This is a genomic window from Streptomyces sp. NBC_00154, from assembly GCF_026342835.1.
Taxonomy (GTDB): Bacteria; Actinomycetota; Actinomycetes; order Streptomycetales; family Streptomycetaceae; genus Streptomyces.
The window spans coordinates 115,344-576,716 of sequence record NZ_JAPEMI010000001.1; the positions used below are offsets into that span (position 1 = coordinate 115,344).

A 461,373-nucleotide genomic window follows, 5' to 3' on the forward strand; every position below is an offset into this window, starting at 1 on the left:
CGTACGTCCCGTACCGCCGGACCTTCTGGTCCTGCCGGTTGGCCTCGATGAGCCCGAGGAACGGCTCGGGCGTGAGGGAGCAGCGCCGCACGGTGGGGCGCAGCGCACGCAGCAGCGGGTGGTGCGGGCCGTCGCCCGCGGTGTCGAAGACGCGGTGCAGGTCCGCCTCGAACGCATCGAGCATCGCGAGCCGGTCATCGCTCTGCGCAGGTTCCAGCCCGAGGTGGCGGGCGTCGGCGCCGCCGGGGGCGAGATCGCCGTCACCGATGTCGTCGACCAGGCGGGCGTAGCCGTACACCGCCATCAGATCGTTACGCCAGGCGCGTGGCAGGAAGAAAGGGGCCACGGGAAAGTTCTCGTCCGCGGCCTTGTCGAGCGTGGCGGGCACAGCGGCGTCATGGCGCGCCTGCCGGGTACGGGTCACCACTGACCGTCCGGCGCGGGGACGGCATATACACCTCGGAGCTGGAGATTTTCCGTCATTGCCGTCACATCTCCCGTTCTACACTGCTGACCCAAAATATCCCATTCCGGACACGCCGCCCGCTCTCCCGAGTGCGGAGGACCGCCTACGGGCGGTGCACCCAGGCGGTATCGGCCCACTTGCCACGAATCAGCACCGGTACAGCTTACGTTGTACAACGCCCAGGCATACGCCAGGGTGTAGCGCGCATTACAACAACGCTGCGTTCTCCGCCAACCTTCCCCGTGTGCAAGGAAATTGACGTCATCCGGCGGGAGGAGATCTTCCCCGGGCGTGCGCCGACGCGGCGCGCGCCCCCACGGCGTCCACGGTCCGGACACGGCAGCGGCCTCTGCCGGAGTACTCCGGCAGAGGCCGCTGCGGTGTCGGAGAGCGGTGGGGGTGTTACTTCCCGGTCTCCCGCTCGTACGCCTTGAGGACCTCGTCGGTGGGGCCGTCCATCAGCAACTCGCCCTTTTCCAGCCACAGCACCCGGTCGCAGGTGTCCCTGATGGACTTGTTGCTGTGGCTGACCAGGAAGACCGTGCCCGCTTCCTTGCGCAGCTCGCGGATGCGCTTCTCGGAGCGGATCTGGAACTTGCGGTCGCCGGTGGCCAGCGCCTCGTCGATCATGAGCACGTCGTGCTTCTTGGCGGCGGCGATGGAGAAGCGCAGCCGGGCGGCCATACCGGAGGAGTACGTCCGCATCGGCAGGGTGATGAAGTCGCCCTTCTCGTTGATGCCCGAGAAGTCGACGATCCCCTGGTAGCGGTCGCGGATCTCCTCGCGCGTCATACCCATCGCGAGCCCGCCCAGCACCACGTTCCGCTCGCCGGTCAGATCGCTCATCAGCGCCGCGTTCACACCGAGCAGCGACGGCTGGCCGTCCGTGTACACCTTGCCGTGCTCGGTCGGCAACAGACCGGCGATGGCCCGCAGCAGGGTCGACTTGCCGGAGCCGTTGGAGCCGATGAGACCGATGGCCTCGCCCCGGTAGGCGGTGAAGGAGACGCCGCGTACGGCGTGCACCTTCCGGACTCCGCGCGCCTCACCCTTGCCGCGGCGCAGTATCCGGCTCAGCGCCGCGGTGGCACTGCCCTTGCCCCCGCCGCCTGCGTTGACCCGGTACACGATGTGCACATCGTCGGCGATGACGGTGGGGACGCGCCCCGAAGTGTTGTCCTCAGCCACGGCCGTACCGTTCCTCTGCCTTCCAGAAGTACACAAAGCCCGCGACGCCGATGAAGGCCGCCCAGGCGAGCCCGACGATCCACACGTGCGGCGGCAGGTTCTCGGAGCCGTACCCATCGATCAGCGCGAAGCGGATCAGGTCCATGTAGATGGCCGCCGGGTTGTACTGCAGCACCCTGGCGATCCACTCCGGCTTGTCCCGGAGCATCACCGGGATGGAGAACATGACACCGGACGCGTACATCCAGGTGCGCATGACGAACGGCATCAGCTGGGCCAGGTCCGGGGTCTTGCTGCCGAGCCTGGCCATGATCAGGGCGAGACCGGTGTTGAAGACGAACTGCATGACCAGCGCGGGAACGATCAGCAGCCAGGACAGCGACGGATAACTGCCGAAGCCGACCACCACGACCGCCATCACGATCATCGAGTACAACAGCTGCTGGAGCTGTTGCAGCGAGAACGAGATGGGCAGCGAGGCGCGCGGGAAATGCAGTGCGCGCACCAGTCCGAGGTTTCCGGAGATCGCCCGTACGCCCGCCATCACCGAGCTCTGGGTAAAGGTGAAGACAAAGACGCCCGTCACCAGGAAGGGGATGAAAACCTCCTGGGGCATTCCCTTCCTCGTGCCCAGAATCAGCCCGAAGATCAAGAAGTAGACCAGGGCGTTGAGCAGCGGCGTGGCCACCTGCCACAGCTGGCCGAGCTTGGCCTGGCTGTACTGGGCGGTCAGCTTCGCCCGGGAGAACGCCATGATGAAGTGGCGGCGCCCCCAGAGCTGCTGCACGTACTCGAACAGCCCGGGCCGGGCTCCGCTCACCGTCAGGCCGTACTTTCCGGCCCTCTCGGCGGCGCTCAGGCCGTCGTCGGCGGATGGCGGGGTGCTCAACGCGACCGCACCATCATGGGTTGTGTCACTCACCAGATGAAACTCTCGTATTCAAGATGCGCAGCCAGTCGCGGGCGCGGTTCAGGCGGACAGGTCCCGTAAAGAAAAAATACGCCTCATGCTCTCAGAGGAGAGCTTCTCAGATCACGGGAGGTCGGCCGAGTCTGGTCAGCCGCCATACCGTACGCCACTTCATCGGACGGCGCGGTCCGCAGGACTTCGCCCAGCCTTCCCGGAAGCCGCCGAACCACGCTTTGAGGGCGGGACCCGAGGGCTTGCGGAGCAGGGTCAGCAGCAGCCAGACGCCGAGGTAGACCGGCACCAGTGGTGCGGGCAGATTGCGGCGTGCCAGCCAGACCCGGTTACGGGCCACCATGCGATGGTAAACCGCGTGCCGCGACGGAGCAGTGGTCGGATGGTTGAGGACCATGTCGGCGCGATAGTCGATCATCCAGCCGGCGTCCAGCGCCCGCCAGGCGAGATCGGTCTCCTCGTGCGCATAGAAGAAGTCGCCCGGCAGCCCGCCGACCTCGGCGAGGACCCGGGTCCGGACGGCATTGGCACCGCCGAGGAAGGTCGTCACCCGCGACGAGCGCATCGGGTCGGCGGCGCGCAGCCGTGGGACGTGCCGGCGCTGAGTGACACCGGTGTCCGGGTCGGCGATCCGGAAGCTGATGATCCCCAGCTTCGGGTCCTGCTCGAACGCCTGCCGGCACAGCTCGGCGGTGTCGGTCAGCGGCAGCAGTCCGTCGTCGTCGAGGAAGAGCAGGGCGTCGACGTCGGCGCCGGACGGGCCGAAGGCCTCGATTCCGACGTTGCGGCCGCCGGGGATGCCCAGGTTCTCGGGGAGCTCGACCGTCCGGACGCCCGCGGGAACGTCCGGGACGGGGGCGCCGTTGCCGACGACCACCGTCTCGATCCGGTCGCCGTCCTGCTTGGCGACCGAATCGAGGAGGGCGCGCAGCTCGTCAGGACGGTTTCCCATCGTGATGATGACCGCGCCGAGCTTCATGGGGGTACTCACTTCAGCCTGCTCGATGCCAGGACCGACACGAGGTGGAGCAGGGTCTGCAGCAGGGCGATGCCTGCCAGGACCGCTATCGCGAGGCGGCTGAAGAAGAGATCGTCCCTGACCGAGTCCAGGACGGCCGCGACCAGAATCACCAGTGACGCCTCGACGCACAGGATCAGCCGGTGGAACTTGAGCGCACCGGCGGCCCGGCGGGCGAGCGCCATGCCGGACGAGCGCGGCTCGGACGCGGCCTCCTTGACCGGCGGCAGCCCGCCCTGGTGACGTGCGACCCCGACGAGGTCGGTCTCCGCCTTGATCAGGATGGCGCCCAGGGCCGCGAGCGTACCCAGGAAGGCCCAGAGCCAGTCGATCCGTCCGCCGCCCCACAGGTCGGCGGCGCGCAGGCCGAAGCCGACCAGCACGGCCGCGTCGCAGAGATAGGCGCCGACACGGTCCAGGTAGACGCCGCCCAGGGAGAACTGCTGCTTCCAGCGCGCCAGCTCACCGTCGACGCAGTCGAGCAGCAGGTAGAGCTGGACCATGAGAACCCCGAGCAGCGCGCCGGGGATACCCGGGACGAGCAGGGCCGGAGCGGCGAGCACGCCGGCGACGGTCATCAGGTAGGTCAGCTGGTTGGGTGTCACCCTGGTGTTCACCAGATACCGGTCCACACGCAGTGAGAGTTCACGCATGTAGAGCCGGCCCGCCCAGTGTTCGCCGCTGCGCCGGTCCTTGACGCCCGGAGGGTGAACGACCGGACGGAGTTCAGCTACGGATGGTCTTGGCATAGTCGGCGTACGCGTCCCTGATCTGGTCGGTGGACAGGTTGAGGTGTTCCAGGATCGTGAAGCGTCCCGGGCGCGTCTGCGGGGCGTAGTCGACGGCCTGGACGAACTCGTCGGCGGTGAAGCCGATCTCGTCGGGCAGGACCGGCAGCCCGTGGCGGCGCAGGGCGGCCGCCATGAGCAGCGACTCGTCCCGCGCGCCCCGCAGGTGCATGGCGAAGCAGGCGCCGAGGCCGACCTGTTCGCCGTGGCTGGCGGCGCGCTTGGGATACAGCAGATCGAAGGCGTGGTTGATCTCGTGGCAGGCGCCGGAGGCCGGCCGGGAGTCCCCTGCGACCGACATGGAGATGCCGGTCAGCACCAGGCCCTCGGCCAGCACCTTCAGGAAGGAGTCGTCGCCGACCCCGCCGGGGTGGCGCAGCACGGCCTCGCCGGCCTGCCGGGCCATGGCCGCGGCGAGTCCGTCGATCTCCTCGCCGTTGACCTTGTGGGCGAGTTCCCAGTCGGCCACGCACGAGATGTTGGAGACCGCGTCGCCGATGCCGGAGCGCACATAGCGGGTGGGCGCCTCACGGATGATGTCGAGGTCGATGACGACGGCGATCGGGGTGGGGACGCCGTACGAGCCCCGGCCGTTGTCGTTGTCCAGGGTCGCGACCGGCGAGCAGAGACCGTCGTGCGAGAGGTTCGTCGCGACCGCGACCATCGGCATGCCGACGCGCGCCGCGGCGTACTTCGCCACGTCGATGATCTTGCCGCCGCCGAGGCCGACCACCGCGTCGTACCGGTCGCCCTTGATGTCGTCGGCGAGCTTGACCGCCGAGTCGATCGTGCCGTCGGCGACCTGGAACCAGTGGGCGCCGGGCAGCGCCGGGGCGAGCCGTTCACGCAGGGCCAGGCCGGAACCGCCGCTGATCGCGACGGCGAGCTTGCCGGAGGCGGAGATCCGCTGGTCGGCGAGGAGGGCCGCCAGATCGTCCAGCGCTCCGCGCCGGATGTCGACGACGACCGGTGACGGAATGAGCCGGCTCAGTACTGGCATGCGATCTCACGGCCCTTCGCGAGGTCGTCATGGTTGTCGATCTCGACCCACGTCACGTCGCCGATGGCGGCCACGTCGACGGTGAAGCCGCGGTTGACGAGCTCCTGGTAGCCGTCCTCGTAGTACAGGTCGGGGTCGCGCTCGAACGTCGCCTTCAGGGCGTCGGCCAGCTCTGCGGCGGCCTCGGGCTCGATCAGGGTGACGCCGATGTACTCGCCGGTCGCGGTGGCCGGGTCCATCAGCTTGGTGATGCGCCGCACGCCCTTGTCGCCGTCGGTGATGACCTTCATCTCCTCGTCGGCGAGGTTCTTCACCGTGTCGAGGGCGAGGATGATCTTCTGGCCGTTGCCGCGGGCGGCGAGGAGCGTCTTCTCGACGGAGACCGGGTGCACGGTGTCGCCGTTGGCGAGGATCACGCCTCGTGCGAGCACGTCACGGGCGCACCACAGGGAGTAGGCGTTGTTCCACTCCTCGGCCTTGTCGTTGTCGACGAGGGTGAGCGTCAGACCGTACTTCGCCTCGAGCGCAGCCTTGCGCTCGTAGACGGCCTCCTTGCGGTAGCCGACGACGATCGCGACCTCGGTGAGGCCGATCTCCGCGAAGTTGGCCAGCGTGAGGTCGAGCACGGTCTTCTCGCCGTCGACCGGCACGAGGGCCTTCGGAAGCGTGTCGGTGTAGGGGCGCAGACGCCGTCCGGCACCGGCTGCGAGTACGAGGCCGATCATGCGGGTTCTCCTTCGTCGTGAACGGCAGGTGCTCCGGAGGAGACCCAGAAACGGATGGACTCGACAAGCACCACCAGTGCCACGGCCACTGCGAGAGCGGTGAGTGCCACGGTGAAGCCTGAATGCTGAGTGAATACGGCGGCGAGTACGGCCACCACCAAGGTCCGGCCCTCGTGCCCACCGATCGTCCGCACCAGCCACCGGGGCGGCGCGCCGGTGCCCCCGCGAATGCGGTACACCGTGTCGTAGTGATGGTAGGCAACGGCCGAAATCAGCCCGAAAGCCGCAGGAAGGGCTTGATCGACATCGCTGCGGGCGGCCAGAGCAAGGATCGTGCAGTACTCCGCCGCCCTGAATATCGGGGGTACGAGCCAGTCGAGTGCGCCCTTGAGCGGGCGGGCCACGGCGACACCTGAGCAGACCGCGTAGAAGACCGCGGCGACGATCATCTGCCGGCTGCCGAACGGCTGCGTCAAGGCGGCGGCGACCAGGGCCAGCGCGCCGACGAGGGCTGCCGCCGGTGCGGCCCAGCCGCTCCCAATACGGGGTCCCCGCGCCGCCACGAACTGGGCCAGCGGCCCGGAGTCCGCGAGGTCGGCGAGCGCCCCGGCGGCCCGGTCGGTGCGCTGCGCCTTGCGGGTCAGCGAACGCAGCAGGCGGCCGGCGGTGGTGTAGCAGGCCGCGACGGCGCACCCGACCAGCAGGGCGTAGAAGACGATCCGCGGGGTGGTCAGCGCGGTCAGCACGGCGATCATCGCCCACCGCTCACCGATCGGCAGCACTATCATCCGGCGCAGCCAGACCGTCCAGCCGACGCTGTCGAGCTTGTCGGAGAGCGCTGCCGTCGGGCTCGAATTGGCGACCGCGTCGTGGTTGGCCTCGTTGAACGAGAAGTCGACGACATGGCGGCAGGTCTGCAGCACCATCGCGCCGAGCGCGATCGCCCACACGTCGTCGCCGTTGCGGGCGGCGCCGAGGGCGAGTCCCGCGTAGTACGCGTACTCCTTGGCGCGGTCGAACGTGGCGTCCAGCCAGGCGCCCATCGTCGAGTACTGCAGCGAGTAACGGGCGAGCTGCCCGTCGGTGCAGTCCAGGACGAACGAGAAGAGCAGCAGCAGCCCTGCGGCGATGTAACCGCCGCGGCTGCCGGTGGCCGCGCAGCCCGCCGCGATCAGCGCGGTGAGCAGGGAGGCGGTGGTGACCTGGTTCGGGGTGAGGCCGCGGCGCGCGCACCAGCGCGCGATGTAGCGCGAGTACGGGCTGATGAAGAACGTGGTGAAGAAGCCGTCGCGGGCCTTCACGGCGCTGCGCAGCCGTACCGCCTCGTCGTCGACCGCGGCCACGGCGGACTGCGCGGTGGCGCGGGCGGCCTGGTCGGCGGGGACGGCGGCGACGAGCGAGCCGAGCTCGGGCCGCTGTACGGCGGTGCCCTCGGCCTCCAGTGCGACGGCGATGCGGCCGGGCACGGTGCGGTCGGTGACGGGCACGGTGTCCGTGCCGCCGGCCCGTCCCACAGGGATGCCCGCGCCGACTGCCGCAGCGGTGCTGCGCAGGGCCTGGACGAGCGCGGCACGCACCTCAGGCTGCGCGGTGAGTGCACCGGGCACGGTGACGGCGGGGAAGCGGGGGTCGGTCAGTCCGAGCCGGAGGGCGTGGACATGCCCGACGAAGCGGGGATCGACCAGGGCGACACGGGCGTCGGCGGGAGCCGCGGCGAGCAGCTCCGCGGCTTCGGTGACATCAGCGGCGGCCTGTACGTCGAAGCCCAGTGACCTCAGATCGTCCTCGAGCGACGACCCGGGTACCGGCGCACCGGTGAGGATGGCGGTCGACAGACGAACTCACTCCTTGGTGCTGACAGGGTCGGCGCGCGACAGTGCGGCCCGGATGCGGGCCGGCGGCACGTCGGCAGAGGCTATCTGATGAACGGAAGTGGGAGTTCACCGCCCGTTTATGTTCCGTTCGGGGTGGGCCGCCATCATGCGGCGCCGCGCGCGATCATCATCGTCGATCCCTGCCTCGCCCGACAAACCGCGGCGGCCTCGGCCGATGACCGCGGCGGCATGGACCTAGGGTGACAGACATGACATGGCTGATCACAGGCGGAGCGGGATATATCGGGGCACATGTGGTGCGTGCCATGACGGGCGCCGGGGAGCGGGTGGTCGTCCTGGACGACCTCTCCACCGGCATTCCCGAGCGGCTCCCGGCCGATGTACCGCTGGTCCGCGGCTCGGCCGCCGACCGCACACTGCTCGACCGGGTGCTCGCCGAGCACGCCGTGACCGGTGTGGTGCATCTCGCAGCGAAGAAGCAGGTCGGAGAGTCCGTCGAGAAGCCGCTGCTCTACTACCGGGAGAACGTCTCGGGGCTCGCGGTTCTGCTCGAGGCCGTCGTCGCGGCCGGTGTGCAGCGTTTCGTCTTCTCCTCCTCAGCCGCGGTGTACGGCGTACCGGACGCGGAGCTGATCGCCGAGGAGACCCCCTGCACCCCGATCAATCCGTACGGTGAGACGAAGCTCGCCGGGGAATGGCTGGTCCGGGCGGCCGGGAAGGCGCACTCCCTGTCCACCGGCTGTCTGCGCTACTTCAATGTGGCGGGAGCGGCCGAACCGGAACTGTCGGACACCGGTGTCTTCAATGTCATTCCGATGTTCTTCGACCGGCTGACCCGCGGCGAGGCCCCGCGGATCTTCGGCGACGACTATCCGACGCCGGACGGTACCTGCATTCGCGACTACATCCATGTCGCCGACCTCGCCGACGCCCATCTCGCGGTGGCCCGCAGACTGAGCGAGCGGGGCGGTCCCGCGGACCTGACCGTGAACGTCGGCCGCGGCGAGGGCGTCTCGGTGCGCGAGCTCGCCGATCTGGTGGGCGAGATCACCGGCCACCACATCAAGCCGGAGACCGAGCCGCGCCGGCCCGGCGACGCGGCCAGGGCCGTCGCCTCCGCCACGCGGATGTCCGAGGAGCTGGGCTGGACGGCCCGGCGCGGGGTGCGGGAGATGGTCGAGTCGGCCTGGGAGGGCTGGTGCCTGCGCCACCCCCAGGCGCTCGGCACATGACCCGCGCATGACCGCCCAACTGCTCTGACCTGCGACCGTTTCCGCAGGTCAGAGCAGTTGACAACGGTGTTCAGTACCGTGTTGCCGGATACCCCCCACCCGTAGTTCACTGGCCTTCTCGGGCCGGTACGGGCCCGGGTCCGCGAAACGACCGGAGGCGTCCCCATGGGGGCTGGGCACGATCACGGGCACACACACGGCGGGCCGCCGCCGACCGGTACCGCGGCCGCCGCGTACAAGGGGCGACTGCGGGTCGCTCTCTGCATCACGCTCACCGTGATGGTCCTGGAGATCGTCGGCGGTCTGCTCTCGGACTCGCTGGCGCTGATCGCCGACGCCGCCCATATGGCGACCGACGCACTGGGGCTCGGCATGGCGCTGCTGGCGATCCACTTCGCCAACAAGCCGGCCGGACTCAACCTCACCTTCGGCTACGCCCGGGCGGAGATCCTCGCCGCCCTGGCCAACTGTCTGCTGCTGCTCGGGGTCGGCGGCTATCTGCTGTTCGAGGCGGTCGAGCGCTTCATCACACCGACCGAGACCCGGGGCGGCCTGACGATCGTCTTCGCGCTGGTCGGCCTCGTCGCCAACATGATCTCCCTGTCGCTGCTGATGCGCGGACAGAAGGAGAGCCTCAATGTGCGCGGCGCCTATCTGGAAGTGCTGGCGGACGCGCTCGGATCGGTCACCGTGCTCGTCTCGGCGAGCATCATCCTGGCCACCGGCTGGCAGGCCGCCGACCCGATCGCCTCGCTGCTGATCGGCCTGATGATCGTCCCCCGCACGGTGAAGCTGCTCCGGGAGACACTCAATGTGCTGCTGGAGTCGGCCCCGAAGGGTGTCGACATGGGAGAGGTACGGGCCCACATCACCGCCCTGCCCGGAGTGCTGGACGTCCACGACCTGCACGCCTGGACCATCACCTCGGGCATGCCGGTGCTCTCCGCCCATGTGGTGGTGCACCAGGAACTGCTCGACTCGGTGGGGCACGAGAAGCTGCTGCACGAACTGCAGGGCTGCCTCGGCGTCCACTTCGATGTCGAGCACTGCACATTCCAGCTCGAACCCATCGGTCATGCGGAGCACGAGGCCAAGCTCTGTCACTGAACGGCCCCTGGGGGGACGGGTGTAGGGTCCCCCCAGAGGCATTCGAGCCTCGCCCGTGTCTGAGAGAGGAGCTGAGGTTGATGACCGTCGCGACGGCGCCTGACCGGCGCAGCATCCGGTCCTTCTTCAGCTCCCGGGTTCCCGGCTAGCACCCCGACTCACGCCGAGTCGCGACGTTGGCCGGAGCCCTCTCACTCAAGGGTTTCCCACGTTGACCGACAACGATCACGCCGTTCGTGACGATCACGCCGTTCGTTACGAGGCGTTCTTCTCCCTGCACCACAACCTGCCCCGGCAGAGCCCCGGCTCCGACGCCACCACCCGGCAGATGCTCGCCCTCACCGGCCCGCTGCCGCACCGTCCGCGCGTCCTCGATCTGGGCTGCGGCCCCGGCAGGGCCGCACTGCTGCTCGCCGCCGAGGCAGGTGCCGAAGTGACAGCCGTCGACACCCACCAGCCGTTCCTCGACGAGCTGCGGGTGGCTGCCGAGGCGCGCGGGCTCGGCAACCGGATCCGTACCGTCCGGGCCGATATGGGCAAGCTCTCCGGCCCCGGCACACCGGACCTCCCGGACGGGTCGTTCGATCTCGTCTGGGCCGAGGGGTCCGCGTACATCATCGGCTTCGACACCGCGCTGCGGGACTGGAAGCGGCTGCTCGCCCGGGGGGGCTCACTGGTCCTCAGTCACTGCGTCTGGACGACGGACGAGCCGTCGGACGAGGCGCGCGCCTTCTGGGACCAGGACGGCCCGATGCTCCCGGTGGCCGCGCAGACCGCGGCGGCCGTCGCGGCCGGCTATCACGTCCTCGGGGTGCGGGTGCAACCCGACAGCGACTGGGACGAGTACTACGTGCCGCTCGCCCGGCATGTCGAAGCCGCCGATCCTTCGGCGCCCGGCATGGCGTGGGCGGTCGCGTCCACCCGTGCGGAACTGGCCATGCGCCGCGACCACGGCAGGGAGTACGGCTACGCCGCGTACGCCCTGCGTCCCGCCGACCCCCGATGGACCACCCGGCCGGAGACGGCGGCGGAGATCGAGGCCGTGCACGCGGTCAACGCCGCCGCGTTCCCGACACCGGACGAGGCCCGTCTCGTCGACGCGCTGCGGGCCGATCCGGAGGCCTGGCTGCCCGGCCTGTCGTACGTCGCGCAGGACGGGGCGGACGGTGACATCGCCGCGTACGCGCTGCTGACCCGGTGCCGGGTCGGTGACGTGCCGGCGCTGGCACTGGCACCCGTGGCGACCGTCCCTGACCGGCAGCGCGAGGGGGCCGGTCAGGCGGTGGTGCGGGCCGTGCTGGATGAGGCCCGGCTGCGGGGCGAACGGCTCGTGCTGGTGCTCGGGCATCCCGAGTACTACCCGAGGTTCGGCTTCGTACCGGCTTCCCGGTACGGGATCCGTCCGGGCTTCGACGTACCGGACGAGGCGATGATGGCTCTGGTGCTCGACGATTCCACGCCGGTGCCGCAGGGCATGATCCAGTATCCGGCGGCATTCGGGGTCTGAAGCGTGGTCCGGTCCCACCGCATCCGTACAGTGCGGTGGGGCCGGACATGCCAGGACCCGAAGTACCGACAAGCCGCTTTTGTACGGCAGACTTGAGCAGACTCGAGGGGACCGGCGCACGGTGCCGGGGACCATAGCGAAGGATGGGTATGCCGACCACACCAGCCACCGCGGCGAACAGCTCGTCGAACGGCGCAGCAGAAGCGATCATGCTCGAACTGGTCGACGAGAACGGCACCACCATCGGCACTGCGGAGAAGCTCGCCGCCCACCAGGCACCCGGTCAACTGCACCGCGCGTTCTCCGTGTTCCTCTTCGACGAGCAGGGCCGGCTGCTGCTGCAGCGTCGTGCGCTCGGCAAGTACCACTCCCCCGGTGTCTGGTCGAACACCTGCTGCGGTCACCCGTATCCGGGCGAGGCGCCCTTCGCCGCTGCCGCCCGGCGTACGTACGAGGAGCTCGGGATCTCACCGTCGTTGCTTGCCGAGGCCGGCACCGTCCGCTACAACCACCCCGACCCGGCATCCGGGCTGGTGGAGCAGGAGTTCAACCACCTTTTCGTGGGGCTGGTACAGGCACAGCTGCGGCCGGACCCGGAGGAAATCGGCGAGACGGCGTTCGTGACCGCCGACGAGCTGGCGAAGCGGCATGACGAGGCGCCGTTCTCGGCCTGGTTCATGACGGTGCTCGATGCGGCTCGCCCGGCGATCCGGGAGCTGACCGGCCCGTCCGCGGGCTGGTAGCAGCAGACCGGCGGGACAGGGTCGGCGGCACGGGCCGCGGCGGATCGGGGCGGGTACGGGCGGTCAGAGCTTCGCGCTCAGCGGCAGCGCCGCCCAGATGATCTTGCCGCCGGCGGCGGTGTGTTCGACGTCGCAGGTGCCGCCCGCTTCGAGCGTGATCTCCCGGACCAGCAGCAGCCCGCGCCCACCGGTCTGCGCGTAGTCCGTCTCCAGGGCGGTCGGCCGGTACGGATGGTTGTCCTCCACGGACACCCTGACCCATTCGGCGCCGACGGCCACCTCCACGGCGAGCTCCGGGGAGAGCAGCGCGGCGTGCTTCACCGCGTTGGTGACCAGCTCGGAAACGATGAGCAGCAGGCCCTGGGCGATGTCCTCGTCCATCGGCACGCCCTGGCGGTTCAACAGATCGCGTACGGCGTGCCTGGCCTGCGGTACGGAGACGTCGACGGCAGGCGCGGTGAAGCGCCAGACCCCTTCGTACGACACGGGCCGGGCCGGGACACTCCCGCGGCTCTCCATAGTTCCGGCACCCGCTCTCGACTCATTGGTCACTGCACGTCGAGTACAGAGTGCGGGGAGTGGTTGGTCCGGACCGTACTACTGAACAAAAGTCGATCCTTATCGACAGAATTTGATCGATCAAGTAGGACGACGTCACTTCTCAGACTGTTTCTGATCTTCTTCTACGGCTTGTCCGGCAGCTCCTCGGTCACCGTCCGATCCGAGACCAACGAGACGATGCGGCGGCCGCCCACCCCGATCGCGATCAGGCCGAGACCGTCGAAGAGCAGCGGGAGCGAGAAGAACAGGCCGAGCACATAGAGGCTGCTGTGCGGCCAGTCGAAGAGCACGAGCAGCCCGAGCAGCAGACCGAAGGCGCCCTGCAGCAGCGTCCAGCCGAACTGCGGCCCGCGCACCACGACGCTCCCCACCAACCGGAACACCCCACCGGTCAGGAAGAGCAGCGCGGCGAACATGGTGAGCGCCTCGGCCGTGCCGTGCGGATGACGGATGACGACGACTCCGGCGGCGATGTTCAGCGCGGCGACCACGACACCCAGCCAGAAGTAGTTGGTGCCGCGCGACTGGATCGCATGGAGCAGGCCGACCAGGCCGCCGATCAGCAGCAGCCAGCCGAAGAGGATCATGGAAGTGAGGGTCGCGACTCCGGTGTAGACGAGGCCGACAGGCCCGCCACGACGAGAAGGGCACCGAGCAGGGCGAGCAGGCCGAAACTGCGGCTCAGCTTCCTGCTCCGGACTGCGGGATCGGCCATCCGACAGCTCCTCACGGTGCGTGCCTGCTTCGCGACCCCTTCTTGATCATAGGTTCGAACAGTACGGATAGCATCCGGCGCATGGACCGTGAGGAACCGCAGCTGAAGCACACCGTCGCGGACGGCGTCGCCACCGTCGTGATCAGCAACCCGGCCAAGCGCAACGCGATGACGGCCGCGATGTGGCAGGCGCTGCCCGCACTGCTGGAGCGGCTGGCCGCCGACCCCGCCGTGCGCGCCCTGGTCCTGACCGGCGCCGGTGACACCTTCTGTGCGGGTGCGGACATCTCCTCGCTCCGGGACCGGGCGGGCGATCCGGACTACGATCCGCAGGCGCTCGCCGTGACGGCCGAGGAGGCTCTGGCGGCCTTTCCCCGGCCGACACTCGCCGCCGTGCGCGGCTTCTGCGTGGGCGGCGGCAGCCAGCTGGCGGCCGCCTGCGATCTGCGGTTCGCCGAGGAGGGCGCGTCCTTCGGCGTCACCCCGGCCAAGTTGGGGATCGTCTATGCCGCGTCGTCGACCCGGCGGCTGGTCGCGCTGATCGGCCCCGCCGCGGCAAAGCATCTGCTGTTCTCCGGCGAGCTGATCGGGACGGAGCGCGCGCTGCGGACCGGTCTGGTGGACGAGGTGGTGCCGGCCGGTGAGCTGGACAAGCGGGTGGAGTCGTACGTACGGATCCTGGCCTCGCGCTCGCAGCTGACGCAGGCGGCGGCGAAGGAGTTCGCCGCGGGACGTGAGGACCGGGACGCGTACTGGGCGGAGCAGGCGCGCCGCAGCGGCGACACCGCGGAGGGTGTCGCCGCCTTTCTGGAGCGGCGGGCACCGCGCTTCACCTGGACGACCTGAGCGTCGGACCGGGACAGCTCTCAGCGAAGGATGAAGCGGCTCTTGGCGCGGAATTCCTCGACGAGCGCGGCCGGCGCCTTCTCCGGTGACCCCGCGTCGTACGGCGGCTGGGGGTCGTACTCCGTCAGCAGCTGTACGGCCTGGGCGTGCTCGTCGCCGGCGATCCGGCCGAGCAGGGTGAGCCCCATGTCGATGCCGGACGATACGCCGGCGGCCGTGACGTACTTGCCGTCGATGACGACGCGCTCGCCGGTCGGCTCGGCGCCGAACGTCTTCAGGACGTCCAGGGCGAGCCAGTGCGAGGTGGCCCGCCGCCCCTCCAGCAGACCGGCCGCGGCGAGCAGCAGCGAGCCGGTGCAGACAGAGGTCGTCCAGGTGCTGCCGGCATCGGCGGCGCGCAGCCAGCCGAGCAGCGTCTCGTTCTCCATCTGGGCGCTCTGGCCGGGGCCGCCGGGGACGATCACCAGATCCGGGGCGGGTACGTCGACGAGGGTCCGTTCCGCAACGAGCGCGAGGCTGCCGCTGTCGTTGCGCACCGGGCCGGTCCGCTCGGCGACGAAGACGGTCTCGGCGCCGGGGGTGCGGGAGAGGATTTCGTAGGGGCCGACGGCGTCGAGTGCCGTGAAGCGGTCGAAGAGAACGATGGCGATCTGCATGGCAAGCCTTTCAGCTGGTGCTGGTCATGGGCTGGGGGCGGAACCGCCGCCGGTACTCGGCGGGCGCGGTGCCGAGGGTCCTGATGAAGGCGCGGCGCATCCCCTCCGGGGTGCCGTACCCGCAGGCGTGCGCGATCTGGGCGACCCCGTCGGTGGTGTCCTCCAGGAGCCGCCGGGCGTGTTCGAGCCGGACACGGTCGACATACCGGCCCGGTGTCTGCCCCGTCTCGGCCTGGAAGGCGCGGGCGAAATGGCGGGGCGAGAGGCGGGCGCGGGCGGCGAGCGCCTCGACGGAGAGGTCGTCACCGGGGTGCCCGGTGATCCAGTGCTGGACCTCGCGCAGTGGTTCACGGCAGGCGATCTGCGAGGTGAGCTGCGCACTGAACTGGGCCTGGTTGCCCGGCCGCCGCAGAAAGACGACGAGGTGCCGGGCGACGGTGAGCGCGATCTGCCTGCCGAAGTCCTCCTCGACGAGAGCGAGGGAGAGATCGATGCCCGCGGTGACACCGGCGGACGTGGCCAGCTTCCCGTCACGTACGAAGATCGGGTCCGGGTCGACCTCGACGGCCGGATAGGTGCGGGCGAGGTGCTCGGCGACCACCCAGTGCGTGGTCACCCGGCGCCCGTCCAGCAGTCCCGCCTCCGCGAGCAGCAGGGCTCCGGTGCAGACCGAGACGAGCCGCTCGGCGTGCGGGGCGTGTACCCGCAGCCAGTCGACGAGTGCCGGGTCCGGAGTACGGGTGCCCTGGCCGCCGGGGACGAGGAGGGTGTGGGGCGGTTCCGCGTCGGCGAGGCTGCTGTCCGGTACGAGAGTGAGTCCGACGCTCGTGCGGACCGGTGCGCCGTCCAGAGAGGCGGTACGCAGGTCGTACGTGACGCCCGGGAAGCGGGCAGCCCCCGCGAAGACCTCCATGGGCCCGGTCACATCGAGGCTCTGGACGCCGTCGAAGAGGACGACGAGTACGGATCGCTGCGTCATGTCGTCCATCCTTGTAGGCCGCGAAGATGGCCGCAATGACGAACAACCCACCTTTCCTGCCATCCGGGATCCGTGCGGACCGGACCTCGCCCCCGGGGTTCCATCACGTACCGACCAGTCGGTAACGTGCGGGCATGAGTACTCTGCCGCCGCTCGCCGGACGCCGCTGCCACAACGCCGTCAACCCGCTGCACTCGACGGTCTACTTCTCCCCCGACCTCGGCAAGGAGCTCGGAGAGCTCGGCATCGACGACTCGAATGCCGCCTACTTCGCCGCACGCGGGGCGGCGCTGGGAGCTGTCGGACCGGGCACCGTCACCGCGACCTTCTACAACTTCAACCACGAGCTCGTCGCCCGACACCTGCCCGCGGTGTGGTCCGTCGCCTCGCCGGAGGCGGTCCTGGACGCCCGGCTGCGCGCCGTCGACTCGACGCTGCGCCGGCTGCTCGGCCCGGAGATCATCGACTCCCCCGAACTGGCGGAGGCGGCGGAGCTGGCGCTGCGCGCCGCCGAGGCATGCACCCGACACGCCCGGCCGTTGTACGCCGCCCACGCCGATCTGCCCGTGCCCGAGCAGCCGCACCTGGCGTACTGGCATGCCGCGACACTGCTGCGCGAACACCGCGGCGACGGCCATCTCGCCGCGCTCGTCGCCGCCGGTCTCGACCCGGTCGAGGCCCTGGCCAGCCACACCGCAACCGGCAAGGGCATGTCGCCTCGCTGGGTTCTCGCCACCCGCGGCTGGCGCCGCACCGACTGGGAGGACGCGACCGAGCGGCTGCGCGGCCGTGGACTGCTCGACGGCGAGGGCGAGTTGACCGAGGCCGGCGTGGCGCTGCGCGCGGAGCTGGAGGACGTCACCGACCGGATGGACGCGGCACCGTACGAGCATCTCGGCGCGGAGGGCGTGGCGCGGCTGACCGAGCTGGCGCGCGGGTTCCTGTTCACGGCGGCCTCGGAGGGTGCGTTCCCGGCCGATCTGATCGGCAAGGGCTGAGCCGCCGACCGGTCGACAAACGGGGTGGTCGGGCGACACGGCGCCCGACCACGCGGCACAATGCTGGCGAAGGAGCCACGGCACGGCGTGCCCTGGCCCCCGGTAAGCACAGCCAGTACGAGAAGGCGAGTCGGTAGAAACCGTGACGACGTCCATCGAAGGCAGGATCGCCGAGGAGCTCGGCGTACGCGAGCGGCAGGTGAAGGCGGCCGTCGAGCTGCTCGACGGCGGGTCGACCGTGCCGTTCATCGCGCGCTACCGCAAGGAAGCGACCGAGATGCTCGACGACGCGCAGCTGCGCACGCTCGAGGAGCGGTTGCGGTATCTGCGGGAGCTGGAGGACCGGCGTACCGCGATCCTCGACTCCGTTCGCGAGCAGGGCAAGCTGGACGAGGCCCTGGAGGCGCAGATCCGGGCGGCCGACACCAAGGCCCGCCTTGAGGACATTTATCTGCCGTTCAAGCCGAAGCGGCGGACGAAGGCGCAGATCGCCCGGGAGGCGGGGCTCGAGCCGCTCGCCGACGGGCTGCTGGCCGACCCGTCGGTCGAGCCGCTCGCCGCGGCGGCTGCCTTCGTGGACGCCGACAAGGGCGTCGCGGACGGGGCGGCGGCGCTGGAGGGCGCCCGCGCCATCCTGGCCGAGCGCTTCTCGGAGGACGCGGATCTGATCGGCGAGCTGCGCGAGCGCATGTGGTCCCGCGGGCGGCTGGCGGCGAAGGTGCGGGACGGCAAGGAGGAGGCCGGCGCGAAGTTCGCCGACTACTTCGACTTCGCCGAGCCGTTCACCGCGCTGCCCTCGCACCGGGTGCTCGCGATGCTCCGGGGCGAGAAGGAGGACGTTCTCGACCTGGTCCTGGAGCCGGAGGAGCCGTCGGCCGAGCCGGGCCCGTCGACGTACGAGAACATGGTCGCCCGCCGCTTCGGCGTGGCCGACCGCAGCCGCCCCGGCGACAAGTGGCTGGGCGACACCGTGCGCTGGGCGTGGCGGACCCGGATCCTCGTCCACCTCGGGATCGATCTGCGGCTGCGACTGCGTACGGCGGCGGAGGACGAGGCGGTACGGGTCTTCGCGTCGAACCTGCGCGATCTGCTGCTCGCCGCGCCGGCCGGGACGCGGGCCACGCTGGGGCTCGACCCCGGCTTCCGTACCGGGGTGAAGGTCGCGGTCGTCGATGCGACGGGCAAGGTCGTGGCGACGGACGTGATCTACCCGCACGTCCCGGCGAACAAGTGGGACGAGTCGCTGGCCAAGCTGGAGCGGCTGGCGAGGGAGCACTCCGTCGACCTGATCGCGATCGGCAACGGCACCGCGTCCCGCGAGACGGACAAGCTCGCCGGTGAGCTGTGCGACAAACACCCGGAGCTGAAGCTCACCAAGGTGATGGTGTCCGAGGCGGGCGCCTCGGTCTACTCGGCCTCGGCCTTCGCCTCGCAGGAACTCCCCGACATGGACGTGTCGTTGCGCGGCGCGGTGTCCATCGCTCGGCGCCTGCAGGATCCGCTGGCCGAACTGGTGAAGATCGACCCGAAGTCGATCGGTGTCGGCCAGTACCAGCACGATCTGTCCGAGGTGAAGCTGTCGCGTTCGCTGGACGCGGTTGTCGAGGACTGTGTGAACGGCGTCGGTGTCGACGTCAACACCGCGTCGGCGCCGCTGCTCTCGCGGGTCTCGGGCATCGGCTCCGGCCTCGCGGAGAACATCGTCACGCACCGGGACGCGAACGGCCCCTTCCGGTCCCGGAAGGCGCTGAAGGATGTGGCGCGGCTCGGCCCGAAGGCGTACGAGCAGTGCGCGGGCTTCCTCCGGATCCGGGGCGACGACCCGCTGGACGCGTCGAGCGTGCACCCGGAGGCGTACCCGGTGGTGCGGGCGATGGTGAAGAGGACGGGCAGTGACGTCGCTTCGCTGATCGGCAACACGGGAGTGTTGCGGTCGCTGCGGGCCGACGACTTCGTGGACGAGAAATTCGGTCTGCCGACGGTCACGGACATCCTCAAGGAGCTGGAGAAGCCGGGGCGCGACCCGCGGCCGGCGTTCAAGACCGCCACCTTCAAGGAGGGCGTCGAGAAGATCGGCGATCTGGTGTCCGGGATGGTGCTGGAAGGGGTCGTCACGAACGTTGCCGCGTTCGGGGCGTTCGTGGACATCGGCGTCCACCAGGACGGTCTGGTGCACGTATCGGCGATGTCGAAGACCTTTGTGAAGGACCCTCGGGATGTGGTGAAGCCGGGCGACATCGTGAAGGTCAAGGTGATGGACGTCGACATCCCGCGGAAGCGGATCTCGCTGACGCTGCGGTTGGACGACGAGGCGTCGGCGGGGGCGGCGCCTCAGGGCGGCGGGGCGAAGCGGGAGCGGGCTGAGCGGGGCGGTCAGGGTGGCCGGCCGCCGCGGCAGCGGCAGGGCCAGAGCCAGGGCGGTCAGGACCGCGAGCGGCGTGGTGGCGGTGCCTCTGCCCGTCCGGCGCCGGCGCCGGTGAACAGTGCGATGGCGGATGCGCTGCGGCGGGCGGGACTGGCGGATCCGAAGCAGGGCGGGAAGAAGCGCTGACGGCGGCGCGGGTGGGGGGCGCTCCGCCGAGCGAGCTACCCCCACCCCACCCCGTCCCTTCCCGAAACCGGGTCTCGAACGCCGGACGGGCTGAAGGTGCCCGTCCGGGCGGGAAAGCCCAGCCCGTCCGGCGACATCATCCGGGCGTCGCCGGCGATTGAGACCCGGGGCCGGGGCGGAGCCCCGGAAGGCCGTCAGGCCTCGGTCACCCTGCCCGCCGCCACCTCGACGCGCCTCGTCGTCCGCACCGCCTCCAGCATCCGCCGGTCATGCGTGACCAGCAGCAACGTCCCGGTGTACGAGTCGAGCGCCGATTCCAGCTGCTCGATCGCGGGCAGGTCGAGGTGGTTCGTGGGCTCGTCCAGGACCAGGAGGTTCACGCCCCGGCCCTGGAGGAGGGCCAGTGCCGCGCGGGTTCGTTCGCCCGGGGAGAGCGTCGTCGCGGGGCGCATCACATGGTCCGCGCGCAGCCCGAACTTGGCGAGCAGCGTGCGGACTTCGGCGGGTTCGGTGTCCGGGACGGCCGCGCAGAACGCCTCCAGCAGCGACTCCGAGCCGTGGAACAGCTTCCGTGCCTGGTCCACCTCGCCGACCACCACGCCCGAGCCGAGCGTCGCATGACCCGAGTCCAGCTGGAGGCGGCCGAGCAGCGCGGCGAGGAGGGTGGACTTACCGGCTCCGTTGGCGCCGGTGATCGCCACCCGGTCCGCCCAGTCGATCTGCAGCGACGCCGGACCGAACGCGAAATCGCCGCGTACGACCTGTGCGTCACGCAGCGTCGCGACGACCGAACCGGAACGCGGGGCCGTCGCGATCTCCATCCGCAGCTCCCATTCCTTGCGCGGTTCGTCGACGACATCGAGCCGTTCGATCATGCGCTGGGTCTGCCGGGCCTTCGCGGCCTGCTTCTCGCTCGCCTCGCTGCGGAACTTGCGGCCGATCTTGTCGGAGTCGGTGGCCTTGCGGCGGGCGTTCTTGACGCCCTTGTCCATCCAGCCGCGCTGCATCTGTGCCCGCCCCTCGAGGGCGGTGCGCTTGTCGGCGTACTCCTCGAACTCCTCGCGGGCGTGCCGGCGGGCGCGGTCGCGCTCCTCCAGGTAGGCCGCGTAACCGCCGCCGTACAGGTTGATCTGCTGCTGGGCGAGGTCGAGTTCGAGGACCTTGGTGACCGTGCGCATCAGGAACTCGCGGTCGTGGCTGATCACAACGGTGCCTGCGCGCAGCCCGGAGACGTACCGCTCCAGGCGCTCCAGGCCGTCCAGGTCGAGGTCGTTGGTGGGCTCGTCGAGCAGGAAGATGTCGTACCGCGACAGGAGCAGCGAGGCGAGTCCGGCGCGGGCGGCCTGGCCGCCGGAGAGTGCGGTCATCGGCAGGTCGAGGCCGACGGTCAGACCGAGGTCGGCGGCGATCTCCTCGGCACGCTCGTCCAGGTCGGCGCCGCCGAGGGCCAGCCAGCGTTCGAGGGTGTCGGAGTACGCGTCGTCGGCGCCCGGCGCCTCGTCGACCAGGGCCTGCGTCGCGGCGTCCATCGCCGCCTGGGCGTCGGCGACACCGGTCCGGCGGGCGAGGAACTCCCGCACGGTCTCGTCCGGGCGCCGCTCCGGCTCCTGCGGGAGGTGGCCGACGGTGGCGGTGGGCGGGGAGAGCCGCAGCTCGCCCTCCTCCGGCCGGTCGAGCCCGGCGAGCAGCCGGAGCAGCGACGATTTTCCGGCTCCGTTGACTCCGACGAGACCGATCACGTCGCCGGGCGCGACGACGAGGTCGAGCCCGGCGAAGAGTGTGCGGTCGCCGTGTCCGGCGGCGAGGTCCTTGGCGACGAGAGTGGCAGTCATCAGGGTCCCGATCCTAATCGGCGCCCGGCCTCGCCCTCGACGGGTGTCAGAGCAGGCCGGCCAGTCGGTAGAGGGCGAGGGATCCCGCCACGGCGACGTTCAGGCTGGCGCCGGTGCCGATCATCGGGATCTCGACGCAGGTGTCGAGGAGATCCAGGGCTTCGGGAGGGATGCCCTGCTGTTCGTGGCCGAGGACCATCACGGTCGGGCCGCGGGCCGCGGGCAGGTCGGCGAGGCGGATCGCCTCGTCGGCCAGTTCGACACCGACGATCCGCAGACCGCGCTCGCGCTGTTTCCGCAGCCAGCCGAGGGGATCGCCGGTCCAGTGGGTGCAGAGGGGTTTGCGAAGGGTGTTGCCGCGGGCCAGGGCCTCGGGCACCCACGGGTGGCGGGGCACGGTGAGGCAGGCGCCGACGGCGTCACAGGTGCGGGCCAGGGTGCCGAGATTCGCGCCGTGCAGCGGCCAGAGCGGAGCGGCGTAGAGGTGGTCCCAGCAGGAGTGTACGCGCGGGCGCCGGGTGCGGCGGAGTTCCGTGCGGGTACGGGTACGGATCGCGGGCCCGCTCCGGTCGCCGCTCATCGCGGCTCGGAGGCGGACCTCCCGGACGAGTGGTGGTGCGTACGAGGCATCGTGTGCGGCGATTGGCGGCTCGCCGGGGCCATCGACTTCCAGCTCAGTGGTGCACCATCGGTGCGACCAGCACGCTCCCCATGGTGCGCGCCACGATGAAGGATTGCCCCTTCACCGCCCGTGCGTCCAGCGGAATTCGGTGCTCGCCCGGTTCCAGTACGCCGTCGAAGACCTCCTGGGTGTGGGTGCGGTACAGCCGGTCCAGGCGGTACGCGACGAGGCTGACCCGGCAGGACGAGGTGACGTGGACTCCGGCCGTGCCGTCCGCCGCCGCCAGCCGGACCAGACGGCGCTGGGCGGGTGCGCTGCGGTCCAGGGCATGTTCGATCTGGGCGACCAGCACGGGGATGACCGGGGCGAGGCCGTCGACGTAGGCGACGTCCGCACCGGCCCGGGTGAATGACTGCCGCACTGCGGCGCGTTCGTCTTCGGTGATCGCACGGCCGAAGGCCACGGCACGGTAGCCACGGAGCTCGTCGGGCGACACCTGGGCGACGTCGGCGGTGATGTCGGCACCGATCCCGATGGCGCGGAGTGCGGAGGCGAGCTTGGCGAGTACGGCGACGCGGGCGCCGATCAGCAGGACGCGGCGCCCGGCGGGCACGTCCGGCCCCGGCTCGGAGCCCTCCGCCGACACGGGCGGAAGCAGTCGTTCCAGTTCCTGCCGGTACTGGAAGCCGTCGAAGCGGAACGGCCCTATGCCGTGGTAGCCGCTCTGCTCCAGGTCGACGGTCTCGTACGTCTGCCAGGCGAAGTCGCGCCAGACGATGTCGACGCCGTCGCGTTCGATGACAGCGGTGACCGCCCCGCATTCGAGGCTCTCGCACTCGGGGCAGCCGTAGATCACGTAGCGCCCGTCGGCGAGCGGGGCTTCCACTTCGAGGAGCAGGCGCCGCACATGCGCGGTGAAGATCGCGGGCGGTACGTCGGAGGCGAGCGGGGACACGGCGTCGAGGTCGGTGAGCTGGAACAGCAGCGGGCGGCCGTCGACGATGAAGTCCATGAAGTCCCGGTGCACCTGATAGTCGCCATGGGCGAGGACTCCACCGGCTCGCATCGCCGGCGCAAGGCCGAAGGTCGCGTACTCGGCAGACATGACCCGAGTATTCCCGGCTCGGACCCGTTGTGAGCACGGCATCGGGCATTCCGTTAGCGTCCGCCCATGAACAGCGCATGGGCCGACGGGACGGGCGGGGCAGAAGTGTCGGACGTGATCGTGGTGGGTGGCGGGGTCAGCGGACTGACCACGGCGCTGGTGCTGGTCGAGCGCGGTCATCGGGTGCGGGTCTGGTCCCGGGAGCCGGCGATGGCAACGGCATCGGCCGTGGCGGGCGCCTTGTGGTGGCCGTACCGGATCGAGCCGGCGGAGCTGGTCGGTGACTGGTCACTGACGTCGCTGCGGAGGTACGAGGAGCTGGCCGGGCGCTCGGAGGAGACCGGTGTACGGCTGGTCACCGGCCTGCACCGGGGTGAGCGGCTCGCCGGGCTCGGGCCGTGGGCGGGGCAGTTGAAGGACCTGGTGGAGGTGGCGGACGGGCTGCGGGCCCGGCTGCCGCTGATCGACATGCCGGTGTACCTGTGCTGGTTGGAGCGGCGGCTCGCGGCGGCAGGGGTTGCGGTCGAGCAGCGCGCGGTCACCGCGTTCGACGAAGCGGCGGCGGAGGCCACGACGGTGGTCGACTGCACCGGGCTCGGGGCCCGGGAACTGGTCCCGGATGCCGGGGTGCGACCGGTGCGCGGCCAATTGGTACTGGTGGAGAACCCGGGGATCGAGGAGTGGTTCACCGAGGCGGACCCGGCGTCGGAGGCGACCACGTACTACTTCCCGCAGCCCGGGCGGCTGATCCTCGGCGGCACGGCCGAGGTGGACAACTGGAGCACGGTGCCCGATCCCGGTACGGCCGGGGAGATCGTGGCCCGGTGTGCCCGGATCCGGCCGGAGATCGCTCGGGCGCGGATCATCGGGCACGTGGCGGGGCTGCGTCCGGCCCGCGACGCGGGTGTCCGGATCGAGGCCGAACCGCTGCCGGGCGGCGGGCGGTTGGTCCACAACTACGGGCACGGTGGCGCGGGGGTGACGGTTGCCTGGGGCTGCGCGGAGACAGCGGCCCAGTTGGTGGGCTGAGCCGCCGCGTGCGGGGCTCGGGCCCCGTGGGGTCCTCAATCGCCGGGCGGGTTCGAAGGGTCGGACTTGTCGTGGTGTTCGGTGGTGATCCGGCTGCCGCCGGGACCGATCCGGATCTCGAAGTCACCGGCGTACTTCGCATGGCCCTCGATCACTGCCGATTCGACGGCCTCGATTCCGAACTCACGGCGCACGATCATCGGGTCCTCGCGCAGGTCCCGCATCAGCGCCACGCACATGCCGATCATGACGAGCGTGAACGGTGCGGCGACGAGGATCGTCAGGTTCTGGAGCCCCGCGAGCGCGTCGCCCTTCCCGTTGCCGATCAGCAGCATCACGGCCGCCACCGCGCCGGTGACGACGCCCGTGCCGGTCCTGGGTCAGGTCGCCGGGCAGATCCGCCGTTACCGGTAGATCCCCCCGGCCACCCGTCCCCTGCTCGTCCTGCGACACGAGTGGCACCTTTCACGGAAGCTGAAATTCGCTCTCCGTAGCCAGTCCCACACGCATCGTGCCGTTCACTGGATCAACAAGCGGCATCGGCTTGCCCGCTTGTGAGGTGATATGTGGCCCGTTCATCCAGGAGTAGCGGGACCAGGTTCCGGGCCGACTGGCGCAGCGGTACGTACGCTCCGTCACCGTCGCGCCGGAACGTCACACCGTGCAGGGCGAGTTCGTCCTTGACGTCGGCGAGCTGGGCGGCGGTCAGCCGGTAGCCGCAGGGCGGGTCCTGCAGGATCTCGGCGGGCTCGGCCGCCTCGTTGTCGGCGCCGCCGAGGTAGACGGAACCGCGGTCCTTGAACCCTGCCGTACGGGACGCGGCCGTGGCGGCCTCGATGCGCCCGCGTCGCTCGTCGGTGAAGCTGAACAGCCCGTCCAGTGCGGCCAGCTGCGAATCGACGCGGCGTCGGCTGTTGAGTGCCGGGTCGGCCTTCTCGGCGTCGGTGAGGGCGTCGACCCGGGACTCGATGAGCAGGCCCACCGCATGCTTGATGCCCGCGGTGTTGCGCAGAATGCGCTCCTGTCCGTCGCCCGCGGTCTGCTTGATCGGGTCGCCGGTGACCGGGTCGGTCCATATGCCGTAGAGACCACTGCTGTAGCCGGCCTCCTTGGCGGTGGGCCGGACATACTCTTCGGCCAGGGTCTGCGATTCGCCGTGCACCCGGTCGTCGGTGTTGAGGTTGCGGGGCCAGAGGACGAACAGGTCCTTGTCGTAGTACGGCGGGGTGGCACCGTACTCGTGCAAGTCGTAGATCACATCGGGCTTCCGGTCACGGATCACCGCGGCCATGGCACGGGCCTCGGCGGTCTGCAGGGCGATGTGGTCGCGGTTGATGTCGACACCGTCGGAGTTGCCGCGCGTGTTCGCCGCCCGCCCGTCGGGGTTCGCGGTGGGGACGACGAGGACATCGGTCCGGGAGAGGAAGGCGCGGGTCGCGGGGTCCTTGGCGTACGCGAGATCCCGGACGGTGGTCAGACAGGCCTCGCGGCCGGACGGTTCGTTGCCGTGCTGGCTGCAGATCAGCAGCATCGTGTCGGACGTGGGGCGGTGGTTGCCGATACGGACGAGCTGGAGCGGGCGGCCCTGTTTCGTCGTGCCGATCCGGTCGATGGAGACGCGGTCGCTGCCCCGGTCGACGGCGGCGAGGAACGACTGTTCCTCGGGCTGACCGGTCCAGTGGGCCCCGTTGCTGATCTCGAAGCCGGTACGGGGCGGGGTGTGCGCGGCCTCGGCCGGCACCGTGACCAGGGGCACGGCCAGAACCGCGGCCGCGGCCGTCAGGGACAGGTACCGGGGTACCGACCGACGGATGCCGAGGCGAGGAGGACGGGGACGGGCGCGGAACTGACGGACGATCGGGATACGGGGTGTCATGAGCGGCTGCCTCCCGGGATGCGGTGTGCGGGACGCGGCGGTGCCACGCCCTCGGGACGGGATACGCGGGGGGTGGCTGTCGCGGGCGCGGGGCCCGCGGTGGCGCGCACGAACGCGGCGCCGCCGCCGACGAACGGCAGCTTCGCGGACGTTCGGGCCAGGTCGATGGTGAGCGTGGGGGTGGAGTCCGGTGGGTCGATCAGGTCCTTGTCGGTGCCCGCGACGATCAGGGCGAGGCGGTGTCCGGCCGGCACGACGTGGTCGCTCGCGGCAAGGTCGACGGTGATCGTGTAGCGCTTGCCCGGGGTGAGGGGACGCCCCTTGCCCGCGGACGCGTATGTCCCGAGGTCGGCCCAGCCGCGGCTGAAGACCGTCCGGTCGACGGCGGTGGTCCTGGCCTCGGTCGCCTTGAAGCAGGAGCTGTCCCCGGCGGTGCTCGCGCCCCAGCAGGTGCGATCGGTGAGGGTGGTGATGCCTTCGCCGGACGCGGCGTAGTCCCGGATGGTGTCGGGGCCGACGTCGACGAGGACCGCGGAGAGATGCGCGGTGGCGGTCGTCGGGGTCGCCGTGACGGTCACCTGCGAGGAGCCGGCGAGCCGCAGGTCGTGGGCGAGTGGTGCGGTGAGAAACCCGGCCTTGGCGCCCGTGGGCCTCTCCAGGTCGGCGGCCCAGTCCGTCTCGCTCTGCTTCGGGTCGTCGGTGAACGTCTCCGTGGCGCCGGGGCGGGCGGGCCTGCGGGTGAGGGTGCCGATACCGGGCGTGGTGCCGGTGCCGGGGCGCACGGTGGTGGCCGCGGTGGTGCGCGGCGGCCAGACCTTGTCGGTGGACCACTGGCCGGGGTGGCGTTCGATGTCGGCCATCGGTTCGCGGTCGATGCCGTTGTCGTAGCCGAGGAGGTAGTGGTCGAACCAGCGGTGCAGGGTGTCGGCCCACTCGGCGCGCCGGTAGTCGAACGGGTCGACGTGCCCGGTCTGGGAGAGCCAGATCTTGCGCTCGACGCCCCGGTCGGCGAGGGCGTCCCACCACTGGCCGAGGTGCTTGGTGCGGACGTTGAGGTCCTGCATCCCGTGGACGGCGAAGACACTGGCCTTCACCTTGTGGGCGTCCTTCACGTAGTCGCGCTCGTTCCAGAGCTTCGTCCGGTCGCCGGTGCGGGGCGCCTCGTCGACGAGCCTCTGCTGGACAGCGGCGCAGCGCGCCCGGGCCTCGGGGCTCTCGACATAGTCGGAGAGCCAATCGGGGCCGCTGTCGTAGAGGGGGGCGCCCTGCGCGAAGTAGTAGTCGTACCAGGAGGAGATGGAGCCGATCGGAACGATGGTCCGCAGACCGTCGACTCCGGTCGCCGCCACCCCGTTGGCGATGGTGCCGTCGTAACTCTTGCCGATCATTCCGGTGCGGCCGTTGGACCAGCCGGCTCCGGTGCGTTCGGTTCCGGTGCGGGTGGTGTAGCCGCGGGCCCGGCCGTTCAGCCAGTCGATGACCGCCTTGGCGGACTGGATGTCAGAGCGGCCTCCGACATCGACGCATCCGTCGGAGCGATTGGTGCCGGCCAGATCGACGGCGACGAAGGCATAGCCGCGCGGGACGAAGTAGTTGTCGTAGTACAGCGGGAACTGGACCGGATTTCCCTGGCTGTCGTACGTCTTGAGCTGACTCTCGTTGCCGCGCCCGCAGCAGGAGTAGTACGGGCTGGCGTCCATGATCACGGGTATCTTCCGGCCCTGCGCTGCGGGTTCGCGCGGCCGCACGATGTCGACGGCGACCCGGTCGCTCTTTCCGTTTCCGTCGCCGTCCAGTCCGGTGTCCACCCAGACGGACTCCCGGACGGCGTTCCCGTACGAGTAGACGGGTCTGCTCTCCCGCGGGCTCGCGCCCTGCGCGCCTGCCGGTGAGAGCAGGGCGGTCATCAGGGCGGCCGAGGCCGCCACCATCAGCGATCTGTACGTCAAGCGGGTGCCCCGCGCACGTATCGGCATCTGCGGAAGGTACCCCGGTCAACTCCTGTGCAACAGGGGGCGATTCCGCGCCGACGTGACGTGGAAGCAGTCGAGGTGCCATGACGGCCGAATGGCGACCGTGTGACAGCAGAGGTCATGGACACGTCCGGGACTGCCCCGAAGGGCCGGTCCGCGCGCCGCCTTCCCCGGTGGGGCACGGCGCGCGACCTCGGGTCGGTGGCACCGGCCGGGCGGGACCTCGCGGACAGCACCCCCTAGGCTGGTGGGGTTCGTGCTGTTCCGCCAGCCTCGGCCGATTCCGGCCGGTTCCCGCGCGTACGAGGAGCGTCCCTTGCCCGGTCCGACCGCCGATTCCTCCCGTGATGCCCGTCCCACGCTGGAGGCCGTGGCGGCCCGCGCCGGGGTCTCGCGGGCTACGGCCTCCCGGGTCGTGAACGGCGGGGCGGGGGTTCGGCAGCCGCTGGTGGACCAGGTCCGCAAGGCGGTCGAGGAGCTCGGGTACATACCGAACCATGCCGCACGGACCCTGGTCACCCGGCGCAACGGCGCGGTGGCCGTGATCATCGACGAGCCGGAGTTCCGGATCTTCTCCGACCCGTTCTTCTCCCGGCAGATCCGTGGCATCAGCCGTGAACTGAACGTGCACGACGCCCAGCTGGTCCTCCTCCTGGTGGAGGGCAGCGGGGACTTCGACCGGGTCACCCGCTATCTGGCCGGTGGCCATGTGGACGGCGTGCTGGCGTTCTCACTGCACACCGACGACGAACTTCCCGCCGTCATCCGCCGGTTCCGGGTGCCCACGGTCTACGGCGGCCGCCCCGGAACACCGGGGGACGCATCGGAACACGCCGTCCCTTACGTCGACTGCGACAACCGCGGCGGCGCCCGCGAGGCCGTACGCCATCTGGTCTCCCTCGGCCGGCGGCGGATCGGGCACATCGCGGGGCCCCGCGACCAGACGTCGGCGCTCGACCGGATCGACGGCTACCGCGATGTGCTGCCCGACGCCGATCCGTCACTGGTCGTGGAGGGCGACTTCACCGTCGAGGGCGGCGCCCGGGCGATGGCCGAGCTGCTGGAGCGCCACCCCGGCCTCGACGCCGTGTTCGCATCCAACGACCTGATGGCGTCCGGCGCCCTTCGGGTGCTGGGCGAGCACGGCCGCCGGGTACCGGAGGATGTGGCGCTGGTCGGCTTCGACGACATGGAGCAGGTCGCCGAAGCGACCGATCCTCCCTTGACGACCGTCCGTCAGGATGTCGAAGGCATGGGACGGTTGATGGTGCGACTGCTGATGCAGCGGCTGAACGGCGAAGGGGAGCAGCCCGATTCGGTGATCACACCGACCGAGCTGGTCCGGCGGGCCTCGGCCTGACCCGTCCGGGCGGAGGACGTCATCGGCACCGGCGCCCCCGCCCGCATGCGAGCCCGTGCGGCCGCGACCGGCCGGCAGACGCACGCGGTCGCCGAAGGCGCATCGGCCGACTGAACACCGTGGGCCCGGCTGAGCTCAGCGGGTGCCCCGCATCCGGTGGGCGGCTCGGGCTCGGCGCGCGTACGGCAGATAGCGCAGCCGCTCAGGCAGCACGGGCACCACGGCCCGGACGATACGGCAGAACCGCCTGAGCTTCCGCTCCTGCGCGTCCGTCCATTCCAGACCGATCGCATCGCGCGCGTCCGGCGGCATGAGACCGATGGTGATGAACCTGCGGAACCGGGCCAGCGGCGGGAACAGGACCGGCCACAGGGCCTTGAGCAGCAGCCTGACCGGCAGCGGACCCCGGTCCGGCGGCGGTACCGGCCGGTCGGTGGCGACCAGCTCCTCGACGACGACGGTCTCCTCTATCTCGTCGGCGAGCACCTTGCGGTAGTACGGCCAGAACTCCTCGATCGACTGCGGCATGTCCCGGTCGTTGATGCCGAGGATCCGGCCGACCTGGAGCCATTCCCGGTACAGGGCCCGCTCCTGCGCCTCGGTGAGCGGACGGACGAGATACCGCGTGCCGTGCCGGTAGACGGGAAAGCCCGTGGCGTGCACCCACGCATAGTTCGCGGGTGACAGCGCATGGTAGCGGCGCCCGCGGGTGTCGGTGCCCTGAATGGTGCGGTGCAGCTTCCGGAGCCTGCGCCCCTCCTCGGCGGCTTCCTCGCCCCCGTACACCCAGAGTTGGAGCGAGCGCAGGGACCGCTCGCCGCGGCCCCACGGGTCCGTGCGGAACACCGAGTGATCGTCGACGCCCGCGCCGACCGCCGGATGGGCGACCTGGAGCGTGAGGGCGGCGGGCAGCATCAGCAGGGCGCGGACGTCTCCGGCAAGGCTCCAGAGCACTCCGCCGGGCGGCGGCGGTTCGGGCTCCCGCTTCCGGTCCCTGCCCCGGGGTGCTTCGCTGCTCATGCGGGGGCTCCCAGCAGTCGACGGACGTGCGGGCCGGTGCCCGGCTGATGTGTATTCCAGTATGCGATCGCGGGCGGGCCGGCGAGCAGCAGGGGCGACGGGACCAGTGAGGCCGGTCCGACCGGCGGCCACTGTGTGCACAGGGGCACGGTGCCTCCTGTCACCGCCAGCCGGCCGCTTCCAGCACCGCGGCCGCGGCTTCGTCGACGCGGTGGTGGGTGGCGTCGAGTGTGAAGTCCTCCACCCGGGACCGGTCGAGGATCCCGTCCAGCTCCCCCGATCTGTCCAGGTGCCACCGCAGCGCGTCGGGCTCGTCCGCGTGGCGCCGGGACAGCCGCTGCCGGACCACCGGCAGTTCGACCCGGAGCCGACACACGGACAGGCCGACACCCACCGCCTTCTCGCACTGTTTCCGGTCCTCCGCGTCCTCCACGACGCCCGCGAGAACGAGCCGGGTGACGCCCGCATCGAGGTAGTTGCCGACCATGCACCTGAGATTGCGCAGCAGCACGGCGAAGTTGAAGCGGTCGTCGGCGGGCGCGGGCCAGGTCCGGCAGAGCCAGTCCATGTCGATGACGGCGTTGGGCATGCCGGCGCCGGTGAGCAGCTCTCCTGCGGCCCCGGCCACCGACGTCTTGCCGGCCCCGACGGTGCCGGTGATCAGAAGGGCGCGGGCTTCCGGAGCGCTGTCGGTTCGCATGACCGGGAGCCTACGGTGGGCAGTGGTTCACCAGTGACGCGGGCTCAGCGCCCGGCGGCCTACTCGTAGTCGTACACCGTCACGGCTATGCCCCGGCTCAGCAGCCGACGCTCGATATGCGCGATCAGCTCGACGCCCTTGCCCTGTGGTGCGGTGGCGTCCCCCCGTACATACGTGATCTCCGGCATGACACCACCGTACGGACCACCACTGACAACCGGCCGGGTTCAGCTCTCCCCGTACAGCGCCTCGATGGACCCTGCGTACCTGTCGTGGATCACCCGGCGACGCAGTTTCAGCGACGGGGTCAGTTCGCCCGTCTCCGGACCCCATTCCTCCGACAGCAGCCGGTACCGCTTGATCTGCTCCGTCCGGTTGAGCCTGGCGTTGGCCGCCTCGACGGCGCGGGCGATCTCCTCCCGTACGGCCAGGTGGTCGGCCAGTGCGGCCGGACCGCTGTCGATGCCCCGGGCCGCCGCCCAGGCCGGGGCCATCTCGGCGTCCAGGACCAGCAGGGCGACCAGGTAGGAGCGGCCGTCGCCGTGGACGAGGGCCTGGCCGATCAGCGGGTGTTCCTTGAGGGTGTTCTCGACGAGCGCCGGGGAGACGTTCTTACCGGTCGAGGTGACGATCATTTCCTTCTTGCGATCGGTGAGCCACAGGTAGCCGTCCTCGTCGATCCGGCCGATGTCACCGGTCGCGAACCAGCCGTCCGGGTCGAGCGCGCGCTCCACCGTGCCGTCGGCGCGCAGATAGCCGGTGAAGACCGTCTCGCCGCGCACCAGGATCTCGCCGTCGTCCGCGGTCCTCAGTTCCAGGCCCTCCAGCGGCCGGCCCACCGAGCCGAGCCGGAAGCCGGTCGGACTGTTGCAGGTGAAGACGCCGACCGTCTCGGTCAGCCCCCACGCATCCATGATCACGATGCCGAAGCCGGCCCAGAAGCGGACCACGTCGAGCGGCATCGGCGCGGACGCGCTCGCCGCCCACACCAGTCTGTCGAAGCCGGCCTGTGCGAGGAGCGGTTCCAGCACCGTCGTCCTGGCCTGCCGGTAGGCGGCTTCCAGCTCGGCCGGCGGCTGTCCGCCGCGCTCGCGGTGGGCGACGTGCTCACGGGCCGTCCCGGCCGCTGCGTCGATCGCCGCGCGCTGTTCCTCCGGCAGGGCTGCGAGGGCGGCCCGCACAGATGCGGCGAGCTTCTCCCAGACTCGCGGGACACCGAAGAACTGGGCAGGGTGCAGAGCCCGCGCCGCAGCCGCGACCGCCGCCGGGTCGGGGCAGAGGTGGACGTGCGAGGCGCGGAAGACCGGCAGGTAGATGCCGAGCATCCGCTCGGCGATATGGGCGAACGGGAGGTAGCAGATGTGCGCAGCATGGTCGGGGAGTTCGACCACCCGGTCCAGGGCGAGCGCGTTGACGACGACGCTGCGGTGGGTGATCGGGACGGCCTTGGGATCGCCGGTGGTTCCGGAGGTGTAGAGGACCGTGAGAGGGTCGTCGGCCCGCGACTCCTGCCAGGCCTTCTCGAAGGCGTCCGGCCGGTACAGCCGGACTCCGGTGGCGTGCAGCGATCCGTACGAACGGTGGGGTCCGGCCTCTGCGGCCTCGACGACGACCAGCTTCTCCAGCGGTACGCTGACGTCGGCGAGCAGCGGCTCCCAGCGTTCCCGTTCCCTCGCCCCCTCGACGATCGCGAACCGGGCGCGGCTGTGCCGGGCGATGTGCGCGATCTGTTCGGGGGCCGCGGTGCCGTACACCGTGACGGGGACGGCTCCCAGGTGGGTGAGGGCGAGGTCGGTCAGCCAGTGTTCGGGCCGGTTGCCGATCATCATGAGAACCTGCTCGCCGCGTTCCACTCCGAGCGCGGTGTACCCGGCGGCGAGTACGGCGGTCTTGCGCCGTACCTCGTGCCAGGTGAGGGTCGTCCATCCGGACTCCGCCCCGTCGGCGCGCCACGAGAGGGCCGGCAGATCACCGTGATCCTCTGCGTTGCGCCGCAGCAGCGCGGGGAGCGTGAGTTGCCCGGGTTCGGCGGGAAGTCGCAGGATCGTGGTCACGGCCGCCTCCTGGCGCCATCGGCCGGACCGTGCGGGTCCGTACCGGCGGTTGGGACTGCGCTTCGATGGTGCCGGAGACTTTCACAACAGTGGTGAGACAGCAATACTGTTGAACCGGATTGATGCACACGGATGCGGGCAGTGCCGCGGTACGGACGTAACCGGGGACAGCACTGCCGGCGGTCAGCAGCAAGGAGCAGACATGGCGACCGGGACCGAGGAGCCGACGCTCACTGTCGACGAGCTGGCGGCGCGCGCCGGAGTGACCGTACGCACCGTGCGTTTCTACAGCACGCGGGGACTGCTGCCGCCCCCGGTGATCGGGCCGCGCCGGGTCGGGCACTACGGGCACGCCCACCTGTCCCGTCTGGCGCTGATCGAGGAGCTGCAGCACCAGGGCATGACGCTCGCCGCGATCGAACGCTATCTGGAGCAGCTGCCACCCGATCTGAGCGCCCACGATCTGGCGATCCACCGGGCGCTGGTGGCCTCCTGGGCACCGGACTCGGCGGAGGAGGCGACCCGGGCGGAGCTGGAGCGGCGCGCGGGGCGGGCGCTGACCGAGGACGACGTGGACCGGCTGGCCGCGATGGGTGTGCTGGAGCGCGCGGAGGCGGCGGACGGCAGCTTCCGGGTCGATCCGGGGATGCTGCGGCTGGGGGTCGAGCTGCTCGACGTACCGATCGCCAATGAGACGATCCTCGCGGCACGCACGGTGCTGCTGGAGCACACCCGTTCCGCCGCGCACGAGCTGACGCGGCTGTTCCGGGACGAGGTGTGGAACCCGTACCGGGAGCGGGAGTCGGACCCGGAGCATGTGGCGGCGATGAAGTCGCTGTCGGCCCATATGCAGCCGATGGTGCTGCAGGCGCTGGTGACTGCGTTCCAGCGGTCGCTCAAGGAAGAGCTGCGGGCCGCGTTCACGGCGGAGTGAGTCCCCGCCGCGGGCGGCCGCAGCACCTTCCCGGCGTGTGGTCCGTTATCGGACGGCGCCGTCCCACAGCTGGGTGGTGTGGGCGTCGATGAGTGCGCCGATCCGGTCGAGGAAGGCGTCGGCGGGCTGCGGGTCGAGGCGGCGTCCGTCGCGCAGCCGTACGGCGACGTGGTCGTCGGCGGCTTCCCTCGCTCCGATCACGACTTGGTAGGGCACCAGGCGGTCCTCCCGGATGCGGGCGCCCAGGGTGCCGCGTTCCGGCCCGGCGACCTCGGCCCGCAGCCCGCGGTCGGTGCAGCGCTCGGCCAGCGCCACGGCGTTGGGCAGTTCCGCCTCGGAGATCGGAAGGATCGCCAGCTGGGTCGGGGCGAGCCAGGCGGGGAAGGCGCCGCCGTGCTGTTCGATGAGATGGGCGACGGCCCGCTCCACGCTGCCGATGATGCTGCGGTGGACCATGACCGGCCGGTGCTTCGCGCCGTCCGCGCCGATGTAGTGCAGGTCGAACTGCTCGGGCTGGTGGAAGTCGACCTGGACGGTGGACAGGGTGGACTCCCTGCCCGCACCGTCGGTGACCTGGACGTCGATCTTCGGGCCGTAGAACGCGGCCTCGCCCTCCGCCGAGTCGTAGGGCAGGCCGGAGCGGTCGAGTACCTCGGTGAGCAGGGCGGTGGACCGCTGCCACTTCTCGGGCGCGGCCACGTACTTGCCGCCGGGTCCGGGGAGGGAGAGCCGGTATCGGGCCGGGCGGATGCCCAGTGCCTCGTACGCGCTGCGGATCATCTCCAGGGCGGCCCGCGCCTCGTCGGCGACCTGGTCCAGGGTGCAGAAGATGTGCGCGTCGTTCAGCTGGATGGCCCGGACGCGGGTCAGTCCGCCGAGCACGCCGGAGAGTTCGGAGCGGTACATGCCGCCCAGTTCGGCCATGCGCAGCGGCAGCTCGCGGTAGCTGTGGGAGCGGGAGCGGTAGATCACCGCGTGGTGGGGGCAGAGACTCGGCCGCAGGACGACCTGCTCCGATCCCAGCTCCATCGGCGGGAACATGTCGTCGCTGTAGTGCGACCAGTGCCCGGAGATCTCGTACAGCTCCCGCTTGCCCAGCACCGGCGAGTACACGTGCCGGTAGCCGGCCCGCCGCTCGGCGGTGCGGATGTACTCCTCCAGGGTGTGCCGCACGGTCGCGCCGTCGGGCAGCCAGTACGGAAGTCCCGCGCCGATCAGCGGGTCGGTGTCGAACAAGGCCAGTTCGCGGCCGAGCTTGCGGTGGTCGTGCATGGCGGTCTCCTCGCGGTCATCGGGCGAGTGACCTCCCTCAGGCTCTCGGCTTCGCTCGAGCAGTGAGGAATCCCCGTGCCGAAGCCCCGGGGCACTCGCCCCGGGGCTTCGGACTGAGACATCTGTCAGCGCGCCGGGACACTCTCCGGCGTCGTCGTCATGGCAGCGCGCTTCATGGCGCTGACGCTAGCAGGGTGCCCCGCTGTCCACCCGGTATTTTCCGGCCGGAGGGTGCGGATACCGCAGCCTCCGGCCGGTACGTGGCCTGCCGGGGCCGCCGGTCAGTCGTGGAAGGTCTCGCCCTTCTCGGCCTTCTCCACCAGCAGCGCGGGCGGCAGGAACCGGTCACCGTACTTCTCGGCGAGTTCCCGGGCGCGTGCCACGAAGCCGGGCAGGCCGCCCTCGTACCCGTTGATGTACTGGAGCACGCCTCCGGTCCACGGCGGGAAGCCGATGCCCATGATGGATCCGATGTTGGCGTCGGCGACCGAGATGAGGACGTTCTCCTCCAGGCAGCGCACGCTGTCCAGTGCCTCGGAGAAGAGCATCCGCTCCTTCATGTCCTCGAACGGGACGTCGGCGTCCGGCTTGGCGAAGTGCTCGCGCAGCCCCGGCCACAGCCCGGCCCGCTTCCCGTCCTCGCCGTACTCGTAGAAGCCCGCGCCGCCGCTGCGTCCGGTACGTCCGAACTCGTCGACCATCCGGTCGATGACCGCGTCCGCAGGGTGCCCGGCCCAGGTGCCGCCCGCCTCCTCGACCGCGCGCTTGGTCTCGTTGCGGATCTTGCGCGGCAGGGTCAGCGTCAGCTCGTCCATCAGCGAGAGGACCTTGGCCGGGTAGCCGGACTGTGCCGCGGCCTGCTCGACCGACGCGGGCTCGACGCCCTCGCCCACCATGGCGACGCCCTCGTTGATGAACTGGCCGATGACACGCGAGGTGAAGAAGCCGCGCGAGTCGTTGACGACGATCGGCGTCTTCTGGATGCGGCGGACCAGGTCGAAGGCGCGCGCCAGGGCCTCGTCACCGGTCTGCTCGCCCTTGATGATCTCCACCAGCGGCATCTTGTCGACGGGCGAGAAGAAGTGCAGGCCGATGAAGTCGGCGGGGCGCGTGACCCCCTTGGCGAGGACCGTGATCGGCAGGGTCGAGGTGTTGGAGCAGAGCAGTGCGTCGGGCTCGATGATGTCCTGGATCTCCTGGAACACCTTGTGCTTGAGCGCGGTGTCCTCGAAGACCGCCTCGATGACGGCGTCGCAGCCCGCCAGATCGGCCGGGTCGCCGGTCGGGGTGATGAGGGCCAGCAGCTCGTCGCGCTTCGCCTCGGTCGTACGGCCCCGGGAGAGCGCCTTGTCGAGCAGCCTCTCGCTGTATGCCTTGCCCTTGGCGGCCGCCTCGGTCGAGACGTCCTTGAGGACGACCTCGATGCCGGCGCGGGCGCAGGAGTACGCGATGCCGGCGCCCATCATCCCGGCGCCGAGGACGGCGACCTTCCTGACCTGGCGCTCCTCGATGCCCTTGGGGCGGTTGGCGCCGGAGTTGACGGCCTGGAGGTCGAAGAAGAACGCCTGGATCATGTTCTTCGAGATCTGGCCGGTGACGAGCTCGGTGAAGTACCGGGCCTCGATGGTCAGCGCGGTCTCGAAGTCGACCTGGGACCCTTCGACGGCGGCGGCCAGAATGTTGCGCGGCGCAGGCATGGGGGCACCCGCGAGCTGCTTCTTCAGGTTGGCCGGGAAGGCGGGCAGGTTGGCGGCGAACTTCGGGTGGGACGGGGTGCCGCCGGGGATCTTGTAACCCTTGACGTCCCAGGGCTGCTGGGACTCGGGGTGGGCGTCGATGAAGGCGCGGGCCTTGTCGAGCATCTCTTCGGGCGTGGCCGCGACCTCGTGGACGAGGCCGTTCTCCAGGGCGCGCTTCGGGGTGTACTGGGTGCCCTGGAGGAGGACCTTCAGCAGCGCGTCGGCGACGCCCATGAGGCGCACGGTGCGGGTGACACCGCCGCCTGCGGGCAGCAGGCCGAGGGTGACCTCGGGCAGGCCGATGCGGGAGCCGGGTGTGTCGAGCGCGATGCGGTGGTGGGAGGCGAGGGCGATCTCGTAACCGCCGCCGAGGGCCGCTCCGTTGATGGCGGCGACGACGGGGATGCCGAGGGTCTCGATGCGGCGCAGCGAGTGCTTGATGGCGGTGCCGACGTCGAAGGCGTCCTGGGCGTTCTCCGGACCGACCTTGATCATGTCCTTGAGGTCACCGCCCGCGAAGAAGGTCTTCTTGGCGGAGGTGAAGATGATGCCGCGGATGGCGTCCTTCTCGGCTTCCGCGCGGTCGGCGATGGCCGCGATGGAGTCCTTGAAGGCCTGGTTCATCGTGTTGGCGGACTGGTTGGGGTCGTCGAGTACGAGGGTGACGACGCCGGTCTCGTCCTGTTCCCAGCGGATGGTCGTGCTTTCGGTCATTGCTGTGTTCTCCGTAGGCAAGGGTTGGCCGGGGACGGTCAGAGACGCTCGATGACGGTGGCGATGCCCATGCCGCCGCCCACGCAGAGGGTGGCGAGGCCGTACCGCTTGTCCTGGCGCTCCAGTTCGTCGATGAGCGTGCCGAGGATCATCGCGCCGGTGGCGCCGAGCGGGTGTCCGAGCGCGATGGCGCCGCCGTTGACGTTGATCTTGTCGAGGGAGAGCCCCATGTCCCGGGCGAAGCGGAGGACGACACCGGCGAACGCCTCGTTGATCTCGACAAGGTCGATGTCGTCGATGGTGAGTCCGGCCTTGGCGAGGGCCTTGCGGGTGGCGGGGGCGGGGCCGGTCAGCATGATGGTCGGCTCGGAGCCGGAGACCGCGGCGGAGACGATCCGCGCGCGCGGCGTGAGGCCGTACCGCTCGCCGGTCTCCTTGTTGCCGATGGCGACGAGTGCGGCGCCGTCCACGATGCCGGAGGAGTTGCCCGCGTGGTGGACGTGGTCGATCTTCTCGACCCAGTGGTACTTCTGCAGTGCCACGGCGTCGAAGCCGCCCAGCTCGCCGATGGTGGCGAACGAGGGCTTGAGGGCGGCCAGCGAGTCGGCGGTGGTGCCGGGGCGCATGTGCTCGTCGTGGTCCAGGACGACGAGGCCGTTGCGGTCCTTGACCGGGACGACGGAGCGCGCGAAGCGGCCGTCCTTCCACGCCTCGGCGGCCCGCTCCTGGGAGAGCGCGGCGAACTCGTCGACGTCGCGGCGCGAGAAGCCCTCGATGGTGGCGATGAGGTCGGCGCCGACGCCCTGCGGGGCGAAGCCGGTCTCGTAGTTGGTCATCGGGTCCATCGCCCAGGCGCCGCCGTCGGAGCCCATCGGCACCCGGGACATCGACTCGACACCGCCTGCGAGGATCAGGTCCTCCCAGCCCGAACGGACCTTCGCTGCGGCCAGGTTGACGGCTTCCAGGCCGGAGGCACAGAACCGGTTCTCCTGGACGCCGGCCACCGAGTCCGGGAGTCCGGCGGCGATGGCGGCGATCCGGGCGATGTCGGAGCCCTGGTCGCCGAGCGGGCTGACCACGCCGAGGACGATGTCGTCGATGGCGGCCGGGTCGAGGCCGGGGAAGCGGTTGCGGATTTCGTGGATGAGGCCGACGACGAGGTCGATCGGCTTGGTGCCGTGCAGGGCGCCATTGGCCTTGCCGCGGCCGCGCGGGGTGCGGATCGCGTCGTAGACAAATGCTTCGGTACTCAAGACAGCAGCCTTTCGGGGGTGGTCGATCGTCGGGGTCAGGCGAGCAGCGAGCGGCCGATGATCTCCTTCATGATCTCGGTCGTTCCGCCGTAGATGGTCTGGATGCGGCCGTCGGTGAACGCCTTGGCGACCCGGTATTCCGTCATGTAGCCGTAGCCGCCGTGGAGCTGGAGGCAGCGGTCGGCGACGCGCTTCTGCAGTTCGGTGGCCCACCACTTGGCCATCGAGGCGTGTACGGCGTCGAGTTCGCCGTTCGAGTGGTCGACGATGCACCGGTCGATGAAGGTCCGGGTGACGGCGCACTCGGTGGCCATCTCGGCGATCTCGAACCGGATGTGCTGGAGCTTGGAGAGCGGCCGCCCGAAGGCTTCGCGCTCCTTGACGTACTGGGTGGTGATCTCCAGGAGGTACTCGGCGGCGGCGATACCGGCGACCGCTATGCCCATCCGCTCCTGTGCCAGGTTGGTCATCAGGTGGATGAACGCGCCGTCGCGCTCACCGAGCAGGTTCTCCTTGGGGACGCGGACGTCGTTGAAGAACAGCTCGGCCGTGTCCTGGGACTTCTGGCCGATCTTGTCGAGGTTGCGGCCCCGCTCGAAGCCCTCCGTGCCGCGTTCGACGACGATCAGCGAGAGTCCCTTCGCGCCGCCCTCCGGGGTGGTCTTCGCCACGACGACCACCAGGTCGGCGAGGATGCCGTTGGAGATGAACGTCTTGGAGCCGTTGAGCAGCCAGTGGTCGCCCCTGTCCTCGGCGGTGGTGCGGATGCCCTGGAGGTCGGAGCCCGCGCCGGGTTCGGTCATCGCGATGGCGGTGATGATCTCGCCGCTGCAGAAGCCCGGCAGCCAGCGCCGCTTCTGTTCCTCGGTGGCGAGCCCGGTGAGATAGGGGCCGATGATGTCGTTGTGCAGGCCGAGCGCGAGTCCGGGGGCGCCGGCCCGGGTGAACTCCTCCGCGAGGACGGCGCTGTACCGGAAGTCGGTGGTGCCGCCGCCCCCGTACTCCTCGGGTACGGCGAAGCCGAGCAGCCCTTGCCGGCCGGCCGCGAGCCAGGCCTCGCGCGAGACGATGCCGTCCTTCTCCCACTGCTCGTAGTGCGGGAGGACTTCCTTGGTCAGGAAGGTCCGGACGGTCTCACGGAACGCGTCGTGCTCCTCGGTGAAGATCTGCCGCTGCACTGCGGGCCCCCTAGAGCCAGTTCTTGACGGTGGAGATCAGCCGGGCCGGATCGGGACCGACCGGGATGACGTTGAGCATGGTGACGCCGGACTCGCGGAACGCCTCGACGCGGTCGCGTACGTACCCCTCGGGCCCGCACAGCGACATGAGCTCGCAGAACTCGTCCGGGACGGCGGCCTCGGCCTCCTTCTTCTTCCCGGACAGGTAGAGCTCCTGGATGAGCGCGGCTTCCTTCTCGTATCCGTACGCGACGGCGAGGTCGTTGTAGAAGTTCTTGCCCTTGGCGCCCATTCCGCCGACGTACAGTGCGATCTGCGGGCGGGCGAGGTCCCTGAGCGCGGCCGCGTCGTCGCCGATGGCCAGGAGTCCGCCGGCGACGGTCTGCAGCGCGCCGCGCGCCGGGTCGCGCTCGGCAGCGCCCTCCGCGAGGGCCGTGCCCCACACCTGCTGGGCCTTCTCGGGGAGGTAGAGGGTGGGCAGCCAGCCGTCGGCGATCTCGGCGGTCAGCCGGACATTGGCGGGGCCGAGCGAGGCGATGTAGAGCGGGATCTCCTCGCGCACCGGACGGGTGAGGATCTTCAGGGGCTTGCCGAGCCGGCCGCCCTTCTCCTTGGGCAGCGGCATGTCGGTGATGCCGTGGTGGTCGATGACCTCGCGGCGCCAGATCCGGCGGCACAGTTCGACGGTCTCGCGGGTCCGGCCGAGCGGCTTGTCGTACGCCTTGCCGTGCCAGCCCTCGACGACCTGCGGCCCGGACGCGCCGAGCCCGAGCAGCGCCCGGCCGCCGGAGATCGCGTCGAGTCCGGCGCCGGTCTGGGCGATCAGCGCGGGGGTGCGGGAGTAGACGTTGAGGATCGCCGCGCCGATCTTCATGCGTTCGGTGCGGGCGGCCAGATAGCCCATGAGGGTGGGCGAGTCGAAGCCGTAGGCCTCCGCGACCCAGACGGCGTCGAGTCCGGCGGACTCCAGGGCTGCGACCTGGTCGCAGGCCTCGCGCGGGTCGCCCGCGTAGTTCAGCGGCAGGGAGAGTTCCATCAGTCGGTGGTGTCCTTCCGGGGCCGGTGCATGCTCGGTACGTCCCAGTCGCGGGCGACGTCATCGGTGTCCGCGCCGGGCTGCGCGGGTCCGCTGCGTACGGAGACGGGTGTGGCGGAGAAGCGGGGTGCGGGGGCGGGCTGGGTGAGGCCGCCGTGTTCGACGAAGGTGGAGCGGGCGTCGAGGTGCGGGTGGTGCGGGGCCTCGCGGAGCGAGAGGACGGGGGCCACACAGGCGTCCGTGGCTTCGAAGACCTCGGTCCACTCCGCACGGGTCCGGGTCCTGAACCGGTCGGCGACGACCGTGCGCAGTTCCTCCCAGCGGGTGACGTCCTTGCGGTCCGGGGCCCGGTCCTCGATGCCGAGAAGCTTGACGAACTCGTCGTAGAACTGCTGCTCCAGCGGGCCGACCGCCATGTACTGACCGTCGGCGGTCTCGTACGAACCGTAGAACGGACAGCCGCCGTCCAGGAGGTTGGAGCCTCGCCGGTCCTGCCAGCCGCCGGCCGCCAGCATCCCGTGGATCATCGTGGCGAGATGGGCGGCGCCGTCGACGATCGCCGCGTCCACGACCTGGCCCGTGCCGCCGGGGGTGCGTGCGTGCTGGAGGGCGGCAAGGACGCCGACGACGAGATAGAGCGAGCCGCCCGCGTAGTCGCCGACCAGATTGGCGGGGACGGTGGGCGGCTCGCCGGGCTTGCCGATCATGGAGAGCGTGCCGGTGAGGGCGATGTACGCGATGTCGTGTCCCGCCCGCTCGGCGAGTGGCCCGTCCTGGCCCCAGCCGGTCATCCGCCCGTAGACGAGGCCGGGATTGCGGGCGAGACAGGCGTCGGGGCCGACGCCGAGACGTTCGGCGACGCCCGGCCGGTAGCCCTCGATCAGGATGTCGGCACGTTCGACCAGGTCCAGGACGCGGTCCGGGCCGTCCTCGGCCTTGAGGTCGACGAGCACGGAGCGTTTGTTGCGGTTGGTGAGGTCGTACGCGGGATCGATGCCGAGTCCCGATCCGGCGGGCCGGTCGACCCTGACGACATCGGCGCCGAGGTCGGCCAGGAGCATCGCGGCGAACGGGCCGGGGCCGATGCCCGCCAGTTCCACCACGCGTACGCCCGCCAGTGGGCCGTGCTCTGTCGTTGCCATCAAGCCCCCAGCGGTGTGACACAACTGATGTAACAGCGATGATGCTAAGAACGTGCTGCGCTCCGCACAACCCCTTGAGCCGAGCAAGCGCTTAGTTCTTTCCCCTGGATCCTCCCTCACGATCGCCGCCCGGCTGTACACCGCCACGACCCCCTCCGCTAACCTCTGCCTGCTACATCGGCGCCGGCCCCTGCGGAGGCACTCGTGAACAGGCAGAACGGGGCACAACGCCCCTATGACATAGTCCTTTTCGGCGCCACCGGCTTCGTGGGTGCCCTCACTGCCGAATATCTCGCCGCCCACGCACCCGACAGCTGCCGCTGGGCGCTGGCCGGCCGCAGCCCGGCCAAGCTGGCCGAGCTGCGCGACCGCCTGACCGCGATCGATCCTCGCTGTGCGGACCTTCCGCTGCTGCACGCCGACGCCGACGACCCCGACGCGCTGCGCGAACTCGCCGAATCGGCGCATGTGGTGGCCTCGACCGTGGGTCCGTACGTCTGGTACGGCGAGAAGCTGGTCGCCGCCTGCGCGGAGGCCGGGACGGATTACACGGACCTGACCGGCGAAGCGGAGTTCGTCGACCGGATGTACCTGGAGCATGACGCGCGGGCCCGCGAGACCGGGGCCCGGCTCGTGCACGCCTGCGGCTTCGACTCCGTACCGCACGACCTCGGGGTGTACTTCACCGTCCAGCAGCTGCCGCAGGACGTGCCGCTGACGATCGACGGTTTCGTCCGCAGCAATGCCGTCTTCTCCGGCGGTACGTTCGCATCCGCGCTCACCGCGATGGGCCGCGGCCCGCAGATGCTGCGCACCGCCCAGGAGCGCCGGCTGCACGAACCACGCCTGGTCGGCCGCCGCGCCCGCGCATCGCTCGGCACCCCGCACTTCAGTGCGGAGACCGGCACCTGGGCGCTGCCCCTGCCGACACTGGACCCACAGGTCGTCGAACGCTCGGCGCGGCGGCTGGCGCGGTACGGCCCCGACTTCCGCTACCGCCACTTCGCCTCGGTGAAGCGCCTGCCGGTGGCGCTCGGCGGCACGGCCGCGATCGGCGCGCTCCTCGGCATGGCTCAGCTGCCGGCCGCACGGAACTGGCTGATGGACCGGTACGAGCCGGGGGCGGGCCCGGACGCGGAGCGCCGCAGGCGGAGCTGGTTCACGGTGCGCTTCGTCGGGGAGGGCGGCGGCCGCCGGGTCTTCACGGAGGTGTCCGGCGGCGACCCCGGCTACGACGAGACGGCGAAAATGCTCGCACAGGCGGCACTCTGCCTCGCCCTGGACGAGCTTCCGCCGACATCGGGGCAGGTCACCACGGCCGTCGCGATGGGTGACGCGCTGCTGGAGCGGCTGCGCGGGGCCGGGCTGCGCTTCCGGGTCGCGGCGGTCCGCTGAGCGGATCGGCCACTCGCCCCGTCGCGGGAGGACACGGCAGGCCGGCGGAGCTGCCGGTCAGAGCATCCAGGACGCGAGCGTGCAGATCATCGAGACGGTCCACACGAGGCCCGCGAGGACCCCGAGGGTCATTCCCACGGCGAGGCGCCGTTGGGCGACATGGACGGTTCCGGTACGTGCGGACGTTCGATGATCGTTCATGCGTACAAGGGTGCCGGTCATGATCGGCAGGCGATATCCGTACACATACTCAGGTGGGGGCGGCCGCCCGTACTCAGGCGGTCGCTTCCCTGAGCACCTGCCTGCACAGCGCGTCGGCCCTGCGGGTGGTCTCCGGCTGGCGGAAGTCCCTGGCCAGCAGGAGGGTGTGCGCGCAGGCGTTGTCCAGGCCGGTCCGGTGTCCGACCGAGACGTACACCGGTTTGGTGCCGTCCTGGGTGCGCAGCGCCCGGCCCACCTCCTCGTCCCCGTCGAGGAGCGGCGAGGAGTCACCGCGCCGGGGGCCCGGCTGTTCGTACGTGAAGGTGAACGGGTTCTTGGCGACGCCGATGACGGGGAGTCCGGTGAGAACGCCCAGGTGGCTGGCGAGCCCGAAGCGGCGCGGGTGCGCCCTGCCGTAGCCGTCGCAGACGACGAGACCGGGGTCGACCGGCAGGGCCTCCAGCGCGGCCAGCACGGTCGGGATCTCCCGGAAGGCGAGCAGTCCCGGGACGTACGGAAAGGTGACCCGTCCGACGGCGGTGGTCTCCGCGACGACGTCCAGAGTCGCCGCGTCGAGCACGACCGCCGCCGCGACCACGACATCGCGCTCGTCGTCGTAGGCGACGTCGACACCGGTCGCCCGCCCCGTGCCGGGCGGCGGCCCCGGCTCGTCGAGCACCACGCGCGCGCGGAGGGTGTCCTGGATGGCGCGGGCTTCGGCCGCGTCGGCGGGAGTGCGGAAGGTCGTCATGGTACCGACCAGCTTAGAAGTCCCGTCCGGGCGGGCTCCGATGCGGCCTCGATAGGGTGCCATTCATGTTCGTACTCGAGTTGACCTACACCGCCCCCGTCGAGCGTGTCGACGCGCTGATGGAGGCGCATGTCGCCTGGCTGGACACGCAGTACGCGGCCGGGGTCTTCATCGCGTCCGGCCGTAAGAACCCGCGCGACGGCGGTGTGATCCTCGCCGTGGGGGACGACCGCGCGCAGATCGAGAAGAACGCGGCGGCCGACCCCTTCGCGGCCGAGGGCGTGTGCGCGTATCGGATCACGGAGTTCATCGCGACGAAGACGTCGGACGAACTCGCCCCGTACCGGCAACAGTTGCCCTGACGTCGACCCCTAGGCCGACCGGGCGATCCGCCCCTTCTCGCCCGCCGCCCAGCAGCCGCCGTCCGGTGTGCAGTCCACGGTGTCGTACGAACCCGTGTCGACCGTGCGCCAGGTGCGCCCGCCGTCCGTCGTCAGGTCCGTCCCGGTCGGGCCGACGGCCAGTGCCGTGGAGCGGGTGTGCGGAACCCAGGCGACACCGGAACGGTAGGCGGGCGGCGCGGTGGTGGACTGCTGCCAGCTGCGGCCTCCGTCGCCCGTGACGGCGGCGGCGTTCGGCGAGGCCTGGTCGGCCCGGTAGTCACCGCCGACCGCGATGCCGTGCGTACGGTCACGGAACGCCAGGCCGAAGACGCCTCGGGCCGGGTCTCCGGCCGGGATCGTCGATTCGGTCGCGGTCCAGGTCAGCCCGCGGTCGGCGGAGTGCAGCACCCGGGCGGTGGCCGCGCCGCCCGTCGCCAGCCAGACGTCCTTCGACCCCGAGCTGACCAGGCACTGGCCGCCGGCGGCGAACCCCGCCTCGCCTGCCTGGGCGTCCGGCATCCCCGCCGTGGGCAGCACCTTCCAGCTGCGGCCGCCGTCCGCGGTGGACAGGATGCGGAACTTTCCGTCCACCGGATCGCTCATGGCGAGGCCGTGCCGGCTGTCGAAGAAGGTGAGGCAGTCGTAGAAGGCACGGGCATCGGTGTTGCGGAAGGACTCGGTCCAGGTGGTCCCGCCGTCGTCCGTACGGAACACCCTGGAGGCGTCGCCCTCCCCGATGGCCAGTACCACCGCGCGCCGTGCGTCGAAGGCCTCGATGTCGCGGAACTCCAGGGCCGCCTCCGCCGCGCCGGGCGGCGCCACGTCACGCCAGTGGCGGCCTCCGTCGGTGGTGCGCAGGACCGTGCCCTTCGAGCCCGCGGCCCAGGCGGTGCGGCTGCTGACGGCGGCGAGGCCTCGGAAGCGGGCATCGGTTCCCGTCTCCGTGAGCGTCCAGGCGGGCCGGTGGCCGGGCCCGTGCCGCTCCCCCGGTGCTGCCTGCGCGGCCGGAGTGGCCAGTGCGGCGGTCAGCGCCGCCCCGCACAGTCCCCATGACATCAGTCGTCTCGTCTTCCCCTTGAGCCTCATGGCGCAGGAAGCTAACCCACCGTCAGCACGCCGTCCAGGGTGCGCCCCCTCGAAGCGGACATCCGATCGCGGCGGCGTCGCACGGTGACGCAGCTCACGCCGTCCACAGGGCACGGTTCGGAGACTTCTGTCGTCTCTGTCGGTGCCGGTTACCGTTCATCCGGCCCGAGGGGGAGCAGGTCGTGTCCATCGTTATCGAGCAGTCCGTGCAGGCCCGCATGGTCGCGTCCGCGCCGCGCATGGAGACCCTTCCCGCCACGCTGCAGTACGACCGCAGAGACCCGTTCGCCGTACGCATGGCATTCCCTGCCCCAGCGACGCTGGAAGGCGCCGAGGTGGCCTGGGAGTTCTCCCGCGAACTGCTGGCAGCGGGCATGGACGCGCCGGCCGGTGACGGGGACGTACGGATCAGGCCGTTCGGTTACGACCGTACGGTTCTGGAATTCCATGCCGCCGAGGGCATCGCGATGGTGCATGTCCGCACGGGGGAGCTGCGCCGCTTCCTCCGGCGGGCGCAGGCGCTGGTCCCGCAGGGCGATGAGCACCGGTACCTGGATCTCGACCGCACTCTGGCGGACCTGCTCGGCGGAGCCTGCTGACCAGGACTCCCCCGGCGGCCCCGCCGGCGCGGCCGGGATCGACGTAAATCGTTTGCTGCGCCGCGAAGCCCGGTCGTACCGTTCGTGACGTCCTTGTTGTCGTCGGATCGGAGAAGGACGTTGCTCGTCTGAGGCCGTGAGACACCGCGTTGCGCGCCGTGTCCGGACAGTTCATACCCGTTCATGTCTGTCATGTCTGCGCGCCCGAGTGCGACCTCAGCTCTTCGAGCCGTCCTCCGCAACCGGGGCTCCTCCTTGGCCGTGTGCCATGCCCGTGGAACGCCCTTGACCGGTGTCTCACCCGTTGCCTCCTGACCCTTCCTCGCAACCGGGAGATCCGTATGTCTGCCCCCATGACTCACATCGCCTGTTCGTCGCTCTCCTTCGCCTGGCCGGACGGCAGTGACGTCTTCGACGACTTCCACCTGGCCGTGGGCCCCGGAAGGACCGGCTTGATCGGTCTCAACGGCTGTGGAAAATCAACACTGTTGCGGCTCATCGCCGGTGAGCTCACCCCCGCCGACGGCTGTATCCGGACACTGGGCGAGATCGGCCACCTGCCGCAGAACCTGGTCCTCGACACGGCACTGCGGGTCGATGCCGCCCTCGGCATCGCGGACACCCGGGCCGCACTGCACGCCATCGAGGCGGGTGACGTCCGCGAGGAGTTGTTCGCGGCCGTGGGTGACGACTGGGACGTGGAGGAGCGCGCCCGCGCCACCCTCGATCAGCTCGGCCTCGGTCACATCGGACTCGACCGCACCATCGGCGAGCTGTCGGGCGGCGAGTGCGTGCTGCTGCGCCTCGCCGCACTCCTGCTGGCCCGTCCCGGGGTGCTGCTGCTCGACGAGCCGACGAACAATCTGGATCTGTACGCCCGCCGGCGGCTGTACGAAGCGATCGATGCCTGGACGGGTGTGCTGGTCGTCGTCAGTCACGACCGTGAACTCCTGGAGCGTGTCGACCAGATCGCGGATCTACGGGACGGTCAGGTCACGTGGTACGGCGGGAACCTCACGGCGTACGAGCAAGCACTCGCCGTCGAGCAGGAGGCGGCCGAGCGCATGGTGCGGGTCGCCGAGGCCGACGTACAACGCCAGAAGCGCGAACTGGCTGACGCCCAGTTCAAATTGGCCCGGCGAAAGCGCTACGGGCAGAAGATGTGGGACACCAAGCGCGAGCCGAAGGCGGTCATGGGGAACCGTAAGCGGGCCGCCCAGGTATCGGCCGGCAAGCACCGCGTCCTGCACACCGGGAAGCTGGCCGAGGCGAAGGAACGCCTCGGCGAGGCTGTCGAGGCCGTGCGCGACGACGACGAGATCCGGGTCGAACTGCCTCACACAAAGGTCCATCCGGGCCAGGGGGTGCTCGTACTGCGCGACCTCGAACTCGCTTACGGGGCGCGGGTGCGCGGCGAGTTCGAGGTGCGCGGCCCCGAGCGGATCGCCCTGGTGGGCCGCAACGGCGCGGGCAAGACGACTCTGCTGCGCACGCTGGCCGGTGAGCTGACACCGGCGGCCGGTGAGGCAACGGCGCATCTGCCGCTGCGTTTTCTTCCGCAGCGCCTGGATGTGCTCGACGACGGGCTGAGCGTCGTGGAGAACGTGGCGCGGTTCGCACCGGATGCGACGGAGAACCGGATCAGGGCGAAGCTGGCGCACTTTCTGTTGAAGGGGCCGCGGGCGGACCGGCCTGCGGGAACGCTGTCGGGCGGGGAACGTTTCCGTGCGGCGCTGGCTGCGCTGCTGCTCGCCGAGCCGGCGCCGCAGCTGCTGTTGCTGGACGAACCGACGAACAACCTGGACATGGCGAGCGTGCGCCGGCTGACGACGGCTCTGGAGTCGTACGAGGGGGCGCTGATCGTGGCGAGCCACGATGTGCCGTTCCTGGAGTCACTCGGGATCACGCGCTGGCTGCTGCTCGACGGCGGACTGCGTGACACGACGGCCGAGGCGGTACGCGCGGAAATGTGAGGAGCGCGGGCGGATCGGCGGACGGATGAGGACCGGACGGGGGGCGGTGGCAGCGCTCGCCACCGCGGCGCGATCCCGGCCGCCGCACCCCCGCATCAGTGAGTTCGCGACACTCGGAAACTGCGTGATGTACCTCTCCGCACACCGAGCGTGACCTGCATACATAACGGTACGTAAGCGAACTTCGGGTGAGTGGGCTTGGCGGGGGCCTTACTCCCGCCTTAACCTACGGTCTCGTAACCTACGAGGCCGTAAGTAATTCTCCCGTCCCCAGGAGCCCCCGTGACGATCACCTCTCCCCACCTCGGCAGTTCGCAGGCGTGGACAGACGCCCAGCTGCTGTATGCCCTGGAAGAGGTGGTGGAGAAGGAACTCAACCGCCATCTCAAGGTCGCCAAGGACTGGATGCCCCACGAGTACGTGCCGTTCTCGGACGGCAGGAACTTCCCCGGCATCTTCGAGGACGGCGAGGCCTGGCAGGCCGACCAGTCCAAGGTCACCGACATCGGCAAGATCGCACTGGTCGTCAACCTGCTGACCGAGGACAACCTCCCCAGCTACCACCACGAGATCGCCTCCCTCTTCGGCCGTGACGGCGCCTGGGGCACCTGGGTGCACCGCTGGACCGCCGAGGAGGGCCGGCACGGCATCGTGATGCGCGACTACCTGCTCACCTCGCGCGCGGTCGACCCGGACAAGCTGGAGCAGTTCCGGATGGCGCACATGGCGGAGGGCTTCGAGTCCGACAACCGCCACTCGATGCTGCACTCGGTGGCGTACGTCGCTTTCCAGGAGCTCGCGACTCGCGTCTCGCACCGCAACACCGGTCACCAGTCGGGCGACCCCGTCTGCGACCGCATGCTGTCGCGCATCGCCACCGACGAGAACCTGCACATGGTCTTCTACCGCAACCTGCTCGGTGCGGCCTTCGAGCTCGCCCCGGACCTGACGATGCAGGCCGTGCGCGACGTCGTGGTCAACTTCCGGATGCCCGGCCACGGGATGCCCGGCTTCGAGCGGGCCGCCGCGCAGATGGCGATCGGCGAGATCTACAACATGCGGATCCACCACGACGACGTGATCCAGCCCGTGCTGCGCTACCTGAAGGTCCTGGACATCGACGGGCTCGGTCCGGACGGGCTGAAGGCGCAGGAGGAGCTGGGGCTGTACATGGGCGGCCTGGACAGCGAGGCGGCCAAGTTCGACGAGAAGCTGGCCGCGCGCAAGGCGCGGATGGCAGCCCGCGCGGGCGCCTGACCCACGGACCCCACAGCTCATCGACGGCCCACGAGCCCGCTCACTCGTGGGCCGTTCTGCGTGGGCGGCGTCGCGCACGTCGGGGACCGGGTGCCGGCGCAACAGCCTCAGCTGGGTGCGGCGCGAGGCGGCGGCGTCACCATGCCGCTTCCCGGTAGTCCTTGAGGAAGACGCCGGAGACGGGCGATCCCGCCTCGCCGCACACGACCGGGTGATAGACGCGGGCGGCGCCGTCCACGATGTCGAGCGGAGTACGGAAGCCTCCCGCGGCGATCCGTTCCTTCTTCGGCACCGGATTCTCGTCGGTGATCCAGCCGGTGTCGACGGCGCACATATGGACGCCCTGGGCGGCGAGTTCGGCGCCGCTGGTGCGGGTCAGCATGTTGAGGGCGGCCTTCGCCATGTTGGTGTGCGGGTGCCCGCCGGTCTTGTTCCGTACCGCGAACCGGCCTTCCACCGCCGTCACATTGACGATGTAGCGGCGCGGCCGCGGGGAGGCCAGCAGAAGGGGGAGCAGCCGGTCGCAGAGGAGCGCGGGGGCCAGAGCGTTGACGAGCTGGGTCTCCAGGATTTCGACGGGGTCCAGTTCACCGATCCGCGCTGACCAGGAGTTCACGGGCGCGGTGTCGGGGAGCAGGCCCGCCTCGTCGACGGCGGGCAGCGGACCCGCGTCGTCGGTGCGGGGCAACAGTCCGGTCTCCACGGCGTCGGGCAGCACAAGCGCCAGTGCGCTCGACGCGGAGGGGCGTTCGAGGGCGGTCATCGGTGCATAACCGGGGGCACGGAGCACACCGGCGGGCAGTGTTCCGTACTCCCCCGCCGCCAGCGACGCATACGACCGGGGTGGACGGCGCACGGTCTGGGCGGCGTTGTTGATCAGGATGTCGAGCGGCTCGCCCGTTTCCCGCAACTGCTCGCACAGGCCCAGGACCTGGCGCGGGTCGCGGAGGTCGACGGCGGCGACGGTGAGCCGGTCGAGCCATTTCGGGCTGTCTTCGACGGCCCGGAAGCGGCGCAGGGTGTCGTGCGGGAAGCGGGTGGTGACGACGAGTTCGGCGCCGTCCCTCAGCATCATCAGCGCCAGTTGGAAGCCGATCTTGACCCGGCCTCCGGTGAGGAGGGCGCGGCGTCCCGACAGATCCGTGGAGAGCGCGCGACGGGACCGGTTCTCCGTCGCGCATTCCGGGCAGAGCAGATGATAGAAGGCGTCGACCTGCCGGTACCGGGTCTTGCAGATGTAGCAACGACGGGCCCGCGCCAGCGTTCCCGCCGGACGAACGGGTACCGCGCCGGAGTCCAGCGGGGCATCCTCGCGCCGGTCGGCCGCACCGGTCGCCGTCGCCGAGGTGACGGCTGCGTCGGCCACGATCTGCTGCTCGCCGCGTATTTTGCGGCGCCCCAGCCGGCCGTCGCGGGTGAACGAGGCGGCGACCTGTTCGGCGCGGAGCCGGGCGGGGGCGTCGGCGGGCAGTGCCCGGAGCCGGCCGACGAGCCGGACGAAGGCCGCCAGGTCCTCGTCCGTGAAGCCACTGTCCATCGATCCGCCCCTCGCGGTCCCCGGCCGGAATCGAACCGGCGTCCTTCCGCATGCCGTGCGGACGCGACTGCCTCTGCGCTACGGGGCCCCGAGAGGACGACCTGCCAGAACGGCCGGATTCGAACCGACGTATCCGCCCCGGCGAGGCGGCGCGCCTGCCTCTGCGCTACGTCCGGGCATTGGGGAGATCCTAACCAGCTGTCACCCTTGCGTCCTCACGAATTATTTCGGCCGCCCGTTCGGCGATGGCCACCGTGGGCGCATGGGTGTGTCCACGGGTGATGCGTGGCATCACCGAGGCGTCGACCACCCGCAGCCCCGCCACGCCGCGCACCCGCAGCCGGGGGTCGGTCACCGAGGCCGCGTCCTCGCCCATCCTGCAGGTGCCGACCGGATGGTATAGCGTCTCGGCTCCGGTACGGATCGCCTCGGCGAGACGCGTGTCGTCGACCGGGCCGGGGTACGGGCCCATCGGACCCGAGGTGTGCGCGGCCAGAGGCGCGGCGGCGAACAGGGACTCGGCGCGGCGGACTCCGGCGACCATGCGCTGCAGGTCCGACTCGGCGGTCAGATAGCCGGGGTCGATACGGACGCCCGGGGCGCCGTCGGCGTTCTCGCCGGTGTCCGGGTCCAGGGTGATACGGCCGGCGCTCTCGGGCTGGAGCAGAACCACGCCGATGGTGATGCCGTGTTCGGTCGGGGCGGTCAGACCGTGGTTGATGAACGGAGCCGGGGCAAATATCAGCTCCAGGTCGGGCGCGGCAAGTTCCGGGGTGGAGCGGATGAACGCCACCGCTTCGGCGAGGTTCGAGGTGAGCGGCCCACGACGCGCCAGCAGGAAGCGGCCGACATTGGCGAGACTGTCGGCTCCGGTCATGGTCACCGGCTGCGGACAGTGCACGGTCACGGCGAAGGACAGATGGTCCTGGAGGTGACGGCCCACGTCCGGGGATGCGGCCCGCACCTCGATGCCGGACTCACGCAGCTGGTCCGGGTCGCCGATGCCGGAGCGAAGCAGCAGCTGCGGTGATCCGATCGCTCCGGCACTGAGGATGACCTCGCGGCGTGCGGTGAGCGTGGCCGCGCCGTGGCCGCCTTCGGTGACGACGCCGGTGACGCGGGTGGAGTCGTCGGCGTCGAAGGCCAGGCTGCGGATGCGGGTTCCGGTGAGGACGTCGAGGTTGGCGCGGCGGCCGGCCGGCTTGAGGTAGCCGTCGGCCGCGCTCCAGCGGCGGCCCCGGTGGACACTGACCGGGGTGAGGGCACTGCCACTGTGGTCGGGGGCGTTCAGCTCGGGCAGGAACGGCAGACCTTCCAGCGAGCAGGCGTCGAGGAAGGCGGCCGTCAGTGGGCTGGGGGCGCGTGGCGGCGAGATGAAGAGGGGACCCTCGGTGCCGTACACCGTGCCGTCGCCGGTCGGACCGGTCCACCGCTCCGCTCGGCGGAAATACTGTACGAGCGCATCGTGGGACCAGTCCGCACCGGCTGACCCGGCCCAGGCGTCGTAGTCGTCGCGGTGCCCGCGGACCCACATCATGGCGTTGATCGACGAGCATCCGCCGAGGGTGTGGCCCCGGGGCCAGTACAGTTCCCGGCCGCCGAGGGCCGCTTGCTTCACCGTACTGAAGTCCCAGTCGTACGCGGTCTTGAAGAGCTTCGGGAAGGCGGCCGGAATCCGGATCTCCGGCTTTCGGTCACGCCCGCCCGACTCGACGAGCGCGACCCGGACGGTGGGGTCCTCGGAGAGTCGCGCGGCCAGCACACAGCCGGCCGACCCCGCCCCGACGACGATGTAGTCGTACTCGCTCAACTCGGCTCCTCCTGGACTGTGGACTCAGGAACACGCAGGGCCGAATTGTGGCACGTACAGGGGAAGTTCAGGCCTGCTTGCGCTCAACTCTGCGCAGCCGTTCCCGCTCCTTCTCCGAGAGGCCGCCCCAGACGCCGAACCGCTCGTCGTTGTCGAGGGCGTACTCCAGGCAGGCCTCCCGGCCCTCGCAGGCGTTGCACAACTGCTTGGCCTCACGTGTGGAGCTGCCGGGGGCAGGGAAGAAGAATTCGGGTCCCGCTTGCGCGCACAGCGCTGTCTCCTGCCAGGCGAGTGCCGGGTCGGTCACGGTGTTGATCAGCATGGCGGACACAGTGCCCGGTCGTGATAAACGACTGATCAACGACGCATCAATGCGGAGCTCGCACGGCCTCCGGTCAGCTCCCCGGCGTCCCGGCGCTCTTGATCACCGCGAAGTGTGCCCCGTACGGATCGGCGACATTGGCGAGCGTGCCCACGCCTTGCACGTCCATGGGTTCCAGCGTCAGCTTGCCGCCCAGCCGCTCGACGTCCGCGACCGCGGCGTCGCAGTCGTCGACTTCGAAGTACGGCAGCCAGTGCGGTCCCAGAACGGCCTGGGTCGGAACGGTGTTGAGGGGTACGATCCCGCCGAAGTCGGCCTCGTCGCCGCCACCCTCGGTGCGGATCGCAGTGTAGGACCCACCGCCGCCGGGGAACGGCATCCGGGCGGTGTCCCACCCGAAGACAGCGCGGTAGAACGCGGCGGCCGCGGGCACGTCCGGGGTGTACAGCTCGGCCCAGCAGAGCGTGCGCGCAACGCCCACCGCGCCCAGGCCCGGGACCTTTCTCGGCTGCCAGGTCCCGAAGTACGCCCCGCCTCGGTCGGTGAAGCCGCCCATCCGGCCGAAATCGAGGATGTCCATCGGCGGGAAGGGCACCGTGCCGCGGGCCTGCTCGACCGACTTCGCCGTGGCATCGACGTCAGGCGTCCGGAAGTAGACCGACCAGGACGACTTCGCCTGCTCCGGCGGGACGGTCATCGCGCCCGCGACCGACTTCCCGTCCAGCATGAACATCCCGTATCCACCGGTCTCGGGACCGCCGGGCACGAATTCCCAGCCGAAGAGGCCTCGGTAGAAGGTGGTGGCCCCATCGAGGTCGGGCGTGCCGAGATCGAGCCAATTGGGGGATCCGGTGACAAAATCGGTGGTCAGCATCGCGCGGCTCCTTCAGCGAGTCCCGTACCTGTACTGCAGCGGTATCTCCTGACCTTCCGAGTCTTGCACCGGGCACCGACAACCGCGGTCCGCGCAACGCCGGAATCCATTGCGCCGGAGCACGGCCCTCATGGATGATCGGCGCATGACGACCAGAAAGGCCCATGCCTCGTAGGCGCCCCCTGCTCCGCCCCTCGGCCCACGCGCCACCGGTCCGTGCTCTCTTCCGCAGCCGACCGGTTCACATTCCGCGTTCTTGCACTCCTGCCGAGGAGCACCATGGAGTCCCTTCGCCTGACCCCGTATGCCCGTCTGCCGCACAGCTATCAGGGTCTGCACATGATGAGCAGCACCGTCGACGCGTACGGGCGCACGCACTGGCTGCTGGCCGAACACACCCCTCAGCGGGGGGCGTCCGATCCGTACGACGCCACGGTGGTCACCGCGGACGACGGCCGTTCGTACGAGACACACCTCAGCGCTGTGCAGCTGAACTGCCCCGCCGTCGACGCACTGCCGGACGGCGGCTTCGTACTGGCGGACAGCCGCAGCACCATCGACCAGCAGCATGTGCAGGTCTTCGACGCGCTGGGCCGGTCGTCCTGGACGTTCCGGATGGGTGACGCCATCGCGCATCTGATCGCCGACGAGGCAGGCGATCTGTGGGTGGGCTATTTCGATGAGGGGGTGTACGGCAAGGATTCCCTCAGCCACCCGGGACTGCGCCGCTGGAGCAGCACCGGCGAACCACTCTGGTCGTTCAGCCCCGGCCCCGGGCTCATCGACATGTCGGACTGCGGGGCGCTGAACGTCGACGGCGGGACTGCCTGGGCCTGCCCGTTCATGCACTACCCGCTGATCGAGGTCCGCGGCGACGGGACCGTACATGTGCGCCCCACATCGGTGAGCGGTGTACGTGGTCTCGCGGTGGACGGCGAGCGGGTCGTCTTCCTGACCGGCAACAGCACGCTGGAACACGGCCGGATCACCGAGACGGCTGTCGAGCCGACGCGGCCGACGACGTCGCTGGTCCGGCCGGACGGCAAGGTGCCGGGCCCGAGCGCGGTGGTCTGCCGAGGCTCCCGTATCCATCTGCGGGAGCGCGGGGGCACGGACTGGTCGGTGGTCGACCTCGGCGCGTAGTTCCGCCGCCGTCCGCCCCCGCTCCGAGATCAGAGGCGAGTCTGCCGGTGCGACAGGCCCATGCGATGGCGCTCGCGGTCCACCTCGGTGATCTTCACGACGAGCTCGTCCCCGACCGTCACGACGTCCTCTGGCCTCTCCACCGTTCCTTCGGCCAACTCGGAGTTGTGGACCAGCCCTTCGAACCCGTCCTCTTCGCCGCCGATGCGGACGAACGCACCGAAGGGAACCAGTTTCGTGACGCGCCCCGAGACGATCTCACCGACGCGCGACACGAACGACGGCAGCGGGTCCTCCAGCAGCGCCTTCCGGGAGAGGGAGATCCGCTCCCGGGCGAGATCCACATCCAGGACCTCTACGGTGACCTCCTGACCGACTTCGACGACATCGGTGTACTGCGCGAATGACTGCCAAGACAGTTCGGCGGCATTGATCATGCCCTCCGTCCCGCCGATGTCGACGAACACGCCGTAGGGGGCGATCGAGGTGACGGTGCCGGTACGGATCTCGCCGCGGGTCACTTTGCGGAGGGCGGACCAGCGGATGTCGCTCGGCGTCGGATCCGTTCTCCACCGGGCCCGGAGCACACCGTCCTGGTCCGGCAGCACGGCGGTGAACAGCGGCTCTTGCTCGCGCTCGTCGACGAGAAGGGACATGGCCCCCACTGCTCGGGCGCCGGCCAGCTTCGTTCTCAGGGCGGCCGCGGGCGCCTCATGGGCGATGAAGCTGCTGATTCGTCCGGCCGCGTCCGCCATGACGAACTCGACGCTGTACTCGTCGGGAAGCGCGCCGAGCACGGCATCGACGTCAGGAGACAGGAAGTCCGGCCACACAGTCAGCCACGCGCGAGGAGCGAGTCCGGCCCGGACGTCTTCGATACCGGCGCGGGTGACGCGGTGCCAGCGGGTGGCATTCCCCACATAGCCTTCTTCAAGGAGCAGCGTCCCGCCCCTGGGTACGGTCAGGTACAGGAGCTGCCAGAAGTCGTCGTCCGCCGGCCGCTGTTCCACGGACTGGTGCTCGAAGTCCGGGACGTAGGGGGACGCTTCTATGCGCTCCGGGAACAGTCCCCCTGCGCGGGTACGAGCCACAGCCCCGTCGCAGGGCTCGCTGCTGGACACGTAGACATACTGGTCGTACCCGACGTGTACGGCAAATATGCCCTCCGCCTCCAGTCGGCACCAGGCTCCGTTGTCGCGGAGCATGGCCCGGACGAGTTCCAGTCCCACCGCGACGGGTACCTCCGCTCCGTCGTGGTAACCGGTGAGGCCGGGCGGGAGGAGCCCGGCCAGGCCGTGTCCGGCGATCGGTGCCTCCAGGCCGAAGTTGATGTACCCGGTGATCTCCGGTTCCCTGATCGTCAGGTGGTGGATTCCGGTGTCCTCGGCAAACGCGGCCACCGACTCCAGATAGGCGGACTCGACCGGCCCATGGTCACTGACCGAGTCCTCGGCACCGGTGTACCTGCCGTATGTGTCGCGGTCGGAGGGGTCGTACTTGGTGATCCGGTAGCAGAATGGGTAGGGGCTCACGGCGGGAGCGTACGACGCACCTCCTGCCGACCGCACCGCAGTTCGCCGTCTCACATCGCACTGCCGCCGCGTCGGAGGCAGTGCATCCGCCCCGGCACCACAGAGACTCCGGCAGCCTCGGTGCTGGACGGCGCAGGTCATGAGCGGGTCGCTCCGGCGGTGCGGGCGACGTCCGAGCTGATCACGCAGGCGCGCACCGAGTGGTTCCTGACGCAGGCGCGGACCTGTGCGCGGGGCGTGGAGGTCCTGCCGCTCGTCCCGGTCGAACGCCGCCCGCCCGCACCCTGACCGTCCACCGTTACCGGCCCGCCCGGCCGTCCCTGTCATCGGCCCGTGGCACGATATGTCTCACTCGGGCAGGTGTCGGGCAAGACGGCAGCGGGGCTGCGCGGACAGAGGAACTTACATGACAGAGGCCGGGGAGACGGATACCGGGGCTCCGACGGGGAAGGCCGCCCGGGAGTTGCTCGCGCGCGCCGAGCAGCTGCTGGGCGCCGCGCGTGCGGTGCTGTCCGATCACACCCGCGCCGTCGAGGCCATACACGCCGAACTCACCCCGATCCTCGACTCCCTGATCCGCCGCGAGCTGGCCGCCATCCCGATCTCCCGGCTCAAGGACGTCACCGAGGGCCGGTTGCGCATCGGCGCGGTCGAGCAGGCCGGTTACGCCACCGTCGGCCAGGTCCACGAGGCCAATCGGTACGAGCTCCGTCAGATTCCCGGCGTCGGTGCGCAGACCGCCGACCAGGTGCTGGCCGCCGCCGGGCAGATCGCCCACGCGGTCCGGGACACGGTCGCCGTCCGGATCGACGTGGAGGCGCCGGACGAGTCCACCACCGCCCTGATCACGGCCCTGCACCGGCTGGTCGAGGCCGGACCGGACGTCCGGCGGGCGGTGGATGCGGCCCGACGGCTCGTCGGCCGGCTGGAGCCGCTGCTGACGGAGGCCGGGCCGGCCCGTGGGCGGCTGCGCATGCTGTTCTCCGGCCGGCAGGCCCGCGCGACGGCGCTCGCCGCCGTCGCGTCCGTACGGACCGTCGTCACGGACGCGGCGGAGCGAGGACTTCCGCTGCTGTTCGGGCAGGTGTCGGTCGATCTGCTGCGGGCCCCGGAGTCGGACGTCGCGGCCTGGGTCGACTTCGAGCTGCGGTCCGCCGAGTACTACAGCCTGCTCGCCGAGGTGTCGGGCAACGGCCCCGACCGGCACGCCGCCGAGGGGTTCCTCCCCTCCGGGATCGCGGACCGGGTGCGCGGGGTGCGGCTCGACGACGCGCACCTGCGGGTCTCGCTGCGCGGATACCAGTCGTTCGGCGCCCGTTTCGCGCTCGCGCAGAAGCGGGTGATTCTCGGCGACGAGATGGGGCTCGGCAAGACCGTGCAGGCCATTGCCGCGCTCGCGCACCTCTCGGCGCGGGGCGAGACGCACTTCCTGGTGGTGTGCCCGGCGAGCGTACTGATCAACTGGGCGCGCGAGGTCCGGGCCCGCTCCACGCTGCGGGTCCTGCCGGTGCACGGCCCCGAGCGGCAGGAGGCGTTCGCCGAGTGGCACGAGCGCGGCGGGGTCGCCCTCACCACGTTCGACGCTCTGCACACCCTGCCGGCCGCCCGGGACGGAGGGAGGCGGCCCGGCATGCTGGTCGTCGACGAGGCCCACTACGTCAAGAACCCGGCCACCCGCCGCTCGCGCGCGGTGTCCGGCTGGGCAGGACACACCGACCGGGTGCTCTTCCTGACCGGTACGCCGATGGAGAACCGCGTCGAGGAGTTCCGCAGCCTGGTCCGCCATCTCCAGCCCGAACTGGCCCCGTCCATCAGCACCACCCATGGTGTCGCGGGTTCGCACGCCTTCCGCAGAGCCGTCGCCCCCGCCTATCTGCGCCGCAACCAGGAGGACGTGCTGACCGAACTCCCGGCACTGGTGCAGGTCGACGAGTGGGAGGAGTTCAGCGAGGCCGATCTTGCCGTCTACCGCGAGGCGGTCGCCGCCGGGCAGTTCATGCGGATGCGCCGTGCGGCGTACGCCCGCCCCGAGACCTCGGCGAAGCTGAACCGGCTGCGCGAGCTGGTCACGGAGGCCGCCGGCAACGGGCTCAAGGTCGTCGTGTTCTCGTACTTCCGCGAGGTGCTCGCCACGGTCCGGGAAGCCCTGGGCGAAGGCATGTTCGGACCGGTCTCCGGCAACGTTCCGGCCGCCCGGCGACAGGGGCTGATCGACGAGTTCAGTGCCATGGACGGCCATGCGGTCCTCCTGAGCCAGATCCAGGCAGGGGGCGTCGGACTGAACATGCAGGCCGCGTCGGTGGTCATCCTCTGCGAGCCGCAGATCAAGCCGACGATGGAGCACCAGGCTGTGGCCCGCGCCCACCGGATGGGGCAGATACGCACGGTCCAGGTGCACCGGCTGCTCGCGACGGACAGTGTCGACCAGCGGATGCTGGACATCCTGGCCCGCAAGGAGCGGCTGTTCGACGCGTACGCACGGCGCAGCGATGTCGCCGAGACGACACCGGACGCCGTGGACGTGTCGGAGAGAAGCCTGGCCCGGCGCATCGTCGAGGAGGAACAGCTGCGCCTCGCGACGGGCACGACCGGAGGCTGATCCTCAGGACTTCTCAGCCTTCGGCGGGTCGGTCTTCATGTCGTGCATGTCATGCATGTCATGCATGTCGTGCGGGTCGTAGCCCGGGACCGTGCCGTCCGCCTTGGCGACCAGCAGCAGTCCGGCCATGCCCATGTCGGAGTGGCTCTGCACATGGCAGTGGTACATCCAGGCACCCGCGCCCACATGTTCGCCCGCGATGACCTGGAAGCCGAAGGAGTCCGCCGGGCCGACGATCTTCGTGTCGATGACCCGGCTGGGGTCGTCGGAGCCGGTGAGCAGCCCCGTGCGGTTGTCCGCCCAGCGATGACCGTGGATGTGGAAGGTGTGGTAGTACTCGCCGTGCGTGATCATGACCACTTCGAGCCGGTCACCCACGGTGGCCTCGAAGTTGGGGCTCTCGGTCGCCGGCTTGTTGTTGATCGTCATGTCGTTGAAGACGATGGTGATCGTCTTGTCCGGCAGGATGTCGCCCTTGCGCCGGACGATCACCGGACCGTACAGCCCCTTGCGGATGCCGCCCGAGCCGTGGTCCGTCCCGACGACATGGTCGTGATAGTGCCAGTAGCCCGCACTGCCCGGCTGCCAGGTGCCGTCCTTCCTGCGGCCCGGCGCATGGGTACGCCAGGTGTACGTGCGCGTGCCGCCCGGTTCGACGATGCTCTTGTTCATCCGGGTGCCGTCGCTCGCGATGTCGTAGTCGACGCCGTGCGCGTGGAGGCTGGCGGCCACATCCATGGTGTTCTCGAACTCGATGTGCAGGGTGTCGCCCTCGTTGATCTCGATGAGCGGCCCCGGGACCGTGGCCTTGCCCTTTTCGAACCCGTAGCCCATCCGACCGTCCGCCAGCTTCTCCGCGTACAGCTTGAGATGGCGGACCACGCCGCCCGCCGGAGCGGTTTTCGGCGGGGGCTCCGCCGAGCTGGCCTCGATCGTTCCGAGAGACAACGATGTCACTCCGGTCGCCGCGGCGACCCCGCCGCTCACCAAGAACCGGCGATTGAAGCTCCTTCGATCCATGTCGAACTCCCCACTTTCATAAGGGTATTTGCGGAGGTTTCCATAGACCGGCGGGGCGCATGTGATCCCCTGAGACGGGCCATACGGCAGCCGGGGGATCTTCGTTTATCCATATTAAAGACAAATTTCGTGCCATTGCCGCCATAGCTATCGGTGAGTCGCGAAAAGAGGTCTAGCCTCATCGGCTGTTGCAGTGACTCCTTGCTGTTGCAGTGACCAAGAGGGGTTGTGAGCTGCCGTCGGTTTACTGAGCTGAAGTGAGTCGTAGTGAGCGGAAGTGAGTCCTGGCGGCGGATTCGCGGGGTGGGAACGGGGGTTCTGGGGCCGAATGGGTGACCTTGGTGGCTGTTGCTCGTTGGGCTGGGTGGCAGGGGTGCGGCCCTGAGGGGGTGATGTGGTGGGTGGTGTGCGGGAGCCGGCGGCCTCGTTCGTGGTGCCCGGGCCTGCCGGGGTGGCGGTCCGGGACCGCCTCAAACACCTCACCGCCCAGGACGAGAGGGTGCTGCGTGCGATCGGTGCGCATCAGGGTGCGCTGGCTTCCCGTGATCTCAAGGCCCGCTGTGCAGACGGTCTGGATCACAGCGCGGACACCTGGGCAGCGCGTAAGCGGGAGCTGACCGGGGTGTCGTCGTCGCGGATCGCGGGTGCGATCACTAAGGCCACGCACGATCAGTGGGCGCTCGCGCGCCGTTGCCAGGCCGCGCACATCCGGAAGCTGGAGGCCGGGATCAAGACGTTGCGGCACCGGCTGTCCCTCCCGCTCGGAGAGAAGGGCACCAGGCGCGCTGCGGGTGGCTACCGGTCGAAGAACGAGTGGTTCCGCAAGTCCCGCCGGCTCGCGATGCTGGAGGCGCGGCACACGGCGGCTGTCGCCGACTGGCAGGCCGGACGGGTGCGGGTGGTACGCGGCGGCAAGCGTCTCCTGAACACCCGCCACCACCTCGCCCAGGCCCGTCTCACCGAGGACGAGTGGCAGCAACGGTGGGAGGCGGAGCGCTGGTTTCTCGCTGCCGACGGTGAGTCGGGGAAGCGGTTCGGGAACGAGACGATCCGCGTCACCCCGGACGGCGAAGTGTCCGTCAAGCTGTCTGCCCCGCTCGCGCACCTGGCCAACGCCCAGCACGGCCGGTACACCCTCACCGGTCGTATCGCGTTCGCGCACCGGGGTGCGGAGTGGGGCGACCGCATCGAAGCCAACCGGGCCGTCGCCTACCGCATCCACCTCGACACGGGCCGTGGCCGCTGGTACCTCACCGCATCCTGGCAACGCCCCCTCGTGAAAACAGTCCCGTTGGAGACCGCCCGCGCCCGGGGCATGATCGGCGTCGACACCAACGCCGACCACTTCGCCGCCTACCGGCTCGACCGGCACGGCAACCCGGTCGGCGAGCCGCACCGCTTCCCCTACGACCTGTCCGGCACCACCGCTCACCGTGACGCACAGATCCGCCACGCCCTGACCCGGTTGATCAACTGGGCGGTGCGGGTCGGTGTCGCCGCGATCGGCATCGAAGACCTCGACTTCGCCACCGAGAAGACCCGCGAGAAGCACGGCCGCCGCAAGCGGTTCCGGCAGCTCGTCTCCGGCATGCCCACCGGCAGGCTCAAGGCCCGGCTGGTCACCATGGCCGCCGAGCACGGTCTGAGCGTTGTCGCGGTCGACCCGGCCTACACCAGCGTGTGGGGTGCCCAGCACTGGCAGAAGCCGCTGGTCACCCCCCGCCGAGAGATGTCCCGTCACGATGCCGCCGGTATCGCGATCGGGAGACGCGCCCTCGGGCACCCGGTCCGGTGGACACGCAGTCGACGGCGACAACGTTGTCTCCGCTGTCTCCGCCAGGCGGCGCCAACGTCAAGGTGCTGGTCTCCCACGCCTCGGCGACCGACGAGTCCCCGACCGTCGACGCCGGCATCGCGGCGATCGAGAAGATCGGGCTCACCGGACTGGAGGCCGGGCCGCTCACCGAAGACCCGGCCGTCTTCACCAACGGTAAGCAGCTCGGCAAGTACAACGCCGTCGTCTTCCTGACCGGCGGCGGCGATGTCCTCGACCCGGAGCAGGGGGCGTACATGGAGGCCGGCGGCGGCTTCCTCGGCATCCATGACGCGGCGCGCACCGAACCGTACTCGGACTGGTTCACCGGCCTGGTCGGCGCCCGTCCGGCAGCCGACAGCCCAACCGCCGTACAGCGAATTACGGTTGAGATCGGGGACCGGCAGCACCCGGCGACGAAGAACCTGCCGCTGGAGTGGAAGCGCCCGGACAGATGGCTGAACAGGACGAAGAACCCGTCCGGCGATGTGCACACCGTGGCCCGCGTCTGGGAGATCACGTACAAGCCGGGGGCCAGCGCCAACGGCTGGGACCACCCGGTGTCCTGGTGCCGTGACTATGACGGCGGCCGGTCCTTCTACACGGCGATGGGCGGTACGGTCGACAGCTTCGCGGAGACGGACTTCCGAGAGCATCTGCGGGGAGCACTCGCCTGGACGACCCTGATCAAGGAGCTGTAACCGCTCAGAGAGATGTCAGGGGGCCGCGGCCGCATGCTGAGGCATGTGGTCGCGGTCTTCCGGGTACCGGTGGCGCCACACCAGGAACACGGCGCAGGAGACCAGCGACCATCCGGCGAGCACCAGGTACGGGAAGACCCGCTGATGACCGTGGTAGTAGACGGCGGCGTGCTGGGCGTTGACCGAGGCGCCCGGGGGGAGCCAGCGGCCGATGAAGCCGAGGACCGACGGCAGCAGCGGCCAGGACACCGCACCGCCTGAGGACGGGTTGCCCAGCAGCACCATCAGTCCCCAGGTGGGGATCATCGCCCAGCGACCCATCAGGGCGTTGAACATGGTGAAGACCATGCCGGTGGTGAACATGGTGAGGGAGAGGATCATCCACGACTGGAGGAACGGCAGCTTGACGGAGCTGAGCAGCCAGTCCACCACGGCGGCGATCGCGAACCCGCCGAGCAGGGCGTAGACGACGGTGAACCCGATCCGGTCCAGCGGGGCCAGCGCCTTGGCGTGCACAGTCAGCTGGATGGCACCGACGAATCCGATGATCACCGCGGCGAGCGAGATGTAGAAGAGGGCGAGGCCGCGCGGGTCGCCCCGCTGCAGGGGTTTCACGTCCTTGACCTTCACCGGCACATGGACCGCTTCCCCCACCTTCAGCGTGGACTCGGCGAGCAGTTGGGCGACCGGGGCTCCGGACGCGCTCGCGACGTCCAGACCGACCCCGCCGTTCTCGGACCGCAGGATGCCGAAGACCTTCTGCCCCTCCAGTGCGGTGCGGGCTTCGGCTTCGGTGGCGTACTCACGGAGCACCAGCGAGGTGTCGAGCGCGCGCTCCAGCCGGTCGAGGAAGACCTTGTCACGCACGCTGCCGAGGTCGCCGACCACGGCGGCCGGGATGTTGCGCGGGGTCGGGTTGGCCATCGCGTACGTGTAGGAGCCTGCGAAGAGACCGGCGGCGGCCGCGATGATGAACAGGAGTACGACGGCGGGCAGATACGGGGACGCCTTGAACGCCGCCCACCGGTCACCGCGGGCCGGGGGCCGGGCATGTTCCCCGTGCGGTGTGACGGGCTCCAGGTCGGGCGCGCTCATGCATCCCCGTCCTCGTCGTGCCGGGCGCGGCTCGGCTGGACCCGTTTGGGTTCGCCGGGCATCTTCGGGTACTCCGGCGGGTACGGCATGTCGCCGAGCCCGCGTTCCTGCTCGTCACGGTCCGCCAGTTCCAGCAGACCGTCGAGCCGGAAGGCGTGGTCGTCCATGTCCGCGTGCACATCGCCCACCTCCGCGTACCGCTTCGGCATCGTCCTGATGTCGAAGTCGCGCGGCTCGGCGTCGTCGATCTCGTCCCAGCGCAGAGGTGCGGAGACCGGGGCGTGCGGGTGGGGCCGTACGGAGTAGGCGGAGGCGATCGTCCGGTCGCGGGCGGTCTGGTTGAAGTCGACGAAGATGCGTTCGCCGCGCTCCTCCTTCCACCAGGCGGTGGTCACCCGGTCCGGCATCCGGCGTTCCAGTTCGCGTCCGGCCGCGATGGCGGCGCGGCGGACCTCGGTGAACGTCCAGCGGGGTTCGACCGGTACGAAGACATGGATGCCGCGGCCGCCGGAGGTCTTGGGCCAGCCGCGCAGCCCGTGGTCGTCGAGGACGGCCCGCAGCTCATGGGCGGCGGTGACCGCGTCGGCGTAGTCCGTGCCGGGCTGCGGGTCGAGGTCGATGCGCAGCTCGTCGGGGTGATCGGTGTCGGCGCTCCGTACCGGCCAGGGGTGGAAGGTGAGCGTGCCGAGGTTGGCCGCCCACAGGACGGCGGCGAGTTCGGTGGGGCAGATCTCGTCGGCCGGCCGGCCGCTGGGGAAGGTGATCCGGGCGGTGGGGATCCAGTCGGGGAGGTTCTTCGGGGCGCGTTTCTGGTAGAAGAAGTCACCGTCGACGCCGTCCACGAAGCGCTGGAGGGTGGTCGGTCTGTCTCGCAGGGCGCGGGTGATCCCTGCACCCACGGCGAGGAAGTACTCGGCGACGTCCCTCTTCGTGTAGCCCTTCTCCGGGAAGTACACCTTGTCCGGGCTGGAAAGCCGCACCGCCCGCCCGTCCGCATCCAGCTCCACCGCTGTTCCCGCTGCGCCCATGGGGCCACGCTAGGCCGGGCTCACATATGCCGCATATCGGGAGCCTGATCGGGCTGTCCGGGTAAGAATCGCTCCATGGATCTGCCGGTGATGCCGCCCGTGAAGCCGATGCTCGCCAAGTCCGTGTCCAAAATCCCGCCCGGGATGCAGTACGAGGCCAAATGGGACGGCTTCCGGGCGATCGTGCACTGCGACGGCGACGAGGTGGTGATCGGCAGCCGCACCGGCAAGCCGCTCACCCGCTACTTTCCTGAACTGGTCACGGCGGTTCGGGAGAATCTGCCGCCGCGCTGTGTCATCGACGGGGAGATCGTCGTCGTGTATGACGGCCGGCTGGACTTCGACCGGCTGAGCGAGCGCATCCATCCGGCCGCTTCACGGGTGCGGCTGCTGGCCGAACAGACCCCGGCCAGCCTGGTCGCCTTCGACATCCTCGCGGTGGGCGACGACTCTCTGCTGAGTACCCCGCAGGTGGACCGGCGCGCGGTGCTGGAGGCGGCGCTGTCCGGTGCCTCGGCCCCTGTCCATCTGGCCCCCGCGACCACGGACCCGGCCGTCGCCCAGGAGTGGTTCGAGCGGTACGAGGGGGCCGGGCTCGACGGCGTCGTCGCCAAGCCGCTCGATCTGCCGTACCGCTCCGACGTCCGCGTCATGTACAAGATCAAGCACGAGCGGACCGCCGACTGTGTGGTGGCGGGCTACCGCTTCCACAAGAGCGGCCCGATCGTCGGCTCCCTGCTGCTCGGCCTGTACGACTCCGGGGGCGTTCTGCAGCACGTCGGGGTGTGCGCCGCCTTCCCGATGAAGCGCCGCGAGGAGCTGGTGGCGGAGCTGGAACCGCTGCGGACCGACTCCGCCGACCATCCGTGGGCGGCCTGGGCGGACGCCACCGCGCACGAGAGCGCCCGGCTGCCCGGTGCGCAGAGCCGGTGGTCCGCGAAGAAGGACCAGTCGTGGGTGGCACTGCGTCCGGAGTGGGTGTGCGAGGTGGCCTACGACCACATGGAGGGCGACCGGTTCCGGCACACGGCCCAGTTCCGCCGGTGGCGGCCGGACCGCACCCCCGGCGGCTGCACGTATGCGCAGCTGGAAGAGGTGGTGGGGTACGACCTGGCCGAGGTGCTGTCAGCCCACTGACGTCGAGCCCGACGGTGTGGTGCAGGGGTCGGGACAACCCTCAGGGCTCACCGTCGCCGGTCCGGCGGCCGGGGTCATCAGGGTCGTCGGACGTCTGCCACTGATCGGTCACCGGGTGGTCCGGCATGGCCGCCACCATGTCCGTGAGCCGCGCACAGAGCCGCTTGATCTCCCCGTGGGTGCGGTTCCGCTCGGTGATGACCGCCGCGAGCAGCAGCGCGGTCAGCGCCGTGGCGCCGTTGAAGGCCTGCAGCGTCACCATGTTGGTGAAGAGATCCTTGTGGGCGAATGGGCCGACCCCACTGCCGGCGGCCAGAATCGCCAACGTGGAGACTCCGAGCTCGCACGACGCGGCACCGGCAAGTTCGAAGCGGAACGCGGCCCAGATCAGGAACGGGAAGACGAGGAAGAGCAGGGAGGCGCTGGTGCCTGCCGTCGCCAGGAGCGCGGCTGCAAGGGTGCCGAGCGTCAGGGCAGCTGCCTCGGCCCACCGCCGCAATGCCACACCCCGTGGCCACCGCGCCTTGCGAAGGACGAGCAGAAACGGTGCGACGACCAGCACGCCCATCGCATCGCCTGTCCACCACACCGACCAGGTGCGCCAGAAATCGCCTGCGGGCAGCGCACCCGAGATCACCAGCACACTGCTGCCCACGGTCGCGCTGATGAGCATCCCGCCCAGGGCACCCAGGAAGACCAGCGCCAGCGCGTCGCGCAGCCGGTCCAGGTCGTTGTGGAAGCCCGCACGTCTCAGCAGCAGGTAGGAACAGACCGGTGCGAGCGTGTTTCCCACCACGATGGCCAGGACGGTGAGAGGTGTCGGCCCGATGGCCGCATTGGCGAGAAAGGCGCCGAGCGCGACACCCGGCCAGATCCGCAGTCCGAAGACGAGCAGACCGGCCACGGCGATACCCGTGGGCGGCCAGAGCGGCGTGACCTGCCCGCGCACCAATTGTTCGAGAAGGCCCAGCCGGGCAGCCCCGTAGTAGACGGCGGCGACAGCGAGGACCAGCAGAGTCGCGGCGCCTCTGCGCCGGAGCTCCTGATTGGTCACCACGCCAGTCATCAGACACCACCCGGAAGGGCCCTGCCGGCCAGGACGCGCCGGAAGACATCTCCATCGTCGCAACGCGGAACATGCGGGACGACCGCACGCGGCTACTCCGCGGAAGGAATGCCGGCATAGCGGACGACGAGGACTGCGGCATCGTCGCGGTGCCCCGTCAGATCGGCCACCTTGATCACGTCACCGGCCAACCGGTCGGGATCTCCGTCGTAACCACTGCTCACCAGCTGGACCACTTCGTCGAGCCCTTTCTCGAGCGGGCAGGACGGCCCTTCCACGACCCCGTCGGTGACCAGGACCAACGATCCCTGCTCCGTCAGCCGTCGTCGCGTCACCGGATAGGTCTCGCCGGGGAGAATCCCGAGGGGCGGGCCCCCGCTGTCGAGAACGATGCCGGACCAGCCGGTGGCGGTGGCCCAGACCATCGGGATGTGGCCTGCGCGGGAGATGGCGAGCGCGCCGCTGACCGGGTCGAAGGTGAGGAAGCAACACGTCGCGAAGGGGCCGCAGCTCATCGAGATGAGCAGGTCGTTGGTGCGACTCAATATCTCGCCCGGATCGGTCGTGGCGCCGGCGAGGGCCCGCAGGCTGGTGCGGGCCTGCCCCATGAAGGCGATGGCCTCCACGTCGTGCCCCTGCACGTCACCGATCGTGACCCCGACCAAACCGTTCGTCATCGGAAAGGCGTCGTACCAGTCGCCCCCGACATCGAGACCGTCGCGCGAGGGGGTGTAACGGGCCGCGATGGCTATATGGGGCATGGCAGGCAGTTGAGGCGGAAGCAGATGACGCTGCAGCGCCTCGGCCAGTTCCACGCGGGCCCGCTGGATCCTGATCCGCTCCAGTGCCTGATCGACGAGATGCCCGAGGGTGAGCAGAGCTTCCTGGGCGCTGTCGACGTGGGTGGTGCGGTGGTGGCGCATGGCCCCTCCGGGGGCGTTCTTGCATGATCCGTAATCCACCTTAGTTCTCTTCGTAACGGAGGGCCGGACCACATGTCCCCGAGACCGGTTCGCCCCGTCTGCTCGGACGACACCCGCGGCACCGCGGCCCGGACGGGGGAACTGCTCGACGTACAACCGCAGACGGTCCGCTACCGGATGCGTAGTCTGGAGACCGTCTTCGGCGAACAACTCGTCGACCTCGAGTCACGGTTCTCGACCGAGGCCGTGCTGCGTGCGATGCAGTTGCGCGCACGTAGCAGCGACGCGCCGCACTGAGCCACGCGGTGCGGATTGCGACCCGAGCACGTACCTCACGAGGAGTCAACTTACTTACGAGTAAGGGGAAATAGCCGGTCACTCCCGAACGGTTGCCAGACGGAGACGTTCTCAACGAGAAAACCGGAACTGCGTCCCGTTACATAAGGAGAGGTCGACCGCTCATCCGGCGGCCGCCCCGCACCACCTCCTGGTCAACCATCCGAGAGGGAAACCCCCCATGACCGCCTCGCACCTCCTAGTCCCCGTACCGATCCCGGACCGGGTCGCCGCACTGATCGGGTCCTGCATCCCGCCGCACATCGTGCAGGCGGAGTTCGACGCCGAGTGCGCCGCCCGCGAGGTCCGCAGGTTCCGCGGCCCCCGGCTCGGCATCGAGGACCAGGCCGACCGCGAGCAGGCCCTGTCCGAGCTGGCCCGGGCCAACAAGGTGCTCGCCGCCCACCACCCCGGGCTGCCGGTGCGTCCCGGCAGCTCCTGGTGACTGCCACGCCACCGACATCGGCAGCACGTGATCCACGGGACCACGGAGAACATCTGCACCCGCATCGGCCGGCCTGACCGGCCGCCGGTCGGACCGCGGTGACCAGGGTGAAGCGGACCGGGAGAGAATGTCGGGCAGCAATGCCACCGATCCGCTGTTCGCACACACCCCCTGGGAAACGCCATGCCCGCCGGTCCGCGCCCGTCCGCCCTCTTCGTCACCGATCTTGCCTACGAGGCGCGCGGCCGGCGCTACTGCGACGAGGACATCTTTCTGACCTCGCGGCTCCGCGACGAGTTCGACGTAGCACTCTGCCATCCGCGGGATGCGGCCGCACTCCTGGACGGCTTCGACGTCGTCGTCGTACGCAACAGCGGTCCGGTGCTGCACTACCAGGAGGCGTACGACGCGTTCTGCGCCCGCGCACGCGAGCGGAACGTGCCGGTGTACAACCCGCTCACCGGACTCGGTGACATGGCCGGCAAGCAGTATTTGGTCGACCTGAGCGCCGCGAAGTATCCGGTGATCGCGACCGTGGACCGGGCAGCCGATCTGGGGCTGCTGCCCGAGGCCGCGGAGTATGTGATCAAGCCGAAGCTGGGTGCGGACTCGGTCGGGCTGCGGTTCGTCGCACCGGAGCTGCTCACCGCCGAGGTGGCCGCCGAACCGGTCGGCACCGTGCTCGTCCAGCCGAAGATCGACTTCAGCTACGAGGTGTCCTTCTACTTCATCGACCGGGACTTCCAGTACGCGTTGTACGCACCGCACACCGACAGGCGCTGGGTGCTGGAGCCGTACGGGCCGACGGAGGCGGATCTGGAGTTCGCCCGGCGGTTCGTGGACTGGAACGCTCTCGCCCACGGCATCCAGCGGATCGACGCCTGCCGGACGGCCGACGGCGAGCTGCTGCTCGTCGAGCTGGAGGACCTCAATCCGTACCTCTCGCTCGACCGGGTGACGGAGCCGGTGCGGGAGGCGTTCGTCGCCCGGATGAAGACGTCGGTACACGAGCTGATCCGCTGACTCGTCCGGCCGTCCCCCACATGCGGCAGGCAGGGGCCGATGTGAGGGTGCAAGCGTGACCACTGCCAGCGAGACCGCCCCCGCCGCGCAGAGTGCCGCCGCGCCGCCCGTGCTCGACCCGCGTCGCCGGAACATCGTCTTCATCACGATCGTGCTGGGGATTCTGCTGGCCGCCCTGGACCAGACGATCGTGGGCACGGCGCTGCCCACGATCGTCTCGGATCTGGGCGGCGCCGCCCATATGTCCTGGGTGGTCACCGCGTATCTGCTCGCCGAGACGGTGGCGACGGTCCTGGTCGGAAAGTTCGGTGACCTCTTCGGCCGGAAGATCGTCTTCCAGGTCTCGGCGATCATCTTCATCACCGGCTCGTTCCTGTGCGGTCTCGCGACCAATATGTCGATGCTGATCATCTGGCGAGGGCTGCAGGGCGTCGGCGCGGGCGGGCTGATGGTCACCTCGATGGCGCTGATCGCCGACGTGATCCCACTGCGTGAACGCGGCAAGTACCAGGGTGCGATCGGTGCGGTCTTCGGGGTGGCCACGGTGGTGGGGCCGCTGCTCGGTGGGCTGTTCACCGACCATCTCTCGTGGCGCTGGGCGTTCTACGTCAATGTGCCGATCGCGATCGTGGTGGTGATAGCCGCCGCCCGGACGATCCCGGCGGTCAAGGCGGCCGGGCGGCCGGTCATCGACTATCTGGGCATCACCTTGGTGATGATCGGTGCGAGCGCCCTGATCCTGGCGACGAGCTGGGGCGGCAATCAGTTCGCCTGGGGGTCGCCCGTCATCATCGGTCTCTTCGCGGGCGGTGTCGTCGCGCTGGCGCTCTTCTGCCTCGTGGAGTTCCGGGCGAAGGAACCGATGCTGCCGATGCGGCTGTTCCGGAACCCGGTCTTCACCGTCTGCTCGGTCCTCAGCTTCATCGTGGGCTTCGCGATGCTCGGCGCGATGATCTTCCTGCCCACGTATCTGCAGTTCGTGGACGGGAACTCGGCGACCCTGTCGGGCGTGCGGACTCTGCCGCTCGTCATCGGTCTGCTCGCGGCCTCCATCTTCAGCGGCAATGTGGTCAGCAAGACCGGCAGGTACCGGATCTTCCCCATCATCGGTTCGCTGATCATGGCGGCCGGGCTGTACCTGTTGTCCCGGATGGGTCCGGGAAGCGGGGTCTGGCTGGAGTCGCTGTACATGCTGGTGCTCGGTGTCGGCATCGGGCTGGCCATGCAGGTGCTGACGATCGCCGTGCAGAACACGGTCGACTACGCGGACCTCGGCACGGCGACGTCCGGTGTGACGTTCTTCCGTACGCTCGGCAGCTCCTTCGGCACCGCGGTCTTCGGCACGATCTACGCCAACGCGCTGGGGCCGAACCTGACTCAGGGGGTCGCGGCTGCGGCGCGGGCGGGCGGCGACCCCGCAGTCGTGGCAAAGGCGGCGCAGAGCCCGAAGGGGCTGCACAACCTGCCGCCCGGGCAGTCCGCACCGCTGGTCCAGGCATATGCGGACACGCTCCACACCGTGTTCCTCTGGACGGTGCCGGTCGCACTGCTCGGGTTCGTCGTGGCCCTCTTCCTGAAAGAGGTGAAACTTCGGGACACCGCACGGGTCGCCTCGACCGACATGGGCGAAGGATTCGCCTCCCCGAACGACGGGGACTCGGCGAAGCTGCTGGAGTACTCGGTGGCGAAGATCCTGCGGGGCATGGGCCCGGACACGGCCCGGCGGATCGTCGCAGCCTCGGACACCCGGCTCGACATGGCCGGCGCCTGGGCAGTGATGCAGGTGGAGCTGTTCACCCGGATGGTCGGCCATGCGGGCCTCGGTCTGATCGCGACGAGGCACCGGATTCCACCCGAGGTGCTGGTGCCGGTCTTCGACCGGATGATCGAGGAGGGGTATCTCAGCGGGGACGGTCATCTCTTCACGCACACCGAGGCGGGCCGCCGGGAGGCGGCGACGATCTCCCGTGCCTGGGGCGCCTGGCTCAATGAACAAGTGGACCACGACGGTGCCCGCCCCGACGACGAGCAGCTGCGGGCCGCGGTCCATGCCATCGCCAAACGGCTGCTGGCTGAGGACCTGACGCAGGAGCTGTCCCCGGCGGACGCGGCCGGTGCGTCACGGGTGCCCGCCCGGGCCTGACACCGGCGCCGCCCGCTCGCCCCACCGCCCGCAGGGTCCCGGTGAGCACTTTCGGCGTGATGCCGCTCAGCGGACCGCGGAGTGATCAGTCGGCGAAGACCGCCGTCGAGTAGACCCAGGCGCCATCGTGCCGGACGAATCGACTCTGTTCGTGGAGCGAGTCCGGCCGGCCGTTGTCCGTGTAGTGGGCGCGGAAGGTGACCGTCCCCGTGGTGTGGAAAGCGCTGCCGTCAGTCGTCGCCAGGATCTCCAGGCGCACCCAGCGCATTGCGGGATCGAAGTCGATGACCGGCGGCCGGGTGTCCGGGTGCCAGGTGCGGAGCAGGTACGCCGCGTCCTGGACGACGAACGCGGCGTACCGCGAACGCATCAACGCCTCACAGGTCGGCGCGGCGGCCCCGGCGTGCAGTCGACCGCAGCAGTCGGCGTACGTGGCGGAAAGGCCGCAGGGGCACGGCGAGGCCGGAGTGATCGCGGTGGCCGGGGCGATCCGGGTACGCGCGGCGGAAGTCTGCCGGGGGCGTGAGCTGCGTCGGGACATGGCCCCATTGTGACCTGCGACGGGACCGGGCAGGTGCGCCAGGGCGGACGCTGCCGTACCGGACCGGTGCGTCATGTCCCTGCGAATCGGCGGCGGTAGTCGGTGGGGGTGAGCCCGGTACGGCGGCGCAGCTGGGCCCGCAGGTTCGTCGCCGTACCGAGTCCGCTGACGCGGGCGACCACGTCGATCCGTTCCTCGCCGCGCTCCATCAGCCGGCAGGCGAAGGTGATCCGCCGCTCGGTCAGCCAGGCGAGCGGGGTGGTGGCGAGCTGGGAACGGAAGCGGCGGTGCAGGGTGGCAGGGCTGACAGCGGCGTGCGCGGCAAGGCCGGACACCGTGAGCTCCGTGCCGAGGCGCTCCTCGGCCCAGGCGAGCAGCGGGCCCAGCGAGGTGTCGGGCACGTCGGGCAGCGGATGCTCCACGAACTGCCGCTGGCCACCGTCGCGGTGGACCGCGAAGACCAGCCGGCGGCTGACGGCGGCGGCGATCTCCGCGCCGTGGTCGCCGCGGACGATGTGGAGGCCCGTGTCGAGGGCGGCGGCGCTGCCCGCCGCGGTGATGATCTGCCCGTCGTCGACGAACAGCACATCGGGGTCGAGGCGGACCTGCGGGAAGCGGGCGGCGAAGGCATCGGCCCAGCGCCAGTGGGTGGTGGCGCGGCGGCCGTCCAGCACACCGGCCGCGGCCAGCGTGAACGTACCCGTGCAGAAGCTGACCAGACGGGCGCCACGGCCGGCGGCGCGACGGATCGCGTCGAGGACGGCCGGGTCGGGGTCGGTGTCCGGGTCGGGGCGGTTCGGCACGATGACCGTGTCGGCCCGGTCGACGGCGTCGAGTCCGGCGACTCCGGTGAGCTGGAAGAAGCCGTGGTGCATGCGCACGGTCGGGGTCTCGGCGCAGAGCTCGAATTCGTACCAGGGCACCGGCAGCTCGGGGCGGCGCAGCCCGAAGAGTTCGGTGGCCACGCCCAGCTCGAACGGGTTGGAGCCGGTGGAGACGATCATCACGACCCGGTGCGAGGATTCTTGCGCCATGTGCGATTCGTAGCACTCACCCGAAGCGGAGTCCACCGCCGAAGATGGGACACATGAGCGATCACACGGCGACGGCCGGCCCGGACCCGATCCTGCTGAGCGATGCCCTCAAGACATTCGAGGCGCTGTGGAGCCCCCGCATCGTGACCCGCGTCAACGACTACGACGTGCGGGTCGCCAAGGTCCGGGGCGAGCATGTCTGGCACGTCCATGAGGAGACCGACGAGTTCTTCCTCGTCCTCGACGGCGCCCTGGACATCGCACTGCGCGAGGCCGGCGGGGAGCGGACGGTCACCCTCGACCGGGGCGCGGTGTTCGTCGTCCCGCGCACCACGTGGCACCGGCCGTACTCGGCGGCCGGTGCGTCACTCCTGCTGTTCGAGCCGTCCGGAACGTCATCGGTGGGCGACCGGCACGACGAGGTGCCCGACCATGTCGAGGCGACATCCGGACACGTGCTGGAGACCTGAACACGGCGGGGACAGCAGGGTTGCGGGCTGCTGTCGGTCCACTGAGCCGAAGTGAGCTGTGCGGCTCGGAGTCAGGGCTTGCGGGCCACACCCGCGTATCCCGGGATCGGCTCGTCGCCCGGCACGTCGATGACCTCACCGAGCTCCGGGTGCCAGTCCGCGGAGAGGGTGACGCCCGGCTCGACGAGCTCCAGCCCGTCGAAGAACGCACTGAGTTCGGCATGCGAGCGCGGACGCAGCGTCATCCCGCGGGCCTTGTACATGGCGGAGGCCTGGGCCGCACCCTCGGGGTTGAAGTCCCCGGTGGTGTGCGAGAGCACCAGATAGCTGCCCGAGGGGAGCTGCGCCACGAGCCGGTCGACGAGCTCGGCCGCACCGTCCTCGTCGTCGAGGAAGTGCAGCAGCGCCAGCAGGGACAACGCGATGGGGCGGCTGAAGTCGAGGACCTTGCCCGCCTTCTCGAGGATGGCCTCCGGCCGGCGGGCGTCGACCTGGATGTACTCGGTGGCGCCCTCGGGGGTGGAGCGCAGCAGGGCCGCCGCGTGCGCAAGGACGATCGGGTCGTTGTCGCAGTAGACGATGCGCGCATCCGGGGCGGTCTGCTGTGCGATCTGGTGAAGGTTGGGCTCGGTCGGGATGCCGGTGCCTATGTCGAGGAACTGACGTACGCCCCGCTCGGCGAGCCAGCGGGTGGCGCGGTGCATGAACGCGCGGTTGACCCGGGCCATGTCACGGCCCCGTGAGTCGAGGGCCAGGAGCTGCTGGGCCATCTGTTCGTCGACCGGGTAGTTGTCCTTGCCGCCGAGGAACCAGTCGTACATCCGGGCGGGATGCGGCTTGCTGGTGTCGATCTCGATGGGCTGCGGGTCGTGCCCGGTCATAGCGCGCTCCTTGGGTCCGTGGATCGGCGAACAAAGAATGACGTGTGGCGCGGAACAGGCGCCGGCTCTTCAGGGTTCGGTACGTCCGCGTCAGGTTCCGGTCAGGAGGAAGTCCGCCTGACCCGCCTTGGCGCCCTGGATGAATGCGGCGATCTCACGGGGGGTGTAGATAAGGGCGGGGCCCTCGGGATCCGCGGACTGGCGTACAGCGACTCTGCCGTCGGCCAGCCTCATGGCCTCGACGCAGTTGCCCCCGTTGCCGCCGCTCCACGGCTTGTACCAGCCTTCGGAGCCGAGTTCGGCGGCCGGCATGCCGTTGTATATGGGGTCGATCATCACAGCTCCTTGCGGAAGTCCCGGAGGATTTCCTTCGTGCGTTGTGCAGTTGCGGCCTGAGCCGCCATGCGGTCCATGACTTCGAGGTAGGAGGCCACCTCGGGGCGCGCGTCGAAGTAGACGGCGCCGGTCAGGTACTCGCTGTACACCATGTCGGGCAGTTCGGGGACGGCGAAACGGAAGAGGACGAACGGGCCATAGGTGCCGGGGTGGTGACCGGTCGCGAACTCCGCGATCTGCAGCGTCACATTGGGCATTTCGGTCGCCTGGAGCAGCCGGTCGGTCTGCTCGCGCATGGCATCGGCGCTGCCGACGGGACGGCGCAGGACCGTCTCGTCCATCACCACCCACAGCTTCGGGGCGTCCGGGCGTGTCAGCAGTGCCTGACGCACCATCCGCAGCGCCACATGGCGCTCGATGTCCTCGGGCCGGGTCTGGCCGACGGCACCGGTACGCATCACCGAACGTGCGTAGTCCTCGGTCTGCAGGAGTCCGGGGACGAAGTGCGGTTCGTACATGCGCAGGAGGCTTGCGGCGCCCTCCAGGCTGACGTACATGCTGAACCAGTCGGGCAGGACGTCGTGGAACCGCTGCCACCAGCCGGGCTTGTTGGCCTCCTCGGCGAGCTCGACGAAGGAGTCGGCCTCGCCGTCGGCGATCCCGTAGGCCTTCAGGAGCAGTTGCACATAGGGGATCTTGAGAGCGACCTCTGCGGTCTCCATCCTGCGAATCGTCGCAGGAGCGACCCGCAGCACCTTGGCAGCCTGGTCACGGCTCAGGCCGACACGCTCCCGCAGGTCCTGCAGGCGCTTGCCGAGAACGACCTGACCCACGGTCGGGGCGGACCGCGGTTCGCTCACTTCAGACCTCCCGATGCGCTGTTTGCGAGCAGTGTGCCATGCGTATGCCTTCAAAGACACAGTCACTCTGGAATTTTCAGAGTGCCCCTTGCCAAGTGTTCGCGACAGGGGGAGAGTTGGTGAGTGAACCAGTTCACTTAGTCATGCCCGCTCCCTCCCCCCGGGATGCGGAGCGTGGTGCAGCCCCCCACTGTGAGGAATCGGTCGTGGCACCTGGCAGTGCGCTCATCCCCCGGCACGTCGACCTCAGCCCCGGGACGGAAGCGCTCCGGTACTGCTTCGCGTTGCCCGCCCACCCGGAATCGGTGGCCGGTGCGCGGCGGCTGACGCGGGCCCGGCTGGACGAGTGGCGGCTGGACGCGGATGCACACGAAGCGGCGGTCCTGATCGTCTCGGAACTGGTCACCAATGCGGTGGTGCACACCGCGAGCGCTCGCGTCGTGTGCGAGCTGCACCGCCTCGAGAGACGGCTGCGCATAGCCGTACAGGATCAAGGACACCAGCCCGGTGGCCCGAAGCTGCGTCGCACCGCCGACGACGAACACGGACGCGGCCTGCTGCTCGTCGACGCGATGAGCAGCGCCTGGGGGTCCCGCGACGCGGGGGACGGCTCGGGCCGCATCGTCTGGGCAGAACTGCCGCACGGCACGGAGCAGTCATGTTGAGGAACGCAATGTCCCAGTTGCTCGGAACGCGCCGCTCCCGTGAGCCCCAGTCGCCCCGCGCCGGCGACGGCGGGGTACAGCTGCCGGTGCCCCCCGCGCTGTCGGCGAGTCTGGGCTGCGACGCGGTGGGGGTCCCGGCCGCATACGGCTTCCGGCTGCTGTCCCATCTGCCACGCACCGGCTGTGTCTTCGCGGACGCCGACCGCTGGTGGTGGATCGTCCCGGCGGGTTCGGACCTCGAACTGGACTGGCCGGCGCAGGTCGCGTACGCCAGGGGTGCGTACGTCCCCGCGACGCGGCCGCGGCTGATCCACGCACCCGACAGCCGTACGCCCTACACCCCGCCCATTCCGCTGTTCCTGATGGTGTGCCAGGTCACCGGCGTGACACCGTCCTGGGCAGTGACCGATAGCCCCCGCGCGGTGTCCGCCGGCTGACCCCAAACCCCTTCACTACGCCCCTGACCTGGTATTTTTCCCGCTCGGTGCACCGTCACGCTGCGTTGTCAGTGGCGGGTTCTAGTGTGGCAGCACTGATCGAGAAGCCCGCCGCGAAGCGGGCTGTCCAGGTGTGAAGGGGGCGGGCCGGTGCGGCGCTGGGAGTACGTCGAGGGCAGTGCATCGAAGTTCTGGGAGACCGGGGCCGACGGCGCCGTGGTGACGGTGCGGTACGGGCGGTGCGGAAGTGACGGGCGCACGCAGAGCAAGGAGTACGCGTCGGCGGACGCCGCGCGGGAGCAGGTCCGCAGGACGATCGCGGAGAAGGAGCGCAAGGGCTACCGGGAGGTGGGCAGGACCACGGTGGTCGCCGAGACGTCCGAACAAGCCCTCACGCAGGCCGCCGATGCTGCCGACGCGACTGTGGGTGTGCTGCCCGACGAGGACACCTTCGAGCTGCCGGCCGCCTGGCGGCGCCAGTTGCACCCGCGGCGCGGCGGTGTGCGGCGATCTGCGGGCAAGGCCTCACAGGAAGCGCTGGACACGGTGGAGCGCAGGCTCTCCGAGGAGCGTGGGTGGATCGCCGAGCTTCTGGCGGCTCCGAGCAGCGACGACCGGCTCGTCGAGTCCGCCCGGGCGCATCTGGCCGGCAGTCCCGATCCCGTCGGGGCGGCGGTCCTGGCCGCGGTGGTCGGCCTCCACCCATTGACGCAGGCGGCATGGGCGGACAGTTGGACCGAGGCGTACGGGCTGCCGTTCGCCGCCCGGGCCGCCGTGGAGCTCTTCACCGTCGAGGCGCACTGGATCCAGAAGGGAACGCGGCGGTACGACCCGTGGCTCGAGGCCCTCACGGGCTCCCGCAACGGGTACTGGACGGGGGCGCGCCGGCCGGCCGCCGACCGGATCCGCGCCCTGCTCGCGAACGCCGACGAGGAGACCTACCGGTCGACGGTCGCCGCGCTCGCCGGGTGCCGCGACGATACGGTGCGCCGAATCGTCGTGTCGTACCTGGTGCCGAGCGAGACGGAGTGGGTGGCCGAGCTCTGTGCGAACCCGCAGGTGATCGCGGAGAGCGACCAGACCTTGCGCTCCATGGTGTTCTGCTCGCTCAACTCGCCCGAGCAGGTCGGCGAGATCGCGGAGCGGCCCGGCGTCGGCTGGTCGGTCGCACTGATCGGGACGGTCGCGGAGGGCATCGGAACGGCGGTCGCCCCGCTGCTGGCCGGCCGCATGAGCGACCGTTACAGCACCGACTATCTGAAGTTGATCGCGAACGCCCTGGTGGAACTCCCGTCGGACGAGGCCTTCGGTCTTCTCCTCACCCACGCGGACGCGAAGCATGTCCGGGCCGCGCTGTTCAAGGCGGCGCACCGCTACCCGGTACGCGCGCTGAGACTGCTCGCCGCAGCCGTGCGCGACGGTTCGGGACCGGGCCCCGCCGAGTCGACCCGGCTGCTGCTCGCCGGACACATCGGCGCCCATCGCGAGCTGGTGGCGACGGTGCTCCCCACGCTCGACGCCGATCTGGCCGCGCTGGTCGATCCGCTGGTCAACCCCGTCGGCCGGGTCGCCGACGCCTCCTCCCAAACGCTGCCGGAACTGCTGGTCTCCCCTCCGTGGTCCCGTCCACGTAAACCCACCCGCACGACGGTCGTCGACGGGCTGACGGCCGAGGCCGAGCCGGGCATCGCCTGGCTGCCGGGCGAGAAGGAGAAGTGGGCTTCCTGCCGCACCTGGCACAACCGCGAGCGTGAGCACACGCACGGCGAGGCGAAGTACTGGGAGGAGCAGGCCGCTTCGTACGCGGCGACGGAGACGCTGACCAGCCTCCAGCCGGCCTGGATGTTCCTGCACGGCCCCGAGGAGACGGTCCGGCCGTGGCTCGGCAAATGGGCCCCGGACGATCTGTGGGACGCCGAGGAGACACTCAAGCCGGTCGCCGCCCGCTTCGGGCTCGACGCACTGCCGGTGCTGCTCCGTGCGGCACCCCACCAGCCGGGTTCGCTCGCCTCGCTGTTCCTGCCGTACGTGGATGTTGCGGTGGCGCGGCACATGGCGGACTGGTCGATGCGGCTCAAGTCGGTTGCAACGACGGCCCGTTCCTGGTTCGTCCGGCACGGCGCCACGGCGGCCGCCTACCTGGTGCCGGACGCGGTCGGCAAGGCCGGGGCCGGTCGTCGTGCCGCCGAGCAGGCGCTGCTGCAGATCGCCGCGGTCCACGGCGACACGGTGGTGCGGGAGGCCGCCGCCGGATACGGCGCCGGTGCGGCAGGCGTGATCGACGAGCTGCTGTCGGCCGACCCGCTGGAGCGGGCGCTGCCCGCCAGGATGCCCGTCGTGCCCGCGTGGGCGGAGCCGGCCCTGCTGCCGCAGATCCGGGTCAGGACCGGCGGCGCGCTGCCGGAGGAGTCCGTCCGACATGCCCTGATGCTCCTGGCGCTGTCCCGGCCCGGGGAGACCTATCCGGGGGTGGCCGTCCTCAGGGAGACGGCGGAGCCGGAGTCGCTCGCCGTGTTCGCCTGGGCGCTGTTCGAGCAGTGGCGGCTGTCCGGGATGCCCGCCAAGGAGTCCTGGGCGCTGCACGCTCTCGGGCTGCTCGGTGACGACGGAACGGTACGGAGTCTCACACCGGTCATCAGGGCCTGGCCCGGCGAGGGCGCACATCACAGGGCGGTCGAGGGTCTCGATGTGCTGGCGGCCATCGGCACCGATGTGGCGCTGCTGCATCTGCACGGCATCTCGCAGCGCGTGAAGTTCAAGGCGCTGAAGGTACGGGCCCAGGAGAAGATCGCCGAGGTGGCGTCGGGGCTGGGGCTGACCGGCGAGCAGCTCTCCGACCGGCTGGTGCCCGACTTCGGACTGGACGCCGGGGGTTCGACGGTCGTCGACTACGGCACCCGCCGTTTCACCGTCGGCTTCGACGAACAGCTGCGGCCGTATGTGCTGGACGGTGACGGCAAGCGCCGCAAGGATCTGCCGATGCCGGGTGCGCGGGACGACGCGGAGCTGGCCCCCGCGGAGCGCAAGCGGTTCATGGCGCTGAAGAAGGATGTGCGGACGGTCGCCTCCGACCAGGTGCGGCGGCTGGAGGCCGCGATGGTGGCGCAGCGTTCCTGGACGACGGCGGAGTTCCGTGAGCTGTTCCTCCACCACCCGTTGCTCTGGCACCTGGTCCGCCGGCTGGTGTGGCTGAGCGAGACCGACGGGGTGACCACCGCGTTCCGGGTGGCGGAGGACCGTACGTTCGCGAATGTCGAGGACGACCCCTTCGAGCCGGCCGACGGCGCGGCGGTGCGGATCGCGCACCCGATGGCGCTGGGTGAGGAGCTCGACGACTGGTCCGAGGTGTTCGCGGACTACGAGATCCTGCAGCCGTTCCCGCAGTTGGGGCGCGCCGTGTTCCGTCTGGCGGACGAAGACGCACCCGGCTACCGGCTGACCCGGTTCGAGGGGCTCAAGGTGCCGACGGGCAAGGTGCTCGGGCTGGAGCGGCGCGGCTGGGAGCGGGGTGTGCCGCAGGACGCCGGGGTCGAGCGGTGGATCTCCAAGCAGCTCGCCGACAACGTCTGTCTGGTGATCGCGCTGGACAGCGGCATCGCGGTCGGGGTCGTCGACATGTTCCCGGACCAGACCCTCGAAACGGTGTGGCTGGACGATCAGCCCAACGACCATTATCTGTTGCGCACCTATCCACTGCGGTTCGCCGATCTCGACCCGGTGACCGTCTCCGAACTGCTGGCCGATCTGACGGAGCTGACCGAGGGCGTCGCGTCATGACCGTACGGAAGACGGATGCGGAGCCGGTGCCGGAAGGCCAGGCCGGCGGGCCGTCGGTCGGTGTGGAGGCCGGGCCGTCCGTGCAACGGCCCCCGGCCGAGGTCCGGTACGCCCACGAGCTGTCCGCTCTGCGCTCCGACGACCGCGATCCGCGGCCGCCGGGCTGGGAGTTGAGTCTGCGGGCGGCGCGCACGTTCGTCATCGGTGACACGGACGCGGGCATCAGCCGGAAGTTCGTCGGTAATCCGTCGCTCGTCGACCGGGCGCTGGTGACCCTGGCGACGAGCCGCGGGCTGATGCTGGTGGGCGAGCCGGGCACCGCCAAGTCGCTGCTGTCCGAGCTGATCGCGGCGGCGGTCAGCGGGGACTCCACGCTGACGGTGCAGGGTGGCGCAGCCACCACGGAGGACCAGATCAAGTACGGTTGGAACTACGCGCTGCTGGTCGCCGAGGGACCGTCGACACGGTCGCTCGTCCCGGCGCCGATGCTGCGCGGGATGGCGGAGGGCCGGCTCGTACGGTTCGAGGAGATCACGCGCTGCCCGCTGGAGGTGCAGGACTCGCTGCTCTCGCTGCTGTCCGAGCGGGTGGTGGCGATCCCCGAGCTGACCGGTCCTGACGGCATGGTCTTCGCCCGGCAGGGCTTCAATGTGATCGCGACAGCCAACACCCGGGACCGGGGCGTCAATGAGATGAGCGCGGCGCTCAAGCGGCGGTTCAACTTCGAGACGGTGTTCCCGATCCCGGACCTGGACACGGAGCTGGCGCTCGTCGAGGCCGAGGTGAGCACCCTGTTGCGGCGCTCGGGCGTGGAGCCGCCACCGGACCGGAACGTCCTGGAGGTCCTGGTCGGTACGTTCCGCGAGCTGCGCGCGGGCGGCGGGTCGGGCGGTCCGGACGGCTCGGGTGCGGGCCCGGACCGGCCCTCGGCCGTGATGAGTACGGCGGAGGCGGTCTCGGTCGCGCATGCCGTCGGCGTACGCGGCTGGTTCCTGCGCGGCGAGCCGGGCAGCGCGGCCGATGTGGTGGCGTGTCTGGCCGGTACGGCTGCCAAGGACAGCCCGGAGGACCTGGCCCGGCTGCGCCGCTATCTGGAGCAGCAGGTGCCGCGCCGCCGCGGCCCGCAGTGGCAGGCCCTGTACGACGCACGTCATCTGCTGGCCGACTGATGCCCGCCGTGTTCCTGGGGGTGCGCCACCACTCCCCCGCCTGCGCCCGGCTCGTCGAGCGGACCATCGAGGAACTGCGCCCCGCCCATGTGCTGGTGGAGGGCCCGGCCGAGATGAACGCCCGGCTGGACGAGCTGCTGCTCGGGCACGAGCTGCCGGTCGCGGTGTTCAGCCACTACCGCGACGGGCATCGGGCCGCTACGTCCTGGGCGCCGCTGTGCGACTACTCGCCGGAGTGGGTCGCGCTGCGGGCGGGTCGGGCGGCCGGGGCCGAGGTCCGCTTCATCGATCTGCCGGCCTGGCATCCGGCGTTCGCCGAGCGCGCCAACCGGTACGCCGACGCGGAGGTCCGGTACGCAGAGGCCACCGAGCGGCTCTGCCGGCACTTCGCGGTGGACTCCTCGGACGCGCTGTGGGACCGGTTGTTCGAGGTGGAGCCGGACGACGGTCTCGCCGCACGTCTCGACGCGTACTTCGCGCTGGTGCGCGGGGACGCGGAGGCCGATGCGGGTGACCGGGCACGCGAGGCCTACATGGCGGCGTGGGTGCGGAGGGCGGTGGCTGCGGCCGGGGAGCGGCCGGTGCTGGTGGTGACCGGTGGCTTCCACCAGCCGGCGCTGCGCGCGCTCGCCGGGGTCCGTGGCACCTACGGGATCGTTGACCCCTCTGGCGAGGCTGTCGGTGCTGTCGAGGCTTCCGGTGCTGTCGGCGAACTTCCTTTCGACGGCGGTGGGGACGGTTGGGCACTCGGGGCTGACGGGTGGCCGCAGGTGCCCGCTCCTCCGGCGGAGGCACGGGCGGGGAGTTTCCTCGTGCCGTACTCGTTCCGCCAGTTGGACGCGTTCGCCGGGTACCAGTCGGGCATGCCGTCGCCCGGCTACTACCAGCAGGTGTGGGAAGCGGGCCCCGAGGCCGCGGCGGACGGGCTGCTGCGGATGGTCGTCGAGCGGCTGCGGGCCCGGAAGTTCCCGGTGTCCACCGCCGATCTGATCGCGGCACGCAGTCTGGCCCAGGGGCTCACCGCGCTGCGCGGCCATCCGCGTCCCGCCAGGATCGATGTACTGGACGGTCTCGCGGGTGCCCTGATCACGGACGACCTGGACCGCCCGCTGCCGTGGACGAGCCGGGGCACGTTGTCGACGGGCAGCCATCCCGCGGTCGTCGAGATGGTGGCGGCCTGCAGCGGCGACCGCACCGGGCGGCTGCATCCCGCCACCCCGGCGCCGCCACTCGTACACGATGTGGCGGCGCAACTCGCCCGGCTGGGACTCGACGGAGGTCACGGCTCCTCGTACCGCCTCGACCTCACCGACGCCACCGATCTGGAGCGCAGCCGGGTGCTGCACCGGCTGCGGGTGCTGGGGATCCCCGGTCACGGGCGGACCGCCGGTCCCGAGCACGGCATCGACCCGGTGTTCACCGAACGCTGGGAGCCGCGGCCGTCGCCGGGGCGCGAGGCCGCGCTGGTCGAGGCGGGGGCGTACGGGGCGGGACTGACGGAGGCGGCAGCGGCCGCGCTCACCGAGCGGACACATGACGCGGAGGCCGGGGCCGACGCGCTGGCCGGGGTGCTGTTCGACGCCGTGCTGTGCGGGGTGGGCGCCCTCTCGGAGCAACTGCTCGCCGAACTGGCTGCGCGCGTCGGTGAGCTGAAGACGCCGGGGCCGCTCGGCGACGTGCTCGCCACGGCTCTGGGCCTGTGGCGGCACGACCGCGTGTACGGGGTGGCGCGCGGCCCCTTGCTCGGCGCCGTGATCGACGGGGCGACGGGACGGCTGCTGTGGCTCCTGGAGGGCGCGCGCGGTGCGTCGGGGGTGGACTTCCCCCGGTTGCGGGCCGTGGTCGCCGTGCGGGATGCGGTGCTGCACGCGCCGGAGTTGCTTGCGGCGTCGCGGGCGACAGTCGCCGGGATCGCCCAGCGGATCACCCGTGACCCGGACGCCCCGATCGATCTTCGGGGAGCCGCATTCGGCCTGCACCGGGCGCTGGGAGCGGTGCCGGGGACATCGACGGATCCGGCCGAGGCGGTGCGTACGGTGGCGGCGGCCGGCCCGGATGCGCTCGGCGACTGGCTGGCCGGGCTGTTCGCGCTCGCCCGTGACGAGGTGACGGGTGCGGTGGAGAGCGGTGGTGAAGACGGCGGCGCCACGGAGTCGCTGGTCGATGTGCTGGACAGCCTGGTCTGTGCGCTGCCCGACGACGACTTCCTGTCGGGTCTGCCCGCGCTGCGCCAGGCCTTCGCGTTCTTCCCACCACGTGAACGCGAGCGGATCGCCGGAAAGTTGCTGGAGCGGCGCGGGGTGCGCGGCTCGGCACGCGGTCTGCTGCGGACCACCGCGGACCCGCTGCTGATCGCCCGCGCCGGCTCCCTGGAGGAGAACGTGTCCCGCGTGCTGTCCCGTTACGGCCTGGGAGCCGCATCATGACCACGACACCCGAACCGACCACGCCCGACGCCGGGCTGGAGCGCTGGCGGCTGATCCTCGGCGCCGCCGCCGAACGGCACACCGGACCGCTGGGGCAGGGCCACGCCGCGCAGGATGCGGCGCTCGACTGGCTCTACGGCCGTGACCCCGACCTCGCCAGGCGCGGGGTGCGCCGCTCGGGGACGAGCACCCGTCGCACCGGTGGGGACGGGCCTTCGCCGGTGACCGCGATCGACTGGCTCGACGACATCCACCGGCTCTTCCCGAAGGAGACCATCGAGCGACTGGAGCGGGACGCCGTCGAGCGGTACGGCATCCAGGAGATCGTCACCGACCCGGCGGTTCTGGAGCGGGTCGAGCCGAGCCCCACACTGCTGCGGGCCGTGCTGCGCACCAAGCACCTGATGAACCCGCAAGTGCTGCGGCTTGCCAGGCGCATCGTCGCGTCGGTCGTCAAGGAGCTCCTGGCCAAGCTGCAGCCGGAGGTCCGCCGGGCGTTCCACGGCACCCGCTCCCGCAAGCCGAGCCGGGTGCCGCTGGCGAGGGACTTCGACTTCCGGCAGACCGTACGGGCCAACCTCGCCCACTACCAGCCCGGGGAGCGGCGCCTCCTGATCGAGCGGGCGCACTTCCACTCCCGTACCCAACGCCACCTCACTCAGTGGCAGTTGATCCTGCTGGTCGACCAGTCGGGTTCGATGACCGGTTCGGTGATCCACTCCGCGGTGACCGCCGCCTGCCTGTGGGGGCTGCCGGGCCTCAAGACGCACCTCGTCGCCTTCGACAGCAATGTGGTGGACCTGACCTCGGAGGTGTCGGACCCGGTGGAGCTGCTGATGCGGGTCCAGCTCGGCGGCGGCACGGACATCGCGCGGGCCGTGCAGTACGGCGCGGATCTGGTGGAGAACCCTCGCCGCACGATCGTCGCGATGATCACCGACTTCTACGAGGGCGGCGACTCCTACCGGCTGCTGCGCACAGTGCGCGGGCTGGTGCAGCAGGGCAGCACGGTGCTCGGCCTGGCCGCTCTGGACGAGGACGCGAACCCCGACTACGACCGCGAGCTGGCCGGTCGGCTCGCCGAGGCCGGCGCACACATCGGGGCGATGACACCGGGCCGGCTCGCCGAATTCGTCGCCGAGAGGCTGGGCCGATGACCGAAACGACCACCGGGCCCGTGCCCCGCGCCGATCTGCTGGCTCTCACCCCCGACACGCTCACCGCGCTCGCCAACCGCGGCCTGGTCAAACGGGCCACGAAGGAGCTGGACGCGGGCGCCGTGCCCAGCCTCACGACCGAGCCCGACACCACGGTCCGTGCTCGCTTCGACGACGGCATCAGCGCGGTCCTTCCGCCCGGTGTCGGTCTGGACAACGGCAGTTGCAGCTGCTCCGCCCCCGGCGTGTGCCGCCACCTCGTCGCACTCGTCCTCGCCTATCAGCGTGATGCCGGGGCCGGCACGGACGGCGCCCCGGTCCCCGTTCCCGTCACCCACTGGTCCCCCGGCTCCACCGACGACAGTGCGCTGGCCGATGCTCTCGGCGCCCGCACACTCGCCGCGGCCCGTCGCACGTTCGAGCGTGGTTACGGCGCCCTGGTGCACCGCCCCACGGCCGAGCGTCCGGAGCCCTGGGTCGAGCTGCCCACCTGTACGGTGCGGTTCCCGGTGCCCGGCGAGATCGCGTACGCGCTGACGGACGCGGCCGCCGCGGTGCGGGACGAGATGGTGGCGCTGGCGGTCTGGGCGTTCCGGGTCGCCGACGAAGCGGGGACCGAGGACCGGTCCACCACCGTCCAGGTCGGCGGGCGCCCCACTGCCCGGCCCACGGCCCGCCCCGAACTGGACGCGGCGACGGCGCTCGCCGACGAGCTGCTGAGGGAGGGGGTGGCCCATGCCGGACCGGTGCTCCGAGGTGCCCTGGCCCATGCCGGTGACGCGCTGGCCGCCGGGTCGCTGCACTGGCCGGCCGGCGCGGTCGCCGAACTGACCGGCCAGCTCGCGGCCTACGCCGACCGCACCGCCCACTACCGCCCCGAGCTGGTCGCCGCCCTGCTCACCGAGGTCCACGCCCGGCAGCGGGCCGCCGCGGTACCCGGTGCGCTCGGCACCCGGGAGGCCGGGGACACCCCGCTGCGCCGGGTCCGGCTCACCGCGCTGGGCTGCCGGGTCCGCGGCACGGCCGAAGCCCTGGTCGCCGAGGTGTACTTCGCGCACCCCGGCGCGGGCTCGGTCCTGGTCCTGCGCAGGGAGTGGACGGCCGACGACCAGGAGCTCACCGGACACCGGCTGGCCACCCGCCGTGTCCTGTCCACTTCGCTCTCCGCGCTGGCCACCGGCAGTCTGGTCAGCGAGAGCGTCCGGCGCACCGCGAGCCGCGCCCTGACGATCGCCCGGGGCCGGCTCGGAACCACGAGCATCACCCCGGTCGGCGCCGCGTGGACGGATCTCCCCGATCCCCTCCTCGTACGCGACCTGTCGGCTCTGACGGCAAGTTGGCGGGGGCGGCCGCCGCGGCTGATCCGCCCGAGGGTCGAGGCGGAATCGGTGCGGGTCGTCGCCCTGTCCGAGGTCGGGAGTATCGGGTACGACCCCGCCGAGCAGTGTCTCGAAGCGCATGTCCGGGACGCTGCGGGAACGTCCGCCGTGCTGACGTCCGCCTATCGCCCGGAGTGCCCGGGGGCGCTGGACGCCCTGGCCGACGCGTTGGGGAGTGGCGCCACGCATATCAGCGGTTCGGTGCACCGCTCCGGCGGCGGCATCGTCATCGACCCGATCGCGGTGCTCACCCCGGCCGGGGTGACCGTGCCCGATCTGGCCGCCGGTGACGGCTCCACGGCCCTGGCGGCGGCCGGAAGCCGCTCACCGGATCCGCTGACCGCGGCGCTCGACGAGGCGATATCCGCGCTCGCCGCCGCGGCCCACAACGGGCTGTCCCGTCCGACCGCCCCGACCCGGTCCCGTATCGACGAAGCGGCGACCGCCCTGTCACGGACCGGGCTGGCCCGCGCGGCGGCATTGCTGCGGGCGTTCCTGAACGCGCTGGACGGGCAGGCGGAGAGCGGACGGACCGCCGCCTGGCTGGAGGCCCAGCTCCACCTCCTGGTCAGCAGCGAGCTGCGGGCCGCCGAAAGCTGATGGCGCTCCGGGGTGAGCAGCCGTGTCCTGTCAGGCCCGGTTCAGATAGGCGAGTCCGGGATGAGCCTTCGTATACCCGTCGACGAGTCGGCGGGCGACCGAGACCGAGTCGACGAGGGGGTGCAGTGCGAAGGCCTGTACGGCGGTGGCGCGTGAGCCGGTTGCCGCCGCGTCGAGGACCGCGCGCTCGACGGCTTTGACCGCCGTGACCAGGCCGACGGCGTGATACGGGAGGGGGTCGACGGCTACGGGGTGGGCGCCGTTGGCGTCGACGAGGCAGGGCACCTCGATGACGGCGTCCGCGTCGAGCACGGACAGCGTGGTGCGGTTGCGGACGTTGAGGATGAGGGAGGTCCGCTCATTGCGGGCGACGGCCCGCATGAGGGCGAGGGCGACCTGTTCGTACCCGCCGGACTCCAGATCGCTCTCGTCCCGCTCTCCGGCCCCGGCGACCTCCCTGTTCTCCGACATGTAGGTGGCCTCGCGTTCGGCGCGGGTGCGGTCCCAGGTCGGCAGGGCGGGGGTGGCCGGGTCCTTCATCCGGGCGTAGAAGCCCTCCTGCTGGTCGCGGAGGAAGGCGCCGCGGGTCTGCTCGGCGTCCTGGTAGGCGCGGACGGCTTCCCGGTTGAAGTAGTAGTAGTGCAGGTACTCGTTGGGGATCGCACCGAGTGAACGCAGCCAGTCGGTGCCGAAGAGCTTGCCCTCCTCGAACGAGCCCAGCAACTCCGGGTCGGCGAGCAGGCGCGGCAGTTCGTCGCGGCCGTCGATGTGCAGCCCGCGGACCCAGCCCAGGTGGTTGAGGCCGACGTAGTCGATCCAGGCGCGGTCGGGGTCCGCGCCCAGGGTCCGGGCGATACGGCGGCCGAGGCCCACCGGCGAGTCGCAGATGCCCATGACCCGGTCGCCGAGGTGGCGGGACATGGCTTCGGTGACCAGACCTGCCGGGTTGGTGAAGTTGATGACCCAGGCGTGCGGGGCGAGCCGTGCGATGCGGCGGGCGAGAGCGTCCGCGACGGGGACGGTGCGCAGCCCGTACGCGATGCCGCCCGCGCCGACCGTCTCCTGACCGAGCACGCCTTCGTCGAGGGCGACCCGTTCGTCGGCGGCACGGCCTTCGAGGCCGCCGACACGGATGGCGGAGAAGACGAAGTCGGCGCCCCGCAGTGCCTCGTCGAGCTCGGTGGTGGCGAGAACGGCGGGTGCGTCCGGCACCCCCTCGGCCTGATCGGCGAGGACACGGGCGACGGCGGTGAGCCGGTCGGCATCGGTGTCGTAGAGGGTGACGGCGGTGACGCGGCCTTCGGCGTGGTCGGCGAGCAGCGCCCCGTACACCAGGGGGACCCGGAATCCGCCGCCGCCCAGAATTGTCAGCTTCACGCTTCCGCATGGTACGGGCCCGAAGCTCCGTACCGTGCCCGCCGCCATCACCGCGGCAAGCGCGCGGGCCGGTGGTCCCGGACTCCGAGGTCCGGGACCACCGGCCCGTAACTGCGTTCGTGCCGACCGTGCCGGTCGGTGCGCGGGCAGCCAGGTCAGTAGCCGCTCCACCAGCGCGTTACCGCGTGCCACAGCCTCGACGGTGCGGCCGGCCTGCGCCGGCGCGGGATCCGGCCGGCTGCCGACTGCCCCGCGGCCGTGTTTTCGGGCGCCGTCTCGGTCCGCACCCCGCCCCCCTGCACCTCAGCGGCCCCGCCGGAGGCAGCCTGCGCTTCGGCACCGGCCGGAACGGGCGAGGGCGCCGGAGTGTGCACCGACGCGGGCGGCGTGTGCCGGACCGACGACTGCACTTCCCAGTTCTCGCGCGCCGGGTTGCGCCGGACCGTCGGCGGCGGTTCGTTGTCGTCCTGCGGCGGGCGGGCGGCGAAGTCCGCGGGCAGTTCCACGAGATGCCGGGACATGATGTTCCCGATCCACTGCAGCTGGCTCTCGTCGACGGCCAGTTCGAGGTCCGGCAGGCGCATCAGCAGGGCATCGACACCGACGTCCGCGATCGCTCGCCCGATGTCCTGGCCGGGGCATTCGTGCGGGCCGCCACTGAACGCGAGGTGGGCGCGGTTGCCCTCCATGTTGGCGGTGAGATCGGGCCGTACCACCGGGTCCGTGTTGGCGGGTGCGATGCCGACGATCAGCGCGTCGCCCTCCCTGATCCGCTGGCCACCGAGCTCCGTGTCGCCGACCGCCCAGCGGCCGAACACCGCGGTGAACGGCGGCTCGTCCCACAGCGTCTGCTCGACCGCCTCCGGCACCGTCATGTGGCCGCCGCTGAGCCTGGCCCGGAACCGCGGGTCGGTGAGCACCATGCGCAGCACGTTGGCGATCAGGTTGGCGGTCGCCTCGTAGGCGGCGATGAGGATCAGCCGCAGATGCTCGGTGACCTCGGTGTCGGTCATTCCCGCGGGATGCTCGACGAGCCAGGTGGCGAAGTCGGCGGCGGGTTCGGTCCGGCGTCGTTGGACCAGCCGGCTCAGCGCGGCAACGACATAGGCGTTGCTCGCGACAGCGGTCGCCGTGCCCCGGGTCATGTCGCGGGCGGCCTGCACCATGCGGTCGTTGTACTCCTCGGGCATGCCGAGGATCGCGCACATCACCATCATCGGCAGCTGCTCGGCGAACTGGCTGACCAGGTCGACACGGCCTTCCTGGCAGAAGTCGTTGACGAGGCGGTTACTGAAGCGGTTGATGTGACGGCGCACGCCGCGGTGGTCGATGCGCGCCATGCTGTCGGTGACCGCGCCGCGCAGCCGTTCATGGGTGTCGCCGTCGGCGAACACGCACACCGGCTGCCAGGTGAAGATCGGGGCCAGCGGGTGGTCCGGGGCGACACTGCCGTCCTGCAGGGCCCGCCAGCGCCGGGAGTCGCGGGAGAACTGCGAGGGGGTGCGGGTCAGGTGCAGGTTCTCGCTGTGCCCGAGCACCAGCCAGGCGGGTACGTCCCCGTGCAGCAGGATCGGTGCCACCGTGCCGTGTTCGGCGCGCAGCTTGTCGTACAGCCCTGCGGGGTCCCGCTCTGCCTCGGGGCCGTAGAACCGGCGCAGCCCGCCGGGTCCGATACCGAGGCCGTGGGCCGGGCACTCGGGCGGTGGAACAGGCCCCGTGGCCGCGCCGGGCTCGTAGTGGAAAGGGGTTGTCACGATCGCTCCAGGGATGAGGCTGCCGAGATCGGATGTGTACGGGCGAGGGATCGAGCGGGTGCCAGGGTGTCCAGCGGAGTGCGCGTGGGGGCGGGCACAGCGCAGTGGGGTCAGCCGAGCGGGACGGCCAGGCTGTGCAGATAGCGCATCAGGGTCATCAGCACATCGCGGCTGGACGCGCGCAGTCTCGCGTCGCAGTCGATCATCGGAACCTCGTCCGGCAGGTCCAGGGCGCTGCGCAATGCCTCGACCGGGTGCTTCGGGGCGTCCGGGAAGGTGTTGACGGCGACGACGAACGGCACGCCACGCTCCTCCAGACGCCCGATCACGTCGAAGCTGACTTCGAGGCGCCGGGTGTCGATGAGCACGACGGCGCCGAGCGCGCCCTCGAAGAGTCCGTTCCACAGGAACCAGAAGCGTTCCTGGCCCGGGGTGCCGAAGAGGTAGAGGATCAGCTCGTCGCTGATGCTGATCCGGCCGAAGTCCATGGCGACGGTGGTGGCGGTCTTGCTCTCCACCCCGACGTTGTCGTCCACGCCGACGCCGGCCTGGGTCATGGTCTCTTCGGTGGTCAGCGGCCGGATCTCGCTGACGGAACCGACCATGGTCGTCTTGCCGACCCCGAACCCACCAACTATCACCACCTTCACAGCCGCTGTGGCCGTGGTGGGCAGGATGTCCTCGGTCCTGGGGCCGGTGATCGTGTCAGAGTTTCTGAAGTCCATGCATCACCGCTTCGAGAAGGGACCTGTCCGGGAGTGTGGCGCGGACGATGGGCGCGCGCGATTCGATCAGTTCGGTCGTGAGGAGATCGGTGAGGAGCAAAGTCACCACGCTGAACGGCAGGCTGAGGTAGGCCGAGACCTCGGCGACGGATAACGGCGCCTGGCAGAGCCGCAGGATCACGGCCTGTTCGGGCTGGACCGTCGGCGCCGGTTCCACCTTCGCGACGATCATCGTGACCAGGTCGAGCACCGCCCGCTCGCTGCCGTCGGGATCGCCGGTGATCACGTACAGCCGTTCCGGATCGCTCAGTGCCGGATCGGCCTTTCGGCGTTCTCGTCGGGGAGAACTCATCCGGCCTGCCCGTCATGACGCGGCGGGCTCGTGAGGTGGGCGCCGATCCTCACGACCATGTCGCGCATCCGTGCTCCGACGAGTCCCGCGTCCACCGTCTCTCCGGCGAGGACCGCGAGGTAGGCACCGGTCCCGGCAGCCATCAAGTAGAAGAAACCGCCGGTGACTTCGATGACGACGAGCCGCATCATCCCGTCGCTGTACGGGATTTCGGAGGCGACGGCGGCGGCCAGGCTCTGCAGTCCGGCGCAGGCGGCCGCCAGCCGGTCGGCGACATCGGGGTCGCCGCCGTGCCGGGCGATGCGCAGGCCGTCCGCGGAGAGCACCACGATCTGATGGATGTCAGGAACGTCGTCGGCCAGTTCCTTGAGCATCCAGTCCATATTGCCCCGCTGCTGGATCACTTCAGATCTCCCTTGTCCCACGCATCGTCAAAGTCTTCGCCGGTCTTCGGCTCCTGCGGCACGCCGTTGACGGCGTTGGTGAATGCCTCCAGCCAGAGTCCGGGCGGCGGCTCCTTGGCGCTGTCGCTACCGTTGCGCTGCCCTGCTGCGGGGGCCGCCGACTGCGCGGGGAGATTGTGCGAGCCGAGCGGTGCGCGGCCGCGGCTGCGGCGCTGCGGGAGGCCGCCGGAGGTCCACTCGGTCACCACAGGGGCGTCGTCCCCCATGGCGGACGCGGACGCGGGGGCGGCCGGCCGGGAGTCGGAGGCGACCGGTCCGGTGGCCGGGCGGGATTCCACGGGGAGAGGCTGGCGGCGCTTGCTGCGCGGCGGCACGACGTGCTTCATGTTCGAGAGGTCGATGTCGCTGGTGGGCCTCGACGTGGCGCCGATGCCGTGGGCGATACCGGGTGCGGGGCCGGTGGTGATCATGGCGCGAGGCACGATGAGGACGGCGCGGACCCCGCCGTACGCGGACTGCCGCAGCGAGACCTGGAGGTCGTACATCCGGGAGAGCCGGCCGACAACGGCCATGCCGAGCCGCGGGGACTCGCCGAGGTCGTTCATATTGGATCCGGCCTGCGCCCTGGCGAGCATGTTCTCCGCCCGTTCGCGGGCCTCCTCGCTGAGGCTGACGCCGCCGTCCTCGATCTCGATGGCGATGCCGGACTGCACCTCGACCGCGGTGACGTGCACCCGGGTCTGCGGCGGCGAGTAGCGGGTGGCGTTGTCGAGGAGCTCGGCGCAGGCGTGGATGAGCGGCTCGACCGCGGTGCCGATGATGGCGACCTTGGCGATCGAGTGCAGATCGACACGCGGGTACTCGAGGATCCGGGACATGGCGCCACGCAGCACACTGAACAGCGGTACGGGCTTGGGCCATTGGCGGCTGGGGCGGGCGCCGCCGAGCACCGCGATGGAGTCGGCGAGGCGGCCGATCAGCGCGGTGCCGTGGTCGATGCGCAGCAGGTCGTCGAAGACGTCGGGGTTGCGACCGTGGTGCTCCTCCATCTCCCGCAGCTCGGAGGCCTGGCGGTGGACGATCGCCTGGACGCGCCGGGCGACGTTGACGAAGGCGCGCTGTCCGGAGTCACGCATCGCCTCTTCGTTGTCGATGATGTCCAGCACCGTGCGGACGAGGGCGCGTTGGGCATCGGGAAGATCGCGATACGTCTCGTCGGAGTCGACGACGTCGCGCAGTACCTCGTCGGGCGAGTTGCCCACCCTGAGCCGGTGGATCGCGGCCGGCAGCAGCTCCTTGCTGATCCGAACGGCCTCTTCGTCATGGGTGGCGAGGCGATGTTCAAGGACGGCGAGGCGGCGTTCGTACTCGGCGCGCTGCCTGCGCATCGCGCGCCGGCGACGGGCGAGCACGACGCCGAGTGAGGCGACCACGACGGTGGCAGCGGCTCCGCACCAGACAACTGCTGTCCGCGCGGGCTCGGAGACCAGCACCGCGGCGGCAGCAGTCGCGCCGGCCATCAGGAGCACGGGGAGCAACGCGGCGCGAGCGACGGGAATTTCTCTGTCGATCGGCGGTGATTCAACTCGAACCATCTAAGACCTCTGACGGTTGATTCGGGAGGTATGCGCACATCCAGGGCACGCAGGAACAAGTGCTCGAATTCATATCAACTCGACTTCACTGCGCGTGAGCTTAGCCAGATAGAAACAGTGCTTCGGCATATTCGCCCAACCCCCTGCGTGAGCGCTCCGGCGGTAATACACTCACGAGTTTTTGCACGCACCGGCTTCAGCCGTGTGCGAGGAGTGACGGAGCGCCCGAACGCGAGCGATGTGACGACTCACGTACCGCTGCGCGGGACATTGTCAGGACTTACTTTCGGAGAGGGGTACGGCGGGAGTGGAGTTGGCAGACCGCATCGATCGCCGAATGGGCCATTCCGTCCCACTCCGAGGTGCGCAGGCACACGCGATCGCGTACGGCGTGCTCTACCTGGCCTCCGACGAGTCCCGCCTCGTGACCGTCACCGAACTCGTCGTGGACGGGGGCTGCACGGCGGTCTGAGCCGCCACCCCCGATTGCATGCTGACCCTGGCCGCGCATCCGTGGGTCGGCCGACGGCCGGAGCGGGCCGTCTGACGGCCGTCGCCCGCCCGGGCGCAGCGGGGTCCGGTGCGTGGGTCAGCGCCGGGCCCCGCCGATGCGTCCCTCCAGCTGGACCAGCAATTCGCTGAGCTGCGCACTGAGTTCGCCGCGGGTCCGCTCGTCGAGACCGGAGAGCACGGCGCGTTCGTACGCCAGCTGCCGGGGCAGCAGCTGGTCGACCAGGGCGCGCCCCTCCTCGGTCAGACGGACGTGTGTGACGCGCCGGTCGCGCTCGTCGCTGCGACGGTCGACCAGGCCGCGCTCCTGGAGGATCCGGAGTCGCTTGGTGACGGCCGCACCGGAGGAGAACGTCTCCCTGGCCAGCTCGCCGGGGGTGAGTTCGCGGTCGGTACGCCGTACGGCGCCCAGCAGGTCGAATTCGGCGCGGGAGAGTCCGGCGGCGCGCAGCGGGGCGTCCTCCGCCTGCTGGAGCAGGGCGGCGCAGCGGTTGATGCGGCCGATGAGTTCCATCGGTCCGGTGTCCAGCTCCGGGTTGACGGCGTGCCACTGCCGTACCACCGAGGCGACGATGTCGTCGGTCACACCGCTCCGTTCTCCGGGGCCGGGGCGATCAGCCCCTGCCGTGTTGCTGTCGCCGCGAGCGTACGGTGTCCGGCCTGCTCGGCCGCGAGAATGTGCTCCTCGGGCAGGGCGCGCTGCCACCATTCGCCGGCTGCCGCGTCGCCGGCCTCGCGCAGTTCGACGAGCGATCCGGTGAGCCTGCGGCGGGCCGCATCGAGGGCGACGGGCGCGGGCGCCGGGGCGGCGATCGTCTGTACGGCGTGGGCCCGGGCCCGGTCGGTGGCGGCGAGCGCCCGTTCCAGGCGTCCGGTGGCCCGTCGGTTGGTGACGGCCATGGCGGCGAGGATTCCGACGGCGGCGCCGATGACGGTGTCCAGGACGCGGTCGCCGATGAGCTCTCCGGCCGGGTGCGTGCCGCCGAACTCCAGCACGAGGAGGGCCATCGGGGTCACGGCTATGGAGCCGAGCCAGTAGTTACGGGTGATCAGGGCCTCTGCGGCGAAGTTGAAGAAGAGGCAGCAGCCGATGAGTGCGAGTGAGCTCGTCCGGGAGACGGGGAGGACCGCGGCGAAGACGAGCACACCGAGGAGGTTGCCGAGGGTGCGCTGCAGGGCGCGGTTCCAGGAGAGCGTGACATTGGCCTGGTAGAGGGAGGCGGCGGTGACGATCGCCCAGTAGGGGCGGCCGACGCCGACGGCCATCGAGACATATCCGGCGAGGGCGCAGCCGATGAGGGCGCGGGCGGCGATGGGCAGCAGCGGGGAGCCGGGGGCGAGTGCGCGCAGCACCGCCCGGCGGGCGTCGCGTCGGCCTGCGGTCCGGCGCGCGGTCCGCTCGGCGTCGATCCCGAAGAGCTCCTCGGCGGTGCCGGAGGCGGGCGGCGGGGTGGGAACGGGGCCGCGGGCCCGGGTCTGCCGGGCCCAGGCGCGGAGCCGGTCGGGGCCGGCGACACGGGCTTCGAGGTCGTGGTCGGCGGCGCGGGTGCCGACGGCCGTAGGGGCGAGCTCGCTGTCGGGGTCCGCCGTACGGGCGTGGCCACCGCCGTCGGCGTCGCCGACCCGACGCGCGTGGGCACCGGGGTGCGCACCCAGGGCTCCCCGGGCGAGCGCGGCTTCGGCGTGGACGACGAGCCGCTCCAGCTCACGGCGTACGGGGGTGGGTCGCCCGGCGGCGAGCAGTGTCTGCCAGGCCGTGTGGACGGCGGCGGCCGCGGCGTGCCGGGTTCGGTGACCGGGGTCGTCCGCGTACGCGGCGGCAGCGGCCAGGGCTCGGGCGGTCGCGCGCCGCTCCGGACCCTCCCGGCGCAGCAGCGCGGGCCCGACGGTGACCAGCCAGGAGACCGCGCCCGCGGCCGCTGTCAGCGCCAGGTGTCCGGGCACCTGGCCGAGGTGCTGCGGGGCGAAGAGTGCGGCCGAGGTGACGAAGGTGAAGATCACCGGTCCGGGCGGCCCGATGCGGGTGGCGTCGCAGAGCACCTTCTGCCCGGCCGCGAGAAGCGCGCCGACGGCTATCAGCACGGCGGTCGAGTCGGTGAGTGAGGCCGTGACCAGCGATATCGCCATGCCGACGAGCATGCCGACGACGACTCCGGCGACGGTACGGGCGCGGCGGGCGTACGGAAGGCTGTGGCCGTACAGCGCACAGAGCGAGCCGGCCATCGTGTACATCACGAGGTCGAGCCGGCCGAAGGCGAAGAGCGCCAGATTCGGCACGGCGGAGGCGACGACCACGCTCAGCGCCGGCTTGAACCACATGTCCGAGGGGCGGGCCAGGCGCAACGGACCGACCAGGGGGAGTCTGCGGACGGAGGGCTGTCGGGTACGAATGGATGAATCACTCACCCAAACACTTTAGCAGATATTACACTCGTAAAACAATTGCTCGACTCGCCGGGCGCGGAGCGCCGGGCCACACTGATCGCGACGCCCATGGACCGGCGCACCCACCGGTTCGACATCCGACTGCACGGCGCCGGCGAAACGGTCCTCATGGAGTTCAGCTGATGTACGAGAGCGATGCCGGCCTGCTCGCCCCCGGGCGGGCCGGCTCCCCCGCCGAGGCCACCACCGGCGACACTGCCTTCCTTCAGGCGATGCTCGATGCCGAGGCCGCGCTGACCCGCGCCCAGTCCGCCTGCGGACTCGCCCCCGCCGAGGCGGGGCGGGCGGTGACGGAGACGGCGGACGCCGACCGCTTCGACGTACGCGACCTGGCGCTGCGGGCCCGCTCCGGCGGCAACCCCGTCATCCCCCTGGTCGCGGACCTCACGGCGGCGGTTCCCGAGGACGCCCGGCCGTATGTGCACCGGGGCGCGACCAGCCAGGACATCCTCGACACCGCCGCGATGCTGGTCGCCTCACGGACGCTGGCAACGGTGCTGGACGACCTGGAGCGGACGGCGGGCGAGGTGGCACGGCACGCGACCACCCACCGCGACACACAGATGGCGGGGCGCACGCTCACCCAGCACGCCGTGCCGACGACGTTCGGCCTGAAGGCTGCGGGGTGGCGTGCGCTGATCCTCGACGCCCGGGACCGGCTGACCGCGGTACGGGCGTCGCTGCCCGCCCAACTGGGTGGCGCGGCAGGCACGTTGGCGGCCTTCTCCGCCTTCTCCGCCCCCTCCGTCGCACAGGAGGACACCGAGGGGCAGGAGGACGCCGACGGGCAGGGAGAGGCCGACCTGCTTGCTCTGGTCGCCGCCTACGCGCGCGAACTCGGACTGGTGGAACCGGTGTTGCCCTGGCACACCCTGCGTACCCCGATCGCCGATCTCGCCGGTGCACTCGCCTTCACCGCGGGCGCTCTCGGCAAGATGGCCGCCGATGTGCTCACGCTCTCCCGCACCGAGATCGGCGAGGTCGAGGAGGAAGAGTGGGGCGGTTCGTCGGCCTTGCCGCACAAGGCGAATCCGGTGCACGCCACGCTGATCGCGGCGGCCGCCCGCCGCGCCCCGGGCCTGGCGGCCACCCTGTACGGCTCGCTGACCGCCGAGGACGAGCGGCCCGCCGGGGCGTGGCACGCCGAGTGGGAGCCGCTGCGCGATCTGCTGCGGCTCGTCGGCGGCGCCGCGCGCGACGGCGCCGCACTCGCGGCCGGACTGCGGGTCGTCCCGTACGCCATGCGGGAGAACCTTCAGCTCACCGACGGTCTGATCGTCTCGGAGCGACTGGCTGCCGTGTTCGCCGGCCGGATCGGCCGGGCGCGGGCCAGGGAGGTGCTTTCAGGCGCGGCGGACCGGGCCCGCTCGGAGACCGCCGACCTCTCCGATGTGCTCTTCGACGTCCTCCGCGAGGAACCCGAGCTCGCCGGCCTCGATCTGGCGGAACTGACCGACCCCGCCCGGTACACCGGGTCCGCGGGCCTCCTCACCGACCGGGCACTGGAACGCCGATGACTCCTCCGCCCGACCGTCTGCCACCGTGGCATTCGGCACGGGCAGGACGCTGCCACCCCTAGGGTCTTTCGGGACGAGCACCCCGACCGGCGGGCACACTCGCCCCGTCGTCCCGGATCCGGGCATGGATGTGCATGTCGTGCCAGCCGTCGGCGTGCAGATGACCCCGCCGCCGGGTGCCCTCCAGCGCGAAGCCCGACTTGGTCGCGACGCGGCAGGACGCCTCGTTCATGACCGAGTGGGCGAGCTCCAGACGCTCGAAGCCGACCTCGTCGAAGGCCCAGCCCGCCACGGCGGCCACGGACCTGGGGGCGACGCCCTGCCCGCGGGCGGCGGGCAGGGTCCAGTAGGCGCATTCGGCCTGCCCGATGCCCAGCATCAGCGAGCGGAGCGAGATCCGTCCGAGCAGTTCCTCGGCTCCGCCAGGCGCACCGTCCTTCGGGCGGACGACCGCCCAGTGGACACCGGTCTCGGCGTACCAGGCGTCCTGCCACTGTTCGATCCAGTCGCGGGCCTCGTCCTGGGAATCGGCCCGCCGCAGGTGCCAGCGTTGGATCGCCGGGTCCGAGAAGGCGGCGAGGACGGCGGGTGCGTCGGTGCACTCCCACGGACGCAGGAGCAGGTCGCCGGCGACCTGCAGGGCGGGCTGCGCACCGTCCGCGAGACGGCCGGAAGGGATGTGGGGCGGCACCAGATAGGGTATGCCAGTCATCGTCGCACCGGGGGGCGCCCGTACCGGGCAGCGGCCGTTCGGCCTTCCCGGGGAAAAGCGTCCGCCCGCGCCCCCGTACATGTATGTACGGATGCGCGGGCGGTGCGTGCCGTGCGGAAGGGGGCCGGTCAGCCGAGGCCGCGGGCGTCCTGCTTGAGGGCGGTGTCCACGGTCAGTGCCGTCGCCACGACGAGGCTCAGCAGCGGCTCGGGCAGCTGGTAGTGGATCTGCAGCACGTAGTTGTCCGCCGTCGTGAACAGCGTCTTCGCGAGGCCTTCCCAGGTCTTGGTGATCCGGGCGATCTCCGCGTCGTTGTGGTCGACGATCGCGAAGTTCCAGGCGCGCCAGTTCTCCGCCTTGATGGCACCGATCTTCTGACCGTCGACCATGATGGCGAAGTTGATCTTGCCGATGGCGTTCTGCTGGACGATCTCGCCGACGGGGCTGCCGTCCGGGCGCTGCACGACGACCCGGGACTTGATGAACTTCGCCGGGCGGGTCAGGAGCAGCTGCGGCTGACCGTACGCGTCACGGATCTCGAGCTTGTGGGTGAGGTACTGGTCGATGCTGGAGACGAACCGCAGCACCTTGCGCAGCGCGCTCTGGCCGACCTGGATGACCGAGCCGATCGTGTTGCCGTGCTGGTCGAAGACGCTGTACTCGTTCGTCACCTCGATCAGCTTGGCCTTCTGGTTCACGACCAGGACCTGCTGGTTGAAGAGCGAGGCGCCGCCGGGGACGCCACCCTGCTGAGGCTGCGCCACCTGCTGAGGGGCGAACTGCTGCGGCGCGGCCTGCGGCTGAGCGGCGGCCTGCTGATACTGGGGGGCGGCCTGCTGCTGGGGCACCTGCCCCTGGACCGGCGCCTGGGGCTGCCCGCCGGCCGGGTTGGTGTGCTCGGTCCACTGGGAGCCGTCCCAGTAGCGCAGCAGCTGGGGCGCGCCATGAGGGTCCGGATACCAGCCCGCAGATACGTTCGAGTGCGTTGTCACCGGGGCACACTATCCCGCCGGTCCGACAGCGGAACCCTCAACTGCCGCATCCACAGGCTCCCGTACTTCTTGAACTTTCACACACCGCTACGATGTCGATGATGACCAGATTCGGAGAACGGCCCTGCACGCGGCGCGGTGACGTCCGTGCGTCTGCCGTTCTCGGCTGGCTGTTCGCCGTGCTCGCCGTGGTCTCGTGCTGTTCGCTCGCCGAGACCGACGCGGCCGCGCACCACGCCATGACCGCGACGGTGACCGCGACCCCCACTCCGGTCACGGCTCCCGGCGCGACTCCCCCGCCGACCGCGCGCACCGTCGTCGTGGCCGAGCCTCCGGGCGGCCGGGGCGCCGGCAGTTCCTGCCACGGCGCCTCGGAGCATGCGACACCCGTCGTCCTGTCCCCCCAGTCCTCCCCCGTCGCACTCCCCACCTCCACGGCCGCCGCACCGGAGGGCCGACTCACCGGCGCCGCCGGTATCCGCGGCCCCTCCAACGATGCCGCGGGCGCCGTCGACCGCCTCCGTCTCCAGGTTCAACGGACCTAGAAGCAGGCCCAGTTCCTCCGCCTGCCCACTCTCCGTACATCGTGTTGAACCCGAGGACTCCCCATGCCTTCCGCCAAGAAGCAGCACAGCCCTGCCGCCGCGCGCCGCGCCAAGCTGGAGGAGGCCCGCCGCAAGGAGCGGGCCCGCGAGCGCCGTAGCCGCATCATCACCATCGCCGCGTCCATCGCCGTCGTCGCCGGACTCGTCGCGGGCGGCGGCTATCTGATGTCCGCCGCCGACGAGCAGGACCAGGCCGAGGAGCAGGCCAAGTCCTCGCCCGTCCGAGGCGAGCAAGGCTGGGACAAGCTCACCCAGAACCATGTCCAGAAGAAGGTCGACTACCCGATGAACCCGCCGGTCGGCGGCGACCACAACCCGGTGTGGATGAACTGCGACGCCGACGTCTACACCGCGCCGATCCCGAACGAGAACGCCGTCCACTCGCTGGAGCACGGCGCCGTCTGGGTCACGTACAACGAGAAGGCGAAGCCCGCCGACATCGAGAAGTTCACCGAACGCGTCGCCAGGACGCCGTACTCCCTCATGAGCCCGGTCAAGGACCAGGACGCCCCGCTGATCCTCAGCGCCTGGGGCAAGCAGGTCACGGTGAAGAGCGCGACCGACGCGCGCGTCGCGCAGTTCTTCACCAAATACGTCCAGGGGCCGCAGACTCCGGAGCCGGGCGCCGCGTGCACCGGCGGGATCGCCCAGTGACGTCCTCGGTCCGCACTCCCTGGCGGATGGGTGCGGCGGGAGCCGCGGTGCTGCTGCTGGCTCTGGGGCTGGTCGCACTGATGCTCGTACGTCCGACCTCGTCGTCCACCCCGCAGGAGGCGAACCGGGCGGCTGCGCCCGCGGACGCCTCGGTCGATGTGGAGTTCGCCCGTGACATGTCGATCCACCATCAGCAGGCGGTCGAGATGTCGTTCATCGTCCGTGACCGGACGACCGACGAGGACGTGCGGCGGCTCGCGTACGACATCATCAACACCCAGGCCAATCAGCGCGGGATGATGCTCGGCTGGCTGGACGTGTGGGGCCGTGCCAAGAGCTCGAGCCGCCCGCCCATGGAGTGGATGGGCCACGCGGTCGAGCCCAGGGGCGACGGATCGCTGATGCCGGGCATGGCGACCGACACCGAACTGGACGCACTGCGGGCGGCGAAGGGGAAGGACGCCGAGGTGATGTATCTCAGACTGATGACCGTGCACCACCGGGCCGGTGCGGAGATGGCACAGGCGGCGGCCGCCGGGGCGGGCACCGACGAGATCAGGAACCTGGCGGCCGGCATGGTCCGTGGCCAGCAGTCGGAGATCGCGCTGATGGCGGACATGATCGAGGAGCGCGGCGCCACGGCGTGAGCCGGACGGTCCGGGCTCGGTGGTCCCGCACGCAGGGGACCGCCGAGCCGGGTCCGGAGCGGGCTCCGGACCGTACTGACGTACGGCATCGCATAGGCTCATCAGCGATATGAAGAGCAACCTCACGACGCTGGGGCCCAAGGCCGACAAGGACACCGTGCGACGGAGCAACCTCAGCCTGGTACTGCGAGCCGTCCGTGACGAGGGCGACCGCGAGGCGACCAGGGCCGGGGTGGCCGCGCGCGTGGGGCTGACCCGTGCCGCCGTGTCCTCGCTGGTCGAGCAGCTGCTCGACAGCGGGTTCCTGACCGAGTCGGGCAAGACGTTCAGCGGGCAGGCCGGACGCCCCGGCACCGCACTCAAGGTGGCGCGCACCGGTCCCGCCGGGCTCGGCGTGGAGGTCAACATCGACTATGTGTCGGTGTGCGTCGTCGATCTGGCCGGCACCGGCCGGGTCCGGCTGACCGAGCACCTCGACAACCGGGGCGCCCCGCCCGCCGAGGTGCTGGCGCGGGCCGCCGGGATCGCGGCGCGCACCCTGGACTCGGCGGCCGAGCAGGAGCTGTTCCCGGTCGGGGTGGCGCTCGCACTGCCCGGTCTGGTGTCCGGCGGCGCGGTGCGACAGGCACCCAATCTGGGCTGGAACCAGGTTCCCGCCGAGGAACTCTTCGCGACCTCGCTCGCCGCGCTGCGTCCCGGCCGCACGGAACTGCCGGTGAGTTCGGAGAACGAGGCCAATCTGGCGGCGCTGGCCGAGCTCTGGTTCGGCGGGCTCGACGAGATCCGCAGCTTTCTGTATCTGACGGGTGAGATCGGCGTCGGCGGCGCCCTGGTCATCGACGGTGAACTGCTGCGCGGTGCGCACGGGTTCGCCGGGGAGATCGGGCATGTGGTGGTCGACGCGGACGGGCCGGAGTGCCGGTGCGGTTCGCGTGGCTGCCTGGAGCAGTACGCGGGACAGTCGGCACTCCTGCGGGCGGCCGGGATCGAGGAGACCGGCCGCGGCAGCGGGGTGGCCGAGCTGGAGCGGCGCACCCGGGCCGGGGACGAGCGGGCGGTGGCCGCAGTGGCCGACGCCGGCCGGATGCTGGGCCGGGTGCTGTCCGGGGCGGTGAATCTGCTCGACCCGGACGCGGTGGTACTCGGCGGGATCTACCGGGGCCTGATGCCGTGGCTGTCGGCGCCCGCCGACGAGGAGCTCACGGACAGGGTCGTGTCCGGGCTGTGGTCCCGCAGCGGCGGGCGGCTGCGCGCCTCGTCGGTCGCGGGCGACGCTGCGCGGGGTGCGGCGGCGCTGGTGATGCAGGACGTGCTGGCCGACCCCGTGGCGTACGCGGCGCGGGTGGCGGGCTGACCCCGAGGGATGTGCGGGCGGCGGGCCGAACCAGGGTGTGCGGCCGCCGGACCTGTCCGGCGGCCGCGCCCTGGCGTCAGCGGACCCCGAGCAGGTGGTCCAGCGCCAGCTGGTCCAACGCCTCGAACGCCATGCTGCGCTCCGCTGCCGCGGTCACATCGAAGTCCTCGTACGCCGACCGGTCGGCCAGCAGCCCCGCCACGCCGTCCTCGGCGGTGGGCAGGGCCAGCTCGTCGAGCCGGGACGCGCGCAGCGCATCCTGCACGGCCGGGTCGGCACGGAAGGCGGCGGCGCGCTCCTTGAGGATCAGGTAGTTGCGCATGCAGCCGGCGGCCGACGCCCAGACACCGTCGTAGCCCTCGGTCCGCGGCGGCTTGAAGTCGAAGTGGCGCGGGCCCTCGTATCCGGCGGTCTCGAGGAGGTCGACGAGCCAGAAGGCCTGGCGCAGGTCACCGGCGCCGAAGCGGAGGTCCTGGTCGTACTTGATGCCGGACTGGCCGTTGAGGTCGATGTGGTAGAGCTTGCCGGCCCACAGGGCCTGGGCGATGCCGTGCGGGAAGTTCAGTCCGGCCATCTGCTCGTGGCCGACCTCGGGGTTGACGCCGTACATCTCCGGGCGCTCGAGCCGCTCGATGAACGCCAGGGCGTGGCCGACGGTGGGCAGCAGGATGTCGCCGCGCGGCTCGTTCGGCTTCGGCTCGATCGCGAACCGCAGGTCGTAGCCCTGCTCGACGACGTACTCGCCGAGCAGGTCGAAGGCCTCCTTCATCCGGTCCAGGGCCACCCGCACGTCCTTGGCGCCACCGGACTCGGCGCCCTCGCGGCCGCCCCACGCCACATACGTGGTGGCGCCGAGCTCGACGGCGAGGTCGATGTTGCGGATGACCTTGCGCAGCGCGTAGCGCCGCACGTCGCGGTCGTTGGCAGTGAACGCGCCGTCCTTGAACACCGGGTGCGTGAACAGGTTCGTCGTCGCCATGGGCACGACGAGACCGGTCGCGTCCAGCGCCTGCCGGAACCGCTTCACGAGGCCTTCGCGCTCGGTGTCCGTGGAGCCGAACGGGATCAGGTCGTCGTCGTGGAAGGTCACACCGTACGCACCAAGCTCCGCGAGCCTCTGGACGGACTCGACCGGGTCGAGCGCCGCGCGGGTCGCGTCGCCGAACGGGTCGCGTCCCTGCCAGCCCACCGTCCACAGACCGAACGTGAATCGGTCTCCCGGGGTGGGCGTGAAGCGTTCCGTCATCGTCTGACCACCTTCGGTGCAGTCGGGTCCGCAACCGATCGAGGTCGTCGAACCCCTATTTGTTCAGTGTCATGATTAATCTTGCACGGCACCCCTCCACACCGTAACCCCTCGTCACCCAACGTCTCCATGAATCCGGGGATGCCCCTGGTCCGAACGCACGCGATCGCGTAATTTGTTTTCAGCACGATCAAATCGTTCGCACCTGTGCCCACCAGCACACCAGTGCATCCACACACCCGCACACCCGCACACCCGCACACCCGCACCGCGAGAATGAGGTAACCCATGCCGCCGCGTACCGTCGTCATCGGCGTGGACAGCTCCACCCAGTCCACCAAGGCGGCCTTCGTCGACGCCGCCACCGGTCAGCTGCTCGCCGTCGGACGTGCCCCGCATGTCGTCACGGGTGAGGCGGGGGCCCGCGAGACCGACCCCGAGGTGTGGTGGCAGGCGCTGCGCGCCGCCGTCGCCGCCGGGCTGAAGGAGTCCGGCGTACCCGCCGCGGACGTCACCGGCATCGCGGTGGCCGGTCAGCAGCACGGCCTGGTCGTCCTCGACCGTGAGGGCCGGCCGCTGCGCCCCGCCCTGCTGTGGAACGACACCCGCTCCGCCCCGCAGGCCGCCGCCCTCACCGCCGCACTGGGCGGTGCGGCTGCCTGGACCGCCCGCACCGGATCGGTGCCGGTTGCCTCCATGACCGCGTCGAAGTGGCAGTGGCTGCGCGAGAACGAGCCGGAGACCGCCGCCGCGACCGCGGCGATCCGCCTCCCGCACGACTTCCTCACCGAACGGCTGACGGGCGTGGCCGTCACCGACCCCGGCGACGCGTCGGGCACCTGCTGGTACTCCACCGCCACCGGTGCGTACGACCCCGAGCTTCTCGAACTGCTGGGCCTGGACCCCGCCTTGCTGCCCGAGGTGGCCACGACCGGAGCGGCCCGGGCCGGTTCGCTGACCGCCGAAGCGGCACAGACGCTGGGGCTGCCGGCCGGGATCGCCGTGGCGGCGGGCACCGGGGACAACATGAGCGCCGCGGTCGGCCTCGGTCTCGGTGGCGCCGGGCTGCTGGACCACCCCGTACTCAGCCTCGGTACCTCGGGTACGGTCTTCGCCGCCTCCGGGACCCGGCCCGCATCGGCGGCGCTCTCCGGTTTCGCCGCGGCGGACGGTACCTACCTCCCGCTGGCCTGCACGCTCAACTGCACGCTCGCCGTGGACAAGGTCGCCACCCTGCTCGGCCTGGACCGCAACGACACGGCGCCCGGCGGCGAGGCGGTGCTCCTCCCCTACCTCGACGGCGAGCGCACCCCCGACCTGCCCACGGCCTCCGGCCTGCTCACCGGCCTCCGGCACGACACCACCCCGCAGCAACTCCTCGGCGCCGCCTACGAAGGCGCGGTCGTCACCGTGCTGCGCGCCCTCGACGAACTGCTGCGGGCCTGCGGGCTCGACCCGGCCGACCCCGAGGTGGCCGCCCGGCCGCTGCGCCTGATCGGCGGCGGCGCACAGGGGCACGCCTGGGTGGAGACGGTACGACGGCTCTCCGGACGGCCCGTCATCGTGCCCGGCAGCGGCGAACTGGTGGCTCTGGGCGCGGCCGCACTCGCCCAGGCGGCGGCCACGGGACAGGACCCGGTCGCGATCGCCACCTCCTGGGACACCGGTGACGACACCCAACTGCCGGCCGTCGAAAGGGACACGGAGACCTGGGAGCGGGTCGGCTCGGTGCTGGAGCGGGCCGCGGAGCCACTGCTGGGCGGGGTCAAGTAGCCCGGTGACCTCCCGCGTTCACCGGGTTGCGCAGCCCCCGGCCGCGCATTTGCCGTCAATCGCCGGACGGGCCTGATTGCCGGTTTGGGGATGCCATGTGATCTTCACTAGTATCCGGCGATGATCATAAGAAGAAGGCTGACGGTCGGGGTGGGCATTCTGCTTGCCACCCTGACCGCCGGGCTCGGCACGGCCCTCCCCGCCGCCGCCGACGAAGCCCCCACCAAAGCCTCCCCCAAGGTCGAGCTGGTACTCGACGTCAGCGGCTCCATGCGGACCCGTGACATCGACGGCCAGTCCCGGATGACCGCGGCGAAGCAGGCGTTCAACGAGGTCCTGGACGCGGTGCCCGAGCAGGTGCAGCTCGGCATCCGGACCCTCGGCGCCGACTACCCGGGCGACGACCGGAAGGTCGGCTGCAAGGACACCAAGCAGCTCTACCCGGTCGGCCCGCTCGACCGCACCGAGGCGAAGACCGCAGTCGCGACCCTGGCCCCCACCGGCTGGACCCCGATCGGCCCGGCCCTGCTGGGCGCAGCCGACGATCTCGAGGGCGGCGACTCCACCCGCCGCATCGTGCTGATCAGCGACGGCGAGGACACCTGCGGCCCGCTCGACCCGTGCGAGGTGGCACGCGACATCGCGGCCCGCGGCATCCACCTCGTCATCGACACACTGGGCCTGGTACCGAACGCGAAGATCCGCCAGCAGCTCACCTGCATCGCCGAGGCGACCGGCGGGACGTACACGGCCGTCCAGCACACCGATGAACTCTCAGATCGCGTGACCCAGTTGGTGGACCGGGCGGCCGAGCCCGTCGTCACCCCGGTGGCGACCGAGGGCGCGGACAGCTGCTCCGCCGCCCCGCAGCTCAAGGCGGGTCTCTACACGGACCGCCAGAAGTTCGGCGAACACCGCTGGTACCGGGTGGATGTGCTGCCCGGTCAGGAACTGCGCGCCTCGGTGAGTGTGTCGGCGGACCGAGCCGTCAACAACGACTACGGCGTGCTGCTGCGCGCCGTCACCGTGCACGGCCGCGAGATCGTCAGAGGATCGGAGTCCGGCACCGGCCGCACCGACGCGATCTCGTCCGGCCTGCGCTACCCCAAGCCCGAGCAGGACGACACGGACAGCACGGACGGCGAGGACAAGCCCGCCGCGGAGACCGTCTGCCTCCAGCTCAGCAACTCCTTCTCGGCCCCCGCCTCCGTGAAGACCTCGCCGGGCATGCCGGTCGAGCTGACTGTCGACGTGGTGGACGCGCCGGACGACGCGGCCGACGCCGCCGCGTTCGGTCTCGGCCGCGGCTGGTGGCTGCTGGGCGTACTCGTCCTGACCGGACTGATCGCGGGTCTGCTCCTCGGCTGGATCTCGCGCTGGCGCATCGCCGTATGGAGGACCAACTGATGGTGCGTACAAGACGAGTACTCGCGGGTGCGCTGCTGGCCGGGTTCGCCCTGCTGACGTCGGCGGGGGCGGCCGCGGCCGACGACCCGTCCGCGAGCCCGAGCCCGAGCGCGTCCGACGGAAGTACGGGTCCCACCGAGGCGGGTACCACATTCCGTACCGCCACGGCGATCCAGCAGAACCAGCGCGCCACCGCCGGGGCGTCCACGGGTGACTACCTGTACTGGGTGTTCCCCGCCGACGCGGGCCAGCGAGCCACCGTCAAGGCGACGGTCACCCTGCCCGAGAGCGCCACCCGGCACGGCGTGTCGACCTGGCAGGTCGATGTCTACGACGGGCTGCGGCGCCGGCAGGCCTGCATGTACGGCCACCAGACCAGGAAGGCGGCCGCGGACGCGTCGACGGTCGAACTCTCCTGCGTCCTGCGGACCGTCCGTGCCTGGTCCGAGCCGTGGGCCGACGACCCGCTGCCGGGCAGCTACTACGTACGCCTCACCGTCGTCGATCTGCCGTCGGCCGATCTCGGGCAGCCGGTACGGACCGAGGTCGAGGTGACGACAGCCGACAAGGGCGGAGCCCACGACGTCGACGGCGCACTGAGCGAGCCTCTGGTGCCCGGGGCGTCCTCCGCGCAGCAGACGTCCGACGACACGTCCTCGAACGACGAGTCCACGACCCGGGTGTCGCTCGGCAGCGAGCCGGACGACGGCTGGGCCTCCGGCTGGTGGACGGACCGCTGGATCTGGACCGTCGGCGGTGGCGTCCTCGGTGCGCTCGCGGCCGTGTTCGGCTACTCCCTGACCCGCGGCAGCGGCCGCCCGTCCCGGGTCCCGCCGGGCGTCTGACCGCCCCTCGGCCGCACTCCGGCCCCCTCCACGGCGCCTTCACCCCTCACTCCCGGGGCGGGGGCGCCGTGGCGCGACAGGCCGACATGGCGGAGTCCGCCGAGGAGATGGGCGCGGAACACGGGGTCGCGGTACGCCTCGCGAGTGTGCCCGAGCGCGGTGTAGAAGACCCGGGCTCCGGCATGTCCATGGGCCCAGACAAGGGGATGGTCGGCTCCCATACCGCCGCCTTCGTACGAGGACTCGTCGGCGCGGGCGAGCACCCGCACACTGCCCCGCGGGTTCGCCCGGAAGTCGTACCACTCGTCGGTGAACTCCCAGGTGGCACCCAGATGCGCGGTCGCCGGGTGACCGTGGTCCTCGACGATCACCGTTCCCGGCTGGAGGGCGGGATGACGGTCGAACCTGGCTCCGAGGAGTTCGCCGTAGAACGGCCAGTCGTACTCCGTGCAGGCCGCGGAATGCACCCCCATGAACCCGCCGCCCGCGGCGCAGTACACCCGGAGTCCGGTGCGCCCGGCAGAGGTGAGGACGTCCCCGCTGGTGGAGAGGAACACCACGGCGGCGTAGCCGGCGAGCCCGCTCTCGAAGACGTCCGGCGCCGCTGTCGCGTCGACGGCGAAGCCGTGCCCGGCACCGAGTTCACGGAACGCGGTGACTGCGTCGGGGATCGAGTCGTGCCGGTAGGCGGTGGTGCGGGTGAAGACGAGGATCTTCGGAAGACTGCGCGACGCCATCACATCCTCCGGAGGCAGGCTCGGGCGGGACGCCCCTCATCATGCGCGCCGGACGACCACGATCTCACCGGCTCACGGACGGGGCCGGGGACGGTCGGACGGTCGGATCCAGCTGGTGGAAAGGGGCTTGTGCTGTTCGATCCGCCGGGATTCGCTTGTCCCATGCAGCGAACGGTCTCTTCGTACCACCATGCGCATGACCACGCATCCCACCGACCGGGCACGCTCGATCACCGTTACCGGGGCGAGCACCCGGTGCGCACGCTCGGCTATCTTCTGCGCCCCGACCGTCGACGCATCGCGATCGCCGCAGCCGCCTTCGTCGTCAAGCACAGCCGTTGCTTTGATCATCAAGCGATCTCAGCAATCCCGAGGTTTCCACCGGAATGGTCCGTAACGGGTCATCAGAGCGCGAGTTGCGCGCCGGTGTCCTGTTGACGGTCTCCCGTTTCCTTCCCGGCCCGGGGGCTGGGGATCGCGCCACCTGCCCGCCCCGTCCCGGCCTTGCGGCGCGGGCGGGTGACGCGGGTCTTCCGGTCGGCTCCACGGGGCTTCGACTCCGCCTCGACGGCGTTGTCCAGGTCTCCGGCCACTCCGGTACCTGTGGTGCGGGCCGCGAGGGCGACCAGGTTGTGTCCGGCGTTGGCGTCCCGGTTAAGGACGAGGCCGCAGTTGTCGCACTCGAAGACGCGCATGCTGAGGGGCAGTTTGGTTTTCACCGCACCGCAGCGGGAGCAGGTCTTCGAGGAGGGGTACCAGCGGTCGGCGACGATGAGTCGCGTGCCACGCCGGCGGGTCTTGTAGGTGAGCTGGCGTCGGATCTCGCCGAACGCGGCGTCCGCGACGCGGCGGGACAGGCGCCGGTTGCGGCCCATTCCGGCGACGCACAGGTCTTCGATGACGATCGTGCCGTACTCGCAGGCGAGGCGGGTCGTCATCTGGTGGAGGGTGTCCTCGCGGAGGTTCGCGACCCGGTGATGGATCTTATTCCGCGCCTGACTGGCCTTCTCCCAGCGGCGGGAGGCCTGCTGCCCGGTGCGCCGGTCGGGGCCATGCCGACGCGAGACGACACGGCTGGCGCGACGCAGCTGTTTCTGCGCGCGGTCGAGGTGGCGTGGGTTGGGTTCTGCGCCAAGGACACCGTCGCTGTCCGCGAGGACGGCCAGGGTCTTGATGCCGAGGTCAATACCGACCGCCGTGTCCGGACGGGCAACCTTGACCAGCTCGTGCTTCTCCTCGACCTGCAACGACACGAACCAGCGCCCCCGGTTAAGCCTTGATCCACCGAGGTGGTTTGAGAGTGGTCTTTTGATCGGCTTCGGGTCGGGTGGCCGGGTGAGGGCAGCTTGTGTCCGCTGGTCTGCCCAGCATTTCCACGGTTCGGTTCCGGTCGGGCCCTTGCGGGCGGGGCGGGCAGGGGCTGTTCGTATCAGCCGGCCGGTCCGTGGGCGGTGGAGAACAGGTGTGTCCAGGCGTGCTGCCAGGGCCAGTTGTGCGGTAGGTGCAGGGTGATGCGGCGGCCGGAGCGGGCGATCCGGGCCGGAACGTGGACCAGGTGGGTGCGGATCGTGGCGGTGGTGGCCCTGGCGTGGAAGGCGGAGGCCTGTGCGCCGGTGGCCCGCAGCAGGTTGTAGGTCATCGCCCACAGGGTGAGCCATGCGGCGTTGGCGTGGAAGTGTGCGGAGGGCAGGTGGGCCAGGGCAGAGGCTTTGCTGTCGGCGATGACCTGCTCGATGACCGCGTGGTGACGGTGTTCGCGTTCGGCCTGGAGGGTCTGTGCGGGCTGGTCGGTGAAGAACGGGTGGTAGCGCCAGACGGGAAACAACTCGCCCTGCTCACCCACAACGGCGGGTTTGGCCAGGTCGCGGACCCGGCGCACGATCAGCCGCGCGGTGACCCGCTCTGCTTTTGTGCGGCTGGCGAACGCGGTGTAGGCGGGGATCTCGGCGACTTCGGCGTCCGAGATGAGTTCACCGGTTGCGGGATCGGGCACCGCGGTCGGGTACGTGATCTGCTGCCAGGCCTGGTCGGGGAGGGTGTGGATGGCCCGTTTGATGGAGGGGTTCATCCCGCAGGTGATCGAGAAGTGGGCTCCGGCCCGGCGGCAGGCGGCGATCACCCCGGCGTTGTAGAACTGCGAGTCCGCTCGCAGGATCCGGGTGCCGGTGCAGCCCGCCTCGACGGCGGTGGCCAGCGCCTCACTGACGAATTTCGGGGCCCCACGGGAATCGGCTGCCTTGCCGCGGCGCATCCGTACTGTTGCGATCACCGGCCGGGAGGTGGGGGTGCAGATCGTGGCAAGCAGGGGGTGCAGGGTGCGGATGCCCTTGAACCGGCCGTACTCGGCGCCCTGCTTGGCCCGGCCGTAGACCCGCTTGTGGGTGGAGTCGACATCAATGAACACCATCTGATCGGCGCCGGGAAGCAGCGGGGTGTGCGCGGCCAGTTGACCGAGGAACCTGCGGTGGACAGCGTGGAGTTGGAGTGCGTGACCGTGGGTGAACGCGCGAAGGAACGTGCCCAGCGTGGACGGCGCACGAACCCCTCGGAACAGGGCGGGCATCGCGCCGTGCCGCAGCACGTGGAGGTCGTCGATGCTGTCCGCGCCCGCCGCCATGCCGGCCACGATGCTGCTGACCTTGGCGCCCGCCGACGCACCCGCGCCGTTCGTCGTCCCGCTCAGCTCCACCTTCTGCGTCACCAGGCCCGACAGCCCACACCGTTCGGCCAGCCGCATCACCGGAACCAGCCCGGCAAGCGCGACCAGATTCGGGTCATCGAACGCAGCGGAGACCGCCGCTGGAGTATGGGAAACTTGCATCTCGGAAGTGCCTTGCCGATCGTGCGTGCTGGAAGCCTCAAGAACTCCCATCATCGCAGGTCACAAGGCACTTCCTTGTTTCCCGAAGAGTCATCCACAGCCATCAGATCGGTGGATCAAGGCTAAGACGTGCGGTCGCGGACAGGATCCGCATGTTCCCGGCGTCGGCGAGGGCCCGCAGGTGGGAGGCGTCCTCGTGGAGGCGGACCGTGCCGATCCTGGGCAGGGTGATATGCCTGCCGTCAGGCTCGATACGGATCGTTCCGGTAGTGAACCGGCAGGTCAGGCGCGCTGTTCGCTTCGACTTGAAGCGCGGGATGCCCATCCTTGGACCCTTGCGCTTACCGCTCTTCGACTTCGCATAGTTTTCGAACGCAGCCGACGCGCCTGCCAGACCGGTGTTGTATGCCTCCTTGGAGTTCTCCTCCCACCAGCCGGCGAAGCGCGGGTTGGTGCGCTTGTCCTCGTTGAACGCCTTCCGCAGCGAGGGCAGCGACCACGACCGCCACTGAGTCAGCTCGTCCTCGCAGATGCCGTACGACTGCTCGGCCTTACGCTGCCACCACACGGCAGTGACGTACGCGACCGCCCAGTTGTACGCGGACCGCGCGGCACCTGCGTGCGAGTGCAGGTGGCGGTTGGCCGTGGCGTTCGGATCCAGCGCGAGCTTGTGCGCGAGGACGTTGAAGCCGGGCTGCGGCTTGAACTTCTTCATCCGGCCACATCCGGGCCGGTGGCGACGGCGATGGCCCGGTCGGCGCGATTCTTCGCGGAGCGGCGGCCGTACAGGCGTGCGCACATCGAGGTCAGGACCTCGGTGATGTCCCGTACGAGGTCGTCGGCCGTCTCCGCCGGGTCAAGGACGACCAGGCGTCGCCCCGAGGCCGAGAGGGCTCCTTCGAGGTGCTCGACGCCGAACCGGGCGAGGCGGTCGCGGTGCTCGACCACGATCGTGCCGACACCCGGGTCGGCGAGCAGCCGGTACAGCTTGCGGCGACGCCCGTTCAAGCCGGAGCCGACCTCCGTCACCACGTCAGCGACCATGAGGCCCTGAGCCGTTGCGCCCTGCACGGTCCGGGCGACCTGACGCTCCAGGTCCGCTTTCCGGTCACCGGACGAGACACGGCAGTACACCACGACCCGTCCCGCAGCCTGCGCGGCGGGCTCGGTCACGAGCCACGTACCCGACGGCGTCTGGACAACCGGGACCGGCATACGGCCCTCCTTCGCCCAGGTCCACGCGGTCTGGTAATGCACGCCGTTGCGCGCCGCCCACTCGGAAAGCTTCACGACATCAGGTTATTCACTGAGGATGACGGATATCCACTGAAAAAAGTGGGAACTGTTGTTCACCCCGTGTGGCTGCTACCGCTGATCACGGCGAACATCATCGACGTAGTCGTCCAGCACCGCCCCGAACGGGAGCTGTGGCTCAACGCGGGCGCACTGCTGTGCGTGCTCGTCCTCAACTACCCGATGCATCTGCTCTACGTACGCTGCCTCGGCGGCAGCGTACGTCGGATGGGCACCGCACTGCGCGACGCGCTCTGCCGCCGCATGCAGCAGCTGTCCAACGGCTACCACTCGCGGACGAGCGCGGGCGTTCTCCAGGCCAAGGTGGTCAGGGATGTGGAGAGCGTCGAGCAGATGGTGCAGCAGTCCGCCGACATGGGGCTGGCCGCCGTCATCACGCTGATCGGCGGGCTCACCGTCATCGCCGTCCGTGTTCCGTCGTTCCTGCCGGTGTTCCTGGTGGTCGTCCCGGCGGCCGCCCTGCTGGTGATGCGGCGGCGGGCCCGGCTGCGGAGCCACAACGAGTCGTTCCGCCAGGAGGTGGAACAGCTCTCCGCCCGGGTCAGCGAGATGACCCGCCTGATCCCCATCACTCGCGCCCACGGCCTGGAACGCACGGCGCTCGGCCGCGTCGACGGTTCACTGCGCCAGGTCTTCACGGCCGGCCTGCGCCTCGATCTGCTCAACGGCCGCTTCGGAGCACTCGCCTGGATCCTGCTGAACTCGTTCGGCGTGGCCTGTCTGGCAGGATCGGCCCTGGTCGCGTACCACGGGTGGCTTCCCATCACGGCGGGCGACGTGGTGATGCTGAGCGCCTTCTTCACCACGCTCACCGGATCGATGAGCACGCTGCTCAGCCTCGCGCCGATCATCAGCAAGGGCCTGGAGTCGGTGCGTTCGGCCGGCGAGGTCCTTCAGGCTCCGGACCTGGAGAGCAATGCGGGCAAGGACCGGGTCGACGAGGTGCAGGGCCGTATCGACTTCGAGCGGGTCGGCTTCGGTTACGACGGAGTGGACAGCCCCGCTGTCGAGGACTTCACCCTGTCGGCGCGCCCCGGCGAGACGGTCGCCCTGGTCGGCGCCTCGGGGGCAGGCAAGTCGACGGTGCTGAACCTCCTCATCGGCTTCATCCGCCCGACGTCGGGCCGCATCCTGCTGGACGGCACCGACATGGCCACCCTGGATCTGCGCAGCTACCGCCGGTTCCTGTCCGTCGTACCGCAGGAGTCCATCCTGTCCGAGGGCAGCATCAGGGAGAACGTCACCTATGGCATGGGCGAAACCGACGAACAGACGGTCCGTCAGGCCCTGCGTGACGCGAACGCGCTCGACTTCGTCGAAGACCTGCCCGACGGCCTCTCGACGGTCGTCGGAGAGCGCGGGGCGCGGCTGTCGGGCGGCCAGAAGCAGCGGCTCGCCATCGCCCGTGCGCTGATCCGCAACCCACGGGTACTGATCCTGGACGAGGCGACCTCGTCCCTGTACACCCGCTCGGAGGCCCTGGTCCAGGAGGCGCTCGCCCGGCTGATCCACGGCCGCACGGTCTTCGTCGTCGCCCACCGGCTCTCCACCATCCGGGCGGCGGACCGCATCGTCGCCATGGACCGGGGCCGGATAGCCGAGGTGGGGACCCATGAGGAGCTGGTGGGGCGGGGCGGGGTGTACGCGGGGTTGCGAGCTGCTGTCGGTTTGCTGCATTGAAGTGAGTGATGGTGAGTGGGAGTGAGTCCTGTGGGTGGGTTTGTGGGGGTGGGAACGGGGGTTCTGGGGCCGAATGGGTGACCTTGGTGGCTGTTGCTCGTTGGGCTGGGTGGCATGGGTGCGGCCTTGAGTGAGGGGGTGATGTGGTGGGTGGTGTGCGGGAGTTGGCCGTGTCCTTCGTGGCGCCCGGGCCTTGCGGGGTGGCGATCCGGGACCGTCTCAAGCACCTGACCGCCCAGGACGAGAGGGTGCTGCGTGCGGTCGGTGCGCATCAGGGTGCGCTGGCGTCCGGTGATCTCAAGGTCCGCTGTGCGGATGGTCTCGAGCATGGTGCGCAGACCTGGGCGGCGCGTAAGCGGGATCTGACGGCACTGTCGTCGTCGCGGATCGCGGGTGCGATCACCAAGGCCACGCATGATCAGTGGGCGCTCGCGCGCCGTTGCCAGGCGGCATATATCCAGAGCCTGGCGGCTGGGATCAAGATGTTGCGGCACCGGCTGTCCCTCCCGATCGGTCAGAAGGGCACCAGGCGCGCGGCGGGTGGCTACCGGTCGAAGAACGAGTGGTTCCGCAAGTCCCGCCGCCTCGCGATGCTGGAGGCGCGGCACACGGCAGCTGTTGTCGACTGGCAGGCCGGACGGGTGCGGGTGGTACGAGGCGGTAAACGTCTCCTGAACACCCGCCACCACCTCACCGAGGCCCGTCTCACCGAAGACGAGTGGCGACAACGGTGGGAGACGGAACGCTGGTTCATCGCTGCCGACGGTGAGTCGGGGAAACGGTTCGGGAACGAGACGATCCGCGTCACCCCGGACGGCAAAGTGTCCATCAAGCTGCCCGTTCCGCTCGCGCACCTGGCCAACACCCGGCACGGCCGGTACACCCTCACCTCCACCGTGGCGTTCGCGCACCGGGGTGCGGAGTGGGCCGACCGTATCGAAGCCAACCGGGCCGTGGCCTACCGCATCCACCTCGACGTGGAGCGCGGCCGCTGGTACCTGACCGCATCCCGGCAACGCCCCCTCGTCCAGACCATCCCGTTGGAGACCGCCCGTGCCCGGGGCATGATCGGCGTCGACACCAATGCCGATCACTTCGCTGCCTACCGGCTCGACCGGCACGGCAACCCCATCGGCGAGCCGCACCGCTTCGGCTACGACCTGTCCGGGACCGCCGGCCACCGCGACGCACAGATCCGCCACGCCCTGACCCGGTTGATCAACTGGGCGGTGCGGGTCGGTGTCGCGGCGATCGGCATCGAAGACCTCGACTTCACGCCTGAGAAAACCCGCGAGAAGCACGGCCGCCGCAAGCGGTTCAGGCAGCTCATCTCCGGCATGCCGACCCGGAAGCTCAAGGCCCGGCTGGTGTCCATGGCCTCCGAACAGGGCCTGAGCGTTGTCGCGGTCGACCCCGCCTACACCAGCCTGTGGGGAGCCCAGCACTGGCAGAAACCACTGACCACCCCACACCGAAAGATGTCCCGTCACGATGCCGCCGGTATCGCGATCGGGAGACGCGCCCTCGGACACCCGATCCGGCGTCGGACGGCACCGCCCCCACACGACCGGAGTGATCGTGCGGGGCATCGGACCGCCCAGGCCGGACCAGGCACCCGAGGGCGTGAGGGAACCCGCCCACCCACCACGGACCGGCCCCCCGGAGAGCCGTCGCCGAGCGGGAAGCGAAAGCGGGAACCCAGCGCATCCAACACCGTTCGGGATGCGCCCAGCACGCACCAGTGGGTCCAGGACTCACTCATGTGCACTGGCTAGGAACGGTTGCAGCCGGCGAAGTCCGCGTAGGGCGTCCCGGCGCAAGGACGAACACGGCACGCCCGACCACACTCCCGTAACGCGGCACGGTTACCCTCGACAACTCACGTACTCCATAAGGCCGATGGGATTTCTGGTCCATCGGCCACCGCGGAGTCCAGCCATGTCGCCGCGTACCGGATCCGGGTACGCCACCAGCGAGCGGAGACCTTTCATGTCCACGGAGACCGGCCCCGCCGTCGATGCCGAGCCGAGCGGCCACGTGCCCGTACCGGGCCCCAAAGGGCTGCCGTTTCTCGGGAATCTGCCGCAGTTCGGGAAGAACCCGCTGGCGTTCTTCGAGCGGCTGCGCGGGTACGGGGACATGGTCAGTTGGCGCTTCGGCCCCAACTCCTGCGTGTTCATAGCCGATCCGGAGTGCATAGGCGAACTGCTCACCGAGACGGAACGCACCTTCGACCAGCCGGCGTTGGGCATCGCGTTCCGCACCGTGATGGGCAACGGCGTGGTGGTGGCGCGCGGTCCGGACTGGCGGCGGAAGCGGTCGCTGGTCCAGCCGTCGGTGCGGCCGAAGCAGGTGCGGTCGTACGCGGCGACGATGGCGGGCAGCACGGTGGAGCTGGCGGACACCTGGTCCGGCGGTGAACGCATCGACATCAAGCGGGAGATGGCCGCGCTGACGCAGAAGATCGCCGTCCGCACCATCTTCGGGGTGGACACCCCGGCGGACGCCGAGGCGATGGGCCGGGCGATGGATGTCGCCCAGCAGGAGATCGGCAAGGAGTTCAGCGGCATCGGCGCGCTGCTCCCCGACTGGGTGCCGACGCCGGGCAGGGCCAGGATCAAGAAGGCCGCCGCGGTCATCGACGCCGAGGTGGGCCGGGTCGTCGCCCGGCACCGCGACGGGGACGGTGAGCGCCCTGACCTGCTGAGCCGGCTGCTGACCGCGGTGGACGAGAACGGTGCGCAGCTCACGGACAAGGAGATCCGCGACGAGACCGTCACCCTCTACATCGGCGGGCACGAGACCACCAGCTCCACCCTGGTCTGGGCGTGGTACCTGCTGTCCCGCAATCCGCAGGCGCGCGCCGCGCTCACCGAGGAGCTGGACCGGGTGCTCGGCGACCGGGAGCCGGAGTTCGACGACTACGCGCGACTGACGTACACCCAGGCCGTGGTCAAGGAGACGCTGCGGCTGTACCCGACGATCTGGCTGGTGACCGGGGTCGCCAAGGAGGGGGCGCGGATCGGCGGCGTGGACATGCCGAAGGGCACCAGGGTGTGGACGAGCCAATGGGCGACGCACCGCGACGAGCGGTGGTTCCCGGAGCCGGAGGAGTTCCGCCCGGAGCGCTGGGACGCCGAGAACGGCGACGACATCGCGGAGTACGCCTGGTTCCCGTTCGGCGGCGGTCCCCGGGTCTGCCTCGGTACGCGGTTCGCGATGGTCGAGGCGGTGCTGATCCTGGCGGTGCTGGCGCGCCGGTTCGAACTGGAGGTGGACGCGGGCGACGTCAACCCCGTGCCCACGCTGACACTCCAGCCGGACCGGGATGTCATGGCGACGGTACGTGCCCGGTAGTCCGCCGGGAGCGTGTCCGGATGGCGGAACGGTCGCGGGCGCGATGTGCAGCCGCCGTCCGCCGTACGGCATCCTCGTGCTGAACGAGTAGTCCGGCCCCGGACCCGGTGGGTGATCACGCCGGTGCGGGGCCGCACCTGACGGCGGAGGATGCGGAACCCGATGACTGACAACTCCGAGATGGTGGCCTTCGTGCGGGCGCGCCTGGCCGAGGAGGAACAGGTTGCGCGAGCGGCCGGCGGCCAGAGTTGGCGGTGCCCGGCCGAGACGCCGGGGGAGGTCCACGACCGGACCGGCGCCATCGCGTTCAGCCTGCGGACACATGGTTACGACGATCACATCGCCCTGCAGGACCCCGCGCGCTCACTCCGCCGCATCGAGACGAGCAGAGTCCTGCTGGACGAGTACGAGGAGGTCGCCGCCCTGGACGCCGACCGCCCCCACCACGACTTCGCCTCCGGCCGCGCGGTCGGACTGGGCTTCGTCGTACGGCAGATGGCCGCGGAGGACGCCGGGCACCCCGACTACCAGGCGAGGTGGCTGCCCCGGTTCACCCAGTGACGAACCGTCCGCGCGACGCGGCGCCACCGCCCGTCGGGTCAACCGGCCGTCGGCGTCGAAGGGGCGACGCGGACGGGCGTCTCGGCGAGCGGAACGCCCGCCCTCCGGGCGGCAACGCGCCGCGCCCGCAGTTGGGCACGGATACGTGGCCGGAACTACGGCTCCTTGCCGCAACCACAGGATTGCCGTCCTTCGTAGCGCAGCCCTTCGCCGAGCACTTCGCTCACCACGGACCGGCCGCGGACGTCCGGCCGGCACCTCCCGCTGCTGCCCACCCGTCCCGAACCGTCAGATCACACCCTCGAACTGCTGCCGTAGCCGCTCCGGGTGCGGGCCGAACTCGCCGATCGGCAGGTAGGGCGCAATGAACTCCCACTCCGCGTCCGTCAGTTGCGCTCGCGTCATGCAAGATGCTCTACCGGATCCGCCCCCAGCGCGGGACGAATCCACCAGATTGATCACAACCGGATACGCACCCTGGCGAGACCGGCACCGAGTACGTCGTGCGCCTGCGCTACGGCGGATACGCCACCACTTGGGGCTTCGCCCTCCCTCTCGCCGACACCGACGGTGTTCGCTTCGCTGAGGGTGTGGCTCTGCCGCCGTCCCGTGTGATCCGCCGGGCCACGGGGCGGCGACTGCGTCCCGGGCAGCCGTGCCCTGGGGCACACCTCAACCCCCCTCATCCCACCACCGCGTACACCACGAACCGCCCGTGCGAGCCGGTGCACCGCATCGCTTCGCCGCAGACCCGCCGTGTGGCCACCACGGATGTGCGGCCGGCACCTACCGCGGTGAAGTCGGCCGTGCTCGTGTCGCAGCCGGCCGTGCGGGTCGGCCCCGAGCAACTGGCGGTCGGCCTGGCGACCCCGGTGGCGTCCTGCCGCAGGACCCGGGGCGCGTCCGACTGGTGGAATGTCCAGTACGGGCTGTCCAGCGCAATGTGGAGTCGTTCCCCCACCGTGAGGTGAACGGGCTTTCCGTTGTCGGAGAACGACAACGACACCGTGCCCGGGCTGCCGGCCGCAGTGGTCGGCGGCGGTGTGCCGGGGCTCCTCGGCGTGGCTGGCGTCGGCGGTCCGGAACCGGGGGCCGAGGCGGTCGGTCCGGACGTCGGCGGAGTGGTTGCCGGACTGCCGGACACGCCGCCGGACGTGCATCCGGCCAGCGCCAGCGTGGCAGCGGTGACGGCGCAGGCGCCGAGCCGGGGCAGACGGCTTGGTCGAGCCATCGATTCTCCTCGTCAGGTCACGGGCTGTGGCGACCGGTCGTGCGTTCCCGGCTTGGACGGCTGCCGTAGCGACCAGGTTCCCGCAGCCACGCGGTTAATGTCTGACCAGCACCTGCACGGCCACGCACGGCTTCGCGACCCTCACCCCGACCATCGCCGGGGCTCCGGTCACCGTTCCGACCGCGCCCAACAGTGTGAGCGGCCTGCCCGGCGGCGCCCGTGTGGTGATCAATGAGCAGTCGGCCGTGCTCGATGCAGGCTTCGGTACCACGGTGAACGCGGCGCATCTCGTCGTACCGTCCTTGCTCAGGGCACCACGGCGGACGTGGTGATCGGCTTCGCCACCAGCAATGGTTCCGCCCCGACAGTGACTCCCTGCCGGGGCGGAACGTGTCGTGCTGTGCCCAGGGAGTCCTGGCGGGGTCAGGAGGCGTTCAGGGCGGTGTCGTCGACCACGAAGCTGGTCTGGAGGCTGGAGTCCTCGGTGCCGGTGAACTTCAGCGTCACCGTCTGACCCGCGTAGCTGGACAGGTTGAACGACTTGAGTGCATAGCCACTCGCCGCGTTCAGGTTGGAGTAGGTGGCCAAGGTGGTGGTGCCGACCTGGACAGTCAGCTTGTCGTAGGCGGACGTTGTGGTGGTCTCGGCGGTGTCGATGTGCAGGTAGAAGGAGAAGGTGGCGCTGCATCCGGCCGGTATGGTCACCGACTGGGACACGGTGTCGGTATGGGCGCTACCGTAGCCGTTCAGCCATGCCTTCCAGCTGCCGGAGTGGGCGGGCTCACCGGTGGAGTTGTCGATCACACCGCTGCTGGCCGTCCAAGGCGAAGCGGCGCCCGTCTCGAAGCCCGGATTGCCGAGCTTCTGACCCGGGTTGGCGCAGCTGCCGCCGGTGTTGTTGACGGTCCAGCTGAACGAGGTGCTGCCGGAGGCTGCCGTGCTGTCCTTGGCAGTGACCGTGACGGAGGAGGTGCCGGCCGTGGTCGGGGTGCCACTGATCCGACCGCTGGAGGAGATGCTGAGTCCGGCCGGCAGCCCGGCCGCAGTGTAGGTGAGGGTCTGGCTCGAGTCGGAGTCGGAACCCGTGATCTGCAGGGACACGGCAGTGCCCACGGTGCTGCTCTGATTCCCGGGGTTGTTGACGGTGACCGTGTTGCCTGTGCTGCCGCCGACGATGGCGTGGGTGATGGCGCACGCATTGGTGTCGTTGGACCAGCTGGCCTGCTCGGCGAAGGTGCCGGTGCCCATCGTGACGTTCGCCGCTCCGCCCGCGCTACCCGGCGAGATCCAGGCGCACTCGTCGGAGTTCTCCTGGCCGTCGTACGAGCTGCCGGTGTGGTTCGTCCAGCCACCTGCCGGGTTCTGGTCCGACATCATCTCTTGCCACTCGTGGCCGAGAGTCATGGTCCAGCCGTCGAGGGTGCCGGGGGAGTTGACGAACCCGACGCCGCAGCCCGCGCCCGAGTCGATGTTGTACGGCTGGTTGCTGAAAGCGATGTCGCCCACGGTCGATGTGACCGCGCCGCCCGTCAGCGTGGTGTCACCGTTCCAGTCGTGCCACGCGCAGTACTGGCCCTGGTAGCTGTCGGGGTTGGTACCGTGGGGCGACAGGATCACGTAGTACGCGTCGCGGTTCGATGCAGCCGTGGTGTTGCCGAAGTGGCTGGCTGCCTTCACAGCCTCGACGCCGAGTTGGTGCCCTGTGGCGGCACTTGGCGACGCCGCCGAATTGTCGTACCACGCGCCGGCCAGCACGCCGCCGCTCTGGTAGGGGATGAAGTTGGCGTTCGAGGGACAACTGGTTGCGCCGGTAGGCACGTTCGGACCGTCGCACCACTGGGTCAGGTCGGCCGACCACCGCTCGTTACCGGTGCCGATGTCCTTGAACATCTCCTGGGCAACCGGCGCGGCGCCCGCCGAGTCGCCGGAGAAGGTCATGTCTCCGTTGCTGTTGGTGCTCTGCGTGCCCCACTGGGTGCCGTAGAACACCACATAAACCTTCGAGTGGCCGCTCTGGACGCCGATGCCGTCGACGCCACCACCGTAGGACAGCGTCTGCGGCCCGGTCGCGACGCTCGCGGAAGCCTGGGAGGCCGCCCAGGCCTTCATCTTTGCGTTCTGCTTGAGGGTCGGTACGGCGCCGTGCCGATACGAGTGGTGGTACGCGGGGCTGTAGGGGTTGGCGACGGAGCCGCCCGGCGCCTGTGGCGCGGCCGGTGCGGCCACCGCCTGTGGCGCGGCGGCCAGCATGCCGCCAGCTACCAGGGCTGCGGCCGACACCAGGGCGGCGACCCCGCGGCGGGTGAATCGTCGGAGCGTGTTCGGTCTCGCGTAGTCCGGGTTCTGCGATCGCAAGAGACTGCCTTTCATGGGGAGTTGGTGCCCTACGGCGGGAAGTCTCGCTATGTCAAGGTCATGACAAAGCAGCCATGCTTGGACACGACACGGATCAACTGCTGCCGGGGGCTTCAGGTAGCGCACGTTCTTCGGGGTGAGCTGCCACCCCGGTCAGTGGTGGCTGTCCGCGATGCTACTGAGCGCCCACCCCAACGGAGTATCAGTCAATGGCAAAGCCTTTGCCTCGGTAAGGAATGCAGCAGAGACCCAACCGCCATGAATCAGGACAGAGTTGATTTTGTCCGTCCCCCGACGAGGGGATCGGAGCAGATCGGCTATAGCGTGTGACGCCATGGACCTGGACGACGGATCGGTCAGCGACCTCATAGCACTGGGCCTGGCACGCTACGAGGCGCGGGTCTACCTTGCGCTGGTCAGACGCGAGTCGTACACCGCCGCCGAGGTGGCGCGTGAGGCGGATGTGCCCCGCCAGCGCGTCTACGACGTATTGGACGCCCTGGTGCGGCGTCGCCTCGCCACCCTCCGCCCAGGCCGGGTGGCCACGTTCTCCGCGGTCGCACCCGAGCTTGCCACCGCCCGGCTCATGGCGCTGCAACGCGAATCCCTCGAACGGCTCGAGCAAGTGTCTTCGGCACTGGTAACTGCCCTGCTGCCCGTCTGGTCCGACGGGCGCACCAAGACCGACCCGCTCGACTACATCGAGGTGCTGCGCGATCCCAAGGCCATCGCCGAACGATTCGCCGACATCCAGGAACAGGCCGGACGCGAACTGTTGAGTTTCTGCCAACGGCCCTTTCTCGCCCCGGTCGCCAACACCGAGGGGATCGCGACGGTGCGCCGACTGCGCAGGGCAGGCGGCCGGGCCCGGGCCATCTACACCCATGACGCGCTCAACGACGCCGAAGTGCTGGAGCACGTGCGGTGTTTCAGCGAGGCCGGGGAGGAGGCGCGGCTCACCGCCGAGTTGCCGCTCAAGCTGATCATTGCCGACGCCTCGCTCGTGCTCTGCGACATGCAGGATCCGGTTGCCGGCACCGGCGCCACCACCGCGCTCTACATCGAACACCCGGCGCTGGCCAACTGCTTGCAACTGGCCTTCCAGAGCGTCTGGGACCGTGCCGAGCCGGCGAACACTGCGCACGGACTCTAGTGGTTCGAGTCTGCATTCGCTGCTCGCGGCTCGGTGTCGGCTCGGCATGACGGCCGGATGGCGAGTGATCAATCTGGTGGATTCGCCCCGCGCTGTGGGGGGGATCCGGTGGAGCGTCGGCCCGGAGGAACAGGACTCTCAGGCCCGGGCCTACTCAAAGGCTCGGCTCGCGCCCTGAAGATCAGCTCCCGCCGACCTTCGCTTCCCATTGGGCCTACACGTCTCGCAGCAACGGCGGCCGGCCCGTCAGCCACGACGCCGAGCTCTACAAGGAACTGATCACCGTCGAGCGCCTGATCAACAGGCTGAAGGCATGGCGAGGCATCGCCACTCGCTACGCCAAGACGCCCGACAGCTACCTCGCAGGCCTTCACCTTCGAGCGTCGATGATCTGGATCAAGGAGCTCACACGGGCCACTCCTTGATCACGACCGAATACGCACCCTAGCCGGCGTGCCCTCACCCCGCCCCCGTGGCGCCGGGTGAGGGCACGTCCGTGCGGGCGTCGACGCGCCCCCTCAGACCGCCGGCACCTCCACCGTCCCCGCTCCCTGCCCTGTCGCCCCGGTTTCCTCCACGATCACGCGGTACGGACGGTCCGTCCCCTCGGCGGTGACCCGCGTCGAGCCCGAGGCGCTGTCCCGTACGACCCGGAAGGCCGCCGCAGCGGCGCCCGTCAGGTCCACCAAGGTGACAACCGTGTCGGTCGTCGCGGGCGCCGGGCCGAAAGCCCGCAGCGTCAGGCCGTCCAGCCAGTCGCCGTCCGGGCGCTGGTCGTCCGCGCCCCACGGGAGTACCGCGCCGGGGCGGACCAGGAGCGGAAGGCTGTCGAAGCCGTGCGTCTCGTGCCGCCAGGCCGGTCCGGTGACCGTTTCGCCGGTCAGGAGGTGGGTCCAGGTGCCTTCGGGGACGTAGTACTCGACCTGGCCGTCCTCCGTGAAGACGGGGGCCACCAGCAGGTCCGGGCCGAGCATGTACTGGCGGTCCAGCATCCGGGTGGTCGGGTCGTCCGGGAACTCCAGCAGCATCGGCCGCATCATCGGGATGCCCGTGCGGTGGGCCTCGGCCGCCACCCCGTACAGGTACGGCATGAGGCGGTGCTTGAGGAGGGTGAACTTCCGGGCCACGTCCACGGCCCCGTCGCCGAACGCCCACGGCACACGGTACGACACGTTGCCGTGCAGCCGGCTGTGCGAGGAGAGCAGGCCGAAGGCGAGCCACCGCTTGAAGACCGCGGGGTCGGGGGTGCCCTCGAAGCCGCCGATGTCATGGCTCCAGAAGCCGAAGCCGGACAGCGACAGCGACAGACCACCGCGCAGCGACTCCGCCATCGCGGTGAACGAGGCGAAGCAGTCGCCGCCCCAGTGGACCGGGAACTGCTGGCCGCCGGCCGTCGCCGAGCGGGCGAAGAGCACCGCTTCGCCGTGCCCGCGCTCCTTCTCCAGGAGTTCGAAGACGGTCCGGTTGTAGATCTGCGCGTAGTAGTTGTGCATCCGCTCCGGGTCGGAGCCGTCGTGCCAGACGACATCCGTCGGCACCCGCTCGCCGAAGTCCGTCTTGAAGCAGTCGACGCCCTGGTCGAGAAGGACCCGCAGCTTGGCGTTGTACCACTCGCGGGCGGCCGGATTGGTGAAGTCGACGAGTGCCATGCCGGGCTGCCACAGGTCCCACTGCCAGATGTCGCCGCCGGGACGGCGCACCAGATAGCCGTGCTCGGCGCCCTCCGCGAAGAGCGGTGACTTCTGAGCGATGTACGGGTTGATCCACATGCTGATGCGCAGTCCGCGTTCCTTGAGCCTGGCCAGCATGCCGACCGGGTCGGGGAAGACGTCCGGGTCCCACTGGAAGTCCGACCACTGGTATTCGCGCATCCAGAAGCAGTCGAAGTGGAAGACCGACAGCGGGATGTCCCGCTCCGCCATGCCGTCGACGAACGAGGCGACGGTCTCCTCGTCGTACGACGTGCAGAACGAGGTGGTCAGCCAGAGGCCGAACGACCAGGCCGGGGGCAGCGCGGGCCGGCCGGTGAGGGCGGTGTAGCGGGCCAGGATGTCCTTCGGCGTCGGTCCGGCGACGATGTAGTACTCCAGCGACTGGTCCTCGACGCTGAACTGCACCTGGCCGACCGACTCCGAGCCGATCTCGAAGGAGACCTTGCCGGGGTGGTTGACGAAGACGCCGTAGCCGCGCGAGGAGAGGTAGAACGGGATGTTCTTGTAGGCCAGGTCGCTGCTGGTGCCGCCGTCCGCCTGCCAGATGTCGACGGTCTGGCCGTTCTTGACGTACGGGGTGAAGCGCTCGCCGAGTCCGTAGATGTTCTCGCCGACGTCCAGGGCGAGTTGGGCGATCATGTGATGGGCGCCGTCGGGGGTGGTGGCGAAGGCGGTGCCCTTGCTGTCCACTCCCGTCAGGCGGCAGCCCCGGGCGTCGAGGAACGTCATGCCCCACGGCCCGTCGCCGTCCATGCGCAACGTCAGCGGGCCGCTGGTCAGTTCGGTGAGCGCGCCGTCCCGGCGGGTGCGGGCGGCGGCGGTCACGGTGTCGAGTCCGGGAAACTCGAAGTCCGGTCCGTGGTTGACCTTGCCGGCGTGATGGGTGGTGCGTACGCCGATGATCCCTTCGGCCGGGGAGAAGCAATCGACCGTGATGAGGGGGGTGTTGAGGGTGTCGCCGCGCTGTTGGACCTGCTTGACCGCGGCGTAGGCGGTGAACTGGTCGGCGTCGACCCGCAGGTCGCGGATCTCGGTCGCGTAGCAGGCGCGAACGCCCTCTCGCATGAGCCAGAAGCCGTCGGTGAACTTCATGAGGACTCCTTGCCGGGGGCAACTGGACGGAGGTGAGTGTCAGGACGTGGATACGGCGGGGTCACTCGGTTGCTCCCGGGAAAGCGATTCGGGCCAGACGCACCGTGCCCCGCAGCGTGACCTGTACGTCCCGCACGCCGGAGGCGGTCAGCGGCGTCTCGTGGCCGCGGTAGTCGTAGGGTCCGTCGGTGGCGGGGATGTCGACGGTTGTCGTGCGGCCGTCGACCGTGATCTCCGCGGAGCCCTCCCCCGCCGCGGACACCTCGACGGTGCGGGTACCGGCCGCGAAGTCGCAGTGCCGGAAGAGGAGTTCGTTCACGGGGGCGATGGCGGTGACGGCGTCGCCGTCCGTCTTCGTGCGGTCGACGATCTCGGTGCCGAGCTGCTCGTCGTAGTCGGCCGCTTCGAGTCCGTGGTGCAGGACGGGGCGGGGGCCGGACGGCTCGCCGTCGACCGTGACGACGGTGGTGAGCCTGATGTCCGCGGAGGAGGATCCGGCCTGGACTTCGTACGCCCCGGGTTCGACGGTCCAGCGGCTGTGCGCCACGTCCCAGTGGCCGAGTTCGGTCACCGGGACGGCGAACTCGATGCGCTGCCCGGCGCCCGGCGCGAGGTGCAGACGCCGGTGGCCGACGAGCTGACGCAGGGGCCGGACGACGGACGGTTCCTGCGCTCGTACGTACAGCTGGGCGACCTCGTCGGCGGCGACGACACCCGTGTTGGTGACGTTGACCGACACGCTCAGCCGGTCGCCGTCGCGCTCGGCCGTCAGCCCGGAGTAGGAGAACGCGGTGTACGACAGTCCGTGGCCGAACGGGTAGAGCGGCGTGCCCTCGTAGTACAGGTAGGTCTGCCGTGAGCCGATGATGTCGTAGTCGAGCAGGCCGGGCAGCTCCGCGTCGGAGGTGTACCAGGTCTGCGGGAGCCGGCCTGCCGGGGAGACGTCGCCGGACAGGATCCGGGCGAGCGCGGTCCCGGCTGCCTGGCCGCCGTGCGCGGTCCAGAGCAGGGCGGGGAGTGCGGCCGCGGCGTCGGTGAGTGCGTACGGGTAGGCGGAGGTGACCGCCAGCACGGTACGCGGGTTCGCGGCGTGCGCGGCACGCCAGAGGCGTTCCTGGTGGGCAGGCAGGTCGAGGGTGGTGCGGTCCTCGGTCTCGCGACCGTTGATGTGCGGGTCGTTGCCGACGACGACGATCACGGTGTCGGCGGCCGCGGCCGCGCGGGCGACGGTGTCCTCGCCGCGCTCGACGACCTCGATCTCGAAGACGGCGGCGGCCGGTCCGACGCCCGTCCCGGCGTGTCCGGAAATTTTTTCGTCCACCTCGGCAACCTTTACGCCGCCGGCGGCAACCGAGACGTACCCACCCGTTCCGATGTGCACAAGGCGGTGCCCCCCGGCGTGACCTTCCACCTTCTCCCAGCGGAATGTCTCCTGGACGATCCAGCCGCCGGGTTCGTCCGCGGACGCGCGTACGTAACCGTCCTCGGCGACCGACAGATAGCGGCCGTCGGGGTCCCTCAGGGTGAGCACGCCGTTGCCCCAGTCGACGAGCGCCAGCTCGGACGGGGTGTCGCCGCATGTCAGCGGCGGGAGGTCGGTGCGGCCGGCGAGGAGCGCCGGGTCGAGGGCGCCTTCCGCGCCATGGCCGGTGCCGGTGCCGGCGTCGGCGTCAGCAGGGATCTGCAGCCAGCCCGCCGCACACTTCAGGCGGACCAGGTCTGCGCCCTCCGCGAATGTCACCCGGTCCGCGCCGAACCGGGTCCGCACTCCGTCGAGCGGGGTGGACCGGTGGATCAGCGTGCCGCTGTACCAGTCGAGCTTGCAGGCGTCGGCGAGCAGGCCGACGACCGCGATCGTCCCGGGCGCCCCGGGGTCGAGCGGCAGCAGACCGTCGTTCTTCAGCAGGACCACGGCCTGTTCGGCGGCCTCCTGGGCGAGCGCCCGGTGTTCGGCCGTGTCGAAGGCGGTGGTGTCCGCGTACGGGTCGAGACCGGGGTCGAACTCCCCCAGGGAGTAGCGCAGTTCGAGCAGACGGCGGACGGCGGTGTCGATGTCGGCCTCGTCGAGGAGGCCTTGCTCCAGTGCGCGGCGGATGCGGCCGGTCATGGCGGTGGAGTCCTGACCGTGGTCGGTGAAGCTGTCGACTCCGGCCTTCAGCGCGGCGGCCGTGGCTTCTTCATGGGTGTCGAAGTAGTGCTCGGAGTCGACCAGGTTGGACGGCGCCCCGGCATCGGAGCAGACCACGAGCGACTGCTCGGTCCAGCGTCGCAGCTGCTGGGAGAGGAGCGGCGAGACGTGGTTGGGCCGCCCGTTGACCAGGTTGTAGGCGGGCATGACGCCTGCCACCGCGCCCGCCCGCACGGCGTCGCGGAACGCCCGGAGGTCGTACTCGTGCAGCACCCTCGGGCGGACCGACGAGGAGGAGGTGTCCCGGTCGGTCTCGTTGTTGTGGGCGAGCCAGTGCTTGAGCACCGGGGCGGTGCGCCAGTAGTGCGGGTGGTCGCCGCGCAGTCCCCGGGTGTACGCGACGGCAATGGCAGAGGTCAGGGCGGCGTCCTCCGCGTACCCCTCCTCGCCGCGCCCCCACAGCGGATGGCGCAGCAGATTCACGGTCGGGGCCCAGACGTTGAGCCCGACCCGGTCGTCCTTGGCCCGCTTGGCCCGGACCTCGTTGCCGACTGCCTCGCCGACCCGGCGCACCAGGTCGTCGTTCCAGGTGGCGCCCAGGCCGACGGCCTGCGGGAAGACGGTCGCGGGGCCCATCCAGGCCACGCCGTGCAGTCCCTCCTGGCCGGTGCGGAAGGCGCCCATCCCGAGCCGGTCGACCGCGGGTGCGAACTGGTGCAGCATCGCGATCCGCTCGTCGAGGGTGAGCCGCTGAAGCAGATCGTCGATGCGCCGGGCGAAGGGCAGTTGCGGGTCGCGGAAGGGCTGCGGTTGTTCCGTCACGTGCGGGTCCCCTTGGAGAGGTGGGAGGTTTTGCGATGTCCGGGCCTGCTGAGGAACTCCCAGGCCTCGGAAGATCTTTCGAAGCGCTTCGATGCTCTGCGTCAACCCCCGCGGGTGTCAAGGGTGCGGCCTCGCCATTCACGGTCAAGCGGGCTCGATCACGCCGGGAAACGGTTCGGAAACACGTCGGAGGAATCTGGAAACGGACTCTTGTGCCTCCGGGACCCTTCACTTAATCTCGCTGCAACATCGAAGCGCTTCGACAGAGTTTCGATGGGGCGCCGGTCGCCCGCAATCTCCTCGATCTCCCTGGACGGTGACACGTTCTGTCACCGTGTCACCTCTTGTTGAACCGCTTCACCTAGGCCGGTTCAGCCGGTTCCACCGGTCCGTCCGGTTCCACCGGCCCCATCCGGCTCAACCAGTAACGCCCCACCTCAGACACAGGAGCCGAACGGCGGTCGCCCGCCGTGTGTCGTCCTGGTGCGCCTCGAAGGGTTGACGCAATGACGCCGAATTCCTCCCCCGCCTCCACCGCCCCGAGCCGACGGAGCTTCCTCGCTTCGAGCGCTGTGGCCGCGGTCGCCGTGGCCGGCGGGGTACCGCTGCTCGCCGCCTGCGGCGGCGGCTCCGGTTCCGGGAGCAAAGAAGGTACGACGACGGGCAAGGCTCTCAAGAAGATCCTGCCGAGCTACGCCCCGTCGAACCTCATCCAGCCCGACGTGGCGGGCGTCAACGGTTCGAGCCCCGGCTTCACCAAGCTGCCCGACCCGCTGGTCGCCTCGGTGAAGTCCGTGCCGGGCAAGGGTTCCGCGTTCCGGGTCATGACCCCGCTGTGGGGTACCGTCCCGAAGAAGAACAACCCGTACTACACGGCGGTGAACAAGGCGGTCGGCGCGACGCTGAACTTCGACCCGCAGGACGGCAACACGTACCAGGAAAAGATCGGCGCGGTCCTCGCCGGCTCCGACATCCCGGACGCCGTGACCATCCCCGGCTGGAACATGCAGGGTCAGATCCGCAACGCGATCACCGCCAAGTTCGCCGACCTGAGCCCGTATCTGGCCGGTGACGCGATCAAGAAGTACCCGAACCTGGCGAACATCCCGACCGGCGCCTGGCAGTACTCCGTCTTCGGCGGCAAGCTCCGCGGTCTGCCCATGCCGACGCCGGTCCTCGGCAACGCGATCTTCTACCGCAAGGACCTGATCGGCTCCGGCGCCGTCCCGGGCAGCGCCGCCGACCTGCTGGCCTTCGGCAAGGAGTACACGGACGCGAAGAAGAAGGTCTGGGCCTTCGACGACCTGTGGACCTGCATCCAGAAGATCTTCGGGCTGCTGCCCGACGCCCCGCACTACTGGAAGCTGGAGAACGGCAAGCTCGTCCACAAGATCGAGACGCAGGAGTACCGGGAGGCGCTCGCCTTCGCCCGCAAGCTTCACGACGGCGGTTACGTCCACCCCGACGCCGAGGCCAACAAGGACGCCGACTCCAAGATCCGCTTCACCAGCGGTCACGTCCTGATGTACAACGACGGCACCGGCGGCTGGAAGGGCATGGTCACCGAGCAGGCCACCGCCAACCCGAAGTTCGACATGCAGGCGCTGGACTTCTTCAACCAGGACGGCGGAACGCCGGTCCTGTGGCAGGACGACCCGGCCGGCATCTTCACCTTCCTCAGCAAGAAGCTGCCCAAGGCGAAGATCGAGGAGTTCCTCGCCATCGCCGACTTCGCCGCGGCGCCGTACGGCACCAAGGAGTTCATGCTCACCAACTACGGCGTGCAGGACACCCACTACACGATCAAGGACGGGGTGCCGACCTTCACGCCGCAGGGCATCCAGGAGGCGCAGCCCGCCACCTTCCTGTTCCTCGCCTCGCCTCCGCACACCATCGCCTTCCCGGACGAGCCGCAGCTGGTGAAGGACTACGCGGGCTGGATGGCCCGGCAGGCCCCGAACGTCAAGAAGCCGCTCTTCTTCGGCATGCAGATCGTCGAACCGCAGCGGTACGCCTCCCTCTACACACCCTTCGACGACCTGCAGAAGGACATCCGGCGCGGCCGCAAGAAGGTCAGTGACGTCGACGCCGCGGTGACGACGTGGAAGAACAGCGGCGGCGACAAGTTGCGCGACTGGTACCAGGACATTCTCGAGAAGAACGGCTCCGGCAACTGACGCGTACGACGGACACGGACCCGTACGTACGACAGCGAGACGGCCGCCGGGCACACGGATCCCGGCGGCCAGGGCGGAGAGCACGACATGGGGAGCACACGGTGAAGCCACGGGCCACGGTTGCGACCGAAACGGACCGAGCGACCGACCGGGCGACGGGCCCGATCGGCGACGGCGGGAGCGCGGACAGCAGGAGCGCGGACAGCAGCAGCACCGCAGGCGGCAGGGACAGCAGCAGGAAGCCCCGCGATGCGGCCAGGACTCGACCGGCAGCGGGCGGCATCACCTGGCGCCTGCGCCTGCGCCGGGACCGCACGCTGATCCTGATGACGCTGCCCGCCATCGCCCTGCTGCTGATCTTCAACTACATCCCGCTGCTGGGAAACATCGTGGCCTTCCAGGACTACGACGTGTACGACCTGGGCATCACCGGCAGCCCCTTCGTCGGCTTCGACAACTTCACCCGGATATTCGAGGACTACCGCTTCTGGGAAGTCCTCATCAACACGCTGGTCATCTTCCTGACCCAGTTGCTCCTCTTCTTCCCCATCCCGATCGCCATCGCGCTGCTGCTCAACACGATCATGAGTGCGCGGGTACGGGCCTGGGTGCAGGCCGTCGTCTATCTGCCGCACTTCTTCTCCTGGGTGCTCGTCGTCACCGTCTTCCAGCAGATGTTCGGCGGGGCCGGCCTGGTCGCGCAGTGGCTGCGCGAACACGGCCATGAGGGCTTCGACCTGATGACCAATGCGAGCTTCTTCAAGTTCCTGGTCACCGCACAGGCCGTGTGGAAGGACGCCGGCTGGGGCGTGATCGTCTTCCTCGCCGCGCTCGCCGCCGTCAACACCGATCTGTACGAGGCGGCGGCCGTCGACGGTGCGGGGCGCTGGCGCCGCATGTGGCACGTCACACTGCCCGCGCTGCGTCCGGTCATCGCCCTGCTGCTCGTCCTTCGGGTCGGCAGTGCGCTCAACCTCGACTTCGAGCAGATCCTGCTCCAGCGCGACCAGGTCGGTCCGGGCGCTTCCGAAATCCTCGACACCTACATCTGGTGGACGGGCATCAAGACCGGCGACTTCGGCTACGCGGCCGCCGCCGGAATCTTCAAGGGACTGTTCAGCGTCGCCATGGTGCTGGGTGCGAACAAGGTCGCTCACATGCTGGGCGAGCAGGGGGTGTACTCCAAGAAATGACGACTCTCCTGGAAACTGACAAGGCCAACAGCCGGACGGAGCAACCCTCCACGGCACCCGAGGAGTCACCGCTCCAGCGCGCGCTGCGGATCGAGCCCCGTCCCGTGTGGGAGGAGGAGCCCACCAAGGCAGGTCTCGCCTTCAAGGGCTTCGGCCTCGTCACGATCTGCGCGATCGTCCTCGTACCTCTGTGGGTGGTGGTCGTCACCAGCCTCTCCGACACGAAGACGATCAACAACGCGGGAGGTCTGGTCGTCTGGCCGAGGACCGTCACCTTCGTCGCGTACAAGGAACTCCTCGGCGGCGGCGCCGTCACCCGGGCCGCCCTGGTGAGCGTCGGCCTGACCCTCGTCGGTACGGCGTTCAGCATGGTCATCTCGGTGCTCTGCGCGTACGGGCTGAGCCGCCGGGACTCCTTCGCGCACAGCAAACTGCTGATGACGCTGATGGCGACGATGTTCTTCGGCGCCGGACTCATCCCCACTTATCTGCTGGTCACCGGCATCGGACTGGGCAACAGCTACTGGTCGATGATCCTGCCCAGCGCGATCAGCGTCTTCAACATCCTGGTGCTGCGCGGCTTCTTCATGGACACCGCGCCCGAACTGATCGACGCGGCACGCATCGACGGCGCGGGCGAGTGGCGGATCCTGCTGCAGATCGTCATGCCACTGTCCCGAGCAGTGATCGCCGTGATCTCGCTGTTCTACGCGGTCGGCTACTGGAGCCAGTGGTTCAACGCGATGCTCTACATCCAGGACAGCGACAAGTACCCGCTCCAGATGATCCTGCGCCAGCTCGTCCTCCAGCACCAGGTGCCGCCGGGCGCCATGGGCGCGGCGGTCAGCAGCGGGGCTATCAACAGCCTCGCCGTGCAGATGGCGGTCATGGTGCTGGCGCTGATCCCGGTCGGGGTGCTGTCGCCGTTCGTCCAGAAGCACTTCCAGAAGGGCATGCTCACCGGCGCCGTGAAGGGCTGACAGGCACCACACGCTCCGGTCCCCACCGCTTCCTTCGCTCTCTCCCGCTCCTTTCCTCCACCGGAAGGTGTTCGCCATGCGCGCTTCGTCCGCGCCCACGCCCAGTCGTCGCACCGTGCTGGCGGGAGCAGCTGTCACGGCTGCGGCCGTCGCTCTGCCGGTCGCGGCTCCCGCCGCCGCCCACGCCGCGAGCCGGCGGACGCCCCAAGGGGTGCAGGGGGCCCAGGCCCACCGCTGGCGCACGGCGGCGATCGGCGGCACGGGCTTCGTCACCGGTCTGCTGTTCCACCCGTCGGTCAAGGGACTGGCCTACGCCCGTACCGACATCGGCGGGGCCTACCGCTGGGACGACACGCAGTCCCGCTGGACCGCTCTCACGGACCAACTGGGCTGGGACGACTGGAACCTGTTGGGCGTCGAGGCGCTGGCCGTCGACCGGGCCCACCCCGACCGGCTGTATCTCGCGCTCGGCACGTACGCCCAGTCGTGGGCCGGACCGGGTGCGGTGCTGCGGTCCGAGGACCGGGGAGCGACCTGGGCCCGCACGGATCTGACGGTGCGGCTCGGGGCGAACGAGGACGGCCGGGGCGCCGGCGAACGGCTGCTCGTCGACCCGTGCGACAGTGAGCAGCTCTGGCTCGGTACCCGCCACGACGGGCTGCTGCGCTCCACGGACCGGGGTGCCACCTGGGCGTCGGCCGACTTCCCTGCCACACCGTCGGCGAACGGCCAGGGCATCATGTTCCTCGTCGCCGCGGGCCGGTCGGTGTACGCGGGCTGGGGCGACGGCGGTACGCCTCTCTACCGTACGAACGCCTCCGGCGGCTGGGAGGCGGTGCCTGGTCAGCCGTCGGGCGGTGTCGCGGCGTCGAAGGTACCGATCCGGGCGGCGTACGACACCAACACCCATGCGCTGTACGTCACGTACGCGGACGCACCGGGCCCCAACGGGCAGTCCGACGGCTCGGTGCACCGCCTCGACACGGTCACGGGCAGCTGGACGGATGTCACCCCGGTGGCGCCGGACTCCGGTGGCGGGGACGGCTTCGGGTACGGCGGGGTCGCCGTCGACGCCGGACGGGCCGGCACGGTGGTCGTCACCACCAACAACCGGTGGTCGCAGATCGACACCCTGTTCCGGTCCACCGACGGCGGGACCACCTGGACGTCGCTGAAGGACACGGCGGTCCTCGATGTGTCGGAGACGCCGTATCTGCGCTGGGGCGGGGACGCGGCCAAGTTCGGCTGGTGGATCCAGGCCCTGGCCGTCGATCCGTACGACTCGCAGCACATCGTGTTCGGCACGGGCGCCACGATCTTCGGGACCCGCGATCTCGTCCACTGGGCGCCGCAGATCCGCGGCCTGGAGGAATCCGCGGTCAAGTTCCTGATCGCCCCGCCTACGGACGGTGCCCGACTGCTCAGCGGACTGGGCGACATCGGCGTCATGTACCACGAGTCGCTGACCGCGTCCCCGTCGCGCGGCATGGCATCGAACCCGGTCTTCGGCACCGCCACCGGTCTGGCGCTGGCCGCGCTCGAACCGTCCTACGTCGTACGCACGGGCTGGCCCTCCGGCTCGGGTGCGGCCGGGGCGTACTCCGAGGACGGCGGAAGCAGCTGGCAGCCGTTCGCCGCGCAGCCGGAGATCGCGGCCACGGCCCCGGGACCGGTCGCCGTCGGGGCGGACGGGGCGACTCTGCTCTGGTCGTTCATCCACTGGGACGGCACGAAGTATCCGGCGCACCGCTCCACGGACAACGGCGCGACCTGGACCGAGGTGGCCACCTTCCCCAAGGGCGGCACACCGCTGGCCGATCCGCTCGACCCGACGCGGTTCTATGTGTACGACACGGACACCGGGGCGGTGTTCCGCTCCATCGACTCCGGCGCGACCTTCACTCAAGGCGCTACTCAACTTCCCTCCGGTGACGTCCAGTTCAAGCTTGCTGCCGCCCCCGGCCGCAGCGGTGACCTGTGGCTGTCGGCCAAGGACAACGGGCTGTTCCGGTCCACGGACGGCGGACTGACCTTCAGCGCCGTGGCGGGCTGCCAGGCCTCGCACGCACTGGGCTTCGGCGCGGCCGCGCCGGCCGGCCCCAGGAAGTCCGGCCGCCGGGTCCGCGACTCCTACCCGGCGATTTTCCAGACCGGACGGGTCTCCGCCACCTTCGACGGGGTGGCGGTGCTGCGCTCGGACGATGCCGGCGCCACCTGGGTCCGGATCAACGACGACAGCCACCAGTGGGGCTGGACCGGCGAAGTGATCACCGGTGACCCCCGCATCCACGGCCGTGTCTACCTGGGCACCAACGGCCGCGGCATCCAGTACGCAGACCCGGAATGAGGAGCGAGAAGTCCATGCCGTCCCTGCGCGACGCAGCCCGTGGCCGCATCCTCTTCGGCGGCGACTACAACCCCGAGCAATGGCCCGAGGAGGTATGGGAGGACGACGCACGGCTGATGAAGGATGCCGGGGTCAACTCCGTCACCCTCGGGGTGTTTTCCTGGGCGAAGATCGAACCACGCCCGGGTGCACGGGAGTTCGGCTGGCTGGACCGTCTGATGGATCTGATGCACACCCATGGCATCGGGGTCGTGCTCGCCACACCGACCGCGTCCCCGCCGCCGTGGATGGGGGCGGAGCACCCCGAGACGCTGCCGCGCGGCGAGGACGGCTCGGTCGTCTGGTACGGCTCGCGGCAGCAGTTCTGCGCGAGTTCGCCGGTCTACCGGCGTTACGCGGCGTCCCTCACCGAGGACCTGGCGGCGCGGTACTCCGATCATCCGGCGCTGACCGTGTGGCACATCAACAACGAGTACTGCACGCACTGCTGGTGCGACGGGACCGCCGCCCACTTCCGCCGGTGGCTGGGCGGCCGCTACGGCACCGTCGAGGCGCTCAACGAGGCCTGGGGAACGGCCTTCTGGAGCCAACGCTACGACACATGGGGGCAGATTCTGCCCCCGCGCAAGGCGCAGTACATGAAGAACCCGACACAGGTGCTGGACTTCAAGCGGTTCACGTCCGACGCCCTGATGGAGTGCTACCTGGCCGAGCGCGACATCGTCGCCCGGCACACCCCTCACATCCCGGTGACCACCAACTTCATGCCGTTGTGGTCGGGGCAGGACGCCTGGGCCTGGTCGGCCCAGGAGGACATCGTCTCCGTAGACATCTATCCGGACCCGAAGGACCCGCAGGGCGCCCAGTACAACGCGATGCTCTCCGACATGACACGCTCCCAGGCGGCAGGGCCGTGGGTGCTGATGGAGCAGGCCGCGGGACCGGTGAACTGGCGGGGCGTGAACCATCCCAAGCCGGCCGGCCTCAACCGGCTCTGGTCGCTCCAGTCGGTGGCGCGCGGCGCCGATGCCGTCTGCTATTTCCAGTGGCGGCAGTCCCGTCAGGGCGCGGAGAAGTTCCACTCCGGGATGCTCACGCACGCGGGCGAGAACGGCCGCACGTTCCGGGAGGTCAAGCAGCTCGGCGCCGAACTGACCACGATCGGGGCGGCGGTGAGCGGTGCGGACGTCCCGGCCGAGGTGGCGATCCTGCACGACTGGGACTCCTGGTGGGCGGGTGCCCAGGAGGGTAGGCCCTCCAAGCTCCTCGACTACACGGAGATCGTGCAGAGCTGGCACCGAGCCCTGTGGGAGTCCGGAATCTGCACCGAGTTCGCCCGTCCGGAGGCCGACCTGAGCCGGTTCCGGATGGTGGCCGTACCACAGCTGTATCTGCTGACGGATGCCGCGATCGACAACCTGGTCGCCTACGTACGGGGCGGCGGGACACTGGTCTGCGGCTTCTTCAGCGGGATAGCCGACGCGGACGACCGGATCAGGCCGGGCGGCATGGATGCGCGGCTGCGTGAGCTGTGCGGCATCCGTACGCTCCACGAGTGGTGGCCGCTCGACGCCGACACCACGGTGGAGTGCGACGGCTTCCGGGCCTCGGTCTGGTCGGAGGAGCTGGAAGCGGCTCCGGGTGCTGAGGTGGTCTCCGCGTACCGGGGCGGCGAGCTCGACGGGCTGCCCGCCGTGGTGCGCAACGACCGCGCGTACTACGTCTCGACGCTGCCCGAACCGGAAGCGCTGCGCGCCCTGCTCGGCCGGGTAGCGGCCGAGGCGGGGGCGGGGCCGGTGCTGGCCGGGCTGCCCGAGGGTGTGGAGGCGGTCCGCCGCGGCGACCTGCTGTTCCTGCTGCACCACGGACGGGGCAGCGTCACCGTACCGGTTCCCGGTGCGCAGGTGGATCTGCTGTCCGGCGCCGCGGTCAACGGCATTGTGGAGCTGGGCCGTTACGGCGTGGCCGTGCTGCGCGGCGCAACCCCGTGACCGCCGCAGGAACGGAGGCCGACGGCCCGGGCCGCGACGGCACCTGGGAGCCGCGCCCCGCGGCCCGCTGGGAGGACGCCTTCCTCGGCGGCAACGGCCGGCACGGAGCCATGGTGTACGGAGATCCGGCCGACGACCGGGTCATCGTCAACCATCACACCCTCGTCCGCCCCAACGGCAGCGAGCACGCCCGCCCGCCCCGGCTCGCAGACCGGCTGGAGCACCTCCAGGACTCACTGCTCGCCGGGGACACGACGGCGGCCGAGCAGTTCGGGGCGGAGCACCCGCTGCTGTGGGTCCAGCCCTTCCACCCAGCCTTCCAGACCCGGGTCCGCCGCCTGCCGCCGCCCGTCGACCGTCGCCCGGGGGCGGCCGGCTACCGCCGCACCGTCGACTTCGCCACCGGTGAGATCTGCGCGTCGCACGAGGACTGGCGGAGCCGGGTCTTCGTCTCACGTGCCGACGACGTCATCGTCCAGTGCATCACCGGGTTCGGGCTCGCCGCGGAGCTCACCCTGGACCACGCACTGCCGGGTGCACCGCCGCGTCTCGCCATCGGCCGCAGCACCGCACTGACGGCCGACGGCGCCCGGCTGGCCCTGCGGGCCGGCTACCCGGACAGCGATCTCGCCTACACGGGCGCCACCGTGGCCCGGGTGGACCGCGGATCCGTGACCGTGTCGGGCGAGGGCATCCGTATCGACGGAGCACGGACTCTGCTGCTGCTGACCCGGGTGCGGCGTCATACGGGCGACCTGGACCTCGCCGAGGAGTGGGGAGCCCTGCCGTACGCCGACTACGAGACGCTGCTCGCCCGGCATCGGCCCCTGCACCGCACCGCCTACGAACGCGCCACCCTCGCCCTGCATGCCGAGGCGAGCGAACGCGCCATGCCAGGTAGCGAATTGATACGCCACCCCGACAGCCCCGCACTCCTGGAGCGGCTGTTCGCAGCGGGCCGCTACCACCTGCTCTCCGCCGCCGGGGCGCTCCCGCCACGGCTGACCGGTCTCTGGACGGGCGACTGGGACACCGCCTGGTCCGGTGCGTTCACCACCAACGCCAATCTCAATCTCCAGATCGCGTCGGCCGCAGCGGCGGCGCTGCCGGAGGTGTCCGAAGCCCATGCCGGTCTGGTCCGCGGCCAGCTGGCCGACTGGCGGGACAACGCCCGCGCGATCTTCGGCACCCGGGGGATCGTCGCCCCGTCACACACGGACGGCGAATCCGGCCACACCCGCCACTTCCAGCGCGCCTATCCGCTGCACCTGTGGACCGCGGGTGCGGACTGGCTGCTGCAGCCCCTTCTGGAACATGCGGAGACCTCCGGCGTCACGGACCCCTGGCTGACCGATGCACTCACCGAAGTGGCGGAGTTCTACGAGGACTTCCTCACCCGGCACGCCCCGGACGGCACCCTCGCCATCGTCCCTTCGTACTCACCGGAGAACCGCCCCGCCAACGCGAGCTGGGGAACGATCAACGCCACCATGGACATCGCGGCGGCCCGTCACGCCCTGACCACCGCCGCCGGACACTCCCCCGGCCACCCGGCCGCAGGCCGCTGGCGCGCCCTCGCCGACCGGCTCCCCCGGTACCGTGTCAACGAGGACGGGGCACTCGCCGAATGGGCCTGGCCGGGCCTGCAGGAGACGTACGACCACCGGCACCTCAGCCATCTCTACCCGGTGTGGCCGCTGGGCGTGATCAACCCGTACGACACCCCGGAGCTGGCGGACGCCGCGCACCGCGCACTGGAGCTGCGCGGTGCGGAGAACGACTCCGCCCACGGCCATCTGCACCACGCGCTGATCGCTGCACGGCTGCGGGACGGTACGCGGGCCCTGAACGCACTCGACGCCGTGCTGGGCGGCGACTTCTTCCACGCCTCGCTGATGACCTCGCACTATCCCTCCCGCGATGTCTACAACGCGGACGCCGCCCATGCACTGCCCGCGACGGTCATCGAGATGCTCGTCCAGTCCACCCCGGACCGGCTGGTGCTGCTGCCCACGCTCCCCGCCACGTATCCGTCCGGCGAACTGCGCGGGGTGCGCACCAGGTTCGGCGCCCGCGTGGATCTGTCCTGGTACGACGACGGTCACGCCACGGTCGTCCTGCACCCCACCCGTGACGCCCGTGTCGATGTACGCGCGGGCGTCGGACTCACGCTCACCGATACCGCGACGCGGCACTGCGCCGAGACCCCTGCCGAGCCCCCCACCGAGACCTCCGCCGGAACTCCCGTTGCTCCGCTGGACCTGACGGCCGGCGTGGACCGCGTCCTCACTCTGAGGCCGCGGTAGCGCATCCCCCCACCCAACTCCCCGCACCATGGAAGGGACAACCATGGCACGACGCATCCTCAGCAGGTTCGTACTGGCACCGGCCGCCGCGGTCGCCGCCCTGATCGGCTTCGCCGCCGCACCTGCCCAGGCCGCGATCTGGTCCTCCTCGGACCAGTGGGGCAACTACACCACCAGCGACGGATACACCCTCTACAACAACATCTGGGGTTCCGGCGCGGGCTCCCAGACCATCTGGGTCAACTCCTCCAGCAACTGGGGCGTGTGGGCCGACCACCCGAACACCGGCGGCATCAAGTCGTACCCCAACGCCAAGAAGGTCGTCGGCAAGTCCATCACCTCGATGGCGTCGCTCAAAAGCAGCTACAACGTCACCGTCCCCTCGTCCGGCGCCTACAACACGTCGTACGACATCTGGGACACCGACTACGACTACGAGGTGATGCTCTGGGTCAACTACAACGGTGCGGTGGGCGCACTCGGCACCTCACAGGGAACGGTGACGCTCGGCGGCCACACCTGGAACGTCTACAAGGGTGACAACGGCGCCAACCAGGTGTTCTCGTTCCTGCGGACCTCGGACTCCACCTCGGGCACGGTGGACGTCCTGCCGATCCTGAAGTGGATCAAGGACACCAAGGGCTGGTGGGGCAACGAGACCATCGGTGACGTCCAGTTCGGCTACGAGATCACCTCGTCGTCCGGCGGCCTGGACTTCAGGACGAACAGCTTCAGCGTCTCGTCGAGCTGACCCGCACAGGAACGAGCCGGCCTCTCGCGGGGCCGGCTCGTTCGCTGCGTGATGTCAACGCACGGGCGCGGGACCACTGCTCGCCCGAACCGTCAACTCCGGCGCCAGCAGCTCGACTTCGTCCGTGCCGCGACCGGCGAGCTTCGCGACGACCTGCTCGACGGCGCGCCGCCCCATCTCCTGTGCCGGTATGGCGACCGAGGTGAGCCGCACGGAAGCCTCGGAGGCAAGCTGCTGGGGGCAGATGGCGACGACCGACACGTCCTCGGGCACCGCGCGCCCCTGCTGACGCAGCAGATTGAGCAGCGGCTCGACCGCCGACTCGTTCTGCACGATGAACCCGGTGGTGCCCGGCCGCTCGTCGAAGATCCGGGCCAGCGTCCGCTCCATCGCCGCGTACCCGCCCTCGCAGGGCCTGTGCAGCACCCGCACCCCGGCCTGCTGCGCCTTCGCCCGCACGCCGTCCATCGTCCGCTCGGCAAACCCGGTGTGCCGCTCGTACACCGCGGCCGCCTCGCCGATCACCGCGATCTCGCGGTGGCCGAACCCGGCGAGGTGCTCCACGCAGAGCGCCCCGGTCGCCTCGAAGTCGAGGTCCACGCAGGTCAGCCCCTCGGTCTCGGCAGGCAGACCGATCAGCACGGCGATCCGGTCGTTCTCCAGGAGCAGCGGCAGGCGTTCGTCGTGCAGCTCCACATCCATCAGGATCATGGCATCGGCGAGCGAACTGCCCGCGATCCGCCGAACGGCCGCCGGGCCTTCCTCCCCGGTCAGCAGCAGGACGTCATAGCCATGCGCACGAGCGGTGGTGGCGACGGCGATGGCGATCTCCATCATCACGGGCACATACATGTCGGTGCGCAGCGGCACCATGAGTGCGATGATGTTGGACCGACTACTGGCGAGCGCCCGGGCTCCGGCGTTGGGGTGGTACCCGAGTTGCTGAATACTTCGCTCCACCCGCTCCCGGGTGGACACGGAGATGGAGCGCTTCCCGCTGAGGACGTAGCTCACCGTGCTCGCGGAGACTCCGGCATGCTGGGCGACCTCGGCAAGGGTGACCATTCGGCTCTCCATCACAGGACGACGGCGGATTCCGGCACACACTCTGACACGTACCGACAGTTTTGGCGAAGCGCTTCGATTCCGACTAACCCGTCTGCGACATGCACGGACAGTTCGAGCCTAGACTGACTCGCACAGCGAGTCCAGAGGTTGTGTCGAAGCGCTTCGACACTGCCTGACGCAGATCGGCCCAGGAGGCCGGGTCCGCCCGGCGATGACGACGGACGCCATCATCTGCGCGTACCGAAGTTCGTACGAAGTCTGGTTGACCGGTCCGACGGACAGCGTCATACCGTTCGGGGCGGTTGTGACGAGGAACGGCCACAGGAAGTTGTTCCACGTGCCGATTCTCTCGCGGCGGGCGCGGACGCAAGGATGACAGGTGAGAAGTGTGTCTGACCAAGCAATGCCGGTGAGTTAGCGCGTCGGTGCAGGTCAGGTGGGGTGGTTGGTGACTTTGAGTGTGTAGCGGACGTTACTGGGAGTGCGGGTCTGGTCCCGTTTTCTGACCTCGAAGGTGTTCTTGGACGGCTTCTTGATGCGCTGGCACTGCCGGTTGCGCCGGGGCGGGAGGAGGGCGGCCAAGAGCTCTGTGGTGGCTTCGCGGCGGGCGGCGGCCAGTGTGGTGACGTCGGCTGCGGCCTGGGCGGCGACGGTCAGCCGGGCGAGCTGCACCGTGACGGTGAAGGAGATCCGGTCAGGATCGGTCCCGCCGTGTTCTGCCGCGCGCGTCTGCAGTGCGCATAGTGCCTGGTAGACGGTGAGAAGGGCGTAGATCTCCTGGTAGATCAGCTCGGGCGCCTTGGAGCGCAGGATGAATCCGGCGCCGCGCAGGCGGTTCTTCAGTTCCGCGAATCCGTTTTCGATCTCCCACCGCTGGTGATATGCCCTCGCCAGCTGGTGGGCCGGGGCGAGGCGGTGGTCCAGCAGGCTGGTGACCAGCCGGAACGTCTCGGTGCGGGGTGGGCCGGCCTGTGGGTGGATGGTCACGGTGTACTCGATGATCCGTACCAGGTGTCCCCGGGGCGGCTCGGTCAGGGTGCGTCCGGCCGCGCGGGCCTGACCGTGGCGGATGTTCTCCGCGGGCGTGCGCATGATGGACAGGTAGGACCCGTCGGACAGCACCCGCAGCGGCACGAAGACCAGGTTCTTCTTGATCCGCCAGGCCAGGTGGGCGCCGGTGGCGCGGGCCAGGCCCCACAGCTGGTATCCGGCGAAGTTGCGGTCGGCCAGCAGCAGCATGTCCCCTCGCAGGGAGGCCAGCAGCCGGCGGGCGAGCTTGTGCTCGCTGAACCTGGCCACGGCGTCGAAGGCCGCGTCGACCAGGGCGTGGGTGCCGCATTCGGTCAGGGCCATCAGGCGGACCTGTGGGTGTCCGCTCTGGTTGACACCACCCTTGCCGGTGAAACCGAACTCAGCAGCGTTTGCCGGGGTGTCGGGGACATCCAGCGCGGTGCCGTCCCAGGCGACCAGCCGCAGCCCGAAGGCGAACGCGCCCGGAGTGACGGTCGTGGCCAGCGTGCCGCACCGCCGCTCGAACAGCGCCTGCAGCGGCTTGTCGCCCAGCCGCTGCCGGGCCCGTGTCAGGGCCGAGCTGGTGGGCAAGCGCTGCACACACAGGCCTGGCAGATGCCGCAGCTTCTCCGTCAACGTGCGCAGGACCGACCGGTATCCCGGCGGCCCGGCACTGTCGGAGCTGCTGAACAGGCACAACGCCAGGATGAAGTAGACCACCGCCCGGGCGGGCAACAGCCGGCGGCGACGCTCGCCGCAGCCGGTCAACTCCACGACCTCGTCAACCAGTTCAGGGCTGATCTCCTCGGTCAACACGCCGAGACGGACGTGCTCGCCAAAGCGCCGGTCCGTGGGGGTCACCAGCCTGTTCAACGGGGCCTGGCTGCCCTCGGTGATGGCAGACGACATGCGGACGATGGCACACTGAGTACCCAACGGAGTTCCCTCGCGGACAGTCGGATCTTGGTCGATCTTCTGTCCTACCGGGAACTCCGTTGCCGTGTCCCGGCCTCCGCCGACACGTCACCAGAAGTGACGGATCACGCAACGTCACCAGGGGATATTCCCAACCAAACCCCGCACTATCAAGTGCCTGACCTGCACCGACGCGCTAACTCACCGGCATTGGTCTGACCAAGTGACTTCGACAGTGGCCCATTTCACGACGGTGCCGTCGGGGCCCGACGCACCCACCGTGCTCTATCTGGGGCTGCGCCGCTCACCCCTGGAGTGGCAGGCGGAGCTGGACGCCGCCACCGCGCTGGGGCTGCGCGTCCATGTGTCCTCCGACTCCGACGTCAGCCACACCGGACTCCCTGCGGAGCAGCGGGGCTCCCTCGACCGCACCACCCCGCTCGCGGACCAGGCCGCCCGGGCGGCGCCCGACGAGGCCCCGGCGGCCGTCGCCTGCTGGGGTGACAGGCACGTCGGCCTCACCGCGCGGCTCGCCGAGGACTTCGGGGTCCGGGGCATCGGCACGACGGCCGCGGCCGTCAGCACGGACAAGGTGGCACAGCGCCGCGCGATGGAGCCGTACGGGCTGAACCCGGCCTGGCGGTCGGGTAGGACTCCCGACGCCCTCCGGGCCGCCGTCGAGGCCCTCGGCGCGTCGGGGAAGCCCCTGGTCTTCAAGCCCGCCCACTGCTCGGGCGGCCGGGGCATCGCCCTGATCACCGCGGACTCCGACCTGAACGACGTCTTCGAGCTGACCGCCGAGAACTACACCGGCACCACCGACTTCCTGGTGGAGGAGTACGCGGACGGCTCCGAGCACTCCGTCTCCGGGCTCGTCGCCGACGGCACCGTTCGGATCCTCGGCGTCACCGACAAGTACCTGGAAGGTCCGCTGTCCGCCTCCTGGGCCACGACCGTGCCGTCCGCTCGTACGGACGCGCAGGTGGCGCAGTTGAAGCGGGCCGCCGAGCGGGCCGTTCTCGCCGTCGGCCTGCGGACCGGCGGCTTCCACGTCGACCTGCGGTTCACCCCCGAAGGACCGGTCGTACTGGAGATCGGCGGACGGCTCGGCGGCGATCTGATCAACTCGCATCTGATCCCGCTGGGCCGCCAGGGTGCCGTACGGCCCTACGAGGCGCTGCTCACCCTGCTGACCACCGGTGAACTCTCCGGCGAACTCGCCGAACCCACACAAGGCGCGGCCATGGTGCTGCTCCCCAAGGCCGGGCGACCGGTTACGGAGCTCGTCGGAACCGCGCTCGCCCATCCCCGTGTGACGCTCGCCGCCGACTGGCCCGGTACGGACACGGTGGTGGCGGTCGTCGTCACCGACGACCCGGCGGAGCTGCCGGCGGCCGTAGCGGACGTACGGAAGCTGCTCCCCTGACGGGCCTCAGTCGCCGCCGGTGGGCGACCTCGCGTGCCAAAAGGAGCGGGCCGACGGCACCATGTCGAAGCCGCGGCCCCCGTCCTCACTCATCCGTTCAGCAGCACCGGGAAGGCCTCCATATCGTTCTGCGTCATCACCGGCAGCTTGCGGATCTCCTCGTCCGGCACGGCAAGCCGCAGCCCGGGAAAACGTCCGAACAGCGCAGGCAGGGCGATCCCGGCCTCCACTCGTGAGAGTGCCGCTCCCGGGCAGATGTGCGGGCCGTGGCCGAAGGTCATGTGGCGGATCGGGGTCGGCCGGGTGATGTCGAAGGCGTCGGCATCCGGTCCGTGCTGCTCGACGTCACGGCCGATGACCCGGTAGGAGATGACGACCCCCTCCCCCTTGGCGATCACACTGTCGCCGACCTGAGTGTCCTCCGTGGCGAACCGCATCAGCAGATGCGTGGTGGGGGTGTCCCAGCGCAGCGTCTCCTCGATCACCGTCTCCCACGGGATCTCGCCGTCGAGGACCTTGCGCAGCTGGTCGGGGTGGGCGAGCAGGGCCCGTACCGCATTGAGGATCAGTCCGATGGTGGTCTCGTGCCCCGCCGCCACCATGGCCTTGAGATTGCCGACCACCTCTTCCTCGGTGAGCGGGTCCCCGCCCTCCTCGGCAAGGATGAGCGCGCTGGTGAGATCGTCCGTCGGTCGAGCGGTCTTCTCGCGGACGAGTCCGGCGTAGAAGACGTCCAGCTCGGCGAGCAGGGCCATCCGTTCCTCGTGCGGGGTGAGCATGGAGAAGAAGGCTTTGTACTTCTTCGTCAGCATCGCGTGCTGGGACTCTTCGACGCCCATCAGCATGCCGACCACCCGCATCGGCAGCGGCTGCGCGAACACGGACTTGAGGTCGACCACGCCGTTCTTGCCCTGTTCGGCCAGAGCGTCCAGCAGCTCCTCGGTGAACTTCTCGATGTCCGGTCGTATCGCTTCGAGGCGGCGCGGCGTGATCGCCTGGGAGGTCTTGGTGCGCAGTCTCCGATGCTCCTCGCCGTCCACGGTGAACATGGAGCGCCCGGCATCGATCATGCCGATCAGCGGCCAGGCGTGGGTCACCGCTCCGCTCTGCCAGAGCCCCCACGCATCGATGTCCTTCACCAGGCGGGGGTCGACGAGCAGTTGGCGGGCCTCGGCATGCCGGGTGACGGTCCAGGCCGGCACACCGAGCAGCTCGATCCTGGCCAGCGGTCCGGCGTCGCGCAGCCGCGCCGTCTCACCGTCCAGGTCCTGGACCATGGGGTCGATGACCACGGTCCCGCCGGCCTGGGCGGCCTCGTGGGCAGCGGCGTGAGGGCAGTTCACGAGAAGTCTCCTGTCGTACGTACGGGGCTGAACCGGACGGGCAGCGATTCCATCCCGCGCAGAAAGGCGGACTGCCGCCGGACGAGTGTCTGCGCGGGAACCGCCAGGGCGAGATCGGGCAGCCGGTCGAGGAGCACCTCGATTCCGGTACGGGCGATGGTCTCGGCGATCTCCTGGGCGGGGAACGGGCAGCGGTACTCGCCGTAACTGAACGCCAGATGGGCACTGTTGCCACCCTGGCCGGACGGGTGACCGGTGGAGAGATGCTGCCGTACATGCGGATCGGAGTTGGCCGCGCCCAGACCGAGCAGCAGCATGTCCCCGGCCCGGATCGACCGGCCGGCGAGCCGGGTGTCCCGGGCCGCCCAGCGGCCGGCGAGGATCTGGGTCGGGCTCTCCTCCCAGAGGACCTCGTTCATCGCTTCGGCGACACTGTGCCGGCCGCCGGAGAGGGAGTCGGCGAACTGGTCGTCGGTGAGCATCAGCCGCAGGGAGTTACTGATCCAGTCGGCGGTGGTCAGATGCCCGGCGGCCGTGATGGCCATCAGGTCGAGGACGAACTCCTCCTCGGTGAAAGGCTCGTGGTACGCAAGCATCCGCGAGGTCACGTCGTCCCCGGGCGCCGCCCGCTTGGCCGCGACGAGCCGCTGCATGTGCTCGCCGAACCGCGCATAAGCGCTCTGCGCCTCGGGCCCGCCGTCGGCCAGATCCTTCAGCACCCGGGCGATGTCCGCGCCCTCCGCGTCGGGGAAGCCGACGAGCCGGGCAAGGACCAGCACGGGCAGCGGCTCGGCGAAATCCGCGACCAGATCGGCTGAGCCACGCGTGCAGATGCCGTCGATGATCCGGTCCGCCAACTCCTCGCAGTGGCGCCGGATTTCGAACGGGTCCGCGCCCTCCAGGGCGGCGCCCACCATTTCGGCGTGGCGGCGGTGCTCGGCGCCCGCGGTGAAGTAGATCGACGGCATCGGGCGCCCGACCATCGGGAGCAGCGGCCAGTCCTCGGGGATGTGCTCCCACTGGTTCCAGAGCCCGACGTCCCGGGGGAACAACTCCCCGTCGCTGGTGACCTGGTGGAGTTCTCGATAGCCGATGATCAGCCAGGCGGGGAACCCGCCGGGCAGTTCTACGGGCACGACGGGACCGTGATCGCGTCGCATGGTGCGGTAGAGGGTCTGGGGCTCGGTATGGAACTCGGGGCCACTGAGGGGCACTGCGCCCGCGGGGTGCCGAACGGGGCAGCCGGCGCCCCGCGGTTCCGCGGGCGTGGGTTCGGCGGTTGAGGGGCGCGTCATCGAGCTGACTCCTTCGGTGGCGGCGACTCGCGTTGCGTACCCACGATCAACGCGGCACCACTATAGGGATGCGAAGTGAAATTTCCGATGCCAATCGCGATCATTCTCTCCACATCTCTGATCACGACCCCCTCCGAGTCGCACCGGAACCCGCAACCACCCGTTGACATGCACCTGCGTAATGGTGAATCCTCGCGCGAGAAGTTGCGCGATCTGACGCATGTTCAAGCATTTACAAACATTCAGTGCTTGGTTCGAAGGGATGTATCCCGTGCGAAGACTTCACCACCGGGCCCGCCGGCCGGCCTTGGCCGCGGCAGGAATTGCCGCCGCCCTGGCTGCCGCTCTGCTCGGCGCCCCCGCCGAACCCGCCCACGCGGCGACTCCCGCGAGCGCCGTGCTCGATGACGCCCACAAGAGCGTGACGTGGCAGAGCCCCGTCTACCCGAAGGGGACGGTCGGCGGCCCCAGCGACTGTCCGCCGGCTGCCGAGGACCCGGACAACAAGGTCTGCGACCGCTTCGACCTCACCGTGTCGACTCCCGACGGCTATTGGGACGACAACCCGGAGGGTGGTGTGCCGATCTCCATCGAGTGGCAGAAGCCCGCCGAGGACTTCGACATGTACATCTACGATTCCGCCGGCAAGCAGGTCGCCTCCAGCGCGGGCACGGCTGACCCCGAGGCCACGGTGATCCCCAGGGCCGACGGGACGTACCACGTGATCGTCGTGCCGTACGACGTCACCGACAACTCGTTCACGGGCAAGGCGTATCTGCCGGAGACCACCGACTCGGGGAACCTGACCTCCTTCAGCGGAGGCCACGGCAGCTACTCCATCGAAGCCGGAGAGCTCAAGGCGAAGGCCGACTTCCTGACGGGTGGACAGCTCCGCCTCCAGGCGTCCCCCTCGGGTGAGTTCGCCGACCCGGCCGGCACGGCGATCATCCGCAAGCAGCCCGCGGTGCAGAAGCACACCAGCACCTTCGACAAGGGCGACTACTACGGCATCCGCTCCCCCGACGCCGTCCTGCGCGTCTACAAGAAGCCGCTGCGCTTCGGCCTCTACAAGGCCGACAACCGCACCCGTATCTGGCAGGAGGACAAGCCCCTGCGCTGGTCCACCGGCGGTATGCGGCAGAGCCTTGAGCGCGGCACGGACGAGCAGTTCTTCGGCGGCGGCGAACAGAACGGCAGCTTCTCGCACCGCGACAAGACGGTCTACGTGGCCAACAACACCAACTGGAACGAGGGGGGTTACAACAACTCCCAGCCCTTCTACCTCTCCAGTGCGGGTTACGGCGTCTACCGCAACACCTTCGCGCCCGGTGTCTACCACTTCGGCTCCCCGGTCCAGACCGGCCAGCAGGAGCGGCGCCTCGACGCGTACTACTTCATCGGTGACGCGAAGAAGGTGATCGGCAAGTACACCGCCCTGGTCGGCAAGCCGTTCATGCCGCCGGTGTACGGCCTGGAACCGGGTGACGCCGACTGCTATCTGCACAACGCCAACCAGGGCGAGCGCCACACCCTGGACGCCCTGAAGGTCGCCGACGGCTACACGCAGAACCAGATACCGCTGGGCTGGATGCTCGTCAACGACGGCTACGGCTGCGGCTACGAGAACCTGCCGGAGACCGCCAAGGGCCTCCAGGACCACAACGCCCAGCTGGGGCTCTGGACCCAGAACGGCCTCGACAAGCTAGCCGACCAGGTGAAGGCGGGCCAGCGGGTCGCGAAGCTCGACGTCGCCTGGGTCGGCCAGGGGTATGGCATGGCACTGGACGCCTGCGACGACGCCAAGGCCGGCATCGAGAACAACAGCGACGCCCGCGGCTTCGTCTGGCTGCCCGTCTCCTGGGCCGGCGCGCAGCGCTGCGGCGTCCTGTGGAGCGGCGACCAGTCCCTGTCCTGGGACTTCGTACGCTGGCAGATCCCGACCTACGCCGGCGCCACCATGTCCGGTATCGCCTACAACACGGGTGACGTCGGCAGCATCTACCGCCACGACGCCAAGATGTACGCCCGCGACCTGCAGGCCAAGTCGTTCCTCCCGGCCCTGATGACGATGGACGGCTGGGCGATGGACCTGACGACCAAGAAGAAGATCAACCAGCAGCCGTGGGTGGACGGCGAGCCGTACACCTCCATCAACCGCAAGTACCTCCAGCTGCGGGAGCGGCTGCTGCCGTACCTCTACACCCTGTCCGCCGAGGCCGCGAAGACCGGCGTGGGCTCGGTGCGCCCGCTGTGGCTGGAGTACCCGGACGACCCCGAGACCCTGGGCGCGAACGCCAAGTACGAGTACCTGGCGGGCTCCGACTTCCTGGTCGCCCCGGTCTACGAGGACTCCGACACCCGTAACGGCATCTACCTGCCCAAGGGCACCTGGACCGACTACTGGACGGGCAGGACCTACCAGGGCCCGACCACGGTCGACGGCTACCACGCCCCCCTCGACACCTTGCCCCTGTTCGTCAAGGGCGGCTCCATCGTGCCGATGTGGCCCAAGGGCACGACGTCCTGGCAGACCCGGGACCGGAGCGAGCTGGACTACGACCTGTACCCGCAGGGCACGAGCACGTACACCCTGTACGAGGACGACGGCGTGACCCGGAAGTTCACCGAGGGCGCCTCGGCGACGCAACAAGTACGCGTGCAGGCACCCAACCACGGAAAGGCGAGCACCACCATCAAGGTCGGTGCGAGCGTGGGAAGTTACGAAGGGAAGCAGGCCGCCAGGTCGTACCGCTTCACCGTGCACGGCAAGGACGCACCGTCACAGGTGGTCATGAACGGCAGCCGCCTCCAGCGACTGAACTCCGCAACGGCGCTCGCCTCGGCCGAGTCCGGCTGGTACACGGACCCCGCGACCGGGATCACGGAGATCAGGACGCCGTCCGTCTCCACGGGCCGCGGCTTCACGGTCGAGCTGCGGAAGTAGCGAGGAGCAATCACAAGACAGTGTCAGGGGCCGTCTCCGGACGGCCCCTGACGCATGTCCGGAGCCAGGGACTCCTGACGTGTCCTGGAGCCGGGGTCGACGTACGGGACAGCTCGATGTCCGGCGCGAGGCAACCCGCGATCAATGCCGCTCGCCGTTGTCCGACGCGGCTGCAGTCCCGCCGGCCGCGGCTCGCCCCCGTCCGTGACGAGGCGGTGAGCCGCGGCTCGAGCGTCGGACGGATCTGTCAGGCCTCGGGCTGCACGGCGTCCGGGTGCAGGATCCGGGCGAGGAAGGCCTTGGTCCGGGGGTGCTCCGGCCGGGCCAGTACGTCCTCCGGGGCGCCCTCCTCCACCACTCGTCCGTCGTCCATGAAGACCACGCGGTCGGCGACGTCGCGGGCGAAGCCCATTTCGTGGGTGACGACAAGCATCGTCATGCCTTCGTCGGCCAGGGTCCGCATGACCCCCAGTACGTCGCCCACCAGTTCGGGGTCGAGCGCGCTGGTCGGCTCGTCGAAGAGCATGAGCCCGGGCCCCATCGACAGGGCCCGCGCGATGGCCACACGCTGCTGCTGGCCGCCGGAGAGCTGGGACGGGAAGCTGTCCTCGCGGTCGGCCAGGCCGACTTTGGCGAGGTTCTCCCGGGCGATGCGGCCGGCTTGCTCCCTGTCGCGTCCGAGAACCCGGCGCTGAGCGATCGTCAGGTTGTCCAGGACGTTCAGATGAGGAAAGAGGTTGAACTGCTGGAAGACCATGCCGATCCGTCGGCGCATCGCGTCCAGATCGATGTCCGGATCGGTCATGTCGACACCGCCGACGGTGACCGTGCCGCTGGTCGGTTCCTCCAGCAGATTCACACAGCGCAGCAGGGTCGACTTCCCCGACCCCGAGGGTCCGACGACGCATACGACCTCGCCGGGCGCGACCGTGAAGTCGATACCGCGCAGCACTTCGACGTCGCCGAACGACTTGTGCAGCCCCTGGATCTCGATCGCCGCAGTCATGTCCGCCATCCCGTGATCACCTCGCCTGTGCATGACGGGCCTCGAGGCGCCGTACGAGATAGCCGAGCGGAACAGTGACCAGGAGGTAGCACAGGCCCGCGACGAAAATGGGGGTGGTGTTGGCCGTCGTACTGGCCAAGTCGCGCCCGAACTTCGTGAGTTCACGCTGCTGAAGCGTGACGCCCAGGAAGAGCACCAGCGAGGAGTCCTTGAAGAGCAGGACCATTTCGTTGGTGAGCGGCGGCACGATGATCCGGAAGGCCTGAGGGATCACGATCGACCGCATCGCAGTGGCGTGCGACATACCCAGCGTGCGCGCCGCCTCCAGCTGGCCGCGCGGTACGGCCTGGATGCCCGCCCGGATGGTCTCCGCCATGTACGCGGCGGAGACCAGACCGAGGGCGCAGGCGACCTGCCCGTACGTCTCCCCCGGGAAGACGATCCCCGGGAAGGCGAGCGGGACACCCACCCCGACGAAGATGAAGATCAGCAGGGCGGGCAGGCCGCGGAAGAACTCGATGTACACCATCGCCAGCCAGCGGTACGGCGCAACGGACGACAGCCGCATCAGGGCCACCACGAGGCCCAGTACGAGTCCGACGCCGAAGCCCGTCAGCGTGTACACCACGGTGTTCAGCAGGGCGACCGTGATGAGCTCGGGGAAGAGCCGCTGGGCGACCGACAGGTCCAGAAACTGCGCCTGGAGCTGCTGCCAGTCGGCCAGCGCGCCCACGACCACCACGGCGACCACGAAGACGGCGTACTGCACCCCGCGGGAGATACGGCGCCGGCGTCGCGGCGACATCCGGGGCCGCGCAGCCGCCTCCTCCCGGTCCTTACCGGTGATCAGGGTGGTCACTGGGCGTCGGCACCCTTCGGCATGGGGCCGATCCACCGCTCGTACAGCTTCTTGTACGTGCCGTCGGACTTCGCGTCCTTGATGGCCTGGTTGATCGCCGCGAGAAGCTTGGGGTTGCCACCCTTGCGGACCGCGAAGCCGTACTGCTCACCGGTGTCGAGATTGCCCACGATCTCGAACTTGTCCGAGTTGGCGGGGTCCTTGAGCCAGTTCTGCACGACCGGGTAGTCCTGCACGATGACATCGACCTGGCCGGTGCGCAGTCCGTTGAGCTCGGCATCGGAGCTCTCGAAGGACTGCGGGTCGGCGCCGTGCGAATGGGCGAAGTCCTCGCCGGTCGTGGAGGACTGGGACCCGAGCTTGAGCTTCTGCTTGGTGATGTCCTCGACGGACGCCGCCTTGACGCCCTTGCGGGCCAACAGGGCCTGGGTGGCGTTGAAATACGGGACGGAGAAGTCCAGATTCTGCTTGCGCTCGTCGGTGATCGTCATGCCGGCGGCGGCCACGTCACAGACACTGGCATTGAGGTCGGCACCGGTCTTGATCGTCTCGAACGACTTGTCCACGACTTCTTGCTTCACGCCCAGGTCCTCGGCGACCAGGTCGATCATCGAGACGTCGAAACCGACCACCTTTCCGTCCTTCTCGGACTGGAAGGGCGCGTACGGCAGGTGCGTACAGGTGGTTATCTGGCCGGACTTGATCAGCTTCGCACCTTTGACGGTCGCGCCATCACCGCTGCTACTACAGGCACTGAGCGGGAGCGCAAGCGCGACGGCCGCGCAGATCACGGCGATCCGGCGAGAGGGCAGGCGGGACGAGCTCATAAGAGTTCCCCTTGTGCACGTAGGACGGACTCGCGGACAGACTCGCGGATCGACGCCGAACCGCGATCAAGGTCCGCACAGAATGTCGGAGCACTGACCGAAAGTCCACCCTGCCTGGGTGGTACGGGACTTCGTCCCGCTTCACTTCACGCTGCTCACCCTCGGGGCCGGGTGGGTCCTCAGCTCCCTGGGTTTCCGAGGGGGGATCAAGGGAGCAGGGCGGCTGCCCGTGTCGGCGAGCAAGGACACATTGCCGAACGCCAAGTCCGGCCGGAACGCCAGACGCCACCTTCCCTCAGCTGTCCCGTCAGTCCCCCGTCGGCGCCGTGGGCCGCTTCCGGTCATGGGCCTCCAGCGCTGCGCGGGCCCCGTGGACCACCTCGCCATGACGACCCTGGGCCTGCGCCAAGGCCAGGTCGATCGCCAGCCGCACCTTGGGGGCCTCCCCGTAGCCATAAGCAACGCCGGAGGTCTTCTGCCGGTTGCTCACCATGATCAGCGTCTGGGCGGCCGCGCCCTCATGATGTTCATGGTGGAGCCACTTGCCGTAGGCCCACTCCCGTCGGCCGGCCACACCTGCGAAGAGAACACGCTTGTCGGTGACGGCGATCTCGCCCGCCCCCGTGTTCTCCGTGTGGCTCACGCCCTGTCGCGTACGGACCTCCACCAGCGACGCGGACGCGATCAGGAGCACGCGCTCGTCCCGTTTGCGGGCACCCCAGCGGAAGTCCGCCACGCTGTACTCCGTGCCCCGTAGTTGACGTACGAAATCATGGTCGGCCGCGAGGCCGTCCCGGGTTCGCTGCCAGCCGGCCAGTTCGCGCTCGTATGCCTCCTGAGCACGCCGGAGCGCTTCCCGGCGACGGCGCGCATCGGCCTCCTGCCGTGCCACGCGGACACGAGCCGCACGCTGCTCGGCGGCCATCCGTGCGTTCTCCCGCCGACGGGCCCACCACGCGATGACCGCTCTGCGCCGCCGCCACAACAGAAACCCGCCGATAACCAGGACGAGCACTACGCCGGCCGTCCACAGCAGGGCGTTGCGGATGCGTGCAGCGGTCCAGTCGTCCGAGACGTGAACAGTGAGGTCCGTGCGGTTGATGTTGCCGTGGGCGTCGATGAGTCGGGCGACCAGCCTGTGGTTGCCGGGCGCTGAGTGCCAGCGGAACGTCCGGCGCTCCGCACCCAGGGTGACGGTCCGCTTCTCGCCCGCGCCGGACAGCGCCAGGCGGGCGCCCCGCTCTCCGGTCACGGTGAGGACTACGTCGCCGTACTTGGCACGTTCGGCGTCATACACAAGCCTCAGTGCTGGTGGAATGGTGTCCACTGTGAAGGCGCCGGAGCTCCCGGTGCCCGAGCGTCCGAAGGCGTCATTCAGGTTCACCAGCACACGGTGGGAACCGTCGTCGACCGAAATGGACACAGCGCCGTGCCCGTCGCTGTCGAGCCGCACGGGCTCGGACTCGCCTCCGGTGGAAACGATGCCTGCTGCACCGGGCGGCCCAGTGACCTCGACCTGCGTCGTTCCTCCGCCGACCGGAGGCTGGACACGCACCTGGGGCCGGAGCGTGTCCAGCGACACGGTGGCGGCGACCTCGGTACGCGTCCGGTTGCCCACCTCGTCCCGCACCACGGCAGTGAGCCGGTACGAACCGTTGGGGAGCCAGAGCGAGTCCCGCACCATGCCGTCGTCACCGACCGTACCGCTGAGCTGTTCCTTGCGGCCCTCGACACTCACTTCGTACCGTGCACCCGCTTCGGCCTCGAAGGAGACCTGGACCGCGCCCGTCACCGCGTCGGCCGCAGTCACGACCGGTTTGCCCGCCTCGGGCCGGCTCGCGTCGACCGTTACGGAGAACTCCTCGCTCGCCTCACTCGCATTGTCGGCCGAATCGACGGCCACGACGGAGTAGGTGTGGTCACCGTCCTTCGCGGCGAAGGTGACCGTCTGCGCGGAGCCGGTGGCCGTGGCTCTGCTCACGACCGAGTCCTCGGCGTCCCGCACCTCGATCCGCGATCCCTTCTCGGCGGTCACGATGACAGTGACGCGGCCACCGGCCACGGCCTTCGCGCTCTTGGTCCTCGGCCGGTCCGGTGCCTCGATGTCATCGGCTTCTTCGTCCCCGGCTCCGGAACCGGAGCGCGGCAGAGAGCTGTAGCCGCAATAGTTGAAGTGCCCGAGGTCCCCACAGACGTAGGACCCGGTGTCGGACGGACAGGAGTGCCAGCGGTGGCACCCGTCCCGGTGCGCGGCCGCGGGCGGCGCACCGACCCAGAGGGCGGCCGACGCGATGAGTAGCGCAAGTACGGCGTTAAGGGCACGACGAAGGCAGGTACGTATCTGCACGTGGCTGGTCCCCCCAGCTCAGCGACGGCTCAGTGCACGCCGGATGCGGGATGGTGTCAGACGATGTGAAGAAATTGCAAGTTACCTGTGGAGAAGGTCGGCTGACTGATCTGGTTATGCCAGCGGCGGCGTTCGATGTGCCACCCACGCCGCAAAAGCGAGGCGAAGCCACAGGACCATCAGGCCTAACTCGTCCTGGATACCTATGAGTTGCTTACCTCATCGGTGAGACCTGGATCGACGAACGAAACGACCTCGTCGACACCTGCTACCGCTGTGACCCGAACGACGCGCAGCGCGAATTGGCCCGGACAAGGGCCTCCGGCCCTCCCTGAACCGCAGCGCCTGCCGCGCCGTGTGGCGGATGCTCGGCCGTAATGGGGGGAGAGGACAACGCAGCCTGACGGCCTGGGCCAGACATACGCGTGGGACCTGCCGCGGCGGTGCGTGGCAGGTCCCACGGGGTTGCGCAGGACTCAGGCAGACCGGTCGGTGGCCAGTCCGACGAACCCGGCCCACGCGTGGGGGGAGACGGTCAGGACCGGTCCGGCGGTGACCTTTGAGTCCCGGATGTGTACGGCTCCGGTGGCGTTGGCCACCTCTACGCACTCCCCGCCCTCACCACTGCTATAGCTGCTCTTGAACCACGCCGACTCCGGCACAGTCGGCACAGACTTCGGGTTGGTCATCTCTCTCCCAGCAGTTTCTCGACGAAGGTCAGCGATTCACGCGGAGTCAGCGCCTGGGCTCGAAGGATTCCGTACTGCTCCTCGATCTCCCTGACCGCCGAGCGGTCGGTGTGAAGGCTGCTGTCCCGCTGAACCTCAACGTAGGCCATCCTCCGCCCCTCGCGGCTCTCGATCAAGGTGAACGGACCGGCCAGACCGCAGTGCTCCGTGCGTTCGTTGGGCATGATCTGGATCTCCACATTGCGTCGATGCCCGTGCAGTAGGACCTGCTCAATCTGCCCTTGGAATACCGGCCAACCACCGATGGGACGTCGAAGCACCGACTCCTCAATCACGAAACTCAAGGTCGGCATCGGCCTGCGGGAGAAGATCTCCTGCCGAGCCAGTCGGGCCGCCACTCGCTGCTCGACCGTGTCCTCGTCGAGTAGCGGGCGCCGCATGCCGAACACAGCGCGTGCGTACTCCTCGGTTTGCAACAGGCCGGGGACCGCCTGGGCTGCGTACACGTGGAGCGCGACCGCTTCAGACTCCAACCGTGCCATGTCCCTGAAGAACGCCGGGTACTGCGCCCGCCCCACCTCCTCCTTCAACGCCTTGAGAACGCCCCCGGCATCCAGCACCTCGTCCGCCCGGTCGATGAACCTCGGCGGCGGGATACGCCTCCCCTGCTCGAAGGACGCGACCGACTGTCCCGCGTAGCCGACGCGCTTCCCGAACTCGGGCCGCTCCAGCCCTGCTCGAATCCGCAGCAGCTTCAACTGCCTCCCGAACGCGTCACCACACCCGATCCCGGCTCGTCCTCCGGCCGGTTCCCGGCGCCATCCTGTACGGCCTGCTCGCCCGGCTCGCCCTGTTCCATCGGTTCCGAAGAGTCCATCGGCCCCACCACCTCACCGGCCCAACGCCGCGCCCCGAACTTCGTCACGCGGCGCGCCTCGTACACACCGCACGCCGTCGCGTACAACCAACACCCGACGGTACGTCACTTCTGGTCACGCTACGCCACCGAGCGTCACCGTGGATGCATGACGAGCAAGCAGCCACTCCCCGTACGTCTCACCCGCACCGCCCAACCCCTGCTCCCCTGGCGCCACTTCACGATGCGCTTCAGTTCACCCCACGCGGCGCCCGTCTCGCCCGACGCCTGGCCGGGGAACGCCTCGACGCCTGGGGAATCCCTTACGGAAGCGACGCCCACGACGTGCTGACGCTGATCGTGGCGGAGCTCAGCGCGAACGCCGTACGCCACGGGCGCGTACCCGGCCGCGACTTCCGCCTCCGGCTCTCGGCCGAGGGCACGCCTCTGCGCGTGGAGGTCACCGACTCACGCGGCGAGAGCGTCCCGGCCCTGGCCGAACCGTCCAACGACCTGGACGGACCCCGCGGCCTCCTCCTGGTGGCCGCACTCACCGACCGCTGGGGCTGGTATCCGTGCATCGACGGGCCCGGCAAAACAGTGTGGGCCCTTCTGGACGTGGACCTGCCGTAGTCGCTCATCCACTCACGCCACCGCCCCACCCCGCCCCATCGGCCCGGAACCCCGCCCTTAGCGCCGACCGACATCACCAGGCGATCGACACGAACCGGCCGAAGGTTCCGCACGAGATGCCCGCAGGAGGACCCAGTTGCGGCGTCCTGCGAACGGCTGATCCGCTGCGCCACATGGGACACGGTCTCAGTAGCCTTGGAGTCCTTCGCCCAGCTCCGTGTCTCGCGGGCCGGTCACAGCTTGAACACCACTCCGCGCCATGTCCATCCCGCGTCGAGAACCGCGGCCCGCAGGGGACCCTTCATCTCTCCGGGCCGAAGCGGAACACCTCCGTCTTGCGCAGGCGGCCGTCGGCCCCCGCTCGACCTCCCACTTCCGGGAAACTGCGGTCACCTGTCCACGGGAGTACTCGCGCGACGCCCGCAGGCTGGGAGTGTCCCCGACCCACATGACCTCCCACTGCTCGTCGAAGGTACGGACCTCGTGCTTCTCCGGGGCCAGACGCATCCGGGTCTTGTGGTCCGGTCCAGCCGGGTACGGACGAAGAACGTGCGCAGGGCAGGCTCCAGGATCCGCCACTCCGCCACTCCGCCACTCCGCCACTCCGCCACTCCGCCACCAAGAAGTCCTACATGCGCGAGTGGTGCGAGAAGCACTCCAGTAACGCCTCGGAGGTGACCGAAGCGTTTCTGCCGGAGCTCTCCGAGGCGGTCGAGACGTACGTCGGCCTGGTCATCGAGCCGCTGATCAGTTCGCTCTCGGAGAGGACCCGGCAACCACCGAGGCTGAGGCCGATGCCTTCCTTCAGAAGGCGACGGCGCTGATGGCCAAGTACTGCATCGAGTAGGCCGCTCCAGGGCGACGAGCCGAGCTCCGAGCACCCCATCGACCGGGTGGTCGAGGTCACTGCTCCCTGGATGCGCGAGTGCAAGAGGCTCCTTGCCTGGATCGCAGGCCAGATGCGCTGCCAGTCCGTCCATCCCGGCGGGCAGGCCAACCGGCACCGGGTGCACCTGCTCGGCTTCGCCTCGAACCTTCACACCGTGGATGTTCTGTAGGCGAGCCTGCGTCTCCAGATGCTGCGCGGTGCCGACCGGGCGGATGCGGAACAGCCGTCGAGGGAGGACGCGCGCGTCTACAAGCGGTCCTGGATGCTCGGCCTCATCCGCGCGGTGACCTCCCGGACCGGCGACGCCGAACGCGCGGCCCGCGAGGACACCGAGCGCGATCGGCAGGAAACCGCGGCGGACGCCACCGTGGGCCGCGGCGTTGCCCTCGTCCTCGCCGACCGGACGGCCGCTGCCGAGGCCGAAGTTGCGCCCCGCTACCCGAAGCTGGGTAAGACACGGGCCACGCGCTACAAGGGCAGCGGCTACCGGCAGGGACACGCGGACGGAAAGCAGGCGAACGTCGGTGGCCTCTCCCTGGACGGTCTGGACAATGAGATGGACCTCGTAGGGGCGAAACTCACCGTCTGATCCCGGCTTTCGGGCCGGCCGCCGGTGCAGCATCAGCGTGCCCAGGTCTGCTCGACCGCTCCCGGCGCTCGGGTACCGGCCAGAACCCTTGGCGCCGGGATGGCGCTTAATGACCTCGACGTCGACAGAGGACCGTACGGGGTGGACGGCCCGGCCGCTTCACCGGCCCGCGGTGAGGGTGTCCAGGAGGGCGGCGGTGAACTCCTTGGGTTTGTCAATGTGTACGGCGTGGCCGGCGTCCGGGATGGCGGTTTCGCGGACAGGGCCGCCGGTGGCGGCGTAGCGATCAAGTGCGTGGCGGGTCTGGGCGACCATGGGCTGGGCGGGGCAGTGCTCGGCGCCGGGCCAGCCGGGGACGGCGCCGAGTGCACCGAGGTGGGCGAGGTCGAAGAGGGAGGTGTCGGAGACGATGAGGTCGTCGGTGCCGCGGATCCAGCCGATGGGCGGTTTGGGATCGATCCGGTGCAGGTCGTCGATGCGGAAGTGGGTGGGGGCCATGGCGTTGAGGACACCTCGGGGGCCGGGGGCGGTGCCGGGCCATTGGTCGCTGGGACGGGTGTCGCCGGGGTAGTGGTCGTCGCCGGTGCGGGTGGAGAGCATGGCGTCGACGAAAGCATCCTCAAGGGCGGGGCGGAGCGGCGGTTTGACGTAGCTGGAGGCAAGGACGGCGCGGGGTGAGAGCGGTGAGTCCTCGCTGCGGTCGCCGTCTTTGAGGCGCTGGACGAATTCGGGGTTGACGGTGCCTGCGCCGGAGCCGGCGCCGTCGGGGTGGTTGAGCCGGCCGTCGGGGCCGTGGGTGCCGCCGAAGCCGTACGGGGAAACGGGGTTGACGAGGGTGAGGCTGCGGACGGCCGCGGGTTGATCGCGGAGGTGTTGGAGAGCGATGCCGCCGCCCATGCTCCAGCCGACGAGGTGGACGCGGTCGAGCGCGAGAGTGTCACAAAGAGCAGTGAGGTCGTCGCTGAAGTCCCGGACGCCGCGGGTGGCGTCGACGGGGAGGGCGTCGGTGTCGCCGAAGCCGCGGAGGTCGACGGCAAGGGGACGGTAGGGGTGGGGCAGGTCGAGCATGGTCTGTTGCCAGAAGGTGGAGGCGGAGACGTTGCCGTGGACGAAGAGGACGGGTTCTCCGGTCCGGTCGGGGAGTTCGAGGAGGTTGAGGGTGAGCCGGGGGGTGGTGATCCGTCGAGCGCGGATGCCGGGGAGAAGTGCGGGCGAGGTCATGGTCCGTCCTTGGGAGTGGCGGGGGTCAGCCGAGCCAGGCGGCGATCTGGGCGCTGGCGGAGGAGTGCCAGCCGAGTTGGAGGTGGTTGGCGGTGGTGATAAGGGCGGTGCCGGCAACGTTGGCGATGCCGGTGCGGTCGAGGGCACTGTTCACGAAGACCACGCCGTCGCTGGGGCCGCGGTTCTCGTTGTAGATGCCGAGGACGTTGGGGGATCCACCGGCGAGAAGGTAGGTGGCGATGCTGCCGGGGATGCCTGCGTTGTGGAGTGGGGTGATCAGGGAGCCGGCGTCGATTGCGGTCTGGATGCCGCTGCCGGAGGTGTAGAAGCCCTGGCCACCGTGGTAGGTGGTGTACCAGTCCTGTTGGGTTGTGTCGATGCCGTAGGTGGCGTCCCAGCGGGCGAGCATCTGACGCTGTCCAGGGTAGACGTCGTAGCCGTCGGTGGGGGCGAAGGCGAATTCGGGGTGGGCGGTGTAGGTGCCGTAGCAGGTCATGTAGAGGTGGGGCGAGGGTGCGTTGACGCTGCCGCCACACTGGGGCCAGATGCTGAAGTCGTGGGCCCAGCCGTGGGCGTAGGGGTAGTCGTAGCCGCCGTTGGGGCCGCCGAGGGTGATGAAGCGGCGTACGTCTCCGGCGTAGGGGCGTCCCCAGGTGGGGCGCAGTGAGGAGACGTAGGCTCGTGTCGACATCTCCCCCTTGCTCCAGCCGACGAGGTCTACCTGACTGACGCCGAGCCGGTCCTTGATGGCGGTGATGGCGTCGCCGACCTGCTGGGCCTGCATCAGATTGTCGCCCTGCTTATGGGCGAAGTTGACGGCGAAGACGCGGTAGCCGCGGGCGGCGAGGTACTGCATGAGTCCGGTGCTGGGGCAGGAGGCCGTACCGCAGCCGTAGCCACCGGCTTCGCCGGGGTTCGCCCAGGCGCGGTCGGCGTTGTCGTTGGCGCCGTGGACGAGGAGGACTGGGGTCTGGCGACTACCGCTGTTCCAGCCGGGGGCGGAGTAGAGGAGGAAGCGGCCTGAGTAGGGCTGCTTGACGCCGCCGAAGAAGGTGCGTCGCTGACCGTCCTGGTCGCCACGGCCGTCCTGGGGGTACTGCTCGGCATGGAAGCCGCTGGTGGTGTCGAGGTAGCGGTCGACGCGGTCCCAGCCATTGGCGACGCTGGTGTAGGTGGCTTCGAGGCTGAGGTAGCTGGGTGGGGCGGCGTGGGCCGGTGTAGTGGGTGCTCCGAGGCTCAGCAGTGTGAGAAGCAGGCCGAGCAAAGTGCTCGTTGCTCTGCGCATCGCGGCTCTCCCGTCCGGGGGCGGACTCGGCGGTTCGAGTCCGTCACGGTAGGACGGTGCGGGGGACCTTCCCATGGGGCGGGCAGCCATAGGTGCGGGGCAAAGGAGTGTGTCGTGCCGCCATGTGCTGGGTCCCGAAACCCGGGTTTCGAGGCCCGAGTTACGGCACCGCCCTCGTCATTCTTTCGTGGGTAGGTCCCAGGGTCTTCGGCCGAGTCCTGAGCTTCGGAAACCGGGCGCCGGGACATGAGCGGCGAGACCCGGGCACCGGGATCCGAGTGCCTTCTTTGACCGGCGGGGTCATAGGGGGTGGGAAACCCCCTGACCTCCCCGACCCGTAACGGCGAGCAAGTACGACTGGACTACCACTCCGCCGCGGACACAGCCGACACCCGCACCGTCCCCGGCCCCCTCCTCCACCCCGGGTGCGGAGCGCCCCTCCCCCGCCTACCTGGCGCTGGCCCAACTCGGCCGCACAGAACCGCGCCTGGCCCTCTCCACAGCCGACTGCACGGCGCTGGAGGAGCTGACCTCGGACTGGCTGGCGCGGGGCGTGGCGTGACCCCGGACTACCTCATCCGGTCCCTCGTCGCCGGGCTGCCGGACGAGGTCAACTCACCGCTGGGCTTCGTCCGCCGCAGGCTCCGCGACAAGATGCCCCCTAGTCTGCCCGCCACTGCTGCCCCCACCGCCCAGGCTGCTCATACCCCCCGCGTGATGATGGAGTGCACCCAGTGCGGTGGCCCCGGCCGCCCGGAAGCACTCCCCGACGGCCTCTGCCGCGCCTGCCGCCGACCCGCTTCGGGGCCGGACACGCCCCCGGCCCCGATAACCGGCCACGTCACCACACCCGTCGCCGAACGTGATGTACGCGGTCTCGTCGCCGGACTTCGCGGCATGCTCAAGTCCCCCTGACCCGGCCTGATGTGGGCAAGCACAGCCCCCTGCCTGCGCCCTCAGCAGTGCACTTCGGCCCACACGCACTTGGTGCAGGCATCGAGGACCGCGCATCCCCAGCGGCTCGCGTACGCCTCGACGAGCAGCAGACCGCGCCCGGTCTCGTCCTCCGGACCGCAAGACTTCGGAGCTGTAGCCGGGGGGAGGCGCTCGGGGGGGTGTCGGTGACCTCGATACGGACGGTCTCGGGCAACAACCGCAGCGCCAGCCGGAAGTCTCGGCCCGGCAGGCGTTCATGGGCGATCGCGTCGGACGCGAGCTCTGCCGTGACGAGTGCGACGGCCTGCGCGGCAGCCGAGTCGTGTGGGACTCCGCGCCACTCGGTCAGTTGCTGTACGGCAAGATTACGAGCGAGTCGCGCACCGCGGCGGGTGCTGCTGAGCCGCAGCGTGAAACCCAGTTGCCGCGTTCTGCGAACGGCTGATCCGCTGCACCGGATGGGACACGGCCTCAGTAGCCTTGGAGTCCTCCGCCCAGCTCCGTGTCTCATAGGCCGGTCAGAGCTTGAACTCCAACACCACTCCACGCCCTGTCCATCCCGCGTCGAGGACCGCGGCCCGCAGGGGTTCCTTCATCTCTCCAGGGCCGAAGTGGAACGCATGGAAGCCGAGAACGGCCGCGGCCTGTGACCATTGCGTCCTTGGCGTCGGTCTTGCCCATCCCCCGGTAGCCGGCCGATGCCCGGTTGACCGTGAGGCCAGGTATGTAGACGACCTGCTGGCCGTGGTTGAGCAGGATGTTGGTCCACAAGGCGGCCATGCCGTCGGCGACGTCGACCGCCCAAACCACGTCTTCGCTCACGGTCAGCACGTCGGTGAGCAGGGCCTGTCAACGCTCTCGCAGAATTGACCCCGCACCAGTCCCGCAGAATTGACCCCCTGGGGTCGGTTCGGGCCTGTCCGCGGGCTCGTGCGCGAGGTGAAGCTCGTCTGCCCGATACTGTCCGGCGTGGACTTCACCTCTGGCGGGACGGACGGGCCGCGTCTTGACGCAGCCGCCGTGGCTCAGCTTGATCTTGGCAGCAACGTCTGGGGATCTCTGACCGGGACAGTCAGCGCCCAAAGTACGGCTGAGCTGTTCTTCCGCGCCGGCTGGCGGGTCCGTCGATCGAGCTGGACCGAGTTCCAGGTCGAGAACGAGTGCGCGGAACTTGAGCTGGCTCCGCTAGAACCCGTCGTGTTTAGCGGGTTCGTGGATCCCAATCGCATCACTGACCTGCTGGGGGGACTGAGCGGGATGGGCTTGTCCTTCAGCGTCGAATTCGAAGACCCCGAAGGGCGAGAGCACATCTTTCGGTCGGCCGACCAGCGCGACTGACAGGCTCAGTCGTGGTGAGCCCGGTTGTCCTTCGCCAGGAGCTCGCGTCGCTGGCGAGTCCGGTAGGAGTCGCCGGTCAGGGTGAGGACCTCGGCGTGGTGGACCAGGCGGTCGATCATCGCGGCCGCGACGACGTCGTCGGAGAAGGTTTCTCCCCAGCGCCCGAAGGGCCACGGTTCCTCCGCTCAATCGATGTGTCCCGTTCTCCCAGACGACCTCGCGAGCGTGGCCCTACTCAGCGATGCACCCACAGGGGCCCGCAGCTCCTAATCAGCGGCCGAGTCGTCGTGAGGCGCCAGGCGGCCAGGTGACGTGAACCATCGACGGCAACCCAATCAGAGCCATACCCGGTGCCTCTGGATCCCAGGACCATACGATCGGCCCGTCCGACCCACCAACAACGTAGGACTCGATCAAGTTCATTAGCGACGTGCGTCGTGGTCACGGAGCCACTGGACCTGGTCCAGGACCCACTGACGACGAGCATCGTCTTCGCTTACCCAGTAACCGCCGCGGTCACCGTGGTGGTGGACCCAGTAGCGATGTCCATCTCGGTGGTGTACCCAATAACCACGACCATCGCCGTGGTGCTCGCCCCAACCCTGACCCCAGCGACCGGACCAGCCCTCGTGGTGGGCGTCTGCGGACCACTGAGAAACGACGGCGGGCCGGTCGGCAGTCGCGGGAGTCGCCGCCGAGGCGGAACCGCCGGTGGCGAGGAGTCCTGCCGCCGCGATTGCTGCAGAGGCCACTGCAACGGCAGCCCGACGCGCCAACGTGTATCCCATGATCTTTCCTCCTTGCTTGCCCCGTGACCTGCAAGATCAGAGCCGCGGGCTGCCTTTGATCAGGCACTTGCGACACTACGCCGAGATAGTTGAACAGAAAACTATTTTGCCTGTGAGGAGGGCCACGGTCCGAAAAAGTAGTTGCGTCGGAATATTTCAACGGCTCGCACGAGTGCGCTGGCGGGAGCTCGGCTCCCCACGGAGGCGGTGAGCGCGTGGGCGAGAGCGAGCCCTGAGGACGCGGGCGTCGCGGTCGTTCCCGCAGGGGCTGATGTCGAGCAGTGCGCCGCGGCCTGAGCAGCTCTCCACGGGAGGTCCGGTGGCTCCTACATCAAGACCCCGGACGCGTGTGGTACTCGAGAGCTGTGGGAAAGTTCCGGCACTCCCAAGTACCACTGAGTCTGCGCTCTGCCGGAGCCGGTGCACTGTCCCCAAGGATTCCGGTCGCATCGGCGCGAACATGCGCCTACCACGGCCGCTACTGCGGACGTCTTCTGCGGGTCCTTCTACATATCCGGCGTGGTCGCTGCCCGATGCCGCCCCGCCTCGAAGGCGTACCACGAGCGCAAACGAGCTGAAGGAAGGTCACAGGCAGGCCGTCATCGCCCTCGCCGCCGCCGCTTGATCACCGTGCCGTCGAGCCCCATCGTGCGAGGCCGATCCACTTGCAGCGAGTCACCGGCCGGGCTTGACGACTCCATCGGGAATCGCTGCAGGCCCCGCCAACACGTGACCGGAACCGAACCGTGAAATGGCTTGGACGGACGAGCGAATACCGGCCCCCGGTCCGCCCACCGACCCGCAGCTGGATCGAATCCGACCAGAAGGTCACTTCCCGACCGACGTCTGCGCATCGGGGCGTAGTGACCTGAATGCGGACCTTAGTTCGTTGGTAAAGATATCCGGCACTTCCCACGCGGCGAAGTGACCACCGTTGTGGACCTTGTTGAAGTAGATGAGCTTGTGGTAGCTGCGCTTCGTCCAACTCAGCGGCGCCTGGTAAATCTCGCCAGGAAATACCGTGACGGCGGCCGGGATGGAAACCGAAACGGCATTGAAATTGTTGGCGTTGTTCTCCCAGTAGAGGCGAGAGGAAGAAACCGCGGTGTTTGTGACCCAGTAAAGCGTGATGTCGTCGAGCATCTCGTCTTTGGTGAGCACTCGCTCGGGATGGCCGTTGCTGTACGTCCATGCGGCGAACTTGTCGTACATCCAGGCGGCCAGCCCAACTGGCGAGTCCGACAACCCGTATCCCACGGTCTGGGGACGGGTAACCATCATGGCGGAGTAGCCGGAGCCCGTCTTGTAAAAGGCCGCGAGCTTATTGTAGGCCCGCTTCTCCTCGACGGACAGGCCGGCCGGGGCCGGGTCACCACAGCTGAGTTTCTTCGCGATGTCCGCAGGCACAGTGGCCGGAAAATTGACGTGGATGCCGAGCAAGCCCACAGGTTGCTGTATCGCCATCTTGTCCGAGATTACCGCCCCCCAGTCGCCGCCCTGGGAAACGTAGTGCTCGTATCCCAGGCGCTCCATCAGTACGGCCCAGGCGCGCGCAATGCGGTCGGGACCCCACCCGGTAGTCGTCGGTCTTTGCGAAAAACCGTAGCCCGGCATCGACGGTATGACGAGGTGAAAGGCATCGTCCGCACGTCCACCATGGGCGGTAGGATTCGTGAGCGGGTCGATCACCTTGAGGAATTCCAGAATGGATCCCGGCCAGCCGTGAGTCAAGATCATCGGCAAAGCGTTCGAATGACGGGAGCGGATGTGGATGAAATGAATATCAAGCCCGTCGATCTTGGTCAGGAACTGCGGCAAGGAATTCAGCTTTGCCTCGATCCTCCGCCAGTTGTAGGCCGCACTCCAGTAGCGTGTGAGTTCTTTGATGGTCGCCAACTGGACGCCCTGTGACTGATCCCGGACAGTCTCTCGGTCGGGCCACCGCGTCGAAATGATCCGCCGACGAAGATCAGCGAGAACTCGCTCCGGAACATCGACACGGAATGGCCGGATACTCTCGCTTCCGTTCACGCCGACCGACCTCTCGGACAGCAGGTCGAAAGCCCCCGTGGTTGCCGCGGTCGTCGCAGCGGCCGAGGCGAGAAGCAACCGTCGTCGCGAGAGCCATTGGGACGCCTCGGGCATGAATATCTCCTTGGGTCATTTCCACATTTTCGGGCGACCAGATTTATCGTCGCCGACAGTCGAAACCCGACACGGAATCCCCTGCGACCCGGCGAACTATTCAACCCGGATTCGAGTCGGAAACAGGCGGCATCGAGACGTCGATATCCACATTCGGGACATTGCGACCGAATGTCACGTTATTCACCTTCATATGAACTCGCAACTCGGAGCCGGACAGCGCGGCCTGGCAGTCGCGGGCGAACTGTGGACCGTCTCGCCGTTCGTCTCCATCACCCGCCACGGCACGCAGATCGCATCGGTCGGCACTCACGCGACCGGCACCGCACGGGCGACGAACGCCGCATCACCCGCGGCCGATTCGCCCGCTACTGAACGGGCGGCGCGGCCACGGCACACGCGGAGGAACACCAGGGGGCGTTGCAGGTCTTGGTGGAGAGCCACGCCACCTCGCCCCGTTCCGACAACTCGACGGCTGGGTGGGGAATTCGGCGCCACGCATCTTCCCGGAGGGTACGAGAGCGGGGCGCCGCCACGCGGAGCCCGCCACCCCTCACGTGGCGCTGCGCTCACTCGCCTCGCGCAGATCGCGCTCCACGGCGCGGTGGTACGCGGAGTCCAGCTCCCCCGCCGCGCTGGCAGGCCGCCCCACCCGCAGCAGTTCCCGCCACCGTTCCTGGCTCCAGTCGGCCGGGGCCGTGGTGCGCACGAAGTCCTCGACCAGGGCGCGGAAGCGTGCGGGGTCGCTGTGGAAGGGGAAGTGGCCGGCACCATGGAAGATCTCCAGGCGGCTGCCGGGCATCGCCGCGTGCGCGCGGTAGGCGTGCCGGACCGGCACCACGCTGTCCCGCGATCCCCACAGCAGCAGCGTGGGCATGCCCTCCGCCAGGTAGCAGCGGTCGAGCATGGTCACCACCTGGCCCTGCCAATCGACCACCGACCGCAGGGTGCTGATGAACGCGCTGCGCGACGTGGCGTCGGGAAGGGCGTCCACCACGTTGAGCAGCTCTGCGGCATCCTGGCCCAGGTCGGTGTCGAGAAGCTTGGTCAGTCGGGTGAAGAGGTCGACCTGGCTGCGCATGCCGGGCAGTCTCAGCGCGGACAGCATGAGGTCTGCGCCCGGCAGCGACACCGCCCGCAGGACAGGGTTGACCTCGCGCCCCACACCGCCCGTGCTCACCAGGATCAGGCGGTCGGTCCGCTCGGGGAACTGGTACGCGAACTGCATGGCCACGCCACCGCCAAGCGAGTGACCGACCAGGGTGGCACGCTCGATGTCCAGCACCCCCAGCAGGTCGCGGATGCCGTTCGCGTATGCCGCCACCGAGTAGTCGGCCCGTGGCTTGTCGGAGGCCCCGTGGCCCAGGAGGTCGGGGGCGATGACGGTGTAGCTGCGCGCCAGGTCGGGGATCAGATCCGCCCAGGTCGCGGAGGAGTCACCGATGCCGTGGATGAGCAGGATCACGGGACCCTCTCCGGCGATCCGGTACGCGCGGCGGTAGCCGTGCACCACGTGGTGGCGCAGCGGTACGTCCTGCCCCGACACCGAGCGCAGGCGGCCCGCTCGGGACGGGCTCGGTTCAGGTTCTGGGGCGCCGACCACAGGCTCGTCTCCCGTCTGCTTGTCCCCGTTTCCTCGCTTCCTCCTCGAGCGTAGGGCTTCCGGCGCACAGGGGATTTCCGGGACGTTTCAGGCAGTGCGCGTCCGTTCGGCGAATTCGACCGGGCGGAAACTGGAAGGGCTCCCGTCGAATCGGCATGGAACCACGTGCCCGCGAATTCCGTAACACGGACGTAGCAGTCGGGTGGCTCTGCGCGCCCTATGATCACCCCCAGCACACCCGCCGCCGGCTCCCCTTCACCTGCCGCGGTTTTGTGCTTCTCCCTCTCCCTGACCGGGCACGGCCGTGCGCCGTCATGCCCGCGACCCCTGGAAGGCGGCCTGAATGGCTTCTCCCGTACGCGTCTGGCTCAACCGCACGTACGCGGAGAACGTGTTCTTCATGGATCAGCTGCGGGAGAATCCCCAGCGCCGTCCCGTGGAGATCCATGCCACGCACGGCGACCCCGACTCCCCCGTCCTCGCGGCCGCCGACACCGCGGCGCTCGAACCGGAGGGCCTGTCCCCCGCCGCGTACCTCGAATACGCGCTGGCGCAGTGCGTCCGGCACGCCATCGACGTGTTCGTCCCGGTCCTCCACCAGGCGACCGTGGCCGCGCACCGCGAGGAGTTCGCCGCGCTCGGGACCGCCCTGCTCACGCCGCCCGCCGAGGCCGTCACCACGTTCCAGGACAAGGCGCGTGCGTACGAGAAGGTGCAGGAGATCGGTGTCGCGGTGCCGCCGTGGTGGCGGGTGCGCACGGAGGAACAACTCCTCACCGCTGTCGACGCGTTGGAGGAAGCAGGCGACAAGGCATGCTTCAAACCGGCGGCGGGAGCGGGCGGTGTCGGCTTCCGCATCATCACGCGGACCCCGTTCTCGCTGCTCCACCTCGGCGGCTTCCCGAGCCCGTACGTCCCCCTGCAGCTGGTCGTCGAAGCCCTGCGCCGCACCGAACGCCGCGTCGACTGGCTCGTCATGCCCCGCCTGGACGAGCCGGAGGTCTCCGTCGACTGCCTCACCGGCGCCGACGGGCGGGTCAGGATGGCCGTGGGGCGCACGAAGAACGGACGCCGGCGCGGCTTCACGCTCGACCCTTCATGGACCGGACCGGCCCGCCGCATCGCGGAGACGTTCGGACTACATCACCTGACTAACATTCAGTTCCGGTTGTACGAAGGCGAACCGGTCCTGCTCGACGTCAACACCCGCCCCGCGGGCGGCCTCCACCAGCTCTCCCAGTGCGGCCTGAACGCCCCCTGGGCCGCCGTGCGGCTCGCACTCGGCGAGGAACCGGGCGACCTCGAGCCGCGGTTCCTCGGTCCTGACTACGCGGTCGTGGCGGGACCGCGCCCGCTCCAGCCGACAGCACTGCCGCAGCAGCGGACCGACTCCCCGGTGCTGCATCCCACAGCCCCGACCATGCCCACTCCCTCGCCGGCGACCTCGCCCACCCCCGCGCCCTCCGAGGCCGAGCATGCCGACGCGGCGTTGCCGATCAGCTGAGGGACTCTTGACCTCCTGTCCGCGTGTGCCGTTGAGTCTCGGTCTTTCGTGACGGTGCGGGAGCGGGCCGACGGTCTCGGCCCGCTCCCGCGTGGTCAGTCGTCGGCCCGCGTGCCCGTCACCTTCAGGTGACGGACGCGGCCCGCGTTGTCGAAGGATCCGAAGCCCACCCGGCCCGAGGCGAAGACCGGATCGGTGGCCGTGATCAGCGGGTTGCGGCTGCCGTCCAGGTAGACGGCGGTCTCACCGGTGTCGGCGCAGTGGGTGAGCCGCACCTTGTGCCATCCGTCGTCCTTGATCGCCGGAGGCGCGCCGTAGGTTCCGTTCCACTGGTCGTCGATGCGCAGCCGGTCGGCGTCGTTGACGGTGAACAGACCGTTGTGCGGGTAGATGGTGTTGTCGCTCGACAGGTGTGCGTACTGGAACCGGGTGTCCGACTGATAGTCCCAGATGAGGATGACGTCACGGTTGGTGATCTCGACGGGGGTGTCGATCCGCACCTCCGCCTCGACGGTGACGGAGGAGTAGCGCGGGCCCGCGGTCAGGACGGCGTATTCGAAGGGGCGGCGCGGTCCCGGGCGGGCGACGCCCGGCTCGGTCATGATCGTCTCCCGTGTGGTGTACGCCCACTTGGCCGGGGTGACCGGCGCCCAGTTGTCGGGCCCGGTGGTGTGGGTGGTGGGGGTGTTACCCACCTCGCAGTCGGCGAAGGTGCGGGTCCCGGTCACCTTCCAGACCTTGCCGTTGGCCTTCGAGACGATGTACAGGCCGCCGCTGCGGTCGGAGCCGAAGCGCAGGTCGACACGCTGGTCACCGGCGAGGTCGCGCATGGTGACCGTCTTCCCGGTGGACTTGTCGAAGAGCATCAGCTGTTCGAGCGGCGCGAGTTCACCTCCGCGGTGCATGTCGCGGGTGTCCGCGGCCAGGATCCGGCCGTCCACGAGGTCGCCGAAGATGTACTTTCCGCGCAGCGCCGGCGCGTCCTTGCCGCGGTAGACGGAGCCTCCGGCGATGGCGCGGCCCACATCGGACCGGCAGTTCCAGTCGGGTCCCGGGTCGTGGTCGTAGGCGGCGACCGGATAGGTGTAGCGGTACTGGGCGTCGTCGGCAGGGAGGGGAAGGATGCGGGCGCACGGGTCGGTGGCCTTCTTGTCGAACACGAAGGGGCCCTCGCGCTCGCTCCAGCCGAAGTTGTCACCGGCCTTGACCTCGTACACCGACTCGATGGCGTGCTCGCCGATGTGGCCGAGATACATGCGGTGGCTGCCGCCCGCGTCCCAGCTGAAGCGGTGCGGGTCCCGCATGCCTATGGCGTAGATCTCCCCGAGCGCACCGGGCTCGCCGACGAACGGGTTGGACGCGGGGATGCCGTACCGGCCGTTGGCGCTGTCACGGCCCGCGGGGTCGATCCGCAGAAGTTTGCCGTGCGGGAGCGTCAGGTTCTGCGGCTCGCTGTTGCCGACGCCCTGCCCTCCGTCGCCCACCGCGAGGTAGAGGAGCCCGTAGTCCTCGTCGTGAGGCTTTGCCGTCGGGTTGAAGTCGATCTGCTGAATGCCGTGGACCTGGCCGGTGAAGCCGATACGCAGCACCTCGCGATGGGTGCCGTGGAAGACGGCCGCGGAGGGGTCGTCGGCGGTCCACTCGGTGATGATGCCGTGATAGGTGAGGGTGCCGGCCTGCCGGTAGTCGGGAGTCTCGGTGGCCTGCGAGGCGAGCTCGGTGTGGATGGTGTAGAAGCGCCCGTTCGATCCGAACTCCGGGTGGAACGCGGCATACCCGAAGCCCTGGCCGAGACCGCGGCCCGAGAAGAAGTGCGGGAATGCCGCCTTGACGTCCAGGTAGGGGTGCGGGGTGCCCCCGGAGGTTCGCGTCGCGGTGCCGGGGTCGGTGAGGTACAGAGTGCCGTTGAGGTCGGGGGTCGCCATCCGGCCGGAGCCGTCGGGGAGTTCATTGATGGTGTTGATCCGGGCGTGGCGCATCAGGCGCGGGTCCGTCGGCGCCGGCACGGGTTCCGACTTGGGGAACTGTGCGAACTCCTGCAGGACGAGACCCGTCCTGGACTGGACGGGCTTCTGCGGAATGGGGTCGGTCAGGGCGGCTGTCGCCGCGGCGGGCTCGTCGGCATGGGAGGGCGCGGCGAGACCGCCCAGGGCGAGGGCTGCGCTGACGGCCACGGCCGCCCAGTACCTTCGGTATGTACGTCGTGACGCCATGCGGGTCCCTTCGAGCTGGCGTGACAAGTAGGGAAAGGACGATCCGGGAACGAGACAGGTCAGTGGCCCCGCGTCATGCGCCGGTACTCCGCCGCCACCGTTCCGGCCGGCACCGGGCGGTCCAGGAACAGGAGGTCGTCCATGCGGCAGTCGCAGGCGTTGTTCTCCCGGGTGTTCTGGGGGAAGCTGCCGCCGATCTTGATGCCGCGGGGATCGGTGGGCGAGGCACGGTGGGGCGCCGGCGTGGTGGCGAGTTCCCAGGGGTCGCCCGGCGTGACGTAGAAGCCGTCCAGGGGCTTGCCGTCGCGGTAGAGGGCGAGGGTGCCGTCACGGAAGTCGAACGTCGCGGCCAGGTGGACCCATTCACCGCGGGGCAGCAGTTCTTCCCAGGGTGCGGCGGCGGCGAAAGTCTGGGAGGCGCCGCTGTCCAGGCGTCTTCCCAGCGCGACCAGTTTCAACTCACCGTTGACCTGGATGAGTTCGAGCAGCGCGCGCACCGCGTGACCGTCGGAGGTTCCGGACAGTACCCCGGCCAGCCCGATCGCGTTGTAACGGTCGCTCGGGTTGGCCGTGTTGGAGTTGAGGGCGGGATTGTCGCCCGTCATCTTGAACCAGCCCATGACGGTGGCGCCACGGGCACTGCGGAAGGCGTCGAGGGACGACATGCCCTCGGCGTCCCAGGTCCCGGCCTTCCAGTCGTCGTTGCCCGCAGTGGCCGGGTTCTGCTGGCGCACCTGCAGGGCGGGCGAAGCACCCGGGTAGGCCTCGTCGGTCACGCGCATCGCGGAACCGCCGTTGATCAGGCTGAGCGCGGTGCCGGAGCGTCCGATGTCGCGCTCGCGACCGGGGTCGGCGGGGTCCGGGTGCCCGAAGTCGTACGCCGCCACGGCCTGGGCTCGCAGCGGAGTGTGGAGGGTTGAGGGGCGGGCCGCCTGGGCCGGAATCGTGGCGGCGGCGAGCGAGGCGGTCGCGGCGAGCGCGGCGACGGCGAGTGAGTAGCGTCTGGTGCGGGGCGGTGTCATACAGCCTCCGAGCGGCAGCGAATGGGCAGTCGACCGGGGTCTCCCGGGTGGCAGAAAGCGCTTTCGTCCGCGTGCAGGGACCATGTAACTCCTTCGCCGCGAGCCTGACAATGGGCGTGTGCTCGCCAATTTCTTGGGCGTTCTTCGGCGGCAGCGCGGACCTCCTCGCGGACAAGGACGCAGACCGCGGGCGGCCCATCGGGGCTCGGACGCCACCGGTTCACGGCGGTCTGCGAGCACTTCGCTCCGAGTCCGAGCGGGTACGGCGGGTGCGTGACGCAGTCCGGTGGGCCACCGCACAGGCGCCGGTTCACCCACCGGCCTGCATCGCTCTGCGGCCTCAAGCCAGCGCGGAAACACGCCAGTTGCCCGAGGTCCCGACGCCGGCCGCTCCCTCGCCGTTGACCTCGCACTCGCCCCCACCGGCGATCGCGCCCGCAGGACCCGAGCGGGCTACGCGGTCGTCGCGGGTCCGCGCACGCTGCGCCCGGTGGCACTGCCGCAGCAGCGGACGGACTCCCCCTCCGCCGCTACGGCAGCGACCGCCGCTGTCCCCCTCTGAAGTCCCCCTGCGGCATCTCAGCGGGGACACCTCAGGGGCTTCCCCCAGGGGACGGCTGGGGGTTACCCCCCAATGAAGTCGGGGATTAACCCGGTCGCTCGGACGACGCCCGGTCCGTAGGTTCTGGGGTGGAATCGGAACACCGTTCCACTCACCCTACGGAGGCCCCTCGTGCCCGCCCCTTCGTGTCCGCAGACGCGCACTCCTCATCCGCTCGTCGCGGCCTTCGTGCGGTTCGTCGTGTGTGGTGGCGGTGTCGGGCTGGCGTCCAGCGGGGTACTCGTACTGCTCAACGACCGGATCCCGATGGCCATTGCCAACGCGCTGGTCACCGTCGTCTCCACGGTCATCGCCACCGAATTGCACGGGCGGTTCTCCTTCCGGAGCGGGCGGAAGGGGTGGGGGGTCCACCTTCAGTCCGGGGTGACCGTCGCCGTGAGCTACGCGTTCACGACAGGGGCGCTGTTCTGCCTGTACGCCGTCCGGTCCGAGCCCTCGGCGCTGGTCGAGCAGACGGTCTATCTGTCGGCGTCCGCCCTGGCGGGGATCGGACGGTTCGCGCTCCTGCGGGTTGTCGTCTTCGCCGACCGGACCCCCGCGCCCGACGCGTCGCTCAGCAAGGCTGCGGTGGCGATGGCTGCGTGAGGTCGCTGCCTTCCGGAATCGTGGAGTGCGTCGCGGCGTAATTGGCTCCCGGCCCGCGGCCTTCGCTGAATCCTCGCCTCGATCTCAGCGGCGTCAGTGCCGCCGCCTGCCGCCCCTGCCCCTGCCGCTTGCGCCCGGTCGGCGCCGCTGATGGCTGCGGCCGAGATGCGCGGCCGGCCGCCGACGGGCCTGCTCGGCAACCGTCCTCAGATCCGCCAGACCCGCCTGGTCGGGGTGACCGGATGCGAGAGCGGCCTCAAGAGCCTTATGGGCAGAGAGTTCCTGGCCGCCCAGGATTTCGAGCAAGCCTTCGGGGCCCGCTGTCTCCAGGAGCTGGAGCAGACTCTCGGCGACCATGACGAGGCTCTCGGGCTCGTTGAGGTCCTCGGCACCGAGGACCTCCCGGCGCACCAGCACACTCAGGGCAGTGGGGCCGAGGAGCGGGTCGCCGCGCAGGCCGCGCAGCAGGGCCTCGCCGTCCGGGTACGCGTCGACGAGTGCGTCCAGCATGGCTTCGGCGCGGGTACGGAACGGGGTCGCGCGCACCGCGTCGGTCAGCTTCTGCAGCGCCTCGGCAGAGCTCTCCTGGGCGGCGACCCAGGCAGCGAGTTCGGTGCGGGCGGCGTCCGGGTCGTAGTGCTCGGCGATGACACCGAGAAGCCCGGCGGCGGGGGCGTGGGCGAGTTCGCCGACGCGCGGGGCATCACGCCCCTCGGCGAGCAGCCGACGGCGTACGGAGTCGTGGCCGAGGGCGGTGAGCCGGATCAACTCGACGGGTCCGTCGGTCAGTTCCGCCCGCTGCTCCTTGCTCCGCTCTGCGGCATCCTCGCTCTCACCGTGTCCACCGGCGACGACGCCGAAGAGCTCGGCCAGCTCCGGCGGCATCCCGGCGGGCGGCAGCACGGACTCCTCGAGCGGTATGTCGAGGAAGACCGGGTCGGCCATGCCCTCGTGCCGCTTGATCGCGCCAAGGTCCTCCAGCACGTCCAATGCGGTGCGCAGATCACGGTCCGCATGTGCGAGTTCCAACTGCCAGGCGTAGTACCCGGTCAGGTCGTACTCGGTGCGGTAGCTCAGGTGCAGCGAGTCGCGCAACCGGGGCCAGGGCATGGCGTGCGGCAGGCTGTAGAGGGTGTTGAGAACATCCGGCACGATGTCCTCGAAGCTGACGAAGAGCATCGACCCGACGTGTCGGCCGCCGCGGGAGCCCAGGAGTGGCACGCGCAGCTCGGAGAAGGTCTCGAAGGCGTGCCGCCACAGCGCGAGCGGGTCCTTGAGCAGGGGCTGCGCCTTGGCGACCGCGTACAGCCGCCCCTTGACCACCCGTACCAGCCGGGCCTTCTTCGCCCATTCGACCGCAAGCCCGAGCCGCGGCAGCTGCGTGGAGGAGCGCACCTTGTCCACCGCGTCGCCTGTCCCCAGCTCGGCGACGAGGGCGCGCGCGTCCGCCATTCGCAAGTTGCCCGTGGCGGTGAGCGCGCGCCCCTCAGGGCCCGCCCAGTCGGCGATCCCTCGCAGCCACCGCAGCGCGCGGGACGTCTCGGCGCGTGCACGCAGCTCCTTCTCCGCGGGCAGCAGGACCGGCAGCTGCGGTTCGGCGCGTGTCACGGCTGCCGGGCCGCGCGTCAGGTGGTTGCGCAACACCTCGTCCAGTACGTCCTGGTCGTACGGCACCTCGCCTTGCTGAGCCTGCTCCACGAAGCTTTCAAGCGCCGCCGGATCCTGGACATCGACCCCCTGCTCGGCTGCGGTGACCGCCCAGAACTTCGCCATCCCCCAGCGGCCGCGGTCAGCCATGGCGGGTGCGTACTTCGGTGCGAGGGTCTCGATCGCAGCAAGGTTGTCGGCCGACGAGGCCCCGCGCGGGTCGCTGAGGCCCATCGCATCGAGGTAGCGCAGCAGGGCCGCAAGTGTGCCGGGCGCATCCGCCGGCTCTTCGCCGGGCAGCACGGTGGCCGTGCGCGGCAGCCAGTCCAGCAGATACTCCTCGATGTGCCGGGGCTCCCACAGCCCCAGACGCCCGTCGCAGGTACCTCGGTGGCGATAATCGAACGCCGTCTCGACGAAGAACGGGTCCACGCTCTCGCCCCGCTCGCGTGCCCACTGACCCATCCGGCGGATCAGCAGCGAACACGCCGCCTCGTATTCCTCGGTCTCCTCGGGCGCGAAGAACATCCTCATCACACCGGCCCTGCCTGTCCTGTCGTACGGCCGCGGTCCCACAGCATGCCAACGGCCCCGGGCCCGATGGAGATCACGGTTCCGCGGGACCAGGCGTCACTATTGAACCGTAACCGGTCCGCCGGTGGCCGCAGATGCTGACAGGGTGGAGGAGATGATTCTGCACTGTCGGCAACGCGTCCCCGTTGGGTTCAGGGCGCTGCGAAAAGTGCGGGAAGCGGGAGCGAGGACTGGGCCCCAGGTGAGAATGCGCCGCCGGGCGAGAGCGCCCCACGGGTCGCAGCGGCCGGTGGGTCCCGACGACCGTAACGGCGTCGGGCGGCGAGCGCGTGCCCGTCGCCGTGTCGATTCCGCTCTTCGCCGCCGCCTCCCCGCACCGTGCGACGGCAGCCGGCGCACCATGCGCCGCGCCGGGGCTGCGGATGCCATGTCTCAGTGCGCGGCCATCTGCGAGCTCGACCCGCGGCCCGTACGGTGCCCGGGTCGTACGCGGACCAACCGGTCGGTGAAGGTGATACCGAAGACGCCGTGCGGGTCGGCGCGTTGACCGTCTGCTGGCCGGAAACGACTGCGACGCGCGCGCCGGATCCCCCACACCATTGGTACGCCGATGGAGAGTCTCCCGACACCCGGTGTCTACCCATGAGTAACTCCCGCTGATTTGATGTGGGTTGCTCCACCCACCCCCCATCAGCAGAAGCAGGAGACCCCGTGCCGCTCACCGCGCCCCGTCGCACCTCCGGCGTAACTCTGTCCGCCGCGCTCGTCGCCGTCACGCTGGCCGCACATGTCCCTCAGGCATCGGCCGCCGACACCCCGCCGCTGAGGGTTCTCACCTACAACACGTTCCTGATGAGCAAGAACCTGCACCCGAACTGGGGTCAGGACCACCGTGCGGCAGAGATCGCGAAGGCATCGTTCTTTCAGGGCAACGACGTCGTGGTGCTCCAGGAAGCCTTCGACAACTCCGCTTCCGACGCGCTGGCACAGAACGCGTCCGCCCAATACCCGTATCGGACGCCGGTGGTGGGCCGGAGCAAGAGCGGCTGGGACGCCACGGGTGGTGCCTACTCGGCCGCCACTCCGGAGGACGGCGGTGTCACCGTACTGAGCAAGTGGCCGATCGTCCGCAAGGAGCAGTTCATCTACAAGGACGCCTGCGGCAGCGACTGGTGGTCCAACAAGGGCTTCGTCTATGCCGAGCTGAACGTCAACGGCACGACGGTGCATGTGGTGGGAACCCACGCGCAGTCGACCGACTCCGGATGCGGGACGGGTGAGGCGGCGCAGATGCGCAGCCGGCAGTTCAAGCAGATCGACGCCTTCCTCGACGCCAAGAACATTCCCGCGTCCGAACAGGTCATCGTGGCGGGCGACATGAACGTCGACTCCCGCTCCCCCGAGTACGCATCGATGCTCGCCGATGCCGGACTTGTCGGAGCCGATGCCCGCACCGGGCACCCGTACTCCTTCGACACCCAGGACAACTCGATCGCTTCGTACCGCTACCCCGACGACCCCCGCGAGGATCTCGACTACGTCCTCCACCGGGCCGGGCACGCGAAGCCGTCCGGGTGGACCAACGAGGTGGTCAAGGAGCAGAGCGCGCCCTGGACCGTCTCCAGTTGGGGCACCGACTACACGTACACGAATCTCTCCGACCACTACCCGCTGATCGGTTCCGTCGGCTAGCGGGACGGTGTCAACCGGCCGGCCTCGGAATCACCCGCGTCATACGTCGTGCCGACCGGTGCCTCTTCGACCGCAGCCACAGTGTGGGGGTACGCCACGGGGTCGGGGCGTGGCGTCGGTGGCTGCGGGAACGGCTGTCGTGGGCAGGCCGGTCGCGGGGATGCGGCCTGCGGTGGTTCGCCCGGTGGGTCTTGTTCGGGTGCTGGTCGCCCGGGACTTGCTGGGCGACCGGGGTGCTTCGTCGGGACGGATCAGTAGGCCGAGTTGACGTTGTCGATCGAGCCGTAGCGGTGCGCGGCGTAGTTGGCGGAGGCCGTGATGTTGGCGACCGGGTCGTAGATGTTCGTCGAGGTGCCGGGGACGTGGTACGCGTTGAAGGTGGGGTCGATGACCTGCATCAGGCCCTTGGACGGGATGCCCTTCATGGCGTTGGAGTCCCAGTTGTTGATGGCGTTGGGGTTGCCGGAGGACTCGCGCATCAGGTTCTTGTGGATGCCCTCGTAGGTGGCCGGGATGCCCTGCTTGTGCAGGATCTCCAGCGACTGGTTGATCCAGGTGTCGACGTTGCCGCCGGACTGGGCGGGGGCGGGGGCGGGGGTGGCGGCCGAGGCGGCCGGGGCGCTGACGACGGTGCCGGCCATGACGGCGGCGCCGGCTGCGACCATGCCCAGCGAGATCTTCTTGGTCTTGGTCATGCGGGCGAAGTTCTTGGGCATCGCGGTGATCTGCACGTGGTAATTCCTGTTCTGTCGGGGGGTGATGCCAAGAATTGTTAATCGGGAGGGAATCCCGGGTCAATGCCCACCTCTTACTACTACGATTAGTATCGGGTGCAAGAAATGATGGAAAAGTGGCTTCGCTGCCGGGGAGCGGGCCTCGATGGTCTACTATTCAGCTTCAGAGTGACGCCCGTCATATGGCCCACCCCACACGGCAAATGCCTCAAATCGGCACAAGAGTGACGCAGATCATGTGGCCTGCGTCATATCGAGGACATCTAATTCACTCACCGTAATGCAATAAAAGCACTCTGCATTCATGGCGAGGTGGTGGGATATCGGCGCTCATCGGCGGGGAATCCTGGCCGGTGATTGAGGGCCGACGGCCGGGGCCTGACGTCTGCCGACGGTATGTACCGGGGCTGATTCAGTGCCGCACATTCGCGTGAATGCACCGAGCATGGGGCGAGGCTCCCGCCGACGGTCGTGAGGCATGGGCGAATGGACCATCCCGCACGCTGATCAGCGGGCGGGATCCTCCTCCGCCGCCTGCGGATCGGCGCCCCGGCGGGGTGACCTGGCCTCACGCTGCGGGCCGTGGGCGACCGCCCACGAACGGCACCTGGTGCGCCGGGCCGCGAAGGGTCATCGGGATGGACCGGCTACGCGCCAGGGCGTGGGGAGTGTGTATTCCCATCCGGGCTGCCACGGGGACGAGGCCTCGACGAGGGCTTGCCAGTGGGCGCCGGTGAGCAGACAGTCCAGCGCCCAGCGGTTGGCGGAGTGCGCGATCACGAGGACTCGGGTTCCGTCCCGGTCGGCAGCGAGGTCACGCAGGAAGTCATCGGTGGCGGCCTGGACGTCGCGGTAGCTCTGGCCACCGGGGAACGGTTCATCGATGTGCCGGGCCCGCTGGGCCTCGACGAAGGCTACCGGCCGGCCGTTGAGCTCTCCGTAGTTGCATTCACGCAGGCGGGGGTCCTGGTGGATGGGCAGCGGGGTGTCGGTAAAGGCGATCTGCGCGGTCTCCACAGCGCGGTCCAGATCAGAGGTGAAGACTGCGGCGATGCCGTCGTCGCGGCGGCGGCGGCCGAGTTCGCGGGCCTGTAGGCGGCCAGTCGCGGAGAGCGTGCCCGGCAGCCAGCCGGTGGCGATCCCCGCCTCGTTGTCGGCCGTGGTGGCGTGGGTCTCGTACACGATCTCAATGGACATGCGCGCACTCCTTCGGGATCAAGCGCTTCGGCAGGGGGCATCCGTCGCACCGGGGACTTCTCCCTCTCAGCAGGCCCCGCAACGCCCTTGGCAGATAATCGCGTAGCGGGGCGGGAGACTGCACGACCGGCACTCCACCCCGACCATGTCCCGGACCTGCGCCACCCCGAAGGAACCCCTCCATGGGCCACGCCCTCCCACCGTTCCACCTCCTGCCTGGCGCGCCCGCGTCACCGGTTCTGCTACACGTACCGCACTCGGCACGTGTCGTCCCCGATCACGTACGCGCCGGGATCAAGCTGGACGACGAGGCTCTGGATCTCGAACTCGACCACATCACGGACTCCCATACGGCCAAGTTGGCCGCCGAGGCGGCTACGTCAGCGCCTCTCACGCCGTGGCGATTCGTCAACGGTCTGTCGCGACTCGTCATCGATCCCGAACGGTTCCCCGACGAACGCGAGGAGATGCTGGCCGTCGGCATGGGCGCGGTCTACACGCAGACCACGCACCGCGAGCCGCTTCGCTCACCGGACGTTGATCCGCAGGCGTTGATCGACCGCTACTTCCACCCGTACGCGGCAGCAATGACGGCCGCCGTCGACGAACGCCTGGCGGCCACCGGACGCGCGGTCGTCATCGACGTCCACTCCTATCCGTCGGCTCCGCTTCCCTACGAACTCCATGGCACCGGACCACGCCCACCGATCTGCCTCGGCACCGACGCCTTCCACACACCGCCGGACCTGCTGGCCCGGGCCGAGGAGGCGTTCGCCGGGTTCGGGGGCACGGGCATCAACAGCCCCTTCGCCGGTACGTACGTACCGCTGAAGCATTACGGCGTGGACCCGCAGGTCAGCGCGCTGATGATCGAAATCCGCCGGGACGTGTACATGCCCGAGCCGGGAGGCCCCGCCCACCCCGTCGGATCGACCGCGCTCGCGTCGGCGCTGGCCGCCCTGGTCGGCGCGCTGTCCGGTGCGAGCGAACAGGATGCACGGGCGTGACACCCGGCCCATGCCTTTCACTACAACACCGCCGCCTCGCGAGTCCCCGTACAGGAACAGACAATGGTGACCAGGGCAGCAGCTCCGTGCCGGCCCCCCTCGAAGAGGAGGTAGCGATGCGTCTGACCAATCTCGTCGGGGAGTCGGCCGAACACGTCAGCGCCCGCGAGGAGCTGCGACTGGCCGAGATCGAGCTGATGCGCCACCGCGAACGCGTCGCTGACCTGCGCCGCCGACTGCCGCTGGGGCCCGTCGTCGACGACTACGCGTTCGAGGAAGGCCCCGCGGATCTCCACGCGGACGATGTGCCGGTGCAGACCGCACGATTGAGCGAGCTGTTCACCCAGCCCGGGCGCGACCTCGTCGTCTATCACTTCATGTACGGCAAGCAGCAGACCCAGCCTTGTCCCATGTGCACCATGTGGATCGACGGGTTCAACGGAATCGCCCACCACGTCGCGCAGAACGTCGACTTCGCGATTGTGGCCGCGGCCGACCTGCCCACACTCCGCGCGCACGCACGGGACCGGCACTGGGAGAACCTGCGGCTGCTCAGTGCCGGGGCCGGCACCTTCAAATACGACCTCGGCAGCGAGGACGCCGAGGGAAACCAGGACTCGACGGTGTCGGTGTTCACCCGCGACAGCGACGGCTCGGTACGCCACTTCTACTCAGCACACCCCCGGATGTCCGACGACATCGACCAACGCGGCATCGACCTGCTCAGCCCGGTGTGGCACATCCTCGACCTCACCCGCCAAGGCCGGGACAACTGGTTCGCAGAACTGAGTTACTAGCCTGTGTCGGTTGGGATCAGGGACTCCTGCCCCCCCAAAAAAAGCCCATACGCAGCTGTTACGACCTTGAGCGCACGCCACTGACGAGCTGGCATCGCACCGGGTTGGCCGCGTCCGGAGCGGCCAGGATCTCGATGCCTTCGATGTCGAATCCGTGTCGGATCAGAAGCTCTTCCCACAGGCTGGGCGAGAGCACCCACACATGCACGGAAAGAGGAGCGTGGCCGCTCAGGCGTACCTCCTCCACACGCGGCCGCACACTCGCCGAGGGACCCACCCCCTCCGCGTTCGTGTGCAGAACCGAGAAGACCAGTCGGCCGTCGGTCCGGAGTGCATCCCGGATGGCGGGCAGCGCCCGGTCCGGGTCGATGTAGCTCAGACCGTGCACGGAGTAGACGACGTCGTACGGCGTACCGGCTCGCGCGTACTCAATCGCGTCGCCGTGCACGAAACTCACCCCGCCTGTGTTCCCGTACTGGCCCCGAGCACGCCGGAGTTGCGTGGCCGATGAGTCGATCGCATCAACGCGGGCGCCATGCGCACGGGCCAGGTGGGCCGCGTAGCGACCCGTGCCGCAGCCGATGTCGAGGACTCGTTTGCCGCTCACTTCACCGAGGGCCTCCGTTCCGGGGCCCTCACCCCAGAAGCCCCAGTCGATGGAGCCGGCCACCGGCGGAACATATCCCCTGTGAAGCTGGCGCCGCCCGTACTCCGTCCAACTCCGCGCGTTCTCAGACTCCCAGTTCCCCACGGTCACACCCCTCGCCCGCTGTCCGCCTGAACAGGCGATACCCGGTGGGCGCATCGCTACACAAACACCCAATTACGCTCCACTCGGATGAACTTCACAAACCTTCCACCCTTCCTTACCCACCACGGATGCGGGGCACGGAGCGAGTCAAGTCCTCCATCCGGTCGGCAGCGGAACGCACTCAGAGCGCCTCGGACCCCTGAGCCATGGAGCAGGCGAAGTCACCCCGACGGAAGTGAGGCATTCGCGCCCGCGCAGCCCTCGGAGGAGCAGTGTCGGGCCGGATCCAAACCGGCGAGCGGTTTGTTGGGGGAGACCGCGCCACCGCCGCCCCGCGGCACCCCCCTTGCTTACCGCCCCGTAACCTCTGAATTACCTCAGATTTATTCCTGCGTGACGTTGAGCACTGTCAGAATCGCAGGATTCCCGGATGATGTGGCGTCGGACCGTGTCACGGTGACGGCTGCCTGGCCCGCCACGGCCGGGAACGCCCACCTTCCCCTCACAAAGGCGAACCCTCTCCATGAGTGACCGCATCACAGCGGCCGAAACGCTCGTTGCCGCCCCACCGGCGGCGGGCTCCCCCCACGTGGACGCCGGCGATGCCGGGTACAGCAAGGACCTCAAGTCCCGCCACATCAACATGATCGCCATCGGCGGAGCGATCGGCACCGGGCTCTTCCTGGGCGCGGGCGGCCGGCTGGCCGGGGCGGGTCCGTCACTGGCCATCGCCTATGCGGTCTGTGGCGTCTTCGCATTCTTCGTCGTGCGCGCGCTCGGCGAGCTGGTGCTCTACCGGCCGTCCTCCGGCGCCTTCGTCTCGTACGCCCGTGAGTTCATGGGCGAGAAGGGCGCCTTCGCGGCCGGCTGGCTGTACTTCCTGAACTGGGCGACCACGGCTGTGGCGGACATCACCGCGGCTGCCACCTACGCCCACTTCTGGGGCATGTTCAGCGACATCCCGCAGTGGATCCTTGCGCTGATCGCCCTCGCCGTCGTCCTCACGGCCAATCTCATCTCGGTGAAGTACTTCGGCGAGATGGAGTTCTGGTTCGCGATCATCAAGGTCGGCGCCCTGGTCGCGTTCATGCTGATCGGCATCTTCCTGGTGGTGACCCAGCACCCGGTGGACGGTCACACACCCGGTTTCTCCACGATCACCGACAGTGGTGGCATCTTCCCCGTCGGCATGCTCCCGATGCTGCTGGTGATCCAGGGTGTCGTCTTCGCGTACGCGTCCGTCGAGCTGTGCGGCGTGGCCGCCGGTGAGACGGAGAGCCCCGAGAAGATCATGCCCAAGGCGATCAACTCGATCATGTGGCGTGTCGGTCTCTTCTACGTCGGCTCGGTGGTGCTGCTCGCCCTGCTGCTGCCGTACACCTCGTACTCGGGGGACCAGAGTCCGTTCGTCACCGTCATGGACAAGCTCGGCATCCCGGGCGCCGCCGGTGTGATGAACCTTGTCGTGCTGACCGCCGCGCTCTCCAGCCTGAACTCCGGGCTGTACTCCACTGGCCGCATTCTGCGCTCGATGGCGCTTTCGGGCTCGGCGCCCAAGTTCACCGGGCGGATGAACAAGGGCCAGGTGCCCTACGGTGGCATCCTGCTCACCGCCGGCTTCGGTGTCCTCGGCGTCGTACTCAACTACGTCATGCCGGGCGAGGCGTTCGAGATCGTCCTCAACTTCGCGTCGATCGGCATCCTCGGCACGTGGGGCATGATCATGCTCTGTTCGCTGCTGTTCTGGCATCGCTCGTGCGATGGCCGGGTCACCCGCCCCTCGTACCAGCTGCCCTGGGCCCCGTACACGCAGATCGTCACGCTGGCGTTCCTTGCCACGGTCGTGTTCCTGATGTGGTGGGGCGGCGGAGTGAGCCGTACGACCGTGATGTGCCTGCCGCTGATCGCGGCTGCGCTGGTCGGCGGCTGGTTCGTCGTCCGGCGACGGGTGAACGACCTGGCGCAGGAACGCGAGGACGCCTGACGGTCCTCGGTACTGGCGACGACCCTCGCGGAAGGCTTCCTTCCGCGGGGGCCGTTCCCGTGCCGCCCGGCCACCGGGCCGGGCGGCGGCGCCACCCGGATCGTGCCGTCCGGACCGGATGTGACGTCCCGTGATCTCTGGCGCAGGGAGTTCTACGTCTTCGCCGTCGGCTTCACAGGCCGTTTCGGTCGAGGAGCCGCATCAGATTCCGCTTGCGCTTCTGACCGGCGCGCACGGTGGCAAGGTGCGCGGTGAAATCGTCCGGGGTACCCAGGAGGCGGTGGCAGTCGCGCATGCTCAGGAGCAGGCGGGTCAGCTGCTCGTAGACCGCGTTTCCGGTCTGCTTCTCGAGGGGTCCGGCCAGGCGCCGGTAGACGCGCAGCGCATCGGCGGGGCGGATGGGGCGGACCTCGTCGGCGAGGGTGAGCCACTGCCGGTCGTCGGCGCCGGTCGCAGTGGCGTCCTGCCAGGCGGCATCGATGTCCTTGTCGTCGAGCAGAGCGTCGATCAGGACCGGGCCGCCGTGCCAGCCCCGCTTGCGCTGTGCCGTGTCGGCGCGCAGCAGCGCCAAGGCCTCCCCGCGCTCGGCCTCCCAGCAGTCGGCCGCCAGTGCTGCCGTGCGCAGCTGCTGATACGCAGCAAGGGATCGGCGGGCGGCGAAGTGGGCACGGCGAAGGGCGACGGCGTCGGGGAGCCGATCCGAGCGTGTGTAGCGGTCGCAGAGGTAGTCGACCAGGCCGATGGCGGGGGTCGTGGTGTCGGAAGCTTCGTCGATGCCGCGCTCCGCCCAGCGCAGCGCGTCGCCGGGGCGACCGGCGGTGTCCAGTTCGCGGGCGATGACCAGATGGGTGCTTCCGTCGCGGGCGAGGTCGGCCGCGTGCACGGCGATCACCGCGTCCACATCGCCCGCCGCCTTGGCCAAATGCTCCATCAGGTACTTCTCCGCCCAGCCTGTGCGGTGGCCGCGCCAGGCTTCGAGCGCCAGCTCCCTCACGGTGACCAGTCCCTGTTCGCCGAGGACGTCCGCGTAATCGAGCGGGTCGATGGCGGTCAGGTCGTCCAGGTCGCCGAGCACATGGCCGACCAGCCACCGCGCGGTCTCGTCCGGATCGGGGCGTGCCACGCGGCACGCGTCAAGGTGAGCTTCGGCCAGAGCGGCCCCGACCCTGCCCAGGTGTCCGTCGGAGTCGTCGATCGTGTCCTGCACCTCGCTCAGCAGCCGCATCGCCTCCCGGGACAGGGAGATCGCGTCCGCGGCCCGCCCGGTGGCGGTCAGGGCGGCGATGGCGGAAACCGCCTGCGCGGCCTGTTCGCCATAGGCGCGGGCATCGGCGTAGTCGACGTATCCGTACCGCGCGAAGCGGCCGACGTCGAAGAGTTCGCGCATCCGGGAACGGACTTCGGCGAGGTCTCCGCGGGCGCTCGCCGCACGCAACTCCAAGCGGCGGCGCACCTGCCGGTCCTCGGCGATCTGCTCCCGTACGAGCGCGAGCAACTCGTCCCTGGAGAGCACGGCCAGCCACGCGTCCAGGTCCTGAGCGCGGTTCCGGGCCCCGGTACGCTGCCCCGGCAGGCTCTCCGACCGCGCGAGCGCGGTCAGGCCGAGCGCAACCAGGTGCTTGCAGAAGTTGCCGTCCAATCCGTGCGGGCAGTCGCACTCCCCGGCGAGCCCCTCAGGCTCGTCGAGTGACAACTCCACCTCGTAGGCGTCCGTCCCGTGGACCGTGGCGGTGACCCAGCCGTCGCCGACCTCCAGGGCGGTCACGGCGTCCAGATAGCCCTGGCCCCGCTCGAAAGAACGCGGCCCGGCCAATGCCCGCAGATCCGCCTCGGTGAACCCAGTCATGATCTCCCCGCCTCGGCCTTCCCACCTCGGTCCCTGAACCTACGCCCCTCATCCTGCCTGCTGGGAGCATGGTTCCGTGGCCGACCTGCACCGCGCGAAAAGTCGAGGGCGCTTCGCAGGCCTCACACGCCGGCACGGCATCATCGCCGCCCGGCGCTCACTGCGTCAGCGGCATGTCGTACCTGTACGAGACGTCACAACCCGCCTGGTGCTGCGTCTGCAATCCGGGGACGAAGTCGCCCTGGTGGCACCGTCGCTGCCGAATGGAGACGACGCGGTGCTGATGGCGGTGCGACCGCACCCACCCGCGCTGAAGGTGATCGAGGCGTTCCTGACCCATACGGGGTATCCGCGTGGGGGGGTGTGTCCCCGGCTGGGGAAGGCGGAGCAGTGGAACGCTGCCTCCGGGGCTGCGGGGCTGCGGGGCTGCGGGGCTGCGGGGCTGCGGGGCTGCGGGGCTGCGGGGCTGCGGGGCTGCGGGGCTGCGGGGCTGCGGGGCTGAACGAGCGAGCCGGCCCGGCGACGGTCCGCATGCTGGGAAGAGCCGGGCTCGGGGCTATTGCCCCGAGCCCGGCACCGGCCGCTGTGCGACTACAGGTTCCGCACCCGGATGTTGCGGAACTCGATCAGGTCGTTGTTGCTGTGGTTCTGCAACCCCACGTAGCCGCTGAGGAACTGACGCAGGTCCGTGGGTGGGTCACCCGCCCGGGACGACGACTTGCCGGGCGTGTTGTCGAACTCGTTGATCACCACGCCGTTGCGGATGATCGTGTAGTGCTGCCCGACCGCGCGGATCTCGTAGTCGTTCCACTGGCCCTTCGGGGTCACCCCCGCCTTGTCCAGGCCCACCGGCTTGAAGTTGTACACCGAGCCGGTCTTCTGGACCTCGCCCGTGGTCCCGTCGTAGATCTGGATCTCCTGACCGCAGTAGATCGCGAGCCACTCGGGGGCGGTGCGGGCCGAACCGACCGTCCCGCAACTACCGGCCGGACGGTCGGCCAGTGGCGTCCGCGGGTCCGGGAACCGGATGAAGACGCCGCTGTTGGCGTTGCCGTCACCCGGAGCCACGTCCCGGAACTGGAGCCTGACCGAGAAGTCTTCGAGCTCCTGCTTGGCGTACCACAGCATGCCCAGGCCACCTGAGCCGCGGATGGTGCCGTCGGGCTGGAGGGAGAACTTCCCGGGGCCGGCCTGCCGCCAGTCGGCGAGGCTCGCCGCGGTCCCGTCGAAGAGGGACCGGTACCCGGCGACCTTGCCGATCTCGCTCTGCGCCGCCGCCTTGCTGATCGCCGCCGACTCGCGGTTGTCGAGGACGTCCTCCTTGCGGAGGTCGTTGACCACGGCGTTGACGTGGCTGACGAACTCGCCGTGGTTCGGCCAGGACGCCTCGTCGTCGATCAGGTCGTTGACGGTGCAGCCGCCGCCCGCGCGGTGGTTGGCCACGCCGGTGTCGGTGTCGAGCAGCTTGACGGTCGGACGGGCGTCGGGCGCGGGGCAGCCGGCCTTCGCGTCGAACGTCGCGGTGGCCTTCTCGCCGTCGGCGTAGGTGACCGTCAGCTTCGCGTGGTACGTGCCGTAGTCGGCGTAGGTGTGCGTGGGGTTGGCCTCGTGCGACGGCGCGCTGCCGTCGCCGAAGTCCCACTCCCAGGCCACACCGCCGACCTTGGCACCGGAGAACGCCACCGTCTTGGGCTTGCTCTGGGTGATGACGCGCGCCCCGGCGTCCTGCGGCTTCGGGGTGGCCGGGCCACCCTGGTAGGTGATGCGGATGAGCTTCTGGTTGGAGTGCAGGCTGAAGAAGCCGCCCGCGTAGTCGAGCATGTACAGCGCACCGTCGGGACCGAACTTGGCGTCCATCCAGCTCTGCAGCTGGGTGGAGCCGTTGCCGGGCGCGATGATGCTGCGCAGGTCCTCGCCGAAGGCCGGCGCGCCCGCGTCCTTGACCCGGTCGGGGTCGACGGTCACCGCGACCCGGTTGTTGGAGTTGGACTCGTCACCGATGAACCACTTGTCCTCCCAGTACGCCGGCCATGCGACACCGCTCTTGGTGTCCACCTGGGAGCGGTGGTAGGTCGGACCGGACATGATGGCCTGGCCGCCGCCCTTGAGGTACGGCTGGGTGTAGGTGGCGTCGCTCTCGGCATAGGTCGGCAGGCCGCTGCCGTCGGAGCGCTTGGGGTAGACCGGGCCGCCGCCCTGGGGCGAGTACCAGATCATGTTGTCGCGGGCCGGCGGGATGTCCACCAGGCCGGTGTTGCGCGGCGACTCGTTCTTGAGGTGGTCGCAGTCGTACCAGCCGGTGAGGACACTGGCGTCGGTGTTGCTGCGGTCACGGTACGGCTGCTTGTTCCCCATGCAGTACGGCCAGCCCTGGTTGCCCGCGGAGGTGATGATCGTGGCCGTCTCGTACTTGGCCGGGCCCAGCTCGGGGCTCGGCGCTCCCGCGTCCGGCCCGACCCAGCCGGCGTTCAGCCAGTTGTGCACCGGGTCGACGGAGAGCCGTGCGATGTTTCGGACACCCATCACGTAGATCTCGGGGCGGGTCTTGGCCGTGCCCGGCGGGAACAGGTTGCCCTTGGGGATGGTGTAGGTGCCGTCGGGCTCGGGGTGGATGCGGATGATCTTGCCGTTGAGGTCGTTGGTGTTGCCGGCGGTGCGGCGGGCGTCCTGGAAGGAGACACCCTTGTAGTCCTGGGTCCAGTTGTTCCCGGAGTAGCCGCTGGAGCCGCCGGAGGAGTTGCTGTCACCGGAGCCGATGTAGAGGTTGCCGTCCTTGTCGAAGGACATGCCGCCGCCGGCGTGGCAGCAGCTGTGGATCTGGGTGTCCCAGTGCAGCAGGTCCTTGCGGGTGCCCTGGTCGATGGACTCGGTCGCGAAGTCGTAGGTGAGCCGGGAGACCGTCCGCTGGCCGATCCGCTTGTCGCGGTCGATCGACTCGTGCGGCATCCAGTAGATGTAGATCCACCCGTTCTTCTCGAACTTCGGGTCGAGGGTGACGCCGACGAGACCTTCCTCGTTCTTGACCAGCTCGTCACCGCTGCCCCGGTTGCCCATCACATCGAGTGTGGTGAGCAGTTTGACCTTCTTGGTCTTCGGGTCCCACTGGTGGATGGTGCCGCAGCCCAGGCCGACCTTGGGGTTGTTCCAGTCGGCGATCGCGCCGGACGGGCAGGCGGCCTTGCCGATGTAGAAGGCCTTGCCGTCGGGGGCCATGGTCAGACCGTGCGGCTCACCGATCTGGTCGAGCTGCCCCGCCTGGTTCTGGGCGGTCAGCCGCTCGGTCGTGTAGTTGGACGCGATGGTCGCCTGACAGTCACCGCGGACCATGCCGGTGGTCCACTCGATGGCGCCGAGGAGGTGGCTCTGGAACTTCGTGTCGGTGGTGTAGCTCTCCTCGGTGCGGCCCATGCCCGTGTAGAAGGACCGGCCGCCCTCGTAGTCCCGGCACCACGAGATCGGGTGGAACGGGCCGTTGGCGCTGAGCCCCGGCTTGTATTTCCCCTCCTCGACCTGGGCAATGGTGTGGACCTTGCCGATCGGGTTGGGGTCCCAGTTGATCCACTGGTCGGAGCGGGTCCAGTTGAGCGGAAGTCCCTTATTGGCTGGGTGCTGACCATCCGTCACATCGACGACGGCCTGCTGGACCTTGGTATCCTGCGGGGGCGTCGGGTTGGCGCTGAAGAGCCGCAGCTCGGCCAGCTGGGTCAGCGGCTCACCGCTGTTGGCGGTGATCTCCAGCCGGTAGTGCTGGTAGGCCGTGCTGTTGGTGAACTGGAACTGCCTGGTCTGGAACCGCGACGAGAAGGTCTCGCCGGTCCGGGTGTCGAGGGTCTTCCAGGTCTCGCCGTCCTCCGAGCCCTGCAGCTTCCAGTCCTTCGGGTCCCGTCCCGAGGAGTCGTTGGCGGAGGTCAACGCGTAGTTGACCACCGCGGCAGGCTTGTCCAGCTTCATGGTGACCCAGCCGGTCGGCGTACGGGCCAGCCATTTGGTGTCGTTCTTGCCGTCGAACAGCTTGTCCTTGGTCTCGTTCGGTGGGTTGTCCCCGTTGACCGCGCTCTCGACGACCTTCTCGGGGTCGGGGAGGCCCAGGGCAGGGCGGGTGCCGATCAGCCCGGTGAACCAGGAGGAGTCGGACTGGGCCCGGGCGGCGTCGTGGACGCCGACGAAGCCGCCGCCGTTGTTGATGTACGACTGGAACGCGGCTTCCTGCTCGGCGTTGAGCGTCACGCCGTCGGCCGACAGGAATACCACCCCTCGATACTTGGCGAGGTCGGCGGTGTTGAACACGCTCGCGTCCTCGGACTCGACAACCTTGAACCCGTTCTTCTCGCCGAGGTTCTCGATCGCCGCCGTGGCCTTGTTGACCGGGTCGTCCTGCTTGGCGGCCGGTCCGTGGAAGACCAGGACGTTCACCCGGGTTTCGGTGGCGGCGCCCTGGTCCTGGCTGACGCTTTCGACGGGCGGCTGCGCCTGTGCCTGCACGGCCGGCAGCCCGGACAGCCCCACCGTCAGTGCGGCGCTCGACAGCAGAACGACCGCGCGGCGCCAGGGCCACGCGTGACGAGTGGTCCGCGCAGGACGCGACGGCGGTGATCCGCTTCGTCTCGACAGGGCGAACCGGTCTCTCTTGCCCATGTGTGCTCCTTGACTCGATCCGGAAACGGAAGAGTGATCAGGGGATGGAGCGAGGGCTGCCGCAGGGGCCCCGCCTGGCATGCGCCGGGCGCGACGGCTTTCGGCGGGCGGTCACGCTGCCCGGGAAGGACGAGGTGCCGGAACAGGGAGGTCAGGTTCGCCTCCGGTCCTGGCGGACGCGAGGACCGACCGGCGGCAGGTTGGTACACGCCCGTCAGGCCGTCAGGCAGGCCTGACGGGCGTGGCTTCGGGGGCGGAGCCCGCATCGGGACCCCGCCACTGCCTTCTAGTGGTGGGGCATGCCGCCGGGGACCGTGCCGTCGGCCTCGGTCACGAGGAAGATCCCGGCCATGCCCATGTCCGCGTGGCTCTGGACGTGACAGTGGTACATCCAGGCACCTGCGCCGACCCGGGCACCCGCGATCACCTGGAACCCGAAGGAGTCCGCGGGGCCGACGGTCTTGGTGTCGATGACCCGGCTCACGTCCTGCGGACCCTGCAGGATCCCGGTGCGGTTGTCCACCCAGCGGTGGCCGTGCACATGGAAGGTGTGGAAAAAATCCCCGTGGGTGATGACGATGAACTCCACCCGCTCGCCGCGGACGGCTGTGAAGGTGGGGGTGTCGTGGTGGGCCTTGTTGTTGATCGTCATGTCGTTGAACACGACCGTGAACTGCTTGTCGGGCAGCACGTCGCCCTTGCGGCGCACGATCACGGGGCCGTACAGGCCCTTCTTGAGGCCGCCCGTGCCGTGTTCGGTCCCCACGTTGTGATCGTGATAGTGCCAGTAGCCGGCGCTGCCGGCCTCCCACGTCCCGTCGTGGTTCGGTCCCGGGGCGTGGGTGCGCCAGACGTAGGTCCGCCGGCCGCCCGGCTCGACAACGCTGTCATTCATCTTGGTGCCGTCGCTCGCGACGTCGTAGTCGACGCCGTGCACGTGCAGACTCGCGGCGACGGCCAGGTTGTTGACGACCTCGATGTGCATCGTGTCGCCCTCGGTCAGCTCGATGAGCGGGCCAGGAATCGACGCCTTACCGGGCTCCAGGCCGTAGCCCATTTCCCCGTTCGGCAGGTTCTCCATGTACAGCGTCAGCTCACGGACGGTGCCCTTGTCGTTTCCTTCACCGCTTCCTTCACCGGGCTTGTCCTTCGGGGCGGCGGCGGAGGCGCCGAGCACCGTGGGCACGACCGCCGCGGCGGCCGCGCCGGTGGCGAACGCTCGCCGGGAGAAGAAGCGTCTCGTGCCTGCGCCTTGGTCGGTCATCGCTCTCCAATCCTCGAAACGCGAAGGTGCCCGAAGGCGTTTCGTGGTCGTGGTGTGAGCCGCCGACGACGGCAGCTGTCCCGTCACGGCGGTACGCGGTGGTGCGCCGGGCGTTCGGCCCCGCGAGGCGGGCGGGGCGGTCGCCGGACCGAACTCCGGTGGAGACGGTCCGACTTGGCCGGACCCTGGTGAAAGCGGTCCGGCTTGGCTCGATGTGCCGGCTACGGCCGGGATCCGATCGGCTGGGCGAAGGGGGTTCGCCTCGGGACCTGGACACCGTAGCGAGCACACATCCAGTTTTTCCAGACTGAGGTCAAAGTTCGTTGGATTCCCGTCATAGGTCTTGGCGGATCGTCAAAAGACCCGCTAGCTTCACATCGTTGCCGCATTGAAAGAGGTTGCCTGAACCCCGCCCTCGGGTTCGCGGTGCCAGCGGCCTCGCAGCGACAGGGGCGGATGCCGCCTGTGCGTGAGTGACGGCGGCCCCCGCCGTCGTCGTCGCGCGGGCGATCAACCGCAGCGCGGCACTCGCCCCGTTCCGCCCAGGGCGCCGGTCCGGTGAGCGGAGTACTCGCGCCTCGAACGCGCTCATCCCGGCGGCTGATTGCCCACCCGGCGGGACCGCGAGTCCTGCGCGGTGCCGCACAAGCGAATTCCCGAAAGGTGCAGCGGTGTTCAGAAGACTGCTCCATGCCCAGACGGATCCGCCCCCCTCAAGATCCGCGCTACGTGACCGATTCAGCGAGCATCCGGCGCTGATGGCGCTGATGGCCGTTGTCTTCACGGCTTTCGCATTGGCCGTTCCGGCCGCGTACGCGGCGGTGAATCGCGCGGAGGAGACCGCAGCGACCCAGGTGCTCACCTGGACGGCCGGCAACGATTACATGAGCTACGCATCAGCCCCCGCCACCGCGGTGGCCGGCAAGGCGACCATCGTGTTCGAGAGCAGCGCCGCGACCGGCAACACGTCGGGGTTGTCGCACACCCTGACGTTCGACGCCTCGAACCCCGACTACAACAGCGACGTCAGCCTCAACATCCTGGCGAGCCCCTTCGACTCCGAGGGAGGCAGGCACACTGCCGAAGTCACCCTCACACCTGGCGTCTACCACTATTACTGCGCGATGCCGGGCCACCAGATGATGTCGGGTGAGCTCATCGTCACCACCGCGCCCGGCGACGACACCACTGCGCCGGATACGTCAGCAACGGTGTCGGGGACGAAGGACGACTCCGGGAACTACGTCGGCAGCGCGAGCGTGACGCTGACCGCTTCGGACGCGGAGTCCGGTGTGGCCGGAATCGAGTACGCCCTCGACGGCGCCTCATACAGCAACTACACAACGCCAGTTGCGATCAACAGCGTAGGCCAGCACACACTGAGCTACCGAGCGACCGACAAAGCAGGCAACACCTCGCCGGCGAAATCGGTCGACTTCACCGTCGTAGCACCCGAACCACCGAAGGACACCACACCACCCGACACCTCAGCGACAGTGTCCGGAACCAAGGACTCCGCCGGAAACTACGTATCGAGCGCGACCGTCACAGTGACCGCTTCGGACGCAGACTCCGGCGTGGCCGGAATCGAATACGCCCTCGACGGCGCCTCATACAGCAACTACACAACGCCAGTTGCGATCAACAGCGTAGGCCAGCACACACTGAGCTACCGAGCGACCGACAAAGCAGGCAACACCTCGCCGGCGAAATCGGTCGACTTCACCGTCGTAGCACCCGAACCACCGAAGGACACCACACCACCCGACACCTCAGCGACAGTGTCCGGAACCAAGGACTCCGCCGGAAACTACGTATCGAGCGCGACCGTCACAGTGACCGCTTCGGACGCAGACTCCGGCGTGGCCGGAATCGAATACGCCCTCGACGGCGCCTCATACAGCAACTACACAGCACCAGTTGCCGTGAACAGCGTGGGCCGACACACACTGACCTACCGAGCAACCGACAAAGCAGGCAACACCTCGCCGACGAAATCGGTCGACTTCACCGTCGTAGCACCCGAACCACCGAAGGACACCACACCACCCGACACCTCAGCGACAGTGTCCGGAACCAAGGACTCCGCCGGAAACTACGTATCGAGCGCGACCGTCACAGTGACCGCTTCGGACGCAGACTCCGGCGTGGCCGGAATCGAATACGCCCTCGACGGCGCCTCATACAGCAACTACACAGCACCAGTTGCCGTGAACAGCGTGGGCCGACACACACTGACCTACCGAGCGACCGACAAAGCAGGCAACACCTCGCCGACGAAATCGGTCGACTTCACCGTCGTGGCGGCTCCGCCCGAGGACAGGACGCCGCCGCAGGTGTCGGCCTCCGTCTCCGGCACGAAGAACGACTCCGGTGACTACGTCGGTAGTGCGACGGTGACGGTGACGGCTTCGGACACGGGGTCGGGTGTGGCCGGGATCGAGTACTCCCTCGACGGCGGCCCCTACCTGCAGTACTCCGCACCGGTGGTGATCGACAGAGCCGGAAACCACATCTTGCTCTACCGGGCCACCGACAAGGCCGGCAACACGGCCACGCCGCAGTCGCTGTCCCTCACCATCGTCGACAGCAAGCCGCCGACCGACTGTCCTGAAAGGGACGACCGCTCCACAGTGTTCCTCGGCTCGATCAACACCGGTGTCCCGAACCGCGTCACGACCAACGGCTGCACGGTCAACGAGCTGATCGAGGATCACCGGGCCTGGAACAACCATGGCGCGTTCGTCTCACACGTCGGGGAGATCGTCACGACGCTGCGGAAGGAAGGGGTCCTCGACCAGCGGGAGGCCGCCCTGATCAAGAAGGCGGCCGGCCAGTCCGACGTCGGCATGCCGATCCACGGTACCGCCGGTCGCTGAGTCACGGCCGGGCGGTGACGCCGCCTGAGCCGTGTGCCTCGGCCGGCAGCAGCCCGCCGAGCGGACCGGACAGCGCACCAAAACCGATGGGGTGGAGAGCTGGACGGCTCCACCCCATCGGGCTCGGCCGCCTCTGCAAGAGCCTGGGCGGCAACGAGACCGTGCTGCTTCGAACCGGCTTTGTCTGCTGATGACAGTCCTGTTACTCGGTGCACAAGTTTCCTTTGCCGTCGACGGCACGGTGCTACGGTCCGGTGGAAGTCGCGCCCCCAAGCACCGGGAATGCGAACGGCTCTGACCACGACGGGGGCGGCGTGAGGAGTACGACGGCTCGACCGGCCAATATGCATCAGGCCCGGCTGCTCCGCCTCCTGCGCGACCTCGGCCCGCAGTCCCGGGTCGCCCTGGGGGACCTGGTCGAGCTGTCGCGTTCCAAGCTCGCGTTCGAAATCGACCGGCTACTGGAAACCGGTCTGGTCGTCCCGGACGGCCTCGCCGCCTCCCGCGGCGGCCGCCGCTCGCACAACGTCCGGATCGCCCCGTCGCTGCGGTTCCTCGGCGTGGACATCGGCGCCACCTCCGTGGATGTCGCGGTCACCAACGCCGAGTTGGAGGTCCTCGGCCACGTGGCCGAGCCGCTGGACGTGCGCGACGGCCCGGTCGCGGTCTTCGAGCGGGTGCTGGCGTTGGTCGGCAAGCTGCGCGAGGCGACGTCGGCGGAACACTTCGACGGTGCCGGGATCGGCGTGCCGGGACCTGTCCGGTTCCCGGAGGGTGTCCCCGTCGCGCCGCCGATCATGCCCGGGTGGAACGGCTTCCCCGTCCGCGAGGCGATGAGCCAGGAGCTCGGTTGCCCCGTCCTCGTCGACAACGACGTGAACCTGATGGCCCTGGGCGAGCAGCAGGCCGGCGTCGCCCGGTCCGTACGTGACTTCTTGTGCGTGAAGCTCGGGACCGGCATCGGCTGCGGCATCGTCGTCGGCGGCGAGGTCCACCGCGGTATCACCGGCAGTGCCGGCGACATCGGCCACATCCAGGTGGACCCGGACGGGCCGCGGTGCGCCTGCGGCAACACCGGTTGCCTGGAGGCCTACTTCGGGGGGAACGCCCTCGTACGCGACGCGACCGCATTCGCCCGGTCCGGCCGCTCGACGGAACTGGCCGGACGGCTCGCATCGGCCGGGAGGCTGACCCCCGAGGACGTGTCGGCCGCCGCGGGCGCCGGGGACACCGCGGCCCTGGATCTGATCCGCTGGGGAGGCAACCGTACCGGTCAGGTCATCGCCGGCCTGGTCAGCTTCTTCAACCCCGGCCTGGTGGTCATCGGAGGAGGGCTCACCGGACTGGGCCACAACCTCCTGGCGAGCATCCGCACCCAGGTCTACTGTCAGTCGCTGCCGTTGGCGACCGGCAACCTGCCGATCGTGCTCGGCGAACTCGGCCAGGTCGCCGGCGTCGTCGGCGCCGCCCGGTTGATCAGCGACCACGTCTTCTCACCGGCCTGACGCTTCGATGCGCGGCCGGAACCCGTGGCGCTCGAACTCCCGTAGGGCGTGCAGAGGTGGCGCTGGTTCCAGATCAACGTGCGGTCCAGCGACTCACGCCGACAAGTCTGCACCCCACCGGCCACGAACGGATCCGCTGTGTGCCGGCTTCAGCCTCGGCTGCTCCGCCCGCCGTGCGGTGGACCGGCGGGCAGAGCTCCACCCGTACGGATCAGGGTTCCGTGCCCCAGGCCAGTGCGCCTCCGATGTACGCCGTGACCTGCGGCGCGTCCGCGAAGGAGGTGTTCGTGCCGCGGCTGTGGTCGTCCGTCTCGTCGAAGGCGGACCAGTCGGTCTTGTTGAAGCGGCTCTGGATCTCTCCGGTCGAGGCTCCGGGGGCCAGCGATCCGGCGCCCGTGGTGAAGGAGAATTCCACGTAGTGGTCGGCGGAGGCGCCCGGTGCGGTGGGGACCACCTTCGCGGTGATGTTCGACGCGCCGAGCTGCGCCCAGTCGATCGAGGTGCTGTACGTGCTCGCCCCGCCGTCCCCGGTGAACCAGTAACGGACCGTCACCGTCGACAGGTTCAGTGCGCTGGTGCCCCTGTTGACCAGCTGCAGTCCCGGCTTGATCTGGTTGTCGGACGGTGCCGAGTCGTTGTTCTTGTACTGGACCTTCACCGAGCCGGAACCGCCGGTACCGCCGGTGGTGGTCGCGGTGACGGCGGCGGAGGCCGCCGAGGTATTGCCCGCCGCATCCTTGGCCTTGATCGTGTAGCTGTAGGCGGTCGACGGCGTCAGCTGCGAGTCGGTGAAGGTCGTGCCGGTTGCCGAGCCTGCCAGGGCGCCCCCGCGGTAGACGTCGTAGCCCGCCACGCCCGTGTCGTCGGTCGAGGCGGTCCAGGACAGGGACGCCGTGCTCGACGTCGTACCGGTGACCGTCAACCCGGTCGGCGTGCTCGGAGGCGTCGTGTCGCCGGTGCCCCCGCCGCCACCGAAGCCCGGTGCCTTGATGGACTGCAGATAGCCGTCCTTGGTCGTGTTAACGGTGGTCCAGTCGTCGTTGAGGATGCCGCCCGTGTCACCCGAGTTGGGGTTGACGCACCAGAACGTCCACTGGAAGCTGTCCGCGCCGTACTGCTCGGTGGGCCGGAGATAGTCGACGAGCGCGTGCAGCCACGTCTGGTCCGTGGCCGACTGCAGGGTGGTGCCGAACTCCCCCAGCCACACCGGGGCGGTGTCGTTCTTGAACAGATAGCCCCAGTTCTTGTCCCAGATGCCGGGCATGTTGGCGGGGAAGGCCGGGTCGCTGAACCAGCTCTGCTGCGCCACGCTCGTCGCGTAGTCGTGCGCCGAGTAGACAAGCCGGCCGGCGACATCGAGGCGGACCGGGAAGCTGCCCGCTCCCTGCAGATTGCCGCCCCACCAGTACGAGCTCCCGTTGAAGCTCTGCACTCCCTCGACGAAGATCAGCAGCGCGGGGTTGACCGACAGCACAGCGTTGCCCGCACGCTCGGCCGCGAGCCGCCAGTCGACAGTGGTGTCGCCGCAGCCCCAGCAGGCCGGGTCATGCGGCTCGTTGTGCAGATCGATGCCGATCACCGTGGAGTCGCCGTGGTACCGCTGGGCAAGCGCCTTGAGGTCGGCGATCCAGGTGGACTCGGGCACGCTGCTGGTGTACCAGAGCGCGGACTGGCCACCGGAGTCCGGACGGTGCCGGTCCAGGATGACCTTCAGACCGATCTGCCCCGCGTAGGCGACGAGCTTGTCCATGATCTGGAGCGGGGAGAGACCCTGAAGATCCTGGTTCTTGGTGTAGTCGATACCCGCTGCCGCTGCGCCCGGCTTGAAGATGTCGTCGGAGTACGGCATCCGGATGGTGTTGTAGTCGAGCGACTTGATCTGGTTCAGCATGTCCTGGTAATTGCGGGCCCACAGGCCGTGGGCGACTTGGTTGGTGGTCTCGAAGCCGAACCAGTTGATTCCGGCGATACGGACGGGGCTGCCCGCTGAGTCGAGGATCTGCCGTCCGTCGGTATGCCAGTAGCCGCCTCCGGCGGCCGCCGCGCTCGGCGCCGTGAAGAGGAGTGACAGCGTCGAGAGGAGGAGCGCGAGCATGATGGCGAGTGCGGCCCGGGGGCGCGCGGCCTGTCTGCTTGGCACGGTGGAGCTCCTTTCGGGTGGGGGAACCGCCCCCCGGTCCCAGGGGGGTGCGGTAAAAGCCTGTGGGAGCGCTCCCATGGTTCCGTCATTGAAGTAGACCCGTCAAGAGTGCCCGGCGTGGGGCTGGGTGTGGCTGGTCCCCGTGCTGCTCGTCGACCGCCGCTTCGCCCCCGTCCGCAAGGAGGCCGGGGCCCGCCACGTCGCCCGCCTCGAAGCCGTACTCTCCGAACGACGCTGACTAGTCCGCACTGTGGCGAGCCCCGTGCCAGCGGTGACTGACGCGGGGCCGACGTCGCACCCCGGGATCGGCACTGACACGCCCCGACCGCACACGTTCGACAACTCGCCTGCTCAGGCACTGCCAACTCAAGTGCTCAGGTGTCAGCTGGGGTGCACATTCACACGGATCTCTCCCGACCAGCGCTGTGTTGGTCAATCGTTGGTGTCCGAGGGGGAATCGATACCAGTGCCGTTGCTTTGATCATCAAGCGATCTCAGCAATCCCGATGTTTCCACCGCAATGGTCCGTAACGGGTCATCAGAGCGCGAGTTGCGCGCCGGTGTCCTGTTGACGGTCTCCCGTTTCCTTCCCGGCCCGGGGGCTGGGGATCGCGCCACCTGCCCGCCCCGTCCCGGCCTTGCGGCGCGGGCGGGTGACGCGGGTCTTCCGGTCGGCTCCACGGGGCTTCGACTTCGCCTTGGCGAGGTCCAGGTCTCCGGCCACTCCGGTACCTGTGGTGCGGGCCGCGAGGGCGACCAGGTTGTGTCCGGCGTTGGCGTCCCGGTTAAGGACGAGGCCGCAGTTGTCGCACTCGAAGACGCGCATGCTGAGGGGCAGTTTGGTTTTCGCCGCACCGCAGCGGGAGCAGGTCTTCGAGGAGGGGAACCAGCGGTCGGCGACGATGAGTCGCGTGCCACGCCGGCGGGTCTTGTAGGTGAGCTGGCGTCGGATCTCGCCGAACGCGGCGTCCGCGACGCGGCGGGACAGGCGCCGGTTGCGGCCCATTCCGGCGACGCACAGGTCTTCGATGACGATCGTGCCGTACTCGCAGGCGAGGGGTCGTCATCTGGTGGAGGGTGTCCTCGCGGAGGTTCGCGACCCGGTGATGGATCTTATTCCGCGCCTGACTGGCCTTCTCCCAGCGGCGGGAGGCCTGCTGCCCGGTGCGCCGGTCGGGGCCATGCCGACGCGAGACGACACGGCTGGCGCGGCGCAGCTGTTTCTGCGCGCGGTCGAGGTGGCGTGGGTTGGGTTCTGCGCGAAGGACACCGTCGCTGTCCGCGAGGACGGCCAGGGTCTTGATGCCGAGGTCAATACCGACCGCCGTGTCCGGACGGGCAACCTTGACCAGCTCGTGCTTCTCCTCGACCTGCAACGACACGAACCAGCGCCCCCGGTTAAGACGTGCGGTCGCGGACAGGATCCGCATGTTCCCGGCGTCGGCGAGGGCCCGCAGGTGGGAGGCGTCCTCGTGGAGGCGGACCGTGCCGATCCTGGGCAGGGTGATATGCCTGCCGTCAGGCTCGATACGGATCGTTCCGGTAGTGAACCGGCAGGTCAGGCGCGCTGTTCGCTTCGACTTGAAGCGCGGGATGCCCATCCTTGGACCCTTGCGCTTACCGCTCTTCGACTTCGCATAGTTTTCGAACGCGGCCGACGCGCCTGCCAGACCGGTGTTGTATGCCTCCTTGGAGTTCTCCTCCCACCAGCCGGCGAAGCGCGGGTTGGTGCGCTTGTCCTCGTTGAACGCCTTCCGCAGCGAGGGCAGCGACCACGACCGCCACTGAGTCAGCTCGTCCTCGCAGATGCCGTACGACTGCTCGGCCTTACGCTGCCACCACACGGCAGTGACGTACGCGACCGCCCAGTTGTACGCGGACCGCGCGGCACCTGCGTGCGAGTGCAGGTGGCGGTTGGCCGTGGCGTTCGGATCCAGCGCGAGCTTGTGCGCGAGGACGTTGAAGCCGGGCTGCGGCTTGAACTTCTTCATCCGGCCACATCCGGGCCGGTGGCGACGGCGATGGCCCGGTCGGCGCGATTCTTCGCGGAGCGGCGGCCGTACAGGCGTGCGCACATCGAGGTCAGGACCTCGGTGATGTCCCGTACGAGGTCGTCGGCGGTCTCCGCCGGGTCAAGGACGACCAGGCGTCGCCCCGAGGCCGAGAGGGCTCCTTCGAGGTGCTCGACGCCGAACCGGGCGAGGCGGTCGCGGTGCTCGACCACGATCGTGCCGACACCCGGGTCGGCGAGCAGCCGGTACAGCTTGCGGCGGCGCCCGTTCAAGCCGGAGCCGACCTCCGTCACCACGTCAGCGACCATGAGGCCCTGAGCCGTTGCGCCCTGCACGGTCCGGGCGACCTGACGCTCCAGGTCCGCTTTCTGGTCACCGGACGAGACACGGCAGTACACCACGACCCGTCCCGCAGCCTGCGCGGCGGGCTCGGTCACGAGCCACGTACCCGACGGCGTCTGGACAACCGGGACCGGCATACGGCCCTCCTTCGCCCAGGTCCACGCGGTCTGGTAGTGCACGCCGTTGCGCGCTGCCCACTCGGAAAGCTTCACGACATCAGGGCATTCATTGAAAATGACGGATATCCACTGAAAAAAGTGGGAACTGTTGTTCACCCCACGGATTCCGGCGCTCAGCGGGACGCTTGCCGGGGCGGGCTCCCCATCGGGCTCAGGCCACGGGTGCCCCCAGGGTCCACAGCCGCTTCTCCGCCCAGGCGCCCACGATGGCCACATCGGGGTCCTGCCGCCGGATCTCGGCGAACCGGTCCGCGAGGAGCTGGAGCCGGGCCGTCATCGGCAACTGAGCCAGCAGCGGTGACAGTCCGGCAGGGGCACCGCCGAGGGTGTGGACCGTGATGCCTTCCTGCCGGGCGGCCTCGCCCAGGGCAGCCGTCAGACCATCCGGGTCGCCTGCGGGCTCCAGCAGGATCAGTCCGTCGGCGCTTCCGAAGGGCACGGCCGAGCCGTGGAGGTAGTCCTCGGCCTCGTACCCCTCGGCGAGGGTCCGGGACGCCTCGCGGATCTTCAGTGCGCCCTCCCGGGCGGTGACGCCCCAAGGACCGGCGCCGATCAGCGCGATCGAGCGCGCCGGGAAGGCGACTTCGTCGATCCCGGGTTCGGCCACCACGGCCCGTACAGCCTCGGCGGTGCGCCGCAGCGCGTCGGGGGCGAACTCCTCGGCGCCGAGGTGCGCGGCGAGGGAGGCGAGTACGGTCAGCGCGGAGGTGTAGCTGGCGGTGTAGGTCTCGGAGCGTTCCCGCTCGACGGTCTCCACCGCGTCGGGCCAGCCCGAGCCGTGGCCGGTGATCGAGACCACCGGTATCCCGGCGGCGAGGGCCTGCTCCCGGCAGGTGAGGGCGAAGGCGGTCTCCGCGGTGTGGGTGATCACCACCATGGCGTCGCCGTCCCGCAGCGGCGCACCCCAGCGGGCGAACCCGGCGGCCGACGACCAGCGGGCGTCGATTCCGGCCCGGGCGAACATCATGGCGCCGAGTGCAGCGGCGTGCCGGCTGGTGCCCGTGCCGATGAGCACGATGCGCCGGGCACCGACGAGTCGCTCGGCCGGGCCGGAGAAGTCGGCGCCGGCGAGCCGGGCAATGGCGTCGGCCTGAGTGTGGATCACATCGTGGAGGGCGGTGCGAGAAGTCATGCCGGGTCCATTTCTTTCGCGAGCGGGGATGTGACTTCGGTGGGTCAGTGGCCGGGGCGGCTCGTCGTCGGCCGCGCGGTGACGACGAGGTGAGGCGCGCGGACGTGGAAGGGGGGCAGGTCGTAGTCGCCGTACACGGCGGTGGTCGCGAACCCGGCCCGGCGAAGAGCGCGAGGAGTTCGTGTGCGCTGGAGACCCGGCAGTCGGCGGTGACCGAGCGTTCGGGGGTCGTACCCGCGGTGCGGATGTGCCAGCGGATCCGGCTGGTCAGCGGCGAGAACCGTTCCTCGTACAGACAGGTCATCCGGCCGTCGGCGTCGAAGGTGCGGACGACGAACTCGTCGGGCCCGGCGCCGGACGCTTCGCAGCAAGCGACCTCTCCCTTCGATCCGATTCAACGGAAATCGCTGCATCTACTCATTAACAATGCTGATTTCGTTGAGACATGGCGCATCGATAACCGAATCGGTTGCGATCTTCCGTGCGTCGACTCGCCTTGTCAAGGGGCGTTCCCTGCAGACTCCGCGGAGCGAGCACGGCAGCGGCCACGCAACCGACGGTCGACCGCGACTGGTGGACGAACGGCATGGAGCCGTGGGGGTTCCGCGGAGTGACGAAAGAGGTGTGATGGCTCGTCAGACACAGCGGCGTGTCACGGAAGGAAACCGACACAAGGGGGTGCAGCGACGGGGCCGCAGCGGGCGAGACACGCCCGGCGCCCGGATGACCCGTGACGAGATCGCCCGGCTCGTCCGCTCGATCAGCGATCTCGCCAACGTCGTTCGGCGGGCCGACGCCGACCTTGCGGCCTGGGCGGGGGCCTGGGTGCTCATGCGCCGGATCAGCAAGACCGCTCCGGTCAAGGCGCTGGTGGAACGGACAGGCGTGGCCCAACCCACGGTGTCCAGCCACATCGCCAACGCCCGGAAACGGGGCCTGATCGATGAGGGCGGGAACCTCACTGATCGGTTTTCATTCTGAATTCGCAGGTCGGGCCGCTGGTGTGGGTGGAGATTGACGCGCTCGTGCTGCTCTCGGACGTGATCGTTAGCAGGTGATCGTCTGCCACGGGCCGGTTCGCGGGTTCTGGGGTGGTCCGCCCGAGGCGTCTCGTAGGTTCCGCAACGGGAGGGAGGCGCATGGTGGACGTGCTGACGTGGACGATCGAGCGGCGGATGCGGCTGGCTGAGCGGGCCGAGCTGCTGCGCGAGGAGCTGGCGGAGGGCCGGCCTCGAGCGCGTGATCGGAAAACGGCGATTCGGCCAGTACGGCTGCGACCGGGGCGATGTCTGTACCGTCCTGCCGGTCAGAGCTCTCCCGGCGAGGACGCGGTCTTGCTGCGCGACGGAACCGTACCGTGCGAGGCCGTGAGCGTCGGCGCCTGGCGTGGCATGAACAGCAGCGCGATCACGGCGACGGCGCAGCAGCCGACGATGTACCAGCTGATCCCTGTGCGGGAGCCGGTGTGCTCGAGGATCGCCGCCGCGGTCCGCCCACTATCACCGAGACGAGCTGATGTCCGAGCCCGGCACCGCTGTAGCGGACGTTCGTCCCGAACCCCTCGGCGATCAATGCGGCCTGGGGCCGTACTGGACGTCGTGGAAGACCAGGGAGAGCACGATCGCGAGGAGGACGAGACCGGAGCTGCCCGTATTGAGCAGACCGAAGTACGGGAACGCGAACAGCCCGGTACAGCAGATACCGATGCCGTAGACCAGGCGCCGCCCGAAACGGCCGGAGAGGTGGCCGAAGAGCGGGACGGTGATCAACCCGACTGCCGCCACAACGAGCGTGTCGTTCAGCAGGTCGCCTCTGGGGAGCCCGAGCTTCTGCGTGCCATCGGTGAGCACGAAGGTGATGAAGAGGTAGAAGGGCCCCTGCTCCGACATCCGGACGAAGGCGGAGGTCAGCACCGCGCGCGGCTGGTGCCGCAGCACGTGCCGGACCGGCTGGCGCACCACCACGCGTTCCTGCTTCACCTCGGTGAAGGCCGGACTCTCCAGCACGCGCAGCCGCACGTAGAGCCCGATCCGGGCGGCGAGAGCGGATCGACTACGCGCCGTCCCTCAGTCGAGCAGGGCCTCGGCGACGCGCTCGACGGGGCGTGGTCTTCACCACAATTTATCCATTAAGGGCAGATGACCCCATATAAATGGGTTTATAGCTAGCTGCACTCCCTCGGCATCCAGCTCCAGGGATTCAACGACCAGTGACACGGGAGAAGCGTTTGATCACGGCACGTAAAGGACGCACCCGGCTGGTGGCTGCGGTCGGTGTACTCAGCGGTGTGGTCTCACTCACGGCGCTCAGCGGTACCAGCAACGCTGCTACCAGTGGTAACGACGTCGGGAATCACCCGAAACCGCAGGCGCGGGCGGAGCAGGCGGCCACCCAGGAGGCTTCCGACGCCCGAATAAAGATCATGCCCAAGCAAGGTGCCTACGACGTCGAGATCAACGACTCCGTCAAGGTCACCGTCAGCAACGGCAAGCTCACCAAGGTGACCATGACCGCCGTCGCGACCGGTGCTGAGGTTCCGGGCACCCTGTCCGCCGAGAGCACGTCCTGGAAGCCGAACGGCCGACTGGAGCGGGCCGCCAAGTATCAGGTCGCCGCGGAGGCCAAGGACGCCAAGGGCCGCTCCGTCACCGGGAACGCCACGATCACCACGCTCTCCCCGGCCAATAACTTCATCGGGCACCTCTCCCCCGAGAACGGCTCGACCGTCGGCGTGGGCATGCCGGTGACGGTCAATTTCGACAAGGCGATCAGCGACAAGGCCGCCATGGAGTCGAAGATCCAGGTCCGCTCCAGCAGCGGCCAGCAGGTCGTCGGCCACTGGTTCAACGACGACCGCCTGGACTTCCGCCCCAAGAACCACTGGAAGCCCGGCTCCACCGTCACCGTCACGCTCAACCTCAACGGCACCCAGAAGACGGTCACGTTCAAGATCGGCCGGAGCCAGATCAGCACGGTCGACGCCAAGACGAAGCAGATGACCGTCGTACGGGACGGCAAGACGATCAAGACCATCCCGATCTCGTCCGGCAGCACCGAGCACCCGACGTACAACGGTCAGATGGTCATCTCCGAGAAGTTCAGGCAGATCCACATGAACGGTGCGACCGTCGGCCTCACGAAGAAGGACGGCACGCCCTCCTACGACATCGAGGCCGTACCGCACGCCATGCGCCTGACCGCCTCGGGCACCTTCATCCACGGCAACTACTGGGGTGCCGACGCGCTCTTCGGCAAGGTCAACACCAGCCACGGCTGCGTGGGCCTGAAGGACGTCAAGGGCGGCGGCGACGGCAAGCAGCCCGCCGCGTGGTTCTTCGACAACTCGATGATCGGTGATGTCGTGATCGTCAAGAACTCCGAGGACAAGACCATGCTGGCCCCCGACAACGGCCTCAGCGACTGGAACATGCCGTGGAGCAAGTGGGTCGCGGGCAGCGCGACCGGCTGACGCCACGTCACTCCCCAGGCATCTGAACCTGAATCCCTTCCGCCAGGCGGCGGGCGACTCCGTGTCGCCCGCCGCCTGCGGCGTCAGGGCGCTCGAGCAGCCCTCGCCGCGTGTGGAAACGCGGTTGCGTCACGTCGCCCAACAGACGACCGATGTCGGCGGACCCGTGGGCCGTTCGACACCAGTACTGTGCGCCCATCGCCCGCAAGTCCCGTCTGGTACTGGGACGGAAGAAGCTGATCGCGAACAGCGCGGTGTTCAAGATCCCCCGCGGCCACAGGTCATGCGCGGCGTCGTCCAGCATGTCCTCCCTCCACGGCGCATCCTGCGGTCCGGCCGACAGGCGGCCAGGGCAGTTCCCGGCTGTCCCCTTCAGGGTCGTGGCATGGGCCGACGGAGACCCGGCCGACATGGCGAACCAGCCCCATCCGCTGGGATGCAGCAGACGTTTCCACCGTCGTCTCCCGCAACCTCCCCCACTAGAAGTGAACTTGCTCCCGCCACGTCAGTAACACGACGGATACACAGCACCGTTGACGCGTTTCAGTGCTGACCTTAGGCTCGCTCGCCAACGGTTCCGGCCAGGGTTCGCACACGTGGTCCCGTTCCTGACATGTGTGCGACCGTCCATCGTCCCTGCGATGGCGGGCAGGGCGCTGCCGCTCGACCGGAAACGCCGTTCCGCTACGTACCGACGACTCGGGAGAGCATGTGAACAGACGTCGCGCGCCCGGCTGGGCCGCCTCGGCACTCGTCACCACTCTGGCGCTGACCGGCGCACTCGCCGGCCCCGCCGTCGCGTCACCGGGCGCCGCTTCCGCTCAGACCCCGACCACGGCGGTCGCCACCGCGGCCGACGGCATCACACACGAGCAGAACGACCGTGTCCCAAAGGGCTCGGTCTGGACCCAGCACTACTTCCCGTCCTCGGACGACTCGGGTACCGAGCTGCACAGCGACCTGCTGATGCCCGAAGGCGTGCCCGCCGGGCAGAAGGTGCCGGTCATCCTCTCCATCGGCCCGTACTTCGGGCACATGGGCCAGACGAACCCCGAGGGCTGGACCCACACCGGTCCCTCGAATCGCTTCCAGGACTTCATCGAGGGCAGCGACCTCTTCGCCCACGGCTACGCGTTCCTCATGGTCGACCTGCGCGGCTTCGGCGGCTCGACCGGCTGCCTCGACTGGGGCGGTCCCGGTGAGCAGGCCGACGTGAAGGCCGCGATCAACTGGGCCGCGAGCCAGCCGTGGTCGACCGGCGCGGTGGGCATGTACGGCAAGTCCTACGACGCCGTCACCGGCCTCATCGGAAACGACCTGAAGCAGTCCGCGCTGAAGGCCGTTGTCGCCGGGGAGCCCCTCTGGGACATGTATCAGTACATCTACTCCAACGGCGTCCCCCGCCCGAATGTGACCGGAACCGCGAATGCCTACAACGGCATTGCCACGATGGCCCCGCTGTCGGACGACGACGGGCACTATCAGGCCAACGCCCGGTACGAGGACGACCACCCCGGGTGCCTGACCGAGAACTCGGCCGGCTACCGGATATCCGACCGGAACGACCCGTTCTGGACCTCCCGTGACCTGGCCAGGATGGCTCAGGGCACCAACACGCCGCTCTTCGTCACCCAGGGCTTCATCGAGAACAACACCAAGCCCGAGGAGATGCAGGAGTACCTCACCAACCACACCGGCCCGGAGCGCGGTTGGGTCGGCCAGTGGGACCACGTGCGTGGTGGCGACCGGGTGAGCGACGGTCGCCTGGCCATGGGCCGCGAGGGCTGGTACGACGAGGCGCTGTCCTTCTACGACCAGTACCTCAAGGGAGTTCAGCCCTCGGTCGACTACCCGGCGTACTCCGTCGAGGACTCCACCGGTCACTGGCGGGCCCAGGACACCTGGCCGGTGGTGGAGCGTGACGTCACCCTCCCGCTGGGGAGGGGCAGTTACCTCGACGACGGCGGTGCCTCCGCCCGCGCCAACCTTGCCGCCGCCGGCACAGCGGCGCCCAAGGCGGTGCAGCCGTCGGGCAACTGGGACATGGAGAAGGCGCCGACGACCGAGCAGCCGACGCCCAAGGGCCTGGCCAAGGGGATCGCGAAGAGGCAGCAGGCCGGTGAGGTCGGCTCCAGCTTCTTCGTCTGGTCGCAGCCACTCGCCCAGGACGTACGGGTGACCGCCACACCGAACATCTCGCTGACCGCGAAGGGCGAGGGCAACGTCATGCTCAAGCTCTACGACGTCGGCCCGGACGGCAAGGCCGTGATGTTCGACGAGCAGGTCTCCCTGCTGAAGGCGGGCCGGATGAGCGTCGACCTCAAAGCGACCGACTGGACGCTGGCGGCCGGGCATGTCCTGGCCGTGGAGATCGGCTCGATCCAGACCGGGTCGTGGCGTGACATCCCATCGGGTCGGACCATCAATGTCTCGGGCGCCGTCCTGAGGCTGTCCCTGGACAACCCGTCCGACGACGTCGCCGGCCAAGGAGACCGCTCACCGTACCTGGACACCTACCTGCGCCAGTACACGGTGGACCTGCCGGCCGGTCCGGCATCCTTCACCGTGACGCCCGGCGGCCACATCTGATCCCACGCCCACAGGTCGGCGCCGGCCGGCACGGCTCCCGGCCCCGCGCTCCGGAGCACCGTCCGGCACCGACCCAGACACCGGGCGACGTCTCCCCCGATCAGTGCCTCGTTGTCCTGATCATGTGTGGCAGGGGGAGTTGACTGACGACAAGTGGGCGGTGCCAGAGCCTCTGCTGAATTCTCCGGATGTGTCGTGGCCCGTCAGCATCATGGTGGGGAATGGCTCGTGCGCATGCCATTCGGCAGGCAGAACACGGGCTCACCCTCGTCCACGACTCCGGAAAACACAAAGTGCTGGTTGAGACGAGTCTCAACCAGCACGTGGCGACAACCCGTAAGTTGCCGTTCGGTGTCCGAGGGGGGACTTGAACCCCCACGCCCGATAAAGGGCACTAGCACCTCAAGCTAGCGCGTCTGCCATTCCGCCACCCGGACTAGGTGATCGGCCCCGGTCTCCCGCGGCGACAAAGAAAACAATACCAGGGGTTTGGGGTGCCTCTCACCTGCATATTCGGTGGTCAGTGCGGTGCGGTGGGCGCACCCGAGGGGCCGGGGAGCGTCGCGTACGGTCCGCAGTCGTTCGCGTACGGGCAGTGCTCCGGAGGTTCGCCGGGCGGCGTAACAGGCCTGGTGGGGGGTGGTCGGGCTACCTTCGCGGACATGAGTGATCGCGGCTATCGGCGGCCCCGGACGCTGTCCCCCTTGCGTGAGTATCTGCGCGATACGTTCTGGTTCGCTCCGACGGTGGGGCTGCTGTGCTCCTTCGCGCTGTGGTGGGGCGTCTCGGCGCTCGATGCGGAGATCGTCACGCACCTCAAGGACGAGCAGGCGTACGAGGAAGTCGGCGATCTGATCAGGTTCGCCGACGATGCCAGGACCATCGTCACCACCGTCAGCTCGGCGATGATGACCTTCATCGGCGTCGTCTTCAGCATTTCGCTGGTGGCCGTGCAGATGGCGAGCGGTCAGCTCACGCCCCGGGTGGTGCGGATCTTCGTCAGGAGCCGGATCAGCAAGCTGACGCTGACGGTGTTCCTGGCGACCTTCGCGTTCTCTCTGCTGGTTCTGACCTCGTACGAGAGCGAGAGCGACCCGCGGCGGGTCACATCCGTACCGCTTCTGCAGAGCATGCTGACGCTGGCCATGGTGGGCCTCAGTCTGTTGCTGTTCATCGCGTACGTGAGCTCGACGCTGCGGCTCATGCAGGTGGGGCCGGTCGTCGATCGCATCACCCATGAGTCCCTGCGGGTGCTCGGCCGGATGCCCGGTGGGGTGCGGGAAGAGCTGCCGCTCGGGGCGGAGACCGCTCGGATCGGGCACTCGGGGCGGGCGGGGGTGCTGCGCGAAGTGAATGTGGCGCGGCTGGTGCGGGCTGCTCGGCGGCAGGGGGTGGTGTTGCGGCTGATCCCGCGGATCGGGGACTTCGTGGTGCCGGGCACGCCGGTGCTGGCCGTGCATGGTGGGGCCGCTCCGCCGCGGCGGATGCTGAGGTACACGATCTCGGTGGGAGTCGAGCGCACATCGCAGCAGGATCTGGCCTTCGGACTGCGTCAGCTTTCGGACATCGCGCTGCGGGCGCTGTCCCCGGCGGTGAACGATCCCACCACCGCCGTGCAGTGCCTGGACCGGATCGTGGAGTTGCTGGCCGCCATGGTGCACCTGCCGCTCGGAGCGGTGCAGCACCGGGACGGGGCGGGTGTGGTGCGCCTTGTGCAGGACGGACCGGAGTGGACCGATCTGGTGGATCTCGCCTTCGAGGAGATCCGGTGGTGCGCGACGAGGAGTCCGCAGGTGTCCCGGCGGATGCTGGCCGGGATCGACGATGTGGTGGCGCCGGCTCCGGAGGACCGGAAGGGCGCGCTGGTCAGGCACCGTGAGCTCCTGGTGAAGGCCGTGGAGCGCGCGGTGCCCGACGTCAGCGAACGGGAGTTCGCGCTCTCTCCCGATCGTCAGGGGATCAGGTGAGGCAGGTGTTGCTCCTGGGGGTTACGGCATCAGGTGGTAGTCCGGGAAGTTGCCGGGGAGGCGCTCCCCTGCCGGGCCGTCCGTCACCGCTCTGACCAGCAGTTCGCCGCCCACGAAGGCCCCGCGCCAGGACGCGCCGAAGCCGCCGAAGAGTTCGTCCCGGTCGCCTCGGGAGCGGGGGGTGCCGTGGCCGGTCTTGAACGCGCGGATCTGTGGGGCCAGGCGCTCGTACGTTGCCGGGTCGTCGGTCGAGAGCGTGGCCACCAGGGCGCCGTTCGAGGCGTTCATGGCGGCCAGGAGTTCCGCCTCCGTGTCGACGAGGACGATCGTGTCGACCGGGCCGAACGGTTCCGCGTGGTGGAGCGGGGAGGACGGGGGCGGGTTGAGGAGCGTGACCGGGTGGAGGTACGCGCTGGTGTCCTGACCCGGGAGGAAGTGTGTGTCGGCCGTCGATCCTCGGTGGAGGGGGATGGCGCCCCGGTCGATGGCCTCCGCCACCTGATCGGCCAGTTCCTTGGCCTTCGCCGCGTTGATCAGCGGGCCGAAGTCCAGGGTGGGGAGCGGGGCCGTCGGGTCCGCCACCGCCAGGGGGTGGCCGGTGCGGAGTGAGCGGACGGCGGGGAGATAGGCCGACAGGAACTCGTCGAACGCGCCGCGCTGGACGACGAAGCGGGGGTACGCGGTGCACCGCTGCTTGCCGTAGTCGAAGAGCTTCGGGATGACGGCGGTCAGGGACGGCCAGTCCGTGAAGTTCCAGATGCCCCAGGTGTTGAGACCCTCCTGTTCGAGGATGTGCCGCTTGCCGAGGTCGGCGACTTCGGTGGCGATACGGGCCCCGGTGTCCCGGCCGCCGACGAAGGAGACACAGCCGATCTCGGGCGAGCGGACGAGAGGCGCGGAGAGTTCGCTTCCGCTGCCGCTGAGGAGGGTGAGCGGGATGCCCTCGCGGGCGGCGAGGGCGCAGGCCAGGGTGAGACAGGCGACGCCGCCGTCGGTCGGGGTCTTGGCGATGACCGCGTTGCCGGCCAGGGCCTGGACGAGCATCGCGTGGACCAGCACGGACATGGGGTAGTTCCAGCTGGCGATGTTCGAGACCGGGCCGGGGAGCGGGGTGCGGTCGGCGAGGAGGCGGTCGATGTTGTCGACGTACCAGCGGACACCGTCGATCGCACGGTCCACGTCCGCCTGGGCGAGGCGCCAGGGTTTGCCGATCTCCCAGACGAGGAGGAGCGCGAGGAGTTCCCGGTGTTCGGTGAGCGCGTCGAGGGTGGCGGAAACGCGGGCGCTGCGCTCGGCGAGCGGGATGTGACGCCAGGCGCGGTGCTGGTCGAGGGAGGCCCGGACCGCCTGTTGGGCGGTCGGGGCGTCCAGGCGGGGCGGGCCGGCGATGGGGCTGCCGTCGACGGGGCTGGTGGCGGGGAGGGGGCGGCCGTCCTGCTGCCAGGACGAGGCCCAGAGGTTGAGGACCCGGTCGGCCTGGAATGCCTCGGGGGCGATGGTGAGGCAGCGTTGCCAGGCGTCCGACCAGGCTGTGCCCGGTTTGAGGGTGAGGGCGGGGCGTGGGGTGGGCTCGCTGGTGGGCGGGTTCGATGCCATGAAGGTCTCCGCTCTCGGTGCACAGTCGGGGCGGGAGGTGGGATGGCTGCTCGTACGGGACGGTAGTGAGCGGGGGTGGGAATGGAGGTGACGTTGGCTCAGGGGTGAGCGACGTCACCGTCACGTGGTGGGGTGAGGGGGCGGGGCGGGTGGGTCGCCTGCGGCCGGCCTTCCCCAACCCGCCCCTTCCCGAAACCGGGGCTCCGCCCCGGGCCCCGGTCCTCAATCGCCGGACGGGCTGAAACGGTCCGACTAGCTGCGTGTGCCCGACGGGCTGGGTGTCCCCAGCTTCTCCCGTACCAGCCTGGCCGTCTCCGTCGGTGTGGCGCCGACCGGTACCCCTGCCGCCTCCAGCGCCTTCTGTTTTGCCTCCGCCGTGCCCGACGAGCCCGAGACGATGGCACCCGCGTGGCCCATCGTCTTGCCCTCGGGGGCCGTGAAGCCCGCAATGTAGCCGATCACCGGCTTGGTGATGTGCTGACGGACATAGGCCGCAGCTCGTTCCTCCGCGTCGCCGCCGATCTCGCCGATGAGGACGATGAGTTCCGTGTCGGGGTCGTTCTCGAACGCCGTCAGGCAGTCGATGTGCGTGGTACCGATGACCGGGTCGCCGCCGATGCCCACCGCCGATGTGAAGCCGATGTCGCGCAGTTCGTGCATCAGCTGGTACGTCAGCGTGCCGGACTTCGAGACCAGGCCGATCCGCCCCGGCCCGGGCGCGATGTCGGCCGGGATGATGCCCGCGTTGGACTGGCCTGGGGTGATCACGCCGGGGCAGTTGGGGCCGATGATGCGGGTGCCGCGGGCACGGGCGTGGGCGTGGAAGGCCACCGCGTCGTGGACCGGGATCCCTTCGGTGATGACCACTGCCAGGCCGATGCCGGCGTCGGCCGCTTCGATGACGGCCGCCTTGGCGAAGGGTGGCGGCACGAAGACCACCGTGACGTCCGCTCCGGTGGCGTCCATTCCTTCGCGTACGGAGCCGAAGACGGGGATCTCGGTTCCGTCGAGGTCGACCTTCCGGCCGGCCTTGCGCGGATTGACGCCGCCTACGATCCGGGTGCCCGCCGCGAGCATCCTGCGGGTGTGCTTCATGCCCTCGGCGCCGGTCATCCCCTGGACGAGGACCTTGCTCTCCTTGGTGAGAAATATGGCCATGTCCGGTCTCCTTAGGCTGCGTCGGCCAGTTGGGCCGCTCGGCGCGCGGCGCCGTCCATCGTGGTGGCCTGCTCGACCAGGGGGTGCGCGTGTGCGTCGAGGATCGCTCGGCCACGGGCGGCGTTGTTGCCGTCGAGGCGGACGACGAGGGGCTTGGTCAGGCGTACGGACCGCAGTGCCTGGACGATGCCCTCGGCGACCGCGTCGCAGGAGGTGATGCCTCCGAAGACGTTGACGAACACCGACTTCACTGCCGGGTCGGAGAGGATGACGGAGAGGCCGTCGGCCATGATGCCTGCCGAGGCGCCGCCGCCGATGTCGAGGAAGTTGGCCGGGCGGGCTCCGCAGCCGGCGACGACGTCAAGGGTGGACATGACCAGTCCGGCGCCGTTGCCGATGATGCCGACCTCGCCGTCGAGTTTGACGTAGTTGAGGCCCTTGGCCGCGGCCGCTGTCTCCAGTGGGTCGCCGTGCGGGTCATCGGCCTCTGTTCCCCAACGGGACTGGCGGAACCCGGCGTTGTCGTCGAGTGTCACCTTGCCGTCGAGCGCGAGGATCCGGCCGTCCACCGTACGGACCAGGGGATTGACCTCGACCAGCAGGGCGTCCTCCCCGGTGAGCACCTGCCACAGGCGCTGGAGCACGGGGGCGGCCTCCGGCGGCAGGGCTGCCGCTGCGGCGATCTGTGCGGCCTTGCGTTCCGTCACTCCTTCGACGGGGTCGATGGGGATGCGGGCCACTGCCTCCGGGCGGGTGGCCGCGACCTCCTCGATCTCCATGCCGCCCTCCGCGGACGCGATGGCGAGGAAGGTGCCGGTCGTCCGGTCGAGTACGTAACTGACGTAGAACTCGGCCTCGATTTCCACGGGTTGGGCGAGCATCACCGTCCGCACCGTGTGGCCCTTGATGTCCATGCCGAGGATCTGGCGGGTGGTCAGTTCTGTGGCCGCCGGGTCGGCCGCGATTTTCACTCCGCCCGCCTTGCCCCGACCGCCCGTCTTCACCTGCGCCTTGACGACGACCCGGCCACCGAGCCGGCCCGCCGCTTCCTTTGCGTCGGCTGCGTGGTCGATGACCTCGGCCTCCGGTACCGCTATGCCGTGTTCTGCGAAGAGTTGCCGTGCCTGGTGCTCGTACAGATCCATAGCCACTCCCGATCGTGCCGATTGTGAAAGTGCCGCTCGCCCCCTGGACACCACCCACCGGATGCGGGATAACAAGTTTCATACAGTATTCGTCGACTGTATGCAATGTACCGCGGGAGCACGGCAATGGCCCCTGCACTCCCCTACGAAGGGACAGCACCGCGATGCCCCAGGACAGCCAGGAACTCATTTCCGGTGGGCACTTGGTCGCCAAGGCGTTGAAGGCAGAGGGGGTGGAGCGCATCTACACCCTGTGCGGCGGCCACATCATCGACATCTACGACGGCTGCGTCGACGAGGGCATCGAAGTCGTCGACGTACGACATGAACAGGTCGCCGCGCATGCCGCCGACGGCTACGCACGGATCACCGGTAGGCCGGGATGCGCCGTCGTCACCGCCGGACCGGGGACCACGGACGCGGTGACAGGGGTCGCGAACGCCTTCCGCGCCGAGTCGCCCATGCTGCTGATAGGTGGTCAGGGTGCTCACAATCAGCACAAGATGGGCTCGCTCCAGGATCTGCCGCACGTCGAGATGATGGCTCCCATCTGCAAGTTCGCCGCCACCGTGCCGGACACCGCCCGCGCCGCCGACATGGTGTCCATGGCTTTCCGCGAGTGCTTCCACGGGGCACCCGGGCCTTCCTTCCTGGAGATCCCGCGCGATGTGCTGGACGCCAAGGTGCCGGTGTCGAAGGCCCGGGTGCCGGAGGCCGGGCAGTACCGGGCCTCGACCCGAACGGCCGGTGACCCCGAGGCCGTCGAGAAGCTCGCCGATCTCCTTGTGCATGCCGACAGGCCGGCCATCCTGCTGGGCAGTCAGGTATGGACGACCCGGGCAACGGATGACGCCATCGAGCTCGTACGGACGCTGAATGTCCCGGCCTACATGAACGGGGCCGGGCGCGGCACGCTCCCGCCCGGCGATCCGCACCACTTCCAGCTGTCGCGGCGGTACGCATTCTCCAACGCCGATCTGATCGTGATCGTGGGTACGCCGTTCGACTTCCGGATGGGCTACGGCAAGCGGCTCTCCCCCGACGCCACCGTCGTGCAGATCGACCTCGACTACCGCACCGTCGGCAAGAACCGGGACATCGATCTCGGGATCGTCGGCGATGCGGGGATGGTCCTGAAGGCGGTCACGCAAGCCGCGAGCGGGCGGCTCGACGGAGGCGCGGTCAAGCGCAAGGCGTGGCTGGAGGAGCTGCGTGCCGCCGAACAGACCGCGATCGAGAAGCGGCTGCCCAGTCTGAAGTCGGATGCCTCGCCGATCCACCCGTACCGGCTGGTCAGCGAGATCAACGACTTCCTCACCGAGGACTCGATCTACATCGGGGACGGCGGCGACATCGTCACCTTCTCCGGTCAGGTCGTCCAGCCGAAGTCCCCCGGCCACTGGATGGACCCGGGGCCGCTGGGCACGCTCGGCGTCGGGGTGCCGTTCGTGCTGGCGGCGAAGCAGGCCCGGCCCGACAAGGAGGTCGTGGCGCTCTTCGGCGACGGTGCCTTCTCCCTGACCGGATGGGACTTCGAGACGCTGGTCCGCTACAACCTCCCGTTCGTCGGGATCGTCGGCAACAACTCCTCGATGAACCAGATCCGTTACGGCCAGAAAGCGAAGTACGGGGACGAGCGCGAGCGGGTCGGCAACACCCTGGGCGACGTCCACTACGACAAGTTCGCCCAGATGCTGGGTGGTTACGGCGAGGAGGTCCACGACCCCGCCGACATCGCACCGGCGCTGCAGCGGGCCCGGGAGTCCGGACTGCCGTCACTGATCAACGTCTGGGTCGACCCGGACGCGTACGCCCCCGGAACCATGAACCAGACCATGTACAAGTAGCAGAGGAGCTGTTGGCATGACCAAAGCACTTGAGGGTGTGCGCGTCCTCGACATGACGCACGTGCAGTCCGGTCCCTCCGCCACCCAGCTGCTCGCCTGGCTCGGCGCCGACGTGGTGAAGCTCGAGGCCCCGAGCGGCGACATCACCCGCAAACAACTGCGCGATCTGCCGGATGTCGACTCCCTCTACTTCACGATGCTCAACTGCAACAAGCGGAGCATCACTCTCAACACGAAGAGCGAGCGCGGCAAGGAGATCCTCACCGAACTGATCCGCCGCTCGGATGTGATGGTGGAGAACTTCGGGCCTGGCGCCGTCGACCGGATGGGGTTCACCTGGGAGCGGATCCAGGAGATCAATCCGCGGATCGTGTACGCGTCCATCAAGGGCTTCGGCGAGGGTCCGTACACCAACTTCAAGGCGTACGAAGTCGTCGCCCAGGCCATGGGCGGTTCGATGTCCACCACCGGCTTCGAGGACGGTCCGCCGCTCGCGACCGGTGCGCAGATCGGCGACTCCGGAACCGGAATCCACGCGGTCGCAGGCATTCTGGCCGCACTGTTCCAGCGTGAGAACACCGGGCGTGGACAGCGCGTCAACGTCGCCATGCAGCATGCAGTGCTCAACTTGTGCCGGGTGAAGCTGCGTGACCAACAGAGGCTGGTGCACGGGCCGTTGGCGGAGTATCCGAACGAGGACTTCGGCGACGAGGTGCCGCGTAGCGGCAATGCGAGCGGCGGCGGGCAGCCCGGTTGGGCGGTGAAGTGCGCGCCCGGTGGGCCCAACGACTACGTGTACGTCATTGTGCAGCCGGTCGGCTGGCAGCCGCTCGCCTCGCTGATCGGGCGCCCGGAGCTGGTGGACGACCCCGAGTGGGCGACGCCCGAGGCCCGCCTGCCCAAGCTCGACAAGATGTTCCAGCTCATCGAGGAGTGGTCCGCGACGCTCCCCAAGTGGGAGGTGCTGGAGCGGCTGAACGCGCACAACATCCCGTGCGGCCCGATCCTCTCCACCCGGGAGATCATCGAGGACGAGTCCCTGGTCGCCAACGAGATGGTCGTCCAGGTGGAGCACCCGGAGCGCGGCACGTTCACCACCGTGGGCTCCCCGCTGAAGCTCTCCGACTCCCCGGTGGATGTGGTGACTTCGCCGCTGCTCGGCGAGCACAACGAAGAGGTGTACGTCGGTGAGCTGGGCCTCGGCGACGAGGAACTGCGGCTGCTGAAGACGAACGGAGTCATCTGAGCATGGTCGAATCACAGGACCGCGAGACCGTACGGGCGTTGCTCGACTCCGTCCGGGCCGCCGGACGCAGTGCGCTCACCGCACCCGAGGGCAAGATCGTCGCCGATGCGTACGGGATCGCCGTGCCGGGTGAGGAGCTGGCACATGACGTCGACGAGGCGGTGGCCTTCGCGGACCGGCTCGGCGGACCGGTCGTACTGAAGATCGTCTCCCCCGATGTGCTGCACAAGACGGATGCCGGCGGTGTCGTCGTCGGGGTGGAGGGCGGCGCTCAGGTGCGTGCCGCGTTCCAGCGCATCATCGAGAACGTGCGGGCGTACGCGCCGGACGCACGGATCGACGGTGTGCAGGTGCAGCAGCTGGTGCCTCCCGGCCAGGAGGTCATCGTCGGCGCGGTCACCGACCCGACGTTCGGGAAGGTCGTGGCCTTCGGGCTCGGCGGTGTGCTGGTGGAGGTGCTCAAGGACATCACCTTCCGCCTGGCCCCGGTCAGTGCGGACGAGGCGCTGTCGATGCTCGACTCGATCGGCGCGGCCGAGATCCTGCGCGGGGTTCGGGGTGCGGCGCCGGTGGACCGGTGGGCGCTGGCCGAGCAGATCCGGCGGGTCTCCCAACTGGTAACCGACTTCCCGGAGATCGCGGAGGTCGACCTCAATCCGGTCATCGCCGCTCCCGACGGTGCGGTCGCGGCGGACATCCGGATCCTGCTGGCGACGGAGACGGTCAAGCCCCGGCGTACCTACACGCGCGCGGAGATCCTCGCATCGATGCGCCGGCTGATGGAGCCACGCTCGGTCGCCGTGATCGGCGCCTCCAACGAGCAGGGCAAGATCGGTAATTCGGTGATGCGCAACCTCATCGACGGCGGCTTCTCCGGGGAGATCCATCCGGTGAACCCCCGGGCCGATGACATTCTGGGCCGCAAGGCGTACAAGAGTGTCACGGACGTTCCCGGTGAGGTGGATGTGGCGGTCTTCGCGATCCCCGCCAGGTTCGTGGCATCGGCGCTGGAAGAGGTGGGGCGCAAGGGGATACCCAATGCGGTCCTCATCCCTTCCGGATTCGCCGAGACCGGTGAACAGGCGCTGCAGGACGAGATCGTGGCGATCGGCGAGCAGTACGGCGTACGGCTGCTCGGGCCGAACATCTACGGCTACTACTCGACGTGGCAGGACCTCTGCGCCACCTTCTGCACCCCGTACGACGTGAAGGGCGGGGTGGCGCTGACCTCGCAGTCCGGTGGTATCGGCATGGCCATCCTGGGCTTCGCCCGTTCGACGAAGACCGGTGTGTCGGCGATCGTCGGGCTCGGCAACAAGTCCGACATCGACGAGGACGACCTGCTGACCTGGTTCGGCGAGGACCCGAACACCAAGTGCATCGCGATGCACCTGGAGGATCTCAAGGACGGCCGCGCGTTCGTCGAGGCGGCGCGGGCGACCGTACCGAAGAAGCCGATCGTGGTGCTGAAGGCCGGCCGTACCAGCGCCGGTGCGAAGGCGGCGGGTTCGCACACCGGTGCACTGGCGGGCGACGACGCCGTGTACGACGACATCCTGCGCCAGGCGGGGGTGATCAGGGCCCCGGGGCTGAACGACATGTTGGAGTACGCGCGGGCGTTGCCCGTGCTGCCGACGCCCAAGGGCGACAACGTGGTCATCATCACAGGGGCGGGCGGCTCGGGCGTGCTGCTGTCGGACGCGATCGTCGACAACGGGCTCTCCCTCATGGAGATTCCGCCGGATCTGGACATGGCGTTCAAGGCGTTCATTCCGCCGTTCGGTGCGGCCGGCAACCCGATCGACATCACGGGCGGCGAGCCGCCGTCCACGTACGAGGCGACGATCCGCCTCGGCATGGAGGACCCCCGCATCCATGCGCTGGTCCTCGGCTACTGGCACACGATCGTCACTCCCCCGATGGTCTTCGCCGAGCTGACCGCCCGGGTGGTCGCGGAATTCCGCGAGCGCGGGATCGAGAAGCCCGTGGTGGCGTCGTTGGCCGGCGACACCGAGGTGGAGGAGGCGTGCCAGTACCTCTTCGAGCACGGCGTCGTCGCGTACCCGTACACGACGGAGAAGCCGGTGGCCGTACTGGGCGCCAAGTACCGATGGGCCCGTGCGGCCGGACTGCTGGACGGTGATCGATGACCTGACGGCGAGAGCTCGAACCACGGGGTCTGCGGCGAACCGCTCGGCCGCAGGCCCCGGGCGACGCGAAGTGGGAACGGACAGGGGGCGCTGGCCAGACTTCTTCCACGCGAGGGGTTCGATCGATCATGACAACGACAGACATCTCCACATCCGTCCCCTACAGGGAGGTGACGGACCGCAACGGCCGCGTGTACCGGCTCGGTGAGACCGACCGGGACATCATGCGGAGACCGCGCTGGACCATGGTGCTCTTCCCATGGATCGGCATGATGGGCATCAGCTCGTCGGAGTACGCGTTCACCTCCGCCGAGGAGACCCTGCACGACGCGCACTTGTGGGCCAGCGGCCACATCTTCTGGCTGATGGGGGTCTGGATCTTCTTCCAGGCAGCCGTGGCCTTCCCGGCCGGGCAGCTCCGCGAGAGCGGGAGACTGCCGGCCAGGAGCGCGATGATGCTCGGAGCGCTGGGCACCCTGCTCGGCTATCTCTCGCTGGCGTACGCACCGCATGTCATCGTCGCCTACTTCGGCTTCGGCATGTTCAGCGGCATCGGCGCCGGACTCGTCTACGCGACCTGCGTGAACATGGTCGGCAAGTGGTACCCGGAGCGCAAGGGCGGCAAGACCGGCATGGTCAACGGCGGTTTCGCCTATGGCTCGGTGCCGTTCGTGTTCCTGTTCACCTCGTACATGGATCTGTCCAACTACCAGGGTGTACTGGTCTCCGTCGGGGTCATCTGCTGTGCGGCCGTCGCGGTCGCCGGCTGGTTCTTCAAGGACCCGCCGAAGAACTGGTGGCCCCATCACGTCGATCCGCTGAAGGTCTCGGACGACCCGCGGATCGTGCGGTCGCTGGCCAAGAACCCGCCGGCGGTCAAGCAGTACACCCCGCGTGAGGCGGCCCGGACCCCGGTGCTGTGGATGATGTGGTTCTGCCTCCTGTGCACGGCGGGCATCAACATCTTCGGTATCGCCATGCAGGTGCCGTTCGGCAAGGAGATGGGGTTCGCCGGCGGCATCGTGGCCACGGCCATGTCGCTCAAGGCGATCGTGAACGGGACCGGCCGGGGTGTCATCGGCTGGATCTCCGACCGGTACGGACGCCGCAACACGCTGATCATCGTCTGTCTGGTCCTGGGATCCGCGCAGTTCGGGGTCTTCTTCTCCGGCGACATCGGCTCGATGCCGTTCTTCCTGTTCTGCTCGATGGTCTCCGGCTTCGGTGGCGGCGCCATCTTCCCGCTGTTCGCGGCGATGACCGCGGACTACTTCGGTGAGAACAACAACGCCTCGAACTACGGAATGGTCTACAGCTCGAAGCTGATCTCCGGCCTGGTCGGCTCCGGCGTCGGAGCCCTCGTGGTCGGTGCCTGGGGCTACGGCGGTGCCTTCGCCCTGGCAGGCAGCATCGGGCTCGCCTCCGCGGTACTTGCGGTGTTCCTGCGGGCACCGGGCCGGCCGAGCGCCAAGCGCATCGAACCCAATCCGTACCCGATCAGCCGGGAAATCTCCTGATGTGAAGCGAAACCTCGCGTAACGGAGCCCGCGCCCGCCACCACGGCGGGCGCGGGCTCCCGCGCGATCACGGACGCGCGGGGCGACGGCTATCGCAGCGGCTGGACCGACCGGCGGATCCACGGCCAACCCCCGTGGTTGGTCAGGCAGTTCGGGGGGCTGGTCAGGCACCGCACGCTCCTGGTGACGGCCGTGGAGCGCACGGTGCCTGACGTCACCGGGCGGGCGTTTGCGCTGTTCCCCGATGTCAGGAGTTCGGGGTGAGGCGCGGACCGCCCCTCCGGTGCCGCCTTGGTCCTACTTGCGCAGCGCCGCCAGGTTGTCGTAGCCGATCCGCGCATGGGTCAGGGACTGCGCGGGGACGGTCGAACTCGGTGCGTTGTCCTGCTCGACCATCGGGTTGTGGTAGTTCTTCGCCCCGACGCGGCGGAAGAACGTCCGGTAGTCGATGACCCCGGTACCGAAGGGGACCATGTCGTAGCCCTGGCCGCTGGTTGTGTTGACGATGCCGTCCTTGGCGTGGAACAGCGGGTAGCGCTTGGTGTTGCCGCGGACCAGCGCCGCCGGGTCGAAGATGTTCTCCTGCTGCGATCCGTCGTGCGCCGTGTAGGTGTGGAACTTGTACTGGGCGACGTGCGCCCAGAAGATGTCCATCTCCAGCCATACGGATTTCGGGTCGGTGACCTGAAGGAAGTACTCGAGCTTGCGGGTGCCGGAGCTGCGCGTGGGGCGGCCCTGTGCGTCCAGCGGACCGCCGTCGAGCAGGAAGCCGTAGGCCGCGTCGTGGTTGTGGGTGTACAGCTTGATGCCCGCACCCTGAGCGATCTGTCCCAACGTGTTCCACTTGTCGGCGGCCACGTCCCAGTCGGCACGGTAGGCACTGCCGGTGGGGTCGCCACCGGTGCCCATGTGTTCCATGCCGAGGATGTTCGCTATCTCGAGGTGACGCTTGAACTGGTCCAGGTCGCTCTGGTTCAGCGGCCAGGACGACGGGATGAAGCCGTGGTTGCCCTGGGCGCGCAGACCGTACTCGTCCAGCCACGAGCGCAGCAGCTTCGCGCCTTCCACCGATTCGAGGTTGTTTCCACCGGGTGCGTTGGCGTGCTGGCCGTACCCGGCGAACTCGACCTGCTTGTAGCCGTAGCGGGCCAGCTCCTTGAAGACCTCACGGAAGCCCGAGGGAAGGTCGGTGCTGAGCGGATCCCGGCCCGTGGCGTCGCGCACGGTGTACAGGATGATTCCTCGCTTGTCCGCCGGGACCAGAGCCAGGCCGACGCCCTGACCCTGGTCGGGGACGGGCTGGGCGAAGGCCGGCGACGCGCCGAAGGCGGGCGCGGCGATCGCCGTTGCCGCAGCGGCGGTGCAGGTGCTGAGAAAGCGGCGGCGACTGACGCCGAGGCTGCGGCGCAGGGCGCCGTCCGTTCCGGATTCGTCGTTGTACGCGGTCACGGTCTCTCTCTTTCTCGAAGATGCTCGCAACGCTGAGCACGGACCGATCTCATGCGAGGCCGGCAAGCGTGAGGAGCAGGGACTTCACTTCGGTGGCCCGGACGGGTCCGGTGAACGCGTGGGGGGTGGAGCAGAGGATGAGCGGACCTTCTTCGTCGCTCATGGGGAGGCGGCCGTGGCTGCCACGAATGGGTGACGGGTCGAGGGGCACGACCGCCATGCGGTAGCGCATGCCGAGCTTCTTGCGGGCCACGGCGGTGGCCGCCTTGACCCGGACGTACGGGTCCTGGGGGTCCAGGAAGAGTTCGACCGGGTCGTAGCCGGGTTTGCGGTGGATCTCGACGAGCTGCGCGAAGTCGGGGGCGCGCGCGTCGTCGAGCCAGTAGTAGTACGTGAACCAGGCATCCGGGTCGGCGACGGCGACGAGCTCGCCGGAGCGCGGGTGGTCGAGGCCGTGTGCCTTCTTGCCTTCGTCGTCGAGCAGCTGCTCGATGCCCTGGACGTCCTGGAGAGCTTCGCGGGTCGCATCAAGATCCTCGGGGCGGCGTACATAGATGTGGGCGAGCTGGTGGTCGGCGACGGCGAAGGCCCGGGAGGCCATCGGGTCCAGATACTCCATGCCGTCCTGGGTGTGGACCTCCAGCAGGCCGGCTCGGCGCAGCGCCCGGTTGATGTCGACCGGTCGGTCGACGCGGGTGATGCCGTACTCGGAGAGCGCGACGACGGTGCGGCCCTCGCGGCGGGCGTCCTCGAGGAGTGGGGCCACGGCCCGGTCGAGGTCGGCCGCGGCCGCGAAGGCGCGTGGATCGTCGGGGCCGTACCGCTGCAGGTCGTAGTCGAGGTGCGGGAGGTAGCACAGGGCCAGATCGGGGTGGCGGGTGTCGAGGATGTGCCGGGTCGCGTCGATGATCCACTGCGAGGAGACCAGGTCGGCGCCGGGGCCCCAGAAGTGGAAGAGGGGGAAGGTGCCGAGCTTCTCGGTGAGTTCGTCGTGGAGGGCGGGCGGGCGGGTGTAGCAGTCGGGTTCCTTGCGTCCGTCGGCGTAGTAGACGGGGCGCGGGGTGACAGTGATGTCGGTGTCCGCCCCCATGGCGTACCACCAGCAGATGTTGGCGACGGTGTAGCCGGGGTGGACGCGGCGGGCGGCGTCCCAGAGCTTGTCGCCGGCGACGAGTCCGTTGTGCTGGCGCCAGAGGAGGACGTCACCGAGCTCGCGGAAGTACCAGCCGTTGGCGACGATGCCGTGCTCGGCGGGGGTGGTGCCGGTGAGGAAGGTCGACTGGGCGGCGCAGGTGACGGCGGGCAGCACGGTGCCGAGGGGGGCGTGGGTGCCCGACTGCCCCAGGGACTTGAGGTGCGGCATGTGGTCGAGGAGCCGGGGGGTGAGGCCGACGACGTCGAGGACGAGCAGCGGGGTGGGAGTGGCGGTGGTGGAGAGAGGGGAGGACGTACCCGTTTCGGCTGCGGTCATGGGAGCTCCTTGAGGCCGAGGTCGACCAGGAGGTCGCGGGCGAGGGTGAGTTCGGCGGCGATGCCGTCGGCGAGCTGGGGGCGGGTACGCGGGCGCAGCTCGGCAGGGAGCGCCTGCCAGGTGTACGTCTCCACCTCCAGGTGACGGGTCAGCGGCCGGGCTCCGCCGACGAGGCGGGTCAGCGCGGCCCTGAGCACCGGGAGGGTCGAGGTGAGCGGTGGGGCGGGCGGTGCGTGCAGCGGTACGTGGAAGTGGGCGCGCCACGGGGTGCCGTCGGGCAGTGCCTGGCCGGTGACCGCCTCGTCGAGGTCGTCGGTGCCGCGCAGTCCGTGGGTGGTCCGGGTCCGGGTCTGGTGGAGGAAGCGGGGTTCGGCGAAAGCGGCGAGCGCGGTACGCACCTCGGGAAGGTGCGGGTGCTCGGCGTGGAGTGCGGCGGAGAGCTGGGTCTTGGCCACCGGGATGCCGGCTGCGGCGAGCGCGTCGAGGGCGGTGCCCGGGTCCTCGAAGGAGGTGGCGAGGTGGCAGGTGTCGATGCAGATGCCGATGCGCTGGTGTCCGACGGCGGTGAGCGGTGCGATCGCGTCGGCGGTGGTCTCGACTGTGCAGCCCGGTTCGGGTTCGAGGCCGATCCGGATGGACTTGCCGGTCAGCTCGGCCAGGACGTCGAGACGTTCGGCGAGGGTGGTGAGGGCGGTGTGCGCCGTGCGGGCGGCTTGCGGGTCGTCGGTGTACGGGGTGCGCCAGGCGATCGGGAGGGTGGAGATGGTGCCTTCGGTGACGTCGTCTGGGAGCAGTGTGGCCAGGAGCCGGGCGAGATCGGTGGTGTGGGCGAGCCGTTCGGGGTCCGTCCAGTCCGGCTTGTACACCCGGTACTTGACCTCTTCGGCGCCGAAGCCTTCGTAAGGGAAACCGTTCAGGGTGACGACTTCGAGGCCGCGGCGGTCGAGTTCGGCGCGCAGTGAGCGCAGCTGGGCCGGGTCGTCGATCAGGGTGCGCGCGGCGTCCTTGGCGAGCCAGAGGCCGATGCCGAGGCGGTCGCGGCCGAGGCGTTTGCGGACCGGTTCGCAGTGGTCGCGCAGCTGGGCGCGGACCCCGTCCAGGGTCTCGGCGGGGTGGACGTTGGTGCAGTACGCAAGATGGACGGTGGATCCGTCGGGGTGGCGGAAGCGCATCGGGTCACTCCCCACCGCGGAGGATGGAGTTCCCCTCGTGCAGCTGATCGGGGGCGGTGAGGTCGAGCTGGAGGCGGCCGCTCTGGCCGTAGAAAGCGACGGGATTGCGCCAGAGCACCTGATCGACATCGTCGTCGCTGAACCCGGCGGCGAGCATGGCATCGCCGACCTTGCGGGTCTTGAGGGGGTCACTCCTGCCCCAGTCGGCGGCCGAGTTGACCAGGATCTTCTCCGTACCGTGGGTCTTGAGGATCGCGATCATGCGGTCCTCGTCCATCTTGGTGTCGGGGTAGATGGAGAAGCCGGCCCAGCAGCCACTGTCGACGGCGTCCTTCACGGTCGTCTCGTTGAGGTGATCCAGCAGGACCCGCTCCGGAGGGAGGTGGGACTCGCGGACGACGTCGATGGTGCGGTGCAGGCCGGCGAGCTTGTCTCGGTGCGGGGTGTGGACGAGGGCGGGCAGCCCGTGGTCGGCGGCGAGCTGGAGCTGGGCGGCGAGGGCGGTGTCCTCGGCCGGGGTCATGGAGTCGTAGCCGATCTCTCCGACGGCGACGACGGAGTCCTTGACGAGGTAGCGGGGCAGGGCGTCGAGGACGGGGGTGCAACGGGGGTCGTTCGCCTCTTTGGGGTTGAGGGCGAGCGTGCAGTGGTGGGCGATGCCGTACTGGGCGGCCCGGAAGGGCTCCCAGCCGAGCAGGGCGTCGAAGTAGTCGAAGAAGCTGGCGGGCGAGGTGCGGGGCTGGCCGAGCCAGAAGGAGGGTTCGACGAGGGCGCGGACACCCGCGTCGTACATCGCCTGATAGTCGTCCGTGGTGCGGGATGTCATATGGATGTGGGGGTCGAAGATGCGCATCAGGACTCCTCCGTGGGGGGTTGGGGTCGCCCCTGCTCGGGAATGTTCGAGTGCTCGGGGAAGGGTGCGGGGGCCGTGAGGGCGAGGACGCGGCTCAGGTCGTGCGGGACGGTGCGGCCGGCCGCGGTGCGTTCGGCGGCGAAGTCGCCCAGCATGCGGGCGAGTTCCGCGTCGCCGCCGGCGCGCCGGGCCAGTCCGTCGACGGCGTCGACGGGGACGCCGGTGAAGAGGCACTTGAGGATGGCGTGCCGCCATTGGTGCGCGTCGAGATGGACGGCGGCGTACGGGCCGACGGCGGCGGCGACCAGCCGGGTGTCGTTGGTGCGCAGGGCGTCCTCGACGAGCGGAAGGGCGGTGGGGCCGAGGTCCAGCCGGTGCAGGGTGAGGAGGACGGCGCGCCGTTCGGCGGCGGTGCCCTGTTCGTAGAGTCTGGTCACGGCGGGCAGGTCGGCGCGGGCTTCGAGGAGCAGCAGGGCGCGTACGGAGTCGGCGTACTCGAGTCCGCAGTGCCGGCCGGCGGCGGCGAACCGCAGCTCCCAAGGAGGGGCGGTGTAGCGGCCGGCCGGCGCGGTGTCCGCGCTGTCCTCGTGGAAAGCGGTGTGCGCGGCCTCGGCGAGGGCCTCGTCGAGCCAGGCGCGCGCGGCGCCGCCGAGCTGTGCGTCGAGCTGCTTACGGGTCATCGGCACGGTGTTGCTCCCTTCGAGGACTTCGACGGGATGCGGTCGCGCAGGAACTCGATGGAGTTCCTGGCCAGTTCGGGGCCCGCGTGGGAGTGGCGGGGCAGTTCGACGACGGTGAGGCCGCGGTATCCGGTGTCGCCGAGGGCGTCGAGTGCGTCGAGTACGGGCGGGAAGTCGATCTCGCCGTCGCCGAACGGGAGGTGCTCATGGACGCCCCGGCGCATGTCCTCGATCTGGACGTGCCGCAGCCAGGGGGCGGCGGCACGGACACAGTCGACGGGTGCGGCCGGTTCGAGGCACTGGCAGTGCCCGATGTCGAGGGTGAGCCCGAGAGGTTCGGGGTCGCCACCGAGGACGCGGAGGTGGTGGAAGTCCGAGAGAGTGGCGAGGAGATGGCCGGGCTCGGGCTCGATGGCGAGCGGGACGCCGGTACGGGCGGCGGCGTCGAGCACCGGTGCGAGGGCGTCGGTCAGCCGCTGCCAGGCCGTGTCCGGTGGGGTCTCGGGTGGGGTGATGCCGCTGAAGCAGTGCACGGCGTGGGCGCCGAGGTCGGCGGCGACGTCCACGGCCCGCAGCAGCAGCCGGGTGCGGGCGGCACGGGCCTCCGGGTCCGGGTCGAGGAGGGACGGGCCGTGCTTGCGGCGCGGGTCGAGGACATAGCGGGCCCCCGTCTCGATGGTCACGCCGAGCCCCAGCCGGCCGAGCCTGTCCGCCACATGCCGGGTGCGGGCGGCGAGATCCGGGGCGAAGGGGTCGAGGTGCATGTGGTCGAGGGTGAGGCCGACGCCGTCGTAGCCGAGGTCCGCGAGGAGTCCCAGGGCGTCGTCCAGGCGTAGGTCGGTGAGCCCGTTGGTGCCGTAGCCGAGGCGGATCGTCATGTGAGGCTCACCTTCCGGGCGAGTGTGCGGGCAAGGGGGACGAGCCCCATGACGGCGAGCCCGGTGCCGGACGCTCCGGCGCGGGCGGCGAGCACGGCCTGGAGCGGGATCATCGCCCGGATGCCGCCGCCGACGGCGCGCTGGGTGAGGGGCGGGGACGGGTTGAGGGTGGCGTGCAGGAGGGGCTTGGCGGCGGTACGGAGGTAGGCGGCGGTGAGTGCCGTGAGGAGGAGGCGGGGGGCGGGGGCTCCGGACCGGGGCCGGTGGTGGTCACCAGGCCCGCCTTCTGCCGAAACCGGGGGCAGGCCCCGGGACCCGCGCTGCTCGCGCACCGCGGCGGCGCCGAGCGCGACGATCGCCGCGAGTGCGCCGAGGGGCGCGACGGTGGAACCGCCCTGCGCCTCGTGTCGGGAGACGGCGGTGACGGCGTAGGTGTGCGCCCCGAGCAGGGCGGCGGCGGGTACGGCGGCACGGACGTCGGGGTGGGTGGTGCGAGCCGGGCCCAGGGCGCGGGCGCCGCGCAGGATGCGGGCGGTGCGCGTGGGAAGGACGGTGCCGGCGCTACGGGCGGCGTGCGACGCGCCGGTCGCACTCACCGCGCGCTTGACGCCCACGTACCCCGCACCCGTCCCCGCCGTCGCCGTCGCGCCCAGCAGCAGGTCCAGTGCGCGTGCCCCCGCCATCGCTGCCGGACCCGCCTGGGTGTGCTTCAGATGGAGGTCGTAGGCCCAGACCGTTGCCGCCAGGCCGGTGGCCACCGTCAGGGCCGGGCGGCCCGCGCGGGCGGCCAGGGTCAGGCCGGCAGCCGTCAGGGCGCCGGCTGCCGCGAGAGCCGCGCCGGGGGTGATCCGGCCCGAGGGGATCGGGCGGTGTGGGCGGTCGATGGCGTCCTCGTCGCGGTCGGCCCAGTCGTTGAGGGCCATGCCCGCCTCGTACAGGCACAGGGAGGCGCCGACCGCCAGCGCGGTGCCTCGGTCGGGGCGCCGGCCCAGGGCCGCCGCCCCGGCGAGCGCGTCGCCGGGGACGGTGAACAGCGCCGAGACCCTGAGCAGTTCGGCCCAGGCCCGAACTGCGGCTTTCACTTCTGCCCCCGCAGTCGTTCGGCGAAGGCCAGGAGCTGCAGGTACTGCTCGGAGAGTGCGGCGGGGCCGCCGTCCGGGTCCTTGAAGTAGAAGCCTAGTTCGGGCCGCGGGCCCGTCAGACCCGCTTCGTGGGCGCGGGCCAGCAGTCGAGCCAGGTCCAGTACCAGCGGGGCGGCCAGCGCCGAGTCGCAGCCCTGCCAGGTCGTCTGGAGGACCATGCGCGCCCCGAGGAAGCCGTCGAACGCGATGTGGTCCCAGGCTGTCTTCCAGTCGCCGAGGGCGGGTACGTCGTCGATGTGGACCTCGCCCTCGGGCGTCGTGCCCAGTGTGTCGGCGAGGACGCGTTCCTTGCCCGCGTTCTTGGCCGCCGCCGCGCCCGGGTCAGCCAGCGCCGCCCCGTCCCCGCCGCCCAGCAGATTCGTGCCGGACCAGGCCCGTACGGGCAGGGCGCGTTGCACGAACATCGGGGCGAGTACGGAGCGGAGCAGCGTCTGTCCCGTCTTGCCGTCGCGGCCTGCGTGAGGAAGTCCGCAGTCCGCGACGGCGTCCTGGAGCGCGGGGGTGCGCAGCCCGGTGGAGGGGGTGAAGTTGATGTAGGGGCAGCCGGCCCGGAGCGCCGCGGCGGCGTAGAGCGAGCTGGCGGGCAGCCGGTGCTCTCCGGGTGCCGGGACCGGCTCCGTCGAGGCAACGTTGACCACGACGGTGCGGGCGAGTTCGTTGCGGCGGCCGAAGTCGGTGAGGTCGGCGGTGAACGCCGCGATGAGTTCCTCGTCCGTACGGGTGTCGCCGGGCAGCGGCCCGCCGGGGCGTATCTCCGTGTCGGCGGCCGCGAGTTCGGCCCGTACCGCCGAGGGCAGCCCGTGCGGCAGCACTCCCCCGGCAGCCAGTGCCTCGGCCCGTTTGGGCAGCGGACAGCCGACGGTGTCGTGTCCGCCGAAGACCAGGGAGTTCAGTGCCGGCAGCCCGCTGTCGGCGAAGGGCGCGGTCTCGGTGACCATGCCCGCCGCCGGGTGGAGGCCCGCCGTGACGGCTGCGCAGCCCGCCGTGGCGGTGGTGGCGACGGAGCCTCGTGCTCCGATGAACCAGACTCCGGTACGAACGGCATGTGCTGACACGGGCTGCCTCCCTGGCTGGGGATCCTGGCTGGGCAGTACGAAAAGAGCGGCGCTGATCAGATCGGGGCGGGTCGGGAAGAGGTGGTGACGGCGGGCGGGGTAGGGCCTTTGCCCCGCCCGCCGTCGGACTGCGGCTGTCGCCCTACGTGGCGGGCAGCTCCTTCAACTGAATGTTGCGGAAGGACACCTGGTCGTCGGCTCCGTGGTTCTGGAGGCCGATGTAGCCGTCCTTCAGGCTGCGTACGGGATCGGTGTTGGTGAAGTCGTTGATCTTGACCCCGTTCAGGAAGACCTGGAGCCGTTCACCCTGGACCTTGATCTCGTAGCTGTTCCACTGGCCGGGCGGCCGCAGGACCTGGTCGCGGGCCTTGATGTTCGCCGCCTTGAAGGTGTAGACGGAGCCTGTGGTGCGGTCGGGCGCGTCGGTGGCGTCGATCTGGACCTCGTACCCGTTGTTCACCGCGGACCAGGGGTCGTCGGACTCCGGGAAGCCGACGAAGACTCCGGAGTTGTCGTCGCCCGCCATCTTCCAGTCGAGCTTCAGCGAGTACGACCCGAGCTCCTTGGCCTGGTAGGTGAGGAGACCCATGCCGCCCTCGGAGCGGAGTTCACCGTCGACGACGTTGAACTTGCCGGGGCCGGCCTGCTTCCACCCTTCGAGCGTCTTGCCGTTGAAGATCGACCGGTAGCCGGTGTCCGGCTTGCAGTCGGCCTTGACCTGCCCGGCCGCGTAGCGGACGCCGCCGAGGAGGAGCTGGCGGAAGGCCGGTTCGGCGTACGACGCCTTGGTGTGGCCGAGTCCGGTGTAGAAGGAGCGGCCGCCCCCGTAGGACTGGCACCAGGTGATCGGGTGATCGCCCTTCATGGTGCCGCCGGTATAGGTCGTCTCGTCGAGCGTGGCGAGGACCTTCACCTTGTCACGCGGGTTGGTGCGGTAGTTGTACAGCTCGTCGGTGCGGTCCCAGGCGTCGTCGAGGTGGGCGGTGGCCGGGTGCTTGTGGTCCTCGACGCGGACGGTGACGGGCTGGATCGCGGGGTGCCCGGCGAAGTACGCGCCGACGAGCCCGCCGTAGAACGCCCAGTCGTACTCGGTGTCCGCGGCGGCGTGCACGCCCATGTAGCCACCTCCGCTGCCGATGTAGTTCTCGAACGCCTTCTGCTGGTCGGCGTTGAGGACGTCACCGGTCGTGGAGAGGAAGACCACGGCGTCGTAGCGGGCCAGGTTGCTGGTGGTGAACTGGCCCGCTTCTTCCGTGGCGTCGACGGTGATGTTGCTGCTCGCGCCGAGTTCCTTCAGTGCTGCGACGCCCTCGGGAATGGCATCGTGCCGGAAGCCGGCGGTCTTCGAGAAGACCAGGACCCGCTTGGCGGTCCGGTCGGGCGCGCTGTTGGAGAGCTCGAAGTCGTCGATGTCGTAGAGCGCGCCCTCGCCGCCCTTGAAGACCAGGAAGAGTTCGGTGGCCTGCTTCGGGACCCCGCGCAGCGGTACGTCGATGTCCTGGAAGTTCTCCCAGCCGCCGGTCACCGGCACCGGTGCGGAGCCGAGGATCTTGCCGGTCGCGGAGCCGGCCCGTACTTCGAGGAATCCGCCCGCGCCGCCGGACGAGATCCGGGCGGTGAGCTTGGTGGAGTCTCCCAGGATGTACGGCTTGAAGGCGATCCAGTCGTCGTTGTCGATGTCGCCGACCGTCTTGCCGCCCTCCGCGTTCGCCTTGTCGTACGTCTTGATGCCGGACGACTCGGTGAAGTGCTCGGCCTGCCGGTGGCGGGGCTGGAGCTGCGACTGGTCGTGGCCGCTGAGTGCGGCCTGGCCACCGCCTCCGCCGTCGGTGTACGAGGCGTCGATGACTCCGAAGATGTTGGCGTTCGGGTCGTGTCCACCGTCCATCTCGGTCTTGATGGTGCCGGAGCAGCCGTGCTCCGTGGTGATCGGGTGGCCGTGGCTGTCATGGCCGAGTACGAAGCTGACCTGGACCTTGGAGCAGTCGATGGTGCCGTCCTCGGGGTCGGTGACGGTCACCTTGAACGGGATGTCGTCGCCGAAGCTGAACAGCTGTCCGTCACCGGGGAGTTCCAGGTTCACCTTGGGTGCGGTGTTGCCGACGGTCACATGGACACTCGCCGAACCGGTCCGGCCGGTGGGGTCCTTGGCGGTGACGGTCGCGGTGTAGGTGCCGTTCTTCTTGTACGTGTACGTGGGGTTCGCGGCGGTCGACGTACCGCCGTCGCCGAAGTCCCAGGCGTAGGTGAGCGCGTCGTTGTCGGAGTCCGTGGTGCCCGCGGAGGAGAACTGCACCTTCAGCGGTGCGGTGCCGGACGTCTTGTTGGAGGAGGCTTCGGCCACCGGCGAGTGGCCGCCCGTGGCGTTCTCGATGCGGTAGAGCGCGGAGTGCTCGTCGCCGCCGAACCAGGAGACGCCGTAGTCCAGGACGTACAGCGCGCCGTCCGGGCCGAAGGCCATGTCCATCACCTGGGTCCCGGACCACGGGATGTCGTTGATGGACTGGACGTTGCCGTCGCCGTCCTGCTCGATGCGCTTGATCCACTGCCGGCCGAACTCACCGGCGAAGAAGTCCCCGTCGTACGCCTCGGGGAACTTCACGGGCGAGTCGAGGTCGGCGTCGTAGTGGTAGACGGGGCCGCCCATCGGCGACTCGGAGCCGGTACCGAACTCGGGCACGGATCCGCCGTCGTACGGGATCCAGGCGGGCTGCGCCGGGGGCAGGTCGACCAGACCGGTGTTGTGCGGCGAGGTGTTCTTCGGCGCGGCGCAGTCGAAGGCCGCTCCGGACGTCTTCGTCGCGAAGTCGTAGTCGATGAAGGGGTCGTTCTTCCCGGTGCAGAACGGCCAGCCGAAGTTGCCCGCCTTCGTCACCCGGGCGAACTCGACCTGTCCGCCGGGTCCGCGCTTCGGGTCGGCCGCACCCGCGTCGGGACCGTAGTCGCCGACGTATGCGATGCCGGTGGCCTTGTCGACGCTGAAGCGGAACGGGTTGCGGAAGCCCATCGCGTAGATCTCGGGCCGGGTCTTGTCCGTGCCCGGGGCGAAGAGGTTGCCCTCGGGGATGGTGTACGAGCCGTCGTCGGCGACCTTGATCCGAAGGATCTTGCCACGCAGGTCGTTGGTGTTGCCCGAGGTGCGCCGGGCGTCGAACGCCGGGTTGCGGTCGGGGCGTTGGTCGATCGGCGTGTAGCCGTCGGAGGCGAAGGGGTTGGAGTCGTCACCGGTCGACAGGTACAGGTTGCCCTGCGCGTCGAAGTCGATGTCGCCGCCGACGTGGCAGCAGATGCCGCGCGACGTCTTGACGTCGAGGACCTTCTTCTCGCTGCTCAGGTCGAGGGTGCCGTCCTCCTTGAGGACGAAGCGGGAGAGCCGGTTGACGCCGTCGAACTTGGCGAAGTCGGCGGCGGTGCCGGTCTCCGGGGCGTCGCCGGACGGGGTGTCCAGCGGCGGTGCGTAGTAGAGGTAGATCGCCCGGTTCTTGTCGAAGTCCGGGTCGATGCCGACGCCCTGGAGGCCTTCCTCGTCGTGCGAGTAGACCGGGAGCACGCCGGAGACCTTGGTGTTGCCGGCGCTGTCGGTGATCCGCAGCTCGCCGCTGCGCGAGGTGTGCAGGACGCTGCGGTCCGGGAGTACGGCCAGCGACATGGGTTCGCCGGTTTCGGCGGCGCCCTTGGCGAGGGTGACCTGCTGGAAGTCCTCGCCCGCGGCCGCCGCGGCGTCGGTGGCTGCCGGCGAGACCGGGCCCGACGCGGAGGCGCCGGGGGCGCCCAGGGCGAGGGTGGCTGCGGTGAGCAGGCCGCCGGTGAGCAGGGCGAGGGACTTGCGGAGTCGGGGCCGGATTCTGGTTCTGCTTCTGTGCACGAGTGTCCTCCGGAGAGTGCCGGTTGTACGGGCGGGTGGAGCCGGGCCGTTCCGCGCGGGGACTGCCGCGCAGGTCACCCGGGGCCCGTTGGGGCCCCAGCGACGTGAGTCATTTCGTGTACACCACAGGGACGGTAGACCTGTTCGTCCGGGGCGGAAAGCCCTTGCACAGCAGTTAAGTTGAACTTTTTCCTGCTGCAGGACAAAGAGGGATGAGGGCAGCCGGGACCGCCCCGACGGCTCACTTGCTGCCGTCGGGCCTTTCCCCTGCCCGAACCGAGGCTGCGCCCCGGGCCCCGCGGTCCTCAATCGCCGGGCGCGCTGAACAAGGTGCCCTCAAACGCCGGGCAGGCTTGGGTTCTCCCGCCCGAGCGGGCCACCGGAGCCGAGTCCGGATTGCCGGCCCTCCGGCGATCGAGGAGCGGAGATCCGGGGGCCGAGCCCCCGGGAACCGTCAGTCGCCGCCTCCGAACGCCGCGTCGAACGACGCCGCCGGCGGGTCGAAGTCATACCGCTTCATCGTGGCAAGCGCTTCCGGTGCACCCACGAGCCGGTCCATCCCGGCGTCCTCCCACTCCACCGAGATCGGCCCTTCGTAGCCGATCGACCGGAGCATCCGGAACACGTCCTCCCACGGCACATCACCGTGCCCGCCGGAGACGAAGTCCCAGCCGCGCCGTGGGTCGCCCCAGGGAAGGTGCGAGCCGAGGCGGCCGTTGCGTCCGTCGAGGCGTTTGCGCGCCTCCTTGCAGTCCACGTGGTAGATCCGGTCCCGGAAGTCGTAGAGGAAGCCGACCGGATCGAGGTCCTGCCAGACGAAGTGGCTCGGGTCGAAGTTCAGCCCGAACGCGGCCCGGTGGTCGACGGCCTCCAGGGCGCGGTGCGTGGTCCAGTAGTCGTACGCGATCTCGCTGGGATGCACCTCGTGGGCGAACCGCACGCCCTCTGCGTCGAACACGTCGAGGATCGGGTTCCAGCGTTCGGCGAAGTCCTCGTACCCCCGCTCGATCATCCGCGGCGGCACCGGCGGGAACATCGCCACCAGGTGCCAGATCGACGAGCCGGTGAAGCCGATGACGGTGCGGACCCCGAAGGCCGCGGCCGCGCGGGCGGTGTTCTTGATCTCCTCGGCAGCCCTGCGCCGTACCCCTTCGGGCTCACCGTCGCCCCAGATCCTGGCGGGCAGGATGCCCTTGTGCCGTTCGTCGATCGGGTTGTCGCATACGGCCTGGCCGACGAGGTGGTTGGAGATCGCCCAGCACTTCAGCCCGTACTTGTCGAGCAGCTGGTGCCGCCCGGCCAGGTAGCCGGGGTCATTGAGGGCCTTGTCGACCTCGAAGTGGTCGCCCCAGCAGGCGAGTTCGAGCCCGTCGTAGCCGAAGTCACGGGCGAGCCGGCAGACCTCCTCCAGCGGCAGGTCGGCCCACTGGCCGGTGAAGAGAGTGAAGGGACGGGGCATGCGCAGGACCTCCTAGAGCTGTACGGGGGTGTGGACGGAGTTCTTCTCGGCGCTCTCCTCCACGGCCGCGAGCACCCGCTGCACCTGGAGCCCGTCGGCGAACGACGGCACCGGGTCCGTCCCTTCGGCGATCGTCCGGACGAGGTCGCGGGCCTGGTGGATGAAGGTGTGCTCGTAGCCGAGGGCGTGGCCCGGCGGCCACCACGCCTCCAGGTACGGGTGTTCGGGCTCGGTGACGAGGATGCGGCGGAACCCGGCCGTGGCGGCCGGTTCGGTGTGATCGTGGAAGGACAGCTCGTTGAGCCGCTCCAGATCGAAGGCGAGCGAGCCGCGCTCCCCGTTGAGCTCCAGCCGCAGCGCGTTCTTGCGGCCCGCCGCCATCCGGGTCGCCTCGAACGAGGCCAGCGCTCCGGAGGCGAGCCTGCCGGTGAACACGGCCGCGTCGTCGACGGTGACCGCCCCTCGGGCATCGCTGCTCGCGACGCCCGAGAGTCCCGCCGACGCTCCGGCGAGCACGGGGCGCTCCCGTACGAACGTCTCGGACACCGCCGACACCCCCACCAGCAGCTCCCCCGCCAGATACTGGGCGAGGTCGATGATGTGCGCCCCGAGGTCGCCGAGCGCACCGGATCCGGCGTGTTCGCGCTCGAGCCGCCAGGTGAGGGGCGACTCCGGGTCGACCAGCCAGTCCTGGAGGTACGTGGCCCGTACGTGCCGCAGGGCGCCGAGCCTGCCGTCGGCGATCAGCTTCCGTGCGTACGCGATCGCCGGCACCTTGCGGTAGTTGAAGCCGACCATCGCCACCTGGCCGCGGGCCCTGGCCCGTTCCGCGGCCTCGGTCATGGCCTCCGCCTCGGCGACCGTGTTGGCGAGCGGCTTCTCGCACAGCACGTGTTTGCCGGCCTCCAGGGCGGCGATGGCGATCTCCGCATGGCTGTCGCCGGGGGTGCAGATGTCGACGAGCTGGACGTCGTCCCGGGCGATCAGGGCGCGCCAGTCGGTCTCCGCCGCCGCCCAGCCGTGCCGTTCGGCGGCGGCGGCGACCGCCGTACGGTCCCGTCCGCAGATCGCGGCGAGAGCCGGCCTCATCGGCAGGTCGAAGACGTGTCCCGCGGTGCGCCACCCCTGGGAGTGTGCGGCGCCCATGAACGCGTATCCGACCATGCCGACGCCGAGCGTCGCCTCCGGTTCTGTCGACGGCGGCGCTGCGGCTTCCTGCTCCGTCTCTTCCCTACGGGCCATACGGGCTTCCTCCTCGTCGGTCGTTCGGTGGGGGCGGCAGGAGGGTCAGCACCCTCCTGGACTGCGGATCAGCTGAAGCCCGTCGGCAGGTACTGGTCGATGTTGTCCTTGGTGACGACGGCGGAGTAGAGCGTGAGGCTGGTCGGGATCTCCAGTTCGGAGAGGCCGCCGATTCCCTTGCCCTGTCCGAGTGCGCGCGCCAGGTCGATGGCGGACGCGGCCATCGTCGGCGGGTAGAGGACGGTGGCCTTCAGGACGCTGTTGTCGGCCTTGATGGCATCCATGGCGGACTTGGCGCCCGCACCGCCGACCATCAGGAATTCGTCCCGGCCCGCCTGCTGGATGGCACGCAGCGCGCCGACACCCTGGTCGTCGTCGTGGTTCCACAGAGCATCGAACTTCTTCTGCGCCTGGAGGAGTTGAGCCATCTTCGCCTGGCCGGACTCGACGGTGAACTCGGCGGCCTGCCGGGCGACCAGCTTCACGTTGGGGTAGTTCTTGAGAGCATCGGCGAAGCCCTGGCTGCGCTGCTTGGTGAGCTCCAGGTTGTCGATGCCCGCGAGCTCGACGACCTTGGCGTTCGGCTTGTCCTTGAGCTTTTCGCCGATGTACGTACCGGCGTTGAGGCCCATGCCGTAGTTGTCGCCGCCGACCCAGCAGCGGTAGGCCTGCGGTGAGGCGAAGATTCGGTCCAGGTTGATGACGGGGATGCCCGCCTTCATCGCTTCCAGGCCGACCTGGGTGAGTGCCTTGCCGTCGGCGGGGAGGATGACGAGGACGTCGACCTTCTTGTTGATGAGGGTCTTGACCTGGCCGATCTGGGCGGCGGTGTCGTTGGAGCCCTCGGTGATCTCCAGGGTCACCTCGGAGTACTTCTCCGCCTGCGACTTGGCGTTCTCATTGATGGCGTTGAGCCACCCGTGGTCGGCCTGCGGACCGGCGAAGCCGATGGTGACGGGCTTGCCGGGCTTGTTGTCGGCGGCCGGCTGATTGGTCTGCGAGGTCTGCGACTTCTTGGGCTCGTTGCTGGTGCAGGCGGTGAGGAGGGCGCCCGCGGAGACGGCTGCGGTGCCGAAGAGCAGTCCTCTGCGGCTGGTTTCTGGCATGGCTGTGGAACCCTTCATCCGGTGCGTGGGTGGCATGCGGAACTGTGGGTGGGGCGGGATGGGGGTGGGAGAGCCCGGGGGCTCAGGTCTCCCCGTGGGCCGAGGTTCGGCCCTGGACCAGGACGGCGGCGACGATGATCGCGCCCTTGGCGATCTGCTGGACATCGCTCTGCAGATTGTTGAGAGCGAAGATATTGGTGATGGTGGTGAAGACGAGGACGCCGAGGACGGATCCGACGATCGTGCCGCGTCCGCCGCTGAGCAGGGTGCCGCCGATGATCGCGGCGGCGATGGCGTCGAGCTCGTACAGGTTGCCGTTGGTGTTCTGTCCCGAGCCGGACAGGATGATCAGCATGAAGGCGGCGATGCCGCAGCACAGCCCGGAGAGCAGGTACAGATAGAGCCGCTGCCTGGTGACGTCGATACCGGCGAGTCGGGCCGCTTCCGCGTTGCCGCCGACCGCGACCGTGCGGCGCCCGAACGTCGTGCGGTTCAGCACCAGCCAGCCGATGACGGTGGCCGCGGCGAAGACCATCACCAGGGGCGGGATGCCGAGGATGTACGAGTCGGGCAGCCCCAGGTCCAGGACCGACTGCACGGTGACGATCTGCGTCTTGCCGTCGGTGATCAGCAGGGCGAGACCGCGGGCCGAGGCGAGCATGGCCAGCGTCGCGATGAACGGCACCATCCTCCCGTAAGCGATCAGCAGCCCGTTGACGAGTCCGGCGCCGAGTCCGACGAGCACGGCGGTGAAGAGGATGCCTGCGAAGCCGTACTCCTGGGTGGCGAGCGTGGTCGCCCAGACCGAGGCGAGCGCGACCATGGCACCGACCGACAGATCGATGCCGCCGCTGGTGATGACGAACGTCATGCCGACGGTGACGACGCCGATGACGGACGACTGGGTCAGGATCAGCTGCAGGTTCCCGGTGTCCAGGAAGGCGTCGGGTTCGGTGAACCCGCCGACGGCGATCAGTACGGCGAGGACGCCGAGCAGCGACAGATTACGGACGTCCGCGCGCACCCCGAGAGCGCGCAGTCCGCGGCCCTTCGAGGGCGGCACCGAGGCGGGGGCGGGCGGGACCACCTTGTCCGGCCCACCGTGCTGCGCCGAGGAGACGGGCTGTGTCATGACGTCGGGCTCCCTTCCATCACGAGGTCGAGTACGCGGTGCTCGTCGAGCTCCCGGGCGTCCGCCGTATGCACGACGCGGCCCTCACGGAGCACCAGCACCCGGTCGGCGAGGCCCAGCACTTCGGGCACTTCGCTGGAGACCAGCAGGACGGCGAGGCCTTCGTCGGCCAGCCGGCGGATCACGGCGTAGAGCTCGGCGCGGGCGCCGACGTCGACGCCGCGGGTCGGTTCGTCGAGCAGCAGCACCCGACAGCCGCGCAGCAGCCAGCGGGCCAGGACAGCCTTCTGCTGGTTGCCGCCGGAGAGAGTACGGACGGGGGTGTCCGGGTTGTCCGGGCGCAGCGACAGTTCGCGGGTGGCGGCGCGGGCCGCCCGGCGCTCGGCCCCCCGGTCGAGCCAACCTGCCCTGGAGAAACGGGACATGGACGAGACGGAGACATTGCGGGTGACGGATTCGAGCATCAGCAGGGCCTGCGCCTTGCGTTCCTCGGGGGCGAGCCCGATGCCTGCGGCGACGGCGGCGCGGACGCTGCCGGGGCGCAGTGGCCGCCCGCCGACCAGGACCCGGCCCGCGCTCGGCCTGCGGGCTCCGTAGATCGTCTCCAGGATCTCGGAGCGCCCGGAGCCGACCAGGCCGGCGAGGCCGACGATCTCGCCGGGCTGCAGTGCGAGGTCGAGCGGTGCGAACTCCCCTTCCCTGGCCAGTCCTTCGACGGTGAGTACGGGCTCCTGCCGGGCGGCCTCCGTGACCTCCGCGGACGTCTCGGGGCGCTGCGGGAAGACGTACTCGACATTGCGGCCGGTCATCATGGCAACGATGTCCCGTGTCGGGGTGGACTTGGCGGGCAGACCGACCGCGACGGCACGCCCGTCCTTCAGCACGGTCACCCGGTCGCCGATCCGGCGGATCTCCTCCAGCCGGTGGGAGATGTAGACGACCGCGACGCCGTCGGCGGTGAGTGAGGCGACGATACGGAAGAGGTTGTCGACCTCGTCGGGGTCGAGGGCCGCGGACGGCTCGTCCATCACGATGAGGCGTACGTCGTGGGAGAGCGCCCGTGCCATGGAGACGATCTGCTGCTGGGCCGCGGAGAGCGCGCCGACCGGGCGAGCGGGATCGATCTCGGGGTGGCCGAGGCGCTTCAGCAGTCCGGCGGCCGCCGTCCGGCCCTCGCGGGTACGGACGATGAAGCGGGCGGTGGTGAGTTCATGGCCGAGGAAGATGTTCTCGGCGACCGAGAGGCCCTCGACCAGGTCGAGTTCCTGGTAGATGGTGGCGATGCCGAGGCGCATGGCGGCGATCGGCGACTTCAGCGCGACGGGCGCGCCGCGCCAGGCGATCTCGCCGTCGTCGGGCTGGTGGGCTCCGGCAAGCACCTTGATGAGGGTGGACTTGCCGGCGCCGTTCTGCCCGAGCAGACAGTGGACCTCGCCGGCCTGGACCTCCAGGTCCACGCCGTCGAGAGCGCGCACACCGGGGAACGACTTGGTGATGCCGGACATGGTGAGCAGGGGTGGTTCTGGTGCCATGACAAATCCCCTCGGCGAAATGGGGTCTCCCCTGCTCGAGCGAAGCCGAGAGCTTGGGGAAGGGCCGGTGAGCGGGCAGGGCTGTACCAGGTGCGGGTGGTGCTCAGTTGCCGATGTATCGCTGGTGCCGTACTGCCGGCCGAGGATCAGGCCGGTGAGAACAGGTGGTCGCTGATGAGCCGGGCGGCGCCGATGACTCCGGCGGCCGGTCCCAACTCGCCCAGCACGATGGGGAGATTTCCGGTGGCCAGCGGCAGGGACTGCCGGTAGACCTGGGTCCGGACGCTGGCGAGGAGCGTGTGGCCGAGGCCGGTCACGCCACCTCCGATCACCACCAGTCCGGGGTTGAAGAAGCTGACGAGTCCGGCGATGACCTGACCGACCCGGTTGCCGCCCTCGCGGATCAGGTCGAGCGAGGTCGCGTCACCGGCGGCCGCCGAGGCGGCCACATCGGCGGCGGTGAGCCGGCCCGCCGCCTCCAGTCGGGCCGCGAGCTCCTGGGACTGTCCCGTGCGCGCCGCGTCCTCGGCGTCGCGGGCCAGCGCCGCGCCGCTGAAGTGGGCCTCCAGGCAGCCCCGGTTGCCGCAGGCGCAGGCGCGCCCGTCGGGTTCGACCTGGATATGGCCGATGTCGCCCGCGCTGCCCGTCGTACCGCGGTAGACGTCGCCGCCGACGACGATGCCGCAGCCGATGCCGGTACCGATCTTGACGCAGAGGAAGTCGCCCACGGAGCGCGCGACACCTGCGTGCTGCTCCCCCATCGCCATCAGGTTCACATCGTTGTCGACCATGACGGGGCAGCCCAGTTCCTGGCTGAGCGCCTCGCGGACCGGGAAGCCGTCCCAGCCGGGCATGATCGGGGGTGCGACCGGTACGCCTTCGGGGAAGCGGACCGGTCCCGGTACGCCGATACCCGCGCCGTCGAATCCTTCCGCGAGCCCGGAGGCCCGGAGCTTGGCCGCCATGGACAGCACCTGCTCGAAGACGGCGACGGGTCCTTCACGTACGTCCATGGGGTGGTTGAGGTGACCCAGGACCTCCAACTCCGCGTTGGTGACCGCCACATCGATCGATGTGGCACCGATGTCGACGCCGAGGAAGCGCAGTGCGGGAGCAAGCCGGATGTTGTGCGAGCGACGCCCGCCGCGGGAGGCGGCGAGTCCGTCGGCCACGACAAGTCCGGTCTCCAGCAGCCTGTCCACCTCGACGGCGAGCTTGGAGCGGGAGAGATCGATCTGATCCCCCAGCTGCGCCCGTGAGTTGGGCCCGTCGTCGCGCAACAGCCGGAGCAGTCGCGCCTGATGCGCATTCGCGGGTCGTGCCGTCATACGTCTCACGCGCCCCTCCCCGCCACATCGGCTCATCCGTCGGGCTTTCGAGTGGAACGTAGCAGCGGTTGCCGGGAGTGGGAAGAAGTTGCGCAGGAATCCGCTGCAACTTTCTCCACACCCAGGACAAAGCTGTTCGACCGAGTGGTGGGCCCGCTTTCGCGCGGGCGCCTTGGGGACGTGCACTTGGCGCGGCGCGGCAGGGAAGTCAGCGGCGCCGGAACGGGCCGCCCGGAGCCGCACACACCTTGACCGCACATCGAATTGACCGCACATCGATGTCGCCGACTTCTCGACGGCTCTCTACCGGGCGCGCCGGGGCGGCCTCACCCTCTCCCGCCGGCGCTGCCACCCACGTCGCCCTGAACTCCCGGTCGGGAATGGCGGCCGCAGTCAGTCGCGGGGCCAGGGGCGGCCGTCGAGGCGTTCGATGTCGCGGTTGAGGCGCCTCGGCTCCGGCGTGGGTCTCCCGGCTGCGGTCGTCGCTTCCCTCATCCCCGTGAGGGCGGCAGCACAGCCGGGGTCCGCCGTTTCGCAGCAGGCCGCCTCCGAGGTGGCCGAAGTCAAGGCCTGACCCGCCGGTCCCCACCCGAGCAAGGTTGTCCTGTCCCGTCACGGGTCAGGACAACCTGCTTTTTGCGTGGGTGGCAGTGCTGAGCGCGGTCGGCTCGAGTCCCACAAGGTGTTCGACCTGATGGAACGGCGCAGACGGTCACCGTGTCTCGATGGTGCTGGTCGTGCCGGCGCCATCACGGACCGGATCGCGGGCGGCCTCATCACGTGGCCGCCCGCGACTCCTTCGGTTCGCTGGTTCGCTCTAGCCCTTTTCGCGCTGGTGGTACGTCTTGCGCGTGTGTTCCGTGTGCGTCCGCATGATCTCCGTGGCCCGCTGTTCATCCCGCGAGGAGATCGCCGCAATCAGTGCGCGGTGCTCGATCCAGGACTGGGTGCCGCGCTGGCGGGCCACCGGGGTGTAGTACCAGCGGACCCGGCGGTCCACCTGCCCGGCGAGCTCGGCGAGGACGACATTGCCCGCCAGCTCCATGACCTTGGCGTGGAACGCGGCATTGGTGGCGACGGCGAGATCCACATCGTCGTCGGCGACGGCCTGCTCACCCTTGGCGCAGAGCTCTTCGAGCGCGGCGATGCCGGCCGTGCCCGAGTTGGCCGCGGCCAGCCGGGCGGCCTCGGCCTCCAGGAGCGTACGGACCGACAGCAGCTGGTCCGCCTCCTCCTCGGTGGGTTCATGGACGAACGCACCTTGCGCGGGCCGCAGATCGACCCAGCCCTCGGTGTTCAACCGCTGCAACGCCTCGCGCACCGGCTGCCGGGACACACCGAGGTGTCCCGCGAGTTCGCTCTCGACCAGATGCTGGCCGGGGCGCAGCGCACGCGTGGTGATCAGTTCGAGCAGCGCCTCGTAGACACGCTCGCGCAGCGGACCGGGCCGTTCCAGCTTCGGCACAGCCCCTTGCGGCAGTCCTGTGGACAACATCGCGGTCCCCCTCCGGGCGACGAGCAACTGCTTATCGTCTACAGTCTACCGAGCACAATGGGGCTCAGGGACAGCGGATCACCTGACCGGCGTACGAAAGATTCCCGCCGAACCCGAAAAGCAGTACCGGAGCACCGCTCTCGACCTCACCCCGTTCGACCAGTTTCGACAGCGCCATGGGGATGGAAGCGGCGGAGGTATTGCCCGAATCCACTACATCCCGGGCGATGACGGCGTTGACCGCACCGATCTTCCGGGCGACCGGTTCGATGATCCGCAAATTGGCCTGATGCAGTACCACCGCAGCGAGATCCTCGGGGGCGACCCCGGCCCTTTCGCACACCTTGCGCGCGATGGGCGGCAGTTGAGTGGTGGCCCAGCGGTAGACGGACTGCCCCTCCTGGGCAAAGCGCGGCGGCGTCCCCTCGATCCGCACCGCACGCCCCATCTCCGGCACCGAACCCCACAGCACGGGGCCGATCCCGGGCGCGGCGTCCGCATCGCCCCGCGGATCCGCGACCACGACCGCGGCGCCCGCACCGTCGCCGAGCAGGACACAGGTGGAGCGGTCGGTCCAGTCGGCGATGTCGGCCATCTTGTCGGCGCCGATCACCAGCGCACGGGTCGCGGCGCCCGCCCGGACGGCGTGATCCGCGGTGGCGAGGGCGTGGGTGAAGCCGGAGCAGACCACGTTGATGTCCATCACGGCCGGCGAACCCATGCCGAGACGGGCGGCGACCCGAGCCGACATGCTCGGCGAACGGTCCATGGCGGTGGAGGTCGCGACGAGGACCAGATCGATGTCGGTGGGGAGCAGACCGGCCGTGGCGAGCGCCTTCGCCGCCGCGTGCGCGGCCATCTCGTCCACCGGCTCGTCAGGGCCTCCCACATGGCGGGTCTTGATTCCGACGCGACTGGTGATCCACTCGTCGCTGGTGTCGACCATGGCCGCCAGGTCGTCGTTGGTGAGCACCCTGGCGGGCTGGTAGTGGCCGAGCGCCACGACACGTGAGCCGGTCATGTAGAGGTTCCCCTCGCTACGTATGGCAGGAACTATCCAGTCTTGGTGGCTACCGCCCGGTACGAGTGCACGTGATCCCACAGGATTACCGGCCGAGGCTTGGAGGCTTGACAACACCCTTGACCGCCCTCAACACATACTGTAGACAATATTCTGTCGACTTGACATCGTCTCCTTCCCTCGCTCGGTCCTTCACCGAACGGAGCGCCCCGTGAAAATCGCCGTCCTGGACGGAGACCACCACCGTCTGCGCCTACTGCGGCGTGGGATGCAACGTCAGACTCCATGTGCAGGACAATGAGATCGTCGAGGTCACCTCACACGACAACCCGGTGACCTACGGCAACCTCCGCATCAAGGGCCGTTTCGGCTTCCAACACGTACAGAATCGGGTTAACCGCCATGGGACGGGTCACCGAGCGCCGCCGCACCATTCGCATCCGGGACGGGGTGGTCTCCGCCCGCCCCGACACACTCGTCGCCGAGGAGCCTCTGGAGATCCGGCTGAACGGCAGGCCGCTGGCGATCACGATGCGTACGCCGGGCGACGACTTCGCACTGGCCGCGGGCTTCCTCGTCAGCGAGGGCGTGATCGGTGACGGCGCCGAGGTGCAGTCGATCGTGTACTGCGCGGGGGCGACGGCGGACGGCGTGAACACGTACAACGTGGTGGACGTGAAGCTCGCGCCCGGCGTACAGGTCCCCGACATCACGCTGGAGCGCAACGTCTACACGACGTCGTCCTGCGGGTTGTGCGGCAAGGCGAGCCTCGACGCGGTCCGCACCACGACCCGGCACCCGATCGCCGACACTCCCCCGGTCCGGGTCGAGCCCGCGCTGCTCTCGGCCCTTCCCGACCGGCTGCGCGAGTCGCAGCGGGTCTTCGACCGGACCGGGGGGCTGCACGCTGCGGCGCTGTTCACCGAGACGGGGGAACTCCTCGACATCCGGGAGGACGTCGGCCGGCACAACGCGGTCGACAAACTCGTCGGCCGGGCCCTGACCGACCACCGGCTGCCACTGTCCCGGGCGATTCTGCTGGTGTCGGGGCGGGCCTCGTTCGAGCTGGCCCAGAAGGCGGTGATGGCCGGGATCCCGATGCTCGCCGCGGTCTCGGCGCCGTCGTCGCTCGCCGTCGACCTGGCTGTCGAGACCGGACTGACCCTGGTCGGCTTTCTGCGGGGTCCGTCCATGAACGTGTACGCGGGTGACCACCGCATCGCCCTGGAGGCGACGGTCGGCCAGGGCTGAACCGCCCGGCCCGCAACACGGGTCAGGGATCCGGCCGGCGGGGAGCGCCCCCTGCGCCGGCCGGTCCCACCCCCGTGAGTACGTCGTCGGCCCGTGCGGAGGCGGCAGAACGAGCCGTCGGGCCACGCCACCGATCAGCAGCTCACGCCACGGGCGAGCCGGTCAGCCCACCGCTACGGGCTCCTCCGCCACTGCACCGCTCGCCGGAGTCCCGAGCCGCTCCCGGTGCCCCTGCCGCGGATCCTGCGGGTCGAGCGGTTCCAGCGGGTCGCGCGAGCGACGCTTCGCGATCACCGCGCACACCATCAGCTGCATCTGGTGGAAGAGCATCAGCGGCAACACGGCCAGGCTCGCGTGTGCCCCGAAGAGCACGCTCGCCATCGGCAGCCCCGCGGCCAGGCTCTTCTTCGAACCGGCGAACTGAATGGCGATCCGGTCCCCGCGGTCGAAGCCGAGCCGCTTCGCCCCGTACCAGGTCAGTGTGAGCATCAGCGCGAGCAGCACCGCTTCGGCGGCGAGCAGCGCACCGAGCCGGGCCGGGGTGACCTGGTGCCAGATGCCGGCGACCATGCCCTCGCTGAACGCGGTGTAGACGACCAGCAGGATCGAGCCCCGGTCCACATAGCCGAGCACCTTCTTGTGGCGGGTGATGAACCCGCCGATCCAGCGGCGCAGCAGCTGCCCGGCGACGAACGGCAGCAGCAGCTGGACCCCGATCTTCAGCAGTGCGTCCGCCGAGAATCCGCCACCGCTGTTGCCGAGCACCGCGGCGGCGAGCAGCGGGGTGAGGAAGATTCCGGCGAGCGAGGAGAAGGAGCCCGCGCAGATCGCCGCCGGCACGTTGCCGCGGGCGATCGAGGTGAAGGCGATCGACGACTGGATGGTCGACGGGACGAGGCAGAGGAAGAGGAAGCCGCTGTACAGCTGGGGCGTCAGGACGTACGGAACCAGGCTCTCGCCCGCCAGGCCCAGCAGTGGGAACGCGACGAACGTGCAGATCAGGACGGTGAGGTGGAGCCGCCAGTGCTTGAGTCCGTCGAGCGCCTCGGCGGTCGAGAGTCGGGCCCCGTACAGGAAGAAGAGAAGGGCGACCGCTCCGGTCGATGCGCCGCCCGCCACGTCCGCGGCGCCCCCGGACGCCGGCAGCAGCGCCGCAAGCGCGACGGTGCCGATCAGCGCCAGGATGTACGGGTCGATCGGCAGCCAGGACGGCAGCTTCAGGGTGCGGCGGCTCATGTGCTCCACGTGTTCTCTCGTTCAGGTCGTGCCCTCTCCATCTTGCTCTTGATCACCGCAATCGGGAATCCCGCATACCGCTCTCACTGCCATCACGCATCGCGATAACCTGGCACTATGTACGACCCTGCACAGCTCCGTACCTTTCTCGCCGTCGCCCAGACGCTGAGTTTCACCCAGGCCGCCCGCCGGCTCGGCGTGCGGCAGTCCACGGTGAGCCAGCATGTACGCCGGCTCGAGGACGCGACAGGACGGCAGTTGTTCACCCGGGACACGCACCGGGTCGATCTCACCGGGGACGGCGAGGCGATGCTCGGTTTCGCCCGGACGATCCTGCAGGCCCATGAGCGGGCAGCGGCGTTCTTCACCGGTACCCGGCTGCGCGGGCGGCTGCGGTTCGGGGCCTCCGAGGACTTCGTGCTGACCCGGATGCCGGAGATCCTGGAGTCGTTCCGCCGCGACCACCCGGAGGTCGAGCTGGAGCTGACCGTGGAGCTCTCCGGGACGCTGCACCGGCAGCTGGCGGCGGGCCGACTCGATCTGGTCCTCGCCAAGCGGCGGACCGGCGACACGCACGGTGAGCTGGTCTGGCAGGACACGCTGACCTGGATCGGCGCACCGCACGTGCGGATCGATCCGGACCGTCCGGTGCCGCTGGTCCTCTTTCCGCCGCCGGGCATCACCCGGGCGCGCGCCCTGGAGGTGCTGGAGGAGCACGGCCGGTCGTGGCGGGTCGCCTGTACGAGTACGAGCCTCAGCGGACTGATCGCGGCGGCCCATGCCGGGCTGGGCGTGATGGCGCACACCCGCGGCCTCATCCCGCCGGGACTGACCCCGGTGCCGGCCAGGGCGGGTCTGCCGGAGCTCGGCGATGTGGACTTCGTCCTGCTGCACGGCCGCCGCCGGGACGCGGCACAGGAGGCGGCGGACGCGCTCGCGGCGGCGATCCTGGCGGGAGGCGACCGGCTGATGCGCTCCGTCGGCGGGATCAACGCAATAAGCGGCCGCGAGGGCGCGTGACCGAGGCGTACAGATTCGGTGGAGATTCCGGCGCAAGCTACTTACTCCTCCGTCAGATGTGCGCCCGAGCCTTGCCCATGTGGCCGGATATTTGTGGCTGACCTGTGCAGATGCCACGGTTTCCGGAGCCTCCGGGCCCTCCCGCCCCGCCGCCCGATCAGGTAGCGTCACGGCGCTGTGCGGAGCGCCACAAGGAGCAGTTCATTGCGCGAGTTCACGGTCCCACCCATGGCGGCCGCGCCCCACGTCGGCGGTCTGGCTGATGTCGTCTTCGACTACCCGGAGGAGGACCCGCATCGGATTGCGCTCGGCCGGAAGGACGCGAGCGGACGCTGGCGTGACATCACCGCCGCGACGTTCCGTGACGAAGTGCTGGCCCTCGCCAAGGGGCTGATCGCCCACGGAGTCCGGTTCGGCGACCGGGTCGCGCTGATGTCCCGAACCCGCTACGAGTGGACGCTCTTCGACTTCGCGCTGTGGACGGTCGGTGCCCAGTCCGTGCCGATCTACCCGACGTCCTCGGCCGAGCAGGTCTTCTGGATGCTGCACGACGCCGATGTCTCCGCCGTCGTGGTCGAGCACGAGGACCACGCGATGACGGTCGCCTCGGTGATCGACCGGCTGCCCGGGCTGAGGCGGCTGTGGCAGCTGGACGCCGACGCGGTGACCGAGCTCGTCGACGCGGGCACCCATGTCGAGGACGAGGTGGTGCACCGGCACCGGCGCGCGGTGACGCCCGAGTCCGTGGCGACCATCATCTACACCTCGGGTACGACGGGCCGGCCCAAGGGCTGTGTGATCACCCACGCCAACTTCATGTTCGAGACGGACACCATGGCCTCCCGGTGGGAGTCGGTCTTCCACTCCAAGCCGGGCGACGAGGCCGCCACACTCCTCTTCCTGCCGCTGGCGCATGTCTTCGGCCGGATGGTGGAGGTCACGGCGATCCGCGGCCGGGTGAAGCTGGGCCACCAGCCGGAGCTGTCGGCGAAGGCGCTGATGCCGGACCTGCTGACGTTCCGGCCGACGTTCATCCTGGCGGTGCCGTACATCTTCGAGAAGGTCTTCAACGGCGCCCGGCGCAAGGCCGAGGCGGAGGGCAAGCTCGGGCCGTTCGACAAGGCCTTCGACGTCGCGGTGAGGTACGCGGAGGCGATGGAGCACAAGGCGTTCGGAACCGGCCCGGGGCCCTCGCCGGGGCTGCGGATGCAGCACCAGTTCTTCGACAAGGTCGTGTACAAGAAGGTCCGCGAGGCAATGGGCGGCCGGGTGCGGCACGCCATGTCGGGCGGCTCCGGGATGGAGCGGCAGCTCGGTCTGTTCTTCGAGGGCGCCGGCATCACGGTGTACGAGGGGTACGGACTGACCGAGTCGACTGCGGCGGCCACCGCCAATCCGCCGGAGCGCACCCGGTACGGCACGGTCGGGCAGCCGATCCCCGGCACCACCGTGCACATCGCCGACGACGGCGAGATATGGGTGTACGGCCAGAATGTCTTCGGCGGCTATCTGGGCGACCCGAAGGCCACCGACGCGGTGCTGCACGACGGCTGGCTGGCCACCGGCGACCTGGGTGCTCTCGACGAGGACGGCTATCTGACCATCACCGGGCGGAAGAAGGAGATCCTGGTGACGTCGGGCGGCAAGAGTGTGTCGCCGGCGGGTCTGGAGGAGCGGGTGCGGGCGCATCCGCTGGTCGCGCAGTGCATCGTGGTCGGCAACGACCGGCCGTACATCGCGGCGCTGGTGACCGTGGACCAGGAGTCCGTGGACCACTGGCTCTCCATGCAGGGGCGGCCGCCGATGAGGGCGGCGGACCTGGTGCGCGACCCGGATCTGGAGATGGAGGTCCGGCGGGCGGTGGTGGCGGCCAACACGGCGGTGTCGCAGGCCGAGTCGATCCGTACGTTCCGGATACTGGCGCATCAGTTCACCGAGGAGCACGGTCTGCTGACCCCGTCGCTGAAGCTGAAGCGGAAGGCGATCGAGACGGCGTACGCCGCCGAGGTGGACGCGCTGTACCGCTGAGGCGTACCCGGGGCGCCATCCTGAAATGCCTCTCGCCGGGAATGCATCACGGCCCGTGATCGTTGTCCCTGGGAATACCAAACCGACGACGTAAGGATCGACCGCTCGTGAGCCAGGTCCCCTCCATCACCCTCAACAATGGCGTCGAGATGCCGCAGCTCGGTTTCGGTGTCTGGCAGGTGCCGGACACCGAGGCGGCGAAGGCGGTCAGGACAGCCATCGAGTCCGGGTACCGGAGCATCGACACCGCCGCGATCTACGAGAACGAGCAGGGCACGGGCGAGGCCATCGCCACCTCCGGTGTCGCCCGTGAAGAGCTGTTCGTCACCACGAAGCTGTGGAACAGCCAGCAGGGCTACGACGCCACCCTGCGGGCGTTCGACGCCTCGCTCGACAAGCTGGGTCTCGACTATGTCGACCTGTATCTGATCCACTGGCCGGTGCCGGCCAAGGACGCGTACATCGACACGTACAAGGCCTTCGAGAAGATCTACGCCGACGGCCGCGCGAAGGCCATCGGTGTCTCGAACTTCCTGCCCGAGCACCTGGAGCGGCTGCTCGGCGAGACCTCCGTGGTCCCCGTGATCAACCAGATCGAGCTGCACCCGCAGCTCCAGCAGGCCGAGTCCCGCGCCTTCCACGCCAAGCACGGCATCGCGACCGAGGCCTGGTCGCCGCTGGGTCAGGGCAAGGGCCTCCTGGAGGTCCCGACGGTCGTCGCGGTCGCCCAGAAGCACGGTCGCACGCCCGCGCAGGTGGTGCTCCGCTGGCACATCCAGACAGGCAATGTGGTGATCCCGAAGTCCGTGACGCCGTCGCGGATCGCGGAGAACCTCGATGTGTTCGGCTTCGAGCTGGACGCCGACGACCTCGCCGCGTTCGCCGCGCTGGACGAGGGCAAGCGCCTCGGCCCGAACCCGGGCGAGTTCAACCTCGGCGCCTGAGCCCTGCCGCTCCACGACCGAATCACGCGGAACCGCCGCCCGGCCTCGCGCCGGGCGGCGTCCGTATGCCCGAACCTGGAGGACCGCACCATGAGCGGGGAGACCGCACCCGTCGTCGAACCGGGCCTGTACCGGCTGCGCAATGTGGGCAGCGGGCTGTTGCTGGAGGTGTACGGCTCCGCCAAGGGCAGCGGTGCCAATGTGCAGCAGGGCAGCGAGAAGCGGGACGGGGCGGCCGCCCAGCACTGGCAGCTCTCACCGGTGCACGAGGGCGCCGCCCTCTACCACCTGACCAACGCGCACAGCGGCAAACGGCTGGACGTCGCCAACGCCTCCACGGAGAACGGCGCCAATGTCCAGCAGTGGAAGGCCAACAACTACGGTGCCCAGGAATGGCTGGTCGAACAGCACCTGGATGCGCCGGGCACCGTGACCCTGGTCAGCTTCATCAGCGGACTCGTCCTCGAAGTGGCCGACGGCAGCACCGCGGACGGCGCCAACGTCCAGCAGTGGGAGGACACCGACTCCCCCGGCCAGTGGTGGCAGTTGGAACCGGTGCCCCAGGTGCGCTGAGGGCTGTCCCGTAATCCCTGGTGGATCAGCGCGCGGCATCGGATGCGGTGCATCGCAAGGCGGAGGGGCGTCCTCATGCCGGTCGTATTCGGGCGTTCCGACAACGGAGGAGGTACCCCCGTGCCGTTGAGGCTACGGGGGAGAGGTGCCGTGGCTGTCGACGTGCGCCCGCCAGGGGCTACGGGACAGCCGCCCTAGGCGCGCCGGGCCAGGTGGACCGTGCGTGCCGTGAGCAGGAAGACGTCCGGGCGGTGGCGCAGCCCGGCCGGGTCGTCGGGGTCGAGCAGCCGGTCGAGTACGGCGAGGTCGTCGGCGGTGAGCGCGTCGCCGAACATGTCGCGCCGCCAGGCGAATTCGGCGATGACATGGTCGCGGGCCTGGTCGGAGAGTGGTGCGGGCAGGTCGAGCAGGAAGCTGCGGGTGCCCTGCGGGGCCAGCCCCACCGCGGTGAACAGGGCCCTCCAGTCCTCGATCTCCCGCTTGGCGTCCGGAAGGGACGCCCGCATCTCCTCGAACCAGTCCGCGGTCACCGCGTCGAGCCTCGCCTCCAGGCCCGGCCGGCCGAACCCGATGTCACGCGGCAGCTGACGGGGCGGCAGCCCGCCCTCGACGAGGGCGACGGTGCCACCCGGGCGCAGCAGCCCCGCGAAACCGGCGAGGACGGCGCGCTGGTCACCCATGTGGTGCAGCGCGTTGCCCGCCCAGATCAGGTCCGTGTCCCCCAGCTTCGCCAGTTCGTCCGGGAGCTCCGCGTGCAGCGTACGGACGCGGTCACCGAGGCCGAGCCGTTCGGCGCGGGCCCGGGTGCGCTCCAGCAGCGCCGGGGTGCCGTCCACGGCGACGACTTCCGCTTCCGGGAACGCCTCGGCGAGCAGACACGCGATCACGCCGGGGCCGCTGCCGATGTCGAGGACCCGGCGTACCCGCGGGGCGGTGGGAAGGCCGGCGATCCAGCGGGTGGCCTCCTGGTACTGCGGGCTGCTGAGCTCGGCGTTCCGCTCCAGGAGCGGGCTCATGACGTCCCAGTCGATGTCGGTGGTGTCGTGGTGAGGGCTGTGCGCGGCACGGTCGTGCCGACCGTGGGCGGTGTCGTGGTGGGGGCCGTGATCGGCATGCTTCGTCATGCGGACAAGACTCGCCCCGTGTCAGGTGTCCGGCAAAGCTTTGTTGCCGGTTCGGCAAACCGCCGTTCCTCGCACCACTCATACGCTTGGGCGCCATGTGCGGACCATCCGTGGAGCACGGTCTCCCGCCGTCAGTCCCGGCGGCGGAACACCAGCAACCGGTACTCCGGGTCGCGGCGGGGCCGGTCCGGGTCGGGCAGGGCCAGCAGCGCCGCCGCGAGCCGTTCGGCCGCCGCCCCCGGCAGCTCCAGACGCGAGACGAAGTCGCCCCTGCGTACACTTCGCGCCGCCGCCTGCGGTGACCGCCCCTGTCCATGGCCGAGGAAGCGGGCCTCCCCCACCACGTCGAGCCCGGCTTCCGCCCCGTACGGGACGACCAGTTCCTCGCTGTCCGACGGTTTCGGCCTCAGGTAGGGGGCGAACGCCTCGTCGATGTCGCTGCCCACGTCGTGCGCCGCGTCCTTGTCGACCGTGGTGACGAACACCCCGCCGGGCCGCAGTACCCGGGCCGCCTCGGACACCACCGCCCGCACCTCCCCCGCTCCCCGCAACAGATGCAGCAGCCAGATCGCACCGACCGCGTCGACCGTCGCCGCACCCAACGGCAGCCGCCGCGCGTCGGCGAGCGCCACCGCGCCGATCCGCTGCCGGGCGAGCCGCGCCATTCCGTACGACGCATCGGTGCCCAACACCTTCAGTCCGGGCCGGGCCACCGCGATCCGCCGGGTGACCAGCCCCGTACCGCAGCCGATGTCCAGCAGCGTGCGCGCGGACTCCGGGACCAGGCCCAGCACGGCGCGGGCTGCGGACTCGGCCCTGGGCATGCCACCGCGGGTCGCGTCGTAGACAGCCGCCTCGGTGTCGTAGTCGAGCATGCCGCCGACTGTAGGACACCGGCCGGACCCCGGTGGGCGCTGCCGGAAAACTCCGGATGCGCGCTACGACCGACGGCGCGGCTTGCCGCGCTTGCCGCCCTTCGGGCCGCCGGAACCGCCCCGTGGGCTCTTGCCGGCCGACTTGCCGGCCGCGGGCTTCCGCCGTGCGTCGCCCGCGTCGGGGCGCTTGCGCTGCTTCGGCTGGGGCGGGGTGGCGGTGCGGCCACGGGTGCTGTTCACGGTCCGCCCCCGGACGATCCCGATGAAGTCCTCCACCATGTCGGTGGTTGCGTCCTCCGGCCACGAGAGTGCGATGCGCGACTCGGGAACGCCGGTGACCGGCCGGTACGTGAGGTCCTTGCGGTGGTGCAGGCGGGCCAGCGACTGCGGGACGATCAGCAGTCCCACTCCTGCCGCCACCAGTTCGATGGCGTCCACCGTCGTGGCGGGGCGCTCGATCGCGGGCCGTCCTGGCGGACGCTCCCAGTCGAGGGTGTCGTCGAGGGGATGCAGCACGATCTCGTCGGCCAGATCCTCGGCGGACACCTCGTCGACCGCTGCCGCGATGTGATCCTTCGGGATCACGACCACCGTCGTCTCGGTGTACAGGGGGATCGCGCTGAGGTCCGTCCGGTCGATCGGCAGCCGCACGAATCCCGCGTCGGCGCCGCCGCCCCGCAGCACGTCGGATGCCTCCGCGGCGGTCACCGCGACGAGGGTCAGTGGGATCTCGGGCAGCCGCTCGTTCCAGATACGCACCCACTTGGTCGGCGTCACGCCTGGTACATACGCGAGCCGGAAAGAAGGGGAGATCTCGGAGCCTGTCACCCCGCCAGGTTACCGGTCGTGGTCGGAGGTCTCGCACACGCTCGCTACTCTTGACACCATGACGTCGCACCAGACCACCCAGACCATGAAGCCCGCAACCGCGGCGAAGAAACTGGGTGTGTACCTCGAGGCCACCCCCGCCGAGTTCCAGGAGGGTGTCGTCTCGCGCAGCGAGCTCAACGCGCTGCAGGCCGATCCGCCCGAGTGGCTGCAGGAACTGCGGCGCAACGGCCCCCACCCCCGTCCGGTGGTCGCGGCGAAGCTCGGCATCTCCATCTCGGGTCTCGCGCGTGGCGGCATCACGGACGCCCTCACCACGGAACAGATCGAGGCGTTGAAGAAGGACCTTCCCGAGTGGCTACAGAAGGAACGCGCCATCCAGGCCGAGGTCCGGAAGGAAGCGGTCCGCATCAAGGAGAAGAACGCGGAGCAGGACGCGGAGCAGGGCGACCGGACTCGCTGACCTCCCTCCCCCCGCGCTCGACGGCTGCGGACGCGGCCGTCGCCGCGGTGAGCGGGCACACCCGGGCGGCGTACGCGGACGCGATGGAGCGCGGCGACACCGATACGCCTTGGCTCGCCGCGCACCCCCGGTTCGGCGCGGCGCCCTGACGAGCGCTGCGCCCTGGTTCTGCCACCGCGCCATCGCGCCCTGCGCGGCGCCCCCCGTTCCCTCACTGGCGTTACGTGCGTCACTCGCGCTTCGTCAGTGCGCGCCGTGTCCCGTAGCGACCGCCTCCACCCGCGCCGCCAGCGTCAGGTCCTTCTCGGTGACCGCACCACCCGCATCGTGCGTGTGCACGGCCAGGGCAACAGTGTTGTATCCGAGCGTCAGATCGGAGTGATGGTTCAGCTCGTCCTGGATCTGGGCGACATGGACGGCCAGTGCAGCGGCGGCGAAGTGCGAGGCGAGCCGGTAGGTACGGGTGATCCGGTCACCCTCCAGCGCCCATCCGGGCAGCTCGCTCAGCCGGTCCTCGATCTCTTTCTGCGACAGCGGTTCGGTGGGCACGGGGCGGCTCCCTCACGAGGTCGGTTGCTGATGGGCGGTGGCGGTGACGTTACGGTCTCCGTATGACAACTGTCGCGCTTGACACGGGGGTAGGGCCACTGCTGCGCAGCTGGCGTCAGCAGCGGCGGATCAGCCAGCTGGAGCTGGCCCTGCGCGCCGACTCCTCGGCCCGTCACATCTCCTTCATCGAGACGGGCCGTTCTCGCCCCAGCGAGGAGATGATCCTGCGGCTGGCCGATCATCTCGACATCCCGGTCAGGGAACGCAACGCCCTGCTGGTGGTGGCCGGTTACGCGCCCCGCTACGCGGAGACCGCGCTCGACGACCCGGCGATGGGCGCGCTGCGCGACGGCATGGAGCAGCTGTTGCAGGGGTACGACCCGTATCCGGCGCTCGTCGTCGACGGCACGTACACCGTGGTGGCGGCCAATCAAGGCATCGCGATGCTGCTGGAAGGGGTGGCGGAGCATCTGCTCGCCCCGCCGCTGAACGCCATGCGGCTCACCCTTCATCCGCAGGGTCTCGCCCCGCGCATCCGTAATCTGCGGGCGTGGCGGGCGGATCTGCTGGCGCAGATGGAGCGTCAGATCGCGCTGGCCCGTTCGGCGGAGCTGCGTGAACTGTACGAGGAGGTCGCCGCCTATCCGGTGCCGGACGGCGCCGGCGGTCAGGACGAGCCGGCGGGGCCGCCTTCGGCGCTGTCGTTCGCGCTGCCGCTGGTGATCGAGCACCACGGGCGGGTGCTGTCGTTCGTCTCCTCCATCGCGACGTTCAATACGCCGATGGATGTCACGGTGGCCGAGTTGGCGATCGAGACGTTCCTGCCCGCCGATCAGGAGACCGCCTCGTATCTGCGGTCGCTCGCCTCCTGACGGCCGGGCGTCAGGTGCGGCCCTCGCCGGGCGCGCGGTGTCATTTCTTGGCGAGGGGGCGGGTCCACGGGGCGTCGGTGCGCGCCAGGACGGTCGCCGCCGCGCTCACCGCCGCCAGGATGACCGCGGCGAGCAGCAGGGGCAGCGTCGGGTGTCCGTTCAGGACGGCGAGGGCTCCGACGACGGCGCCGAGCAGCATGGCGCAGGCCGAGACCACCCGCCGTCCGGCCTTGTTGCCGGCTCCTCCGGTGAGATGGCTGTCGGCGGCGATGCCGGTGATGGTGAGGGTCAGCACCGTGGTGGTGAGGTCGGGGACCGCGAGAGCGCGGGAGACGGCGTTCTGCACACCGAGGCCGAGGGCGAGCAGCACGATGAGGGTGAAGCGGACCCCTCCCACGAACGGAGTGCCGGACACCAGCGTGACGATCACGGCGGCCGCGACGCACACGGTCTCGGCGAGGAGCGCGTACTGGAGCATTCTGCCCCGGTGGGCGTGGGTGCGGTGCACGAGCAGGCCGCCGAGCAGCGCCCCGGTGGCGAAGGCGGCGAGAGCGACGAGCGAGGCGGCGACCGAGAAACCGGGGGCCCCGGCGAACGCGAAGCCGGAGAAGACCACGTTGCCGGTCATGTTGGCGACGAAGACCCTGCCCAGCTGCAGATAGCTGACGGCGTCGACCAGGCCGGTGACGACGGTCAGGGCGAGCATCAGGGGCGGCAGCGGCCCGTGCCGGTCGGTCATGTCCGGTACGAGGGTGGCCCAGGCCTCACGCAGCAGGACGGGCATGAGCACGCTCCAATCACCGGGACGGAATCAGGATTGTGCCGTGATCGGGGTGCGGAACGCAGGACCGCCGCAGCGTGTGCCGCCCCCGCACCGGTGGGTGGGGGCGACACATGCTGCGGGAGCGAAGTGCTTATACGCGCGCCCCGTTGTCGAGCGGGTCCCGGTGTTTCGCTCCCGCGCCGGACGTGCGTCCGGGCGCGCGCTTGCGTGCGGGCGGCGCGGCCTTGCTGCTCCTCTCCAGGGTGAGCGCGACCGGTACGGCGGTCAGGACGGAGGAGTACGTGCCGACGCAGATGCCGATGAGCAGGGCGAGCGCGAAGTCCGCGAGGGAGTCGCCGCCCAGCACGGCGAGGGCGGCCAGGATGAAGAGGGCGCCCATGCCGGTGTTGACGGTTCTGGGCACGGTCTGCAGGACGGCACGGTTGGCGATGGTCGTCACGGATTCGCGGCGTGCCTTCGCCCACAGTTCGCGGACCCGGTCGAAGACGACCACCGAGTCGTTGACGGAGTAACCGATGACGGTGAGAAGTGCGGCCAGGAAGATGCCGTCGACGGTGCGGCCGAGCCAGGCGAACGCGCCGACCAGCAGGATGACGTCGTGGACGAGCGCGGCGACCGATGCCAGGGCGAACGTCCAGCGGAACCGGACCGCCAGATAGGCGAGTTGTACGAGGACGGCGACGGCGAGCGCGATCAGCGCGTTGCGCCGCAGTTCGTCGCCGAGGCTGGGGCCGATGAGTTCGTCGCGGACCTTGGTGGTGTGGCCGCCCTCCTCGGCAAGGGCGGCGCGCAGGGCGTGCTCCTGGTGGTTGTCGAGGTCTCCCGTGCGTACGGAGAGGTCGCCGGCGCCCGCCGTGGTGACCTCGGCGTCGCCGAACCCCGCTCCGGCCAGGACGGTGCGGGCGGTTTCCACGTCGACGGGCCGGCTGGTGGAGTACTCGACGAGCCGGCCGCCGGTGAACTCCACGCCCAGGTTGACACCCCGTACGGCGATGCCGAGAACCGCGACGGTGATCAGGGCCGTGGAGATCAGCAGCCAGCGGCGGGGGGACCGGAACAACTGCGGATCACGGCGGGCCAGCCAGGTCCGTACGCGTCCGGGACGCGCGATGCCGTTGACGCCCCGGTAGTCGCTGACGAACCGCGAGCGGGACGCGATCTCGGTGAGGGCGCGAGCGATGACCAGCGCCGAGAACATCGACGCGAGAACACCGATGGCGAGCGTGACCCCGAAGCCCTTGACCGGTCCCGAGCCGAGGAAGAACAGCAGACCGGCCGCGATCAGTGTGGTCACGTTGGAGTCGGCGACCGCGCTCCAGGCGTTACGGAACCCGGCGGTCATCGCGGAGCGCAGGGAGCGGCCGGACCGTTCCGCGTACTCCTCTCTGGCGCGTTCGAAGACCAGCACGTTGGCGTCGACCGCCATCCCGATGGCGAGGACGAATCCGGCGAGTCCGGGGAGGGTGAGGGTGACGCCGAGAGCGACCAGCGCGGCGTACGAGACGACTCCGTACGCGGCCAGGGCCACCGCGGCGAGTGCGCCGAAGAGCCGGTAGACGAACGTGATGAAGAGGGCGGTGGCGGCGGCGCCGATGAGGGCCGCCCGGGCGCTGGCATCGATGGCGGCGGCGCCCAGCGTCGGGCCGACGGTCCGCTGTTCGACGATCTCGACGGGGAGGGGCAGCGCGCCGCCCTTGATGAGCAGCGCGAGATCGCGGGCCTCGTCCGCGCCGAAGGAGCCGGTGATCTGCGTGGAGCCGGACGGGAGGCCCACGTTGCAGCCGACGGACGGGGCGACCTGGGGGGAGGAGATGACCTGGTCGTCGAGGACGATCGCGACCCGCCGCCGTTCGTCCTGAGCGGGATGGCAGGCGGCTTCGCCAGTCAGCCGGGTCCAGTCCCGGCCCGCACTCTTGTGGAAGTCGAGGGCGACGGTCCAGCCGGCGCCCTGCTGGGCGTCGAAGGAGGCCCCGGCGTCCTTGACGCCCGCGCCGGTGAGCCGGGCCGGGCCGAGGGCGAGAGGGCGGCCCTCCTCGTCGGGCAGCGTCGGCCCGGCGGCCTTGCCCTTCTCCTGTTCCGTGCCCGGGCCCTGGACGGCGTGGAAGCTGAGCTGGGCGGTCCTGCCGATGACTTCGGCGGCCTTGCGCGGGTCCTGGACATCGGGCAGTTCGACGATGATCCGGTCCTCACCGGACCGGGTCAGGGTCGGTTCGGCGACGCCGAGCGAGTCGATGCGCATGCGCAGCACCTCAAGGGTCCGGTCGGTGCTCTCCCGGTCCGCCTTCGTGGTGGCGGAGTCCGTGGCCTGGAGCACCATCCTGGTGCCGCCCTGAAGATCGAGGCCGAGTCTGGGTGACATGGTCAGCGTGATGAGCACGGAGACGAGCAGCACGGCCGCAGCCAGGACCGCTCGCACCGTGGTGGCGCGAGTCATGGAAATCCTCCGAGGGACGCCGGCCGCCCTCACCTCGGCGAGGACGCGCCGTCAGATCTGTCGAGCAGAACGGTGGCCGAGGGAACGGTCCGTCCTCGGAGGGCCGCGTACGCCGGGGAGCGCCACGCGGAGGCGGTCGGCTGCGAAGGAGGGGGCGTCCGGGGCCCGTTGCAGAGCGGGAAGCGGTACCTGGATGCCGTCCGGCCCCGGCAGCAGGGCGCCGCCGGGGCCGGGCGGTGGGAGCTGGTGCTGAATACGGATGTGGTCGGTGGCGACCCAGGGGCGGGGAACGGCCGGGAGGTCTGTGCGGTCGTGGCCGGTCGCCGTGGCCGTGCGGGCCCACCGGGTGTCGTGCGGGGGGCCGGGGCGGACGGTCCGGCCGGTGCGCTGGGTGGGCGTCGGGGCGGTGGGCGGGTGCGCGGCGGCGGACGCAGGACCGGTCAGGGAGCGTGGCGGGGTTACGCCTCCGGCGGCCGCGACGGCTGCGGACGCGCCGCCGACGACGGTGAGCACGACGAGGAGAAGCACGACCAGGGCCTGACGGGCCGCCGTCGTGCGCCCTCGGCGCGCCGTACGGCGGGCCGAGCTGTTCGGTCGCCGTCTCGGGGGTGTGTACCCCGGGGGCGGCGCCGGCAAGGTGGTCACCTCACCGGGCCGGGCAGGGCCGATGCCGCGCCGGCGTGCCGGAGCGCGGAACCGAGGATCAGTCCCGCGCCGCGCACCACCGTGGTGGCCGGGTCGTCGGCGAGCCGCACCGGAACCCCGAGGCGGACCGCGATCCGGTTGGTGATGTCGGGGCGCAGCGCACCGCCTCCGGCGAGCAACGGCCCCTTGCGCAGGGCTCCGAGGACCGCGCCGTGCCGGTCCTGCCGCCACATCTCCATGATCATGTCCAGTGCGGTGCGGACGACAGCGGTGGGCGGCTCGGCGGGTCCGAGGTCACTGAGCCCGGTCTCGGCCTGGCGGGCGTCACAGACCATTCCGTCGACCAGGAGGCTGACTTCGATCAGCTCGGCCCCGATGTCGACGACGAGCAGCGGGCCGCCGTCCTGCGGTCCGGCGTATGCAGCAGCGGCTCTGGCGCTGTCCAGCACGATGATGCGCGTCGGCTCGAGTACGGCGAGCAGCTCCCGCACCTCGGCCCGGTGTTCGGGCCCGGCGAGGACCGGGTGGCTGAGGACGATCAGGGTCTCGCTCCGGTCGGCGCCCAGAGCCGTGTCGGCGATGCGGCTGAGCATCCGGCCGCAGGACTCGGGGTCGACGATGCGCCCGCGCCGGACCGGACGGCCGTGACCGGACCCGCCCTCGGGATCGCCGGTGGACTCGGCTTCGGTGACGATGCCGAGTCCGGGGATCCAGGCGCGGGTGCAGGAGCTGCCGAGGTCGAGCGCGAGTCCGCGGGTGACACCGCGGTATCCGTTGCGGATGGACCGGCCGTGTCGCCGTCCGTCGTGCGGAGAATGCACCGTCCCTCATCCCCCGGCTTGCCGCAGCAGCCGTTCACACACACGTCGACCCGCTGATAGCGAGGCACGACCGAGCCCTCACTATGCAATAAGAAGGCAAAGAAAGCCACTCTTAGGTAAAATCCAAGGGTTCGGCGCGCCCGTCCGTCCACCCGCGCGGACGGGCGCCCGAGTGTTCCGCCCCTCACACCTCCGACGGCAGGAACTCGGCGATCAACTCGGCGAACTCGTCCGGCGCGGCGATCCGTACACCGAGATCCTCCGCCTTGGTGCGCTTGGACCCGGCCTTCTCCCCGGCGACCAGCAGCGTGGTGCGCTTGGAGACGCTGGACGAGGACTTCCCGCCGGCCCGCTCGATCAGCTCGTTCATCTGGTTCCGCGAGAGCTTCTCCAGCGCCCCGGTCATGGCTCCGGTGACCACCACCGTCATCCCGTCCAGCGGCCGTTCGGCCGCCGCCTCGCCGTCCGCGGGGACAGCGGCCCCGTCCGCGTCCTCCTCGCCGGGCTCCGGCGGCGGCGTCGCGCCGGGCTCGACCATGTTGACCCGGGCGGCGACCAGCTTCTCGATCAGCGGGGCGAGCTCCACCAGCTCCGCGACGACGGCCGCGGCCTTCTCCTTGCCGATGCCGTCCACCTGCTGGAGCGCATCGGCATCGGCGGTCCGGATCCGGTCCATGGTCGCGAAGTGGCGGGCGATCCGCCGCGACATGGAGCGCCCGGTGCCCCGAACCCCCAGCGCGCAGAAGACCCGGGAGAGCGGCCGGCTGCGCGCCGTCTCGATGGCGGCCAGCAGATTGTCGGTGCTGGTCTCGCCCATCCGCTCCAGGCCGAGCAGCTGCTCGCGTTCGAGAGTGAAGAGATCTGCGAAGTCGGCGACCAGGCCGGCATCGACGAGCTGGACGACGCGGGTCGCGCCAAGCCCTTCGATATCGAGCTGGTCGCGTCCCGCCGCGTACGAGATGGAGGCGACCAGGCGGCAGTCCCGGCCCCGGACACAGCGCCAGCGCTGCTCACCGGTGTCGATCTCGGAGCCGCACTGCGGGCAGGCCTCCGGGAAGACGATCGGCTTCTCGTCGCCGGTCCGCAGATGGGCGACGGGTGCTTCGATGCGGGGGATGATGTCGCCCGCCTTGTAGACCATCACCCGGTCGCCCAGACGGAGATCGCGGCGGGTGATGTCGGCCGGGTTGTGCAGCGTGGCGTAGCTGACGGTCGATCCGTCGATCTCGACCGGCTCCAGCACGGCGCGCGGCGCGATGATCCCGGTCCTGCCGACGTTCCACTCGACAGCGAGGAGCCGGGTGACCTTCTCGACGGCCGGAAGCTTGTACGCGATGGCCCAGCGCGGCGCCCGGGTCCCCGAACCGGCCTCGCGCTGGTCGGCCGCGAGATCCGCCTTGATCACGATGCCGTCGATGCCGAACGGCAACGAGGCGCGCAGCGCGGCGACTTCCTCGACCCGGGCCTGCACCTCCTCGACGGTGGTGACGGTGCGCGGCGCCACGTCCGTGTCCGCCGCGGTGTGCACGCCGAGCCCGGCGACGTACTCCAGGACCTCGCTGTGCGGGAGCTCGGACAGGGTGCCGGTCAGCTCGCCGGACTCCGGGAGCGGCAGGGCACCGTACGCGAAGAACGTCATCTCGACCGTGTAGGGGCGGTCCTTGGCGCGGAGGGTTCCCGCCGCGCCGTTCCTCGGGTTGGCGAAGGGGGCGCCGCCGTGCTCGGTGCGCACCGTGTTGGCCTGTTCGAACTGCTCGTTCGTCATCAGGATCTCGCCGCGCATCTCGATCGTCACCGGCTCGCCGAGCTGTTCCGGAAGCCCGACGACGGTGCCGATCGCATGCGACACGTCCTCTCCCGCGGTGCCGTCGCCCCGGGTGATCAGGCGCTCCAGCCGGCCGGACCGGTAGCGGGCGGCGACCGCGAGTCCGTCGAGCTTCGGCTCCACGGACCAGGCGGCCACCGGTCTGCCGATCCGGCGCTCCAGGGACGCCGTCCAGGTGACGAACTGCTCGGCGGAGAACACATTGTCCAAGGAGAGCATCGGCACCGTGTGCGGCACGTCCCCGCCCGCGGCGCCGCCGGCGACCTTGCCGCTCGGCGAGGCGGCCAGCACGTCCTGCGGATGCGCCTCCTCGTACGCGGCGATCCCGCGCACCAGCCGGTCGTACGCGTCGTCGTCGAGCGTGCTCTCGCCCGTGGCGTAGTACGCGGCGGCGGCCGCCGAGGCTTCTTCGACCGCAGCGGCGTAGGCGGCGGCATCGGCGAGCACAACAGCTGAGTTCGTCATGGCCCTCATCCTGCCGCCCACCACTGACAACGCCCTCAGCCGGCCGCCTGCACGGCCCCGTCCCCCTCGCCGGCGTCATCCGCGCCATCGGGCGTCAGCGGTACCTGCGGCCCGGAGCACTCCCGCAGCCAGCGCCGCAGCACCTCGTGCACCTGCTCGGCTCCCACCAGTTCACCGTCCGGCTCCGCCGATGTGCGAGAGGCCACCGGGTCCGACATGGAAAAAGGCCAGAGCAGGAACGGCCTCGACTGCCGGCCGCCGAGTCCGCCGTGCGAGCCGATCTGTTCCTCGAAGGCGTGCACACAGCCCGTGTCCGGGTCGTACATCGAGTTGACCATCACATCGGCGACGTGCGGGAAGGTGTCGGTGCGCCGCACCGCGGCCGCCGCGCCCGGGCCGAACGGAGCCAGCGGGCCTTCCCCGTCCTTCAGTTCCGACACCGGTATCTCGGCGCCGCCGCGCCCCAGCACGACCGATCCGTGCCGCTCGCTGCGGACCAGCAGGAAGCCGATGCCCGGGTGGTTGGCGAGGGTGCGGAGCAGCGCTGGGTGGCGGCGGTCGAGCTGTTCGCGAGCCGCGCGTCCGTCGATGTCGGGGAAGGAGATCAGGCCGAGGTTGCCGGAGGCCAGCACAATCGGGTCCGACGGGGGCCCGGCGTGCTCCGTCGCGCTCTCGTCGACGGGACGGTGCAGGGCGATGCGGACCGCGTCACGCGCCTCCGAGGCACTCCTCGTATGCTGCGCCCGGCGCGGCACGGGCAGCCCGCAACCCGCCCGCACCAAGTCCTTGAGCGTCAGCCCGTACGCCCCCGCAAAGGTCTCGCCCGGGCTCTGTCCGTGGTCGGAGAGCAGCACGATCCGGTAGGTCCGCGGGGTGTGTTCGGCGACCTTGACGATCAGGGCGAGCGAACGGTCCAGCCGTGCCAGGACCTTCTCCGCGTCCCGGCTGTGCGGCCCGGAGTGGTGCGCGACTTCGTCGTACGCGACCAGGTCGGCGTAGACGGCGGTGCGCCCGGCGAACATGTCGCCGATGACCGCGGCGACCACCACATCGCGTTCCACGACGGTCGCGAAGGCGCGGATGAAGGGGTAGAGCCCGCCGCGCTTGATCCGGGGCGTGTCCTTCCTGAGCCTTGTCCTGGTCGACTGGACGATCTCCCGGACGACCTCGGCGACGAACGACAGCGCGGTACGCACCGCATTGGCCGGGTCGGAGAAGTAGGCGAAGTAACCGGCTCGTGAGCGGCGTCCCTTGCCGCGCCTTGCGGCCATCGACAGCACGAGCGCGAGCTGGTCGGCGCCGCCGCTGAAGAGATTGCCGCGGCTGGCTCCGTCGAGGGTCAGCAGCCCGCCGTCATGGGTGCGCACGATGGCGCGCCGCTGCAGTTCGAGGGCGCTCGCCGGTCTGCTGGAGACCATGACGTCGCCGGTCTCCTTCTCGTACCAGCGGAAGGCGGGGATGTCGTAGTTGCTGCCGTGCAGAATGCCCAGCTGGCTGGCGCCGGTCTGGCTGGACCAGTCGGTGCGCCACGGGGTGAGCCGGTGGCTCGACCGGTCGCCGAGCCAGTGCGCGACGGTGGGCATCAGCCCGTCGGCGGCGGCCTGCGCGAGGACGTCGTGGCCGACGCCGTCGAGCTGGATGAAGACCGTTCCGGGCGGTCCGCTGCGGCCGCTGTCCGCGCCCCGGCCCGTGCCGGTGCGACGGCGGCGCCGGTCGGCGAGGCGCGAGAGTCTGCGGCGGTAGGCGTTGTCGTCGCGGACGGCGAGCGCGGTGGACGTCGCGGAGGCAACGGCGGACATCACCGCGGCGACGACGACCGCGGTCTCGGGGTTGGCGGCGCCGCGCCCGTCCGGGGTGAGCCGCAGGGCGACCAGCAGCAGCGAGCCGTTGAGGAAGAAGACCAGCATCCCCAGGACGAGGGCGGGCACGATGAGCAGCGCCCGTACCAGAGCCGGCCAGACCAGTGCGGAGAGCAGACCGAACGCGCCCGCGCCCCAGGCCGCCGTGAACGCGATCCTGGTGATGCTGTCACCGTTGTCCGACTGGAGCTGGAAGTCCGGCAGAATCGCGGCGAGTACCAGCATCGTGAGGGTCGAGACGGCCCACACCACGATCACTCGCATGAGGGCGCTGCCGGCCGTGCGCCATCGCCCGTCACTCACGCCGTCCCACCTCACACGTCCGGGCCGCCTTGCTGCTGAGTGCCCGGTCCCAGCCTTTCACAGGGGGCTCGTGCGGCGTGGGGCTCCGGGTGGCGGTCAGCAGCCGTCGTAACCGGCGGTCGGCATGGAGAGCCTGCGGTGCACGCTCGCCTTCGTGCGGCTGCTGTACGACGGCTCGTCGAGACCGGCGAACTCCAGCCGTACGCCGCGCCGCTCGCACTCCGCGGCGAACTGCGGCACCGACGTCAGTGCCCGGGCGAGGACCCGGTCGTTGGGAGCCACGAACAGTTCGATGTCGCCGCCATCGACATCCGCCCACAGTGCGTGGTGGTCGGGGCGCAGGCCGTAGAAACGCAGCTCTCGCGTGACGACATAGCCCTTGTCCGCGGCCCACCGGGCGCACATGGCCTGCTGGCTGCGGGTGTCCACGAGGAACGGGTCGCTGTCGAGCTCCTCGAGCGGTGTGAGACTGGCGATCGCCGCCACCCGTACGTCCCGTACGTCCCCCATGGGCGTTCCCCCCCGTGCTAGGCGTACCGGCGACCCTACCTCTCCGGCACTCGTACAAAAAGGCGCATGTCAGGACGGGAGGCGTACGGGCCGGAGCGCGCCGCCGCCCCCGCGCCGGGGCGGAGCCCGGAGCGGGGGCGGTGGGAGAAGCAGGTGTCAGAGCGACGTCATGACGTGCTTGATGCGCGTGTAGTCCTCGAAGCCGTACGCGGAGAGGTCCTTGCCGTAGCCCGACTTCTTGAATCCGCCGTGCGGCATCTCGGCGACGAGCGCCATGTGCGTGTTGATCCACACGCAGCCGAAGTCGAGGTTCTTGGACATCCGCATCGCCCGTGCGTGGTCCTTGGTCCATACGGAGGAGGCGAGGGCGTAGTCGACGCCGTTGGCGTACGCGACCGCCTGGGCCTCGTCGGTGAACGACTGGACAGTCATGACGGGGCCGAAGACCTCGTTCTGGATGATCTCGTCGTCCTGGCGCAGACCGGAGACGACGGTCGGGGCGTAGAAGTAGCCCTTGTCGCCGACCCGGTGGCCGCCCGCCTCCACCCTGGCGTGCTCCGGGAGCCGGTCGATGAAGCCGCTGACCTGGGCGAGCTGACCTGCGTTGTTGAGCGGGCCGTACAGCACGTCCTCGTCGTCCGGCTGCCCCGTCTTCGTGTCGGCGGCGGCCTTGGCGAGCGCGGTGACGAACTCGTCGTGGACCGACTCGTGGACGAGGACGCGGGTCGCAGCCGTGCAGTCCTGACCGGCGTTGAAGAAGCCGCCGACGATCAGGTCCTCGACCGCCTTCTCCAGGTCCGCGTCCTCGAAGACGACGGCCGGGGCCTTGCCGCCGAGCTCCAGGTGGACCCGCTTGACGTCCTTGGCCGCGCTCTGCGCGACCTGGATGCCGGCCCGGACGGAACCGGTGATGGAGGCCATCGCCGGGGTCGGGTGCTCGACCATCAGCCGGCCGGTCTCACGGTCGCCGCAGATGACGTTGAAGATGCCGCGGGGCAGCTCCAGCGCCTCCAGCACGCCGCCGATGATCTCGGCGATCAGCACGGTGGAGGCCGGGGTGGTGTCCGAGGGCTTGAGTACCACGGCGTTGCCTGCGGCGAGCGCGGGTGCGAACTTCCAGACCGCCATCAGGAGCGGGTAGTTCCACGGAGCGACCTGCGCGCAGACACCGACCGGCTCGCGGCGGATGATCGAGGTCATCCCTTCCATGTACTCGCCGGCCGAGCGGCCTTCGAGCATCCGCGCCGCACCCGCGAAGAAGCGGACCTGGTCGATGGCCGGGGCCAGTTCCTCGCTGCGGGTGAGGTGGAGCGGCTTGCCGGTGTCCCGGCTCTCCGCCGCCACCAGCTCGTCGGCCCGCTCCTCCATCGCGTCGGCGATCTTCAGCAGGGCCAACTGTCGTACGGAGGGGGTGGTATCGCGCCAGACGGGGAACGCGGCGGCGGCGGCCGCCATCGCCGCGTCGACGTCCGCGGCACCGGAGAGCGGGGAGGTGGCGTAGACATCGCCGGTGCTGGGGTCCACGACATCGAGCGTGCGGCCGTCCGAGGCGTCGGCGAAGGCGCCGTCGATGTAATTGCGGAACGTGGTGCTCATGGAACCGGTCTCTCTCGTGGTCGGTCGGCGTTCGCGGGTACGCCCCCGGTCGGGCGGCCGCACCCGTGAACGCCTCGTCAGGCGGTGGTGCGGGCGGACAGGTGCTCGTGGACGGCGGGCCAGCTGCCGTCCTCGGCGCGGGCGAAGACGATCGTCTCCCGCTCGTGGACGGTCTCCTCGCCGGCCCGGGTGGCGATCCTGGTCTCGACGTCGTGGCTGAATACGGCAGTGGAGCCGAGGTGCTGGATCAGCTGTCCGGTGGAGGTGCAGCCCAGGATCCGGAAGTCGTCCTCGGCCACCCACTGCTGCCACAGCGCGCGGTACTCGGCCGTGGAGGCGAGCCGCTGCGGCGTGGAGTGGAAGACGAAGGTGGCGTCCGGGGCGAAGGAACCGAAGTAGTCGTCGATGCGCCCCTCGGCGAAGGCCGCGACGAGCGCATCGGCGGCGGCCTGGATCTCCTGGACGGGGGTGCTCTCGGACGTGCTCATGGGTGGCTCCTGGTTACGGGCGGGGTGGGCGCTCAGTGAGCGGCGGCGGGTTCGGCGGCGAGGGGCTCCTCCGGACCGCCGGTGATCGGCGGGACCTCGGTGTCCGACGCCCGGACGAGCCGGGGTCCGTCCGGGCCGTACACCCCGCGCGGCTCCGGGAACAGGGTGAGCAGGGCGAGGTAGAGCACGGCTGCCAGGGCGAGGCCGACCGGCAGGGAGATGTCCGCGCCGTTCGCCAGGTTGCCGAGCGGGCCGACGAACTGGCCGGGCAGGTTGGTGAAGAGGAGCGCCACGACGGCGGAGATGACCCAGGTGGACATTCCGCGCCAGTTCCACCCGTGGTTGAACCAGTAGCGTCCACCGATCTGGCGGCGGTTGAAGACCTGCAGGGCGTCCGCGTCGTACCAGCCGCGCCGGGTGAGGTAGCCGAGAGCCATGACGATCATCCACGGGGCCGTGCACGTGATGATCAGGGTGGCGAAGGTGGAGATGGACTGCGCGAGGTTGAGCGCGAACCGGCCGACGAAGATGAAGGCGATCGACAGGGCCCCGATGAAGAACGTCGACTGGACCCGGCTGAAGCGCGTGAACACGCTGGAGACGTCGAGCCCGGTGCCGTACAGCGCGGTCGTGCCGGTGGAGAGGCCGCCGATCAGGGCGATCAGGCAGAGCGGCAGGAAGTACCACCCGGGCGAGATGGCGAGCAGTCCGCCGACGTAGTTGGGGGCGGCCGGGTCGACGTACTTCGCGGCCTTGGCGGCGATGATCGACGCGGTGGCCAGGCCGAAGAGGAACGGCAGCAGGGTGGCGATCTGGGCGAGGAACGCGGCGCCGATGACCCGGCGGCGCGGCGTAGCGGTCGGGATGTAGCGGGACCAGTCGCCGAGGAAGGCGCCGAACGAGACCGGGTTGGACAGGACGATCAGCGCGGAGCCGATGAAGGCCGGCCAGAAGAGCGGGTCGGCGGTCGAAGCGAAGGCTCCCGCGTACCCCGGGTCGAAGTCTCCGGCGAAGGCGAAGGCGCCCAGGACGAACAGCGCCGAGGCCGCGACGACCGCGATCTTGTTGACCAGCAGCATGAACCGGAAGCCGTAGACGCAGACGACGAGCACCAGTCCGGCGAAGATCGCGTAGGCGACGCCGTAGCTCACATCGGACTCGGGGAGACCGGCGAGCCGGTGGGCTCCGCCGACGAGTGCGTCACCGGAGGACCACACGGAGATCGAGAAGAACGCGACCGCGGTGAGCAGCGAAAGGAACGAGCCGACGATCCTGCCGTGCACGCCCAGGTGGGCGGAGGAGGAGACGGCGTTGTTGGTGCCGTTGGTCGGGCCGAAGAGTGCCATCGGGGCGAGCAGCAGGGCGCCGACGAGCAGCCCCAGCACGGTTGCCGCCAGGCCCTGCCAGAAGGAGAGCCCGAAGAGGATCGGGAACGCACCGAGCACACAGGTTGCGAAGGTGTTGGCGCCGCCGAAGGCCAGCCGGAAGAGGTCGAGGGGGCGGGCGGTGCGGTCCGCTTCGGGTATTCGCTCGACCCCGTTGGTCTCGACTTCGGTGATCGAGGAAGTCACGGACGCTCCACCTACTGTTCATGCACGGGGACTGGTCCCTCAGTCTGTGGTGCCCGAACTGCGGGCGGCAATTGTGAAAGTCACAAAGGGATACCCTGTTATCTGTGGCCAGCGACAAACTCACCGTTGAGGATCTTCTCTCCTACCCCGCTCTCCAGCTCACTGTGAAGGCGGGCAGCAGCGGTCTGGGCCGCTCGGTCTCCTGGGCGCACGCGAGCGAGCTGGACGATCCGACGCCCTGGCTCCTCGGCGCCGAGGTGATCATGACGACGGGCCTGGCGATCCCGCGCAACGCCGCCGGGCAGCGCGCGTATCTGGAGCGGCTCGACGACGCCGGGGTGTCCGCGCTGGCCCTCTCGGCGCAGCTGCACATGCCCCCACTGCACGACGCCTTCTTCCGGGCCGCCGAGGAACGGGGCTTCCCGATCCTCGAGGTGCCGCTCGCCGTCCCGTTCATCGCGGTGTCCCAGGAGGTCGCCGCATCGGTCCAGGAGGACGCCCGGCACCGGCTCGGCGCCCAGCTGCAGGTTTTCGGTTCGCTGCGCTGGCTGGTCGCCGAGGACCTCGACACGCCGACACTGCTGCGCCGCCTCGAACGCCTCTCGGGTTACGACGTCTACCTCTGTACGCCGCAGGGACGCCCTCTCCTGCCCGGCGTGCCCGTGCCCGATCCGGGCGTCCTGCCCGCCTCCGTCGATGCTCCGCCGACCGTGCCCGGCGGGTTCGTGCTGCCCGTTCCGGCGCCCGGCGGCCCGGCCGGGTTCCTCGTCGCCTACGAACGGGAGGGCGCCCAGCCGGCCGGGCTCGCCGTCGTCCAGCACATCGCCACGGTGGCGGCCCTGCGGGTGGCGATGGTGCGCAACGAACGCGAGACGCTGCGCCGGGAGGGCGCGGAGACCCTCGCCGAGCTGCTGCAGGAGGTCCTCGACCCGGAAGCGGCCCGGCGCAGGCTCGCCCGGCACGCGATCGAGGGCGACACCGTGCTGATCGTGGTCCGCCGGACCACGGACGAGGCGCTGCTGCGGTGTCTTCAGGAGCATCCGCATCTCCTGCTCACCCGGGGCGAGGACCGCTATGTGCTGGGTGCGCCGCAGCTGGCCGACCGGATCGGTGAACTGCCGGACGTGGCGGCGGGGATGAGCCGCCCGTTCCTGCCGGGTGCCGCGCTGCGGGTGGCGCAGCGCGAAGCGCTCTGGGCGGTCTCGAAGGCCGTCGAGTCGGGCCGCCCGGTGATCCGTTACGGGGACGACTCGATGGGCCGCTGGCTGCCCGACGACCCGGCGGTGCTGACCGCGCTGGTCGAGCATGTTCTCGGCGCGGTCCTGCGTTACGACGAGGCGCACGACTCGCAGCTGCTGGTCTCCGCCCGCACCTGGATGGAGCGCGACCGCCGCACGGATGCGGCGGCGGCCGCCCTCCACATCCACCCGAACACCCTCACGTACCGGCTGCGGCGGTTCGGCGCGCTGACCGACCGCGATCTGGCGTCGACGGGAGCGCTGGCGGAGGTGTGGCTGGCGATCCAGGCGGCAGGGGCGCTGGGGCTCACGGACTGAGATCTCCGTGTCGCCGGGCACAGCCGCGGCCGGACGCGCCCGGTCGCCTGTCCGGCTCCGGCATTACGCTCATGGCCAGGACCGGACAGCGGGAACCACGGGCGAGGAGGCAGCGGTGCCGGTGGAAGTCACCTGGTGGGGTCATGCCACCTGCACCATCGAGGACTCCGGAGTCCGTGTCCTGACCGACCCCCTCTTCATGCGCCGCCTCGCCCACCTGCGCCGCCGCCGCGGCGCGCTCCCGGGCCCCGAGGCCACCGTCGCCGATGTCGTCCTCATCTCCCATCTGCACTCCGACCATCTGCATCTGCCGTCGCTGGCCCGCCTCGCGCCCGGCAGCCGGCTGATCGTGCCGCTCGGCGCCGTCCGTTCCGTACCGGGGCTGCGGATGCTGCGCCGGGTGCGCGGGCTGCGGATCACCGAGGTGGCGGCCGGAGACGAGGTGCGGGTCGGCGGCGTGCGGGTACGGGCAGTCCCCGCGCAGCACGACGGGCGGCGGCTGCCGGTGGGCCCGCACCGTTCGCCCGCGCTGGGCTTCGTCGTCGAGGGCGAGGCGCGCACGTACTTCGCCGGGGACACCGGGCTGTTCGACGAGATGGCGGAGGCGGTCGGCCCCGTGGACGTGGCACTGCTGCCGGTCGGCGGCTGGGGCCCGTATCTGGGTCACAGCCATCTGGACGCGGGCCGCGCCGCCCAGGCCCTGGCCCGGCTGGCACCGAGATCGGCCGTGCCGGTGCACTACGGCACGTACTGGCCGATCGGGATGGACGGGGTCCGGCCACACGAGTTCCACTCACCGGGCGACGAGTTCGTCCGTCAGGCGGCTCTGCTGGCACCGGACGTCACGGTGCACCGGCTTGCCCACGGCGAGCATGTGCGGCCGGAGGCCGCCAGGTGATCCAGGAGGTCGTGGGGCAGCTGCCCCCTGAGTCGACACAGCAGGCCGTCGGCTATCCGTCCCTGTTTCTCTTGGTGGCGCTGGGTGCTCTGGTGCCGGTGGTGCCGACCGGGGCGCTGGTGAGTTCGGCGGCCGTGGTGGCGTTCCACCAGACGGACCCGTTCGCGCTGCTGGTGGTGTTCGGGGTGGCGTCCTTGGCGGCGTTCCTCGGGGACATCTGTCTGTACTGGCTGGGGCAGCGCGGGGTGCGGTCCAGGAACGGTTCGAAGTGGCTGCAGGCGATCAGCGACCGGGCGGCGCCGGAGCGCCTGGCCCAGGCGCAGCAGAAGCTGGACGAGCACGGTTCGGTGGTGCTCGTGCTGTCGCGGCTGGTGCCGGCCGGGCGAATTCCGGTGATGCTGGCGTGCCTGCTGGGCCGGATGCCGATACGCCGGTTCGCCCGGGGGGATGTGCCGGCCTGTCTGGCGTGGGCGGCGACGTATCAGCTGATCGGCATTCTGGGCGGTTCGCTGTTCCCCGAGCCGTGGCAGGGCGTGGTCGCGGCGGTCGGCCTGACCCTGCTGATCAGCGGGGCGCCCGCGGTGTGGCGCAGGGCGCGGGCCCGGTTCAGCCGCTGATCCCCCGGGGCGGCTGCGGTGAGCGCGGGGCGCGGGCTCCGTGCAGCACCCGCGAGCCACCGATCGGCAGGTCCCAGAGGTGTTCGCGCGGATGGCCGGCCCGCTGCCAGGCGGCACGGAGCCTGGTGAGCGGTTCGAGTACGGGCTCCGCGGACAGCAGGAACGTCGCCCAGTGCATCGGCGCCATCGCGCGGGCGCCGAGATCCTCGTACGCCTGCACGGCCTCTTCCGGATCGGTGTGTACGTCGCCGAGCCACCAGCGCGGTTCGTACGCCCCGATCGGCAGCAGGGCCAGATCGATCCCGGGGTGGCGGCGGCCGATCTCCGTGAACCAGTGCCCGTAGCCGCTGTCCCCGGCAAAGTAGACCCGCTGTCCGCCGCCACCGCCGATGCCGTTGATGATCCATCCGCCCCACAGGGAGCGGCAGGTGTCGGTGAGGGTCCGCTTCGACCAGTGGTGGGAGGGCACGAAATCGAAGCGGACACCGTTCAGCACCGCCGACTCCCACCAGTCGAGCTCGGTGACGCAGGAGAAGCGGCGGCGACGGAACCACCGGCCGAGTCCCGCGGGGACGAAGAACGGGGTGTCCTGCGGCAGTCTGCGCAGGGTGGGGGCGTCGAGATGGTCGTAGTGGTTGTGACTGATGACCACCGCGTCGACGGTCGGCAGATCCTCCCAGCGGACGCCGACGGGCGTGATCCTGGCGGGTGTGCCGAGGATGCGGCGGGACCAGACGGGGTCGGTGAGGATGGTCAGCCCGCCGGTCCGGACGATCCAGCTGGCATGTCCGACCCACGTCACCGTGGTCGTACCCGCATCGGTGTCGGGCAGCGGTTCGGGGGCGTACGGGAGCCGGTGGATGCCCCGCAGTCCCTCCGCGTCGGGCCGCACGGTGCGCTCATAGGCCAGCCTGGTCATGTTCCTGACACTCGGTAGCGGGGCGGTGAGCCGGTCGGCGAACGTGTCGGGCCAGACCCTCACCTCGCCGAGGGGGCGCGGCGACACGATCCGGCCGAGGGGAGCCGGGCGCGCGGGCCCGTCGAGGGAACGCTCGGTCTGTTCCGTCATCGAGGGACTCCCGTCTCGGAGTGCGTCGTCGAGTAAGTCATCGCGGGTACGGCGCCGCCGGTGCCGCGTCGCGGGTGCGGCGTCGCTCAGGCCATCTGGGACGCCGTCGGGTATGCCGGCGTCAGCGGAGTTCGCCGAGAGCTGCTGTGAAAATGCTCAGCGCTCGGGCGACGTGCGGCAATTCAAGGGGCTCCACCGCAGTGAGGGACTCCATCTGCTGCTCCGGCGTCGAGCCCAGCAGCGGCCCGGTGCCCAGCCGCACCCGCAGCGCACCGAGCTCGTCGCCGAAGCGGTGGCCTCCCGGGGTGGGAGCGCCGAGGCGCTCGGTGAGGTACTCCTCCAGTTCCAGGGAGTCCGTGACACCTTGGGTGGCCAGTCGGGACCGGAGAGGGCCGAGGTCGGCGTAGAGATGACGGCCGGCCTGCGGGGGTCTGGCCAGCGCCCCCGAGGAGAGCACCGCCCGGTGGGCCGCGGCCGCGACCTGCGCCTGCAGCCCGGCGGCCAGGCGGACCCGCGCCGTGACGGGCTCCGGTTCACGCAGCGCATGGGCGGCCGCGGCAGCCACCGGTCCCGCGACGAGGGCGCCGAGCGCGGTGAGGATGTCCAGGGTGCGGGCATGCCGCGCCGCCGCCCGTTCGGTGTCCGGGAATCTGGCGACCGCGACCGGCCAGGCGGACGGAGTCAGCGCACCGGACAGATCAGAGACGACGGTGACGTCCTCGGGGCACATCTCGGCGGGGCTGAGCAGGACGGTGTCGTGCGGCCGGTGCAGGGTGTCGCGCCAGGTCTCGTCACTGACGATGTGCATCCCCTCGGCGACCGCGGCCTCGCACGCCTCGCGCACGAGTTCCGGCGGCGCGACCGTGGCGGTCGGGTCGTCGACGACGGAGATCAGCAGGAGCCGGGGTCTGCCGCCCTCGGCGCGCACTCTGCGTACGGTCTCGAGAAGCGCGTACGGATCGGGCACGCCGCCGCACTCGGCCGGGGTCGGCACATGGTAGGCGGGCCGGCCCAGCAGCCGGGCCTGAGGGATCCAGGTGGGGGGACACGGGCGCGGCATGAGGACATCGCCACCGTGTGCGGCGATCAGGGCGAGCAGCAGGGGTGAGGCGCCGGGGGCGGCGGCGATGTGCTGCGGTCCGCCGCGCAGTCCGCGCCGGATCCAGTAGGCGGCGGCCGCCTCGCGGAGGGCCTCGCCGCCGCCGGTCGGTTCCGGCTCACTGCGCCCCGCCGCTGCGGCGAGCACGTCGGCCAGTTCGGGCAGCACGGGCAGCCCCGGATCGGGTGCGGGCGGCCCGTACCGAACGGGCCCGCGGTCCTCCCGAAGGGTCCGGGCGGCGGCCCGCCCGGCGCCACTCCCGGCCGGTCCCGCATCCCCGTCCCGCCCGGCCCGCTCCCGCGCCATCCCGGGCCTCCTTCGCTGTCGCTCCGTCACCCTGTCTCGTCCTCAGGGCCCTTTATACGGAGGTTTGAGCGACACCGCTTGCCCGGACGGGCGACACACCGGCCACCCCCCGGGCGGGCCGGCCGGCCGGGAGCACCCTCCGACCGGGAATGGCACCGGGACCCGACGGCCCCATTGACACTCGACCCGCCGCGTCATTACGGTCACGCCAGAATTTCGAACGAGTGACGAAATATCGAACACGTCGAGGGGCAACTTCCGTGCGCATCACCGGAATCAGCACACACGTCGTCGGCACCCCCTGGCGCAACCTCACCTACGTCCAGGTCCATACGGACGAGGGCCTCACCGGTGTCGGCGAGACCCGGATGCTCGGCCGCACCGACGCACTGATCGGCTACCTGCGCGAGGCGGAGACCAACCACATCGCCGGGTCCGACCCGTTCGCCGTGGAGGACCTCGTACGCCGGATGAAGTACGGCGACTACGGGCGGGCCGGAGAAATCGTGATGTCCGGCATCGCGGTCGTCGAGATGGCCTGCTGGGACATCAAGGGCAAGGCGCTCGGCGTCCCCGTCTGGCAGCTGCTCGGCGGACAGGTCACCGAGCGGGTCAAGGCGTACGCGAACGGCTGGTACACCACCGAGCGCACCCCGGAGGCGTACCACAAGGCGGCGCGAGCCGTCGTCGAGCGCGGCTACCGCGCCCTGAAGATCGACCCGTTCGGGACCGGCCACTTCGAGCTGGGTCAGCAGGAGACCCGGTACGCGGTGTCGCTGATCGAGGCCGTACGGGACGCCATCGGCCCCGACACCGAGCTGATGCTGGAGATGCACGGCCGGTTCAGCCCGTCGACCGCCGTACGGATCGCCCACGAGATGGCACCGTTCCGTCCGGCCTGGCTGGAGGAACCGGTGCCGCCGGAGAACCTCAAGGCGCTGCGCAAGGTCGCCGGCAAGGTCGATATGCCGATCGCGACCGGTGAACGCATCCATGACCGGATCGAGTTCCGCGAGCTCTTCGAGTCGCAGGCGGCCGACATCATCCAGCCGGATGTCGGCCACATCGGCGGCATCCTGGAGACCCGCAAGCTCGCCGCGACTGCCGAGACCCACTACATGCTGATCGCACCACACAATGTGGGCGGCTCGGTGCTGACCGCCGCCAGTCTCCAACTCGCAGGCTGCACACCCAACTTCAAGATCCTCGAGCACTTCAACGACTTCGCGGACGCCGACATCAAGAAGGTCGTCAAGGGCGCCCCGCAGGTGGACCCCGCAACCGGCTGTTTCGAGCTCTCCCACGCTCCGGGCCTCGGCGTGGAGCTCGACGTGGACGCGGCCGCCGAATTCCCGCAGCAGCAGGCCCGATTCGACCTGTGGGCGGACGGCTGGGAGAGGAGGCAGCCCAAGTGAGCAGCGCCCACTCGCGGTCGGTCACGATCGAGCGGCCCGGCGAGCACCGGCTGACCAGCGGCCCCGTTCCCGAGCCCGGTCCCGGTGAGGTCCGGGTGCGGGTCGCCGCGGCCGGGATCTGCATGAGCGACCGCGAGGTGTACGACGGCCATCGCGACCCCGCCTATGTCCGCTACCCGGTGGTGCCCGGCCACGAATGGTCCGGGGTGGTCGACGCCCTGGGTGCAGGCGTCGATCCGGCGCTGCTCGGCCGCCGGACGGTCGCCGAGGGCTTCCGGTCCTGCGGCAGCTGCGAACGGTGCCGAAGCGGGGAGACGTCGCTGTGCACGGCGGGGTACGACGAGACGGGGTTCACCCGACCCGGGGCGTTCGCCGACCATGTCGTGGTCCCCGCACGACTGTTGCACCCGCTGGCCGACGACGCGGATCTGCGGGCCGCCGCCCTGCTGGAACCGGCTGCGGTGGTCGCTGCGGCCGTACGGGCCGGGGCGCCCGAGCCGGGTGAGCGCATCGCCGTCGTGGGTGCGGGAACGCTCGGGCTGCTCGCCGTGCAGCTGCTCTCCGCCATGTCGCCCGGGGAGCTGACGGTGGTCGACCCACGGGGCGAACGGGCAGGCCGGTCCCTGGCGTTCGGAGCGAGCGAAGCCTGCACCCCGAAGGAGGCCACCGAGGTGCGCGGCCGCTACGACCTGGTCGTGGAGACGGCGGGTGCGCCGTCCACCGCCGCCGACGCCTGCCTGCTGGCGCGGCGCGGCGGCCGGGTGGTGCTCACGGGCATGTTCGCGCCGGGTGCCGCCGGTATCGATCCGGTGCATCTGTCGCTGAGCCAGCTCACCGTGCGCAGTGTGTTCGGGGCGCCGTCGGCGGCCTGGTCCTATGCGGTGCGGGCGTTCACGGCCGGGCTGCTCGATCCGGCGGCGCTGATCACGCACGAGTTCCCGTTGGAGCGGTTCGCGGATGCCGTGGCGCTGGTCGGTGGCGGCGGTCCCGGGACGGGCAAGGTGCTGCTGCGCCCGTAGAGCCCCGTCGGCCCCACCGCTCTCCTCACACCACGCACCGATGCAGCCCCACACCCGCCCACCCGAACCTCGTCCGATATATCGAACACGAAAGGTCGCTCATGACCTCGTCCGACTCCCTCGCCCGTCGCCCCGGCGAGCCCGCGCTCACCGAGCTCGGGCTGGGCGCGCCCGCAGCCGACCCGGCCGACACCTCCACGTACGCCTTCCCCGACGGTGGCACCTGGCGGACCGAAGTGCCGTCCGTCGAAGGTCCGGAAGCCCTCTCCGTCGTCCTCAAGGAGTCCTCCCGGCTCGATGTACCGATCCATCGGATCAGCCAGGGCAGCGGCATCTGGATGCTCAGCGACGCCGAGATCACCGAAATGGTCGAGGGCTGCGCCGAACGCAGCGTCGAACTCTGCCTGTTCACCGGACCGCGCGGAAGCTGGGACACGGGCGCCTCCACCCGTACCGACTCGGGCGGGGCGGGGCTGCGTGCCCGCGGCCATGACGCGCTGGCCGGCTGCGTCGAAGACGCCCTGCGAGCATCCGAGTTGGGTGTGAAATGCCTGCTCGTCGCCGACGAAGGGGTGCTCTGGACACTGCACCGGCTGCGCACCCGGGGCGTACTGCCCGCCGATACGACATTCAAGGTGTCGGCGCTCATCGGGCCGGTGAACCCGGCCTCCTTCGCGGTCCACGAGGGGCTCGGCGCCGACTCGATCAATATTCCGTCCGACCTGACACTTGCTCACTTCACCGAGATCCGACGGGTTTCGGGCGCACCGATGGACCTCTACATCGAGGCGCCGGACGACCTCGGCGGCTATGTGCGGATGTACGAGGCGGCCGAGCTGATCCGCCGCGGCGCCCCCATCTATCTCAAGTTCGGCCTGTCCAGGGCGCCCGGCATCTATCCGTACGGCGCGCATCTGCGTGATGTCGCGCTGGACACGGCCCGCGAGCGGGTGCGTCGGGGACGGCTGGCCCTCGACCTGCTGGCCCGGCACGGCGCCGGAACAAACATGTCGCCGCTCGGCTCCCGACTTCCCGGCCCGCTGCGCCGCTTCACGAGCGAGTAGCGGGTAGCGCGCAGCGAGGCCGAGTTCCTCGAACCTCCCCCGCCCGAATCAGCCCGCGAAGGCCGTCCCCGGCATCCCTTGCCCCGCGCCCGGCAGCACCAGAAGCGAACCGGACAGCGGGTGCGGGGCGGCGAGCCCTGTCCGGGCCGTGGAGATGTACAGGTCGCGCAGGTCCGTACCGCCGAAGGCACAGGCCGTCGGGCGCCGAACCGGCAGTGCGACGGTCCGGTCCAGCGCGCCGTCGGCCGTGTAGCGGCGCAGCGCCCCGCCGTCCCACAGGGCGACCCATATGCATCCGTCGGCATCGACCGTCATCCCGTCGGGGAAACCCGCACCCTCCTCGACCGTCGCGAACGGCCGCCGGTTCAGGGCGCGCCGGCCGTCGAAGTCGAAGACGTCGATGCGGCGCGTCGGGGTGTCGATGTAGTACATGAGCCGCCCGTCCGGGCTCCACCCGATGCCGTTGCTGCAGGCCACCACGGGCAGCACCGGAGTGACCGTGCCGTCGGGTGCGATGCGGGCCAGGCTGCCCCCGACCTCCGCCTCGTTGTAGCGCATGCTGCCCGCCCACAGCGCCCCGTCGGGCGCCACGGCCGCGTCGTTGCCGCGCCGCCCGGGCTCGGGGTCGTGCACCAGCCAGCGGAAGGCGCCATCGGGGTCGTAGAGTCCGATGCCGTCTCGCAGATTGACGACCAGCCCGCCGCCCGCGCGCGGCTTCGCCGCTCCGACATGCTGCTCGGTGGCCATGACCGTGCGGCGGCCGCTCACCGGGTCGTACGTGTGGACGCGGGCGGAGAGGATGTCGACCCAGATCAGCCGGCCGGTCGCCGGGTCCCAGGTCGGGCCCTCGCCGAGCTCGGCCTGCTCCCGCACGGCCACGTCGAGGCGCATCCCGCTCACTGTTCCCTCCGGTGGTGCCCGAGACGGACGGAGAGGGCGTCGGCGCCGTCCGCCGCGAGGACCGCCAACTCCTGCTCGCGCTTCTCGTTCCAGCGGATCATCGGTACGGAGATGGAGAGCGCGGCGACGACCCGGCCCGCCCGGTCCCGCACCGGAGCCGCCACACAGCTCACATCCGGGTTGGACTCACGGTGCTCCACCGCAATGCCCCGCTCCCGCACGCCGGAGAGCACGGTGCGCAACTCGGCAGGGTCCGTGATGCTGTTGGGGGTCATGCCGGTGAGTTCGCGGCCGTCGAGCCGGGCGTCGAGCTCCCGGTCGGGCAGGGTGGCGAGCAGCATCTTGCCGACAGAGGTGCAGTGGGCGGGCAGCCGGCGTCCGGCCGCCGAGACCATCCGTACCGCATGGGTGGAGTCCACCTTGGCGATATAGATGACGTCGGTGTCCTCCAGGATCGCCACATGGACCGTCTCGCCGCAGGTCTCGGCGACCTCACGGGCCACCTGCTGCCCCTCGGCGGCGAGGTCGAGCTGCTCGGCGTACCGGCTGCCCAGCTGATAGGTGCGGACACCGAGGCGGTAGCGGCCGGGCTGGTCCGGGAGCGCCACCAGGTACGAGCGGGCGGCGAGGGTGGTCAGCAGCTCGTGAACGGTGGTGCGCGGCAACTGGAGCTTGCGGGTGACCTCGGGCGCGGAGAGCGTTCCGTCACCATGGAGGAAGAGTTCGAGTACGTCCAGGGCTCTGGTCACCGCAGGGACGAGTCGCCCCATCTTGTGCACCCACCTCTCGCGTTCGACACTCCGACCATTGGCCGGAATCGCGAACACAGGCTAGTCGTAGCGCACTTGTGACGGCAATGCTGCCGACCCGCCCCGATGTCCTGCCGATGCGTCGATATGACCCGTTTGCCGCCGCTTTGTCAGACCTGCCGCCCGAGCAGCGCGAGCAGCTCGGTCTGCGGGTCTGCGCCCTTCTCGGTCTTGACGGGCGGGGCGAACAGACCGGTCTGCGACAGGCCCTTCACGTACGGCCCGACCTCACGCCGGGTGAACTCGACGAGATCCTCCGGCAGCCGTTCGTCGGCGCCGATCGCCCGGGAGAGGTCCCAGGAGTGCACCACCGCGTCGCTCACCATCTGCGCGCAGTAGGCGTCGGCGGCGCTGTCCCCGTACGAGAGATTCACGGTCCGCTTCAGCGCTCCGGGAGCCGCGAACGCCTTGCGGACCTCTGCCGCCGCACGGTCCCACACCGTGACCGGGTCGTCGCCCAGCACATCGTCGTCAAAGGCGTCACCCACCTCGGCGACGCTACGGCCCTCCGTCACCAGCGGTGGGACCCACAACTGCTCGGACGTGAGATGGGCGACCAGATCACGGACGGACCACTCGGTGCACGGCGTCGATGCGGACCACTGGTCATCGCGCACGGCATGCACCCGGTCCGTGAAGAGCTGGAGTGCCTCGGCGTGCCGGTCGAGCAGGTCACGGGCGGAGAGAGGGTTGCGAGCTGCTGCCGGTTTGCTGCATTGAAGTGAGTTGTAGCGAGCGGGAGCGAGTCCTGTGGGTGGGTTGGTGGGGGTGGGAACGGGGGTTCTGGGGTCGAATGGGTGACCTTGGCGGCTGGTGCTCGTTGGTTCGGGTGGCAGGTGTCCGACCGTGGGGGTGGATGGTGGATGGTTTACGGAAGCTGGCGACGTCCTTCGTGGTGCCTGGGCCTTTCGGGGTGGCGGTCCGGGACCGTCTCAAGCACCTCACGCCCGAGGACGAGAGGGTGCTGCGTGCGGTGGGTGAGCATCAGGGTGCGTTGGCTTCCGGTGATCTCAAGGCCCGCTGTGCAGACGGTCTGGATCACAGCGCGGACACCTGGGCAGCGCGTAAGCGGGAGCTGACCGGGGTGTCGTCGTCGCGGATCGCGGGTGCGATCACGAAGGCCACGCATGATCAGTGGGCGCTCGCGCGCCGTTGTCAGGCGGCGTATATCCAGAACCTGGCTGCCGGGATCAAGACGTTGCGGCACCGGCTGTCCCTCCCGCTCGGGGAGAAGGGCACCAGGCGCGCGGCGGGTGGCTACCGGTCGAAGAGCGAGTGGTTCCGCAAGTCCCGCCGCCTCGCGATGCTGGAGGCGCGGCACGCGGCGGCCGTCGCCGACTGGCAGGCCGGACGGGTGCGGGTGGTCCGGGGCGGAAAGCGTCTCCTGAACACCCGCCACCACCTCGCCCAGGCCCATCTCACCGAGGACGAGTGGCAGCAACGGTGGGAGGCGGAACGCTGGTTCATCGCTGCCGACGGTGAGTCTGGGAAGCGGTTCGGGAACGAGACGATCCGCGTCACCCCGGACGGCGAAGTGTCCATCAAGCTGCCTGCCCCGCTTGCGCACCTGGCCAACGCCAAGCACGGCCGGTACACCCTCACCGTCCGTATCGGGTTCGCGCACCGGGGCGCGGAGTGGGCCGACCGCATCGAAGCCAACCAGGCCGTCGCCTATCGCATCCACCTCGACACAGACCGGGGCCGCTGGTACCTCACCGCATCCTGGCAGCGCCCCGTCGTGCAGACGATCCCGTGGGAGACCGCCCGAGGCCGGGGCATGATCGGCGTGGATACGAACGCCGATCATTTCGCCGCCTACCGGCTCGACCGGCACGGCAACCCGGTCGGTGAGCCGCACCGCTTCGGCTACGACCTGTCCGGTTCGGCCGGTCCCCGCGACGCACAGATCCGCCACGCCCTGACCCGGTTGATCAACTGGGCGGTGCGGGTCGGTGTCGCTGCGATCGGCATCGAAGACCTCGACTTCACGCCTGAGAAGACCCGGGAGAAGCACGGTCGCCGCAAGCGGTTCAGGCAGCTCATCTCCGGCATGCCGACCGCCAAGCTGAAGGCCAGGCTGGTGTCCATGGCCGCCGAACAGGGCCTGAGCGTTGTCGCGGTCGACCCGGCCTACACCAGCCTGTGGGGTGCCCAGCACTGGCAGAAACCGCTGACCACGCCGCACCGCACCATGTCCCGTCACGATGCCGCCGGTATCGCGATCGGGAGACGCGCCCTCGGTCACCCGGTCCGGCGTCGGACGGCACCGCCCCCACACGACCGGAGTGATCGTGCGGGGCATCGGACCGCCCAGGCCGGACCAGGCAACCGGGGGCGTGAGGGAACCCGCCCACCCACCACGGACCGGCCCCCTGGAGGGCCGTCGCCGAGCGGGAAGCGAAAGCGGGAACCCAGCGCATCCAACACCGTTCGGGATGCGCCCAGCACGCAGCAGTGGGTCCAGGACTCACTCATGCGCACTGGCTAGGAACGGTGAGATGCCATGTGACCACTGTCTCGTCCGGAGAGCCGCGCGCGAGCGCGCCTGCTGCTTCGGCGCGGCCGAAAGGGGTATCCGCAGTCCCATGTCGTCTCCGAGCAACGCATCCTCAGTCCCCTCGCCCACCGGACTCCGCACCTGGCTGCACCGGCGCGATCTCGCCGTCTTCCGGAGCGTGGCCGGCCGGCACTGGCCGGGCGCCGGCCCCGTACTGCCGCGACTGAGCCGCAGTGCCGATCACGGGCTGCTGTGGTTCGGTGCCGCGGCGGGCATGGCGGCACTCGGCGGCAGCGCCCGGGCCCGGCGCGCCGCGCTCCGCGGGGTGGTCTCGCTGGCCGTGGCCTCGGCCGCGATCAACACCGTGGGGAAGGGTGCGGTGCGCAGGGAGCGGCCGGTACTGGACGCCGTACCGGTGATACGGCGGCTCACGCGCCAGCCGTTCACCACCTCCTTCCCGTCCGGGCATGCCGCGTCGGCGGCAGCCTTCGCCACGGGCGTGGCCCTCGAGTCGAAGGGCTGGGGTGCGGCGGTCGCCCCGCTCGCACTGGCGGTCGCCGCCTCCCGCGTCTATACGGGGGTCCACTATCCGAGTGATGTGCTGGCCGGTGCGGCGCTCGGCATAGGAGCCGCGTTCGCCCTGCGCGGTGTCGTACCGACGCGAGGACAGCTGCCCGCGCCGGGCAGACCGCCCGCCCATGCGCCCGCCCTGCCGGGCGGCCGGGGCCTGGTGGTCGTCGTCAACCAGGAGTCCGGCTCGGCCACGGCCACGGCCTCGCTGGTGCGGGACTCGCTGCCGCTCGCCGAGGTGGTGGAGTGCGCGCCCGGCGAGCTCTCCGCCGAACTGGAGAAGGCCGCCGGACAGGGCCGTGCGCTCGGGATCTGCGGGGGCGACGGCACGGTCAACAGCGCCGCTGCCGTCGCCGCCGCGCACCGTGTGCCGCTCGCGGTGTTCCCCGGCGGAACCCTCAACCACTTCGCCTACGACCTGGGCATCGAGACGGTGGACGACGTCTGTGCCGCGCTGACCGCGGGCGATGCGGTACGGGTCGACCTCGGCCGCTTCCGGCCGGGGCCGGACGGGCCGGCCGGCGCGCCGGGCTACTTCCTCAACGCCTTCAGCCTGGGCGCCTATCCGGAGCTGGTACGGACCCGCGAGCACTGGGCACCGCGCATCGGCGGCTGGCCGGCAGGCGTCCTGGCGGCGCTCCATGTACTGCGCGGCGATCGCCCACTGGAGGCCGAACTGCAAGGAGAGCGGCGGCCGTTGTGGCTGTTGTTCGTGGGCAACGGCATGTTCCGGCGGGTGGGCCCGGCACCGGGCCGACGCCACAACCTCGCGGACGGACTGCTGGACGTCCGGGCGGTGCACGGCGGCCGCACACCCGGCCTTCGCCTCCTCGCGGCTGCGGTTGCGGGCCCTTTGACCCGCTCCCCCGTTCATGCGGCGGTGCGCCTTCGAAGGGTGCGGATCGCCGGCCTGACCCCGGGAACACCCTATGCGTACGACGGCGAAGTTGCGCACAGTCAGGGGGAGTTGGTGATCGACAAGCTTCCGGAGGCACTGACCGTCTACTGCCCGATGACCGTATGAGGTGAGGTCCATATATCAAGACGCGTATCTCACGATCCGACATCTCGGCGTACCGTTGGTGCATCGCTCAGCGCTTCGCATCACGCTCCGAGAGAGGACGCACAGCCATGCCGAAGGAGACCGCCGTCTACACCCACGGCCACCACGAGTCGGTGCTGCGCTCGCACCGCTGGCGCACTGCCGCCAACTCGGCGGCCTATCTGATCGGCGAACTCCGGCCGGGCATGGCGGTGCTGGACGTCGGCTGCGGTCCGGGCACCATCACCGCGGATCTGGCGGCGCTGGTCGCCCCCGGCCCGGTGACCGCGGTCGACACCAACGGGGAGATCCTGGACCAGGCCGCCGAGGTCGCCGCCGAACACGGCCTGGAAAACCTGGAGTTCGCCACCGCCGACGTGCACGACCTGGACTTCCCCGACGACTCCTTCGACGTCGTGCACGCCCACCAGGTGCTGCAGCATGTGGGCGACCCGGTGCAGGCACTGCGCGAGATGCGGAGAGTCTGCCGCCCCGGCGGCATCGTCGCGGCCCGCGACAGCGACTACGCGGCGATGACCTGGTACCCCGAGGTGCCGGTCATGGACGCGTGGCAGGAGCTGTACCGGCGGGTGGCCCGCGCCAATGGTGGCGAGCCGGACGCGGGCCGGCGGCTGCTCTCCTGGGCCCGACGAGCCGGCTTCACCGACATCACCCCGTCCGCCGCCGCCTGGTGTTTCGCCACGCCGGAGAACCGGGTCTGGTGGAGCGGTCTGTGGGCGGACCGTACGGTCGGCTCGGCGTACGCGAAGCTGGCCGTCGATGGTGGTCATGCGACCACCGAGCAGCTGACCGACATCGCAGCGGCCTGGCGCGCCTGGGGCGAGCAGGACGACGCATGGTTCATGGTCCCGCACGGCGAAGTGCTCTGCCGCGCCTGACGCGGCCGGCCGGCCACCGGAATCGATCACAGGGCGCGGTCCCGCCAACTACCCTGTTCCGCATGGAAATTCTGGGAACCACGCTGCGCATCTGCGTCGACGACCTGGAGGCCGCGGTGGCCTTCTACGAGGACCTCACAGCCAGTCCGGCGCTGCGCTTCGAGCGCGGCGGTGTCTCGGTCGCCGCGATCGGCTGCTTTCTGCTGATGAGTGGCCCCGAGTCGGAGCTGGAGATCCTGCGCAAGGTGACGGCGACGATCGCGGTGAAGAACGTCGACGACGCGCATGAGTCGCTCACCCGCGTCGGCGCCCGGATACTCGCGGGCCCGGTACCGACCCCGGTCGGCCGGAACCTGATCGCGGTCCATCCGGACGGCTCGGTCTTCGAGTACGTCGACCGGAACCTGTCGGCCTGATCCGGCAGGTTCCGGAACCTCTGACATCGCTCCGTACCCACGCGCGCCGGCACCTCACCGGCCGGTTCGCGCGTGGGCCGCTCACCCCGGAAGGTCTCCGGTCAACTCTTCGGACGCATACGGTAGTTGTACGCGTCGGGCAGCGGTTCGTCACTGAGCGCCGACCAGACCTCGTCCAGGATCTCCGCCCCCTCCCGCAGGTCCGCGACCTCGAAGCCCTCGTCGAAGACGGCACGGGCCGCCGCAGGGTCGCCCTCGGCGAGCAGGAGTCGGGCCTCCAGCAGGCGGAACCGGCCCCGCTGCCGGATCGCCGGGCGCAGCCCGGCCCAGACCGTGCGGGCCTCGTCGGGCCGCCCGGCCGCCAGCAGCGCCTCTATCGCCTCATGGCCGAGGGCAGTGGTGGCGGCGGTCCAGGCTTCGCCGTCGTCCCGGCGTTCCGCGCAGAGGTCCTCGAACGCCTCGGCGTAGTGGTCGGCGGCCCTGCTCCGCTGGCCGCCCTCCTGGGCGGCGACGGCCAGGCAGCGCAGCAGCGGCCAGCGGGACGGGGCGAGGGCCAGACCGCGCTCCCAGCTGCGGACCGCCTGGGCGCGGTCGCCGGCGTGCCACTGGGCGACGCCGAGGTGGTACTCGGTGAGGGGTTCGGCGGATGCCGTCTCCAGCATGTCGCGCCAGTGTGCGGAGACGAGCGAGGGTCCGGGGGGCGTCACACGGCGCGGCTCGGGGAAGGCGCCCTGGTCGAGGAGGTGCAGCCAGGGTGCCTGCTGTTCGCCGAGGGTGGACTCGGCGAACGGTGTGCCCGGGAGTCGGTACTTGCCGCGCCGGACTTCGAGGGCGCCCCAGCCGGAGCCGGCGGCAAGGAACTCACCGGGCTCGGTGTCGGCGTGCGGGCGCCAGGCCGCGTACGCGGCGTCGACGTCGGCGCGCGGCAGGGCTTCGGCGAGGCGCTGCTCGGTCTCGGCGCGGGCCGCGGCCCAGTCGTCACCGTGCACGACACCGGGGTCGGCGGTCAGCGGTCCGTACGACTCCAGCCAGCTGAACTCGGCGCCGGGTTCGAGCGGGATGTGCTCCAGCTGGGTACGGGCGAGTCCGGCCTGGATCTCCGCGTAGCCGACGGTGCCGGGTTCGGTGAGCCACTGCTGCCACCGGCGCCCGCCGGGCCCGCTGCCCCAGAGGAAGAGCTTGCGGCCGCGCAGCAGGTCGGTGGAGGTCTGGACGAGTCCGTGACCGTCCTCGTCGAGGGAGGCGATCCAGCGGCGGGTGCCGTCGGGCACCTCGTAGAAGTAGTCGGCGGGGAAGTCGCTGCGCAGCGGGTACGTACGGTCGACGGAATCGGTCTCCGGCACGGGCACCCGGGTCAGGGTCCGCTCGTAACCGAAGTGCCAGGCCTCGTCGGCAGGGGCCAGGACCCGGGACCGTGCGCCCTCCGGGACGGCGATGTTGGACCACCAGTAGACGGGCGCGGTGTGCTCGTGCGGGTTGCGTATCCGTACCCCGACATGGAGGAAGTCGGAGTCCTCCGGCAGCCAAAGGTCCACCTGGAACGGCAGGTCGCGCAGCCGCTCCCACTCCCAGAGACGGACCATTTCACCGCCGTCGGGTGCGGGGACGCGGGCGGCGTGCACCGGCGCGCAGGACAGTGTGGTGTGGCCGGTCGCGCCGATGTTCCACTCGATGCCGCCGGAGAACCAGGCGCCGTTGAGGGCGAAGTCGGCAGGCTGCAGGACGGGGTTGGTGTAGAGCAGCTCCCGGCCGGTCGGCTTGTGGTGGAGGGAGTGGATCCGGCCGCCGAGCCCGGGCAGGACCGTGGCCCGGAGCCGGTCGTTCTCGATGACGATCGCGTCCAGGTCGGTGGGGGTCCGCTCGCGCCCGTACCCGTCGAGAATGCGCACTGGCAGGACGGTGGTCAGCGGCTCGTAGCCGATCTGCCGTGCCATGTCGCGCGGCAGCCCGGCCCGGTCGCGGTCGTCGACGACATGCATCTCGTCGAGCGGCCGCAGCGCCGGCAGCGGGTTTTCCGGGCCCAGCGGTGCGGCGGGCAGAGTCAGTACGGCTCGTCGTACGGTCGTGGCCAAAGCAACCTCGCTCCCTCGCGCGGGCCGCCGCAGGTCCGGGCGCCCCCGATGACCATGGAACACTCTCGAAGCCGCCCCGACCAGGGGCGTCGCCGTCAGACTTCGGCAAAGGCCGCCCCCGGCGTCGACGGCGACAATATTCCACGTGCGTCTCGTGCTCGCCGTCGTAGCCTTGATCCTCAACAGTTCATGCGACAGAGGCGGCAGAACGGGATGAGCACCCAGCACACCTACCGAGTGATCGTGCGCGGCACCTGGGAGGGCCTCACGGACGAGGCCCGCGCCCGCCTGCTGGCAGAGGTGGAACAGCACGGCCTGGAGGCGATGCAGTTCACCGAGGAGGGTTCGCTCACCTACGACACGGTGCTCAAGCACTTCAGCTTCCGGTACGTGGTCGTATCGGACGCCGAGGACGGCGAAGAGATGGCATCCGCGATCGCCGAGGACCGGGCGGAGACGACGCTGAAGGAGCACGGGTACGGCTACGGGCGGCTGCGCTCCACCGCGACCGACATGGACACCATGAAGATCAACTACAAGGGGCGCTGAGCGGCGTGACGGCGGGCCGATGGCTGCTACAGGAGCGCTGACCAGGTATTTCTCTACTTTCAGCTCTGTCACGGGCTTACCGGTTTGCACGCCGGATCGTCCCGCGAAAGTCCCTCTGACAGAGCTGAAAATCCCTGAAAAGTCCCTGGCTCAGCCCGCTTCTGGGTACCGCGATCGAGGTGGAAACAACGGCTTCGCAGCCCTCTGGGCACCTCCGGCAGCACTGGCCCTCGCGGCGCAGGAACCGCCTGTCACCTGAAGTCTCGCCACTCCACAGGAGCAAGAGTGTCGAGATCCGGGTGACGGAAGAGGCCTGCTGGCTTCCGTTGGGGTCCGTTCCGGACCGTTCGGGTGCCTCGCGCTGGTTCGGTGCTGACCCGCACCCCTCGTCGCCGGGCAGACCTCCACCCACTTGCGCGCTCGCGGCGAGGATCACCACACGGATGATCAGGCCCAGTACGTCGACGGCGAGTCCCCGCTACCTGCCGGGCGTCTTCTTGTTCGCGTCCAGTCCCGTCGTCTTCTTCGGCATTCCGGCCGCCACGCGGACGGACTGGGTGTCGATGATCACCAGGGACGGGTCCTCTAATCACCCGGACCACTCCCGCACCTGGCAGCGCAGGATCTCCTGGATCCGCTGGTCAAGGCCGTCCTCGCGCCACAGGCTGAAGTAGTAGAACATCGCCGACCAGGCCGGGAGATCGTGCGGCAGGAGACGCCACTGACAGCCCGTCCGGTTCTGGTAGAGCAGCGCGTTCACGACCTCGCGCAGGTCGCAGGCGCCCGGGTCTCCGGTCGCCGACCTCGACACCCGATCCTGCTTCCACGCGGTGACCATCGCCTCGATCAACGCCCACTGCTCGTCGGACAAGTCGGTTGCGTACGGCATCCGTTCCATGCCCACAACCCCATCATGCACACGACATGAAGCGAGGACGGAACCGACCCATCACCCACGAAAGAGCGACGCCACATCATCAGGAACGGGACTCAACGCCCTCTCAAGGATCGCGGCGTCGTGCTTTGATCGGGGATCGTCGTCGAGGGCAACGACCGTGACCACGTTGGCGATGTCCTCGTGGGTGACGAGGGCGACCCGGCCGGTCCCCCCGGGACCGCTCACGAGGAAGTTCTCGTCGGCCAGGGCGGCCGGCGTCGACGCGTAGAAGCCCGCCCGCAGCACGGTGTGGCGGATCCCGGCGGCTGCGAGGTAATACTGCTCCGTCATCCACTGGTCACGGGCGTTGAGGTAGGTGGCGGTGGGTGACGCTCCGACGAGGGACACGTACAGGACCCGGTTCACGCAGGCCGCCTTCGCGGCCTCGACCGCGTTGGCGTGTTCCTCCAGGCGTCGCCCCGTGCGGTGCCCGGAGACCAGGACGAGGGTCGACGCGCCGTCGAGCGCGGCGCGCATGGCCGCGGCGTCGTCATAGGCGGCCGGGCCGCGTCGTTCGGCGCCGGGCAGCTCGGGCATGCGGTCCGGATTCCGGCCGATGAGGGACGCCGTGATCGGCGAGGCGGTCTGCGATCAGCCGACCCAGATCGCCGGTCACTCCGGTGACCGCCACCTTGGCACGGGTGTACTCGGACATGCTTCCCTCCATCCGGGGTGGCTGTCCATCGCGGCGCCCCTATTTCTGATGACGGCTGCCGAAGAGACCGACAGCACTGGACGTGCCCCTGGCCCGCGACGGTGCACGGGTACCCGAGGTGTACCGACCGCCCCGCGCGCAACCGACCAGGGGCCCGTCGAACCAGTCGGTGAACCACCGACTTCTCCACCTCGGGGCATGCACTGCGGGCTCGGTGCGGCGGTCCTGATCGACGCACCGAGCCGGGGCAGTGTGGTGCCGTGCCGGAAGACCCGGAACGGTTCAGCTGGGATCGTTGGGGTGCGGCTGCAGAGCGGTGATCACAGCGGATACCCAAGGCCACAGGGGCAGGCTTCCCAGGACCTTTTCGCGCAACTCCGCCTCGTCGTCCGCGCGCCACACGGAGATGACACGAGGCTCCCCGGTCTGGCGCCACAGTCGGAACAGATGGCCCTCGGCGGCGAGTTCCTTGGCACGGACCGCTTCGGCGGCGCGACGCCGGTCCACCTCTGCCGGGTCCGTCCCCTCGGGCACGTTGATGGTCAACTCGACCAGAAATTCATTCATGATTTCTTCCTCTCGTGTTGTTTCGGCGGGCGCGGAGCCTTGCGGAACGTCTCCGGGGAATCTCACGATCGGCTCTTGTGCCGGAGACCTGTTGTTCGTGCTGCGCGCCCCCGGGCCCGGACAACCTGTCCTGTCGGCACCGGCCGATCCGGGGTTCCTCAAGTGGGGGCGCCGGTCGGAATGTTGGCGGAGTGGGCACTGATAACGATGGCAAACGCTCCGGCTCCTGCCCCTGATCGCTGACAGGGTTGTTGCCGCCTGGCGGTCGCTGTTCACGCGGCGCATCGAGTCGCTGCGGTGTCCGCAGGAGGGAGGTCATGCGGCCCGGCGGCCCGGCGCCCGAGAAGGTGGTACCCGCGCCACGCGTCCGCCCCGATTCGATCTCATCCCGTCTCAGCGGAAACGGGTCACGCCGCAGGTCGGTCACCCTTGAAGGCGGTCAGAATCACGTCGCGGAGGCCGGAGGCCCCGATCGGACGCGGCGGGAGTGGACGATCGGCCAGCGCCGCCGATGCCTCGGCGATCGTCCGCTCCACATCGGCTTCGCGCATGCCGATCTCGGCCAACGATGCGGGGGCCCCCAAGAGTCGGTGACGCTCCCAGATCAGGCCCCCGGCATCGGTCACGGGCCCCGTCAGACCGAGGCTTTCGAGCACGATCCGGGTTTCGGCCTCGGCGGCCGGTGCGATGTGCGCGACGGCGTAGGGAAGCAGCACGGTGTGAAGGGGGCTGTGCGGCAGGTCCAGCAAGCCGCCGAGGATGTGGCAGAGCTTGTGGTGCAACCCGGTCGTGGAGACCTCCAGCGACCAGCCGGAAAGCCAGGCCCCGCGCAACGCGAAACCGCGGACCGCGACGTCACGAGGCTCGTCGAGGATGCCGGGCAGGGCTCGGCTCATGGACCGGATCCCCTCGGCGGCGGCCACCCGCGTCATCGGGGACGATTCGGGGGCGTACATCGCCTCCACACAGTGCGCGATCGCGTTGACGCCACTTGTCACCGAGATCGCCGGGGGCAGATCCAGCGTCAGTTCGGGGTCGTAGACCACGGTGCGGGGACGGACCGTTTCCGCGCGCCCGGTGGTCTTCTTTCCGCCCTCCGTATGTCCCCAGATCGAGGTCATCTCGCTGCCGGCGTAGGTGGTCGGAACGGCGACCAAGGGCAACGCGAGTTCCCGTGCCACCCCCTTGGCGAGGCCGGTGGCCGAGCCACCGCCGATGCAGATCAATACCTCCGCGCGCGCCTCCCGGACGATGGCCACGGCTTCGGTCACCGCCTGCACGGGGACGTGCTGCGCGACCTCGCCGATCCGCGCGCAGACCCCGCCTCGCGCGTCGCTCGCCACCCGGTCGGCGGCGCTCTGGGCGGTCGGATCGTGAATCACGGCGAACCGGGTGCCGAAGCGAGCCGCCTCACTGGCGGCGACCGAGATCTTGCCCGGTCCGAACACGACGCGTGAGGCGGGCCACTGGTGGACGAAGTCCGCGCGCCCCACCGAAACTTCAGACGGCTCTTTCTCGATCATGGCAAAGGTTCTCCTCATGTGACAGGGCCCGTCGTTCGAGTCCCCGGATACTCGGCCTGGTGCCCACCAGGACCGCCTGCGGCCGCCCGTTCCCGGAAGCGACGAGCCGTCCGGCTCGCCACCCGCCGTCGACTACGCGCCCGCGCCGACCGTTTCGCGGCGCGGGGCCGGTCGGTGGGACGGGTCAGCCACGCGTGGCCGGAGTGAGGTGCGACCCGAAGAAGGCCAGCGTCCGCCGCCAGGAGTCCGCCGCCGCACCCATGGAGTCCTGAGGGTTCTCGGTCAGCCCGGCGAGGAAACTGTGCCCCGCGTCGGAGTACCACCTGACCTCGGTCTCGCCGGGAGCCGTGTCGAGTACCTTCGCGAGCTCCTCGACCTCACCCGCGTCGATGTAGTCCTGCCGACCCCAATGGCCCAGAACCGGCCCGGCGATCGAACCGGCGACCTCCAGCGGTTCCGTGACCGGCACCTTCGCACCCGGCGAGCCCTTGGGGAACGCGTAGTAGGTCGCGGTGACCTGGTTGCGGTGCGTGGCCGCACTCAGCAGGGCGAAGCTCCCGCCGATACAGAAACCCAACACACCGAAGCGGCGATTGCCGTCCGTGGTGCGCTCGATGACCCGCTCCACGTCGTCCATGGCCAACGGGTCGTCCAGCCGCGCGCGCCGGGCCAGCGCGCCGTCACGTCCCGGAGCCGCGGCGCCGAGCCGGTGGAACATGTCCGGCATCACCAATTGGTATCCCTCGGCCACCAGCAGGCCCGAAAGGTGGCGATAGAACGGGTTCACTCCGAAGATGTCGGTCATCAGGACGATGACATCGGCGTCGGTGGTCTCCTCGCTGCCGAAGTGCAGGTAGGGGACAGGATCGACGCCGGGTGTCCGACACGTCGTCACGGTCAGGCCCTCGCCCAACTCGGGTGCTTCCGAATGGTTGTGGCACATGGCGCGCTCCGCTCAGCTCGACTGCGTGGTCTTTGCCGACCGTAGCCAGACGGGTGGAGAGCAAGCCAATACCAAGACGGCAACACCAACCCGCTTTCGCGGGTATCGGCCGTCGGCCGAGCCGGTGTCGGAGCTCTCCACCGAGCCCTGGACACCGGGTTGCCGCGACCGATTCGGTCGCCGGGCACGCGAGCGGGCCGAGATGAGCGCGGTCCTGGCGACCGCGCGGGCCTCGGCCCGGGCCTGATGCGGTGATCGTGTGCGGCCCGCGAACTCGGCGACAGCCGACTGCTCGCGACCGGCCGACATCCCGACCGCTGCGCGATCGAGGAGACCGAGTGGCCTTATCTCGTTCGTGGTTATTCCGGCTGGAGTACGAACCCGAACTCGCCGAGCGTCCAACTGTCGCCGTCGATGTCGGTCTTGGTGAGGGGGATGATCAGGCCGGGCTTGACGCCCTCGGCGCAGTCGCTGTCGATGTAGGGGTCGCCCTCGAAGTAGAGCTGGGTGACGAGGGGCTTGTAGCCCTCGGCGGTGACCAGGAAGTGCAGGTGCGCGGGACGCCAGGTGTGGCGGCCCAGGACCGAGTTGAGGAGGTCGCCCGTCGGCCCGTTCTTGGGGATCTCGTAGGGGGCGGGGCGGATGCTGCGGAACTCGACGGCGCCGTCCTGGTCGACGGGGACGCGGGCGCGCAGGATGTAGTCCTCGGGCACGCCGGCGTCGATGAAGCTGTACAGGCCCTCGTCGGTGGCGTGCCACACGTCGACCGTCGCGGTGGCGAGGGGCTCGCCGGCGGGGCTGCGGACGGTGGCCTTGAACAGCAGCTTGTCGCCGGCCTCGTCGGGTCGCATGGGCAGCGTGTAGGGGCGCTCGGTGAGTACGGGCGCGCCGGGCTTGTAGTAGGGCCCCTCGATGGCGCTGGGGGTCCACGGGCCTTCGCCGTAGCTGTTGGTGTCGACGGTCGCTTCGAGGAAGGTGTCGGTCCACAGGGGCCACTCACCGGCCTCGCCCACCCGGATCAAGTACTGCGTTATCGCGGCGTAGTCCTCGTACCTAAGGCCGTGACGGACGATGAAATTCCTCGTCAGCTCGATGAACTCGTCGAACAGGTCGACGACACGCTGATTGGCCATCTATTCCTCCTGGGGAGGTCGTGGGAAGGGCAATCCAGCGTTCTTGTTGCGGGCAACTGGATTTCACGGCAACGCTAACCGGCGGGTCGGGACGCGGACCAATACCGGATCGGAACAATGCCCGTGCCACACGGGTATCACGGTCCCGACGGGGTTCCTGCGGCATCGGTTTTCCGCGAGTGATCACTCGCCCCGGCCGTGGAGTCGTCACATCGGCTCGCAGGGGGACAGTGGGCCTTCGGCCCGTTGACGGTGTTGTGAAGTCGGCCGGTCGGTGCCGTCCGTGATCGGCCCGGCAGACGGAAAGTCCGGGAAGGCCGGTCGCGTGCCTCATCGGCGCGCGCGGGCCGCCGCCCACGCCGACCCGCCCTTCGACGCTCGCCATCGACGGATCGAGGGGCGGGGCGAGTCGGGGCCTCAGATCGACACGCGCGGGCCGCTCTCCGCGGTGGTTTCGGGCTCGGACGAGGTGGCGGACACGTGGTCGAGGAAGGCCCGGACGAGCGCGGGCACGTTGTCCGCGCGGTACAGGCAGCTGAGCCCCTCGGGCGGGGTGTCGGAGAGCGGCACGAAGCCCACTCCCGGCAGCGTGACCCTGGTCGCGGACCGGGGGACCACCGAACAGAACCCGGCCGAGGCCACATACCCCAGGGCGGTGAGGACGTCCCCCGCCTCTCTCACGACGGGTGCCGAGAACCCGGCCTGGGCGCACAGTTGGGTGACCGCGTCGGCGAAGCTGGGACGCGGGCCCGTGGGAAAGAGCACGAGCTGTTGCTCCCGCAGATCCGCCAACTCGGCTTCGCCGGCTTTCAGCAGCGGGTGGCCCTCGGGCAGCGCCAGGTAGAGGGGCTCGCTGGCGACACGGCGGACAACGAGACCCGGTTCGCTCCGGTATTGACGGCTGAACCCCAGGTGCATGCGTCCGTCCCGGATCGCGTCGGCCTGCACGTTCTTGGGGGCACGCTCGAGGACCAGGCTCACCGTCGGGCGGGTCTTGAGGAACCCCCGCAGCAGGCGTGGCACGGCGTCGAACATCGGGGACCCGAAGTAGCCCACCACCAGGGAGCCGGCCTGCCCCGCGTCCGCGAGCCGCGCACGGTCGATGGCGTACTCGGTCAGCTGCATGATCCGGTGGGCCCGGTCGAGCAAGACGGCACCGGCCTCCGTCAGCTCGACACCGCTGGGCGTGCGCATGAACAGGCTCACGCCGACACTCCGCTCGAGTCGGGCGATCCGCCGGGTCAGCGGCGGCTGGGTCATGTGCAGCCGAGCCGCGGCCCGGCTGACATTCCCCTCCTCGGCGACGGCGATGAAGCATTCGAACTGCCGGAGATCAACTGGAAGCACGCTGCCGACAGTACTGACTGGGGTCGTCCGGGTGAACCCTCGGGGAGTTTCTGACGGAACGGGAGTAGTGACCTTATAGCCCGGTGCGCGACGTATAAGACCTGAATACGCTGTCGGAATTCCCGTGCGGGCCCGCTCGCTCACCGGATCTCCACACCGTCGAGCGTCGGCATGCGGGCGACTTCCGGCCCGCGCGTCACCTCCCCTACCCCGTTGAACGGGTGGGGCGATATATCCGAAAAATTAACGAATGTCGCATACTTTCATGCATCCATGATTCCGAATGTGAAATGCACCGTCGGCGAGAAAAGTCGAGTGGCGGGGTAGCGCCGTTCGCGGAAGGTATGAAGACGACCAGATCTCGGTATTGGACGGTGTGTGAGGCCCCTGCCTAACGTCTCCTCCAGCGCTCGGCGTGACTGCCCAAATCCTTCCTGAAATCCAAAACAGCCTGGAGGAAATATGCATGCTGTGATCATCGGCGGTGGAATGGGTGGGCTTTTCTCCGCTCTCGCTCTCCGCGAAGCAGGTGACACGTTCGATTCGATCGACGTCTATGAGGCGAGTGCGACCCCCACCACCGCGGGCGCGGGTCTGAACATCTCGCCGAACGGTGCGCGCCTGTGTCACTGGGTGGGCGTGGACCTCGACGGCGGTGACCCCAAGGGCCCTGACGGTGTCCTGGACGGCGGGCGCGCGGCGGTCCTGGAGGCGTCGCGGGAGATCCTGGTCGACGGATCGGTGTCCCGTAAGCCCATCCCCTACAACACGCCGGAGCAGCTGGCCGAGGGCGGCGGGTTCCACCACATGCATCGGCAGGACCTGCTGATGTGCCTGCACAAGCGGGTCAGCGAGCTCGGACCCGACTCGGGTGTGAAGTGCCCCATCCGCGTGCACATGGGCAAGCGCCTCGTCAAGCTGTCGCAGGACGAGAACTGCGGCACCGCCGTCTTCGAGGACGGGACGGTCGTCACCGGCGATGTCGTCATCGGAGCCGACGGAATCGGCTCGCGGGTGCTGAAGGAGACCTGGCCGGGCAAGGGGCAGCGTCGCTGGACGGACGTGGTGTGTTACCGCGGTCTGATTCCGCGCGACAAGGTCGCGGCGATGCGCAAGCCTGACGGCAGCCCGCTCGACCACAACCCGATCGACTCGTTCACGATGGACACCCGTCGGCACGACACCGCCTGGGTGATGACGTACTGGGTCCGCGGCGGGGAACTGCTCAACGTGTGGTACGGCGTGTACACGTCGGACTCGAGCGAGTTCCCCGAGGACTGGGCCGGATGGAAGCCGATCGACAACTCGGACATCCTGGAGACCACGGAGCGCGCGTTCGCGGGCGACCCCCGCAAGGACGACATCCTCGCCATGGGTGCCGCGATGGTGGAGCCCACGAAGTGGGGGCTCTACGACCGGGACGCGCTCGAGGAGTGGCAGGACGGCCGCATCTGCCTGCTGGGCGACGCGGCGCACCCGATGCTCCCGACGTTCGGTCAGGGAGTCAACCAGTCCCTTGAGGACGGGGCGGCCCTGAGTAGCTGCTTCAAGCTGCACGGCGACGACGTGTACAGCGCCCTGCTGCACTACGAGCGCGTCCGGCACTACCGGGCGAGCCGCTTCCAGTTCGCGTCCAAGTTCAACTTCAAGGTGCTGGAGCCCGAGGACACGCCGGAGCGCAAGGCGCTGCTCGCGGCGGCCGACGAGCGGGACTTCCCCCTGTTCGCGCACGAGCAGCGCGCGGGCAACAACGACTCGTGGATCTACGACTTCGACGCGCGCAACATCGGTGACAAGCTCCCGAGGAAGAAGCTCGGTCCCTGGGACTTCCGCGACCGTGAGGTGATCGCCAACGCGCGCAAGGAAGTGATGCGCAACCTGTGGAAGCCGGAGAAGCCGGTGGAGGGTGGCCGGCAGATCACCAGGGCGGAGCTCGCGCAGCACAGCACCTTCGACGAGTGCTGGATCGTGATCGGCGGCAAGGTCTACGACTTCACCGAGTGGAAGGACCACCACCCGGGCGGGGCGTTCGTCGCCCGCATGTACGCCGGGCGCGACGCGACCGCGGAGTTCTCGGACTTCCACAGCAAGGCGGCGCTCAAGCACATGGAGATCTTCTGCGTCGGCGACCTGGTCGACTGAGGGTCCACGCCTGAGATCGGTGGAGAGGCACGGCCCCGCGACACGAGGCTCGAGGCTCGGCCGTGTGACGCGGCCGGCCACGGCGGGCGACCTCGCCTCGGGGGCCCGCTCGGCAGTCCTGGCACGTTCCCGGCCCGGCGCGAGACACGACCGATCCGGTGGGCTGTCCATGAACTCGGCACCCGGCCCCATGGAGATCGCAGGGCGGGTGACGCGGTCGTTCCCCGAAAGCACGCCCGGGCACCCCGGTGGGAAAGTTTCCACCGGGGTGCCCCGCGCGCGATTCCGTACCCGGAGGCGGCCGACGCCGCCGAACGCAGCCGAAAGAACGCCCCCTTCACGCTCGAGTGAGGCGTGCCGGTGCGGAGCCGCTTGTCGGTAGCCACGTGTAGGTTCTACCCTCCGGTTCCACCCTCCGGCGGACCCGAAGGACGTTCGGGCCGGGCCCGCATCACCACATGGATGCTGTCGGGTCGCCCCGCTGCCCACAGGTCATCGACGCGGTCCGAGGTCGGAGCCAGCGGCATCGGCAGGCATTCTCCCGCGACACGTGGGACAGGGATCTGCCCCACGTGCGGCGAGAGGCCGCGGAGCCGGGCGGCGGACCGCTCGCGCACCGACGATTCTCCGGAGGCCCGAGCCGCGGAGCCACGACCGCGTCCGCCACGGCGGCACAGCCGTGGTCGCCGCGTCGAACGTGGCCGACTGCGGCCATCCGCACCATCCATCGTCGCCCATCTGAAGTCCACTTCTCAGAGATCGGAAGCAGGGGTTGCGTGATCGACGGCGGCCCCGGATGGAGGAAAAGAGATGCACTTGTCCAAGAAGAAACGTGCCACTGTCGCGGTCACCGGTGTGACAGGCGCCCTCGGCGGCCGGGTCGCGACCCGGCTCGCCGACCACAAGGTCCCCCAACTCCTCATCGGGCGACGGCCGGAGCTGCTGCCCGAACTGCCCGGAGCGCAGCGGCGAGGTCCGGCCTCCTACGCCGACGCCGGGGACATGCGCAAGGCGCTGTCCGGGGCCTCGACCCTCGTCCTGGTCTCCGGACACCGCACCGGACGCCGGCTCGAGGAGCACGCCACGGTCGTCCAGGCCGCGATCGCGGAGGGCGTCGATCGCATTCTGTACGTGTCCCTCGTCGGCGCCGGACCCACTGCCACCTACCTCAACGCCCGCGACCAGTGGATGACCGAGCGGTACCTGGCAGGCACCGAAATCCGCCACACCGTGCTGCGTGCCGGCTGGTACACCTCGACACCGGCGGCCCTCGCCGACGAGGAGTTCGTGGTGCGCGGCCCCGCGAGTACCGGCCGGGCGGCCTTCGTCACCCACGAGGACATCGCCGACGTCATCACGGCGGTCGTACTCGACGGGGACGACCGATCCGAGCACGACGGAGCGACCCTCGATATCACCGGGCCGGATGCCCTCACCCTCGACGAAGCGATCACCCGGATCGCCGCGGCCACCGGCAGGCCATATCGCTTCGAACCCGAGACGCTGGACGAAGCCTTCGCCCGGCGGTGGCGACAGGGCATCACCGGGGAACAGATCGAGACCTGGATCTCGTGGTACCAGGCGATCGAGAGGGGCGAGATCTCCACGGTCACCGACGTGGTCCCCCGGCTCACCGGTTCACCCGCGACCCCGATCTCGGACGCGGCCTGGTGGCCCGAGCCGAAGACCGCGCGCGGCGTCCGTTGATGGACACGTCCCTGACCGACCTCCTTACGGGCGGCTGACCCGCGCGGGAGATCGGCGACCGCCGGTGCCTCGACGGCGAACCGGACGTTCGTGCGCGCCGACGGCCCGCGACGGGTCCGTGTCGTAGCGAGGACGACCGGAGGCTTCGAGGTGCCCCGCCGCTCCCACCGCGCCGTGGGTCTTTGCGGCACGGCGGTCCACCGCCGTGCCGGTCGCGAGAGACCTCGACCCGGCGGGTTCGGCGGGGCACCACCCGCTCCCGTCCCGACCCGCTCATCCAGAGAACCCGACCATCGCTGATCAGCCGGGTGACGGGCTCGTACGTCGGCGCGAACAAGGAGTTCGCGCGCCAGTATCTGGCCGGTGAGCTGGAGGTCGAACTGATCCCGCAGGGCACGCTCGCGGAGCGGTTGCGGGCGGGCGGTGCCGGAATCCCGGCGTTCTACACCCCGGCGGGGGTGGGCACCCAGGTCGCGGACGGGGGGCTGCCCTGGCGTTGCGACGGCTCAGGCGGTGTCGCGTTGGCGTCGCCGCCGAAGGAAGTGCGCGAGTTCGACGGCACCGAGTACGTACTGGAGCGAGGCATCCGTACCGACTTCGCCCTGGTCCGGGCGGCCAAGGGAGACCGGCACGGGAACCTGGTGTCCAACAAGTCCACCCGGAACTTCAACCCCCTGGCGGCGATGGCCGGTCGGGTGACCATCGCCGAGGTGGAGGAGTTGGTCGAGCCCGGCGCGATCGATCCGGACGCGGTGCACCTGCCGGGGATCTTCGTGCAACGGGTGGTGCCGCTCACCCCTGAACAGGCGGCGGACAAGAAGATCGAGCAGCGCACGGTGTCCGTGCCCGGGACACGCGAGAGGGGGAGCGGCTGATGGCCTGGAGCCGTGAGCAGGTGGCGGCCCGTGCCGCTCGGGAGTTGGGGAACGGCCAGTACGTGAACCTGGGCATCGGGCTCCCCACGTTGATCCCCAACCATCTCCCGGAGGGTGTGGAAGTCATCCTGGAGTCGGAGAACGGGATTCTGGGCACCGGCCGCTACCCCACCGAGGATCAGGTCGACCCGGATCTGATCAACGCGGGCAAGGAGACCGTGATGGTACTGCCCGGTGCTTCCTTCTTCGACTCGGCACTCTCGTTCGGGATGATCCGAGGCGGCCACATCGACGTGGCGGTGCTGGGCGCCATGCAGGTCTCCACGCGGGGCGACCTGGCGAACTGGGCGATCCCCGGGAAGATGATCACCGGGATCGGCGGTGCCATGGACCTCGTCCACGGGGCCCGTACAGTCATCGTCGTGATGGCACACACCGCCAAGGACGGCTCACCGAAGATCCTCACCGAGTGCGCACTGCCTCTGACAGGGAAGCGCTGTGTGAACCGGATCATCACCGACCTGGGTGTCCTCGACGTCACCGACGAGGGTCTGGCGCTGATCGAGTGCGCGCCGGGTGTCGGAGTCGACGAGGTCATCGCCAAGACCGCCGCCGAACTGTCCGTCGCCGAGGGCCTGAAGTGACGACCGTACGCGTCGTCGACACCGTGTGGGCGAGCGGGGCGTCAACACGGCGCGCCGGCCGCGGTACGGCCTGACGCCCGGCCGCACGGCGGGCGTGAAGCTCCGCACGCGAAGCACCGAAGCAGCGCGACGGTTGCCGCGGTCGCGTGGGTGTGCGTGCGCTCGTGACGCGGGACGGACGGGAGACGATCGTCGGACCGCCCGCACCGTGTGCGGTGCCGGTCCCGTCGTTCGCACCGACGGCGCGATCGCCGGTTCACCTCCACGGGGGAAGGTGAACCGGCGGTCGGCTCGCGTGTGTCCCTCCGCCGGGGCGAAGGGCCGCCATCGGCTCCCCAACTTACGTCGGTGACAGCCACGTTGCGCGCGAGCCCGGCCGTCCGGGAGAGGTTCGCACGGTGCCGGTGAGACGGACGACGTGATACCCGTGTGGCACGGGCATTGTTCCGATCCGGTATTGGTCCGCGTCCCGACCCGCCGGTTAGCGTTGCCGTGAAATCCAGTTGCCCGCAACAAGAACGCTGGATTGCCCTTCCCACGACCTCCCCAGGAGGAATAGATGGCCAATCAGCGTGTCGTCGACCTGTTCGACGAGTTCATCGAGCTGACGAGGAATTTCATCGTCCGTCACGGCCTTAGGTACGAGGACTACGCCGCGATAACGCAGTACTTGATCCGGGTGGGCGAGGCCGGTGAGTGGCCCCTGTGGACCGACACCTTCCTCGAAGCGACCGTCGACACCAACAGCTACGGCGAAGGCCCGTGGACCCCCAGCGCCATCGAGGGGCCCTACTACAAGCCCGGCGCGCCCGTACTCACCGAGCGCCCCTACACGCTGCCCATGCGACCCGACGAGGCCGGCGACAAGCTGCTGTTCAAGGCCACCGTCCGCAGCCCCGCCGGCGAGCCCCTCGCCACCGCGACGGTCGACGTGTGGCACGCCACCGACGAGGGCCTGTACAGCTTCATCGACGCCGGCGTGCCCGAGGACTACATCCTGCGCGCCCGCGTCCCCGTCGACCAGGACGGCGCCGTCGAGTTCCGCAGCATCCGCCCCGCCCCCTACGAGATCCCCAAGAACGGGCCGACGGGCGACCTCCTCAACTCGGTCCTGGGCCGCCACACCTGGCGTCCCGCGCACCTGCACTTCCTGGTCACCGCCGAGGGCTACAAGCCCCTCGTCACCCAGCTCTACTTCGAGGGCGACCCCTACATCGACAGCGACTGCGCCGAGGGCGTCAAGCCCGGCCTGATCATCCCCCTCACCAAGACCGACATCGACGGCGACAGTTGGACGCTCGGCGAGTTCGGGTTCGTACTCCAGCCGGAATAACCACGAACGAGGCTCCGGTGCCCCGGCCGGGCACCGGAGCCGGCGCCCGGTGAGCACGACGTCGTCCGATCCGAGCACGCCGGACACAGCGCACTCGCCGGTCCGGCCGAGAAGAGACACGAGTCGGCGGAAGCCGCCGCGGACTCGTGACACCCCACCCTGCACTTCTGCCGAGAACACCTCGACGGCGTGCCGTGCGCGCAGATGATGCGAGAGGCGACACAGACGGGAGAGGCATGAGCGAGAAAGACACACAACGACACGTGAGGATCGAGGTGCGAACGCGGGTCGCCGACGATGTCGTCGAACTCCGACTGGTCGATTCCGACGGCGCGCCGCTGCCGGCATGGGACCCGGGTGCGCACATCGTCCTTGACCTGCCGACCGGCCTGACCCGCCAGTACTCGTTGTGCGGCGCCGACCGGTCCGACGGCACCTGGACCATCGCCATCCACAGGTCACCGACTTCGCGCGGTGGCAGCGCCTACGTCCACGACGAGTTGCCCGTCGGGTCCGTCGTAACGGTGCACGGTCCCAACAACAACTTTCCGCTGGAACCCGCGGAAAGGTACCTGTTCCTCGCCGGCGGTATCGGCATCACACCGATCCTCGGCATGCTGCGACAGCTGCGTGCCGCCGGTGTCACGGAATTCGAGGTCGTCTATTGCGGTCGCCGTCGCTCGCTGATGGCCTATCACGACGAGATCGTCTCCTGGGCCGACAACAGGGTCACGATCCATGCCGATGACGAGCACGAAGGCCTGCTCGACCTGCAGCCGATCCTCGACCGCCACCGGGGTTCGACCGTGTACTGCTGTGGGCCGGAGGGGATGACCGGAGCCGTCGAGAACCTGACGCCGGATCCGTCGTCGGTGAGGGTCGAGCGCTTCCAGTCGTCGCAGCGGGCGGACACCTCCGAAAACTCCGCGTTCGACGTGGTCGTGTCCGGTTCCGGGCACCGGGTACGGGTCGGTGCGGACCAATCGATTCTCGAAGCCCTCGAAGGCGAGGGTTACGACCTGGACTTCGACTGCCGGGACGGCATCTGTGGCACGTGTGAGACTCGGGTGGTCAAGGGTCTGCCCCACCATCGCGACGAGGTGCTGAGCGAATCGGAGCGCGCCGAGAACTCGGTGATGATGATTTGTGTGTCCAGAGCGATGAGCGAGGAGCTCGTCCTGGAACTGCCCGAGTGACGTGAAGACTCCCTTCCCGGCCCGTAAGAGACATCGCTCAAGAATGGAAGAGTCGTGAGCACGCTACGGATTACCAAGCTGCGTACCACGATCGTGGACCTGCCGACCTCCCGGCCACACCGGTTCGTCAACCATGAGATCTATCACCAGAGTTACCTGCTCGTAGAGGTCCACACCGACGCCGGGGTCATCGGCATCGGTGAAGGTGTGTCGCCGGGCGGTCCGTGGTGGAGCGGCGAAAGCATCGAGGGGCAGCAGCAACTCATCGAGGTCTACCTGGCCCCGGTACTGGTGGGCATGGACTGCCTCGCGCTTCCCCTGATCCGTTCCGTGATGGACAGGGTGAGCCACGGCAACGAGTTCGCCAAGGCAGCCGTCGAGATGGCGCTGCTCGACGCTACCGGCCGCGTCCTCGGTGTGCCTGTTCACCGCCTCCTCGGCGGGGCCGCGCGCACGCGGATCCCCGTACGGTGGGCGTTGAGCGGGAGCGGCGAGCAGGAGGTCGCCGACGAGGCCATCGAGCGGCTCGGGCAGGGACACCCGGCCCTGAAGTTGAAGCTCGGTGCGCTGCCGCCCGACGAGGACCTCAAGCGGGCAGCCCGCCTCATCGCCAAAATCGGCACCGAGCACGACTATCTGGTCGATCCGAACGGCAGTTGGGACTACCGGACCGCCGTGTCCTGTGTGCAACAGCTGGAAGCGATGGGCGTGAGCGTCGTGGAGCAGCCGATCGATCGGCGCGACGTCGCCGGGATGGCTTCGCTGGTCGAGCGGACGGGGAGCCTGCGCATCATGGCGGACGAGAGCGTCTGCCGCGCCGTCGACGCGATGTCCGCCGTCACCGCGAGGTCGTGTGATTCGGTCTCCGTCAAGATCGGCAAGGCCGGCGGGCTCCGCGCGGCCGTGGAGGTGGCGACCATCGCCTCCCACGGCGGTCTTCGCTGCTACGGTGGCACCGCCATCGAGACGTCGATCGGCACCGCGGCCGCCGCGCATGTTTTCGCCTCGGTTCCGGAGCTCGACATGGGCTGTGAGCTCATCGGGCCGCTGTTGCTGCGGGACGACCTCACCGTGGCCCCCGTCCGGTACGAGAACGGCCACCTCGTCGTGCCCGAAGGCCCAGGGCTCGGCGTCGACCTCGACCGCGACAAGGTCGACAAGTACCGGCGACACCGGACCGCCTCCGACGGATAGCTTCTTCCGCCCGAAGAGCGGGTCGGAGAGTACCGGGTACGGTCCCCCGAACCGGACTCGCCGACCGCTCCCGATCGCGACAAGATCGACAACTACCGGCGACACCGGACCGCCTCCGCGCACAGCGTCGTCCGCCCGACCGCGACGAGCCCGCCCGGGGCGACCCCCGGGTCCCTTCCGCGCACAGGACGGGCCCGGGCTCGGGCCCCACCGGACCCCACGGGCACCGCACCGACGAGTTCCGTCGCCCACTCCGGGCCCCGCCTGCCGACCCGGCCCACGGCCGAGCGTTTCCGATACACCGTCAGCTGCAAGGGAGACCTTCATGCACACGATCGATCTCGTCTACGTCGGGCGGGGCCCGCACGAGGAACTGGTCGCCTACATCGCCGACCAGCAGGGCTTCTACGCCGACGAGGGCGTCCACGTCTCGCTGCGGGACGGCTGCACCTGGGACGCGCAGCAGCTTCGCCGCTGCGCGGTCATCGGGCTCGGCCGGACCGTTCTGTCGCGACTGAATGACGGCATCCCCTGGGTCGCGCTCCACGTCAACACCGCCAGCCCGCTGTTCTGGTTCCTCGCCCGCCCCGGCCTGACCTCCCTGGCCGACCTGGCCGGCCAACGGCTGGCGGTCACCCCTCCCCACACCGGCCCCGGTGTGTTCACCCGCATCGTGCTGCGCCAGGCCGGGCTCGACGTGGACCGCGACGTTCGGACCGTCGTCCGCTGGCCCGGCGACTACGCCATGGATCTGCGCCGTCTGCGGGCCGGTGAGATCGACGCCGCGATGGTCGGCGACACCATGGCACCGGAGGCGCTGGCCGCCGAGTACGGCTGGAACGTCCTGGCCTACATGGGAGACCACTTCCGGATTCCCACCGTGGGCGTGGCCGTCGACCCCACCTACATCGCCCCGGACAGCCCGGCGGTCCAGGCCGTCGTACGAGCCCACCGGCGCGCCCTGCAGGTGATCCAGAAGGACCCCGACACCACGCTCCGGTATCTGGGGAACTTCCTCGGGCGTCACACGGGGGATGAAATCCGGGCACATTTCGAGAAGTTCATCGCGCCGTATTTCAGCCCCGACGGCCACACCGACCTCGCCGCCGCCCAGGCCGGGCTCACCGCTGTCGCGGCCGAACTGGGCGTCTCCGCCACCTTCACCGCCGCCGAGTTCTACACCACCGCGACCGCCGGCTCGCACTGATCCTCTCCGTATGAGGCGGCGGCGGACGTTCTGTCCTGTACGGCCGGCCCGGTCTTCTGCGCCGGGCCGGCCCGCCGCGATGAGCGACTGCGGGGCCGGCGCCCGAATCGCTCGACCACGTGCGTACGCCCGCGCCCCTGGCGTGTGCAGGCGCCGGTGCGCTGATATCGATCGGACACGGTCGGACCGAAGGGTGCCGGTCGGGCCGCCCTCAGGTGTGGACACGGCGGTGGTCGTCTCCGCCGACCGCGCACCGGATCAGCCGTCGTCGGCAGGCTCGATCCGATCCCCCATCGCATCAGTGGTCACCCAGCGGACAGACGGATCCGATCGACCGACCCGTCAAAGAAATCAGCCCCTGGGCCCGCCACTCGACTCCGAGGCCCCGGCCCGGCCACCCGCCCTGCTCGACCGCTCCGCCCGCGACCACCGGGTCCAGCTCATCGGACCGGTCAAGGCCAGTGGCGCGTGGCAGCAGAAAGAGCAGGCCGGGTTCACCCGGGACGACTTCACCATCGACTTCGACCGGCGTCAGGTCACCTCTGCGCCGCGCTGGTCGGTGGAGAAGGGGCGCCAACCTATCGCGACCGGTGGCGCGAGCAGTTGAACAGGAACGTCGCAAGGAAACTGAGCCGGCTGGGAGGCTGACATGAGCATCCAGGACATCATCGAGGGCAAGAAGCAGTGGCGGGCACATGTGGCCCCTGCAAAGGAGTTCACCTACGACCCGGCCGGCGCCCTGGGTCAGCTGGCGTCCTCCATCCGCCACGACGCCACGGGCGACTACATCACCCGCGTCACCGGTTTCGACCGACGAAGCGACCATCCGGAGTCGGTCCGCCGCGCAACCTGGCGCAACTCGTGAGGTGCGCTCTGACCACTAAGACCCAGGTCAGAGCCGTGATCACTACATCCCAGCGGATATAGATCAACTACAAGGGGCGCTGAGCGGCGGACTCGGCGCGACACCGCGGGGCCGGGGCGGGTGGGCTACTGCCCATTGAACTGCTCGACGCGCAGGTCGCTGTGACCCCGTCACGGTCTGGTCACGGATTCGAATATGCCCAAAAAAGTTACCCTGGGAAAACAAACATGTACCCAAGGTCACAATTCAGTGTCTTGGGGGCAGCCGTGGCGGATGTTGCACTGGCCGGAATCCTGGGGGCCGCCGCCCTGGCGGTATTCCTCCTCCACTGGGCGCACCAGAGAAGTCGAAAGACCATCACCCAGCTGCGCGCAAAGGTAGCCGCACAGAGGATTGCAGCAATGCCGCTCGGCCGAACGTCCGTTGTAGCTGCCTCTGACGCCCCGGAGGGGCCGGTCCGCCGCAGCGGCGGTGCAGCCGCCCTTCTCACCTCCTTCGGTGACCGAGCCCGGTCTGCCTGGAGGAGACATCGCACGGCCACCATCACGGTGACAGCCGCCACCGTCGCCATCGTCGGCGCGCTCGCCCTGACGTCGGGCGGGAGCACACCCCGAACAGCCACCGCCGCGCCGCCCGCCACTGCCTCGGGCGCCATCCCGGACGCCCGCCAGGACAAGAAGGGGGATGGTCGAGATACGGAGCACAGCCCCGCCGAAGAGGGAGACGACACAGGCGCCACCCATGACGACAGCAACGCGCGTGCGTTCTCCGGCCCCGGATCGGTGGCCCCCCTCGAGGGGGAGCCCACCCCTGGGACCAGCAGCACGCCCGTCTCCGGCGGCGAGGACCGGACCGAGCCGCCCACCGGAGGCACCCCGCCCCCCGACCGGACGACGGCACCCGGCCCGCCCGGGACCACCGCACCCGGCCCGGGCGCTTCCCCCGCCACTACGCCGCCACCTCCCACGCCGAAGCCGTCAGCGCCCCAGAAGCCGGACACGTGTGACGGCGTGATCGACCTCCACCTACCACTGCTGCCGGACGTCTGCCTCCTGTAGCGCGGAGGGCAGAGCGCGCAGCCAGTTCGGTGATCCTGGTTCTGAGCTGCTGCGACACGTGGCCGTCCGGTGACCCGGACTCAGGTTCCCGCCCTCTGGCGATCACTCCGCCATCGTCGTGGCGTTGCTGCCCGGCATCGGCGGCATGCTCGCCCGGCGCCAACTCGCCCTGCTCAAGCCCGAAGCAGACCGCGGATCGGTGACCGCGCAGGCCTCGTGACGCTCAAAGGTGCCTCCGGTCGCGGGAGGACAGGTGCCGTTCCGTCATATGTCCTCCCGCGACTCACATCGGTCGTCGTCCGCAAGCACGTCCGCCCTCAACCGGGTCGAGCGGTTGCGGAGGCCGGCGGACTGCCCGGAGACATCACTTGGGCAGCCAGGCGCGCCACGTCGACTCGTTCTTGTCGACCCACTTCTTTGCCGCCTCCTGAGGTGAGAGCTTCTGATCGGCGATCATCAGAGCCACCTCGTTCTGCTCCTCGGTGCCCCAGGAGAAGTTCTTGAGGAACTGAGCCGCCTTGCCGCCGTTGCCGGCGAAGCGCGCGTTGAGGTACTTCTTCAGCGGCGTGTGCGGATAGGCGCACTCGACCTTCTCTGCGTCGGCGTCGCAACCATCCTTGTACGGAGGCAGTTCGATCTCCGTCATCGGTACCTTCTCGAACAGCCACTGCGGCTTGTACCAGTAGGTGAGGAACGGCTTCTTCTCCTTGGCGAACTGCTTGATCTGGGTGATCTGCGCCGCCTCGGAGCCCGAGAACACGACCTGATAGTCCAGGCCGAGGTTCTGCACGAGCGCCTTGTCGTTGGTGACGTACGACGGAGAGCCGTCCAGCAACTGGCCCTTGCCGCCGCTCTCGGCGGTGCGGAACCGGTCGGCGTACTTGTTGAGGTTCTTCCAGTCGGTGACGTCGGGGTGCGCCTTCGCGAAGTACGTGGGGACGAACCAGCCGATGTGGCCGGTGACCCCGAGCTCCCCGCCGGGCGTGATCGTCTTCTTGTCCTTGACGTACCGGGCCTCCTGGTCCGGATGGCCCCAGTCCTCCAGGATGGCGTCCACCCGGCCTTGGCTGAGGGCGTCCCAGGCGGGCACCTCGTCGATCTGAACGGTGTCGACGCGGTAGCCCAGCTCGTGTTCGAGAAGGTATTCGGCCACGGCAGTGTTCGCCTGGGCGCCGACCCATGACTGGACCGAGAGCGTCACGGTCCTGGCGCCCTGCGCGTTGGCGAACGGAGAGGGCTGGCGCGTCATGTCCGCCGCCCCGCAGCCGGCAACGGCGACGAGACCGGCGGCGCAGACGAGCGCGATCAGAGGTGTGCGCGGACGAGCCATGTCAGGCCCCCTTTTCGGTGCGGCGCTGTGTCGGCTGCGTGACACGGTCGAGCATCAGGCCGAGGCAGACGATCGCGGCACCTGCGACCAGACCGGTCGCGAGGTCGCCCTGGGCGAGGCCGAACACGACGTCGTAGCCGAGAGCACCTCCGCCGACGAGACCGCCGATGACGACGACGGCGAGTACGAGGACGACTCCCTGGTTGACGGCGAGCAGCAGTGCCGGGCGGGCCAACGGCAGCTGGACCTTGCGCAGTTGCTGTATCCCGGTGGCACCGAGCGAACGCGAGGACTCCATGACGACGGGGTCGACGCTGTTCATTCCCTGCGTGGTGATGCGGACGACGGCGGGCAGCGCGTAGATGACGGCGGCGGCCACCGCCGGTGCGCGGCCGACGCCGAACAGAGCGACCACAGGGATGAGGTAGACGAACTGCGGCATCGTCTGGAACACGTCGAGCACCGGACGCAGCAGGCGTTCCACCCGCTCGCTCCGGGAGGCGGCGATACCGACGGCGAAACCGATCACCAGGGTGACGGTGACGCCGGCCAGCACCTGGGAGAGCGTGTTGAGCGCCGGGTCCCAGACGCCGAGCACGCCGATCGCGGCCATCGCGAGGACGGCGGTCAGCGTGGTGCGCCATGTGCCGATCACCATGGCGAGTACGGCGACCAGCAGGAGCAGTGCCCACCAGGGCAGCCACTGGAGCCCGTCGCGTACCGGATCGAGGATCCAGGTGGTGAAGTGGGCGGCCCAGTCCGCCGTGCCACCGATGACGGGCACACCGGAGTAGAGGTGGTCGGTCATCCAGCCGACGGCCTCATTGACCGGCTCGGCGATGCCGACGGTCCAGGCATCGGGCCAGGTCGGCTTGGCGGCGAGCCGTGCCACGACGGCGGCGACCACAGTGCCGGCCAGCACGACGGCCCAGCCGGACCGGGCGGGCCCGGTCTGCGGGGCGGTGCCGATGCGGTTGCCGGCCGCGGCGGTGACCCGGTCGAGGACGACGGCGAGCAGCACGATCGGAATGCCGGCGGCGAGCGCGGCGCCGACGTCGACGGAGGCGAGGGCCTGGTAGACGCGGTCACCGAGGCCGCCCGCGCCGATCACGGAGGCGATGACGGCCATCGACAGGGCCATCATGATCGTCTGGTTGAGGCCGAGCAGCAGTTCCTTGCGGGCGAGCGGCAGCCGGGCGGTGAGGAGCCGCTGCCGTCCCGTCGCACCGAGCGAGGCCGCGGCCTCCATGACGCCGGCGTCGGCGTCGCGCAGTCCGAGCGCGGTCAGCCGGGCCATCGGAGGTGCCGCGTAGACGACGGTCGCGAGGACGGCGGCAGGCACACCGATGCCGAAGACCAGCACGACCGGCAGCAGATACGCGAAGGCCGGCATGACCTGCATGGTGTCGAGTACCGGGCGCAGCGAGCGGAAGACGCGGTCGGACAGACCGGCGGCCAGGCCGAGCACTGCTCCGAGGATCACGGAGGCCAGGACGGCGACGACCATCAGCGCGAGGGTCTGCATCGTGGGCACCCACATGCCGAGCAGTGCGCAGAGGATGAACGCGGCGACGGCGGTGAGTGCGAGCCGGACGCCTGCGACCCGCCAGGCGATCAGACCGGCTGCGGCCGTGACACCGGCCCAGCCGGCGGCGAGCAGGACCAGGTAGACGCCGCGTACGGACAGCACGACGGCGTTGCTGATGTGCCCGAAGAAGTAGAGGAACAGCGGGTGGGTGTCGCGGTTGTCGATGATCCAGTCGCTGACGTCCCCGAGCGGACCGGTCAGATCGACGGTGAGGCTCTCTGGCCATGTCCCGCCGCCGATGAGGAAGGCGCCGAGTATCAGCAGTGCCAGGGTGCCGACCAGCACGACGCCGGTGCGGTGCCGCGCGAAGGAGGAGGCCGGCGTGGAGGCGTCCAGCCCGGTGGTGCGCGCAGTGGTGACAGTGGCGGTCATCGCGGCCACCCCCCGCTCGTGGGCCAGGAGGCCCGCGCGGCGGCCCGGCATTCCGGCGCGGACGGGTCAGCTGACGTATGGCCCGGCGGAGCCGAGGAGGTACTCACATGCATCACGCGGCCTCCTTCACGGCCGGTATCCCGGCTACGACGCCGAGCAGGCAGGCGTGGTCGACCACGCCCAGGCAGCGGCCGTCGTCGACCACGCGTGCGGTCTTGCCGGTGCGGACGACCGCCTCGATCGCATCGGAGACCGTGGTACCGGGTGCAAGGGCCGGGCCCGAGATGCTCTCCTCACCGTCGGCGGGACGCATGGCTGTCTGCACCGTCACGACCTGCTCACGCGGCACGTCGCGCACGAAGTCCCGTACGTAGTCGTCGGCCGGCGTCGCCACGATCTCCTCCGGAGTGCCCAGCTGCACGATCCGTCCGTCGCGCATCAGCGCGATGCGGTCGCCGAGCTTGAGCGCCTCGTTCAGGTCATGGGTGATGAAGACCATCGTGCGACCCTCCTCGCGGTGCAGGCGTACGACTTCCTCCTGCATGTCGCGGCGGATCAGCGGGTCGAGCGCACTGAACGGCTCGTCGAACAACAGCACTTCGGGGTCGACGGCGAGCGCACGCGCAAGTCCGACCCGCTGCTGCTGACCGCCGGAGAGCTGTCCGGGACGGCGGTTCTCCATGCCGTCGAGGCCGACCTTGGCGATGAACTCGGCCGCGCGCTCGCGCCGCCGCGCGCGGCCCATGCCCTGGATTTCGAGCCCGTAGGCCACGTTGTCGATGACCGAGCGATGCGGCAGCAGGCCGAAGTGCTGGAAGACCATGGCGGCGCGGTGGCGGCGCAGTTCACGCAGCCGGCCGGCGTCCATCGACAGCACGTCCTCGCCGTCCATGGTGACCTCACCGGACGTCGGCTCGATGAGCCGGGTGAGGCAGCGCACGAGTGTGGACTTGCCGGACCCGGACAGGCCCATGACGACGAACACCTCGCCCTTGCGGACGTCGAACGAGACGTCGCGCACGGCTGCGGTGCAGCCGGTGCGCTCGCGCAGCTCGGCCGGTGTGAGCGTACCGAGTTCGGCATCACCGGGGACGCGGTCGGCCTTGGGACCGAACACCTTCCACAGGTCGCGTACGGAGAAAACGTGCGGCGGCGTGTTCATCAGGCATGACCCCCAGGAGTGGCACCGAGCAGATCTGCGCATTTCTCCCCGACCATCAGCACGCCGATCATCGGGTTGACGGTCGTCATCGTCGGGAAGACGGACGCGTCGGCTATTCGGATGCCGTCGAGGCCCCGGATCCGCAGGTCGGGTTCGACGACGGCGAGTTCGTCGTCGGCCGCGCCCATGCGGCAGGTTCCGGCCGGGTGGTAGACGGTGTGCGCGACCTTGCGCGCGTACTCGCTGATGTCCTCGTCGGAGGTGATCTCGGGCCCCGGGCAGACCTCGCGCTTCAGCCAGCCGGCCAGCGGTTCCTGCGCTGCGATCTCGCGGGCGATCCTGATCCCGTCGACGAGCGTGCGGCCGTCGTAGTCGTCCTCGTCGGTGAAGTACCGGAAGTCGAGTGCGGGTTTGACCTCGGGGTCGGGGCTGGTCAGGTACAGCCGTCCGCGGCTCTTCGGCTTCGGGATGTTCGGCGTCATCGACACGCCGTGCGCGGGCCGCTCATAGCCGAGGCGCTCGGGGTTGTCGGTGAACGGGATCTGGTAGAAGTGGAACATCAGGTCGGGGCCCTGGCTGTTCGGATCCCGCCGTACGAAGAGCCCGGCGTCGCTGTCCATCGCTGAGTTCTCGGGGATCGGTCCGTGCGTCTCCCAGACGATGACGGACTCGGGATGGTCGAGCAGGTTCTCACCGACACCCGGCAGGTCGTGCACCACGGGAATGCCGAGCTTCTCCAGCTCCTCGCGGTGCCCGATGCCGGAGTGCATCAGCAGCCGCGGGGTGTCCACCGCACCGGCGCACACCACCACTTCCCGCCGCGCCCGCACGACCCGCTCCGTACCGTCCTTGGTCCGCACGTGCACGCCGGTCGCACGCGTTCCTTCCAGCTCCAGTCGGAACGCCCAGGTCTCCAGGGCGATGTGGAGGTTCGGGCGGTCGAGGAAGGGGTGCAGATACGCCACCGACGCCGAGGAACGCTTGTTGTTCTCGGGATGGTAGGCGAGGTCGAAGAAGCCGACACCGTCCCGGAAGGCCTCCTTGTTGAAGCCCTCGACGCGCGGCACCCCGAGCGTGGTCTGCGCCGCGTCGACGAAGTCGCGGGCGATGGCGTTCCGGTCGGCCTCGTCGACGGGGACGATGTTGTTGCGCAGCTTGTGGAAGTACGGGTCCATCGACGCCGCGTCCCAGCCGGCCGCGCCCGTCTCGGCCCACTCGTCCCAGTCGGACGGCAGCGGCTTGAAGGCGATGAGGGTGTTGTGGGACGAACAGCCGCCGAGCACCCGGGCCCGGCTGTGGCGGATGTTCGAGTTGCCGCGGGGCTGCTCGGTGGTGGGGTAGTCGTAGTCCAGCTCACCGCCGAGGAGGCCCATCCAGCGGCGCAGGGTCAGGACGTCGTCCCGGCCCACATCGCTCGGTCCGCCCTCGATGAGTGCAACGGTGATGTCCGGGTTCTCGGTGAGCCGGGAGGCGATCACCGAACCTGCGGTGCCGCCCCCGACGATGACGTAGTCGTAGTCGGTCATGTTCTCCACCTCTGCTCCCGTTCAGCCCGCGAACCAGCGCACAGGGCGCGGGGCGAGGTTTTGGTAGATGTGCTTGGCCTCGCGGTACTCGGCCAGGCCCGTCGGGCCCAGCTCCCGGCCGATGCCGGACTTCCCGAAGCCGCCCCACTCCGCCTGCGGCAGGTAGGGGTGGAAGTCGTTGATCCAGACGGTGCCGTGGCGCAGCCGGCCCGCGACCCGGCGTCCGCGGCCCGCGTCCGCAGTCCACACGGCGCCGGCGAGTCCGTACTCGGTGTCGTTCGCGAGGGCGACGGCCTCGTTCTCGGTACGGAAGGTCTCGACGGTCAGGACCGGTCCGAAGATCTCCTCGCGCACGACGCGCATGGATCGGTCGCAGTGGTCCAGAACCGTGGGCCGATAGAAGTACCCGGGGCCTTCGGGGCGCTCGCCACCGGCCCGCAGCACCGCACCTTCCTTCAGCGCGGAGGCCACGAACTCCTCGGTCCTGACGAGCTGCTGCTCGGAGACGAGAGGACCGCATTCGACACCGTCGTCGGTGCCGCGGCCGATGCGGATCCTCGTGGCGCGCAGGGCGAGTTCGGTGACGAAGCGGTCGCGGACCGACTCCTCGATGATCAGCCGGGAGCCGGCGGAGCAGACCTGCCCGCTGTGGATGAAGGCGGCGTTCAGTGCCTGGTCGACGGCGGTGTCGAAGCCCTCGTCGGTGGCGCACGCGTCCGCGAACACCACGTTGGGGTTCTTGCCGCCGAGTTCGAGCGCGACCTTCTTGACGGTGTCGGCGGCGGCCCGCATCACCTTCGTACCGCTGGCGAGTCCGCCGGTGAAGGAGACGAGATCGACGTCGGGGTGGTCGGCGATCCGGGCACCGACGGCGGCACCGGCACCGGTGACGATGTTGGCCACACCTGCGGGCAGTCCGGCCTCGACGAGCAGCGCGACGAGGGCAACGGTGGTCAGCGGCGTGATCTCACTGGGCTTGATCACAAAGGTGTTGCCCGCGGCGAGTGCGGGCGCGATCTTCCAACTGGCTTGGAGCAGCGGGTAGTTCCACGGCGTGATGAGTCCGCAGACTCCGACGGGCTCGTGCACGACGACGCTGTGAATCTCGTCGGATCCGGCGTCGACGACGCGTCCGCCGCTCTCGTTCATGACGAGGTCGGCGAAGTAGCGGAAGGCGTCGCGCACGCAGTCCACGTCGACGCGTCCCTCTTCGAGCGTCTTGCCGGCGTCCCGGCACTCCAGAGCGCCGATCTTCTCCCGGTCGCGCTCCAGCAGGTCGGCCACCCGTCTGAGCAGTGCGGCCCGCTCCGCGACGGGCGTGTGCGGCCAGGGGCCCTTGTCGAAGGCCGCCCTGGCTGCGGCGACGGCGGCGTCCGTGTCCGCGACGCCACCCTCCGCGACGACGGCGAACGCCGCCGCGTCGACGGGGTCGAGAATCTCGCGCGTGGCGCCGGAGGCGGCTTCTCGCCACTCTCCGCCCACGTGGATGGTCTTTTGTGCCGACACGTCGAGCCTCGACCTTCTTGAGCTGGTTTGTCTGATAAGGGGGCATCCCAGTGACCTGGTCCTCTTCCCCGGAAGGTGAAAGCCATGCGCAACGATTGACCGAAAGTGACTGGGCTCACGCGTGTGCGCTGCCGCGGCCGGTCTTCGGTACCTCATGGCAGACCGTCCACCGGCGGTTCACCGAGTGGACTGCCGCGCGGGTGCGGGCCAAGCTCCACCGCCTGGCTCTGGACGAACTCGGCGCCCTCGGGAAGCTGGACCGGTCGCGGTGCGCCATCCCGCCGATCTGCTCGCCCCGCGGCCCGCGTCGGCGCCGCCCTGCCGAACTCCAAATACGACTACAACCACCTGCGCAAGTGGCTCCGTTCACGCAACATCACACCTCGCATCGCGCGCAAAGGTGTGGAGTCTTCACAGCAACTGGGACGCCACCGTTGGACGGTAGAACGCACGGTGGCGTGGCTGAGCGGCTGCCGCAGCCACCATCGCCGGACCTGGCCCGGCGCCGTGTTCAGCGCTGTTCATGCCGATCTTCCGCACGGTCGGTCCGGGTTCATCATCCCTTCCTAGCCTGTGCTGGCTGCAGCCGTCACCAGACGGGAAGCACCCGACCCCGGAGGCCGATGTGTTTCCGGAGACGGTTCCTGTCCGGGCGCAGCCCCTCCACTGAGCGAAGGAATGTGTCATGCCCTCACCAACCAGTAGACGCGACTTTCTCCGCCGGTCGGCCACGACTCTGGGGGCGGCAGCCGCCGCGTCCGTGCTCCCCGGATCCATCAGCCGGGCCCTCGCCGTCGACGCGGCCGTCCGCACGGGAACCATCAAGGACGTCGAGCACGTCGTGATCCTGATGCAGGAGAACCGCGGCTTCAACCACTACTTCGGCACGATGCGCGGCGTGCGCGGCTTCGGCGACCGGTTCCCGATCCCGCTCGAGAGCGGCAAGCCGGTCTGGTACCAGTCCGACGGCGCGCGGGAGATCCCGCCGTACCACCTCGACCCCGAGCGCTCCAGCGCCCTGCTCATCCCCTCGACGCCGCACTCCTTCGCCGACGCGCAGGCCGCGTGGAACCAGGGCAAGCTCGGTCACTGGCCGAAGTACAAGACCGAGTACTCCATGGGGTACTACCGGCGCGACGACATCCCGTTCCAGTTCGCCCTCGCCGAGGCGTTCACCATCTGCGACTCCTATCACTGCTCCATCACCACCGGCACCGACCCCAACCGCATCACGTTCTGGTCGGGTTCCAACTTCAACCCCGAACTCGGCCGCCAGGGCGTCAACTCCGGCCCCGACCAGTCCGAGCCCAACAACCTCCGGTGCTGGATCACCGGCAAGTGGGTGCCGGACGCGTGGCCGCAGACCTACAAGTACGCGAGCAACGCGTTCACCTGGGACACCATCCCGGATGTACTGGAGCGCGCCGGCATCAGCTGGCACATCTACCAGGACATGAACGACAACTGGACCGGCGCGATGAACGGCTGCCTGGCGTTCGAGAGCTTCCGCAACGCCCAGCCGGGCACGCCGGTGTACGAGCACGGCATGACCGGTGGCCCCGACTTCCTGGACCGGCTCCGCCAGGACGTGCTCGAGGACACCCTGCCGCAGGTCTCCTGGGTGCTGACGACCGCCTCCAACTCCGAGCACCCCGGCGCGGGTTCCAGCCCGACGCACGGTGGCAACTTCACCGCCGACGTGCTGGACGCGCTGACCGCCAACCCGGAGGTGTGGAGCAAGACCGTCTTCCTGCTCACCTTCGACGAGAACGACGGCCTCTTCGACCACGTCCCTGCACCGGCCGTCCCGTCGTACAACCTCGACGGCACCCTCGCCGGCCAGTCGACGGTCCCGGTGGACGGCGAGTACTTCGACGCGTCCGGCAAGCCGTCGTCGTGGCTCAAGGCCGACGACACGGTCACCGGTACGACTCGCCCGTGGGGCATGGGCCCGCGCGTGCCGCTCTACGTCGTCTCCCCGTGGAGCCGGGGCGGCTGGGTCGACTCCGAGGTGTTCGACCACACCTCGGTCGGCATGTTCCTCGAGCAGCGCTTCGGCGTCCAGATCGACGCCATCAGCCCGTGGCACCGCGCCGTCTCCGGTGACCTCAGCTCGGCGTTCGACTTCAAGCACCCGAACAAGCAGCGGTTCCCGGAACTCCCCGACCAGAGCGACTGGGCCGCCTCCGACGCCCACCAGCGCACCATGCCTTCACCGAAGGCGCCGGCGGCACCGGAGCCGCTGTTCCAGGAGCGCGGGACGCGCTACTCCCGCGCGCTGCCGTACGAACTCCACACCGACGCCTCCACCGACCACGGCACGGGCACGGTCACCCTCCAGTTCCTCAACTCCGGTCACAAGGGTGCCGTCTTCCACGTGTACGACAGGCTTCATCTCGACCGGATCCCGCGGCGTTACACCGTCGAGGCCGGGAAGCGGCTCGCCGACGTGTGGGACGCCACGGCCACGGACTCGGGCGCGTACGACCTCGAGGTCCACGGTCCGGGCGGCTTCTTCCGTTCCTTCACCGGGAATACGGCCTCCAAGGCCAACCCGGAGCTCCGGGTCCGGTACGACCGTCACGGCAAGTCCGTCCTCGTCACCGTGCACAATCCCGGACCGAAGGCGGTCACGCTGCACGTCGAGCCCCACGCCTACCGCTTCACCGAGCCCCGGACGATCCATGTGCCGTCCCGCAAGGAAGTCGAGCGGCGCTGGTCGCTGAACCCGAGCGGTCACTGGTACGACTTCACCGTCACCGTGGACGGCTCGTCGCTCGAGCGCCGCTTCGCCGGCCGCGTGGAAACCGGCGGGGACGGCATCAGCGACCCGGCCATGGCAGCCCACATCCAGCAGGCGGAGAGTGCCGTAGGCGCCAACTGATACCGGCCCCGGGCGTCGCAGAGACACACCCTGCGGCGCCCGGGTAGCTCGCATCACAACCGGTGCGCACCCCGGTGGGCTCAGATCTCTCCGACATCGTTCCCGGGAGTTTCACGCCGTGGGCCTCAAGGGCTGCGTCCGGGCGATGAGCAGGGCGACGTCATCGGGGCCGTCGAGACGCCGCAGCTCCTGAAGGAGCCGGTCGCAGGTTTTCTCCAGGGAACGGTCGGGCGCGTCCAGCACGCGAAGGAGAGTCTTCAGGCGTCTGTCGATGGGGTCGTGGCGGGTTTCGACCAGTCCGTCGGTGTACAGGACCAGCTGGTCGCCGAGGCCGAGGTCGAAGGTGGTGGTCTCGAAGGAGACGCCACCCGCTCCCAACGGGATGCCGGTGGGCAGGTCGAGCAGTTCCGGATGCTTTCCGCTGCGCACGAGGACGGGGGGAAGGTGGCCGGCGGTGGCGATGTGGCACTCGGCGCGGTGTGGGTCGTAAACGGCGTACACGCAGGTGGCGATGGGGTGCCCCAGTCCCGAGGTGATCTTGTCCAGGTGCTGAAGAACCTCGGCGGGGTCGAGGTCGAGGTCGGCGAAGGCACTGGTGGCGGCACGCAGACGGCCCATGGTGGCGGCAGCGCCGATGCCGCTGCCCATGACGTCGCCCACAACGAGTGCGGTCTTGTCGCCATCGAGCGGCAGGACGTCGTACCAGTCGCCGCCGACCTCGAATGCGGCCTGTGCGGGCCGGTACCGGGAGGCAACCTGCAGGCCGGGAAGGCGGGGCGGGTGTTCCGGAAGGAGGCTGCGCTGCAGGGTCTCGGCGGCGTTGCGCACCCTCTGGTGCGAGCAGGCGTTGTCGATGCACATGGCGGTGCGAGAGGCCAGCTCACCGGCGAGGGCGAGGTCGTCCTCGTCGAAGGGCAGCGGGTTGCGCGCACGGGTGAGGCCCAGGAAGCCGAGGATCTGGCCGCGCGCGGTGAGTGGGACCGCGATGTAGGAGTGCACGCCGGCGCGGGCCAGCAGGGCAGCGGCGTGGTCGTCGCGGGCGATGCGCGCCAGGTCGTTGTCATCCGCTCGGGTGATCAGGATCGGGCGGCCGGTGCGTACGCATTCGGTGGCCAGTCGGCCGGTGCCGTAAGCGGCCAGGTGGCCGGGTGGGTCGGCGGCCTCAGCGGCTTCGGTCGGGTATGCGGCCTTGACCGCGAGGGCGCGAAAGAGCGCGGGGCCGTCGCGAGCTGCCAGGTGACAGTCTTCCAGGACGGAATCCAGGACGTCGACCGCGACCACGTCGGCGAGCTCGGGAACGGTGACCTCGGCCAGCTCCCGGGCGGTCTTTTCCACCTCCAAGGTGGTGCCGATGCGCACGGAGCTGTCGGCGATCAGGGCCAGACGCCGCCGGGCCCTGGCAGCCTCCATGGCTGCCTGATGCCGGTCGGTGACATCCACCACCAGTTCGGCCACCCCGAGGACCCGCCCCTGGGGGTCCTCCAGCCGGTACAACGAGATCGACCAGGCATGCTCGTGCTCCGGGTCGGCGGGGCTGCGGCCGACGACGGTGGACCGCTCGACCATGTGGATCCCGGTCTCCAGGACCTGCCACATCGCGGACTCGACCACCTCGAACTTCGAGGAGGTCATGATCTCGCGGTAGTGCCGGCCGAGGTGGTCATCCGCGGGTATGCCGTGCATCCGCTCCAAGGCGGGGTTGACGGACACGTACCGCAGGTCGGTGTCGAGGATCGCCAGCCCCATGGGGGACTGGGAGATCAGCCGGGTGGACAGTGCGACATCCCGCTCCACCTCACGCAACGTCGACTCGTCGGTAGCGAGCCCGAGGGCGTAGAAGTCGCCGCGGTCGTCCAGCAGCCTCGTGTTACGGAACTCCACCAGACGGGCACTGCCGTCCTTGTGCCGGATGGGGAACGCTCCGGCCCAGCTCTCACCGGTCCCCATGACGTGGGCGAACAGCTTGATCATCAGTTCCCAGTGCTGTTCATGGACGAGCACCTGCACCGCGTACCGCCCGAGCACCTCATCAGCGGCATAGCCGAACACTTTCTCGGCCTGCGGGCTCCACAGGACGATCCGCCCATCGCCGTCCAGCAGCAGCGCGGCGAAACCGAGGAGGTCCACCAGCCCGCTCGGCTGCGACGACCGCGCCTCCGGCCGACCGGCGTCAGCCACGCCCCCTTCGACCTCGCTCACCCGGGCACTCCTTCCGTCGGCTGGCCGCGTGGACCCTCCCACGCCCCGGTCCGTGGCCCGACCACTTACCTGCGGCCCGTCCCCCTGTTCACTGAGTGCTTCGGTTTCCATGGTCCCCCGGATCGATCGAACACACATCCGTCCGTACGGGGCCGTCGGACCGAGCCCAGCCGATGCGCCCTTCGGCCGGCGGTTGCGCGGCGGCCGCGCGGGCTCCGCCGACGTCGTCCACGAGAACCGTGGCGGCCTCGATCCCGGACGGCGACCGGGACGCGAAGTCACGGGGCGTGGAGGTCGCGCCGGTTCAGCACCAACTGCACCGACGTGTCCTCCGCGTACCGATCCTCACCACTGGACCGCCCCAACTCCTCATGGACTTGCTGAAGTTGGGACGCCGATTCCGCACAGGCAGTCAGGGTCCCCTCGTCGGCCTGACGCCGGCCGGACAGAGGACCGGGATGCGGTACTCCCGATCGCCACCGGTGGAGCATCCCCCGGCGCCGCCGAGGCGGCCGCGACGCCGCGTCGGCCCACAACAAAAGAATTGACCATATGTTCGAATTCTTTGCCAGTCGGAGGGCACGAACAACGAATAGCGTGGCCGGCCAGTCACCAGTCATGTCCCTCGACCAGGAGGCAGTAAGACCATGGCCGCAAGACCTGAAGGCGCGCCCTGTTGGGCCGACGCGATGTTCCCCGACCTGGAGGCCGCCAAGGGCTTCTACGGTGAACTGCTGGGCTGGACCTTCGGCGAGTCGTCGGAGGAGTACGGCAACTACACGCAGGCGTACTCGGGCGGCAAGAATGTCGCCGCCCTCTCCCCCCAGATGCCCGGCTGGGAAGGCCCGCCGGCCTGGAGCATCTACATCTCCTCGTCGGACGTCGACGCCGCCGCCGCCAAGATCCGCGACAATGGCGGCGAGTTGATGATGGAGCCCATGTCCGTCGGCGAGTTCGGCAAGATGCTGATGGCCAAGGACCCGAGCGGCGTCGTCTTCGGCGTCTGGCAGGCGGGCACGCACGAGGGCTTCGAGAAGCAGGGCGAGGCCGGCGCGTTCTGCTGGGCCGAGGTCACCACACGCGATGCCGAGAAGGCCGACGGCTTCTTCCCCGCTGTCTTCGGTTACGGCGTAAAGACCATGCAGGACGAGGCCATCGACTTCAAGCTCTACGCCCTCGATGACGACACCGCGCTCGGCCGGATGAAGATGACGAAGGACTGGCCGGCCGAGGTCCCTCCGTACGTCAACGTCTACTTCGCTGTCGACAACTGCGACGACGCGATCGCCACCGTCACCAAGCACGGCGGCCACGTGCACTTCGGCCCGCACGACAGCCCGTTCGGCCGCTTCGCGGCCGTCTCCGACCCGCAGGGCGCGGCCTTTTCCGTGATCGACCTCAAGACAACGAAGGGTGAGATGCCCAAGATCACCTGAGCGAGGGGGAACCGCCGCCCCTCCCTGCTCCGGTCCGCGGCCGCTCGTCGGCCGCGGACCGACCACGAAGGACGCCGAGCGGCAGGATCGGTCCCGCTCTGCTGCTGCGGCAGCCGCTCGCCGCGCTCATCCCCGCGGTCGCTTCCGGAGCCGTGGCGTCACTCGTCAACATGGATGATCTTTCCGTGCGGGCGGTCCCAGTGGTGGGCGGGTGGTCGGTGGATCGCGATGAGGGCGGCGTCGTCACCGAGGCGTCCGCCGGCGTGGGCGAGGAGATCACGCCGGATGTGGTGCAGGAGCGCCTTGGGGTTGCACTCGGTCCACTGTGCCGCGCGCTGCGTGAACGGATAGAAGTCACCGGCCCGGTCACGGGCCTCGATGACGCCGTCGGTGTACAGGACGAGGGTGTCTCCGACCTCGAAGGTGAACACGTCAAGGGTGTGGGCGGGTCGCGTCAGGCCGAGCCCCAGCGGGGGCGCGGGATGCAGACTCGGGACGGTGACGGAGTGGCCGGGGCTGAGCAGCAGGGGCGGGGGGTGCCCGCAGCCGGTCATCCGGGTGATGTGGTCGTCGTCGGGGATCTCCAGCAGCAGGGCGGTGACGAAGCGTTCCCCGACCTCACCCTCCGGCTCGGAGAATTCTGCCTGGTAGCGGTCCACGCTCTGATCCAGGGCGTCGGCCAGTGCGGGCAGGGACGTGTGCTGGTGGGCGGCCTCGCGGAAGGCGCCGAGGAGCAGTGCGGCCTCTCCGATGGCCGCCAGGCCCTTGCCCCGCACATCCCCGATCATCACTCGGGTACTGCCGTCGGTGCGGGTCGCCGCGTACAGGTCACCACCGATCTCGGCCTCGTCCTCGGCGGCCAGGTACAGGCAGGCAGTCCGCAGTGGACCGATCCGGTCCGGGAGGGGCCACAGCAGCACGTGCTGCGCGGCCTCGGCCACCGACCGCACCTGCGCCAGCTTCCGTTCGCGCCGTTCGCGCACCACGCAGAAGCACACGATCAGACATGAGAGCACCGCCAGCGCGACGACCTGCACCACCACGTTGCGGGAGAAATACGCGCCGAAGTGCCAGCCGATGTAAGCCTGGGCAGCCACGGCGAGGAGTCCGATCGCACCGGTCAGCCGGGGACCGGCGAACGAGGCGGTGATCGCCGGTGCGATGACCAGCAGCGGGCCGAGGTGCACGTCGGCCGGGACCAGGATGTCCACGACCGTGATCACCACGATGAGCGCGATCGGGATCACCAGCAGCGCATGGCTCGACTGCCATGGCCGCCAACCGGCAGAACGCTGCCCACCTCCCATAGCTTCCACAGTGCACCGTCCGAGGGAGGCTGACGAGCGGGGCACACCACGAAGACCTGGCCAGGCGGGGAAGACCGCCTGGCGGCAGTCGTCGAGCAGGCGTATCCGCGCGCACGGCCGCGTCCCGAGTCCCACCGACTCACTGCGAAAGGCACAGCTCGGCCCAGATGATCTTGCCACGTGCGGCGTAGCGGGTGCCCCAGTGGTCGGTGAGCTGGGCGACGAGGAACAGGCCGCGACCGCCCTCGTCGTCGGTGTGGGCCCGGCGCAGGTGCGGGGCCGTGCTGTTGCCGTCGGACACTTCGCAGATGAGGCTCTGATCGTGGATCAGGCGTAGCCGGATGGGCGGCTTGCCGTACCGGATGGCGTTGGTGACCAGCTCGCTGACCACCAGTTCGGCGACGTACGAGAGGTCCTGCAGCCCCCACAGGTCCAGCTGCCGGGTGGCCGCGGCCCGCGCGTCCACCACGATGGCGGGATCCAACGGCAGATCCCAGGAAGCCACCCGGTCCGGGCCGAGTGCCCGGGTGCGGGCGACCAGCAGCGCGACATCGTCCGGCGGCCGGAACGGCAGCAGCGCCGCGATCAGCTGATCGCAGATGTCTTCGAGCGCGGGCTCCGGTTGGGACAGGATGCGGCGCAGCGAGTCCAGGCCGATGTCGATGTCCTGGTCCCGGGCCAGGATCAGCCCGTTGGTGTACAGGACGAGCAGGCTGCCCTCGGCAAGGTCCAGTTCGGTCGTCTCGAACGGCAGTCCCCCCAGACCCAGCGGAGGCCCTGCGGGCACCTCCGGGAAGTCGACGCTGCCGCCGGGGCCCGCCACAGCGGGCGGATAGTGGCCGGCACTGGCGAGCGTGCAGCGCCGCTCGGCGGGGTCGTACACCGCGTACAGACAGGTTGCCCCGATCGCCGGCCCGTCGGCGTGGGGTTCGTCGCGGCCCCCACCTTCTTCCTCGGTGAGGCGGGCCACCAGGTCGTCGAGATGGGTGAGCAGTTCGTCAGGCGGCAGGTCCAGGTCGGCCAGGGTGTGCACCGCGGCGCGCAGCCGCCCCATGGTGGCCGAGGCCTGCACTCCGTGTCCGGGCACATCCCCCACCACCAGGGCGACCCGGGCCCCGGACAGTGGGATCACATCGAACCAGTCCCCGCCCAGATCGGTGTCCGAGCCGGCGGGCTGGTAGCGGCCGGCGACCTCCACCGCGTTGAGGACCGGCAGGCACTGCGGGAGCAGGCTGCGCTGCAGGGCCAGGGCGGTCTTGTGTTCGCGCGTGTAGCGGCGGGCGTTGTCCATGCAGAGAGCGGCCCGGGATGCCAGTTCGGCGGCCAAGGTGACGTCGTCGTCGTCAAAGGGCTCGGGATCCCGCCAGCGGTAGAACGTGGCCACGCCCATCAGGACGTTCCGCGCGGTCAGGGGTACGGCGATGAGCGAGTGGAGCCTGGTGGCACGGATGATCGCAGCCCGCTTGGGATCCTCGTCCAGCCACGGCGCCGTGAGGTCCAGGTGAGCGATGAATTTCGCCTCGAGATCGGCCATGCACAGGGCCTGGGGCGAGGCCGGACCGAATCGGCTCAGTTCGCCCACGGCCAACGCCTTCGGTGGCCGCGTCGACTCGGGAACGGTCTCGTGGGCCGCCCGACGCAATGTGAGGCCCTGGTCGGCCGGGCCGGGCGTGGGTGTGTCACCCCGGAGCACCGAGTCCAGCAGATCCACCGTCACGCTGTCCGCCAGTCGGTGGAGCGCCACCTCGGCCAGTTCCTTTGCGGTGCGCCCCACATCCAGGGTGGTGCCGATACGTATGCTCGCCTCGTTGATCAGCTGCATCCGCTCCCTGGCCCGGTGGGCATCGGTGATGTCGACGACCGCGTGGCACAGTCCGAGCGCCGTTCCCTCGGAGTCCTGGAGCCGGAAGATCCCGGTGGACCAGACGTGCTCGCGGCTGGGATCGGCCGGGGTGAGGCCGCGTTGGATGAAGTCGAGCACCGGTTCGCCGGTGGCCAGGACGCGTTTCATCACCGTCTCGATCTCGGCGGCGTTCAGGTCGGGCAGCGCCTCGCTGATCCGCTTGCCCAGCCGCTGCCCGATCGGCACACCGGTCATCCGCTCCAGTGCCAGATTGCGCCGGGTGCAGCGGAGATCGGTGTCGGAGACCAGCAGACCGACCGGTGACTGGTTGAACAGGCCGGACAGTACCGCGAAGTCTTCCTCCCACCGCCGTGTCTCGGCCTCCTCGGCGGCCAGCAGCAGCCAGAACCGTGCCTCGTCCGGGCCCACCCAGGGGTGTGCCCGCAGAGCCACAGCTTGGTCTCGCCCGTCCTTGCAGCGCAGAGTGGCACCGATCTGCCGCCCCTGCGCCGCCTCGTGGCTCAGGGCGGCCGCCCTGAGGACTGCTGCGCGCCCGGCAGCGGCGAGCAGGGACGCAGCAGGCTGCCCCAGAACCTCGGCGGCTTCGTAGCCCAGCAGCTGCTCTGCACCCGCACTCCACCCGACGAGAACCCCGCGGGCGTCCATCACCGCTGCGGCCGCTCGAGTGGCAGCGAACGGGCTGCCGGACGCACTGCCGACCTCGGTGTGGTGTGTGTCCGGTGCCATGCACCCCGTCCTTGCCGTGTCGTCCTCAGAGACCTTTCCAAGACAGTCCTGCTCGCGAACGCACTCCCGATTATCATCCGCCGTGTCCGAATGAGCCTTTCTTGGTCACCGGCCCGGCCGGCACCGATCCGGTGGAGACGGTGAAGAGACCTCCACCGGGGTCGCTGATGACGGACTCGGTCCCGCCGCCCGGGGACGGAGCCAGGGGAGTGGCGGTTCCTCCTGCCCCGCGTGCGGCGGCGATGACCGGTTCCACGTCGTCGACCCGGAAGTGCACGTGCCAGCGTGGCCGCACGCGGGGGTCGGGAGATTCCCCGACGCCGCCTCCGCGCACGGTGGCCACGGTGTTCTTGACCTGCCGCACGGTGACGGTGTCGTTCTCGTAGGCGTAGGCGACCTCGCAGCCGCCGGGTTCGCCGGAGGCCCAGTCGAAGATCTGTGCGTAGAAGATGGCGGCGTCGAACGCGTCCCGGGTGCGCAGTTCGAGAAAGGCCGGTGGGTTGCCGTGCTCGTCCGACCAGCGAAGCGCCCGGCCTTCCCAGAAGCCGAAGACGGCCCCGTCGCGGTCGGCTGCCACCGCGCCCCGGCCCAGGGGGAATCGCACCGGACCGACGGCGACGGTGCCGCCGCGCTCACGGACCCGGGCCGCGGTCGCGTCCGCGTCCGCCACGGCGAAGTACGGGGTCCACGACCCGCCCACCGGCCGCCCGCCGGCCGCTTCACCCATCCCGGCCACCGGCCGCCCGTGGGCGAGGGCGACCGAGAAGCCCGTTCCCAGGCTGCCCGGCCGGAACTCCCATCCCAGAACGGCCGAGTAGAAGTCCTGCGTGGCGCGCAGGTTGCGGGTCATGAGGTTGACCCAGCACGGTGTTCCGCACACCGGCATGACATGCCCTGTGGGCGTCATCAGCGTTGTCTCCTCGCCCCCCGCACGATGCGCTGTCAGCGGCCGAGTGCCTCGCGCAACTCCTGCTTGTTCATCGTCGAGCGGCCCTCGACGTGCTTCTTCTTCGCCTCTTCGTAGAGCTGGTCCTTCGTGGACCCCTGCGCTCCGCGACGGGACCGCTCACCACCACGCTGTGGGGCGGATTGCGGATCGCGCAGGGAGATCCTGCTCGCCGTCTTCGCCTCTCCCGCGCGGGCCCGCTCCTTGTTGACGGTGCGCGCGGCGAGTTCCTTCGCGCGCTCCTCGGAGGCACCACGTTCCTGGGCACTCTCCTTGATGTGCTCGTACTGCCGCTCCCGCTTACGACTCGATCCTGCCGGCATCACATCGTTCCCTTCCTGCATCCGGCCCTGCGCGCGGCAGCCCGGGTGGCGATTCCCTCGCGCCGTGCGACGTCCCCTACCGAGCCGCCGCACGCACTCCACCCATACGCCCACAACGCCCCGTACGCCACCGGACTCCTGTCCGCCAATCCGTCGCCGCCCCCGGCAGGTTCACGCACCGACAGGTACCGATGGCCGCACGAACTCCGAGCTCTGCAAGCACATTCCCGCCGTGCGCGTTCACACGCGGGGCCGGTAACCCAGGGCCCGGACGATCTGCCCGGCGTTCCCGTACCGCTCGTCCGCGGGCAGGTCCCGTACGGCTTCGAGCAGTGGGTCCGGCACATGCTCCTCGGCCAGGGTCCGCAGGAGTGACTTGCGGTCGGCCGGGAAGTCGCTGCGGTTCAGATGCCGTGCCAGGTCGGACCTGAGCCGTCCGGCCTCGGCCTCGGCACGCGCCCGGTCCCTTCCTGCACCGGGCGGCGGAACGGGACCGCCGACGTCCACCCTCACATCGTCGTCGGCCGCCGGCTCGGGGTCGTACGACTCCACGGTGTGGGTGGGGTGTCCGGACCTCAGATAGTCCTTGAGCTCGTGCTTTCTCTCGTCGTCCATCCACGGACTGACCTGGCTGCTTCCTCGCTCCATGGTCAAGCACCTCCTAGGCCTCCGTCGCTGGCACAGGCGCGACCTCGCTCAGCCTTGGATCTCATTGTGCTCTGCGTGTCCGTCGATGGCGATCTTGCGATCTTGTGGGGCTCGGCGCGCCCGGCGATCCGGTGGCGCAGGGGCAGCACCTGCTTTCGTCGCGCTCGGCGCCGGTGTGCTCCCCCATGCGTTTCACCTGACATCCGCTGTGGCAAAGTCATCCATTGGATGACAAATTGGATGTCGTCCAGTCGATGACGTGACTTCGCAGGAGAGCACGGTGCCCACAGCAGCCCCGCGCGATGCGTCCCGGTACCCGGATCCGGGCGCGCTTTCCTTCCTCGCCGCCGCAGCGGCGCTGGAAGCCATCGACGCAGCCGTGCGCGGCGCCCGCGCCCGGGACGGGACACCGCCCTCTTCACTCGCGGGACGCGAGCAGGTGCTGGCCTCGCTCCTGCTGCTGCGCGAGGTGCGCGAACAGCTCGCGCGCGCCGACCACCGCGACCTCGCAGGCCGGATCGACTCCATCACCCACCACACCGGCCAACTGCGCCGGAACGCCACCGTCCGACGCCAAGAGGCCTGAACGAGCCCGCCCGGCTGCGCAAATCGCAGCCGCGACCGTCATCCCGCCCGGCCTTGACCGCCGAAGCGAGTACGCCGGGCTCCGGCGGGCCGATCCCGAGGGGCAACGGTACGGATGCCGACCGAGACTGGTTCCATGAACCCGTACGAGGGACTGGCAACGGTGAAGTTGGCGGACGACTCAACAGTCCGCGTGTGGGCCGAGGTCTCGCTCGATGAGAACCCCGACGACACCGCCGGGCCCATCGACACGCCTCGATGGACAGCCCGGCTCACAGCCCCCGGTGGCGAAGCACTGCTGCTCCGGGGCTGCGTGACCCTGATCCTCGACTCCGGTGCCCGCTGGCCGGCCGAGGTGACCTCCTCGCACCCGTCATCCGGACCCCACTCCCCGAACTGGACCGAGGTCAAAGGCGCAGGCCCCGCCGTGAGCCGGACGGCGTGATCGCCTGCTGCCCCTGCATCGCAGAGAGCGCACCGCCGATCTCGTTCCCGCGCCCGCTGCACGACGCGGCGGGCTACGACGGTGTGCGCAGCGGAGGTCCACCCGGCCACGGGCGACTTCTCGGCGCGACCCGTCGATCAGCGCTCCGGCTGCTCGGCCACCCGCAGCAGCAGCTTGCCCGTCGAGGTGCGTCCACCCATCAGCGTGTGGGCGTCGGCCGCCGCGGACAGCGAGAACTCCGCGCTGATCGGCACGTCCACGACGCCGTCCACGACGGTACGGAACGCGCGTTCGACGAGCGGGCGCAGAACCTCGGGCGCGGTCCGCGCGAGCGACAGGATGGAGAAGCCCGCGACCGAGCCGCCCTGCCCCATGAGCTCGGCCGGTCCGACCTGCCAGGGCTCGGCCCCGCTCGCGTTGCCGAACGACACCAGTCGCCCGAAGACGGCCAGCACGCCGAGACCGCGGCGGAGAGTGTCGCCGCCCACCGGATCGAGCACCAGATCCACTCCCCTGCCGCCGGTGGCACGCCGGATCCCGTCCGCGAAGGCGTCGCCCACGAACACCTCGTCGTAGCCGTACTCGCGTGCGTATGCGGCCTTGGCCGCGGAGGAGACGACGCCGTACACCGCGCCCGCTCCGGCTGCCCGGGCCAACTGCCCGGCGACGGTGCCGACACCGCCCGCAGCACCGTGCACCAGCACGCTCTCGCCGGCGCGCAGCCGACCCACCTCGTGCAGCAGCGCATGCGCGGTCGGCAGCACGGTGGGCAGTGCGGCCGCGGCCCGCAGGTCCACCCCCTTCGGGAGCGGGAAGACGGTGGCGGCCTCGGCAACCACGACCTCCGCGTAGGCGCCGCCGCCGGTGAGCGCCGCGACCTCCTGCCCCGGACGCAGCCCCTCGACCCCGCGACCGACAGCGCGGACGCGCCCCGAGACCTCCAGCCCGGGGACGTGGGGCAGGGTCTCCACCCGGTATCCCTCGGACCGCGCCTTGAGGTCCGCGAAGTTCACTCCCGCGTAGGCGACGTCGACGCTGACCTGGCCAGGTCCCGGTTCGGGGATGTCGGCCCGCACCACCTTCAGCACTTCGGGACCGCCGTACTCCTGGAACTCGACAGCGCGCATGGAAGACCCCTCCACGAGTGTTCAATGAAAAGCGAACACTCGGACTGTATGATCGCCATCGAACACTTGGCAAGTGGCGCCGGACGCAACGAGGAGAGCGGCATGGAGGACCCCACGACAGGCAGCGGACACCGCCCCGCCCCCGTACACACCGATCCGGACGAGGTTCCCCTCCTGGCCGCACTGTCCGCGCTGGCCGATCCCGTGCGCATTCAGCTGGTCCGCGAGCTGGGCGGCTCCCCGGAGTGGACACGCAGCTGCGGCAGCTTCGACGTGCCGGTCGGCAAGGCTGCGCTCAGCCACCACTTCTCCGTGCTGCGCGGCGCCGGCCTGGTCGAACAGCGCGATCAGGGGCCCAAGCGGGTCAACCGACTACGACGGGAGGAGTTCGACGCGCGCTTCCCCGGTCTCCTCGAACTGGTCCTGCGCGCCGACAGCCCTCGTCGGTGATTTCTGCCACCGGTCGGGGCAGGGCCCTGTCGAACGAATGGCCGTCACGGGATATCTTGATGTCAAGCAATGTTGCAGACGTGGAGCGGAGCACCCGGTGACTGACTCGACCATCATCTATACGCACACCGACGAGGCCCCGGCGTTGGCCACGTACTCGTTCCTGCCCGTGATCGAGGCGTACGCCTCGACGGCCGGGGTCACCGTGGAGAACCGCGACATCTCCCTGTCGGGACGGATCATCGCCGCGTTCCCCGAGCGCCTCGACGAGAACCAGCGCATCGATGACGCTCTCGCCGAGCTCGGCGCGCTGGCCAAGACGCCCGGCGCGAACATCATCAAGCTGCCGAACGTCTCGGCGTCGATCCCGCAGATGAAGGCGGCGATCGCCGAACTGCAGCAGCAGGGTTACGCACTGCCGGACTACCCGGACGACCCGCAGACGGACGAGGACAAGGACGTCCGCGCGCGCTACGACAAGATCAAGGGCAGCGCGGTCAACCCGGTGCTGCGCGAGGGCAACTCCGACCGCCGCGCCCCCGCGTCCGTGAAGAACTACGCCAAGGCGCACCCGCACCGCATGGGCGCCTGGACGGCCGACTCGAAGACGAACGTCGCGACGATGGGCGTCGACGACTTCCGCTCCACCGAGAAGTCCGTCGTGATCGCCGAGCCGGACACGCTGCGCATCGAACTCGTCGGCGACGACGGCACCACCACCGTGCTGCGCGAGTCGGTACCGGTCCTCGCGGGCGAGGTCGTGGACGCGTCCGTCCTGCGTGCCGCACCGCTGCGCGAGTTCCTGACCGAGCAGATCGCCCGGGCCAAGGCCGAGGGCGTGCTGTTCTCCGTGCACCTGAAGGCCACGATGATGAAGGTCTCCGACCCGATCATCTTCGGCCACGTGGTCCGCGCCTTCTTCCCGAAGACGTTCGCCAAGTACGGCGAGACGCTGGCCGCCGCGGGCCTGTCCCCGAACGACGGTCTCGGCGGCATCCTCAAGGGTCTGGACTCGGTGCCCGACCTGGGCGCCGAGATCAAGGCGTCCTTCGAGGCCGAGCTGGCCGAGGGCCCGGCCCTCGCGATGGTCGACTCCGACAAGGGCATCACCAACCTGCACGTCCCGAGCGACGTCATCGTCGACGCCTCCATGCCGGCCATGATCCGCACCTCCGGCCACATGTGGGGCCCGGACGGCAAGGAGGCCGACACCCTCGCCGTCCTCCCGGACAGCAGCTACTCCGGCGTCTACCAGGTCGTCATCGACGACTGCCGTGCGCACGGCGCGTTCGACCCGGCCACCATGGGCTCGGTCTCGAACGTCGGCCTCATGGCGCAGAAGGCCGAGGAGTACGGCAGCCACGACAAGACCTTCGAGATCCCCGCCACGGGCACCGTGCGCCTCGTCGACCAGGCCGGCAACGCCGTGCTGGAGCAGCAGGTCTCGCAGGGCGACATCTTCCGCGCCTGCCAGGCGAAGGACCTGCCGATCCAGGACTGGGTCAAGCTCGCGGTCACCCGCGCCCGCGCGACCGGCGTCCCGGCCGTGTTCTGGCTGGACGAGACCCGCGCCCACGATGCGCAGATGATCGCCAAGGTCAAGACGTACCTCGCCGACCACGACACCGACGGTCTGCAGATCGAGATCATGTCACCGGTCGAGGCCACCGCCTTCTCCCTGGAGCGCATCCGCCGTGGCGAGGACACCATCTCCGTCACCGGCAATGTGCTGCGTGACTACCTGACCGACCTGTTCCCGATCCTGGAGCTGGGCACCAGCGCCAAGATGCTCTCGATCGTCCCGCTGATGGCCGGCGGCGGCCTCTTCGAGACGGGCGCCGGCGGCTCCGCCCCGAAGCACGTCCAGCAGCTCGTCAAGGAGAACTACCTGCGCTGGGACAGCCTCGGCGAATTCTTCGCCCTGGCCGCCAGCTTCGAGCACCTGGCGACCACCACGGGCAACGCGCGCGCCCAGGTTCTCGCCGACACCCTCGACCGCGCCACCGGCACCTTCCTCAACGAGGACAAGTCGCCGAGCCGCAAGCTGGGTGGCATCGACAACCGCGGCAGCCACTTCTACCTGGCCATGTACTGGGCCCAGGAGCTGGCGAAGCAGACGGACGACCCGCAGCTCGCGGAGGCGTTCGCCGGTCTCGCCAAGACGCTGACCGAGCAGGAGCAGACCATCGTCGACGAGCTCATCGCCGTGCAGGGCTCGCCGGTCGACATCGGTGGCTACTACCACCCCGACGCCGCCAAGGCCTCGGCCGCCATGCGTCCGTCGGCGACGTTCAACGAGGCCATCGCGACCCTCGGCTGACCTTCGGGCCACCCGACGACCGCGGTCGTTCCGCCCCGGCTGCACTTCCGTGCGGCCGGGGCGGTGCCGTATCCGGACACACCGCCGGCTCGGTCCTACTGGGGGCACCGTCCGTCGGCGTGCTCGCGTGCGAGCCGGTCCCGGTACGGATTCCCGGCCGACCTCCGTCTAGGCTGTGGACGACGCTGTTCATACCTGTGACCTGCGGGTATGCAGAGGCCTGTGCATCCCTCACAGCTATGTCGACCGCCCCGCCGACCGACCCGGAGTAGCACGTGTCCGCAACCCTGACCGTCGCCGTCGCCCAGCCCGTCTGTCTCCACCTCGACGTCACCGCGAACGCCACCGCCCATGCGGCGGCAGTCGCTGAAGCCCGGGCGCGGCTGGTCGTCTTTCCGGAGCTGTCGCTGACGGGCTACGACCTCACCGCCCCGGCCGTCTCCCCCGACGACGCCCGCCTCGGGCCGATCGTCTCCGCATGCCGCGCCACCGGGGCGACGGCGCTGGCCGGGGCCCCTGTGCGCGACGCCGACGGGCGTGAGCACATCGCCACGCTCGCCGTCACGGGAGAGGGCGCGCGCGTCGTCTACCGGAAGATGTGGCTGCACGGCGAGGAGTTCGACCGTTTCAGCCCGGGCGAGAAGCCGGAGGTCCTGGGTGTCGGCGGGGTCCGGCTGGGGCTTGCGATCTGTTACGACGCGGCTGTCCCCGACCATGCAGCCGACACCGCTGCCTTGGGCATCGACGCGTATGTGGCAAGCACCCTCTACGGTGCGGGTCCCGAATCGGCCGCCCGGCGCGACGGGCACATGAGCGAGCGGGCCGCCGCCCACGGTGTGTGGGTGGTGCTGTCCACCTCGGCGGGGGCCAGCGGGACCTATCCGCAGACGTCGGGCGGCTCCGGAATCTGGGCTCCGGACGGGGCGGTGGTCGTTCAGGCCGGACCGGAGCCCGGGGCCATGGTGTCGGCGTCCCTCGGCGGGTCCTGACGCACCATCTCGGCCGTGATCGCCCACCGCTCGTGATCGCGCCACGCCCCGTCGATGAAGAGGAAGTCCGGGGAGAAGCCTTCGAGGCGGAATCCGGCCCGGCGCACCAGGGCGATCGAGCCCGCGTTGGCGGGCTGGATGTTCGCTTCCAGACGGTGCAGGCCCAGCGGCCCGAAGGCGTGGCGCATCACCAGGTCGAGCCCCTCGCTCATCAGGCCGCGCCCGGCCGCGTGGGCGAACGCTCCGTATCCCAGCGCGCCGCAGCGGAAGGCGCCGCCGACGATGTTGTTGATGTTGATGAAGCCTGCGATGGGGCCGCTTCCGGCCACGGTCCCGTTCCTGTCGTCGACTGCACGTTCGCAGACGAGGAAGCCCGCCTTTGTGGCGTCCTCCGCCAGCCGGCCCGCGTACGCGGCATACGCACGCGCGTCGTCGGGCGGGAACAGCCACGGGTGGTGCATGCCGCGGCTCTCCTTGGCGCGGTCGGTGAACTCTTCGGCGTCCGCGGGGGTGAAGGGGCGGATCGCCGTGCGTGCGCCCTCGGCCAGGTAGACGTTCTCAGACATCCGGACAGCGTAGGCAACCGCCGCCGGCCTCACTTCGCGCGGCGGCGGAAGAGATAGCCGCCGCACACCAACCCGGCGACGAACATCGCCAGCAGCACCGCCGCGAGCGGCATCGTCACCAGGGGGATCAGCAGACGGATCGTGACTTCACCGGTGTTCTCGACGATGAAGACGAGCGACAGGATCGCGATGACGAGAACAACGATGCGGGAGGGCGAGAACGCTCCCACGGCGCCCTTGCCGCCGCTCGACACGTCCTTCGGGCTCATGGTCCGGCCCCTTCTCTGGATCCTGGAACGCCACCGCCCCCGGTACCAGGATGTCTCCATCCGGGCGCCCGGGGGCGGTGGTGAGCGGCCGTACGGGTGACGGACCGGCCCGCGTCGGCCTGCCAGGTCTCAGTTCACCCGGCCGCCGACGACGGGCAGCTCCAGCACCCCCGTGTCGCCCGGGGCGCTGACGACCGTGACCGGCTTGATGCCGCGGTTGCCGAAGTACGCGCCGTCGCTGGCCGCGATCACGAACTCGAGCCGGTGCCCCGCCCGGTACCGGTGCACGATGCCCGGCAGCTGCACGGTGAACTGCCGGGTGACGTCCGGTACCCGCACCGGGGACACGAGGCGGTTCACCAGTGTCCTGGAGCCGTCCGGCGCCACGTCGTACACCTTGGCGAACAGGACCAGCTTGTCGGCGGCGTCACCGCTGTTCTGTACGCGCTCCGTCTTCGGCGAGACGACCTTCAGGATGGCCCTCGGCGCGCCGACGACATCGACGCCGGAGGTCAGCGGGGCGCTGGTCCAGCCGAGGTAGGTGCCGTGGGTGTCGTACGGCTCGGGGTCGGGCAGTCCGATGATGCCGGCGAGCGAGTTCTCCGAGTGGCTGGTCGGCACCGGCCAGTTGGCGTACCGGCGGCTGCCGCGGGTGACCTCGGAACGGTTGCCGACGAGTTTGCCGTCACCGGAGAGGTAGACCTTCTGCGACAGCGCGGGCACGGCGGCCGCGGTGCCGTAGCCGCTCTGCCAGTCACGGTAGTAGGCGAACTCGGGGCCGGTGTCGGTGTTCTTCCTGTGCTGGAGGTAACGGTCGAACCAGGCCAGGACGCGCTGTCCGACGTAACTGGTCTCCAGGTTGCCTTCATTCAGGTCGAGTTCACCGGGCACCTGACCGCCGCTGTGACCCCAGGACTGCCAGATCATTTTTGTCGTGGTGCCCTGCGACTTGAGCGTCCGGTACGTGGCGGTGGCCTCGTTCAGGTTGAACAGGCTGTCGGTCTGGCCCTGGACCAGCAGGGTGGGCGCCTTGACCTTGCCGAGGTAGGAGACCGGGGAGACGCTGCGCGCGTAGTCGAGCATCGCGCCGGTCCTGTCGGCCGGGTAGCGGCCGGAGTTGAGCAGCCGGATCGTGTCGCAGGCCTGCGGGGCGAAGTGCGGACAGGTGAGGTTGCCGAACCGGGACGGGTCGAGGCTGGGGGCGAGAATCGTCTGCCCCTCCCCCATCAGGTAGAAGCCGTTGGTCCACTGCCACTTGAAGACACCTGGGGTGTCCGAGGAGACGCCCTTGTTCGTGGCCGTGTTGTTGGGATCGAGCGCGTACGACAGGTCGTTCCAGGTGATCAGCGGGACCAGGGCGTCGACGCGGCGGTCGACGGCTGCAGTGGCCATCTGGATGGCGCCGCCGTACGAGCCGCCGATCATGCCGACGCGCGGGTCGCCCTTGCCGTCCTTGGAGACGAAGTCGGCCTTCGTCCCGTCGTCGGCGGCGCGGGTCCCGGCGAGGAAGTCGATGAGTCCGGTGGCGGCCCTGCCGTCGATCACCGGGTCGTCGAGTGTGATCAGACAGCCGGACTTACCGAAGCCGAGGCCGGAGTAGACGAGTCCGACATAGCCGCGGGAGGCGAAGGCCTTGCCGATGGCGTCGGTCGAGCCGTCCGACTTGCTGCCGCCGAAGCCGTTCGTGGCGAGGACGGCGGGGGCGGGGTGAGCGGCGTCGGCCCCGGCGGGGCGGTAGAGGTCGGCGTCGACGGTGCAGGAGCGACCGCCTGCCGTGACCGTGAACTTCAGTGCGGTGACGGTGTATTCGGAGGCGGTGGCCGTGGTGGCGGCGTGTGCCGCGCCGGTGAGGGCCAGAGGTGCGGCGAGCGCCGCCCCGGCTACGTAGGCGAAGGACTTACGGGACCGGGATCTGCGAACAGCGCGTGCCACGAAGACCTCCACAGCGAGGGCAGCTTACCGACCAGTAGGTACTGGGGCGCGCTCATGCTGTGATACGTGTCATAACGGTGTCAACGCTCGCGACAGCGTTTCCTGAAGGATGTTCAACTTCTTCGCATCCGGAGTACGTTCAGACCAGCGCGGGCACCTCGACCGTGAGCGTGCCCGGACCGCCGTCGTCCGGCGCGTCCAGCACCGCGGGCACGCCGAGTGGGACCGTCAGCGCCGTCGGGCCGTGCCCGAAGCCCAGCTCCTCGACGACGGGCACGCCGAGCCCGCCGAGCCGGTCGGCGAGGACTGTACGCACCTCCTCGTACGGTTCGCAGCCCTGCCAGGAACCGCAGGCGACCCCGGATATCCCGGACAGCGCCCCGGCCCTCAGGAGTTGGGTGAGGATGCGGTCGAGGCGGTACGGATCCTCTGTCGTGTCCTCGATCATCAGCAGCCCGCCCCGGGCGGACGTCCGGGCGTGCGGGGTGCCGATGTCGGCGGCGAGCAGGCTCACACAGCCGCCGTATGTGATGCCGCGGGCCCGGCCGGGCACCAGCACCCCGGCCGTACGAAGGCCGAGGGTCCGTACCGACTCCGGCTCGAACAGGGTGGCCCGCAGCGATTCCTGGGTGTCCGGATCCTTGAGGAAGGCCTCCGTGGCTGCCATCGGGCCGTGCAGCGTCGAGAGCCCCATGCGCCGGGCGAACGCCTCGTGCAGCACGGTGATGTCGCTGTAGCCGACGAACACCTTGGGCCCGGCCGCGCGCATCGCCGCCCAGTCGACCAGGTCGACCATGCGGTGTGCCCCGTACCCGCCGCGGGCGCACAGCACCGCCTCGACCGACGGATCGCACCAGGCCTCCTGGAGGTCCCGGGCACGCTCCTCGTCCGTACCCGCGAGATAGCCCAACTCCGGGTGCACGGCACGGACATGAGGCATCTCGACGGGCTCCAGGCCCCAGCCGCGCAGCACATCGAGTCCTGCTTCGAGGCGGCCGACGGGCACCGGTCCGCTGGGCGACACGACGGCGACCCTGGCACCGGGCCGCAGGCGGGCGGCGCGGGTCAGAGGAGTCAGAGTCACTTCTTCAGCTCCAGTTGCGGTACGTCGGGGCGGTCGATCCCGAAGGTCTGTGCATACAGGGAGAGTTCGGCCTCCAGCGCGCCGATCATGGTGTCGGCGCGCCGGAATCCATGGCTCTCCCCCTCGAACGCGAGATACGCGTGCGGGATGCCGCGGCCCTCGATCGCAGCCAGGAACCGCTCGCACTGGGCCGGCGGGCAGATCACGTCGTCGAGCCCCTGGAGCAGCAGGAACGGGGTGGTCAGCCGGTCCGTCCGGTTGATCGGCGACCGTTCGCGGTAGCGGTCCGGGACCTCGGCGAGCGGGCCGACCAGGGACTCCAGGTACTGCGACTCGAAGTCATGGGTCTCGTCGGTGCCCCAGCCGGTCAGGTCGAGGATGGGGTAGCTGACAGTGCCGCAGGCGTAGACATCGGTGCTGGTCAGCGAGGCGGCGGTGGTCCAGCCACCGGCGCTGCCGCCGCGGATGGCGAGCCGGTTCGGGTCGGCCGCGCCCTCGGCTGCCAGCGCCTGGGCGACGGCGGCGCAGTCCTCCACGTCGACGACGCCCCACTGTTGGCGCAGCCGGTTGCGGTACGTCCTGCCGTAGCCGGTGGAACCGCCGTAGTTGACCTCGGCGACGCCGATGCCGCGCGAGGTGAAGTAGGCGATCTCCAGGTCGAGGACGAGCGCGGCGTGCCCGGTGGGACCGCCGTGCACCCACACCACGTAAGGCGGCAACTCGCCTTCGGGACAGACCCGTTCGGGGTTGCGCGGCGGGTAGATGTGGGTGTGGATGTCGCGGCCGTCGGGCCCGGTGAAGGTGCGCTGGTGAGGTTCGGGGTAGTACGCGGGATCGACTTCGTCCCGGTGCCGGGCGCCGATGATCCGGCTGCGGCCGGTCGTGGTGTCCAGCTCCACGATCTCGTACGCGCTCCGCGGGCTCGCGGCGACACCGATGACCCGGCTGCCGTGCACGGCGAGCGTCTCGGCCCATTCGGTCCAGGGCCCCGCGATGTCGGCGAGTTCTCCGGTCTCCGGATCGAGGATGCCGAGGGTGGTGGTGCCCTTGCCGTGGATGGTGGCGATCAGTCCGTTCTCCAGTGGCCGGAACCAGCCGAGCCCGATCTTCCAGAGCGGTCCGGCGAACTCCTGCTCCTGTGTGCAGAGCGCCACCGTCCCCCGGTGCGGATCGGCGCGGTAGAGGTTCCACCAGCCGCTGCGGTCGCTCGCGAAGAGGAGCTGTCCGTCGGTGGTCCATTCGATCTGTGGCACCGACTCCTCGGGTCCGCCGCCGAAGCTCCAGGCGCTGTGGAACGTGCCGTCGTCGGCGATGTCGGCGAGCATCACCTCGGTGCCGTCCCACGGCATCCGCGGATGATCCCAGGCGATCCACGCCACCCGACGCCCGTCGGGCGAGACCTTCGGCCCGGTGACGAAGCGGTGCCGGTCGTCGGAGAGTTCGCGCACCGCGCCACGGTCGTCGGCCGCCGATCCGTCCAGCGGCACGGCGGCGATCACCCGTCGCACCTCGGTGGGCGCCTCGCCGGTGAACTCCTCCAGGACACACCACACTTCGCCCCGCTCGCCCCGGTCGAGGTGCAGTTGCGGGTCGACCCAGCGCAGTCCGCCGCCGACGCCCGACAGCGGGGTGAGCGGCCACGGTTCTCCGGGCCCGTCCGGCGCGTACGCGTACAGCCGCTGGTCGGCGAAGTTCACGAAGACGACGAGCGGTCCGCCGTCGGTGCGCCCGGCGCCGGCCCAGGGCCGTCCGCCGTACTCGATGACGCGGCTGCGGACGTTCCACGGAACAGGCAGCACGGACTCGGTGGTCCCGTCCGCCCGGCGGCGGACCAGGGCGCGGCGCCCCGCCTCGGCGGGGCGCGGCTCCGTCCACCACACTTCGTCGCCGACCACGCCGACGTACTCCGGGCGGCCGTCGTGCGACGCGGCCAGCCGTGCGTCGATCGGTGACTGCCATGTTCCGTAGGCCCCTGTGGACACCATGATCAAATCCCCCCGTGCGGGTCAGGCCGTGCGCAGATAGTGGTCGAGTACGCGGACGCCGAAGTGCAGCGCCTCGACGGGCACGCGTTCGTCGACGCCGTGGAAGAGCGCCTGGTAGTCGAAGCCCACCGGGAGCTTCAGCGGTGAGAAGCCGTAGCCGGTGATGCCGAGGCGGGAGAACTGCTTGGCATCCGTCCCGCCCGACATGCAGTACGGCACGACATGACCGTCCGGGTCGAAGCGTTCGACGGCGGCGCGCATCTTCGCGTACGTCGGCGAGTCGACCGGGGCCTGCAGGGCGATCTCGCGGTGGTGGAACTCCCAGTCGACATCGGGTCCGGTCAGCCGGTCCAGGGTGGCGTGGAACTCGTCCTCGCCGCCCGGCACCATCCGGCCGTCGATGTAGGCGACGGCGCGGCCCGGGATCACGTTGACCTTGTAGCCGGCCTCCAGCATCGTCGGGTTGGCGCTGTTCCTGACGGTGGGTTCGACCAGTGCGGCGGCCGGCCCGAGCTTGCCGAGGAGTTCGTCCACGTCGAATCCGGGAGCGTCGACATCCACCCGGATCCCGTGCAGCGCGGCGATCTCGGTCAGCGCCGCGCGTACGGTCGGGGTGAGCCGCACCGGCCATTCGTGCGCGCCGATCCGGGCGACGGCGGCGGCGAGTGTGCTGACCGCGTTCGCCTTGTTGACCTTGGAGCCGTGGCCCGCCTTGCCGTGTGCGGTGAGCTTCAGCCATCCGGTGCCGCGTTCGCCCGCGGCGATCGGGTAGAGCGGCATCCTCGGTCCGGCGTGGAAGGTGAAGGCACCGGACTCGCTGATGCCCTCCGTACACCCTTCGAAGAGTTCGGGGTGCTGGTCGGCGAGGAAGCCGGAGCCGTCGGCGGCGCTGGCCTCCTCGTCCGCGGTGTACGCGATCACGATGTCCCGGCGGGGCCGGATGCCGGCCCGGGCCCAGGCACGGACGACCGCGAGGACCATCGCGTCCATGTTCTTCATGTCGATCGCGCCACGGCCCCAGACGACCCCGTCACGGACCTCCCCGGAGAAGGGGTGCACGGTCCAGTCGTCGGCCTCGGCGGGCACGACGTCGAGATGCCCGTGCACCAGGAGCGCGTCGGCGGACGGGTCGGTGCCCTCGATCCTGGCGACCACGTTGGTGCGGCCCGGGGTGCGTTCCAGCAGCGTGGGCGCCAGTCCCGCGCCAGCCAGCCGTTCGGCCACGTACTCGGCGGCGGGGCGCTCCCTGCAGTCGCCGTCCCCCCGGTTCGTCGTGTCGATCCGGATCAGTTCGGAGGTGAACGTCACCGATTCGTCGAACGCCAGATCGTCGACGGATTCCTGGGGCGTGGTCACCTCAGCCATACTGCTCCTCCACAGCGGACGACACGATCGTCGTCACCGCCTTGAACGTGCGGATACCTTCGTACATCGTCGTACTGGTGTAGGCGACACGCCGCTCACCGCTCGGCGCCACGCCGGGGACGACGGTCGCAGCCGCTGCCAGATGCTCGGCGTCGAACTCCAGCTCCACGGTGAACGAGCCGCCCCGCACCGGATCATGGCGCCCGGCGAGCGCGGTCGCCTCCTTCGCGGCCGCACGGATGTCGGCGGCGGTACGGGCCGGGGTGCGGCACACCGCCGCATACCGCGACACATAGTCCTTCACGGCGACCTTGCGGGCCTCGGGGGCATATCCGTCCGCGTCCACGCAGGTCAGGTTGTCGCCGGTGACGAGGACGACGGGCACGCCGTACTCGGCGGCGACATGGGCGTTGAGCAGCCCCTCGCTGGCGCGGACGCCGTTCAGCCAGACGCCGGTGATGGAGTTGGCGAGGTAGGTGTGCGCGAGCACGCCCTCCGTACCGGCTCCCGTGTGGTAGCCGACGAAGGCGATCGCGTCGACGTCCCCGTGCTGGATGCCCTCCACCATGCTGAGGGACTTGTGCTTGCCGGTGAGCATCTGGACCCGGTCGTCGAGCCGCTCCAGCAGGAGGTTGCGCATGGACCAGTGCGCCTCGTTGACGAGCACCTCATCGGCTCCCCCGTCGTAGAAGCCGAGGGCCGCCGCGTTCACATCGGAGGTGAACATCGAGCGGCAGCGCTCCCACTGCGGGGTGCCGGGCAGCACATCGGCCGGCCAGGTCACCCCCGTGGCACCTTCCATGTCCGCGCTGATGAGGATCTTCACGATGTACCGGTCCTCTCACAGGTCAGAAGTCGTTGCGATCTTCCTGCCGCAACACCGTACGCGGCGGTGGAGTCCCAGGCCAGAGGTGTTTTCAGCTCCAGAGGTCCAGTCCAGTGCAAGACCGTTGGGATCTCGGAACCGGGCGTGCGGTGAGTTCGGCGCCGGCAGTACGAGGTCGGTGACCGCGCCGCCGGCGGGGCTCGGCGGTGCGGGTCAGCGCCCGGGTTCGCGGCGCTTGCGGGCTGCCCCGATGAGGCCGCAGCCCGTCAGTACGGTCCCGCCCGCGAGCACCCCGAGGCCTGCCAGGACCAGGGTGCTCAGCCCCGTGCCGGCCAGGGCCGGCTGTGCGGATGGCCCGCCGCCGGTGGCTGCCTGGCGGATGAGATCGGCGACGGCGTCCGGGTGCGACACCAGGGCGACGTGGGAGGCGTCGACCTCGACCGTCCGCGCGTGGGCGCGCTGCGCCTCGAAGCGCTCGAGGGCCGGGGAGATGGCCTTGTCCCTGGTGGAGACCAGGGCCCAGGACGGGATGGTCTTCCACGCGGCTTCGGCAGCCTTGTCCATGAACGCGGAGGCGACGATGGGGCGTTGGGTGGCAGCCATCACGGCCGCCACGGCCGCGGGGAGGTCCGCGGCGAAGGCCTGGTGGAACTTGGCGGCCTGCAGGTAGAGGTCGGTACCGTTGGTGCCGTCGGCGTTGCGGAACGGTACGGGCCTGAGGGCCGCGGCGAGTTCACTGCCCGGGAACCTGTCGCCCAGTGCGCCGAGGGCCTCGCCCTTGTCCGGCATGAACGCGTTCACGAACACGAGAGATTTCACCTGGGAGTTCCCGGCGGCGGCGGTGCTGATCACCGCGCCACCGTAGGAGTGCCCGACCAGCACGATCGGTCCCTGGATGCTCTTGAGGAAGCTGGCTATGTACGCGGAGTCCCCCGCCAGTCCCCGGAGCGGATTGGCCGGGGCGACGACGCTGTACCCGTCCCGCTGCAGCCGTTCGGCCACGCCGTTCCAACTGGAGGCGTCAGCGAACGCACCGTGCACCAGCACCACGGTCGGCCTGGTCACGACTGTGGTACCCGTGTCGGCCGCTGCCGATCCGGCGGCTCCGGCGAGGACCGTCGTGGTCAGCGCCGCGGCGATCGCACGCCCACGACGGGAACGTGTCGGACGTATTCGCCGGTGCCGCGGTGCGAGAACGGGTGACACAGTCATGCGGTTCTCTCTTCGGGAGGAGGGGGACGACGCACCCAGCGTTTCCGGAGCCGGCAGGTACGGCGCGGCCCGGGAAGCAGCGGAGTGACATCGGCCGACCGTCCGGGTGAAGACAGCTCCTGACCGCATGGCGACCGGCGGATCGGGTCACCTTTTGCCGGCCCGGGGTACGGCTCCGTTCCCGGACGGACCGGGCGGGCCGCCCGGTCCGCGCTCTCCTCCGAAGGACAGCGCCCCCCTCAGGAGGTCTTCAGAAGTACCTCGATCCGGGCCAGTTCCTCGTCGCTGAACTCCAGGTGACGCACCGCGTCGACGCTGTTCTCCAACTGGGCGACACTGCTCGCCCCGACCACGGCCGACGTGACCCGTCCGCCCCGCAGCACCCAGGCCAGCGCCATCTGCGCCAGGGACTGCCCGCGCTCGGAGGCGACCTTGTCCAGTGCGCGCAGCCGGCTGATCAGCTCCGGGGTGACCGACTCGGGCGTCAGGAAGGGGCTGTCGCCCGCCGCGCGCGAGCCCGCCGGGATCCCCTGCAGATAGCGGTCGGAGAGGATGCCCTGTTCCAGCGGCGAGTAGGCGATGGAGCCGACGCCCAGCTCGTCCAGCGCCGTGAGCAGGCCGTCCTCGACCCAGCGGTCCAGCATCGAGTAGCGCGGCTGGTGGATCAGCAGCGGGGTGCCGAGGTCCTTGAGGATCCTGGCCGCCTCCCGGGTCTGCTCCGGCGAGTAGTTGGAGAGGCCGACGTAGAGCGCCTTGCCCTGCCGTACCGCGGAGTCCAGCGCCCCCATGGTCTCTTCGAGCGGGGTGTCCGGGTCGGGCCGGTGGGAGTAGAAGATGTCGACGTAGTCGAGGCCGAGCCGGGTGAGGCTCCGGTCGAGCGACGAGAGCACGGACTTGCGCGATCCCCACTCCCCGTACGGCCCGTCCCACATCAGGTAGCCCGCCTTGGTGGAGATGACGATCTCGTCCCGGAGCCGGGCGAAGTCCGTCCTCAGGGCGCGTCCCATCGCGCTCTCGGCGGCGCCGGGCGGCGGGCCGTAGTTGTTGGCGAGATCGAAGTGTGTGATGCCGAGGTCGAACGCCCGGCGGAGGATCTGCCCCTGGGTGTCCGCGGTCCGGTCGCGTCCGAAGTTGTGCCAGAGGCCGAGCGAGAGCGCGGGGAGCAGCAGACCGCTGCGTCCGGTGCGCCGGTACGGCATGGCCTGGTAGCGGTCGGGCGACGGGAGGTACATGCGGGGCTCCACGGAGAGAGGAAGGGGTGCGGGAATGCGCCGGTCTCCAGGCTCCCCGACATCGATCCAGCAGTCCAACAGAAGATTCAGGTTGGATTTATCGTCTATGTTTCTCAATCATGGAGTTGCGCCAGCTGGAACATTTCATCGCCGTCGCCGAGGAGCAGCACTTCACCCGTGCCGCCGAACGGGTCGCCGTGTCGCAGTCCGGGCTGTCGGCCTCCATCCGCTCCCTGGAACAGGAGTTGAAGACCCCGCTGTTCAGCCGGACCACCCGCACCGTGCGGCTGACCGAGGCGGGCCGCGCGCTGCTCGTGGAGGCGGAGCGCACGCTGGCGGGCGCACGGGCGGCGAAGGACGCCGTCGATGCGGTGCGGGGACTGCTGCGCGGCACGCTGACGGTGGGGGTCGAGCAGTGTGTGGCCGGTGTGCGGGTCCCGCGGCTGCTCGCGGCCTTTCACCGCAAACACCCGCAGATGGAGATCCGGCTCCGCCAGGAGGGCACGTCGAGTCTGCTGGACGGGGTGGCGGGTGGCCGGCTCGACGTCGCGTTCGCCGCGGCGGTGAGTGCCGGGGAGTGGCGTGGCGAGCTGATCCCGCTGGCGCGGGAGCGCATGGTCGTCCTGTGCGCCCCCGGTCACCGGTTCGCGCAGGCGCCCCGCGTCCCGTTCGACGAGCTTCCCGGTGAGTCGTTCATCGACTTCCATCCGGACTGGGGGCCGCGCCGCGCAGCCGACGAGGCGTTCGCGACGGCGCGGGTGCGCCGCACGGTGGGCCTTGAGGTGAACGACGTGCACAGCCTGCTGGAGCTGGTGCACGAGGGGCTGGGGATCGCCGTGGTGCCGCACCACTTCTCGCGCAAGCCCGAGGCCCTGGGGCTGGTCGCGGTGGAGCTGGACGGGGCCGACCAGCCTTTCTACGAGAGCGTCGTGGTGCTTCCGGCCGCCGGGGCGACGAGCCCCGGCGCCCGCTCGCTGATGACCTTGGTGCGCAGCGACGTGCGCGACGGCGCCACGCGCTGACCGCGGTCACCCGCCCAGCGCCGTCGCGAAGGCTCCCGTCTTCTGCTCGACCCCGCTGCACGTGTCGCTCGCCTTCGTGGTGTCCTCGTCGGTGCATTCCCGGTCGCGGAAGGTGGCCCACATGGAGAGCGCACCGACGCCGGTCCGCCGGGCGAAGGCGCGCAGAGAGGCGGCGTCGGCGAGGGTGAACGTCTCTCCGGCCATGTCGTTGACACCGAGCATCACCGTGATGTGCAGGGCCTGCCAGGCTTCGGAGTCCGACAGACCGAGTACGTCGGTGAGCTGATCGTGGGTGGCTTCGGCGGCCTGCTGCGCATAGTCGCTCATGTCGCCGTCGTGGGACGTGCTGTAGTTCATGGCCATGATGTTCACCGCGGAGAGGTCGACCTTCTGCTCGGCGGCGTCGCTCAGGAGGTCCGTGCCGGTGGTCTCCAGGCCGTCCGGCATCACGGGCAGGGTGTACGTGACGTCGAGGTGCCGCTTCTTCTGGAGCAGGCGGAGCGCCTTGTCGCGGAGGGTGATCGACGCCCGGTCGGTCAGCGCGTCACCTTCGATGTCGAAGTCGGCCTTGGTGGCGCCCACGGCGTCGAGCACCTGGGCGTAGGCGTCGGCCAGTTCCTCGGCGCTGTCGCAGGCGAGTGCCAGCTCGGTCCCCGCGGCCCCGCCGAACGAGACCCGGATGTCCGCACCGGTGGCGGTGAGTGCGGCGACGCGTGAGGCCACCGCATGGCTGGTGGGCTCGGCGGAGCCACCCCAGAGCGGGGTGCAGGTGTCGTCGTCGGCGACGACAAAGGCGAGGTTGTACGTGTCCGGGGAACCGACGGAGTCGGTATCGGCCGCGGTCGTCGCGCTGACGTACGGGGTGTAGGCGGTCGTGGCGGCGGAGGCCGTGGGGCCGCCCGGGCGGGAGTCGCCGCCCTGGTTCGCCGCCGCGCCCGTCGTACACGCCGAGCAGGCGAGCCCGAGTGCGACGAGTCCGGCCACGACGGCGGTCGCCCGCCTCGCACGCCCCGCCGCGCCCTTCGGAGAGCCCTTCGGTGAAATGCGCATAAAGTTTGCACCTGCTCTCGTGAGAATTGTCCCGAAACAGCAACAATGAAGAACGGGGAACACCGAAAACCTCTCACACATCGCCATGTGTCCGAACCCGGATGTTTTCCCCTCGGGCCCACCGAAGATCCACCCCGGGATTATTCATTCGCCCTCTGGCAAAAGGGATATGATGATGCATCATATATCCCGTACGGAGCCCGGCTCGCGGTCGCGTTCTCAGTTCATCCACAGCCTTCCCGCTTTCTCACAGCGTTCGGCCAGAAACGGCTCAGACTTCGCACATCGCAGTTCGTCAGCATGCGCAAATGCATTCCGACACCGCCATCGAGAAAAATCCGACCGGACACGGCCGGCGCAAACACGCCGGCCTGCGCAGGCCCCTGGCCGGCACCGCAGCGCAGGAAGGTCCCGTCTTCGTGGACACCTCCGGGCGCCGGGCCCGGTTGCTCCGCCGTGCGGGTATCGCCCTGGGCATCGCCTGTGTCGGTTACGCGGCCGTGCTGGGCCTCGCCTTCATGGGCGGCATCTCCATGTCGCCCTCGGAGCTGCTTCCCTTCGACGGCGCGCCCTCCGCCCAGGGCGGCCCCAACGGGATGACCCCACCGGGAGTCACCGGCGCACCCCCGAGCGGTCCTCCCGCCGACGGGGCGGGCCCGTCGCCCTCGGCATCCGTGTCCGTGTCGGTGTCCGCGACCACGGGGACCGGCTGATCCTTGATGAACCGGAATCAGGTACGACCCCAGCGACGGCATGCCACGCCGAGCCGGATCGAACGCGTCCGCCGCCAGGCGGTTCCCAAGCCGCGGGTGATCATCGCCCTGCTGCTCCTGCTCGGCCTCGTCTCCGTGATGCTGCTCGACGGCTATCTGCGGGCCGAGGTCGGAAACGACCAGCGTGTCCGCTCCGACGCGAGCGCGAGCAAGGTGCCCGACAGCGTCCTCGACGGCGGGCCGTTCCTCAGCTTCCAGGGCGGCACGGCGCGGACCCGGTCCGTACCCGACAAGACGATCGTGCTCACCTTCGACGACGGCCCGGACCCCGAGTGGACCCAGAAGGTGCTCGACATCCTGGACGACAACGATGTGCCCGGCACGTTCTTCCTGGTCGGCTCGATGGTCTCGCGCTACCCGGATGTGGTGCGCCGGATGGTCGACGACGGCAACGAGGTGGGCGTCCACACCTTCACCCATGTCGATCTCTCGTACCAGAGCGCGGCCCGCGTCACTCGGGAGATCGCACAGACACAGCTCGCGCTGGCGGGAGCCGCGGGCATCACGACGACCCTCTTCCGCGCCCCGTACTCGTCGACGAACGACGCGATCGACAACTACAGCTGGCCCGTCTACAAGAAGCTCGGCGCGATGGGGTACACCAGTGTCTTCATCGACACGGACAGCGAGGACTGGCAGCAGCCGGGCGTCTCCAAGATCATCAAGTGGGCCACACCGAAGAGCGGAAAGGGCGCCTCGGTGCTCTTCCACGACGCGGGCGGCAACCGCGCCCAGACCCTCGAAGCGCTGCCCCAGTACATCAAGAAGATGAAGTCGAAGGGCTATACCTTCACCACGGTCAGCGGCGCCCAGCAACGAGCACAGGGACAGCAGGGACAGGGACAGCAGGCACAAGGGCAGCAGGCACAGGGACAGCAGACGCAGGCGCCGCAGGGCACTCCCGGCACCGCGGGCAACACCCTGCAGAGCAACCCGGAGCAGGCCGCGCACCGCACGGCCGACACCGCTACGCTCTGGGAGGGCCGCGCCCTCCTCGGTGCGGTCGCCGTCGCGGAGTGGACCGTGCCCGGTCTGGCCGCGGTCTTGGCGGTCGTGGGCGTAGCCGTGTTGGGCAGGTTCGCGATGATGCTCGTCCTCGCACGGCGCCACTACCGGCAACGCAACAGACGCAGGTTCACCTGGGGGCCCTCGGTCACCGAACCGGTCAGCGTGATCGTGCCCGCGTACAACGAGAAGGAGTGCATCGCCAACACCCTCAACTCCCTGGCCGCCAGCACCCATCCCATCGAGATCGTGGTCGTCGACGACGGCTCGACCGACGGCACCGCCGAGATCGCCGAGTCCCTGGGGCTGCCGAACGTGCGGGTGATCCGCCAGCCGAACGCGGGCAAGCCCGCCGCGCTCAACAACGGTGTGCGGCACGCGCGTTACGACATCGTGGTGATGATGGACGGCGACACCGTCTTCGAACCCGACACCGTTCAGCGACTCGTGCAGCCGTTCGGCGACCCGGAGGTCGGTGCGGTCGCCGGCAATGCCAAGGTCGGCAACCGCACCACCATGATCGGCGCCTGGCAGCACATCGAGTACGTGATGGGCTTCAACCTCGACCGCCGGATGTACGACCTGCTGCGCTGCATGCCCACCATCCCGGGCGCGATCGGGGCGTTTCGCCGCGATGCGGTGCTGGAGGTCGGCGGGATGAGCGAGGACACTCTCGCCGAGGACACCGACATCACGATCGCGCTGCACCGCGCCGGATGGCGCGTCGTCTACGCTGAGCATGCGCGCGCCTGGACCGAGGCGCCCGCCTCGCTGGGGCAGCTGTGGCGGCAGCGCTACCGCTGGAGTTACGGCACCATGCAGGCGCTGTGGAAGCACCGGAAATCGGTCACCGACCGGGGGCCGTCCGGTCGCTTCGGCCGGGTCGGGATGCCGCTGGTGGTCCTCTTCCAGATCGTCACGCCGGTCTTCGCACCGCTCATCGACGTGTTCACGGTCTACGCGATGATCTTTGTGGACTTCAAGGCGTCGCTGCTCGCCTGGCTGGCGGTGCTGCTTGTCCAACTGGTCTGCGCCGGCTACGCGTTCCGTCTCGACCGCGAGCGGTACCGGTATCTGCTCATGCTGCCGTTGCAGCAGATCGCGTACCGTCAGCTGATGTATCTGGTGCTGATCCACTCGTGCGTCACCGCCGCGACCGGCGGCCGGCTGCGCTGGCAGAAGCTGAAGCGCACCGGCGAGGTGGGTACACCGGCCCCCGGCACGGGGGTGCGCTGATGGGAGGCGCACACCGCAAGGGCGGACCGCAGACCGCGGTCCATGCGGAAGAGGCCGCCGCCGAGCCTGTGGTCCCGGCTGCCCCGAAAGGCGGCCGCGACCGCTACTTCGACGCGCTGCGGGCCTTCGCACTGGTCCGCGTCATCACGTACCACGCGTTCGAGTGGCCCTGGCTGGGGCTGGTCTTCCCGTCCATGGGCGTGATGTTCGCACTCGCCGGATCGCTCATGGCTCGTTCGCTGGAGCGGCCCGCGCTGCGCGTCATCCGCGGCCGGCTGCGCAGACTACTGATCCCCCTCTGGGTGTTCGCGCTGGTCATCGGTACGGCGATGCTGCTGCACGGCTGGCTGCCGGGACCCGATGTCCTGTACTGGGTGCTGCCGGTCGGTGATCCCCCCGGCAATGCGTGGGGCGAGCAGGCGTGGGCGGTGCTCTGGTACCTGCGCACGTATCTGTGGTTCGTGCTGCTGTCCCCGGTGCTGCTGCGCGCCTTTCGCCTGGCCCCGCTGCCCGTGCTCGCGCTTTCCCTCGTGCCTGTCCTGGCCCTGGAGACCGTGGGCAGTGTGCCGGACGGTCGCCTCGGCAGTACCCTCAGCGACCTGTCGGTGTTCCTGTTCTGCTGGCTGCTCGGCTTCGCCCACCGCGACGGTGTACTCGACCGGATGCGCCCGGCACTCGTCGTCACCGTGGCGCCGGTCCTGCTGGCGGCGGGCGCCTGGTGGGCCTTCCACCACCGGGTCGACGGTTCCTACGATCTCGACGACATCCCGCTCGCCCAGGCGCTGTGGTCCGCGGGATTCGTGCTCCTGCTGCTCCGCTTCCGGCCCGACTTCGCCGGGCTCGCCCGGCATCGGTTGGCCGACCGGATCGTGAAGGCCTTCAATGCCCGTGCCGTGACGATCTATCTGTGGCACGAGGTCGCGCTGATGGCGAGCGTCCCGCTGATCGATCTGATGTGGAACGTTCCCGCGTTCGAACGGGATCTGCCGCTGGACAGCATGTGGTTCCAGTTCACGGTCGCCTGGGTGCTGATCGCGGCGGCCGTGGCCCTCTTCGGCTGGGTCGAGGACATCGCAGCGAAACGGGGGCCACGACTGCTGCCGTGATCCCCGTGTCAGCCGCCGGCGAGGACGAACCAGCGGGCGGGCAGGTCGATGCGGGTGCCGTCGGGCAGGTACTCGGTCTGGGCGAGTGCGGTGTCCCCGGTGGCCAGTGTCGTCATCCCGGCCGCCCGCAGCAGCTCCGGAATTTCCTCCTCGGTGGCGCCGGCCGGCTTGAGCCCGTGCTCGAAGACCCGCCGCAGTTTCCGGGGCGGTCCGCCCGGCGCCTGGGCGGCCTGCTGGAGCACGGTCCTGGAGGCGGGGGTCAGCTCGGCGACGAAGGCCCGGCCACGCTCCCCGATCAGCGTCGCGACGGCCCCGGCGACCGCCGCCCGGGCCGGCGGCTCGCTCTGATGGATCACCGCCCGCATATAGACGTTGGTGTCGCCGATCCGTTCGTGCAGAGCCCGCACCGCGTCACCGTCGACGAGGTTGAGCTGGGCGAACTCCGCGACGCCCGCGGTGTCCGCGCGGCGTGCGTGCTCGATGGCCGCGTGCGAGAGGTCCACGCCGATGGCGCGGGCGAAGCAGGTGGCGAGGTAGCGGGTCTGGGTGCCGTTGCCGCAGCCGAGGTCGACGACGGGCAGCGAGGCGTCGGCGTACGGAAGCAGCAGCTCGCTGTCGGGTACGGAGGTGAGGGACGGGTCCGAGTCCCAGATCGCCTCGCCGGGGGCGTCGGAGGTGGCCGACCAGAAGCCTTCCCACGACTCGCGGTAGCCCTGCGACACGTCCATACGCACTCCCGACTCCGTTGTATCCACCGCTGCTCAGCAACGGACTACCGCCCGGAGCGTCCCGGGGCAAGGGTGTGCGCATCATCCGTCGTCCGTGGCGGCGTCTTTCACCTGGTGTTCGACCGAGGGCGCGGGAAGCGGGTGAGTGCCTGTTCGAACCAGACGGTCTTGCCCCGTGCCGTGGTGCTCGTCCCCCACTCGCGGGCGAGGCCGCTCACCACCAGCAGTCCGCGGCCGAACTCGTCGTGGGCGGAGGCGTTGAGGAGCGCGGCCGGGGCCGGTTCGTCGTCGCTGACCTCGCAGAGCAGGGCGCCGGTCCGGACGAGGCGCAGCCCGATGTGGTGGGTGCGCCCGTGCTTCACGGCGTTGGTGACGAGTTCACTGACCATCAGTTCGGCCGACTCCACCGCCTCCGGCAGTTCCCAGTCGAGGAGCTTGCCGCGGACCAGCCGCCGGGCGCGGGCCACTTCGCGTGGGTCCAGGGCGAGTTGCCACTCGGCGACGTCGCCGTCCGGGATGCCGTTCAGCCGGGCCATCAGCAGTGCCACGTCGTCCTTGCGGCCGCCCTTCGGGTTCAGGGCGCGGATGATCGTGTCGCAGGCGTCGTCCATCGAGGCGGCGGGGTGCGCGGCGGAGGCGCAGAGTGCGGCGAGTCCCGCGCCGATGTCCTGGCCACGCACCTCGACCAGGCCGTCGGTGCACAGAACCAGCCGGTCGCCGGGCCGCACCTGCACGGTCGCGGTCTCGAAGGCGACACCGCCGACGCCGATGGGCGCACCGGTCGGCAGGTCGAGAAGCTCCGCCCGGCCGTCCTCAGCGCGGACCAGCACGGGCGGGATGTGCCCGGCGTTGGCGATCTGGAGCTCGGAGTGGATCGGGTCGTAGACGGCGTAGAGGCAGGTCGCCAGATACTGTTCACCGAGGCGCTGCGCCAGGTCGTCGAGGTTGCGCAGCAACTGGGCGGGCGGCATCTCCATGGTGGCCATCGTCAGTACGGCGGTGCGCAACTGACCCATCATCGCGGCCGAGTTGAGTCCGTGCCCCATGACGTCGCCGACGACGAGTGCGGTCCGGGAGCCGGGCAGTTTCACCGAGTCGAACCAGTCGCCGCCGATCCGGCCGAGCCGGGCGCCGGGCAGGTAGCGGGTGGCGATGTCGCAGCCCGCCATACGCGGTTCCACCTGGGGCAGCATGCTGTCCTGGAGGGTGTCGGCGACATTCTCCTGGTACGTGTACATGCGGGCGTTGTCGAGTACGAGCCCGGCACGGGCGGCGAGTTCGGCGCCCGTGGTGCGGTCCATGTCGTCGAAGGGCTCACGGCCGGGACGGCGCATCAGGACCATGAAGCCGAGCACCACGTCACGGGCCTTGAGCGGCACGATGAGCAGCGACCGGTGGGTGATCAGGGGACGCAGGTCGCGCTTCTCGAACTCGCCCGAGATCCGGTTGCTCATCTCCTCGCCGACGTACGGGATGAGGACCGGCTCACCGGTGACCATGCACTGGAAGAACGGTGTGTGCTCGGGGAAGGCGATGGACTCGCCGACCGGGACGGTGTCGTCCCAGCGGCCTGGTTCGTCGTTGTGTTCGACCCACACCCGGTGCCAGACGGTGGTGACGTCGGGCGGCCCGTCCGGGAAGCCCTCACCGGCGAGGACCGCGGCGCGCAGATGCGTACCCGCGAAGTCGGTGAAGCGGGGGACGGCGGCTCTGGTGACCTCGCGGATGGTGCGTTCGAGATCGAGGGAGGTGCCGATGCGGCCGCTGACCTCGTTGAGGAACTCCAGCCGTTCGCGGACCGCGCCGTATTCGAGGTCGAGTTCGGGACGCGGCACGGCGCGGGGTGCGTGCGAACCGTCGGCGGTGGCCTCCGGATCCCCGGCCGGACGGCGCGGCGTCCGGCGCGGCACACCCCAGTCGGGAGTGACCGGGACCCGGTCGCGGTGGCTGAACTCCAGGATCGGATAGCCCAGTTCGAGGACCTGCGAGACGATCCGGGTCGCCTGGTGGACGCTCATGTTGGGCAGGATCTCGGGGAGCCGGCCGGCCAGGTCCTGATAGCCGGGGAAGTCGGTGTGGAGTGCGAAGCCGGGGGCGATCGTCTCGCTGTCCCGGCTGCCGTTCGCATCGGCGTCGCGCAACTGCCCGGCGTCCGCGGCAAGTACGAGGAGCCGCTCGGGGCCGGGGCCGACCAGCGGGTAGGCCCACCACAGAACGTCGATCCGGCCGCGTCGAGGCTCGTCGACCCGGGCCCGTCCCGCCGCCGGATAGGCGACGCTCCCGCTGAGCGAACTGTCGAGTCCGTGGCCGAACCCGGCGTACGTACCGTCCGGCCCGGGCTCCCCGTCCTGCCGCAACGCCCCGGAGACCGGCAGGAGTTCACCGGCCGGGCAGCCGATGGCTTCCTCCCTGGCGACGCCGAAGAGCCGTCTGGCCCCGGTGGACCAGTGCGACACGAGTCCGGCCGCGTCGACGACGACCACGGCGAGCGGCACCCGTCCGGCAGTGGCGTCGCGCGACTGTGGTGCCCTCTGCGGCGGCACACCGAGGTCCATGGGTGGAAGGCTCCTTCCCTACCGCAAGGCTCTGCGGCATGTGACTCCACGGTACGGCTCCGGGTCCGGCCCTCGCCGGTCATCGGCGGAATCGACCCCAGGGGTGGTGCGCCCCGCGCGCCCCGCCGCGCACAACCGGGCAGGCGGGAGGCGCTCGGACAACCGGAACCGGAACCGGGTCCTGCCACCAGACCCTGGCCCAGGGCCGCGGCCCTGGCCCTCTCCGTCAGTCCTCGTGCCCGAGCTGGAGGTCGCGTTCGGTGCGTCCGCCGCCCGCGACCTGGAGGACGGTCGCCACTGGCGGATACCCGGCCGCGATCACCGTGTACTCGCCGGTCGACAGGTCCACGAAGCGGAACGCCCCGTCGGGCCCGGTGGTCAGGGTGTCGACGACATTGCCCGCCGCGTCGAGGAGCGTGACCCGGGCGTCCTCGACCGGCCGTCCGCCGCTCGCCCGTACGATGCCGCGCAGCACAGCGCCACCGGCCAGTTCGATGTCCTGCCGGGTCTCTCTTGCGGCCTGCACGCTGACCGGCAGCGCAGCGGGCCGGAAGGCGGGGGCGCTGGCGGCGAGGGTGTACTCGCCGGCCACCAACTCCGAGATCACATAGCCGCCCTCGCGACCGCTGCGGGTGGACGCGACGACCTCGCCGCGCACATCAGTGAGGGTGACGGCGGCGTCCCGCACCGGGATCCCGTCGGCCGTGACGACGGTCCCGGCGAGCCTGCCCGCGCCGCCGAGCACCACATCGAGCTCGACGGGCCGTTCGCCGACGGTGACGCTGACGGCCTGCGGCTGGTGCCCGCCGGCCGCCGCGATCAGGACGTAACTGCCGGAGCCCGGCACGCTCAGCGCGTACCGCCCGTCGTCACCGCTCGCGCCCCTTCCGACCTGCTGCCCCTGGACGTCGATGAGGGTGAGGGCGGCGCGCGGGACCTTCGAACCGTCGGCGTGCTGGACGCTGCCGCACACCGGCACGCCCGAGAGGTGGACGGGCGGCGGCGGGGCGGCGGTGGTACGTGCGCCGGGGATCGAGGCGGACTCGGCAGCTGAATCGGGGCTGTGGTGGGACACCAGCGGTTTCTCCTTGAGGAAGAAGGCGATGAAGAGGCCGAGCGCGAGCACCGGCACGAGGTAGAGGAAGATCCGGGGCATCGCGTCGGCGTACGCCTGGATATAGCTGTCGCGGAGCGCGGGCTCCATGGCATGGACCAGCTGCGGGGTGATCGACTCGGGGTCGGGGAGGTCGGCTCCGGACGGGAGGCGGACGGCGAGAGCGTCGGCGAGACGGCCCGCGAAGAGCGTCCCGAACACGGCGGCGCCGACGCTGCCGCCGATCTGCCGGAAGTAGTTGTTCGCGCTGGTGGCGGCGCCGAGGTCGGCGGGCGGTACGGAGTTCTGCACGGCCAGCACGAGCACCGGCATGATCAGGCCGATCCCGATGCCGAGCACGGCCTGCGCAATGCTGTACTCGAGGCGCGGAGTGTCGGTTTCGAGGCGCGAGAGCAGCCACATGCCGACCACCGAGATCGCACTGCCGAGGATCGGGTACACGCGGTAGCGGCCGGTACGGGAGATCAGCTGGCCGGAGACGACGGACGCCCCGACGATGCCGCCCATCATCGGGAGCATCAGCAGTCCCGATTCGGTGGCGGTGGCGCCGTCGACCATCTGCAGGAAGGTCGGCAGATAGCTGGCGGCGCCGAACAGGGCGACGCCGACGACCGCGCCGACGAGCGCGGTGACATTGAAGATCGAGTCGCGGAACAGCCGCAGCGGGATGACGGGTTCGGGGGCACGGCGCTCGACCACGAGGAAGAGCAGGGTCGTTCCGGCAGCTCCGGCGGCCAGCCCGAGGATGGTGCGCGAGCCCCAGGCGTACTCCGTGCCGCCCCAGCTGGTCAGCAGCACCACGCAGGTGGAGGCGGCGGCCAGCAGCAGGGCGCCGAGCACATCGAGGCGGGGCCGGACCGTGGGCTTGGGGAGCTTCAGTACGACGGTGATGACGGCGAGGGTGACCAGGCCGAACGGAACGTTGATGTAGAAGCACCAGCGCCAGGAGGCGTGGTCGGTGAAGAAGCCGCCGAGCAGCGGACCCGCGACGGACGCGAGACCGAACGCGGCACCGATCAGCCCCATGAAGCGGCCGCGCTCGCGAGGCGGTACGACGTCCGCGATGATCGCCTGGACCCCGATCATGAGTCCGCCGCCGCCGACGCCCTGGATGGCACGGAAGGCGATCAGTTCGTCCATGGTGCGGGACCAGCCGGCCAGCGCGGAGCCGACGACGAAGACGACGATCGCGAACTGGAAGACGCTCTTGCGGCCGAAGAGATCGCCGAGCTTGCCGTAGATCGGCAGTCCGATGGTGGAGGCGAGCAGATAGGCGGTGACCGCCCAGGACATCTTCTCCAGGCCGTGCAGCTCACCGACGATCTTGGGCAGTGCGGTGGCGACGATCATCTGGTCGAGCGCCGCGAGCAGCAGGGTGAGCATCAGCCCGAGGAAGACCAGCCGGATCCCTCGGGGGCTGATCTCCTGGGCGGCGGGATCCGTGGCGGTGGAAGCAGTTGAGGGCGATGTGGACGGGGGCTCGGTCGTCGCGCCGGGAGGGGCGGCCGTCTGCTCCCCGGCGCCGCCCGCACCGTCCGGCTCGTCCTTCACCAGAGTGATACCGCCCACCACGTGCCGCTCCCCTCGTCGCATCTGCGCCGCCCATTTCTCGCATTGCGCGACATAGAGAGGCAAACGCGACGGGGGGCGCTGACGGCGCACTCGGGGGGCTTATGCCCCGGTGGGAGCCACTACGGCGCGCAACTGGCGGGCCGGGAAAACCACCCGAACCGGTGAGGCCGGTCAGGGATGCCCGGTGCTACTTCTCGACCTCGGTGGCGAGGTTCTGCAGCAGCTCGTCGTAGATGCGCCCAAGTCCCTTGGGCGCAAAGGTCTTCTCGAAGAATCCGCCGATGCCGCCCGCACCGTTCCAGACGGTCGACACGACAGCCTTGGACTTGCCCTCGCCGGACGGAGTGACGGTCCAGGTGGTGACCATCGACGAGTTGCGGTCCTTCTCGACGAGCTGACCTTCCGTCGGCTCACTGACCTCCAGCAGACAGTCGCGGATCCGTTTGCTGGTGGCCTGAAGCTTCCAGTGGACGAGCGTGCCCTCGCCGTCACCGCCCTCGCGCACCTCGTACTCACTGAATTGACCGGGCAGCACCTTGCCCCGGACCTCCTTGTAGTCGGCCAGCGCGTCGAACACCGTTTCCGCGTCCGCCGCGATGATCCGCTCTGTCGTGGCCTCGACCTGCGCCATGGCTGCTCCTCCACCACTCGGTTGTTCGGGGTGTGCTGAGCCAATCACTTCGGGCACTCCGCTCAAAATCGGGCCTCGATCTTGACCGACCGCGGGTCGAAGGCCCGGCGGCCCGGTCCCGCCGGATGGATGGTGATGGTGATGAGCGTGTCCACCACAGCCCGTTTGCGGTCCAGGACCAGCCCCTGCCACTCCGTCACAACATCGTCAGCTGTCACGAGGTCGGCCAGGATGGACGCCCGCTGCGGGTGCGCCATCTTGGCCTCGGTCTCCGCCAGACGCCCCCGGATGCGCCGTGCCGCCCGTTTGAAGTCCTGCGGGTCCGCCTCGTCATCATCCGCGAACGCGTCCGCCAGACCGTCCAGACGCGCCCTCAGCGTCGCGGCAGTGCGCTTGAGGTCTTCAGCGTCCGGCCTGTCGCTGTCCACCAGCAGCGCCGCAGCATCCGGCCGCATGAGGAGTTGCAGCACGACCCCCAGCGGCTCGCCCGGCTCCGTGCCGGCAATCAGCTGGTCGATCGGCTCCGCCAGTCGCGCAACGTGCTTCACCCTCCGGCACCGGTAGATGCGGTTCTCGCCGGGGCCGTTCTTCGAGTCGCGCTGAGCACTGGTCATCGTCGTGCCATCGGCACACACGCCACACAAAGCGATACCGGAGAGCAGCCAGCGCCGTGCGGGCCCTGGTGACGTCCGGCGCGCTTCGTCCGTGAGGATGGCCACTGCCTCCCGCCAGGTCACCTCATCGACAACCGTCGGCCACGTCCCTGCATACGTCTCGCCACGGTACTCGCGCAGACCGGCCACACGTTCGTTCAGAAGCAGTCCGCGTACCGCGTTATGCGACCAGGGCTTGCCGTTGCGGTTCCCTACCTTGCGTTCGTTCAGCCCGGCTGCGATACCGGAAACGGTCGCCCCGGCAAGCAGCTGTTCGAACATCCCACGTATTTCCCACGCTTCGGAGTGGACCAGCTCGCTGCCGTCCGGCGTGTATCCGAAGCAACGGGGCCCCGTGGGCGCCACACCGCGCTCAATGCGCTGCAGCGTCTCGCGCTGCTGGCGCTCTGCCATCTGCTCGACTTCGAACGTGTCCACTTCACCGAGGACACCTGCGAGCATGCGACCCGACGCCGTCGACAGGTTCAATTCAGGTCCCTTGACACACAGGACGCTGACGTTGTGCTTGCGCAGAATTTCCATTCCCTCGGCGCGCTCGCGCCGGTTGCGCCACAGCCGGGACAGGTACGTCACCAGGATGACGTCAATCTCGCCCCGTTTCACCGCCTCCATCAACCGCCCGTAAGCCTCCCGAGGTTTCCCATGGGAGGCGCTCAGATCGTTGTCGACATAACGATGATGGGCGGCGACAGGAATGCCGCGTGCCATGGCCAACTCGTCGGTGTCTTCGCGCTGCCTGGTCACGCCATCTTCTCCGGACTCTTCGTCCTTGCTGATCCGGAGGTACAGCCCGCCTGCACGAAATAGAGTCACAGGAAGCAGTATAGATACAGTGCAGCTTCACCCTGACAGTTGCGAAGCAACACGTTCGACGTCCCCAGACAACCCGCATCTATCTGACCAAATGGGTCAAGTCTCATCAGAACATGTCCTTCCGTGTCCGAATGTGGGGAGCATGCGGCGGGGGCTGCACCACCCGCAGCCGCGTTCCCTCCACCACGGGAGGCCATATGACGAATCGTTCAGGAATTCTGTTCGCCATCGGTGCGACAGTCGCCGGTCTGCTGACCGGCGTTCCTTCCCCGGCGAGAGCCGACGGAGTCGCGCCGCCTGCCGCGCAGCTCACATGGACCGGCTGCGCCACGAAGTCGTATCCGACGCTGCAGTGCTCAACCGTGCGCGCCCCGCTCAATCATGACGACCCGTCGGGCAGGAGCATCACCCTCGCCCTGTCTCGGATCCCGCACACCGCGAAGACGTCGCAGGGCCCCCTGCTCGTCAACCCCGGCGGCCCCGGCGGCAGCGGGCTGACGATGGCCGGCTACGTGGCGGCCTCGCTGCCGAAGGAGACCGCCGCACAGTACGACGTGATCGGGTTCGACCCGCGCGGGGTCGGGAAGAGCTCCCCGGCACTGAACTGTGTACCGAAATACTTCGAGCCGCTGCGCCCCGACCCGGTGCCGCTGGACCTCCGGACCGAGCAGGCCAACCGCGACCGCGCCGCGTCCTTCGCCGCCGCGTGCGGCGCGAAGTACCCCGATCTGCTGCCGTACATGGACACGGTGAGCACCGCCAAGGATCTCGATGTGATCCGGCAGGCCCTCGGCTCCCCACAGATCAACTACTTCGGATACTCGTACGGCACCTATCTGGGCGCGGTGTACGCCAAGCTGTTCCCGCAGCGGGTACGGCGTCTGGTGCTCGACTCGAACGTCGACCCGGACGGGGTCTGGTACGACGACAACATCGGCCAGGACTACGCGTTCGACGCCCGCCAGAAGGCGTTCGCCGCCTGGATCGCGAAGCACAACTCGACGTACGGACTGGGCAGCGACCCGGCGAAGGTCGAGGCTGCCTGGTACGCGATGAGCGAAGCGGTCAGGAAGGAACCCGCGGGCGGCACGGTCGGCATGAGCGAGCTGCAGGACACGTTCCTGCCGGGTGGCTACAACAACGGGTACTGGCCCTACCTGGCCGATACGTTCGCCTCGTACGTGAACCACCAGGACCAGGACGCGTTGGTCCGCGCGTACAAGAAGCTCGGCGCCGTCGACGACAAGGGCGACAACGGCTACTCGGTCTACGCGGCCGTGCAGTGCCACGACGCCGAGTGGACACGCGACTGGAACACCTGGCGCAGCGAGAGCTGGAAGGTGCACAGCAAGGCACCCTTCTACGCCTGGAACAACACCTGGTACAACGCGCCGTGCGCATCCTGGCCGGTGGAGCCGCTCAACCCGGTACGGGTCTCCAACGACGCGCTCCCGCCGGTGCTGCTCTTCCAGGCCACGGAGGATGCGGCCACGCCGTACGAGGGCGGGGTCACCCTGCATCGCAAACTCCGCGGCTCCAGCCTGGTCGTCGAACAGGGCGGCGGCAACCACGGCATCACACTGAGCGGCAACAAATGTCTGGACAGGTACTTGGTGGACTACCTCGACAAGGGCACCGTCCCGCGCGGCAACGGCAGCAGCGCCGACGCGGACGCGGTCTGCCCGAAGTCGCCCGACCCGGAGCCGCCGGCCGCCGGGGCATCGGCGAAGACGCTGCGGAGCCCGACGGCGGACGGAGGCGGCGCACTGCACGGGATGCTCGGCTTCCGCAGCTGAGGGGAGAGGGGCCGGACTCCGGCCGCCGGGAGCCGAGCGCACGCCCTCGGGGGCGTACGCCACCATGGTCCGTATGACGACACGGCCCACCGCGTACGCCCCCGACCTGTCCGTCAGATCCATGACCATCGACGACTGCGAGGCCGTCGCTACGATCCGGGTGCGCGGCTGGCAGGCCGCGTACACCGGGCTGATCCCGCAGGCGTATCTGGACGCGATGGACATCGCCGAGGACGCGCAGCGGCGGCGCGGCTTCTTCGCCGAACGCAACACGGTCGTCAATGTGGTGACCGAGCGGCCTGGCCCGGGTGTGATCGGCTGGGCCTGTTACGGCCCGTACCGCGCGGACGGCAGGCGGCTCGCCCGCGGCGAGTTGTACGCCATCTATGTGCTGCCCGAGCAACGCGGGACCGGGGTCGGCCGCGCCCTGATGACGGAGATCCTGGCGCGCTCCGCCGCGGACGGGTTTCCCGATCTGTCGCTCTGGGTCCTCAAGGAGAACGCACCGGCCCGCCGCTTCTACGAGCGTGCGGGCTTCGCTCCGGACGGCGCCGAGGAACCGTTCCAGGTCGGCGGCGTCCTCGTGCCCGAGGTGCGTTACGTACGCCCTCTCAGCCCGCCGGCAGCCGGCTGATCGCCTCCTCGGCCGCGCCGCCGAGCCTCGGGTGCGGCAGCGCCGCCTGCAGGACCGGGCGGGCCTGTGCGTCGCCGAGCTGCCCCAGCCCCTCCACACAGGCCAGCGCGACCCGCCAGTGCGGCTCGTCCGGTGCCAGCAGCCGTTCCAGGGTGCTGATCAGCGTCGGGACGGACTCGGGGGCCCGCAGGGCGGTGAGCAGCCGCACCGGATGCAGGGCGTAGGCGGTGCGCAGGGTGTTGGTCGCGAGGGCGGCGGCGGCCCGGGGCGTGCGCGGGTCGCCTAGGCGCACCAGAGCATGGGCGGCGGAGACACAGCGCTCCGGTTCGCGGTGGTTGAGCAGCAGGACCAGCGCCTCGAAGGCCCGTCTGTCGCCGCCGCAGCCGAGCCGGAACGCGGCGATCTCGCGCGCCCAGAGCGGGCGTTCGCGTTCCACGAGGACCCGGGCCAGCTCCTCGTCGTCCTCGGTGGCGAGCAGTCTGCGGTACGCCGCCGACTCCCCCGCCTCGTCTCCCAGCCGGTCGGCCAGCGACCGGAACTCCTCGTCCATGACCGTCAGCGTATCGGCGGACACGGCGAGTGTGAGCGGGCACACAACAACTCGGGGCTGGCGCGCTCGTTACTCGCCGGTTAACCTCATATGAGCGGGACACACTCCCCGCCGACTCCAGTGGCCTGGTGACGCAGCCACCCGGAGTGCTTGTCGGTTCGGCAGCTTTGCGAGACGTGACTCCGGGACAGAGTCCGTCACCCCCATCCCGGTCCGGGTGTGTTCGGTACACCCCCGGCCCCGAGCACCACGACATGCAGTTTCCGCACGCCATGCGCCGGTCGGGCCCCACGGCCCCACCAGATCCGTGCGCGTCGTGCGCCCACACAGTCGTCACTCATCCCTGGAGTCCCGTGATGGACACCCCGCTCTCCACCATTGCCGTCGTCGGCCTCGGCACCATGGGCACCGGCATCGCCGAGGTCCTCGCCCGGGCCGGCCGCGAGGTCATCGGTATCGACATCAGCGAGGCGGCCGCGCGTCAGGCCGTTGCCGCCCTCGAAGCCTCCACCGCCCGCGCAGTGCAGAAGGGGCGGATCACCGAGGGCGAGCGGCACGACGTCCTCGCCAGGTTCCGTACCTTCTCCGATCTGCAGGCCGCCGCGGACGCGCAGCTCGTCATCGAGGTCGTGCCCGAGTCGTACGAGATCAAGCAGCAGCTCTTCCGGGAGCTCGACGCGATCACCTCCCCCACCGCGATCCTGGCGACCGGCACCAACGCCCTGTCGGTGACCCGGCTGGCCGCCGAGTCGCAGCACCCCGAGCGCGTGATCGGTCTGCACTTCTTCAACCCGGCGCCCGCGATGAAGCTGGTCGAGGTGGTCTCCTCGGTGCTGACCGCGCCGCCGGCCGTCGAGGCGGTCACCACGCTCGCCCGTGAGCTGGGCAAGGAGCCGGTCGCGGTGGGCGACCGGCCGGGGTTCGTCGCCGACGGGCTGCTGTTCGGCTACCTGAACCAGGCCGCCGCGATGTACGAGGCGAGCTACGCCTCCCGTGAGGACATCGACGCGGCCATGAAGCTGGGCTGCGGGCTGCCCATGGGCCCGCTCGCCCTGCTCGATCTGATCGGGGTCGACACCGCCCGTACCGTCCTGGAGGCGATGTACTCCGAGTCGCACGACCGGCTGCACGCCCCTGCGCCGATCCTCAAGCAGCTCAGCGAGGCCGGGCTGACCGGCCGCAAGTCGGGCCGTGGCTTCTACACGTATGCGGCGCCGGGCAGCCAGACCGTGGTGCCGGACGCGAAGACGCCGCAGGAGAGCACCGGAGCGACGGCCGGGCGCACCGTGCGGTCGGTGGGTGTCGCCGGCTCCGGGACGATGGCCTCGGGCATCGCGGAGGTCTTCGCGAAGGCCGGTTACGACGTGGTGCTCGCCGCGCGCAGCCAGGAGAAGGCCGACACGGCGAGGGGCCGGATCGCCAAGTCGCTGGAGCGTTCCGTCACCAAGGGGCGGCTGACGGCCGAGGCGAGGGACGAGACCCTCGCCCGCATCACCGCGGCCGGTTCGCTGGACTCGTTCGACGACGTCGATCTCGCGGTCGAGGCGGTCGCCGAGGACCTGGCGGTCAAGCAGCAGCTGTTCGCCACGCTCGACAAGGTCTGCAAGCCGGGTGCGGTGCTCGCCACCACCACGTCGTCGCTGCCGGTCGTGGCGTGCGCACGGGCCACCTCGCGTCCGCAGGACGTCATCGGGATGCACTTCTTCAACCCGGCGCCCGCGATGAAACTGGTCGAGGTGGTCCGTACGGTGCTCACCGACGACGACGTCCACGCCACCGTCCGTGAGGTGTGCGGGAAGATCCGCAAGCACCCGGTGGACTGCGCGGACCGGGCCGGTTTCATCGTCAACGCGCTGCTGTTCCCGTACCTCAACAACGCGATCAAGATGGTCGGGGAGCACTACGCGAGCCTCGACGACATCGACGCCGCGATGAAGCTGGGCGGCGGCTACCCGATGGGTCCGTTCGAGCTCCTCGACGTCGTCGGGCTCGATGTCTCGCTCGCCATCGAGAAGGTGCTGCACGGCGAGTTCCGCGACCCGGGTCTGGCCCCGGCGCCGCTGCTGGAGCACCTGGTGGCCGCCGGCTGCCTCGGCCGCAAGACGGGGCGCGGCTTCCGCGAATATGCCCGGCGCTGAGGGCCGGCGGGCTCCTGCCCGGCCGGCCGGGCATCCGGCCGGGCGGGACCGCCCGGCCGACCCCCCGCCGGTTCCCGGGCCGGGAGCCGGCTGGGGAGGGCTGCTCGATCCGCCGCCACCGCCTTCGGCGTGGGAGGCGCCGCCCGGCGGCCCGCCCCCGCAGGCGCGCTCTCCTGCGCCGATGCAGTACGTTCACACCATGTCCCAGCCCGCCAGGTCCCCCCGTGTCTCCACCGCACCCGACGCCCCGGAGAGTGCCGCAGGCACGCGCGCCGCCGCCCAACGGCTCAAGATGCGCCGCGAACTGGCCGCCGCAGCGATGGAGCTCTTCGCCACGAAGGGGTACGAGGCGACGACGGTCGACGAGATCGCGGGCGCCGCGGGCGTCGCCCGGCGGACCTTCTTCCGGCACTTCCGCTCCAAGGAAGAGGCGATCTTCCCGGACCACGACGACACCCTCGTCCGGGCCGAGGCCGTCCTCAATGCCGCCCCCGCGCACGAGCACCCGCTCGACACCGTCTGCCGCGGCATCAAGGAAGTCATGAAGATGTACGCGGCGAAGCCCGCGGTCTCCGTGGCCCGCTACAAGCTGACCCGTGAGGTCCCCACCCTGCGGGAGGCCGAGATCGCCTCGGTGGCCCGCTACGAGCGGCTGTTCACGCGCTATCTGCTGGGCCATTTCGACGAGCGCGACCACCACGTCGGCAATGACGATCCGCTGCTGGCGGAGGTCGCGGCGTCCGCCGTCGTCACCGCGCACAACCATGTGCTGCGCCGCTGGCTGCGGGCGGGCGGCCAAGGTGACGTGGAGGCCCAGCTCGACCACGCGTTCGCCATCGTCCGGGACACGTTCGGGACCGGTATCGGCGCGGGCCGGATCGCCGGGACCGAGCCCGCGTCCCCGCCGGCCGCCGCTTCCGTGAGCACGGAGGGTGAGGTGCTGGTCGCGGTGGCGCGCACCGACGCACCGCTCGACGAAGTGATGCGCACGATCCAGCAGGCACTCAAGGACCACTGAGCGGGAGCCTGCCGGCCGAACCGCTCCGTCGACCCCCGCATGCCGGACGGGCTCGCTGTCGAAGCCCGTCCGGCATACGCGTGCCCGGGCGCCGAAACCTGGTTGCAGCCCGTACACGCCGGTGTTGTGGTGGGCGCATGACTCCTGATCACGACGCCCTGCTGTCCCTCTTCGACCACGAGATGCGCGAGCATGCCCGACCCGACGGCCCCCGTGTGCGCGTCGAGCGCACCGCCGATGTCGTACGTCAGGTCGGCGCGGCCGACGACTGGAACGGCGTGGTCTGGTCGGCGCCGGATCTGGACGCCGTCCGGGCGGACGCGGCGATCGCGGCTCAGGTGGAACGCTTCACCGCGCTCGGCCTCGACGAGTTCGAGTGGAAGCTGTACGCGCACGACCGGCCGGCGGACCTGGGGCAGCGGCTGCGGGCGGCCGGCTTCGTCGCGGAGGAGCCGGAGACCCTGCTGATCGCTCCGGTCGCGGACCTCCCGACCGCAGTGGAGCTCCCCGAGGCCGTCCGGCTGCGTACGGTGACCGATGCGGCCGATGTGGAGCTGATGGCCCGGGCCCATGAGCGGGCGTTCGGCTCGGACTGGTCGCGGCTGCGGCATCAGGTGCTGGCCCGGCTGACCGAGGCCCCGGACAGCTTCGTCGGGGTGCTGGCCATGGTGGGCGACGAGCCGGTGAGCTCGGCCCGCATGGAGCTGTACCCCGGCACCGGCTTCGCGGGGCTCTGGGGCGGCGGGACGGTCGAGCCGTGGCGCGGGAAGGGCATCTACCGGGCGCTGGTGGCCTTCCGTGCCGCGATCGCCACCGAGCGTGGCTACACATATCTGCAGGTCGACGCGACCGACCAGAGCCGTCCGATCCTCCAGCGGCTCGGATTCACCGCGCTGAGCACCACCACGCCGTATGTCCACCGCCGCACGACCTGACCTCACCGAGCAGGACAGAACAACCCGAACCACCTCTCATGTTGCTCATCCGTGCCGGGCGGATGACATGTGAGAGAAATTATTGGCACCCAGTGCCTTGCCAGGTGTCACGGAGTGCCATACGTTGAAGTTGTCCGGGCGGCCGGCGTGCAGAGACCTCACGTACGCCGGCTGTCCCCGCAAGCCATGTGCCTGCGCGCCCGGACGCCTGCGTCACAGGCAAACCCTTCTGCTCCACCAGAGCAGGCCGAAGCCTTACCAGCCGAACCGACGGCAGCACCTCCACAACGCACCCCACCCCCGCAGGGACCCTCAGGCGTCCCTCGAGCATTCCCCGCGTACCCGGCCCCGGCCGAGCAGGGGAGACACCATCCCGGAGGCACACCGTGAAGGAAATCCTGGACGCGATCCAATCGCAGGACAGTACGGCAGCAGATTTCGCGGCCCTGTCCATCCCTGAGTCGTACCGCGCGGTGACCGTGCACAAGGACGAGACGGAGATGTTCGCCGGGCTCGCCTCCCGCGACAAGGACCCCCGCAAGTCGCTGCACCTCGACGACGTCCCGGTGCCCGAGCTCGGGCCCGGCGAGGCACTGGTCGCCGTCATGGCCAGCTCGGTGAATTACAACTCGGTCTGGACCTCGATCTTCGAGCCGATGTCCACCTTCGGCTTCCTGGAGCGCTACGGGAAGCTCAGCGAGCTCACCAAGCGCCACGACCTGCCGTACCACGTCATCGGCTCCGACCTGGCGGGCGTCGTCCTGCGCACCGGCCCCGGCGTCAACGCCTGGCACCCCGGCGACGAGGTCGTCGCGCACTGCCTCTCGGTCGAACTGGAGTCCTCGGACGGCCACAACGACACGATGCTCGACCCCGAGCAGCGGATCTGGGGCTTCGAGACCAACTTCGGCGGTCTCGCCGAGATCGCGCTCGTCAAGTCCAATCAGCTGATGCCGAAGCCGGAGCACCTGAGCTGGGAGGAGGCCGCCGCACCCGGCCTGGTCAACTCCACCGCCTACCGCCAGCTCGTCTCGCGCAACGGCGCCGGCATGAAGCAGGGCGACAACGTGCTGATCTGGGGGGCCAGCGGCGGACTCGGTTCGTACGCCACGCAGTTCGCGCTGGCCGGTGGCGCCAACCCGATCTGCATCGTCTCCAGCGAGCAGAAGGCGGAAATCTGCCGGAAGATGGGCGCAGAGGCGATCATCGACCGCAACGCCGAGGGCTACAAGTTCTGGAAGGACGAGCACAACCAGGACCCGCGCGAGTGGAAGCGGTTCGGCAAGCGCATCCGTGAGCTGACCGGCGGCGAGGACGTGGACATCGTCTTCGAGCACCCGGGCCGCGAGACGTTCGGCGCCTCGGTGTACGTGACCCGCAAGGGCGGCACGATCGTCACCTGCGCCTCCACGTCGGGCTACAACCACGAGTACGACAACCGCTACCTGTGGATGTCGCTGAAGAAGATCGTGGGCTCGCACTTCGCCAACTACCGCGAGGCGTGGGAGGCCAACAGGCTGATCGCCAAGGGCAAGATCCACCCGACGCTGTCGAAGGTCTACTCCCTGGAGGAGACCGGCCAGGCCGCGTACGACGTGCACCGCAACCTCCACCAGGGCAAGGTCGGCGTGCTCGCACTGGCCCCCCGCGAGGGTATGGGCGTGCGCAACGAGGAGCTGCGCGAGCAGCACATCGACGCCATCAATCGCTTCCGGGACGTCTGACATGAGCGGGCGTCAGAAGGACCGCCCGTGGCTCATGCGGACGTACGCCGGCCACTCGACCGCCGAAGCGTCCAACGAGCTCTACCGGCGCAACCTCGCCAAGGGCCAGACCGGTCTGTCGGTCGCCTTCGACCTGCCGACCCAGACGGGTTACGACCCCGACCACATCCTCGCCCGCGGCGAGGTCGGCCGGGTCGGCGTGCCCGTCTCGCACCTCGGTGACATGCGGCGGCTGTTCCAGGACATCCCGCTGGAGCAGATGAACACCTCGATGACGATCAACGCCACCGCGATGTGGCTGCTGGCGCTCTATCAGGTGGTCGCCGAGGAGCAGGGCGCCGACGCCACGAAGCTCCAGGGCACGACGCAGAACGACATCGTCAAGGAGTACCTCTCGCGCGGGACGCATGTCTTCCCGCCCGTTCCCTCGCTGCGGCTGACCACCGACATGATCACGTACACGGTCAACCACATACCGAAGTGGAACCCGATCAACATCTGCAGCTATCACCTGCAGGAGGCGGGGGCCACTCCGGTCCAGGAGATCGCGTACGCCATGTCGACGGCGATCGCCGTGCTCGACGCGGTCCGTGACTCCGGACAGGTGCCCGAGGAGAAGTTCGGCGATGTCGTCGCCCGTATCTCCTTCTTCGTGAACGCGGGCGTCCGCTTCATCGAGGAGATGTGCAAGATGCGCGCCTTCGGCCGCATCTGGGACCAGGTCACCCGCGAGCGCTACGGCATCACCGACGCCAAGCAGCGCCGGTTCCGCTACGGCGTCCAGGTCAACTCTCTCGGCCTGACCGAGGCGCAGCCGGAGAACAACGTCCAGCGCATCGTCCTGGAGATGCTGGCGGTCACCCTCTCCAAGGACGCCCGCGCCCGGGCCGTCCAGCTGCCCGCCTGGAACGAGGCGCTGGGGCTCCCCCGGCCCTGGGACCAGCAGTGGTCGCTCCGGATCCAGCAGGTCCTCGCGCACGAGAGCGATCTGCTGGAGTACGAGGACATCTTCGCGGGTTCGCATGTGATCGAGGCCAAGGTGGATGCCCTGGTCACCGAGTCGCTCGCGGAGATCGACCGGATCCAGCAGATGGGCGGCGCCATGGCGGCCGTCGAGTCCGGCTACCTCAAGTCGGAGCTGGTCTCCTCGCACGCGCAGCGGCGGGCCCGCATCGAGGGCGGCGAGGAGAAGATCGTCGGCGTCAACATCTACGAGACGACCGAGCCGAACCCGCTCACCGCGGACCTCGACGGCGCGATCATGACGGTCGACCCGGCCAACGAGGCCAGGGTGGTCGCGGCGCTCCACGAGTGGCGCGACAACCGTGACGAGGCCCGCGCCTCCGAGGCACTGGCGGCGCTGAAGAAGGCCGCGGCCGGCACCGACAACATGATGGAAGCGACCGTGGAGTGCGCCCGCGCGGGTGTCACCACCGGCGAGTGGTCGTGGGCGCTGCGCGATGTGTTCGGCGAGTTCCGGGCCCCGACGGGGGTCTCGTCCGCACCGGTCGCGGTGACCGCGGAGGCGGGCACGCCGCTCGCCCTGGTCCGCGAGAAGGTCGCCCGCACCGCCGGCGACCTCGGCACCGGACGGCTGCGGCTGCTGGTCGGCAAGCCGGGCCTGGACGGGCACTCCAACGGCGCCGAGCAGATCGCCGTACGGGCCCGTGACGCCGGGTTCGAGGTCGTCTACCAGGGGATCCGACTGACCCCCGAACAGATCGTCTCGGCCGCGCTCGCCGAGGACGTGCACTGCGTCGGTCTGTCGATCCTGTCCGGCTCGCACGCCGAGCTGGTGCCGGACGTGCTGAACCGGCTGCGCGAAGCTGGCGCCAACGACATACCCGTCATCGCGGGCGGGATCATTCCCCCCGCCGACGCCACCGCGCTGATCGAGGCGGGCGTCGCCGCCGTATTCACCCCGAAGGACTTCGGCATCACGGAGATCATCGGCCGTATCGTCGACGAGATCCGGAAAGCGAACAAGCTCGACCCTCTGGAGGTCCCCGCATGACCCAGCCTGCCCACCCGTCTCCCGCCACCACCCTTGCAGGGAGCGGCTCCGCCGCGCACATCTCGAACCGTCTGCGTCCGCGCCGCTCCTGCCTGGCTGTGCCGGGCTCGAACCCGCGGTTCCTGGAGAAGGCCCAGGGCCTCCCGGCCGACCAGGTCTTCCTGGACCTCGAGGACGCCTGCGCCCCGCTCGCCAAGGAGGGCGCCCGGCACCACATCGTCGACGCGCTGAACAACGGCGACTGGACGGGCAAGACCCGGGTCGTGCGCGTGAACGACTGGACGACGCACTGGACGTACCGCGATGTGATCACGGTGGTCGAGGGTGCCGGCCAGAACCTCGACTGCATCATGCTGCCGAAGGTCCAGGACGCCCAGCAGGTCATCGCCCTCGATCTGCTGCTCACCCAGATCGAGAAGACCATGGGCTTCGAGGTCGGGAAGATCGGCATCGAGGCACAGATCGAGAACGCCAAGGGCCTGGTGAACATCGACGACATCGCCGCCGCCTCGCCGCGCCTGGAGACGCTGATCTTCGGCCCGGCCGACTTCATGGCGTCGATCAACATGAAGACCCTGGTCGTCGGCCAGCAGCCGCCCGGCTACGGCGCGGACGCGTACCACTACATCCTCATGCGCATCCTGATGGCGGCGCGTACGCACGACCTCCAGGCGATCGACGGTCCCTTCCTGCAGATCCGTGACGTGGACGCGTACCGCGAGGTCGCGGGCCGTGCGGCGGCACTCGGCTTCGACGGCAAGTGGGTGCTGCACCCCGGCCAGGTCGACGCGGCCAACGAGGTGTTCTCGCCGTCGCAGGAGGACTACGACCACGCCGAGCTGATCCTCGACGCGTACGAGTGGTGCACCTCGGAGGCGGGCGGCAAGAAGGGTTCGGCGATGCTCGGCGACGAGATGATCGACGAGGCGAGCCGGAAGATGGCCCTGGTCATCGCGGGCAAGGGCCGCGCGGCCGGTATGCAGCGCACCTCCAAGTTCGAAGCTCCGGAGGCCTGACCATGCAGTTCGGACGCACCTATGAGGAGTTCGAGGTCGGTGCGGTGTACAAGCACTGGCCCGGAAAGACGGTCACGGAGTACGACGACCACCTTTTCTGTCTGCTCACCATGAATCATCACCCGCTGCACATTGACAGCAACTACGCGGAGAAGACGACCGATTTCGGCAAGAACGTTGTGGTCGGCAACTACATCTACTCGCTGTTGCTCGGCATGTCCGTCCCCGACGTGTCCGGAAAGGCGATCGCCAACCTGGAGGTCGAGTCGCTCAAGCATGTCGCGCCGACCTTCCACGGCGACACGATCTACGGCGAGACGACCGTCCTCGACAAGACTCCGTCAAAGTCCAAGAGTGACCGCGGAATCGTTTACGTGGAGACCAAGGGCTACAAGCAGGACGGAACACTCGTCTGCGTGTTCCGCCGCAAGGTGATGGTCCCCACCGAGACGTACATCAAGGAGCGCGGCGGCGAGCAGCCCGGCCGCCCGGAGCTGAACCAGCCTTCGCAGAAGAACGTGGAGAAGTAGCCATGACGCGACTCGCCCAGACCGCCGGTCTGAACGACATCCAGCAGGAAATCCTCTCCACGGTCCGGGATTTCGTCGACAAGGAGATCCTTCCGGTCGCGACCCAGCTGGAGCACCGCGACGAGTACCCGACGGAGATCGTCGAGGGGCTCAAGGAACTGGGCCTGTTCGGGCTGATGATCCCCGAGGAGTACGGGGGCCTGGGTGAGTCGCTTCTCACATACGCGCTCTGCGTGGAGGAAATCGCGCGCGGCTGGATGAGCGTGTCGGGAATCATCAACACGCACTTCATCGTGGCGTACATGCTCAAGCAGCACGGCACCCAGGAGCAGAAGGACACGTTCCTGCCGCGGATGGCGCTGGGCGAGGTCCGGGGCGCGTTCTCGATGTCCGAGCCGGCACTGGGCTCCGACGTCTCGGCGATCACCTCCAAGGGCGTCCGGGACGGCGACGAGTACGTCCTGAACGGCCAGAAGATGTGGCTGACGAACGGCGGTACGTCCTCGCTCGTCGCCGTGCTGTGCCGAAGTGACGAAGGCCACCCCGAGGGAACGGCCCCGCACAAGTCGATGACGACCTTCCTGGTGGAGAAGGAGCCGGGCTTCGGCGAGGTCCGGCCGGGGCTCACCATTCCCGGGAAGATCGACAAGATGGGTTACAAGGGCGTCGACACGACGGAACTCATCATGGACGGACTGCGCATTCCGGCCAATCGTGTACTCGGCGGCACCACCGGCCGAGGGTTTTACCAAATGATGGACGGTGTCGAGGTCGGCCGGGTGAATGTGGCCGCGCGTGGTTGCGGCGTCGCACAGCGTGCATTCGAGCTGGGCGTCTCCTACGCTCAGCAGCGTCATACCTTCGGAAAGCCGATCGCCCAGCACCAGGCGATCCAGTTCAAGCTGGCCGAAATGGCCACCAAGGTCGAAGCGGCGCATGCAATGATGGTGAATGCAGCGCGCAAAAAGGACTCCGGGGAACGAAACGACCTGGAGGCAGGGATGGCGAAGTACCTCGCCTCCGAATACTGCAAGGAAGTCGTCGAGGACGCCTTCCGCATCCACGGCGGTTACGGCTTCTCCAAGGAGTACGAGATCGAGCGCCTCTACCGGGAGGCCCCGATGCTGCTGATCGGTGAAGGTACCGCCGAAATCCAGAAAATGATCATTGGGCGCCGACTCCTCGAGGAGTACCGGTTCCAGGGCTGATCGTCCCCTTCGAGGTGATTTAGCCGCGAAGAAGATCACACCCTGTCATCCTCAGCCGGTGCCTTCCAGCCGTCCGACTCGGCTGTTGGCTTGCCCAGTTGCGGCTCGCACCCGATAGCATCGCCGGAAAAGCCGCCGTCCCCCGTTGCCAGCGCGGCATCATCCGCTACGAAGGTCATCCATGCCCGACAGCCAAACCTCTGCATCACGCGGCGGAGTCCGCCTTGCGCGCGGAGCTTCGCCGTGGCTCCTCCCGACCGTCGCCACCGCGGCGCTCAGCCTCACCCGGGCCCGCAAGTCCGGACGCTGGGCCGCCGTGGCCGTGCCCACCACCGCCCTCGCGGCGGGCATGCTGTGGTTCTTCCGCGACCCCGAGCGCGAGATCACCCAGGGCCGAGTCATCTCTCCGGCCGACGGTGTGGTGCAGAGCATCATGCCGTGGAAGGACGGGCGCACCCGCGTCGCGATCTTCATGAGCCCGTTGAATGTTCACGTCAACCGCGCGCCCCTGGCCGGCACGGTGACATCGGTCGAGCACATCCCCGGTGGGTTCGTCCCGGCGTTCAACAAGGAGAGCGAGAACAACGAGCGCGTTGTCTGGCACTTCGACACCGAGCTCGGTGACATCGAGATGGTGCAGATCGCGGGTGCGGTTGCCCGTCGCATCGTCCCGTACATCCCGCAGGGCACGAAGGTGGAGCAGGGCGAGCGCATCGGCCTGATCCGCTTCGGCTCCCGGGTCGACATCTACCTTCCGGAAGGTATCGATGTCGCGGTCGAGGTCGGCCAGGCCACCACCGCGGGGGTGACTCGAATTGACCGTGATTGATCCCGACACACAGGCCGGCTGGGTGCCGGAGGCCGAGTCCGAGGACGACGTCGAGGACATGCCGCTCTCTCTGCGGCTGTCGATAGCGGACACCCTCACTCTCGGTAACGCCACGTGCGGTTTCATGGCGGTGTACTTCACCACCACGGGCATCCTCATCCCGCACCTCACGGGCAGCGACGAGAGCGGCATGGCCCGGCACTCCGCGGCCACCGCCGTGATCCTGATGCTCCTCGCCGCGGTCTTCGACCTCTTCGACGGGCTGGTGGCGCGCAAGCTCCGCAGCTCGCCGATGGGCGCAGAGCTGGACAACCTCTCGGACCTGATCAGCTTCGGCCTCGCCCCGGCGTACTTCGTACTCGTGTACGGCATGGTCGCGGACGACGCACACCAGAGGGTGTCGGCGCTCGCGGCGATCGTAGTGCTGCTGGCCGTGGTGCTGAGACTGGCCAGATTCTCCTGCGTGACCATGAAGGACGGCATGTTCCAGGGCATGCCGAGCCCCTTCGGAGCGCTCACGGTCGTCTCGATCGTGCTCCTGGAGCTGCCCTTCGTACCGACGCTGCTCGCGATCGTCGGAGTGGCGTGGCTGATGGTCAGCCGGGTCGAGTACCCGAAGCCGCGGGGTGTCCTCGCGGTGGCCATGCTCAGCTGGATCGTCGGCGCGATGGGACTGCTCGCCGCCTGGGCGTTCGACGCCCCCGGCGGTCAGCTGCTCCTGCAGACCGGCTGCGCGCTGCAGGTGGTCCTGGGAGCGGTCATCCCGCTCTTCGCGACGGCACGGCGGGTGAACACCTTCCGCGACAACCGACGCGAGGCACGGGCGGCTCAGCTGCCCTAGCGGTACAGCACAAGACGTACGAGGGCCCGGGTGCTTCCCCAGCACCCGGGCCCTCCTGCATGTCCTACGGCACCCATGACGAGCAGCCACCGCCGCGATCGGGGCCCGGGCCCTCGTACGTGCCCCGTGTCCTGTGCGGGCGGCGCCCGCTACGCCGGGTCCCAGCGGGCGGCGAGCAGGAGCGCGATGTCGTCGGGCCGGTCGGACTCCTGCTTCGCCTCCCGGATGACCAGGTCCGCCATGTCGGCGAGCGACGGAACATCGGCTCGCTCGATCGTGGAGCGCAGCCGTTCGATGCCCAGATCGATGTCGGCCCCTGCCTGCTCGACCAGTCCGTCGGTGAACAGTGCCAGGATCGCGCCGGGGTCCAGGAGGAAGTCGCTGACCGGGTAGGACGCACGGGGGGCGACACCGAGCACGATGCCGCCGGGCAGGTCCAGGACCTCGGTCGTGTGGTCGGGGTGGCGGAGCAGGGGCTGCGGGTGCCCCGCCCGGACCGCCTGGGTCCGGCCGGTGACGGGGTCGAGGACGACGTAGCAGCAGCTGGCGATCTGGCCGGGGTCGAGGTCGATGAGCAGCCGGTTGGTGCCGCTCACCACCTCCTGCGGATCGTGCCCGCTGAGAGCGAAGGCCCTTACCGCGCTGCGCAGTTGGCCCATGGTCGCGGCCGCGGCGACTCCGTGCCCCTGGACGTCCCCGATGATCAGGGCCAGGCCGCGCTCCGTTTCGACGACGTCGTACCAGTCGCCTCCGATATCCATGCCCTGGGTGCCGGCGAGATACCTCCCGGCGGTGTCGACGTGTTCGAGTACGGGCAGCCGGTGCGGCAGCAGGGCGTTCTGCAGGCCACGGGCCAGGGCGGATTCCGTGTCGTATCGCTGGGCCCGCTGGAGGGACTGGGCGATGAGGCCGGCGAGCGCGGTCAGGACCGTGCGTTCCTCGGGGGTGAAGCCGCGCGGGTGGTCGAAGCCGAGGATGCAGGAGCCGACGGGCCGCCCGGAGGCGATCAGCGGCAGGAACGCGCGGGCGCCGACGTCGGCGTCCAAGGGGATGCCGGGGTAGGCGGCGGCCAGGTGCTGCATGGACTCGAAGAAGATCGGGCGGCCGGTGGTGAGCGTCTCGACGCCGGGCAGGTGGGCAGCGAGGGACACCCCGTCGAAGCGGTCCAGGAAGCCCTGCGGGAAGCCGGTCTCCCAGGCCAGGTAGAGGTGCCGCTCGTTCAGCAGGTAGATGGCCAGTTGCCTGCCGCCGAACGCGGGCAGCAGTTCCTCCGTGACCACCACCGAGACCTGGCGTGCCGTGACGGCCTCAGTCAGCGCGATGGCGAGGGCGACCGGCCGGTAGAGCGCGGACGCCCGGTCGGCCGGGGAGCCGAGCCCCACGCCCGGCGTGACGACGGACCCCGGAGTGTAGGCCGGTTCCGTGGCGGCGAGCGTGGCTGTCACTCCGTCGTGGCCCGGGTACAGGGACACCGACAGCCAGTCGTTGGCGTCGCGCCGCGCGAGGAAGTGCACCGGGTCGTGGGAGAGCAGCGCGGCCCGGTGGTGGTCGTCGTACGCGGGGTGTCCGAACCACGGCAGGACCTCCCACAGGACGCTTCCGACCAGGTCGGCGCCTGCCCGGTCGAGCAGCTCCTCCGCGAGAGGGTTGACGTAGGTGATCCGTCCGAGCCGGTCGAACGAGAAGATGCCGCGCGGGAGTCGGTCGGCCGCCTCCCCGACGATCGCTCCGGCGCCGAGGTCGACGAGGAAGCCGGTGAGATGACCGGCCGCGCCGTCACCGGGCAGCCGGGTCCGGCGGCTGGAGAGTTCGAGGAAGTTCGTCCGGCCGTCGGGGCCGCGCAGCCGCAACCGGCGTACGACCGGGCCGGGCGATCCGGCCGCCCGGCGGGCGACGGCGCACAGCCCGCACACGTCCTCCGGGGCCAGCAGCGCCGTCAGCGCGTCGATGGTGCCCGCGAACTGTGCGGGATCCGTGGCGAGGATCGCGCACAGCTCCGCGTCCGCGTCGACGGCGCCGGTGTCGAGGTCCCACTCGAAGTGTCCGATCCTGACCGGTGGTGCGACGGCCGAGGGCAGCTGGACGGGTACCGGCTCACCGTCCCACACGACCTGGGTGCCCTCGCCCGCCAGCTCCGCGAGGTCGGTGCCGAGCTGCTGGACCACGTGCTCAAGGCTGTGCCGGTGGGCCGGCGATACCGGCTTCCCGGGTGTGGCCGGGCGCAGCACCGCCAGGACCCCGAACCTCTCGGGGCCGCCGATCGGCACGAACAGCGACCCGAACGGGAACGGCAGGCCCGCCATCAGCTGCGGGAACCGGCGCATGGCCTCCTCGGCATCGGGGAGCATGATCGACCGGTGCGAGCGGTAGGACTCACACACCGGGAAGGGCCGGTTCACATGCATGCGCCACCAGGGGCGGAACAGCCGACCCGGCAGCCCCGCGAGCACCGCGAGCCGCAGCAGCTCAGGGTTCCCGGAGCGTAGATATACGCCGCCGGCATACCCGCCGGCGGACTCGACCGCGCTCACTGCGGCCTGCGCGAGCGCCAGGGAGAGTTCGCCCGGCACTCGGCCGCCGTTCGCCGCCCCGGGCACCGCCCTGCCTTCATCCTGCGGACTGTGCCGGGTAGCGCCGTACCAGGTCACACAGTCAGGATGCGCCCCGGTGGCCCTGCAGCGCACCTGGTGGACCCGGCCCCGGCAATGAACGACATCTTCCAACACTATGCGAGTCTTTTGCGTCCCATGGCAGCTGCGTCATGTGCCTGGAGTCGCAACATGTCATGGGACACCTCGGACCCATCCGCTCCGCACGCCCACATTTCTGGGCGTTATTCGTAAAAGCCACCGAACCAAGTTTCAATTTTGAGCGATCATGACGCTATTTTGCGAACGGCATAGACGTCTTTGCGGTCTACTCCTAGCCTGTGGGGCGTCCGAAGAGCCCCCACGAGCCGCAAGGACGACGATCACGTGACCCCACCACCGAAACGCCTCCTGCTCAGACGCTCTCTGTCCGCCTCCCTCTCCCTGGCCCTCGCCGCGTTCGGCACCGCCGCCGCGGTCGTACTGTCCAGCGCCCCGCCCGCCCGGGCCGCGGGTGTCCCCGCGCCCTCCCCCCTCGCGGTCCCCGGCCGCGGTGCGGCCGTTCCGTTCAAGGAACAGGAAGCCGAGTACGCGGCCACGAACGGCACGCTGATCGGACCGAACCGGCTGTACGGCACGCTGCCCTCCGAGGCCTCGGGCCGGCAGGCCGTGACGCTGGACGCCGTCGGCGAGTACGTGGAATTCACCCTCACCGCCCCGGCGAACGCGATGTCCTTCCGGTACTCACTGCCCGACAGCGCCGACGGAACGGGCCGGGACGCCTCGATCGACGTGCGCGTGGGGGACGGGGCACCGAAGAGCGTCCCGGTCACATCGAAGTACGGCTGGTACTACGGCGGTTACCCGTTCAACAACAACCCGGGCGACACCAACCCGCACCACTTCTACGACGAGGCCCGGACCATGTTCGGGTCGACGCTCCCCATCGGCACGAAGGTGCGGCTCCAGGTCGCCTCCACGGCCGCATCGTCGACGTTCACCATCGACCTGGCCGACTTCGAGCAGGTCGGTGCCCCGGTCGGGAGGCCGTCGGGGGCGCTGGACGTGGTGGGCGACTTCGGCGCCGACCCGACGGGCGCCACCGACTCCACCGGCAGGATCCAGGCGGCCGTCGACGCCGGCCGGGCCCAGGGCAAGGAGGTGTACATCCCGCAGGGAACCTTCCAGGTCCGCGATCACATCGTCGTCGACAAGGTGACGCTGCGCGGGGCCGGTCCCTGGTACAGCGTGCTGACCGGGCGGGATCCGTCGAACCGCAGCAAGGCGGTCGGGGTCTACGGCAAGTACGCCGCGGACGGCGGCAGCACCGATGTCACCCTCAAGGACTTCGCCATCATCGGCGACATCCGTGAGCGGGTGGACAACGACCAGGTCAACGCCATCGGCGGGGCAATGTCCAATTCGGTCGTCGACAACGTCTGGATGCAGCACACCAAGTGCGGCGCCTGGATGGACGGGCCTATGGACAATTTCACCGTCAAGAACAGCCGCATTCTGGACCAGACCGCCGACGGCGTGAATTTCCATTACGGCGTCACGAACTCCACCGTCACCAACACATTCGTCCGCAACACCGGTGACGACGGCCTGGCGATGTGGGCGGAGAACGTACCGAATGTGAAGAACAAGTTCACGTTCAACACCGTGGTCCTGCCGATCCTCGCGAACAACATCGTGACGTACGGCGGCAAGGACATCACCATCTCCGACAACGTCATGTCCGACACGATCACCAATGGCGGCGGCCTGCATGTCGCCAATCGCTATCCCGGTGTGAATTCGGGTCGGGGCACGGCGGTCTCCGGCGTCACGACAGCCGCCCGGAACACTCTGATCCGTACCGGGAACAACGACTTCAACTGGCGGTTCGGGGTCGGTGCGATCTGGTTCAGCGGACTCAACGAACCCATCAACGCCACGATCAACATCACCGACACCGAGATACTCGACAGTTCGTACGCCGCGATCCATCTGATCGAGGGTGCGACCAACGGGCTGCATTTCGACAACGTCAGGATCGACGGCGCGGGTACCTACGCCCTGCAGATCCAGGCTCCGGGGACGGCGACGTTCACCAATGTCGTCGCCACGCACATCGCCCAGTCGAACCCGATCCACAACTGTGTCGGCAGTGGCTTCCAGATCACCCGAGGCAGCGGAAACTCCGGCTGGTACGCCGACCCGCCGGTCTGCACCGGCACCTGGCCGGACCCGGTGTGGACCAACGGCGGGGTGCCGGGGGGCGGGACCGACCCGACCGACCCGCCCACCGACCCTCCGACCGATCCCGGCAACCTTGCCCTGGGCCGACCGGTCACCGAATCGGGCCACGCGGACGTCTATGGTGCGGCCAACGCCGTGGACGGCAATGCGAACAGCTACTGGGAGAGCACCAACCACGCCTTCCCGCAGACCATCACCGTGGACCTGGGTGCTCCCCGGGCCGTCAAACGCGTGGTCCTGAAGCTGCCCCCGGCGACGGCATGGGCGACCCGCACGCAGACGCTGAGCGTGTCGGGCAGCGCCGACAACTCCTCGTACGGCTCGCTCAAGGGGTCGGCCGACTATGTCTTCGACCCGGCCGGCGGCAATACGGCAACGGTCACTCTGCCCGGTACATCGGCCCGCTATCTGCGGCTGACGTTCACCGCGAACACGGGGTGGCCCGCGGGTCAGCTCTCGGAACTGGAGGCGTACACCAGCTGACGATGCGACCGGTCGCCGGACGGGTCCGGACCCGTCCGGCGGCCGGTCGGACGTTCCGGGCGGGCCACGGCCCGCCCGGCTCAGCCCGGCTCGATCCGGCTCGGCTCAGCTCACGACAGGAAGTCGCGGGCGATCCCTTCCGCCACCCGCTCCAGCAGCGGGCCCGCCTGTGCCATGCACACGGCCGGGTCCGGCTCCAGCTCCGTGAGGGCGTACGCGCGCCGGATGCCGGCCCTGCCCAGCGCCTCCGGAGGCAGTGCCAGACGGCCGCAGACCGCCACCACCTCCAGCCCCGCCGCGCGGGCCGCCGCCGCGACGCCGGCCGGGGCCTTGCCGTGCAGGGTCTGCTCGTCGAGGGAGCCCTCGCCGGTGATCACCAGCGTGGCGCGGGCCAACGCCGGCGCGAAGCCGAGTACGTCGAGCATGACCTCGATGCCGGGGCGGAACCGGGCGCCGAGCGCTACCAGCGCCCCGTAGCCGATACCTCCCGCCGCACCCGCACCGGGGAGCTTCGCGTGGTCCGGGCCCAGGACGGACGCGTAGTGGGCGAGCGCCGCGTCGAGGGTCGCGATGTCGTCCTCGGTCGCGCCCTTCTGCCGTCCGTAGACCTCCGGGGCGCCCTTCGGACCGGTCAGCGGGTTGTCCACGTCGCTGGCGAGGATCAGGTCCACGTCGGCCAGCCGCGGGTCGAGGCCGGACAGATCCGCCTCGGCCAGTTCCGCGAGGCCGCCGCCACCGGGGCCGACGGGCTTGCCGTCCGCGTCCAGGAATCGGGCGCCGAGCGCGGCCAGCATGCCCGCGCCGCCGTCGGTCGTCGCACTGCCGCCGACCCCGAACACAATGGTCCGGGCGCCCGCGTCCAGCGCCGCGGCAAGCAGCTCACCGGAGCCGTACGTGGTGGCCGTGAGCGGGGCGAAGACCCCTGCGGGAAGGTGCTGGAGGCCCGAGGCCTCGGCCATCTCCACCACCGCGGTGGTGTCGCGCAGCGCGTAGGCCGCGGTCAAGGTCTCCCCGCGCGGCCCGGTCACACGCGCTTCGCGCCGCTCGAAGCCGGCGGCCACCGCCGCCGCCACCGTGCCGTCGCCGCCGTCCGCCACCGGCAGGGTCTCGACCTGCACCTCGGGGACGATGCGCCGCAGACCGGCTGTCACCCGCTCCGCGACCTGTACCGCGGTGAGCGATCCCTTGAACTTGTCCGCCGCGACGAGCACGCGGGCGGTCTCCATCACTGCTCCGTCCGTCACCTTGCATCCCTTGCTTTCGAACAGGCAGTCGCGCCGCCCCGACCCTATCCGGAGCACCCGCCCCGTGCCCATGGGTGTCCGGGCCCTGGACCGGGCTCCGGTGGCCGGCCCGATGCCCCTACTACGCTGCGCACGTGACCACCACTGACTACGCCACGTACATCGCAGGACTGCCCAGGGTGCTGGCCGCCGCGGCAACCGTCTTCCAGGACGGGGAGGGACGGGTCCTGCTCGTCGAGCCGAACTACCGGGACGGCTGGGCGCTGCCCGGCGGAACGATCGAGTCCGACGAGGGCGAGACCCCGCGCCGGGCCGCGCGCCGTGAGACGGCCGAGGAGATCGGGCTCGATCTCGAGCCGGGACGGCTGCTCGCGGTCGACTGGGCGCGCAGCCCCGCACGGCCACCGATCGCCGCGTATCTGTACGACGGCGGAGTCCTGGACGACGTCCAGCTGAAGGCGATCCGGCTGCAGGAGGAGGAGCTCCTGTCCTGGAAGCTGGTGGAGCGCGACGCGCTCGACCAGTATCTGCCCGGTTCGCTCGGACACCGGGTGCGGGCGGCACTTGAGGTGCGCGACTCCGGAACCGGCGCCGTGGAGCTGGAGGACGGCAGGCCGGTCACCCTCTGACCGTCCCGTTCGACGGCGTCCTGGGGCCGCCGACGACGGCGGGGACCCACCACGAGTGCCGCATCGGGACCGACGGTGGCCTCGGCCACGGGAGGGCCCTGACAGCGTGATCAAAACGCCTCGCGGGCGGCGGCCGTCGCTGCGTACGCTCGCCGTATGACTCTCGTCGCGATACTCAGCGGCGCCGGCATCTCCACGGACTCCGGCATCCCCGACTACCGCGGGCCGAACGGCCTCTGGCGGAAGGACCCCGAGGCCGAGAAGCTCGTCACGTACGACTTCTACATGGCCGATCCGGAGATCCGGCGCCGCTCCTGGCAGATGCGCCGCACCAGCGCGACCTGGCACGCCGAGCCGAACGCCGCCCACCGGGCCGTTGCGGACCTGGAGCGGGCCGGGGTTCCGGTGCGGGTGATCACGCAGAACGTCGACGGGCTGCATCAGCTGGCCGGTGTCTCCGCCCGCAAGGTCCTCGAACTGCACGGCACCGCTCGCGAGGTGGTCTGCACCCGATGCCACACCCGGTCACCCATGGCTCAGGCGCTGACCAGGGTCGAGGCCGGCGAGGCCGACCCGGCGTGCACGGTCTGCGGCGGCATCCTGAAGTCGGCGACGGTCATGTTCGGTGAGCGGCTCGATGCGGTGGTGCTGGGCGAGGCGATGTCGATCGCGAAGGCCTGCGAGGTGTTCATCGCAGTCGGTACGACGCTGCAGGTGCAGCCCGCCGCGTCGCTGGCCGGGATCGCGGCGGAGTACGGTGCGCGGCTGATCGTCGTGAACGCCGAGCCGACGCCGTACGACGAACTGGCCGAGGAGACGATCCGCGAGCCCATCGGAACCGCGCTGCCGTCACTGCTCGCGCGGCTGTCCGCCGAAGCGGGCGCGGAGGCGGACGGCTGACGGGCGGGGGGCGGCGGCCTGCCTCGGCGGGCGATCACGCCCGGCTGGCCTTCGGACATGGATGTCAACCGGAGCCATCTGGTCGGCTATCTCGACACGGTCGAACAGCGCGGCCTCATCCGGCGGGAGCGCGACCCGGACGACCGCCGCCGCCAGCGCGTCGCGCTCACTACGGCCGGGGTGGAGCTGCAACAGCGGCTCCAGCAGCTGGCCCAGGACTCGCAGCGGGAGTTTCTCGACGTACTGACCGAGTCCGAACGCAGTACGTTGATGGAGCTGCTCGGCCGCATGCTGCGAGCCAACTGAGGCTAGGACGAACCGAGTTCCTGCTGTACGCGGCGCGAGGGCCGGAAGGTGTAGAGGTCGAGGATGTCGGGGGCGTCCGCGAGGCCGGGGCCACCCGCTTCGACCCAGGCGACGATGTCGGCGACGGCATCCGGGTCGTTGACGAGGCCGAGCCAGACCGGACGGCCACCCGCCCTCCTGCCCTCGGCCGAGGGCTGCACGACGATGACGTTGGCCTGCTCGCAGGCGTCCAGGCACTCCACGGCACGCACCGCGGCGATCTCGCCGAGGGACCGGCGCAGAGCTGCGAGCTGGCCGGCATGGTCCACGTCGGGGATCTTCGGCGTACCGCAGCAGCAGCCCCGGCAGACGCTGACGGTGGGCCGGGGTGCGCCCGGGGCGGATGTGTCGGCCTTGCGGGTGCGGCGGCTCATACGGGGACGCTTCCGGTCGAGACGCGGGCGAGGGCGCGGGCGCGGATGATCACTGTGGGACTGTACCGAGCGCGGAGTGAAGTCGAACACTTGAGCCCCTCCGGCGCCGGTGGCTGCGCGGGGGTGCGGTAAGGTGGGTGGCTGCGAAGGGGAGTAGCCCCGCAAACCGGTCGTCGACACACTGGAGCCCTCGGGTTCCCGGTGGCCGGGCTCGTAGATCGTTACGGGCGGGCGAGACCTTCGGTCAGGTATGACACGCCCGCGCCCTGTGGGCGCTGCAGTCATGCCGGGCCGAGTGGTCCTCCGAAAAGCCCGAGTGGCGCTTCGCGGAAAGACCCGGGGCCCGGCTCTCACAGAAAGCCACCCGGAATGCATCTCGACCCCCTGGCGATCATCACCGCCTTCGGGCTGATCTTCCTCGCGGAGCTCCCCGACAAGACCATGTTCGCGTCGCTGGCCATGGGCACACGCATGCGGCCGCTCTATGTCTGGTTCGGTACCTCGTCCGCGTTCCTCGTGCATGTCGCGATCGCCGTCGGCGCCGGCGGTCTGATCGGGCTGCTGCCCGACTGGGTCGTCAAGCTCGTCTCCGCGGCCCTCTTCGCGTTCGGCGCGTTCATGCTGCTGCGTGGCGGGGGTGACGACGGCGACGAGGACAGCGAAGTCAAGACCGTGACCGGCTTCTGGCCGGTCTACTCGACCGCGTTCATGGCGGTGTTCATCAGTGAATGGGGCGACCTCACCCAGATCACCACGGCCAACCTGGCCGCCAGTAACGGCACGTCGTCCACGGCCATCGGATCCCTGGCCGCACTGATGTCCGTCTCCGCGCTGGCGCTGCTCGCGGGACGCTTCATCGCGAAGCGGGTTCCGCTGGGGACGGTCCAGCGCATCGGCGGGCTGTGCATGCTGGGGCTGGCGATCTGGTCGGTGGTCGAGATCTTCACGGCCTGAGCCGGTTCCGCAACGCAGCAGGCCACGGCGAAGCCCGACGGTCGCCCCGTGCGACGGTCGGGCTTCGCCGTGTCCGGATCACAGCCCTCAGAAGAGCGCCGGGGTGTCCTCCCCTGTTCCGTTCTCGAAGGCCAGCAGCCGCTGCTTGCGGTCGAGACCGCCGCCGTAGCCGGTGAGGCTGCCGGAGGCTCCGATGACCCGGTGGCACGGAACGATGATCCCCACCGGGTTCTTGCCGTTGGCGAGACCCACCGCGCGTGAGGCGCCCGGCTTGCCCAGGTGCTCGGCGAGTTCTCCGTACGAGCGTGTCTCCCCGTACGGGATCTGCCGGAGCTGCTCCCACACGCTGCGCTGGAACGGCGTTCCGTCCAGGTGCAGCGGCAGATCGAACTCCCGCAGCTCGCCCGCGAAGTAGGCGTCCAGCTGGCGGATCGTCTCCGCGAAGGGGCGTGGATCGGGGTCGCCGAAGGTCTCCTCGGGCGGCCGGTGCCGCTGCTCGGTCATATAGAGACCCGAGAGCACACCGTCGGTGGCGACGAGGGTGAGCGGGCCGTACGGGCTGTCGACGACCGTGTGCCGACGGGTCGCGAGATGTGTCGCAGTCATGCGGGAACTCCCTTATACGGGCAGGCGGTTGATGGGGTGGTCGTCGACGGTCCACAGATACTGGACCGCGTACGCCCGCCAGGGGCGCCAGGCCGCCGCTCGTGCGGTGAGCGCCGCGGGGGTCGACGGGAGGCCGAGTTCCTCCGCAGCCCGCCGGATGCCGAGGTCGGTGGGGAGAAAGGCGTCCGGGTCGCCGAGCGCCCGCATGGCGATGACCTCGACGGTCCACGGGCCGAAGCCGGGCAGTGCGATGAGTTCGGCCCGGGCCCTCTCCCACTCGCTGTCGGTGCCGAGCTGCAGCGAGCCGTCGGCGAGCGCACCGACGAGTGTGGTGAGGGTGGTGCGGCGGCTGCGGGGCAGGGCGAGTTGCCCGGGGTCGAGGCATGCCAGCGCCTCGGGGGTGGGGAAGAGGTGGGTGAGGCCGCCCTCCGGGTCGTCGACGGGGATGCCGTGCGCGGTGACCAGGCGGGCCGCGTGGGTGCGGGCGGCGGCCGTGGAGACCTGCTGGCCGAGCACTGCCCGTACGGCGAACTCCGCGCCGTCGACGGTACGCGGCACCCGCCGCCCGGGGGCCTTGTCGATCAGCGGGGCGAGCAGCGGATCGGCCCGCAGCTGGTCGTCGACGGCGACCGGGTCGGCGTCCAGGTCGAGCAGCCAGCGGCAGCGGCTGATGGCGAGGGTGAGGTCGCGCGGATCGGTGAGGAAGAGCCGGCACGCGATGTGGTCGGGGTGCGGGGTGAGGGCGACGATGCCGTGCCCGTACGGGAGGGTGAGCGTGCGTCGGTAGGCGCCCTCGCGCCATTCCTCGACGCCGGGGACCGCTGTCGCGGCGAGGTGGCCGAAGAGGTTGGACGGGTTGAGCGGGGCCCGGTACGGCAGCCTCAGTGCGATCACGCCCGGTGTGGCCGACGTCTTCACGGACCGGGCGGCGCGGGTGCGCAGCTCGCCGGGCGCGAGGGCGAAGACCTCACGGACGGTGTCGTTGAAGGTACGGACGGACGAGAACCCGGCCGCGAACGCCACGTCGGCCATGGGGAGTCCGGTCGTCTCGATGAGCAGCCGGGCGGTCTGGGCGCGCTGGGCGCGGGCCAGGGCCAACGGGCCGGCGCCCAGTTCGCCGAGGAGCTGGCGTTCGATCTGACGGGCGGAGTAGCCGAGCCGGGCGGCCAGCCCGGGCACGCCCTCGCGGTCGACGACCCCGTCCGCGATGAGCCGCATCGCGCGGGCGACCGAGTCGGCGCGGGCGTTCCACTCCGGGGAGCCGGGGCTGGTGTCGGGCCGGCACCGCTTGCAGGCGCGGAATCCGGCCTGCTGGCAGGCGGCGGCGCTGGGGTAGAAGGTCATGTTCTCGACCTTGGGCGGCACGACGGGGCAGCTCGGACGGCAGTAGATCCGGGTGGTCAGCACCGCCGTGAAGAACCAGCCGTCGAAGCGGGCGTCCTTGGACCGGACGGCCCGTACGCAGCGCTCGGTGTCGGTGTACATGCTTCAAGCATGGGTCACCGGACACGTGGGGGCTGGCGAGAAACCGACATCAGCCTTTCGCTGCCAGGACCTCTTCGAACTCCACGAACGCATGTGCGTCGAAGAGCACGAACCGCACCTCCTCGACCGGCGCGGCAGCCTCCGCCAGCACGGTACGGACGGCGATGCGCGCCCCGTCGTCCATGGGCCAGCCGTAGATGCCGGTCGAGATGGCGGGAAAGGCCACGGTACGCGCGCCCAGCTCGGCGGCCACCCGCAGCGATTCGCGGTAGCAGGAGGCCAGCAGCGCGGACCGGTCCTCGGCGCTGCTCCAGACCGGTCCCACCGTGTGGACCACCCATCGGGCGTCGAGCCTGCCGGCGGTCGTGGCGACCGCCTGGCCGGTGGGCAGCCCCTTTCCGTACTGCGAGGCGCGCAGCTCCCGGCACCCGGCGAGGATCTCCGGACCGCCTCGCCGGTGGATGGCTCCGTCGACCCCGCCGCCGCCGAGGAGCGAGGAGTTCGCCGCGTTGACGATGACATCGGCGGACTGCTGGGTGATGTCACCGCGTACCAGGGTGACGGTGACGGCCTCAGGTGTGTGCATGTGGCCATGATGCCGTCACCGGGCGGCTCCGGTGGGTCAGGCCGCCCGGAGTCGTCGCCAGACCGCCTTCGCCGCATGGTGACCGGACATCCCGTGCACCCCGGGTCCGGGAGGGGTGGCCGAGGAGCACAGGAACACGGCCGGGTGCGCCGTCGCGTAAGGCACGCGGGCCAGCTTCGGCCGGATCACCGTCTGCAGTCCGGCGAACGCGCCGCAGGCGATGTCACCGCCGACGTAATTGGCGTTGCGCACGGCGAGTTGTGGCGGACCGGCGACGGCGCGGGCGAGCACCAGATCGCGGAAGCCGGGCGCGAACCGCTCCAGCTGCCGCTCGATGACTTCGGTGGCGTCACCCTCCCAGCCCGCCGGGACATGCCCGTACGCCCAGAAGACGTGACGGCCCTCCGGCGCGCGCGACGGGTCGAAGAGGCTGGGCTGCGCGGTGATCAGGAACGGCACGCTCGGGTCGCGGCCCGCCACCGCGGCGCGCAGCGCGCCCTCGATCTCACCGGCCGTGGGACCGACATGGACCGTGCCGGCCCGCCGTGCCTCCTTCGCGGTCCAGGGGACTGGGCCCGACAGGGCATAGTCGACCTTGAAACAGGAGGCGCCGTACCGGTAGCCGCGGTAGGCGTGACCCAGTCCGGCGATCCGGGCGAGGGCGGTCGGCGAGGTGTCGAAGACGTAGGCGCGCGCGGGCGGGAGCTCGTCGAGGCGCTTGACCTCCGTGCCGGTACGGATCGCGCCACCCAGTTCGCGTACGTACGAGGCGAGGGCGTCCGAGATGGCCTGTGAGCCGCCGCGCGGCACCGGCCAGCCGTTCTCGTGCGCGGCGAGCGCGAAGAGCAGCGCAATGCCGCCGGTGGCGATTCCGCTGGTGGGAGCTATGGCATGGGCGGCGAGCCCGGCAAACAGGCCGCGCGCCTTCGCGCCCTGGAACCGGCGGGATAGCAGCGTGGCGGGCTGGATCGCATGCAGTCCGAACCGCGCCCAGTGGTACGGATCGCGCGGCAGCCCGTCCCACGGGGTCCGCAGGAAGTCCTGGGCGAGCGTGTCCCAGTGGCCGAGGTACGGGGCGAGCAGTCTGCGGTACGCCCCCGCGTCCTGCGGCCCCAGCGACATGGCGCTCTCCCCCACCGACCCGGTGAGAATCGCGGCGGAACCGTCCGGGAAGGGGTGGGCGAGCGCCAGCTCGGGCTGGAGCCACTCCAGGCCGTGCCGGGCGAGCGGCATGGCCGCGAAGGCGGGCGAGCCGATGCCCAGCGGGTGCACGGCGGAACACGGGTCGTGGCGGAAGCCGGGGAGGGTGAGCTCCTCGGTACGGGCGCCGCCTCCGACGGTCTCTGCCGCCTCGAACACCTCCACCGAGAAGCCACGGCGGGCCAGTTCGGCGGCGGCGGTCAGTCCGTTGGGTCCCGCCCCCACGACGACGGCATCGAGCATCGACGGCACCTGCGGACTCCTTTGTCAGCCGACGGCCAAGAGACTCAAGGATATTCCGCCGCATCGACAGCCGGGCCACGGGTAACGTCCGTGCCGATGAACAGGGATTCGGTAGATGTATCACTCATCGGCGACATGGCGGCGCGGCTGGCCGAACTGCCCGGTGTCCGGGCAGTCGTCCTCGGCGGCAGCCGCGCCCGTGGCACACACCGCCAAGACTCCGACTGGGACCTCGGCGTCTACTACCGGGGCGCTCCCGACCTGGCCGCGCTGACCGCACTCGCGTGCGAGGTGACGGGCTCCCCGGTGGAGGTGGCGGGTCCGGGCGGCTGGGGGCCGTGGGTCAACGGCGGTGCGTGGCTGCGGGTCGACGGCACGCCGGTGGACTGGATCCTGCGCGACCTGGACCGGGTCGAGCAGGTCTGGTCCGACTGCCGTGAGGGCCGCTTCGAGGTGGGCATCCAGCCCGGCCATCCGCTGGGGTTCTGGTCCCCCTGCTATCCGGGCGAGGTGGCGCTCAGCCGCGTACTGGCCGATCCTTCCGGTGAACTGACGGAGCTTCAACAGGAGACCCGCAGCTACCCGGAGCCGCTGCGCAAGGCGCTCGCCGACGCCGCCTGGGAGGCGGACTTCTCGGTGGCCGCGGCACGAAAATCGGCCTCCTCCGGCGACACCCTGCATGTCGCACTGTGCCTGTCGAGGGCGTTCGGCATCCTCGTCCAGTCCCTCCACGCCCATCACCGCACCTGGTGTCTGAACGAGAAGGGCGCGCTGGCGGCGGCCGCGCTGTTGCCGCAGACTCCGGCGGACTTCGCCGAGCGGGTGGGCGTGGCGCTGCGGGGGCTGGACGTGGCGGCGGTGGAGACGGCGGCCGCTGTGGTGCGGGATGTGCGGGCAGTGTTCCGGTGACCGGGTCCGGCTTAGGATCCGGTCATGATCGCCGAACTTCAGTGCGTGGTGCTCGACTGCCCCGATCCCGTACGTCTCGCCGAGTTCTACCGGTCGGTCGTGGGCGGCCGGGTCAACGAACCGGACCGCCGGTGGGGGCTCGACGAGAACTGGGCGACGCTGCACACCGACGCCGGTCTCGTCCTCGCGTTCCAGCGGGCGGCGGATTATCGGCCGCCGCAGTGGCCGGACCCGGCGCGGCCCCAGCAGTTCCATCTGGACTTCGGTGTGCCGGACCTGGACGCGGCGCAGGCGGAGGTCGTCGCCGCCGGCGCGACCGTACTCGACGACGGGAGCACGGACGACGTCGGGGAGGCGGACCCGGAGCGGGCCGAGCGGCCGTGGCGGATCTATGCCGATCCGGCGGGGCATCCGTTCTGTCTGGTCCTGCACCGGGTGACGCAGCCGTAGCCCGGTCGTCGCGGACGGCTGTCCGCAGCGCCTGCGCGTCGGCGAGCCGCACCGGGACCCGCCGGTCCCGGTGAGCCGGATCATCCTCCGGCGCGCAGTGCCTCCAGGATCCGCTCGGCCGTCGCCTCGTCGCGGGCGGCCGTGAAGGGCAGGGCGTTGCCGCCGGTGATACGGAACGGGGCGCCCGAGAGCGTGGCCTGCGCGCCACCCGCCTCCGTGACCAGGAGCAGGCCCGCCGCGTGGTCCCAGGCGTACTCCCAGTTGAAGGCGACCGCGTCCTGGTCGCCGCGGGCGACGGCCAGGTATTCGAGGCCCGCAGAGCCGCACGGTCGCGCGTTGATACCTTCGGTGCGCAGCCCGAGCAGGGCGTGCTTCTGGGCGTCGGAGGTGTAGTCGGGGTGCGACATGGCCACCTCGAGCACGGCGCCCGGCGCGGGCGATCCGGAACGCATCGGGACGCCGTTCAGCGTGGCGCCGCGGCCGCGGACCGCGACCGCCATCGTGTCCAGGGCCGCGGCGTACGTCCACGAGGCGAGGAGTTCGCCGTGGTGGGCGAGGGCGACGAGGGTGCAGAAGCCGGGCTCGCCGCGGACGAACTGGCGGGTGCCGTCGACCGGGTCGACGATCCAGACCGGTGCCTCGCCGCCCAGGGCGTCGTACACCTTCGGATCGGCGTGGACCGACTCCTCACCGACGACCACCGAGCCGGGCAGGAGGCGGGTGAGGGACGCGGTGAGGTGTTCCTCGGCGAGGCGGTCGGCGGTGGTGACGAGGTCGTGCGGACCGCTCTTCTCGACGATCTCGTGTGCGGCGAGCTGCCGGTAGCGCGGCATGATCTCGGCGGCGGCCGCTGCGCGGACCGCCGCCTCGACCTCGGTCAGGTCCCCGGCAAGGAAGTCATCGATCATGACTCCAGCTAAGCACGGTCCACCGGGTCTCTGACGACCTGGTCATGACGTGAAGGTGACCGTCAGCGGCCTACGGCGTACCCCTGCATGCCACGCGGGTTCGCGGCGGCGGAGAGAACGCCGGTCTCCGGGTCGCGGGCGACGGCGCACATCCGGCCCTCGGACCACGGATCCCCGACCGTGACGTCATGGCCCCGGCGGCGCAGCTCCTCGACGACCTCCGGGTCCATGCGCTCCTCGACGGTGACGCTGCCGGGCCGCATGCCGCGCGGGAAGAACGAGCCGGGAAAGCTGTCGTTGTGCCAGTTCGGTGCGTCGATGGCGCCCTGCAGGTCGAGCCCGCCCCGGACCTCGGCGCGCAGCGCGACGGCGAGGAAGAAGTGGACCTGCCACTGGTCCTGCTGGTCGCCGCCGGGCGTGCCGAAGGCCATCACCGGGACGCCGTCGCGCAGGGCGAGGGACGGGGTGAGGGTGGTGCGGGGGCGGCGGCCGGGGGTGAGCGAGTTCGGCAGGCCCTCGTCGAGCCAGGCCATCTGGAGGCGGGTGCCGAGCGGGAAGCCGAGCTCCGGCACGACCGGGTTGGACTGGAGCCAGCCACCGCTGGGGGTCGCGGAGACCATGTTGCCCCAGCGGTCGACGATGTCGACGTGGCAGGTGTCACCACGGGTCGCGCCGTCCTTGGCGACGGTCGGCTCGCCGACGCCCGCCGCCGGGATGCCCATGGCGTCGAACCCGTCCTCGCCGGAGGCGACGGCGTGCGCGTGCTCGCTGAGGACAGGGGTGCGGCCGCCGGGGCTGCCGGGGCGCAGCTCGCGCGACGCCTCGTCGGTGATCAGTGCGCGCCGCTCGGCGTTGTACGGCTCCGAGAGCAGCACGTCGAGGGGCACGTCGGCGGCGTCGCCGTACCAGGCCTCACGGTCGGCCATGGCGAGCTTGCAGCCCTCGATGAGCAGGTGTACGTACTCCGCGGAGCCGTACTGCGGGAGCTCGGCAGGGAGCAGGGCGAGCTGCTGGAGGAAGGCGGGGCCCTGGCTCCAGCCGCCGGCCTTGGCGAGCGTCCAGCCGTTCCAGTCGTACGTGGCGGGCGCCTCGTACGACGCGGACCAGCCGGCCAGGTCGGCGGCGGTGAGGGTGCCGGTGTGGCGGCTGCCGCTGGTGTCCATGGTGGGGCGGGCGGCCTGGCGGACCAGGGCTTCGGCGATGAAGCCCTCGCTCCAGATCTTCCGTGCGGCGTCGATCTGAGCGATGCGGTCGTCGCCGCCGGTCTTCTCGGCCTCGGCGATCAGGCGGCGCCAGGTCGCGGCGAGGGCGGGATTGCGGAAGAGCTCGCCCGGCTCGGGGGACTTGCCGCCGGGGAGGTAGACGTCGGCGGAGGACTGCCACTCGGTCTCGAAGAGTTCGCGGACCGTCTCGACGGTCTGGCCTATCCGCTCGACGGGTGCGTGGCCGTCCTCCGCGTAGCCGATCGCGTACCGCAGCACCTCGGCGACGGACTTGGTGCCGTGGTCGCGCAGCAGCAGCATCCAGGCGTCGAACGCACCGGGGACCGCGGCGGCGAGGGGGCCGGTGCCGGGGACGAGGTCCAGGCCGAGGGAGCGGTAGTGGGCGACGGTGGCGCCGGCCGGGGCCGGGCCCTGGCCGCAGAGGACCTGCACGTCGCCGTCGCTCGGCGCCAGGATCATCGGCACCTCACCGGCCGGGCCGTTGAGGTGCGGTTCGACGACGTGCAGGACGAATCCGGCGGCGACGGCGGCGTCATAGGCATTGCCGCCGTCCTCCAGGACGGCCATCGCGGACTGCGAGGCGAGCCAGTGGGTGGAGGACACCATGCCGAAGGTGCCCTGAAGGGTCGGCCGGGTGGTGAACACGGATGCGGCTCCTAGCTACGACGTGCTGTGCGACGTACTTGTGTGTGGTTCGGATCGTATGTACGGAAGGTCAGGAGGCCGCGTCCGGGGCGGTCCCGTCCGCTTCGACGAGGTGACAGGAGACCTGCCGTCCGCCGGGCAGCTCGCGCAGGGCCGGTACCTCGGTGCGGCAGCGGTCGGTGGCGAGCGGGCAGCGGGTGTGGAAGCGGCAGCCTGCCGGGGGATCGAGCGGGCTGGGCAGGTCGCCGTGGAGCACGATGCGTTCCCGGGAGCGCTGCTCGACCGGGTCGGGGACGGGCGCGGCGGAGAGCAGCGCCTGGGTGTAGGGGTGCTTCGGGGAGGCGAACAGTTCGGCGGTCGGGGCCTGTTCGACGATCTGCCCGAGGTACATCACGGCGATCCGGTCGGCGAGGAACTCGACGGCGGCCAGGTCGTGGGTGATGAACAGGCAGCCGAACCCGCGGTCGCGCTGCAGGTCGGCGAGCAGGTTGAGGACGGACGCCTGCACGGAGACGTCGAGCGCGGACGTCGGTTCGTCGGCGACGACCAGATCGGGGTCGCAGGAGAGCGCACGGGCGATGGAGATGCGCTGGCGCTGGCCGCCGGAGAGCTCGTGCGGATGCCGGTCGGCGTGCTCGGGGCGCAGGCCGACCTGGCCGAGGAGCTGCTCGACCCTGGCGCGCGCCTCCTCGCCCCGGGCCTGGCGGTGCAGCTTGATCGGTTCGGCGATGATCTGGCCGATGGTCATGCGCGGGTCGAGCGAGGACGACGGGTCCTGGAAGACCAGGTGGAAGTCCTTGCGCAGAGGGCGCAGGGCGCGGCGCGAGAGGTGGGTGACGTCGGTGCCGTTGATGCGGACGGTGCCGCCGGTCGGTTCGTCGAGGCGTACGGCGCAGCGGCCGACGGTCGACTTGCCACTGCCGGACTCGCCGACCAGGCCGACGACCTCGCCGCGGCCGATGGTGATCGAGACACCGTCGACGGCGCGGACGGTGCCACCGCCGGAGGCGCCGAAGTGCCGTTCCATGGCGGTGATTTCGAGCACCGGTACGTTCTCTCCGGCGCTGCCGCGCGGTGCGGGGACCGTCTGTGCGGTGGTCACTCTCCGGCCTCCTGGTCAGGTGTGTCGGTCGTGTCGGGTGCGGGGGTGGTGTCCGCGGCGGCGTCGGCGCCGTAGGGGTGCCAGCAGGCCGCCCGGTGGAGGGCGTCCGCGCCCGCCTTCGGGTCGATGGCCTTGAAGCCGGGCCGGCCACCGGTGCAGGTGTCGTCGGCGCGGCTGCACCGAGGGGCGAAGGTGCAGGCGTCCGGCTGGCTGTCGAGGCTCGGCACCAGGCCGGGGATCTCGGGCAGCCGCCGCTTGCCCTCGCCGCCGGGCCGCAGGACGGCGCCGAGCAGGCCCTGGGTGTACGGGTGTCGGGCGGAGGCGAACAGGTCGTGGACCGGCGCCTGTTCGACGGAGCGTCCGGCGTACATCACCAGCACCCGGTCGGCGGCGTCCGCCACCACGCCGAGGTCGTGGGTGACCAGGACGATCGCCGTACCGAGCCGTTCGCGCAGCGACTGGAGGACTTCGAGGATGCCGGCCTGGACGGTGACGTCGAGTGCGGTGGTCGGCTCGTCAGCGATGAGTACGGACGGGTCGCAGGCGACGGCGATCGCGATCATCACGCGCTGCCGCATGCCGCCGGAGAGCTGGTGCGGGTACTCGTCGATACGGCGCTGTGGGGCCGGGATGCCGACCAGTTCGAGGAGTTCGACGGCCCTCGCCCTGGCGTCCTTCCTGCTCAGCCCCTGGTGCCTGCGCAGCACTTCGCCGATCTGCCGGCCGATGGTGAGGACCGGGTTGAGCGAGGTCATCGGCTCCTGGAAGATCATCGCGATGTCCTTGCCGCGGACCTTCTGGAGCTCCTTCTCGTGGGCGCCGACGAGTTCCCGGCCGCCGAGCCTGATGGAACCGCCGATGTGCGCGGTGGACGGGAGCAGGCCCATCACGGCCATGGAGGTGACGGACTTGCCACACCCCGACTCCCCCACCACGGCGAGGACTTCGCCGGGGGCGAGGTCGTAGGAGACACCGTCGACGGCGTGCACGGTCCGGGTGTCGGAGCGGAACGACACCGACAGGTCGCGGACGCTCAGGACCGGCTCGCGCACCGGCTCCCGTACGGGTTCGAGAAGGGTCTCGGTCATCGGGTGCCTCCGCGGGGGTCGAGGACGTCACGCAGTCCGTCGCCGAGCAGGTTGAAGGCCAGCGTCGCCGCGACGATCGCCAGGCCGGGGAAGACGGCGAGCCAGGGGGCGGGCGCCAGGAACGACTGGGCGCCGGAGAGCATCACGCCGAGCGACGGGGCCGGCGGCTGGACACCGAGCCCGAGGAAGCTGAGCAGCGCCTCGCCGATGATCGCGGCGGGGATGCCGACGGTCGCCTGCACGATCAGTGCCGAGGTGGCGTTGGGCAGGATGTGCCGGAAGAGCACGGTGCCGTCTCCACCACCGTTGGCGATGGCCGCGCCGACGTAGTCGACGTGCTTGAGCCGCAGGGTCTCGGCCCGGGTGATGCGGATGACTGCGGGGATCTGCGAGATGCCGATGGCGATGGTGGCGTTGGTCAGCGACGGGCCGAGGATCGCGGCCAGGCCGACGGCGAGCACCAGGAACGGGAACGCCAGCATGGTGTCGGTGAGCCGGGAGATGGTGCTGTCCGCGAACCGGCCGTAGTAGCCGCCGACCAGTCCGAGGGGTACGCCGATGACGAAGGCCAGCACGACGGCGACGAGGCCGACCTGCATGGAGGCGCGTGCCCCGTACACGATGCGGGAGAGCTGGTCGCGTCCGAGGTCGTCGGTGCCGAGCCAGTGGGCCCAGCTGGGTTCGGCGAGTACGTTCCCGAAATTCGGCTGGGCGGGGTCGTACGGGGCGATCAGTGGCGCGAGGAGCGCGGCGAGGACGAAGACGGTAGCGATGATGCCGCCGGTGAGGGCGAGCCGGTTCTTGCGCAGGGCGCGGAGCCGGCCGCTGCTGGGCCGCTTCCTGGCGGCCTCCGGGGTGGTGGGGAGCGCTGTGGTCGCGGTGGTCACCGGGCACCTCCGAGCCGGATGCGCGGGTCGATGACCGAATAGACCACGTCGACCAGCAGATTGATGAGGATGTACGCGGCGGAGGTGCAGAGCACCACGGCCTGGAGTGTCGCGTAGTCGCGGGTGAAAACGGCGTCGATGGTGAGCTTGCCGAAGCCGGGCAGGACGAAGATCTGCTCGGTGACCACGGCGCCGGAGATCAGATGGCCGAGCTGGAGACCGAGGACGGTCACGACGGTGACGAGCGAGTTGCGCAGGGCGTGCCCGCCGACGACGGACCGCTTCGACAGCCCCTTGGCGCGGGCGGTACGGACGTAGTCGGCGGAGAGCGAGTCGAGCATCGCGGCCCGGGTCTGCCGCATCACGACGGCGGCGAGTCCGGAGCCGAGGACGATCGCGGGCAGCACCATGCGGCGCAGGTTGTCGATCGGATCGGTGCCGAACGGTACGTAGCCGGAAGCGGCGAACACCGGGACGGCGATGGCGAATCCGAGGACCAGCACGATGCCGAGCCAGAAGGTCGGGACGGAGAGGCCGATCAGCGCGATGACGTTGGCGAGCCATTCCTCCGGCTTGCCGCGCCGCACGGCGGCGACGACTCCGGCGCCGATGCCGAGGACGACGGCGAGCAGCAGGGAGAGCGCCGCCAGTTCCAGGGTGACGGGCAGGGCCTGGCCGATGGCGTCGGCGACCGGGAGGCCGGTACGGGAGGACGTGCCGAGGTCGCCGGTGAGGGCGTGGCCGATGAACCGCCCGTACTGCACGACGATGTTGTCGTTGAGCCCGTACGCCTCACGGATCGCGGCGATCGCCTCGGGGCTGCGTTCCTCACCGGCGAGGGCGAGCGCCGGGTCGCCGGGCAGGGCCCGGATTCCGGCGAACACCACGATGGAGACGAGGAAGAGCGTGATGAGGGACTGACGAAGGCGCGCCAGCAGGTATTTCGTCATCGGGTGTACCCCGCAGTCTTGACCCGGACCAGACCGTCGCCGTAGACGCGGATACCCGCGACGGACTTGGTGGCGACGACGTAGTTCTTCTGCCGGTAGAGGTAGATCATCGTGTGGGCGTCCTGAACGCGCCGGGTCAGCTCGTTGTAGATCTTGGTGCGCCGGGCCGGGTCGGCGACGGTGCGGCCCTCGTCGATCAGCCGGTCGATCTCGGGGTCACCGAGGCCGTAGGCGTTCATGGCGCCCGCTGTCCTGAGGAAGTTGGAGACGTTGCCGTCCGGGTCGAGCCGGCCGGACCAGCCGCTGGTGAAGACGTCGTAGTGCCCGGCGTCGGTCTCCGAGAGCATGGTGGCGTACTCGGTGGGCCGCAGGGAGAGGTCGAAGCCGGCCTCCTTGACCATGGCCTGGAGGACCTGCCCGACGCGCCCCTGTTCGGGGGTGGTGGAGGTCTTCAGCTCGATCTTCACCGGGGTCTTCACCCCGGCCTCCTTCAGCAGCTTCTTCGCCTTGGCGACATCACGCCCGGGACAGTCCTGGGGCTTGACGCCGGGGGCGATGGCGGACTGCGGGGAGATCGGCCCACAGGCCGGCTCGTACATGCCCTGGAAGACGACCTTGTTGAGTGTCTCGCGGTCGATGGCGAGCTCGAACGCCTCACGGACCCGGACGTCCCGGGCGATCGGGGTGTCGAGCTTGCCGGGCTTCTTGCCGAGGCCGTGCACATTGCCGACGTTGAGTCCGATGCCCTGGTAGCCGAGTGACGGCGAGTTGAAGAGCTGGAGCTTGGGCTCGGTCAGCGCGCTCCGGACGTCGATGGGGCCCATCTGGTCGCCGACCTGAAGGTCGCCGGAGCGCAGGTTGGCGAGCCGGACGTTGCCGTCGGGGATCGGCTTGTAGATGACCCCGTCGAGGTGGACCTTGTCCGCGTCGTAGTAGTTGGGGTCCTTCTTCAGCACGATCCGGTCGCCGCCGACCCGCTCGACGAACCGGAACGGTCCGACGCAGGACGGGTGGTTCGTGAAGTTCTTCCCGTACTTCTTGAGCGCGGTCGGTGACATCACCATCCCGGCCCGGTCGGCGAGCACACCGGTGAGCGGGACGTACGGGTGGTCGAGTTCCATCCGCACGGTGTACGGGCCGGTGGCCCGGATGGACTTGACCGGGGCCAGCTCGGTGCCGCGCGCGGAGCCGGGCAGATCGCGGTGTCGCAGCAGCGAGGTGACGACGGCCTGGGCATCGAGCCTCGTGCCGTCGCTGAACTTCAGGTCGTGGCGCAGCCGGACGGTAACGGTGCGACCGTCGGCCGAGGTGGCGGGCAGTGCGACGGCGAGCTGCGGCACGACCACGCCGTCCTCGTCGATGTCGTAGAGCTTCTCGCACATGCCCGCGAAGACCGTCCGGCCGACGAGGGTCTGGGCCAGGGTGGGGTCGAGTTTGTCCGGGTCGGAGTTGAGAGCAACGGTGAGTGTCCCGCCGTCGCGTACGGACCGTTCGTCGGTTTTCCGCACACCGCCGACTTCGGTCGCCGAGGACTGCAACGACGCGCAGCCCGAGGTGAGGGACACCAATGCAACTGCCACCAGGGCAACCGCTTTTCGGCGCACGAGGGCCTACCTCCCGCCAGAGGGTGATCAAGGAATACCGCCGACCGTATTTCGCATACAGTCCGCGGGGCAAGGGGGGTGTCCATATAGCGGACGGTTTTCACTGACGATCGGATAACGGAAAGGTGTAGGACACACACGGGCCGGGCGGATTGACCTGGATGCCCTGTTACGACATCGAGGCCAGTCCGCCCGGCCTGTTTCCGCCGGTCCGTCGGGGCCCTACCCCCGCCCCGTCCCGGCCCCGCTCAGCGGCGCGTCAGTCGCACCGTGACCAGCTCGAACGGGCGCAGCGACAGCTGTACGCCCCCCTCCACCCGCACCGGCACGTTGCCCTCGGCGAGCGGCCGCTCCAGCAGGTCGGTCACCTTCGGATCGGCGAACTCGAAGCCGATGCCGAGCCGGACCCTGGCACGGCCGCCGGTCGACTCGTAGAGCCGTACGACGACATCGCCGCTCGCGTCGTCCGCCAGCTTGACGGCGCTGACCACGACCGCGTCGTTGTCCACGGTCACCAGCGGCGCCACCGTACGGTCACCGGCGACCCGGCGCTCCGGCAGGTTGATCCGGAAGCCCTCACGGACCGCGTCACCGATCGTGGCGCCCGGCGCGAGCGCATGGCGGAAGCGGTGCACGCCCTGGTCGGTCTCCGGGTCGGGGAAGCGCGGGGCGCGCAGCAGTGAGACCCGGACGGTGGTGGTCGTCCCGGCATTCGAGTCGCGGACGGTACGGGTCACGTCGTGGCCGTACGTCGAGTCGTTGACGAGCGCGACGCCCCAGCCCGGCTCCTCCAGGTGGACGAAGCGGTGGTTGCAGGCCTCGAACTTGGCGGCCTCCCAGCTGGTGTTGGTGTGGGTGGCCCGGTAGAAGTGCCCGAACTGGGTCTCGGAGGCGTACCGCTCGGCGTGGATGTCCAGCGGGAACGCGGCCTTCAGGAACTTCTCCGTCTCGTGCCAGTCGACCTCGGTGTCGATGTCGAGCCGCTTGGCGCCCGGGGAGAGCGTCAGCACCTGGGTGACCCGGGAGTCGCCGAAGCTGCGGACGATACGGACGCCGACCGCGCCCTCGTCCTCGACGGGGGTGAGCTCGTCGAGCTCCGTCAGATCCGTGACGGTGTTGCGGTAGAACGCGTCGACGTCCCAGGCGTCCCACATGTTCGGGAAGTCCGGGTGGATCTGCAGCAGGTTCGCGGCCTGCCCGGGCGCCACGGTCTCGCGCTCGGCACCGATGTCGTACGCGGACACCACCAGGCCGCGGCCGTCGATCTCCACCTGGAGCAGGCCGTTGTCGAGCACGTAGCCGCCGCCCTCGCGCGGTGCCTGCCGGCCCGGGCTGCCGACCGTGACGGCCCCGGCGCCACCGGCCGGAACCCCGCCGCGGGTGTGCGGCGCGGAGTTGAAGACAAGCAGCTCCGCCGATGCGGGGTCCCCTGCCAGGGCGCGCTGCGCGGCGGCGACGATGCCGTTCAGTTCATCGGCGACGGCCGCGTACGTCTTCTCGGCCTCGCGGTGCACCCAGGCGATCGACGAACCGGGCAGGATGTCGTGGAACTGGTGCAGCAGCACCGTCTTCCAGATCCGGTCCAACTCCGCGTACGGGTAGGGGAACCCGGTGCGCACGGCGGCGGTGGCGGCCCACAGCTCGGCCTCGCGCAGCAGGTGCTCGCTGCGACGGTTGCCCTGCTTGGTCTTCGCCTGGCTGGTGAGGGTGGCGCGGTGCAGTTCCAGGTAGAGCTCGCCGACCCACACCGGGGCGTTCGGGTACTCCGCCTCCGCCTTGGCGAAGAAGTCGGCGGGCGTCTCCCAGGTCACGGTGGCCGACCCTTCGAGGCTGCGCATCCTGGCCGCCTTCGCGACCATCTCGCGCGTGGTGCCGCCGCCTCCGTCGCCCCAGCCGGTCGGCGCGAGGGAGTGCCGGGCGACGCCCTTGTCCTTGAAGTTCTTCGCCGCGTGGGCGATCTCGCTGCCCTTCATCGAGCAGTTGTAGGTGTCGACGGGCGGGAAGTGGGTGAAGATCCGGGTGCCGTCGATGCCTTCCCACTGGAAGGTGTGGTGCGGGAACTTGTTGGTCTGGCTCCACGAGATCTTCTGGGTGAGCAGCCACTTGGAGCCGGCGGCCTTGATGATCTGCGGCAGACCGGCGGCGAAGCCGAAGGTGTCGGGCAGCCACGCCTCGTCGTTCTCGACACCGAACTCGTCGAGGAAGAACCGCTTTCCGTGCACGAACTGACGGGCCATCGCCTCGGAGCCCGGCATGTTCGTGTCGGACTCGACCCACATGCCGCCGGACGGCACGAACCGTCCGTCCGCCACGGCCTTCTTGACCTTGGCGTAGACCTCGGGGCGGTGCTCCTTGATCCAGGCGAACTGCTGGGCCTGGGACATCGCGAAGACGAAGTCGGGCTCGTCCTCCAGCAGGGCCGTCATGTTGGACGTCGTGCGGGCGACCTTGCGGACCGTCTCGCGCAGCGGCCACAGCCAGGCGGAATCGATGTGCGCGTGACCGACGGCGCTGATCCGGTGCGCGGACGGCTCGGCGGGGGCCGCGAGGACCGTGGCGAGCTCGGCGCGGGCGGCGGCCGCGGTGCCGTTCACGTCCTGCAGGTCGACCCTGTCGAGAGCCCGGCCGACGGCACGCAGGACGTCCCAGCGGCGGGCGCCCTCGACCGGAAGTTCCGCCATGAGTTCGCCGAGCACCTCCAGGTCCTGGACGAGGTTCCACACGTTCTCGTCGAAGACGGCGAGATCCATCCGGGCGAGGGTGTACTGCGGTTCGCTGCCCGCGGTCTCCTTGTCACCGAGCTGCGTCGGCAGAAAGGGGTGGTAGTCGAGTATGACCGGGTTGGATGCGGCCTCGATGTGCAGCAGCACGTCCTCGCCGCCCGCGACGGGGGCGCCGATGCGCACCCACTGATTGCGCGGGTTGAGGCCCTTCACCGGGGTGCCGTCGGGCCGGTAGACAAGGCCCTCGCACTGGAAGCCGGGCATGTTCTCGTCGAAGCCGAGGTCGAGGAGCGCCTCGACGGTGCGGCCCGCCCATGCCTGCGGGACGGTTCCGGAGACCCGGAACCAACTGGTGCCCCAGGGCGCGCCCCACCGGTCGCCGACCGCGATGGACACGGCCGGGGCCGCGAGGCCCTCGGCGACGGGGACGGGCTCACCCGGCGCGGTCCAGACCGCGACGTCCAGCGGTACGGACTCCGGGTGGACGGCAGGCCGGATGCGCTCGTCGAGAACGCGCTTGAGGCGGGCTTCGACCAGGGTGCGGTCGTCATGCATGAGGGTGACTCCGTGGTGGGTTGGGGTGCGGGTCCGGTTGCGTGGGGCCGGGGTGCGTCAGCGGACCTGGTCCGGGGTGAGGACATCGGTGATCCCGCGGGCGGTCAGGTGTTCCTTGTTCCCGGCCTGGCTCGCGAGGACGGCGGTGGGCCGGACCCCGTCCGCGGTGAGCCGGGCGAACGCCTCGAAGAACGCGCCGCCGGGGGCGCATGTGGAACGCCGGGGCGCGGTGTCGTCGTCTCCGGTGTCGACGACAAGTGCGGTGGTGCGGGGCGCCGGGCGGTACTCCGTGCCCCGCCGGTCCGCCACGATCCCGGCGATGGCCTCCCCGGCCGGTTTGACCTGCCGGTCATTGGTCAACAGGCCCAGGCTGTATTCGAGTTCGGGGAAGTCGGCCAGCGACCGGGACACGTCGTGGGAGCACCACCAGGTGATGCCCCACACGTCCTCGCAGTCCAGGGCGTTCGCCACGGTCGCCTCGGTGAACGCGGCCGCGTGCTCGGCGGGAACGAGCGGAGCCGGGGCGCCGACCTCCTGCAGCCAGACGGGCCGGTGCGGGTCGGTGGCCCACGCCTTGGACAGTTCGATCAGATAGGCGGCGTGGTGCTCGGTGGCGGTCCCGGTTCGGCCGTGCCGTTGGGCGGTGCCGTTGAAAACCCACGAGTGCACGGCGGTGACCGCGCCGATCCGGGCCGCGTGGGCGGGCGTGAACGCGTGGTCGTCCTGATACCAGGCGGCGTCGTACTCGGCGTGCAGATGGAGCCTGCCCGGCGCTCCCTCCTCGCAGGCGTCGAGCAGGGTGCGCAGCCAACGACCTGCCTGTTCGGGGGTGATGATGTCCGGGTCGGGGTGCGGGGGGCCGGAGAACTGATTGATCTCATTGCCCAGCGTCATACCGAGGAAGTTCGGTCGGTCGGCGAGGGCTGCGGCGAGCGTTCGCAGGTATTCGACCTGGCCCGCCACCACGTCCGGGTCGGTGAAGATGTTGCGCCGGTGCCAGGTCTGCGTCCATGCGGGCAGGAAGTCGAAGCTCGACAGGTGTCCCTGCAGTCCGTCCACATTGACGTCGAGGCCGCGCTCGGCCGCGGCGTCGGCGAGCTGGACGAGCTGCTCGACGGCGCGCGGCCGGATCAGGGTGCGGTTGGGCTGGAAGAGCGGCCAGAGCGGGAAGACCCGGATGTGGTCGAGGCCGAGGCCTGCGATCGAGTCCAGGTCGGCGCGCACGGCGTCGAGGTCGAAGTCCAGCCAGTGGTGGAACCAGCCCTGGCTGGGTGTGTAGTTGACGCCGAAGCGCAGCGGGGAGTGAGGCATACGGTACGGGTGTCCTGGTTCTGTGGTGCGAAGGGGCGGGAAAGGCCGGGCGGTCAGCCCTTGACGGCGCCTTCGCCGACGCCCCGGAAGAAGAAACGCTGCAGGCAGGCGAAGAGCACGATGAGCGGGAGCACGGCGATGATCGTGCCTGCGGCGACGAGCCGTTCGTCGTTCGCGAACGTGCCGTGCAGATAGTTCAGCCCGATGGTCAGGGTGAAGTTCGCCGGGTCGCTCAGCACGATCAGCGGCCACAGGAAGTCGTCCCAGGCCCCCATGAAGGCGAAGATCGCTACGACGGCAAGGGTTCCTCTGACCGAGGGAAGGGCGACCCAGAAGAACCGCTGCCAGACATTGGCACCGTCGACGAACGCCGCCTCCTCCACCTCGTGCGGAAGGTTGAGGAACGCGTTGCGCATCAGCAGGACGTTCATCGCGGCGACGGATCCCGGCAGCAGCACACCGATCAGGGTGTTGTTCAGACCGAGCTCACGCATGGTGGTGAATTGGGCGATGATGATGCCCTCGACGGGTACGAGCATGGCGAGGATGAACGCCAGCGTCGCGGCCCTGCGCCCCCGGTACCGCATCCTGGCCAGCGCGTAGCCGGCCAGTGCGGAGCCGACGCAGTTGGTGACCACATTGGCGGTCGCCACCTTGACGGAGTTCAGCGCGTAGTCCCAGACCGGGATGGTCTCGGCGACCCGCGTGTAGTTGTCCAGGGTGGGGTGGCCGGGGAAGAACTTCGGCGGGGAGCTGAAGATGTCCTCGCCGGGCCCCTTGAGGGAGGTCGAGAGCTGCCACAGGAACGGTCCGACGGTCAGCGCGAGTACGGCGAACAGCAGGACGTATCGCAGCAGGAGCTGCCATACCGGGATGCGGCGGCCGTCGGCGTCGGTGAGGGGCAGGATGCTCATGCGTCCTCCTTGCGGTCGGCGCGGAGCACCAGGAGCATCAGGGCGACCGTCACGACGAAGATGACGACGGAGATCGCGGAGGCATAGCCGACCCGCCCGGTCAGTCCGGTGCCGACGCGCTGGACCAGCATCACCAGGGTGGTGTCCTCGCCGGCCGGGCCGCCGGAGGGACCTGCCATCAGATAGACCTCGGAGAACGCCTTGAAGGCGGCGACCGACGCCAGCGCGCCGACGAGGACCATGGTGGAGCGGACGGCGGGAACGGTCACGGTGAAGAACCGGCGAACGGCGCCGGCACCGTCCACGGAGGCCGCCTCGTGGAGTTCCCTGGGGACGTTGGCCAGCGCGGCCAGATAGATGATCATGTAGTAGCCGAGGCCCTTCCAGACCGTGACCGTCATCGCGCTGAGCAGCAGCAGCCACTGGTCGCTCAGGAAGCCGACCCTGCCGATCCCCACCGCCTCCAGTACCGCGTTGACCAGCCCCCGGTCGTCGAGCATCCACACCCAGATCAGCCCTACGACGACGATGGAGGCGACGACGGGGGTGTAGAAGGCGGAGCGGAAGAACGTGATGCCGGGGATGTTCCGCTGGACGAGCATCGCCAGGAGCAGCGGCAGGAGAACGAGGGCGGGGACGACCCCGACCACGTACAGCGTGCTGTTCCGCAGCCCGATCCAGAACATCTCGTCGTGGATCAGCTCCTGGAAGTTCGCCAGGCCGACGAACTTCCCGGGCATCAGCGTCCGGCGGTCCGTGAAGGCGTTGACCAGGGTGCTGAAGAACGGGAACAGGCTGAAGGTTCCGACGACGAGCAGGCCGGGGGCCGCGAACAGCCACGGGCTGGAGGGGAGATGGCGGCGTATCCGGTGACCGGGGAGCCGGCCGGACCGGCGGTCGCCGGGACGTGCGCCCCGGGCCGCCGGTACCGCTGTGCCGCTGTCCCGGATCGGCGGAGATGCCGTGGCCGATTTCACGAGGGGGGTCTTCACAGGGGGCTCAGCTCTGCTGCAGCAGCCGGTCGCAGGCCTTGACAGCGTTGTCAAGAGCTTCCTTGGGGCTCTGCTTGCCCTGCAGCGCCTTCGCCACCTGGTTGCGCAGCTCGGTCTTCATCTGGTCACTGAAGAGCACCGGCGTGTAATTGACCGCCGTTTTGAGGGACTTGGCGGCGGCGATCCGGACCCGGGTCACGTCGGTGCCGTCCTCCTCGGTGAAGTACGGGTCGTCGAGGGATCCGGCGGTGCTCGGGAAGATGGCGACCTGCTTCGCGAAGTCCATCTGCCGCGTCGCGTCGGTCACGTAGTGGGCGAAGGCCACGGCCGCCGGCTTCTGCTTCGTCTGCGCGTTCACCATGACGCCCATGACGTACATGTTGGCCTTGCCGGTGCTGCTGATCTGGTCGGTGATCCCGATGTTCTTGTAGAGACTCGGGGCCTGCTTCTTGAAGTTCTCCAGGTCGAGTGCGCTGCCCGGGTTCATCGCCACGGACCCGGTGAGGAACTTGTGGCCGGACGACTCGGGGGTCGCCGTCAGCGCCTGCGGGTCGAGCGCCTTGGCGTCGTACAGCTCCTTGTAGTGGGTGAGCAGTTCGACACCCTTGGCGTCATTGAAGGCGAAGCCCGTACCTTCCTTGTTCATCAGCTGTCCGCCGTAGCGGCCGAAGTCCTCGATGGTGGGCACGTTGGCCAGCGTGGCGACCTTGCCCTTGCTCTTCGTGGCCAGTTCCAGACCTGCGTCGAAGAGTTCGTCGTAGGTGGTCGGCGGCTTCTCGGGGTCGAGTCCGGCGTCCTTGAAGAGGGACTTGTTGTAGAAGAGCGGTCCGGTGTTGAGGTACCAGGGGAAGGCGTAGGTCCCTTCCATGCCCGGTATCCGGTGGCTCTGCCAGGCGCCCGGCAGGTACTCCTTGCGGTACTTCGCCGCCGCCTTGTCGAGGTCCAGTGCGAGCCCCGCCTTGGCCAGTGGTGCGACCAGGTCGGGCGAGACATTGACGACGTCCGGCAGCGTGCCGCCGGCCGCGTCGGCACTGATCTTGTCCGCGTAGCCCTCGGCCGGCCGGTCGACCCACTTGACCTCGGTGCCCGGGTACTTCTTCTCGAAGTCCGCGATCACCCCGTTGAAGTAGTCCTTGAAGTTCGCCTGCAGGTTCCAGGTCTGGAAGGTGATCTTTCCTTCGACCTTGCCGGAGGCGTCGGACGAGCTGTCGCCGGATCCGCCTCCGCACGCGCTCAGCGGCAGGACGGTGGCGAGTACGGCGGCAGCGGCTACTGCTCTGCGGGAGATACGCACGGTGAACGGCTCCTTTGCTCGGACCAGGCGTGCGGACGACAGGCCGAGGCCGATGACGCTCCGGCTGCGTACGCCCAGCAGACCTTCCAATGCACACGGCGCAAAGTCAATACATTCGCTTGAAGTTAGCCTCAACTTTCCAGATACTTGCAGGTCAGAGCGGTATATGGAGCTATTGACGACGCTTGACTAATGCGCTTTAGAGGTCCTGCACTCAAGCGCATTAGTTGACCGAGCACTTCGGTCGACCAAAGCGCCGGCAAGGCTTACGATGCACCGGGGGCGAGTGAGCACCACGCCTCCCAGGAGCGACGGGGAACGCAGGAAGAGGGGCACCGGGTGACACCGAAGGGGCTGCCGGCCGAGGAGACCCGGCCGGCAAGGCGCACACCCGCGCGACGGCCGACCATGAAGGACATCGCCCAGCGCGCCGGAGTGTCGGAGAGCGCGGTCTCCTTCGCGCTCAACGACCGCCCCGGCGTCTCGGAGATCACCCGGGACCGGATCCGGCGCGTCGCCGAGCAGTTGGGCTGGCGGCCGAGCACCGCCGCCCGCGCACTGTCGGGTGAGGGGTCGGCCACCGTGGGGCTGGTCGTGGCGCGCCCGGCGGCGAGCCTGGGCGTGGACTCGTTCTTCCTCCAGCTGATCTCCGGCATCCAGGAGGTGCTGGCCGAGCGTCAACTCGGGCTGCTCTTCCAGGTGGTGGAGGATGTGGAGGCCGAGTGCGCCGTCTACCGGCGCTGGTGGGCGGAGCACCGCGTCGACGGGGTGCTCGTCGTCGATCCCCGTACGGACGACCCCCGCCCCGGCCTGCTGGACGAACTCGGGCTGCCCGGAGTCGTGATCGGCGCTCTGCCCGGCAGCGACACGGGTCCGCACCCGGGGCTCTCGCAGGTACGCGCGGACGATGCGGGCGCCATGGCGGCGATCGTCGGCCGGCTGCACGAGCTGGCCCATCGGCGCATCGTGCACATCGCGGGGCTGCCTTCCCTCGCCCACACCGACCGGCGCATCCGCTCCCTGCGTATCGAGGCCGACCGGCGCGGGCTGGCCGAGGCCCACTCGGTGACCACGGACTACTCCGACACGGAGGGCGCGGCCGTCACACGCAGAGTCCTGGAACGGTCCACGCCGCCGACCGCGATCATCTACGACAACGATGTGATGGCCGCAGCCGGAGCCACGGTCGTCGCGGGCCTCGGCCGCTCCGTTCCAGGCGACGTCTCGGTCGTGTCGTGGGAGGACTCCGCGCTGTGCCGGCTGACGGTGCCCTGGCTGACCGCGCTGTCCCGGGACACGGTCGCGTTCGGACGGATCGCCGCACGCGAGCTGACCGCACTGCTCGACGGCGGTGCGGCCCGCACCGTGCAAGTACCGCTGCCCGGGCTGATCGAGCGCGGAAGTACGGCACCGGCGCCCGGCGGCCCATGAGGCGGGCGGCATGGCTGACGACTGACGCCCGTACCTCTATGGGGTGTCTCATACGCTGCCTGAGCCCACCGAGCGCCTGTGTCCCATCAAGCTCGATGGGTGCTTCGTCACGATATGATGCGCTTTGTGATCATGCCCGGGCAGCTGTGGCGCCGTCGTCCTCCCTACGGCGGCCGGTGGGAAGCTGCTCCACTGGCACCGGTGATCCTCACCCTCCTCATCGCCGGCCTGGCGTTCTCCACACCGAGGGAGATCGCCGTCAGCCGCCTCCTGCCCGCCGCACCCGCCCTCGCCGCCGCGATGTGGCCCGTACTCCCCACGATCCTGCTGGGGACGTTCTGCCTGCTGGTGATGTTCGGTCTCAGCCTCGTGTACACCGACCTGGGGACGCCGTACACGGGGGCTGCGATCGTCGCGGTCACCCTGGCGGCCGCATACGCAAGCCATGTCCGACTCCAGCGGGAGGAGGCGCTCTTCCAGATCCGGCTCGTCGCCGACACAGCCCAGAAAGTGCTGCTGCGCCCGCTGCCGCACCGCATCAAGAACATCGAGATCGAGTCGCTGTACCTGGCGGCTCAGGAGCAGGCCCGGATCGGTGGCGACTTCTATGAGGCGGCCGACACACCGTACGGGGTCCGGCTGCTCATCGGCGACGTGCGCGGCAAGGGCCTGTCCGCGGTGGGGGCGGCCTCGGCGGTGATCAGCTGCTTCCGGGAGGCCGCATACGACGAGCCCGACCTGAGGGGCATCACCCATCGCCTGGACACCAGCATCAACCGCCACAGCGCCACGTTCCCCGCCCACGATCTGCCGGAGCGCTTCGCCACCGCTCTTATCGCCGAGATCCCGCACGGCGGCGGCCACGTCAGGCTTCTCAACTGCGGACATCCCCCGCCGCTCATCGTGCACCTCGGGGAGATCCGCGTCCTGGAGCCCACCACTCCCTCGCCACCCCTCAACCTCGCGACACTGATCGGGGACCACTACTACGTCGACACCGTCGCCTTCGCCCCGGGCGACCAGCTGCTCCTCTACACCGACGGCGTAACGGAGACCCGGGACCGCACCGGCGAATTCTTCCCCCTGCCGGACTGGATGCGACGGCAAGGCCCGACACCGCCCCGCGAGCTGCTCGACCGGCTTCACCGGGCCCTGCTCCACTACAGCGGCGGAAGGCTCGACGACGACATCGCGGCCCTCGCCGTGCGGCGCCCGCCTACCCACACTCCGGGAACACCCCATGCAGGTGGCTGGAAGCCGTAGGTGAGCCTCGCCGGCCCGCCGACAGCGGTACGCCACGCCCCGACGCGGCGCACTGCCGAGTCTGAGCGGCGCCGTCCCCGGTGCCGGCGGGCCGGCTCCGAACGGTCCGTGGTCGCCGTGGTCGTCGGGTTCACGCTGCGACGGTGAGGCTGGCCCAGATCCACTTACCGTGGCTGTCGGCGACGCAGCCCCAGGCGTCCGCGAGTGTGTCGATCAGGTGCAGGCCACGGCCGCTCTCGGCGTCCATGTCGGCCGTTCCGGTGGCGACGGGGGTGTGGGTGCTGGTGTCGCGGACGGCGCAGACGAGTTCGCCGGAGGCGTCGTCGTGGTCGAGGAGGACCCGTACCTGTTCGCTGTCGGTGTGCTCGACGGCGTTGGCGACCGCTTCGGAGACCAGCAGCTTCCCGTTGTCGGCGACGTCACCCTCGGGGACCAGCGCGGCCAGGGCGCGGCGTGCTTGGCCGACGGACCTCTTGCAGGCAGGTAGGTGCAGGTCGGCAAAGCGTCGGACACGCATCAAGAACACTCCAGGAATCGTCGGGCCAGGGAGCGGTCCTGCGGTCCTGTGACCGCACCGCTGCCGCCCGGTATGGGCCCCCGATGTGTGGTGCGTTCCCCCCATCTGATCTCCACGGTAGGAGCCGGGCCCCTCCCGGCGGATCGGTCGTTCGGCTGCGCCGGGGGCAGACGAAAGTACGACCCACCCGCCGCCGGCCGGCGGCCTCTGCTGCGGCACGGCCGTCCCGAGGCGGCCCCACCAGGGAAACGCCCCCGGGAAGGACGGCCACTGCGCCACCCACGAGGATCATCCGGATGCACGGCGAACACGGTCGGCCGGACGATCTTCCCCGCACGGTCCGGAGTGCCGCGCATCCGCCGTCTCACCCTCGCCATCAGCATCGTCGCCGCCGTCGGCGGCGGTCTCCTGGCCCCCACAGTCACCGCCCTCGCAGCCGAACCCGGAACGCCCACAGCAGGAGTGACAGCCGCGGCCGACACCTGGGGCATCGACGCGACGCACGACCCTTCCCTCGCATTCGAGCCGATCGACACGGACGGGGTCTCCATGGGGAACCAGAACGTCATGGTCTGCATGGGCACCAAGAACATCGGGCCCTTCACCGACGGGACCAAGGCGGTACTCCTCCCCACCGGCAGTGGTGGCAGTGGGACGTCTCCTGCCGGAGACGGCGGTGGCGCCGGTGCGGGTGACGGGTGCACCGAAGCCGACGCCGGAGGCGAGCACCGACATGAACGGCGGCACGGCGGTGCGGGCTGAGCACACCGTGGGTGACTCGCCGGGTGATACGGGACTGCGTCACCGACGACCCGTAGCACCAGCGCGCAACACGGAAGAAGCGTCTGCACCAGGACTCACGCGAAATTCAGTACGGTCCCGGAGCAGGCGCCGAGTACGGCCGCGCCCTGCTACACCCAACCCCGGCGAGCGGCCTGCCATGCCAGTTGCATGCGTGTTGCGGCGTCGGCGAACGTCATCAGCTGCTGGATGTGGCGCTGGACCGTGCGTCGGCTCAGGCCCATCTGGGAGGCGATCGCCTTGTCCGCGACACCTGCGACGAGCAGGGAGAGCAGCCGTCGGTCCGTTGCTGACAGGGGGTCGGCGCCGACCACTCCGTCGGTACCGCTGACCGTTCCGGAATCGTCGACGTGCAGGGGGACGGCATCGTCCCAGTAGCGCTCGAAGAGCGCGACGAGCGCCGCCAGCAGGCTGCTGTCGCGTACCAGGGCGGTGGTGGGTTCCTCGGGGCTGCCGTACGGACCTCCCGGCACGAGGGGGCAGATGGCGATGGCGCGATCGGACACGGCGAGGCGCAGCGGCAGATGGGGTACTGCGCGGGCGACTTCACCTGCCCGTACTCCCTCGATAACGTTGTCCACGGCCCCGTCGTCGTCGAAGAACGCCTTCTCGTAGAGGACGCGATAGCGCACACCGCGCGCCAGGGCGTCGAACTCCTCGCTGTTGCTGCCCGAGGGCATGGCCACGTACTGCGCCTTGCAGAACCAGAGCATTTCGTCACGGGTGTCCGCCTGGATGCGGCGCAGGTGCTGGCGCAGTGCGTCCGCCCCGGTGATCACCTCGATGAGCTGGTCGGCGTCGCTGCGGCGCATGGTGTCCCGGTAGATCTCCAGCAGTCCGGTGGCCGTGGCGCGGGCATGGTCGAGGGCATCGGCCTGCTGTTTGAGCCTGGGCATGAGCGCCACGTCCGGCGGCGTTGCCCGGTAGAGCCTCGGTACTCCGTCGGTGTGGCTGGCCAGCCCCTTGGCGGTCAGTGCGGTGAGTATCTGTTCGGCGTCCGCGATGCCGAGACCGGACCGTATCGCGAAGTCGTGCGCGGAAGCCCGGCCCATCGTCACCAGAATCCGGTAGGCGGACTCCTCGGCATCGCTGACTCCGGCGGCTTCCAGTGTCACGGTGTTCTCCTTGATACCACCCACCCAACGGTTGAATACCGTACTACACCCCTCGAGTGGGGCGGCAGGTGGGCGGACATGCTCAACGTCCGCAACTCTGTCATGTGCTGGAGTACTGCCGTTACTGCCCTGGGCGCCGGTAGGCGCGCTGCACGGTCTGCCGGACGCCGGGGCAAGTTGCTGCCAGAACCGGTCCAAGTCATTCCCCGACATACGGACCCGCCTGCGCGTCGATACCGTCCAGCCGACACGTGGACGCGTCGTCGTCCTCGGCGAGGGTGGCGAGCTTGCGCACCGCGGGGGCCGCAGCAAGGCGGATCCGTCTCATCCGGTCGGCACCTTTCCATGAATGCACGGCACATGTTCATGCGGTGCTGCACAGAATCCGGTGACACCGGGCGCAGTGTCACCGATTACCGGTGGCGCAGGTGCGACATGTCGCAACCGCGACATCGCGAGCGGCCGGCATCCCCGGACCGCGAGCGGCCCCTCAACGACGCATCCGGTCGCCTCGACGACGGCGTGGGCGACGTCCTCCGGCCCAGCGGTGGACACGTACACCGGGCGTCATGAGGAACCCAGTGTTGTGACCGCTATGGTTCGCCGGGTTGAGACGGAGGGTTGCCGAACCGCGCTAAGAGCCTTGCACCAGATCCGCGTCGGAAGGCTTCTCCTTGCCCTTCTGCCGGGCGGCCTGCACGAGCTCATCCGGCCCGATCGCACCTTCCTGGTGGGAGCCCGGCAGCGCCCTGCTCCCAAGGGTGGGGATCATGAAGCATGCCGCCCCGGCCAGGACTCCGGCCAGCATGAAGCCCCACGCATAGCCCGCCGAACCGATGAGCCCGCCCAACAGCGGCGGTGTCAGCGATGCGGCGAGATTCTGACCGGTGTTCTGGACGCCCATGGCGCGTCCCGACCAGGAGCGCCCTGCGAGCTCGGCGGTGGCGGTGAAGGCCAGGCCGTTGGTGCTTGCAGTGATACCGCAAGCGACGATCATGGCGAGATCCGTCAGCGGCGAGGGCCAGAGAGCGCCCAGCGCAGTCGCGCCCATGACGACGGCAATGCATACGGACAGCTGCCGCATCGGCCGCACCCGGCTGCCGACCCGGTCGGACCAACGGCCCGCCACGACACGCGAAACAGCCCCCAGCACCTGCGACACCACCAGGAGCTGACCTGCGTGTACGGCGCTCCAGCCCCGGACGTCGATCAGGAACACCATCGCGAAGGCGTTCGCCGCGAACTGTGGAACGCACAGCAGCGCACTGGAGGCATGGATGCGCCACAGGCTGGAGTGACGGTAAGGGTTGGCGGCCGGCTCCGGCACTGCGGAGTGCGCGGTGCGAGGCGGATCCGAGGTCAACGAGCCGACGAGCACGGCGACGACACCGCACAACGCGGCGCAGAACAAGACGGTCCCCTTCACGCCGCTGCGCGCGGCGAGCGTGGGGACGATCAGAGCGGCAATCCCCATGCCCAGCGGGGTCGACGTCTGCCGGATTCCCATGGCGAGCCCGCGCTCCCGGGCGGAGAACCATCCGACGACGAGCCGGCCACTGGCCGCGGAGACCGATGCGCTCGCCGCCCCGGCCAGCGCCAGGAGCACGCCCAGGGGAACCAGACCGTTCACCGCGCTCCCCAGGGAGAGGAGGACGGTCGTCATGGCCAGACCGGAGGTGATGACGCCCCGCTCGCCAAAACGGTCGGCCAGGGCTCCCCAGGCGACGAGAGTCAACACGAGGCCGACGGTCGGGCAGGCGATCAGCAATCCGACTTGACCGAGTGTCAGCCCCTTGTCCCGTCTCAACACCTCCGAGGCGTACGGAAGTCCGTAGAGGAAGGTACAGGCGACCGTCTGCGCTGCGGTCCCAAGAGCCAGCATCATCCAACGGCGCACAGCAGTCCTCCCCTGGTGTGTGTGGGTTACAACTATGACAGTGAATCCACAATGCAAGACGCCCCGTCTCGCATACTGGGCCAATTTTTGGGCGACCTCACGGAAGCGTGACTGGCGCCGCGTGCCGCAAAGGCCCTCGGAGCACCATCCCGAAGCGTCAATGAATTGAGACGACTCGAATAGTCATTCGATAAAATGCTCAGTAGGAACGCGCACCATCGAACGTGGGGAGACCGTCGACAAGGAGTGGCAATGAGGCTGTCGTTCCTGGAGCCCCTTTACGCGGAGCCCGGCCCGTTCGCCTCCGTGTATCTGGACACCTCGCGTGACGTCGAGCATCCGGAACGGGCGATCGCGCTGCGCTGGCAGCGGTTGCGGGACCGCCTGACCCGTCAGGGCGCGGACCGGGCCCTGCTCAAGGTGGTGGAGGAGGTGGTCGGCGCCGATACGGAGGTACCGGGGACGCACGGGCAGGCGATCTTCGCCGCGCACGGGGCGCTCGTACTGGACGGGGAGCTGCCCAGACCGCCCACGCACGACTCCGCGCGCTACGGCACGCTGCCGGACGCGATGCCCCTGGTCACCCAGCACATCCCGGAGATCCCCTACCTCGCCGTGACCGTGCACTACGGCGGGCTGCCGACCGCCGAGACCCACGGCTGGGTGACGCTGGACGCGGAGACCGGGACCTGGCCGGCATCCAATGTCACCCCGGGTGAGCGGCTGCACCTCAGGGTCGCGGTGGCGACCTGGCACCACACCGCGGTCCGGCTGGGCCATCAACTGGACGAATGGGCGCGGCGCGCCCACGCCGACGCCCTCGTCATGGGCGGGGACAAATGGGCGTCCAACGTACTGATCCGCCGCCTCCCGCACGCCTTGCGAGACATGGTCGTACGCGTAGGGGGCCCCACGGCTACGGACACCGGACGCGCCCTCCTGGAGCCGCAGCTGAACACCGTCTTCCACGGCCACATGGCCGCGCACGACCGGGCGCTCGTGAACATCTTCATCGGCCGGCACGCACTGCACGGGGCCGCGGCCGAGGGGCTGTCCGCCACCGTCGCCGCCCTCCAGCGCGGCCAGGTCGCGGCGTTGCTGCTCAACCACCCACTGGGGAGTTCCCTGCGGCTCTGGGCGGGCCCTCAGCCCACCCTGCTCACCCTGACCGAGGAGGAGCTGATCTCCTTCGGCGTGCGGGCACCCCGCGAGGAGCGCGCCGACGAGGCCCTGGTGCGGACCCTCGTGGGCACCAGTGCCGAACTCGTCGTCGTGCCGGAGAGCGAGCTGAGACTGGACGAGGGCGTGGGCGCGCTGCTGCGGTACGCCGACCCGGGGACGCCGTTCTGACGCGATGAACGCGTAGGCGGCTCCGGGCCGCAGCGGGTGCAATGTGCCGCACCGGGCAGGCACGGCAGGACCGCAGCGCGAGGAGAGCGGGGCAGGTCATGAACGTGATCGGAGAAGTCGGTCGATGTGGCTGGAACACACCGCGACTGCGGTCCGACGGGCTGCCGTAGGCGTCCGATGGCCCATCAGTCATCCCCCGAGGACCTGGTCCGCGCGGCGCGGGCCGTGGGTGTGACGGACGACCGGTTGCTGGAGGCTGTCCGGGTCACCCCGCGGGCGGCCTTCGTCCCCGCCGGACATCTCGCGTCCGCGTACCTGGACGTACCGATTCCGCTCCCCCACGATCAGGTGACCACCCAGCCCTCGTTGGTCGCCATGATGGTCTCCGCGCTCGGCCTCACCGGAGGCGAACGCGTCCTGGAAGTCGGGACCGGCTACGGCTGGCAGACCGCACTGCTGGCGCGCCTGGCCGCTTGCGTCGTCAGCGTCGAGCGCTGGCCGGACATGGTCGGGGAGGCCCGCCGACGGCTCGCCGGGCAGGGCCTCGGCAACGCCGAGATCGTCCTCGGCGACGGGACGCTCGGCATGCCGGCCCGTGCTCCGTACGACGCCGTCGTCGTCTGCGCGGCCTTCCCTGAGGTACCAGGGCCGCTCGTCGCACAACTGCGGACCGGTGGCCGGCTCGTCCAGCCCATCGGGCCGGGCGGCCGGGAACGGGTCGAGCTGTACGAGCGACGGGCCCACGGCCTCGTACTCCGCGGGACGGTCGTGTCGGCCCGCTTCGTCCGCCTGTACGGCGCCCACGGATACGGTCAGCGCTGGTAGGTGCCCACCAGCGAGCCGCTGGCCAGCTGCCTGCCCTTCAATGCACGATGCACCGCGTCGGAGCCCGGACGGCCGTGGAGAGGGAGCGGCTCTGACACGGCATACAGGCGAAAGAAGTAGCGGTGTTCCCCGTGCCCCGGGGGCGGCATGGGCCCGCCCCAGCCCACTCGTCCGAAGTCATTGGGCCACACGTGGCCGCCGGGGGGCGACTCGCCGTCGTCCACACCGGAGCTCCCCGGGTCGATACCGGTGACGAGCCAGTGGAGGAACGTCCCTCCCGGTGCATCGGGGTCTTCGCAGACCAGTACCAACTCCGCTGCACCCTCCGGTGCCGCCGACCACGTCAAGGGGGGCGAGACGTCGTCCCCCTCCCCGCTGTAGTGGCGTGGGATCATCTGATGGTCGCCGAACGCCGTGCTGCTGAGCTCAATTGCGGTCATGGGCGCCGCTCTACCCGGTGACGGCATGAACATCACCGAGCGAGCGCTGCAAGCACCCGATCGGACGAGTCGGGGCGGCACTGCCCCTCTCCGCTGAAACCCTGGTGGAGGACTGCCGACGCCTGAAACGGAGTACGACATGCCTACAAAGATCCTGCTGGAGGGGCGCCCCGGGGTTGGCAAGACGACCGCAATCCGCCGACTGGCTGCGCTTCTGCGCAACCGTGACATCGTCGGCTTCACCACGGCGGAGATCCGGCAAGACGGCGCCCGGGTCGGCTTCGCTCTGGAGACGGCGGCGGGGAACCGTGCCGTGCTCGCCCATGTCGACTTCCCCGGGCCGCCGAAGGTGGGGCGGTACGGCGTCGACCTGGGCGTCATGGACCGGTTGGCGCTGCCGGCACTGATGGCCGCTTCGGCGGATCCAGTGCCCGGGCAGCTTGTACTCATCGACGAGCTCGGGCGGATGGAGTTGGCCTCTGCCTCGTTCAGGGAGGCCGTCCGGTCCGTCTTCGAGGCCGGCATCGATGTGGTCGCGACCGTTCATGCGCACAGCGACCCGTTCACCGACCCCCTGAAACAGCGCGCCGACATCGAACTCATCACCGTGACCCGGGCGAACCGGCACGCTCTCCCCGAAAGGCTGGCGGCGCGGCTGGAGTACCGGTGACGGGTTCGGCAATTCAGTGGGGCAACCATCAGCACGCAATAGGCCGTCCGGTCAGCGCAGAACGACGGTGATGCCGAGTTGTTCGAGGTATTGGGCAGCCCTTGAGCATTCCCGATTGAGGTGCCGGCCCGAGCCTGCGACTGCTTCGCCGGGCGCGCACTTGAGGCCGGCGACGTCCATGACGAACCTGGCGTCCGGATGACACGTACTGCCCGCGTCCGCGCCGGGACTGGCCGACCAGTCGGAGCAGATGGAGCCTGGAATTCGCCTCCGCGGCGGGGACTTCTTTCTGCCCGGCAGTGTCGACGGCTTCGAGGTACGGCGACCACCGGGCACGTCCAGCACGGCACGAGGCGCTGACAGCCGAAAAACCACAGCCGCGAAGCCTCCCGTGGGGAGGTCGGGAGGGGCGGCGGACCCCGCCCAGTACGCAGCTCCTGGCGGGACCCGAAACGGGGCCTCGGCCTGGGGGCTTCGGGGATCCCGCGCGATCAACGATGCACCCGAATTAGCCACACGCATAGGGGCGTGACTGAAAAATGTCGATCAGCCCCCCATGTTCGCGCCGTTCTCAGTACAGCCCCGCCTGCTGCATCTCCTTGATGACCTGGTCTCGGAGCTCGGGGCAGTGGGTGGTGACGCCGAGCATCAGCAGCTCCTCCGCCTCTGGCCTCTCGGTGCCCCACCCAGGTCCGATCGGGTACGCCGACGCGTTGTCTCCGAGCAGGTTGTCGACGCTGTGCCCGTCCTTCAGCTCCTGGCACCACTCCGGCGGCAGCTCGAGCAGTTCCTGATCGGTGGGGCCGCTCTCAGCCCAGCTCTCGAACCGGCGGGCGTGGACTTTCGCAAGGAACTTGTCCCCCGCGTCCGGTCCGCTCGGCGACTGTGAGGGTTTCGCGTCGCTGCCGGTGGTGTCGGCCGTGTCGCTGCAGCCGACCGCCGCCAGCGCGAGCGCTCCCACGAGTAGCAAGGTGCCAAAGCGCATGGATCCCCCAAGGTGTGCGGACGATGGAGCGCATCATCCGCCACCTACGTTGATCGCATATCCGACGTGATTGAACGGTGACAGTTCGCCATGAACTACTGGATCAGGAAATAACGTTCAGCCTGAGTCCTTCGGCCGGAGGCGGCTGGTCACAGTCGTGTGCTCGGCGATGCGGGTCGCACGCTTCTGCGTGTGCAGAGGCCGAGCTCAGAAGATCCTCAAGACTTTCGCCTTGGATGCTGCGAGCGCGGGGCGGCATGCCATGGTCATCCCACGCGAGAACCCGAGCGCGTATCTGCAGGCGATTGCAACCACTCAACGAGGGAGACGCACGTGTTCGGAGCAATGCCCCTGGGCGCCAAGATCGCCGCTGCTGTCGTGATCATCGCTGTCGTCGGACTGGCGATCGCTGCGATCCGCTGGTTCAAAGCACAGATGCGGTAGGCCGGGGCCGTCTCCGGGCCGTGATGGAACTTACAAGGCATGTGCCGGCGGCTCCGCGCGTGCCGGAGCTTCTGGTCCTGCCGGGGATGACGGCCTTCCAGAACAGGGCAAAACGGCATACAGGTTGAAGGAGTGGCGAATAGCCGGTCATCCTTGGCGCCATGAGTCCTGCCTCCTCCTCATTCGACCCGCCCGGCACGGGCGACTACGCCTACGACTGGGCCTTGGTCGACGTGGAGACCTCCGGGCTCATTGCCAGGCGGGACCGGGTGCTGTCCGTCGCGGTGGTGACTATCGGTCCGGACGGTGAGCAGACCGGGGAGTTCTCGACGCTGCTCAATCCGGGATGCGACCCAGGGCCGGTGGATGTGCATGGGCTGACCGTGCAGCGGCTGCGGGGCGCACCGACCTTCGACCAGGTCGCCGGGCGGATCGGGGCGATGCTCCAGGACCGGGTCCTGGTCGCCCACAACGCCCAGTTCGACTACGACTTCCTGGCCCACGAGTTTGCCCGTGCGCGAATGTGGCTGCCGGTGTCGCAGCGACTGTGCACCCTGGCCCTCAACCGCCAGGTGGATCCGCCGACGGGCGACATGAAGCTCGGCACCCTGGCTGCCCACTACGGCGTACCGCAGCAGCACGCGCACGATGCGCTGGACGACACCCGGGTGCTGGCCGGGATCCTGCGGGCGTCGCTGCGTGAGGCAGCGCGGCTTGATCTGCCGTTGCCGCTGGTGACCTGCCCGCCCCGGGCAGAATCCCAGTTCACGCCACAGCCACCCAAGTCGCCCTGCGCGTACCGCAATCCGGGACGGCTGACTCCCGGCGGGCCGCTCCAGCAGGGAATGAAGATCGCGATAACCGGTGAGACCGCCCACGCCCGGGCGGAGCTGGTGGGGCGGGCGGTTGCCGCCGGGCTGAACATGATGACGTCCGTCAGCCGGCATACCAGCGCGCTGGTCACCAACGAGCCGGCGGCCGATTCGGCGAAGGCCCGGCGCGCGGTCGCCGCAGGCGTGCCGGTCATCGATGAGCACACCTTCCTGCGGCTGCTGGCCGACGTACGGGGCGGGACGGCGCATGAGGCGACGGTCGCCGCCGTGCTCGCCCCGGTGAAAGAGCCGGAAGCGGCACAAGTCCGGTTCGTGGAGCCGGTGTCCACCACGGCTTCTGCCGCACCCGCCCCAGAAGCACCCACCCTGCCCACCCTCTCCCCCGTCGTATCAGTCCCCGCTCCGCGCCGGCCGGAGAACGCGGTCAGCACCTCGGACAGGCCGCTGACGGGACGCCGGGTACTGGTTCTTGGCGGTGTACATGCCGATGCCGCGGCAGCTCGTACGCGCGTCGTCGAGCTGGGCGGATCCGCGGCAGTCAATCTGTCCGCCAGCGTCACCGACGTCGTGCTCCTGCCGGGCGGCGAGAACGACCGGCGCATCCAACGCATCACCGCCCTTGCGCTCCCCGTGCACGACCCACATTGGCTCACCGCGCCAACCGTCGTCGGCCAGGGCACAGCGGCTGTCCGGCCGCAGGACCCGCAGGTGATGCCAAGGGGCGGCGTCATCGACCTGCCCATGCCGCACGGCACACCCTCGCCCGAGTGGTACGTAACCGCCGGCTGGGCCCCGCAGGCCGACTGCGAGATCGACGTCGTCGCCTTCATACTCGACGAGGACGAACAGGTCACCTTCGACGAGGACTTCATCTTCTACGGCGCCCCGGAGAGCCCTGCCGGCACCGTGCGGCTCCTCACCGGCGGCCCGGCGGAACAGACCATCGCTGTCGACCTGGCATCCCTGCCGCCCGCGACCCGCAAGGTCGTCGTCGCCGCTGCCCTCGACGGCGCCGCCACCTTCGGGACGGTCGGCGCCATCCAGATCGGCGCTGCCCCCGGCAGCAGCGGGGCACCACTCGCCCGGGCCACCCTGGACGCCGCAACGACCGAACGCACCATGCTGCTCGCGGAGATTTACCGCAGGGGTCCGATCTGGCGTCTGCGCGCCGTCGGCCAGGGCTACGACCATGGGCTCGATGCCCTGGCTCGCGGATACGGGGTCCACATCGCCGAGTGAACGACGGTGATGAAGGTCTGTACGTCCCCTGGGTCAGGCACGGCGACGCGGTGCGGGTGGGGGTCGAGGTGCAGGAACCGGCCCGAGTCGTTGCGACGACGGCTCGGGCGCCACTGCCACGTGGAATGCCCGAGCCGCCGTACAGGCGCAGGAGCGAGCCGGCACAGGGGCCAGCCCGCTCCTGCGTTCGGCGCCCGCATACCTCCCCATGAGAGCGGGCGCCCGACCCGCGTGATCGGGTCACCTTGTCCAGCGCACCGCGCGTCGGAAACATCACCGGCGACGGGGGACGGTCACGGAGTCAACACTCTTGCGAGGAAGTCCGCTTGAGACCGTCACGACTCAGTCGCCCTCCATGCACGTATCCCGGTGAGCGCAACGCTTCCCGCAGGATCGGCGCGACGCGCAACTCGACAACTCTGCGTCGTAGGTGTCGTACCGTCCGATTTCGCACGGGCGGCTCCTGGCGGGGCGTCGGCTCCGAATGCGGCTCTCACGGGGCAGGTACGCTAGGGCCGCTACGGCGCCCCCCTTCATCCGTGCTCTCGCGGTGATTCATGGCCTGCGGCGATCAAGACGTCTTCGGGCATGAGGAAGAGACACGGTGCTGATAGCGGACCGATACCGGCTACGGGACGCCATCGGGCGCGGAGCGATGGGCGAGGTCTGGCGCGCCTTCGACGAGACACTGGACAGACCGGTAGCCGTGAAACTGATGCTCACCCGGGATGCCGACCCCACGGCGGCCTCCCGCTTCCGCCTGGAGGCGCAGACCGCCGGTCGCCTCAACCACCCGCACGTGGTCGGTGTCCGTGACTTCGGCGAGTACGACAACCGCCTGTTCCTGGTGATGGACCTGATCGAGGGTGACAGCCTCGCCGGGGCGCTCGCCGCCCAGGGAACACTCCCCGCCGAACGGGTCGCCCGTATCGCCGCCGAGGCCGCGGGCGGACTCGCCGCCGCCCACCGTCAGGGCATCGTCCACCGGGACATCAAGCCCGCCAACCTGCTACTGGACGCGGACGGCACCCTGAAGATCGGCGACTTCGGCATCGCCCGCTTCCTCGACGACCCCGGTAACGCCCTCACCGCCACCGGCCACATCGTCGGCACCAGCCTCTACCTCGCGCCCGAACGCGCCTTGGGCCACGCCGCCGGTCCGGCCTCCGACGTGTACTCCCTGGGCTGTGTGCTGTACCACCTTCTCACCGGGAGGCCGCCGTTCCAGGCAGACTCCGCGCTCGCAGTGCTGCATCAGCACCTCGACTCCGTCCCCGTACCGCCCCGGCAACTCGGCGCCAGTCTCCCGCCCGCCTTCGAGAGCTACCTGCTCGGCCTGTTGGCCAAGGAGCCCCAGGAAAGGCCCACGGCCGAGGAAGCGGCGAACTGGTTCGCACACGGGGCCTGGCGCGGAGCCCCGGAACCCCTGCCACAGGAACACCAGGACCACACCCGCCGGAGCGGGCTGCCTGTCACGGGCTCGAGACCCACTGGGCTCACGACGCCCGCGCAGACCGCAGCTACCGGGGGCGTCTTCCTCCCGGCGGCGGACACCGAATGGAGGACGAGTGTGCACCGAGCGGTGCCGCGCCGCCCTCGCCTGTCGCTCCTCCGCCGTTCCGGACTCGTGACCGCGCTGGGGACCGCCGCCCTGTTCGTCGTGGCGCTCCTCGTCGGCATGGCCTGGTTCTCTCCCGACACCGGCTCGGCGCAGAGACCGCAGGCTGATCCGTCCACGCCGCTGTCCTCCTCTCCCTCCACACCGGCACCCTCCTCCTCTCCGTCACAGCCCGCCGCCCAGGAGACACAGAAGCCGGCCGACAACACCGAGCCGAGGCCCGACAAGCACGACAAGCCCGGCGGCAAGGGCAAGCACTGACGAGAGCCGGGGCGTTCTGCGCTGCTCGGATTCAGCACACATGAGGCCGGGAAACCTGCCGCGCACCAACCCGGCCGTCGACTCCTACAACGCCGTCTCGGTGGTGGCCGGGGCGTGTCGACGTTTTCCGAGAGGGGAGGGCCGGCCGGGGCGTGAGATGCCCTGGCCAGCCATCTGGGGTGGGGGTCAGAAACCACCACCGGCGCGGACGGCGCGGTCCTGTCCGGCCTGCCAGGTCGTCAGGCGGGATTCATAGTCCCTGGTCGCGGCGGTCAGCGGCTGGCTGCCGAAGAACTGGCGCAGCGGTGATTCGTCGAGGTCGACGAGTTCGAGCACGGCGGCTGCGGAGGCGGCGAGATCGCCGCCGACCTGGAGTGAGCCCTGGAAGTCGCCGAGGGCTTCGCGGAGCGGGTCGTAGGCGGGGTGCGGTTCGGAGAACTTCGCCGACAAGGAACTGCCGAAGTCGGTTGCGAACGAGTCGGGCTCGATGAGGGTCACCTTGATCCTGAACGGGGCGACCTCGCCGGCAAGGGCCTGGCTGATGCCTTCGAGTGCCCACTTGGAGGCGTTGTACGCGCCCACGTTGGGGTAGGAGGTGATTCCGCCAATGGAGCTCACCTGAAGGATGTGGCCCGAGCCCTGCTCACGCAGGTAGCGGATCGCGGCCTGGGTGACCCAGACTGCGCCGAACAGGTCGGTTTCGATGACGCCGCGCAGCTCCTCCTCGGAAAGCTCCTCTACGGCGCCGAGTTGACCGTAGCCCGGCGTTGTTGACGATCACGTCGAGCCGTCCGAAGTAGGCGTGGCCCTCGGCGACTACGTCGAAAGCGGCGGCCCGGTCGGCGTCCCGACCCCTGGACCTGGCCCTGCCCTACGCCGACCACCAGGACTACCGTGAGCAGTGACGGCCGCGCCGGAGCTCTGGCTGAGTGTCTGACTGCGTGACAACCACAGCAGCCAGCGGTGGACACATCCGGACTGTCTCCGCAGGGGAGCGGGACCCTGCCGCCTGCGCGGGCTCCTGCCCGCATTGCTTCGGGTCGAAGGGCAACGGCATCGAGGACGCCCAGTCAACAGGCAATCAGCCGCTGTCGAGAGAGCGCCGGCGATTCCAGGAGACGAAGAGAACTGCCGCGACCGGCCAGAAGATCAAGATGGGTACGAGACTCGCGAAATCCCTGGCGATGTAACCGATCCCAGCGGCCACCAGGGCCAGACCCAACGTTGTCCGAGCGACGATCCACAGCTTCCGTTTCCCGCGGGGTCTGATGAGCTCGTGGGTCCGCCACAGGCACCACCAGGTGGCGGACAGGGCACAGCCGGCCACGTTGAGCAAGACCAGGACCATCGCCGAGTGCAGAGACAGCCTGCCTTGCGGGGTGTCCGGGAGGAGACGGGTCCCACCCGTGCTCTCCCTGGTTATGGCGGTACGGCGGCCCTGCCAGACGGTGACGGTGACGTGTTCCCCGGATCTCAGGTCCTCCAAAGTGCTGGGCGGGTTGCTCAGGCGGTACTCTCCGGCGACGGCGACAGGTCCATCGAGAGTGAACACCAACCCTTCCGAGTGCCCGTCCGCGACTGTGGCGTCGATGCGACGCAGGCAATTCCGACTGCTCTCCCCGAAGCCACATTCGTGAGCGGAGCGGAGGGCACGTTGGTCGCTGAGAGAGTCCGAGAACGCGTGAGCGAAGTGGCCGGCTCCGCACAGTGCCAGCATGCCAGCGATGAGGGCCAGGCAACCGGCGGCCCTGACCGCAAGAACTGTCCTGGCCGACGGTTGAGTCCCAAGTGCAGGAGTGTTGTCGTTCCTGTCGGGTCCGCGATCGGGCTCGCGCGTGGACGTGTCCATCCATGCTCCCTCGGGTTCTGCTCGACTTCTTGTAGGACGGTCGATCAGCCCCCATGGATGCACGCCGACCGCATGACGCCACTCGGCTGACCAAGCACGTCACGGTGAGCACCCAAGCACCGGTTCTGGAGCCGAGGTTGACATCACCAGGTGGGCTCCCATCCCGACCACCTTCTACCCAGGCAGAACCGAGCAGTCACGGCCCAGCGCGTCAAGGTCGTTCTACGACCGGATCGTCGGCCTCGTCCTCGATCAGATCGCCGTCGACGGTTCCATCACCAAGGCCCCCGGCAGTGGTGAGGTCGCAGGCCGGTCACCGGTAGATCGCGGCAAACAGGGATTGAAGGGCTCAGGTATGACGGATGGTTATTGAATCCCACTCGGTCGTGTGCTGGCTGGAGCGAATCGTCACGACTCCCCGCTGCTCGCCCCGACCCTGGACCGCCTGGAGGACCTGGGACCGCTGCCCGAAGACGTCACCGTGCTTCTGGACGCCGGCTATGACTCGGACAAGACCGCACCCTGCTCCACGAACGTGGCCTGCACGGCCACATCGCGCACAAGGGCGAGAAGGCACCGATCCAGGCCAGTCAGAGGTGGCACGTCGAACGCACCCACGGCTGGCAGAGTGCCTTCCATCGCCTCGCCCGCTGCTACGAGCGCCGTGCCACCGCCATCGACGCTTTCTTCGACCTCGCCGACACCATCATCACCGTGCGTAGCGTGATCCGCCGAGCGTGGACCACTCACCGCTGGGAGGACCGCCCCCGCCGCCGTCCGCGACGGACCGCCATCTGCGCCAGTGGTCGGCTGGTAACTTGACCCCCATGATGGTGGCATTGATCGACTCAGGGCTCGGCCTCCTTTCCACCACAGGGTGGCTTCGGCACCTCGCCCCGGAACTCGATCTGCTTCTGTTTCTGGACCCCGACGGCGCCCCCTGGGGATCGAGAACGGCCTCCTTCGTCACGGACCGTCTGTTCAGTGCCGCCCAATTGGCCGTCCAGCGGGGCGCGGAGGCCGTCGTGGTCCCCTGCAACACCGCCACCGTCACCGCGATCGACGCTCTGCGCGAGAGTTTTGAACCCCGTGTGCCTGTGATCGGAACCGTGCCCGCCGTGAAGCCGGCCGCAGCGGCCGCCCAAGGCATCGCCGTGTGGGCAACCGTCCGGACCACGGCGAGTGACTACCAGGATCGCCTGATCGCGGACTTCGCGAACGGCCGGCCTGTCGCGCGTGTCGCATGCCCTGGTCTGGCCGAGGCGATCGACCACGGAGACATGACCGCAGCAACGGAAGCGATTGCCGACGCGGCAAAGCGGACCCCCCAGAATTGCGACTCCGTGGTGCTGGGATGCACGCACTACCCCCTGGTGGCGCCAGAGATTCTGCAGAGCCTGCCCACCGGAACCACCCTGTACGACAGCGCGGAGGCAGTCGCCCGCCAAACACTGCGGCGATTGGACAGAACCACGCAATCGCGCAGCACCACGGGCTCCATCGACGTGGTACTCAGCGGGCGCCGCGGAAATCTCCCAGCAGGCGCCCACGCCTACCCGCTGGGGCGCGCCCTCGCCGCCGCAGCGCGGGTACCCCGCGAAATTCTCATCACTGCCGCAACTCGCGCCTCGATGGCTGCTCCAGCGATCTGAGCAAGCCCGGGAACCCCTTCCGCGGAGCAGCCCGCGTCGAAGCCTCGTAGGTGCCGAGTGGAACCCGTCAAGTGAGCCATAACATCAGCGTTTGACACCAACAGGGTGCGAACGACAGCGATCGGCGCCGTACTAGCGCGGACTGCCTGTCCTGCAGCAGGACGATTTTTCGGAGGAAGGCGATTCTCCGTGATCGACCTGCTACAGATGAGGCCGCGAGCCCAACTTCCTGTTGACGGGGGAAAAGGCATGACGACGCACGCTGCGGAGGCTCGAGAGGGCCGGTGGTCCGGTGGTCCGGTTCCAGGCAGGTGCGGGGGCGCAGCGCCGAGTTGTGGGTCCTGCTGTTCACTGTGACGGCACTCGTTGCCGGGGCCACGGGAGTGGCGGGCACCTTGCTCTACCAGAGAACCACCGCTCCGGACGCATCCGCCGTCGACGCTCAGGCCGCCGAGCTCGCCCAGGACTTACGTCGCGACCTAAATGTGGGCTTTTGGTCGCCAGGGCACACCTTCGGGGGGCAGTTTACCGAGGGCACACTCGTCGCCAAGGTCGAGGTACATGGCGGAGCGCTGCTGAGCGCCGGCACGGGGCAGGGGCAGTCCGGCGGTCACTCGACCGGGAACTAGCGGGGAACCACGGCTACTGACGGACAGCGCACACGGGAACGACCCCCGACCGATTCGGGCGGTTTCCAGGGGCCGTTCATCTGCGGCGGGTGTGGGACTTGAACCCACGGTCACATCGCTGCGACGACGGTCTTCAAGATCGCTCGGGTGTCGACTCGCCCGATGAGACTCCGCCGTCCTACCCCTGAATCGGCAGGTCTGGATGCGTGACCACAAAGATCATGTACGCGACTGCCGCTGCCGTCCCTACCGCCGCGAGCGCCAAACCGATCAAGGGTTGGGCACGGCTGACGCCCTGACGGGAGGCGGCTCGGCACTCGATGAATCCCCGGACAACGCCTGTAAGACCGATTGGCAGGGCAAGCGGCCACACAACCATCCAGAAGGGGCAGCAGAACCAGCACACGACGGAAGCTCCGTCGAAAACGACGGCCAGTCGCGCTCTGCCGCCAGTCACATCATCACTACGTGTCACGCGCTGATCAAAGCAGCACAGATATACGGCTCAACAACCACCCCGACCATTGGCTCACCAATCTTGAACGGCCCGAGGAACCATCGTGCGTCCGCCGGAACGGCGCAAGGAGCTACCTCCCCGGGCTACCGCTCTGGATCCGTTCGGGCCGGTTGGCGCCATCGACGCGCACAGCCGACCTTGCTCCCTCTACGCTGCTCCGCGTGGACTCCGCTGGAATGGCACCTGCCGAGCCCCGCCCACTGTTTCTCGTCGGACTCGCCGAGGCCATGACCCTGTTGCAGGAGGTCGGCACCGCAGCCCGCGCCCCGGCCGCCACAGTGGTCAAGGGTAACCTCACCGACGGCCCCGAAAGCGTCCTCCTCCAGGAACTCGAACCCGCCCGCGCCGCACTGGCCGCCCAGGAGACCAGCCGGGTCGACACGGCGCTGGACGATGCCCGCAGTCGGCGAACCTTCGCCGCCGGGCTGGATGAGGTCTGGGAAGCTGCCAGCACCGGGCGCGCCGCGATGATCGCCGTCGAGGAGCACTTCCAGCCCACCGTTCGGCTGACCGACGGCCACCTCACCCCGCTGAGCGGCGAACCAGAGGGCGGCTGGGAGGCCGGCGTTCGCGAGGACATCGTCGACGAACTCGTCGAGACTGCCCTGGACCACGGCACCGAAGTGGTCTTCCTCCCCGACGACCGTCTCACCGAACATGACCGGATTGCCGCAGTGCTGCGCTACTGAACCCCGCTCGTGGCCCTCACTTCTCGTCGGTGCGGGCGCGGAACGCCATGGGCCGGGGCTGTGGGCCCCATCCATAGGGGCCCCGGCAGGATCCGCCCGCCTAGGCGCAGCCCGGCGGCTCGTCCTCGGTCGGTACGAATTGCATCGTGGGCGTCCCGACGGCGTCGAAGTTGGCAGTGTCCGGGCCGATCAGGGTCATGTAACCGGCCAGCCTCTGGCTGTTCTGCGAGGGTTGCTCCCCCTTGACCTGCTCGACACCGGGGAACACGGAGTCGAGGACCCACCAACGGCCGCCGAACTTCAGCCACTTGATCCCGCAGTGCGTATAGATGTCGTACGGATACGGCTTGTGCTGCTTGGGCTTGGCCGGCCCTTCCTGCCACTTGTCCTTCGCGACGGTGCGGGCGGGCAGGGTGGGGCCGGTGTACCCCTCGTCGCCCGGGTTGTCGGACGAGGACGAGCAGCCGGAGAGCAACAGCCCAGCGCTCAGGAGCAGGACAGCGACGTGGCGCGATACTTTCATGCTCCTCGGACGCTGCGGGTATGTGTTCCGTTCCGATCCCTGCCGTCCTCTTCTCGCCGGACGGCACCGAGTCGACGGCCCACATGGACAGCGCGGCGCTGATGCGCGAACACACCGACGCCTTCGTCCGCTACGCGGCGAACCCGGAACCGCTGGTGCGCCGGACGGCGATCGAGAGCCTGGGCCTCTTCCTCGACGACGGCGACCGCGCGGTGGAGCAACTGCAACGGCCGGCTGCCGGCCGAGAGCGGAATCGTGGAACGGCTGCTGGTCGTCCGGACGATGGCCAGCCTCGCGCTCCGGCTACCGGCCGCGCATGCCGCTGCCACGGCCGGGCTCGACACCCACGCCAACGGCGGGCCGACTCGGGACGCGGCGCACCTCGACTTGATAGGCAAGTGAGCAGTTGCCTATCCTGTGGTCGTGGACGACGACCTTTTCAAAGCCTTGGCCGACCCCACCCGCCGCACCATCCTCGACGAGCTCACAGAGAAGTCCGGACAGACACTGTTCGAGATCTGCTCGCGACTGAGCATGAAGCATCAGCTCGGCATCTCGCGCCAGGCGGTCTCCCAGCACCTCGCCGTGCTGGAGGCCGCAGGGCTCGTCGAGACCAGGCGGGAGGGCCGCTACAAGTTCCACGACCTGAACACGGCCCCGCTGCGGCAGATCGCCGAGCGATGGTTCGTGCCCGACACATCCGGACCGAAGGAGAGCACCCCATGAAGATTCATCTGACCAGTGTCTTCGTCGACGACCAGGCCAAGGCTCTGCGCTTCTACACCGAGATCCTCGGCTTCGTGAAGAAACACGACGTCCCGGTGGGCGAGAAGGACCGGTGGCTGACCGTCGTCTCGCCCGACGAGCCCGGCGGCACCGAACTCCTCCTGGAGCCCGCCGGCCACCCGGCCGTCAAGCCCTACCGCGACACCCTCGTCAAGGACGGCATCCCGCTCGCCCAGTTCGCCGTCGACGACGTGAAGGCGGAGTACGAGCGCCTGCGCAGCCTCGGAGTCCGCTTCACCCAGGAACCCTTGGAGATGGGCCCCGTCACCACCGCCGTCTTCGACGACACCTGCGGAAACCTGATCCAGATCGCGACAAAGCCGCAGTAGGCGGTCGGCCGCGTGCGGGGCTCGGCCGCGCCGGCGACCGGACCCTCGCCCTGGGGTTCGCCGGCGGCGTGGGCCTGACTCCGGAGTTCCTCGAAACCTCTCGGCCGGCACACGCACCGTCACGCACTCGTCCAACGGCGGCAAGCCCGTCCACCTCTTCCACCGGTTCGAGCCCAGCGAGCTGCGCACCGCCTTCGAGTGGCCCAACCACCGGACCGGCTACACCTCGACGCCCTCAACGCCCTCATGCGCGAAGTCGGCTTCCATCTCACGGCGACAGCCCGTGCTCACTGGCGAACCAAAGGCGCTTGTACTGCCACGATGAGGCGCCCACCCCAGCTCCTGCCCTTCTTCGAGATGTCGACATGTTTTCAGCATGTATCTGCATTAGTGGCAAATAGACGAATTCATGCGGCCGTTAGGCCAAGCGAGAGAGCCTGGACGAAAGGAAACGGAAGGCACAAGACATGCCTCCGGCGGGGGCGCTCAGACTCCGGGATGGACAGGGCCTGGTTGCGAGTGCCGGCCGAATCGTGGTGAGCGTCGTGGGCTTCCATCCCGGCCTTCTTTGCCCCAGGCAGACCGAGCAGTCGCGGCCCCCTCGCCGACGGGATCCGGGCCCGCATCCACTGTCGGCCTGACACCGAGTTGGGGGTGCTCGGGTAGTCAGGCACTCCTCGACTTCCGGCCCGCACTCTTCTTCGCCGCGGACTTCTTGGTGGTTCTAGCCAGTTCGTCCGACTACCGCGAGTGTGATGGCGGGCGGGACGAAGGATTCGCTGACGGGAGCGGTCGGCCGATCTCCGGCCAGGAAGTGCGCATGCGAATCTTGCTGGACCTGTATGCCCAGGTCAAAGGCTCGTAGTGGCGATAAGCGGACCGGTCTTGAAAGCCGTGGCTGCGCGAGCGCGGTAGAACAGCCCGGCCTCCTGTAGGGCACGTCCCGTGCACCACCGCTCTCAGGCACTGCCGCTCGGTGGGGCGACCCCGGCGACCTTCGACGCGCCCCGGCGCACTGGCCACCAGCTCCACAGGACGGACAGCAGCAGGATCGGGACGGTGGCCCAGGCCATCACCTTGAAGCTCGTCCCCCCGCCCCCGTCGTCAGAACCCATCAGCACAATCGGGAAGCCCCCGAGCGCGAGGGCCAAGCCCGCCACGAGCCCGGCGATGGGCTCCCAGGTCTGTGTGGCCCCGTTGGGTGTGGGTCGATACCGCAGCCACCACCAGTACGACAGGAGTCCTAGCCCGGAGGCCAGCGCCGCCACGGCGAACGCCCCGGGCAGCCGCCCGTCGTGGACGGGGGACCGATAGGTCTCCTGCGTAAGGGAACCGAACCTGATCGCACGGAGTTTGTCGTTCCAGTAGATGCCGGTCACACGGTCGCCGCGGCGCACGGAGTCGTAGACCTGCAGCGAGCCGGCCATGCGCACCCGGTGCTCGCCCCCTTCAGGACGGTCCGTATGACGCAGGGTGAGGAAGTATTTGTGGGTCTTCCCGCTGAAATCGGTCTTCTTGTCCGTGACGGTCGCCACGACGGCCGCCCGGCATGTGTCGGAGCGGGTACCGACCGGGCAGTCCGGCGCCGCGGCGTACGCCCGGTTGTCCCTCTCGGCGAGCGGTACGAGGGCGAACAGCACTCCCGACACCAGGACGAGCAACAGGCCGAACGCGCGAACGCGCCGCGCCCCTCCTGCGGATTGCCGGATACCTTCTCGTGCCCCGCCCACCACGTCCGTCTCCCCCACCGTTCCGTCGCCCTGGCATACTCCGCTCTCACAGCATCGTTCACCAGGCGGTGCACCCGGCATCAAGATGCCGTACAGATTGCCGGACACCGACCTGGACAGCGGCCCTGTACTCCTAGAGCCGATGCCGGACGGCATTAATGCAGATGATGGCGGCGGCATGTACGTCATCAGCGGCAGTACGGCCACGCTGACCGACTCCACAGTGGAGAACAACACCGCCCAATTCGGTGGCGGCATCAGCAACGAAGGCGGCGCCACTCTGAACCTGAGCCGCTCCACAGTGAAGCGCAACACCGCAATCGGCCAAGGCGGCGGCATCTACAACGGCGGCACGGTGAATCTGGCCTACTCCACGGTGGAGCGCAACACCGCAGAGGGCGGCCGGCACCGGCGGCGGCATCTACCAACAAAGCCCCAGCGCCACCGTCACGGTGGACCACTCCCACGTCCGCGACAACATCCCGGACAACTGCACTCCATCCAGCAGCGTTCCGGGCTGCACCGACTGACTCTGCGCGCAGCTTGTCGTACGGACGCACTTGCCCCCAGGTGTGCCTAGCAACGGAGAAGCTGCAGGTGAGAGGGGTTAAGGGGAGCCCTCTGAAGGAAGTCAAGCTGCACGATCGGGTGCGCGAGCGATTCGGACTCCTTGACTGGTCAGCCGTGCATCGCGGTGCTGTATACGTACAGGGCGACCACACCGGCGACACAGGCGAGGATCACCCATGAACCGAAACTGGTGTGTTTCCCAGTGCCTTTGGGCCGCGCGGCCGTCCCGGACCGATTGGGCCGCCCGGGCGCTGCCCGTCCCGGCGCGACCGGCTCCACATCAGCCGCCGCCTCGGCGAGCAGGCGACGGCAGGTCGCGGCGAGCACGCCTGTACCGGCGGAAAGGGGCACCACGGCTTCCGAACGCGCCGGAGCGGTGGTGCCGCCGTCCAGGATGCGTCCCGCGCGTACGAGGACCTCGCCCTGGCCGCCCGCCGGAGCGAGGCTGATCCACCGCCGTACATGCTCACCCCGGATGACCGCACCACCGGACCGCTCCCGATACACGGTGTGTTCCCGCCACAACACCCCCGCCAACTCCCCTGCGGTGTCCCTCAGTTGTGCGCTCAAAACCCCTCCCCCTCCGCCCTGCGGCGAATCGAACAAGCATCGCACTGTAGCGGCAGGCGCAGAGTGGGAGTCCAGCAGTCCCCCCAGCAGCCGGGCCCGCCCCGGGCATGGATCCAGTACTGCGGGGACACATCAGCCTGGTCACACGAGAGAGGCCGGCCAGGAGGCGGCGACCTCGACAGCGGAGGCAGCCGGATCGACCAGCCGGCGCCGGGTGCCTTTCAAGTTCGTCACACGCGAGTGGCGTGCTGGTCCAGGATGGCCCGCAGCCGGTCGATGCCCCCGGCCTCATGCACGCCCCGCTTGGGCAGGACACCGAGGTACATGATGTTGGGGTCCCTGCTGAGCAGGACGAAGTGACCTGCCGTCTCCCGGTAGCCCTGGTAGACGGACCACTTCTGAACCAACGTGCTGTGGTCGTTGCGGCAGGTGATCCCGGTCGGAGACACGGTGGCGCGGTACTCGCCCTGCCATCCAATGATCCGCTGCACGTGGGCGGCCTGCAGCCGCGGGTACCCCCACACCACCAGGACGACGAACAAGAACAGAACGGTCGAGATCACGTCGATACTCCCGCGGCCCACGGCGGCGAGCAGCCACTGCCCTACCCACAGTGTGAGGAACACACGCCGTAGCAGTAGCCCGGTCCGCTTGATCCGCTCGCGGACCCGCAGTCCGACCAGTGCGTCGGCAGACTGGGGTCGATACACCAACTGGACCGCGGTCTGCTCGTCCACGACATCGTCAGAGGTCTCCGCGCTGTTGTCGGTGCCTTCGGCACTGCGGCCCTCGGCCATGTTCCCTCCCCGGTACGAAGATCCGCGGATCATATCGAACCTCAGTGCCGGGGCGGACGGCCGCCGTCCCGGTTCAGGTGGCGGTCGAGTACGCCGCGCAGCCGATCGGTGTCGTCCCTGCCCAGGGCGCGCTTCGGCCGACAGTGCACGACGAGCAGGCACGGCGGGGGCGTCAGCAGGACGAATCCGGCGGCGGTCTCCACCGTGTGCCCGATCCCGCAGGCAACGTAGGGAAGCTTGACTGCAGCGTGAGCCCAGCGACCGTTCCCCATCCGTACCCTTGCGCCATGCGACGACAGGAACGAGTGGTCAAGGCAGCTCAGTGGCCGGCTGTCTGGGCTGCGGTCACCGTCGTCATGAGCTTCGTCACCAGGCTTGCGGACATCTACGCGGGCTGGATGCTCACTGCGGTGATGTCACTGGTGGTGGTGGCTCCGCTGTACTGGGCTCCGCCGCGGCAGGCCCGCAGGCTGCGCAAAGCCACAACCCGGAAGTCAGGCGACCGGCTCGGAGCTCCGTAGCTCGGCCCGACCTGGGATGATCCCCGATCAAACTTTCACCAGCCGCTGGCAGAACAACGATCGATTGCGGTGTGCCGCGATGCGGAAGGCCGCTAACCAAGTTGGCTGGTCAGGGGACGATTCCATGGATGTAGTGGACGGGACTTCTGAGGCCAGTGTGACGTTTGCTAACGCTCCTGCGCTTCCATAGATGAGGCTTGACGGCCTCTCAAAGATTCATACTTCATCCGATTTGGCCTCAATTACATATTTATCGCGCATTGGGTCGACCAAGAGCGAGATATTCCCTTGGGGGAACCTTGACGAGAAGTACCATGCCGAGACGCATATTGGCCCGGGCGCTGAGCGTTGTCGCGGCGATGACAGTCGCACTCATAGCCGCACCGCTGGCGGGCACGGCACAGGCCTACAGCGCGACGTCGGGAACGCTGAGCTTCAGCGGTGATCCGGGTGAGCCCATCTCAGGCGGTCAGTCGTATGAGTACACGGCCGGAGCGGTCCAGATGTTCGACGTCGGGGGCAGCAGGGACGAGAACAGCCTTACCATCGCGATAGATTCGGACCAGGGTACGCTCTGGCGTCTCATCATCGCCGCCCCCGATGGACAGAAGCTGACTGAGGGCATCACGTACGCCGGGGCGAAGAAATGGCCCTACGCCCAGCCGGGGGATCCGGAACTGGAGTTCGCAGGGATCGACAACGGGACCGAAAAAGGGTGTAACACCAACTCTGGCTCCTTCACCATCGAGCACATAGCTTTCGGCCCCTACGGCTACGTCCGCGAACTTGACGTCACCTTCGAGCAGTACTGCAACGGTTCGACGGTGCCTCTGCGTGGTGCAGTTCACGCAGTCATGCCCGAACCGCCGGCCGAACTCGCCATGACGATGAACACCGATCCCACTGGCACAGCGAACGTCAAGAACGGTCAGATCACCGTCGGTGGCACCGTGACATGCAACAAGCCTGCAAGCGTCTCGCTCACCGGCCAGGTCTTCCAGATCCTGAAGAAGGGGACGCCAGGCGCGTCCTACGAGACGACCGTGGCGTGCACCCCGGGCTCGCCCGTTCCCTGGTTCATCAAGCTGACCAGCCAGGACCCCAGCACCTCGTTCGAACCCGGCACCGCAACGATGCGCAGCAGGGCCCAGGCGGATGACCGGGACTACCCGGTCACTGTCGACACTGGGCAGCAGGAGTCAGAGGTCACGCTTTCCAGGGCCTGACCTCAGGTGGCCACGAGATCAACTGGCATCACTGGTTGACAGCAACGTGAGCGAACAGCCCCGATCGCGAATTCAAGCAGACCACTGAGCGAGTAAGAGTCGGCTCCACAGCAGGTGGCAGAACCGCGCTGCGTGCCCAATGGATCGGGGACCACGGGGAGCAGCGGTCGATCAGGGCGAGCACGAACGTGAACGGCCCCTGACCAACTTGGCTGGTCAGGGGCCAACTTCATCGCTGTACCCGCAAAGGCGGTGGGCTTTGAACCCACGGTGACATCACTGCCAAGACGTTTTTCAGGGGCGACAGCAGCTTGACTCACCCACTGAGACTCCGCCGCCCTGCAGTCAGTGGCCCCGCTCCGTCACTTCCCCAGCAAAAGAGCAAGACAACTCACAGCTCCAGGAGCTCGCGCTCGTTGTTGGGCACTCGGCGCGACAGCACCCTTGTCCCGTCTGTGTCGATCACCGTGCCGTGGTGCGCAGCCTTGGCGGCGTCCGTCCCCGCATAGAGCTCGGTCACCCGATCCTCCCTCGTCGATGGGTTGACTGAGCCGGAGTCGTTGCTGAGCGCCTGCCGTAGGTTCCCGGCCATGGACACGAATACACAGCCAGATGAGATTGAGCTGATCCGGCTGGCCGACCTCACCCAGAGCATCAGCGTTCGTCTACGTTCGACCGAGCCCACCCTCGAAACTCCGGCAGTCCGCCACTACGACGCGGAGGCCGTCGTCACCAGCGGCTTCGTGAATGGGACTGTCCACCTCGGGTTCGACTCCGAGGACCTCTCAGACTGGGGCCGGCTTCTCGACGCCATCGAAGAAGCCGAACAGGAGGCCGACCTCGACGAGCCGTTCACGGCGGACTGGCCCCGATCAGGCCGCACCGCCTACCTCCGCTTCATCGCCGAAGACCCCTACGTGGTCGAAGTACACGACGGCACCAGCACCCAGATCGTCGTCTCCGTGCCGCTCGACATGGGCGAAGAGTGGATAGCCGAATCCAGGGAGCGGCTCGCGGCGGCCCGAGCCGCTCTTGGCGTTGGCGCAGAGGATCACCCTGGCGCACGTCCCTGACCGCGATCTCGCCCTCTCGCACCACACTCCCAGTGTTGCGATCCACACGGCTCCTTTGACCATGCAACGGCTCCTGGCCGGGGCCGCCATCTGGTGAGAACTCGCTCAGGACGGCCACAAGACAAGGATTGGCCAGGCCGTTCATTGGTGATATGCGCTGGTACATGACAGACCTCAGAGGGCGGCAGCCGGCGAACTCGAAGTCGCCCTGGACCATGCGCCAGTCCAATAGCTCCGAGAGCAACTGTTGCAACGCTTTGCACCCGGAACAGTCCCCAGCATTACGCCCAGCACGCGGGTGTTGGTCACACTTCACGAGTGCCAGCCGGATCGTGGCGAGCGCTGTGGGTTCCCATCCCGACCACCTTCGACCCAGGCAAAGCCGAGCAGTCGCGGCACAGGGCGTCAGCCGTCGGCTACGCGGGAGGCGCGAAAGGGTTCCCGTTGGACGCTGATTGACTGTCTCGCCGCGTCCGCGGTGACGGGACAGGAGTCCAATCCGGTCCGCGGTGCGCCAGCCACCATCGTCCGATGGTGTGGAATTTCTCCTCGAACCTGCGATCCCAGCCGAGGACCCCAGTCATGGGCGCCCGCAGACGGGTACGGCAACCGCTGGCCTCATAGATCACGACGGTCCGCTGCCCCAGGGAAGACTCGGTGTGGACGCCTTGCACGTCGGACCACGGGATGATCCGGCGGCGCAGATTGTGCACGACGGCCGCCGATGGCGTGAGGGTGACCCCGTAGCGCGGGAAGACGATCATTGCCAACAACGGCATGGCGATCCACAGCCAAAACAGGTTGGCAGCCCCAAGGCTGAACGGATCCCCTCTCATCCCGTCCAAGATCTCGGTGATCTCGATGACAACACCGAGGACAGCAGCGGGCAGAAGGGGCAGCGCGCACTGGAAACGGGTCCGCCGGTAACGGATGCGCTCCGGCGGCGAAGCCTCGGCCTGCGCTTGCTTAACCAAACCCCACCCCACTGCACCGTGCAGCCGCCGCTGCGCATGATCGCCGATGCAGCATGTCGGAGCACAGTCGCTCTGTCCAGATCCCCCGCGCAGCGTGCCCCCTGCGTGCCCGTTCAGCGGGAGACGAGCGGAGAACCACGGGGAACCACGGATGGGTGGGCACTCCCCCGCAGATCAACGACGCCGCAGCTCAGCAGGCGTCCGCTCTGGGTGGCGCACAAGGCGGGAAGAGCGGCGCGAGGCCGCGACCGGTCCCCTGTTCCGGTCGCGGCTTCGTGGGTATGGAGGTCGGTCATCGACGGATCAGCAGCAGCCACCGGCGGCGACAGGTTCGGTGGGGCCGGGTTTGTCGGCGGCCGGGCCGGCGCAGCACGTACTGCCTTCCTGCTTGGTCAGGGTGTCGGCGTCGGCCTTGACGACGTACACCTCCCAGGGTTCCTGGCCCGGGCCGTGGACCCAGACCTTGTCCTGGAGGGCGTAGCAACAGGTGGTGTCGTTCTCCTCGGCCGTGGCCAGACCCGCCTCGCTCAGGCGGGTGGTCGCGGCGTGCACGGCGTCGGTGGATTCGACCTCGACACCGAGGTGGTCCATGCGGGTGTCCTCTCCCGCGTTGCCCTCGACAAGGACGAGCTTGAGCGGAGGCTCTGCGATGGCGAAGTTGGCGTAGCCGTCACGGAGTTTGGCGGGCTCGGTGCCGAAGAGCTTGGTGTAGAAGGCAATGGACGCGGTGAGATCGGGGACGCGGAGGGCGAGCTGTACGCGGGACATGACGAGCCTCCTGCTGTGTGAGTGGGGTGTGGATCAGCAGCCGCCGGAGGTGGCCGGGGCACCGATGCCGATCTGGAGGGTGGTGGGAGCCGCGCAGCAGACGCCGCCTTCGCCGTCCGCCTTGGTGGCTTCGGGCTCGTCGAACAGGCCCGCGCCGCCGCAGACTCCGGTCTCGGGGAGGGTCAACTCGACTCGCTCAGCCGCCTCCTGGTCTCCGGCGAGGGCGGCTGCGATGGAGCGGACCTGCTCGTAGCCGGTCATGGCGAGGAAGGTCGGGGCCCGGCCGTAGCTCTTCATGCCGACGAGGTAGATGTCCTTCTCCGGGTGCGAGAGCTCGTTGACGCCGTGCGGGTAGACGGTGCCGCAGGAGTGGACGTTGGGGTCGATCAGCGGGGCCAGTTCGACCGGAGCCTGGAGACGATCGTCGAGACCGAGACGGAGCTCTTCGACGAAGGACAGGTCGGGGCGGAAACCGGTGAGGACGATGACCTCGTCGACCGGGCCGAGGCGGCGGCCGTCTTCGGCCACGAGCACCAGCTGCTCGCCGCTCCGCTCGACCGCCGTCGTACGGAAGCCGGTGACGGCATCGGCGTAACCGTCACTCACGGCGGCCTTGGCGGCGAGGCCCAGTGCGCCGCGAGCGGGGAGCTGGTCGGCTTCGCCGCCGCCGAAGGTGGAGCCGCTGATGTCGCGCCGCAGGATCCACACGGCGTGCGTGTTCGGGACGTCCTTCGCCAGGTCTGCCAGGTAGGCGAGGGCAGTGAACGCAGAGGCGCCGGATCCGATGACGGCGGTGCGCCTGCCTTCGTAACGGGCGCGTACGGCCGGGTCCTTGAGATCGGGGACACGGTAGGAGATGCGGTCGGAAGCGTTGAGCTCACCGAGAGCCGGGAGGCCGTCACCGCCGATGGGGCTGGGTGTGGACCATGTGCCGGAGGCGTCGATGACCGCGCGGGCTGTGATCCGCTCCTCGGTCCCGTCGGCGCTCAGGATATGCACGGTGAAAGGCTGCTGCTCGCGGTCGGCATCCACGACCCGGTCGCGGCCAAGGCGGGATACACCGGTGACGCGGGCGCCGAAGCGGACCATGTCGCCCAGGGTGTCGGCCAGCGGCTGGAGGTACCGCTCCGCCCAGTCGCCGCCGGTGGGGTACGTGGCGCCGTCCGGCTTCACCCAGCCGGTTGGGGCGAGGAGCTTCTCGGCCGCCGGGTCGACGAGCTCGGCCCAGGTCGAGAAGAGGCGTACGTGGCTCCACTCCCGTACCGCGCTGCCCGCACTGTCTCCGGCCTCCAGGACGAACGGTTCGATGCCGCGCTCGACGAGGTGGGCTGCGGCAGCCAGGCCGATCGGACCGGCTCCGATCACAACGGTGGGCAGGTCGGTGGTGGGCACCCCAGTAATCGGCACAGTCACGATGACTCCCGGTTGTTTCGACATCCGTCGATGGCTTGTGCGGCCAGCATGGCACCTGATTCGATGAGCGTCAACATAGACATGAGTCGAAGCAGGTGGAGTTTAGTAATGGAACATCTCGATGTCGCTGTCATCGGCGGCGGACCGTCCGGCCTTGCCGCCGCGTACGCCCTGCGGAAGCAGGAACTGAAGCCGGTGGTGCTGGAAGCCTCTGGGCGGACGGCCGACTCCTGGCCGCACTACATACGACAGCCTCACCCTGTTCTCCCCGGCCCGGTACAGCTCCCTGCCCGGCCTGCCCTTCGGTGGCGATCCGGAGGTACCCGCACCGCGACGAGGTGATCGCCTACCTACTGCGATACGCGAACCAGCTGGACGCCGACATCCGCACCGGTCGCCGCGTCAGCGAGGTCCGGGCGGACGGAGACGGGTTCGCGCTGGCACTGGAGGACGGGTCGCGCCTGACGGCACGCGCAGTAGTCGCGGCCACCGCCGGCTTCGGTCAGCCGAACCGCCCCGCCCTGCCGTCCTGCACGTTGCGGACTACCGGGCCCCGAGCCCTCGCCCAGCGGTAGACGCATCAGCAGCCACTGGGCGACTGGTTCGACATATGTCAACATAGATGCATGTCGAATGCCAAGGTCCTGCCGCTGCTGGAGCCGGATGTCGAGCCCTGCTGCCCGCCGCTGACCGAACGCCCCCTCACGGCGGAGGAGGCGATACGCACCGCCGCCATGTTCAAGGCCCTCGGCGACCCGGTCCGGCTGCGGCTCTTCTCAGCAGTCGCCTCACACGCGGGCGGCGAGGCATGCGTCTGCGACATCTCCGACGTCGGCGTCTCCCAGCCGACCGTGAGCCACCACCTGAAGAGGCTCAAGGAGGCGGGACTGCTCAGCTCGGAGCGGAGGGGCACCTGGGTCTACTACCGGGTCGAGTCGTCCGTGCTGGCCGCCATGATGGCGATGCTGGCACCCGCCTCCATCGGGTAACCACGCAGCGGGTGCCGAAGGATCGTTCTACGCCAACGAGGGGGCTGAGCCATGGTTTCCCGCTTCGGACGGCGGAAGCCACTCGTCAAGATAGTTGAGGAGACCTGTTAGGTCCGTGCCGCGTGCTCGGTAGGCGATGTAGCCGTCGGGCCGGACCAGGCAGTGTGTGACGCCCGGCCCCCAGAGTCCGCTCGTATCCAGTGTGTGGATGTGGATCAGGTGATCGCGGCCGCGGGCGGCGGATGAGACCAAGCTGGTGTCCCAGCCGTCGCTCGGGCCGCACAGGAGCACGTGATACCCGGGTGCGGCCGTCAGCGCGTGCAGGTTGCGGGCGGTGTCGGGGAGCCGGTCACCAGCGCGTGGGCCACGCCGGGGCGGATACGGGCCCTCGGTTGTGGCAGGGCTCTTTCGGTAGTGGATGGCCAGTTGCGAGAGCGTACGGAAGACGGCGCCGCGCAGCCCCGGAAGGCGTAGGACCAGCGGTGCAAGGCGGGGTGCGACCCGCGTGCGGGCCAGCCGGAGCAGAGGGTTGCGACTGGTGGCGATCGTGAAGGCGCGGTCGGTGAAGCGCAGCACGTTCCGGCCGATCGGGGCCCGTTCGCTCTCGTACGTGTCCAGCAGGGCGGCCGGCGCGGCGGCCTGGCAGACGAGGGCGAGCTTCCAGCCGAGATTCAGCGCATCCTGGATGCCGGTGTTCATACCCTGAGCCCCGGCAGGACTGTGGATGTGGGCAGCGTCACCGGCCAGGAAGACCCGGCCGGCGCGATAGTTCTTGGCGCCCCTGTTCTGGATCCGGAAGTCGGTCATCCACACCGGGTCCCGCAGATGCAGCCGGTCGCTCACGTAGCGGTCGACGATCGCCTGCAACTGCTCGATGTTCACCGGCCTTTCGGTGTCGCGGGTACCCGGGGGGCGTATCGCGAGCATCCGCCAGCTCGCCGGTGAGCCGAGCGGGAAGAAGAACAACATCCCGGCTTCGGTCATGTAGGCGTGCGCGGCACCGCGTTCCAGGCCGTCCACCTCCAGGTCCGCAAGCAGGAACGTCTGCGGGTAGGCGTGGCCCTCGAAGCCGATACCGGCTTGGTCGCGGACCGTGCTGTGCGCCCCGTCGCAGCCGACGACATAGCGTGCGTTGACCCTCTCCTCGCTCCCGTCCTGATGCTTCAACCGGCAGACTGCGAGGGCGCCTTCTGCAGTCAGCTCCAGCAGCTCACTGCCGCGCTCGACCGTCGTACTACCGGCCTGGGTGAGAAGGTCGCCGAGCACACACTCTGTCTCGGCCTGGGACAGGAACAGCAGGAAGGGATACGGAGTGTCGCCGACGCCGATGTCGAACAGCGGCAGCCGTACCGTCCGCCCGGGAAGATGCATCCGCAGCTGTACGGCCGGGTTCCCTCGTGTGACCAGGTCGTCCGTCACGCCGTACGGGGCCAGGGCCTCCAAGGTACGCGGCTGAATCGCCAGCGCACGTGATTCCCGGGCCCGGTCCAGGTGCCGGTCGACGATCCGGAATCGTACGCCGTAGGCATGCAGCTGGGCCGCGAGAGCCAGCCCGGTCGGCCCCGCCCCCACCACCAGTACATCAAGCGGTTCGCTCGCAATCATGGCAGCAGTGTGCCGCCTCAAGACCCGGCCGTGCGCAGTGAAAGAACACCCTGGAGGGAGAGTTCCGCTTCGCCACCCCAGACGGAGTTCGCCGTGTTCAGGATTAGGAAGTCCCCGGATCGGCGGGACTGCCGGAGTGGCAGATGCGCGGCCTGCACACTGTATCGGCGAGGACCGTGCGGTTGCCGGCCCGGCCGCTACGACGTGAGCGGCGCGCTGGGCTGTCGCTTGGGCATGGCCGTCATCATGTCCGGGCCGCGCGGGCGCTGACGGGCGTCGATACGCCCAACGGCCGCGCGATGTCACGGGCGGCATCGCGTGCAGGGCGGCTGACACCGATGAGGGTGGCGAAGGCGAGGCCGGTCCAGTCTCCGTAACCGATCAGATGGAGCCGGGGTTGGTCCACAGCCTGTGTGCCGGTGGTGGGTATGTGGCCCCGTGCTCCCCACAGCTCGAGCGGGGCGAGGTGGGAGAGGGCGGGGGCGGAAGCCGGTGCACCAGATGATCGCTTACGGCGGGCTGGAGCCGGCGGTGCGGCTGGCCGAGTGGTGCGGCCTGCCCGCGCTGACCGAAGAGTTGGTGCGGCTGCCGGTCTCGAAGGACGGCACCGGGACCTTTCCCGCGGCGAAGGTGGTGTCGCTGGTGGGTGGCATGGTCGCGGGTGCCGACAGTATCGATGACATGGGCCGGCTGCGGCACGGCAGACTGCCCCGTCTGTTCGCCGGGGTGCGGGCCCCGTCCACGCTGGGTTGTTTCTGCGTTCCTTCACGCACGGGCATGTCAAGCAACTGCGCGCTGTGGACCGCCGGTTGTTGTCCCGCCTGGCCTCGCGCACTGCGCTGCTGCCCGGTGCGGACCAGGTCGCCTATGTAGACATCGACGATACGATCCGCCGCACTACGACTACGCCGAGCAGGCGTGCCAGGTACGGATACAGCAAGGTCAAGGGCCTCAACGCGCTGCTGGGAATCGTGTCCACGCCTCTGGCCGCCCCCGTGATCACAACACGCCCCATCGGGCCACTTCCAGGCGAACGCCGCCTCGCTCACGCTCGCCGCCATCGCGCACAACCTCACCCGTGCCGCCGGCACACTGGCCGGCGTCTTCCACGCCAGAGCCACCACCGCCACGATCCGCGACCGCCTCATCAACGTGCCGCCCACCTGGCCCGCTCGGCCCGCCGCCTCACCCTCCACCTGCCCGAACGCCAGCCCTGGGCAGGCGACTTCACACAACTGTTCACCGCCGTGCACACGCCGCCACCGACCGTCTGACAATCCCTGACCGGCCCGCCCGAAAGGGCCCGAGACCTGCGGAAATGTGGAAGCGCTGGGCAGACCAGCGGCCGCCCCCTGCCCCAACCCGCAGATCATCCACCCGACGACCGGAACACCTCCGAAGCGATCACTCCGCAATCAAGCCGGTGGATCCGGGCTCAACAGCCACCTCGACAAGCTTAGAGGGTGTCTCACGTGGCAAGTTTCGCGAGCTTCTTGTAGCAGGTCAGGGCGGGGCCAGGCCGAGGAAGGCGAGGAAGTGCGAGCCCTTTCGTTCGTATCGGACGGTGAGGCGGCGGTAGCCGAAGAGCCAGGCGATCGACCGTTCGATCTTCCAGCGGTGCCGACCGAGGCGTTCGCCGGACTCGATGCCGGGCCGCGCGATGCGCGCGACGAGCCCGCGCTCGCGCAGCCAGGCCAGGTGTTCGGCGGAGAAGTACGCCTTGTCCGCGCGGAGTTTGACGGGTCGGCGCCGCCGTGGTCCCCGGCGGGACCGGACGGCGGGTATGCCGCGGATGAGCGGTTTGAGGGCGAGGCTGTCGTGCATGTTCGCGCCGGACATGGCGACGGCGAGCGGGATGCCCTGGGCATCGGACAGCACGTGCAGCTTGCTGCCCTTCTTGCCGCGATCGACCGGGTTCGGCCCGGTCAGCGATCCCCCCCGGAGGCCGCGTCGACGATCGCCGAGGTCCAGTCCACCTCGCCCCGGGCCCCGAGTTCGTCCAGCACCGCCCGGTGCAGCCGACGCCACAGGCCGGCCTCGGTCCATACCGTGAAGCGGCGATGCGCGGTGGCGGGCGACGTGCCGAACGTCGGCGGCAGATGCCGCCAGGCACAGCCGCTGGTCAGCGCGTACACCACTGTCACTTGAGACAACCTCTAAGCCCCTCAAAGCCTTGATTGGTGCGGCCGACCTGGCGGCCTGCTCGATCTTCGCGCAGTAGGCTGCACGGGCTTCCTCGTCGATCTGCTTCTCGTGTTCGGCGCGCAACCCGGTCCGGCCGTCGAGGCCCTCGCGCAGGATATCGGCGTGCCCGGCATGCCGGATGGACTCGCCGAGGACATGGACCATGATGGCGAACAGGTTCGTGTCGGCATAAGGCTCCGGCCACCACGGCACGTGGCCGGGGGCGTCGAGGGGAAGCTCGTTGATCGTCGCGTCCGAGTGTTCCCACGTGCGCCGGTAGAACCCGATGATCTGATCGCGGGTCTCGTCCTCGGTCGCCCACTGATCGCTGCCGTTGGAGTCCTGCCACCGGGGCAGCGGTTCCGGGGAAGGGCGGTCGAAGACCTCGCCGAAGTACCTGGCCTCGACGGTGGCCACGTGTTTGACCAGGCCGAGGAGGTTGGTCCCGGTCGCTGTCAAAGGTCGGCGGGCGTCGTATTCGGACAAGCCGTCGAGTTTCCAGAGCAGCGCCTTGCGGTCCCGCCGCAGTCTCCCGTGCAGGTTGCCTTTCGCGAATTCATCGATCATGCGGCATGAGCCTGCCATGGGCTGCTCGTGGTCTCAAGATCCCGTACGTGGTCCGCGACGACTGGCAGAGCCGAGGCCTGGCCATGGCCGCCGCCCTGACCTGCTACAAGAAGCTCGCGAAACTTGCCACGTGAGACAACCTCTTAGGTTTTGTTACTGGTCACCGGCGCATCTTCCATGATCAGGAGTTACACCGTTCGCTTGTCCCCTCCCCGGGAGTGCGCCCGACGGCGTGCAGGAGTCTGTTGGAATACCGATCGATGATGTGTTCCACGGCGAACGTCGGCTGGGAGGAGAGTGCTTGGTCGAGAGTGAGCCAGAGGGGCTCCTCACCTTCCTCGTTCACGGTCAATTCCCCCTGAGTTCCGGCTGCCCGGTCGTCGACGTCCAGCAGATAGGCGTGCCAACGATGGGCGTCGGAGCCCCTTCTGCACATGTCTCCGTTGAGATGCTCGTCCGCAACGAGCCGGAGGTCCCCGTGCGCGTCGCGGATTCCTACTTCCTCCCAGAGCTCCCGCGCTGCCGCGCGCTTGGGGTCCTCTCCGCGTTCAACATGGCCTGCGGGTACGGTCAGACGGTAGGGAAAGGCAGTTCTCCGGAAGAAGAGAAATCTCCCTCGTGGGTCACGTACGAATACGCCGGCGCTCTCATGCCAGTACTCGCCGTCTGAATCGGTCCACCAGCAGATGCGGGGATCGACGACGACGGCTCTTCCGGCCTCGCGGCCGCACGAACCGCAGGTGCACCGTTTCCTTCCGTCCACGACGATCCATTCGACGGTCTCGGCGTGGCAGTACAGGCAGTACTCGCCACAGGTGTTGTCCCGCAGCGGGAGGAAGTCGATTTTCATCCTGCCCCCTTTCAAGGAGAAGGCCGCCGTCGGCATTCGGGAACCCCCACAGCCGTGGCTCGGTCAGATTCTGTTGGGGTTGGGCTTGCTGACATCGGGCGCCTTCCGCAAGGGCTCCGATCCCTCGCCCACGTCCACACCGTCCGGTGCGTCGAGCGACCGGGACACGCCGTCCGCAGTGCCGGTCGCGGACGTACGGGCGCCCTTCAGCAGAAGGACTGTGCCAAGTCCGCCGAAGACGAAGGTAGCGGCAGCGACGGCGCCCCATCCCGCCGCAGCGATGACCAGGCCGAAGACCGGTGGTCCCATCAGCATCCCCACACTGCCGAGTTGGTTGAGGATGCCATTGGCGACATCGACATGCTCAGCACGGCTCACCGCGGCGGGGACGGCAGCGAAGACTGCGGAGATCAACAGTCCGTCGACGAAGAGAACAAGCGTGGCGGCGCCGCCGCTGACCGCGAGTGGGAATTCGACCGAGAAGGCGGGGAGGCAGGCCACCGGCATCAGTACGCCCAGCGGGACGAGCGAGGAGAGGGCCAAGCCGCGCCGCAGCAGCCAACTGGCGGCAAGCCCCCCGAGCGCACTCCCCAGGCAGACGAGTGCGACCACGGTACCGGCCACAGTCGGCGCTACCTCTCGGCGCTCGGTGAGGAAGAGCGGGAGGACCATCACCACAGCGACGCCGACCAGCGACAGGCTTCCGTACGCCGCACCGAGCCTCAGTGCCCCATTCCAGGTGCCGACTGCGCGAGGAGGGTACTGCACGGGTGTCCTCGGTAGCCGAGGCAGGACGACGGTGAGCGCCCCGGCCATGATCAAGGGACCGAGCGCTGTGAGGGCGAACCATCGGTTCCACGTCCACTGGGATGCCAGGACTCCGCCCAGGGCCGCGGCGACGGCCAGGCCCATCGGAACGCACGTGCCCCACAACGCGAGCGCCGCCGATCGAATGCCGCCCTGCGTCATGCGGGTGATTACGACCGGACCCGCCACGAACACCAGCAGGTAGCCGACTCCTTCCGCGACACGCGACCCCAGCAGCAGACCCCAGGATCCGGCGGTCGCGCTGATGACGGTTGCAACCGCCATGACGAACAGGCCCCAGGGCAGAGCCCGGTGGGCGCCGAAGCGGAGGATCCACCATCCCGCTGGGATGCCGAGGACGGCGCTCACGGCCGTAATGCTCGATGTGGCCCAGGCGAGCGCACCGGCTGACAACCCCAGTGACGAACGCAGGGCGGATCCCGCCGGCGAGACGGCACCCAGGCCGACTGCCGCCAGCACGCCGGCGAGCCATGTCGCCACAACGTACTTCCAGGGTGACGTCGACACGCGGCGGTGGCTACCTCTCTTCCTGTCGCGCACGGGTTCTCCTTGTGGTGGCTGGCGTGTTGTCCCGCACGACGGTCATCCAGGGCCGGGTGACCGGTGCCGCGTGGCGGGAGGTCGGTCCCTTGAGCACCTCCCGCCACGCGAGTCCGGATCAGTCGTCCAGGCCGAACTTGGCCATCAACTCCTGATGGCCCGCCACATATGAGGTGTCGGTGATCACGGTCTGGTCGGACGGACCGCGGCTGCACATGCAGAGATGGCGGCTGCGGGAGGTGACTCGCACGGCTTTTGCACCGCCGGAGGACATGATCTCTTCAGCGATCTCCTTGACGAGGTACTCCTGGATCTGGAAGCGCCGACTGAACGCCTGGACCAGGCGAGGGAATTTCCCGAGTCCGAGAATGCGGTCACCGGGGACGTAGGAGATGTTGACTTTCCCGAAGAACGGCAGAAAGTGGTGGGCACAGATCGAGAAGAAGTTGTTCTCCTGGACACGTACCACGCCAGTGTGCTCGCCGTTCACCAGACAGGTGGTCTTGAGGATCTTTGAGGTGTCGATCTCATAGCCGCTCAGCAGCTCGCGATAGGCCCGGACGATGCGGTCCTCGCATTCCGGGCTGCTGTACCAACCGAGTGCCCTAGTGTCGGTGGTTACATTGGTTTTGAGCCAGTCTTCAATGGTCACCTGCGGCCTCCATTCCCACTTCCACCAAGGGCTCCGAAACCCGGTGGAGTTATTTCACTATCCACCCAGTTGCATTCGTTGAGAACATCGCCCGCTTGGCTGACACCCGATCAGACCAATGCGCGGGTCATATGCTAATGCCTACGTATTCAAAGCCGCAGAGAAAATTAACGTTTCTCCGATGCTTGAACCAGGTGGGGGGCGGGAACCCGGCGCTCGAATGACAAAGAAAAACCACCTGTTGAGCGCCGGAGCACGGCCCGCTCATTCTGCCCACCGCACCATGCATCAACCCGGATCCACCGGCTTGATGCCTGTGGATAGTTCTTCCGGAAACGAGGAAGTGCCTTGCGACCTACGACGATGGGAGTTCTTCACGCTTCCAGCACGCACGATCGACAAAGCACTTCCGAGATGCAGCGGACCGTTCAAGCCGTCCGCACACGAGCCCTCGCCGCACCCCGCCCCGGACCGAACGTCGGATCATCAAGGTCCGGCTCCTGCGCCGGTGGGGACCGTCCCGCATCGCCGGGCTCCTCGGCCTGCGCTACCTGGCCCTTGAGCGCGACGGTTGGCCCACTGCGCCTTTCAGTTGCACCGATGGGCTTGCCGGGTTCACCAACCCTCTGGTCTGCGCGAATACAGACCCGCGTAGCTCGGCGGGATGAGGCCAGCGAGGCCCTGGGTCCAGTCGCCAGCCGGGAGATCGACGGGGCGCCCCGTGCTCCAAGCTGATCGCAGGCCCGTCACCCCTTTGCTCTGGGCGCTGCGGCCCGGCCGTTGCCCGGCCCGGTAGGGCCGTTGTCACAGGCGGCGGTTACGTTGCAGCTCAGCACGTAACCGAGCGGGAGCGGGGAGCGGCAATGGTGGTCGAGGTGGAGTACGCGCAGGCGTGGGACCTGGAGGCCCGCTTGCCCTGGCGGCCGATATCAGTGGGGGAGGCTCGTGAGCGGGATGCCACCGGGCTTCCGTACGTGGTGGTGTACCGGGCGGCGGGCCGCGAGGCTCCACTGGAGGTCCGGCTCGTTTCCTGGCGGGACCACTATGTCGGGCTGTGGGTCTACGACGCTCAGGGCCGCCGTACCTGCGACCTGGACATGCGGCTGCTGGACGACCCAGCGCGGCTGCTGCGCCTGTACACCGTCGGCTGGAGCTACACCGGCCCGGAGATGGCGGAATTCGACGAGGCGTGTCCGCGCAACACCGTGGAGCTCTTCCCGGACGGGAAGGGTCGGCTGACGGAAGAGCCCCAGGGCAAGGGCGGGGGCTCGTACGTCACCGTGCCCAGGGTCCGCGACGACGAGCGCTGGACGGACCGGCCTGTCTTCGGGGAGTGGCCGCTGCTCTCGGCCCAGGTCCATGGGCTCACGGAACCGCCGGTCTTCGAGATCACCGAGGCGGCCAACGACAGTAGCGGCCTCGCGCCCGCCACCTGCTGGCGTCCGCCCCGCCCCGCGCAGCCCGGGCCGATCACTGAGCTGTTCCGGCCCGGCGTGCGTGTGACCGACGGGTATCACCCCGAGATGACGGTCGTGGAGCCGCGTCGGATCGGAGCTCTGCGCGTGCCTAGCGGGCTGCTGGCCGTCTCCGGCCCGGACAGCGACGACGGCAACGGGCCGCACATCACGGTCCCCGTCCCGCCAGGGGAGTACGTACTGGACGAGGCGCAGGCCCACCTCACCTACCATTGGGAGGGGAGCCAGGTCACGCGTACGGACACCATGGCCGTCCGCGTGCTCGTCAACGACATCCCCGCCGCGACCTGGGAGATGGCCCTCCGGCCCGACGACGACCCCCGCTTGCTCCGGGAGAACGGGATCTTCGGCTTCGACACCGACGGTGCCACGGGCTGCTTCGCTGACGGCGGGGCCTGGGAGCCGCTCCTCGCGCTCTTCGAGAAAGGGCTGATCCAGGGAGACCCGGACCTGGACCCGGACGTGTACGAGGACACCAACGACTCCATGTACCTGCTGCGCACCCGGGACCAGGCTTCCGGCGGCGAGCTGGCGGCCTTCGCGACGACAGGGGACGGCACCTATCCCGTCTGGGTCGGCCGTTCCGAGGCCGGCGAGGTGGTCGGCGTCGTGGTGCTGGTGGAGGGGATGCCCGAGCTGCTCCCGGAGAGCGGAGCCACCGTCATTGCCTGACGTGACCTACGCCTGGCCCCGGGACCCAGCGTCCCGTACCGCCAGGCGGGATCTGTCCCCGACGAGGAACACAACCGGCCTCCCGTACGCGGTGACGTGTGCCTGTTCGCGGGTGGCGGGCCCGGGGCGGCCGGCGGTGAGTCGGCAGTCGCTGGTGTGCGCGAGCATCGCCTTGCCCTGGGTGCCGATGCCGTACGGGAACTGCCATTTCCGCCACCTGTTCGGGTGCCAGCCAGGACCGGGGCGCCGCCATTCCTCGTCTTGAAGACCAGCCCGCGTCGGTACGGCGTTTCCTTCAGCGTCCTGCCATGACAACTGAGAACTGCCGCCGTGATCTCACTGCCATCTGCGAGGCCGCGGACAGCGGCAATCTACTGCACGAGGTACGGGATGGCAGCTTCGAGCCCCTCGCCGAGAAGGACCTCTCACACCGGCCCGACTGGCCGACCCCCGACTCGCTGATCGGCTGGCACGCTGTACCGGATCAGCAGGCATGGTCGACGAAGGTCGGCACCTTCGCCCAACTGCAGGCCGCCGGATTCTGAGGGCCGGCGGCTTCGAGGTCGTGGGAAGCGGACGGGACATCGCACATAGCTGAGCACGCATCTGGTCAGTCGGGCCATCTGCGGCGCTCGGTCACGACTTCCCGTCCACGCCAAATGGCTGACCTGCGGAAACCCACAGCCGCGATAGGCAGTAGCCGCCGGTGGGCTCGGCCGGCTTGTCGGTGCTGGCGCTTACGACGGCCCGTGACCGAAGCGACCGCACCGCCAACAGCCCGCTGCTCGGCACACGGACCAGGGCACGAGCGCGGAGCCGAAGTGTGGATTGTCGGTTCGGATTAATCCCTCACGGTGGCAGCGTTACACGTGACCAGAGCCGATTCATCGAGGAGTCGGGCGTCTGTGGAGGCATGGCTGTGCACGGTGAGTACAAGGTTCCCGGCGGCAAGCTCGTCGTGGTCGATCTGGACGTCGAGGGCGGCGCGCTGCGCAACGTACGGGTCGCCGGTGATTTCTTCCTCGAGCCCGACGAGGCCATCCTCGCGATCGACGCGGCCCTGGAGGGCGCCCCGGCCAACACCGACACCGCCGGGCTCACCGCCCGTGTCGACGCGGCCCTGCCCGCCTCCACCGTGATGCTGGGCCTGACCTCGGAAGGCGTCGCCGTCGCCGTACGCCGGGCCCTCGCGCAGGCCACCGAGTGGAGCGACTACAACTGGCAGCTCATCCACGAGGCCCCGCAGTCCCCCGCACTCCACATGGCACTCGACGAGGTCATCACCGCCGAGGTCGCGGCCGGCCGCCGGCCGCCTACGCTGCGTGTCTGGGAATGGGCCTCCCCCGCCGTGATCATCGGGAGCTTCCAGTCCCTGCGCAACGAGGTCGACCCGGCGGGCACCGAGCGTCACGGAGTCACCGTCGTCCGCCGTATCTCCGGCGGCGGCGCCATGTTCGTGGAGCCCGGCAACACCATCACGTACTCGCTCTCCGTCCCGGACGCCCTCGTCTCCGGCCTCTCCTTCGCCGACAGCTACGCCTACCTCGACGACTGGGTGCTCGCGGCGCTCGGTGACATGGGCATCAAGGCCTGGTACCAGCCGCTCAACGACATCGCGACCGACATCGGGAAGATCGCCGGAGCAGCCCAGAAACGCGTCGTGGGCCCCGGCGGCGGGCCCGGCGCCGTGCTGCATCACGTCACGATGTCCTACGACATCGACGCCGACAAGATGCTCGATGTCCTGCGCATCGGCAAGGAAAAGATGTCCGACAAGGGCACCAGGAGCGCCAAGAAGCGCGTCGACCCCCTTCGCCGGCAGACCGGTCTGCCGCGCGAGGCTGTCATCGACAACATGATCGACTCCTTCCGCAAGCGCCACGGCCTCACCCAGGGCGTAGTGACTGCTGAAGAGCTGGCACAGGCGGAAGAACTCGTACGCACCAAGTTCGGCACTCCCGAGTGGACAGCACGTGTGCCGTAGCAGTTACTGACTTGCCCGGAGGCTGTGTCGATCCATCCAAGTGCTCGCAGGTCAGGGTCTCTTGCGGTCGCCGTAAAGCATTGTGGTGTCTTCGCCGTACGACCTTCGTGGAGCCCGGCAGCACCCTCACGTGCACGCTCTCCGTCGTGAGATCGGCGGTCGGCCGCGGGAGCTTCCGGCCCGGTGATTCCGGTCGGGCGACCCGGACCTCTCAGTGCTGGTCCCGTGGCGCGACGAGACCCGACTCGTAGGCGAAGACCACGAGTTGGGCCCGGTCGCGGGCGCCGAGCTTCGTCATTGCCCGGCTGATGTGGGTCTTCGCGGTGAACGGACTGATCACCATGTGCGCGGCGATCTCCTCGTTGGTCAGCCCCCGTGCGGCCAGCGCACTCACCTCACGTTCGCGGCGGGTCAGGGTCTCGAAGCCGGGGGCCGTGGCCCGGTCGGGCGGCCGGGAGACGAACTCGCCGATCAGACGGCGGGTGATGGCGGGCGACAGCAGGGCGTCGCCGCGGGCCGCTACACGGATGGCCTGGAGGAGTTCGGCCGGTTCGGTGTCCTTGAGAAGGAACCCGGCGGCTCCGGCGCGCAGCGCGTCGAAGACGTACGCGTCGAGCCCGTAATTGGTGAGGATGACGACGTGGACACCGGCCAGTAGCGGGTCCGCGGCGATCTCGCGGGTGGCCTCGATGCCGCTCATCACAGGCATCTGTACGTCGACGAGGGCCACGTCCGGGACGTGGTGGCGGGCCAGTTCCACTCCCTGACGGCCGTCGGCTGCCTCGCCGATCACTTCGATGCCGTCCTCGGCGTCCAGCAGGGCGCGGAACCCGGCACGCATCAGGGCCTGGTCGTCGACGATCAGCACCCGGATCGTGTCCTGATGGCTCATACGGTGGTTCCCGATGTCTGCAGGGGCAGTTCGACACGTACGGAGAAGCCGCCGTCCGGGCGCGGTGCGGCGGCGAGGGTGCCACCGAGGGCCCTGACACGTTCGCCCATGCCGGTGAGTCCGGTGCCCACGGCGACGGCGTCGCCGGGGGCACCGGGCCCCTGATCGTCGACGCGCACGGTCAGCACATGTTCGCCGTAGACCAGTTCGATGGTCGTCCTGGCGCGGTCGGCGTGCCGGGCCACATTGGTGAGTGCCTCCTGCACGATGCGGTACGCGGCCCGGTCGACGTCCGCCGGCAGGGGCCGTTCGACGCCTGTCACGGTGACGGAGAGGTCGATGCCCGCGGTACGGGCCCGCCCGACCAGCTCGTCGATGCGGTCCAGCCCGGTGCCCGGCTCCACCCCATCGGTGCGCAGCACCTCCAGTGTCGCCCGCAGCTCCCGCATCGCCTCGCCGCTCGCCTCCTGGATCGCGAGCAGTGCCGGCTCCACCTCGCTGCCCCGCTTGCGCGCCAGGTGGACAGCAACTCCCGCCTGCAGCTTGACGATCGAGATGGAGTGGGTCAGTGAGTCGTGCAGCTCCCGGGCGATCCGCAACCGCTCCTCACCGGCTCGGCGCAGCGCCGTCTCCTCTCGGTTGCGTTCGGCGTCGAGCGCCCGCTGTTCGGTCTGGCGGAGATACGCCTGCCAGTTCTTGTCGATGAGTCCGGTGACCCCGGCGCAGAGGAACCAGCCGAGCAGCAGCAGCGTCCGCTCGACGGTGTCCTGCGCGCCCGGAGCGGCGACGATCAGGACCGTGAAGTACCCGGCGAGGAAGAGGGTGCCCGCGGCGATGCCCCACGCGCGCCGTCCGCCGCGCGCCGCCGTATGTACGGCTGCCAGCACGGGGAACGCCGCCCAGCTGCCGGGGTGCGCATGCACGACGTACCCCAGCATGGAGACGGTGGTGACGGCGAGCACGGCGCGCGGAGCCCACCGGTGCCCGGCAAGGGCAAGGGTGCCCACTGCGACGAGCAGCAGGTCGAGTGCGTCCGGCCTCGATGCGGCACAGGCCGCGGCGAGGACCGCCGCCCCGATGGCGACGGCGAGCGCCGCGTCCAGCAGGCGAATCCGCCGGTCGATGTCCCCCTGCATGAGCCGCACCCTAGCTCCCGCGCGACAGCCCCGTCATCATCCTGCTGGACGGGCTCTGCGCTACTCCCGGGGTAGTAGTCGCGGCCGACTCCGGTCGTCCGGAATCACCCTCAACTGCCTCCGGGGGTACGACGACCGGGCACGGTGCGGCGGGCGAGCATCGTCGCCATGACCCAAACCTTCCGATACACCTCACCCGCACCGCCGGGAGCAGCGACCGGAGTGGTCGCCGATGTGTACGCGCAGCTGGCCACCGACTTCGGTATCGATCGCGCCACGACGTTCGTCGTCCTGTCCGCCTCGCCGCCCCTGCTGGCCGGCACCTGGGCCGTCATGCGGGAGTCCCTGCTGGCCGGGCAGGCATCGCGCACCGGCAAGGAGGTGGTGGCGGCGGGGGTGTCGCTCGCCAACCGGTGCCCGTACTGCGTCACCGCGCACACCGTGCTCCTGCATGCCACCGGCGACCACGCGCTGGCCGAGAGGATCGCCCGCGGCGAACAGCCCGAGGACCCGGCACACCGTCAACTGCTGGCGTGGGGAAAGAACATGGGTACGTCGCAGCCGTTCCCGCCCGAGCAGGCACCGGAGTACATCGGGACGGCGCTCGCCTTCCACTTCATCAACCGGATCGTGTCGTCCCTGCTGACGGAGGACATGCTGCCCGGGGGCGCCGAGAAATACCGCCTGATACGGAGCGTGGCGGGCCGCTCGCTGGCCCGTACGGTCCGCCGCCGGCTCGTTCCCGGCGAGAGCCTCGCCCTGCTGGAGACGGAAGGGGCGGCGCCCGGGTGGGCGGCGGACACCCCGATCGGCACCGCGTTCGGCGCGCTGCGTACCACGGCGCACCTGGGTGCAGGGCTGCTCAGTGACGAGGACGCGGCGCTGGTACGGACATCGGTGGCGGCCTGGGACGGCCTCTCGCCGCTCCCCCTGCAGGGCGAGGGGCTGCCGGACCGGGCGGAGCGGCCGGGTGCACGGCTGGCGCTGCTCGCGGCGCGCGCCCCGTACCGGATCACGGACGAGGACGTGGCGGCCTGGCTGACACCGCCGTTCACCGATCACTGTCTGGTTCATCTGATCGCGTTCGGCGCGATCTGCGCTGTCGAGCGCATCGAGGCCACCCTGACCGCAGCACGGACCGAGGAGCACGCTTGACATCCTCCCCCTCGTGAACGAGGGGGATTCCTCACTTCGCAGTGAGGGGTTCCTGCTTCGCAGCAGGTTGCCCCGTCCGGGAGGACTCCCGTTGAGGTCTTACACCTGCTCCACAGGCTGTAACCGCCAGTCCGGCGGCCAGAATGTTGCATGCCGCGTTCACGTCGCGGTCATGCGTCGCACCGCAGCCGCACGTCCACTCGCGGATGTTCAACGGCAGCTTGTCCTGGACGGTGCCGCATGCGGAGCACAGTTTGGTGGAGGGGAACCAGCGGTCGACGGCGACCAGGTTTCTGCCGTACCACGTGCACTTGTACTCCAGCATGGACCGCATGTCCGTCCAGGCCGCGTCCGAGATGGCGCGGGCCAGACTCTTGTTCTTGACCATGTTGCGGACGGTCAGGTCCTCGATCACGATCGTTTGGTTCTCACGAACGAGCCGAGTGGTGAGCTGGTGCAGGAAGTCCCGGCGCCGGTCGGCGATCCGGGCGTGCACCTTGGCGACCTTGATGCGGGCCTTGTCCCGGTTGCGAGAGCCCTTCTCCTTCTTCGCCAGGACCCGCTGGGCCTTGGCCAGGCGCGTGCGGTCCCGGCGTTCGTGCCGGGGGTTGGTGATCTTCTCGCCGGTGGACAGCGTCACCAGAGTAGTGATCCCCGCGTCGATGCCCACAGCGGTATCCAGGGCCGGAAGGGGTCCGACGGATGCATCTTCACACAGCATGGACACGAACCAGCGGCCCGCACTGTCCTGGGACACAGTCACCATGGACGGCTTGGCACTCTCGGGGAGAGGCCGGGACCACACGATCGCGAGTGGACTCTTCATCTTCGCGAGCGTCAGCGCACCGTCTCGGTAGGTGAACGCCGACCTGGTGTACTCCGCACAGCAGCGGTTCCTCTTCTTCGACTTGAACCGGGGGTACTTCGCCCGGCCCTCGAAGAAGTTCGAGAACGCCCCTTGCAGATGCCGCAGCGTCTGCTGCAGCGGCACCGACGACACCTCGCAGAGAAAGGCCAGCTCCTCGGTCTTCTTCCACTGCGTCAGCATCACCGACGTGGCGTTGTAGTTCACCCGTTCCTGACGCTGGAACCACGCCACCGTGCGGGCTTCCAATGCCAGGTTGTAGACCTTGCGCACACATCCGAACGTGCGCGACAGCTCCGCTGCCTGCTCGTTCGTCGGGTGGAAGCGGTACTTGAACGCCCGCTTCACCAGCTCGGTCTTCACATCTCACAAACTATCAGCTCTGTTCGTGAGGTTGGAACGGATACGCACCTGGACTCCGCCGCTTCGCAGCTCCGGGCCAAGGATGCGTTTCCTCCCCGAGCCAAAGCACGGGGTATCCACGCAAGGAGTTCGGGATGACCGTCACCGACCCGTGGAACGGACAGCTCGGCCGGCACTGGGCCGACCATCCCGACCGCTACAACGCCATGGTGGCCCGCTTCGACGAGCCCCTGTTCCACGCCGCGGCGATCGGCACGGAGGACCGGGTCGTCGACATCGGCTGCGGCAGCGGATTCTCGACCCGGATCGCGGCGCGGCGCGCCCCTCGGGGCCGGGTCACCGGCGTCGACGTCTCCGTGCCGCTCCTCGAACGCGCCAGGGCCCTCACCGACGCCGGAGAGTTCCCTTCCGTCTCCTACGAGTTGGGGGACGCACAGGTCCACCCCTTCGAGCCGGCCGGCTATGACGTGGCGATCAGCCGGGGCGGCGTTATGTTCTTCGCCGACCACATCGCGGCGTTCACCAATATCGCGCGCGCCCTGCGCCCCGGCGGCCGGCTGGCGTTCATCTGCCCGCAGCCCCCGTCGCCGGACGGCGAGGAGCGCAAGGCGCTCGGGTTGCTGGCTGCCCTGCTGGGGCAGGAGCACGCGATCGAGAACGCCGTGGCGGTGGCCATGGCCTCGCTCTCGGACCCGGAGCGCGTCCGGAAGGTGCTGGGCTCGGCGGGCTTCGAGGAGGTCGGCATCGTTCCCGTGACGGCCACGACCTGCTGGGGGCGGGACGCGGCGGACGCGGTGGACTTCTTCGTCTCCCGTACGCCGGGTCTCTCCGTCTCCGACGCCACCCGGGCCTCGATGATGGACGCCCTGCTGCCGTACGAGACCGCGGAGGGCGTGCTGCTGAGCGCGGGGGTATGGGTGGTCGGCGCCCGCCTGCCGCTCTGACCGGCGGTGTGTCAGGAGCCCGCGGAGGCCGGTGGCCGGTGCTCGTACCACCGCTGATCGGCCTCCAGCTGGGCCGCGAGGGAGATCAGCAACTCCTCGCTGCGGGACGGGCCGAGCAACTGGGCGCCGACGGGAAGTCCGTCGGCCGTGAACCCGGCCGGGACATTGATGCCGGGCCAGCCCAGCACGTTCCACGGCCAGGCGTACGGGCACGCCTCGGTGATCGCCACATCGGTACGCCAGGCGCTCAGGCCGTCGAATGCGCCGATCCGGGGTGGGGGTGCGGCGGTCGTCGGGGTCAGCAGCACGTCGTACCCGGCCCCGGCCGGGGAGGTCCGGAAGAGCCTGCCGATCCTGCGGTGCTGGCGCACCTCCCGTGCCCTGGCCGCTCGCACCACCCGGCCGCCGAGCCGGGTGCCGGTGCGCAGGGCGCTGCGGGTGCGCGGGTCGAGGAGGGCGGGTTCGGGATGGAGCGCGGCGAGTTCGGCGATCCCGGCGGTGGCGCGGGGGACGAAGCCGAGGCCGATCAGCCCGTAGCGCGGCCTGGCCTCCTCGACATGGTGGCCGAGCCGGGCGAGGGCCTCGGCGAGCGCGGTGACGGCCCGTCGTACGGCCGGGTGCGGGGCCGAGCCGGTGAGGGTGAGCGGGGGCCGCCAGGCGAGGGCGATCCGCAGCCTGCCCGGATCGCGTCCGGCGGCCGCCGAGGCGGCGACGGGCGGCGGCCGGTGCAGGTCGTCGGGGTGCGCTCCGGCGACGGCGTCGAGCAGCAGCGCGGCATCGGCAACGGTCCGGGCCAGCGGGCCGTTGACGGTGAGGCCCTGGAAGGCATCGTGGTGCGGGTGGACGGAGATCCGGCCGCGCTGCGGTTTGATACCGATGAGATGGGTCCAGGCGGCGGGGATCCGGACGGACCCGGCACCGTCCGAACCGAGCGCGGCGGGCACCAGCTCGGCGGCGACGGCCGCCGCCGAACCACCGGACGAGCCGCCGGGGGTGTGCCCGGTGTGCCACGGGTTACGGGTGGCGCCGAAGGCGGACCCTTCGGTGAAGGGCCACTGGCCGAGCTCGCAGGAGTTGGTCTTCCCGACGATCACGGCCCCGGCAGCGCGCAGCCGGCGCACGACCTCGCTGTCCGCGCCGGCCGCGGGCAGATCTCCGCGACAGCCGAAGTGGGTGGGCATCCCCGCGATATCGGTGTCGTCCTTGACCGCGACCGGCACCCCGAGCAGCGGCAGCCGCTCCCCCGCGGCGAGCCGCCGGTCGGCTTCCGCGGCCTCGGCCAGCGCGGACGTGGCACGCAGATGACGGAAGGCGTTGAGAGTGCTCTGGCTCGCTTCGATCCGCGCGAGGGCGGCGGACACCTGCTGGATCGAGGTGGTCCGGCCGTCGGCCAACGCCCGTGCGGTGTCGGCCAGTCCAGTCCGGTCGGTCGGCTCGGTGAGTTCCACGGCTTCTGCAGAGGACATGGGGTGCCCGCCTCCCGGATATCGGTGCGTGCCCGCACCTGACGGCCCGTACAGACTTACTGGAGGGTAACGAGTAGGGGCGGTCCACTCAACCGTTCGGCGCGCAGCGCAGGGTGTGGCGGTGCTGTCAGTGCCGGTTGCTACGTTCTCCGACAGCGGGACAGGAGCCGCGCACAGGACACAACAAGGCAGGTGGGGCCAGTGGGCACAGTCGTCGAGAGAGCGTTCCGGGGAGAGTTCGAGACGCACCTGACGGTGCGGCTCGACGCCGACACGGTCACCCGTGCACGCCTGGCGCGTTGGGCCGAACACCACGGCCTGAAGCTCACCCGCATCGTCCTGGACCGCGGCGCCATGCCCGACCAGCCCATGCTGACCGAGCAGGGCCGGGGCACCCTCGCCGAGCAGCGCGCCGCCGCCCGGCTCCGGTCGGCCGAACTGCGGGCGGCGGGCTTCTCCGTCGTACGGGTGAAGATCGAGGCGGCTCCGTGGAACGAGGACATACCGCGGACGACGGACGAGGCGGCCGAGCTGTCGCCGGTCTGCCACTTCGAGCACCACATCAAGCTGCTGCTGTCGGGTGAGCCGGAGGTGGCCTCGGCGCGGGCCGTGGCCCAGCGGCACAGCGCGCATCTCTCCCGCAACGCCCGTCGCGCCGCCCGGCACGGGCGCCACGAACGGTTCGTCACCCAGCGCTGCCGCGCGGTCGGCCGCCCTGAGGCCCGCGCCCGGCTCGACGCCCTCCTCGGTGCGTTGGCCGCGGCCGGTCTCGAAGTGGCGGAGGTCGAGGAGGAGTTCGTGGTGCACGACGACCATCCGGCGGTGGACGCGGGATGGATCGACGAACGGACCGAGCAACGGGCCGGGGAGCGAGGCGAGCAGTGGACCGCGGTGACCGTATGAGCGCGGCGGACCGGCCGTTCCCCGGCGAGCCGACCTTCCACGAGCCTTCCCTCGCACCGCGCTGGCGGACCGCCCGGCGCACCGTTCAGGACCATCTGCTCCAGGTGATCACCGAGTCGTCATGGGGCGACGGTCTGATCCTGCGCGGCAGCCTGCCCCTCCAGGCCTGGGTGGGCGCCGCTGCCCGGGAACCGGGCGATCTGGACTGGATCGTGCTGGAGCCGTTGGCGGCCGACTTCGTCGACAGCCTCGACCCATATCCGTACGTCGACGGGATCGATGTCGTCCAGCAGTGGCCCGAAGCCGCGGACGGCGCGGCGGCCCCCGAGCTGTGGACGGACGGCGACAACCACGCCGCAGGCGGCCCGCGGCCCGCGCTCGCACCCGAGGGCCTGCGCTGGGTCGACTCCGACGCCCTGGAGCCGAGTCCCGAACCGCGGGACGAGGTCGTCGCAGCGCTCAAGGCAGGTCCGCCACCGCCCGAGGCCGTCCGGATCGATCCGGACGCGGTGACGGCGGACGGCGTGTGGATGTACCGGACGTACGAGACGCCCGGCGTGCGCGTCGTCGTCCCGTGGCAGGCGGACGGGCTGCCGCCGGGCGAGCTGCGGATGGATTTCGCACAGGACGAGCGGCTGCCCGAGGCTCCGGTGTGGACGGCCTGCCCGCGGACCGACGGCGGGCCGCCCCTACTGGTGCGCACGGCAGGTCAAGGACTCTCGCTCGCCTGGAAGCTGCTGTGGCTCTCCGAGGACTGGCAGGCCGAGGGCCGGTCGGCGGCCAAGGATCTGTACGACGCGGTGCTGCTGGCAGAGCACCCGCGGACCCGGTTGTCGCCGCGGCTGCTGCGCACGGTGCTCGGCCCGCACGCATCCGGTTTCAGCCCGGAGGCGGTGCTGGACTGGCTGGTGGACTGGTCGGCGTTCCACGCGGAACACCGGTGGGTGCACGGTGATCCGGACAGGCTGCGGGCGCGGTTGGCCCGTGCGCTGGCCGCACTCCTGGACCGGGCTCCGGAGCGGTGACGGACCTGGCCGACCGGTCGGACACCGTCTCGGGGGCCGGTACCCGCGGCGGCGCACGACATCGGCCACCGCAGGTACCGGACACGGCTCACGGCTGGACGGTGATATGTCCGATCCCGGTGCCGAGGCCGGCGCAGTGCGCGGTGGACTGGCCGGACTGGCCCGGGTTGAGGGCGACGTGTTCACCGTCCACGTCCGGGGACCAGCCGCAGACCAGGTGCACCCAGAAGGTCTGCGCCGTGGTGCCGTTGTTCCGGCACAGCGCGTATCCCGTGTAGTCGTCGATCTCGTGCTTACCGGTCTCGCAGGACAGACCGGGCGGCGTCGCCATGGGCGTGACAGCGGTGGCCGTGGTCGCGGGTACCGCGAGGGCGGCGGTCACCCCCGCGACCACAGCACCCCGCAGCACAGTCCTGGACACACTCCCCACGGACACGAACATGGGCATCGACATGAACAGCTTCATGTATCGCTTTTCCTCTTCGCGGTGACGAACTCGGTGCCCCGACACCGTCCCCCACCATCCGTGACCAAAAACAGGGCAGGACCTCACCCTGTGTACGCGAGCGGGGTCCCGGGCCGAAATCGCGGCCGATCCCGGCGCGGCGTACGCTCAGAAGGTCGGACCGCGGGTCTGAACGGTCCGACAGCCCCTGCCGAGGGAGGCGACGTGACCGGCCCACACATCGGTATGCGCGTAACCGCCTGGGCAGCGACCGTCGTGCTCGGTCTCACGAGCGGCGGCGTGCTCGGCGCAGGTACGGCGCGGGCGGACGACCCCATCGACACCCTCTCCGCCCGGCAGATCGCCGATCGCTCCAGCGACGCGCTGCTGGGCGCGCGTTCCATGCACCTCAGCACCCGCAGTGCGCCGGCCGACGGCGGCGCGCCGACGACCCTGGATCTCACCGTGGACCGGGCCGGCAACTGCGCGGGGTCGGTGGGCCTCGGCGGGAAGCAGGGGTCCGTACAGATCGTGAAGCGGGGCGACACTGTCTGGGTCAAACCGGATGCCGACTTCTGGAAGAGCCGGGACCCGAGCGTCGGCTCCGCCCTCGCCGCGATTCTGGCCGGGCGCTATATGAAGGGTTCGGCCTCGGATCCGCGGCTGAGCAGCCTGTCGAACGCCTGTGACCTGGACACGTTCCAGAAGGTGGTCAGCGACAACGCGACAACCGACAAGGGGACGCTGACGAAGGGAAAGAAGACCACACTCGCGGGGGCTCCTGTCGTCCCGCTGGTCCGGACGTGGCACGGTCAGAAGCTGACGATGTACGTCGCGGCCACGGGCAAGCCGTATCCGCTGAGGATCGATGTGACGGGCGGCTCGCCGAAGGCGGACGCGACCGTGGGCTTCTCCGCCTTCGACAAGCCGGTGCCCACGGCCACGCCGCCGCCGGACGAAACAGTCGACATCAATGCGCAGATGACCCGTGCGACCTGACGGCCGACCTGCCGCTGAGCAGCACGTACAGCACCAGTGAGGAGGCGAGGCCGACCGCCCAGCCGTAGTCCGCGAGCGGCTTCAGGAACGGGATGAGGCCGTCCGCCGGGAACGGCCCCTTGCCGGGGGCCGAGTGGGAGCCACCGATCGCGAGGATGCCACCGACGG

At 69.7% G+C, this 461,373-nt stretch carries 381 protein-coding genes, 4 tRNA genes and 26 pseudogenes (2 of these 411 running past the window's edge); 177 read left to right on the top strand and 234 right to left on the bottom strand.

Going from position 1 to position 461,373, the window contains the following annotated elements; translation table 11 throughout:
• The 8 genes from hpnC to OHA03_RS00575 form a co-directional block, all read right to left on the bottom strand.
• Positions 1-424: the 5' end (the start) of a squalene synthase HpnC gene (gene hpnC / locus OHA03_RS00540; RefSeq protein WP_267007876.1), read on the bottom strand. 497 nt of this gene lie to the left of the window's left edge; 424 of the gene's 921 nt are visible here — the first part of the coding sequence; its start codon is at positions 422-424; its stop codon lies beyond the left edge, outside the window.
• Positions 425-868: 444 nt separating this feature from the next.
• Complete coding sequence (locus tag OHA03_RS00545; RefSeq protein ID WP_266999617.1) at positions 869-1,654, bottom strand: ABC transporter ATP-binding protein; 786 nt, start codon at positions 1,652-1,654, stop codon at positions 869-871.
• Positions 1,647-2,576, bottom strand: coding sequence for an ABC transporter permease (locus OHA03_RS00550; RefSeq protein WP_266999619.1), 930 nt, complete (start codon positions 2,574-2,576; stop codon positions 1,647-1,649). Before OHA03_RS00550 ends, OHA03_RS00545 begins: the two co-directional genes overlap by 8 nt.
• 106 nt (positions 2,577-2,682) lie before the next feature.
• Positions 2,683-3,567 carry a glycosyltransferase family 2 protein gene (locus OHA03_RS00555; protein ID WP_266999621.1) on the bottom strand — a complete coding sequence of 295 codons (885 nt, stop codon included), beginning with the start codon at positions 3,565-3,567 and terminating at the stop codon, positions 2,683-2,685.
• Positions 3,564-4,343, bottom strand: coding sequence for a CDP-alcohol phosphatidyltransferase family protein (locus OHA03_RS00560; RefSeq protein WP_266999623.1), 780 nt, complete (start codon positions 4,341-4,343; stop codon positions 3,564-3,566). The genes OHA03_RS00555 and OHA03_RS00560 overlap by 4 nt, the downstream gene beginning before the upstream one ends.
• A complete protein-coding gene (locus OHA03_RS00565) occupies positions 4,321-5,382 on the bottom strand; it encodes an iron-containing alcohol dehydrogenase family protein (protein ID WP_266999625.1) in 1,062 nt (353 codons plus the stop codon). Before OHA03_RS00565 ends, OHA03_RS00560 begins: the two co-directional genes overlap by 23 nt.
• Positions 5,370-6,107, bottom strand: coding sequence for a phosphocholine cytidylyltransferase family protein (locus tag OHA03_RS00570; protein ID WP_266999627.1), 738 nt, complete (start codon positions 6,105-6,107; stop codon positions 5,370-5,372). The genes OHA03_RS00565 and OHA03_RS00570 overlap by 13 nt, the downstream gene beginning before the upstream one ends.
• Positions 6,104-7,714, bottom strand: a complete 1,611-nt coding sequence (locus OHA03_RS00575) for a DUF5941 domain-containing protein (protein WP_266999629.1) — start codon at positions 7,712-7,714, stop codon at positions 6,104-6,106. Before OHA03_RS00575 ends, OHA03_RS00570 begins: the two co-directional genes overlap by 4 nt.
• Positions 7,715-8,190: 476 nt before the next feature.
• Here OHA03_RS00575 and galE point away from each other — a divergent pair, with 476 nt between their 5' ends.
• From galE to idi, 4 genes are all read left to right on the top strand, one after another.
• Complete coding sequence (gene galE / locus OHA03_RS00580) at positions 8,191-9,174, top strand: UDP-glucose 4-epimerase GalE (RefSeq protein ID WP_266999631.1); 984 nt, start codon at positions 8,191-8,193, stop codon at positions 9,172-9,174.
• A 165-nt stretch (positions 9,175-9,339) separates the two neighbouring features.
• Positions 9,340-10,281 (top strand): cation diffusion facilitator family transporter, encoded by a 942-nt coding sequence (locus tag OHA03_RS00585; RefSeq protein ID WP_266999633.1) that lies wholly within the window; start codon positions 9,340-9,342, stop codon positions 10,279-10,281.
• Between the two features lie 211 nt (positions 10,282-10,492).
• Positions 10,493-11,788, top strand: a complete 1,296-nt coding sequence (locus OHA03_RS00590; RefSeq protein WP_266999635.1) for a bifunctional class I SAM-dependent methyltransferase/N-acetyltransferase — start codon at positions 10,493-10,495, stop codon at positions 11,786-11,788.
• 149 nt (positions 11,789-11,937) lie between these two features.
• Complete coding sequence (gene idi / locus OHA03_RS00595; RefSeq protein ID WP_266999638.1) at positions 11,938-12,531, top strand: isopentenyl-diphosphate Delta-isomerase; 594 nt, start codon at positions 11,938-11,940, stop codon at positions 12,529-12,531.
• Between the two features lie 63 nt (positions 12,532-12,594).
• Here the strand turns inward: idi and OHA03_RS00600 are convergent, their stop codons facing one another.
• Complete coding sequence (locus tag OHA03_RS00600) at positions 12,595-13,050, bottom strand: ATP-binding protein (RefSeq protein ID WP_030979770.1); 456 nt, start codon at positions 13,048-13,050, stop codon at positions 12,595-12,597.
• Positions 13,051-13,214: 164 nt separating this feature from the next.
• Positions 13,215-13,807, bottom strand: a pseudogene (locus tag OHA03_RS00605) (HdeD family acid-resistance protein).
• Positions 13,808-13,888: 81 nt separating this feature from the next.
• Here OHA03_RS00605 and OHA03_RS00610 point away from each other — a divergent pair.
• Positions 13,889-14,653 carry an enoyl-CoA hydratase/isomerase family protein gene (locus OHA03_RS00610; protein ID WP_266999641.1) on the top strand — a complete coding sequence of 255 codons (765 nt, stop codon included), beginning with the start codon at positions 13,889-13,891 and terminating at the stop codon, positions 14,651-14,653.
• A gap of 20 nt (positions 14,654-14,673) precedes the next feature.
• On the opposite strand, the gene OHA03_RS00615 is transcribed toward OHA03_RS00610, so the two are convergent.
• The gene (locus tag OHA03_RS00615; protein ID WP_266999643.1) at positions 14,674-15,309 is read right to left on the bottom strand and encodes a DJ-1/PfpI family protein; all 636 of its coding nucleotides are present in this window, start codon (positions 15,307-15,309) and stop codon (positions 14,674-14,676) included.
• 10 nt (positions 15,310-15,319) lie between these two features.
• Positions 15,320-16,288 carry a GlxA family transcriptional regulator gene (locus OHA03_RS00620; protein ID WP_266999645.1) on the bottom strand — a complete coding sequence of 323 codons (969 nt, stop codon included), beginning with the start codon at positions 16,286-16,288 and terminating at the stop codon, positions 15,320-15,322.
• A 134-nt stretch (positions 16,289-16,422) separates the two neighbouring features.
• Here OHA03_RS00620 and OHA03_RS00625 point away from each other — a divergent pair, with 134 nt between their 5' ends.
• Together OHA03_RS00625 and OHA03_RS00630 are read left to right on the top strand one after the other, a co-directional pair.
• On the top strand, positions 16,423-17,286 hold the full coding sequence (locus tag OHA03_RS00625; protein WP_266999647.1) for a hypothetical protein: 864 nt from the start codon (positions 16,423-16,425) through the stop codon (positions 17,284-17,286).
• A gap of 142 nt (positions 17,287-17,428) precedes the next feature.
• The gene (locus OHA03_RS00630) at positions 17,429-19,837 is read left to right on the top strand and encodes a Tex family protein (protein ID WP_266999649.1); all 2,409 of its coding nucleotides are present in this window, start codon (positions 17,429-17,431) and stop codon (positions 19,835-19,837) included.
• 194 nt (positions 19,838-20,031) lie between these two features.
• On the opposite strand, the gene OHA03_RS00635 is transcribed toward OHA03_RS00630, so the two are convergent.
• The 3 genes from OHA03_RS00635 to OHA03_RS00645 form a co-directional block, all read right to left on the bottom strand.
• Positions 20,032-21,669: an ABC-F family ATP-binding cassette domain-containing protein gene (locus OHA03_RS00635; protein WP_266999651.1), complete on the bottom strand. Its 1,638-nt coding sequence runs from the start codon at positions 21,667-21,669 to the stop codon at positions 20,032-20,034.
• A 46-nt stretch (positions 21,670-21,715) separates the two neighbouring features.
• Positions 21,716-22,249, bottom strand: coding sequence for a TrmH family RNA methyltransferase (locus OHA03_RS00640; RefSeq protein ID WP_266999653.1), 534 nt, complete (start codon positions 22,247-22,249; stop codon positions 21,716-21,718).
• 94 nt (positions 22,250-22,343) lie between these two features.
• Entirely contained in the window at positions 22,344-23,396 is a 1,053-nt protein-coding gene (locus OHA03_RS00645; RefSeq protein ID WP_266999655.1) for an oxidoreductase, read from the bottom strand.
• Positions 23,397-23,462: 66 nt separating this feature from the next.
• On the opposite strand from OHA03_RS00645, the gene OHA03_RS00650 reads away from it, so the two are divergent.
• Complete coding sequence (locus OHA03_RS00650; protein ID WP_266999657.1) at positions 23,463-24,425, top strand: FAD-dependent oxidoreductase; 963 nt, start codon at positions 23,463-23,465, stop codon at positions 24,423-24,425.
• Between the two features lie 35 nt (positions 24,426-24,460).
• On the opposite strand, the pseudogene OHA03_RS00655 reads toward OHA03_RS00650, so the two are convergent.
• The 3 genes and pseudogenes from OHA03_RS00655 to OHA03_RS00665 all read right to left on the bottom strand — a co-directional run.
• Positions 24,461-24,790: pseudogene (locus tag OHA03_RS00655) on the bottom strand (BCCT family transporter); the annotation flags it as partial.
• 161 nt (positions 24,791-24,951) lie between these two features.
• Complete coding sequence (locus OHA03_RS00660; protein ID WP_266999659.1) at positions 24,952-26,301, bottom strand: M14 family metallocarboxypeptidase; 1,350 nt, start codon at positions 26,299-26,301, stop codon at positions 24,952-24,954.
• Positions 26,298-28,277 carry a Xaa-Pro dipeptidyl-peptidase gene (locus OHA03_RS00665; RefSeq protein WP_266999661.1) on the bottom strand — a complete coding sequence of 660 codons (1,980 nt, stop codon included), beginning with the start codon at positions 28,275-28,277 and terminating at the stop codon, positions 26,298-26,300. The genes OHA03_RS00660 and OHA03_RS00665 overlap by 4 nt, the downstream gene beginning before the upstream one ends.
• A 313-nt stretch (positions 28,278-28,590) precedes the next feature.
• Between OHA03_RS00665 and OHA03_RS00670 the strand changes: the two genes are divergently transcribed.
• Positions 28,591-29,634, top strand: a complete 1,044-nt coding sequence (locus OHA03_RS00670; protein WP_266999663.1) for a LacI family DNA-binding transcriptional regulator — start codon at positions 28,591-28,593, stop codon at positions 29,632-29,634.
• Between the two features lie 135 nt (positions 29,635-29,769).
• On the opposite strand, the gene OHA03_RS00675 is transcribed toward OHA03_RS00670, so the two are convergent.
• The 4 genes and pseudogenes from OHA03_RS00675 to OHA03_RS00690 form a co-directional block, all read right to left on the bottom strand.
• Positions 29,770-30,654, bottom strand: a complete 885-nt coding sequence (locus tag OHA03_RS00675) for an oxygenase MpaB family protein (RefSeq protein WP_266999665.1) — start codon at positions 30,652-30,654, stop codon at positions 29,770-29,772.
• A 160-nt stretch (positions 30,655-30,814) separates the two neighbouring features.
• Positions 30,815-31,354 (bottom strand): hypothetical protein, encoded by a 540-nt coding sequence (locus OHA03_RS00680; RefSeq protein ID WP_266999667.1) that lies wholly within the window; start codon positions 31,352-31,354, stop codon positions 30,815-30,817.
• A 113-nt stretch (positions 31,355-31,467) separates the two neighbouring features.
• Positions 31,468-31,542 (bottom strand): annotated as a pseudogene (locus OHA03_RS47750) (Appr-1-p processing protein); the annotation flags it as partial.
• Between the two features lie 39 nt (positions 31,543-31,581).
• Complete coding sequence (locus tag OHA03_RS00690) at positions 31,582-33,408, bottom strand: long-chain fatty acid--CoA ligase (RefSeq protein ID WP_266999671.1); 1,827 nt, start codon at positions 33,406-33,408, stop codon at positions 31,582-31,584.
• A 202-nt stretch (positions 33,409-33,610) separates the two neighbouring features.
• Between OHA03_RS00690 and OHA03_RS00695 the strand changes: the two genes are divergently transcribed.
• On the top strand, positions 33,611-34,342 hold the full coding sequence (locus tag OHA03_RS00695) for a MerR family transcriptional regulator (RefSeq protein WP_266999673.1): 732 nt from the start codon (positions 33,611-33,613) through the stop codon (positions 34,340-34,342).
• A 45-nt stretch (positions 34,343-34,387) separates the two neighbouring features.
• Here the strand turns inward: OHA03_RS00695 and thrS are convergent, their stop codons facing one another.
• The 6 genes from thrS to OHA03_RS00725 form a co-directional block, all read right to left on the bottom strand.
• On the bottom strand, positions 34,388-35,743 hold the full coding sequence (gene thrS / locus OHA03_RS00700; RefSeq protein ID WP_323181318.1) for a threonine--tRNA ligase: 1,356 nt from the start codon (positions 35,741-35,743) through the stop codon (positions 34,388-34,390).
• A gap of 152 nt (positions 35,744-35,895) precedes the next feature.
• Entirely contained in the window at positions 35,896-38,067 is a 2,172-nt protein-coding gene (locus OHA03_RS00705) for a 3-hydroxyacyl-CoA dehydrogenase NAD-binding domain-containing protein (RefSeq protein ID WP_266999677.1), read from the bottom strand.
• Between the two features lie 38 nt (positions 38,068-38,105).
• Complete coding sequence (locus OHA03_RS00710) at positions 38,106-39,320, bottom strand: acetyl-CoA C-acetyltransferase (RefSeq protein ID WP_266999679.1); 1,215 nt, start codon at positions 39,318-39,320, stop codon at positions 38,106-38,108.
• A gap of 35 nt (positions 39,321-39,355) precedes the next feature.
• Positions 39,356-40,498, bottom strand: coding sequence for an acyl-CoA dehydrogenase family protein (locus OHA03_RS00715; RefSeq protein ID WP_266999681.1), 1,143 nt, complete (start codon positions 40,496-40,498; stop codon positions 39,356-39,358).
• Between the two features lie 10 nt (positions 40,499-40,508).
• On the bottom strand, positions 40,509-41,534 hold the full coding sequence (locus tag OHA03_RS00720) for an LLM class F420-dependent oxidoreductase (protein ID WP_266999683.1): 1,026 nt from the start codon (positions 41,532-41,534) through the stop codon (positions 40,509-40,511).
• Positions 41,534-42,676 (bottom strand): CaiB/BaiF CoA-transferase family protein, encoded by a 1,143-nt coding sequence (locus tag OHA03_RS00725; RefSeq protein WP_266999685.1) that lies wholly within the window; start codon positions 42,674-42,676, stop codon positions 41,534-41,536. Before OHA03_RS00725 ends, OHA03_RS00720 begins: the two co-directional genes overlap by 1 nt.
• 204 nt (positions 42,677-42,880) lie before the next feature.
• On the opposite strand from OHA03_RS00725, the gene OHA03_RS00730 reads away from it, so the two are divergent.
• Positions 42,881-44,071, top strand: a complete 1,191-nt coding sequence (locus OHA03_RS00730) for a trans-acting enoyl reductase family protein (RefSeq protein WP_266999687.1) — start codon at positions 42,881-42,883, stop codon at positions 44,069-44,071.
• Positions 44,072-44,128: 57 nt separating this feature from the next.
• Here OHA03_RS00730 and mmpA read toward each other — a convergent pair whose 3' ends face one another.
• On the bottom strand, positions 44,129-44,272 hold the full coding sequence (gene mmpA / locus OHA03_RS00735; protein ID WP_266999689.1) for a morphogenic membrane protein MmpA: 144 nt from the start codon (positions 44,270-44,272) through the stop codon (positions 44,129-44,131).
• Positions 44,273-44,345: 73 nt separating this feature from the next.
• Positions 44,346-45,023 carry an endonuclease V gene (locus OHA03_RS00740; protein WP_266999691.1) on the bottom strand — a complete coding sequence of 226 codons (678 nt, stop codon included), beginning with the start codon at positions 45,021-45,023 and terminating at the stop codon, positions 44,346-44,348.
• 65 nt (positions 45,024-45,088) lie between these two features.
• Between OHA03_RS00740 and OHA03_RS00745 the strand changes: the two genes are divergently transcribed.
• Complete coding sequence (locus OHA03_RS00745; RefSeq protein WP_266999693.1) at positions 45,089-45,385, top strand: YciI family protein; 297 nt, start codon at positions 45,089-45,091, stop codon at positions 45,383-45,385.
• A 9-nt stretch (positions 45,386-45,394) separates the two neighbouring features.
• On the opposite strand, the gene OHA03_RS00750 is transcribed toward OHA03_RS00745, so the two are convergent.
• A complete protein-coding gene (locus tag OHA03_RS00750; RefSeq protein WP_266999695.1) occupies positions 45,395-46,492 on the bottom strand; it encodes an oxidoreductase in 1,098 nt (365 codons plus the stop codon).
• Positions 46,493-46,674: 182 nt separating this feature from the next.
• Between OHA03_RS00750 and OHA03_RS00755 the strand changes: the two genes are divergently transcribed.
• The 3 genes from OHA03_RS00755 (at position 46,675) to OHA03_RS00765 (ending at position 50,321) form a co-directional block, all read left to right on the top strand.
• On the top strand, positions 46,675-47,091 hold the full coding sequence (locus tag OHA03_RS00755; protein WP_266999697.1) for an SsgA family sporulation/cell division regulator: 417 nt from the start codon (positions 46,675-46,677) through the stop codon (positions 47,089-47,091).
• A gap of 341 nt (positions 47,092-47,432) precedes the next feature.
• On the top strand, positions 47,433-49,064 hold the full coding sequence (locus tag OHA03_RS00760) for an ABC-F family ATP-binding cassette domain-containing protein (RefSeq protein ID WP_266999699.1): 1,632 nt from the start codon (positions 47,433-47,435) through the stop codon (positions 49,062-49,064).
• A gap of 282 nt (positions 49,065-49,346) precedes the next feature.
• Positions 49,347-50,321 (top strand): acyl-ACP desaturase, encoded by a 975-nt coding sequence (locus OHA03_RS00765; RefSeq protein ID WP_266999701.1) that lies wholly within the window; start codon positions 49,347-49,349, stop codon positions 50,319-50,321.
• 136 nt (positions 50,322-50,457) lie between these two features.
• On the opposite strand, the gene OHA03_RS00770 is transcribed toward OHA03_RS00765, so the two are convergent.
• The 6 genes from OHA03_RS00770 to OHA03_RS00795 all read right to left on the bottom strand — a co-directional run bounded on the left by OHA03_RS00770 (position 50,458) and on the right by OHA03_RS00795 (position 54,864).
• A complete protein-coding gene (locus OHA03_RS00770; protein WP_266999703.1) occupies positions 50,458-51,858 on the bottom strand; it encodes an SDR family NAD(P)-dependent oxidoreductase in 1,401 nt (466 codons plus the stop codon).
• A 14-nt stretch (positions 51,859-51,872) separates the two neighbouring features.
• Positions 51,873-51,946 (bottom strand) — tRNA-Ala (locus OHA03_RS00775).
• Positions 51,947-51,960: 14 nt separating this feature from the next.
• A tRNA-Gly gene (locus OHA03_RS00780) sits at positions 51,961-52,036 on the bottom strand.
• Between the two features lie 12 nt (positions 52,037-52,048).
• A complete protein-coding gene (locus OHA03_RS00785) occupies positions 52,049-53,668 on the bottom strand; it encodes a GMC family oxidoreductase (RefSeq protein WP_266999705.1) in 1,620 nt (539 codons plus the stop codon).
• 67 nt (positions 53,669-53,735) lie between these two features.
• Positions 53,736-53,990: a WhiB family transcriptional regulator gene (locus OHA03_RS00790; protein ID WP_093779462.1), complete on the bottom strand. Its 255-nt coding sequence runs from the start codon at positions 53,988-53,990 to the stop codon at positions 53,736-53,738.
• A gap of 73 nt (positions 53,991-54,063) precedes the next feature.
• Positions 54,064-54,864: a VOC family protein gene (locus tag OHA03_RS00795; protein ID WP_266999711.1), complete on the bottom strand. Its 801-nt coding sequence runs from the start codon at positions 54,862-54,864 to the stop codon at positions 54,064-54,066.
• 279 nt (positions 54,865-55,143) lie between these two features.
• On the opposite strand from OHA03_RS00795, the gene OHA03_RS00800 reads away from it, so the two are divergent.
• Positions 55,144-56,007: a hypothetical protein gene (locus OHA03_RS00800; protein ID WP_266999713.1), complete on the top strand. Its 864-nt coding sequence runs from the start codon at positions 55,144-55,146 to the stop codon at positions 56,005-56,007.
• A 29-nt stretch (positions 56,008-56,036) separates the two neighbouring features.
• On the opposite strand, the gene OHA03_RS00805 is transcribed toward OHA03_RS00800, so the two are convergent.
• Positions 56,037-57,539 carry a S1 RNA-binding domain-containing protein gene (locus OHA03_RS00805; protein ID WP_266999715.1) on the bottom strand — a complete coding sequence of 501 codons (1,503 nt, stop codon included), beginning with the start codon at positions 57,537-57,539 and terminating at the stop codon, positions 56,037-56,039.
• Positions 57,540-57,659: 120 nt separating this feature from the next.
• On the opposite strand from OHA03_RS00805, the gene OHA03_RS00810 reads away from it, so the two are divergent.
• Together OHA03_RS00810 and OHA03_RS00815 are read left to right on the top strand one after the other, a co-directional pair.
• Positions 57,660-57,827, top strand: a complete 168-nt coding sequence (locus tag OHA03_RS00810) for a hypothetical protein (protein WP_266999717.1) — start codon at positions 57,660-57,662, stop codon at positions 57,825-57,827.
• A 118-nt stretch (positions 57,828-57,945) separates the two neighbouring features.
• A complete protein-coding gene (locus OHA03_RS00815; protein WP_266999719.1) occupies positions 57,946-60,138 on the top strand; it encodes a DEAD/DEAH box helicase in 2,193 nt (730 codons plus the stop codon).
• 3 nt (positions 60,139-60,141) lie between these two features.
• On the opposite strand, the gene OHA03_RS00820 is transcribed toward OHA03_RS00815, so the two are convergent.
• Positions 60,142-61,158: a multicopper oxidase domain-containing protein gene (locus OHA03_RS00820; RefSeq protein WP_266999721.1), complete on the bottom strand. Its 1,017-nt coding sequence runs from the start codon at positions 61,156-61,158 to the stop codon at positions 60,142-60,144.
• A 397-nt stretch (positions 61,159-61,555) separates the two neighbouring features.
• Between OHA03_RS00820 and OHA03_RS00825 the strand changes: the two genes are divergently transcribed.
• Together OHA03_RS00825 and OHA03_RS00830 are read left to right on the top strand one after the other, a co-directional pair.
• Positions 61,556-63,187, top strand: coding sequence for a transposase (locus OHA03_RS00825; RefSeq protein WP_266999724.1), 1,632 nt, complete (start codon positions 61,556-61,558; stop codon positions 63,185-63,187).
• Positions 63,070-63,672: a ThuA domain-containing protein gene (locus OHA03_RS00830; RefSeq protein ID WP_267007877.1), complete on the top strand. Its 603-nt coding sequence runs from the start codon at positions 63,070-63,072 to the stop codon at positions 63,670-63,672. Before OHA03_RS00825 ends, OHA03_RS00830 begins: the two co-directional genes overlap by 118 nt.
• A 15-nt stretch (positions 63,673-63,687) precedes the next feature.
• On the opposite strand, the gene OHA03_RS00835 is transcribed toward OHA03_RS00830, so the two are convergent.
• A complete protein-coding gene (locus tag OHA03_RS00835) occupies positions 63,688-64,767 on the bottom strand; it encodes an ABC transporter permease (protein WP_266999726.1) in 1,080 nt (359 codons plus the stop codon).
• Positions 64,764-65,774: a non-homologous end-joining DNA ligase gene (ligD, locus tag OHA03_RS00840; RefSeq protein WP_267007878.1), complete on the bottom strand. Its 1,011-nt coding sequence runs from the start codon at positions 65,772-65,774 to the stop codon at positions 64,764-64,766. The genes OHA03_RS00835 and ligD overlap by 4 nt, the downstream gene beginning before the upstream one ends.
• 96 nt (positions 65,775-65,870) lie before the next feature.
• On the opposite strand from ligD, the gene OHA03_RS00845 reads away from it, so the two are divergent.
• Positions 65,871-66,932 carry an ATP-dependent DNA ligase gene (locus tag OHA03_RS00845; RefSeq protein WP_266999728.1) on the top strand — a complete coding sequence of 354 codons (1,062 nt, stop codon included), beginning with the start codon at positions 65,871-65,873 and terminating at the stop codon, positions 66,930-66,932.
• A 40-nt stretch (positions 66,933-66,972) separates the two neighbouring features.
• Here OHA03_RS00845 and OHA03_RS00850 read toward each other — a convergent pair whose 3' ends face one another.
• Both OHA03_RS00850 and OHA03_RS00855 read right to left on the bottom strand, forming a co-directional pair.
• Complete coding sequence (locus OHA03_RS00850; RefSeq protein WP_267007879.1) at positions 66,973-67,986, bottom strand: MASE1 domain-containing protein; 1,014 nt, start codon at positions 67,984-67,986, stop codon at positions 66,973-66,975.
• A 104-nt stretch (positions 67,987-68,090) separates the two neighbouring features.
• Positions 68,091-68,921 (bottom strand): PP2C family protein-serine/threonine phosphatase, encoded by an 831-nt coding sequence (locus OHA03_RS00855; protein ID WP_266999730.1) that lies wholly within the window; start codon positions 68,919-68,921, stop codon positions 68,091-68,093.
• Positions 68,922-69,029: 108 nt separating this feature from the next.
• Between OHA03_RS00855 and OHA03_RS00860 the strand changes: the two are divergent.
• The 4 genes and pseudogenes from OHA03_RS00860 to OHA03_RS00875 all read left to right on the top strand — a co-directional run.
• Positions 69,030-69,218, top strand: a pseudogene (locus OHA03_RS00860) (helix-turn-helix domain-containing protein); the annotation flags it as partial.
• Between the two features lie 220 nt (positions 69,219-69,438).
• Positions 69,439-69,702 carry a hypothetical protein gene (locus OHA03_RS00865; protein WP_030980463.1) on the top strand — a complete coding sequence of 88 codons (264 nt, stop codon included), beginning with the start codon at positions 69,439-69,441 and terminating at the stop codon, positions 69,700-69,702.
• A 183-nt stretch (positions 69,703-69,885) separates the two neighbouring features.
• Entirely contained in the window at positions 69,886-70,725 is an 840-nt protein-coding gene (locus tag OHA03_RS00870; RefSeq protein WP_266999747.1) for a hypothetical protein, read from the top strand.
• Positions 70,726-70,780: 55 nt separating this feature from the next.
• A complete protein-coding gene (locus tag OHA03_RS00875; protein ID WP_266999749.1) occupies positions 70,781-72,868 on the top strand; it encodes an MDR family MFS transporter in 2,088 nt (695 codons plus the stop codon).
• Between the two features lie 85 nt (positions 72,869-72,953).
• On the opposite strand, the gene OHA03_RS00880 is transcribed toward OHA03_RS00875, so the two are convergent.
• Together OHA03_RS00880 and OHA03_RS00885 are read right to left on the bottom strand one after the other, a co-directional pair.
• On the bottom strand, positions 72,954-73,409 hold the full coding sequence (locus OHA03_RS00880; protein WP_266999751.1) for a YchJ family protein: 456 nt from the start codon (positions 73,407-73,409) through the stop codon (positions 72,954-72,956).
• Positions 73,410-73,480: 71 nt separating this feature from the next.
• Positions 73,481-74,443 (bottom strand): helix-turn-helix domain-containing protein, encoded by a 963-nt coding sequence (locus OHA03_RS00885; protein ID WP_266999753.1) that lies wholly within the window; start codon positions 74,441-74,443, stop codon positions 73,481-73,483.
• Between the two features lie 53 nt (positions 74,444-74,496).
• Here OHA03_RS00885 and OHA03_RS00890 point away from each other — a divergent pair, with 53 nt between their 5' ends.
• Positions 74,497-74,913, top strand: coding sequence for a cupin domain-containing protein (locus OHA03_RS00890; protein WP_266999755.1), 417 nt, complete (start codon positions 74,497-74,499; stop codon positions 74,911-74,913).
• Positions 74,914-74,984: 71 nt separating this feature from the next.
• Here OHA03_RS00890 and OHA03_RS00895 read toward each other — a convergent pair whose 3' ends face one another.
• The 3 genes from OHA03_RS00895 to OHA03_RS00905 all read right to left on the bottom strand — a co-directional run bounded on the left by OHA03_RS00895 (position 74,985) and on the right by OHA03_RS00905 (position 76,990).
• On the bottom strand, positions 74,985-75,794 hold the full coding sequence (locus OHA03_RS00895) for an SAM-dependent methyltransferase (protein ID WP_266999757.1): 810 nt from the start codon (positions 75,792-75,794) through the stop codon (positions 74,985-74,987).
• Positions 75,795-75,884: 90 nt separating this feature from the next.
• A complete protein-coding gene (locus OHA03_RS00900) occupies positions 75,885-76,127 on the bottom strand; it encodes a DUF397 domain-containing protein (protein ID WP_030980456.1) in 243 nt (80 codons plus the stop codon).
• Between the two features lie 2 nt (positions 76,128-76,129).
• A complete protein-coding gene (locus OHA03_RS00905; protein ID WP_266999759.1) occupies positions 76,130-76,990 on the bottom strand; it encodes a helix-turn-helix transcriptional regulator in 861 nt (286 codons plus the stop codon).
• Between the two features lie 206 nt (positions 76,991-77,196).
• On the opposite strand from OHA03_RS00905, the gene OHA03_RS00910 reads away from it, so the two are divergent.
• The 7 genes from OHA03_RS00910 (at position 77,197) to OHA03_RS00940 (ending at position 88,600) form a co-directional block, all read left to right on the top strand.
• On the top strand, positions 77,197-77,655 hold the full coding sequence (locus OHA03_RS00910; RefSeq protein WP_266999761.1) for an ATP-binding protein: 459 nt from the start codon (positions 77,197-77,199) through the stop codon (positions 77,653-77,655).
• Positions 77,649-78,092 (top strand): hypothetical protein, encoded by a 444-nt coding sequence (locus OHA03_RS00915; RefSeq protein ID WP_266999763.1) that lies wholly within the window; start codon positions 77,649-77,651, stop codon positions 78,090-78,092. Before OHA03_RS00910 ends, OHA03_RS00915 begins: the two co-directional genes overlap by 7 nt.
• A 150-nt stretch (positions 78,093-78,242) precedes the next feature.
• The gene (locus tag OHA03_RS00920; RefSeq protein WP_266999765.1) at positions 78,243-81,869 is read left to right on the top strand and encodes a DUF4132 domain-containing protein; all 3,627 of its coding nucleotides are present in this window, start codon (positions 78,243-78,245) and stop codon (positions 81,867-81,869) included.
• Positions 81,866-83,038 (top strand): AAA family ATPase, encoded by a 1,173-nt coding sequence (locus OHA03_RS00925; RefSeq protein ID WP_266999768.1) that lies wholly within the window; start codon positions 81,866-81,868, stop codon positions 83,036-83,038. The genes OHA03_RS00920 and OHA03_RS00925 overlap by 4 nt, the downstream gene beginning before the upstream one ends.
• Complete coding sequence (locus OHA03_RS00930; protein WP_266999770.1) at positions 83,038-85,464, top strand: DUF5682 family protein; 2,427 nt, start codon at positions 83,038-83,040, stop codon at positions 85,462-85,464. Before OHA03_RS00925 ends, OHA03_RS00930 begins: the two co-directional genes overlap by 1 nt.
• Positions 85,461-86,621, top strand: coding sequence for a VWA domain-containing protein (locus OHA03_RS00935; protein WP_266999772.1), 1,161 nt, complete (start codon positions 85,461-85,463; stop codon positions 86,619-86,621). The genes OHA03_RS00930 and OHA03_RS00935 overlap by 4 nt, the downstream gene beginning before the upstream one ends.
• Positions 86,618-88,600 carry a hypothetical protein gene (locus tag OHA03_RS00940; RefSeq protein ID WP_266999774.1) on the top strand — a complete coding sequence of 661 codons (1,983 nt, stop codon included), beginning with the start codon at positions 86,618-86,620 and terminating at the stop codon, positions 88,598-88,600. Before OHA03_RS00935 ends, OHA03_RS00940 begins: the two co-directional genes overlap by 4 nt.
• 30 nt (positions 88,601-88,630) lie before the next feature.
• Here OHA03_RS00940 and OHA03_RS00945 read toward each other — a convergent pair whose 3' ends face one another.
• The 6 genes from OHA03_RS00945 to OHA03_RS00970 all read right to left on the bottom strand — a co-directional run bounded on the left by OHA03_RS00945 (position 88,631) and on the right by OHA03_RS00970 (position 94,807).
• Positions 88,631-89,977 (bottom strand): 6-phospho-beta-glucosidase, encoded by a 1,347-nt coding sequence (locus OHA03_RS00945; RefSeq protein WP_266999776.1) that lies wholly within the window; start codon positions 89,975-89,977, stop codon positions 88,631-88,633.
• A gap of 155 nt (positions 89,978-90,132) precedes the next feature.
• Positions 90,133-91,731 carry a cytochrome P450 gene (locus OHA03_RS00950; protein WP_266999778.1) on the bottom strand — a complete coding sequence of 533 codons (1,599 nt, stop codon included), beginning with the start codon at positions 91,729-91,731 and terminating at the stop codon, positions 90,133-90,135.
• Between the two features lie 110 nt (positions 91,732-91,841).
• A complete protein-coding gene (locus tag OHA03_RS00955; protein WP_093779424.1) occupies positions 91,842-92,456 on the bottom strand; it encodes an ATP/GTP-binding protein in 615 nt (204 codons plus the stop codon).
• The gene (locus OHA03_RS00960) at positions 92,437-92,808 is read right to left on the bottom strand and encodes a DUF742 domain-containing protein (protein WP_266999780.1); all 372 of its coding nucleotides are present in this window, start codon (positions 92,806-92,808) and stop codon (positions 92,437-92,439) included. Before OHA03_RS00960 ends, OHA03_RS00955 begins: the two co-directional genes overlap by 20 nt.
• Positions 92,805-93,212 carry a roadblock/LC7 domain-containing protein gene (locus tag OHA03_RS00965; protein WP_030929977.1) on the bottom strand — a complete coding sequence of 136 codons (408 nt, stop codon included), beginning with the start codon at positions 93,210-93,212 and terminating at the stop codon, positions 92,805-92,807. The genes OHA03_RS00960 and OHA03_RS00965 overlap by 4 nt, the downstream gene beginning before the upstream one ends.
• Complete coding sequence (locus OHA03_RS00970; protein WP_266999786.1) at positions 93,209-94,807, bottom strand: sensor histidine kinase KdpD; 1,599 nt, start codon at positions 94,805-94,807, stop codon at positions 93,209-93,211. The genes OHA03_RS00965 and OHA03_RS00970 overlap by 4 nt, the downstream gene beginning before the upstream one ends.
• Positions 94,808-95,114: 307 nt before the next feature.
• Between OHA03_RS00970 and OHA03_RS00975 the strand changes: the two genes are divergently transcribed.
• Positions 95,115-95,279: an SDR family oxidoreductase gene (locus OHA03_RS00975; RefSeq protein ID WP_266999788.1), complete on the top strand. Its 165-nt coding sequence runs from the start codon at positions 95,115-95,117 to the stop codon at positions 95,277-95,279.
• Positions 95,280-95,396: 117 nt separating this feature from the next.
• On the opposite strand, the gene OHA03_RS00980 is transcribed toward OHA03_RS00975, so the two are convergent.
• Positions 95,397-95,903 (bottom strand): MarR family winged helix-turn-helix transcriptional regulator, encoded by a 507-nt coding sequence (locus OHA03_RS00980; RefSeq protein ID WP_266999790.1) that lies wholly within the window; start codon positions 95,901-95,903, stop codon positions 95,397-95,399.
• Complete coding sequence (locus tag OHA03_RS00985; RefSeq protein ID WP_266999792.1) at positions 95,900-97,723, bottom strand: FUSC family protein; 1,824 nt, start codon at positions 97,721-97,723, stop codon at positions 95,900-95,902. The genes OHA03_RS00980 and OHA03_RS00985 overlap by 4 nt, the downstream gene beginning before the upstream one ends.
• Before the next feature lie 54 nt (positions 97,724-97,777).
• Between OHA03_RS00985 and OHA03_RS00990 the strand changes: the two are divergent.
• Positions 97,778-97,885, top strand: a pseudogene (locus OHA03_RS00990) (protocatechuate 3,4-dioxygenase subunit alpha); the annotation flags it as partial.
• Positions 97,885-99,279, top strand: coding sequence for a 3-carboxy-cis,cis-muconate cycloisomerase (gene pcaB, locus OHA03_RS00995; protein WP_266999794.1), 1,395 nt, complete (start codon positions 97,885-97,887; stop codon positions 99,277-99,279). The pseudogene OHA03_RS00990 and the gene pcaB, both read left to right, overlap by 1 nt.
• Positions 99,280-99,337: 58 nt before the next feature.
• On the opposite strand, the gene OHA03_RS01000 is transcribed toward pcaB, so the two are convergent.
• Positions 99,338-99,991: a GNAT family N-acetyltransferase gene (locus OHA03_RS01000; RefSeq protein ID WP_266999796.1), complete on the bottom strand. Its 654-nt coding sequence runs from the start codon at positions 99,989-99,991 to the stop codon at positions 99,338-99,340.
• A 128-nt stretch (positions 99,992-100,119) separates the two neighbouring features.
• Positions 100,120-100,983, bottom strand: a complete 864-nt coding sequence (locus OHA03_RS01005; protein ID WP_266999798.1) for a phospholipid scramblase-related protein — start codon at positions 100,981-100,983, stop codon at positions 100,120-100,122.
• Positions 100,984-101,084: 101 nt separating this feature from the next.
• On the opposite strand from OHA03_RS01005, the gene OHA03_RS01010 reads away from it, so the two are divergent.
• The 4 genes from OHA03_RS01010 to OHA03_RS01025 all read left to right on the top strand — a co-directional run bounded on the left by OHA03_RS01010 (position 101,085) and on the right by OHA03_RS01025 (position 104,243).
• Positions 101,085-101,528, top strand: coding sequence for a hypothetical protein (locus OHA03_RS01010; RefSeq protein ID WP_266999800.1), 444 nt, complete (start codon positions 101,085-101,087; stop codon positions 101,526-101,528).
• Positions 101,529-101,591: 63 nt separating this feature from the next.
• Positions 101,592-102,242 carry a DUF3105 domain-containing protein gene (locus tag OHA03_RS01015; protein ID WP_266999802.1) on the top strand — a complete coding sequence of 217 codons (651 nt, stop codon included), beginning with the start codon at positions 101,592-101,594 and terminating at the stop codon, positions 102,240-102,242.
• Between the two features lie 26 nt (positions 102,243-102,268).
• Positions 102,269-102,889 (top strand): DUF305 domain-containing protein, encoded by a 621-nt coding sequence (locus OHA03_RS01020; RefSeq protein ID WP_267007880.1) that lies wholly within the window; start codon positions 102,269-102,271, stop codon positions 102,887-102,889.
• A 109-nt stretch (positions 102,890-102,998) separates the two neighbouring features.
• Positions 102,999-104,243 carry an ROK family protein gene (locus OHA03_RS01025; protein WP_266999804.1) on the top strand — a complete coding sequence of 415 codons (1,245 nt, stop codon included), beginning with the start codon at positions 102,999-103,001 and terminating at the stop codon, positions 104,241-104,243.
• Between the two features lie 76 nt (positions 104,244-104,319).
• On the opposite strand, the gene xylA is transcribed toward OHA03_RS01025, so the two are convergent.
• Positions 104,320-105,489, bottom strand: a complete 1,170-nt coding sequence (gene xylA / locus OHA03_RS01030; RefSeq protein WP_266999806.1) for a xylose isomerase — start codon at positions 105,487-105,489, stop codon at positions 104,320-104,322.
• A gap of 288 nt (positions 105,490-105,777) precedes the next feature.
• Between xylA and xylB the strand changes: the two genes are divergently transcribed.
• The 3 genes from xylB to OHA03_RS01045 all read left to right on the top strand — a co-directional run bounded on the left by xylB (position 105,778) and on the right by OHA03_RS01045 (position 109,514).
• Positions 105,778-107,262: a xylulokinase gene (gene xylB / locus OHA03_RS01035; RefSeq protein ID WP_266999808.1), complete on the top strand. Its 1,485-nt coding sequence runs from the start codon at positions 105,778-105,780 to the stop codon at positions 107,260-107,262.
• A gap of 120 nt (positions 107,263-107,382) precedes the next feature.
• The gene (locus OHA03_RS01040) at positions 107,383-108,669 is read left to right on the top strand and encodes a VWA domain-containing protein (protein WP_266999810.1); all 1,287 of its coding nucleotides are present in this window, start codon (positions 107,383-107,385) and stop codon (positions 108,667-108,669) included.
• Entirely contained in the window at positions 108,669-109,514 is an 846-nt protein-coding gene (locus tag OHA03_RS01045) for a hypothetical protein (protein WP_266999812.1), read from the top strand. The genes OHA03_RS01040 and OHA03_RS01045 overlap by 1 nt, the downstream gene beginning before the upstream one ends.
• An 89-nt stretch (positions 109,515-109,603) precedes the next feature.
• Here OHA03_RS01045 and OHA03_RS01050 read toward each other — a convergent pair.
• The 6 genes and pseudogenes from OHA03_RS01050 to OHA03_RS01075 form a co-directional block, all read right to left on the bottom strand.
• Positions 109,604-110,251, bottom strand: a pseudogene (locus tag OHA03_RS01050) (ThuA domain-containing protein); the annotation flags it as partial.
• A 72-nt stretch (positions 110,252-110,323) separates the two neighbouring features.
• A complete protein-coding gene (locus OHA03_RS01055) occupies positions 110,324-110,602 on the bottom strand; it encodes a hypothetical protein (RefSeq protein WP_266999815.1) in 279 nt (92 codons plus the stop codon).
• A gap of 53 nt (positions 110,603-110,655) precedes the next feature.
• Positions 110,656-111,741, bottom strand: a complete 1,086-nt coding sequence (locus OHA03_RS01060; protein WP_267007881.1) for an RNA-guided endonuclease TnpB family protein — start codon at positions 111,739-111,741, stop codon at positions 110,656-110,658.
• A complete protein-coding gene (locus OHA03_RS01065) occupies positions 111,681-113,072 on the bottom strand; it encodes an IS1380 family transposase (protein WP_266999817.1) in 1,392 nt (463 codons plus the stop codon). Before OHA03_RS01065 ends, OHA03_RS01060 begins: the two co-directional genes overlap by 61 nt.
• A 103-nt stretch (positions 113,073-113,175) precedes the next feature.
• On the bottom strand, positions 113,176-113,787 hold the full coding sequence (locus tag OHA03_RS01070; RefSeq protein WP_266999819.1) for a helix-turn-helix domain-containing protein: 612 nt from the start codon (positions 113,785-113,787) through the stop codon (positions 113,176-113,178).
• Positions 113,784-114,362, bottom strand: coding sequence for an IS607 family transposase (locus OHA03_RS01075; RefSeq protein ID WP_266999821.1), 579 nt, complete (start codon positions 114,360-114,362; stop codon positions 113,784-113,786). The genes OHA03_RS01070 and OHA03_RS01075 overlap by 4 nt, the downstream gene beginning before the upstream one ends.
• 45 nt (positions 114,363-114,407) lie before the next feature.
• Here OHA03_RS01075 and OHA03_RS01080 point away from each other — a divergent pair.
• From OHA03_RS01080 to OHA03_RS01095, 4 genes and pseudogenes are all read left to right on the top strand, one after another.
• Positions 114,408-116,066: pseudogene (locus tag OHA03_RS01080) on the top strand (ABC transporter ATP-binding protein); the annotation flags it as partial.
• 146 nt (positions 116,067-116,212) lie between these two features.
• The gene (locus OHA03_RS01085; protein WP_266999823.1) at positions 116,213-117,841 is read left to right on the top strand and encodes an IS200/IS605 family accessory protein TnpB-related protein; all 1,629 of its coding nucleotides are present in this window, start codon (positions 116,213-116,215) and stop codon (positions 117,839-117,841) included.
• A 214-nt stretch (positions 117,842-118,055) separates the two neighbouring features.
• Positions 118,056-119,423 (top strand): cytochrome P450, encoded by a 1,368-nt coding sequence (locus OHA03_RS01090; RefSeq protein WP_266999825.1) that lies wholly within the window; start codon positions 118,056-118,058, stop codon positions 119,421-119,423.
• A 162-nt stretch (positions 119,424-119,585) separates the two neighbouring features.
• Positions 119,586-119,984, top strand: a complete 399-nt coding sequence (locus OHA03_RS01095; protein WP_266999828.1) for a DUF6221 family protein — start codon at positions 119,586-119,588, stop codon at positions 119,982-119,984.
• 682 nt (positions 119,985-120,666) lie between these two features.
• Here OHA03_RS01095 and OHA03_RS01100 read toward each other — a convergent pair.
• Complete coding sequence (locus OHA03_RS01100) at positions 120,667-121,215, bottom strand: hypothetical protein (protein ID WP_266999830.1); 549 nt, start codon at positions 121,213-121,215, stop codon at positions 120,667-120,669.
• A 101-nt stretch (positions 121,216-121,316) separates the two neighbouring features.
• Between OHA03_RS01100 and OHA03_RS47980 the strand changes: the two genes are divergently transcribed.
• Entirely contained in the window at positions 121,317-121,547 is a 231-nt protein-coding gene (locus OHA03_RS47980) for a choice-of-anchor P family protein (protein WP_354006162.1), read from the top strand.
• A 91-nt stretch (positions 121,548-121,638) separates the two neighbouring features.
• Here the strand turns inward: OHA03_RS47980 and OHA03_RS01105 are convergent, their stop codons facing one another.
• A complete protein-coding gene (locus OHA03_RS01105) occupies positions 121,639-123,585 on the bottom strand; it encodes a putative Ig domain-containing protein (RefSeq protein WP_266999832.1) in 1,947 nt (648 codons plus the stop codon).
• A gap of 319 nt (positions 123,586-123,904) precedes the next feature.
• Between OHA03_RS01105 and OHA03_RS01110 the strand changes: the two genes are divergently transcribed.
• Complete coding sequence (locus OHA03_RS01110; protein WP_266999834.1) at positions 123,905-124,723, top strand: TrmB family transcriptional regulator; 819 nt, start codon at positions 123,905-123,907, stop codon at positions 124,721-124,723.
• Between the two features lie 221 nt (positions 124,724-124,944).
• Positions 124,945-125,148: pseudogene (locus OHA03_RS01115) on the top strand (hypothetical protein); the annotation flags it as partial.
• 93 nt (positions 125,149-125,241) lie between these two features.
• Here the strand turns inward: OHA03_RS01115 and yicI are convergent.
• A complete protein-coding gene (gene yicI, locus OHA03_RS01120; RefSeq protein ID WP_266999836.1) occupies positions 125,242-127,527 on the bottom strand; it encodes an alpha-xylosidase in 2,286 nt (761 codons plus the stop codon).
• A 61-nt stretch (positions 127,528-127,588) separates the two neighbouring features.
• Complete coding sequence (locus OHA03_RS01125; RefSeq protein ID WP_266999838.1) at positions 127,589-130,477, bottom strand: glycoside hydrolase family 3 C-terminal domain-containing protein; 2,889 nt, start codon at positions 130,475-130,477, stop codon at positions 127,589-127,591.
• Positions 130,478-131,049: 572 nt separating this feature from the next.
• On the opposite strand from OHA03_RS01125, the gene OHA03_RS01130 reads away from it, so the two are divergent.
• From OHA03_RS01130 to OHA03_RS01160, 7 genes are all read left to right on the top strand, one after another.
• Positions 131,050-132,654: an extracellular solute-binding protein gene (locus OHA03_RS01130; protein ID WP_267007882.1), complete on the top strand. Its 1,605-nt coding sequence runs from the start codon at positions 131,050-131,052 to the stop codon at positions 132,652-132,654.
• 101 nt (positions 132,655-132,755) lie between these two features.
• Positions 132,756-133,847, top strand: coding sequence for a sugar ABC transporter permease (locus OHA03_RS01135; RefSeq protein ID WP_266999841.1), 1,092 nt, complete (start codon positions 132,756-132,758; stop codon positions 133,845-133,847).
• On the top strand, positions 133,844-134,827 hold the full coding sequence (locus OHA03_RS01140) for a carbohydrate ABC transporter permease (RefSeq protein WP_266999843.1): 984 nt from the start codon (positions 133,844-133,846) through the stop codon (positions 134,825-134,827). The genes OHA03_RS01135 and OHA03_RS01140 overlap by 4 nt, the downstream gene beginning before the upstream one ends.
• A 76-nt stretch (positions 134,828-134,903) precedes the next feature.
• The gene (locus OHA03_RS01145) at positions 134,904-137,174 is read left to right on the top strand and encodes a 1,4-beta-glucanase (RefSeq protein WP_266999845.1); all 2,271 of its coding nucleotides are present in this window, start codon (positions 134,904-134,906) and stop codon (positions 137,172-137,174) included.
• 14 nt (positions 137,175-137,188) lie between these two features.
• Positions 137,189-139,165 carry a beta-galactosidase gene (locus OHA03_RS01150; RefSeq protein WP_266999847.1) on the top strand — a complete coding sequence of 659 codons (1,977 nt, stop codon included), beginning with the start codon at positions 137,189-137,191 and terminating at the stop codon, positions 139,163-139,165.
• On the top strand, positions 139,162-141,471 hold the full coding sequence (locus tag OHA03_RS01155) for a glycoside hydrolase N-terminal domain-containing protein (RefSeq protein WP_266999849.1): 2,310 nt from the start codon (positions 139,162-139,164) through the stop codon (positions 141,469-141,471). The genes OHA03_RS01150 and OHA03_RS01155 overlap by 4 nt, the downstream gene beginning before the upstream one ends.
• A gap of 43 nt (positions 141,472-141,514) precedes the next feature.
• On the top strand, positions 141,515-142,222 hold the full coding sequence (locus OHA03_RS01160; RefSeq protein ID WP_266999851.1) for a hypothetical protein: 708 nt from the start codon (positions 141,515-141,517) through the stop codon (positions 142,220-142,222).
• 54 nt (positions 142,223-142,276) lie between these two features.
• Here OHA03_RS01160 and OHA03_RS01165 read toward each other — a convergent pair whose 3' ends face one another.
• The 3 genes and pseudogenes from OHA03_RS01165 to OHA03_RS01170 all read right to left on the bottom strand — a co-directional run bounded on the left by OHA03_RS01165 (position 142,277) and on the right by OHA03_RS01170 (position 145,210).
• Entirely contained in the window at positions 142,277-143,287 is a 1,011-nt protein-coding gene (locus OHA03_RS01165) for a LacI family DNA-binding transcriptional regulator (RefSeq protein ID WP_266999853.1), read from the bottom strand.
• A gap of 207 nt (positions 143,288-143,494) precedes the next feature.
• Positions 143,495-143,635, bottom strand: a pseudogene (locus OHA03_RS47755) (carbohydrate ABC transporter permease); the annotation flags it as partial.
• An 87-nt stretch (positions 143,636-143,722) separates the two neighbouring features.
• Entirely contained in the window at positions 143,723-145,210 is a 1,488-nt protein-coding gene (locus tag OHA03_RS01170; protein ID WP_266999855.1) for an IS4 family transposase, read from the bottom strand.
• A gap of 229 nt (positions 145,211-145,439) precedes the next feature.
• On the opposite strand from OHA03_RS01170, the gene OHA03_RS01175 reads away from it, so the two are divergent.
• Positions 145,440-146,642 carry an acetyl-CoA carboxylase biotin carboxylase subunit family protein gene (locus tag OHA03_RS01175; protein WP_266999857.1) on the top strand — a complete coding sequence of 401 codons (1,203 nt, stop codon included), beginning with the start codon at positions 145,440-145,442 and terminating at the stop codon, positions 146,640-146,642.
• An 89-nt stretch (positions 146,643-146,731) separates the two neighbouring features.
• Here OHA03_RS01175 and OHA03_RS01180 read toward each other — a convergent pair whose 3' ends face one another.
• Both OHA03_RS01180 and OHA03_RS01185 read right to left on the bottom strand, forming a co-directional pair.
• Positions 146,732-147,985, bottom strand: a complete 1,254-nt coding sequence (locus tag OHA03_RS01180) for a cytochrome P450 (protein WP_266999859.1) — start codon at positions 147,983-147,985, stop codon at positions 146,732-146,734.
• Positions 147,982-149,280, bottom strand: coding sequence for a cytochrome P450 (locus tag OHA03_RS01185; RefSeq protein WP_266999861.1), 1,299 nt, complete (start codon positions 149,278-149,280; stop codon positions 147,982-147,984). The genes OHA03_RS01180 and OHA03_RS01185 overlap by 4 nt, the downstream gene beginning before the upstream one ends.
• A gap of 271 nt (positions 149,281-149,551) precedes the next feature.
• On the opposite strand from OHA03_RS01185, the gene OHA03_RS01190 reads away from it, so the two are divergent.
• On the top strand, positions 149,552-152,224 hold the full coding sequence (locus tag OHA03_RS01190) for a TIM-barrel domain-containing protein (RefSeq protein WP_323181129.1): 2,673 nt from the start codon (positions 149,552-149,554) through the stop codon (positions 152,222-152,224).
• 247 nt (positions 152,225-152,471) lie between these two features.
• Here the strand turns inward: OHA03_RS01190 and OHA03_RS01195 are convergent, their stop codons facing one another.
• From OHA03_RS01195 to OHA03_RS01220, 6 genes and pseudogenes are all read right to left on the bottom strand, one after another.
• Positions 152,472-153,239 (bottom strand): amino acid ABC transporter ATP-binding protein, encoded by a 768-nt coding sequence (locus OHA03_RS01195; RefSeq protein WP_323181130.1) that lies wholly within the window; start codon positions 153,237-153,239, stop codon positions 152,472-152,474.
• A 7-nt stretch (positions 153,240-153,246) separates the two neighbouring features.
• Positions 153,247-154,035, bottom strand: coding sequence for an amino acid ABC transporter permease (locus OHA03_RS01200; protein WP_267007884.1), 789 nt, complete (start codon positions 154,033-154,035; stop codon positions 153,247-153,249).
• Between the two features lie 50 nt (positions 154,036-154,085).
• Complete coding sequence (locus OHA03_RS01205; RefSeq protein WP_266999863.1) at positions 154,086-154,916, bottom strand: transporter substrate-binding domain-containing protein; 831 nt, start codon at positions 154,914-154,916, stop codon at positions 154,086-154,088.
• Positions 154,917-155,223: 307 nt separating this feature from the next.
• Positions 155,224-157,263 (bottom strand): hypothetical protein, encoded by a 2,040-nt coding sequence (locus OHA03_RS01210; protein WP_266999865.1) that lies wholly within the window; start codon positions 157,261-157,263, stop codon positions 155,224-155,226.
• A 476-nt stretch (positions 157,264-157,739) separates the two neighbouring features.
• Positions 157,740-157,952 carry a DUF397 domain-containing protein gene (locus tag OHA03_RS01215; RefSeq protein WP_266999867.1) on the bottom strand — a complete coding sequence of 71 codons (213 nt, stop codon included), beginning with the start codon at positions 157,950-157,952 and terminating at the stop codon, positions 157,740-157,742.
• A pseudogene (locus OHA03_RS01220) lies at positions 157,949-158,811 on the bottom strand (helix-turn-helix domain-containing protein). The gene OHA03_RS01215 and the pseudogene OHA03_RS01220 overlap by 4 nt, the downstream one beginning before the upstream one ends.
• A gap of 166 nt (positions 158,812-158,977) precedes the next feature.
• Between OHA03_RS01220 and OHA03_RS01225 the strand changes: the two are divergent.
• The 4 genes and pseudogenes from OHA03_RS01225 to OHA03_RS01240 all read left to right on the top strand — a co-directional run bounded on the left by OHA03_RS01225 (position 158,978) and on the right by OHA03_RS01240 (position 160,919).
• Positions 158,978-159,441 (top strand): annotated as a pseudogene (locus OHA03_RS01225) (ATP-binding protein).
• A 793-nt stretch (positions 159,442-160,234) separates the two neighbouring features.
• Positions 160,235-160,288, top strand: a pseudogene (locus tag OHA03_RS47985) (hypothetical protein); the annotation flags it as partial.
• Positions 160,289-160,334: 46 nt separating this feature from the next.
• Positions 160,335-160,499, top strand: coding sequence for a hypothetical protein (locus OHA03_RS01235; protein ID WP_266999871.1), 165 nt, complete (start codon positions 160,335-160,337; stop codon positions 160,497-160,499).
• Between the two features lie 18 nt (positions 160,500-160,517).
• Positions 160,518-160,919, top strand: coding sequence for a hypothetical protein (locus OHA03_RS01240; RefSeq protein ID WP_266999873.1), 402 nt, complete (start codon positions 160,518-160,520; stop codon positions 160,917-160,919).
• A 159-nt stretch (positions 160,920-161,078) separates the two neighbouring features.
• Here OHA03_RS01240 and OHA03_RS01245 read toward each other — a convergent pair whose 3' ends face one another.
• Together OHA03_RS01245 and OHA03_RS01250 are read right to left on the bottom strand one after the other, a co-directional pair.
• Positions 161,079-162,140 (bottom strand): alpha/beta hydrolase, encoded by a 1,062-nt coding sequence (locus OHA03_RS01245; RefSeq protein ID WP_266999875.1) that lies wholly within the window; start codon positions 162,138-162,140, stop codon positions 161,079-161,081.
• Positions 162,141-162,165: 25 nt separating this feature from the next.
• Positions 162,166-163,425, bottom strand: a complete 1,260-nt coding sequence (locus OHA03_RS01250; protein WP_266999878.1) for a triacylglycerol lipase — start codon at positions 163,423-163,425, stop codon at positions 162,166-162,168.
• 558 nt (positions 163,426-163,983) lie between these two features.
• Here OHA03_RS01250 and OHA03_RS01255 point away from each other — a divergent pair.
• Positions 163,984-164,340, top strand: a complete 357-nt coding sequence (locus OHA03_RS01255) for a hypothetical protein (RefSeq protein ID WP_323181131.1) — start codon at positions 163,984-163,986, stop codon at positions 164,338-164,340.
• Positions 164,341-164,868: 528 nt separating this feature from the next.
• On the opposite strand, the gene OHA03_RS47760 is transcribed toward OHA03_RS01255, so the two are convergent.
• Entirely contained in the window at positions 164,869-165,204 is a 336-nt protein-coding gene (locus tag OHA03_RS47760) for a transposase (RefSeq protein ID WP_323181319.1), read from the bottom strand.
• Positions 165,205-165,291: 87 nt separating this feature from the next.
• Between OHA03_RS47760 and OHA03_RS01270 the strand changes: the two genes are divergently transcribed.
• Positions 165,292-165,699, top strand: a complete 408-nt coding sequence (locus OHA03_RS01270; protein WP_266999880.1) for a hypothetical protein — start codon at positions 165,292-165,294, stop codon at positions 165,697-165,699.
• Between the two features lie 5 nt (positions 165,700-165,704).
• Here the strand turns inward: OHA03_RS01270 and OHA03_RS01275 are convergent.
• The 4 genes and pseudogenes from OHA03_RS01275 to OHA03_RS01290 form a co-directional block, all read right to left on the bottom strand.
• Positions 165,705-165,857: pseudogene (locus tag OHA03_RS01275) on the bottom strand (ATP-binding protein); the annotation flags it as partial.
• 1,458 nt (positions 165,858-167,315) lie between these two features.
• Positions 167,316-168,632, bottom strand: a complete 1,317-nt coding sequence (locus OHA03_RS01280; RefSeq protein ID WP_266999881.1) for an epoxide hydrolase family protein — start codon at positions 168,630-168,632, stop codon at positions 167,316-167,318.
• Positions 168,633-168,732: 100 nt separating this feature from the next.
• The gene (locus OHA03_RS01285; RefSeq protein WP_266999882.1) at positions 168,733-168,945 is read right to left on the bottom strand and encodes a hypothetical protein; all 213 of its coding nucleotides are present in this window, start codon (positions 168,943-168,945) and stop codon (positions 168,733-168,735) included.
• Between the two features lie 240 nt (positions 168,946-169,185).
• A complete protein-coding gene (locus OHA03_RS01290; RefSeq protein WP_266999883.1) occupies positions 169,186-170,178 on the bottom strand; it encodes an alpha/beta fold hydrolase in 993 nt (330 codons plus the stop codon).
• Positions 170,179-170,578: 400 nt separating this feature from the next.
• On the opposite strand from OHA03_RS01290, the gene OHA03_RS01295 reads away from it, so the two are divergent.
• Positions 170,579-171,739, top strand: a complete 1,161-nt coding sequence (locus tag OHA03_RS01295) for an ATP-grasp domain-containing protein (protein ID WP_266999884.1) — start codon at positions 170,579-170,581, stop codon at positions 171,737-171,739.
• Between the two features lie 95 nt (positions 171,740-171,834).
• On the opposite strand, the gene OHA03_RS01300 is transcribed toward OHA03_RS01295, so the two are convergent.
• Together OHA03_RS01300 and OHA03_RS01305 are read right to left on the bottom strand one after the other, a co-directional pair.
• Complete coding sequence (locus OHA03_RS01300; protein ID WP_266999885.1) at positions 171,835-173,913, bottom strand: sorbosone dehydrogenase family protein; 2,079 nt, start codon at positions 173,911-173,913, stop codon at positions 171,835-171,837.
• 98 nt (positions 173,914-174,011) lie between these two features.
• Positions 174,012-174,974 (bottom strand): LamG-like jellyroll fold domain-containing protein, encoded by a 963-nt coding sequence (locus OHA03_RS01305; RefSeq protein WP_266999886.1) that lies wholly within the window; start codon positions 174,972-174,974, stop codon positions 174,012-174,014.
• A gap of 733 nt (positions 174,975-175,707) precedes the next feature.
• Between OHA03_RS01305 and OHA03_RS01310 the strand changes: the two genes are divergently transcribed.
• Positions 175,708-176,181, top strand: coding sequence for a hypothetical protein (locus OHA03_RS01310; RefSeq protein WP_266999887.1), 474 nt, complete (start codon positions 175,708-175,710; stop codon positions 176,179-176,181).
• Between the two features lie 93 nt (positions 176,182-176,274).
• Here OHA03_RS01310 and OHA03_RS01315 read toward each other — a convergent pair whose 3' ends face one another.
• Entirely contained in the window at positions 176,275-178,356 is a 2,082-nt protein-coding gene (locus OHA03_RS01315; RefSeq protein WP_266999888.1) for a hypothetical protein, read from the bottom strand.
• Positions 178,357-179,073: 717 nt separating this feature from the next.
• Between OHA03_RS01315 and sph the strand changes: the two genes are divergently transcribed.
• Positions 179,074-180,054: a sphingomyelin phosphodiesterase gene (sph, locus tag OHA03_RS01320; protein WP_266999889.1), complete on the top strand. Its 981-nt coding sequence runs from the start codon at positions 179,074-179,076 to the stop codon at positions 180,052-180,054.
• Positions 180,055-180,305: 251 nt separating this feature from the next.
• Here sph and OHA03_RS01325 read toward each other — a convergent pair whose 3' ends face one another.
• Together OHA03_RS01325 and OHA03_RS01330 are read right to left on the bottom strand one after the other, a co-directional pair.
• Positions 180,306-180,749, bottom strand: coding sequence for a transglycosylase SLT domain-containing protein (locus tag OHA03_RS01325; RefSeq protein ID WP_267007885.1), 444 nt, complete (start codon positions 180,747-180,749; stop codon positions 180,306-180,308).
• A 669-nt stretch (positions 180,750-181,418) separates the two neighbouring features.
• Positions 181,419-181,985 (bottom strand): histidine phosphatase family protein, encoded by a 567-nt coding sequence (locus OHA03_RS01330; protein ID WP_266999890.1) that lies wholly within the window; start codon positions 181,983-181,985, stop codon positions 181,419-181,421.
• Between the two features lie 182 nt (positions 181,986-182,167).
• Here OHA03_RS01330 and OHA03_RS01335 point away from each other — a divergent pair, with 182 nt between their 5' ends.
• Together OHA03_RS01335 and OHA03_RS01340 are read left to right on the top strand one after the other, a co-directional pair.
• Positions 182,168-182,992 (top strand): N-formylglutamate amidohydrolase, encoded by an 825-nt coding sequence (locus OHA03_RS01335; RefSeq protein WP_266999891.1) that lies wholly within the window; start codon positions 182,168-182,170, stop codon positions 182,990-182,992.
• A 116-nt stretch (positions 182,993-183,108) separates the two neighbouring features.
• The gene (locus OHA03_RS01340) at positions 183,109-183,789 is read left to right on the top strand and encodes a DUF899 family protein (protein ID WP_266999892.1); all 681 of its coding nucleotides are present in this window, start codon (positions 183,109-183,111) and stop codon (positions 183,787-183,789) included.
• A 58-nt stretch (positions 183,790-183,847) separates the two neighbouring features.
• Here OHA03_RS01340 and OHA03_RS01345 read toward each other — a convergent pair whose 3' ends face one another.
• Entirely contained in the window at positions 183,848-184,459 is a 612-nt protein-coding gene (locus OHA03_RS01345) for a bifunctional 2-polyprenyl-6-hydroxyphenol methylase/3-demethylubiquinol 3-O-methyltransferase UbiG (protein ID WP_266999893.1), read from the bottom strand.
• Positions 184,460-185,063: 604 nt separating this feature from the next.
• Between OHA03_RS01345 and OHA03_RS01350 the strand changes: the two genes are divergently transcribed.
• On the top strand, positions 185,064-186,524 hold the full coding sequence (locus tag OHA03_RS01350) for an amino acid permease (RefSeq protein ID WP_266999894.1): 1,461 nt from the start codon (positions 185,064-185,066) through the stop codon (positions 186,522-186,524).
• Positions 186,525-186,696: 172 nt separating this feature from the next.
• On the opposite strand, the gene OHA03_RS01355 is transcribed toward OHA03_RS01350, so the two are convergent.
• Complete coding sequence (locus OHA03_RS01355) at positions 186,697-188,370, bottom strand: SWIM zinc finger domain-containing protein (protein ID WP_266999895.1); 1,674 nt, start codon at positions 188,368-188,370, stop codon at positions 186,697-186,699.
• 208 nt (positions 188,371-188,578) lie between these two features.
• Here OHA03_RS01355 and OHA03_RS01360 point away from each other — a divergent pair, with 208 nt between their 5' ends.
• On the top strand, positions 188,579-188,872 hold the full coding sequence (locus OHA03_RS01360) for a hypothetical protein (protein ID WP_266999896.1): 294 nt from the start codon (positions 188,579-188,581) through the stop codon (positions 188,870-188,872).
• 89 nt (positions 188,873-188,961) lie between these two features.
• Here OHA03_RS01360 and OHA03_RS01365 read toward each other — a convergent pair whose 3' ends face one another.
• The 5 genes and pseudogenes from OHA03_RS01365 to OHA03_RS01375 all read right to left on the bottom strand — a co-directional run bounded on the left by OHA03_RS01365 (position 188,962) and on the right by OHA03_RS01375 (position 194,269).
• A complete protein-coding gene (locus tag OHA03_RS01365) occupies positions 188,962-189,813 on the bottom strand; it encodes a DUF1080 domain-containing protein (protein ID WP_323181320.1) in 852 nt (283 codons plus the stop codon).
• 78 nt (positions 189,814-189,891) lie between these two features.
• Positions 189,892-190,095: pseudogene (locus OHA03_RS47765) on the bottom strand (PKD domain-containing protein); the annotation flags it as partial.
• A 9-nt stretch (positions 190,096-190,104) separates the two neighbouring features.
• Positions 190,105-192,018: pseudogene (locus OHA03_RS01370) on the bottom strand (ThuA domain-containing protein); the annotation flags it as partial.
• A gap of 39 nt (positions 192,019-192,057) precedes the next feature.
• Positions 192,058-193,086, bottom strand: a pseudogene (locus OHA03_RS47770) (ThuA domain-containing protein); the annotation flags it as partial.
• 205 nt (positions 193,087-193,291) lie between these two features.
• Positions 193,292-194,269 carry a multicopper oxidase domain-containing protein gene (locus tag OHA03_RS01375; RefSeq protein WP_266999897.1) on the bottom strand — a complete coding sequence of 326 codons (978 nt, stop codon included), beginning with the start codon at positions 194,267-194,269 and terminating at the stop codon, positions 193,292-193,294.
• 758 nt (positions 194,270-195,027) lie between these two features.
• Here OHA03_RS01375 and OHA03_RS01380 point away from each other — a divergent pair.
• Both OHA03_RS01380 and OHA03_RS01385 read left to right on the top strand, forming a co-directional pair.
• Positions 195,028-197,148, top strand: coding sequence for a glycosyl hydrolase (locus tag OHA03_RS01380; protein ID WP_323181321.1), 2,121 nt, complete (start codon positions 195,028-195,030; stop codon positions 197,146-197,148).
• A 344-nt stretch (positions 197,149-197,492) separates the two neighbouring features.
• Positions 197,493-198,653: an ROK family protein gene (locus OHA03_RS01385; RefSeq protein ID WP_267007887.1), complete on the top strand. Its 1,161-nt coding sequence runs from the start codon at positions 197,493-197,495 to the stop codon at positions 198,651-198,653.
• A gap of 211 nt (positions 198,654-198,864) precedes the next feature.
• Here OHA03_RS01385 and OHA03_RS01390 read toward each other — a convergent pair whose 3' ends face one another.
• From OHA03_RS01390 to OHA03_RS01410, 5 genes are all read right to left on the bottom strand, one after another.
• On the bottom strand, positions 198,865-200,748 hold the full coding sequence (locus tag OHA03_RS01390) for a cellulase family glycosylhydrolase (RefSeq protein WP_267007888.1): 1,884 nt from the start codon (positions 200,746-200,748) through the stop codon (positions 198,865-198,867).
• Positions 200,749-201,331: 583 nt separating this feature from the next.
• Positions 201,332-201,697, bottom strand: a complete 366-nt coding sequence (locus OHA03_RS01395) for a zinc ribbon domain-containing protein (RefSeq protein ID WP_267007889.1) — start codon at positions 201,695-201,697, stop codon at positions 201,332-201,334.
• Positions 201,579-202,784: an RNA-guided endonuclease TnpB family protein gene (locus OHA03_RS01400; protein ID WP_266999899.1), complete on the bottom strand. Its 1,206-nt coding sequence runs from the start codon at positions 202,782-202,784 to the stop codon at positions 201,579-201,581. The genes OHA03_RS01395 and OHA03_RS01400 overlap by 119 nt, the downstream gene beginning before the upstream one ends.
• Positions 202,781-203,359, bottom strand: a complete 579-nt coding sequence (locus OHA03_RS01405) for an IS607 family transposase (protein WP_266999900.1) — start codon at positions 203,357-203,359, stop codon at positions 202,781-202,783. The genes OHA03_RS01400 and OHA03_RS01405 overlap by 4 nt, the downstream gene beginning before the upstream one ends.
• A 118-nt stretch (positions 203,360-203,477) precedes the next feature.
• Positions 203,478-204,458 (bottom strand): SIS domain-containing protein, encoded by a 981-nt coding sequence (locus tag OHA03_RS01410; RefSeq protein ID WP_266999901.1) that lies wholly within the window; start codon positions 204,456-204,458, stop codon positions 203,478-203,480.
• 723 nt (positions 204,459-205,181) lie between these two features.
• Here OHA03_RS01410 and OHA03_RS01415 point away from each other — a divergent pair.
• The gene (locus OHA03_RS01415) at positions 205,182-205,439 is read left to right on the top strand and encodes a helix-turn-helix domain-containing protein (RefSeq protein ID WP_266999902.1); all 258 of its coding nucleotides are present in this window, start codon (positions 205,182-205,184) and stop codon (positions 205,437-205,439) included.
• Between the two features lie 587 nt (positions 205,440-206,026).
• On the opposite strand, the gene OHA03_RS01420 is transcribed toward OHA03_RS01415, so the two are convergent.
• Positions 206,027-206,476 (bottom strand): MFS transporter, encoded by a 450-nt coding sequence (locus tag OHA03_RS01420; protein WP_266999903.1) that lies wholly within the window; start codon positions 206,474-206,476, stop codon positions 206,027-206,029.
• 209 nt (positions 206,477-206,685) lie between these two features.
• On the opposite strand from OHA03_RS01420, the gene OHA03_RS01425 reads away from it, so the two are divergent.
• Entirely contained in the window at positions 206,686-207,927 is a 1,242-nt protein-coding gene (locus OHA03_RS01425; protein WP_266999904.1) for an Ig-like domain-containing protein, read from the top strand.
• Positions 207,928-207,934: 7 nt separating this feature from the next.
• Here OHA03_RS01425 and OHA03_RS01430 read toward each other — a convergent pair whose 3' ends face one another.
• Entirely contained in the window at positions 207,935-208,231 is a 297-nt protein-coding gene (locus tag OHA03_RS01430) for a hypothetical protein (protein WP_266999905.1), read from the bottom strand.
• Between the two features lie 407 nt (positions 208,232-208,638).
• Here OHA03_RS01430 and OHA03_RS01435 point away from each other — a divergent pair, with 407 nt between their 5' ends.
• Positions 208,639-210,516 (top strand): CocE/NonD family hydrolase, encoded by a 1,878-nt coding sequence (locus OHA03_RS01435; protein ID WP_266999906.1) that lies wholly within the window; start codon positions 208,639-208,641, stop codon positions 210,514-210,516.
• A gap of 352 nt (positions 210,517-210,868) precedes the next feature.
• On the opposite strand, the gene OHA03_RS01440 is transcribed toward OHA03_RS01435, so the two are convergent.
• Positions 210,869-210,953, bottom strand: a tRNA-Leu gene (locus tag OHA03_RS01440).
• Positions 210,954-211,178: 225 nt separating this feature from the next.
• Between OHA03_RS01440 and OHA03_RS01445 the strand changes: the two genes are divergently transcribed.
• A complete protein-coding gene (locus OHA03_RS01445; protein WP_266999907.1) occupies positions 211,179-212,483 on the top strand; it encodes a DUF2254 domain-containing protein in 1,305 nt (434 codons plus the stop codon).
• A 21-nt stretch (positions 212,484-212,504) separates the two neighbouring features.
• Here OHA03_RS01445 and OHA03_RS01450 read toward each other — a convergent pair whose 3' ends face one another.
• From OHA03_RS01450 to sucC, 3 genes are all read right to left on the bottom strand, one after another.
• On the bottom strand, positions 212,505-214,079 hold the full coding sequence (locus OHA03_RS01450) for an aldehyde dehydrogenase family protein (RefSeq protein ID WP_266999908.1): 1,575 nt from the start codon (positions 214,077-214,079) through the stop codon (positions 212,505-212,507).
• Between the two features lie 252 nt (positions 214,080-214,331).
• Positions 214,332-215,237, bottom strand: a complete 906-nt coding sequence (gene sucD / locus OHA03_RS01455; RefSeq protein WP_266999909.1) for a succinate--CoA ligase subunit alpha — start codon at positions 215,235-215,237, stop codon at positions 214,332-214,334.
• 11 nt (positions 215,238-215,248) lie between these two features.
• Positions 215,249-216,382, bottom strand: coding sequence for an ADP-forming succinate--CoA ligase subunit beta (gene sucC, locus OHA03_RS01460; protein WP_266999910.1), 1,134 nt, complete (start codon positions 216,380-216,382; stop codon positions 215,249-215,251).
• Between the two features lie 164 nt (positions 216,383-216,546).
• Between sucC and OHA03_RS01465 the strand changes: the two genes are divergently transcribed.
• From OHA03_RS01465 to OHA03_RS01480, 4 genes are all read left to right on the top strand, one after another.
• Positions 216,547-218,229, top strand: a complete 1,683-nt coding sequence (locus tag OHA03_RS01465) for a thiamine pyrophosphate-binding protein (protein WP_266999911.1) — start codon at positions 216,547-216,549, stop codon at positions 218,227-218,229.
• A 16-nt stretch (positions 218,230-218,245) separates the two neighbouring features.
• Entirely contained in the window at positions 218,246-219,475 is a 1,230-nt protein-coding gene (frc, locus tag OHA03_RS01470; protein WP_266999912.1) for a formyl-CoA transferase, read from the top strand.
• 2 nt (positions 219,476-219,477) lie between these two features.
• Positions 219,478-221,625, top strand: a complete 2,148-nt coding sequence (locus OHA03_RS01475; RefSeq protein ID WP_266999913.1) for an acetate--CoA ligase family protein — start codon at positions 219,478-219,480, stop codon at positions 221,623-221,625.
• 128 nt (positions 221,626-221,753) lie between these two features.
• Entirely contained in the window at positions 221,754-223,142 is a 1,389-nt protein-coding gene (locus tag OHA03_RS01480; RefSeq protein ID WP_266999914.1) for an OFA family MFS transporter, read from the top strand.
• 297 nt (positions 223,143-223,439) lie between these two features.
• Here the strand turns inward: OHA03_RS01480 and OHA03_RS01485 are convergent, their stop codons facing one another.
• From OHA03_RS01485 to OHA03_RS01565, 17 genes are all read right to left on the bottom strand, one after another.
• Positions 223,440-224,591, bottom strand: a complete 1,152-nt coding sequence (locus OHA03_RS01485; RefSeq protein ID WP_266999915.1) for a sugar phosphate isomerase/epimerase — start codon at positions 224,589-224,591, stop codon at positions 223,440-223,442.
• A gap of 49 nt (positions 224,592-224,640) precedes the next feature.
• Positions 224,641-226,062, bottom strand: coding sequence for a nucleotide pyrophosphatase/phosphodiesterase family protein (locus OHA03_RS01490; RefSeq protein WP_266999916.1), 1,422 nt, complete (start codon positions 226,060-226,062; stop codon positions 224,641-224,643).
• Positions 226,059-227,234: a metabolite traffic protein EboE gene (gene eboE / locus OHA03_RS01495; protein ID WP_266999917.1), complete on the bottom strand. Its 1,176-nt coding sequence runs from the start codon at positions 227,232-227,234 to the stop codon at positions 226,059-226,061. Before eboE ends, OHA03_RS01490 begins: the two co-directional genes overlap by 4 nt.
• A gap of 4 nt (positions 227,235-227,238) precedes the next feature.
• Entirely contained in the window at positions 227,239-228,087 is an 849-nt protein-coding gene (locus OHA03_RS01500; protein WP_266999918.1) for a TatD family hydrolase, read from the bottom strand.
• Entirely contained in the window at positions 228,087-228,773 is a 687-nt protein-coding gene (locus tag OHA03_RS01505; protein WP_266999919.1) for an EboA domain-containing protein, read from the bottom strand. Before OHA03_RS01505 ends, OHA03_RS01500 begins: the two co-directional genes overlap by 1 nt.
• A complete protein-coding gene (locus OHA03_RS01510) occupies positions 228,764-229,645 on the bottom strand; it encodes a sugar phosphate isomerase/epimerase (protein ID WP_266999920.1) in 882 nt (293 codons plus the stop codon). The genes OHA03_RS01505 and OHA03_RS01510 overlap by 10 nt, the downstream gene beginning before the upstream one ends.
• Positions 229,642-230,727 (bottom strand): SCO3242 family prenyltransferase, encoded by a 1,086-nt coding sequence (locus tag OHA03_RS01515; protein WP_266999921.1) that lies wholly within the window; start codon positions 230,725-230,727, stop codon positions 229,642-229,644. Before OHA03_RS01515 ends, OHA03_RS01510 begins: the two co-directional genes overlap by 4 nt.
• Complete coding sequence (locus OHA03_RS01520) at positions 230,724-231,842, bottom strand: inositol-3-phosphate synthase (RefSeq protein ID WP_266999922.1); 1,119 nt, start codon at positions 231,840-231,842, stop codon at positions 230,724-230,726. The genes OHA03_RS01515 and OHA03_RS01520 overlap by 4 nt, the downstream gene beginning before the upstream one ends.
• 142 nt (positions 231,843-231,984) lie before the next feature.
• Positions 231,985-235,707, bottom strand: a complete 3,723-nt coding sequence (locus OHA03_RS01525; RefSeq protein ID WP_266999923.1) for a ThuA domain-containing protein — start codon at positions 235,705-235,707, stop codon at positions 231,985-231,987.
• Between the two features lie 454 nt (positions 235,708-236,161).
• A complete protein-coding gene (locus tag OHA03_RS01530; protein ID WP_266999924.1) occupies positions 236,162-237,166 on the bottom strand; it encodes a sugar phosphate isomerase/epimerase in 1,005 nt (334 codons plus the stop codon).
• Between the two features lie 12 nt (positions 237,167-237,178).
• Complete coding sequence (locus OHA03_RS01535; RefSeq protein WP_266999925.1) at positions 237,179-238,408, bottom strand: Gfo/Idh/MocA family protein; 1,230 nt, start codon at positions 238,406-238,408, stop codon at positions 237,179-237,181.
• 68 nt (positions 238,409-238,476) lie between these two features.
• The gene (locus OHA03_RS01540; RefSeq protein ID WP_266999926.1) at positions 238,477-239,514 is read right to left on the bottom strand and encodes a substrate-binding domain-containing protein; all 1,038 of its coding nucleotides are present in this window, start codon (positions 239,512-239,514) and stop codon (positions 238,477-238,479) included.
• 82 nt (positions 239,515-239,596) lie between these two features.
• Complete coding sequence (locus OHA03_RS01545; protein WP_266999927.1) at positions 239,597-240,646, bottom strand: ABC transporter permease; 1,050 nt, start codon at positions 240,644-240,646, stop codon at positions 239,597-239,599.
• Positions 240,643-242,178 (bottom strand): sugar ABC transporter ATP-binding protein, encoded by a 1,536-nt coding sequence (locus OHA03_RS01550; protein WP_266999928.1) that lies wholly within the window; start codon positions 242,176-242,178, stop codon positions 240,643-240,645. The genes OHA03_RS01545 and OHA03_RS01550 overlap by 4 nt, the downstream gene beginning before the upstream one ends.
• 146 nt (positions 242,179-242,324) lie before the next feature.
• Entirely contained in the window at positions 242,325-243,506 is a 1,182-nt protein-coding gene (locus OHA03_RS01555) for an ROK family transcriptional regulator (RefSeq protein WP_266999929.1), read from the bottom strand.
• Positions 243,507-244,323: 817 nt separating this feature from the next.
• Entirely contained in the window at positions 244,324-245,001 is a 678-nt protein-coding gene (locus OHA03_RS01560) for a GntR family transcriptional regulator (protein WP_266999930.1), read from the bottom strand.
• Positions 245,002-245,065: 64 nt separating this feature from the next.
• Positions 245,066-246,022 (bottom strand): beta-ketoacyl-ACP synthase III, encoded by a 957-nt coding sequence (locus OHA03_RS01565; RefSeq protein WP_266999931.1) that lies wholly within the window; start codon positions 246,020-246,022, stop codon positions 245,066-245,068.
• 230 nt (positions 246,023-246,252) lie between these two features.
• Between OHA03_RS01565 and OHA03_RS01570 the strand changes: the two are divergent.
• A pseudogene (locus OHA03_RS01570) lies at positions 246,253-246,414 on the top strand (Fe-S-binding domain-containing protein); the annotation flags it as partial.
• Between the two features lie 10 nt (positions 246,415-246,424).
• Positions 246,425-247,273: a formate dehydrogenase accessory sulfurtransferase FdhD gene (fdhD, locus tag OHA03_RS01575; RefSeq protein ID WP_266999932.1), complete on the top strand. Its 849-nt coding sequence runs from the start codon at positions 246,425-246,427 to the stop codon at positions 247,271-247,273.
• 162 nt (positions 247,274-247,435) lie between these two features.
• Here the strand turns inward: fdhD and OHA03_RS01580 are convergent, their stop codons facing one another.
• A complete protein-coding gene (locus OHA03_RS01580; protein WP_266999933.1) occupies positions 247,436-248,509 on the bottom strand; it encodes a bile acid:sodium symporter family protein in 1,074 nt (357 codons plus the stop codon).
• 117 nt (positions 248,510-248,626) lie between these two features.
• On the opposite strand from OHA03_RS01580, the gene OHA03_RS01585 reads away from it, so the two are divergent.
• The 4 genes from OHA03_RS01585 (at position 248,627) to OHA03_RS01600 (ending at position 253,074) form a co-directional block, all read left to right on the top strand.
• Positions 248,627-249,529, top strand: a complete 903-nt coding sequence (locus OHA03_RS01585) for a LysR substrate-binding domain-containing protein (RefSeq protein WP_266999934.1) — start codon at positions 248,627-248,629, stop codon at positions 249,527-249,529.
• A 228-nt stretch (positions 249,530-249,757) separates the two neighbouring features.
• Positions 249,758-251,557, top strand: a complete 1,800-nt coding sequence (locus OHA03_RS01590) for a long-chain fatty acid--CoA ligase (protein WP_267007890.1) — start codon at positions 249,758-249,760, stop codon at positions 251,555-251,557.
• Between the two features lie 107 nt (positions 251,558-251,664).
• Positions 251,665-252,501 carry an aldo/keto reductase gene (locus OHA03_RS01595; RefSeq protein ID WP_266999935.1) on the top strand — a complete coding sequence of 279 codons (837 nt, stop codon included), beginning with the start codon at positions 251,665-251,667 and terminating at the stop codon, positions 252,499-252,501.
• A gap of 90 nt (positions 252,502-252,591) precedes the next feature.
• Positions 252,592-253,074: an RICIN domain-containing protein gene (locus tag OHA03_RS01600; protein ID WP_266999936.1), complete on the top strand. Its 483-nt coding sequence runs from the start codon at positions 252,592-252,594 to the stop codon at positions 253,072-253,074.
• Positions 253,075-253,268: 194 nt separating this feature from the next.
• Here the strand turns inward: OHA03_RS01600 and OHA03_RS01605 are convergent, their stop codons facing one another.
• The 3 genes from OHA03_RS01605 to OHA03_RS01615 all read right to left on the bottom strand — a co-directional run bounded on the left by OHA03_RS01605 (position 253,269) and on the right by OHA03_RS01615 (position 255,901).
• Positions 253,269-254,198, bottom strand: coding sequence for a trans-aconitate 2-methyltransferase (locus tag OHA03_RS01605; protein ID WP_266999937.1), 930 nt, complete (start codon positions 254,196-254,198; stop codon positions 253,269-253,271).
• A 131-nt stretch (positions 254,199-254,329) separates the two neighbouring features.
• A complete protein-coding gene (locus tag OHA03_RS01610) occupies positions 254,330-255,073 on the bottom strand; it encodes a class I SAM-dependent methyltransferase (protein WP_266999938.1) in 744 nt (247 codons plus the stop codon).
• A 63-nt stretch (positions 255,074-255,136) separates the two neighbouring features.
• Positions 255,137-255,901 carry a LysR family substrate-binding domain-containing protein gene (locus OHA03_RS01615; RefSeq protein ID WP_266999939.1) on the bottom strand — a complete coding sequence of 255 codons (765 nt, stop codon included), beginning with the start codon at positions 255,899-255,901 and terminating at the stop codon, positions 255,137-255,139.
• A 58-nt stretch (positions 255,902-255,959) separates the two neighbouring features.
• Between OHA03_RS01615 and OHA03_RS01620 the strand changes: the two genes are divergently transcribed.
• Positions 255,960-256,364 (top strand): DUF5997 family protein, encoded by a 405-nt coding sequence (locus OHA03_RS01620; RefSeq protein WP_266999940.1) that lies wholly within the window; start codon positions 255,960-255,962, stop codon positions 256,362-256,364.
• Between the two features lie 243 nt (positions 256,365-256,607).
• Here the strand turns inward: OHA03_RS01620 and OHA03_RS01625 are convergent, their stop codons facing one another.
• Positions 256,608-256,913, bottom strand: a complete 306-nt coding sequence (locus OHA03_RS01625) for a 4a-hydroxytetrahydrobiopterin dehydratase (RefSeq protein WP_266999941.1) — start codon at positions 256,911-256,913, stop codon at positions 256,608-256,610.
• Positions 256,914-256,975: 62 nt separating this feature from the next.
• On the opposite strand from OHA03_RS01625, the gene OHA03_RS01630 reads away from it, so the two are divergent.
• Positions 256,976-257,785 carry a helix-turn-helix domain-containing protein gene (locus OHA03_RS01630; RefSeq protein WP_266999942.1) on the top strand — a complete coding sequence of 270 codons (810 nt, stop codon included), beginning with the start codon at positions 256,976-256,978 and terminating at the stop codon, positions 257,783-257,785.
• A gap of 40 nt (positions 257,786-257,825) precedes the next feature.
• Here the strand turns inward: OHA03_RS01630 and OHA03_RS01635 are convergent, their stop codons facing one another.
• From OHA03_RS01635 to OHA03_RS01680, 10 genes are all read right to left on the bottom strand, one after another.
• Positions 257,826-258,569 (bottom strand): YoaK family protein, encoded by a 744-nt coding sequence (locus OHA03_RS01635; protein ID WP_266999943.1) that lies wholly within the window; start codon positions 258,567-258,569, stop codon positions 257,826-257,828.
• A 130-nt stretch (positions 258,570-258,699) separates the two neighbouring features.
• The gene (gene secD / locus OHA03_RS01640; protein WP_266999944.1) at positions 258,700-261,003 is read right to left on the bottom strand and encodes a protein translocase subunit SecD; all 2,304 of its coding nucleotides are present in this window, start codon (positions 261,001-261,003) and stop codon (positions 258,700-258,702) included.
• Between the two features lie 51 nt (positions 261,004-261,054).
• On the bottom strand, positions 261,055-261,531 hold the full coding sequence (locus OHA03_RS01645; RefSeq protein WP_266999945.1) for a hypothetical protein: 477 nt from the start codon (positions 261,529-261,531) through the stop codon (positions 261,055-261,057).
• A gap of 113 nt (positions 261,532-261,644) precedes the next feature.
• Complete coding sequence (locus tag OHA03_RS01650; RefSeq protein WP_267007891.1) at positions 261,645-262,430, bottom strand: rod shape-determining protein; 786 nt, start codon at positions 262,428-262,430, stop codon at positions 261,645-261,647.
• 223 nt (positions 262,431-262,653) lie between these two features.
• Positions 262,654-264,768: an NAD-dependent DNA ligase LigA gene (ligA, locus tag OHA03_RS01655; protein ID WP_266999946.1), complete on the bottom strand. Its 2,115-nt coding sequence runs from the start codon at positions 264,766-264,768 to the stop codon at positions 262,654-262,656.
• Positions 264,769-264,794: 26 nt separating this feature from the next.
• Positions 264,795-266,921 carry an alkaline phosphatase family protein gene (locus tag OHA03_RS01660; protein WP_266999947.1) on the bottom strand — a complete coding sequence of 709 codons (2,127 nt, stop codon included), beginning with the start codon at positions 266,919-266,921 and terminating at the stop codon, positions 264,795-264,797.
• Between the two features lie 96 nt (positions 266,922-267,017).
• A complete protein-coding gene (locus OHA03_RS01665) occupies positions 267,018-267,431 on the bottom strand; it encodes a hypothetical protein (protein WP_266999948.1) in 414 nt (137 codons plus the stop codon).
• Between the two features lie 156 nt (positions 267,432-267,587).
• Positions 267,588-269,027, bottom strand: coding sequence for a gamma-aminobutyraldehyde dehydrogenase (locus OHA03_RS01670; protein ID WP_266999949.1), 1,440 nt, complete (start codon positions 269,025-269,027; stop codon positions 267,588-267,590).
• 77 nt (positions 269,028-269,104) lie between these two features.
• Complete coding sequence (locus OHA03_RS01675) at positions 269,105-269,515, bottom strand: nuclear transport factor 2 family protein (RefSeq protein WP_266999950.1); 411 nt, start codon at positions 269,513-269,515, stop codon at positions 269,105-269,107.
• A gap of 32 nt (positions 269,516-269,547) precedes the next feature.
• Positions 269,548-271,086 carry a cytosine permease gene (locus tag OHA03_RS01680; RefSeq protein ID WP_266999951.1) on the bottom strand — a complete coding sequence of 513 codons (1,539 nt, stop codon included), beginning with the start codon at positions 271,084-271,086 and terminating at the stop codon, positions 269,548-269,550.
• 104 nt (positions 271,087-271,190) lie between these two features.
• Here OHA03_RS01680 and OHA03_RS01685 point away from each other — a divergent pair, with 104 nt between their 5' ends.
• From OHA03_RS01685 to OHA03_RS01695, 3 genes are all read left to right on the top strand, one after another.
• A complete protein-coding gene (locus OHA03_RS01685) occupies positions 271,191-272,642 on the top strand; it encodes a PucR family transcriptional regulator (protein WP_266999952.1) in 1,452 nt (483 codons plus the stop codon).
• A gap of 115 nt (positions 272,643-272,757) precedes the next feature.
• Positions 272,758-273,540, top strand: coding sequence for an MBL fold metallo-hydrolase (locus OHA03_RS01690; protein WP_266999953.1), 783 nt, complete (start codon positions 272,758-272,760; stop codon positions 273,538-273,540).
• A complete protein-coding gene (locus tag OHA03_RS01695; protein WP_266999954.1) occupies positions 273,537-274,157 on the top strand; it encodes a DedA family protein in 621 nt (206 codons plus the stop codon). The genes OHA03_RS01690 and OHA03_RS01695 overlap by 4 nt, the downstream gene beginning before the upstream one ends.
• Here the strand turns inward: OHA03_RS01695 and OHA03_RS01700 are convergent.
• Positions 274,147-275,226, bottom strand: coding sequence for an MBL fold metallo-hydrolase (locus tag OHA03_RS01700; RefSeq protein WP_266999955.1), 1,080 nt, complete (start codon positions 275,224-275,226; stop codon positions 274,147-274,149). The genes OHA03_RS01695 and OHA03_RS01700 overlap by 11 nt on opposite strands.
• A 121-nt stretch (positions 275,227-275,347) precedes the next feature.
• The gene (locus tag OHA03_RS01705) at positions 275,348-276,631 is read right to left on the bottom strand and encodes an aminotransferase class I/II-fold pyridoxal phosphate-dependent enzyme (protein ID WP_266999956.1); all 1,284 of its coding nucleotides are present in this window, start codon (positions 276,629-276,631) and stop codon (positions 275,348-275,350) included.
• Between the two features lie 260 nt (positions 276,632-276,891).
• On the opposite strand from OHA03_RS01705, the gene OHA03_RS01710 reads away from it, so the two are divergent.
• From OHA03_RS01710 to OHA03_RS01720, 3 genes are all read left to right on the top strand, one after another.
• Positions 276,892-278,046, top strand: coding sequence for a mandelate racemase/muconate lactonizing enzyme family protein (locus OHA03_RS01710; protein WP_266999957.1), 1,155 nt, complete (start codon positions 276,892-276,894; stop codon positions 278,044-278,046).
• Positions 278,043-279,065 carry a zinc-binding dehydrogenase gene (locus OHA03_RS01715; protein WP_266999958.1) on the top strand — a complete coding sequence of 341 codons (1,023 nt, stop codon included), beginning with the start codon at positions 278,043-278,045 and terminating at the stop codon, positions 279,063-279,065. Before OHA03_RS01710 ends, OHA03_RS01715 begins: the two co-directional genes overlap by 4 nt.
• A gap of 101 nt (positions 279,066-279,166) precedes the next feature.
• Positions 279,167-280,129 carry a hypothetical protein gene (locus tag OHA03_RS01720; RefSeq protein WP_266999959.1) on the top strand — a complete coding sequence of 321 codons (963 nt, stop codon included), beginning with the start codon at positions 279,167-279,169 and terminating at the stop codon, positions 280,127-280,129.
• Between the two features lie 48 nt (positions 280,130-280,177).
• On the opposite strand, the gene OHA03_RS01725 is transcribed toward OHA03_RS01720, so the two are convergent.
• The 3 genes from OHA03_RS01725 to OHA03_RS01735 all read right to left on the bottom strand — a co-directional run bounded on the left by OHA03_RS01725 (position 280,178) and on the right by OHA03_RS01735 (position 282,509).
• Positions 280,178-281,020 carry an SMP-30/gluconolactonase/LRE family protein gene (locus tag OHA03_RS01725; RefSeq protein WP_266999960.1) on the bottom strand — a complete coding sequence of 281 codons (843 nt, stop codon included), beginning with the start codon at positions 281,018-281,020 and terminating at the stop codon, positions 280,178-280,180.
• Between the two features lie 5 nt (positions 281,021-281,025).
• Complete coding sequence (locus OHA03_RS01730) at positions 281,026-281,799, bottom strand: IclR family transcriptional regulator (RefSeq protein ID WP_266999962.1); 774 nt, start codon at positions 281,797-281,799, stop codon at positions 281,026-281,028.
• A gap of 149 nt (positions 281,800-281,948) precedes the next feature.
• Positions 281,949-282,509, bottom strand: coding sequence for a TIGR03086 family metal-binding protein (locus OHA03_RS01735; RefSeq protein WP_267007892.1), 561 nt, complete (start codon positions 282,507-282,509; stop codon positions 281,949-281,951).
• Positions 282,510-282,694: 185 nt separating this feature from the next.
• Between OHA03_RS01735 and OHA03_RS01740 the strand changes: the two genes are divergently transcribed.
• From OHA03_RS01740 to OHA03_RS01755, 4 genes are all read left to right on the top strand, one after another.
• Positions 282,695-284,326 carry an IS200/IS605 family accessory protein TnpB-related protein gene (locus OHA03_RS01740; protein WP_266999964.1) on the top strand — a complete coding sequence of 544 codons (1,632 nt, stop codon included), beginning with the start codon at positions 282,695-282,697 and terminating at the stop codon, positions 284,324-284,326.
• A 97-nt stretch (positions 284,327-284,423) separates the two neighbouring features.
• Complete coding sequence (locus OHA03_RS01745) at positions 284,424-285,929, top strand: bifunctional phosphatase PAP2/diacylglycerol kinase family protein (RefSeq protein WP_266999966.1); 1,506 nt, start codon at positions 284,424-284,426, stop codon at positions 285,927-285,929.
• 107 nt (positions 285,930-286,036) lie between these two features.
• Positions 286,037-286,846 (top strand): methyltransferase domain-containing protein, encoded by an 810-nt coding sequence (locus OHA03_RS01750; protein ID WP_266999968.1) that lies wholly within the window; start codon positions 286,037-286,039, stop codon positions 286,844-286,846.
• 62 nt (positions 286,847-286,908) lie between these two features.
• The gene (locus OHA03_RS01755; protein ID WP_266999970.1) at positions 286,909-287,262 is read left to right on the top strand and encodes a VOC family protein; all 354 of its coding nucleotides are present in this window, start codon (positions 286,909-286,911) and stop codon (positions 287,260-287,262) included.
• A gap of 101 nt (positions 287,263-287,363) precedes the next feature.
• Here OHA03_RS01755 and OHA03_RS01760 read toward each other — a convergent pair whose 3' ends face one another.
• Entirely contained in the window at positions 287,364-289,334 is a 1,971-nt protein-coding gene (locus tag OHA03_RS01760) for a DUF5107 domain-containing protein (RefSeq protein WP_266999972.1), read from the bottom strand.
• A gap of 213 nt (positions 289,335-289,547) precedes the next feature.
• Here OHA03_RS01760 and OHA03_RS01765 point away from each other — a divergent pair, with 213 nt between their 5' ends.
• Positions 289,548-289,883, top strand: a complete 336-nt coding sequence (locus OHA03_RS01765; RefSeq protein ID WP_266999974.1) for a DUF6204 family protein — start codon at positions 289,548-289,550, stop codon at positions 289,881-289,883.
• 415 nt (positions 289,884-290,298) lie between these two features.
• On the opposite strand, the pseudogene OHA03_RS01770 reads toward OHA03_RS01765, so the two are convergent.
• From OHA03_RS01770 to OHA03_RS01800, 7 genes and pseudogenes are all read right to left on the bottom strand, one after another.
• Positions 290,299-290,781, bottom strand: a pseudogene (locus OHA03_RS01770) (transposase); the annotation flags it as partial.
• A gap of 51 nt (positions 290,782-290,832) precedes the next feature.
• Entirely contained in the window at positions 290,833-291,357 is a 525-nt protein-coding gene (locus OHA03_RS01775; protein WP_266999976.1) for an NAD(P)H-binding protein, read from the bottom strand.
• 400 nt (positions 291,358-291,757) lie between these two features.
• Positions 291,758-292,042, bottom strand: a complete 285-nt coding sequence (locus OHA03_RS01780) for a muconolactone Delta-isomerase family protein (protein ID WP_266999978.1) — start codon at positions 292,040-292,042, stop codon at positions 291,758-291,760.
• Between the two features lie 407 nt (positions 292,043-292,449).
• The gene (locus OHA03_RS01785; protein WP_266999980.1) at positions 292,450-293,565 is read right to left on the bottom strand and encodes a maleylacetate reductase; all 1,116 of its coding nucleotides are present in this window, start codon (positions 293,563-293,565) and stop codon (positions 292,450-292,452) included.
• Between the two features lie 184 nt (positions 293,566-293,749).
• Positions 293,750-294,508 carry a dienelactone hydrolase family protein gene (locus tag OHA03_RS01790; RefSeq protein WP_266999982.1) on the bottom strand — a complete coding sequence of 253 codons (759 nt, stop codon included), beginning with the start codon at positions 294,506-294,508 and terminating at the stop codon, positions 293,750-293,752.
• A 359-nt stretch (positions 294,509-294,867) separates the two neighbouring features.
• Complete coding sequence (locus OHA03_RS01795) at positions 294,868-295,641, bottom strand: dioxygenase (protein WP_052190296.1); 774 nt, start codon at positions 295,639-295,641, stop codon at positions 294,868-294,870.
• Between the two features lie 417 nt (positions 295,642-296,058).
• The gene (locus OHA03_RS01800; protein WP_052190278.1) at positions 296,059-296,988 is read right to left on the bottom strand and encodes a LysR family transcriptional regulator; all 930 of its coding nucleotides are present in this window, start codon (positions 296,986-296,988) and stop codon (positions 296,059-296,061) included.
• Between the two features lie 462 nt (positions 296,989-297,450).
• Between OHA03_RS01800 and OHA03_RS01805 the strand changes: the two genes are divergently transcribed.
• From OHA03_RS01805 to OHA03_RS01855, 11 genes and pseudogenes are all read left to right on the top strand, one after another.
• On the top strand, positions 297,451-299,130 hold the full coding sequence (locus OHA03_RS01805) for a cytochrome b5 domain-containing protein (protein ID WP_266999989.1): 1,680 nt from the start codon (positions 297,451-297,453) through the stop codon (positions 299,128-299,130).
• 816 nt (positions 299,131-299,946) lie between these two features.
• Positions 299,947-300,837: an NAD(P)H-binding protein gene (locus tag OHA03_RS01810; protein WP_266999991.1), complete on the top strand. Its 891-nt coding sequence runs from the start codon at positions 299,947-299,949 to the stop codon at positions 300,835-300,837.
• 299 nt (positions 300,838-301,136) lie between these two features.
• Positions 301,137-301,712: pseudogene (locus tag OHA03_RS01815) on the top strand (CoA transferase subunit A); the annotation flags it as partial.
• Positions 301,712-302,356, top strand: a complete 645-nt coding sequence (locus OHA03_RS01820; protein ID WP_266999993.1) for a CoA transferase subunit B — start codon at positions 301,712-301,714, stop codon at positions 302,354-302,356. The pseudogene OHA03_RS01815 and the gene OHA03_RS01820, both read left to right, overlap by 1 nt.
• 559 nt (positions 302,357-302,915) lie before the next feature.
• Entirely contained in the window at positions 302,916-303,689 is a 774-nt protein-coding gene (locus tag OHA03_RS01825) for a dioxygenase (protein WP_052190296.1), read from the top strand.
• Positions 303,690-303,925: 236 nt separating this feature from the next.
• Positions 303,926-304,885, top strand: a complete 960-nt coding sequence (locus OHA03_RS01830) for a PDR/VanB family oxidoreductase (RefSeq protein ID WP_266999995.1) — start codon at positions 303,926-303,928, stop codon at positions 304,883-304,885.
• Between the two features lie 54 nt (positions 304,886-304,939).
• Complete coding sequence (locus OHA03_RS01835; protein WP_266999998.1) at positions 304,940-306,079, top strand: muconate/chloromuconate family cycloisomerase; 1,140 nt, start codon at positions 304,940-304,942, stop codon at positions 306,077-306,079.
• Between the two features lie 325 nt (positions 306,080-306,404).
• On the top strand, positions 306,405-307,286 hold the full coding sequence (locus OHA03_RS01840) for an ABC transporter substrate-binding protein (protein ID WP_267000000.1): 882 nt from the start codon (positions 306,405-306,407) through the stop codon (positions 307,284-307,286).
• A 301-nt stretch (positions 307,287-307,587) separates the two neighbouring features.
• A complete protein-coding gene (locus OHA03_RS01845; RefSeq protein ID WP_267000002.1) occupies positions 307,588-307,893 on the top strand; it encodes a hypothetical protein in 306 nt (101 codons plus the stop codon).
• Between the two features lie 42 nt (positions 307,894-307,935).
• Complete coding sequence (locus OHA03_RS01850; RefSeq protein WP_267000004.1) at positions 307,936-308,151, top strand: hypothetical protein; 216 nt, start codon at positions 307,936-307,938, stop codon at positions 308,149-308,151.
• Between the two features lie 548 nt (positions 308,152-308,699).
• A complete protein-coding gene (locus tag OHA03_RS01855) occupies positions 308,700-309,209 on the top strand; it encodes a hypothetical protein (RefSeq protein WP_267000006.1) in 510 nt (169 codons plus the stop codon).
• 364 nt (positions 309,210-309,573) lie between these two features.
• Here the strand turns inward: OHA03_RS01855 and OHA03_RS01860 are convergent, their stop codons facing one another.
• From OHA03_RS01860 to OHA03_RS01880, 5 genes are all read right to left on the bottom strand, one after another.
• Positions 309,574-310,539 (bottom strand): ABC transporter substrate-binding protein, encoded by a 966-nt coding sequence (locus tag OHA03_RS01860; protein WP_267000008.1) that lies wholly within the window; start codon positions 310,537-310,539, stop codon positions 309,574-309,576.
• Position 310,540: 1 nt separating this feature from the next.
• The gene (locus tag OHA03_RS01865) at positions 310,541-312,499 is read right to left on the bottom strand and encodes a proline/glycine betaine ABC transporter permease (protein WP_267000010.1); all 1,959 of its coding nucleotides are present in this window, start codon (positions 312,497-312,499) and stop codon (positions 310,541-310,543) included.
• 112 nt (positions 312,500-312,611) lie between these two features.
• Positions 312,612-313,661 carry a glycine betaine/L-proline ABC transporter ATP-binding protein gene (locus OHA03_RS01870; protein ID WP_267000012.1) on the bottom strand — a complete coding sequence of 350 codons (1,050 nt, stop codon included), beginning with the start codon at positions 313,659-313,661 and terminating at the stop codon, positions 312,612-312,614.
• Complete coding sequence (locus tag OHA03_RS01875) at positions 313,661-315,187, bottom strand: GMC family oxidoreductase (protein ID WP_267000015.1); 1,527 nt, start codon at positions 315,185-315,187, stop codon at positions 313,661-313,663. The genes OHA03_RS01870 and OHA03_RS01875 overlap by 1 nt, the downstream gene beginning before the upstream one ends.
• Positions 315,188-315,208: 21 nt before the next feature.
• Positions 315,209-316,693 carry an aldehyde dehydrogenase family protein gene (locus tag OHA03_RS01880; RefSeq protein ID WP_267000017.1) on the bottom strand — a complete coding sequence of 495 codons (1,485 nt, stop codon included), beginning with the start codon at positions 316,691-316,693 and terminating at the stop codon, positions 315,209-315,211.
• A gap of 308 nt (positions 316,694-317,001) precedes the next feature.
• Here OHA03_RS01880 and OHA03_RS01885 point away from each other — a divergent pair.
• A pseudogene (locus OHA03_RS01885) lies at positions 317,002-317,161 on the top strand (IS5/IS1182 family transposase); the annotation flags it as partial.
• Positions 317,162-317,378: 217 nt separating this feature from the next.
• The gene (locus tag OHA03_RS01890) at positions 317,379-319,577 is read left to right on the top strand and encodes a phosphocholine-specific phospholipase C (protein WP_267000019.1); all 2,199 of its coding nucleotides are present in this window, start codon (positions 317,379-317,381) and stop codon (positions 319,575-319,577) included.
• A 111-nt stretch (positions 319,578-319,688) separates the two neighbouring features.
• On the opposite strand, the gene OHA03_RS01895 is transcribed toward OHA03_RS01890, so the two are convergent.
• Positions 319,689-321,776, bottom strand: a complete 2,088-nt coding sequence (locus OHA03_RS01895) for a SpoIIE family protein phosphatase (RefSeq protein ID WP_267000022.1) — start codon at positions 321,774-321,776, stop codon at positions 319,689-319,691.
• A 647-nt stretch (positions 321,777-322,423) separates the two neighbouring features.
• On the opposite strand from OHA03_RS01895, the gene OHA03_RS01900 reads away from it, so the two are divergent.
• Complete coding sequence (locus tag OHA03_RS01900) at positions 322,424-323,212, top strand: VOC family protein (protein WP_267000024.1); 789 nt, start codon at positions 322,424-322,426, stop codon at positions 323,210-323,212.
• Positions 323,213-323,370: 158 nt separating this feature from the next.
• On the opposite strand, the gene OHA03_RS01905 is transcribed toward OHA03_RS01900, so the two are convergent.
• From OHA03_RS01905 to OHA03_RS01925, 5 genes are all read right to left on the bottom strand, one after another.
• The gene (locus OHA03_RS01905; protein ID WP_267000027.1) at positions 323,371-324,519 is read right to left on the bottom strand and encodes a PP2C family protein-serine/threonine phosphatase; all 1,149 of its coding nucleotides are present in this window, start codon (positions 324,517-324,519) and stop codon (positions 323,371-323,373) included.
• A gap of 139 nt (positions 324,520-324,658) precedes the next feature.
• Positions 324,659-327,109: a SpoIIE family protein phosphatase gene (locus OHA03_RS01910; protein ID WP_267000029.1), complete on the bottom strand. Its 2,451-nt coding sequence runs from the start codon at positions 327,107-327,109 to the stop codon at positions 324,659-324,661.
• 73 nt (positions 327,110-327,182) lie between these two features.
• Positions 327,183-328,016 carry a VOC family protein gene (locus OHA03_RS01915; RefSeq protein WP_267000031.1) on the bottom strand — a complete coding sequence of 278 codons (834 nt, stop codon included), beginning with the start codon at positions 328,014-328,016 and terminating at the stop codon, positions 327,183-327,185.
• Positions 328,017-328,051: 35 nt separating this feature from the next.
• A complete protein-coding gene (locus OHA03_RS01920; RefSeq protein WP_267000033.1) occupies positions 328,052-328,378 on the bottom strand; it encodes a plasmid stabilization protein in 327 nt (108 codons plus the stop codon).
• A 240-nt stretch (positions 328,379-328,618) separates the two neighbouring features.
• Positions 328,619-329,026 (bottom strand): DUF2795 domain-containing protein, encoded by a 408-nt coding sequence (locus tag OHA03_RS01925; protein WP_267000035.1) that lies wholly within the window; start codon positions 329,024-329,026, stop codon positions 328,619-328,621.
• A 280-nt stretch (positions 329,027-329,306) separates the two neighbouring features.
• Between OHA03_RS01925 and OHA03_RS01930 the strand changes: the two are divergent.
• A pseudogene (locus OHA03_RS01930) lies at positions 329,307-329,513 on the top strand (HSP18 transcriptional regulator); the annotation flags it as partial.
• A gap of 234 nt (positions 329,514-329,747) precedes the next feature.
• The gene (locus OHA03_RS01935) at positions 329,748-330,056 is read left to right on the top strand and encodes a hypothetical protein (protein ID WP_267000037.1); all 309 of its coding nucleotides are present in this window, start codon (positions 329,748-329,750) and stop codon (positions 330,054-330,056) included.
• A gap of 137 nt (positions 330,057-330,193) precedes the next feature.
• Here the strand turns inward: OHA03_RS01935 and OHA03_RS01940 are convergent, their stop codons facing one another.
• Positions 330,194-331,183, bottom strand: coding sequence for a zinc-binding dehydrogenase (locus tag OHA03_RS01940; protein WP_267000039.1), 990 nt, complete (start codon positions 331,181-331,183; stop codon positions 330,194-330,196).
• Between the two features lie 102 nt (positions 331,184-331,285).
• On the opposite strand from OHA03_RS01940, the gene OHA03_RS01945 reads away from it, so the two are divergent.
• The 3 genes from OHA03_RS01945 (at position 331,286) to OHA03_RS01955 (ending at position 334,942) form a co-directional block, all read left to right on the top strand.
• A complete protein-coding gene (locus OHA03_RS01945) occupies positions 331,286-331,633 on the top strand; it encodes a helix-turn-helix transcriptional regulator (protein WP_267007893.1) in 348 nt (115 codons plus the stop codon).
• A gap of 97 nt (positions 331,634-331,730) precedes the next feature.
• A complete protein-coding gene (locus tag OHA03_RS01950; RefSeq protein WP_267000041.1) occupies positions 331,731-333,953 on the top strand; it encodes an NADP-dependent isocitrate dehydrogenase in 2,223 nt (740 codons plus the stop codon).
• 275 nt (positions 333,954-334,228) lie between these two features.
• Positions 334,229-334,942 carry a carbon-nitrogen hydrolase family protein gene (locus tag OHA03_RS01955; protein WP_267000043.1) on the top strand — a complete coding sequence of 238 codons (714 nt, stop codon included), beginning with the start codon at positions 334,229-334,231 and terminating at the stop codon, positions 334,940-334,942.
• On the opposite strand, the gene OHA03_RS01960 is transcribed toward OHA03_RS01955, so the two are convergent.
• From OHA03_RS01960 to OHA03_RS02000, 9 genes are all read right to left on the bottom strand, one after another.
• Positions 334,888-335,508, bottom strand: a complete 621-nt coding sequence (locus OHA03_RS01960; protein WP_267000045.1) for a GNAT family N-acetyltransferase — start codon at positions 335,506-335,508, stop codon at positions 334,888-334,890. The two genes, OHA03_RS01955 and OHA03_RS01960, sit on opposite strands and share 55 nt — an antisense overlap.
• Before the next feature lie 29 nt (positions 335,509-335,537).
• Positions 335,538-335,777: a LapA family protein gene (locus OHA03_RS01965; RefSeq protein WP_267000047.1), complete on the bottom strand. Its 240-nt coding sequence runs from the start codon at positions 335,775-335,777 to the stop codon at positions 335,538-335,540.
• 129 nt (positions 335,778-335,906) lie between these two features.
• Positions 335,907-337,721, bottom strand: a complete 1,815-nt coding sequence (locus tag OHA03_RS01970) for a CocE/NonD family hydrolase (RefSeq protein WP_267000049.1) — start codon at positions 337,719-337,721, stop codon at positions 335,907-335,909.
• 127 nt (positions 337,722-337,848) lie between these two features.
• Positions 337,849-338,793 carry an LD-carboxypeptidase gene (locus tag OHA03_RS01975; RefSeq protein WP_267000051.1) on the bottom strand — a complete coding sequence of 315 codons (945 nt, stop codon included), beginning with the start codon at positions 338,791-338,793 and terminating at the stop codon, positions 337,849-337,851.
• A complete protein-coding gene (locus tag OHA03_RS01980; RefSeq protein WP_267000053.1) occupies positions 338,790-340,778 on the bottom strand; it encodes a prolyl oligopeptidase family serine peptidase in 1,989 nt (662 codons plus the stop codon). Before OHA03_RS01980 ends, OHA03_RS01975 begins: the two co-directional genes overlap by 4 nt.
• A gap of 21 nt (positions 340,779-340,799) precedes the next feature.
• The gene (locus OHA03_RS01985) at positions 340,800-342,143 is read right to left on the bottom strand and encodes a M20/M25/M40 family metallo-hydrolase (protein WP_267000055.1); all 1,344 of its coding nucleotides are present in this window, start codon (positions 342,141-342,143) and stop codon (positions 340,800-340,802) included.
• On the bottom strand, positions 342,136-342,969 hold the full coding sequence (locus tag OHA03_RS01990) for a M55 family metallopeptidase (protein WP_267000057.1): 834 nt from the start codon (positions 342,967-342,969) through the stop codon (positions 342,136-342,138). Before OHA03_RS01990 ends, OHA03_RS01985 begins: the two co-directional genes overlap by 8 nt.
• Positions 342,970-343,182: 213 nt before the next feature.
• A complete protein-coding gene (locus tag OHA03_RS01995) occupies positions 343,183-344,181 on the bottom strand; it encodes an alpha/beta fold hydrolase (protein WP_267000059.1) in 999 nt (332 codons plus the stop codon).
• Positions 344,182-344,420: 239 nt separating this feature from the next.
• Positions 344,421-345,413, bottom strand: coding sequence for an aldo/keto reductase (locus tag OHA03_RS02000; RefSeq protein WP_267000061.1), 993 nt, complete (start codon positions 345,411-345,413; stop codon positions 344,421-344,423).
• Positions 345,414-345,532: 119 nt separating this feature from the next.
• Between OHA03_RS02000 and OHA03_RS02005 the strand changes: the two genes are divergently transcribed.
• Complete coding sequence (locus OHA03_RS02005; protein ID WP_267000063.1) at positions 345,533-346,435, top strand: LysR family transcriptional regulator; 903 nt, start codon at positions 345,533-345,535, stop codon at positions 346,433-346,435.
• 6 nt (positions 346,436-346,441) lie between these two features.
• Here OHA03_RS02005 and OHA03_RS02010 read toward each other — a convergent pair whose 3' ends face one another.
• Positions 346,442-347,485: a chitinase gene (locus tag OHA03_RS02010; RefSeq protein ID WP_267000065.1), complete on the bottom strand. Its 1,044-nt coding sequence runs from the start codon at positions 347,483-347,485 to the stop codon at positions 346,442-346,444.
• A 308-nt stretch (positions 347,486-347,793) separates the two neighbouring features.
• On the opposite strand from OHA03_RS02010, the gene OHA03_RS02015 reads away from it, so the two are divergent.
• The 3 genes from OHA03_RS02015 to OHA03_RS02025 are packed head-to-tail and all read left to right on the top strand — an operon-like array spanning position 347,794 to position 351,605.
• Positions 347,794-348,198 carry a hypothetical protein gene (locus OHA03_RS02015; protein WP_267000083.1) on the top strand — a complete coding sequence of 135 codons (405 nt, stop codon included), beginning with the start codon at positions 347,794-347,796 and terminating at the stop codon, positions 348,196-348,198.
• A 6-nt stretch (positions 348,199-348,204) separates the two neighbouring features.
• Positions 348,205-350,499 (top strand): bifunctional polysaccharide deacetylase/glycosyltransferase family 2 protein, encoded by a 2,295-nt coding sequence (locus OHA03_RS02020; RefSeq protein ID WP_267000085.1) that lies wholly within the window; start codon positions 348,205-348,207, stop codon positions 350,497-350,499.
• Complete coding sequence (locus OHA03_RS02025; protein ID WP_267000087.1) at positions 350,499-351,605, top strand: acyltransferase; 1,107 nt, start codon at positions 350,499-350,501, stop codon at positions 351,603-351,605. Before OHA03_RS02020 ends, OHA03_RS02025 begins: the two co-directional genes overlap by 1 nt.
• An 8-nt stretch (positions 351,606-351,613) precedes the next feature.
• Here the strand turns inward: OHA03_RS02025 and OHA03_RS02030 are convergent, their stop codons facing one another.
• The 5 genes from OHA03_RS02030 to OHA03_RS02050 form a co-directional block, all read right to left on the bottom strand.
• Complete coding sequence (locus OHA03_RS02030; protein WP_267000089.1) at positions 351,614-352,333, bottom strand: bifunctional 2-polyprenyl-6-hydroxyphenol methylase/3-demethylubiquinol 3-O-methyltransferase UbiG; 720 nt, start codon at positions 352,331-352,333, stop codon at positions 351,614-351,616.
• 107 nt (positions 352,334-352,440) lie between these two features.
• Complete coding sequence (locus OHA03_RS02035; RefSeq protein WP_267000091.1) at positions 352,441-354,888, bottom strand: SpoIIE family protein phosphatase; 2,448 nt, start codon at positions 354,886-354,888, stop codon at positions 352,441-352,443.
• A 226-nt stretch (positions 354,889-355,114) separates the two neighbouring features.
• Positions 355,115-357,574: an MFS transporter gene (locus OHA03_RS02040; protein WP_267000093.1), complete on the bottom strand. Its 2,460-nt coding sequence runs from the start codon at positions 357,572-357,574 to the stop codon at positions 355,115-355,117.
• Positions 357,575-357,761: 187 nt separating this feature from the next.
• A complete protein-coding gene (locus OHA03_RS02045; RefSeq protein WP_267000095.1) occupies positions 357,762-358,205 on the bottom strand; it encodes an SRPBCC family protein in 444 nt (147 codons plus the stop codon).
• 62 nt (positions 358,206-358,267) lie between these two features.
• Positions 358,268-359,692 (bottom strand): recombinase family protein, encoded by a 1,425-nt coding sequence (locus OHA03_RS02050; protein ID WP_267000097.1) that lies wholly within the window; start codon positions 359,690-359,692, stop codon positions 358,268-358,270.
• A gap of 197 nt (positions 359,693-359,889) precedes the next feature.
• Here OHA03_RS02050 and OHA03_RS02055 point away from each other — a divergent pair, with 197 nt between their 5' ends.
• Positions 359,890-361,488 carry an alpha/beta hydrolase gene (locus OHA03_RS02055; protein ID WP_267000099.1) on the top strand — a complete coding sequence of 533 codons (1,599 nt, stop codon included), beginning with the start codon at positions 359,890-359,892 and terminating at the stop codon, positions 361,486-361,488.
• Positions 361,489-361,561: 73 nt separating this feature from the next.
• Positions 361,562-362,122 carry a GNAT family N-acetyltransferase gene (locus OHA03_RS02060; protein ID WP_267000101.1) on the top strand — a complete coding sequence of 187 codons (561 nt, stop codon included), beginning with the start codon at positions 361,562-361,564 and terminating at the stop codon, positions 362,120-362,122.
• On the opposite strand, the gene OHA03_RS02065 is transcribed toward OHA03_RS02060, so the two are convergent.
• A complete protein-coding gene (locus OHA03_RS02065) occupies positions 362,100-362,672 on the bottom strand; it encodes an adenylosuccinate lyase (protein ID WP_267000104.1) in 573 nt (190 codons plus the stop codon). The genes OHA03_RS02060 and OHA03_RS02065 overlap by 23 nt on opposite strands.
• Positions 362,673-363,028: 356 nt before the next feature.
• On the opposite strand from OHA03_RS02065, the gene OHA03_RS02070 reads away from it, so the two are divergent.
• The 10 genes from OHA03_RS02070 to pssA all read left to right on the top strand — a co-directional run bounded on the left by OHA03_RS02070 (position 363,029) and on the right by pssA (position 374,925).
• Entirely contained in the window at positions 363,029-364,810 is a 1,782-nt protein-coding gene (locus OHA03_RS02070) for a 3-hydroxyacyl-CoA dehydrogenase family protein (RefSeq protein WP_267000106.1), read from the top strand.
• A 199-nt stretch (positions 364,811-365,009) separates the two neighbouring features.
• Entirely contained in the window at positions 365,010-365,828 is an 819-nt protein-coding gene (locus tag OHA03_RS02075; protein ID WP_093776216.1) for a TetR family transcriptional regulator, read from the top strand.
• 137 nt (positions 365,829-365,965) lie between these two features.
• Positions 365,966-366,763, top strand: a complete 798-nt coding sequence (locus OHA03_RS02080; RefSeq protein WP_267000113.1) for a GNAT family N-acetyltransferase — start codon at positions 365,966-365,968, stop codon at positions 366,761-366,763.
• A 386-nt stretch (positions 366,764-367,149) separates the two neighbouring features.
• Positions 367,150-368,487, top strand: coding sequence for a crotonyl-CoA carboxylase/reductase (gene ccrA / locus OHA03_RS02085; protein ID WP_267000115.1), 1,338 nt, complete (start codon positions 367,150-367,152; stop codon positions 368,485-368,487).
• Between the two features lies 1 nt (position 368,488).
• Positions 368,489-370,501, top strand: a complete 2,013-nt coding sequence (locus OHA03_RS02090; protein WP_267000117.1) for a protein meaA — start codon at positions 368,489-368,491, stop codon at positions 370,499-370,501.
• Positions 370,498-371,517 (top strand): CoA ester lyase, encoded by a 1,020-nt coding sequence (locus tag OHA03_RS02095; protein ID WP_267000119.1) that lies wholly within the window; start codon positions 370,498-370,500, stop codon positions 371,515-371,517. Before OHA03_RS02090 ends, OHA03_RS02095 begins: the two co-directional genes overlap by 4 nt.
• Before the next feature lie 2 nt (positions 371,518-371,519).
• Complete coding sequence (locus OHA03_RS02100) at positions 371,520-372,047, top strand: MaoC family dehydratase (protein ID WP_267000121.1); 528 nt, start codon at positions 371,520-371,522, stop codon at positions 372,045-372,047.
• A 2-nt stretch (positions 372,048-372,049) separates the two neighbouring features.
• On the top strand, positions 372,050-373,255 hold the full coding sequence (locus OHA03_RS02105; protein ID WP_267000123.1) for an acyl-CoA dehydrogenase family protein: 1,206 nt from the start codon (positions 372,050-372,052) through the stop codon (positions 373,253-373,255).
• A gap of 181 nt (positions 373,256-373,436) precedes the next feature.
• Positions 373,437-374,084 carry a phosphatidylserine decarboxylase gene (locus tag OHA03_RS02110; protein ID WP_030916556.1) on the top strand — a complete coding sequence of 216 codons (648 nt, stop codon included), beginning with the start codon at positions 373,437-373,439 and terminating at the stop codon, positions 374,082-374,084.
• A 22-nt stretch (positions 374,085-374,106) separates the two neighbouring features.
• Complete coding sequence (gene pssA / locus OHA03_RS02115) at positions 374,107-374,925, top strand: CDP-diacylglycerol--serine O-phosphatidyltransferase (RefSeq protein WP_176902275.1); 819 nt, start codon at positions 374,107-374,109, stop codon at positions 374,923-374,925.
• A 149-nt stretch (positions 374,926-375,074) separates the two neighbouring features.
• On the opposite strand, the gene OHA03_RS02120 is transcribed toward pssA, so the two are convergent.
• Complete coding sequence (locus OHA03_RS02120) at positions 375,075-377,495, bottom strand: SpoIIE family protein phosphatase (RefSeq protein ID WP_267007894.1); 2,421 nt, start codon at positions 377,493-377,495, stop codon at positions 375,075-375,077.
• Positions 377,496-377,900: 405 nt separating this feature from the next.
• On the opposite strand from OHA03_RS02120, the gene OHA03_RS02125 reads away from it, so the two are divergent.
• Entirely contained in the window at positions 377,901-380,240 is a 2,340-nt protein-coding gene (locus OHA03_RS02125) for a discoidin domain-containing protein (RefSeq protein ID WP_267000126.1), read from the top strand.
• Positions 380,241-380,350: 110 nt separating this feature from the next.
• On the opposite strand, the gene OHA03_RS02130 is transcribed toward OHA03_RS02125, so the two are convergent.
• On the bottom strand, positions 380,351-381,466 hold the full coding sequence (locus OHA03_RS02130; protein WP_267007895.1) for a glycerate kinase: 1,116 nt from the start codon (positions 381,464-381,466) through the stop codon (positions 380,351-380,353).
• 152 nt (positions 381,467-381,618) lie between these two features.
• On the opposite strand from OHA03_RS02130, the gene OHA03_RS02135 reads away from it, so the two are divergent.
• From OHA03_RS02135 to OHA03_RS02145, 3 genes are all read left to right on the top strand, one after another.
• Positions 381,619-382,113 carry an NUDIX hydrolase gene (locus OHA03_RS02135; protein ID WP_267000128.1) on the top strand — a complete coding sequence of 165 codons (495 nt, stop codon included), beginning with the start codon at positions 381,619-381,621 and terminating at the stop codon, positions 382,111-382,113.
• Positions 382,114-382,269: 156 nt separating this feature from the next.
• The gene (locus tag OHA03_RS02140) at positions 382,270-383,013 is read left to right on the top strand and encodes a Sir2 family NAD-dependent protein deacetylase (RefSeq protein WP_267000130.1); all 744 of its coding nucleotides are present in this window, start codon (positions 382,270-382,272) and stop codon (positions 383,011-383,013) included.
• A 57-nt stretch (positions 383,014-383,070) separates the two neighbouring features.
• The gene (locus OHA03_RS02145; RefSeq protein ID WP_267000132.1) at positions 383,071-383,319 is read left to right on the top strand and encodes a MarR family transcriptional regulator; all 249 of its coding nucleotides are present in this window, start codon (positions 383,071-383,073) and stop codon (positions 383,317-383,319) included.
• Between the two features lie 2 nt (positions 383,320-383,321).
• Here the strand turns inward: OHA03_RS02145 and OHA03_RS02150 are convergent, their stop codons facing one another.
• Positions 383,322-383,732 carry a (2Fe-2S) ferredoxin domain-containing protein gene (locus OHA03_RS02150; protein ID WP_267000134.1) on the bottom strand — a complete coding sequence of 137 codons (411 nt, stop codon included), beginning with the start codon at positions 383,730-383,732 and terminating at the stop codon, positions 383,322-383,324.
• A 369-nt stretch (positions 383,733-384,101) separates the two neighbouring features.
• Here OHA03_RS02150 and OHA03_RS02155 point away from each other — a divergent pair, with 369 nt between their 5' ends.
• Positions 384,102-384,686: a TMEM165/GDT1 family protein gene (locus OHA03_RS02155; RefSeq protein ID WP_267000136.1), complete on the top strand. Its 585-nt coding sequence runs from the start codon at positions 384,102-384,104 to the stop codon at positions 384,684-384,686.
• An 87-nt stretch (positions 384,687-384,773) separates the two neighbouring features.
• Here OHA03_RS02155 and OHA03_RS02160 read toward each other — a convergent pair whose 3' ends face one another.
• Genes OHA03_RS02160 through OHA03_RS02175 form a run of 4 tightly spaced genes read right to left on the bottom strand, consistent with a single transcriptional unit; the run spans position 384,774 to position 388,815 of the window.
• Positions 384,774-385,292, bottom strand: coding sequence for a methylated-DNA--[protein]-cysteine S-methyltransferase (locus tag OHA03_RS02160; protein ID WP_267000138.1), 519 nt, complete (start codon positions 385,290-385,292; stop codon positions 384,774-384,776).
• A gap of 12 nt (positions 385,293-385,304) precedes the next feature.
• Positions 385,305-386,777, bottom strand: coding sequence for an AlkA N-terminal domain-containing protein (locus tag OHA03_RS02165; protein WP_267000140.1), 1,473 nt, complete (start codon positions 386,775-386,777; stop codon positions 385,305-385,307).
• A gap of 49 nt (positions 386,778-386,826) precedes the next feature.
• The gene (locus OHA03_RS02170; protein WP_267000142.1) at positions 386,827-387,363 is read right to left on the bottom strand and encodes an O-acetyl-ADP-ribose deacetylase; all 537 of its coding nucleotides are present in this window, start codon (positions 387,361-387,363) and stop codon (positions 386,827-386,829) included.
• Between the two features lie 36 nt (positions 387,364-387,399).
• Positions 387,400-388,815 (bottom strand): NAD(P)/FAD-dependent oxidoreductase, encoded by a 1,416-nt coding sequence (locus OHA03_RS02175; protein ID WP_267000144.1) that lies wholly within the window; start codon positions 388,813-388,815, stop codon positions 387,400-387,402.
• Positions 388,816-388,902: 87 nt separating this feature from the next.
• On the opposite strand from OHA03_RS02175, the gene OHA03_RS02180 reads away from it, so the two are divergent.
• Positions 388,903-389,715, top strand: a complete 813-nt coding sequence (locus OHA03_RS02180; RefSeq protein ID WP_267000146.1) for a nucleotidyltransferase domain-containing protein — start codon at positions 388,903-388,905, stop codon at positions 389,713-389,715.
• A 24-nt stretch (positions 389,716-389,739) separates the two neighbouring features.
• Positions 389,740-390,165, top strand: coding sequence for a VOC family protein (locus OHA03_RS02185; protein WP_267000148.1), 426 nt, complete (start codon positions 389,740-389,742; stop codon positions 390,163-390,165).
• A gap of 80 nt (positions 390,166-390,245) precedes the next feature.
• On the opposite strand, the gene OHA03_RS02190 is transcribed toward OHA03_RS02185, so the two are convergent.
• The 12 genes from OHA03_RS02190 to OHA03_RS02245 all read right to left on the bottom strand — a co-directional run bounded on the left by OHA03_RS02190 (position 390,246) and on the right by OHA03_RS02245 (position 406,361).
• Positions 390,246-391,073 (bottom strand): inositol monophosphatase family protein, encoded by an 828-nt coding sequence (locus OHA03_RS02190; RefSeq protein ID WP_267000150.1) that lies wholly within the window; start codon positions 391,071-391,073, stop codon positions 390,246-390,248.
• 62 nt (positions 391,074-391,135) lie between these two features.
• Complete coding sequence (locus tag OHA03_RS02195; protein ID WP_267000153.1) at positions 391,136-392,941, bottom strand: gamma-glutamyltransferase family protein; 1,806 nt, start codon at positions 392,939-392,941, stop codon at positions 391,136-391,138.
• Between the two features lie 70 nt (positions 392,942-393,011).
• Positions 393,012-393,968, bottom strand: coding sequence for an ABC transporter ATP-binding protein (locus OHA03_RS02200; RefSeq protein ID WP_267007896.1), 957 nt, complete (start codon positions 393,966-393,968; stop codon positions 393,012-393,014).
• Between the two features lie 71 nt (positions 393,969-394,039).
• The gene (locus tag OHA03_RS02205) at positions 394,040-395,131 is read right to left on the bottom strand and encodes an ABC transporter ATP-binding protein (RefSeq protein ID WP_267000155.1); all 1,092 of its coding nucleotides are present in this window, start codon (positions 395,129-395,131) and stop codon (positions 394,040-394,042) included.
• Positions 395,128-396,018 (bottom strand): ABC transporter permease, encoded by an 891-nt coding sequence (locus OHA03_RS02210; RefSeq protein WP_267000157.1) that lies wholly within the window; start codon positions 396,016-396,018, stop codon positions 395,128-395,130. The genes OHA03_RS02205 and OHA03_RS02210 overlap by 4 nt, the downstream gene beginning before the upstream one ends.
• Positions 396,015-396,968 (bottom strand): ABC transporter permease, encoded by a 954-nt coding sequence (locus OHA03_RS02215; RefSeq protein ID WP_267000159.1) that lies wholly within the window; start codon positions 396,966-396,968, stop codon positions 396,015-396,017. The genes OHA03_RS02210 and OHA03_RS02215 overlap by 4 nt, the downstream gene beginning before the upstream one ends.
• Complete coding sequence (locus tag OHA03_RS02220) at positions 396,965-398,548, bottom strand: ABC transporter substrate-binding protein (protein WP_267000161.1); 1,584 nt, start codon at positions 398,546-398,548, stop codon at positions 396,965-396,967. The genes OHA03_RS02215 and OHA03_RS02220 overlap by 4 nt, the downstream gene beginning before the upstream one ends.
• Positions 398,549-398,820: 272 nt before the next feature.
• Positions 398,821-401,850, bottom strand: a complete 3,030-nt coding sequence (locus OHA03_RS02225) for a glycoside hydrolase family 38 C-terminal domain-containing protein (RefSeq protein WP_267000163.1) — start codon at positions 401,848-401,850, stop codon at positions 398,821-398,823.
• Between the two features lie 57 nt (positions 401,851-401,907).
• Positions 401,908-403,161, bottom strand: a complete 1,254-nt coding sequence (locus tag OHA03_RS02230) for a glycosyl hydrolase (protein ID WP_267000165.1) — start codon at positions 403,159-403,161, stop codon at positions 401,908-401,910.
• 53 nt (positions 403,162-403,214) lie between these two features.
• The gene (locus OHA03_RS02235; protein ID WP_267000167.1) at positions 403,215-404,075 is read right to left on the bottom strand and encodes a carbohydrate ABC transporter permease; all 861 of its coding nucleotides are present in this window, start codon (positions 404,073-404,075) and stop codon (positions 403,215-403,217) included.
• Positions 404,072-404,941 (bottom strand): carbohydrate ABC transporter permease, encoded by an 870-nt coding sequence (locus OHA03_RS02240; protein ID WP_267007897.1) that lies wholly within the window; start codon positions 404,939-404,941, stop codon positions 404,072-404,074. Before OHA03_RS02240 ends, OHA03_RS02235 begins: the two co-directional genes overlap by 4 nt.
• Before the next feature lie 133 nt (positions 404,942-405,074).
• Positions 405,075-406,361, bottom strand: coding sequence for a sugar ABC transporter substrate-binding protein (locus tag OHA03_RS02245; protein ID WP_267000168.1), 1,287 nt, complete (start codon positions 406,359-406,361; stop codon positions 405,075-405,077).
• Between the two features lie 408 nt (positions 406,362-406,769).
• Here OHA03_RS02245 and OHA03_RS02250 point away from each other — a divergent pair, with 408 nt between their 5' ends.
• The gene (locus OHA03_RS02250) at positions 406,770-407,792 is read left to right on the top strand and encodes a LacI family DNA-binding transcriptional regulator (RefSeq protein WP_267007898.1); all 1,023 of its coding nucleotides are present in this window, start codon (positions 406,770-406,772) and stop codon (positions 407,790-407,792) included.
• 132 nt (positions 407,793-407,924) lie between these two features.
• Positions 407,925-409,055, top strand: coding sequence for a PP2C family protein-serine/threonine phosphatase (locus OHA03_RS02255; protein WP_267007899.1), 1,131 nt, complete (start codon positions 407,925-407,927; stop codon positions 409,053-409,055).
• 130 nt (positions 409,056-409,185) lie between these two features.
• Here the strand turns inward: OHA03_RS02255 and OHA03_RS02260 are convergent, their stop codons facing one another.
• The gene (locus OHA03_RS02260; RefSeq protein WP_267000169.1) at positions 409,186-409,572 is read right to left on the bottom strand and encodes an ATP-binding protein; all 387 of its coding nucleotides are present in this window, start codon (positions 409,570-409,572) and stop codon (positions 409,186-409,188) included.
• Positions 409,573-409,917: 345 nt separating this feature from the next.
• On the opposite strand from OHA03_RS02260, the gene OHA03_RS02265 reads away from it, so the two are divergent.
• Positions 409,918-410,334, top strand: coding sequence for a hypothetical protein (locus OHA03_RS02265; protein WP_267000171.1), 417 nt, complete (start codon positions 409,918-409,920; stop codon positions 410,332-410,334).
• Positions 410,335-410,483: 149 nt separating this feature from the next.
• On the opposite strand, the gene OHA03_RS02270 is transcribed toward OHA03_RS02265, so the two are convergent.
• The 3 genes from OHA03_RS02270 to OHA03_RS02280 all read right to left on the bottom strand — a co-directional run bounded on the left by OHA03_RS02270 (position 410,484) and on the right by OHA03_RS02280 (position 413,385).
• Positions 410,484-411,488: a LuxR family transcriptional regulator gene (locus OHA03_RS02270; RefSeq protein WP_267000173.1), complete on the bottom strand. Its 1,005-nt coding sequence runs from the start codon at positions 411,486-411,488 to the stop codon at positions 410,484-410,486.
• 199 nt (positions 411,489-411,687) lie between these two features.
• Positions 411,688-411,816: a hypothetical protein gene (locus OHA03_RS02275; protein ID WP_267000175.1), complete on the bottom strand. Its 129-nt coding sequence runs from the start codon at positions 411,814-411,816 to the stop codon at positions 411,688-411,690.
• Between the two features lie 306 nt (positions 411,817-412,122).
• Entirely contained in the window at positions 412,123-413,385 is a 1,263-nt protein-coding gene (locus tag OHA03_RS02280; protein WP_267000177.1) for an MFS transporter, read from the bottom strand.
• A 252-nt stretch (positions 413,386-413,637) separates the two neighbouring features.
• Between OHA03_RS02280 and OHA03_RS02285 the strand changes: the two genes are divergently transcribed.
• Positions 413,638-414,735, top strand: a complete 1,098-nt coding sequence (locus tag OHA03_RS02285) for a hypothetical protein (RefSeq protein ID WP_267000179.1) — start codon at positions 413,638-413,640, stop codon at positions 414,733-414,735.
• A gap of 177 nt (positions 414,736-414,912) precedes the next feature.
• The gene (locus OHA03_RS02290) at positions 414,913-415,560 is read left to right on the top strand and encodes a protein-L-isoaspartate O-methyltransferase (protein WP_267000181.1); all 648 of its coding nucleotides are present in this window, start codon (positions 414,913-414,915) and stop codon (positions 415,558-415,560) included.
• On the opposite strand, the gene OHA03_RS02295 is transcribed toward OHA03_RS02290, so the two are convergent.
• The gene (locus OHA03_RS02295; RefSeq protein WP_267000183.1) at positions 415,548-416,000 is read right to left on the bottom strand and encodes a YbhB/YbcL family Raf kinase inhibitor-like protein; all 453 of its coding nucleotides are present in this window, start codon (positions 415,998-416,000) and stop codon (positions 415,548-415,550) included. The genes OHA03_RS02290 and OHA03_RS02295 overlap by 13 nt on opposite strands.
• 139 nt (positions 416,001-416,139) lie before the next feature.
• Here OHA03_RS02295 and OHA03_RS02300 point away from each other — a divergent pair, with 139 nt between their 5' ends.
• The gene (locus OHA03_RS02300; RefSeq protein ID WP_267000185.1) at positions 416,140-416,670 is read left to right on the top strand and encodes a nucleoside-triphosphatase; all 531 of its coding nucleotides are present in this window, start codon (positions 416,140-416,142) and stop codon (positions 416,668-416,670) included.
• Between the two features lie 571 nt (positions 416,671-417,241).
• On the opposite strand, the gene OHA03_RS02305 is transcribed toward OHA03_RS02300, so the two are convergent.
• Positions 417,242-417,631: a hypothetical protein gene (locus OHA03_RS02305; RefSeq protein WP_267000187.1), complete on the bottom strand. Its 390-nt coding sequence runs from the start codon at positions 417,629-417,631 to the stop codon at positions 417,242-417,244.
• Between the two features lie 629 nt (positions 417,632-418,260).
• On the opposite strand from OHA03_RS02305, the gene OHA03_RS02310 reads away from it, so the two are divergent.
• Both OHA03_RS02310 and OHA03_RS02315 read left to right on the top strand, forming a co-directional pair.
• Entirely contained in the window at positions 418,261-420,171 is a 1,911-nt protein-coding gene (locus OHA03_RS02310; protein WP_267000189.1) for a TerD family protein, read from the top strand.
• A gap of 604 nt (positions 420,172-420,775) precedes the next feature.
• Entirely contained in the window at positions 420,776-422,050 is a 1,275-nt protein-coding gene (locus OHA03_RS02315) for a serine/threonine-protein kinase (RefSeq protein ID WP_267000191.1), read from the top strand.
• Between the two features lie 186 nt (positions 422,051-422,236).
• On the opposite strand, the gene OHA03_RS02320 is transcribed toward OHA03_RS02315, so the two are convergent.
• The gene (locus OHA03_RS02320; RefSeq protein ID WP_323181322.1) at positions 422,237-422,767 is read right to left on the bottom strand and encodes an SDR family NAD(P)-dependent oxidoreductase; all 531 of its coding nucleotides are present in this window, start codon (positions 422,765-422,767) and stop codon (positions 422,237-422,239) included.
• A gap of 364 nt (positions 422,768-423,131) precedes the next feature.
• Positions 423,132-423,602: a hypothetical protein gene (locus tag OHA03_RS02325; RefSeq protein ID WP_267000193.1), complete on the bottom strand. Its 471-nt coding sequence runs from the start codon at positions 423,600-423,602 to the stop codon at positions 423,132-423,134.
• A 520-nt stretch (positions 423,603-424,122) separates the two neighbouring features.
• Between OHA03_RS02325 and OHA03_RS02330 the strand changes: the two are divergent.
• The 3 genes and pseudogenes from OHA03_RS02330 to OHA03_RS02340 all read left to right on the top strand — a co-directional run.
• Positions 424,123-424,721 (top strand): annotated as a pseudogene (locus tag OHA03_RS02330) (transposase); the annotation flags it as partial.
• Positions 424,722-424,726: 5 nt separating this feature from the next.
• On the top strand, positions 424,727-425,551 hold the full coding sequence (locus OHA03_RS02335) for a glutamate racemase (protein ID WP_267000195.1): 825 nt from the start codon (positions 424,727-424,729) through the stop codon (positions 425,549-425,551).
• A 311-nt stretch (positions 425,552-425,862) separates the two neighbouring features.
• Positions 425,863-426,180, top strand: a complete 318-nt coding sequence (locus tag OHA03_RS02340) for a hypothetical protein (protein WP_267000197.1) — start codon at positions 425,863-425,865, stop codon at positions 426,178-426,180.
• An 83-nt stretch (positions 426,181-426,263) separates the two neighbouring features.
• On the opposite strand, the gene OHA03_RS02345 is transcribed toward OHA03_RS02340, so the two are convergent.
• Positions 426,264-426,355: transfer RNA gene (locus OHA03_RS02345), tRNA-OTHER, on the bottom strand.
• A 503-nt stretch (positions 426,356-426,858) separates the two neighbouring features.
• Here OHA03_RS02345 and OHA03_RS02350 point away from each other — a divergent pair.
• Positions 426,859-427,386 (top strand): hypothetical protein, encoded by a 528-nt coding sequence (locus OHA03_RS02350; protein ID WP_267000199.1) that lies wholly within the window; start codon positions 426,859-426,861, stop codon positions 427,384-427,386.
• Between the two features lie 100 nt (positions 427,387-427,486).
• On the opposite strand, the gene OHA03_RS02355 is transcribed toward OHA03_RS02350, so the two are convergent.
• Entirely contained in the window at positions 427,487-427,909 is a 423-nt protein-coding gene (locus tag OHA03_RS02355) for a hypothetical protein (protein WP_267000201.1), read from the bottom strand.
• Between the two features lie 255 nt (positions 427,910-428,164).
• Here OHA03_RS02355 and OHA03_RS02360 point away from each other — a divergent pair, with 255 nt between their 5' ends.
• The 4 genes and pseudogenes from OHA03_RS02360 to OHA03_RS02375 all read left to right on the top strand — a co-directional run.
• Positions 428,165-428,311 (top strand): hypothetical protein, encoded by a 147-nt coding sequence (locus tag OHA03_RS02360; RefSeq protein WP_267000203.1) that lies wholly within the window; start codon positions 428,165-428,167, stop codon positions 428,309-428,311.
• 21 nt (positions 428,312-428,332) lie between these two features.
• Positions 428,333-428,635, top strand: coding sequence for a helix-turn-helix transcriptional regulator (locus OHA03_RS02365; RefSeq protein WP_267000205.1), 303 nt, complete (start codon positions 428,333-428,335; stop codon positions 428,633-428,635).
• Positions 428,632-429,024, top strand: a complete 393-nt coding sequence (locus tag OHA03_RS02370; protein ID WP_267000207.1) for a VOC family protein — start codon at positions 428,632-428,634, stop codon at positions 429,022-429,024. The genes OHA03_RS02365 and OHA03_RS02370 overlap by 4 nt, the downstream gene beginning before the upstream one ends.
• A 145-nt stretch (positions 429,025-429,169) precedes the next feature.
• Positions 429,170-429,349: pseudogene (locus OHA03_RS02375) on the top strand (hypothetical protein); the annotation flags it as partial.
• 634 nt (positions 429,350-429,983) lie between these two features.
• Here the strand turns inward: OHA03_RS02375 and OHA03_RS02380 are convergent.
• Positions 429,984-430,772, bottom strand: a complete 789-nt coding sequence (locus tag OHA03_RS02380) for a hypothetical protein (protein ID WP_267000209.1) — start codon at positions 430,770-430,772, stop codon at positions 429,984-429,986.
• Positions 430,773-430,851: 79 nt separating this feature from the next.
• Here OHA03_RS02380 and OHA03_RS02385 point away from each other — a divergent pair, with 79 nt between their 5' ends.
• Positions 430,852-431,334, top strand: a complete 483-nt coding sequence (locus tag OHA03_RS02385; protein WP_267000211.1) for a hypothetical protein — start codon at positions 430,852-430,854, stop codon at positions 431,332-431,334.
• Between the two features lie 98 nt (positions 431,335-431,432).
• Here OHA03_RS02385 and OHA03_RS02390 read toward each other — a convergent pair whose 3' ends face one another.
• From OHA03_RS02390 to OHA03_RS02400, 3 genes are all read right to left on the bottom strand, one after another.
• Complete coding sequence (locus OHA03_RS02390) at positions 431,433-431,894, bottom strand: hypothetical protein (protein WP_267000213.1); 462 nt, start codon at positions 431,892-431,894, stop codon at positions 431,433-431,435.
• Between the two features lie 230 nt (positions 431,895-432,124).
• On the bottom strand, positions 432,125-432,691 hold the full coding sequence (locus tag OHA03_RS02395) for a YcxB family protein (protein WP_267000215.1): 567 nt from the start codon (positions 432,689-432,691) through the stop codon (positions 432,125-432,127).
• A gap of 41 nt (positions 432,692-432,732) precedes the next feature.
• A complete protein-coding gene (locus OHA03_RS02400) occupies positions 432,733-432,894 on the bottom strand; it encodes a hypothetical protein (protein WP_267000217.1) in 162 nt (53 codons plus the stop codon).
• Positions 432,895-432,978: 84 nt separating this feature from the next.
• On the opposite strand from OHA03_RS02400, the gene OHA03_RS02405 reads away from it, so the two are divergent.
• Both OHA03_RS02405 and OHA03_RS02410 read left to right on the top strand, forming a co-directional pair.
• The gene (locus OHA03_RS02405) at positions 432,979-433,212 is read left to right on the top strand and encodes a hypothetical protein (protein ID WP_267000219.1); all 234 of its coding nucleotides are present in this window, start codon (positions 432,979-432,981) and stop codon (positions 433,210-433,212) included.
• Between the two features lie 314 nt (positions 433,213-433,526).
• Entirely contained in the window at positions 433,527-434,438 is a 912-nt protein-coding gene (locus OHA03_RS02410; RefSeq protein ID WP_267000221.1) for a hypothetical protein, read from the top strand.
• Positions 434,439-434,829: 391 nt separating this feature from the next.
• Here the strand turns inward: OHA03_RS02410 and OHA03_RS02415 are convergent, their stop codons facing one another.
• Positions 434,830-434,958, bottom strand: coding sequence for a hypothetical protein (locus OHA03_RS02415; protein WP_267000223.1), 129 nt, complete (start codon positions 434,956-434,958; stop codon positions 434,830-434,832).
• Between the two features lie 22 nt (positions 434,959-434,980).
• Here OHA03_RS02415 and OHA03_RS02420 point away from each other — a divergent pair, with 22 nt between their 5' ends.
• Positions 434,981-435,511, top strand: coding sequence for a DUF5959 family protein (locus OHA03_RS02420; RefSeq protein ID WP_323181137.1), 531 nt, complete (start codon positions 434,981-434,983; stop codon positions 435,509-435,511).
• 416 nt (positions 435,512-435,927) lie between these two features.
• Here the strand turns inward: OHA03_RS02420 and OHA03_RS02425 are convergent, their stop codons facing one another.
• From OHA03_RS02425 to OHA03_RS02435, 3 genes are all read right to left on the bottom strand, one after another.
• Positions 435,928-436,485 (bottom strand): hypothetical protein, encoded by a 558-nt coding sequence (locus tag OHA03_RS02425; RefSeq protein WP_267000225.1) that lies wholly within the window; start codon positions 436,483-436,485, stop codon positions 435,928-435,930.
• A 303-nt stretch (positions 436,486-436,788) separates the two neighbouring features.
• Positions 436,789-437,253 carry an ArsI/CadI family heavy metal resistance metalloenzyme gene (locus tag OHA03_RS02430; protein ID WP_267000227.1) on the bottom strand — a complete coding sequence of 155 codons (465 nt, stop codon included), beginning with the start codon at positions 437,251-437,253 and terminating at the stop codon, positions 436,789-436,791.
• A 33-nt stretch (positions 437,254-437,286) separates the two neighbouring features.
• Positions 437,287-438,645 carry an NAD(P)-binding domain-containing protein gene (locus OHA03_RS02435; protein WP_267007902.1) on the bottom strand — a complete coding sequence of 453 codons (1,359 nt, stop codon included), beginning with the start codon at positions 438,643-438,645 and terminating at the stop codon, positions 437,287-437,289.
• Positions 438,646-438,774: 129 nt separating this feature from the next.
• Between OHA03_RS02435 and OHA03_RS02440 the strand changes: the two genes are divergently transcribed.
• From OHA03_RS02440 to OHA03_RS02450, 3 genes are read left to right on the top strand one after another with little or no spacing between them, the layout of a single operon-like run.
• Positions 438,775-439,008 carry an FAD-dependent oxidoreductase gene (locus tag OHA03_RS02440; protein WP_267000229.1) on the top strand — a complete coding sequence of 78 codons (234 nt, stop codon included), beginning with the start codon at positions 438,775-438,777 and terminating at the stop codon, positions 439,006-439,008.
• On the top strand, positions 438,972-439,241 hold the full coding sequence (locus OHA03_RS02445; RefSeq protein ID WP_267000231.1) for an NAD(P)-binding domain-containing protein: 270 nt from the start codon (positions 438,972-438,974) through the stop codon (positions 439,239-439,241). The genes OHA03_RS02440 and OHA03_RS02445 overlap by 37 nt, the downstream gene beginning before the upstream one ends.
• A gap of 51 nt (positions 439,242-439,292) precedes the next feature.
• A complete protein-coding gene (locus tag OHA03_RS02450) occupies positions 439,293-439,655 on the top strand; it encodes a helix-turn-helix transcriptional regulator (RefSeq protein ID WP_267000233.1) in 363 nt (120 codons plus the stop codon).
• Positions 439,656-439,682: 27 nt separating this feature from the next.
• On the opposite strand, the gene OHA03_RS02455 is transcribed toward OHA03_RS02450, so the two are convergent.
• Positions 439,683-441,260 (bottom strand): FAD-dependent monooxygenase, encoded by a 1,578-nt coding sequence (locus OHA03_RS02455; RefSeq protein WP_267000235.1) that lies wholly within the window; start codon positions 441,258-441,260, stop codon positions 439,683-439,685.
• 244 nt (positions 441,261-441,504) lie between these two features.
• A pseudogene (locus OHA03_RS02460) lies at positions 441,505-441,769 on the bottom strand (hypothetical protein); the annotation flags it as partial.
• Between OHA03_RS02460 and OHA03_RS02465 the strand changes: the two are divergent.
• On the top strand, positions 441,762-442,133 hold the full coding sequence (locus tag OHA03_RS02465) for a hypothetical protein (RefSeq protein ID WP_267000237.1): 372 nt from the start codon (positions 441,762-441,764) through the stop codon (positions 442,131-442,133). The pseudogene OHA03_RS02460 and the gene OHA03_RS02465 overlap by 8 nt on opposite strands.
• Before the next feature lie 630 nt (positions 442,134-442,763).
• Here OHA03_RS02465 and OHA03_RS02470 read toward each other — a convergent pair.
• From OHA03_RS02470 to OHA03_RS02475, 3 genes and pseudogenes are all read right to left on the bottom strand, one after another.
• Positions 442,764-443,288 (bottom strand): IS5 family transposase, encoded by a 525-nt coding sequence (locus OHA03_RS02470; RefSeq protein WP_354006163.1) that lies wholly within the window; start codon positions 443,286-443,288, stop codon positions 442,764-442,766.
• Positions 443,186-443,404 (bottom strand): transposase, encoded by a 219-nt coding sequence (locus OHA03_RS47990; RefSeq protein ID WP_354006164.1) that lies wholly within the window; start codon positions 443,402-443,404, stop codon positions 443,186-443,188. Before OHA03_RS47990 ends, OHA03_RS02470 begins: the two co-directional genes overlap by 103 nt.
• Before the next feature lie 25 nt (positions 443,405-443,429).
• Positions 443,430-444,011: pseudogene (locus OHA03_RS02475) on the bottom strand (DinB family protein); the annotation flags it as partial.
• A 5-nt stretch (positions 444,012-444,016) separates the two neighbouring features.
• Here OHA03_RS02475 and OHA03_RS02480 point away from each other — a divergent pair.
• Positions 444,017-444,145 (top strand): hypothetical protein, encoded by a 129-nt coding sequence (locus OHA03_RS02480; protein WP_267000239.1) that lies wholly within the window; start codon positions 444,017-444,019, stop codon positions 444,143-444,145.
• A 47-nt stretch (positions 444,146-444,192) separates the two neighbouring features.
• Here OHA03_RS02480 and OHA03_RS02485 read toward each other — a convergent pair whose 3' ends face one another.
• The 3 genes from OHA03_RS02485 to folE form a co-directional block, all read right to left on the bottom strand.
• Positions 444,193-444,861, bottom strand: coding sequence for an NUDIX hydrolase (locus OHA03_RS02485; protein WP_267000241.1), 669 nt, complete (start codon positions 444,859-444,861; stop codon positions 444,193-444,195).
• A gap of 63 nt (positions 444,862-444,924) precedes the next feature.
• Positions 444,925-446,196, bottom strand: coding sequence for a CynX/NimT family MFS transporter (locus OHA03_RS02490; RefSeq protein WP_267000243.1), 1,272 nt, complete (start codon positions 446,194-446,196; stop codon positions 444,925-444,927).
• 151 nt (positions 446,197-446,347) lie between these two features.
• Positions 446,348-446,881: a GTP cyclohydrolase I gene (folE, locus tag OHA03_RS02495; protein WP_267000245.1), complete on the bottom strand. Its 534-nt coding sequence runs from the start codon at positions 446,879-446,881 to the stop codon at positions 446,348-446,350.
• A gap of 314 nt (positions 446,882-447,195) precedes the next feature.
• Here folE and OHA03_RS02500 point away from each other — a divergent pair.
• The 4 genes and pseudogenes from OHA03_RS02500 to OHA03_RS02515 form a co-directional block, all read left to right on the top strand.
• A pseudogene (locus OHA03_RS02500) lies at positions 447,196-447,426 on the top strand (hypothetical protein); the annotation flags it as partial.
• Positions 447,427-447,744: 318 nt separating this feature from the next.
• The gene (locus OHA03_RS02505; protein ID WP_267000247.1) at positions 447,745-449,028 is read left to right on the top strand and encodes a DUF4241 domain-containing protein; all 1,284 of its coding nucleotides are present in this window, start codon (positions 447,745-447,747) and stop codon (positions 449,026-449,028) included.
• Positions 449,029-449,336: 308 nt separating this feature from the next.
• Entirely contained in the window at positions 449,337-449,573 is a 237-nt protein-coding gene (locus OHA03_RS02510; RefSeq protein WP_267000249.1) for a hypothetical protein, read from the top strand.
• Positions 449,574-449,947: 374 nt separating this feature from the next.
• On the top strand, positions 449,948-451,012 hold the full coding sequence (locus OHA03_RS02515) for a biotin/lipoate A/B protein ligase family protein (protein WP_267007904.1): 1,065 nt from the start codon (positions 449,948-449,950) through the stop codon (positions 451,010-451,012).
• A 211-nt stretch (positions 451,013-451,223) separates the two neighbouring features.
• On the opposite strand, the gene OHA03_RS02520 is transcribed toward OHA03_RS02515, so the two are convergent.
• Complete coding sequence (locus OHA03_RS02520) at positions 451,224-451,904, bottom strand: response regulator transcription factor (protein WP_267000251.1); 681 nt, start codon at positions 451,902-451,904, stop codon at positions 451,224-451,226.
• On the bottom strand, positions 451,901-453,040 hold the full coding sequence (locus OHA03_RS02525; RefSeq protein ID WP_267000253.1) for a sensor histidine kinase: 1,140 nt from the start codon (positions 453,038-453,040) through the stop codon (positions 451,901-451,903). Before OHA03_RS02525 ends, OHA03_RS02520 begins: the two co-directional genes overlap by 4 nt.
• Positions 453,041-453,208: 168 nt before the next feature.
• On the opposite strand from OHA03_RS02525, the gene OHA03_RS02530 reads away from it, so the two are divergent.
• Positions 453,209-454,195, top strand: coding sequence for a carboxymuconolactone decarboxylase family protein (locus tag OHA03_RS02530; protein ID WP_267000255.1), 987 nt, complete (start codon positions 453,209-453,211; stop codon positions 454,193-454,195).
• Positions 454,196-454,226: 31 nt separating this feature from the next.
• On the opposite strand, the gene OHA03_RS02535 is transcribed toward OHA03_RS02530, so the two are convergent.
• The gene (locus tag OHA03_RS02535) at positions 454,227-455,423 is read right to left on the bottom strand and encodes an RNA-guided endonuclease TnpB family protein (protein WP_267000258.1); all 1,197 of its coding nucleotides are present in this window, start codon (positions 455,421-455,423) and stop codon (positions 454,227-454,229) included.
• A 134-nt stretch (positions 455,424-455,557) separates the two neighbouring features.
• Here OHA03_RS02535 and OHA03_RS02540 point away from each other — a divergent pair, with 134 nt between their 5' ends.
• Positions 455,558-456,367 carry a class I SAM-dependent methyltransferase gene (locus OHA03_RS02540; RefSeq protein WP_267000260.1) on the top strand — a complete coding sequence of 270 codons (810 nt, stop codon included), beginning with the start codon at positions 455,558-455,560 and terminating at the stop codon, positions 456,365-456,367.
• An 11-nt stretch (positions 456,368-456,378) separates the two neighbouring features.
• Here the strand turns inward: OHA03_RS02540 and OHA03_RS02545 are convergent, their stop codons facing one another.
• Complete coding sequence (locus OHA03_RS02545) at positions 456,379-457,833, bottom strand: amidase (RefSeq protein ID WP_267000262.1); 1,455 nt, start codon at positions 457,831-457,833, stop codon at positions 456,379-456,381.
• 201 nt (positions 457,834-458,034) lie between these two features.
• On the opposite strand from OHA03_RS02545, the gene OHA03_RS02550 reads away from it, so the two are divergent.
• Positions 458,035-458,736: a hypothetical protein gene (locus OHA03_RS02550; RefSeq protein WP_267000264.1), complete on the top strand. Its 702-nt coding sequence runs from the start codon at positions 458,035-458,037 to the stop codon at positions 458,734-458,736.
• Positions 458,733-459,761 (top strand): nucleotidyl transferase AbiEii/AbiGii toxin family protein, encoded by a 1,029-nt coding sequence (locus OHA03_RS02555; RefSeq protein WP_267000266.1) that lies wholly within the window; start codon positions 458,733-458,735, stop codon positions 459,759-459,761. Before OHA03_RS02550 ends, OHA03_RS02555 begins: the two co-directional genes overlap by 4 nt.
• An 88-nt stretch (positions 459,762-459,849) precedes the next feature.
• Here the strand turns inward: OHA03_RS02555 and OHA03_RS02560 are convergent, their stop codons facing one another.
• On the bottom strand, positions 459,850-460,203 hold the full coding sequence (locus OHA03_RS02560) for a hypothetical protein (RefSeq protein ID WP_267007905.1): 354 nt from the start codon (positions 460,201-460,203) through the stop codon (positions 459,850-459,852).
• A gap of 228 nt (positions 460,204-460,431) precedes the next feature.
• On the opposite strand from OHA03_RS02560, the gene OHA03_RS02565 reads away from it, so the two are divergent.
• Complete coding sequence (locus OHA03_RS02565) at positions 460,432-461,205, top strand: hypothetical protein (RefSeq protein ID WP_267000268.1); 774 nt, start codon at positions 460,432-460,434, stop codon at positions 461,203-461,205.
• Here the strand turns inward: OHA03_RS02565 and OHA03_RS02570 are convergent.
• On the bottom strand, positions 461,177-461,373 hold the end of the coding sequence (locus OHA03_RS02570; RefSeq protein ID WP_267000270.1) for an NCS1 family nucleobase:cation symporter-1. It continues 1,363 nt past the right edge of the window; 197 of the gene's 1,560 nt are visible here — the last part of the coding sequence; the start codon falls outside the window, past its right edge; the stop codon is at positions 461,177-461,179. The two genes, OHA03_RS02565 and OHA03_RS02570, sit on opposite strands and share 29 nt — an antisense overlap.

Bases quoted from the DNA above. Each gene is read 5' to 3' on its own strand.
- OHA03_RS00880 (WP_266999751.1), bottom strand. From the start codon at position 73,409: ATGTCCCGACGCAGCTCACGCCCCCGGCAGACTTCCGCCGCGCGTACC.
- OHA03_RS01545 (WP_266999927.1), bottom strand. From the start codon at position 240,646: ATGACACAGCCCGTCTCCTCGGCGCAGCACGGTGGGCCGGACAAGGTG.
- OHA03_RS01790 (WP_266999982.1), bottom strand. From the start codon at position 294,508: ATGTGCCACAACCATTCGGAAGCACCCGAGTTGGGCGAGGGCCTGACC.
- OHA03_RS01040 (WP_266999810.1), top strand. From the start codon at position 107,383: ATGATCATAAGAAGAAGGCTGACGGTCGGGGTGGGCATTCTGCTTGCC.
- OHA03_RS00855 (WP_266999730.1), bottom strand. From the start codon at position 68,921: ATGCGCCACCACCGCACCACCCACGTCGACAGCGCCCAGGAAGCTCTG.
- OHA03_RS00705 (WP_266999677.1), bottom strand. From the start codon at position 38,067: ATGACCGAAAGCACGACCATCCGCTGGGAACAGGACGAGACCGGCGTC.
- OHA03_RS02140 (WP_267000130.1), top strand. From the start codon at position 382,270: ATGACTCTCGTCGCGATACTCAGCGGCGCCGGCATCTCCACGGACTCC.
- OHA03_RS01890 (WP_267000019.1), top strand. From the start codon at position 317,379: ATGCCCTCACCAACCAGTAGACGCGACTTTCTCCGCCGGTCGGCCACG.
- OHA03_RS02285 (WP_267000179.1), top strand. From the start codon at position 413,638: ATGAGGCTGTCGTTCCTGGAGCCCCTTTACGCGGAGCCCGGCCCGTTC.
- OHA03_RS01540 (WP_266999926.1), bottom strand. From the start codon at position 239,514: ATGCCAGAAACCAGCCGCAGAGGACTGCTCTTCGGCACCGCAGCCGTC.
- OHA03_RS02180 (WP_267000146.1), top strand. From the start codon at position 388,903: ATGAACAGGGATTCGGTAGATGTATCACTCATCGGCGACATGGCGGCG.
- OHA03_RS01670 (WP_266999949.1), bottom strand. From the start codon at position 269,027: ATGAGCACCACGTTCCGCAATTACATCGACGGCGCCTTCGCCGACGCC.
- OHA03_RS02225 (WP_267000163.1), bottom strand. From the start codon at position 401,850: ATGCATGACGACCGCACCCTGGTCGAAGCCCGCCTCAAGCGCGTTCTC.
- OHA03_RS01850 (WP_267000004.1), top strand. From the start codon at position 307,936: ATGAGCATCCAGGACATCATCGAGGGCAAGAAGCAGTGGCGGGCACAT.
- OHA03_RS00650 (WP_266999657.1), top strand. From the start codon at position 23,463: ATGAACAGCGCATGGGCCGACGGGACGGGCGGGGCAGAAGTGTCGGAC.
- OHA03_RS02200 (WP_267007896.1), bottom strand. From the start codon at position 393,968: ATGGAACGGCACTTCGGCGCCTCCGGCGGTGGCACCGTCCGCGCCGTC.
- OHA03_RS00725 (WP_266999685.1), bottom strand. From the start codon at position 42,676: ATGGCAACGACAGAGCACGGCCCACTGGCGGGCGTACGCGTGGTGGAA.
- OHA03_RS00680 (WP_266999667.1), bottom strand. From the start codon at position 31,354: ATGCGAACCGACAGCGCTCCGGAAGCCCGCGCCCTTCTGATCACCGGC.
- OHA03_RS00845 (WP_266999728.1), top strand. From the start codon at position 65,871: ATGGATCTGCCGGTGATGCCGCCCGTGAAGCCGATGCTCGCCAAGTCC.
- OHA03_RS02065 (WP_267000104.1), bottom strand. From the start codon at position 362,672: ATGGACGAGGAGTTCCGGTCGCTGGCCGACCGGCTGGGAGACGAGGCG.
- OHA03_RS01140 (WP_266999843.1), top strand. From the start codon at position 133,844: ATGACGACTCTCCTGGAAACTGACAAGGCCAACAGCCGGACGGAGCAA.
- OHA03_RS02020 (WP_267000085.1), top strand. From the start codon at position 348,205: ATGAACCGGAATCAGGTACGACCCCAGCGACGGCATGCCACGCCGAGC.
- OHA03_RS01380 (WP_323181321.1), top strand. From the start codon at position 195,028: ATGGCGCTGATGGCCGTTGTCTTCACGGCTTTCGCATTGGCCGTTCCG.
- OHA03_RS01325 (WP_267007885.1), bottom strand. From the start codon at position 180,749: ATGACCAAGACCAAGAAGATCTCGCTGGGCATGGTCGCAGCCGGCGCC.
- OHA03_RS01330 (WP_266999890.1), bottom strand. From the start codon at position 181,985: ATGTCCATTGAGATCGTGTACGAGACCCACGCCACCACGGCCGACAAC.
- OHA03_RS01740 (WP_266999964.1), top strand. From the start codon at position 282,695: ATGGTGGATGGTTTACGGAAGCTGGCGACGTCCTTCGTGGTGCCTGGG.
- OHA03_RS00870 (WP_266999747.1), top strand. From the start codon at position 69,886: ATGCCCGCCGGTCCGCGCCCGTCCGCCCTCTTCGTCACCGATCTTGCC.
- OHA03_RS02395 (WP_267000215.1), bottom strand. From the start codon at position 432,691: ATGGCCGAGGGCCGCAGTGCCGAAGGCACCGACAACAGCGCGGAGACC.
- OHA03_RS01550 (WP_266999928.1), bottom strand. From the start codon at position 242,178: ATGGCACCAGAACCACCCCTGCTCACCATGTCCGGCATCACCAAGTCG.
- OHA03_RS02155 (WP_267000136.1), top strand. From the start codon at position 384,102: ATGCATCTCGACCCCCTGGCGATCATCACCGCCTTCGGGCTGATCTTC.
- OHA03_RS01565 (WP_266999931.1), bottom strand. From the start codon at position 246,022: ATGACCGGCTCACGTGTCGTGGCGCTCGGCCACTACCAGCCCGCCAGG.
- OHA03_RS01430 (WP_266999905.1), bottom strand. From the start codon at position 208,231: ATGCTGGACGACGCCGCGCATGACCTGTGGCCGCGGGGGATCTTGAAC.
- xylA (WP_266999806.1), bottom strand. From the start codon at position 105,489: ATGACGGAACGCTTCACGCCCACCCCGGGAGACCGATTCACGTTCGGT.
- OHA03_RS02485 (WP_267000241.1), bottom strand. From the start codon at position 444,861: ATGAAAATCGACTTCCTCCCGCTGCGGGACAACACCTGTGGCGAGTAC.
- OHA03_RS01840 (WP_267000000.1), top strand. From the start codon at position 306,405: ATGCACACGATCGATCTCGTCTACGTCGGGCGGGGCCCGCACGAGGAA.
- OHA03_RS01015 (WP_266999802.1), top strand. From the start codon at position 101,592: ATGCCTTCCGCCAAGAAGCAGCACAGCCCTGCCGCCGCGCGCCGCGCC.
- OHA03_RS02355 (WP_267000201.1), bottom strand. From the start codon at position 427,909: ATGAAAGTATCGCGCCACGTCGCTGTCCTGCTCCTGAGCGCTGGGCTG.
- yicI (WP_266999836.1), bottom strand. From the start codon at position 127,527: ATGAAGTTCACCGACGGCTTCTGGCTCATGCGAGAGGGCGTTCGCGCC.
- OHA03_RS01205 (WP_266999863.1), bottom strand. From the start codon at position 154,916: ATGAGCTCGTCCCGCCTGCCCTCTCGCCGGATCGCCGTGATCTGCGCG.
- OHA03_RS01200 (WP_267007884.1), bottom strand. From the start codon at position 154,035: ATGTCGCCGCGACGCCGGCGCCGTATCTCCCGCGGGGTGCAGTACGCC.
- OHA03_RS02100 (WP_267000121.1), top strand. From the start codon at position 371,520: ATGCAGTTCGGACGCACCTATGAGGAGTTCGAGGTCGGTGCGGTGTAC.
- OHA03_RS02060 (WP_267000101.1), top strand. From the start codon at position 361,562: ATGACGACACGGCCCACCGCGTACGCCCCCGACCTGTCCGTCAGATCC.
- OHA03_RS02525 (WP_267000253.1), bottom strand. From the start codon at position 453,040: ATGCAGGGGGACATCGACCGGCGGATTCGCCTGCTGGACGCGGCGCTC.
- OHA03_RS02275 (WP_267000175.1), bottom strand. From the start codon at position 411,816: ATGAGACGGATCCGCCTTGCTGCGGCCCCCGCGGTGCGCAAGCTCGCC.
- OHA03_RS02455 (WP_267000235.1), bottom strand. From the start codon at position 441,260: ATGATTGCGAGCGAACCGCTTGATGTACTGGTGGTGGGGGCGGGGCCG.
- OHA03_RS02480 (WP_267000239.1), top strand. From the start codon at position 444,017: ATGAGCCTGCCATGGGCTGCTCGTGGTCTCAAGATCCCGTACGTGGTC.
- OHA03_RS01055 (WP_266999815.1), bottom strand. From the start codon at position 110,602: ATGATCAAAGCAACGGCTGTGCTTGACGACGAAGGCGGCTGCGGCGAT.
- OHA03_RS01110 (WP_266999834.1), top strand. From the start codon at position 123,905: ATGGACCTGGACGACGGATCGGTCAGCGACCTCATAGCACTGGGCCTG.
- OHA03_RS02300 (WP_267000185.1), top strand. From the start codon at position 416,140: ATGCCTACAAAGATCCTGCTGGAGGGGCGCCCCGGGGTTGGCAAGACG.
- OHA03_RS02230 (WP_267000165.1), bottom strand. From the start codon at position 403,161: ATGCCTCACTCCCCGCTGCGCTTCGGCGTCAACTACACACCCAGCCAG.
- OHA03_RS01805 (WP_266999989.1), top strand. From the start codon at position 297,451: ATGCATGCTGTGATCATCGGCGGTGGAATGGGTGGGCTTTTCTCCGCT.
- secD (WP_266999944.1), bottom strand. From the start codon at position 261,003: ATGACTCGCGCCACCACGGTGCGAGCGGTCCTGGCTGCGGCCGTGCTG.
- sucC (WP_266999910.1), bottom strand. From the start codon at position 216,382: ATGGATCTGTACGAGCACCAGGCACGGCAACTCTTCGCAGAACACGGC.
- OHA03_RS02025 (WP_267000087.1), top strand. From the start codon at position 350,499: ATGGGAGGCGCACACCGCAAGGGCGGACCGCAGACCGCGGTCCATGCG.
- OHA03_RS00930 (WP_266999770.1), top strand. From the start codon at position 83,038: ATGCCCGCCGTGTTCCTGGGGGTGCGCCACCACTCCCCCGCCTGCGCC.
- OHA03_RS00665 (WP_266999661.1), bottom strand. From the start codon at position 28,277: ATGCCGATACGTGCGCGGGGCACCCGCTTGACGTACAGATCGCTGATG.
- OHA03_RS01830 (WP_266999995.1), top strand. From the start codon at position 303,926: ATGAGCGAGAAAGACACACAACGACACGTGAGGATCGAGGTGCGAACG.
- OHA03_RS01375 (WP_266999897.1), bottom strand. From the start codon at position 194,269: ATGACCGACCAAGGCGCAGGCACGAGACGCTTCTTCTCCCGGCGAGCG.
- OHA03_RS01105 (WP_266999832.1), bottom strand. From the start codon at position 123,585: ATGAAAGGCAGTCTCTTGCGATCGCAGAACCCGGACTACGCGAGACCG.
- OHA03_RS02260 (WP_267000169.1), bottom strand. From the start codon at position 409,572: ATGCGTGTCCGACGCTTTGCCGACCTGCACCTACCTGCCTGCAAGAGG.
- OHA03_RS00820 (WP_266999721.1), bottom strand. From the start codon at position 61,158: ATGGATCGAAGGAGCTTCAATCGCCGGTTCTTGGTGAGCGGCGGGGTC.
- OHA03_RS02190 (WP_267000150.1), bottom strand. From the start codon at position 391,073: ATGATCGATGACTTCCTTGCCGGGGACCTGACCGAGGTCGAGGCGGCG.
- OHA03_RS02520 (WP_267000251.1), bottom strand. From the start codon at position 451,904: ATGAGCCATCAGGACACGATCCGGGTGCTGATCGTCGACGACCAGGCC.
- OHA03_RS01945 (WP_267007893.1), top strand. From the start codon at position 331,286: ATGGAGGACCCCACGACAGGCAGCGGACACCGCCCCGCCCCCGTACAC.
- OHA03_RS02215 (WP_267000159.1), bottom strand. From the start codon at position 396,968: ATGACGAAATACCTGCTGGCGCGCCTTCGTCAGTCCCTCATCACGCTC.
- OHA03_RS01920 (WP_267000033.1), bottom strand. From the start codon at position 328,378: ATGCCGGCAGGATCGAGTCGTAAGCGGGAGCGGCAGTACGAGCACATC.
- OHA03_RS02030 (WP_267000089.1), bottom strand. From the start codon at position 352,333: ATGGACGTGTCGCAGGGCTACCGCGAGTCGTGGGAAGGCTTCTGGTCG.
- OHA03_RS01020 (WP_267007880.1), top strand. From the start codon at position 102,269: ATGGGTGCGGCGGGAGCCGCGGTGCTGCTGCTGGCTCTGGGGCTGGTC.
- OHA03_RS01585 (WP_266999934.1), top strand. From the start codon at position 248,627: ATGTACGACCCTGCACAGCTCCGTACCTTTCTCGCCGTCGCCCAGACG.
- OHA03_RS01385 (WP_267007887.1), top strand. From the start codon at position 197,493: ATGCATCAGGCCCGGCTGCTCCGCCTCCTGCGCGACCTCGGCCCGCAG.
- fdhD (WP_266999932.1), top strand. From the start codon at position 246,425: ATGGGACGGGTCACCGAGCGCCGCCGCACCATTCGCATCCGGGACGGG.
- OHA03_RS00610 (WP_266999641.1), top strand. From the start codon at position 13,889: ATGGACCGTGAGGAACCGCAGCTGAAGCACACCGTCGCGGACGGCGTC.
- OHA03_RS01410 (WP_266999901.1), bottom strand. From the start codon at position 204,458: ATGACTTCTCGCACCGCCCTCCACGATGTGATCCACACTCAGGCCGAC.
- OHA03_RS02160 (WP_267000138.1), bottom strand. From the start codon at position 385,292: ATGACTGCGACACATCTCGCGACCCGTCGGCACACGGTCGTCGACAGC.
- OHA03_RS01170 (WP_266999855.1), bottom strand. From the start codon at position 145,210: ATGTCGTCTGCCATCACCGAGGGCAGCCAGGCCCCGTTGAACAGGCTG.
- OHA03_RS01100 (WP_266999830.1), bottom strand. From the start codon at position 121,215: ATGGCTCGACCAAGCCGTCTGCCCCGGCTCGGCGCCTGCGCCGTCACC.
- OHA03_RS02335 (WP_267000195.1), top strand. From the start codon at position 424,727: ATGATGGTGGCATTGATCGACTCAGGGCTCGGCCTCCTTTCCACCACA.
- OHA03_RS01450 (WP_266999908.1), bottom strand. From the start codon at position 214,079: ATGGCATCGAACCCGCCCACCAGCGAGCCCACCCCACGCCCCGCCCTC.
- idi (WP_266999638.1), top strand. From the start codon at position 11,938: ATGCCGACCACACCAGCCACCGCGGCGAACAGCTCGTCGAACGGCGCA.
- OHA03_RS01700 (WP_266999955.1), bottom strand. From the start codon at position 275,226: ATGACGGAACAGACCGAGCGTTCCCTCGACGGGCCCGCGCGCCCGGCT.
- OHA03_RS02000 (WP_267000061.1), bottom strand. From the start codon at position 345,413: ATGTACCTCCCGTCGCCCGACCGCTACCAGGCCATGCCGTACCGGCGC.
- OHA03_RS01910 (WP_267000029.1), bottom strand. From the start codon at position 327,109: ATGGCACCGGACACACACCACACCGAGGTCGGCAGTGCGTCCGGCAGC.
- OHA03_RS01335 (WP_266999891.1), top strand. From the start codon at position 182,168: ATGGGCCACGCCCTCCCACCGTTCCACCTCCTGCCTGGCGCGCCCGCG.
- OHA03_RS01935 (WP_267000037.1), top strand. From the start codon at position 329,748: ATGAACCCGTACGAGGGACTGGCAACGGTGAAGTTGGCGGACGACTCA.
- OHA03_RS02255 (WP_267007899.1), top strand. From the start codon at position 407,925: ATGCCCGGGCAGCTGTGGCGCCGTCGTCCTCCCTACGGCGGCCGGTGG.
- OHA03_RS00750 (WP_266999695.1), bottom strand. From the start codon at position 46,492: ATGAGGCTCAAGGGGAAGACGAGACGACTGATGTCATGGGGACTGTGC.
- OHA03_RS01500 (WP_266999918.1), bottom strand. From the start codon at position 228,087: ATGCGCATCTTCGACCCCCACATCCATATGACATCCCGCACCACGGAC.
- xylB (WP_266999808.1), top strand. From the start codon at position 105,778: ATGCCGCCGCGTACCGTCGTCATCGGCGTGGACAGCTCCACCCAGTCC.
- OHA03_RS02005 (WP_267000063.1), top strand. From the start codon at position 345,533: ATGGAGTTGCGCCAGCTGGAACATTTCATCGCCGTCGCCGAGGAGCAG.
- OHA03_RS01555 (WP_266999929.1), bottom strand. From the start codon at position 243,506: ATGACGGCACGACCCGCGAATGCGCATCAGGCGCGACTGCTCCGGCTG.
- OHA03_RS01925 (WP_267000035.1), bottom strand. From the start codon at position 329,026: ATGGAGCGAGGAAGCAGCCAGGTCAGTCCGTGGATGGACGACGAGAGA.
- OHA03_RS01340 (WP_266999892.1), top strand. From the start codon at position 183,109: ATGCGTCTGACCAATCTCGTCGGGGAGTCGGCCGAACACGTCAGCGCC.
- OHA03_RS00620 (WP_266999645.1), bottom strand. From the start codon at position 16,288: ATGACGCAGCGATCCGTACTCGTCGTCCTCTTCGACGGCGTCCAGAGC.
- OHA03_RS00925 (WP_266999768.1), top strand. From the start codon at position 81,866: ATGACCGTACGGAAGACGGATGCGGAGCCGGTGCCGGAAGGCCAGGCC.
- OHA03_RS01960 (WP_267000045.1), bottom strand. From the start codon at position 335,508: ATGTCTGAGAACGTCTACCTGGCCGAGGGCGCACGCACGGCGATCCGC.
- OHA03_RS02295 (WP_267000183.1), bottom strand. From the start codon at position 416,000: ATGACCGCAATTGAGCTCAGCAGCACGGCGTTCGGCGACCATCAGATG.
- OHA03_RS00745 (WP_266999693.1), top strand. From the start codon at position 45,089: ATGTTCGTACTCGAGTTGACCTACACCGCCCCCGTCGAGCGTGTCGAC.
- OHA03_RS02110 (WP_030916556.1), top strand. From the start codon at position 373,437: ATGCCCGACAGCCAAACCTCTGCATCACGCGGCGGAGTCCGCCTTGCG.
- OHA03_RS01165 (WP_266999853.1), bottom strand. From the start codon at position 143,287: ATGGTCACCCTTGCCGAGGTCGCCCAGCATGCCGGAGTCTCCGCGAGC.
- OHA03_RS00915 (WP_266999763.1), top strand. From the start codon at position 77,649: ATGTTGAGGAACGCAATGTCCCAGTTGCTCGGAACGCGCCGCTCCCGT.
- OHA03_RS02410 (WP_267000221.1), top strand. From the start codon at position 433,527: ATGCCGAGACGCATATTGGCCCGGGCGCTGAGCGTTGTCGCGGCGATG.
- OHA03_RS01795 (WP_052190296.1), bottom strand. From the start codon at position 295,641: ATGGCCAATCAGCGTGTCGTCGACCTGTTCGACGAGTTCATCGAGCTG.
- OHA03_RS02250 (WP_267007898.1), top strand. From the start codon at position 406,770: ATGAAGGACATCGCCCAGCGCGCCGGAGTGTCGGAGAGCGCGGTCTCC.
- OHA03_RS01070 (WP_266999819.1), bottom strand. From the start codon at position 113,787: ATGAAGAAGTTCAAGCCGCAGCCCGGCTTCAACGTCCTCGCGCACAAG.
- OHA03_RS01820 (WP_266999993.1), top strand. From the start codon at position 301,712: ATGGCCTGGAGCCGTGAGCAGGTGGCGGCCCGTGCCGCTCGGGAGTTG.
- OHA03_RS02555 (WP_267000266.1), top strand. From the start codon at position 458,733: ATGAGCGCGGCGGACCGGCCGTTCCCCGGCGAGCCGACCTTCCACGAG.
- OHA03_RS01865 (WP_267000010.1), bottom strand. From the start codon at position 312,499: ATGACCGCCACTGTCACCACTGCGCGCACCACCGGGCTGGACGCCTCC.
- OHA03_RS00835 (WP_266999726.1), bottom strand. From the start codon at position 64,767: ATGAGCGCGCCCGACCTGGAGCCCGTCACACCGCACGGGGAACATGCC.
- OHA03_RS01985 (WP_267000055.1), bottom strand. From the start codon at position 342,143: ATGGCTGAGGTGACCACGCCCCAGGAATCCGTCGACGATCTGGCGTTC.
- OHA03_RS02465 (WP_267000237.1), top strand. From the start codon at position 441,762: ATGATCGCTTACGGCGGGCTGGAGCCGGCGGTGCGGCTGGCCGAGTGG.
- OHA03_RS01535 (WP_266999925.1), bottom strand. From the start codon at position 238,408: ATGGCCCGTAGGGAAGAGACGGAGCAGGAAGCCGCAGCGCCGCCGTCG.
- OHA03_RS02080 (WP_267000113.1), top strand. From the start codon at position 365,966: ATGACTCCTGATCACGACGCCCTGCTGTCCCTCTTCGACCACGAGATG.
- OHA03_RS01775 (WP_266999976.1), bottom strand. From the start codon at position 291,357: ATGCCCGAGCTGCCCGGCGCCGAACGACGCGGCCCGGCCGCCTATGAC.
- OHA03_RS02130 (WP_267007895.1), bottom strand. From the start codon at position 381,466: ATGGAGACCGCCCGCGTGCTCGTCGCGGCGGACAAGTTCAAGGGATCG.
- OHA03_RS01475 (WP_266999913.1), top strand. From the start codon at position 219,478: ATGGTCGAATCACAGGACCGCGAGACCGTACGGGCGTTGCTCGACTCC.
- OHA03_RS01630 (WP_266999942.1), top strand. From the start codon at position 256,976: ATGACAACTGTCGCGCTTGACACGGGGGTAGGGCCACTGCTGCGCAGC.
- OHA03_RS01305 (WP_266999886.1), bottom strand. From the start codon at position 174,974: ATGACACCGCCCCGCACCAGACGCTACTCACTCGCCGTCGCCGCGCTC.
- OHA03_RS02145 (WP_267000132.1), top strand. From the start codon at position 383,071: ATGGATGTCAACCGGAGCCATCTGGTCGGCTATCTCGACACGGTCGAA.
- OHA03_RS01010 (WP_266999800.1), top strand. From the start codon at position 101,085: ATGACCAGATTCGGAGAACGGCCCTGCACGCGGCGCGGTGACGTCCGT.
- OHA03_RS01090 (WP_266999825.1), top strand. From the start codon at position 118,056: ATGTCCACGGAGACCGGCCCCGCCGTCGATGCCGAGCCGAGCGGCCAC.
- OHA03_RS01875 (WP_267000015.1), bottom strand. From the start codon at position 315,187: ATGACCGACTACGACTACGTCATCGTCGGGGGCGGCACCGCAGGTTCG.
- mmpA (WP_266999689.1), bottom strand. From the start codon at position 44,272: ATGAACGATCATCGAACGTCCGCACGTACCGGAACCGTCCATGTCGCC.
- OHA03_RS02090 (WP_267000117.1), top strand. From the start codon at position 368,489: ATGAGCGGGCGTCAGAAGGACCGCCCGTGGCTCATGCGGACGTACGCC.
- OHA03_RS01095 (WP_266999828.1), top strand. From the start codon at position 119,586: ATGACTGACAACTCCGAGATGGTGGCCTTCGTGCGGGCGCGCCTGGCC.
- OHA03_RS00865 (WP_030980463.1), top strand. From the start codon at position 69,439: ATGACCGCCTCGCACCTCCTAGTCCCCGTACCGATCCCGGACCGGGTC.
- OHA03_RS01825 (WP_052190296.1), top strand. From the start codon at position 302,916: ATGGCCAATCAGCGTGTCGTCGACCTGTTCGACGAGTTCATCGAGCTG.
- OHA03_RS02095 (WP_267000119.1), top strand. From the start codon at position 370,498: ATGACCCAGCCTGCCCACCCGTCTCCCGCCACCACCCTTGCAGGGAGC.
- OHA03_RS01160 (WP_266999851.1), top strand. From the start codon at position 141,515: ATGGCACGACGCATCCTCAGCAGGTTCGTACTGGCACCGGCCGCCGCG.
- OHA03_RS01980 (WP_267000053.1), bottom strand. From the start codon at position 340,778: ATGGTGTCCACAGGGGCCTACGGAACATGGCAGTCACCGATCGACGCA.
- OHA03_RS01145 (WP_266999845.1), top strand. From the start codon at position 134,904: ATGCGCGCTTCGTCCGCGCCCACGCCCAGTCGTCGCACCGTGCTGGCG.
- OHA03_RS01620 (WP_266999940.1), top strand. From the start codon at position 255,960: ATGACGTCGCACCAGACCACCCAGACCATGAAGCCCGCAACCGCGGCG.
- sucD (WP_266999909.1), bottom strand. From the start codon at position 215,237: ATGGCCATATTTCTCACCAAGGAGAGCAAGGTCCTCGTCCAGGGGATG.
- eboE (WP_266999917.1), bottom strand. From the start codon at position 227,234: ATGCGCTTCCGCCACCCCGACGGATCCACCGTCCATCTTGCGTACTGC.
- OHA03_RS01025 (WP_266999804.1), top strand. From the start codon at position 102,999: ATGAAGAGCAACCTCACGACGCTGGGGCCCAAGGCCGACAAGGACACC.
- OHA03_RS00640 (WP_266999653.1), bottom strand. From the start codon at position 22,249: ATGAGCGGCGACCGGAGCGGGCCCGCGATCCGTACCCGTACCCGCACG.
- OHA03_RS01605 (WP_266999937.1), bottom strand. From the start codon at position 254,198: ATGACGAAGCATGCCGATCACGGCCCCCACCACGACACCGCCCACGGT.
- OHA03_RS01315 (WP_266999888.1), bottom strand. From the start codon at position 178,356: ATGTTCTTCGCGCCCGAGGAGACCGAGGAATACGAGGCGGCGTGTTCG.
- OHA03_RS01765 (WP_266999974.1), top strand. From the start codon at position 289,548: ATGAGCACCCAGCACACCTACCGAGTGATCGTGCGCGGCACCTGGGAG.
- OHA03_RS01755 (WP_266999970.1), top strand. From the start codon at position 286,909: ATGGAAATTCTGGGAACCACGCTGCGCATCTGCGTCGACGACCTGGAG.
- OHA03_RS02510 (WP_267000249.1), top strand. From the start codon at position 449,337: ATGACAACTGAGAACTGCCGCCGTGATCTCACTGCCATCTGCGAGGCC.
- OHA03_RS00615 (WP_266999643.1), bottom strand. From the start codon at position 15,309: ATGCAGATCGCCATCGTTCTCTTCGACCGCTTCACGGCACTCGACGCC.
- OHA03_RS02045 (WP_267000095.1), bottom strand. From the start codon at position 358,205: ATGGCGCAGGTCGAGGCCACGACAGAGCGGATCATCGCGGCGGACGCG.
- OHA03_RS02540 (WP_267000260.1), top strand. From the start codon at position 455,558: ATGACCGTCACCGACCCGTGGAACGGACAGCTCGGCCGGCACTGGGCC.
- OHA03_RS00770 (WP_266999703.1), bottom strand. From the start codon at position 51,858: ATGGACAGTGGCTTCACGGACGAGGACCTGGCGGCCTTCGTCCGGCTC.
- ligA (WP_266999946.1), bottom strand. From the start codon at position 264,768: ATGAGGGCCATGACGAACTCAGCTGTTGTGCTCGCCGATGCCGCCGCC.
- OHA03_RS00635 (WP_266999651.1), bottom strand. From the start codon at position 21,669: ATGACTGCCACTCTCGTCGCCAAGGACCTCGCCGCCGGACACGGCGAC.
- OHA03_RS01400 (WP_266999899.1), bottom strand. From the start codon at position 202,784: ATGAAGAAGTTCAAGCCGCAGCCCGGCTTCAACGTCCTCGCGCACAAG.
- OHA03_RS00675 (WP_266999665.1), bottom strand. From the start codon at position 30,654: ATGAGCAGCGAAGCACCCCGGGGCAGGGACCGGAAGCGGGAGCCCGAA.
- OHA03_RS00955 (WP_093779424.1), bottom strand. From the start codon at position 92,456: ATGGACTTCAGAAACTCTGACACGATCACCGGCCCCAGGACCGAGGAC.
- OHA03_RS01530 (WP_266999924.1), bottom strand. From the start codon at position 237,166: ATGCCCCGTCCCTTCACTCTCTTCACCGGCCAGTGGGCCGACCTGCCG.
- OHA03_RS00740 (WP_266999691.1), bottom strand. From the start codon at position 45,023: ATGACGACCTTCCGCACTCCCGCCGACGCGGCCGAAGCCCGCGCCATC.
- OHA03_RS02370 (WP_267000207.1), top strand. From the start codon at position 428,632: ATGAAGATTCATCTGACCAGTGTCTTCGTCGACGACCAGGCCAAGGCT.
- OHA03_RS02430 (WP_267000227.1), bottom strand. From the start codon at position 437,253: ATGTCCCGCGTACAGCTCGCCCTCCGCGTCCCCGATCTCACCGCGTCC.
- OHA03_RS01245 (WP_266999875.1), bottom strand. From the start codon at position 162,140: ATGACCTCGCCCGCACTTCTCCCCGGCATCCGCGCTCGACGGATCACC.
- OHA03_RS00625 (WP_266999647.1), top strand. From the start codon at position 16,423: ATGAGTACTCTGCCGCCGCTCGCCGGACGCCGCTGCCACAACGCCGTC.
- OHA03_RS01445 (WP_266999907.1), top strand. From the start codon at position 211,179: ATGAGTGATCGCGGCTATCGGCGGCCCCGGACGCTGTCCCCCTTGCGT.
- OHA03_RS01730 (WP_266999962.1), bottom strand. From the start codon at position 281,799: ATGGGGCGACTCGTCCCTGCGGTGACCAGAGCCCTGGACGTACTCGAA.
- OHA03_RS01390 (WP_267007888.1), bottom strand. From the start codon at position 200,748: ATGCTCGCGCTCCTCCTCTCGACGCTGTCACTCCTCTTCACGGCGCCG.
- OHA03_RS02165 (WP_267000140.1), bottom strand. From the start codon at position 386,777: ATGTACACCGACACCGAGCGCTGCGTACGGGCCGTCCGGTCCAAGGAC.
- OHA03_RS01350 (WP_266999894.1), top strand. From the start codon at position 185,064: ATGAGTGACCGCATCACAGCGGCCGAAACGCTCGTTGCCGCCCCACCG.
- OHA03_RS02150 (WP_267000134.1), bottom strand. From the start codon at position 383,732: ATGAGCCGCCGCACCCGCAAGGCCGACACATCCGCCCCGGGCGCACCC.
- OHA03_RS01940 (WP_267000039.1), bottom strand. From the start codon at position 331,183: ATGCGCGCTGTCGAGTTCCAGGAGTACGGCGGTCCCGAAGTGCTGAAG.
- OHA03_RS02235 (WP_267000167.1), bottom strand. From the start codon at position 404,075: ATGAGCATCCTGCCCCTCACCGACGCCGACGGCCGCCGCATCCCGGTA.
- OHA03_RS01355 (WP_266999895.1), bottom strand. From the start codon at position 188,370: ATGACTGGGTTCACCGAGGCGGATCTGCGGGCATTGGCCGGGCCGCGT.
- OHA03_RS01000 (WP_266999796.1), bottom strand. From the start codon at position 99,991: ATGACTGGCATACCCTATCTGGTGCCGCCCCACATCCCTTCCGGCCGT.
- OHA03_RS01240 (WP_266999873.1), top strand. From the start codon at position 160,518: ATGCTGCGCGGTGCCGACCGGGCGGATGCGGAACAGCCGTCGAGGGAG.
- OHA03_RS00940 (WP_266999774.1), top strand. From the start codon at position 86,618: ATGACCGAAACGACCACCGGGCCCGTGCCCCGCGCCGATCTGCTGGCT.
- OHA03_RS01745 (WP_266999966.1), top strand. From the start codon at position 284,424: ATGTCGTCTCCGAGCAACGCATCCTCAGTCCCCTCGCCCACCGGACTC.
- OHA03_RS02105 (WP_267000123.1), top strand. From the start codon at position 372,050: ATGACGCGACTCGCCCAGACCGCCGGTCTGAACGACATCCAGCAGGAA.
- OHA03_RS02560 (WP_267007905.1), bottom strand. From the start codon at position 460,203: ATGTTCGTGTCCGTGGGGAGTGTGTCCAGGACTGTGCTGCGGGGTGCT.
- OHA03_RS00960 (WP_266999780.1), bottom strand. From the start codon at position 92,808: ATGAGTTCTCCCCGACGAGAACGCCGAAAGGCCGATCCGGCACTGAGC.
- OHA03_RS00800 (WP_266999713.1), top strand. From the start codon at position 55,144: ATGGAGTCCCTTCGCCTGACCCCGTATGCCCGTCTGCCGCACAGCTAT.
- OHA03_RS00560 (WP_266999623.1), bottom strand. From the start codon at position 4,343: ATGCCAAGACCATCCGTAGCTGAACTCCGTCCGGTCGTTCACCCTCCG.
- OHA03_RS02290 (WP_267000181.1), top strand. From the start codon at position 414,913: ATGGCCCATCAGTCATCCCCCGAGGACCTGGTCCGCGCGGCGCGGGCC.
- OHA03_RS01905 (WP_267000027.1), bottom strand. From the start codon at position 324,519: ATGGGAGGTGGGCAGCGTTCTGCCGGTTGGCGGCCATGGCAGTCGAGC.
- OHA03_RS01600 (WP_266999936.1), top strand. From the start codon at position 252,592: ATGAGCGGGGAGACCGCACCCGTCGTCGAACCGGGCCTGTACCGGCTG.
- OHA03_RS00935 (WP_266999772.1), top strand. From the start codon at position 85,461: ATGACCACGACACCCGAACCGACCACGCCCGACGCCGGGCTGGAGCGC.
- OHA03_RS01510 (WP_266999920.1), bottom strand. From the start codon at position 229,645: ATGACGATCCGCCTCGGCTACGGCACCAACGGGCTCACCGACCTACGC.
- OHA03_RS02010 (WP_267000065.1), bottom strand. From the start codon at position 347,485: ATGCGCATTTCACCGAAGGGCTCTCCGAAGGGCGCGGCGGGGCGTGCG.
- OHA03_RS02170 (WP_267000142.1), bottom strand. From the start codon at position 387,363: ATGCACACACCTGAGGCCGTCACCGTCACCCTGGTACGCGGTGACATC.
- OHA03_RS01635 (WP_266999943.1), bottom strand. From the start codon at position 258,569: ATGCCCGTCCTGCTGCGTGAGGCCTGGGCCACCCTCGTACCGGACATG.
- OHA03_RS02545 (WP_267000262.1), bottom strand. From the start codon at position 457,833: ATGTCCTCTGCAGAAGCCGTGGAACTCACCGAGCCGACCGACCGGACT.
- OHA03_RS01490 (WP_266999916.1), bottom strand. From the start codon at position 226,062: ATGACCGCAGCCGAAACGGGTACGTCCTCCCCTCTCTCCACCACCGCC.
- OHA03_RS01705 (WP_266999956.1), bottom strand. From the start codon at position 276,631: ATGGCGCGGGAGCGGGCCGGGCGGGACGGGGATGCGGGACCGGCCGGG.
- OHA03_RS01580 (WP_266999933.1), bottom strand. From the start codon at position 248,509: ATGAGCCGCCGCACCCTGAAGCTGCCGTCCTGGCTGCCGATCGACCCG.
- OHA03_RS00815 (WP_266999719.1), top strand. From the start codon at position 57,946: ATGACAGAGGCCGGGGAGACGGATACCGGGGCTCCGACGGGGAAGGCC.
- OHA03_RS01250 (WP_266999878.1), bottom strand. From the start codon at position 163,425: ATGCGCAGAGCAACGAGCACTTTGCTCGGCCTGCTTCTCACACTGCTG.
- OHA03_RS01195 (WP_323181130.1), bottom strand. From the start codon at position 153,239: ATGGCGGACATGACTGCGGCGATCGAGATCCAGGGGCTGCACAAGTCG.
- OHA03_RS01995 (WP_267000059.1), bottom strand. From the start codon at position 344,181: ATGACTGTGTCACCCGTTCTCGCACCGCGGCACCGGCGAATACGTCCG.
- OHA03_RS01900 (WP_267000024.1), top strand. From the start codon at position 322,424: ATGGCCGCAAGACCTGAAGGCGCGCCCTGTTGGGCCGACGCGATGTTC.
- OHA03_RS01720 (WP_266999959.1), top strand. From the start codon at position 279,167: ATGACCTCGTCCGACTCCCTCGCCCGTCGCCCCGGCGAGCCCGCGCTC.
- OHA03_RS00585 (WP_266999633.1), top strand. From the start codon at position 9,340: ATGGGGGCTGGGCACGATCACGGGCACACACACGGCGGGCCGCCGCCG.
- galE (WP_266999631.1), top strand. From the start codon at position 8,191: ATGACATGGCTGATCACAGGCGGAGCGGGATATATCGGGGCACATGTG.
- OHA03_RS01870 (WP_267000012.1), bottom strand. From the start codon at position 313,661: ATGAACACGCCGCCGCACGTTTTCTCCGTACGCGACCTGTGGAAGGTG.
- OHA03_RS02405 (WP_267000219.1), top strand. From the start codon at position 432,979: ATGCGACGACAGGAACGAGTGGTCAAGGCAGCTCAGTGGCCGGCTGTC.
- pcaB (WP_266999794.1), top strand. From the start codon at position 97,885: ATGTACGAGAGCGATGCCGGCCTGCTCGCCCCCGGGCGGGCCGGCTCC.
- OHA03_RS00695 (WP_266999673.1), top strand. From the start codon at position 33,611: ATGGCGACCGGGACCGAGGAGCCGACGCTCACTGTCGACGAGCTGGCG.
- OHA03_RS00895 (WP_266999757.1), bottom strand. From the start codon at position 75,794: ATGACCGGGCACGACCCGCAGCCCATCGAGATCGACACCAGCAAGCCG.
- OHA03_RS00565 (WP_266999625.1), bottom strand. From the start codon at position 5,382: ATGCCAGTACTGAGCCGGCTCATTCCGTCACCGGTCGTCGTCGACATC.
- OHA03_RS01725 (WP_266999960.1), bottom strand. From the start codon at position 281,020: ATGCGCCTCGACGTGGCCGTGCGGGAGCAGGCCGAGCTCGGCGAGGGC.
- OHA03_RS01560 (WP_266999930.1), bottom strand. From the start codon at position 245,001: ATGTTGTCCACAGGACTGCCGCAAGGGGCTGTGCCGAAGCTGGAACGG.
- OHA03_RS02440 (WP_267000229.1), top strand. From the start codon at position 438,775: ATGGAACATCTCGATGTCGCTGTCATCGGCGGCGGACCGTCCGGCCTT.
- OHA03_RS02075 (WP_093776216.1), top strand. From the start codon at position 365,010: ATGTCCCAGCCCGCCAGGTCCCCCCGTGTCTCCACCGCACCCGACGCC.
- OHA03_RS00885 (WP_266999753.1), bottom strand. From the start codon at position 74,443: ATGGCGCAAGAATCCTCGCACCGGGTCGTGATGATCGTCTCCACCGGC.
- OHA03_RS01465 (WP_266999911.1), top strand. From the start codon at position 216,547: ATGCCCCAGGACAGCCAGGAACTCATTTCCGGTGGGCACTTGGTCGCC.
- OHA03_RS01590 (WP_267007890.1), top strand. From the start codon at position 249,758: ATGGCGGCCGCGCCCCACGTCGGCGGTCTGGCTGATGTCGTCTTCGAC.
- OHA03_RS01280 (WP_266999881.1), bottom strand. From the start codon at position 168,632: ATGCCCGAGGCGTCCCAATGGCTCTCGCGACGACGGTTGCTTCTCGCC.
- OHA03_RS00660 (WP_266999659.1), bottom strand. From the start codon at position 26,301: ATGACACCCCGTATCCCGATCGTCCGTCAGTTCCGCGCCCGTCCCCGT.
- OHA03_RS01750 (WP_266999968.1), top strand. From the start codon at position 286,037: ATGCCGAAGGAGACCGCCGTCTACACCCACGGCCACCACGAGTCGGTG.
- OHA03_RS01780 (WP_266999978.1), bottom strand. From the start codon at position 292,042: ATGAATGAATTTCTGGTCGAGTTGACCATCAACGTGCCCGAGGGGACG.
- OHA03_RS01665 (WP_266999948.1), bottom strand. From the start codon at position 267,431: ATGGGGGACGTACGGGACGTACGGGTGGCGGCGATCGCCAGTCTCACA.
- OHA03_RS01965 (WP_267000047.1), bottom strand. From the start codon at position 335,777: ATGAGCCCGAAGGACGTGTCGAGCGGCGGCAAGGGCGCCGTGGGAGCG.
- OHA03_RS02015 (WP_267000083.1), top strand. From the start codon at position 347,794: ATGCATTCCGACACCGCCATCGAGAAAAATCCGACCGGACACGGCCGG.
- OHA03_RS00570 (WP_266999627.1), bottom strand. From the start codon at position 6,107: ATGATCGGCCTCGTACTCGCAGCCGGTGCCGGACGGCGTCTGCGCCCC.
- OHA03_RS00720 (WP_266999683.1), bottom strand. From the start codon at position 41,534: ATGGAACTCTCCCTGCCGCTGAACTACGCGGGCGACCCGCGCGAGGCC.
- OHA03_RS01150 (WP_266999847.1), top strand. From the start codon at position 137,189: ATGCCGTCCCTGCGCGACGCAGCCCGTGGCCGCATCCTCTTCGGCGGC.
- OHA03_RS00790 (WP_093779462.1), bottom strand. From the start codon at position 53,990: ATGCTGATCAACACCGTGACCGACCCGGCACTCGCCTGGCAGGAGACA.
- OHA03_RS01295 (WP_266999884.1), top strand. From the start codon at position 170,579: ATGGCTTCTCCCGTACGCGTCTGGCTCAACCGCACGTACGCGGAGAAC.
- OHA03_RS01675 (WP_266999950.1), bottom strand. From the start codon at position 269,515: ATGAGCACGTCCGAGAGCACCCCCGTCCAGGAGATCCAGGCCGCCGCC.
- OHA03_RS02185 (WP_267000148.1), top strand. From the start codon at position 389,740: ATGATCGCCGAACTTCAGTGCGTGGTGCTCGACTGCCCCGATCCCGTA.
- OHA03_RS00645 (WP_266999655.1), bottom strand. From the start codon at position 23,396: ATGTCTGCCGAGTACGCGACCTTCGGCCTTGCGCCGGCGATGCGAGCC.
- OHA03_RS01215 (WP_266999867.1), bottom strand. From the start codon at position 157,952: ATGACCAACCCGAAGTCTGTGCCGACTGTGCCGGAGTCGGCGTGGTTC.
- OHA03_RS00970 (WP_266999786.1), bottom strand. From the start codon at position 94,807: ATGGTTCGAGTTGAATCACCGCCGATCGACAGAGAAATTCCCGTCGCT.
- OHA03_RS01045 (WP_266999812.1), top strand. From the start codon at position 108,669: ATGGTGCGTACAAGACGAGTACTCGCGGGTGCGCTGCTGGCCGGGTTC.
- OHA03_RS00795 (WP_266999711.1), bottom strand. From the start codon at position 54,864: ATGCTGACCACCGATTTTGTCACCGGATCCCCCAATTGGCTCGATCTC.
- OHA03_RS01610 (WP_266999938.1), bottom strand. From the start codon at position 255,073: ATGCTCGACTACGACACCGAGGCGGCTGTCTACGACGCGACCCGCGGT.
- frc (WP_266999912.1), top strand. From the start codon at position 218,246: ATGACCAAAGCACTTGAGGGTGTGCGCGTCCTCGACATGACGCACGTG.
- OHA03_RS01915 (WP_267000031.1), bottom strand. From the start codon at position 328,016: ATGACGCCCACAGGGCATGTCATGCCGGTGTGCGGAACACCGTGCTGG.
- OHA03_RS02205 (WP_267000155.1), bottom strand. From the start codon at position 395,131: ATGACCGAGACCCTTCTCGAACCCGTACGGGAGCCGGTGCGCGAGCCG.
- OHA03_RS01415 (WP_266999902.1), top strand. From the start codon at position 205,182: ATGACCCGTGACGAGATCGCCCGGCTCGTCCGCTCGATCAGCGATCTC.
- OHA03_RS01480 (WP_266999914.1), top strand. From the start codon at position 221,754: ATGACAACGACAGACATCTCCACATCCGTCCCCTACAGGGAGGTGACG.
- OHA03_RS02035 (WP_267000091.1), bottom strand. From the start codon at position 354,888: ATGGACCTCGGTGTGCCGCCGCAGAGGGCACCACAGTCGCGCGACGCC.
- OHA03_RS02055 (WP_267000099.1), top strand. From the start codon at position 359,890: ATGACGAATCGTTCAGGAATTCTGTTCGCCATCGGTGCGACAGTCGCC.
- OHA03_RS02450 (WP_267000233.1), top strand. From the start codon at position 439,293: ATGTCGAATGCCAAGGTCCTGCCGCTGCTGGAGCCGGATGTCGAGCCC.
- OHA03_RS00600 (WP_030979770.1), bottom strand. From the start codon at position 13,050: ATGGAGAGCCGCGGGAGTGTCCCGGCCCGGCCCGTGTCGTACGAAGGG.
- OHA03_RS01065 (WP_266999817.1), bottom strand. From the start codon at position 113,072: ATGCAAGTTTCCCATACTCCAGCGGCGGTCTCCGCTGCGTTCGATGAC.
- OHA03_RS00760 (WP_266999699.1), top strand. From the start codon at position 47,433: ATGTCTGCCCCCATGACTCACATCGCCTGTTCGTCGCTCTCCTTCGCC.
- OHA03_RS01860 (WP_267000008.1), bottom strand. From the start codon at position 310,539: ATGGCTCGTCCGCGCACACCTCTGATCGCGCTCGTCTGCGCCGCCGGT.
- OHA03_RS01785 (WP_266999980.1), bottom strand. From the start codon at position 293,565: ATGATCGAGAAAGAGCCGTCTGAAGTTTCGGTGGGGCGCGCGGACTTC.
- OHA03_RS02530 (WP_267000255.1), top strand. From the start codon at position 453,209: ATGACCCAAACCTTCCGATACACCTCACCCGCACCGCCGGGAGCAGCG.
- OHA03_RS02070 (WP_267000106.1), top strand. From the start codon at position 363,029: ATGGACACCCCGCTCTCCACCATTGCCGTCGTCGGCCTCGGCACCATG.
- OHA03_RS00890 (WP_266999755.1), top strand. From the start codon at position 74,497: ATGAGCGATCACACGGCGACGGCCGGCCCGGACCCGATCCTGCTGAGC.
- OHA03_RS02505 (WP_267000247.1), top strand. From the start codon at position 447,745: ATGGTGGTCGAGGTGGAGTACGCGCAGGCGTGGGACCTGGAGGCCCGC.
- OHA03_RS02310 (WP_267000189.1), top strand. From the start codon at position 418,261: ATGAGTCCTGCCTCCTCCTCATTCGACCCGCCCGGCACGGGCGACTAC.
- OHA03_RS01185 (WP_266999861.1), bottom strand. From the start codon at position 149,280: ATGACGCGCCCCTCAACCGCCGAACCCACGCCCGCGGAACCGCGGGGC.